Raw genomic sequence first — 454,041 nt, 5'->3', positions numbered from 1 at the left:
ATCGCCACGCTGGCAGTGACCTTGCTGATGATTATCCTGGTGTGGAACGTGATGCGCTCGGTGCTGATCCGTCCGCTGCGTCAGAGCATTGAGCATATCCAGCACATCGCACGGGGCGATCTGACCCAGCCGGTTGAGATTAGCGTGCGTAACGAAATCGGGGAGTTACTGACTTCGCTGCAGCACATGCAGCAGGAGCTGGTCCGTACCGTGCGAACCGTTCGAGACGGCTCTGATGCCATCTATACCGGTGCGAGCGAAATCTCCATCGGCAATAACGATCTCTCTTCGCGTACCGAACAGCAGGCCGCTTCGCTGGAGCAGACCGCTGCCAGCATGGAGCAGCTCACCGCGACCGTGAAGCAGAATGCCGAAAACGCCCGTCAGGCGTCCAAGCTGGCGCTGACCGCCTCTGAAACCGCGCAGCAGGGCGGCAAAGTGGTGGATGGCGTGGTCACCACCATGAAAGAAATTGCCGGCAGTTCCAAAAAGATTGCCGATATCACCAGTGTGATTGATGGCATCGCCTTCCAGACCAACATCCTGGCGCTGAATGCGGCCGTTGAAGCGGCGCGTGCCGGTGAACAGGGTCGCGGTTTTGCGGTCGTTGCCGGTGAAGTGCGCAGCCTGGCGCAGCGCAGCGCCCAGGCCGCCAAAGAGATTAAAGGTCTGATTGAAGATTCGGTTAGCCGCGTTAATACCGGCTCGGTGCTGGTAGAGAGCGCCGGTGACACCATGAGCAACATCGTCAGCGCGGTCACCCGCGTCACCGACATCATGGGTGAGATCGCCTCAGCGTCAGACGAGCAGAGCCGTGGCATTGACCAGGTGGGGCTTGCCGTGACGGAGATGGATCGCGTCACCCAGCAGAACGCCTCACTGGTCGAAGAGTCAGCGGCAGCGGCTGCAGCGCTCGAAGATCAGGCAAGTCACTTAAAACAAGCGGTATCAGTGTTCAATATTGGTAAAGAATTTGTCGCTCAGGCCGTTAACAAGACAACGGCGATGAAAACTCTCCAGTCAGATGCACCGTTAGCCGTTGGTCGTTCGCCTGCTACCCGCAGCGACGACAACTGGGAAACCTTTTAAACGCCCGTGGCCCGGCCGCTATTGAGCCGCCGGGCATCGCAGCAGACAAATAATGTATTGAGTTCGGGCCAGGTGCAGAGATGAAAAAATCGACAATTTTAGATCAAAATGAGACGACAACGCTGCTGTCGCAAATGGTGCAGCGTTTACCGCTCTCCGATACGCATTTTCGTCGTATCAGCCAGCTGATCTATCAGCGTGCCGGTATCGTACTGGCCGATCACAAGCGTGAGATGGTTTACAACCGTCTGGTTCGTCGCCTGCGTACGCTGAATATCGATGATTTCGGTCGCTACCTGGCGCTGCTGGAGTCCGATCCGAACAGTGCCGAGTGGCAGGCGTTTATCAATGCCCTGACCACTAACCTGACCGCGTTCTTCCGCGAAGCGCATCACTTCCCGATTCTGGCGGAGCATGCACGTAAGCGACAGGGCAACTTCAGCGTCTGGAGTACCGCAGCGTCAACCGGCGAAGAGCCTTACTCCATCGCCATGACGCTGGCGGAAGCGCTGGGCACCGGACCGGGCAAGTTCCAGGTTCATGCCAGCGATATCGACACCCAGGTGCTGGAAAAAGCGGTGGCGGGTGTTTATCGCCAGGAGGAGCTGCGCACGCTGTCACCCGCGCAAATGCAGCGCTACTTCCTGCGCGGCACCGGTCCTCATGCCGGTATGGTGCGGGCGCGTCCCGAGCTGACCAATATGGTCACTTACGCGCAGCTTAACCTGCTGGCCAATGACTGGGCGCTGCCGGGTCAGTTCGACGCTATTTTCTGTCGCAACGTGATGATCTATTTCGATAAAGAGACGCAGGAGAAGATTCTGCGTCGGTTTGCCCCGCTCCTGAAGCCGGGCGGCATTCTGTTCGCCGGGCACTCAGAAAACTTCAGTCAGATCAGTAAAGAGTTCTGGCTGCGCGGGCAAACCGTCTATGGACTGACGAAGGAAAGATGATGAGCAAAATCACCGTGATGTGCGTAGATGACTCTGCGCTGATGCGGCAGTTGATGACTGAAATCATCAACAGCCATCCGGATATGGAGATGGTCGCTACGGCGCCCGATCCGCTGGTCGCCCGCGATTTGATTAAGCAGTTCAATCCGCAGGTGCTGACGCTGGATGTGGAAATGCCGCGCATGGATGGCCTCGATTTCCTGGAAAAACTGATGCGGTTACGGCCAATGCCGGTGGTGATGGTTTCATCGCTGACCGGGAAAGGCTCTGAAATTACCCTGCGCGCGCTGGAGCTGGGAGCGGTGGATTTTGTCACCAAGCCACAGCTCGGTATCCGCGAAGGGATGCTGTCTTACAGCCAGATGATTGGCGACAAAATTCGTGCAGCCTCCCGTGCCCGACTGCACAACCGTGCAGCGATGCCGGTGCCGGCGACGCTGAAAGCGGGTCCGCTACTGAGTAGTGAGAAGCTGATTGCGATTGGCTCCTCAACCGGGGGTACTGAGGCGATTCGCCATGTGCTGCAGCCGTTACCGGCGACCAGCCCGGCACTGCTGATTACCCAGCATATGCCGCCAGGCTTTACCCGCTCTTTCGCCGAGCGTCTGAACAAGTTGTGTCAGATCACGGTAAAAGAAGCTGAAGATGGTGAGCGTATTCTGCCAGGCCATGCCTACATCGCGCCAGGCGCAATGCACATGGAGCTGGCCCGAAGTGGCGCCAACTATGTGGTGAAACTGAATGAAGGACCACCGGTTAACCGGCACAAACCCTCTGTGGATGTGCTGTTTAAATCGGTGGCAACTTACGCCGGACGAAATGCGGTGGGGGTCATCCTCACCGGCATGGGCAACGACGGTGCCGCCGGGATGCTGGAAATGCATCGGGCAGGCGCCTGGACTATCGCCCAGAACGAAGCCAGCTGTGTGGTATTTGGCATGCCGCGTGAGGCCATTGCCACAGGCGGCGTGAGCGAAGTCGTGGATTTAAGCAACATCAGCCAGCACATGCTGGCGAAAATTAGCGCCGGACAGGCATTGCGTATTTAACAGGCCCGTCCCGCCGGGCGAGACAACTCAGGAGTAGATATGGCTGATAAAAACATGCGCTTTTTGGTAGTAGACGACTTCAATACGATGCGTCGTATTGTGCGTAACCTGCTGAAAGAGCTGGGCTTCAATAACGTAGAAGAAGCGGAAGATGGTGTGGACGCCCTCGGCAAACTGAAAGCGGGTGGTTTCGACTTCGTGATTTCCGACTGGAACATGCCAAACATGGATGGCCTGCAGCTGCTGCAGACCATTCGTGCCGACGCGGCAATGAGTTCGCTGCCGGTGTTGATGGTGACCGCGGAAGCGAAGAAAGAGAACATTATCGCCGCCGCCCAGGCCGGTGCCAGCGGATATGTCGTGAAGCCATTCACTGCGGCAACCCTGGAAGAAAAGCTGGGTAAAATTTTCGAAAAACTGGGCATGTAAGGGGATGTGATGAGCGACTTTCCGAAACCAACTGAGGATGCCGCGGCACACGACATCATTTCACGTATTGGCTCTCTGACGCGCATGCTGCGCGACAGCCTGCGCGAGCTGGGGCTGGATAAAGCCATAGCCGATGCGGCTGAAGCCATTCCTGATGCCCGCGACCGTCTGGATTATGTTGTGCAGATGACGGCGCAGGCCGCCGACCGTGCGTTGAACTGTGTTGAAGCAGCACAACCCCATCAGGATAAGATGGAAGCCGGGGCAACCCAGCTGAAAGGGCGTTGGGATGAGTGGTTTGAGAACCCGATTGAACTGGGTGATGCGCGGGAGTTGGTGACGGATACGCGCGCATTCCTCACCGCCGTGCCAGAGCATACCGCCTTTACCAACAAGCAGCTGCTTGAAATCATGATGGCGCAGGATTTCCAGGACCTGACCGGTCAGGTGATCAAGCGCATGATGGATGTGATCCAGGAAATTGAGCGCCAGCTGTTAATGGTGCTGCTGGAGAATATGCCAGAAGTCAGCGCTGAGAAGCGTCAGGAAGGCACCAGCCTGCTGAACGGGCCGCAGATTCACGCCGATGCACCGGGCGTGGTGGCGAACCAGGATCAGGTTGATGACCTGCTGGACAGCTTAGGGTTCTAGGTTTCGTCCGCCTGCGGGCGGGCAAAACAGCTGCAGGTTATAATAAACAGGGTCACCTTCGGGTGGCCCCGTTCCGCATTGTCAGACCCATCCCCGAAAGAACGCCTGTTTTCTTCATCTTATCTCCGCTTTAACTTAAGCCAGATTTGTCATCCTATGCTCAGAATTCCTGCCAACCGAGGTTTGTCGTGGCTGAAGATAGCGACGAAGACAAAACAGAATCGCCCACGGCCCACCGACTTGAGAAAGCGCGTGAAGAGGGCCAGATTCCGCGTTCGCGCGAACTCACATCCGTACTGATGCTGCTGGCCGGCATCATGATCCTGTGGATGGGCGGCAACATGATGGCGCACCGGCTGGCGGCGATGGTCGCCACCGGACTCCGTTTTGATCACGGCATGGTCAGAGATGACAAAATTATCGTCAGCCACATCGGCAGCCTGATCACGCAGGCACTGATGGCGCTGCTACCATTGATGGGCGGTCTGGTGCTGGTGGCAATCGCCGCGCCCATGCTGCTGGGCGGTATCGTTTTCAGCGGTAAATCGATCAAGTTCGACCTGAAGAAGATGAGCCCGATGGCTGGGTTCAAGCGAATGTTTGCGGCGCAGGCCTGGACCGAACTGTTTAAAGGCATCCTCAAGACTATTCTGGTTGGCTCGGTGGGCTGGTGGTACATCTGGAGCCACTGGCCCGAGATGCTGCGGTTGATCAGCGAAGCGCCCGTCACCGCGCTGATTCACGGCATGGAGATGATCGCAGTCTGCTGTTCGCTGGTGATGCTGGGGCTGATCCCGATGGTCGGGTATGACGTCTTCTGGCAGCTGCACAGCCACTTTAAAAAGCTGAAAATGTCGATGCAGGAGATCCGCGACGAGCATAAGCAGCAGGAAGGTGACCCGCACGTTAAAGGGCGCATCCGGCAGCAGATGCGCGCCGCAGCGCGACGCCGAATGATGGCGGATGTGCCGAAAGCCGATGTCATCGTCACCAACCCGACGCACTACTCGGTGGCACTGCAGTACAACGAGAAGAAGATGAGTGCGCCGAAAGTGGTGGCGAAAGGCGCAGGTGAGATCGCCCTGAGAATTCGTGAACTGGCTGCCGAACACCGCATCCCGGTTCTGGAAGCACCGCCGCTGGCGCGTGCATTATACCGACATACTGAAATTGGTCAGCACATCCCCGGCGCGCTCTATGCCGCCGTGGCCGAGGTGCTGGCGTGGGTCTGGCAGTCGCGTCGCTGGAAGCGCGAAGGCGGCCTGATCCCAACCAAACCAAAAAACCTGCCGGTTCCGGCAGAGATGGACTTTGCAGGAGAGAGCAAAAACGATGGCTAATAACCTGGCCGCAAAACTACGTTTACCGGGCAACTTTAAAGATATGCAGTGGCAGGTGCTGGCCGGGCCGGTACTGATCCTGATGATCCTGTCGATGATGGTTCTGCCATTACCGCCGTTCATCCTCGATCTGCTGTTCACCTTTAACATTGCGCTGTCGATCATGATCCTGCTGGTGGCGATGTTCACCCAGCGGACCCTGGAGTTTGCGGCGTTCCCGACCATTCTGCTGTTCTCTACCTTGCTGCGTCTGGCGCTGAACGTGGCTTCAACCCGTATCATCCTGATGGAAGGGCATACGGGTGCCGCCGCGGCAGGACAGGTGGTTGAAGCGTTCGGTCACTTCCTGGTGGGCGGTAACTTCGCCATCGGTATCGTGGTGTTTATCATCCTCGTCATCATCAACTTTATGGTTATCACCAAAGGTGCTGGCCGTATCGCCGAAGTGGGCGCGCGCTTTGTGCTGGACGGGATGCCCGGTAAGCAGATGGCGATCGATGCCGACCTCAACGCCGGTCTGATCGGTGAAGATGACGCCAAACGCCGCCGTGCCGAAGTAACCCAGGAAGCGGACTTCTACGGTTCGATGGACGGTGCCAGTAAGTTCGTTCGTGGTGATGCCGTCGCCGGTATCATGATCATGGTAATCAACGTCATCGGCGGCCTGCTGGTGGGCGTGGTGCAGCACGGTATGGATGTGGGTCATGCCGCAGAGACCTATACGCTGCTGACCATCGGTGATGGTCTGGTCGCGCAGATCCCGGCGCTGGTTATCTCTACCGCAGCCGGTGTTATCGTGACGCGCGTTGCCACCGATCAGGATGTCGGCGAACAGATGGTCACCCAGCTGTTCAAAGATCCGCGCGTGCTGATGCTGAGCGCCGGCGTGATTGGTCTGCTCGGTCTGGTGCCGGGCATGCCGAACTTCGTCTTCCTGCTGTTCACCGCCGCCTTACTGGGTCTGGCCTGGTGGCTGCGCGGCCGCGAAATGCAGCCGAAGAAGAAAGTGGAAGTCACGGGCGGCATCGCCAAAACGGCGGACACGCCAGCCGCCACCGAAGCGTCGTGGACCGATGTGCAGCTGGAAGATACGCTGGGCATGGAAGTGGGCTATCGCCTGATTCCGATGGTCGATCATCAGCAAAACGGTGAGCTGCTGGGACGTATCCGCAGTATCCGTAAGAAAGTCGCTCAGGATGTCGGTTTCCTGCCGCCGGTGGTGCATATCCGCGACAACATGGAGCTGCCACCGGCACGCTATCGCATCCTGATGAAAGGGGTGGAGATTGGCAGCGGTGATGCCTATCCTGGCCGCTGGATGGCGATTAACCCGGGCACGGCTGCCGGAAGTCTGCCAGGCGAAGCGACCGTTGATCCCGCCTTTGGACTGGCGGCGGTCTGGATTGATAGCGCGCTGAAAGAGCAGGCACAGATTCAGGGCTTTACCGTGGTTGAAGCCAGTACCGTGGTGGCAACCCACCTTAACCATCTGATTTGCCAGTTCGCCAGCGAGCTGTTTGGCCGTCAGGAAGCGCAGCAGTTGCTGGATCGTGTGACTCAGGAGATGCCGAAGCTGACCGAAGATCTGGTGCCGGGAGTGATCTCGCTGACCACCCTGCACAAGGTGCTGCAGAACCTGCTGGTGGAGCGGGTGTCGATTCGCGATATGCGCACCATTATCGAAACGCTGGCGGAACATGCGCCGGTGCAGAGCGATCCGCAGGAGCTGACCAGCGTGGTGCGTGTGGCGCTGGGCCGTGCGATTACTCAGCAGTGGTTCCCGGGTAATGACGAAGTGCAGGTTATCGGGCTCGATTCCACGCTGGAGCGCCTGCTGTTACAGGCGTTGCAGGGCGGTGGCGGACTGGAGCCGGGTCTGGCCGATCGGCTGTTAAGTCAGGCACAGGCGGCATTGCAGCGTCAGGAGATGCTGGGTGCGCCACCGGTGCTGTTGGTCAATCATCCGCTGCGTGCGCTGCTGGCGCGCTTCCTGCGCCGCAATCTGCCACAGCTGGTGGTGCTCTCTAATCTGGAGCTGAGCGACAACCGCCAGATCCGTATGACTGCCACCATCGGAGGTAAATAATGCGCTGGCTGGTGATGGCATTCGTGATGCTGCCACTGATGGCGCAGGCGGCCGGTGGTGCCTGGAGTGCCACGGCCAATGGGCCGCTGCTGGCGAACCGCGGCAGCTGGCAACGGGCGCAGCCGCTGACGCCGCCCGCCGACATTGGCGGGGAGGTCAGCGTTATTAACTGGCGTTATCAGCTGAGCAGACCGGCCCCGTCCGGCCTGCAGGTGCGCTTGTGCGGCGAACAGCGCTGCACTTCCCTGGAGGGGGCAAGCGGCACCACGCGCGGGCTGGCACATCTGAGCGCCAGTGAGACCCTGCATATGGTGTTTGGTTTCGCCGGAAGCGGGGCGCTGCCACCCGGATTACGGGTGGTGAGCAGTGAAGTGATGGTCAATTACGAGTAAGGGTATCGTTGCTGAATTGACTGAAGGCGAGCCGGAGATCGCCTCCTGGCTCCCTTGTTACGTGATGACCCTGGCTGTAAACCGATGCTAACCCTGACCCAGCGGCTGACAGATAATTGACCCGTTTCAAATCCCGTCATGACCAGTGCGTTATAAAGCTTTTCACGCCAGCTGATTCTCTTTCTGCACCAGAAAATCCTTCAACGGTGTTACGCGACTGATCTCCTCCTGTGCCCTGGCATCATGCATCACTTCCCAGATATCGACACTGTTTTGCAGATTAAGCCAGAACTCAACGCTGGTTTCGAAGGCTGCAGCCAGCCTGAAAGCCATATCCGGCGTCAGCTTCCGGTTATTGTTGACCAGAGCGCTGACGGTGTTGCGGTGCACTTTTAGCATCTCCGCTAAGTCGAGAATCTTCAGGCCGGTTGGCTCCAGATATTCGTAAAGTAATACGTCACCGACAGTGGTCGGTTTGCGGGTCGCCTGGTTCATAGTCTTGCTCTCTTTATTACTGACAGAGGGTGATGTGTTACATGCTGTCTTACAGCGCCTGATGCAGTCAGGCTCAGTTTTCATCGCTTGTGCGTTTTATAACTATGAGCATCCAGATAAAGGTCAACGGCCTTACCTTCTATCCATTTAAAGATCAGCCGATATTGCTCATTGACCCTGATTGAAGCATATCCCTTGAGAGGTGGATTTAGTTCCTCATAACGATTGCCAGGCGGCGACTTTAAATCCTTATAGTTAATCGCCGCATTGATGATGTCGAGCTTTCGCGCCAGCGCTGATGAGAGGCTTGACGGTATTCTTTTGGAAAATTTGCCATATAAAAAATAATCCTTAAGCCAGTCATCCCTGAAACTTTCAATATTCCTTAACGTCGCCACCTCGTTACCTCCCTGTATCACACTGAAAACAATTTAACGCACCGATGCACAGTGCGCAAGTGCGTATTTTGTATTCAGGCGTTCACCCCCTTCATTCCCTCCTCAGAGTAGCGACCGCCTTTAACTTCAATCTGCTGATGAACAGCGTTCAGCAACCCGATATCTTCCTCTTCCAGCTCCATATCTGCGGCCTGCGCGTTTTCAGTAAGGTAAGCGATCTGTTTGGTGCCCGGTATCGGCACAATTTTGTCATACTGTGCCAGTAGCCAGGCCAGCGCAATCTGCCCGGTGGTGGCGTGATATTTCTCAGCCAGTGGCGTCACCGCGTTAAGAAGCTGGAGATTATGATCGATATTTTCCTGCCGGAAACGGTCATTGTTTTTGCGGAAATCACCCTCGGCAAAATCGCTGTTTTTACGGTATTTACCCGTCAGGAATCCTCTGCCCAGCGGCGAATAGGGCACCAGTCCGACACCGAGCTTTTTCACCGTCGGCAGAATCTCTTCTTCGATGTCACGCGTCCAGAGTGAATACTCCGTCTGCAGCGCGGCCAGCGGATGGATCGCCTGCGCCCGATTCAGTGTTGAAGCCGATGCTTCACACAGCCCAATCCGGGCAATCTTTCCCTCCTGCACCAGACGGCTGAGACACTGCATGCTCTCCTCAATCGGTGTCGCCGGACTGATCCGGTGCAGATAAAAGAGATCGATGCGCTCAACGCCCAGCCGTTTCAGTGATTCATGGCAGCAGCGGGTAATGTAGTCCGGCTGATTGTTGATGGTGCGGGCATAGGCCGCATCAGCAGGACGTTCAATGCCACATTTGGTGGCCACGGTGAATTTCAGCCGTTCGGCCTGATTGAGCCCGGCAAGAAACTGACCTATCAACTGCTCGTTGTGACCGCGCCCGTAAAGATCGGCGGTATCGATAAAGGTGATATCCAGATCGCGCAGCTTATTGAGCAGTTGCAGGGAATGACGGTCATCGGTCTGACCATAAAATTCGCTGAGCCCCATCGCGCCATAGCCGATTGCGCTGACGTCCAGACCCTGAGTTAACGTTCGCTTTTTCATTGTCGCTCCTCGTATGTGAGACGCGATTGTTTCACTCCGCGTGAAAGCAATGAATTGCTCTTTCCGTCATGCAAAAAAGGTATCAGGCGAATGAAAGGGCTTCAGACATCTATCCGGCGTGTCGACACAGTAAGCTCTCAGCAACAGGCTGAGCGGAGATTAAGAAGGGAGAAGAGTGTGGTGGTGCTTCGCTGCGTTTCAGCGGCACGGCATCATGCGGACGTTATCGCATTCCCGGGATGAGAGAGTTCTCTCAGCGCATTGAGAACCGCCTCATTTTTTTCATCGGCGCGAATCGCCGCGTAAACATCAATCGCCAGCTGCTGCGCCGCATCCTCTCTCAGCGGGCGGTAACAGAGACCTGCCTGATTAAAGGTGCATTTTGACTGCGGCATCAGGGCGAATCCTTTTCCTCTGGCGATGTGTGACAGCATCAGCAGGGAATCGTCCGGCTCTCTTACCCGTTTCAGCGTGACGCTGAGTGTGGCGAAGTAGCGCTCGCATTTATCGTAAAACAGCGGATTGGCGCTGCGGGCAAACCAGAACAGCGGCAGATCGGCCAGCGCTTCCAGCGAGACCTGCTCCGCCACACTGGCAGGATGCGCCGACGGCATGGCAATCAGCAGCGGCTCACGGTAAACCCAGGCGTACTGAACGGTGTCTTCCGCATCCGACCCCTTTTCTCCGGTGAGTATTAAATCCAGACTGTTTTTGGCCAGGCTTTGCAAAAGCTGAGGGGAGGTCAGGCGGGGCATCTCCATCTCTTCGCTGGCATGAAAAGCGGCGAGCTGCCGGTTAAGTGGCGCAATCAGTTCAAAGTTCAGCGTGCGGGTCAGCCCGATGCGTAGCCGTGCCGCGGCGGGCTGCGCATCCTGCTTCAGGGCATTCAGCGCAGTCAGGATCGCTTCCGCCTTCGCGACCAGCGCACGGCCAGAATCGGTGAGCGTTACCTCATGGGTCGTGCGGCTGAACAGCGAGTGGCCCAGCAGATCTTCCAGACTCTGAATCTGACGGGTCAGCGGAGGTTGCGTCATGCTGAGACGTTCTGCGGCCCGGCGAAAATTCAGCTCATGCGCAACAGCCAGAAAGCACTGCAACTGTTTTATGGTGGGAAGGTGGCTGCTGATGAGGTGCGCGGCTACAGACATAACACCATCCTGCTGCGAAGATTTGGGGGATCAGAGCGGATATACGAATTCAGCAACGGAGAGGGAAACCCCTCTCCGTTTAAGAGGTTACATGCGCTCGACGGTGTCGATGCCCAGCGTATCCAGGCCCTGCTTCAGCGTCTTCGCGGTCAGCGCGGCCAGCTGCAGTCGGCTCAGACGGGTTGTGTCTGATTCTGCGGTGAGAATCGGGCAGTGCTCGTAGAATCCGGAGAACAGACCGGCCAGATCGTAGAGATAGGCACACATCACGTGTGGCGTGCCGTCACGAGCGACCTGCGTAATAACCTCTTCGAACTGCAGCAGACGGGTGGCCAGCTGCGCTTCACGCTCTTCGCTGATCACAATCTCCGCATCCAGCGAATCGGCATCAATGCCCGCCTTGCGGAACACGGAGAGTACGCGGGTATAGGCATACTGCATGTAAGGCGCGGTATTGCCTTCGAACGCCAGCATGTTGTCCCAGTCGAAAATGTAATCGGTGGTACGGCTTTTTGACAGGTCGGCGTATTTCACCGCGCTGATGCCAACCACTTCCGCCAGCGTTTTCACTTCCGCTTCGCTCATCTCCGGGTTCTTCTCACGCACCAGCGTGTAGGCACGCTGATAGGCTTCATCCAGCAGATCGGAGAGCTTGATGGTGCCGCCGCTGCGGGTTTTGAACGGACGGCCATCTTTGCCCAGCATCATGCCGAACGCATGGTGCTCCAGCGGAACAGATTCCGGCACATAACCCGCTTTGCGGACGATAGTCCAGGCCTGAACCAGATGCTGATGCTGACGTGAGTCGATGTAATAGAGCACACGATCGGCTTTCAGCGTTTCGTAACGATATTTCGCACAGGCGATATCGGTGGTGGTGTAGAGGTAGCCGCCATCCTTTTTCTGGATGATGACGCCCATCGGTTCACCCTCTTTGTTCTGGAATTCATCCAGGAACACCACGGTCGCACCTTCACTCTCTACCGCTAAGCCTTTCTGTTTCAGATCGGAGACGATGCCAGGCAGCATATCGTTATAGAGACTTTCACCCATAACATCATTGCGCGTCAGCGTGACGTTCATGCGGTCATAGATTTTCTGGTTCTGACTCATGGTGATGTCGACCAGCTTCTTCCACATCTGGCGGCAATAGTCATCGCCGCCCTGTAATTTCACCACATAACTGCGCGCGCGCTCGGCAAACTCAGGATCTTCATCATAAGTGCGCTTGGCTTCACGGTAGAAGCCTTCGAGATCGGCCAGCGCCATCTCTGCATGATCTTCATTCTGCTGCTTTTCCAGGAACGCGATCAACATACCGAACTGCGTTCCCCAGTCGCCAACGTGGTTCGCTCGGATCACTTTATGTCCGAGAAACTCCAGCGTACGCACCGCCGCGTCACCAATGATGGTGGAGCGGACGTGGCCCACATGCATCTCTTTCGCAACGTTAGGCGCAGAGTAGTCGACGACGATAGTCTGGGGCTCGGCCAGTTGCACGCCAAGGCGCGGCAGACGCAGCGCTTCCCGGGCATGACTGGCCAGCCAGTTGTGGTCAAGGAAGATATTGATGAAGCCCGGCCCGGCAATTTCGACTTTGCTGGCGATGCCGGTCAGGTCGAGGTGCTGAATCACCGTTTCCGCTAATTGTCGCGGTGCCTGTCCCAGCTTTTTCGCCACGGCCATAATGCCGTTGGCCTGATAGTCTCCAAACTGAACCCGGGCGGATTGACGAACCTGGGGTTCGCAATCGGCGGGTGCGCCGGCTAAAACCATTGCCTGACTGACTTTTGCGGAAAGAAGTGCCTGAATATTCACCGAGTTACCTTCATGTGCTGAGCAACGCCCGGACCAGAAAGCCGGGCTGTCATCATCTTGCCTGAGCGCATCGCGTCACGAAGAGGCAGAAACGGATGGGGCAGACAAAACGGAAAAAAATGAGGGGAAAAGTATACGTGAAATGTCAGTGGGCGTCAGCAGTTGGATGAAGCGGGGAAACAGAGCTTAATAGATGTTTCCCTGAAGCATTAACGACGTCGCAGATGACGGCGTGGGTTCTTTACGCTTTTATCTTCACGCACCTTCCAATGGCGGGAGATTGCAAATCCCATCAGTGCGATCAGGACAGCGACAACGATGAGCATAGACATAGAGCCATTCCTTTTGGTTGTGTTAGGTCAAATTTATAGGAAGGCGGGGTGGGCTGCAATTGTTTGCCAGGTAAATGAGAGTTATCTTATTGTATTAAAGAAGTTGATAATAATCATATATTTAACATGCTTTCATCAAGGAACTCATGGTCCTAAACAGGAGATAAATCCGAAATGAAAGATGTTATTATAAGGATTAGCGTTAAATTTCGGGCCAAATAAGATGAATCTTATCATTATGTGATGCTCAGCATGCGGCGCGCCAAAAGCCAGGCGGGTTATAAATGCTAAACAAATTGAGAGGAAGTGGGGTAGTGACGAGAACTTTTCCGGCAGAATTGGATGATTTAAAGACAGATTTAGGACGTTTTGAAGAATCGTTGCAAAGTTTTGCGCAGCGGCTCGGTTTGCGTCTTACCGATCTGGAAGTGGACCATATCGCGGTGCGTTGCCATCAGGACACGACGGCGATGCGCTGGCAGCAAGGTTTGCAGCAGATTGGCACGCAGTTTTCGGCGGCGATGATCAACGGCAGGCAGATTTGCCTGTTTAAACTCCATGACCCGCTGATTGTCGCAGGCAGGCAGATTGATGTGGTTGAACTGCCATGGCCGGGTGAAAAGCGTTATCGCCATGAAGGCTGGGAGCATATTGAGGTGGTGTTACGGGGCGATCATCAGACGCTGGGCGTGCGCGCGATGGCCTTGCTGTCAGATGAGGCGCTGACGCAGCCGGGTATTTCATTTAAAACCAGTTCACCGCAGGGCGAGAATGAGCGCCTGCCCAATCCGACCCTGGCGGTAACGGATGGGCAGACGACAATCAAGTTCCATCCGTGGCGACTGGAGGAGATTGTCGCCAGCGAGCAGAACTAAAGACGGGCGGCTAACGCACGCTTCAGGCGCGCAACGGCTTCGTCGAGCAGCGCGCGGGTACAGCCGAAATTGAGCCGGACAAACTGGTCATTGCCAAACTCACGTCCGGCGGTTAAGCCCAGCCCGTGCTTTTCAAAATAGAGCGCCGGGCTGGCCACACCCAGCGCGCTGGCGTCGATCCAGGCCAGGTAGGTCGCTTCCGGTGAGGCGAGTGACAGGCCGGTCATCTTATTGACCTGCGACACCAGCCAGTCACGGTTACTGCGCAGATAGGCATTCTGCGCATTCAGCCAGGGCTCACCCTCGCGCCATGCCGCTGCTGCTGCCGTGAGTGCCAGAATATCAACATCCGGCACAATGCCGCGTCGTACCCGGTTAAAGCGCGCGCGCAGCCCGGCGTTGGGGATGATGGCGATGGAAGCCCCAAGACCGGCAATATTAAAGGACTTTGAGGGCGACATCAGCGTCACGCTACGCTGGGCTGCATCTTCGCTCAGTGAAGCAAAGGGTATGTGCTTAACGCCGGGTTCCAGCAGCAGATCGCTGTGGATCTCGTCGGAACAGACAATCAAATCGTGCTTCTGCGCCAATTCCAGTTGCGCCTGCAGTTCTTCGCGGCGATAGACGGTGCCGCCCGGATTCTGCGGGTTGCACAGCATTAACAGCCGCGCTTTATCGTCCAGCTGACCTTCCGGCGCAGCCAGATCCAGCAGCCAGCGTCCCTGTTGCAGCGACAGCGGCAGCGTGATCTGACCGCGCTCTGCCAGTTTTGCTGCACCGCGAAACGGCGGATAGATGGGTGTTGGCGCAATCGTCAGCTCGTCAGGGGCGGTGAAAGCGCGCACTGCCAGATTCAGCCCGCTTACGACACCCGGCAAAACCACAATCCATTCCGGATTAACGTGCCACTGATAGCGTGAGACGAGCCAGGCTATCGCGCTATCGATAAATTCCACTGGCGTGTCGCCATAGCCAAAAATCCCATGTTCGGCACGGGTTTTAATCGCATCGATGACGCAGTCAGGCGATCGGAAATCGGTGTCTGCCACCCACAACGGCAGAATGTCCTGGTCCGCATATTTGTTCCATTTAAGGCTATCGCTGTGACGACGGTCTATCCGTTGGTCGAAATTGAATGCCATAGTTAACTTTCCCGGTAAACTCATTCCAGCAGCCAGACTAACTGATGAATCTGCCTTGAACCAGAGTCATGTAAAGGAGAAGAGAATGACCACACTGGAAATTTGCTGCTATGGCGTGGATTGCGCTGTGACCGCACAACAGGCGGGCGCCGATCGGGTTGAACTCTGTGCCGCACCGCGTGAAGGCGGCCTGACCCCGTCGGCGGGGATGCTGAATGCCGCCCGGCAAGAAGTTTCGATTCCGGTTCATCCTATTGTCCGGCCACGTGGTGGCGATTTTTGTTACACCGCACGCGAATTTGAAGCGATGAAATCGGATGTGGCGTTAATCCGTGAACTCGGTTTTCCTGGTCTGGTGATTGGGATGCTGGATGAAGATGCTCACATTCATCATGGTCAGATGCGGCAGATTATGGCGCTGTGTGACGGCCTGGCCGTAACCTTTCATCGCGCCTTCGATCTCTGTCACAGCCCTAAGCGTGCGCTGGAAGAACTAACGGATTTGGGAGTGGCGCGTATTCTGACATCCGGTCAGCAGCAGAGCGCTGAAAACGGAATTGCATTACTCAGGGAACTAAATGAGGCCAGCACCGGTCCTATTATTATGGCGGGTGCCGGGGTACGTCTCAGCAACCTGCAAAAGTTTCTCGACATGGGGATTGATGAAGTTCACAGCTCGGCCAGCCGCCTTGTCGCGTCGCCGATGCGCTACCGCAAAGCGGGGGTCTCCATGTGTTCAGAAGCCGAGACTGACGAGTTCAGCCGCTACTGTGTAGACGGCGATGTGGTTGAGGCGATGAAAAGCGTGATGCAGATGAGCACCGTTCGGGTCGCCTGAACCACAACAGATTTTGCCGCGCAGCACGCCGATCATTGACGTGGTGTTTGCAAGTACCAAACCCCAGTATCCTTGCTGGGGTTCTTTTTGTGTAAAAACAAAACTTAACATGGAGATAGGCCTTATAGAGGCCTGAATCGTGAAAAAGTAACTCAGCAATATTCAACAAGAATAAGCCTGTGAACCAGGAAGTTAAGGGGAGATAGGGCTGAAACTGTACTCATTGCTGAATTTGAGACGCTAAGCGAGGTTAGAGTTTTTTCGCTTACGTCAATCATAAATTATACTGAAAAAATTAGCCTGCTAAGCAGATTTGAAATTAACATAAACTTTACATAATTGCCGAAACAGAGCAGTAGATATTGAACGAGGGATGAGCCAGAGGTGATTCCTTTTTTCGTGTGGTAACAGGTTGGGGCAAACTTTATAAGCAGCGAAACGTGATGCAGGATTACCTGCCAGCGTTTCCTTGCCGCATTGCAAACTTACAGCGCCAGTATCTCCATTACAGATATGGTCTTCGTTCAGGTTTATTGCCCGGAGGGCAAACGTTAAAGCTGATATGCATATAAGGTAAGTTAAAATGCGCCATTTTTAAGTTAGGAATGCCAAAAGAGCAAAAAACCCGGGCATGCCGGGTGTTGAGTGCTGTCAGGGGGGTTAGCCGTGACGCTTAAAGGTTTGCGACTGGCTAATCATGACTTTGCCGAAGATGTAAAAGCGGTGCTCATTTGTTTCATCAATGTACCAATCCCGATAGCGTGTATTATCAGAAATGACGACAATTTTGTCAGGAACGATCTGCAGGCGCTTGATGTGTATTTTCCCATCAAAACCGAAGACGTATATACCATCCCCATCGAACTGAGTCACTGAAACATCAACAAAAATCAGATCTCCAGGCTCAATAGTCCCTGACATGCTGTCGCCGCGAACATTAACCATTTTTACAGTAGCCTGAGGCTTACCGCCGAAAAAGTTCCTGGCATGGTCGGTGTTGTACTCAATAGAGCGAATAACATCAATGATGTCACTTCCTATAAACGCTCCTGGGCCAGCACTCACATTTACGTCAAGCAAATCCACACGATACACATCCCCCCCTTGTATGGCTTTTTCAATATCCTTACTGTTATTATATACAGTATTTTCTGGATGTGAGGGAATAAATAATTCGCCAAGGCCCACATTCAGTGCATTCGCAATTTTATTAAGCGATTGCTCGGTAAAGGATTTTTGTTTTCCTGTCTCAAGACGTGAAATATTTGCCTGATCGACGCCTACAGCATCAGCCAGATCGTTAATCCTCATTCCCCGCGCAAGGCGAAGCTCTCTGATTCGATTTCCTATGTTCATAGGCCTATTTAATGGCTGGCTTGCATGAAACGCAAATTAACTTGCGCAATAAGAATGCATATAATAGCATGCGTGTTACGCAATCGATGAAGGTAAATCCATAAAAACGCAAAAAATTTGCGCATGGCGCATGATGAAGCATGTTGTGAAGTTGGTTTAAGGACCTGCCTGGAGGCAGAAGAATTGAACAGAAGTGAGTACATGCTGCATGCCTGGATATAGCTGAACGATTAGCTGGTTTTTCACAGAAAAAACAGTGAGCTGTGAATTCTACACTTCCAGCCTTATCAAACATACACCAGGACTTGTAACAGCAATTTTATCAGTAGAGAAATTAGTTAGAGAGGGTTTGGTCTTGGTTCAAACGCACCGGCAACCATAAAAACCACCAGCACAGCTGGTAGAGACACTGAAAAGGCCGGGTTCATATTTTTTGGTGGGTATTTAAAAGCTGCTGAGTTGCTGGGCTGGACTGAGGAGGTGATATTTAACCGATGATGCACAAATATTAATCAGATTTTCACGGCGGGCCTGGCCATGATTTTGCAGTAGGCATATTGCAAACGCTATAACCACGCTAAACGTTCCGCTGGTGGATATTAAAGATATTGATAATGCGGACATCAGTCAGTGCCTGATGAATTCAATTGATGGCATTGGGAAACATGCAGGCTGCATTCACAAAGCAGTCGCTGGCGGCGTAGTAGATGAGGATAAGCATATTGGAGAAAACAGCGATCAAATCATGGCGGTGCGGCAAGGGTAACTGTCGCCAATATATTGCCTGTTTTGTGTTTCAAAAAAGGTGAGCGCCGGGGGATTGCAGCCCGCGGCGCTCGATGCGACTAAATCAATGTGTATGGAGAGCTAATCGCGTGATCAATTTAATCAGACATTCAGAATTACCGCAATTTCATTGCCTTCCTACTGCCTTTGGCCGCTTATGTCATAGAGCACTGTGGTATGGGTTCAATATACCAGGGATTAACAAAGAAGTTAGTCACATCTTTGACGACAGTTCTGTAGACGATGCAAAACAGTCGATGGCGGTGAAAAAATGCAAAAACCTGAGCATATTGTCCGTGATATGCGTGCGCGGGTCATTCGTTGGGAGCCAGAAAACGGCCAGGTTATCTAACTGCGTGACAGCGATAAACATGGTAATTGCTTCAGTTCTCTCCAATGGTTTAAGCAATATTTCAGGGAGGTCAAAATAGTTCATGAGCCTGCTTCTGAAAGTTAAGCCATTGGTAATTAGCCCGATGCTCGCGCAGCGTATTGGTCTGAATGAGGCGATTGTACTGCAACAAATTTGCTACTGGCTGGAGGACACCCGGTCTGGTGTCGAATATGACGGTATGCGCTGGGTTTATAACACTATTGAAGAGTGGACTAATCAGTTTCCATTTTGGTCATCGGACACAGTTAAACGTACTCTGACATCACTTAAAAAACGCGATTTGATTTTTGTCGAGCAGCTGAAAAAAACACAGCATGATCGGACTAATTACTACGCAATAAATCATGCAAATCCAATGCTGGCCGATGAGGGTAATTTGCCCTCATCGAAGAATGCAAGTCGCACTCATCGGGGAGGGCAATCTGCCCCCATTGATAAAGGCAGTCTGCCATCATCCATTAGGGCAAATTGCCCCCGTCTTACAGAGAATACATCAGAGAATACTTCAGAGATTACAACAACTCCTACTTGTCAGTTTGCTACGCAACCAGACGATGAGTGGTCATTCGTCAGGCATTCCCGGAAAGTCTTAAGCCATCTGAACAAGGTTACCGGCGCTAAGTACACAGAGGCGCAGTCGTCGATGGGTCACATCAATTCCCGGCTCAAAGATGCGTTTACGGTGGAAGAGCTTTGTCTGGTGGTGGATTACAAGCATGTCCACTGGGAAGGCACTCAGGAATATCAGTATATGCGTCCTAAAACGCTGTTCATCCCTGGCAATCTGCCTGGCTATCTGCAGTCAGCTGCCAAATGGCACAAGGCCGGTCGCCCACCGCGTTCTGAGTGGAAAGCCCTGCAGCGAAACATTCAGCGGGATATCACGGTGTTGCCAAAACCTGATTGCTCTGTGCCCCATGGCTTTCGCGGCTAACGAGAGAAAATTATGATCAATTACGAATTAAAAGTTCTTAAATTAATTACCCGTAGGGGGCCGCTAAAGGTCTGCGAACTCTGCATGCTGATCGGCCTGCATGAAATCGCTATGAAGCGTGTTATTAAACCGCTTTTAACCAGAGGAATACTTAAGCGTGCCAGCGACTGGCGTTATTCAATCAATAGCGAACTGGTCATGGAAGAGGGTGAGCAATATCGCCAGCGGGTGCAGCAGGCCACCGCGCTGGAGGCCAAAGGCTTTTGGTTGCGTGCGGTGCAGGTCTGGCGTGAAGCAATGCTTGTAGCCCGATTGGATGCCTCCCGAAGTGAAGCTAAAGAGAACTGCGATCGCTGTGCAATCAATGGATCCCGGAATAACGGAAGTTATAGCGGGATTGATACAGGCCGTATCCCTGAAAACACATTGCGTGAGGATCGCCCATGAAAGCACGTGTACTGCTCCATGTCAGGGGTAAAGAGATTGCATTTCCTCGGGCTTTTTAGGTCACTGAAAAAGGGCATTAAATCATCGACGGCGATTCTCGCTATTGCAGCGCGAAACTGGCTCAGAAAGTGAGATATGCAGTGTGACTTGAGTGTTAAGACTTCATGGGCAGTTAAGCTGACAGCGTAGGCTTCCTTGGTCACCAGTCATCAGGGACCTAAGGGTAAGTGCAGCAGCTCAGAACTGGGAAGGCGCTCGCTCCAGGCTTAAGTATTCCAGGCGTCAGCATGAGGAGAACAGGTAGTACACACGATGGGTAAAGTCGCAGAACTGCGCTTGCCTCGGCAGGGAAGCTGGCGTTTCTTATCAAATCGCCGGACAAGGTCGGATGAGAATGGCAACGGAGGTGCATGATTTATTTGTGACACCGCTATGCAGAGCGCTTCACGATGAACAGCACCTGGATACGAAAGTATTTGAAGCAGCAATGGCAGCCTGCTGAGCTGTTATTGAGGTTCCTTAATTTCGCGATTACCTTGATGCTATCGCGACAGATAAAAAAATGAGTATGTGGAGAGAATCAAATATGCGTGATATGTCACAGGTATTAGAGCGTTGGGCCGGATGGGCTAAATCAGACAGTCGCGGTATCGGTTACCCAACAATTGCTGCAGGATTTAAAGGGCTGCTACCGCAGGCTTCAAAATTAACGCTTACGTGCAGCGATGAAGACGGGCTGATTATAGAAGGTTGTCTGTCACGGCTTAAAGCCAGGCGTCCGGATGAGCACGCGATGATTGTGATGCATTACTTTTTTAATATCCCGAAACGTACCCTTGCGAAGCAGGCTAAACGAGATGAGAAGATAGTAAGAATCGAAATTCAGATGGCTGAAGGATTTATTGAGGGGTGTCTGGCAGCGCTTGATGTGCGGCTTGATATGGACGACGAATTGACTCCGAAAAAAAACGCCAAAAAACCTTTAACGCGGTCCGCATTTTCCTTAGTAATCTGATAAGGTTGGTTGTTGCGAAGCAGGATTAATGCGAGAAGAAAATAATAAGAATTGAAATTCAGATGGCTGTAAGCTTTATTGAGGGGGCTGGATGCGCGGCTTGACAGGGACGAAGGATTGACTTCGAAAAAAATTTTAAAAACTTCTCACGCGGTCCGCAACTTCCTTAGTATTCTGATAAGGTCGACTCTTGTGAAGCAGGCTCAAAACAATAAGAAGATTGAGAAAATCAAAATTAATATGTCCAAGAGCTTTATTGCGGAGTGCCTGGCAATGCTGGATGTACGGCATGCTACGGACGATGAATTGACGTCGAAAAAAATATTAAAAAAATGCTAACGCGGTCCGCAATTTCCTTAGTAGTCTGATAAAGTCGATTACCAGCTAATGCAGACTATCGGCCAAAGTCAGTTCCTTATGTGGATGTCAAAGCGCCTCGGGCCTCACCAGCCCGGAGGCGCCTTTTTATTTATCCCCTAGAGGGGATAAATCATTGTCTATCCCTTTACGGGGGTAAGGTGATGCCCGCTGTTGCCAAGGGTAAAGCAGTTAACGCTGTAGCGCCAGCGCTACTACCCTGGAAAGTAAGTATTGTTAATCCCCTCCAGCAAACTCTGAGCGGCCAGAAGTCGCATATAGGTTTTCTCCGGGTCTACCGGAGGCGCTCATTCAGTACGATATGCGTGAACAGGCGTCAGAAATGGCGCTAGATGCGCTGGGAAAGCGGCATGTATGAGTTACTGCCTGACGCTTTAGATATTCTGATTCAATGGCTCACTTAGTGGGCCTTTTTATTTCGCTCTGTCTGGCACCAGAATCCCGTAATTTTCAGGATGGCAGTCTGCAAATTTTAGGCAAAAAAAAACCGCACCGCGGCGTTTTATTTCTCATTGGCTACCCAATGGCGACCAGGCTTTTGTATCTCGATAACCTGAAAGCTAAACGGACTTATCTGGTTCAGAAAGTAGACAATTTCTAATTGGTCAAATCCCCGAACCTGGGCGGATATGTTTCGTATGAATCAACACGCAGACAGTGCAATCAGTGGGGGCACTTGGATGGCAACTCTTTCGAGCCTTGCCGGTGTTGTGACACTCGACAGGGTGTACATGGTCACCGCCCTGGCAGGTTTGGTGATAGCCATCTTGGGGTATCTGGACAAACGCCGTACAGAGAAATTAAAGCGCAAAGAAATTGAACAAAACATGCTTAGCGAGCAGGAGCGTCTTGAATTGGACCGCGTTCGTGCACAAGCGGTGCTCGATTACCTCAACGGGTCGAAAGACTCACCTGCTGTACAGAAATCACCGCAAGTCATCCAGGGTATTAATAGGGTGCTCGACTCCGTTAAGGATTAAACATGATGCTATCCCGACAGCTGAAAACAAGGCTAAGCGCGGCAATGTTGACACTTATCGCTGCTGGTGCGTCAGCGCCCACCCTGATGGAACAATTCCAGAAGGAGAAAGAGGGAAGCAGCCTGACAGCTTATCCTGACGCAGGCGGTGTATGGACGATCTGCGGCGGTGTTACGCGAATAAATGATAAGCCAGTAGTAAAGGGTATGACGCTGACAGCAGAGCAGTGCCGGACCATCGACAGAGCGGAGCAGGCTAAGGCACTGACATGGGTAAACGGCAATGTAATTGTTCCGCTGACTGATCCGCAGAAGGTAGGAATTGCTTCATTTTGTCCCTGGAACATTGGCCCCGGTAAATGTCTGCCGTCAGCATTCTACCGCAAACTTAATGCCGGGGATCTCAAGGGCGCATGCGCTGAGATAAAGCGCTGGATATTTGACGGTGGTAAAGACTGTCGCATCCGTTCTAACGACTGCTTTGGACAGGTTGAGCGTCGCGATCAGGAATCAGAATTAACATGCTGGGGGCTGGATAAATGACGCGATTACTTTTGGTTAGCATTGCGATAATGATGCTGCTGACATGTGCGGGATTGCTCACCAGCCATTATCACTATCAGGCTGTCACATTTAAATTTCAGCGCGACAAGGCTAAAGAAGAACTGAGGCTGGCTTATGGCAACATTACCTATTTGCAAATGCGCCAACGCGATGTGGCCGCGCTTGATGAGAAATATACGAAGGAACTGGCAGAGGCTAAAGCCGGGCTTGATTCTCTTCAGCAGTGCGTTAACTCTGGTAAGTGCGGGCTGCACTTCAATGCAATCTGCCCCAGAGGTGACGCCACCGGCACCGCCGGCCTGGATGTTGCAGCCAGCCCCGGACTTACTGACGCCGCTCAACGGAATTATTTCATCCTCAGAGAGCGAATCAACGTTGCCGGAAAACAGATAGCGGGCTTGCAGCAATACATAAGAGAACAGTGCCTTAGATAGAACAAATTTTTATTTTTGTTGTACCCAGTAAATTACAAAGCCCGTTGATCAGGCCCCGCATAACGTGGGGCTTTTTTATGCGCCTCGTAGGGCAGACATCAACCCGTAGTCAAAAGACATCGAGCATGAAAGCACCTCCTTATAGTTGCGAATTTTCAGCAAGACCGGGCAACTGCCAGCATACGACCTGACGGCGCAACTGGTCGTTACAACCGTTCCTGCTCATGAGCGGGACAGCAAAAGTGCACAGAGTGACAGCAAAATGCCAAAAAAAAGCAGGCTTACAGGAAAAAAAACATTTCGCGCAGATTTCTCTAAGTGTTCCAGCGCACATCGTTTTCCTGATACGCCAGAAAATTTCTATCCCGACATGGCTGATTCGTTAGTGGATGAGAGCATTCCTGATGAGCCGGCCCCCAGTCTTGCTGAATTATTTACCGCGCACTATGCCGGGTTATGCAGGTATTCACTGGTGAGTAATAACGTGAATTCTGCCGGTGGCGGCATTCTGAGATCGGAATGGGTGGATAAGGTCAGCGCCAGAGATGACGGTTCAGAAATTGTCTGTGCCAGGACCGGATGCTGGAACAACTCCGCACAAGGGCGCGAGTTTTATCGGTGGGCAATGCCCGGTACTGGTGGTCGCCAGTTGCTATGAAAAATGGACTGACTGTAAGGGGCGATAATGCTGCCGCTGTGCTGGAGTCTCTGCGGCAGCTGACGAGGATGGATGTGCTGGTGGGCATTCCGGCAGATAACGGGGCGCGGGACGGTTCCCCAATGAACAATGCTGAGCTGGGATATCTGCAATCGACAGGGGCCACAGTGGAAATTGATGGGCAGAAAGCCACGCTGCCACCCCTGCCATTTCTGGAGATGGGTATTGAAGATACCCGTGCGATCACAACCGACTCCCTGAGGTCAGCAGCCCGTGCTGCCCTGGATGGGAATACATCAGGCGTACTGCTGCAACTGGAGACGGCTGGTCAGATCGTAAGGGATAGAGCAAAGGCTGTCTTCAGCTCTGATGACAGCCTTCATACGCTGTCAGAGAAAACCCAGCAGCGCCGCAGGGATCCGCGATCTACTGACAGTAAACCGTTAAATGCGAATGCCCTCATTTTGAATTCAATCTCTTATGTCGTGAGAAAAAAATAATGCCGATGCTGGAAAGGACAAACGTGCGGCTCGATCCAGATGTTGTCGATTATCCACTGGTCTGTCATCGACAGGTTCAAACGCCGGATGAGGGGCATCTCCCCACTAACACCCCGAGGAGGATGCCATTCACAGGCATGTTTCCGCGACTGGACGCTGACGTAGTAACGCGCAACGCACGCCTCTGCGGCGTGACAATTCCCGAACCATACACCCGCTACGATACCGACTTTGTACATGCCCACTTTGGGCTGATGAGACTTGAGGGAGGGTCATCCTTTGACTAACGACAGTACTCAACCGGGCTATCTCACCTCCACAGATACAGGCCCGGAATACGATGAGGCTCTTAAGCGTCAGATCAGCCGATGGATATGCGGTGTAACCGGCCTGACAACCGATATGGTAATGCCACGCTGGACAGAGCCGCAACCTCAGAATGGACTGACCTGGTGTGGATTTGGTTTATCAGTTACGCCGCGTGATGGCACGCCGGCAAGTATTCAGGGAGGTGAAAGCAGCGAGCAGTGGACATGGGAGCAGGTGACGGTGCTGAGTAGTTTTTACGGTCCGTCCGGTGCTGGCATTGCCTCACGTTTCAGGGAGGGAGTAGCGGTGGAACAGAATGCTACAACGCTAAGGAGTGCGGCAGGGCTTTCACTTATCGAAACCGGGCAAATCTATAGCCTGCCTGAGCTCATCAATGACGAGTGGGTGCGCCGTTATGACATTATCACGACGCTTTCCCGCAAAAACATCCGTACCTATGGCGTAAAATCGCTGGTGGACGGTTCTATATCAATCTCCGGAGAATAACTTATGGCACAGGGCTTACCTGTATCCAGCATTGTAAATGTTGACGTAATTCTGTCGCCCGCTGCGGCGGCAGGTCGTAATTTTGGTTCACTGCTCATTCTGGGCACTTCGACCTTCATTCCGGTGACGGAGCGCATCCGTCTCTATACCAAGGGAGAAGACATTGGCGCAGATTTCGGAACAGACAGCCCCGAATATGCGGCCGCACAGGTTTATTTTTCTCAGTCGCCGCAGCCGACGCAAGTTTATATCGGGCGCTGGGCAAAAACGCTGGAAGTTGGCGAGGCGGGTAGCACTGAAACGCTGGCGCAGGCTGTTACCGCCGTTCTCCAGTTCACTAACTGGTACGGTCTGACTATTGCTGATAAAGACGATCTGACCGCAGAGAACATCACTGACACCGCTGCTGCTATTCAGGCGTCAGGCGTGAGCCGAATTTTCGCCGTGACCTCTGCAGATATGGGCATCATCGATTCAGCTTCATCGACGGATATTGCGTCAACGCTGAAAAAAGCGGGTTGCAGCCGGACCTTCATTCAGTACTCAACGACCAGCAAATATGCTGCGCTTTCAGCGTTTGCTCGGGCATTCACAGTCAACTTCACCGGCAGTAATACCACCATCACGCTGAAATTTAAACGTGAACCAGGCGTGGCTTATGAAACCCTGAGCAGTGCGGAGGCAGCAGCAGTAGATGCGAAAAATGCCAACGTCTATGTCTATTACGCGAATGACACGGCAATCCTCCAGCAGGGCGTTATGGCTAACGGTGATTTCTTCGATGAGCGGCACGGGCTGGATTGGCTGCAGAACTACGTGCAGACCAACTATTTCAACCTGCTTTACACCTCATCAACCAAAATTCCGCAGACTGACGCCGGCGGCACCCGTCTGCTGGCGAATGTGGAGCAGTCAATGGAGCAGGCAGAGAAGAACGGTCTTATTGCACCGGGCATCTGGAATGGCGGCCCTATTGGAGAACTGTCATCCGGCGATACGCTGACGAAAGGGTATTACTGCTATATCACACCAATGGCTGAGCAGGCACAGGCTGATCGCGAAAAGCGCAAAGCACCACTAATGCAGGTGGCCTGTAAGCTGGCGGGTGCTGTGCATTATGGCGATGTTCAAATCAACGTAGTCCGTTAAGGGGAATCTTATGAGTACTTATAGTTTTATTGACGTTACGGCGTCGCTGACCGGCCCTTCCGGTGCCGTGGACCTGGGTTACGGAGCTGCGAACTCTGATGAGGGGATTGTGGTTTCCATGACCGAGGCCAAAAACACCATGACAACCGGTGCGGATGGTGAAGGCATGCACAGCCTGCATGCGGGCAAAAGCGGTACAGTTACGATCAACCTGCTGAAAACGTCCCCAGTGAATAAGAAACTCTCACTCATGTACAACGCGCAGACTCTTTCTTCAACTCTGTGGGGTAATAACGTGATTGTTGTGCGTAACACCGCATCCGGCGATTTGGTTACCGCACGCGGTTGCGCCTTCCAGAAGGTACCGGACTTCAGCAACCCGAAGGTTGCAGGAACGGTAACGTGGGTTTTTGATTGCATCAAAATCGATGAACTGCTCGGAGAATATTGATTATGGAGTTTGAGATCAAAGGCGTGCGATACCGCAGCGCAAAACTTAGCGTTTTTGACCAGCTTAAAGTTACCCGAAAACTGTTGCCGGTGCTGGCGGGTCTGCTTGCTGAGTTCGGCACTATTCGACATATGTTGCCGAAACCGGGTAATGATAAAACGGCTGACACGCTTAACAGCTATGCGCCCGTTTTTGAAAAGCTGCTGCCACACGTCGCGGAGCAGCTGGCCGGGCTAAGTGAAGATGATACCAACGCGATCATTTTTCCATGTCTTGCTGTCGTGTCCCGCCATCAGGATAAATCGTCCTGGGTGCCGGTCGCAAGACAGGGTGAACTGATGTTCGATGACATCGACCTCATGAGTATGTTGCAGATGGTGGGTCGGGTCGTGGGTGACAGCCTGGGAAATATTTTGCCCGCAGCCCCCGTCAGCGAGACTGCGGGCCAGTCGCTACCGGACTGATACTGGACAGTCTGCCGGACGGTGAAGACTTTCTGATGCGCCCGGTGGATGCCGGGTACATCAGTTATAACAAGCTGCTGGATGGGACTGTCGATCTGGCTGACATTGCCCGCATGAATGACTGGCTGGATTTGAAAGCTGACAACGAGGAGCGGATAAGACGCTGGAGAGAAGCGAATGAGCGCTGAAACGATCAAAGATTTTCTGATTAGCCTTGGCTTTAAAGTTGATGACGCGGGGGCAAAAAAATTTGATGCCACTATCGCCGCAACTACGCAACAGGCGCTTAAGCTGGGCGCTGTTGTAAAAGATACCGCACTGTCGGTGGTCGCGTTCACAGCAAAGATCGCCAGCGGACTCGATAATCTCTACGGAATGTCACAGCGAACTGGCGCCACCGTACAGGGCATCCAGCAGATAGGCTACGCCGTCTCTCAACTGGGTGGGACCGCGGATGGTGCACGTTCATCACTGGAGGGACTGGCACAGTTTGTCCGTAACAGTCCTGGAGCTGAAGCATTTCTGAATCGCCTGGGCGTACAGACGCGTGATGCCAGCGGCAATATGCGGGACATGGCGTCTGTTTTTTCCGGTGTCGTTCAGAAGCTGAATAAAATGCCTTTTAATCGCGCAAATCACTATGCGCAGATGCTGGGCATCGATGAAAAGACCCTGATGGCAATGCGCCGTGATGTGGGCCAGTTCAGTACAGAGTACGCGCAGATTACGAAAGCCATCGGCTACAACCCTGATGTGGCTGCTGTCAGCGCTAACCGGTTTATGACCTCCCTGCGATCATTTGAGCAGATGGCAGACATGGCGCGCGATAAAATTGGCTCCAGTCTGGCTGAAGGTCTGTCGGGTTCAATCGATACACTGAGAAAGCAAATTGTCGATAATTTTCCGCAGATTGAGCAGACGATTACCCTTGGCATAAAGGGCATTCTATGGCTGGGGGAGGTGATTGGGAGGGTAGTTTACAGGCTGATTCAGGCGGCTGTTGATATTCAGAACTGGTGGAATGCTCTCGATAGCAGTACTCAGCAGCTGACAGCGATACTGGGTGGGCTTGTGGTTATCTGGCGGGTTCTGAACAGTGCATTCATGGAATCGCCGATTGGTATTATTGCTTCTCTGGGGATGGCAATCATTGGCCTTTATGATGATTACCGGGCGTGGAAAGAAGGCGGGAAATCACTCATCAACTGGGGAGAGTGGGAGCCAGATATCAGGCTGGCCGTAGAAAACATTGAGGGCATGGCCAGCAATATTAAAGAGCTGGCGAGAGAAGCCGCAGAGTTGTTTGGTATCGATCCGAAAGCGTGGAGTCTGAAGTGGGAATTTTCAGACGTGATGCACAACCTGGGTGAACTGAGGAAAATGTTAACTCTCCTCGGAGATCTGCTAAACGCCATAAACGAACAGCGTTGGTCAGACGCAGCCAGCATCGGCAAACAACTGCTTAAACAGGGTAGTGACAGGCCTGATGCGTTACCCGGCGTTACACAGAAGGCACAGTCGATACGCAAGGATGTTATCAGCTGGTACCAGAGCATTCACGATAAACTTAACCGTATGCTTCCTTCATGGTCGGGGGGCTCTTCAGAATCACCAGCCGGACAGGGCAAGACGGGAAACACCGCAGACGCGCCGGGTCTTGATGACAGGCCTGTGCAATATAGCAATTCCTTCCGTCAGCCTCACCCTAACAAAGAGGGTCGGGCGATGCTGGGCTGGCTGCAGCCTACCTTTAAGATGCTGGAGCAGCTTTACCGGCTACCCGAGGGGCTTTTGCGCAGTGTGGCAATAACAGAGTCGGCGGGAAATCCCAATGCAGTTTCGGGCGCAGGCGCACAGGGGCTGTTTCAGATCATGCCTCGCACCGGTCGCGATTTAGGGCTGCTCGGCAATGATGCATTTGACCCGATAAAAGCAGCCGGCGCGACGGCGAGATATCTTAATCAGCTGCTTAAGGCTAATGAGGGCGATCTGGCTAAAGCGCTGGCCTCGTATAACTGGGGCCTGGGAAATGTGCAGAAGCATGGAATGACACTTATGCCTGTGGAGACCAGAAACTATGTGCCTAGGGTGATCAGCAACATGCCGCCCTCAACATACAGCCCGATCAGTCAGGAAACGAACATTCATATTCATGGTGTCAATGATCCGCACAGGGCGGCCAATGAGGTTGCAAATAAACAGTTGGCTGTTCACTCCCGCTTTATGCAGACCATCGGAACAGGGCCACGCTAATGGATATTCTCTCAACGCTGTTCCACCAGCAGAAACGTAAAATCGGACTGTACGTTCCCAATGTTGTCGTCTCAGAAAAGCATGTTGACACACTGGAAATCACAGAACATCCGGTCGAGGACAACGCGCCGATAGCTGACCACGCATTCCGGCTACCCTCTGAAGTGATGATGGAGGTGGGTTTTGCTGGTGGCGGCTCGCTGCTTGACCTTATGGATACCTCATCTTTCGGGCTGAGTTTTGAGCTGAGCCCGAAAGAGGTTTATATGCAGCTGCTGGAGCTCCAGCGAACTCGGGTACCATTTGATGTGATCACCGGCAAACGGCTTTACCGCAACATGTTAATGCGCGTGCTGGATGTGACTACCGACAAAGCGACAGAGAATGTATTGTCTGCCTCGCTGACGCTGAGGGAGGTGTTAATAACCTCTACACAGAGCAACGCTATCGCAGATAAAACTAACATGAGTCAGGGGGTCAGCACCTCCGCTGTTCAGAATGCCGGTGTTAAATCGACGAAGCCGGTAAACGAGCGGAGGCTGTCCTGAGTGGCTAATTTTTTAGGAGGATTATATGCAGACCAGTGAAATTCCTCTGTCGCCAGATAATCAGCAATTCACAACCACGATCAACGGAATCAATTACTCGATACTGACGCTGTGGCGCGATGAGGCAGGCTGGGTAATTGACCTGCTGAACAGCAGTAGTATCGCGATTGTGACGGGTATTCCTCTCGTGACAGGAGCAAACTTGCTGGAGCAGTTCGGCTTTCTTCGTCTGGGATTCGGGCTGGTAGTGGTCTGTGATGATCCGGCGCAGGGTTATCCGACACGGGACGACCTGGGTTTAAGAAGCCATCTGTTGGCCGTAACGGAGTAATCAGCATGTCACAGAACTGGATGCGCCACTTTGAGCTGCAGATTGTCAGTGAAAGCGGTAATGGCATCAGCCTGAGCGATTTTAAAGTGGTGTTTAATATCAACTGGACAGTAACCCGCTGGCCCGCAGTTGGAACCATTAAAATTTACAACCTTTCTGGAGATACCGCGTCGCGGATACTGGGTAAAGAGTTTGCGAAGATAAAAATCATTGCCGGTTACGACGGGTTAGCACAGGACACTGATGCCAGTCAGGTCGGTGTCGTCACTAACCTTGAAGTCGATCAGGTAGGGCAGGTTAATGGCACTAATTTTGGGGAAATTTTTAGCGGGGATATTCGTTATACGCTGACAGGCCGCGACGGCCCGACGGATACCTGGGTACTGATTCAGGCTGTGGACGGACATGAGGCATTTACAAATGCCTGCGTTATTAAAACGCTGTCAGCCGGTTACAAAGTTGCAGATATTCAGGCAGCCCTGATGCACACCTTCAATCCGTTTGGCGTCACTCAGGGCACTACCGGTGATTTCCCTGAGACCGTTTTTCCTCGTGGGCGTGTACTTTATCATCCTGCACGGGATGTGATGGATAATGTGGCCGGACAATGCAGCGCGACGTGGCAGTTAGCAGGCGGTCAGTTACAGATGGTGCCTGTTGATAAATATGTTCGGGATCCCATCGTGCTGAACAGTGACACCGGTATGATCGGTATGCCGCAGCAGACAATGGAAGCGGGCATCAATGTTCGCTGCCTGATTAATCCTAACATCCGCATCAATGGTCTGATTCAGATAGACCAGAACTCAGTTTACCGGGCCAGTCTGTCAGCGGATAAGATTGCGTCACTACCGTACAGGGTTAGTGAAACCCTTGCAGACGGAGAAGCACCGGATGATGTTAAAACGTATCAGCCGGCAGGCGTTGCCGCTGATGGGATCTATATTGTCTATTCTATAGACTACAGTGGCGACACGCGTGGGCAGGATTGGTACATGGATATCATGTGCCGCGCCAGAAACAATGCGACTCTACAGATACAGGCTGTGCAGTAACATGCCCGGCTACGGTCATGATGACAATTAACTCTTCAGTCATGACGGTGCCGGCCAGCTGGCAGGCAGTGAGTCATTCACTGTCGTAACCCGGACAACGTACAACAAAGATCAGAGTGCTGGAGTGGAAAAACAGTATCCGTATCCATGCGACTACCCTCACGCCGTAATTAACATCCCCATCTAGGACCTGCCTGCGAGCGGGTTTTTTATTATCCGGAGTATTTCATGACAGTCTCTTTCCAGTCGCTGGCAGGTGGTGAACAGCAATCTATGAAGATGCTCGCCGACAGCATTTTCTCCTCGCTGCGTGTTTCCCTGCCTGGCATTATTGAATCGTTTGATCCGGAATCCTGTACCTGCACCGTCCAGCCCGCGCTCAGAGGGCAACTGGTTGACGCTAGTGGGAATTACAGCTCGTCAGCGTTACCCCTATTGGTGGATGTACCTGTAATTTTCCCGCGCGGCGGAGGCTGTACCATCACATTTCCGATTGCAGCGGATGACGAATGTCTGGTGATATTTTCCGACCGCTGTATTGATTTCTGGTGGCAGAATGGCGGGGTACAGGAAACGGTCGATCCTCGTATGCATGATCTGTCTGATGCTTTCGCTATAGTTGGACCGCAGTCACAGGCGAAAAAAATCAGTGGCGTGTCTACAACCTCAATTCAGGTTCGTACGGATGATGGTGCCAGTTTTATTGAGCTGAAGCAGGACGGACAGGTCAATATTACAACCTCATTGCTTACAGTAAATGGTGATGTAAAAGTCAACGGCTCAGTCACATCGACTGGCGATCAGACTGCTGTAGGCATCAGCCTGACAGGACACACACACAGTGGTGTCCAAAAAGGGGAGAGTACGACGGGAGGTCCGCAGTGAAATACCGACGCGAGGACGAGAATGGCGATTACACCTTTGGTCAGGGTGATAATACCTGGCTGATTAACTCACCTGAGGCGGTGGCGCAGGCCGTAAAAACCCGATTTCTGCTTTGGTACGGTCAGTGGTTCCTCAATACGACAGAGGGCACGCCCTGGATACAGTCAGTACTGGGTAAGCAGAATCCCGAAACCTATAATCTGGCGATCCGCAGACGCATTCTGGAAACCCGCGGCGTTAATTCCATCATCGCATTTGAAACTACCTTTAACACCTCATCCCGGCGCGTGATCTTTACTGCGACGATTAATACTCTTTACGGAACGACAACAGTCATAAGCGAGGCGTAATGGCTCTCAACATAGACACGCTGGGGTTATCGGCAACGATAACGGCCCAAGGCATCAGTGCGCCCGGATATCAGACGATCCTCAACACACTTACCGGTTTTTTCCAGCAAATTTATGGCAGTGATGCATACCTGGAACCCGATAGCAAAGACGGACAAATGGTTGCTCTGGTTGCGCTGGCTATAAAGGATGCGAACAATGCCGCTATACGGGTATATAACTCTTTCTCCCCTTCCACAGGCATGGGAGCTGCCCTATCCCGTAATGTTAAAATTAATGGGATAACGCGGCACAGGGCGACCAACTCGACGGTTGACGTAACGCTGACCGGCACCGCAGGAACGACCATCGTAAATGGATCCGTTCGTGACGCTAATAATATTTTATGGGACCTGCCCGCCAGCGTGACGATCGGCATCAATGGCACGGTTTTAGCGACAGCAACCTGTGCTACATCCGGCCCCGTAGCGGCAGTAAAAGGGACAGTTAACCAGATTAACACGCCCACACGCGGCTGGGTGTCAGTGATTAACGCAACAACGGCGGCAATCGGCAGTGCGGCAGAGACCGATGCTGAATTGCGTCTACGACAGGGGCAAAGCGTGGCATTGCCAGCGTTAACCCCCTTTGACGCTCTGGACGGTGCCATTGCCAATGTGCCCGGCGTTACGCGTCACAAACTCTATGAAAATGACACTGGTGTCGTTGACGACAATGGGGTTCCTGCTCATTCCATTGCGGCGATTGTCGATGGCGGGGATGCAACAGAGATTGCACAGACTCTTCGTAAAAAGAAAACACTGGGCGCTCCAACTTTTGGAACGACGTCGATTAACCTTACAGATGCCTATGGCAATCCTGTTGAAATTTTCTTTTCACGCCCGATCAGTGTCCCCATTTTTGTCACCATAGAAATAAAGGCGTTTACCGGTTACACCAGCTCAGTCGGTGACAAAATTATCAGTGCGGTGGTTAACTATATTAACAGTCTGGGAATTGGTAATAACGTTTACCTCGGACGATTATTTTCGCCTGCAAACCTGACAACGGGCACAGATAATAATGATAGCCAGTTTTACGATATTGACAGTATTGCTATCGGTATCAGTAAAACATCTGTTACGACATCTAATATTGCAATCGCCTATGACAGTCTGGCGACATGCACAGCGGCCAGTATTTCGCTTACGGTGGTTTCATGAGCAAATATACGGACCTGTTAACCAACTATCACAGAGGTAAACCTCGTTTTGTCTATCACGTTGACCTCACTACGCGACCGCTTAGTGACACTTCTGCTGCGATAAGTGGGCTTGATGCTGCCTTCGACCTCGATACTGCGACAGGTGCTCAGCTTGACGTTATAGGAGAATGGGTAGGGCGAAACCGGCGAATAACGGCACCGATAGACGACTACTTTTTCACGCTGGATAGCGAAACGCTTGGATTCGATTTCGGGACATGGAAGGGGCGATACACTCCGGATAATGGAGTTATTGACGTTAGTGATAACGAGTTCCGGGCAATGCTCCGCGCTAAAATAGGTGCAAACAACTGGGATGGTACAGTCGAAAATCTAACTCCTGTTTTAGACGGCATTTATCCGGACGGTAACATCAAGCTATCGTTTACAGATAATCAAAATATGACCATGAATATCTATGTAAACGGCAGCGTTATTTCCGGTATCACAAAAGAAATAATCAGGCAGGGGTTTCTTTCCATCAAACCCGCTGGCGTTTCGGTTACATACGTAATAAACGGTGAATAAGATGGCGAAAAATGATTTCAAGGCATTTGCAACGGGTGAAAATGCTAACGTTCTGACTCAGGCGGAATATGAAGAACTGGCTGCATTGTCCGGGGGATTCAGCTCAGGGATTGCCAGAAGTGAACAACTGAACAAAGTCTGGAGGCAGGCATCGACGATTGCTGCGGTAGTGTCGTCATTCATGGCTGATAAAAGCGGCGATGATGTTCTGGATGAGGGGGATATCTCAGCTCTGAAAGCAACATTAGTAAAGGCATTACTTGCCAATTCTCGCAGTCAGCTTGATGATGTTTACCTTCAGAAAACCAAAAATCTCGCCGATCTGCCAAATAAACTCTCTGCTCGTCAGAATCTCGAACTGGAGAAAGTTGGGAACTTTGCGTCGGTGCAGCAGGGTGGCGGCGATGGAATGCTCACAAATAAAGTTTATGTGGGCTGGAACGGCACAAAAATGATTGCCCAGGTCGACGCTACTCGTATGGGAGATCTGTATTATGGCAATAATCCACCACCTTATCCCGTCACTAGTGTTAACACTAAAACCGGGGCGTTAACCCTCGATAAAGCAGATGTGGGCCTGGGAAACGCGGGTAACTGGCCTGCTGTTCAGGCCAACGGTGGCCTGCATTCATCCGGTAATCATCATTATTACATGGATTGGGGAACGGACGGTAAGTTACATATTACTGTTGATTCGTCAGATGCCGGCGAATTATTTACCACACAAAATCCACCGAACGCTGAACAGACTGGCGCATATTCTAAATATGGCGGCAATCTGAGTGAGGAATCCAGCGTTACCGTAATTTCAAAAACTCAAAATGGTAACGCGGGGCAGGGTCTCTATTCGCCTATGTTTCGTGCCTGTCTTAAAGACCGTGGCGGTGACATGGATTTCAAGGATGGCGCGTCGGCATGTTTCCGCATGGTTGAGGTTATCAGCAACTACGCGTTTGCAGAGATTCTTGTAGATGGTTATGGCTCGGTAAAGTCGTTTGAATTTCGCAATGACGGTAGTTTAAGAGCGCCCGGTCAGCTTCACGCAGGAGGCGCATTTATTGCAACCGATGGCAACCTCTACGGCGGTGTATGGGGCGGATATCTGAACAACTGGATTGTTGGCAAAATCGGCGAGGTAAATAACGCTCTCAACGGTGTAAGAGGCACAGCAAACGATGCCTGGAATAAAGCGAATGATGCGCAGGTTAATAGAGTTGCAGATGTTGCCCTGGGTGGTGAAGGCGCATTCCTCATTGTTAAAAATGGCCAGCAGCGTGTTCCCGGTGGTTGTGTGATGACCGGCTGGAATTATGAAGGCGATAACCCGGGTGGGGATACGGTGTTTTACCGCCCCATTCAGAAGTATATCCCGTCAATGGGATGGGTAAATGTAGGGCATACAGCATGATGTTAATACTCAAAAATTTCACACAGTACATTCCAGAATATGCGGATTTAATGATCCCGGCGCTCTACTTTCAAAGTGAAAAGGGTGAGGACTGGTATTTTCACCGCCTGCGCTTTCATGCTGATACGCTAAAAATCTGCTTCAACAGCGAGGGAGTGATTCGTTCTTTCGGGTTTGATGCATCACGCCTTTACCCTGGCGGATATTCCGTTGCAGAAGTCGAAAAAAATGCGGTTCCTGCAGAGATTTCTATTGACGGTTCATGGATGTTTGACGGTTCCGCAATTGTACCCCGCACTTATACCCATTCTGAACGGATTGAGCTGGCAGATAAAAAGCGCCTGTCACTTATGGCTGATGCGGTTGCTGAAATGTCCCCGCTTTCGGATGCGGTTGAGCTGGGCAGGGCAACCGCTGAGCAGTCAGCGCGGCTGATTGCGCTCAAGAATTTCCGCCTTGATCTGATTGAGCTTGATGTTTCAGACCCGGATGAGATTGTCTGGCCCACGCTACACGCATGAAGAATTGATATTAATAGCGGTATCTTGATAAAAGCTTTTTTACGTGAGGCGTGAAGGTTAGTCAGTCCGATGCAGGATTAGGCCGATTTAAATATGACAATGAAGGAGGTAAAGCGTTGCTGGTGGCGTGGGGAGACATCCGGTACTGATCTTACTGCAATAGATAAGGTGATCACCGACAGCTCTGCTTCACACCAGCAGCGCTTAGACGAATGGCAGAAGGGACAGACTGGACAGACTGGACAGACTAAGCTTGATGAGTCAGCAGCAAACGCGATTTTGTATGACCAGCATGATGCTGTATTGCCCATCTACCGGCTCTCTCCCCAGGATCCTGATGAAGAAAATACGCTGGCAACGGCTATTCATTGCGAAAGCAAAAGAGGTTGAGTGGCAGGTGTTCGCCCAGGATCGTGAGTAGGCCATTTTGCAGGGCGAATTGACTGAATAACGCCTGTCGGTATGAACTAATTAACACTTCTAGAACCCGCTCAGGCGGGTTTTTATTATCAGAAATTCATCTGTAATCAGCACTTCAGCTACCTTTAGCGGGACAGGCAGAAGGCTGTTCTGCTTCACGCATATGAATTTTTAAATGTCATCCAGGACTTTTATAAGAAGCAGCAACATAATCTGGCTGCATATCCGTTACGCTTGCCACACCAGATTTATCTCGTGGAATCATGTCGATTTAAATCTTCACAGATTGCCGCTGTTCATCACCGCAGCGTTTACACTGAAAGCAACGTCGCCTGGAAAAGATCCTATGAAACCCAATCCGATTGCTGTCCTGACTCTGATCCTGACTGCTCTCTGCAGTGGCAGCGCTGCGGCCAGCGCATGCAGCCCGAACAACGCTGCTGTGGCTAACAGCAATAACCTGATTTTGCTGGGCGGGAATGCGAAAGGCGCGGTGAAGCAGGTGGTTGCGGGTGAGTTTGGTAAAGATGTGAATTCGCAAAAGCGCGTACTGGGGCAGTTTGACGCCTGTGGCGATCTGACGGTTGCCGACGTGAGCTATGACAAAAGTGAGCGCAACGTGATTCTCAGCATGGAGCAACACATTGCCCGGGTACAGGGCGGCTGGGTGGCGGAATATGCGTATCTGGTAAAAGTGCTGAAAGAGGGCAAAGAGGTGGTGGTCGATAATCGACAGGGGACGATTAACTGGCAGAAAGGTCAGCATGGCAACATTACCAGCGCCTCCGACAGGTTTACCAGCATGGGTAAAAGCGGTTTTACCGACACCACCTATCGCTATGATCGGCAGTTCCGGCTGGAGAAGAGCGTGGCACGCGGCAGCGATCCCCTGACCAACGGTGAAAATCATTACCACTGGAATCCGCAGGGTCTGGTGACCCGCACCACATCGGCCCGCAGCACCGACAGTTATACCTACGATCCCCAATGGCGTGAAGTGCGGCTCAACGGCACGGCGACCACACCGCTGAGCACCATCCGGTCAGTAGATGAGTGTCAGTCCTGGGATCAGGTGGGTAACTGTACCCTGAGTTATCTGCACGAGACCGAAATCTTCACGCGCGGCACTATTGAGCGCCATCTCAGTTCCGCCTACAAATATGAGTACTGGGACCAGCCAGCGGCGGCGGAGTAAAAGGCGATCGGATGATCGCCTGTCGGGTGACTATTTAACCGTCTGACTAAAGGCATCCAGCGCCAGCAGCGCGTTTGCAATATCTTCCGGTGAAAGGTTTGGATTAAGGTTTTTCAGCGTGTCGCCCTCACTGTTCGCCAGTGCACCCACTTTGACCAGATTCTCCCAGCTCTCATTTTCCAGATGCAGCTCCCGGAGCGTGGTCGGCATGTTGATCGAGCGATAGAAGCGGATATAGCGCGCAATGTCCTCATCCGGACGCTTCTCAAGGACCATCTGCGTCAGTGTGCCGTAGGCGACTTTCTCGCCATGGGTCAGATGGTGGATATCACCATCAATCGCGGTGAACCCATTATGAATAGCGTGCGCAGCTGCCAGCCCTCCGTTTTCAAAACCCAGCCCTGATAGCAGCGTATTCGCCTCAACCACCGCTTCCACGGCGGGCGTCACTCGTTTTTGGGTGACGGCAACATAGGCGCTGTAACCCCAGGTAAGCAGCGTTTCTTCACAGGCACGGGCAATCGCCAGTCCGGCAATTGTCGGATCACCATTGACCATCGATTTTGAATGCGAACGCGCCACCGCCTGCGCTTCAACCCAGGTCGCCAGTCCATCGGCAATGCCGGAGGCAAAGAGTCGTGCTGGTGCACTGGCGCAAACTGCGGTGTCCACCAGCACCAAATCAGGATTTTTGCTGTAGAAGCGATAGCTCTCAAATACGCCGCTGTCAGAATAGATGACCGACAGCGCGCTACAGGGGGCATCAGTGGAGGCGATAGTAGGCACGATGGCTACCGGCTGCTTCAGCTCATCCGCCACCGCTTTAACCGTATCCAGCGTTTTGCCGCCGCCCAGCCCGACAACCACGTTACAGCCCTGGTTTTTCGCCAGCTGGCTCAGACGGGTGATCTCATTGCTCGACGCCTCGCCGTTGAACTGGTGCCAGTTGAAGGTAACGCCCGCCTTTTGCAGCGCCTGTTGGGCGCGTTCGCCAATCAATTTCCAGACGACATCATCCGCGACCAGGAAAGCGTTATCACCCAGTTCGGCCACATAGGGACCCAGCTCATCCAGCACGCCCGCGCCCTGCACATATTTACGGGGTGAAGAGAAGATAAATTTACTCATAATCACAGCTCCTTAATATGAAGTTAAACCGCCCTTAGCCTGGCACACGCTGACGAACAGGGAGAGTGTCCAGGGTGAGATAATTCTACGGGCCTGTTACGCTGGCAGGACACCCATACGCTGCTGACCGGCTGTTACCTCCAGGAAGAACGCTATGACCACCACGCTGTTTTCATTTCTGTTTGCCATCACCATACTGACGCTGACACCGGGCTTTGATACCGCGCTGGTGCTGCGCTCAGCAGTCGCTCAGGGCGCAAAGCGCGCCAGCGTGACGGCACTGGGTATCACGCTCGGCTGTCTGGTCTGGGGTGTCGCGGTGGGATTCGGATTAGGCGCGCTGCTGCTGGCCTCCGAAATGGCCTATAACCTGCTTAAGTGGCTGGGTGCCGCCTGGTTACTTTATCTGGGGCTGAAATTGTTGCTGAAACCCCGCCAGGCAGCAATCGACTCGCAACAACCGGCGCTGCAACAGGGCTATCTTGCCTGTTTCAGCCGCGGGCTGCTGGGCAATCTGCTAAACCCCAAAGTGGGCATCTTCTATGTGAGTTTTTTGCCACAGTTTATCCCGGCGGGGGCGTCGGTGGCGCTCTGGTGTAGTCTGATGGCGCTGGCACACATGCTGCTGGGGCTGATCTGGAATGCGGTACTGATTGGCGGCAGCCACTATTTCGCCGGTCATTTGCGCAAACCGCGGGTGCTGAAGGTGATGGATCGCCTGACCGGCTGTGTGTTTATAGGATTTGCGGCGAAACTGGCGTTGTCTCGCCGCTAGGGCATTACGGTTTGGTGGCGACCAGCACGGCGCGCAGAGGCGCCGGATAGCCCTCGACCGTTTTGCTGGGGTCATCGGGATCGAGGAATTCAGCCAGAGACTCGCTGGTCATCCAGTCAGTACGGCGTTGCTCTTCAGTGGTAGTGAGGGCGAAATCGACAATCCGGACATCGACAAAGCCGCTTTTTTCCAGCCAGCTTTTCAGCGCTTCAGCTGAGGGAATGAAGAAGACATTGCGCATCTGCGCATATCGCTCACCGGGCACCAGCACCTGATTTACATCGCCCTCAATCACCAGCGTCTCCAGCACCAGTTCGCCACCGCTGACCAGCTGATTCTTAAGCTGTAACAGGTGATCGAGCGGCGAACGGCGGTGATAGAGCACGCCCATCGAGAACACGGTATCGAACGCCTGCAATACCGGTAACTGCTCAATGCCCAGCGGCAGCATATGCGCCCGACGATCGTCGTTCAGCAGCTTACGCACCGCTTCGAACTGCACCAGGAACAGCTGCATTGGATCGATGCCGACCACCAGATGGGCACCCGCGCCAATCATCCGCCACATGTGATAGCCACTGCCGCAGCCCACATCGAGCACTGTGCGGCCGGCCAGCGGAGAGATGTGCGGTAGCACGCGCTCCCACTTCCAGTCAGATCGCCATTCGGTGTTGATGTGGGTGCCATAAAGGAAATAGGGCCCCTTACGCCACGGCATCAGGTTGCGCAGTAATTTCTCAATACCCTGACGATGGCGATCGCTGATGTCATCGCGGTCGGCAGTAACGCTGTGCAGCAGGTCAAGCTTTTGAGGTTCCAGCAGGGGCAGATACTCCAGCGACTTGTACCAGTCGCGGAAGTGCCCATGCAGGTTTTCACGCTGCCACTCGCTGATTTGCGCCGGTAACACTTCCAGCCACTTCGCCAGCGGTCCCACCGCAATTTGCTGATAAAAACGGCCAAAGTCGATCATTTCAACGCCACCAGAGATCCAAAATTAAAGCACTGGAACCAGAGTTCGGCGTGCGAGAAACCGGCCTGTTTCAGACGGGCTTTATGAGCTTCAACGCTGTCAGTCAGCATCACATTTTCCAGCATGCTGCGTTTCTGGCTGATTTCCAGTTCGCTGTAGCCGTTGGCGCGCTTGAAGTCGTGATGCATGTTAAACAGCAGCTCACCGACTTCGGCATCTTCAAAACTGAATTTTTCTGACAGCACCAGCGCGCCGCCCGGTTTCAGTCCCTGCCAGATCTTTTCCAGCAGCGCCAGACGCGCAGGCGGTTCCAGAAACTGCAGTGTAAAGTTGAGTACCACCAGAGAGGCGTTCTCAATCTCAATGTCGCGGATATCCGCTTCCAGCACCGTTACCGGTGTGTCCGCGCGAAACGCATCAAGATGGCGACGACAGCGCTCCACCATCGCCGGGGAGTTATCCACTGCGATGATCTGGCAACCCGGCACCTGAATATTGCGGCGCACCGACAGGGTGGCCGCGCCCAGCGAGCAGCCCAGGTCATAAACCTTGCTGTCCGGGGTAACAAAACGTTCTGCCAGCATGCCAATCATCGAAATGATGTTGGAGTAGCCCGGCACCGAGCGCTGAATCATGTCAGGAAAGACTTCAGCTACACGCTCGTCAAAAGTCCAGTCGCCCAGTTTTGCAATGGGCGCTGAGAAGAGTTGATCGCGGTCAGACATATCGAAAATCCGAAGAGACGACGGAAAGGGCGCTATTCTCGCAGAAAGTGGGGCGGGCTGCACCCCTTAACCCAGGCCAGCTTAATGCAGCGTCAGCACCAGTTCCCACGGCATATAGATCAGGTTAAAAATCACCATGCCGCACAGGGAAAACAGCGTCAGCAGCATGCCATATTTGCGGCCTGCCATGGCGCTGCTGCGCAAACCCCAGGCGTGCAGCAGGCGACTGATAAAGAACAGCAGACCCGTGAGATGCACCATCCAGATATCGGCACCGTTCATCTCCATCATTACCAGCAGAAACAGCGCCAGCGGAATGGTTTCGATGGCGTTGCCGTGAATGCGAATCGCCACTTTCAGGTCGTGGTAGCCGCCATCGCCATACGCCACACGGTAGAATCGGCGATAGCGGACCACGTCCAGCGTGAATTTCATCACCAGTAATGCACCCATCACCACATATAACGCGCTAACCATAGCCACCCCTGCGACTGTCCATAATGCTTCTATTCTAACGGGCGTGCAGCCCGCTGTCCTGGGCAGGAATCAAAACAGTGACGTCTGCTGCGGCCAGTCCGGTCCGCTACCTATGCCGGGATCGATCTGTTGTAGCTGCGGCCAGAGCGCCTGCACCAGCGGAAAGACCTGACCCATATCGGGCGTGTGCAGAAACAGCATGGCGTCGCCCTGTTGCTGCCATTCTGTCAGCTTGTCACGCCAGATCTGAAACAGCGGCACGCTCTCTTCCACGCTGTCACTGCCGATAAACCGCACCATCGGCTGTGAGCCTGTTCGCAATGCATGAGGCGGCACCCGGGGTTTTTGCGCGCGGGCTACCAGCGCGGCCGGACTTTGCGAGGTAGAGGCGTGAACCGGACGGCTGTCGAGCATCACGCGATTGATGCCGCGGGCCAGCAGGCCGCGATTCAGCGCCCGTTCGGCATCCCCTTTAGCGAAGAAAGCGGGATGGCGGACTTCGACGCCGTAGTGAAAACGGCGCGGCAGGCTGTCGAGAAAACGCCACAGGTCGTCGAGCTGCGTCGGAGAGAAGCTGGCAGGCAGTTGCAGCCAGTATTGACCGATGCGATCGGCCAGCGGCTCCATCAGGCGCAGGAAATCGGTCAGCAGGTCGTCGCTGTGCTGCAGCGCCGCCTGATGGCTGATGGTATTGGGAAATTTAAAGCAGAAGCGAAACGCATCGTGCGTCATATCGCGCCAGCGCATCACCGTTTCTGGATTCGGCAGCGCATAGAGCGTGGTATTTCCCTCTACACAATGGAAATAGCGGGCATAGTCCGCCAGGCTTTTGATGCCCCAGCGTTTCCAGTGTGAATGCTGCCACTGGGGCAGGCCAATACGAAGTGTCACGCGCGCTCCTGGCTGCAGATTAAGATACCCCATTATCCGCTATGGTCAGGCTGGGGGGCAAATGCACAGAGGAAATCGGCGCTTTGGCGCGGATCTGCTTATCCTGTCTGGCTTTTTCCATTATAATGACCGCCATTTTTGCGACAGCATCGCAACAGGTAACGCGGCCGGATGCTGTCAGATGCAGCGGCGAAGTTAAAAGGATAGTGTTATGCGTACAGAATATTGCGGACAGCTCAATCTGTCTCATGTGGGTCAGCAAGTCACGCTTTGCGGCTGGGTAAACCGCCGTCGCGATCTGGGCAGTTTGATTTTTATCGATATGCGCGACCGTGAAGGCATCGTGCAGGTGTTTTTTGATCCCGATCGCCAGGACGCATTTAAGCTGGCTTCTGAACTGCGTAACGAATTCTGTATCCAGATCACCGGTACCGTGCGTGCGCGTGATGAGAAGAACAAAAACAGCGACATGGCGACCGGTGAAGTGGAAGTGTTTGCCCAGGCACTGACCATCATTAACCGCTCTGAGCCACTGCCGCTGGACTCGAATCAGACCAACAGCGAAGAAGCGCGCCTGAAGTACCGCTACCTGGATCTGCGTCGCCCTGAGATGGTGACGCGTCTGAAAACCCGCGCAAAAATCACCAGCTTCGTTCGTCGCTTTATGGATGACGAAGGTTTCCTGGATATCGAAACCCCGATGCTGACCAAAGCGACGCCGGAAGGCGCGCGTGACTATCTGGTGCCAAGCCGGGTACATAAAGGCAAATTCTATGCGCTGCCGCAGTCACCTCAGCTGTTTAAACAGCTGCTGATGATGTCCGGTTTTGACCGCTACTATCAGATCGTTAAATGCTTCCGCGACGAAGATTTACGTGCCGATCGTCAGCCAGAATTTACCCAAATCGACGTGGAAACCTCCTTTATGACCGCGCCACAGGTGCGTGAAATCATGGAGCGTTTAATCCGCAATCTGTGGCAGGACGTGCAGGGCGTTGACCTCGGCGAGTTCCCGCAGATGACCTTTGCGGAAGCGATGCATCGCTACGGTTCTGATAAACCGGATCTGCGTAACCCGATGGAGCTGGTGGACGTCGGCGACCTGCTGAAAAACGTGGAGTTCCAGGTCTTCTCTGGTCCGGCTAACGATGAAAAGGGCCGTGTTGCCGCGCTGCGCGTGCCGACCGGTGCACAGCTGAGCCGTAAGCAGATTGATGAATATGGCAAGTTCGTGGAGATTTACGGCGCCAAAGGTCTGGCGTGGATGAAGGTTAATGTCCGTGCTGACGGCCTGGAAGGCGTGCAGAGCCCGGTTGCCAAATTCCTGAATGCGGAGATCGTGGAAGGCATTCTGAGCCGCACCGGCGCTCAGGATGGCGACATTATCTTCTTTGGTGCCGATCGCGCCAAAGTAGTCGCGGATGCACTGGGTGCGCTGCGCCTGAAAGTGGGCCGCGAGCTGAACATCACTGATGAGAAAGCCTGGGCACCGCTGTGGGTGATCGACTTCCCGATGTTCGAAGAGGACGAAGAGGGCGGTCTGGCTGCGATGCACCATCCGTTCACGGCGCCAAAAGAGATGAGCGCAGAAGAGCTGGCCGCCGATCCAACCCGTGCCGTGGCGAATGCCTACGACATGGTGATCAACGGTTATGAAGTGGGCGGCGGTTCAGTGCGTATCCACAACGGCAAAATGCAGCAGACGGTGTTCAGCATTCTGGGTATCGAAGAGCATGAGCAGCGTGAGAAGTTTGGCTTCCTGCTGGATGCGCTGAAGTTCGGTACGCCACCGCATGCGGGCCTGGCCTTTGGTCTGGATCGTCTGACCATGCTGCTGACCGGCACCGATAATATTCGTGACGTCATTGCGTTCCCGAAAACCACGGCGGCCGCCTGCATGATGACCGAAGCGCCAAGCGAAGCTAATCCGGCTTCCCTGCTGGAGCTCGGCATTCAGGTCGTTAAAAAAGAAAAGCCTGAGAATAAATAATGGGCTATAAACACCCGGTTTCAGTGCTGGTCGTCATTTCGGCGCGCGATACTGGCCGGGTGTTGATGCTGCAGCGGCGTGACGATCCCACGTTCTGGCAGTCGGTCACCGGCAGCCTGGAGGCGGGAGAGTCACCGCTGGCGACCGCGTGTCGTGAAGTGAATGAGGAAATCGGCATCGACGTGCTGGCCGAGCGGCTGGAGGTGGAGGATTGTCAGCGTCAGATCGACTTTGAAATCTTTCCCCATTTCCGCCATCGCTACGCCCCTGATGTCACCCATAATCACGAGCACTGGTTTCGCCTGCAACTGCCGACGGAGCGCGATGTGATGCTCACCGAGCATCTGGCGTTTCGCTGGATGGCACCCGCTGACGCTGCAGCATTAACCCGATCATGGAGTAACCGCCAGGCAATTGAAGAATTTATCTGAATGCTCGCCATCGCCCGGTATTCCGGCGGCGGATAGATTAAATTTTATGAATCTGGTGAGTTTTAACAGGACTTCACCAACATATTGAACAGTCAGGCGTAATCGGCACCGTGAGGTTGTTCACCGCCCGCGCGACGTCGTCAGCGTACGCTTGTACGTGAGGATGCTTCGCGACGCTCGCCCTCGGGGCATTCAGGTTGTCAGTCACCTGTATGCGTACGGACGGTAAACAGGCTCGCAAGCAGGATAGCCTGCACCCTGTAAAAGATCGGAGAAAATTTAAAATGGCAGGACACAGTAAGTGGGCAAACACCAAACACCGTAAAGCGGCGCAGGATGCCAAGCGCGGCAAAATCTTCACCAAAATCATTCGTGAGCTGGTGACGGCGGCCAAGCTGGGCGGCGGCGATCCGGGCTCAAACCCGCGCCTGCGTGCAGCGATGGATAAAGCGCTGGCGAACAATATGACGCGTGACACCATGGATCGCGCTATCGCGCGCGGTGTGGGCGGCGATGACAATGCCAACATGGAAACCATCATCTATGAAGGCTACGGTCCTGGCGGCTCGGCCATCATGATTGAATGCCTGAGTGACAACCGTAACCGTACCGTGGGCGAAGTGCGTCACGCCTTCACCAAAACCGGCGGGAATCTCGGCACCGACGGCTCCGTGGCTTACCTGTTCAACAAAAAAGGCGTGATCTCCTATGCGCCGGGTCAGGATGAAGATGCGGTGATGGAAGCGGCTCTGGAAGCAGGCGCAGAAGATGTGGTCAGCTATGACGACGGCGCAATTGATGTCTTCACCGCATGGGAAGAGATGGGTACGGTGCGTGATGCACTGGAAGCACTCGGCCTGAAAGCGGACACTGCAGAAGTGGCGATGATCCCGACCACCAAAGCCGAAATGGATGCGGAAACCGCACCTAAACTGCTGCGTCTGATCGACATGCTGGAAGATTGCGACGATGTGCAGGAGGTCTATCACAACGGTGAAATCTCCGACGAGGTAGCGGAAACGCTGTAATGGCGTCTGCCGTAATCACTTTAACCAAAGAGGCGTAATGTCGATTATCCTGGGTATTGATCCCGGCTCACGCATCACCGGTTATGGTGTTATTCGTCAGACTGGCCGCCAGCTCACTTATCTGGGCAGCGGCTGTATCCGTACTAATACCACCGAGTTGCCCGCCCGTCTGAAGCTGATTTATGCGGGCGTCTGTGAAATCATTACGCAGTTTTCACCCGACTTCTTCGCCATTGAACAGGTGTTTATGGCGAAGAATGCAGACTCCGCACTGAAGCTCGGCCAGGCGCGTGGTGCCGCGATTGTTGCCGCGGTAAACCACGATCTGCCGGTGTTTGAGTATGCCGCCCGTCAGGTAAAACAGACCGTGGTTGGCATCGGCAGCGCCGAGAAAAGTCAGGTGCAGCACATGGTGCGAACCCTGCTGAAGCTACCGGCGAACCCGCAGGCGGATGCCGCCGATGCGCTGGCGATTGCCATTACGCACTGTCATGTGGCTCAGAATGCGGCTCGCATGAGTGACAGTAAGCTGGTGCTGACGCGCGGACGGTTACGCTCAGGTTAGCCGTCATCGCTCAGGCCGCACTCACAGGCTGGATATTCATCCAGCCTTTTTTATGTTATAAAATCCGCCACATTCGTTAGTTAAGGAAGCGTTCAGGTGATAGGTCGTTTACGGGGCAATATTCTGGAAAAGCAGCCGCCACTGGTGCTGCTTGAGGCACACGGCGTCGGCTATGAAATTTATATGCCCATGACCTGTTTTTATGAGTTGCCTGAACTTCAGCACGAAGCGGTGATTTTTACCCACTTTGTGGTGCGTGAAGATGCGCAGCTGCTATTTGGTTTTAACAGCAAGCAGGAGCGCGCGCTGTTTCGCGAACTGATTAAAGTGAATGGCGTCGGACCTAAGCTGGCGCTGGCGATCCTCTCCGGCATGTCGGCGCAGCAGTTTGTGACCGCTGTTGAGAAAGAGGAGATTGCGTCACTGGTGAAATTGCCAGGCGTGGGCAAAAAAACGGCTGAGCGTCTGGTGGTCGAGATGAAGGACCGCTTCAAAGGAATGCACGGCGACCTGTTTGGCGGCGATTCTGCCTTTACGCTCACCACGCCGAGCGCCGAGCCGGAAACCAATGATGCGGAAGCCGAAGCGGTTGCAGCGCTGGTATCACTGGGTTATAAACCGCAGGAAGCGAGCCGTATGATCAGTAAAGTCGGTCGACCGGATGCGGATTGCGAAACCCTGATCCGCGAAGCGCTACGCGCCGCCATTTGAGGTAAGTCATGATAGAAGCCGACCGCCTGATCTCCGCTGCCAGTATCAGCGAAGAAGAGGTTATTGACCGCGCTATTCGCCCGAAGATGCTGACCGAGTATGTCGGTCAGCCGCAGGTGCGAGAGCAGATGGAGATTTTCATCAAGGCAGCGCAACTGCGCGGCGATGCGCTCGATCATCTGCTGATCTTCGGTCCGCCGGGACTGGGTAAAACCACCCTGGCGAACATCGTGGCCAACGAGATGGGCGTCAATCTTCGCACTACCTCAGGTCCGGTGCTGGAAAAGGCGGGCGACCTGGCGGCAATGCTGACCAACCTTGAACCGCATGACGTCCTGTTTATCGATGAAATCCATCGCCTCTCACCGGTGGTGGAAGAGATACTCTACCCGGCGATGGAAGATTATCAGCTGGATATCATGATTGGCGAAGGCCCGGCTGCGCGCTCAATCAAGCTCGATCTGCCGCCGTTTACCCTGATTGGCGCCACTACGCGTGCTGGCTCGCTGACCTCGCCGCTGCGCGATCGTTTTGGCATTGTGCAGCGGCTTGAGTTCTACCAGGTTAAAGATTTGCAGCACATCGTGGGCCGCAGCGCCGCCTGTCTGGGTCTGGCGCTGAGTGACGAAGGGGCGTTAGAGATCGCCCGTCGCGCCCGCGGCACACCGCGTATCGCCAACCGCCTGCTGCGCCGCGTTCGTGACTTCGCCGAAGTGCGGGCAAATGGTGACCTGAGCGGTGAAGTCTCCTGCAGCGCGCTGGATATGCTTAACGTAGACAGCGAAGGGTTCGATTATATGGACCGTAAACTGCTGCTGGCGATCATCGACAAATTTATGGGTGGGCCGGTGGGGCTGGATAACCTGGCTGCTGCCATTGGTGAAGAGCGCGAAACCATCGAAGATGTGATTGAACCCTTCCTGATTCAGCAGGGCTTCATTCAGCGCACACCGCGTGGCCGGATGGCCACGCAGCACGCTTATCGTCACTTCGGCATTACGCGCGAAGAGTAATTAGACTGCTGGTTTCCGGACCATACTGAAAGTAAACAGGATGGCGGCGCAGAGCACCACTGACGGCCCGGCAGGGGTGTCGTAGAAGGCGGAGAAGGTCAGGCCGCCGGTGACGGCAATCACCCCGATGACTACGGCGACGGCCGCCATGCCTTCCGGTGAACGCACAAAGCGACGAGCGGTCGCAGCGGGGATAATCAGCAGTGAGGTGATAATCAGCGCACCCACGAACTTCATTGCCACTCCGATAGTCAGTGCCGTGACCAGCATCAGGATCAGACGGGTACGCTGGATATTGACGCCGTCCACCTGGGCCAGTTCCGGGCTGATGGTCATCGACAGCAGCGACCGCCACTGCCATGCCATCACCAGCAGCACGATCACCACGCCGCCACCCATCATCCAGAGGTCGTCTGGCGTCACCGCCAGCAGATCGCCAAACAGATAAGCCATCAGATCGACGCGAACGTTCTTCATCAGGCTGACCACCACCAGGCCCAGCGACAGCGCGCTGTGCGCCATAATCCCCAGCAGGGTATCGATAGCCAGATGTGGACGACGCTCCAGCCAGACCAGTCCCAGCGCCAGGCAGACCGTAACCAGAATCACCGCGTAGTAAGGATTCACGTTAAACAGCAGGCCAAATGCCACGCCCAGCAGAGAGGCATGTGCCAGAGTATCGCCGAAATAGGACATCTTGCGCCAGACAACAAACGATCCCAGCGGACCGGCAGCCAGCGCTAACATCACACCGCCTATCCAGCCCGGTAATAACAACTCAATCATGATGGACCCTGTCCTTTGCGTAAAACGATACGTCCCTGAAGGTCGTGACGGTGATTATGATGATGACGATAAATCGCCAGCTCCTCCGCGCCGCGCGGACCAAACATGGCGATAAATTCCGGATGCTGCGATACCGCTTCCGGGGTGCCGGAACAACAGATGTGATGGTTAAGGCACAGCACTTCGTCGGTTTTGGCCATCACCAGATGCAGATCGTGGGAGACCATGAGTACGCCGCAGTTCAGTTCAACGCGTAACTGATTGATAAGGTCATAGAGTGACACCTGACCATTCACATCCACACCCTGGGTAGGCTCATCGAGTACCAGCAACTGAGGCTGATTCAGCAGGGCGCGCGCCAGCAGCACACGCTGGGTTTCACCACCGGAAAGCTTTTGCAGCGGGGCGTTGAGCAGGTGACCCGCCTGCACGCGTTTCAGTGCCGGCAGGATCTCGGCGTTTTTGCTGCCACGGGTCAGACGCATAAAGCGTTCAACCGTCACCGGCAGGGTCGGGTCGATGTGCAGCTTCTGTGGCACATAGCCAATTCGCAGTCCAGGATCACGCTTAACGCTACCGGTGGTGGGAGCGAGCAGTCCCAGCACCACACGCACCAGCGTTGATTTTCCGGCACCGTTAGGACCCAGCAGGGTGAGGATGCGGCCAGGCTGCAGTGCCAGGCTGACACCGGATAACACATTGCGCTGGTTAAACTTTATCGAAACATTATCGAGTGTGACAAGTGAGGTCATAGTATTTACAGGTTGCACAGAATTTCGAATGTTATAATATCACATTCCACCTCATGGTCACGATGGAATGACGCAATATGTTACATAATAAAAAGGGCGCAATTTTCGCCTTAACTGCTTTCTCCGTTACAGCTTCGTTAACCCTTCCAGCTCAGGCGAATGTCGTGGCTTCACTCAAACCGGTAGGGTTTATCGCTGCGGCCATTGCCGATGGTGTCACACCGGTTGATGTTCTGCTACCGGACGGTGCCTCTGAACACGACTATTCCCTGCGGCCCTCAGATGCAAAACGCTTAAAAAACGCGGACTTAGTTGTATGGGTCGGGCCTGAAATGGAAGCCTTTATGGCGAAGTCTGCGGCTGAACTTCCGGCCCAAAAAAACCTCGCGATGGTGAACATCGACGGGGTAAAACCGTTATTGATTAGCGGTGGTGAAGATGAAGATGAACACACAGCGGAAAAATCCGAAGAACAGGAGGCCGATGCCCATCACCATCATCACGGCGAGTTTAATATGCACCTGTGGTTGTCGCCAGAGATTGCGCGCAAGACCGCGGTTGCAATCCATGGAAAATTATTGGAACTTATGCCGCAAGATAAAGCCAAACTTGACGCCAACCTCCAGCAGTTTGAGGTAGCTTTGGCGGACACGGACAAACGCGTTAGCGCACAACTCGCTCCGGTCAGAAATAAAGGATATTTCGTTTTTCACGACGCTTACACGTACTTTGAAAAACAATACGGTCTCTCGCCCACCGGGCACTTTACCGTCAATCCTGAAATTCAACCGGGCGCTCAGCGTTTACATCAGATACGAACACAGTTGGTTGAGCAAAAGGCGGTCTGCGTCTTTGCTGAGCCACAATTCAGGCCAGCAGTCATCGATGCTGTCGCCCGCGGAACGCAGGTGCGTAAAGGCACGCTCGATCCCCTGGGAACAGACATCAGCTTAGCCAAAGACAGCTATGTGAAATTCCTCTCACAACTGTCGAGCCAGTATGAAAGCTGCCTGAATGGAGCATGAGGAATAGGTAAAAGTGCAGCAGATAGCCCGCTCTGTCGCCCTCGCATTTAATAATTTGCCGCGCCCCCACCGCGTAATGCTGGGTTCTTTAACTGTAGTCACTCTGGCCGTCGCTGTCTGGCGGCCTTACGTTTATCATCCTTCGGATGATGTGACGCCCATCGTCAAAAACATTGAACTGGATAAGAACACCTTCCGCACGCTGTTGCCGGAAGCCAGTGAGCCTATCGATCAGAGCACACCGGAACCGGAAGAAGAATTGCCTGCGGACGATGTGGACACTGACGTGCCCGAAACGGCCGGTGTTCACGACTACACCGTTTCATCCGGCGATACCCTGAGCAGTGCCCTGAATCAGTATGGCATCGACATCAGTGACATTAATGCGCTGGTGATGAGCGATCGCGACCTGCGTAATCTGCAGGTTGGTCAGCAGCTGAGCTGGACGCTGGATGATGATGGCGGCCTGAAAACCCTGAGCTGGGAAATTTCCCGCCGTGAAACCCGCACCTATGAGCGCACCCCTAAAGGTGGCTTTAAGATGGATGCGGAGATGCAGAAGGGTGAATGGCGCAACAGCGTGATGCAGGGCGAAGTGCGCGGCAGTTTTGCCGCCAGCGCCCAGCGTGCCGGACTGAGCAGTGCCGAAGCCAGCGCCGTGATCAAAGCGCTGCAGTGGCAGATGGACTTCCGTAAGCTGCGTGCGGGTGACCAGTTCAGCGTACTGATGTCACGCGAAATGCTGGATGGCAAGAGTGCGCAAAGCCAGTTGCTGGGTGTGCGCCTGCGCAGCGGGGGTAAAGACTATTACGCTTTCCGCGCCGAAGATGGCAAGTTCTACGATCGCAGCGGCTCCGGTCTGGCGCGCGGCTTTATGCGCTTCCCGACGGTTAAGCAGTATCGTGTCTCCTCTAACTTTAATCCGCGTCGTCTCAACCCGGTTACCGGCCGCATAGCGCCTCATAAAGGCGTCGACTTTGCGCTGCCGATCGGTACGCCGGTGCTGGCAGTGGGTGATGGTGAAATAGTGGTGGCGAAGAACGGCGGTGCCGCGGGTAACTACGTCGCCATTCGTCATGGCCGTCAGTATATGACGCGCTATATGCACATGAAGAAAGTGCTGGTGAAGCCAGGTCAGAAAGTGAAGCGTGGCGACCGTATTGGACTGTCAGGCAACACCGGACGATCTACCGGGCCGCATCTGCATTTCGAAATCTGGATCAATAATCAGGCGGTCAACCCATTAACGGCGAAACTGCCGCGGATGGAAGGCCTGACCGGTAAAGATCGCAGCGATTACATGGCACAGGTTAAATCCTGGTTGCCTCAGCTGGGTCTGAAGTAAGCGAATTTCGTCAAATCGCGCAAAAACCGACGGGTTTCCCGTCGGTTTTTTGCTATATGGCGCAGGATGATTGCAAATTTTCAGGTCGTCACTATCATTAGCCGGTCATTGCTTGAGGCGAGTGCATGGAAACCCGTAAAAAAAATAACACTGAATTTATTCCCGTTTTTGAACGTTCTTTTCTCAAACCTAAATACTGGGGCAGCTGGCTGGCGATTGGTGGTCTGGCCGCGATGGCGATGCTACCGCCGAAAGTACGCGATCCTCTGCTGGGTCGGTTAGGCAAATTCGCCGGTAAGCTGGCAAAGGGTGCACGGCGCCGTGCGCTGATTAACCTCTATTACTGTCTGCCGGAACTCAGCGAGGCGCAGCGTGCGACGCTGGTCGATGAGATGTTTGCGACGGCACCGCAGGCGATGGCAATGATGACCGAGCTGGTGCTGCGCGATCCGGCACGTATCCGTGAACGTGTAGAGTGGCATGGTCGTGAAATTATCGACCAGATGAAAGCGGAGCAGCAGAATGTGATTTTCCTGGTGCCGCACGGCTGGGCGGTGGATATCCCCGCCATGCTGCTGGCGTCAGAAGGTCAAAAGATGGCGGCGATGTTCCATAACCAGAGCGATCCGCTGATGGACTATGCGTGGAACACCGCACGCCGCGGTTATGGCGGACGGCTGCATGCGCGCAACGACGGAATCAAACCCTTTATCAGTTCAATCCGCCAGGGCTACTGGGGCTACTACCTGCCCGATCAGGATCATGGCCCGGAGCAGAGTGAGTTCGTCGATTTCTTTGCTACCTATAAAGCGACGCTGCCTGCGGTAGGGCGACTGATGAAAGTGTGCCGCGCGCGCGTGGTGCCGCTGTTTCCGGTTTATAACAGCAAAACGCATAAGCTTGAGATTTATGTGCGTCCGCCGATGGACGATCTGCTGGAAGCCGACGATCACCAGCTGGCTCGCCAGATGAATGCAGAAGTGGAAGTGTTTGTCCGCCCGCATCCCGAGCAGTACACATGGATCCTCAAGCTGCTGAAGACCCGTAAAGAGGGTGACATCGAGCCCTATTCGCGCAAAGATCTCTATCCGCGCAAATAGCAAAAAGGCCGCGAAAGCGGCCTTTTCTTATCTCTTAATCACTGGCTACAGGCGTGTGTTCCCTTGCTTTGAGCTTCTGAGCTGCCTGCTCAGGACACACCTGTGGCTGGGCTGCCTTTTTATAACGCCTCCAGCCTGCTGCGACGTTTACGCTCGCGCATAAACAGGATCACCAGGCCAAACCAGAGCACGCCGCTGATAAAGTTGACCAGGCAGAACCACAGCGTGCCGCCGCTGAAGTAGCCGCTTTTTGCCAGCTCAATTCCCACCGCCAGCGTCATAATACTGATCATTCCCAGCATCGCTGCCACACTGCCTTTGCCTTCGTTGCTGGCGTAGAGCGTCAGGCGATACAGTCCGGCATTGACCATGCCAGCACCAAAGGCGTAGAGACTCAGGCCAGCGGTTATCAGCAGATAACCGTGGCTGTTCATCAGGCTCGCCACCAGCGCCAGGCTCAGACCAATCAGAATCGGCCAGGCGGCGAACTTCACCGGCTGCTCAATCGGCACGCGTCCCGCCAGCTTACTCAGCGTCAGGTTACCGGCGATCATCGCCAGAAATACCGGCAGCTGCAACAGGGCGTACTGCATGCGTGACAGACCTTCGTCGTGCATCAGGATCACCGGCGAAAGAGCAACCCAGGTGAGGATCGGGATAAACACCAGCCCGATAGCGAAGGAACCAAACATCACCAGCCGGTCTTTCATCAGCCGGCCATAGTTGCGTGCAAGATTGGGCAGGGCGATGGAATGACTGCGGTCACCTGCGGTTTCGGGCATCACACGCCACAGCACCACAAAGGCGACCAGGCTGCAGGCGGCAAACAGCCAGAACATGCTGCGCCAGCTGCCAATGGTGAGCCAGGCTGCACCAGCAAGCGGACCCGCCAGCGGAGCCAGCAGCGCCACGTTGGCCATCAGCGCCATCATGCGCACCGCCAGCGCCTCATCGAAGGCTTCCTGAATTGCGGCATAGCCGACCGCGCCGATAAAGCAGAGGCTGATGCCCTGAATAAAGCGCAGGCTGACAAATTCCTCAATCGAGCTGACCCAGTGCATCAGCATGCAGGCGACGGCAAAAAACAGGATGCCGAAGAGCATCACCGGTCGCCGGCCAAACTTATCAGAGAGAGGACCCAGCAGCCATTGCAGCACCACGCCGCCAATCAGGTAAGCGGTCAGGGAGGTGGAGACCCATTCAGGGCCGACGGAAAATTCACTGGTGACGATCAGCATGCCAGGCTGGATCATGTCATGAGCAATATAGGTGGCAAACTCGAACAGCACTAACGCCAGAGGAAAGAGTAAAATTCGGCCGGTAAGCTGGCTGATGGGGTGGAAACGGGCCATCTGGCCTCCTTGTCAGAAAAGAAAACGCGACTGCCAGGCAGTCGCGTCGTTTATTCTACACCGACAATGTAAACCCGGGCTCAATTAATCCACGCGCAGCACACGTGTGGTATTGGTGGTGCCGGTGGCGCCCATCACATCGCCCTGCGTCACAATGACCAGATCGCCAGAGACCAGGAAGCCTTTGTCGCGCAGCAGGTTAACCGCATCGTGTGCAGCAGCCACACCGTCGTTATTGCTGTCGAAGAACACCGGCGTCACGCCGCGATAGAGCGCGGTGAGATTCAGCGTGCGTTCATGGCGTGACATGGCAAAAATCGGCAGGCCTGAGGTGATACGTGAGGTCATCAGCGGGGTACGGCCCGACTCGGTCATGGTGATGATCGCGGTAACGCCCTGCAGGTGGTTCGCGGCGTACATGGATGACATAGCAATCGCTTCTTCGACATTGTCGAACTGCACGTCCAGACGATGCTTGGAGACGTTGACGCTCGGGATCTTCTCCGCGCCCAGGCAGACCTTCGCCATCGCTGAGACAGTTTCAGCCGGATACTGACCCGCTGCGGTTTCCGCAGAGAGCATCACGGCATCGGTGCCATCCAGCACGGCGTTCGCCACGTCCATCACTTCTGCGCGGGTCGGCATCGGGTTAGTGATCATCGACTCCATCATCTGCGTCGCGGTAATGATGGTGCGGTTAAGCTGGCGGGCACGACGAATCAATGCTTTCTGAATACCGACCAGTTCCGGATCGCCAATCTCAACGCCCAGATCGCCACGCGCCACCATCACCACATCAGAGGCCAGAATGATGTCATCCATCGCTTCCTGGCTGGCGACCGCTTCAGCACGTTCTACTTTTGCGACCAGTTTGGCGTCACAACCCGCTTCGCGCGCCAGACGACGTGCCAGATTCATATCTTCACCACAGCGTGGGAAAGAGACGGCCAGATAGTCGACCCGGATTTTGGCGGCGGTGATGATATCCGCTTTATCTTTTTCGGTCAGCGCTTCAGCTGAGAGTCCGCCGCCCAGTTTGTTAATGCCTTTGTTGTTCGACAGCGGGCCACCCACGGTGACTTCGGTGAACACTTTCATCTCCTGAACTTCCAGCACTTTCAGCTGCACGCGGCCATCATCCAGCAGCAGGATATCGCCCGGCACCACATCTGCCGGCAGGCCTTTGTAGTCGATACCCACGCGCTCTTTATCACCTTCGCCTTTACCCAGATTGGCATCCAGCAGGAAACGGTCACCGATATTCAGGAAAACTTTGCCTTCTTTGAAGGTTGAAACACGAATTTTTGGACCCTGGAGGTCACCGAGGATGGCCACGTGGCGACCCAGTTTTGCGGCAATCTCACGCACTTTATCGGCACGGATCTGGTGATCTTCTGGCGTGCCGTGAGAGAAGTTGAGTCGTACAACGTTCGCGCCGGCAGCGATGATTTTTTCTAAATTATTATCACGATCGGTGGCCGGGCCGAGAGTTGTAACGATTTTGGTTCTTCTGAGACGTCTTGACATCGAGGACTCCGTAAACATTTAAGCGTGCCCTGGTCTGAGGACACAGCATGGTTATCTATTCTATATGATCGACGGGTTGTGATACGACTCACATTGTAAATGTGATGTTAATTTTTTTGCTGATCATCCTTTTCCCGAATGGTGTGCTTTTCGTAACGCGACGCTTTCAACGCCTCTTTCACGCGTTTCAGGTTTTCCCGGAAGGGCGCACCCCGTTCCAGGGTGAAACCGGTCGCCAACACATCGATCACGGTCAACTGCGCCAGGCGCGATACCATCGGCAAATAGATATCCGTATCTTCCGGTACATCAAGCACTAAAGCTATCGCTGCTTCATGGGCAAGGGGAGAATCGGCAGAGGTGATGGCTATAACGGTGGAACCGTTTACACGGGCCAGGCGAGCCAGTTCTACCATATTTTTTGTGCGTCCAGTATGCGAAATGAGAACAAAAACGTCACCGGCTCGACTATTTATGCAACTCATGCGCTGGATCACAATATCGTCTGACCAGATGACCGGCAGATTAAAGCGCAGAAATTTGGTAAAGGCGTCATGCGCCACCACAGCGGAAGCCCCCAGCCCGAAAAAGGCAAGTTTGTCAGCCTGAGTAATCAGGGTGACGGCCTGCTGCAGTTGGGCGCTATCCAGTTGATCCCGCACCCGCTGCAGCCCTGCCAGCGCCGAGTCAAAGATTTTGTGGCTGTAGTTCTCCACACTGTCATCGTCCTCCACGCCCCGGCTGACCCAGTTGCTGCTTTTCACCAGGCTCTGCGCCAGTTGCAGCTTAAAGTCGGGAAAGCCGCGCGCGCCCAGTCGATGACAGAAGCGATTCACCGTGGGTTCGCTGACGCACGCTTCGCGCGCCAGGGTCGCAATGCTGGAGTGCATCGCCGCCTGAGGCGCAGCCAGAATCTGCCGGGCGACTTTCTGTTCCGCATTGCTGAGCGCGGCGAACTGCGCGTCAATTTTTTCCAGCATATTCATAAGCCGATGACCATAATCACTTTTACCAATTTCAATTATCCCTGTCGTCAGAGTCGATTAACAGAGACTATATCGTGTCAGCACCTGCCAGGCGCAACGGCGGACAAGTCGATTGCCCTTTTTTTTGGGATACTTTGACCGGTGCCTGATTTTCCTGACACCAACAGACACAGAAAAAACCGGCAATCCGCACGTGTCATCACACGCGCTTAGCACATCCGGTACAGAGTTAATGCGGTTGACCCGGCGAGTCGGTTTACCTGGCGCGGGGAAAAAAGTACATTGTGCTCAAAGAAAATAATAACCTGGACCCGGTGGCAGAGGATGCATCACCACCGGACTATCCTGCAACGAGGAGAGGAAAATGGCGGTAACACAAACAGCCCAGGCATGCGATCTGGTGATTTTCGGTGCCAAAGGCGATCTTGCACGCCGTAAACTGTTGCCTTCACTGTACCAGTTAGAGAAAGCGGGGCAGATCCACGAGGAAACCCGCATTATTGGTGTCGGCCGTGCCGAGTGGGATAAAGCGGAATACACCAAAGTGGTACGTGAAGCGCTGGAAACCTTCATGAAGGAGAAGATTGACGAAGCGCTGTGGGACAAACTCAGCAATCGTCTCGACTTCTGCAACCTCGATGTCAACGACACCACGCACTTTCCGAAACTGGGCAAGATGCTGGACCAGAAAAATCGCACCACCATCAACTACTTCGCCATGCCACCCAGCACCTTTGGCGCCATCTGTCAGGGTCTGGGCACCGCGAAGCTGAATGCTAAACCGGCGCGCGTAGTGATGGAGAAGCCGCTGGGTACCTCACTGGAAACCTCGCAGGAGATCAACGACAGCGTTGGTGAGTACTTTGATGAGAGCCAGGTGTTCCGTATTGACCACTATCTCGGCAAAGAGACCGTGCTTAACCTGCTGGCGCTGCGCTTTGCCAACTCTATCTTCGTGAATAACTGGGATAACCGCACCATCGACCACGTCCAGATTACCGTGGCCGAAGAAGTGGGTATCGAAGGCCGCTGGGGTTACTTCGATAAAGCGGGCCAGATGCGCGACATGATCCAGAACCACCTGCTGCAGATTCTGACCATGATCGCCATGTCACCGCCGTCCGACCTCAGCGCCGACAGCATCCGTGACGAAAAAGTTAAAGTGCTGCGCTCGCTGCGCCGCATTGATCAGACTAACGTGCGTGAGAAAACCGTTCGCGGCCAGTACACCGCTGGCTTTGTGCAGGGCAAAAAAGTGCCGGGCTACCTGGAAGAAGAGGGTGCCAATAAGTCGAGCGCCACAGAGACCTTCGTGGCAATTCGTGTCGATATCGACAACTGGCGCTGGGCGGGCGTGCCGTTCTACCTGCGCACCGGTAAGCGTTTGCCGACCAAGTGTTCAGAAGTCGTGGTCTACTTCAAAAACCCGGAAATGAACCTGTTTAAAGACTCCTACTCAGAGCTGCCGCAGAACAAGCTGACGATTCGTCTGCAGCCGGACGAAGGGGTGGATATCGAGATCCTGAACAAAGTGCCAGGCCTCGATCACAAGCACAAACTGCAGACCACCAAGCTGGATCTGAGCTACTCCGAGACCTTTAACCAGTCACACCTTGCCGATGCTTACGAGCGTCTGCTGCTGGAGAGCATGCGCGGTATCCAGGCGCTGTTTGTGCGCCGCGATGAAGTGGAAGCCGCGTGGACCTATGTCGATTCCATTATCGACGCCTGGGCTGCGGACGGCGACTCTTCCAAGCCGTATCAGGCGGGCACCTGGGGCCCGGTGGCCTCAGTGGCGATGATTACCCGCGATGGCCGTTCGTGGAACGAGTTCGAATAACGGAAGTGATGATGAAGCCCGCAGCGCGGGCTTTTTTTTCGCCCTTAAACCGGGCCAGCCGACACGAATAAAATTGAACTGCCGTTTCAAAATGGTCGCAGGATGATAGACGCTCAGGAAGCTGATCATGTATGGTAGTGACGCAATTTACAGGGCAGGAGCCGATGCTCCATGACCGGGTCGCAATCCCGGTGTTATCAAGCAAGGGGAACTGATGAAAAACTGGAAAACGAGTGCAGAACAGATTCTGACCACCGGACCTGTGGTGCCGGTCATCGTTGTGAACAAACTGGAACACGCCGTGCCGATGGCAAAAGCGCTGGTGGCAGGCGGTGTCAGAGTGCTGGAAGTGACGCTGCGCACGCCAGTGGCGATGGATGCCTTACGTGCGATGATTAAAGAAGTGCCGGATGCGATCGTCGGTGCGGGAACGGTGATTAATCCGCAGCAGTTACAGGAAGTGACCGATGCAGGTGCGCAGTTTGTGATCAGCCCTGGTGTCACCAAGTCGCTGCTGAAAGCGGCGGTTGAGGGGTCGGTGCCATTGATTCCCGGCATCAGCACCGTTTCTGAGCTAATGACCGGTATGGACTACGGTCTGCGCGAGTTCAAGTTTTTCCCGGCAGAAGCAAACGGCGGCGTTAAAGCGCTGCAGGCGATTGGCGGACCCTTCCCGCAGGTGCGATTCTGCCCGACCGGCGGCATCTCTCCGGCGAACTACCGTGACTATCTGGCGCTGAAAAGCGTGCTGTGCATCGGCGGTTCCTGGCTGGTGCCCAACGACGCGCTGGAAGCGGGCGACTGGGATCGCATCACCCGCCTGGCACGCGAAGCTGTTGAAGGCGCGAAGTAAGTTATGGCGGTGAGCGTCTGCTCACCGCACACGTTTATCCCTGAACCGTGACCGCTGCTGCGCTGGCAACGGCACGCGCAATCGCCTGATCGGTGCTGTCACCGCTGGCGAGCGCCACGCCCAGCCGACGCTGGCCGCTGATTTCCGGCTTGCCGAACAGGCGCAGTTGCAGACCGGCACCCAGCGCCGCTTCGACATTCACAAACTGCACATTCTGGCTGGTCAGTTGCGGCAGAATAACGGCGGACGCTGACGGACCATACTGGCGAATCGCGCCAATCGGCAGACCGAGAAACGCCCGCACGTGCAGCGCAAACTCTGACAGATCCTGCGAAATCAGCGTCACCATGCCGGTGTCGTGAGGACGCGGCGAAACTTCGCTGAATATCACCTCATCACCGCAGACAAACAGCTCAACGCCAAACAAACCATAGCCTCCCAGCGCCTTAACCACCTGCGCGGCAACCTCCTGCGCCCGCTGCAGCGCCACATCACTCATCTGCTGCGGCTGCCAGGATTCACGGTAATCGCCATCCTCCTGACGGTGACCAATCGGCGCACAGAAATGAATGCCATCGACTGCACTGATGGTCAGCAGGGTGATCTCGAAATCGAAGTCGACAACGCCTTCGACAATGACGCGTCCGGCACCCGCGCGGCCACCCTGTTGCGCATAGTCCCAGGCGTTATCGAGCTGGCTGGCATCGCGGATAAAGCTCTGGCCTTTGCCGGATGAACTCATCACCGGCTTCACAATGCAGGGAAAGCCGATTTCGGTAGCCGCCTCATCAAAGCGCGCCTTGCTATCGGCAAAGTGATAGCGGGAGGTCGGCAGAGAGAGCTCTTCAGCCGCCAGCCGACGAATGCCTTCGCGGTTCATGGTCAGCCGCGCGGCACGGGCAGTCGGCACCACGCGCTGGCCTTGCTGCTCCAGTTCAACCAGGGTCTCCGTGGCGATGGCTTCGATTTCCGGTACGACAAAATCAGGCTTCTCTTCAGCGATTAACGCTGCCAGTGCCGCGCCATCCAGCATGTTAATCACATGGCTGCGATGGGCGACGTGCATCGCCGGGGCATCGGCGTAACGATCAACCGCGATCACTTCCACACCCAGACGCTGACACTCCAGCGCCACCTCTTTACCCAGTTCACCTGAACCCAATAGCATCACACGCGTTGCTGCCGGACGCAGCGCTGTTCCGAGAGTCGTCATTTCTTCACCTAAGCAGTCAAAATTCGCGCGCAAGTATAAACGAAAACGTTTGCGTTCTCATCTTTCGTCCATCTGGCACGACCTTTTGCCTTACTTTTCCCGCTCTGACGTTTCCTGACATCCTTTTCGTCAGGATAGCGGACTGACATCTTAAAAGGAGTGGATGATGAATAACTGGTTGCAACAAATTCAGTCGGTACTGACGAAGAAGGGCGGTGAGGGCAAATCGGGCGGCGGCTTAAGCGACATGCTGGCGCCGGGTGCGCTGGGCGGCCTGGCCGGTATGCTGATTGCCAGTAAATCGTCGCGAAAACTGCTGACAAAATACGGCGGCAAGGCGCTGATTATCGGTGGCGGTGCGGCTGCGGGCGCGGTGTTATGGAACAAATACAAGCAGCGGGTCAGCGAAGCGCACCAGAATGAACCTGACTTTGGCGTGGCGCAGACGCCGGTTAACCTGCGGGCCGAACGTCTGGTGACGGCGCTGGTGTTTGCCGCCAAAAGCGACGGGCACATTGACGATCAGGAACGGGCAGCCATTGAGCAGAATATTCATCAGTCCGGTTACGGTCAGGAAGCGGAACAGCTGATCCAGAAAGCGATGAACCGCCCGCTGGATCCGCAGTGGCTGGCCGCCGATGTGAAAAACGAGGAGGAGGCGCTGGAACTCTACTTCCTGAGCTGTGCCGCCATCGACGTTGATCACTTCATGGAGCGCAGTTATCTCTCCGCGCTGGGCGACGCGCTGAAAATCCCCCAGGATGTTCGCGACGGTATCCAGCAGGATCTTGAGGCTGAGAAAGCCCGTTTACCCGCCAGTTAATCCCTCTGATATTCCGCTGGCGGGTCACAGGATGTGATCCGCCAGCGGCTGCTTCTCAACCTATACCTGGCTTCCCGCTGCTGAAGTGTTACGCTTACAGATCATTACGTTCACGGAGACGGATGGATGAAAGCACCCATCGCAAAAAAAATACCCCATGAGATGACGCTGCACGGCGAGACGCGCGTTGACGACTACTACTGGCTGCGCGACGACAAGCGCGAAAACAGCGAGGTCCTTGATTACCTGCGTGCCGAAAACAACTACGGCAAAAAAATCATGTCGTCACAGCAGCCACTGCAGGACCGGGTATTAAAAGAGATTATCGATCGGCTGCCGCCTGAAGATCACTCAGTGCCCTATGTGAAAAATGGCTACCGTTATCAGAGCCGTTATCAGAGCGGTAACGAATACCCGGCCTATTACCGCCAGCCCGCCGCGAGCGATGAGTCTGGCGAGTGGAGCCTGCTGCTGGATGCCAACCAGCGCGCCTCGCACAGTGATTTCTATACCATGGGCGCGCTGCATATCAGTCCGGATAACCGGGTCATGGCGCTGGCTGAAGATTTCCTGTCTCGCCGGCAATATGGCATCCGCTTCCGTAACCTGAAGAGTGGCAGCTGGTACCCTGAAGTGCTGAGCAACGCCTCTTCCAGCTTCGCGTGGGGTAATGATTCGCGCACCCTCTACTATGTGCGAAAACACCCGCAGACGCTGCTTTCTTATCAGGTGTGGCGACACGAACTGGGTACGCCGCAGTTCGACGACCAGCTGGTCTATGAAGAGCAGGATGACACTTATCATCTCAGCGTACATAAGACCACCTCCAAGCAGTTCATCATGATTGCCCTCTACAGCACCAACACCAGCGAAATTCAGCTGATTGATGCGAACTTCCCCGACGCGCAGCCCCATGTGTTTCTGCCGCGCCGCCGCGATCATGAGTACAGCATCGACCACTACGATCATCAGTTCTTCATTCGATCCAACCGGGAAGGCGAAAACTTCGGGCTGTACCGCAGCCGCTATCTGGACGAGTCACGCTGGGAAACCCTGATCCCGGCACGTGAACAGGTAGTGATGGAAGATTTTCAGCTGTTTCGGGACTGGCTGGTGGTCGAGGAGCGCCAGCGCGGCTTAACCAGCCTGCGGCAGATCAACTGGGCCAGCGGTGAAACCAGCGGCATCGCCTTTGACGATCCGACCTATGTGACCTGGCTGGCCTACAATCCGACGCCGCGCACCAGCAAACTGCGTTACGGCTATTCGTCGATGACCACGCCGACCACGCTGTTTGAACTGGATATGGATACCGGCGAACGCCGCATCCTGAAGCAGAGCGCGGTGAAAGGCTTTAACGCGGAAGATTACAAAAGCGAACATCACTGGATCAAAGTCAGCGATGGCACCGAAGTGCCGGTATCGCTGGTCTATCACCGCAAACACTATCAGCCCGGTCAGAATCCGATGCTGGTGTATGGCTACGGTGCCTACGGCAGCAGTATGGATGCCGATTTCAGCGTCAGCCGCCTGAGCCTGCTGGATCGCGGATTTGTCTATGCGCTGATACAGGTGCGCGGCGGCGGTGAGCTGGGGCAGCAATGGTATGACGGCGGTCGCCTGCTGAACAAAATGAACAGCTTCACCGATTTTATCGATGTCACTAACGCGCTGGTGGCGCGTGGCATCGGACACCCGGAACGACTCTATGCCATGGGTGGCAGCGCGGGTGGCTTACTCATGGGCGGGGTGATTAACCTGGCACCGCAGCGGTTCCACGGCGTGGTTGCTCAGGTGCCGTTTGTGGATGTGGTCACCACGATGCTGGATGAGTCGATTCCGCTGACCACTGGCGAGTATGACGAGTGGGGCAACCCTAATGATCCGGAGTACTACCGTTATATCCGCCAGTACAGCCCTTATGACAACATCGAGGCGAAAGCCTATCCCCACCTGTTGGTCACCACCGGCCTGCATGATTCGCAGGTGCAGTACTGGGAACCAGCCAAGTGGGTGGCGAAGCTGAGATCGATGAAAACCGACAATAACCTGCTGCTGCTCTGCACCGACATGGATGCGGGTCACGGCGGCAAGTCGGGGCGCTACAAAGCCTATGAAGGGATCGCGTTGGAATACACCTTCCTGCTGGGACTGGCGCAGGGCACCTTACCGCCAGCTCAGGATTACTGAGATTCGGTCAGGTACTTACGCAGCGCCTGCCGCAATGGCGGGCGCAGATCGCTGACGTTATCCAGCATCCACTTCAGATAGCCCGGATCCTTGCGCGCGACCACCGCGATCGCCTGGCCGCGGTATTTGCCAAAGGGCAGAACGTCGTCGCGCTGGGCTGCCGGTTGTGACCGCACAATCATCTCGGAGGCACTCCAGCCGGAGGTCTCCATAATACGAATCAGCAGCGCCGCCGTAACATAGCAATCATAGAGCGCGCGGTGGGCATGCAGGTCGGCGGGCGGCGTGACATCCAGCTTCAGCGAATGACGCAGTGCCTGGTTGCCATATTTAATGCCCGGCCAGAGCTGACGCGCCAGCTGCATAGTGCAGATCCACTCTCCGTACATCTCCGGCAGCATCCGGCGATCAAAACTGGCGTTGTGCGCCACGTAAAAAGCACTGCCGTGATAGCGTGGGATCGCCTCTTCAATGGTCGGCTTACCGGCGACCATCGCTTCGGTGATGCGATGCACGGCCATCGCCTGACGGCTGATAGGGCGATCGGGCAGGGTGAGATCGCTCATCGGATTCACAATCTGGCCGTTGACCACATCCACGGACGCCACTTCGACTACGCCACCCTGCAGACCGCAGGTTTCGGTATCAATAACGCGAAATATCATTGCTTCATCTTCGGTTCATAAGGAAGGCGCGACAGGCTGAGCGATGCCTGGCGGTAATGCATCAGACGCTGACGAAACCAGTCACGCAGCGCTTCGGGCTGCTCCTGCGCCACCATTTCGGCGACGATCGGCATGTTATAGCGCTCTTTAAACGCCACACCCGCTGCCGCCAAATCGACATTAATCTTGTCTTTCTCTTCCTGGGACAGCAGGGCAAGGTTATGGCTCATAATATTCTCCTGACGATAGCGGGCAAAAGTAATGTTTTCGGCGGTCTGAATCAAGGATAAAGGATCGCATCGCTGGCCTCGACAGTGCAAATACAGCAGCGTATCCTTTTGCCACGTTTATCGCCCTGGCGGCGGTTAAAAGGATGATCTTATGCATAAAAAACTGATTTCCCGCATGGTTATTGCGCTGGCAGCAGCAGGACTGATGACATTCAGTTCGGTGGCAGCGGCGCATGCGCATCTCCAGTCTTCTATCCCGGCGGCCAAAGCGCAGGTAATGACATCCACCGATGCGCTGACGCTGAACTTCAGTGAAGATATTGAAGCGGCATTCAGCGGCGTCACGCTGCTGGATAGTGCACAGAAGCCCGTCGCCACCGCTAAAGCCCGCGTTGAATCTGGCCAGAAAAACCGGCTGATTGTGGGCCTGTCTCAGCCGCTGCAAGCGGGCAGCTATCAGGTTAACTGGCATGTGCTGTCGGTGGATGGACATAAAACCGCAGGAAGCTATCGCTTTAGCGTGAAGTAACGCCGGTGGCCACCCTCTGGATCCTGTTGCGCGCGCTGCATTTTGCCGCCGTGATGCTGCTGACCGGCAGCGCCTGTTACAGTGCGCTGCTGGCACCCGGACGCTATCGACCACTACTGGCGCTAAGATTAAACCCGCTGGTGAAAGGGAGCGCCTGGCTGGCGCTGCTGAGTGCGCTGACGATGCTGGCCTGCCAGAATGTATTGATGAGCGGCGACAGCGCCAATCTGGCTGATGTCGATATCTGGCTGGCGGTGATTGGCACGCACTTCGGTGGCGTGTGGCTGTGGGAAATCCTGTTTAGCCTGCTGGCCGTTGCCGGTTTGTTACTGACCGGGCGGCTGCGTCAGCAGGTGTTACTGCTGGCGGGCGTTCTGCAACTGGCCTGCATGGCTCTGATTGGTCATGCCGCGATGCGCGATGGCTGGCCGGGATTGTTTCAGCAGCTCAATCATGCACTACATCTGATTGCCGCGGCGTTCTGGATGGGCGGATTACTGCCTCTGTTGCTGTTGATGCGGGAGGCGCGCCAGATCGATCGGCGTACCGACGCTATCCGTACCATGATGCGCTTTTCGCGCTATGGTCATCTGGCGGTGGCGTTAACGCTGTTGAGCGGCCTGATAAACAGCGTGATGATCGTGGGCTGGCCGCTGACGTGGCACGATTCACGCTACATTGTATTGTTGCTGTGTAAAGGGCTGCTGGTTGCCCTGATGGTGCTGGTGGCGCTGATTAACCGATACTGGTTAGTGCCGCGATTCCGCCTGGCGGGCAGCGGGACGCAGCAACAATTTATTCACATGACGCAGCTTGAACTACTGCTGGCGTGTGGAGTGGTTGGGCTGGTCAGCGTATTTGCCACGCTGTCGCCAGCCTGAATGTGGTTTAAGAGAGAAAAGGGTAGTTATGTTGCTGAAGAAAGTGATCCCCGCAATCCTGTTGTTATCCGTATGCGGCCAGGCGCTGGCGGCACAAATCATTACCGTCAGCCGCTTTGAGATCGGTAAAGAGAAGTGGCCGTTTAACCGTGAAGAGGTGATGCTGACCTGTGAGAAAGATGGTGCGATGTTTGCCATCAATCCGAGCACGCTGATGACATACCCCCTGAACGATATCGCCGACACACTGTTCAAAAACAAACAGGTGAAAGCGCAGCCGATCAGCGTGATCCAGGCCGAAGACAAAGCGCATCCGGGCCAGATGATGAGTCTGCAGCCGATTGTTGAGCGCACCCAGGCGCTGTGCGGTAAATAAACCTGTCGGGTGCAGCATCGCGCTGCGCCCAACCCCTCTTTTTTGCCGTTGCGATCACAAACTGATCCGGTTTATGCCCCTGCGGCTCCCGTTTGCTGGCAATTCCACCGCGCTGTTCTAATGTTAAATGGCAAGGCGACATCGCCTTCATAAATGCCAACTTTTAGCGCACGGCTCCTTGAGAGCCATTTCCCTGGACCGAATATAGGAATCGTATTCGGTCTTTTTTTGCTTTATGATTTATAAAGATTTTATGTGATTGTTACGAAAAATCCCGAAATCACAATATTCAATCTATGCCATCACATATTCCTGATCGCTTGAATCACGATTGTTTTTTCTTCATAGAAAAGTTTTTTATGGTCGAATGGCCTTTACAAAAAACCTCTTCGCTTCTCACATCAAATAGTCGACTTTCAGCGCGTCTCATCTCATGAAAATTCGGCAGGTCTGGCCCAATCTTAATACCTCTCATTTCGCGCGCTTCGACTAATACTCTCATTAATGCATCTGGGGCGTTACGTTGGATCAGGTCTTCATGGTAAGTATGGCGTTATTGATATCGATAACGCAGAAACAGTGACGTTAATCATTCATCCGATGTCCATTGATTGAAGGTATGTTAGGGGACACAGCTCGTGCCGAGGGATTCACGTATTTATAGTTCTCTGACGGACGGATGGGTAAATTTCGGAGAGTGATCGTTTTATCTTAGTGTGGCACTATAATGCAGCCATTATCATGAACGAGGGATTGAGAATGATATCAGGAACAGCAGCAAAACAGGAGCCTGGACGTTACTACACATTTGAGTCGAGATTGCCTCAGGGCGTTTTTTTTGAGATTCGCCCCAGCCATTTGCCAGGAAATGCAAAGCCCGTAACAGATGAAACCAGCGGTATGTGTATCGGTTACTCGGTCGCACAGGCTCCGGGTTTGTGGCAGATTTATGATGTTCAGGGGCATTTTCTTCACCTTGAAGAAGCACCGCTTGAAACACCGCTAATTGATCCAACTGATATTGCATTATTGGCGTTAGGTGTTTTTCGTATTCTTCGTACCGGACGGGTACTATTTGAAGCTGGCTCACGTGCGGCAATCTCAGCAAAAATTAGTCAGGGTACGGTATCTATTTTGCGTGGGCGGCTGAAATTCGGGCTACATGCGCGCAAACTTAAAATGACGCAAACAGCCGCAAGCCATATGTACGAACCCGCTCGATATGTTCCTTTGCAAATTCAGGAAAGGGCTATTCGTTATGGCAAGCGAATGCCAGATCCTCGTGAAGGTAAGGGAATGTTCCGATACGAAACGGAAATTTATAAGCTGCGCTTCGATAAGCAGCTTCAAGAGTATGTCTATCAGAAGTACAAATTTGAGGTGATTGTCAGAGAATCGGACTGGACAATATCTCATTTTCAATATTTTCATTAATTAACAGGAACATTTCCATGTTTGATATCAGGAGTGAAGAATTTACTTTCGCAATCGCACCTTTTGAACGCATAGTGGATAACGAAGCCGATCCTGTTAACCATCACTGGGATTGGATACAGTCCTGGATAGAATTCTCTGTAAGCGGCCTGAAGGTGGCATTTAAGACTGAGTTCACTGTTGGAGAGTTGAAAATGTTGAAAAAAGAATTTTCAGCTTTTCATCAGGCGATAATTGCTCAGCAAAAGTTAAAGTCGTTTAAATATCAGAGCGATATTCATCAGCTTGATATGATACTGACAAATGAAAATACTATTGATAGTGTAACTATTGATTTTATCCTCCGACCGGAACCCCATGCCGACAGCGTTCAGGTTAAAGGCAGCTTTGGCCTTAATGAAAGCTATTTCCCTGACATTCTGAAGAGGCTGGATGAAATGATTCAATGGCAGAATTAAAGATTTCGCCATTGAAAATTTTTACTGAAAAATTCGGGCGTAGAATGGATTTTAATTCAGTATTTTTCGTACATGCTATATTCGACGCGGCAGTATCAGCACCTGTACTGCCAATGAGGGGAAAATTGCTGATGCTCTATATGGGATTCTGAATAAATGAAGCGTGCTATTTTATGGCTGATTCATTCATTTTTCTATTTAGTCCCTGCTGCAGTTATTGTGGCTGGCGTGTATATCTTCATCTGCTTTGTTCCGCAGTATGCAGCACTTCTTAGTTTTGCATGGGTTATCGTAGTTTCTTATGTGTATATTAAATTTAACAGATGGTATTGATAAAATCCTGACATATTAGTGAGCTTAAAATTTGAGTGGAAAAGCGAACGCAAAATAACCCTACTAGCTTAAGGTGCCCGGCCTCACCCCCAAACCCACTTCCCTCTGCAAAATCTGCAAAAGCAGAAACAACCCTGCCAGCCTCGCACCCAAAGCTTACCTGTCATCTTGTCATCACCGCGGTTTGGCTTATCCTTAAAGCTTCAATCAAAAGGAGCATCGTTTATGAAAGCGGCAATTGCTAACAGTGAACACAAGGTTGAAGTGGTTGAGAAGACGCTACGTCCTCTCAAAACGGGCGAAGCACGGCTCAGGATGGAATGCTGTGGCGTATGCCATACCGATCTGCATGTGAAGAACGGGGATTTCGGTGATAAAACCGGCGTGACGCTGGGTCATGAAGGTATCGGTATTGTTGAGGAAGTCGCGCCAGATGTCACCTCACTCAAGCCTGGCGATCGTGCCAGCGTGGCATGGTTCTTTAAGGGCTGCGGGCACTGCCAATACTGCAACTCCGGTAACGAAACGCTCTGCAGAGAGGTCGTTAATGCCGGTTATACCGTCGATGGCGGTATGGCTGAAGAGTGTATCGTCGTTGCAGACTATTCGGTCAAAGTCCCCGACGGGCTTGATCCTTACGCCGCCAGTAGTGTCACCTGCGCCGGTGTCACCACCTATAAAGCGGTGAAAGTGTCCGAGGTAAAACCGGGTCAGTGGCTGGCGATTTACGGTCTTGGCGGGCTGGGAAACCTCGCTCTGCAATATGCGAAAAACGTCTTTAACGCCAAAGTGATCGCGGTTGATGTGAGCGATGGGCAACTGGCACTGGCGAAAGAGATGGGTGCCGACCTGGTCGTAAACTCTGCCAGCGAAGATGCGGCTCGCTTTATTCAGGAGCAAACCGGTGGGGCGCATGCGGCTGTGGTAACGGCGGTCGCCAAAGCAGCGTTTAACTCTGCTGTCGATGCGGTCAGGGCCGGTGGTCGGGTGGTGGCTGTCGGACTGCCGCCGGAAGCGATGAGCCTGAATATTCCACGTCTGGTGCTCGATGGCATTCAGGTAGTAGGATCGCTGGTCGGGACGCGTAACGATCTGGCGGAAGCTTTCCAGTTTGCGGCAGAAGGGAAGGTGGTGCCGAAGGTGACCAAAAGGAAGATTGGTGAGGTCAATGCCATCTTCGATGAGATGATTCAGGGCAAGATCCGCGGCAGGATGGTAATCGACTTTAGCGATCAGTCTGCTGAATAATCCGTGCTGATAATCGCAGAAGCCCGCGCCGTGCGGGCTTTTTTATGCTTGTAAGGCCAGTTCCCTCCCTCTGAATGCGTAAGAGCACATTCCGTTAAAGCATTAATAAGCGCGGCTTTATGTTTCATGATGTGATTTTCACTTGAACTTTACCGGTAACATTATAGTTTATGGGGTGAAGTCTGATTACACACATCTGAAGGAGGGTTATTTATGGCTAAGCATCACTTACTAAAATCCATTGAAATTGCAGCGATTGTGCTGTTTGTCCTGATACTGGCGTATCTGGCGGTTACCGGTCTGCTGTCATCAACTGGCGTTGATCACGCCTGGCCGTATCCCAGTAAGTAATTGAGTGCCGCACCAGGGAAATTATAAATAATATAAATAGATAACTGATCCTGATACAGGACATAAAAAACCCCGCAATCGCGAGGTTAATCAGAGTCTACACCAGGCTCACCGAAAGCAGAGTCAGCTCTTCGGTTTCCAGCGACAGGCTTTTTTTGGTTTCGAACATAAAGGCTTCCAGCGCCTCCTCGACATCGTCGCCCTCGATAAAGGCGTGAGTCGTGACATGATTTTCACCTTTGGGCTTAATCACGTAAGAAACAAACCACTTCTTCTTTTGCATAATGCTTATCCTCTTCTGAATAGGTAAATGCCGCACACCGGCAATACTGAGCTTTCCCGCCAGCAGTTCAGCGGAACATATACGGGTTCGGTCTGACAAAGACTAATCGAGCGGGGCCGGATGTAGCAGGTCGATCACGTCGTCAATTTCATTGCTGGCCGCATGACGATCAAGGGCAACCGCATAGTAGCGTCCCTTGCGGTAGTGCTTTGTTACCGCCACCCGATGGCCGGTATCGCTGTCAGCTTCACCGCCGGTCAGGGTCTGCAGGTGGGGCGGGATAACCAGCTCACTTTCGAGTTGTTCTGCTTCAATGATCACTGCGCCACCGTCGGTGGATAGCAGCAGATGCTGAATGCTCATGTTCTCTCCTCTGAGTCAGATTGCTAACCGGCAAAGTGTAGTTCACCTCAGCGGGTGTGCTGGCGACGGGCTTAATCAATGCCTGAGCAGGCTCGTTATCACAGCCAATTGCGCTTTTCCTGGCAAAAAAAAGCCCCGAAGTCGGGGCTTTTAAAAACAGAAGGGCCTGCCTTAAAAACTCAGCTGGTCTGATCGGCCAGCTTCGGCTTCAGCACGCGCTTACCAATCTGAATGCCGGGCTTCTCAACATACTTATAGAGTAAAGAGGCCAGCGCATAGGTCACCGGGATGGCAGAGACGCAGACAATCAGGAAGCGCATCATGTCGCTCTTAAACTCGATGTCGGTGTGATTGAGCAGCAGTGCGATCAGCGGGATTACAATCAGCAGATGCAGCAGGTAGACCGAAAACGACACGTCGCCCAGCCAGGTGCTGAGACGGTTGTTCAGCAGCTTACGCGGCAGAGCAATCAGCGTTGCCATCAGGCTGCCCTGCGGGTATTGCCACAGAATCGCCGTCATACCGACGATCATCAGCGCCTCCATAATCACCTGCAGCTTAATCGCACCCAGGCCCATCGCCACGCTGGCGACCGGGCCGAGCAGCGCAAAGGCGACGTAGAGCAGGGATTTACGGCGGATCGCCTCGGCCAGCAGCATGCCCGACAGGAACATATTCAGCTTTATCAGGATCATTGAAGGCATCTCAAACGCCTCATAATAATCTGCCAGCACATACCGGCCAGCGCAGCAGAGCGCCATGATGCCAATCAGCGATGCGGCATAACCAAAGCGCAGCGTCACCAACATGATGAACGGGAACAGCAGATAGAACTGCATCTCCAGCCCGATGCTCCAGTCAGGCAGCACAGTATTAAAACCATATTCGGGCAGCAGGCCGAACAGGAAACTGAAGTGGGTCAGGATGTTTGCCAGCGACTGGTCGTTGTAACGCGACGACTCTGTGGCGGTGCCGGAATAGAAATGAGCAATGGTGTCACGCATCTCGCCAAACCACGGGCCATAAATCAGGGCGATGATTAACAGCAGATAGTAGAGCGGGGCGATGCGGAAGAAGCGCCGGATCCAGAACTTCTTGATGGTCTCTGTGCTCTGCCACGGCTCTTTCTGCTGACGCTCGACGTAGTTTTTCGCCATCAGATAACCCGATAACAGAATAAACAGATCGACCCCAATGCCAGGGGATGAAATAAGCGTGATATGGCAATGAACCAGTAAGCTGATATGGCCAACTAATACCCAGAGAGAAGCGATGCCGCGTAATCCCTCCAGCTCCGTAGACCAACCTCGTGTTGCAGACATAACTATTCCTCGTTTTTATCCGACCTTCGGCGCTCACTAAGCCTCAAGGCAACAGATATGTAAACGGGCCTTTACAAAAGTAAGAAGATTCCGAGCACAGGTAAGAGGAAAAAATCAATCGAAACAGGGCGGGAAAGCACAGTAAGCTAAGGGCGTGCAGCGGCACACCCTTAATCAATATCACTGATTGAGAGGGCCGATCAGGCCAGTTTTAACAGGATCATACCGGCCAGCAACAGGGTCAGACCGGCCCAGCCTTTGCGGTTCAGCCGCTGGCCAAACAACACCCATCCGGCCGCGACAGTAGCGATAATCCCAAAACCGCCCCAGACCGCATAGGCGATCGAGAGATCGATACCTTTGACCGCCTGAGCGAGTGCGCTGAATGCGAGCAGGACACAGCAAAGTGAAAGCAGACCGTACAGCGGTTTCTTAAACCCATCAGAATATTTAAGGAATATGTTGGCGGCAATTTCCAGCACGATAGCCAGCGCCAGCCAGGACGCATGAACAAGATCAGCGATGAGCATGATTAACCTCCGCTGATGATTGGGTGCCGGTTTTGATCAACACAATTCCGACGATCAGCATCACCAGCCCACAGATTTTCAGCGCTGACAGCGTTTCACCAAACAGCTGCACGCTGAATAACGTAATCAGCATGATGCCGATACCTTCCCACAGCGCATAAGCCACGCCCAGGGCGATACGTTTAATGGCGAAACTCAGCAGAATATAAGAACAGGCAATCATGCCCAGCATCATCAGGTAGCCGGAATGGCTGCCATTGAGGCTGGACCATTTCATAAAAAGGGTACCAATAATTTCAGTAACAATAGCGAGTGATAATAAAACCCAGGCGCGCATGGGTGCTCTCCAGCAACGATAAAGGACGACCTGCAACAACGCACAATGTGCGGGCAGACTCAGAACAGTTCGAAGTGGTGAGGGGACTACAGGGCGTTACGCCAGTGCTGATCGGCGGCGTTCCAGCCAGAAAGGCAAGAGGGGGAATGCAGGGGGTTTGACATGAACATTCTGCTCATAAAATTTACAACACATCCACATTGTTGCTTCTCATCAGTGGACGGATAGTGCCTCCGGTTAAATAGACGCTGGATTTATAGCATTCTGCACATCACCAAATCAACAGCAGATGCTGCTTTGTTTGATGTCTGTTAAGGTTTGATGATTTGAAAAGGGTGACGTGTGGAAAAGGATGTGTGGTAAACCGTAATGAAAAAAATAGCCGGGCAATAAAAGTGCCCGGCTATTATTAAGTGACGGTGTCACTAATTATTCAGCGCGCTGCGGAACCGTGCGAACGGGTGCATCACCCGCGACATAGTAAGCGGCGGTGCTGCGTGGCAACGGATCGCGTCCACGAATCTTATCGGCAATTTTCTCGCCAATCATGATAGTGGTGGCGTTCAGGTTACCGGTGATGATCAGCGGCATAATTGACGCATCGACCACACGTAAGCCTTCCAGTCCATGCACACGACCTTCGCCATCAACGACGGACATCGGGTCGTTACCCATCTTACAGGTGCCGCACGGGTGATAAGCGGTTTCGCCGTGGTTACGCACGAACTCATCCAGCTGCTCATCTGTCTGGCAATCCAGTCCCGGACTGATTTCACGGCCACGGTACTTGTCCAGCGCCGGCTGATTAATGATCTGGCGCGTGATGCGAATCGCATCGCGGAACTCATGCCAGTCCTGCTCATGCGACATGTAGTTAAACAGAATGGCCGGATGACGACGCGGATCGCGTGACTTCAGGCGTACATGACCGCGGCTTGGAGAACGCATCGAGCCAACGTGACACTGGAAGCCGTGGGCATCAACCGCGTTGGAACCGTTGTAGTTAATCGCCACCGGCAGGAAGTGATACTGAATGTTCGGCCAGCTGAACTCTTCGCGGCTGCGGATAAAGCCACCCGCTTCAAACTGGTTGCTGGCACCAATACCGGTGCCGTTAAACATCCACTCCGCACCAATTTTCGGCTGATTCCACCACTTCAGAGCCGGATAGATTGAGACCGGTTCTTTACACTCATACTGAAGATACATCTCCAGATGGTCCTGCAGGTTTTCACCCACGCCCGGCAGGTCGTGAACCAGCGGGATGTCGAACTGTTTCAGCAGCTCTGGAGAACCCACGCCAGAACGCTGCAGGATCTGCGGCGAGGCGATAGCGCCGGCACACAGCAGCACTTCACGGCGCGCGGTCACTTTGTTGATGGTGTTGCTGTCGCCCTGCAGGTACTCCACGCCGACCGCACGCTTGCCATCGAAGATGATGCGATCGGTGGTGGCATGCGTGATGATCTTCAGGTTGGCGCGGCCTTTGGCCATATCGAGATAGCCACGCGCGGTGCTGGAGCGACGACCGTTTGGTGTGACGGTACGATCCATCGGACCGAAACCTTCCTGCTGATAGCCATTAAGGTCGTCAGTGCGCGGATAACCCGCCTGCACGCCCGCCTCAATCATCGCTTCAAACAGCACGTTATTGCCCGCTTTAGGCGTTGCAACACACACCGGGCCGTCGCCGCCGTGGAAATCGTTCGGGCCAATATCGCGGGTTTCCGCTTTACGATAGTAAGGCAGGCAGTCCAGATAGCTCCAGTTCTCCAGCCCAGGTTCGCTGGCCCAGTTATCGAGATCCATCGCGTTGCCGCGGATATAACACATGCCGTTAATCAGTGATGAACCGCCCAGACCTTTGCCGCGACCACACTCCATGCGGCGATTGTTCATGTAAGGCTCTGGCTCGGTTTCATAAGCCCAGTTATAGCGCTTGCCCTGTAACGGGAAGGCGAGGGCCGCAGGCATCTGGGTGCGAAAATCAAAGCGGTAATCCGGGCCGCCCGCTTCCAGCAACAGTACGCTCACGTTGCTCTCTTCGGTCAGACGGGTAGCCAGAACGTTTCCTGCGGATCCGGCTCCAATAATAATGTAATCAAATTCCATTCATCGTTCCTCAGGTTAAGTGATTAAAAAACTGACTGAAAACGCGTCAGCTCAACCTGCACGGACTTCACCTGGGTGTAGCTCTGCAGCGTCATCAGGCCATTCTCACGGCCAATGCCGGAGTGCTTGTAACCCCCCACTGGCATCTCTGCGGCCGATTCGCCCCAGGTATTAATCCAGCAGATACCTGCTTCGATCTGATGAATCACGCGGTGCGCCTTATTGAGATCCTGCGTCACCAGTCCGGCGGCCAGACCAAATTCGGTGTCGTTGGCGCGGCGGATCACTTCTTCTTCACTTTCATAGCTCAGGATCGACATGACCGGTCCGAAGATCTCTTCACGCACAATCTTCATCTCATCACGGCAGTCGGTGAATACGGTTGGTGCAACCCAGGCACCCTGGTCGAAATCGCCACCGGTCAGACGTTTGCCGCCGCACAGTACGCGTGCGCCTTCAGCGATGCCGGATTCGATATAACGCATCACATTGTCGCGATGGCTGAAGCTGACCAGCGGACCAAAGTTGGTCGCCGGGTCACGCAGATCGCCTGCCTGAATGCGGGCAACGCGTTCGCTGATTTTCGCCTCGAATGCGGCCTGCAGTTTTGCAGGAATAAAGACGCGGGTGCCGTTGGTGCAGACCTGACCGGAGCTGTAGAAGTTCGCCATCATGGCGATGTCGGCGGCCAGATCGAGATCGGCATCATCAAAGATGATCAGCGGTGATTTACCACCCAGTTCCATGGTGACCTCTTTCAGCGTTGAACCTGCTGCATTGGCCATCACTTTTTTGCCGCTGACGACGCCACCGGTAAAGGAGACTTTGTCGATGCCAGGATGCTCAGTGAGCAACTGACCGGTGACCGAACCGATGCCCGGCAGCACGTTGAACACGCCATCCGGCAGGCCCGCTTCGGTGTAAATTTCCGCCAGCTTCAGGGCAGTGAGCGGGGTCATTTCACTCGGTTTGAAAATCATCGCGTTACCCGCTGCCAGCGCGGGCGCGGATTTCCACAGGGCGATCTGAATCGGGTAGTTCCAGGCACCGATACCGGCTACTACGCCCAGCGGTTCGCGGCGGGTGTAAACAAAAGAGGTTTCGCGCAGTGGGATCTGCTGACCTTCCAGCGCCGGAACCAGACCGGCGTAATACTCCAGTACGTCTGCGCCGGTGACAATATCGACCGCTGAGGTTTCGCTGTAAGGCTTACCGGTATCGAGCATTTCCAGCTCTGCCAGCTCATCATTACGCTCACGCAGAATATCGACGGCGCGACGCAGGATGCGCGAGCGCTCCATGGCGGTCATCGCGGCCCAGACTTTCTGGCCTTTTCTGGCGGCAGCAACGGCGCGATTGACATCTTCCTGGCCGGCGGCATGAACCTCTGCCAGCACTTCGCCGTTGACCGGGTTTATCGTCTGGAACGTTTCGCCAGACGCTGCGGCAACATAAGCGCCATCGATGTAGAGTTTCTGCTCGGTGAATCGGGACATGTTTTCTCCTTCCGTTATTCGTGCTCGCCAGCCAGTTGCTGACGGATGAATTGGGTGGTCAGTGTGAGGGCGATGACCGGATTAAATGGCTTACCGCTCAGCGCGGCGCGCAGCCACAGACCATCTATCAGGGCAGCCAGCCCGTGTGCGGCCAGACGTGCCTTCTCCAGCGGTAGTTCACGCCGGAATTCGACCACCAGCGTTGAGTAGAGCCGCCGGCTGCTGACCCGCTCCAGGCGATTAAGCTGGGGCTGATGCATGCTGCTCGACCAGAAGTCGAGCCAGGCTTTCATCACTGCCGTGTGCACCTGGGTATCATCAAAATTACCCTCAACGATGGCACACAACCGCTGTTCTGCAGAGGCACCGGCCAGCGGTTCTAACCGCGACAGTACCGCCTCCCGCAGTTGACGCGTCACATCACGCATCGTGGCTTCCAGTAAGCCGTTCTTGTCCTTGAAATAGTGACTGATGATGCCGGTGGATACCCCCGCCCGACGGGCGATCTGGGCGATAGTGGCATCATTAATCCCCACTTCATTAATCGTGCTCAGGGTCGCATCAATCAGTTGCCGACGACGTATCGGCTGCATCCCTACCTTTGGCATAGCTCCAGCTCCACCCTCAAATCGAGCCCCTATTTAAACTTTTTTTGATTGCACGTTCAATATAAAAAGAAACTTTGTTAGGATGCTGTTCTTTAAATGTAGCGAAAGCGAAACGGCAATGAGTGCTAAAATAGGCTGGTTTGCCTGAGCGATTAACAGGAAGTGACAGAACGAAACAGGGCCGCAAGGCCGGAAAGCCGTGGACGGCAAGACTTATCCATTGCGTATTTTCAGGACATTAACCAGAGGTAACCGATGAATAATCCACCTGCCGGTGAAAAAGACAGACTCAATCCCGTTGTATTTTATACCTCTGCCGGATTGATTCTGACGTTTTCACTCGTGACGATTCTCTACAGTGAGCTGGCCGCGAGCTGGATCCTCAAGGCGGTAAACTGGGTTTCCGCCACCTTCGGCTGGTACTACATGCTGGCTGCCACGCTCTATATTGTTTTTGTGTTGTATATGGCCTGCTCGCGCTTTGGTTCGATTAAGCTCGGGCCGGAGCACTCCAAACCCGAGTTCAGCGTCCTTAGCTGGTCCGCCATGCTGTTCGCCGCCGGCATCGGCATCGACCTGATGTTCTTCTCAGTCGCCGAGCCGGTGACGCAGTATATGCAGCCGCCGGAGGGGGCAGGGCAGACGATGGAAGCGGCTCGCCAGGCGATGGTCTGGACGCTGTTCCACTACGGACTGACCGGCTGGTCAATGTATGCGTTGATGGGCATCGCGCTGGGCTACTTCAGCTATCGCTATAACCTGCCGCTGACCATCCGTTCCGCGCTCTATCCCATCTTTGGTAAACGCATCTATGGCCCGATTGGCCACACCGTAGATATCGCCGCCGTGGTCGGCACCATCTTTGGTATCGCCACCACGCTCGGCATCGGGGTTGTGCAGCTTAACTATGGCCTCAAAGTGCTGTTTGATATCCCGGAAGGCCTGACCGCGCAGGCCGCGCTGATTGTCCTCTCCGTGGTGATCGCCACCATTTCTGTTACGTCAGGCGTCGATAAAGGGATTCGTTTTCTCTCTGAGCTGAACGTGGTGATGGCGCTGGGCCTGATTCTGTTTGTGCTGTTCTTCGGCAACACCGAGTTCCTGCTGAATGCGCTGGTGCTGAACGTCGGGGATTACATCAACCGCTTCATGGGCATGACGCTCAATACCTTTGCCTTTGATCGTCCGACCCAGTGGATGAACAGCTGGACGCTCTTCTTCTGGGCGTGGTGGGTGGCCTGGTCGCCATTCGTCGGCCTGTTCCTGGCGCGTATCTCACGTGGTCGTACCATCCGTGAGTTCGTGCTGGGCACGCTGATTATTCCGTTCACCTTTACGCTGTTGTGGCTGTCAGTGTTCGGTAATGCCGCGCTGTATCAGATCATTCACGGCAATACGGAGTTTGCGCAGGAAGTGATGAACCATGCGGAGCGCGGCTTCTACAGCCTGCTGGCGCAGTATCCGGCGTTTAAACTCAGCGCCTCGGTCGCGACGATCACCGGTATGCTGTTCTACGTCACCTCGGCGGATTCCGGCTCACTGGTGCTGGGTAACTTCACCTCGCGCCTGAAAGACATCAACAGTGATGCACCGAACTGGCTGCGTATCTTCTGGTCTGTGGCGATTGGGGTACTGACCCTGAGCATGCTGATGACCAACGGTATCACTGCCTTGCAGAACACTACGGTGATCATGGGGCTGCCGTTCAGCTTTGTTATCTTCTTTGTCATGGCGGGGCTGTTTAAATCCCTGAAGATTGAAGATCACCGTCGGGCCAGCGCCACGCGCGACACCGCGCCCTATCTGGCTCATGCGACCGATCGCCTGACCTGGAAGAAGCGACTGTCGCGCCTGATGAACTACCCTGGCTCGCGTTATACCCAGCAGATGATGGAAAAAACCATCTATCCGGCGATGCAGGAAGTGGCGAAAGAGCTGGAGCTGCGGGATGGCCGGGTCACGCTGGAGAGCGTTGAGGCGGATGAAAGCAACCCGATTGGCTATCTGGATCTGCGCGTCCATCTGGGCGAGGAGCAGGACTTTATCTATCAGGTCTGGCCGCAGCAATATTCGATTCCGGGCTTTACCTATCGCGCCCGCAGCGGTAAATCGACCTACTACCGGCTGGAAACCTTCCTGATGGAAGGCAGCCAGGGTAATGACTTAATGGATTACAGCAAAGAGCAGGTGATCATCGACATACTGGATCAGTATGAGCGACACCTGAACTTCATCCATCTCAACCGTGAAGCGCCGGGCAGCAACATCAGCTTCCCAAGCGCTTAAATCAGGGCCCGTCAGTGAGCAATTGCTGGCGGGCTTTTTTTTCGCTACCGTCGTCATGAACAATACCGCTTCACCTGCCGAAATCGACTATCTTTAGGGCTTTGCTGGCCTGATGCCTGAAAAGCGTAGACAGGGAGTCATATGGGAAAAATATTCAGTACGTTTCTGCCGCTCTATACCACTACGCTTCTGATGCTGCTGGGTTCCGGTTTACTGACTACCTACGTTTCGTTGCGGCTGGCCAGTGAGCAGGTTAATGGTGCGCTGATCGGCGCGATTATTGCGGCCAACTATATCGGGCTGGTGATTGGCGGCAAAGTGGGGCACAACCTGATTGCCCGCGTCGGCCATATCCGTGCCTACGTGGCCTGTGCCGGGATCATTACCGCCTCGGTTGTAGGTCACGGGCTGACGGACTTTATTCCGCTGTGGGTCTTTCTGCGTCTGATTATCGGGCTCTGCATGATGTGCCAGTACATGGTGCTGGAGAGCTGGCTCAACGATCAGGCGGAATCTTCCCAGCGCGGCATGATTTTCGGCCTCTATATGGTCGCCACCTACCTTGGACTCAGTGGCGGACAGGTGATACTGAGCCTGCAATCGGGGTTTGGCGTGAGCACGCTGCTGATTGTGGCGCTCTGTTTCGCGCTCTGTCTGGTGCCGATTGCACTGACCACCCGCACTCACGTCCGGCCCATGACACCGGCGCCGATGGAACTGGGCTATTTTATCCGCACCATTCCCAAACTGCTCGGCACCACCCTGGTGACCGGCATGGCGATTGGCGCGTTCTATGGCCTGGCACCAGTTTATGGCAGCAGCAAAGGCTTCACCACCAGCCAGACCGGTTATTTTATGAGTCTCACGATTTTTGCCGGACTGGTGTCGCAGTTTCCGCTGAGCTGGCTCTCTGACCGCTACGACCGCCAGCGGCTGTTATTCATTATTGCCATGCTCTTTGCCGTGGCCTGCGTGCCGCTGGTGGTGCTGCCACATCTGACCTTCCACTGGATGATTGGCATCGCTTTTGCCGCCAGCATGATGCAGTTTGCGCTCTATCCGTTGCAGGTGGCGCTGGCCAACGATCAGGTCGCCGCCGATCGTCGTGTCTCGTTAACCGCCTGTCTGCTGATGGCGTTTGGTATTGGCGCCAGTATCGGCCCGCTGGTGGTCGGTGCGCTGATGCAGCCGCTGGGCAGTAATATGCTCTATCTCTTCTTTATGCTCTGTGCGCTGGTGATTGGCGGACTGAGTTATGTGCGTGCGCCGGGTCCGCTTCCGACGACCGAAGTACCGTTGCCGCATGTGGTGATGCCTGACAGTCTGGCGACCTCGCCACTGGGTGCCGCGCTGATCCCGACGCTGGAAGAGGAGGTGATTCATGCGTCGATGGGCGGTCAGGAGCCGGAAGAGGAGAGTGCTGAGTTCGATGGCACAGCTGACGAAGAGGATTTGCCCGATGACCTTCCTGAGGATCAGCGGCACAAATAGCAGCGGCAAAGCACCGCTGACTGCACCATTAAAGCAGGATGTCCGGATCTGACACACTCTTGTCCGGTTGCTGGCTCGACATTGGGGTCAGCAACCGCGAAGCTGGCGCATACCGCTTTTTTGAGGAGTCACACCATGCTGGAACTTCGCCCCAATTGTGAACGCTGCGACGTTGATCTGCCGCCATCTTCTCTGTCGGCACGCATCTGCTCGTTTGAATGCACGTTCTGCGCTGACTGTGCTGAGCATCTCACTCATCTTTGCCCCAACTGCGGCGGTGAGCTGGTGCGCCGCCCGGTGCGTCCGGCAGAGAAACTGCAGAAATATCCTGCTAAAATGCGTAGCTGATCCCAAATGACTACAGATATGGTGGGGGCAGAATAGCCTGTCGCGCCTGATCGCTTTATGATGTATTTCGTCCCTGACAGAGCTACCACCTTTACTGAGTGCCGGAGATAAGCGCCGGGAGGGACGTACCTTTTATCTCTCTTTAATCGCTTCGCCCGACCCCTTGCACCCTTTCAGCCAGCCTCCTTTGCATTCTGCTTGCCAGCGCGTCATGCCATTACAGGGTCAGCCCTGACTATACTCTGAAGATGTTTTCAGCAGACAAAGGCCGGGTGCAGCGATGTATTACCAATCCCTGAATGGCGCAGCGTGGCGACGGATCTGGGTGGTCGGCGATCTGCATGGCTGCCGCCGCGAACTGGATGCGCTATTGCAGCAGCATCAGTTTGACCTGCAGCAGGACTTACTGATTTCGGTGGGGGATATCATCGATCGCGGTCCCGACAGCCTGGGTTGTCTGGCGCTGCTGGAGGAGCCCTGGTTTCGCTGCGTGCGGGGGAATCATGAGGAGATGGCGCTTTCAGCACTACAGGGGCAGGAAATGGCGCTCTGGCAGATGAACGGTGGCGACTGGTTCTTTCGGCTGCGTGGTGCAGCGTTGATTGCGGCGCGTCACGCGTTGCAGCGTTGCCGTGAGCTGCCGCTGATTCTCCATCTTCAGCTTGATGAGCGAATTATTGTGATTGCTCATGCTGATTACCCGGCCCGGGAATATGCGTTGAATAAGCCACTCGACTGGCAGCAGGTGGTCTGGAGCCGTCAGCGGCTGGAGGCGATGGAGTCAGGCGAACGGGCGGGCATCCGTGGCGCAGACGCCTTTTACTTCGGACACACGCCGCTGAAACAGTCGCTGACGATTGCCAATCTGCATTACATCGATACCGGCGCAGTGTTTGGCAATCATCTGACGATGCTGCAAATAAAGTGACTCAGCGGAACAGGCGTCCGTCGCGCACCAGCTCCCGCGGATAGCTGTTCTTGATACGGCTGCCGACTTTTTTAGCCAGCCCCAGCGGCTGCTGCTGATAAGTGACAATCATCTCATTACGGGTAGGTTCCGTTTCCGGGTAGATATCCCGGCCGCGATACCACTCTTCCGCCTCTGCTGCGGTGAGCTCAAAAGTCTGCGCCGCATCCGGTTTTGCCAGCGCAATTACCGCTTCATGCTGCCAGCGATAGCCTTTAGCAAAGGTTTCTGCCAGCTTCAGGCCGATGCGCGAGAAGCGCACTTTGCCCAGCAGCGGGGTGACGGCCTTCGGGAACAGCCAGATCTCTTTATCACGCTGCCACAGCTCCAGCGACGCATCCCATTTAAGAGAGACAGCGGCGGCGGCCTGGGCTATCTCACTTTCCAGCTTGCGGCTGAGGTGGGAGAAGGGCAGTTTACCCACTTTGTAGCCCGGCAGCGGTAAGGGCTCGACCGACGCGGTTTTACGCAGCCGCGCAACGAAAAAGCCTTCGCTGTCGAACATCTGCGGGAAGACATGCAGATAGCCCTCGGGCGTCGCGGCCTGTCCGGCACCCTCAAACAGCCCATCGAGCGCTACAACCTCTACAGCGTCCGGATAGCGCTCCAGCAGCCAGGCAATGACCTGCTGATTCTCAATCTGATTCAGGGTGCAGGTGGAGTAAACCAGCGTGCCGCCGGGTTTGAGGGCGTGGAAGGCACTGTCGAGCAGATCGCGCTGGGTCGCGGCGATCTCATGCGTACTTGCCAGCGACCAGTTTTTCAGCGCATCAGCATCTTTGCGAATCACCCCTTCGCCGGAGCAGGGAGCGTCGAGCAGGATGGCGTCGAATTGTTCCGGCAGGGCTGGCCCGAAGACCCGCGCGTCAAAGTGCGTTAAGGCACTGTTGCTGACGCCGCAGCGGCTGATATTGGCGTGCAATACTTTAACCCGGCTGGAGGAGAATTCGTTAGCCAGGATAACGCCCTGATTGCCCATCCGCGCAGCAATCTGGGTCGTTTTAGAACCCGGTGCCGCCGCCATATCCATCACGGCGCTGACCTCTGGCTGGGCGTCAAACAGCGCGGTCACCGGCAGCATGGAGCTGGCCTCCTGAATGTAGAACAGGCCACTGAGATGCTCAGCCACGCTGCCCAGCGGCAGGCTCTCATCTTCCCGGCTGATCCAGAATCCCTCTTCGCACCACGGCACCGGCGTCAGCTTCCAGTCATAACGCGCGGTCTGACTCAGAAAGTCAGCCACGCTGATCTTCAGGGTATTGACGCGAATACTGCGGCGCAGGGGTTGCTGACTATACGCAATAAATTGCGCGAAGCTCGCCTCATCGGGCAGGCTCTGGCGAATTAACGAGAGAAAATCGGCGGGGAAAAGCGAAGAAGCATCAGACACGGGCACATTCCAGTTAAAGCAAAGCCGGCAGTGTATCATGAGGAAAGGAAACGGGCAGCCAGGCTGCCCGTTTGAGGGAGTGAATAAGGCGTATGATCCCTGAGCCGGTGCTGACTTTAAACGCCTAAAAGGGCAGAACAGTCTGCCCGTTTGAGATAGCCTTTAGCGCGGAGACGGGATCGCCGTTCCCCAGTTACGCCAATCTTTCGGTGCTTCATCCTGCAGCAGGAAATGTTTATCCGGATTCGCCTGCGGCGCCAGCGGCACCGTCGGCGGCGTCGCAAACTGAATGCCACCGCGAATAAACTGCTGGAATGTCCCGGTTTTCACTACGCCACCCACCAGACCGAAGTCCAGGTTATAGCCGGATGCCAGCCAGAACACCGAGTTATTACGCACCAGATGCTGGTACTTCTTACTGATGCGAAGGGCGATCTGCACACGATCCGCCATATTACCCAGTGAGGTGCCGGTCACGGTACCCACTTCCACACCACGGAACAGCACCGGCGTACCCAGCGACAATGAACCGGCCTCAGTGGCATCAACATAAATATTCAGGCCATTAAGGTAGCGGGAATCGGTAATGGTGCTCTCCTGCAGCTCAAACGTGCGCGCGGCGCCGCCTTTGCCTGGATCCACGTTGACGTAAGGCTGCAACAGGGTTTCCAGATGATTCACGCCGGTAGCGGAAATCTCCGGTGAGACCACCGAGAAACGGCTGCCGAGACGGGCGAAATCGTTCACATACTCCGGATAGAGCACCGCTTTCGCCACCACCTGATTGTTATCTTTGCTTAACGACAGTGACTCCACCTGGCCGACATTAATACCCAGGTAACGAATCGGCATCCCGGCAGAGAGCTTGCTGGCGTCATAGGTGTGCAGCGTAATCTGGCTACCCACCGCGCGGGCGGCGGTTTCAGACGGATAGAGGACGCGTTTGGCCCCTTTGGCCGACTGCGCACCACTCATATTGTCGAAACTGATCGCGCCTTTCAGCGCGCGGTTAAGCGGCGATGCCTGCACCGTCAGGCCGCTGCCGTTAAGGCTGACGCGTGCGCCACCCTCAGCCCAGAACACGCTTTCGCTGGTCAGCAGCTTGCGATATTCCGGCTGAATATGTACCGCAATATCAAAGGCGTCAGCGCGCGGCGTGACTTTGACAATCTCACCCACCTGAAATTTGCGGTAAAGCACGACAGAGCCGGCCTGCACGTCAGGCAGACTGTTGGCGGTCAGCATCAGCGTGGTAGAAGGGCCATCGCCGGTAATGCCTTCTTCCGCTTTTTCAGCATCGGCAAACAGCGGATAGGCACTTTTTGGCTCACCCTTTTTGCCCGGATCCAGCCGGATACCGCCATCCACCCATTCACGGGCGCTGGCACCTAATACCTGCATGCCATCAAGACCGAACTTCACATCCAGCCGACTGTTGACGATAAATTTGCTGTCGCCATGCACCAGATTACGATTTTCAGGATTGACCGCCACCACGAAATTCACGCCATTTTCATCCAGCGTACGCGACATCACCTGACCAATCTGCATGCCGTGCAGCATCAGCGGCTGGCCCTGATCGATACCATAGCTCTCTGGCGCGCTGAGTTTTACCGTCAGTACATTGGGCTTCTGCAGCAGAGTCTCATTGGACGCCAGCACGGTGTAGTGCTGCTGCGGCTCGCCTTCACCTGGCACCAGTTCCAGCGTGTTGCCGGTCAGTAGCGCGCTGAGGCTGGTATCCGTCAGGCTGATTTTCGGACTGTGCATCTCAATGCGGGTGCCGCTGCGCATCAGACCGACAACAGAGGGATCGATGGTCAGCTCGCCGGTGACCTTGCCGCCATCCTGCAGGTTCAGTTTGGTCAGTGTGCCGACTTCCAGTCCCTGATACATCAGCGGGGTGCTGCCCGCCTTGAGATTGTTGCCGTTAGGCAGATCCAGCGTGATCTGCACGCCGCGCTGACTATGCGCCAGATCGGGATAGAGCCGGTAATTCTGCTCAGCTTTGGCCGTTTCCGCACCCTGTGGCGAGTCAAACGCGATCGCACCATTGACCAGCGCCGCCAGACTCTCCAGCTGCACTTTAGCCCCGCTCAGGCTGACGTCAGCATTCATGCCTGACACATTCCAGAAACGGCTGTTGGTTTTCACCAGATTGATAAAGCGACGGTCAATCAGCACATCAATCGACACGCCATCGGATTTGCTGTTAATGCTGTAGTCATAGACCCGGCCAACAGGAATTTTGCGGTAATAGACCAGCGAGCCGGTGTTGAGCGAGCCGAGATCGGGCGCATGCAGATGGATCATCAATTCGCCGGTATTCACCCGATATTTGGGCTGCGTATCCAGCGCGGTAAACGACTCGCTGGGTTTACCTTTACCTGGCATCATCCCGATGTAGTTACCACCGACCAGCGCATCCAGCCCCGACACACCCGCCAGCGAGGCTTTAGGCGTCACCAGCCAGAACTGCGTATCTTCACGCAGCGCATCGCGCATGTCGCTCTTGATGCTGGCTTTAATCTGAATGCTGCGATAATCATCACTGAGATTAATGCCCTGCACGGTGCCCACTTCCACGCCCTGATAGCGGATCGGGGTGCGACCCGGCACGATACCATCCGCCGTCTGGAAATTGATGGTGATGGTGGTGCCGCGCTCCTGATAATTGGTCCAGAGCAGCCAGCAGGCGATCAGCATCGCAATAATCGGCAGCAGCCAGAAGGGCGAAATTTTGCGCTTATTGCGCAGCGTTGCGTTAGTCGGTGTAGTCGGCGTTTCCTGTTGCATGTGCATCCCAGAGCAGGCGGCTGTCCAGCCACTCAACAGACATAATGGTCAGGATGACGGCCGCGCCAAAAAACAGCGCCGCCGGTCCCATGGTAAAAGCCAGCAGCTGATCACGGTTGACCAGCGACATGGTTAACGAAATGACAAACAGATCGAGCATTGACCAGCGGCCAACCCAGGTGACAAACCGCAGCAAGCGGATGCGGGTTCTCAGCCCCTGTTCACAGCGAAAATGAATGCTGAGCAGCAGCGTCAGCATCACCAGCACCTTGATAAACGGCACCAGAATACTGGCGATAAAAACAATCGCCGCCACCGGAATATTGCCTTCGCCCAGCCCCAGGATGCCGGAGAAGATGGTGTCCTCACGCCGTGAGCCATTAAGATAGACCACGGAGATCGGCATCAGATTCGCGGGGATTAACAGCACAATTGATGCGATGAGCGCGGCCCAGGATTTCTGCAGGCTGTGGCGGCGTCGGAAGTCGAGCGGCGTGTGACAACGCGGGCAGCGGCCCCGTTCATCGGGTATGCTGGTGTTGTGACAGTTCAGGCAGACCTGCATATCGTCACGGGCCATATTGCCAGGCGTCTGTGGGTAGAAATGCTCCCACAGCTGCTCCATATTCAGATGGATCAGTGTCAGCACGCTCAGCACCGTCAGGGCGATGTAAGCCGCCAGCCCGTAGCCAATCTCAAGCGAAGCATAGTCCTGCACTTTAATTGACGCCACGGCGATGCCGATCAGATAGATATCGAGCATCACCCACTCTTTCAGCTTCTCCAGCATCAGCAGCACGGGACGCAGGTTCATGCCCAGCCGGTGGCCGATACCGAGATAACAGATACCCGCCACCAGCGTCACCGGCGCGCCGATGGTGCAGAACGCCACCATTGAGGCCGTCAGTACATCACCCTGCTGGGTCATCTGGATGATGCCTTCCAGTACGCTGGCATTGATGCGCATGCCAAGCAGCCGGATATCTACCAGCGGCAGGGAGAAAGCAAAGGGCATTAACACAATCATGGTGGCGGCCATCGCCATAAGACGGGTCATCGGCCAGTCGCGACCACTGAGAATTTCGGCGTTACAGCGTGGGCAATGTGCCGACTGATGAGATTTCACATCCGGTAAGGAAAAAAGGGTATCGCATTGCGGGCAACGCTGATAACGTGCGTGAGGCAATGTCTGGCTGATAGCGTGAATTTTCATAGGGTGATGCAATCTTCGCTCTTCAGAAGTAACAGATATCGGTCATAAAGACATTGTCTGTGTGCCTGTCTCGGGCATCACGCTTCGATCCACAGAATGCTAAGGGTATAGCAACTAACGCTATGATTCACCTTGTGGCTCTGGATATTTAAAACTTATTTTTAACGAACGGTCTTTAATGCCCCGTTCAGATGTCATTGGTAACGGTTAAATAATGAACAAAACTGCCTTTTACGCCGATTTGAATCGCGATATGCGCGCCTTACTGGCGGGAGAAACGGCGTTCCTCGCCGCGATGGGAAACTTTAGCGCGCTGCTGTACGAACGTCTCGATGGCGTGAACTGGGCTGGTTTCTACCTGCTGACGGAAGCGGATACGCTGGTGCTGGGCCCGTTCCAGGGCAAAATCGCCTGTGTGCGCATTCCGGTCGGTAAAGGTGTGTGTGGCACGGCGCTGGCAGAAGAAAAAGTGCAACGCGTAGATGATGTGCATGCCTTCCCGGGCCACATCGCCTGTGACGCTGCCAGCAATGCTGAGATTGTGATTCCTCTGAAAGTGAATGGCACTGTGGTTGGGGTGCTGGACATCGACAGCGTGGCGTACAATCGCTTTGACAGCGACGACGAATCGGGGCTGGTCACACTGACTGATGGGCTTTGTGAAGTGCTTGCGAACAGCGACTTAGAAAAATATCTGCAGCTGACGCGCAGCTAATCGACTGGATCACATGGCATTTAGCGATGTTGTCATTATAATGTCGCCTGTTCATGCCTGCGCTGGTCGGCAAACCCGTTGTAATCAGGAAATTTCATGGAAAATCAACCTAAGTTGAATAGCAGTAAAGAAGTCATCACTTTTCTGGCGGAGCGCTTTCCGCACTGCTTTAGCGCTGAAGGTGAAGCGCGTCCGCTCAAAATCGGTATCTTTCAGGATCTGGTCGAGCGTGTTCAGGGCGAAATGGGTCTGAGCAAAACACAGCTGCGTTCCGCGCTGCGTCTCTATACGTCAAGCTGGCGTTATCTGTACGGCATCAAAGCTGGTGCTATCCGTGTCGATCTCGACGGTAACGCCTGTGGCGTGCTGGATGAGCAACACGTTGAGCATGCACGCAAGCAACTGGAAGAAGCGAAAGCACGCGTCCAGGCGCAGCGTGACCAGCAGCGCGCCGCGCGTCGTGAAGCAGGCGAAAGCGAAGAGGGCGCGGCACCGCGTCGTCCACGCAAGCCCGCGGCACGTAAGCCTGCAGAAGGCGAAGCCGCGCGTAAACCGCGTCCGCAGACTACTGCACCGCGTGCGACCGCCTCACAGCATCGCAAGCCAGCCCCACGTCCGGAGCAGGAAGCCCGACCCATCACTGATACCTCAACTTTGCAACCCGGCCAGAGTATTAAAGTTAAAGCAGGCAAAAGTGCGATGGACGCTACCGTTCTTGAAGTATCAAAAGACGGCGTTCGGGTCCAGCTCGCTTCCGGCATGGCAATGATTGTGCGCGCAGAACACTTGCAGTTCTGAAACGGAGGCTAACCCCGGCATGAACACCCTTTTTAAAGTTGGACTTATTGCGGGCCTGCTATTAGCAGGCCCAACCTTCGGCGCGGAGAACATTACCCGCGCCGATCAGATTCCCCAGCTTCACGAAGATCCGCAGGATCCGACGGTCAGTGAGCGCGTAACCTCGCGCTTTACCCGTTCCCACTATCGCCAGTTCGACCTGGATCAGAACTTTTCAGCGAAAATTTTTGATCGCTATCTGAACATGCTCGACTACAGCCACAATGTGCTGCTGGCGTCAGATGTGGCGCAGTTTGCCAGCAAAAAAACCACCGTCGGCGATGAGCTGCGCAGTGGCAAGCTGGATCTCTTTTACGATATTTATAATCTGGCGCAGAAACGCCGTTTTGAGCGCTATCAATATGCGCTGACGGTGCTGGCTCGTCCGATGAATTTCAGCGGCAATGACACTATCGACATTGACCGCGCGAAAGCACCCTGGCCAAAAGATCAGTCTGAACTGAATGCGCTGTGGGATGCCAAGGTCAAATATGATCAGCTGAGTCTGAAGCTGGCGGGCAAAGATGATAACGAGATCCGCGACGTTCTGACAAAGCGTTACAACTTCGCTATCCGTCGTCTGGCCCAGAGCAACGGTGAAGATGTTTTCCAGCTGGTGATGAATGCTTTTGCCCGCGAAATCGATCCTCACACCAGCTATCTGTCGCCGCGTAACACCGAGCAGTTCAACACCGAAATGAGCCTGTCACTGGAAGGCATCGGTGCGGTTCTGCAGATGGATGACGACTATACGGTGATCAACTCGATGGTCGCAGGCGGCCCGGCCGCGAAGAGCAAAGCCATTACCGTTGGCGATCGCATCGTCGGTGTGGGTCAGCCAGGCAAGCCGATGGAAGATGTGATCGGCTGGCGTCTGGATGATGTCGTGGCAAAAATTAAAGGACCTAAGGGCAGCAAAGTGCGCCTGGAAGTTCTGCCAGCCGGTAAGGGTACTAAAACCCGTACTGTGACGCTGACGCGTGAGAAAATCCGTCTGGAAGATCGCGCGGTTAAATTGACCATCAAAAATGTCGGCAAGCAGAAAGTGGGCGTGCTCGATATTCCTGGTTTCTATGTCGGCCTCACCGACGACGTCAAAGTTCAGCTGCAGAAACTGCAGAAACAGAACGTCGACAGTGTGGTGATCGATCTGCGTACCAACGGCGGCGGCGCGCTGACCGAAGCAGTCTCGCTTTCCGGTCTGTTTATTCCGAGTGGTCCGGTGGTTCAGGTACGCGACAACAATGGTCGGGTTCGTGAAGACAGCGATAACGACGGCGTTGTCTACTACAAAGGACCGCTGGTGGTGCTGGTCGATCGCTTCAGCGCCTCAGCTTCTGAGATCTTTGCTGCCGCGATGCAGGATTACGGTCGCGCGGTGATTGTTGGCGAGCCAACCTTTGGTAAAGGCACCGTTCAGCAGTATCGCTCTCTGAACCGCATCTACGATCAGATGCTGCGTCCGGAGTGGCCTGCGTTAGGCTCCGTTTCTTACACCATTCAGAAGTTCTATCGCATAAACGGCGGCAGTACACAGCGTAAAGGCGTCACGCCGGATCTGCTGATGCCAACCGGCGTTGAAGCGGCTGAAACCGGTGAGAAATTTGAGGATAATGCACTGCCGTGGGACAGCATCAAAGCAGCGACCTATGTCAAAACCGGTGATGTGAAACCGCTGGTAGTGCAGCTGACTAAGCAGCATGCTGACCGCATCGCTCAGGATCGCGAGTTCCAGTACATCATGAAGGACATTGCCCGTTACAATGCCCTGAAAGATAAGCGCAACATCGTGTCGCTTAATCTCGCTCAGCGCGAGAAAGAGAACCACGAAGATGATGCGTCTCGTCTGGAGCGGATCAACGCGCGCTATCAGGCCGAAGGCAAAAAACCGCTGAAAAACCTGGATGAGTTGCCGAAAGATTATAAAGAGCCGGATCCCTATCTTGATGAGACGGTGAAGATCGCTAACGATCTTGCGCAGCTGGAGAAATCCCAGCCAGAGGCGCCAGCGGCTAAATAATCCGCTGTTGCCAGAAAAAGCACCGCTCAGCGGTGCTTTTTTTTGTACTCAGAAAAGTTTCCAGTAAGCAATGATTAGCGCTGGTGAAGGTGCCTGAAGGCTGGGCTCCTCATCAGGCGTGTCAGAATGTAAAGTTATGTCTTTTTAGGCACTTAAACGTTAAGGTTGCTTGAAAAGCAGCCCAATGCCCATAGGATATGGATCCGCGTATAGGCGCGTGAACTACTGAGGAAGATTAACAAAAATGATGCGTATTGCTCTTTTCCTGATGACCAACCTGGCTGTGATGTTGGTATTCGGGCTGATTCTCAGCCTGACAGGGATCCAGTCAAGCAGTGTTCAGGGCCTGATGATCATGGCAGGCCTGTTTGGCTTCGGCGGTGCGTTTGTTTCACTGCTGATGTCGAAGTGGATGGCACTGCGATCGGTTGGCGGTGAAGTGATTGAACAGCCACGCAACGAAACCGAGCGCTGGCTGGTGGATACAATTGGCCGTCAGGCACAGCAGGCGGGTATTGCGATGCCACAGGTGGCGATCTATCACGCACCTGACATCAACGCCTTTGCGACTGGCGCACGGCGTAACGCCTCACTGGTTGCTGTCTCAACCGGTCTGCTGCAGAACATGAGCCGTGATGAAGCGGAAGCGGTGCTGGCACATGAAGTGTCACACATCGCCAATGGCGACATGATCACCATGACGTTGATCCAGGGTGTGGTGAACACCTTTGTGATTTTCGTTTCACGTATTCTGGCGCAGATCGCGGCGGGCTTTATGTCCGGCAACCGCGATGGTGAGGAGAGCAGCAACGGCAACCCGCTGGTCTACTTTGCGGTGTCGATGGTGCTGGAACTGGTGTTTGGTATTCTCGCCAGCATCATCACCATGTGGTTCTCGCGTCACCGTGAGTTCCATGCCGATGCCGGTTCAGCGAAGCTGGTAGGTCGTGAGAAGATGATTGCGGCGTTACAGCGCCTGAAAACCAGCTACGAACCGCAGGAGCCGAGCAGCATGATGGCGTTCTGTATCAACGGTAAAGGCAAATCGTTCAGCGAGCTGTTTATGTCGCATCCGCCGTTAGATAAGCGTATTGAAGCACTGCGCAGCGGTCAGTATCTGAAGTAGCGTTAAGCAGAGCAAAAAAGACGACCCTGGGTCTAATGCTGGTCAGTTAAGATTAGATTTGTAAAGGCTGTCACGGTCAAACGTGGCAGCTTTTTTTCTGTGCGAGCGAGCCGCAGTGCGGGCCAGCGCACCTCTGCTGCTGCCGGGCCGTCCTCGCGCCGCTCACGCGGTACCTTCGGCTTTGACGTCGTGCCGACGAACCGTTCGGGGATCGGCCCTCCCTGGCCGGCCCCGACCTGTCCACGCTTCCCGGCGTGGACTTCTGGCCCACCGTCACGCCTCAGCGCTGCGGATAGCCCTTTCAGCAGCAGAGGCGCTCAGGCCTTCACTCTCGTGCCCTTTTTAACAACATGCACTCAAGCTTCAGAGCAGCCCGGCGCCAGACTGCGTTATCACCTGTCGCTTAACTGACTGCGCCTTTTCTGTTTCTGCCATCAGGCGCGGGTCTGCGTCATCCGCGACACACTGACCAGCGCGGCCACGGCGGCAAAGCTGCCCGCCAGCAGCAGCGAAGCGTGCGTCCCGCGATCATCAAACAGATTAAACATCAGCGCGACCAGCGCGGCACCCATACTCTGGCCCAGCAGGCGCGCGGTGCCCAGCATGCCGCTGGCGCCGCCGCTGCGATGACGCGGAGCGGAAGTGACAATAGTGTGGTTGTTGGGTGACTGAAACAGCCCAAAACCGGCACCGCAGAGCATCATGCGCCAGATTATATCGCCATCACCCGGGTTGGCCGGAAGCCAGGCGAGCAGAAACAACCCCAGGGCGAAAATGGCCAGCCCGATGCCGCCCAGCAACCCTGCATGCACCCGTTCAATCAGCCGGCCGGCAATCGGCGCAAATACCATGGTTGCCAGCGGCCAGGGCGTCAGCAGTAAACCGGTTGCCACCTCATCACGCTGCAGGACGTTTTGCAGAAAGAAGGGCAGCGACACCATCGCCAGCATCTGCGCGCAGAACGAACAGACCGACGTTCCCATCGACAGGCTGAAAATCGGGATACGCAGCAGATCAACCGGCAGCAGCGGCACCGCCATGTTTAACTGACGACGAATAAAGAACCAGCCCACAACCAGCAGAGCAATGACCTCCGATAGCACCAGCAGATGACTCTGTCCCTGTGCAAACCCGCTCAGCGCAGAGATGATCAGACCAAAGAACAGGGCGTTCATGATCGCGCTGGGAACATCAAATTTCTGCGCCGTCGCTTTCTGCGGATTATCAGGCAGCGTGCGCAGCGCCAGCCAGAGCGCAATGGCACCCAGCGGGACATTAATCAGAAACAGCCACTTCCAGCTTGCCACCGAAAGAATCGCTGCGGCAACCGTCGGGCCTGCCGCGGTTGAAACCGCCACGACCAGCGAGTTGATCGCCATGCCGCGTCCCAGATGACGCTGCGGATAGATAATGCGTATCAGCGCGGTATTCACACTCATCAGCGCTGCACCCCCTAACCCCTGCAGCACGCGGGCGAAAGTCAGCATGGTCAGGGTGGTGGAGAAGGCGCAGAACAGCGAAGTGGCAATAAACAGCGCCAGGCCCGCCTGATAGACGCGGCGATAACCCAGCATGTCGCCCAGAAAGGAGAGCGACAGCAGCGAGACGATAATCGCAATCTGATAGGCGTTCACTATCCAGATCGACTGCGCCGGGCTGGCATTCAGTTCGCGCGAGATAGTGGGCAGGGCGACATTGGCTATCGCGCCATCCAGCACTGCCATGGTCAGACCCAGCGCGATGGTGACGATTGCCATATAGCGCTGACGCGCGGGTAATCCATCCTGAGGAGGGGAGAGTGTCATAAGTTAATTACTAAAGAGGGTGAATATCATCATGCTAATGAAATTAACGCTGAAATGCAGCGATCGGACGGAGAAAAAACTGTCTTTAAATATGACGTAATGGTTAAAGCATTGCTGCCTTCGTATGCCTCACTCTATACTGACGGTCCGTTCCATTTTTTTTGAAACAGGTTTAACAAGGTGCGCGATGTCCTCTGCTGAAAATGATAAACAGCCCGATTCCGTCTCTTCGGTACTTAAAGTGTTCGGCATTCTGCAGGCGCTGGGTGAAGAGCGCGATCACGGTATTACTGAGCTCGCGCAGCGCGTGATGATGTCAAAAAGTACCGTTTACCGTTTCCTGCAGACCATGAAGTCGCTGGGTTATGTCACGCAGGAAGGTGAGAGCGAGAAGTACTCACTGACACTGAAGCTGTTTGAACTGGGCGCAAAAGCGCTGCAGAACGTCGATTTAATCCGCAGTGCGGATGTGCAGATGCGTGAGCTTTCGCGTCTGACCAAAGAGACCATTCATCTGGGGGCGCTGGAAGAGGACAGTATTGTCTACATCCACAAAATAGACTCCCTCTACAACCTGCGTATGTATTCGCGCATTGGCCGTCGTAATCCGCTGCATACCACCGCGATCGGGAAAGTTCTGCTCGCCTGGCGCGATCGCAGCGAAGTTGAGGAGATCCTGCGGGATGTCGAATTCAAACGGAGCACGGCCAATACGCTGTTAAGCGCGGAGGCGTTGATTACGGCGCTGGATCAGGTAAGAACGCAGGGCTATGGTGAAGATAACGAAGAGCAGGAAGAGGGCTTACGCTGCCTCGCTGTGCCGGTGTTTGACCGTTTTGGCGTGGTGATTGCGGGACTGAGTATCTCTTTTCCCACCATTCGTTTTTCAGAAGATGCCCGCCAGGATTACGTGGCCATGCTGCATCGGGCGGCGCGTACGCTCTCCTCAGAGATGGGCTATCACGACTATCCGTTCTGAAAACAGCGGGCCATGTGGCCCGCTGTTTTGTTAATTATCGATCACTTCTCCGCTTTTCTTCAGCAACGGACAATCAGTCACGCCCACCACGCCACTGTCAGTATGCAGATACTGCGCACTGATCACACCGCGAGCGGTCAGATAGCTGCACTGCAGGCCAAGGCCGGCGGCATTTTTAGTACTGCCGGTTAATACGCCATAGCCGGTAAACAGCATCGCCAGCCAGATCACCGCCAGCAAGCCTACCGTACGAATAAACAGTTTCATTATGTCTCCTTGTGAAAGATAACTCAGCGCTCCACCTGGTGCCGCCGGTTATGATGATATCAGCATGCCTCGCTTTTCTGGTGGGATCGATCAGAGATAACTGAAACGGCAAATTCTGCATTGATGTTAACCCCATTATCTTTTGCGATGGCGACAGGTAGAATGGGCGGTTGCCATGTTCTGGCGTTTCCACTGAGTTTTACGAGGCAGTTATGAATGAGTTAGCCGCAAATTCGGGCCCACTGGTCAGCTATGGCCTGCTGGTCATTATTTTGATTGTGGCGTTTATCGCCTGGTTCTTTGTCAACCGCGCCAGTGTGCGCGCCGGTGAGCAAATCCGCTTACTGGAGTCTTTGCTGGAAGAGCAGAAGAAACAGAATCAGCTGCTGCGCCGTCTGATTGAGATGCAGCCAAGGGCAGAGAGTAAAAAAACCGATGACGATCGCGAGAAACGCGACTTTATCCGGTTGATTCCGGAACGATAATCACAGCAGAGAGGCGGGATGGTCTGGAAAAATCCGTGGTATGACAGCAGCAAAGCGCATCACACGCCCGAGGGATTCTGCAATCCTGAACCGGAACGGCGCAAGCCGGGCGATCTGCAGCGCTGGCGCAGGGAGCGCAAAGCACAGGGACTGCCGCTGCCACCGCAGCAGGGCTACAGGGCTTTCACCGAACAGTGGTGGCAGCCCGCTGATATCAGCGGCAGTGACGATCGCATCTGGTCGCTGGGACATGCCGCCGTGCTGCTGCGACTGAACCAGCAATATATCCTGATCGATCCCGCACTCTCGTCACGCGCCTCGCCACTCTCTTTTGCCGGGCCGCAGCGAAAAACGCCAGCACCGCTTAGCATCGCTGATCTGCCGCGTCTGGATGTCGTGCTTATTTCACATAACCATTACGATCATCTTGATCGACCGACGGTTAAAGCGATCGTCCGGCGTTTTCCGCAGGCGACCTTTATTGTGCCGCTGGGCCTGGCTAAATGGTGCAGGGCGCGGGGCGTGAAACAGGTCCATCAGCTCGACTGGTGGCAACAGTTTACTGTCGGCGACCTCTGTTTTGATGCGGTGCCGGCACGTCACTGGAGTATGCGAACGCCGCGCGATCGAAACCGTTCGCTCTGGTGCGGCTGGGTCGTGCGTTCTGCCTCCGTGCGCTTCTGGTTCTCGGGCGACAGCGGCTACAGCGATAGCCTGCCGGAGATTGCTGCCCGACTCGGCCCGTTCAGCCTGGCGGCTTTGCCGATTGGCGCTTATGCACCTGAATGGTTCATGGCGGGCCAACATATGAATCCCGATCAGGCGGTGGCGCTGTGGCAGGCAGCAGGCAGGCCGCTGACGCTGCCCATCCACTGGGGCGTGTTCGAACTGGCCGATGAGTCGCTTGATGCACCACCCAAAGAACTGGCAGATGCGCTGCTGCGGGCAAACGAGCAAAAGAGCGGTTTCGCACCGTGGCGAATAGGCGAAAGCCGCGGGCTGAATAAGGACACCCAGGAATTATCCTAAAACCTCAGAGTTAAAACAAAAGCCCGTTTTTATTATCTGATATCAATTTTTCAAATCAAAAGTTAAATTCTTAATAAGTAAAATCGGGCTCAATGCTTTTATTTGGAGCAGGACGACTGTCTGGCTCCTGCTTTTGGTGCAAAAAAAGTGTTATCTGTACGAAATAAAAGGCGCTGTACAGGATTGACGCCGGATTATTGATATTTTCAACTTTTCGCGCTTCGCTTATTCATTCTGTTATTGCCATATTTGTGAAATATTAATTTCTTATGGTATCCATTGGGTTAGACCCGACAACAGAGGCCGGAGAGGGCGCTGACCAGGGAGCGTGCTTAATTTGCATCGGCATTTGTAAGCGCCACAGAACAGGCAATGTGAGCCTTCTGGCAATTATGTGCGCAGGCTGGCCGGGGCCCTTAAAAATGGCTTGCCATTGTTTTTAGGATATGTGATAACAAATCCTGAGTTAAACGAGGTACAGTTCTGTTTATGCATGGCATCTTCTGTAAAGAAGTCTGTAAAGAAGAACGAGTAAAGACGTTGACGTTGAATACCGCTTCCTTGCCGAACCTTAATTAGTGCCTCATGCAGTAATGTCTCTGGTTTTTCTGTAAGACAGCCTTCGGGCTAAATAAACATCTAAAGGAATTTGCAAAATGGCAAAGATTAAAGGTCAGGTTAAGTGGTTCAACGAGTCTAAAGGTTTTGGTTTTATCACCCCTGCTGACGGTAGCAAAGATGTGTTCGTACACTTCTCCGCTATTCAGGGCAATGGTTTCAAAACCCTGGCTGAAGGCCAGAGCGTTGAGTTCGAAATTCAGGACGGCCAGAAAGGCCCGGCAGCCGTTAACGTTACGGCTATCTGATTCAACTCCGCCTCGGTGCATTGCACCCTGACATGAAATCTCAAAGCCCTGGCTTCTCAGCCGGGGCTTTCTTTATGCTTCCGATGCGTAAACGTTAAGGTTACACTGCGCCGCGTTATCTGATGCCGGAGCACCCTATGTCCCTGATTTGCCCTCTTTGTCACTCTCCTCTCGTCTTTACTGCGCGCAGCTGGTGCTGCGAGAATCGCCATCAGTTTGACCAGGCGAAAGAAGGGTATGTCAATCTGCTGCCCGTTCAGCATAAACGGTCGCGTGAGCCGGGTGACAGTGCAGAGATGATGCAGGCACGACGCGAATTTCTTGAGGCAGGCTACTACCAGCCGCTGCGTGATCGGGTCGTCAGCCTGCTTGCGCCCGCGCTGAGCCAGCCGGAGTGCAAAATCCTGGATATCGGCTGTGGAGAAGGTTACTACACCGCCGCACTGGCTGACGCAGCAGGCGAGGCAGGGCAGGTCTATGGACTGGATGTCGCCAGAATGGCGATCCGGCTGGCAGCAAAGCGCTATCCGGCGGTGCGCTTCTGCGTCGCCTCCAGCCAGCGCTTACCCTTTGCCGATCACGCCCTGGATGCGGTTGTCCGAATCTACGCACCCTGCAATGAAGCGGAACTGGCGCGCGTGCTGAAGCCGGGTGGCCTGGTACTGACCGTGACACCGGGCCCGCATCATCTGCAGCAGTTCAAGGCGCTGATTTACCGCGAAGTGCAGTTGCATGTGCCGGAGCAGAAAGCGTATCCCGGATTCCACCAGGTGGAGCAGCATGCGCTGCGTTACCCGATGGCATTAACCGGCGCAGCCGCGACGACCCTGCTTCAGATGACGCCGTTCGCCTGGCGGGCGCGTGAAGAGGTCTGGCAGACCCTGCAGCAGAGCGAGCAGTTCAGCTGCGACGCAGACTTTACCCTGACTGTGTGGCAGCGCGACTAGCGCGCTTCGACCAGGGTGTTATAGATGCGCTCCAGATCGTCGAGTTGCTGTACCGCGATCAGCAGCCGACGCTGTTCCAGCTGAATCACCAGAATGCCATCCTCAGAGAGATTCATGCCCTGAATTCGCCGGTAATCGATCCAGACACCGGCGTAAAACAACCCCTCACTTTTCATCAGCAGCGTTGGCTTTCGCAGCCAGAATAACCAGAACGCCAGAAAACTCAGCACCATCAGCAGTGAGGTGGTGAGCTGCGGGCCGTGATGACTGACGTTGTTCCACAGCAGGATCAGCAGCAGGCCGATGAAAATCAGGCTATCCAGCTTATGCTGCCTGCGCAGCGCAACCCGTAAGCGGGTCGGGCCGTGGCGACGCGGCAGAATCGCCTCATGATAAATGGCAAACCCCATCAGGGCGGCAATACAACACGCAATCAGCGCATCGGTTAATGACATCACAGCTACCTCAAACAGGGTGAGCTCAGCCGGTTGTGGCTCAGCTCACCACGCTTAAAAGCCGGGAGCGCAGGCTCCCGGCCGGGTGAAATTACAGACCGAGCAGGCCGATCCAGTAACCAAAGATACCGATAGCAAAGAAGCCGACGATAATCCACAGCGCGTTCACTTTACGGCGTAACAGCCACATACAGCCAAAGGTCAGCAGCAGCGGCACCACGCCCGGCATCAGCTGATCGAGGATCGACTGTACGGTGGTGACGGTGGTTTTACCGGTTGAGTCGGTAATACGTGACACCACCAGCGGGATGTTAACGTGTGTCCACTTGTTGACCAGCGCCCCCATGACAAACAGGCCGAGAATCGATGCGCCCTCCGTGAGTTTCTGCAGGAAACCGCCGCCCATATCACTGACGATATCGATCCCTTTGCGATAGCCATAGGCCACGCCGTAGTAGCGGGTCAGCAGGCGTGCCAGGTTAAACAGCACAAAGAAGAGCAGCGGACCCAGCAGACTGCCACTCATGGCGATACCGGCTCCCAGCGCGGCAAACACCGGGCGCACCGTACCCCAGAAGATCGGGTCGCCAACACCGGCCAGCGGTCCCATCAGGCCGACTTTAAGGCCGTTAATCGCGCCATCGTCGATCGGGGCGCCGTTAGCACGCTGCTCTTCCATCGCCATAGTCACGCCCAGAACCGGCGCGGCCACATAAGGATGGGTATTAAAGAACTCCAGATGACGCTTGATCGCCTGCTTACGATCATCATTGTTCTCAGGATAGAGACGGCGGATCACCGGCACCATTGAGAAGCAGAAGCCCAGCGCCTGCATGCGTTCAAAGTTCCATGAACCCTGGAACAGGTTAGAGCGCAGAAAGACGGCGCGAACATCACCGGGAGTCAGTTTCTTTTCGACTTTCGTAATATCAACCATGTGCTCACCTGTTCCTTAATCGAGTTCGTTATCAAGATCGTTTGCGGTCGCAGCACCTGTTGGTGCTCCCGCCACACGGTTGTATTTCGGGCTGAGCTGAATGTAAAGCACCGCCATAACCACGCCAATGACGCCCAGCGCCACCAGGTTAAAGTTGGTGAAGGCGGCGGTGACGAAGCCCAGGTAAAAGAACGGCATCAGGTAGCCTGCGCGCATCATGTTGATGACCATCGCATAACCGACCACCACAATCATGCCACCGGCGATATTCAGGCCGTTGGTCACCACGTCCGGAATAGAGCTGAGTAAGGCGTGAACCGCACTGGTGCCGACCGAAATCGCCACAATCAGCGCCGGGATGGCGATACGCATCGCCTGTAACAGCAGGGCAGAGACGTGGATCCAGGAGATGGCCGTGAGATTACCTTTCTCTGCGGCTTTGTCAGCCGCATGCTGGAAGGCGACGGTCAGCGTACGCACGATAATGGTCAGTACCTGTCCGGCGGCGGCCAGCGGAATCGCCAGCGCAATACCGGCACCGACACTTTGACCGCCAGCGATAACCAGGATGGTCGAGATAATGGAGGCGAGGGCGGCATCAGGCGCAACGGCGGCACCGATGTTCATCCAGCCCAGCGCAATCATCTCCAGCGTACCGCCGATAATAATGCCGGTTTTCATATCACCCAGCACCATACCAATCAGGGTACAGGCCACCAGGGGACGGTGAAACTGGAACTCATCCAGAATCGACCCCATACCGGCAATACAGGCGACAATAAAAATCAAAATAATTTGTAGCGAGGTTATTTCCATCATACTTCTTGTCCTCAGCAGGATAACCAGGAGCCCGGAAACGCAGGCGCATAAGTGCTTCTGTTACGCGTTAACTTTTGCAATCAGATCCATCATTTTCAGTTTCTGGTCACTGGAAACTTTACGCACTTCCAGTTCAATATTGCGTTCATTGAGTTTGCGGAATGCGGCAATATCTTTTTCATCGACCGAGACCGCATTATTGACCTGAGTTTTCCCCTGGCGGAACGCCATACCGCCGATGTTGACGGTTTTAATATCGACACCCTGTTCCACCACGCGCAGTACATCGGTGGGATTGGTAAACAGCAGCATCACGCGATCCTGACCATACTTCGGGTTGTTCCACACCCGCACCATCTTATCGACATCCACCACATGGGCCGTGACGCCGGGCGGAGCGACCTGCGTCAGCAGAGTCTTGCGCACATGATCGTTGGCCACTTCATCGCTGACTACGATAATGCGCTGAACATTGGTCTCTTTGGTCCAGCGCGTTGCCACCTGCCCATGAATCAGACGGTCATCAATGCGTGTCAGCCCGATTTTCATGTGGTCACCGGGCGCCATCGGCTTAGCCGGTTGCGCCGCAGCGGCCGGTTTTGCCGCGGCTGGCGCCGGCGCTTCTTCTTTGGCTTTCAGGGCTTTGACGCCTTCACGGCCGGTCTCCACCGCCACTGCGACCAGCTCGTCAAAACCGGGATTGTCATCGCGCGCCATCAGCGTTTCGACCAGCATCGGGATATTGACCCCGGCGATGACCTCATACTGCGGTTTGTCGACCACGATGCGACTGGCCGCATTAAACGGACTGCCACCCCAGGTATCAACTAAAAACAGGACTCCCTGCGTCGTATCAAGTTCTGCCAGTCGTGCCTGATATTTTTCAATCAGCGTTTCTGCATTTTCACCGGGGACAAAATCTATCCAGCCGACATTGTCCTGCTCGCCCAACAGCATTTCTGCTGTTTTCAGCAGTTGTTCCGCTGCCCAGCCGTGTGTACCAATTACTATCGCAATGGTCACGTGCTACCTCCGTTCGCTAGAGATGCTCATCTGAGTCAATGAACTGTATTGAATTGCTTTGATGATCTGTTTAACCGGATGATTCGAATTATCGGTATAGCGTCGAAAAAACATGGGTTAACTACGTCAAGGCGGTAAAGTCGCGATTTATTTTAGTGATCGAAAAAATAAATTATGTGATGTCTGTCAGCTATTCATCCTGTGAAGTGACCAGTAACCCTTTTTATGCGCCTGATCATCCGTCAGGCAGATTGTAAAAATAAGAAAATTTTTTGACGCGATTCGCCGACCTGATACATTAACGTTCTGTTTATTACTCAGGAGTAACGGGCTTCAGCCCACCTTTATGGATCGTCACCGACGTCGCTTAATCTGTTCTTTGCGCCTGCTGGCGCGTCACCCTTCGCCTCACGGCGTTTTCACCGCTTTCCCGACTACCTGCATGTCACGCTTTGCTGCGCTGATAAGCAGCACCGCGATCTGTTCCCTGTTCTGGAGTCATAAATAATGGAATTTTTATTCGACCCCTCAATCTGGGCGGGTTTACTGACGCTCGTGGTGCTGGAAATCGTACTCGGCATTGATAACCTGGTGTTTATTGCCATCCTGGCCGACAAACTGCCGCCGAAGCAGCGTGATAAAGCACGCCTGATTGGCCTGTCACTGGCGCTGGTCATGCGTCTGGGTCTGCTGTCGCTGATCTCCTGGATGGTGACGCTGACGACGCCTCTCTTTAGCGTAGGCGGTTTCAGCTTTGCCGGTCGTGATTTAATTCTGCTGGCGGGTGGTCTGTTCCTGTTGTTTAAGGCGACCATGGAGCTGCACGAGCGGCTGGAGAACCGGCAGCTCGACGGATCCGGTAATCGGGGATATGCCAGTTTCTGGGCTGTCGTGACGCAGATTGTGGTACTGGACGCCGTCTTCTCGCTGGATGCTGTGATTACCGCCGTGGGTATGGTGAACCACCTGCCGGTGATGATGACCGCCGTGGTGATTGCGATGGGTGTGATGCTGCTGGCATCTAAGCCGTTAACCAACTTTGTTAACGCGCATCCGACTGTGGTGGTGCTCTGTCTGAGCTTCCTGCTGATGATCGGTCTGTCGCTGGTGGCAGAAGGCTTTGGTTTCCATATTCCTAAAGGCTACCTCTATGCGGCGATTGGCTTCTCGATTCTGATTGAGCTGTTCAACCAGGTTGCACGTCGTAACTTTATCCGCCATCAGTCAAATCGCCCGATGCGTGAACGCACCGCCGAAGCGATTTTACGCCTGATGGGGGGCCGCAACCGTGCCCAGACCGCCAGCAATGGCAACACCAGCAGCAGCGAAGAGGCAGCACTGGCGGAAGCGATGCCGCAGGAAGCGTTTAAAGATGAAGAGCGCTATATGATTAATGGCGTGCTGACGCTGGCTTCCCGCTCGATTCGCAGCATCATGACGCCGCGCGGTGAAATCTCCTGGGTCGATGCGAATCGGCCGGTAGATGAGATTCGCGGTCAGCTGCTTGATACCCCACACAGCCTGTTCCCGGTCTGTCGGGGTGAACTGGATGAAATTGTCGGCGTAGTGCGAGCCAAAGAACTGCTGGTGGCGCTGGAGCACGGTGTGGATGTGGCAACGTTTGCGGCCAATACACCGACTATCGTGGTGCCGGAGACGCTGGATCCGATCAACCTCCTTGGCGTGCTGCGTCGTGCCAAGGGCAGCTTCGTGATTGTCACCAATGAGTTTGGTGTGGTTCAGGGTCTGATTACGCCGCTGGACGTGCTGGAAGCGATTGCGGGTGAATTCCCGGATGAAGATGAAACGCCCGATATTATTGCGGATGGTGATGGCTGGTTAGTGAAAGGGGGGACCGATCTGCACTCGCTGCAGCAGTTGCTCGACTTCCATGAACTGGTCGATCCGACAGAAGACCACGCCTCGCTGGCGGGCCTGCTGATTGAGCAGAAAGGGCAGTTACCGCTTCCTGGCGATGTCATTGATATTACTCCGCTGCACTTCCAGATTATCGAAGCGACCGACTACCGTATCGATCTGGTGCGTGTCACTAAAGATAAACCGCATGACGAGGATGAAGAGGGCTAATCGTTCTCGTTGATGCAGCGGCGCTGCCGGGTTTACCGGCCGCGCTGAATTCTCCGACAGCCGCTGGCTCATTGCCGCGGCTGTTTTTTTTCTGTGGCGTAAGGTCATCAGGCAGGGCGAAACGGGGCTCAGGCGATTGTCACCTGCGGGCATCAGCCTGACGCTGCGCCAGCCACGCCGGGAAGTCCTGCAGCGGCATCGGGCGGGCAAAATAGTAGCCCTGCAGATGATCCACGCCGCGTTCGCGCAGATAGGCTGCCTGCTCAGCTGTTTCCACGCCTTCGGCTACCAGACTGATATTCAGGCGCTGGGCCAGCGAAATCACCATATCCGTCACCGTGGCATTAATCGCGTCAGTGCCGATGGCTGCGGTGAAAATCTTGTCGATTTTCAGCACATCTGGCTGCAGATCTTTCAGGTAGGAGAGTGAGCTGTGGCCGGTGCCAAAATCATCAATCGCCAGCCGGACACCGATGTCGTGCAGTTGCGCAATCACCGACTGATCCACGACCGGCAGGGCATCGCGCTCGGTGAGCTCCACCACCAGTTTTGGCACCGGATTGGCAGGCCACCACAGGTTGTGCAGATCTTCCAGAATGGCGTGGTCGCGGAAATGGCTGGCGGCAACATTAATGGCGATATGGAACGCGGGATCGTCGGGCAACTGCGGTAACTGACTCACCACCTCATTCAGTACAAAGCGCGTCAGCGGTTTGATCAGGTTCTGTCGCTCGGCCAGGGGAATAAAGACATCCGGTGCAATCCAGCCCTGACGGGGATTATGCCAGCGCAGCAGTAACTCAATACCGTCGCACTCACCACTTTTGGTGTTGATCAGCGGCTGGCAATAAACCATAAACTCACGGGCCGTAATGCCATAACTGATTTGCCAGCTCAGGCTCATACGATTTGCGGTCGCCAGCCAGACGATGTAACCCATAAGCAGACTCAGCAGCAGCGCCAGCGGGAGCTGTGAGGGAAGCGTCGCCAGCGCCAGGCGGGTCGGAGAGGGGCCATAGAGAGTAAGCGTAAACGGATAGCGCAGCGAGCCCTGCTCATAGCTCACTTCGTCTTCTGACGGCACCGTGGGCTCGATCAGCGGATTGCCATACTCCAGGCTCTCTCCATTGACGTTAAAGACAGCGCGCTCCACCCAGGGCAACTGCGGCTCCAGCAGATAATTGCTCATCATTTCGATGTTGATCACCTGCAAAATCCCGGAGCGGTTATCCAGGCTCTTTGGCGTCCACAGCAGTAAAATGGGCGAGCCTTTCAGCAGATACTCATCGGTTGCCAGCGTCATACGCTGACTGTTAAAGGCTAAATCAGGGTAGGTCTGACTAAAGGGAATGGTGCGCGGCCCGTAGATACTGGAGCAGTAGAGCACATCGTTATCCACCAGCAGGATCGCCCGGACCGTCTGCAGGGAAGAGATTTTTTCGATGAGTGGAAAGCGAACATCCTGACAGGGAACGCCGACCAGACCCAGCGTATTATTGGCTGAAACCTCCAGCGGTGAAAACATCCGGTCAAACCGCATAATCGCTTTATCGGCGAAATCCATCGCCTGCTGCTCGATACGTGACTTCTCTTCGATATAGCGAAAGGCCAGGGTTAATATCAGCACCACGGTGGCGATCGACAGCGCTATCAGCACACGCTTGCGTCTGAATTGTCCAACATTTTGCTGGGCCATAAACATCTGTATCCACCTTCCCAAAAGCCAGTAAAAAGCAAAACACAACGGGGTGAGTATCGGCACGGTCAGATCAACATTGAGGCCGGAATGCAGAAAAGCGGGTCTGGAAAGTTGCGTAAGCCGGACGGCTGCGCGGAAATCACTCTACCGGTTAAACCTGCGCTGAGATAGCGCAGGATGCGGATTTTATTACGTTTGCACGTTTTTTAATCAGTTAATCGTTTCGCTTAATCACACTGAACTTTAATCGCCAGACCGCCACGCGAAGTTTCACGATATTTGGCGTTCATATCTTTGCCGGTTTCATACATTGTCTCGATAACCTTATCCAGCGAGACGCGGGGTTCGCTGGTGCGCCTAAGTGCCATGCGCGCCGCATTAATCGCTTTAACCGAGGCGATAGCATTGCGCTCAATGCAGGGCACCTGAACCTGACCGGCTACCGGGTCACAGGTCAGACCAAGGTTATGTTCCATGCCGATTTCAGCCGCCACGCAGACCTGCTCCGGACTGCCGCCCAGCAGTTCAGCCAGACCGGCCGCCGCCATAGAACAGGCGACACCCACTTCACCCTGACAGCCCACTTCCGCGCCTGAAATAGAGGCGTTCATTTTGTACAGCACGCCGATGGCGCCAGAGGCGAGGAAATAGCGCAGGAAAATGTCGGGTGTCACCGGCTCAATGAAGTGATCGTAGTAAGCCAGCACCGCAGGCACGATACCGCAGGCACCGTTAGTTGGCGCAGTCACCACGCGGCCTCCCGCGGCGTTCTCTTCGTTAACGGCCAGCGCATACATATTGATCCAGTCGATTACAATCATCGGATCGCTGGAGTGCTTGTCAGAGGAGGTCAGCAGACGACGCAGGGAGGCGGCACGACGCGGCACGCGCAGTGGCCCTGGCAACACGCCTTCGGTATTCAGACCGCGATCGATACAGGCCTGCATCGTCTGCCAGATGTTAGTGAAATAGGCATGGATCTCATCGCGGCTGTGCAGCGCCAGCTCATTTTTCATCACCAGACCTGAGAGTGACAGGCCGGTTTCACGACAGTGAGCCAGCAGATCTTTGGCGGAGTGGAACGGCCAGGGCACAGAGACTTCATCCAGTGCCGACTGTCCGAAATGCTCTTCATCAACAATGAAACCGCCGCCAACGGAGTAATAGGTTTTTGACAGGATCAGCAGGTCACCCGCAAACGCGAGCAGGCGCAGGCCATTTTCATGCAGCGAAAGGTTCTCACTGCGAAATACCATGCCGCCTTCGCGCGGGAAATCCACTTCGTGTGCGCCTTTCGCCAGCAGCAGTCGCTCACGCTGCTCAACATCTTTAATAAAGGCGGGGATCGCATCGATATCCACCGTATCCGGCGATTCACCCGCCAGACCCATAATAATGGCGATATCAGTGTGGTGGCCTTTGCCGGTCAGAGAGAGAGAACCGTAAACATCCACGGCGATCCGGGTGACCTCCTGCAGCTTTTCCTGTTCGCACAGCAAATCCACAAACTGTTTACCTGCTTTCATCGGGCCGACAGTATGCGAACTTGAGGGGCCGATGCCCACTTTGAACATGTCAAAAACACTAATCACAGGTGACACTCCTCACAATTATTCTCAGTCTGCCGGGGCAGTTTATGGCGCCCATAGTAATGGTCATGCACCAGGAAAGAGCAGCTTTTCGCATGAAATAAACTTATCAAAACTTATAGAAAAAATTATAGTGCAGCGCGCCAGTAACCTGACGGGCCGGAGAGAGAAAAACGAGAAAGGTTTCAGAATGCGATCTGAGCACTCAGTGATCGGATAATACCCGCGGTCATGCCCCACACCAGATAATCCTGATAGCGCGACAGCCAGACCGGGTGGCGAACGCCAGCCCGATGCACCTCCAGCGCGCTGTAGCGGCTGAGCTGCAAAGCCTCGGCCAGCGGCATCTCAAAGGCGCTGCTCACCTCATCCGGATTAATCGTTAACCGCAGATCGGCCGGAATGATCCCCAGTACCGGCGTCACCTGAAAGCCGGTGCTGCTGGTCACGGCGGGCAGTGCGCCTAATACCTCGACCTGATGCGGCTCAATGCCAACCTCTTCCTGTGCTTCACGCAGTGCTGTGGCGATGAGCGATGCGTCAGTGTCATCCTGCATCCCGCCGGGAAAAGCGACCTGTCCGGCATGTTTGCGCAGGGCGTGTGAGCGCTGCGTCAGCAACAGACCGGGTTCAGGCCGTGCCACAATCGGCACCAGCACCGCCGCATGGCGCCCGGATAGCAATTGTGTGCTGCGGGCTGGCTGCTGCAACAGAAAACGGCTGCGGAAATCATCAAGCGTCAGGGCCAACTGAACCTCCGGTTTGTTCCAGTGCCGGTAAGATCCGGCTGACTTTATCGAGTGTTTCCTGATACTCCGCTTCGGGATCGCTGTCTGCAACAAGCCCGCCGCCCGCCGCACAGTAGAGCTGCTGACCTTCAGCGATCAGCGTGCGAATGGTGATGCTGGTATCCATCCGGCCACACAGGCTGAGATAACCGATGCTGCCGCACCAGGCATTGCGCCGCTGCGGCTCCAGTTCATCAATAATCTCCATCGCCCGAATCTTGGGCGCACCGGTAATCGAGCCGCCCGGAAAACAGGCGCGCAGCAGATCGGTGGCCTGCAGGGTATCAGGCAGCTGCGCCCGCACCGTGCTCACCAGGTGGTGTACGGCGGGGAAGGGTTCAACCACAAAAAGTTCAGGCACCGTGACCGAACCGGGTAGCGCCACGCGGCCAATATCGTTGCGCAGCAAATCGACAATCATCAGGTTTTCGGCCCGATCTTTTTCTGCATGGCGCAGCGACTCAGCCTGTTGCGCATCAGCAATCGGATCGTCACAGCGTGGCCGGGTACCTTTGATCGGTCGTGTTTCGATCTGCTTATTATTCAGCGACAGAAAGCGCTCCGGCGACAGGCTGAGGATCGCGCTCTCCGGCAGACGCAGAAAAGCGCTGAACGGCGCGCGGTTAGCCGCATTGAGTATACTGAACGCCTGCCACTCATCACCCTGGTAACCGGCCTGAAAGCGCTGCGCCAGATTAACCTGATAACAGTCACCCGCCTGAATATAGGCCTGAACCGCCGCAAAACGCGCAGCGTAATCTGCATAGCTCAGGTTGGAGCGCCAGCGGCTGGTCAGTGAAAAGGGCACGGCCTCGCGCGCCGGCCATTGCGCCAGCCAGGCGGCGCGTTCTTCCGCGTTCTTTAACGCCACCAGCGTCAGGGTCTGCTGATGATGATCGGCAATCAATGCCCAGTCATAGATACCCACCGCCATGTCAGGCGTGGTGAGATCGGCTGCGGCCTGCTGAGGCAGGGACTCAAACCGGCGGCCCAGATCATAACCAAACAGGCCCAGCGCACCGCCCTGAAACGGCAGGGCATCGCTGGCAGCCGGCGTCACGCCCAGCGCATCACACTGCTGCTGCACCAGCAGCAGGGGATCGGCGGTTGATTCGGTCGTGCCGGTCGGGTCGCTGAGGGTAGTCATCGCACCGCGGGTCACCAGGGTGGCGCGGGGATCGGCAGTCAGAATATCAAAGCGGTTGTCGCTGTGGTTCGCCTGCGCGGAGGAGAGCAGCATCGCCCAGGGCAGATGGGCAATCGGGGCAAAACGCTGAATCAGCGCATCCGGGGTATAATCAAGACTGAGGGTTTCAACAATCATCGGGCAGAGAAATCAGAGAGCAAAGAGGCGGTCAGACTGCCATATTTTTTCCTGACTGGCACCTGTTAGTTCCGCGTGGGATACTGTCTGCCCCAACGCAGGAGTGAAACATGTTTATAGGAATACCGGCTCTCTCTCATGAGCAGCAGCAGCAGGCCGTCGAACGTATTCAGGAATTGATGGCGGGAGGTTTGTCGAGCGGTGAAGCGATCACCCAGGTGGCGCAGGAGATCCGACAAAATTTCAAGGGCGAACGGATTCGGGCGCTATTCGAAGACGAAGATGAAGAAAACGAAGAGGAATAACGCCCGGCGTTTTAACGTGCAGCGATAATTTTAATTTCGATTTTGTACTTCGGATTCAACAGACCGGCCTGTACCGTGCAGCGCACCGGCGCATTACCTGGAGAGACCCATGCGTCCCATGCGCGGTTCATCGCAGGGAAATCGGCCTTATCCACCAGAAACAGTGTCGCATCAAGGATTTTGCTTTTATCGCTACCGAGCCGTGTCAGAATCGCATCAATCACTGCCAGCGCATTGGCTGTCTGCGCTTCTGCGTCGGCATCCAGATTCTCAGGCACACTGGTGTAATAGATCGTGTCGTTGTGGATCACGGCTTCGGACATACGGTGTTCTGGGTCAATGCGGGTAATACTCATCGGTTTCTCCCTGGTTAATTGCGCATTAGCCTGGCACACTCCCGACATCGCTGTCACCCCTTACGCTTTACAGGCAGCGCTCAACAATCGCCTGTCTGTCCGCCATCACCTGAGGCGCCATCCGGAAAGTCGTGAAATATTTCACCTCAGCCCCTTTTCGGCGGGGCGACACATCCGCAAAAATCGAATCTTCCCAGGTAAAAACGCTGATCTCGCTGCCGTTGGGCTGGGTGTGGGTGGTGTTATCTCTGGCAATGACGCTGGTGGTGGACCAGCCGCGATAAATACAGTCGCTGAGCTGAGGGACGGTGCGGGTGCTTTGACCCTGAAAAACAGGCTGCTGCAGACGAGCCTGATCAGGCGTGGGTGCCTGGCAGCCGCAGAGCAGCAGCACGCCAGCCAGAGAGCCGATGCGGAAACAGTTCATACATTCCTCCGCCTGAGTCAGGCAGTCGGGTTAAGGCCATCTGTTTAACACCGCCTGAACGGCTGCAATGTTAAACCAGTCTCAGCACGTCAGCCTACGGGTGCCACATCCCAACGGTAAGCTGATTTAATCATTATAATCCGCGCGTTTGTTTACTCGCTGCGTTCCTCTGCATTTGCTAACTGCATCACACTGTCTGCATCATGATAATGAGCCGCGGACGTTGTCACTGTTGCAGCCCTGCTGCACTAAAGCAGCATAAAGCGTCGAAAGAGCGGGAGAAGTGAGGGCACGCGCGGCATAAAAATGTTATAAAACAGCAGATAAATCGCGCTACGGATGAGGATTCAGGCATGGCGAATACGCAGTATCTTTTTTGGGTGATGGTCGGCGCACTGACGCTGCTGTTTATTGTGGTTTCGGCATTTGTTGGATTGTCCCGTGGCAGTAAGCAGGGCTTTATTACCTTCGCTATTCTGTTCATCGTTATGCTGGCGGGCGCGTTGTACGTCCGCTTATAAGCAGGTCGCAACAGCAGCGTCGCCAATAATCGTGATATCAGGTCACCAGCCAGAAACAGATAAACGCCCTGTACCAGAATGAGCCGTATCTGGCTGAGCGGCCTGCTTTATCTCGCGCTTTTTATCTGGCCAGTGTTGAATCAACCCTGCTATTGCTGCTCAAAAAACTCACCATGCAAGGGTAGCGCTTACTGCGAAAATCCACCGTGATATTGATGGTGAGATCCTGCGGCGTCCCATCTGAACGTCGTCTGCATTATGTTCTTCTCTGGATTACCCGCTAACGGCTCGATATGTCTCCCCGCCAGCACGCCCATCTGTCCAGGCGGCGCATATCTGATAAAAAGTATTCGTCCAGCAGGCATGATTAACGTTATTTTTGCTAGCCGCTGGCCTCTGAAGTGAAAATGTAATAAGCGATATCAGCGGGGGCGATTCCTTCAACACGTTTTTGTGCAATACCCTGTTTTACAGATTCTGGAAAACGCAGGTAAATACGGTTGTCTTCACTGAATAAGGCTTTATCTATCTCTATCCCGTCATCTTTGAAACAGGATGCATAGGTGTCCCTGAATATTTTACTGACATTATCGATATCTCTGCTGAGTAAAATGACTTCATTTTTTTTCAGATAGTTGCTCTGAATGTTTTGACTCGCTGCAGGGTGGATTAAAAATGTTGCGCTGGGTAATGTTTCCCTTTGCGCCCCTGAGCAATAAATCAGGGTAGCCGCCGAACCCGTCATTGCGGCATTGATGGTTTTTATCGGAATCCTTGACCCCCTGACGGCCTGGCCGCCCATATAGCCAGCTTCCATGTCGCCGCCAAAGCTGTTTATATAAAGCGATATTTCTTTTACAGCGGGGTAACTTGCATTAATATCATCGATGCCTGCCATCAATTCTGCCACTTTAGTGCCATTAACCTCGCCAATGTAAACGATTTTTGCCGATTTTATCTCTTGCGCTTTCAGGGTGTTATTTATCACCACTGACGTTTTTGCTATGCAGCAAGCGGAAGTGACGCCCAATAATAGAAAAGTGAAATAACGCACCATAAAAACTCCATTTAAGGGTGTGACGCTGTCAGTTTAAGGATCAGTAATGTTTAAAAAGAAAATAGCCCGTTGTAACTTCCAGGGTGATGATATAGAAGATAAGTACGATGAATATCAATAATAAACTCGCTCTGGCGTAGTTTTTCTTTGAACGTTTAGTCCTTCGGTTTAAGGACCAGTAAAGCAGCATGAAAAGATTTAATACGGGTATGCCGGTTAAAATTAATGTGACAATCCAATCCCATAGGGAGACATCATCGACGTGTTGATTATTTTCCACAGTGTTTTTTACGCTATGTGAGTGGTGGAGTAACGACGTTAACTGCTACGACGTGCAGATCATTTCCTGACAGCTGACGAGTTTTTATTGATTCGCTGAGGATAAACGTCAGACCAGTCTGGTTGTTCGCCGGACATAATCGCGCGCCGCTGTGCAGGGCTGATCCCCTGGTTTATATGCGGCATGACAGGTTCACTATGTTGACCAACTGGGTTAAGTTTGACCTCATCGTTGGTAACGCAACCGCTCAGCGTCAGAATCACTAAGCTATATCGGGGTAATTTTGGGAACAATGATATTTCTCCTTATTGATTTAATTGTGTCCTGACTGACAGATGGATGCAACAGGGCAGCAACAGCCAGATTACATCCCACTTAACTTATAATATAAAACCCCACTTCATTTACATTAACGGATATCTTTAGCGAGATAGTCTTAAACGGCCTTTTAAAGAGGACGGATGCCGTGAGGCATGGTTTCTATTGTGATGTGACTCATCCGGCGACAAGTTTTTATTGCCTGTGAGAGATAACAGAATTCCTGAATTTTAATTACCTCGCTACCATCTGTTAAGTCAGCGTGGCTGCATCAGAGGAAATATTCAATCCGCTAATGCTCACAGATTACGTTTAAATTCTGTCTCTTTTATATCAGGGATTTTCTCTTATAACAACAGAACGATGTTTAATGCTATTCCTGTTGAGTTTTTATTTGATGTTACCTTTCTTTGTGCATGATTGTGCTTTGAATCGCATCATTAAATTTTCGTGTCCCTATATTATAGGTAGTTAAGTTCCGGCCTTTTATTCATTAAACGAGTAAGAGGTTTTTTTGAAAGCACAGTTTTTTCAGCGGCGAATTATCAAACCCGCTATCCGACTGACGTCAATGATAACGCGGCTGGAGGAGACGAATGGGCATCCGATTAACCGGTACGCTATCAGCACCGGCTGTGACGCAAGGCTGTTTCACGCAGTGGCGAAGCAGAGTCTGCGGCAGCGCCCGCATTTCTGATATCTTTTGCGAGCCTTGCAAAACAGATGGCAGGAGTAAGCTACACTCAAAGGGCATAGCAAAATTGCTATCTGACACCGGAGGAAATTATGTCTGAACGCCCTGATTACGATGAGCCGCTGCCCGATGACGCTGAGATTTATCCTGAAGATGAGGAAGAAGATGAAGAAAAGGAACCATTAGAAAAGGATGTCTAGCGTCACCTGCATAATCTTTTATGACGCGTTATCGCGTTGCACCGCAAAACCGCCTGCGTGCAGTTTTGCGGTTTCTTACGTCGCCTGAATTTAGTGCAAAATTTCCCTCCCGGCTCGTTTCGACAATCAAAATGATAAATACAGGAAAATGAAACTCTTTTATTCAGAGAGATTGATATCAACCCTTTCCTGAAATGCTTAAAAACGTCACATTGTGATGTTTGTTAATTAAATTAACATTGATTGTAATTATAAACTCTTTATTCGTTCTGATTTTGATTTAACGCATTTTGTCACCTTGCTGATTCAGTAGTCAGCGGAATAGTATCCCTGCCGCAAATAAGCTTATAAAGCAGGGATAAAAATGAAATTACCAAAAATGTTAAGTCTGGTTGTGGCGCTTTCTACCCTCAACGTAGCCGGTGCGGCGGAACCGCACTGGACGTACGAAGGCAAAGCTGGCCCGGAACACTGGAGCGAACTGACCAGCGACTTCCACATCTGTCACGAAGGTAAGTCCCAGTCGCCAATCAATATTAAAGATCCGATTGAGGGGCATTTACAGGCACTCGATCTGGCCTACCATACGTCGGCTGAGAAGGTGATCAACAATGGCCACACGATTCAGGTGACCGTTGATGAAGAAGATGATTTTGTACTGGATCGGGAAAAGTTCACGCTGCGTCAGTATCACTTCCATACGCCGAGTGAGAACCAGATCAATGGGCACACCTTTCCCCTTGAAGCCCACTTTGTACACAGCAAAGAGGATGGCGATCTGGCCGTGGTCGCGGTGATGTTTAAGGTCGGTAAAGAGAATCCGGCGCTGGCACCGTTGATCGACGCTATGCCGAAACAGGAAAACCAGCAGGTAACCATTAATCGCCAGGTAAACTTACGCGATCTCTTCCCGGAAGATCTGCACTATTATCGTTTCAGCGGCTCCCTGACGACGCCGCCCTGCAGCGAAGGGATTCGCTGGCTGGTGCTGAAACAGCCGGTTTCGCTCTCTCAGGCGCAGCTCGACGCCTTTAAACAGGCGCTGAAAACCACCAATAATCGTCCGTTGCAGCATCTCAATGGGCGCATGATTGTAGAGTAGTCACAGCGATTTCTGCTGCCTTTCGCGGTGCAACTTTTCCATCAGGAATCCCGGTGCTGCGAGCGCTTCTCTTCAGGCGGCCACCTGCCGCCTTTTTCCCATCTTTCAGACGCGATCCTGAGCCACTGGTTGCCACACTCCCAACGGCTAAAAATAGATAAGCTATTGATAATTATCAATTTTGCTTTGTTGATCCAATACTGACATAATTACAGTGTTTTTGCCGTTCTTAGTGAGGGTATGTGGCAGACGATTTTGCAGTGGATGGCGCGCTGGCGCTGGCGATCGCAGGCTTTAAGCCGCGTGAAGCACAGCGTGAGATGGCGCAGGCGGTATCTGAAGCCGTAAAACAGCAGGGTGAACTGGTGGTCGAGGCCGGTACCGGCACCGGAAAAACCTATGCCTACCTGGCTCCCGCTCTGCGGGCCGGTAAAAAAGTGATTGTCTCCACCGGATCCAAGGCGCTGCAGGATCAGCTCTATGGCCGCGATCTGCCTACGATGATCAAGGCGCTGGATTTCAAAGGTAAAACGGCCTTGCTGAAAGGACGCTCCAACTACCTTTGCCTGGAACGCATGGAACAGCAATCGATGGCGGGCGGCGATCTCACCGCGCAGGGGCTGACGGATCTGGTGACGCTGCGCAGCTGGTCATCGCAGACGGAAGATGGCGACATCAGCAGCTGTGCGGGCGTGACCGAAGACAGCCCGGTCTGGCCGCTGGTCACCAGCACCAACGATAACTGCCTCGGCACTGACTGCCCGCGCTATAAAGAGTGCTTTGTGGTCAAAGCGCGTAAGCGCGCGATGGACGCCGATGTGGTGGTCGTGAACCACCATCTCTTTCTTGCCGATCTGGTGGTGAAAGAGGGCGGCTTTGGCGAACTTATTCCCGAAGCTGATGTGATGATCTTCGATGAAGCCCATCAGCTGCCCGATATCGCCAGTCAGTATTTTGGTCAGCAGCTCTCCAGCCGCCAGTTACTCGATCTCGCCAAAGATATTATTACCGCCTACCGCACCGAGGTGCGTGATGCTCAGCAGCTGCAGAAATCCGCTGACCGCCTGGCGCAGTGCGCGCAGGATTTTCGCCTGTCATTAGGCGATCCCGGCTATCGCGGTAACCTGCGTGAACTGCTGAGCGATAACAACATCCTGCGGATGTTTACGCTGCTGGATGATGCGCTTGAGCTCTGTTACGACGTTATCAAACTCTCACTGGGCCGTTCAGCCCTGCTGGATGCCGCCTTTGAGCGCGCCGCGCTCTACCGTGGCCGGTTAAAACGGCTGCGGGCGATTAACGAGCCGGGCTACAGCTACTGGTATGAATGTACCTCACGTCACTTTATCCTGGCGCTGACGCCGCTCTCGGTGGCAGAACGCTTCCGTGAAGTAATGGATAATCGTAAGGCTGCCTGGATCTTCACCTCAGCCACCCTGGCGGTGGATGAGAAAATGGCACACTTCGCCGAACGGCTGGGTGTGAATGCAGCAAAAAGCCTGATTCTGAACAGCCCGTTCGATTTTGCGAAGCAGGCGCTGCTCTGCGTTCCGCGCAATCTGCCTGAGCCTAACCGTCCGGGTGGTGCACGCCAACTGGCCGCAATGATGAAGCCGCTGATTGATGCTAATAAAGGCCGCTGTTTCTTTCTCTGCACGTCGCATCTGATGATGCGTGAGCTGGCAGCAGAATTTCGCGCCTCAATGACGCTGCCCGTGCTGGTGCAGGGTGAAACCAGCAAGGGTCAGTTGCTGAAACAGTTCATCGATAAGGGCAATGCCCTGCTGGTGGCGACCAGCAGTTTCTGGGAAGGCGTGGATGTACGGGGTGATGCGCTGTCGCTGGTGATCATCGATAAACTGCCGTTCACCTCACCGGAAGATCCGCTGTTGAAAGCCAGAATGGAAGATTGCCGGATTCGTGGCGGCGATCCCTTTACGGATGTGCAGCTGCCGGATGCGGTGATCACCCTGAAGCAGGGCGTGGGACGTTTAATCCGCGATACCGACGATCGTGGCGTACTGGTGATTTGCGATCAGCGTCTGGTTTCTCGTCCTTATGGCGCGCTGTTTCTCAATAGCCTGCCGCCGACGCCGCGCACCCGGGACATTGCCCGCGCCATCGCCTTTATCCGCCAGCAACCCGAACCAGACGCGTAATTTTATGCTAAGATGCGCGCCGTTTTCTTTCTTCTGAGGTAGTCATGTCAGCCCGAATTTTAGCGCTGGATACGGCGACAGAAGCCTGTTCAGCCGCCTTGCTGAATCAGCAACAGATTGATGCCCGATTCGAAATTGCCCCGCGCGATCACACCCAGCGTATTTTACCGCTGATTGAAGAGCTACTGCTGGCACAGCAGCTGGAACTGACCGATCTGGACGCGCTCGCCTTTGGTCGCGGCCCTGGCAGTTTTACCGGCGTGCGGATTGGCATTGGTATTGCGCAGGGACTGGCACTGGGCGCTTCACTGCCGATGATCGCGATTTCCACGCTGGCCACGCTGGCGGAAGGCGCGTGGCGTCTGCACGGTGCTACCCGCGTATTAACCGCTATTGATGCGCGGATGGGCGAGGTCTACTGGGCCGAATATCAGCGTGATGAACAGGGTGCCTGGCAGGGTGAGGCCAGCGAAAGCGTGCTGTCGCCCGAAGCGGCACTGGCCCGGATGCAGGCGCTCTCTGGCGAATGGATGACCGCAGGCACCGGATGGCAGGCTTATCCTGCCCTGCAGCAGGGACACGAACTTACCCTGAACGCCAGTGACGTTACGCTGCCCGCTGCAGAAGATATGCTGCCGCTGGCGACCCTTGCGCTGGCGCAGGGGAAGACGCTGCTGCCGGAAACGGCGGAGCCCACTTATCTGCGTAATGAAGTCGCCTGGAAAAAATTACCTGGCCGGTAAAATGCACGCAACTTATTGTTATGCGTCCAGTCTAACTCTTTACCTAACGGGAGAACGTCTATGTCGTCAATGTGTGGTAAAGGGCTTTCAGGTCTGCTGCTGACCTGTGTACTGGCGTTAACCGGTTGTGTCTCAATTCCTGACACGCTGCAGGGCAGCTCACCTCAGCCGCAGCAGGATCTGTTGCGGGTCATGAGCAATCCTTCGCTCTTTGTCGGGCAGGAATCTCGCTTTGGCGGCAAGGTAGTGAATGTCACTAACCTGAACGGCAAAACCCGGCTTGAGATTGCTGCGCAGCCGCTGGATGATAGCGCCAGACCGCGTCTGGGTGCGGCCTCGGTCGGTCGGATTTATGCCGATATCCGCGGTTTTGTTGATCCGGTGGATGTAAGAAACCAGTATGTGACGGTGCTGGGTACCCTTAAGGGGACAGAGCAGGGCAAAATTGGCGAGGCAGATTACAAATTTGCGGTCATCGATGTGCGCGGTTATCAGCGCTGGCGACTTACCCAGCAGGTGACAGCTCCACCTCAGCCGATGGATCCCTGGATCTGGTATGGTCCGACCCGCCATCGCGGTGGATACTGGGGCCCGAATCCCTACTGGGGAATGATGAACAGTGGACCGGCAGAGGTGCAGACCATTCTGACTGAGTAAGTGCAAAAAACATTTAAGTATCAGCCCGGTCGCGGTGCTCGCTGCCGGGCTTTTTATTTGCCTGTTTTATCAGCACGAAATTTAGTGATGCACTTCGCAACCTCAACATGCCAAAACAGGCAAACTGGTACAATCAGTTAAAATATTGTTAACAAACCAGATTGGCTGAGGCAGCGATGGAAATACAACATAATTATCGGGGTGGATCCTTGAATAAGGTTTGGCTGAAACGCTACCCGGCAGATGTGCCTGCCGAAATAAGTGCAGATCGTTACACCTCGCTTGTGGATCTGTTTGAGCAGGCCGCAAAACGCTACGCCGATCAACCCGCGTTCCTGAACATGGGTCAGAAGATGAGTTATCGTCAGCTGGAAGAGAAGAGCCGCGCTTTTGCCGCCTATCTTCAGCAACAGCTGGGCCTGAAAGCGGGTGACCGTGTGGCGCTGATGATGCCGAATTTACTGCAGTATCCGGTGGCCCTGTTTGGTGTGCTGCGTGCGGGTATGGTGGTGGTCAATGTGAATCCGCTCTATACGCCGCGCGAACTGCAGCATCAGCTCAATGACAGTGGGGCCAGTGCGATTGTCATTGTCTCGAATTTTGCGCACACGCTGGAAAAAGTGGTGGCGAAAACCGCTGTGCGGCACGTCATCCTGACCCGGATGGGCGATCAGCTGGCGCCAATAAAAGCGACGCTGGTTAACTTTGTCGTTAAGTATGTGAAGAAGCTGGTGCCCAAATACCATCTGCCGGGGGCAATCTCATTTCGCCACGTACTGGAAGTCGGCGAAACGCTCAATTATCAACGCCCGACGGTCTCCAATGACGATCTCGCCTTCCTGCAATACACCGGTGGCACCACTGGCGTGGCCAAAGGGGCGATGCTGACCCATCGCAACATGCAGGCGAATCTTGAGCAGACCCGCGCGACCTACGGCAAGGTGCTGCGTGACGGTAAAGAGTGTGTCGTCACCGCGCTGCCGCTTTATCACATCTTCGCCTTAACGGTGAATGGCCTGCTGTTCCTGGAGCTGGGCGGTCAGAATCTGTTGATCACCAATCCGCGCGATATTCCCGGCTTTGTTAAAGAGCTGGGGAAATTTCCGTTTACCGCCATTACTGGCGTGAATACGCTGTTTAACGCGCTACTCAACGATGAGCAGTTTAATAAACTCGATTTTTCAACGCTGCGCCTTTCCGCCGGTGGCGGAATGGCGGTGCAGAAAGTGGTGGCCGAGCGCTGGGAAAAACTGACCGGACACTATCTGCTGGAAGGCTATGGCCTGACAGAGTGTTCTCCGCTGGTGTCGGTCAATCCCTATGACATCAGCTGTCATACCGGCAGTATCGGTCTGCCGGTGCCCTCGACCGATGTGCTGATTCTGGATGACGACGGCAATGAAGTTCCTCCGGGTGAACCGGGCGAACTTTGCATCAGCGGCCCGCAGGTGATGCTGGGCTACTGGCAGCATCCGGAAGCGACAGCGGAAGTGCTGAAAAATGGCTGGCTCCACAGCGGTGATATTGTTACCGTTGACCAGGAAGGCTTTATTCGCATCGTTGACCGCAAAAAAGATATGATTCTGGTATCAGGTTTTAATGTCTATCCGAATGAAATCGAAGACGTGCTGATGCAGCATCCTAAAGTGCGTGAAGCCGCGGCTATCGGTGTGCCCAGCGATCTTTCTGGCGAAGCGGTAAAAGTCTGCATCGTGAAAAAAGATGCATCGCTCACCAAAGAAGAGGTGCTCGATCACTGTCGCCGTCAGCTGACCGGTTACAAGGTGCCGAAAATCATTGAGTTTCGTGATGAGTTGCCTAAAACCAACGTCGGCAAGATCCTGCGGCGTGAGCTGCGCGACGAGGCGAAACCCGGCGCGAGCTGAATCCGGGCAGAAATTGAGGTTGAACGCCGGCATGTCCGGCGTTTTTATTGTTTTTAACATGGAGCGCCGCGCGTTGTTGGCTGCGGTGAAAATCAGACGTGAACTATTCCCTTATCGACCAGGATGATCAACTGGCAGACGTGTGTCAGAAAGCGCGCCAGCACGCGGCGGTGGCCCTGGATACCGAATTTGTCCGCACCCGCACTTACTACCCTCAGCTTGGCCTGATCCAGCTGTTCGACGATCGGCAACTGGTACTGATTGACCCGCTGAATATCCGTGACTGGTCACCCTTTATTGCCTTGCTGACCGACACCCGCGTCACCAAATTCCTGCATGCCGGGGGTGAAGATCTGGAAGTCTTCCTGCACCGTTTCGGCGTGCTGCCGACACCCATGATCGATACCCAGATTCTGGCGGCATTCTCTGGCCAGCCGCTCTCCTGGGGTTTTGCCTCAATGGTGGCGCATTTCACTCAGGTCGAACTCGATAAAAGTGAATCACGCACGGACTGGCTGGCACGCCCTCTGACCCAGCGTCAGTGCGAGTATGCGGCGGCGGACGTTCACTATCTGTTGCCAATTGCGCGTCAGCTGATGATCAATACGGAAGAGGCCGGCAATATGTCGGCGGCACTCAGTGAGTGCGATAACCTGTGTCAGCGTCGTCTGGATAGCCTGTCGCCGGATGAAGCCTGGCGGGATATTACCAATGCCTGGCAGTTACGTCCGCGTCAGCTGGCGGCGTTACAGCGACTGGCGGCCTGGCGTCTGAAGGTGGCGCGTGAAAAAGATATGGCCGTTAACTTTGTGGTGCGCGAAGAGCACCTGTGGAAAGTGGCGCGCTTTATGCCCGGCTCGCTGGGCGAGCTGGATCATCTGGGGCTGTCAGGCCACGAAATTCGTTTCCACGGCAAAGCGCTGGTGGCGCTGGTGACAGAAGCTGAGGCGCTTGATGAGAGTGAACTGCCGGCTCCGCTGGGCAATCTGATTGACCATCCGCACTACAAGCCAGTGTTTAAAGCGATGAAAGCGCTGGTGCAGCAGGTGAGCGAGCAGAGTGGATTCAGTCAGGAGCTACTGGCGTCACGACGTCAGATTAATCAGGTATTAAGTCAGCACTGGGGCCTGAAGCCGCAGGGACGTCAGCCGGAGTTACTCACCGGATGGCGGGGCGAACTGCTGAAACCCGGCATTGAGGAGATTCTGGCGGGTTGTTAACCGGTTAAATTTCCCCTGCCAGAGCGCAGGGGAAATTCAGCAAACGGTCAGCGTCATTTAGTCACTTCATCCGTCTCCGGCAGCGTCACGTTCAGCTCCAGAATCGAGATATCATCACCTTTCTGGTCGAGCTGAACCGTTACCATTTCTGGATCGATCTTCACATATCTGCAAATCACTTCCAGAATGTCGCGCTTAAGTTGCGGAAGATAGTGGGGCTCACTGTCGCCCCTTCTCCGTTCTGCCACGATAATCTGCAGCCTTTCCTTGGCTATATTGGCAGTGTTCTTCTTCCGGGATAAAAAGAAATCAAGTAATGCCATGGTTTATCCCCCGAACAGGCGTTTCAGGAAACCCTTCTTCTCTTCTTCGATAAAGCGGAAGGGGCGTACTTCACCGAGCAACCGTTCAACGGTATCGGCATAGGCTTTGCCAGCATCAGATTCGCCGTCAAGAATCACCGGTTCGCCCTGGTTAGAGGCACGTAACACCGATTGATCTTCAGGGATCACGCCGACCAGAGGAATGCGCAGGATCTCCAGCACATCTTCCATGCTCAGCATATCGCCACGGTTCACCCGGCCAGGGTTATAGCGGGTCAGCAGCAGATGCTCCTTCACCGGGTCCTGACTGTTTTCAGCGCGACGGGATTTGGATGAGATGATGCCGAGGATGCGGTCGGAGTCGCGGACAGAAGAGACTTCCGGGTTGGTGGTAATAATGGCTTCATCGGCAAAGTAGAGCGCCATCAGTGCGCCCGTTTCAATCCCTGCCGGTGAGTCACAGACGATGAAATCGAACTCCATCTTAGCCAAATCGTTCAGAACTTTTTCAACACCCTCACGGGTCAGCGCATCTTTATCACGGGTCTGCGACGCAGGCAGAATGTAGAGCTGCTCCGTGCGTTTGTCGCGAATCAGCGCCTGGTTCAGTGTGGCATCGCCCTGGATTACATTAACAAAGTCGTAGACCACACGGCGCTCACAGCCCATGATCAAATCCAGGTTACGCAGACCGATATCAAAATCGATCACAACTGTCTTTTTGCCTTTCTGCGCTAAACCGGTGGCGATGGCCGCGCTTGACGTGGTCTTACCAACGCCCCCTTTACCGGATGTAACTACAATAATGCGTGCCATAAATGTTGATTTCCTTAACAAAAGAAAAGGGGCCTAATTAAGTGTCTGGATAGTCAGCGCGCCATCCTGCAGGCACAGGCGCGCAGCTTTACCAAAAAATTCTTGCGGGATCTGATCCATGATCCAGTACTCTCCGGCAATCGAGACCAGCTCGGCAGCCAGGTTGGTACAAAAAATCTGGCAGTTGCGGTCACCGCTGGCACCCGCCAGGGCGCGACCGCGCATCATGCCGTAAATGTGAATATTGCCATCGGCGACCAGTTCAGCGCCGGCGCTGACGCTGCTGGTGATGATCAAATCGGCATCACGCGCATAAATCTGCTGGCCCGAGCGCACCGGGGTGTTCACGATGCGGGTTTTCGTTGCTACCGTTTCGGTTACAGCCGGCAGAGGTTCAGGTATCGGCTGCGGCGCGGCGGCTTGCGGTCTGGCCTCTTTACCTTCTGCCAGCACGGGCAGGCCGGCACGGGCGATCATACGTTTCAGCGCTTCGTCTTTGCAGCCGCTTACGCCGACAATGCGTAAACCGGTGGCGAGAACCGCCTGTTGCAACAGTTTCCAGTTAACATCGGCACTTAATGTCGAGACGTTAAGTACCACCGGCGCGTTTTTCAGGAAATCTGGAGCCTGGTCAATCTTGTCCTGGAGTGCCTTGCGAATCACCGCAGGGTCATGGTGATGCAAATGGACGACAGACAGGGTGAAACTGCTACCTTTGAATTCGATTGGCGTTTGCGACATCTGTCCCGACTCAGTCCTGTTTTCACTACCGAAAGCCTGGCGATGATAAAATCATCGTTGAAGCGCTAACGGTGAATATTCGAAGTTCTGCAAGCATGTTATAGTTACAGCTATATTCAGACAAGCCTCAACGCCGGTTAATTCGAGTAAAAAATATGTTTTGTGTGATCTACAGAAGCCCGTTACGTGACCAGACTTATCTCTATGTTGAAAAAAAGGACGATTTCTCGCGCGTTCCGGAAGAATTGCTGAAAGGCTTTGGCAAGCCGCAGCTGGCGATGGTGCTTAAGCTGGCGGGGCGGGACAGGCTGGCTAATGCGGATATCAATAAAGTTAAGCAGGGATTGAGCGAGCAGGGCTATTATTTACAGCTCCCTCCGCCGATTGAAAGTCTCCTCAACATTCATTTACAGGCCGATAAAAAACTTTAACTCGGATTCTTCTGTAAATATAAATCCTGTCGGTGCGATCCTGGCAGGATAATATTGCCCTGATGCTGCGCAAAATTAACGGTGCAGCTTATCTGTTTAACCCCTTTTTAAATTCCCTGCTCAATTTTTTCTCCCGATTTGTACGATTATTCAGCGCTTCAACCCCTGCATTTACGCTTTCTGACAAATTACGCACCCCGGACCGTTAAAAGGATCTTAATATCACGCTATGAGGTTGGCATTTCGATCAACGCATGAGCAAACATCAACCCGCCAGCAGCGCTGGCATCACACCTAACCTGAACAGGGGATGAGCATGTATCAGCATCGTAACTGGCAAGGCGCTCTGTTAGATTTTCCGGTCAGCAAAGTGGTTTGCGTCGGGAGTAATTATGCAAAGCACATTAAAGAGATGGGCAGCGCAACCCCAACCGAACCGGTGATCTTTATCAAGCCGGAAACGGCGCTGTGTGATTTGCGTCAGCCGCTCTCTATTCCCGACGCGTTTGGCGAGGTCCATCATGAAGTTGAACTGGCGGTGCTGATCGGCGCGACACTGAAGCAGGCGACCGATGCGCATGTGGCTAAGGCGATTGCAGGTTATGGCGTGGCGCTGGATCTGACACTGCGTGACCTGCAGGCCGGGCTGAAAAAAGCGGGCCAGCCGTGGGAAAAATCCAAAGGCTTTGATAACGCCTGTCCTGTCTCCGGTTTTATCCCGGTGACGGAATTCAGTGGCGATCCGCAGAACGTCGAGCTTAAATTGCTGGTGAACGGTGAAGTGCGTCAGCACGGCAACACCGAAGACATGATTCATAAAATCCTGCCGCTGATTGCCCATATGAGCCACTACTTTACGCTGCGTGCAGGCGATGTGATTCTGACCGGTACGCCAGAAGGGGTAGGCCCGATGCGCTCGGGTGATCAGCTGGAAGTTTCACTGGCGGGTCACGGCATCAGCACGCGCGTACTCTAAAAACTTGCATCACCGCCGCATAGGCTTTATAAGGTGCGGTTTAGGCACAATCCGGACAAATCATCATGACTGACACCCCTTTCTGGCAACAAAAACGCCTGGCACAAATGAGCGATGAGGAATGGGAATCCTTGTGTGATGGTTGTGGGCAGTGTTGCCTGAACAAATTGCAGGACGCCGACACCGATGAGATCTACTTCACCAATGTCGCCTGTGATCAGCTCAATATTAAAACCTGCCAGTGCCGTAACTATGAGCGCCGCTTCGAGCTTGAAGAGGATTGCATCAAGTTAACGCGCGAAAATCTGACGACCTTCAACTGGCTGCCGCGCACCTGCGCCTACCGGCTGCTGGGTGAGGGCAAAGATTTACCAGTATGGCATCCGCTGCGGGCCGGTTCGAAAACAGCGATGCATGCGCAGCGTATTTCGGTGCGGTATATTGCGGTGCGTGAGAGTGAAGTGCGGGACTGGGAAGATCACATCATTGATCGCCCCGATCGCAACGGCTGAGTGCCGCGCTATCAATCGGAACAGAAAAAAGGCTGCCAGTGGCATAATGCTGGTCAGTTAAGCGACAGGTGATAACGCAGTCTGGTCCCGGGCAGGGGCTGGCGGTCCTCGCGCCGCTGCGCGGTTCCTTCACTTCATTCCTCTGCCTGACGGACCGCCGGGGATGGCACATCCTGTGCCGCCCCGCCTTTCGCCCGCGTCCTGCGGGCTCTCCTGGCAGACTCATTCTGTTCAGCGCTGCGGATTGCCTGCCCCAGCCCGGCCCCGGCCTGCTCTGAAACTTCAGTGTGTATTGTTAAAAAGGGCACGAGAGTGGAGGCCTGAGCGCCTCTGCTGCTGAAAGGGCTATCCGCAGCGCTGAGGCGTGACGGTGGGCCAGAAGTCCACGCCGGGAAGCGTGGACAGTTCGGGGCCGGCCAGGGAGGCCCGATCCCCGAACGGTTCGTCGGCACGCCGTCAAAGCCGAAGGTACCGCGTGAGCGGCGCGAGGACGGCCCGGCAGCAGCAGAGGTGCGCTGGCCCGCACTGCGGCTCGCTCGCCCGGAAAAAAAGCTGCCACGTCTGACCGTGACAGCCTTTACAACTCTAATCTTAACTGACCAGCATTATGCCAGTGGCAGCCTTATTTGATCTCAGCGACCAAAGAGATCGCGGCGTTTAGGTTTCAGCGGCTGGGCTATCAGCACCAGCGCCGCGACCAGCAGATAACCGGCGAACACCACAATCATCCACTGCGGCATGCTGAGCGTCAGGAAAGTCCAGCTGCGTTCTGCACAGTCACCGCTGGCAAGAAACACCGACGGCAGCCACTTATCCAGCGGTAAGCCGCTGGGGAAGCGAGCAGCAAAATCACAGGTGGTGAAGGGGTTAGGGTGCAGCTGAATCATGGTATGTTCATAAGAGAGACGCAGACCTTCCCAGGCACTGTAGATCCACAACGCCAGCGCCGCCAGACGCAACGGCGATTTTGGCGCAATCGCACCAACCAGACCCGCGCCCAGCACACCAAACAGCGCATTGCGCTCATAAATACACATCACGCAGGGCTTCAGGCCCATTACGTGCTGAAAAAAGAGTGCTGTTAATTCCAGTGCAAGTGCAGTCAGTGCCAGTAGTAACCAGGCTCCGCGACCACGTGAGCATTGATTCAGATATCGCAACATATTGCATTCCCTGTAAACGTTAATGCCACGCAGTGTAAACCAAAAGCGTTTGCAAACCAGCCAGGGACAGGGAAAAATCGTGTGCAAACATGACCTGATTCTGATCCAGAGCAGGTTAAATGAGGATAAGCCAGACCTTATCTGCAGAACGCCGATCAGTGAAGAGCGGGGAGATCCGCAGCGGCGACAGAGGCGATCGCATGCGGCAGGAGGCGAAACGGCAGGCGCGGGTTATATGCTGTCAAAGTCCTGCGCTTTCAGGGTGGCTGAACGCTGACACTCAGCGGTGCTGTGGCACGCGCCATTTCAGCGCAGAAAGCCATTCAGCCCGCCCGTGATCCCGAAGCCGCTGATACTGCGGTCAGCCATGCTGAAATATGCGCCTGCGCCCGGTTTTAATGGTTACGCAGGCTATATCCGCTATAGGGCGTCTGGTATGATGAGTGCCCATCATGATTAGAAAAGCAACGAGAACACATTGCTATGGTTATAAAGGCTCAGAGTCCAGCGGGATTTGCTGAAGAGTATATTATTGAAAGCATCTGGAACAGTCGCTTTCCGCCAGGGTCGATTCTTCCTGCTGAGCGTGAGCTTTCTGAATTGATTGGGGTGACGCGCACCACCTTGCGTGAAGTGCTGCAGCGCCTGGCGCGCGATGGCTGGCTGACTATTCAGCACGGTAAACCGACGCGGGTGAACGATTTCTGGGAGACGTCCGGCCTGAATATTCTGGAAACGCTGGCCCGTCTCGATCACGACAGCGTTCCGGTGCTGATCGACAACCTGCTGTCGGTACGCAGCAACATTTCATCGATCTTTATCAGCCGGGCGCTGCGCCATCATCCGGACAAAGCACGCGAAGTGCTGGAAACGGTCAGCGCGGCTGCCGATCAGGCTGATGCCTATACCGAGCTCGACTACCGGGTGTTCCGCGGTCTGGCGTTTGCGTCAGGTAACCCGATTTACGGTCTGATCCTGAATGGCCTGAAAGGGCTCTATACCCGCGTTGGCCGCCACTACTTCTCTAATCCGGAAGCCCGTCAGGTCGCGCGCGATTTCTATCTGAAACTGCTGGAACTGTGCGACAAAGAGCCCGGACAGGATGAGATTGTGGACGTGGTGCGCAACTACGGCCGCCGCAGCGGTGAAATCTGGCACAGTATGCAGAAGAATCTGCCCGACGATCTCGGCAGTAAGCGTTAAAAAAACCGGACATCGCGTCCGGTTTTTTGTTTTTATCCCATCAGAGTGATGAACCGCGTGGTGGATTACGATCCAGCAGCTCTACGCTGCCATCCTCGTTCTGCTGTTCCAGAATCACATCAAATCCCCACAGACGATGCACATGTTTCAGCACCTCGCGACGGCTCTTATCCAGTGGCGTGCGGCTCTGCGGCACATAACGCAGGGTCAGCGAACGGTCACCGCGCAGATCGACGTTATAGACCTGAATATTCGGTTCGAGATTACTCAGGTTGTACTGCGCAGAGAGCTGCTGGCGAATTGCCCGGTAGCCCGCCTCATCGTGGATCGCGGCGATTTCGAGATAATTGTTGCGGTCATCATCCAGTACAGTAAACAGACGGAAATCACGCATGACTTTCGGCGACAGGAACTGGCTGATAAAACTCTCATCCTTGAACTCGCGCATCGCAAAATGCAGCGTTTCCAGCCAGTCGGAACCGGCGATATCCGGGAACCAGTAGCGATCCTCCTCGGTCGGCGACTGACAGATACGCTTGATATCCTGCATCATCGCGAACCCTAAAGCATAGGGGTTGATGCCGTTATACCACTGACTGTTATAGGGCGGCTGAAACACGACGTTGGTGTGGCTGTGCAGGAACTCCATCATAAAGCGTTCCGACACTTTGCCTTCATCATAGAGGTGATTGAGGATGGTGTAGTGCCAGAATGTTGCCCAGCCTTCATTCATTACCTGGGTCTGTTTCTGCGGATAGAAATACTGGCTCACCTTGCGCACAATACGCAGGATCTCACGCTGCCATGACTCCAGCAGCGGGGCGTTTTTCTCCATAAAATAGAGCAGGTTTTCCTGCGGCTCAGAGGGGTAGCGCACGGCTTCAAAGGTCACGGCCTCTTTCTCACGTCGTGGCAGCGTTCGCCACAGGGTGTTCACCTGACTTTGCAGATACTCTTCACGGCTTTTCTGCCGCGCCTTCTCCTCCTGCAGAGAGATTTTCTGCGGGCGCTTATAGCGATCGACGCCATAATTCATTAAGGCATGGCAGGAGTCGAGCAGCCGCTCTACCTCTTCGACGCCATAGCGCTCTTCGCAGTCACTGATATAGTTTTTGGCAAATAACAGGTAATCGACAATCGACCCGGCATCCGTCCAGCTGCGGAACAGATAGTTATTTTTAAAGAAAGAGTTGTGGCCATAGCAGGCATGCGCCATCACCAGCGCCTGCATGGTCATGGTGTTCTCTTCCATCAGGTAGGCGATGCAGGGATTGGAGTTGATGACAATCTCATAGGCCAGACCCTGCTGACCATGCTTATAGCGCTGCTCGGTCTCGATAAACTTTTTGCCGAATGACCAGTGTGAATAGTTGATTGGCATGCCGACGCTGGAGTAGGCATCCATCATCTGTTCAGAGGTAATCACTTCGATTTGGTGCGGGTAGGTATCAAGCCGGTAGAGTTTAGCCACCCGGTCGTTCTCGGCTAAGTAGACATCAAGCAGTTCGAATGTCCAGTCTGGTCCGTCATTGAGTCGTTTGCTGTCTCTGATGGCTTCGTCAAAGATTGTCGTCATAGCGCACCTCTTTTTTGCAAACCGGCTGACCCGAAAGACAACCCGTTCTGGTTATTTAAGGCTTCATCCTGAAAAAGGGAACCCGAAAAAAACTGAGCGAACACAACAATGATAGCCCACTGTCGCTTATCCGAAATGCGAACTCAAACGAATTCTTTGGCACAAAATCATTAAGAGTGGTGCGGCAGAGAATTTAACAGCCTTTAATACTAGCCTTATTATAAATTGCGGAATCAAATCCCGTTTATAAGCGGAATGTATGGGGTTGAATGAATCTCCTGCAACAGGCAGATTTAACTGCCTTCGTTGTCATTTATTTCTGTGTTTAAGGATTAAGACGCATAAAGCGCTGAAATTGGCCGTGCGACAAGATTTTAGTTACCTGAAAAGTAAAAAAGATGTGAAATGGATGGTGAAATTCTGTGGTGGTGTCTGCTGTGTAAATCCGCTGACTATCATCAGTTGAACAGTGAATTATGCTTTTACAGGTCGGGTGGGGGAGCTATGCACGTTGTAATTCTTGGAAGTGGTGTGGTCGGGGTGGCAAGTGCCTGGTATCTGGCACGTGCCGGACATCAGGTGACGGTCATTGATCGTCAGCCCGCCGCAGCGATGGAGACCAGTGCAGGGAATGCCGGTCAGATCTCTCCGGGTTATGCCGCACCCTGGGCGGCGCCCGGCGTGCCATTGAAAGCGGTGAAGTGGATGTTTCAGCGTCACGCGCCGCTGGCTATCCGGCTGGATGGCAGTGGTTTTCAGCTGGAGTGGATGTGGCACATGCTGCGCAACTGCGACATCAATCACTATCAGCAGAACAAAAGCCGCATGGTGCGGATTGCCGAATATAGCCGTGACTGTCTGAAAGCGTTGCGCAGTGAAACCGGCATCGCCTATGAGGGCCGTCAGGGCGGGACGCTGCAACTGTTCCGTACCCAGCAGCAGTTCGACAGCGCCAGCAAAGATATTGCGGTGCTGCGCGACGCGGGTGTGCCCTATGAGCTGCTGCAGGCGCATGAACTGTCTCGCATTGAACCGGCACTGGCGGCAACCCAGCATAAACTCACCGGCGGATTACGCCTGCCCAATGATGAAACCGGCGACTGTCAGCTCTTTACTCAGCGGTTGGCAAAAATGGCCGAAGAGGCGGGCGTGGTCTTCCGCTTTAATACTCCGGTCGACCACCTGCTGCGCGATGGCAATCGCATCTATGGCGTGAAGTGCGGTGATGAGATCATCAAGGCGGACAGCTATGTGGTGGCGTTTGGTTCCTACTCGACCGCGCTGTTAAAAAATGTCATCGATATTCCGGTCTATCCGCTGAAAGGCTATTCACTCACTATTCCGATTAAAAATCCTGATGCCGCACCGGTTTCAACTATCCTGGATGAGACCTACAAAGTGGCGGTGACGCGGTTTGACGATCGTATTCGTGTCGGCGGGATGGCGGAAATTGTTGGTTTTAACACCAAACTCACCGAAGCGCGGCGGGAAACGCTGGAGATGGTGGTCAGTGATCTCTATCCTGAAGGCGGTCATCTCGCGCAGGCGAGTTTCTGGACCGGTCTGCGTCCGATGACGCCAGACGGTACGCCGATTGTGGGCGCCACACCGATCTCTAATCTCTGGCTCAATACCGGTCACGGTACGCTGGGCTGGACGATGGCGTGTGGTTCTGGTCAGTTGCTGGCCGATCTCATCTCCGGTAAAAAGCCGGCCATTGCGGCGGATGACTTAGCGGTGTTCCGCTACTTACCCGGTTTCGCGGCGACCTCATCGCCGCTGCGTAACGCCAACGCAACTCGTTAAGTATTCAGGGAGAGAGAGGATGTCACGTCCGATTGTCGCTACCATCAACCAGCAGGCGTTACGTCATAACCTGACTGTTGTTCGCCAGGCGGCACCCGCCTCCCGCGTCTGGTCAGTGGTGAAAGCTAATGCTTATGGCCATGGCATTGATCGCGTGCGCGAGGCGTTATCTGTCACTGACGGCTTCGCGCTTCTTAATATGGAAGAGGCGATCCAGCTGCGCGAACAGGGCTGGAAAAAGCCGATTCTGCTGCTGGAAGGTTTCTTCCAGCCAGAGGATTTGCAGCTGATTGACCGTTATCGTCTCACCACCAGCGTACACAGTAACTGGCAAATCAACGCGCTGGCCAGTGCCAGACTTGCAGCACCGGTTGATATCTATCTCAAAATGAACAGCGGGATGAACCGGCTGGGTTTTCGCCCGGAACAGGTCAACGGTGCATGGCAAAAGCTGCGGGCGCTCAGTACGGTAGGTGAGATGACGCTGATGGCCCATTTTGCCGATGCGGAAAATTCGCAGGGTCTGATTGCGCCACTGCAGCGCGTAGAGCAGGCGGCTGAGGGGCTGAACTGTCCGCGATCGCTCTCCAACTCCGCCTGCACCCTGTGGCATCCTGAAGCGCACTTTGACTGGGTCCGTCCCGGCATCATTCTGTATGGCGCGTCGCCCAGCGGTGACTGGCAGGACATTGCAGGCAGTGGCCTGAAGCCGGTGATGACCTTAAGCAGTGAGATTATTGCGGTCCAGCAGCTACAGGCGGGCGATGGCGTGGGTTACGGCTACCGCTATCACGCCAGTGCAGCGCAGCGAATTGGCGTGGTGGCCTGTGGCTACGCGGATGGCTATCCACGGCATGCCCCGACGGGTACGCCCGTCTGTGTCGATGGCGTGATGACTCAGGTGGTTGGTGCGGTTTCGATGGATATGATCACCGTCGACTTGACCCCCTGTCCCCAGGCCGGTATTGGCTCAGCCGTGGAGCTGTGGGGTGAGCAGGTGAAAATCGATCAGGTGGCAAAAGCGGCCGGAACGGTAGGGTACGAGCTGATGTGTGCGCTGGCACCCCGCGTTCCGGTTAACGTTATTTAAGCGCGGTCAGGCTGCCGCGCATCTTTCTGCTGCAGCGCCAGGCGATAAAGGCCAGCGCTGCACCCAGCAGCATCATCAGACTCAGCGACAGCTTCTCCGCCACCGGCAGCGCCACAATGACCAGGCTGCCTGACGCGCCACCGGCCATCTGAATGAATCCCTGCAGGGCGGACGCCACGCCCGCCTGTTGCTGATAGGGCTCCAGCGCATAGCTGGTGGCCGGTCCTACCGTAAAGGCCAGCCCGGCAACTGAAACGGCCACCGGGAACATGTAAAGCGCCCAGTGCGTCTGCATCTCCGCCGGGAAGATCTGCATCCCCGCTACCAGCAGCACCGCGCCCAGCAGCATAGTGAAGAATCCCATCGCCAGGCAGAAAGGGCGACCCGCTTTGCGAATCGCTTTGTTCACGAACATGCTGACAAACATGATCCAGAAACCGTTGGCGCCAAAAGCAAAAGAGAACTGGATTGGCGTCAGCCCGCCTTCGGTCATTAATACCTGCGGTGCCAGCGACACGTAGGTCAGCACCATGCCCAGCGCACCGGCATTGGCGAACGCGAACGCCAGAAAGCGCGGCTGACGCAGGATCGCGGCATACTGTTTAATCGGTAATCCTTTCACCCGCAGGGTATCCGCCGGGCGCGTCTCTGGCAGCCAGATAATCACCAGCAGCGTAATCAGCACGCCGTAGGCGCAGAGAAACCAGAAGGGTGCGCGCCAGTCAAAGGCGCTGGCCAGCAAACCGCCCAGCAGCGGAGCCAGGGCCGGGACGATGTTTAATGCGCCATTCAGGAAGCCATACGCACGGGCGGCATCATCACCGCTCAGGCGATCACGCACGCCGCTAAAGGCCACGACCGCGCTGCAGCAGACGCCACAGCCCTGCACCAGGCGGGCAAGGACGAACAGCGGGAATGAGGTAGCGGTGGCGGCGATGGCACTCCCCGTGATGTAAAGCGCCAGGCCCAGCAGGGCGATCGGCTTACGGCCATAGTTGTCCACCAGCGGGCCGGTCACCAGTTGTCCCAGTCCCATGACCAGCAGAAACAGGGGAATGGTGGTCTGCACCAGATTAACCGGCGTATCCAGCCCTTCTGCGATTTGTGGCAGCGTGGGCAAATAGAGATCGATGCCTAAGGGTGCCAGCAGCACCAGGCTTAATAACAGCAGAGTAAATTTTTGCATAACAACCAGAGGGTAAGCGTTCTGTTAAAAAACGATCGCAGAGGGTAATGATTCAGCGGCAAAAAAGATAGAGGAAGTCGTGCGGAAAGTGCGATGCCTGCTGTAAACAGGCATCGCAGAGGTCTGATTAGTAAGCGCCGTCGCGGCGTAACACCACGCCTGCGGTTTTGAACAGGATCGCGATATCGGTCCAGAGCGCCCAGTTTTTGACATACCAGGAGTCAAAATAGACGCGGGTATCATAGTCGATATCGTTACGTCCGCTGACCTGCCACAGACCGGTCATACCCGGCTTGGCCATCAGGTAGTAGTCGACATCACCGGCATAACGCTCCAGCTCAGCTTCAATCACCGGACGCGGACCAACCAGGCTCATCTCGCCACGAATCACGTTCCACAGCTGCGGCAACTCGTCCAGGCTGGTTTTACGCAGGAAACTACCAATCCGGGTCACGCGCGGGTCATTCTTCAGTTTGAAATCTTTGTCCCACTCAATTCGTGCCTCTTCGCTGGTTGCCAGTAATTTCTCCAGCACCTCTTTGGAATTGGTCACCATGGAACGGAATTTCAGACATTTGAATTTTTTGCCATTCTGGCCCACACGCTCGTGACCATAAATGGCATTGCCGCCATCACGTTTCACCATATAGCAGAGCAGGGCGAAGATTGGGCCGAGGAACAGCAGCAGCATCGACGCCACCACGATATCAAAGGCGCGCTTCATGAAACGGGAGGAGTGTTTCGCCAGGTTGTTGCTGACGCGCAGAATCATCACTTCATGGCTGAAGATAAAGGACATGTCGGTGCCGTAAAGCGGCACGCCGCGCAGCGTAGGGATCACTGAAACTGAACGGCAGTTCATCTTCGACAGGAATTTCAGCCAGCGATCGCGCATCGGCTGCTGCTCATACTCCATAGCCACAATAAACTGCACGTTGTCGCGGTCAATGGTCTGCCAGTTGATATCTTTCCAGGTGATCACCGGCACGCCATTCACGCTCTGCTGAGCCGGGACATCATCGACCGAGATAAAGGCCTGTACGTTGTAGCCCAGAATCTCTTCACTCTGCAGCGCCGCGTAAGCTTCGGTGGCGTTTCTGCCGGAGCCAATAATGATGGTCTCTTTCTGCCACTGACCCGCCTTGTGAATGGCGCGTTTAACCAGAGCACGCATCAGCGGCAGCAGCAGCAGGGCATATGTCCAGCTGAAGACCCACACCATGCGGGAGAAGTCCCATTTAGAGAAGGCGATCAACGCGAGGTCGAGCAGCGAGAAAACAAATAATGTTTTAATGATCTCTTTCAGCTCAAACCAGAAGGGTTTGCGATAGGTATAGTGACGCAGGCGTACCCAGAACCAGCCGGTACACATGACTGACATAATAAACTGTGCCACAAAACGATATTCAATTTGATGAGGTGGAATAAAGGTATCCAGCTCGCCCCAAATACCCTGTATCGTCGCGGCAGATAAAAACAGTGCGAGGTTAAGTGCAATCAGATCGGAAAAGCTCAGGGCGAATTTCACGATGATATTTTTACGCGTGCCGCTCCACGAGCGGCTCGGGCTATTCATTATCAATGTACTTGCCATAAAACCTGCTCTCTTTCTCAAGTAAAAGATGGCCTGACCAGAATCATGTACGCGCTCAGGGGTGGGCTTCTGAAAAATTAAAAAATAATTTTCAGTCTGTTGCAGTCAGTAAAGCCAGTGCAGCTGCAAAAAAGATAACGGCTAAAGCGTGATAGTACTCACGAAATGTTGCAGCATTGAGAATGAGTATGCAGGAGTTATTTGACAGAGTTAATACGGAAAAAATCTGAAAACATCAAAAGTGATTAAAGTTTTAAATGGCTAAGTTTTGGTTTTTACTGGATAAAATAAGGCGGGGGTTGGTTATAACCAAACTGTTTAAGACGCTTTTTAGGAATTACCGCCAAATCTTACGACTGGCGGTAGTGATAACAGACTCAGGCAGGTTTTTTTAAAATCCAGCGGTCCTGCTGTTTATCGTAATGACCAATCTGCAGATCCACCGGTTCTCCGTCAATCCATGCCGGGACGCTGGTATCGCGATCCCAGCCATCAAGTTGGGTAATTAAGCCGGGATTGGTGTGACAGGGGATGCTGACGGTGTCGAGGTTCTCACTGTCAAGATCGGCATCAACAATCTCATAACGACCAATTTTAACCACGTGTCCCATTCATTTCTCCCGTTTTTGCTGGCATAGAATTTTAAGCTTAGCGTATCGACAGAAAATAACGTGGCTGAATGATTAGGATTATTCCTTCTCTTCAGCCGGACGGACACCAATCTTCACAATACGGTTATCCTCTTTCTCCGCGACGGTCCACGTCAGCTGATTCCACTCAACCTGATCACCAACCACCGGCGCGCCGCCCAGCATACTCAGCACCAGTTGTCCCAGCGACTGCTGATCGTTGGTGTTCTCATCCAGTTCCAGTCCGTAAATCTGCGCAATATCGCGCAGGCGAGCTTCAGCATCCAGAATAAAGTCACCAAAGAAACGCTGGTCCAGGGAAACCGGCGGCGACTGGCTGAACATTTTACCCAGCGCTGGCAGATCGCGCTCACGGCCAATCACGCAGATGACGTCGTTCTCCCTGAGCCGCGTTCCATCATTCGGATGCATCAGCACATTGTCACGGAACAGGGCGGCGATGCGGGTCTCACGCGGCATCTGCAGGTCACGCAGTGCGGCACCGATGCACCACTTGTCAGCGCTGAGCTGGTAGACAAACTGCTCCCACGGATTTTCGGGGTGGATATCCAGACCGATACGGCTGATAGGCGATGCGGTAGGCGGCACCACCACTTTGGCTTTTTTCGCTGCAAAGCCCAGCGAGGTGCCCTGCAACATCAGGGAGACCAGCACCACAAAGAAGGCGATATTAAAATAGAGCGACGCGTTTTCTAATCCGGCCATCATCGGGAAGACCGCAAGGATAATCGGCACCGCGCCGCGTAAACCGACCCAGCTGATAAAGACGCGTTCGCGGGTGGTAAAACTGCGAAACGGCAGCAGACCAATAAAGACCGACAGTGGGCGCGCCACCAGAATCAGCCACAGTGAGAGGATCATCGCCGGAACCGCGATATGCCACAAATCAGACGGGGTTACCAGCAGTCCCAGCACGATGAACATGCCAATCTGACTCAGCCACGCCATGCCGTCAAAGGTCTGCAGAATGCCGTGACGGTTGCGAATCGGCCTGTTGCCCAGTAAAAAGCCGCACAGATAGACCGCCAGGATGCCGCTGCCCTCTAATACCGTGGTCAGGGCGAACACCAGAATGCCGCCACTCAACGCCAGCAGCGGATAGAGCCCACCGGCCAGACTGATACGGTTAATCAGCTGCTGCAGCGCCCAGCCGCCGCCCAGGCCCAGCACAATACCCAGACCAAACTGCTGCACCAGATGCACCAGGAACATCCAGTCAAGGCCGCTGCGGCCCTGTTCGATCATCTCAATCAGCGTAATGGTCAGGAACACCGCCATCGGATCGTTACTGCCCGATTCAATCTCCAGCGTGGAGCTGACGCGCTCATTCAGGCCTTTGTCACCCAGCAGGGAGAAGACGGCGGCGGCATCCGTGGAGCCGATGATCGCGCCAATCAGGAAGCCCTGCATCATATCCAGGTTAAACAACCAGGCGGCGACCACACCGGTTAAGCCTGCGGTAATCATGACCCCGACGGTCGCCAGCGACAGCGCTGGCCCCAGGGCGACTTTAAATGAGCTGGCTTTGGTCCGCATGCCGCCATCCAGCAGGATAATCGCCAGCGCCAGGTTTGAGATTAAGTAAGCCGCCGGATAGTTATCAAAGGCGATGCCGCCGATACCATCAACCCCGGTCAGCATGCCGAGAGCGAGGAAGATCACCAGAATGGGGATACCCAGTCTGGATGAGAAAGAGCTGAGCAGAATGCTCGATGCGACCAGCACGGAACCGATGATAAACAGACTGTAGACAATAGTGTGGTTCAAACCCGATCTCCTGAGATATGACAGTGCGGTGCAGCGACTGGTGACAAATATCCATGCTATCTCTGAAAGATAATGTTTTATCAAGGAGTTGTCATTGTGAAAATGATCATTATACGAATTGCTTAACAGCGTATGGAATCAGATTAATGTGAAGAATGAGGGGGTTGGCAGGCAAGCGGCAGAAAACAGACTGTTTTAGCAGGTTATTCGGAAGATAAAAAAAGCCGGCGATAAGCCGGCTTAGTGCATCAGGCTTCCGTTGCCTGTTTATGGAACAGCGATCGGAACACCGGGTAGATATCTTCCGGCTCACGAATGTGTTCGATTGCAAAGTTATCGAACGTCGACTGCAGATGCTCATACTCGCGCCACAGCGTCTGATGCGCACGGCGGGTAATCTCGATATAACTGTAATAACGCACCACCGGCAGAATATGCTTCGCCAGAATCTCGTGACAGAGCGGTGAATCGTCGGCCCAGTTATCGCCATCTGACGCCTGCGCAGCATAGATGTTCCACTGCGCCGGATCATAGCGCTCTTTCACCACCTCATCCATGAGTTTCAGCGCACTCGAAACGATGGTGCCACCGGTCTCCTGAGAGTAGAAGAACTCCTGTTCATCCACCTCTTTGGCCTGCGTGTGATGACGAATATAAACCACATCGACATTCTTGTAGGTGCGGCTCAGGAACAGGTAAAGCAGGATATAGAAGCGTTTCGCCATATCCTTGGTGGCCTGATCCATGGATCCGGATACATCCATCAGACAGAACATCACCGCCTGGCTGGAAGGCTCCGGCCGTTTCTCAAAGTTTTTGTAGCGCAGGTCGAAGGTGTCGATAAAAGGCACCCGTTCGATACGCGCCCGCAACTCGGCGATCTCTTTGCGCAGCCGCTCCTCCTCCAGAAGCTGAGCCGGTTCAGAGTTCTCAATCTCCAGCAGCGTTTCTTCCAGTTCGTGCAGCATCCGGCGTTTGCCCGCCGTCATCGCCGTACGACGCGCCAGCGAGTTCTGCAGCGAACGTACGACGCTGATATTGGCAGGCACACCGTTAGAGGTGAAACCGGCACGGTGGGTCTTATACTCATTCAACTGGCGATGCTGGTTCCGGCGCAGGTTAGGCAGGGCGAGATCTTCAAACAGCAGGTCCAGATACTCATCTTTCGATATCTGAAAGACAAATTCATCCTGACCTTCACCATCCTGACTGGCATTGCCCTGGCCACTGCCGCCGCCACCGCCACCCTGCGGGCGCTCGACCCGGTCATTCTGCACAAAATGATCGTTGCCCGGATGGACCCGATGGCGGTTGCCGCCGCGTCCCTGATGGAAAATCGGCTCATTGATGTCGTCAATCGGGATAGAGACAGACTCACCGCTGCTTACATCGGTCACCGAGCGTTTATTGATGGCCTCGGAGATCGACTGCTTAATTTGCGACTTATAACGGCGCAAGAAGCGCTGGCGGTTTACCGCGCTCTTGTTTTTGCCGTTGAGTCGGCGATCGATGAAATAGGCCATGGTATTCCCCCAAACTACATTGTAAGCAGGCCGGGCGAACCCGACCTTGTCAGACCGGTATCACTTACCGGCAAGCTTACAGACTCTTATCAGGACGATTTACGCACACGCAAATACCATTCACACAGCAGGCGAACCTGTTTGCGGGTATAGCCTTTTTCCATCATGCGATCGACAAAATCATCATGCTTTTTCTGCTCATCGGTAGAGGTCTTGGTATTAAACGAGATCACCGGCAGCAACTCTTCCGTATTCGAGAACATTTTCTTCTCGATCACGGTGCGTAATTTCTCGTAACTGGTCCAGTTCGGGTTGCGACCGTTATTGTGTGCCCTGGCGCGCAGCACGAAGTTGACGATCTCATTACGGAAATCTTTCGGGTTACTGATGCCAGCGGGCTTCTCGATTTTTTCCAGTTCCGCGTTGAGCGATTCACGATCAAACAGCTGTCCGGTATCGGGATCGCGATACTCCTGATCCTGAATCCAGAAGTCGGCATAGGTCACATAGCGGTCAAAGATGTTCTGACCATATTCAGAGTAAGATTCCAGATAGGCGGTCTGAATCTCTTTGCCGATAAACTCAGCATATTTGGGGATCAGATAGCCTTTGAGGTGCTCAAGGTATTTCTCAGCCTGATCCTGTGGGAACTGTTCGCGCTCAATCTGCTGCTCCAGCACGTAGAACAGATGCACCGGGTTGGCCGCCACTTCGGCGTGGTCAAAGTTAAACACCCGCGACAGAATCTTAAAGGCAAAGCGGGTTGAAAGGCCGTTCATCCCCTCATCCACACCGGCGTAATCATGATACTCCTGCCATGACTTCGCCTTAGGGTCGGTATCTTTCAGGCTTTCACCATCGTAGACCCGCATTTTGGAATAGATGCTGGAGTTATCCGGATCCTTGAGACGTGACAGGATAGAGAAGCGTGCCAGCGTTTCCAGCGTACCCGGTGCACAGGGCGAGGTCGCCAGCTCACTGTGATTAAGTAACTTGTCGTAGATTTTGATCTCTTCAGAGACCCGCAGGCAGTAGGGCACCTTGACGATATAGACACGGTCAAGGAACGCCTCATTATTCTTGTTATTACGGAACGTCACCCACTCTGATTCGTTGGAGTGCGCCAGAATAATGCCGTTAAACGGCAGCGCCGAAATCCCCTCGGTGCCGTTGTAGTTCCCTTCCTGCGTCGCCGTCAGTAAAGGGTGCAGCACCTTAATAGGCGCTTTGAACATCTCAACGAATTCCATGATGCCCTGGTTGGCACGGCAGAGTGCACCGGAGTAACCGTAAGCATCAGGATCGTTTTGCGCATGGTTTTCGAGTTTACGGATATCCACTTTACCCACCAGCGCAGAGATATCCTGGTTGTTCTCATCACCCGGTTCAGTTTTGGCAATCGCCAGCTGTTCCAGGATCGACGGCCAGACTTTCACCACTTTGAAACGCGAGATATCGCCGCCAAAGTCGTGCAGTCGCTTAGCGGCCCACGGCGACATAATCGTGCCGAGATAACGGCGCGGCACGCCATACTCTTTTTCGAGAATATGCGCATCTTCCTGCGGATTAAACAGGCAGAGAGGGTGGTCATTAACCGGGCTGCGTTCCCCATCGGCGCTCAGTACATAGATGGGTACCCGCTGCATCAGCGACTTAAGCCGTTCCGCCAGTGAGGATTTACCGCCACCTACCGGCCCCAGTAAATAGAGGATCTGTTTCTTCTCTTCCAGTCCCTGAGCGGCATGTTTCAGGTAGGAAACGATCTGTTCAATCGCTTCCTCCATGCCGTAAAACTCCTCGAACGCCGGATAGCGTCCCATCACACGGTTGGAGAATATTCTGGAAAGGCGTGGCTCCTGAGCAGTATCGACCATTACCGGCTCTCCGATAGCCATTAACAGTCGCTCTGCAGCGTTGGCGTATGCACTGCGATCCTGCTTACAGATGGCAAGAAATTCCTGCAGTGTGAACTCTTCGTCCTTGGCAGCTTCATAACGCTGACGATAGTGATCGAATATATTCATAGCGATGCCCGTCCTTTCGTTTTTAGCACAGGTAAGGAGCGTAATTAGAGGCTTATAGCAGCTCCCGGAAGATATTCTCTGTTGAGTACAGCAACCCTTATGCCAACCTGATCTTTCTTATCGGGATACACAACTTTTGTGGTTACTCTGCTCGTACAAAATGTCTGCTGTTACTTCTAACTGTAGATGGCTTCTAGGAAATTTCCTCCACGGGTTTGGGTTAATGAGGGGAAGATCAACTGTACAGCGGGTCTGTTGTGAGATGCGTTCATATGGGTGATGCTTTAACTTAACGTGTTTTTAACCTTTAATGCCACTTTCATCGGTTAGCCACTTAAAGGATTTCGATATAAGTTAATCCAGCCGTGAAAAAACGTTAGACTTCCTGTTTGATTGTTATATTTATGGAATGAATAAATTGTGAACCAATTCAAATTTAAGACGCTTGTTGCACTTCTGCCCTGTTATTTACTGGCCACGCACGCGAATGCCGCACCGCTTTCCATTGGCGCATCGGTCATCTATGCCGATTCACCTTATCGCGGCGGCCAGGACCGGTATATCCCGCTTCCGGTTATCAATTACGAGGGTGAAGACTTCTGGTTCCGCAGCCTGCAGGGCGGCTACTACCTGTGGAAAGATCCTCAGAACCAGCTGTCACTGACGCTGCTGGGTTCACCGCAGGAGTACAAACCCAGCGACAACGACCTGGGCGACATGAAAGGGCTGGATAAACGCCGCATGACGCTGATGGGTGGCGCAACCTATCGTCACACCGCTGACTGGGGGATTGTCCGTACCTCATTGCTGGGGGATGTGCTCAATAACAGCAATGGGATGATCTGGGACCTGACATACCTCTATCGCTTCCAGATGGGTGACTTCAGCCTGACGCCGGGCATCGGGGCCACATGGAACAGCGCCAATCAAAACCGTTATTACTATGGGGTATCCGGGCATGAAAGCGCCCGTACCGGCATCAGCCGTTACAACCCGGATGACAGCTGGTCACCTTATGTGGAACTGAGCGCCAGCTATCAGATTGCGCCGCAGTGGAATGCCAGCGTTATGGGGCGTTATATCCGTTTCGACAGCGAAATCAAAGACAGCCCGATGATTGATAAAAGCGGGCAGGCGTTAATCTGGACGGGTGTCAGCTATACCTTCTGATAACGCACCAAAAGAGGGCATTTATTGCCCTCTGTTCTTTCACAGGGCCTCAGAATGGGGCGGGAGAGCAGAATGCGTAACACGATTAACTTTGCCGGTTTTAGCGATCTGCCTGTTATTGGTCAGGGCACCTGGTATATGGGTGAAAACACGGCGCAACGTGCTGATGAAGTCGCTGCTTTGCAGGCGGGTCTTGAGTGCGGCTTGCAGCTTATTGATACCGCTGAAATGTATGCAGATGGCGGAGCCGAAGAGGTGGTCGGGCAGGCACTGCTGGGCCGTCGCGACCGGGCGCTGCTGGTCTCCAAAGTTTATCCGTGGAATGCGGGCGAAGTGGATGCCATTGCAGCCTGTGAGCGCAGCCTGCAACGTCTGCAAACCGATTATCTCGATCTCTACCTGTTGCACTGGCGCGGCAATATTCCGCTGGAAGAGACACTGCGCGCGATGGAACGCCTGCAGCAGCAGGGCAAAATTCGTCACTGGGGCGTATCGAATTTCGATACCGACGATATGGCCGAACTGTGGGATGAAGAGAAGGGCGAGGCCTGCGCGACCAATCAGGTGCTCTATCATCTGGCTTCACGCGGCATTGAATTTGATCTGCTGCCGGCATGTCAGCAGCGTGGCGTACCGGTCATGGCCTACTGTCCGCTGGCCCAGGCCGGACGGCTACGTGACTCACTCTTTACCGATCCTCAGCTGACTCAGATTGCACAGCAGAAGGGCATCAGCGTGGCGCAATTACTGCTGGCCTGGGTGATTCGTCAGCCAGGGGTGATTGCCATTCCTAAAGCCAGTTCAGTGGCCCACGTTCAGGAAAATGCGGCGGCGCTGGAGGTGGAACTGACCGATGAGGATTTGCAGCTCATCGATCGCGCCTGGCCAGCGCCACAGCATAAATTGCCGCTGGATATTGTTTAGCCGTTAACGTTATCGCTGGCTGCGGCTTTCTTTTTGAGGCGGAACGTCGTGGCCAGTCGTGCCGGTTTTTCACCCGCGCTGCGTAACGGTTTGCTGATACGCGCCGTCTCCACACAGACCATGGTCTTATAGCCCTCATTCGCCATATCCGTCATGCTGCAGGAGAGTTCCACACCCGGATTCCACGTGACAACGTCACTGTGATGATGGTGGTACACCTCGATCTGCCGCTCGCCCGCAGTATCATTAATCACTGAGCAATCTTCTGCTGCGGTAAAGATACGGTCGATGCGTCCAGGATAACGCTGTTTGCCGTCGCTGCTGGCCACCTCGCCGTTATTCACTTTGTCGATATAGCTATTGCCCAGACCCGAGACTTCCACACCGTTGATGTCGCTGACGGTAAAGTAGCTGTGCAGAGCCGCCGTCGCTTCAAAGTCACCATAGGCTTCCAGCTCAATCTCACAATGCTGGCCCAGCCGGAAGCGGGCAATCAGGGTGAATTCATGCGGCCAGAGCTTCAGCGTCTGAGGGTTGCTCTCCAGCACCAGCGTCAGCATGACGCCCTCTTCATTTTCATCATGCGCCGTAAGCTTCCACGGCTGAACCCGCGCAAAGCCGTGTGCCGGTTCGCCCGCCGGGCCGAACCACGGCCAGCAGATCGGAACGCCGCCACGAATCGCCTTACCCGGTGCAAAGAGACTCTTATCACTCAGCCAGAGTACCGGCTTTTCGCCGCTGGGTTGCCAGGCGATGAGGTGCGCGCCCTGAAGCGTAATGGCTGCCCGCACTTTAGGGTGACTCACAACAATGGCGGGGAGTTCACCTATCTGGCGCTGGGTGAGGTAAGGGGAGATCTGCGTGACCACCGGCAGAGAAAACAGTTTATCTTGCATGTTCGATTCCTTCCTGTGCGGATCAAAAAAAGGGCGACCGAAGTCGCCCTTATTCTCAATGATGTCTGGCTGCCTTATTTAGCAGAAACCAGTGCAATCAGGTCGAGAACTTTGTTTGAGTAGCCAGTTTCGTTGTCGTACCAGGAAACCAGTTTCACAAAGTTGTCGTTCAGCGCGATACCGGCTTTAGCGTCAAACACTGAAGTCAGGATTTCGCCGTTGAAGTCGGTAGAAACCACGTCATCTTCAACGTAGCCCAGAACGTCTTTCATCTCACCTTCTGCAGCCGCTTTAATTGCAGCACAGATTTCTTTGTAAGAAGCCGCTTTTTCCAGACGCACGGTCAGGTCAACAACGGAAACGTTAGGGGTTGGTACGCGGAATGCCATACCGGTCAGTTTGCCGTTCAGCTCTGGCAGAACTTTACCAACGGCTTTAGCTGCGCCAGTTGATGAAGGAATGATGTTCTGCGATGCGCCGCGGCCGCCGCGCCAGTCTTTATGAGACGGGCCATCAACGGTTTTCTGAGTAGCAGTGGTGGCGTGAACGGTCGTCATCAGACCTTCAACGATGCCAAACTTGTCGTTGATCACTTTTGCCAGCGGTGCCAGGCAGTTAGTGGTACAGGATGCGTTAGACACGATATCCTGGCCATCATATTTGTCGAAGTTTGCACCACGAACAAACATTGGGGTGTCATCTTTAGATGGACCGGTCAGAACGACTTTCTTAGCACCTGCGGTGATGTGTTTACGCGCGGTTTCGTCGGTCAGGAAGATACCGGTTGCTTCAGCAACAACGTCAACGCCTACTTCATCCCACTTCAGGTTGGCCGGATCACGTTCAGCGGTAACACGGATTTTTTTACCGTTAACCACCAGTGCGCCATCCTGAACTTCTACCGTGCCGTCGAAACGACCGTGAGTAGAGTCATACTTCAGCATGTACGCCATGTAATCCGCGTCCAGCAGGTCGTTGATAGCAACGATTTCGATGTCAGAACGCTTTTGAGCAGCACGGAAAACGATGCGACCGATACGGCCGAAACCGTTGATACCTACTTTGATAGTCATATATTCCACCAGCTATTGGTTAGTGAATAAAAGGTTGCCTGTAAAATTACAAAAACCTTACCAGGCGTCAAGCGGAATCGTGTCAATTGTTGCGACAAATCAATTCGCCTGAAAGGAATTATTCGATGCGCAACCGCTTGCGCGCCGCCAATGATATCGCGCTTCGTTGAATCAATCGCCGAATATATAGGGATGCTCCGGATAAAAGGTGATCGATGTCACAAATCCGCTTAGCAGAGAGCAGGCTGAAAGGGTGAGCACAAAAAAAGACCCGGGTTATGTTGATCATTTGTTAGAATAATAGTCGAATTTTTCAGAATGGCACTGCCCGGAATCCTAAAATGGCTAAAGACACCGCACCCGAAGCAAAAATTGCACAGTTGACTGAAATGCAACGCTACGTCACTCAGCAACGCGGAACGGAACCGCCTTACAGCGGCGCACTGCTGCACAACAAGCAGGAAGGGATCTACCACTGTCTGATCTGTGAGGCGCCACTTTTTCTCTCCGAGACGAAGTATGACTCTGGCTGTGGCTGGCCCAGTTTCTACCAGCCGGTCAGTGATGATGCGATTCGCTATATTGAAGATGATTCACACGGTATGCAGCGTATTGAGATCCGCTGTGGCAGTTGCGATGCGCACCTGGGACATGTCTTCCCTGACGGCCCGCAGCCGACCGGCGAACGCTATTGTGTTAACTCCGCCTCGCTGAATTTTACCGACGAGCAGGGCGAACAGACCAAAGGGTAATGGCGATGAAGGAACAGCTTGAAGCAATGCTTGCATCGATGACGCCTGAAGTCTATCAGCGTCTTTCCACGGCGGTTGAGATTGGTAAATGGCCGGATGGCGTGGCACTGACCCAGGAGCAGCGCGACAATTGCCTGCAGCTGGTCATGATGTGGCAGGCGCGGCACAACGACGCGCCGCAGCACATGACCATTGGCAAAGGTGGCGAAATGGTGATGAAGTCGAAAAAAGAGCTCAAAGAAGAGTTTGGAATTGACCCTGACGTGACCCGCATCCATCTGCATTAAAAAAAAGCTGGCGTCATGCCAGCTCCATTTTAAATCAGAATCGCGCCCTGAGCGGTCATCTGGGCAAAGGCAATTTCGCTGTCCTCGGGATTCAGATTGACGCCCCGGCAGCCCTCTTTAACCACCTCAACGTGATAACCCAGCTCCAGCGCATCCAGCACGCTATATTTGACGCAGTAATCCGTCGCCAGCCCCAGCATCACCAGATGGGTGATCCCACGCTCACGCAGCCAGCTGTCCAGCTCGGTCTTACGGCGATGGCCATTGTCAAAAAAGGCGCTATAGCTGTCGACATCCTGATCCTGGCCCTTATGGAACGTCGCATCGAACAGTGAGCGATCGAGACCCGGATGAAAATCAGCGCCAGTCGAGCCCTGGATGCCGTGATCGGGCCACCAGATCTGGGCCAGACCATTTAACTCGCCCAGCGTGTAGACCGGCTCGCCGGAAACCGAGGCAAAGCTGCCGTGATCGGCCGGATGCCAGTCCTGCAGCGCCAGTACGCATTCGCCGTTTTCACGGAACAGTCGCGCATAACGATTAGCCACCTCGACCGTATGGTCGCCCTCATGGACTGCCATCGGGCCGCCGGGGCAAAAATCGTTCTGAATATCAATAATGATGAGTGCCCGCTTCATTACATATCGCTCCGTTTCAGTCTTCAGTCAGTTCGCCGCGCAAATTCTGCTGCATTCTGGCTCGGATTTGATCGGCCGAAAGATCCTGGCTGAGTAAAAAGTGTAGCTTTGTCAGCGCCGCTTCCACGGTGAGGTCAAATCCGCTGATGACACCAGCATGTTCCAGCGCATTGCCGGTAGCGTATCCGCCCATATTCACTTTGCCGGAAATACACTGGGTGAGATTTACCACCACGATGCCACGCTCGCTGGCCTGCTGCAATTCTGCCAGAAATTCCTTGTTCTGCGGTGCATTACCCACACCATAGGAGCGCAGGATCAATGCTTTGACTGGCTGACGCAGAAAGTTACGTACAACGTCGGCTGAAATACCGGGATAGATGGTGACCACGCCAATGGGCTGAGGCGTAATGGTGTGAACCTTCAGTTCGCCCTGACCGGCTGGGGCTGGCGGTGTATTAAGACGACGAATATGAATGCCCGCTTCCAGCAGCGCAGAGAGGTTGGGCGAAGCAAAGGCGTTGAAGCCATCTGCATGTGCCTTGGTGGTCCGGTTACCGCGATAGAGCGTGTTATTGAAAAACAGCGACACTTCGCTAATCGGATAGTTGGCCGCCACATAGAGCGAATTTAAGAGATTCTGCTGACCATCTGAACGTAATTCCGCTAACGGAATCTGCGAGCCCGTGACGATAACCGGCTTGGCCAGATTTTCCAGCATAAAGGAGAGTGCTGAGGCGGTAAATGCCATGGTGTCAGTGCCATGCAGGATCACAAAACCATCATAGCGATCGTAGTTCTGACGGATATCTTCTGCGATAGACTGCCAGTCCTGCGGGGTCATGTCGGAAGAGTCGATCAGCGGCTGATACTCATGAATGGTGAAATCAGGCATCTCAGGGCGGTGGAACTCCGGCATGTTAGCCAGCTGTTGCTGCAGGTGTCCGGAGACCGGAATATAACCCTGCGCCGAACGCTGCATACCGATCGTCCCGCCAGTGTAGGCTACGTAGATGTTTTTCTTTTGCATTAGAGAACTCAGACTCGCCATAAAACGCGCAGTATAAGGGGAATAGCGGGGAAAAGCAGCCCGACCAGCGGCCGGGCTGCGAGGTTTATCGCACTTCGCCGCAGTTCAGGCAGAATGCATAACGGTTCTGAGGATCGTTCTGCTTGTCGAACAGACCAGGCTGGGCTTTCATAGCACTCATCACATCCAGCATCGGTGCTGGCAGCCAGGCTTTCAGCGTATCAGGCAGGACAGCCTGCACCGACGCGTTCATCTGGCTCAGCATCATATCCAGGAAGCTCGGGTCATCCTGATACCAGCTCAGCTGCGGATTACTGACTTTCGCCAGCTCGCCCGCCTTCTTCACGGCATCATCGAAGTCACCCAGCGCATCAACCAGACCATTGGCTTTCGCATCGCTGCCAGTCCAGACGTGGCCCTGTGCAATGGCATCAATCTGCTCTGCTGTTTTATGACGTGATTTCGCCACCAGACCGACAAAGTTGCGGTAGCCATTTTCGATGGTCAGCTGCATCAGTTGCTGAACTTCCGTTGGCAGCGCTTTGGTGGTTGAGATATCCGCCAGCGGTGAGGTCGCAACACCGTCGGTGTGCACGCCGATACTGTCCAGGCTGTTCTCCAGCGTATTGATCACGCCGAAGATGCCAATCGAGCCAGTCAGCGTGCTGGGGTTCGCCACAATGTAGCTGGCAGGCGTTGAGATCCAGTAACCGCCAGACGCCGCCATGCCTCCCATCGAGACCACAATCGGCTTACCGGCCGCCTGCGCTGCCGCCAGCTCTTCACGAATCGCTTCCGAGGCGGTGACGCTGCCACCCGGGCTGTTCACCCGCAGAATAATCGCTTTGATTTTCGGATCGAGACGCGCATCGCGGATCTGTGCCGCCGTCGTGTCGCCACCGACGTTGCCCGGCGTCTCTTCACCATCCATGATGGCACCGCTGGCCATGACTACCGCGATGTTGCCATCCTGCTGCGTGGAGGTGGTTTTCACGCTGTAGTCATAGATGCTGACGCTACGGTAATCATTGCTCTGCTTATCCAGACCAAAAGTTTTTACCAGCTCCTGATCGGCTGCCGCACGTGAACCCAGGGCATCGACCAGCTTGTTATCCAGCGCATATTGCGCGGTATCGCCTTTCACGGCGTTTAATCCGGCAATAATCGCAGTAGCACCGGGGAAGAGTTGCTCCGGCGTAATCTGGCGGTTCGCTGCCACGGTGTTCAGGTAGTTCTGCCACAGCTGACCGACCCAGCGGCTGTCAGCATCCCGTGCGGCAGGGGACATGTCGTCACGCAGGAAGGGCTCAACCGCAGATTTGTAGGTTCCGACACGGAAGACGTGTGAGGTGACTTTCAGCTTCTCCAGCAAGGTTTTGTAATAGAGTCCGTTGGTAGCGAAACCATGCAGATCTACGGTGCCCTGTGGTGACAGATAGATTTTGGTGGCGTAGCTGGCAAGGTAATACTGCGCCTGGCTGTAGCTGTCGCCGAGTGCATAAATCGGCTTGCCGCTGTCGCGGAATTCGCGTAGCGCTTTACCCACATATTGCAGTGAAGGCTGATCCCCACCGGCAAATTCGCGTAAATCGAGCACCATGCCTTTAATGTTGCTGTCATCTTTTGCCTGACGAATAGCGTCGACCACATCAAACAGCGAATTTTCCTGTAAACGGTCACTGCTGGCACCCAGCAGCTGGCGGCCAATTTTGCTCAGACGGTTGCTTACCGACGGTTTATCCACCAGCACGCCGCTGAGATCCACTTTCAGTGCGCCTTGCTGAATCGGCGCTGAACTGCCGCCCGACCCGCTGACCTGCAGCCAGATCCCTACACCCACCACAATCAACAAAATCAGGAAAATATTCAGAATAAATTCCCTGATAAAATTCAGTACCCGCCAGCTCCAGCGGAACAGACCTGCAATTATTCGCCACAATGTGCGCATCAGACTCTCCATAAATATGTAGCAGGAAGTGGCCGCCGCGCGGACCAGACTTCCCCGACGAGCTCATCCTAAAGAGCGGCGTGTTAAAAGTCAGCAGGAAATCACTGCGCACTGTTACAAAAAATCTGCCTGTGCCAGGATAACTGCAACATTACAGAGATCGGGAGAGAAACATGGACGCACTGGAGTTACTGGTCAACCGACGTTCGGCCTCACGCCTGACTGAGCCGGCACCTGCGGGTGACGCACTGGAAAATATCCTGCGGGCTGGCATGCGCGCCCCGGATCACGGCACGCTGCAACCCTGGCGCTTTATCATTGTGGAAAATGAGGGGCGCGACCGTCTGAGCCAACTGCTGGAGCAGGCAGCACGCGATAAACAGCTGGATGAAAAGGCGATTAACAAAGCGAGCCAGTCACCGTTTCGGGCACCGATGATCATTACGGTGGTGGCACATTGTGAAGAGCACCACAAAGTGCCGCGCTGGGAGCAGATCGCCTCGGCAAGCTGTGCAGTGATGGCCATGCAGATGGCGGCCGTCGCTCAGGGTTACAACGGTATCTGGCGCAGTGGTCCCTGGACCGATGACGAGCAGGTACGCCAGGGGTTTGGCTGCCGCGAACAGGATGCCATCGTCGGCTTTCTCTATCTGGGCACCCCGCAACTGAAATCCAGCACTACGGTGCTCCCACCTGACACGGCGCCTTTCGTCCGTTACTTCTGACTACAATGCTTGTCCGGTTCCGGCAGGGTGCATTTCAGCCCTGCTTTTTGCACGGTTCCTGTGCGAACGATCGCTAACGCCGCGCATCACACTTACGCCAGCGGGCCTGCCAGGCTAACATAGCCCCAGTATTCAAACCGACAGCGGACAACCGGTTATCACTGCGTTCCCCCTGATGTTAAGGATTACCTGATTCAATGCGTTTGTTTATTGCGGAAAAACCGAGCCTGGGGCGTGCTATCGCAGATGTGCTGCCGAAACCGCATCGACGCGGTGATGGATTCATTGCCTGCGGCAACGATCAGATCGTCACCTGGTGTGTAGGCCATCTTCTGGAGCAGGCGCAACCCGACAGTTATGACAGCCGTTATGCACGCTGGTCGCTGGCGGATTTACCCATCATTCCGGAAAAATGGCAGCTAAAACCGCGTCCCTCGGTCGCTAAGCAACTGAAAGTGGTTGAGGGCTTGCTGGCGCAGGCGAATGAAGTGGTGCATGCCGGTGACCCGGATCGGGAAGGGCAGTTGCTGGTGGATGAGGTGCTCGACTACCTGAACCTGCCGGCTGAAAAACGCAGCAAGGTGCAGCGCTGTCTGATTAACGATCTCAATCCTCAGGCGGTGGATCGGGCAGTAAACCGCCTGCGTGAAAATCGCGAGTTTATTCCGTTGTGCGTCTCGGCGCTGGCCCGCGCCCGGGCGGACTGGCTCTATGGCATTAACATGACCCGCGCCTGGACGCTGCTGGGACGCAATGCAGGCTATGATGGCGTACTGTCGGTGGGCCGGGTGCAGACGCCGGTGCTTGGGCTGGTGGTCCGGCGCGATGAAGAGATCGAGAACTTCGTGCCGAAAGATTACTTCGAAGTGAAAGCGCACATCCTCACGCCTGACGGCGCCCGATTTATCGCCAGCTGGATCCCCAGTGAGGCCTGTGAACCATGGCAGGATGAAGAGGGCCGCCTGCTCAAACGCGCGCTGGCGGAGCATGTGGTGACGCGTATCACGGGCCAGCCGGCGATCGTCACTGCCTACAGCGATAAGCGCGAAAATGAGGTGGCGCCGCTGCCCTTTTCCTTATCCAGCCTGCAGATCGAGGCCGCTAAACGTTACGGGCTGAGTGCGCAGACGGTGCTGGATACCTGCCAGCGGCTTTACGAAACCCATAAACTGATTACCTATCCCCGTTCGGACAGCCGCTATCTGCCTGAAGAGCATTTTGCCGGTCGTCATGCGGTGTTAAAGGCGATACAGGCGCATCAGTCACAGCTGACCCCACCGGCAGATTTCGATGCCGATCGCAGAAATCGCTGCTGGGATGATAAAAAAGTGGATGCCCACCATGCGATTATTCCAACGGCCCGTGCCAGCGCGGTGAAGCTCAGTGAAAACGAGCAGCATATCTATGAACTGGTAGCGCGCCAGTATCTGATGCAGTTCTGCCCGGATGCGGTATTCCGCAAATGTGTCATCGATCTCGATATTGCCGGTGGAAAATTCGTGGCGAAAGCGCGCTTCCTGGCGGAAGCGGGCTGGCGTGCGCTGCTGGGCAACAAAGAGCGGGATGAAGAGAACGACGGCATGCCGTTGCCTGTGGTAGCGAAAGGGGATGAGCTGCTGTGTGAGCGCGGAGAGGTGCTGGCGAAGCAAACCCAGCCGCCACGCCCGTTTACCGATGCCACCATTCTTTCTGCAATGACCGGCATTGCCCGTTTCGTTCAGGATAAAGAATTAAAGAAAGTGCTGCGTGCGACCGATGGTTTAGGAACGGAAGCCACACGCGCCGGCATTATCGAATTACTGTTTCGTCGTGGCTTCCTGGTGAAGAAGGGCCGTTATATCAATTCTACGGATGCCGGACGCGCCCTGATTCACTCCCTGCCCGATCTGGCAGCACGCCCGGATATGACGGCGCAGTGGGAATCGACACTGACGCGTATCAGCGAAAAGGCCTGCCGCTATGATGAGTTCATGCAGCCGCTGGTGCAAACCTTAGCTGGTCTGATCCAGCAGGCGCGACAGCAGCCTGCGGCGCATGCATTTCGGGGATTACCGTCCACTGGACAGAAACGTCCGGTGCGCAAAACCAGGCGTAAAGTGAAGGAGACGGAATGAGGCGTTATTCAGTATTACTGGTCGTGGCCCTGTTGCTGGCGACCAGCGTGGCGCAGGCCAACAGTCGTTATCAGTCGATGCCACAGCAGGGCAGCAACGGTGGCAACACCGATGTCGTGGTGGATATGCCACCCGAGGCATGGACACAGGCAGAGAGACGTCAGCCAGACTGTCTCCGCTGCTGTATCTTTGAGAACCGTAACTACACGGAAGGCGCGGTGGTGAAATCAGAGGGGGTGTTGCTGCAATGTACCCGTGATGAACACTCCATCGGCACCAATAACCTGATCTGGAAAATAGTGAAATAGCCGTCGCGTGGCGCTCTGCCACGCGACCGTCAGTTAAAAGCGGAAGGTTGACCAGATGGGTGCGTGGTCAGACGGTTTTTCCATGCCCCGGATCTCATAATCAATGCCGGTCTCAACGCAGTGCGACGCCAGGGTTTTGCTCGCCAGCACCAGATCGATGCGTAACCCGCGATTATCATCAAACCCTTTCGAACGGTAATCGAACCAGGAGAAGCGATCCGCAACCTCCGGATTGTGCTCACGCCAGGTATCAACCAGTCCCCAGCCCAGCAGGCGGTCCATCCACTCGCGCTCTTCCGGCAGGAAGGAGCATTTGCCGGTGCGCAGCCAGCGCTTGCGGCTCTCTTCACCAATACCAATATCCCGATCGGTGCTGCTGATATTCATGTCGCCCATAATCAGAACCGGCTTATCAGCAGGCAGATCTTCGGTCAGCAGACGTTGCAGATCCCGATAGAATTTCTCTTTAGCCGGAAACTTGGTGGGATGGTCGCGGCTCTCGCCCTGCGGAAAATAGCCGTTAATTACCGTGATGTCGCCAATCGGGCTGGGAAGTTCCGCGATGATCAGGCGGCGCTGGGATTCTTCGTCATCACCCGGGAAACCCCGGCTCACTGACACTGGCTCAGCTTTGGTTAACAGGGCAACGCCGTAGTGACCTTTCTGTCCATGATAGAAGACGTGATAGCCGAGCTTTGACACCTCTTCCAGCGGGAACATGTCGTCATGGACCTTGGTTTCCTGCAGACCGATAACATCGGGCTGATGCTGTTCGACAAGTGCCTGAAGCTGATGCGGGCGGGCACGCAACCCATTGATGTTAAATGAAACAAATTTCATGAGATCGACCGTTGTTCAGAAATGTCAGGCGGAGATGGTAGCGATTTTTGCTGAAAAAGTCATGGCGGAACAGGCTGAGATTGTGTGAAAGCGGGCAGGAGTGTGGGGGCGAACAGGAAGCTTAGGTATTATTTGGGGGATGGTGTGCAACATGCGAGATGGTGGTGGGAGAAGGATTATTCGGCGCGTTGCGCCTCACCCTGCGGGCCGCGCTGAAGCGCGTTGTCTCGCGATGCTCGACCCGAACCTTAATCGAAGGTTCTCATCCCTCTCCCCGCAGAACAGGAAGCTTAGGTATTATTTTGGGGATGATGTGCAACATACGAGATGGTGGTGGGAGAAGGATTATTCGGCGCGTTGCGCCTCACCCTGCGGGCCGCGCTGAAGCGCGTTGTCTCGCGATGCTCGACCCGAACCTTGATCGAAGGTTCTCATCCCTCTCCCCGCAGAACAGGAAGCTTAGGTATTATTTGGGGGATGGTGTGCATCATACGAGATGGTGGTGGGAGAAGGATTCGAACCTTCGAAGTCTGTGACGGCAGATTTACAGTCTGCTCCCTTTGGCCGCTCGGGAATCCCACCTGGGATAGTGATGTGGCTTAAGATGATTCAGATTCAGATGGTGGTGGGAGAAGGATTCGAACCTTCGAAGTCTGTGACGGCAGATTTACAGTCTGCTCCCTTTGGCCGCTCGGGAATCCCACCATGGCCTGAATCTTTCTCTCTTAAAGCGGGGCGCATCATACCAAATGCGATAAGGGTGTAAAGCGCCCACTGGCAAAACCGCAACTGTTTGCCCACTTTTTACGCGTAGCGCTGAATCTGCAGACAATTCAGCGCACTGGCTGATTAAAGAATAATCGTGCGGTTGCCGTAAACGAACACGCGCTGCCCCAGCACTTTATACAGTGCGTTGCTCAGGACATTCTTTTCTACGTCGCGACCGGCGCGCATCATCTCATCGGCGGTGTAGCTGTGATCAACGTTTATCACATCCTGCATGATGATTGGGCCTTCATCGAGATTGTCGTTCACATAGTGCGCGGTGGCACCGATGATCTTCACGCCACGTTCATAAGCCTGATGATAGGGACGGGCACCGATAAAGGCGGGCAGGAAGGAGTGGTGAATATTGATAATCTGGTTCGGATAACGCTGCACAAAGGCGGGCGTCAGGACGCGCATATATTTTGCCAGCACCACGTAATCGGGCTGATAGCGGTCAATCTCTTCCACCATGCGGTTATCGTGCTCTTCCCGCGTCAGTCCCTCATGGCTCACCAGCACAAACGGAATATCGAAACGCTCAACCAGTGAACGCAGGGTGTCGTGGTTACCCACTACCGCCGCAATTTCCATATCCAGGCCGCCAAACGCGCTCTTCATTAACAGATCGCCCAGACAATGCGCCTCTTTAGTGACAAGAATCACCACGCGGCGACGACCGGCGCTGTGCAGTTCCCGGACTGAACCCTGGGGCAGGGCGCTGTCGAGGTCGGCGAGCAGGGTGTTGTCGTTGAAGATCCCTTCCAGTTCGGTACGCATGAAAAAACGCCCGGTGCGATGATCAACAAACTCATTGTTCTGCACGATATTAAGTTCGTGCTTGTAACAAATATTGGTGATTTTGGCGATCAGACCTTTTGCATCGGGACAAATGGTTCGTAAAACTTTTCTTTGCATGGTTTGCGCTTGCATCTCAATCAGAGTCCTGTCAAAGCATTAGGGGTAAAACCGCTGGGGTAGCCGTCAGCTTAACCACAACATTTTTTGTATTTTTTTTCACTGCCACACGGGCAGCGATCGTTACGCCCCACGGGCGGTGCTGTACCGTCAACATAGTACCAGCGTTGATCCTCGCGAAGAAAGCGTGAACATTCATGAATGGCCTGAATGTTGGTTTTCTCGCGGTATCGCGCAAAAAAGGTAACGAAAGCTTCGTTCTCATGGCTTCCATGATTACAACGGGTTACATTCAGGCTGAGCCAGTCAGTTCCTGGAAAACTTTCAGATAAAAGCCCTGACAGCGCCGGATGACGCTTCTCAGGATGCCAGGTCGCAACCAGATAGTCCGCATTATGCTGAACATAAGCGCAATAACGGGATCGCATAAGTTGTTCAGCTGTAACAGGAATCTGGTTACCCTGAAGAAAGGGCTCGCAACATACGCTATACTGCTCTCCGCTACAACATGGGCAGGTTTCTGACACATTATCTCCCGGGAATGATGGGTCGGTTTTACAAGCGCGCTATGTTAGCTGACCCCGTGTTGTGATGCTACGTATTGACGGCAGGACCAGACAGAAATGAGAAAGGTAAAAATTGGATTGGCTCTGGGTTCTGGAGCGGCCAAAGGATGGGCGCATATCGGCGTGATCAACGCGCTGGAGCGTGCAGGTATTGAGATCGACGTCGTTGCGGGCTGCTCTGTCGGGGCATTAGTCGGATCTGCCTATGTGAATAACCGCCTGCCGCTGATGGAAAAATGGGTCAGTGCATTTCGCTACTGGGATGTTATTCGCCTGATGGATGTCTCCTGGCAGCGTGGCGGACTGCTGCGCGGTGAGCGGGTCTTTAGCCATGTTCGTCAGCTGATCCCCAATGACACGATAGAGCACTGTCATAAACCCTTTGGCGTGGTGGCGACTAACCTCAGTACCGGTCGTGAACTCTGGCTGACTGAGGGCGATCTGCATCAGGCAGTACGCGCTTCATGCAGTATGCCAGGTTTATTACCGCCGGTGGGCTACAATGGGTATTGGCTGGTGGATGGTGCCGTAGTCAACCCGGTGCCGATTTCACTTACCCGTGCCCTGGGGGCAGACATTGTTATCGCCGTTGACTTGCAGCATGACGCGCATTTAATGCAGCAGGATCTCTTTTCCGTGACACCACAGAATAGCGAAGAAGAAGCCGCCGCAGCGGCATTGAGTTGGGGTGGGAAGCTGCGTCAGCGTCTGGTGAATTTCAGCCAGCGCCGTGGGTCTCAGTCACCTGGCGCGATGGAGATTATGTCCACCTCTATCCAGGTGCTGGAAAATCGCCTGAAGCGGAATCGCATGGCAGGCGATCCGCCCGATGTTTTGATTCAGCCGGTCTGTCCGCAAATTTCGACGCTGGACTTTCATCGTGCTGAGGAAGCCATTGAAGCAGGCAAGGCCGCCGTAGAGAAGAAAATGGATGAACTATTACCACTGGTCCGTGGCAGATAATCAGGTTGTTCATTCAAAGCGGTGACTTCAGCCAATTCTTAAAGGCGCAACTGCGTTTTATGAACCACTATTGAAATATCTGGTACGCAGGGGGAAAGAATGGAAAAACCACTACTCGGCAAAAAGATACTCATTGTCGAAGATGAGGCTGTTTTCCGTTCGTTGCTGGACCAATTTTTGTTATCGATGGGTGCTGTGACGTTACAAGCGGAAGATGGTCTGGAAGCAATTGCACAACTACAACAGCATACTGTCGACCTGATTATCTGCGATCTGGAAATGCCCCGCATGAGCGGCATCCAGTTCGTTGAGCACATTCGTACCCGCGGCAACATCGTGCCGATTTTAATCATCTCAGCTACCGAGAACATGTCGGATATTGCGCATGTATTGCGTCTTGGGGTGCAGGATGTGCTGCTTAAACCACTTAAAAACTTTGAGCGCTTCCGTGAAGCGGTCTATGAATGTCTCTATCCCTCTATGTTCACTTCGAAAGTGGAAGAGGATGAACAACTGTTCCAGGACTGGGATGCGCTGGTTCGTGATCCTAAAGCGGCTGCAAAGCTGCTCAAGCAACTCCAGCCACCGGTGCAGCAGACTATTGCCAACTGCCGGGTTAACTATCGTCAGCTGACGATGGCTGAGCAGCCTGGGCTGGTGCTTGATATCGCGGCGCTCTCCGACAAAGATCTGGCGTTCTACTGTCTGGACGTGACCCGTGCCGGTGATAATGGCGTGCTGGCAGCGTTGCTGCTGCGGGCGCTGTTCAATGGCCTGCTGCAGGAGCAACTGACCGGGCAGAAACAGCGTCTGCCGGAACTTAATGGGCTGCTCAGACAGGTCAATCTGTTACTGCGCCAGGCGAACCTGAGCGGCCAGTTCCCGTTACTGGTTGGGTACTATCATCGCGGATTAAAGAACTTAATTCTGGTTTCGGCCGGATTGAACGCCACACTCCATGTTCATGCCCATCAGATTCAGCTCAGCAATGGTGTCCCCCTTGGCACTATGGGCAGCACCCATCTTAACCAGATCAGTCAGCGCGCAGAAAACTGGCAATGCCACGTCTGGGGCGCGGGCGGGCGCATTCGGCTGATGCTATCGACGGAAGAATAAGCCGTAAAAACAGAGGAATTCTGGCGCTGAGGACAGGGCCAGAGTTTAGCTTTACAGTTGGGTAATAGTCTTAATTTCGACGGTTTGGTGCCTTCCAGGATAAATCCGTTCGATACTAACTGATATACTCATTTCCGATTTTAAACCGACATATCAAGTATTAACTTGAACGGCCTATAAGAGAGGTATCTTAATGTCTGCCAATAATACCAAAGTAAAAAAAGCGGTAATCCCGGTAGCGGGTTTGGGTACGCGTATGCTCCCGGCTACCAAAGCGATTCCTAAAGAAATGTTACCGCTGGTTGATAAGCCGTTAATCCAGTATGTCGTTAACGAGTGTATCGCTGCTGGCATCAACGAAATTGTGCTGGTAACGCATTCATCAAAAAATGCCATCGAAAACCACTTTGATACCAGCTTCGAACTGGAATCAATGCTGGAAAAACGCGTTAAGCGTCAGCTGCTGGATGAAATCCAGTCAATCTGCCCGCCACACGTCACCATCATGCAGGTTCGTCAGGGCATCGCTAAAGGTCTGGGTCACGCTGTAATGTGTGCACACCCACTGATCGGTGATGAGCCGTTTGCGGTTATCCTGCCAGACGTCATCATCGACGAATATGAATCTAACCCAACCAAAGATAACCTGGCAGAGATGCTGAGCCGTTATGAAGAGTCTGGCCGCAGCCAGATCATGGTTGAGCCGGTTGCCGATGTGACGGCATACGGTGTTGTCGATTGCCAGGGCGCAGAACTGAACCCAGGCGACAGCGCACCAATGGTCGGTGTGGTTGAGAAGCCTAAAGCGTCAGAATCCCCATCAAACCTGGCCGTTGTAGGTCGTTATGTTCTCTCTTCAGAGATCTGGCCACTGCTGGCTAAAACGCCTCCAGGTGCAGGCGGCGAAGTTCAGCTGACTGACTCCATTGCAATGCTGATGGAAAAAGAGACAGTTGAAGCATATCACCTGAAAGGCGTCAGCCATGACTGTGGTAACAAACTGGGCTACATGCAGGCTTTCGTTGAGTACGGTGTTCGTCATCCGGTATTGGGCAAAGATTTTTCTGAATGGCTCGATGGCGCAGTTGGCAACAAAAAGTAATTCATAAACACAGGATAACTCGATGAAAGTCACTGTATTTGGTATCGGCTATGTCGGTCTGGTTCAGGCTGCGGTGTTAGCCGAAGTCGGACATGACGTTCTCTGCATTGATGTCGACGAAAACAAAGTCGAAAATCTGAAAAAAGGCATCATTCCTATTTTCGAACCAGGTTTAACGCCGCTGGTAATGTCCAATTACGAAGCGGGTCGTCTGAAGTTCAGCACTGATGCTGAGATGGGCGTAAACCATGGTGTTATGCAGTTTATTGCAGTTGGTACTCCACCAGATGAAGACGGCTCTGCCGATCTGAAATATGTGACCGCCGTAGCGCGCACCATTGCGCAGCATATGAACGATCACAAAGTGGTTATCGACAAATCAACCGTTCCGGTTGGCACAGCAGACAAAGTTCGTGCGGTAATGACGGAAGCGCTGAAAGCGCGTGACGCCAACATCACTTTTGATGTGGTATCTAACCCGGAATTCCTCAAAGAAGGTGCTGCAGTCAATGACTGTATGCGTCCAGAACGTATCGTTGTCGGTACTGACAACGACGACGTGGTAGAACTGTTACGCGAGCTCTATGAGCCGTTTAACCGTAACCACGATCGTATGATCATGATGGATATCCGCAGCGCAGAGCTGACCAAGTATGCAGCAAACTGCATGCTGGCCACCAAAATCAGCTTTATGAATGAGATGTCTAACCTGGCTGAACGTTTAGGCGCGGATATTGAAAAAGTACGCCAGGGCATCGGTTCCGATCCCCGCATTGGCTATCACTTTATCTATCCTGGCTGTGGTTACGGCGGCTCCTGCTTCCCGAAAGATGTGCAGGCGTTAATCCGTACCGCTGAGTCAATTGGCTATCAGCCACGTCTGTTGCAGGCCGTGGAAGATGTGAATGACAACCAGAAAAACAAACTGCCAACCTTTATCAAACGTCATTTTGGTGACGATCTGAAAGGTAAAACGTTTGCGCTCTGGGGCCTGTCATTTAAGCCGAACACTGACGACATGCGTGAAGCCTCCAGCCGTGTGCTGATGGAAACGCTGTGGGAAGCTGGCGCATCTGTTCAGGCGTTTGACCCTGAAGCGATGGATGAAGCACAGCGTATCTACGGTCACCGCAGCGATCTTAAGCTGATGGGTACCAAAGAAGCCGCATTGCAGGGCGCTGACGGCCTGGTCATCTGTACGGAGTGGCAAAACTTCCGTGCGCCTGACTTCGACATCATCAAAAATGCACTGAAAGAAGCCGTGATTTTTGATGGTCGTAACCTGTATGATCCAGAGCGTATCAGCAAACGCGGTTTCGTTTATTATGCAATCGGCCGCGGAGCGTCTATTCAAACTGCATAATTAACGAGGGATTTATGAACTTTCTGGTCACCGGCGCCGCAGGTTTTATTGGTTTTCATGTCAGCCAGCGTCTGCTGGCCGCCGGTCACCAGGTTGTCGGTATCGACAACCTGAATGATTATTACGACGTAAATCTCAAGCATGCCCGTCTCAATTTAATTAAGGCCGATCCTGGTTTTACTTTTATTGAGATGGACCTGGCGGACCGTGACGCAATGGCGTCACTGTTCGATCAGCAAAAATTCCAGCGCGTTATCCATCTTGGTGCTCAGGCTGGTGTCCGGTATTCCATTGAAAATCCTCATGCCTACGCAGACTCCAATCTGACGGGTCACCTCAATATCCTTGAAGGTTGCCGTCATCATAAAATTGAACATCTGCTCTACGCCTCATCCAGTTCAGTCTATGGTCTGAATCGCAAGATGCCGTTCTCAACCGAAGATAGCGTTGATCATCCGGTTTCTTTATATGCAGCGACCAAAAAAGCCAACGAGTTAATGTCACACACTTACTCGCATCTCTATCAGCTGCCGACCACTGGATTGCGCTTCTTTACGGTCTATGGCCCGTGGGGCCGTCCGGATATGGCGTTATTCAAATTCACCCGAGCAATGATTGCCGGTGAGGCGATTGACGTTTATAACCAGGGCCAGATGAAACGCGACTTTACCTATATTGACGATATTGCTGAAGCCATTGTTCGCCTGCAGGATGTTATTCCACAACAGGACGACAACTGGACAGTTGAAACCGGATCGCCGGCAACCAGTTCAGCGCCTTATCGTGTTTATAATATTGGAAACAGTCAGCCTGTCACGTTGATGAACTATATCGAAGCGATTGAAAAAGCCCTGGGCATTACTGCGAAGAAAAATCTGATGCCAATGCAGCCTGGAGATGTACTGGAAACCAGTGCGGATACCGAAGCCTTGTTTAAGGCAATTGGATTCAAACCGCAGACCGGGGTCGAAGAGGGCGTTAAAAACTTTGTGGACTGGTACCGCGACTTTTACCGCGTCTGAGTATCTGATTAAAAGAAAAAAGGAAGCTCCGGCTTCCTTTTTTATTGCGCATCAGGCTGCCAGGAAGGCAGTCACACTGCGGGTTTTTACAGTAAAAAATCGTCCAGCTTTTTACCCTGTTCTTCCAGCGCTTTTTTAATCACGGCCGGTGTGCGGCCCTGACCGGTCCAGGTTCTGGACTCGCCTTTTTCATCGGTGTAACCATATTTAGCCGGACGTACTGAGCGTTTACCTTTTGCCGCAGTCCGTGTGTCGGTCAGCGTGTTAATCAGTTCATTCGGGTCAATACCATCAGCCAGTAGCATTTCACGATACTGATTAAGTTTACGCGTGCGTTCTTCATTTTCTGCCTGAAAATGAGACTCTTCTTCGCGGCGCTCTTTTACTACTACGTCCAGCTTTTCCAGCATCTCTTCCAGTATTTCAACGGAATACTCTCTGGCCTGGGCGCGCAGCGTACGGATATTATTAAGAACTTTTAGTGCTTCGCTCATTGTCCTGGTCTCTGAATAAGGGAAAAGTTGTGTTGCCCGCTAATAGTAGTGGCGACATAAAATAACTGCAATCATAAAAATATGTATATCACTAATTACCCAGGTGACTAAAAATAATTTTCACCAGAAAATTGCACAGTAGTGCAGAATAAAAATATTTTCCTTTAGTCCGATATCAAATAAATTTAATGTATTCAGGTCAGCAACAAAAATGTCATTGATTTTGTTGCGGGTAAAATAAGCAAAACTTATCCCGTTCGGCACTGCACATAACAGGCGCTGGAAACGGCATGCAGAGGAATAAACGGCCAGCCGTTACACTTTATTCACTCATCAACCGCAACGTATTGCCGCCGCTTTGTGGTAATATGCGCGCCATTCCATTCAGTCCTGATGAAGATACGCGCCGATGGCTCAACTCTATTTCTATTACTCTGCCATGAATGCAGGGAAATCAACCGCACTGCTACAATCCTCATATAACTATCATGAGCGCGGCATGCGTTCACTGGTTTACACCGCTGAAATCGATAATCGCTTTGGTGCCGGGCAGGTGAGTTCCCGTATCGGACTATCGTCACCGGCCTTGCTATACAACGCAGAGACATCACTCTACAGCGACATCGCTGCTGAACATGCCGTTCAGCCTGTCCATTGCGTGCTGGTTGATGAGAGTCAGTTCCTGACCCGTGAGCAGGTTAAAGCGCTGTCAGATGTCGTAGACGACCTTGATATTCCGGTGCTCTGTTATGGTCTGCGAACGGATTTTCGCGGTGAACTGTTTGTTGGCAGTCAGTATCTGCTGGCGTGGGCAGATAAGCTGGTTGAACTCAAAACTATTTGTCACTGTGGGCGCAAGGCCAGTATGGTTCTGCGACTGGATAGCGAGGGCAAACCTTTCAGTGAGGGTGAGCAGGTGGTGATTGGCGGTAACGAACGTTATATCTCAGTCTGCCGTAAGCATTATAAACAGGCGATAGAGCAGGGATCGTTGCAGGCGATTCATGGCGCTCAGACTCCGCTGAATTAACCCTATTTTTCAGGCAATAAAAAACCCGCCGGGGCGGGTTTTTTTATCAGACAGTCAGAACGGCACTATCAGACTTTTTTGGCTTTCTTCTCAAGCTTAATACCTTTTACCGGCTGCTCAGCAATGGCTTCGGCTACGCTAGAGAACGGTTCGACAAATTCACGACCGTAGTAGGTATCAAGCATAATCTGTTTCAGTTCAGCAATCAGCGGATAACGTGGGTTAGCGCCGGTACACTGGTCATCAAACGCATCATCGGCCAGTTTATCGACTTTCGCCAGGAAGTCCGCTTCCTGCACACCCGCCTCACGGATAGAGGTTGGAATACCAAGTTCAGTTTTAATCTCATCCAGCCAGGCGAGCAGCTTCTCAATTTTCTGCGCGGTGCGGTCGCCTGGTGCGCTCAGACCCAGATGGTCAGCAATCTCGGCGTAGCGACGGCGCGCCTGAGGGCGATCGTACTGGCTGAAAGCGGTCTGTTTAGTCGGGTTGTCATTCGCGTTGTAGCGAATAACGTTAGAGATTAACAGGGCGTTGGCCAGGCCGTGTGGGATATGGAACTCTGAACCCAGCTTATGCGCCATTGAGTGACAAACCCCGAGGAAGGCGTTGGCAAACGCAATACCGGCGATAGTGGCGGCATTGTGTACGCGCTCACGCGCCACCGGATTTTTGGCGCCTTCGGCATAGCTGGCTGGCAGATTCTCTTTCAGCAGTTTCAGTGCCTGCAGCGCCTGTCCGTCAGAGTATTCATTCGCCAGTACTGAAACATAAGCTTCCAGCGCGTGGGTCACGGCATCCAGACCGCCAAAGGCGCAGAGTGAACGCGGCATATCCATCACCAGGTTGGCATCGACAATCGCCATATCAGGCGTCAGTGCGTAGTCAGCGAGCGGATATTTCTGACCCGTCGCATCATCGGTCACTACAGCAAACGGCGTGACTTCAGAACCGGTACCGGACGTGGTGGTGATGGCAATCATGCGCGCTTTGACACCCATTTTCGGGAACTTGTAGATACGTTTACGGATATCCATGAAACGTAACGCCAGCTCCTCGAAGTGAGTTTCCGGATGTTCGTACATCACCCACATGATTTTCGCGGCATCCATCGGTGAGCCACCGCCCAGCGCGATGATGACATCCGGTTTGAAGCTGTTCATCTGCTCAGCACCTTTACGCACGATGCTCAGCGTCGGGTCAGCTTCAACTTCGAAGAACACTTCCGTTTCAATGCCGTGTGATTTCAGCACGCGGGTCACCTGGTCGGCATAGCCGTTATTGAACAGGAAGCGGTCAGTGACGATAAAGGCACGTTTCGCGCCATCCGTTGCCACTTCTTCCAGCGCAATTGGCAGTGAACCCCGACGGAAGTAGATGGATTTTGGAAGTTTATGCCACAACATATTCTCAGCTCGCTTGGCGACAGTTTTGGTATTGATCAGATGTTTTGGACCGACGTTCTCTGAAATAGAGTTTCCGCCCCACGAACCACAACCCAGCGTCAGAGACGGCGCCAGTTTAAAGTTGTAGAGGTCGCCGATACCACCCTGCGAGGCGGGGGTGTTGATCAGAATACGCGCGGTTTTCATTTTGTCGCCGAAGTAGTGAACGCGTTCGGTCTGATTGTCCTGATCGGTATAGAGACAGGAGGTGTGGCCGATACCGCCCATGGCGACCAGTTTTTCTGCTTTCGCGACCGCATCCTGGAAATCTTTCGCCCGATACATCGCAAGGGTTGGTGAGAGTTTTTCATGGGCGAACGGCTCAGACTCATCCACCAGCTTCACTTCGCCAATCAGAATCTTAGTGCTCGGTGGCACGCTGATACCGGCCATCTCCGCAATTTTGAACGCTGGCTGGCCTACGATAGCCGCATTCAGGCCGCCGTTTTTCAGAATAATATTCTGCACCGCACTCAGTTCGGCACCCTGCAGCATATAACCGCCGTGGCTGGCGAAACGTTCACGCACCGCGTCATAGACTGAATCGACCACAATCACCGACTGTTCAGAGGCGCAGATAACCCCGTTATCAAAGGTTTTCGACATCAGAATCGACGCAACCGCACGTTTAAGATCGGCGGTTTCATCAATCACGACAGGCGTATTACCCGCACCGACACCAATCGCAGGTTTACCGGAGCTGTAAGCCGCTTTCACCATGCCTGGACCGCCAGTGGCGAGAATCAGGTTGATGTCAGGGTGATGCATCAGTTGATTTGACAGCTCAACGGAAGGTGCGTCGATCCAGCCGATAATATCTTTTGGCGCACCGGCAGCCACCGCCGCCTGCAATACGATGTCTGCAGCTTTGTTGGTCGCATCTTTGGCGCGTGGATGAGGAGAGAAGATGATGCCGTTACGGGTTTTAAGGCTGATTAATGCTTTGAAGATGGCGGTTGAAGTGGGGTTGGTCGTCGGGACGATACCGCAAATCAGGCCAATAGGTTCGGCGATGGTAATGGTGCCGAAAGTATCATCCGTGGCTAACACACCACAGGTTTTTTCATCTTTATAAGCGTTGTAGATATATTCTGAAGCAAAATGGTTTTTGATCACTTTGTCTTCGACGATGCCCATACCTGATTCGGCAACGGCCATCTTGGCAAGCGGGATTCGGGCATCTGCGGCGGCGAGGGCGGCGGCACGGAAGATGGCGTCGACCTGTTGTTGAGAAAAGTTGGCATATTCACGCTGGGCTTTTTTTACACGTTCAACCAGTGCATTAAGTTCGGCGACATTGGTTACGGCCATGGTGTTCTCCTGAAGGAAGTTAAACTTTTTTAGTAAACAATCCTGCGCCCTGAGTATAGTCACGTTGCCATAAGGCGTTGGACTGGGTCAGAACGCCCGGATTTTCAACTGTTTACTGAACTAGTCTTCTGTTGCAGTCAGTGAGATTTTCTTCGCTGCCGCTAATACTTCCGTTGCGAAAAGATTACCTGGTTTGGGGTAGGGCAATTTTGATGCAGATCAATTTAACCGCAAGCTGACACCTTTCAGCTCCCCTTTATGCCCTTCGTTTATCAAATTGGTTACCTCTTCACGTCATCAGCCTGGTAGCGGCTAAATCCAGTCACTTTTTAATGTCTGGGGTAACGCGCTGGATGCTCCGTCATTCAACAGCATAAATAGCTGAGTCAGCATCTGGCGTCCGTGCCTGTTTTCACATACATTAGGCGCGTTTTCCCCCCTGTGGTACGGAGTAAAGTCGTGAACCCTGCGCTGTTAGATTTATCAGGCTATATAAAATTTTTTGTCGGGCTCTTTGCGCTGGTCAATCCGGTGGGAATTATTCCGGTCTTCATCAGCATGACCCGTTATCAGGGGGTGGCTGAGCGTAACAAAACCAACCTCACTGCCAATCTGGCGGTTGCTATTATTCTCTGGACGTCACTGTTCCTTGGTGATGCGATTCTGCATGTGTTTGGCATCTCGATTGACTCCTTCCGCATCGCGGGTGGGATCCTGGTCGTCACCATTGCGATGTCGATGATCAGCGGCAAGCTGGGCGAAGATAAGCAGAATAAGCAGGAGAAGTCAGAAACGGCGATTCGTGAAAGTGTGGGGGTTGTACCGCTGGCGTTGCCTCTGATGGCGGGGCCGGGTGCTATCAGCTCGACCATTGTCTGGAGCACCCGCTACCACAGCTGGATAAATCTGCTGGGGTTCACTCTGGCGATTGCGATCTTTGCATTCTGCTGCTGGTTACTCTTCCGGGCCGCGCCGTTAATGGTGCGTATTCTTGGCCAGACCGGTATCAACGTCATTACGCGTATTATGGGTCTGTTACTGATGGCGCTGGGCATCGAATTTGTTGTCACCGGCATGAAGTCCATTTTTCCCGGCTTACTCAATTAGACGCTCACTTATTTCAGAGAGTGAAGTGAAATAATGATCCGTAATGGTGCAGGATGGGCATTTTATGCACCATTACGATGCAATTATTCGTTGTGCTTAACAGAATCAGGCAATTATAAATTTCATTACTGCGCGCTGGCTCACAGACTTTTTTCTGCGAAATAATGTCACTATTTTCACACGATATTCTGCTCTCTATTTTCGTGTAAGCCTCACAAACTGCCAGAATAATCACGCTATCTTAAATTTCATCACGCTGAAGCCAGATTACCCAATATAAGTGCCAAAAAAGAGGCTGTTTGTCGCTGCTTTCCGCTCTTAAGAGGGGTTTCCAGCTAAATAGTCTATTTTTCATATCGATATGATATTTTCAGGACGAAAATTAACACTTCCGCTGCCTGACTTCTCATGATAAAAGAGAATTAGTTAACATTTTAGCTATTTTGCTTTGGCGCGCCTTCGCGGCTTCTGATAATTTTTGGCCCAACGTAAAATTTTTTCTCCGAAAGCCCAAAGTGAGAACGCTTTTTGCTTAAGCCTGTCGGGATACTTAATTTAAGGTTGGCGTTTCGCATGATTGGGATGAAGAATTTGCAGCAGCAGCGGTCAACACTCGCAGTCGTTTTGTTAATGGCATTTTCTCCGGCCTATGCCGCCACGGTGCCGCCGGGTACAACACTGGCCGCGCAGCAACAGATTGTGATCAATAACGGCAGTGAAGTCTCCTCGCTGGATCCGCATAAAACCGAAGGCGTGCCGGAATCCAATATTATTCACAACCTGCTGGACGGCCTGGTCAATACCGATAACAGCGGGCAGGTCGTTCCTGGCGTCGCTAAAAGCTGGGAAAACCCGCAACCCACCGTCTGGATTTTTAATCTGCGGGAGGATGCGAAGTGGAGCAACGGTGAGCCGGTTACCGCCACTGATTTCGTCTACAGCTGGCGCCGTCTGGTGGACCCGACAACCGCGTCGCCTTACTCCAGCTATCTGCAGGCAGCCCATTTTGCCAATATCGATGCCATCCTTGCCGGTAAAGCGTCACCCGATCAGCTGGGCGTGAAGGCGCTGGATGCCCATCGGCTGCAAATTACCCTGAGTGAGCCGGTGCCTTACCTGGTGGCGATGTTAGCGCATACGGCGATGAAGCCGGTTTATGCGCCAGCCATTAAGCTGTGGGGTGAAGCCTGGACCCGCCCGGGTCACTACATCGGCAACGGCGCCTACACGTTGAGCGACTGGGTAGTGAATGAAAAAATTGTCGTGAAGCGCAATCCTCGCTACTGGGATAATGCGCACACCGTGATTGAACAGGGGACATTCCTGCCGATCGCCTCTGAAAACAGCGATATCAATCGCTACCGCAGCGGCGGCACGGATATTACCAACAGTGCGGTGCCACCAGAGATGTTTGGCAAGCTGCGCAAAGAGCTGGGCGATGAAGTGAAGGTCAGCCCGCTGCTCTGCACCTTCTACTACGAGATTAATAACAAAAAGCCGCCGTTTACCGATGCGCGGGTGCGTGCCGCGCTGAAGATGACCCTCGATCGCGAGGTGATTGCCAATAAGATCATGGCCCAGGGGCAGATTCCGGCTTACAGCCTGACGCCGCCTTTTACCGCCGGTATCAAACTCACTCCACCTGCCTGGTTCACCTGGACGCAGGCGCAGCGTAATGAAGCCGCGAAGAAGCTGCTGGCAGAGGCCGGCTTTGATGCTGCCCATCCGCTGACCTTTACGCTGCTCTACAACACTTCCGATCAGAACAAACGGCAGGCGATTGCGGCCGCGTCGATGTGGCAGAAAAACCTGGGTGCTAAGGTGACGCTGCAGAATCAGGAGTGGAAAACCATGCTGGAGACCCGTCATCAGGCGCAGTATGACGTGGTGCGCGCCACCTGGTGTGCTGACTACAATGAACCCTCAACCTTCCTGAACATGCTGATCAGCAACGCCTCGATCAACACCGCGTTTTACAGCAGCGCGACCTTTGATCGTCTGATGGCGGAGACGCTGACGGCGGGCAGCGAGGCGCAGCGCGCCAGCCTGTATCAGCAGGCTGAAACACAACTCGACAAAGACTCACCAATTGTGCCAGTTTACTACCGCGTAAGTGTGCGCCTGGTGAAGCCCTGGGTTGGCGGCTTCACGGGCAAAGACCCGCAGGACATGACAGACCTGAAGTACTATTTCATCAAAAAACACTGATCTGATCGCCTGTTCGGCGAGACAGTCGGAAAGCGCATCAGCAAACAGACCTTTTTGGGGTCAATCTCCCTGGTAACAGGCCAGGGAGCCCGCAGACGGGGGACGCCGGGGCAGAGCATCGCCACGGTGACGATAATAAAACTGGAGTGTAATAATGAACAACATCACGAAAAAAAGCCTGATTGCAGCGGGCGTTTTCGCCGCAGTGAGTGCGCTGGCAGGGAATGCGGCTTTCGCGGCAACGGTGCCTGCGGGCGTTGAGCTGGCCGCTAAACAGGAGCTGGTTCGCGGCAATGGCGATGAAGTGCAGTCGCTCGATCCGCACAAAATTGAAGGTGTTCCGGAAGACAACGTGGCGCGTGATCTTTACGAAGGTCTGCTGGTCAATGACAGCAACGGTAAACCGATCCCGGCCGTAGCGGAAAGCTATGAAAATAAAGATTTCAAAGTGTGGACTTTCCACTTACGTAAAAATGCCAAATGGTCCAATGGCGAGCCGGTCACCGCGCAGGACTTCGTCTACAGCTGGGAGCGTCTGGTCGATCCTAAAACCGCCTCACCGTATGCCAGCTATCCGCAGTATGGTCATATCCTGAACGTCGATGACATCATCGCCGGTAAAAAACCAGTTACCGATCTGGGCGTAAAAGCTATTGATGACCACACGCTGGAAGTCACCCTGAGCGAGCCGGTTCCCTATTTTGATAAGCTGCTGATTAACTCCGTCATGTCACCGGTTTACAAACCGGCGATTGAGAAATTTGGCGATCAGTGGACGCAGCCGCAGAACTGGGTCGGCAACGGTGCCTTTAAGCTTGAAGCGCACGTGATTAACGAACGTATCACCCTGGTGCGTAACCCGAACTACTGGGACAATGAGCATACGGTGCTGAACAAAGTCACCTTCCTGCCGATCAGTTCAGAAGTCAGTGACGTTAACCGTTACTTCTCCGAGAACGGCAGCGACATGACCTATAACAACCTGCCAATTGAGCTGTTTAAAAAGCTGCAGCGTGACAACGGTAAAGAGCTGCACGTCGATCCATATCTCTGCACCTATTACTACGAAATCAACAACCAGAAAGCGCCATTCACCGATCCGCGCGTGCGCGCTGCCCTGAAGCTGGGTCTGGATCGTGACATCATGGTGAATAAAGTGCTGGCGCAGGGCCAGAAACCTGCCTATAGCTACACGCCACCAGCGACCGACGGCATGGACATTCTGCCGCCAGACTGGTTCAAATGGTCACAGGACAAGCGTAATGCCGAGGCGAAAAAGCTGCTGGCCGAAGCGGGCTACACTGCCGACAAACCGCTGACCTTTAACCTGCTCTATAACACCTCCGATCTGCACAAAAAGCTGGCGATTGCTGCCTCCTCGATCTGGAAGAAAAATATCGGCGTGAACATCAAGCTGGAAAACCAGGAGTGGAAAACCTTCCTAGATACCCGTCATCAGGGTAACTACGATGTTTCCCGTGCGGCATGGTGTGCGGACTACAATGAACCGACTTCCTTCCTGAACACCATGCTGTCCAACAGCAGCAGTAACACCTCGCACTATAAGAGCGATGCGTTTGACAAAGTGATTCGCGACGCGATTAAGGCCCCGGATGCTAAAGCCCGTGCAGCTGACTATCAGCAGGCCGAGCAGATCATGGATAAAGACAGCACCATCGTCCCGGTTTACTACTACGTGAATACCCGTCTGGTGAAACCTTATGTCGGCGGTTATACCGGTAAAGATCCACTGGATAAAACCCTGGATAAAAATTTCTACATCATCAAACACTAATAGCATTCAGGCTATCAGCAGTGGCGGCGCGTCTGGCGCCGCCTTTTACTTTTTTTTATATGTTGTGAAGCAACAGCCTGGTAGGTACGGCAATGTTAAAATTCATCCTGCGTCGCTTGCTTGAAGCGCTACCGACGCTGTTCGTCCTGATTACCATCTCCTTCTTTATGATGCGCCTGGCGCCCGGCAGCCCGTTTACCGGCGAGCGCACCCTGGCACCGGAAGTGATGGCCAACATTGAGGCGAAATATCACCTCAACGATCCTATCGGTAAGCAGTATGTCGATTACCTGGTGCAGCTGGCGCACGGCGACTTCGGCCCATCCTTTAAATACAAAGATTATTCGGTCAACTACCTGGTCGCGCATGCGTTCCCGGTCTCGGCCAAACTTGGCCTGGCCGCGTTTCTGCTGGCGGTGGTACTTGGCGTCACGGCCGGAGTTATCGCTGCGCTCAAACAGAACAGCTTGTGGGATTTTGCGGTGATGGGGGTGGCAATGACCGGCGTGGTGATACCCAGTTTCGTGGTCGCGCCGTTGCTGGTTCTGCTGTTCGCCATCACTCTGAAGTGGCTGCCGGGCGGCGGCTGGAATGGCGGGCAGTGGAACTACATGCTGCTGCCGATGGTGGCGCTGTCGCTGGCTTACATCGCCAGTATCGCACGTATCACCCGTGGATCGATGATTGAAGTGATGCACTCCAACTTTATCCGCACCGCGCGCGCCAAAGGCTTACCGCTGCGCCGCATTGTAATGCGTCATGCGCTGAAGCCCGCGTTGCTGCCGGTGATCTCCTACATGGGACCGGCATTTGTCGGCATCATCACCGGGTCGATGGTGATTGAGTCGATCTACGGTCTGCCGGGCATCGGTCAGCTGTTTGTGAACGGCGCGCTGAACCGTGACTACTCACTGGTGATGAGCCTGACCATTCTGGTGGGTTTGCTGACCATCGTATTCAACGCGATTGTTGACGTGCTCTATGCCGTTATCGATCCCAAAATTCGTTACTGATTGCGGAGTTCGCCATGATGTTAAGTAAGAAAAACAGCGAAGCTCTTGATGCGTTCAGTGAGAAACTGGAAGTAGAAGGGCGTAGTCTCTGGCAGGACGCGCGTCGTCGTTTTATTCATAACCGCGCTGCCTCCATCAGCCTGCTGGTGCTGTTCCTGATCACCCTGTTCGTGATCTTTGCGCCGATGCTGGCGCAGTTCACCTACGACGATACCGACTGGGCTATGATGTCCTCGCCGCCCGATACCACCTCTGGTCACTGGTTCGGCACCGATTCTTCGGGTCGTGACCTGCTGGTGCGTGTGGCTATCGGTGGCCGGATCTCGCTGATGGTGGGCGTGGCTTCTGCGCTGATCGCGGTGATTGTCGGGACGCTCTATGGCTCGATTGCTGGCTATCTCGGTGGTAAAACAGACTCGGTGATGATGCGTATTCTGGAAATCCTTAACTCCTTCCCGTTTATGTTCTTCGTGATCCTGCTGGTGACCTTCTTTGGTCGCAATATCCTGCTGATTTTTGCTGCTATCGGCATGGTTTCGTGGCTCGATATGGCGCGTATTGTGCGTGGCCAGACGCTGAGCCTGAAGCGCAAAGAGTTTATCGAAGCGGCCCATGTGGGCGGGGTATCGACCTGGAAAATCGTGGTGCGCCACATCGTGCCGAACGTGCTGGGCGTGGTAGTGGTTTACGCCTCGCTGCTGGTGCCGAGCATGATCCTGTTTGAATCCTTCCTGAGCTTCCTGGGCCTGGGTACGCAGGAGCCGCTGAGTAGCTGGGGCGCACTCCTCAGCGACGGGGCAAACTCGATGGAAGTGTCGCCGTGGCTGCTGCTCTATCCGGCAGGTTTCCTGGTAGTCACGCTGTTCTGTTTCAACTTTATCGGCGATGGCCTGCGTGATGCCCTCGACCCGAAAGATCGTTAAGGAGTTTCCCGATGACTATTCATGAATTCCAGCCAGCAATGGCGGCCCGCGCGGGAAGCGAACAGCTACTTACGGTCAAAGATCTACGCGTCACCTTTGGCACGCACGATGGTGATGTTACCGCCGTTAACGACCTGAACTTCTCGCTGCGCGCCGGTGAGACGCTGGGCATCGTCGGTGAGTCCGGTTCCGGCAAATCACAAACCGCCTTTGCCCTGATGGGGCTGCTGGCGAAAAATGGCCGCATTGGCGGTTCGGCGATGTTCAATGGCAAAGAGATCCTGAATCTGCCCGAGAACAAGCTCAATAAACTGCGCGCCGAACAGATTGCGATGATTTTCCAGGACCCGATGACCTCGCTGAACCCCTATATGCGGGTGGGCGAGCAGCTGATGGAAGTGCTTAAGCTGCATAAAGGGATGAACAACGCGCAGGCGTTTGAAGAGTCGGTGAGAATGCTGGATGCGGTGAAAATGCCGGAAGCGCGCAAGCGGATGAAGATGTATCCGCATGAGTTCTCCGGCGGTATGCGTCAGCGCGTCATGATCGCCATGGCGCTGCTGTGCCGTCCCAAACTGCTGATTGCCGACGAGCCGACCACTGCGCTGGATGTTACCGTCCAGGCGCAGATTATGACGCTGCTCAACGACCTCAAGCGCGAGTTCAACACCGCCATTATCATGATCACCCACGATCTGGGTGTGGTGGCGGGGATCTGCGACAAAGTGCTGGTGATGTATGCCGGACGCACCATGGAGTATGGCCGTGCCCGCGATGTCTTTTATCAGCCGTCACATCCTTACTCGATTGGTCTGCTTAATGCGGTGCCGCGTCTGGATGCGGAAGGGGAAAGTCTGACGACGATTCCGGGTAATCCACCCAACCTGCTGCGTCTGCCGCAGGGCTGCCCGTTCCAGCCGCGTTGCCCGCACGCTATGGATATCTGCACCCAGGCACCACCGCTGGAACCCTTTGGCGAAGGCCGTCTGCGCGCCTGCTTTAAGCCGGTGGAGGAGTTAGTATGAGCACCGTAGCTGAAAAAAGAGTGTTACTGGAAATCGCCGACCTCAAGGTGCATTTCGACATCAAAGATGGCAGGCAGTGGTTCTGGCAGCCATCAAAAACCCTGAAAGCAGTCGATGGTGTCAGCCTGCGTCTGTATGAGGGGGAAACCCTGGGCGTGGTAGGTGAGTCTGGCTGTGGTAAATCGACCCTGGCGCGCGCCATTATCGGGCTGGTGAAGGCGACCGAAGGTCGGGTCGCCTGGTTAGGCCGTGATCTGCTGGGGCAAAGTGAAGAGGAGTGGCGCAAGGCGCGAAGCGATATCCAGATGATATTCCAGGATCCGCTGGCGTCGCTGAATCCGCGTATGACCATCGGCGATATCATCGCAGAGCCACTGCGTACCTATCATCCAAAAATGGCGCGTCAGGAAGTGAAAGACCGCGTCAAAAATATGATGATGAAAGTGGGGCTGCTGCCTAACCTGATTAACCGCTATCCGCACGAGTTCTCGGGCGGTCAGTGTCAGCGTATCGGTATCGCCCGCGCGCTGATTCTGGAGCCAAAGCTGATTATCTGTGATGAGCCGGTCTCCGCACTGGACGTCTCAATTCAGGCCCAGGTGGTTAACCTGCTGCAGCAGCTGCAGCGTGAAATGGGCTTATCGCTGATCTTCATTGCGCACGATCTGGCGGTGGTGAAACATATCTCTGACCGGGTGCTGGTAATGTATCTGGGGCATGCGGTGGAGCTGGGTACCTACAAAGAGGTCTACAGCAATCCTCAGCATCCTTATACCCGTGCGCTGATGTCCGCGGTGCCGATTCCCGATCCGGACAAGGAGAAGAACAAGCAGATTCAGCTGCTGGAAGGGGAGCTGCCGTCGCCGATCAATCCGCCATCAGGCTGCGTGTTCCGCACCCGTTGTCCGATTGCCGGTCCGGAGTGTGCGAAAACCCGGCCGCTGCTGGAAGGCAGCTTCAATCACGCGGTCTCCTGTCTGAAAGTCGACCCGCTATAATGCAAAACGCCGGGCAATCGCCCGGCGTTTTCTTATCAAATCTGACGCTTACTCACGCCACAGGATATGACAGAGTTTGTGGTCTTTCTCGCGGCACAGCAGCACGCGAGCAAAGACGTCGGTGATCGGTTCACCGTCCGCTTCACCCAGCCCAATCACCACCTCGGCGAAGAAGTCCGGGTTCAGATCGAAATCGACATGATCTTTCCAGTCTTCAGAGGGATCGAACAGCTCTGCGCCACCGCGCTCTTCGAACTGCAGATTGAAGAGAATGACGTCTGCCGGATCAAGATTGTCGACTGCCAGTTCGAGAAAAATATCGTAGGCTTGTTCCAGCGTTTCATCTTCGGTAAGGCGATTATTTAAATCCATAGTCTGTCCTGTCGGCCTGCGGCCATTTACACAATCTGGCTCGTTTTACAGTAAAGGACTGAAGAAGTAAAACAGTCGTTCGACGATGCGTTGCCACCAGGCACGTTTTGCCCAGCGCTTGCCATCCAGCAGGCGGGAACGGGCGATATAGTCATCCTGCACACAGGCGAGATCGCTGCCAAAACCCGCATCATCAACCACCAGCGTCACTTCAAAATTCAGCCATAAACTGCGCATATCGAGATTCACGGTTCCTACCAGGCTCAGTTGTCCGTCGACCAGCACGCTTTTGGTATGCAGCAGGCCATCTTCAAACTGATAAATTTTCACGCCCGCTTCCAGCAACTCACTGAAGAAGGAGCGGCTGGCCCAGCCAACCAGCAGCGAGTCATTGTGACGAGGCACAATCACGCTGACATTGACGCCACGCTGCGCCGCCGTACAGATAGCATGCAGCAGATCGTCGCTCGGCACTAAGTAGGGCGTAGTCATGATCAACTGTTCACGTGCCGAATAGACCGCAGTCAGCAACGCCTGATGGATCATATCTTCCGGGAAGCCGGGGCCGGAGGCGATCACCTGCACGGTGTGGCCGCTCTCCTGTTCAAACGGCATAATGTTGCGATCGGGCGGCGGCGGTAAAATGCGTTTGCCGGTCTCTATCTCCCAGTCGCAGCTGAAAACAATCCCCATCGCGGTGGCAACCGGGCCTTCCATTCGCGCCATCAGGTCAATCCACTGACCGACACCCGCGCTCTGTTTGAAGAAGCGCGGATCGACCAGGTTCATGCTGCCGGTATAAGCGATGTAGTTATCAATGAGTACGATTTTGCGGTGCTGACGCAGATCCATCCGTCGCAGGAAGACGCGCAGCAGGCTGACCTGCAACGCTTCCACCACATCGATTCCGGCATTGCGCATCATGCCGACCCAGGGGCTGCGGAAAAAGGTAACACTGCCCGCAGAGTCCAGCAGCAGGCGGCAATGAACGCCACGGCGTGATGCCGCCATCAGCGATTCCGCCACTTCATCCGCCAGACCGCCGGGATGCCATATATAGAACACCATCTCAATGTTGTGGCGGGCCAGCTGGATATCACGAATCAGCGCCTGCATCACGTCGTCGGCGCTGGTGAGCAGCTGCAGCTGGTTGCCCTTAACCCCGGCGATGCCCTGACGATGGTAGCAAAGCTCAAACAGCGAACGCGCAACGTCGCTGTGTTCGGTGGCAAAAATTTCACGGCACTGCTTAAGGTCAGTAAGCCAGCGTGCAGTGGATGGCCACATGGTGCGGGCGCGCTCCGCACGACGTTTACCCAGATGGAGTTCGCCAAAAGAGAGATAAGCGATAATCCCTACCAGCGGCAGAATATAGATAACCAGTAGCCAGGCCATCGCGGATGTCACTGCCCGTCGCTTCATCAATACGCGCAGCGTAACCCCGGCGATCAGCAGCCAGTAACCAAACACCAGCAACCAGCTGATCAGGGTATAAAAAGTGGTCATAAAGTGGACATCCCGTTCGCGCTTTCGTCCGGCAAGTTTACGTGCAGATGACGGCTAACGGAACCCTTTATCCCGGACATCCTCGATGAAGGATCCGATTTGGCATTACCGCAGAGATCTCTATAATGCCCTCGCGTATATCTCGTGTGTATGACGTCAGAGAGGAAGTGATGAAACGAAGCAGAAATGAAGTGGCGCGCTGGAGAATGTTACGGCAGGTGCATCGCCGCCGCTCCCGCTGGCTGGAAGGGCAGTCGCGGCGGTATAAGCGTATCCACTGCATTCGCCATCGGCTTGCACAACAGCAGCGTCGTTCGATTCTGTTTATTACGCAGATAATATAGCGAAAGCCCGGTGAATTCAGCCTGTCGGACAAAGCAGGCTGTTCAGACTTCAAATCAGGCTTCAAAAAAAACCGATTCTGCCATCGCCCGTCGCGCTATCAGGTGCTCCTGATGCGACGCGCCACGATCGCTGACTTCGCGCATCAGACATTCCATTGAGCTGCCCAGCTCAGTCGGCCTGTGGTAACCCACACGATCGTACCATTCGTAAGACCACTGACGCGATTTACGCTGATAATAGACAGTGAGCCACACTGAGCAATTAGCAGGGTAACCACTCATTACTTCTATTTTGGGGTCAACAATAGAAAGGAGCCGGGATAACAGCGGGTCGAGCAATGTAAGGGACTGGCCAGAATAAGTTTTATGCATAATGTGCCCGCGACTGTGCTGTGCATCCATTCAGAGGTTCAACTCACAAGGGGTAAATGTAGACAGCTCTGCGAGATAATTCCTCTTTAATACTAAAAAAAGGACGGAAAGATCATTTTTTAATAGTAAAACAGGTCATGCAGGCGCGGACTAAAGAGGGAATATTAACAGGATAAAAACCGCAGGCTAAAAAGTTGTACAACTTTACAGTGTTGTAATGTGCTGTTATTTATGGGTTTGTTCTCATTAAAACAAGACGATCTGATTTTTTAACCTAAATATCTGTACAGATAGCTCGTTGTTGTATAACTTTATCGCATCGGTTATTAATCTTAAATGAATCCTATGAGGGTCAACCATGCAGACTAACGTTCGTATTTCCGCTTCAGTCTCTGACATCTCCGCGTATTTACATAGCGCCGCGCAGCCCTCACAACAGGCCATTCTTGGCTCCGTCGTGACGGAAATTATCAGTTCGGGTCGTAGTCTGAATCGTAAAGCGATCTGCTCAAAACTGATCGGCCGCTTACAGCATGTCACCAGCCCGGAAGAAGAACAGCACTATCATGCGCTGATTGGCCTGATTCTGGATCGCGGTTAACTCATCGCTGAAAATAGCCAGTGGCGGGATAATAAAGAGAGCGTGTATTATTGAATGACCAGGCCGGTGTACTGCCGGTTTATTATCAATGTCGTTCAGAACAACGCTTTAATTTATTAAGATCAATTGGTCGCTGCGTTTATTCGCGAGGCAGAATATTCAGACCGGCCGGTTGCTGCGACAGAGAGTGATGTGCTGCTCTGTCGCAATGAAACCTCAGGTCTGATTAACCAGCGAGACGTTGTGTCGTCATCATCAGCGTTACGTTCACCAGCTGCAGTGCCGCCGCCAGCACGATCAGCATGACAATCCACTGCTTTTTATTACGCCAGCCCTGAGTTCGCCAGAGATAAACCGCGCTTCCGATCAGTAAAGCGATAATGGCCAATAGCCCCAGAATGATTATCTGCATCTTTCCTCTCTTGAACGATCAAAATAAAAATGGCTTCTGTGCCAGGCACAGAAGCCATTTTCAATGCTGAGTCACGATCAGAAGACGCGTTTAAACGGCTTAACCGAAACCTGCTTATAGACGCCCGCGGCGAAGTAGGGATCATCCTGTGCCCAGGATTGTGCTTCTTCTAATGACGGGAATTCAGCAATCACGGTTGAGCCGGTAAAGCCCGCTACACCAGGATCGTTGCTGTCGACAGCAGGCATCGGGCCTGCAATGATCAGGCGTCCCTCTTCCTGCAGCAGTTTGAGCCGTGCCAGATGGGCAGGGCGCACGGCGTTACGTTTTTCCAGTGAATCTGCAGTATCTTCTGCATAAATGACGTAAAGCACTAAGGAACTCCCATTAACCAGAATTTCGCAACACGTTAAGGGATTGCCCCTCAGAGTGCAAACGAAACCTCAGAGTGGTGAATGGCTCAGCATAAAGGGCTAAAAAGCGCTTTTCTTCAGGCGGGATGGCGGGAGTTATTGAAACTGATTGCTATTTGCATTTAAAATCGCTGCTTCATTCAATCACTGCGACTGTTATGACCACGCTGACTATGCCATTACCTAAACGCACGCCTGTCTCCATGTTGTTGTCTGTTGCTTTGCATGGGGCCGTGATAGCCGGAATTCTGTATGCTTCATTCCAGCAGGTGATTGAGGTGCCCAAAGCGTCGCAGCCCATCAGCGTTACCATGGTCGCCCCTGAAGTCCAGCCTGAGCCTGCACCGGCCATCGTGGAGCCGCCTGCACCACAGCCAGAACCTCAGCCAGAACCTGAACCGGTGCCGGAACCTCAGCCCGTGCCCGAACCGCCGAAAGCGGAGCCGGTGCCGATTCCCAAACCTGAGCCTAAGCCAAAGCCCAAACCGAAACCAGAGCACAAGCGGGAGCAGCCTAAACGCGAGGTGAAGCCGCGTCAGGAGAGCAAACCGCAGGCCGATCCGTTTAAGCAGGAAGCCCCAGCGACGCAGAACAAACCGACCACGGCGCCAAAATCTACGCCGTCACCCACCTCATCGGCCTCAACCGGCCCAAAAGCACTGAACGTCAGTAAGCCTGGCTATCCACAACGCGCATTTGCACTGCGTGTAGAGGGGCGGGTACGGGTGAAGTTTGATGTGGATAGTGAGGGACGGGTGGATAACATCCAGATCCTCTCTGCTGAGCCGCGCAATATGTTTGAGCGTGAAGTTAAGCAGGCGATGAAAAAGTGGCGCTATCAGAGCGGACGGCCAGGGCAGGGTCTGACCATGAATATCGTGTTTAAGATTAATGGTGGGGCCAGCCTGGAATAAAGCGTCAGGTCAGGCTAAAACAGCCTGACCTGTTTTTCATTCGCCGGGTTGCTGGTTGGCACGACCGGCTGGCAGAGGACGGGAATTACCCTCATTGTCGACCGCCACATAAATAAACACCGCTTCCGTCGCAATGTAAGTTTGTCCAATCGGCTCAGACGACACTTTTTTGATCCACACTTCCACATTAATCGTCATGGAACTGTTGCCGGTACGAAGACAGCTCGCATGGCAGCTCACCACATCGCCCACCGCGACGGGCTTCATAAATGACATGCCGTCGACGCGAACCGTCACCACGCGTCCTTCAGCGATCTCTTTCGCCAGGATAGCGCCACCCATATCCATCTGTGACATCAGCCAGCCACCAAAAATATCGCCGTTGGCGTTGGTGTCTGCTGGCATGGCGAGCGTACGCAGCACCATTTCGCCTTTCGGCAATGTATGTTTTTCGCCCATTGCTTCCACTTCTATGCAGGTGAATGCTAAAAAAATGCCCGGCGTACCGGGCAGATGATTATTTTTGTTCCTGCTGCGGCATCTGTCGCCAGATGTAAAGCCCGCTGAGCAGGGTAAACAGTAAGGTCAGACCGGAGAGACCGAACACTTTAAAGTTAACCCAAAACGCCTGAGATAACCAAAAGGCGACATAGATGTTTACCAGGCCGCAGATAAAGAAGAACAGCGCCCAGGCAACGTTGAGCCTGCGCCAGACCGCGTCGGGCAGCTGCAGCTCTTTGCCCAGCATGCGCTGAATCAGCGTCTGCTCCATAAACCACTGGCTGTAGAGCAGGGCGGCGGCAAACAGGCTGTAGATAACCGTGACTTTCCACTTAATGAACTCATCGTTGTGGAACACCAGCGTCAGGGTGCCAAAAACCGCCACCAGCACAAAGGTGAAAATCGTCATCTTTTCCAGCTTGCGATAGAGCACCCAGCTGACAACCAGCGCCAGACCGGTCGCGACAATCAGCGCGCCCGAGGCGACAAAAATGTCATACAGCTTGTAGAAGATGAAAAAGACCACCAGGGGAAGAAAGTCGAGTAGCTGCTTCATAGTTTTTCCATTCAGAGTTGGCTGCAAATGTGCCCGAAGGCACATCGTCAATCAACGTAACAGCATATAGAGCCGATAAAGATAGATAATCAACATCGCCGAAACCACATTGCCTGCCGCGGTGAAAATCACCGACGAGACATTCAGCGGTAAAACCGTCAGCGAAGAGAAGAACAGCATCACCACCACTTTGGCCAGCAGCCAGAGCAGAATAGCGGGGGCAATCAGCTTCACATTCTTCCACGCCATCCGCATGCTGGCCCGCATGGCGGCAAAGACACCCATCTTCTCACTGGCCACCATCACCGGAGCCAGCGACAGCAGAATCGTCAGCAGAATGCCTGGCACCACCAGCACCATAAAGCCCAGTTGCGCCACCAGCGTCATCAGGAAGGTGAGCAGCAGCAGCTTTGGCAGCAGCGGCGCTGAAGCACCAATCGCCCGCAACGCACTGACACGCTGGCCGGAAGAGACCATCGGGATCAGATAGAGCATTCCGCCAAGCAGCAGCGTGTTCCCCATCAGCGCAGCGAAGGTGCTGGCCGCCGAGGCGCGCAGCAGCACCTGCTGCTGTTCCGGTGACATATTCTGCACCATCTCAAACAGCGAACCGGCGCTATCGTCACCCTGTTGCAGGAGGGCCATCTGATCGGCACCTGGCGTCAGCACATGCACCAGCATGACGGTGATAAAAGCGGCCAGCAGCGACATCAACAGCACCGTAGCCAGTTGATGGCGCGCGAAATTTCCTGTGTCACGGTATAACGAGCTTGCCGTGATAGACATGTACACTCCTTTGAGGAACCGGGTTAATTAACCCGGCGATTGTACATGTTCTGGCAGCTCGCTGGCACCCGCTGCGGCATAACTTTCTGTCATGACAGGTAAAGATGGGGAAAAAAGGGCGGGAAGACCATATCTGGCGCGGGCGCGATCGCAGGCTTCATTGTGGATACCCGCTTCGCCCGACATCGAAAATTCCCGACAGGGCGTCGGACGTTGTTCGTAGATTCCGCAGGAGACACAGCCGCCAATGTCGCCTTCAAGGGCAACGCAGCGCGGCGCGCGATCGTTCGTTCCACGCATATTGCGCATTAACAGGCTGAGCGGTTCGGTTAATGCGGTCGGCACCGGGCCGCCTGCATCATCGGCTTCGGCCCAGTAAAATGAGACGCGGAAATGGGCGCAGCAGGCGCCACAGCTGACACAAGGGTTAGTTATTTCACTCATTTGATCACCCGCCCCTCCCAGGGCATCGAACCAAAATCACCAGAGAAGATAAGCAAAATAGGCCTGGCGAAATTATTCAGCAAGGGGAATTTTGCTGCGCCAGCCCGAGCCGAAATTGATCTAAATCAATTCATTGTTTTTTAAGTAATTTATCTGAAGGGTACAGAGTGCAATTTTCTGTAAATCACGTTAAATATTTGCCAGCAAAAAGCGATGACGTTCGCGACATTAACATTAAGCAAAGGAGTGATGATGAAACTGGCAAAATGCGCGATGCTGCTGGCTCTGGCTTTTCCCCAACTGTCGATGGCCCACGAAGCAGGCGACTTCTTTATGCGTGCCGGTAGTGCCACCGTCCGGCCCACCGAAGGTTCCGATAATGTGTTAGGGATGGGCGAGTTCAGCGCATCCAACGACACGCAGCTGGGCCTGACCTTTACTTACATGGCAACCGACAACATTGGTGTCGAATTACTGGCCGCCACACCGTTCCGTCACAAAGTGGGCCTGGGCCCGACCGGAACACTGGCAACGGTACGCCAGTTACCGCCTACGCTGATGGCGCAGTACTACTTCTTTGACAGCAAGAGCAAAGCGCGTCCTTACGTTGGCGTGGGTATCAACTACACCACCTTTTACGATGCCGATTTCAATCAAACGGGCCGCGATGCGGGCCTGACCGATCTCAGCGTGAAGGATTCCTGGGGTGTGGCGGGTCAGGTCGGTCTGGATTATCAGATTAACCGTGACTGGATGCTGAATGCGTCGGTGTGGTACATGGATATTGATACGGAAGTGAAGTTTAAAGCGGGTGGCGAGCAGCAGAATATCAATATGCGCATCGATCCCTGGGTCTTCTTCTTCGGAGCGGGTTACCGTTTCTGATGATAAAGATGATAAAAAGGCCGCTGAATCAGCGGCCTTTTTTGTCTGTTAAGACGTTATTTGATCTGCATATTGTTAACAACGGACTTCACGCCCGCCACGCTGCGCGTAACCTGAACGGCACGGTTAGCCATCTGTGGTGATGAAACAAAACCGCTCAGCTGAACTTTACCTTTAAAGGTTTCTACGTTGATTTCAGTTGATTTCAGCGAGTCATCTTTCAGCAGTTCACCTTTAACTTTTGTGGTCACCACGGTGTCATCAATATAGCCACCGGTTCCCTCTTTGGTTGCGGTTGGCGCACAGGCGCTCAGTGTCAGCGCAACCACGCCCGCCAGTACAGCACCTGTCAGCAGTTTAACGAATTTCATTGCTTTCTCTCCCTGTCACAAAATGGATGCGACGTTACCGTAACGGCGCATTGTCATTGTGGTGCAGATTTTGCAAAAAGGGCAAATGGGGGAATGAAAAAAAAGGAAACAAATCATGCCTTATCGCGCGATAAGGCATGCTGGCAGGATTAACGGCTGGCGGCTTTAAGACGGCTGACAAAGTTCTTCAGCTCGCTCAGCATCACCTCAGGCTCTGAATGATGTTTTTCGATGATTCTGACAATCGCAGAGCCGGAGATCGCGCCCGCAGCGCCCGCGGCGATCGCTTCCTTAACCTGTTCAGGCTCAGAGATACCAAAGCCCTGCAGCGGCGGGGCTGCATGGTATTCACGCAGCTTGTCGATCAGATGCTGCAACGGCAGGCTGGCGCGGTTTTCAGCACCGGTCACGCCCGCGCGCGACAGCAGGTAGGTGTAACCCCGTCCGTGTGAAGCGATCTCGCGCAGCAGCTCATCGCTGGCGTTAGGCGGACAGATGAAGATGGGTGCTATGCCATGACGCAGCGCCGCCTGACGGAAGGGCGCGGACTCTTCAACGGGCACATCCGCCACCAGCACCGAATCCACACCCGCCTCTGCACAACGGGCATAGAACTCATCCACACCGTTGGTGAAGACCAGATTGGCGTACATCAGCAATCCAATCGGCAGATCCGGATACTTACGGCGGATAGTGGCCAGCATTTCAAAGCATTGGCTGGTGTTGGTGCCCGCCGCAAAGGCGCGTAACGTCGCATTCTGGATGGTCGGGCCATCTGCAAGGGGATCGGAGAAGGGAATACCCAGCTCCAGTGCATCCGCGCCTCCTTCAACCAGGGCATCAATCACGCGCAGTGAAAGCTCCGGTGACGGATCGCCCAGCGTAACAAAAGGAACGAAAGCCCCTTCGTTATTCGCTGACAGACGCGTAAACAGTTGATTGTAACGTTCCATCAGATTTCTCCCTGCGCTGTCAAAATGTCATGAACGGTGAAAATATCTTTGTCGCCGCGGCCAGAGAGGTTGACCACAATCAACTGCTCTTTTTCCGGCTCGGCCTGAATCATTTTCATGGCGTGCGCCAGGGCGTGGGATGACTCCAGCGCCGGAATGATACCTTCATCGCGACAGAGCTGTTTAAAGGCGGCCAGCGCTTCGTTATCGGTGATGGAGACATATTCCGCACGACCAATGCTGTTCAGGTGAGCATGCTGCGGGCCTACCGACGGGAAGTCGAGGCCGGCAGAGATGGAGTAAGACTCCTCAATCTGGCCATCATGGGTCTGCATCATCGGCGATTTCATACCGAAGTAGATGCCGACGCGACCGTGCTTGAGCGGCGCGCCATGCTCGCCGGTCTCAATGCCGTGGCCCGCAGGCTCTACGCCGATCAGCTTCACGCTGGTCTCATCGATAAAGTCGGCAAACATGCCGATGGCGTTGGAGCCGCCGCCCACACAGGCGAGGATCGCATCGGGCAGACGACCCTCTCTTTCCAGAATCTGCTTTTTAGTCTCTTCGCCAATCATGCGCTGGAACTCACGCACAATCGTCGGGAAGGGATGCGGACCCGCTGCGGTGCCGAGCATATAGTGTGATGTCTCGTAGCTGCCAGACCAGTCGCGCAGTGCTTCATTACAGGCATCTTTCAGCGTGGCGGAGCCGCTGTGCACCGGGATCACTTCTGCGCCCATCAGACGCATACGGAAGACGTTGGGTGACTGACGCTCCACATCTTTTGCGCCCATATAGATGCGGCATTTCATGCCCAGCAGAGCACAGGCCAGCGCTGAAGCTACGCCGTGCTGACCCGCACCGGTTTCGGCAATGATTTCGTTTTTGCCCATGCGTTTGGCTAACAGCGCCTGACCCAGCACCTGGTTGGTCTTGTGCGCGCCACCGTGCAGCAGATCTTCACGCTTAAGATAGAGGCGGGTTTTGGTGCCTTTAGTCAGGTTTTTGCACAGCGTCAGGGCGGTAGGGCGACCCGCATAGTTCTTCAGCAGGTCGGTAAACTCGGCCTGAAACTCAGGATCTTTCTGGGCGTCGACAAACGCCTGTTCCAGCTGGCGCAGGGCTGGCATCAGGATTTGCGGAACATACATTCCGCCAAATTCGCCAAAGTAGGGATTAAGTAACGTCATTTTTTATCTTCCTTTCTCGGGCCCGCCGTTGAGCAGGCCAGGCAAATCAGTAGGCTCGCAGTGTCTGAAACACAGCGGCAATTTTACGGGCATCTTTGATGCCAGGCGCGCTTTCCACGCCAGAGTTGAAGTCCAGTCCGGCACAGCCGAGCTGTGCGGCTTCAACACAGTTATCCGCGCTCAGGCCACCGGCCAGCAGCACATTGTTGAGCGTCTGCCCCTGCAACAGCGACCAGTCGAAACGCTGTCCGGTCCCGCCGTCGCCATTATCAAACACATAACGGTCAACATGAGGCCAGTCGCGCGCCGGTAAGGTGCCTTCAATGCGCAGCGCCTTCCAGATTTGAATCTCTGCTGGCAGAGCCGCGCGCAGTTCAGCCACAAACGCCGGTGTTTCGTTACCATGCAGCTGCACCGCAGAGAGTGAAAGCGCACCGGCTTGCGTGACAATGTCACTCATAGCGGCATTGCGGAACACGCCGACGTAGCGCAGCGGGGCCGCAGCGATAACGGTCTGTGCCGTAGCGGTGTCAATCTGGCGCGGGGAACCTTCCGCGAAGATCAGCCCACCATAGATTGCCCCGGCTTCATAGGCGGCACGCGCATCTTCGGCACGGGTCAGGCCGCACACTTTATTGCTGCCCAGCGTGACCCGACGCACCGCTGCGGTCAGGTCGGCTTCTTCCATCAGTGCAGAACCAATCAGGAAGCCGTTGGCAAAATGGCTCAGCTCGCGAATATCGGCATAGCTGTTAATGCCTGATTCGCTGATTACCGTGACGCCGTGTGACAGGCGCGGTGCCAGCTGACGGGTGCGGTTAAGATCGATAGAGAGGTCACGCAGATCGCGGTTGTTGATACCCACGACTTTGGCCTGCAGCGCGATAGCCCGCTCCAGTTCCTCTTCATTACTCACTTCAGTCAGAATGCCCATCTTCAGGCTGTGCGCCACAGCGGCCAGCTGACGATACTGCTCATCATCCAGCACTGACAGCATCAGCAGAATCGCATCCGCCTGGTAGTAACGTGCCAGATAGATCTGATAGGGGTCGATGATAAAATCTTTGCACAGCACCGGCTGGGTGATGGCCGCGCTGACAATCGGCAGAAAGGCGAAGTCGCCCTGAAAATATTTCTCATCGGTCAGCACAGATACCGCGGAAGCGTAGTGGCGGTAGACCCCGGCAATGGCGGCTGGATCGAAATCCTCACGAATAATGCCTTTCGAGGGAGAGGCCTTTTTACACTCCAGGATAAACGCGGTTCTTGCACCCTGCAGCGCGTCGTAGAAATGACGGCTGGCAGGTTCAATGCTGTTCTGAAAGGTAGAGAGAGGCTGCTGCTGCTGACGGGCTTCAACCCAAATCGCTTTGTCCTGAACAATTTTTTCTAACACGGTGCCTTTCATGATTATCCTCTTGCTGCCAGTGCGACGACACGCTCATAAGCCTGTCCGCTGCGGATGGCGTTAAGCGCCTGCTGTGCGTTTTCACGCAGATCTTCCTGACCGAATACTTTAAGCAACATCGCCACGTTGACGGCGACGGCCTCCTCATGGGCCTGCTGGCCATTACCCTGGAGTAAAGAGGTCAGAATGTCACGATTTTCTTCCGGCGTGCCGCCCGCCAGCGCCTCTTTGGGATGGAAGCCAAAACCAAAGTCCTCTGGCGAGAGCTGATAGCGCGTAATTTCACCTTCACGCAGTTCGGCCACATGGGTTACATCGTGCAGCGCCACCTCATCCATTCCGCCACCGTGAACCACCGCCGCGCGCTGATAACCCAGCACTTTCAGCGTCTGAGCAATCGGCATCACCAGTTCCGGGCTATAGACGCCAATCACCGCCAGTGGCGGGCGTGCCGGATTGATCAGCGGACCCAGCACGTTAAACAGCGTACGGGTCTTAAGCTGCTGGCGGACCGGCATCGCGTGGCGAAAACCGGTGTGATACTGCGGCGCAAACAGGAAGCAGACATTCAGATCGTCCAGCGCCTGGCGCGCCCGGTCAGCAGGCATATCGAGATTGATGCCAAAGGCGGCCAGCAGATCGGAGGAGCCCGATTTGCTGGAGACGCTGCGGTTGCCGTGCTTCGCCACTTTCAGACCGCAGGTCGCGGCGACAAAGGCGCTGGCAGTCGAAATATTAATGCTGTTACTGCCATCGCCGCCGGTGCCCACAATGTCGGCAAACGCATAATCAGGGCGGGGAAAAGGTTTGGCATCTTCCAGCAGCGCGGTGGCGGCTCCGGCAATCTCTTCCGGCGTTTCACCGCGCACTTTCATGGCGATCAGCGCGGCAGCGAGCTGCGTTGGCTCCAGCTGTCCGGTAATGATGGCGCTGAACAGCTGATGACTCTCAGCCTGATTCAGCGTCTGCGCCTGGTAAAGTTTTTCCAGTGTCTGTTGCATATTTATTCTCCCTGTTACTTCGCCAGCGCCCAGGCCAGCGTCTGCTCAAGCAGGCGCGCGCCCTGAGAAGTCAAAATCGATTCAGGATGGAACTGAAATCCGCATACGCGATCGGTTTCATGGCGAACGGCCATCACCATCCCGTTGTAACTGGCGTTCACCGTCAGCTCATCCGGCGTGTTGCTGCCCACCAGCGAGTGGTAGCGCGCCACCGGCAGCGGATTGCTCAGACCGGCAAACATCGCCTCGCCGTCATGGTCGATTGAAGAGGCTTTGCCATGCAGGATCTCGCCTGCCTGGCCCACATGGCCGCCATAGGCTTCGACAATCGCCTGGTGACCCAGACAGATGCCGATAATTGGCAGACGACCACGCAGCACCCGCAGCAGCTCCGGCATACAGCCAGCATCTTTTGGCGCGCCGGGACCAGGAGAGAGCATCAGCACCGGGTTCTCCATCCGCTGCAGCTGTTCAATTAACAGTTCGGCAGGCAGATTGTTGCGATAGATCACCACGTTGTGACCAAAGGTGCGCAGCTGATCAACCAGGTTATAGGTAAAAGAGTCGATGTTATCGAGCAGCAGAATATCGGCCATCAGAAGATCTCCTTGCAATGATGGGCAGTCGCAATAGCGCGCAGTACGGCGCGCGCTTTGTTGCGGCTTTCATCAGCTTCAGCCTGCGGATTAGAATCCAGCACCACACCTGCGCCCGCCTGAACGGTGGCGACGCCATCTTCTACATAGGCGGAGCGGATAACGATACAGGTATCGAGATCGCCCTGGGCGGTGAAGTAGCCCACCGCGCCGCCGTAGCTGCCGCGACGGGTGCGTTCAGCCCCGGCAATCAACTGCATGGCGCGAACTTTTGGTGCACCGCTCAGCGTGCCCATGTTCATACAGGCACGATACGCGTGCAGCACATCGAGGTCCGCGCGCAGCGTGCCCACCACGCGGGAAACCAGATGCATCACAAATGAGTAGCGGTCAACTTTGGTCAGGTCAGCCACGTAACGGCTGCCGGGCACGCAGATTCGCGCCAGATCGTTACGCGCCAGATCCACCAGCATCAGATGTTCAGCCAGCTCTTTATGGTCGGTACGCATCTCCAGCTCAATGCGGCTGTCGAGATCGCGGTCCAGTGAGCCATCAGCATGGCGGCCACGCGGGCGGGTACCGGCAATCGGGTAGATCTCAATCTGACGGGAGGTGGCGTCATACTTCAGCGAACTCTCCGGCGACGCGCCAAACAATGAGAAATCCTGATCCTGCATGAAAAACATGTAGGGGCTGGGATTGCTGTTTTTCAGTGTCTCATAAGCAGCCAGCGGCGACGGGCACGGCAGCGAGAAGCGACGTGACGGCACGACCTGGAAAATTTCGCCGATGCGAACCGCCTGCTGAAGGGTACGTACTACGTCGCAATACTCTTCATCACTCTGGCTGGTGGTCAGCGTCATCTGTTCAACCGGCTGGACCGGCAGAGCCGGTGCCGGCTGCAGCATCTGGCCGTGCAACTGCTCGATGCGGCGCTGCAGGCGCTGGAACTCGCTGGTGGATGGGCAGAACAGGCTGGCCTGAAGACGCGCACTGCGGGTCTGGTGATCGATTACCAGTAAGGTTTCTGCCAGGTAAAAACAGTAGTCAGGGCAGCGTTGCTGATTATCCAGCTCCGGCAGGGTTTCAAAACCGGCAACCAGATCATAAGCAAACAGGCCACCCAGCAGCACGGCTTCGCGCTCATCGGCAGGGGAGTTGACCAGTTGTGGAATCAGACGCAAAGCATCAAACACCGACAGGGCCTTGAGGCGGGAATCTTCATCCTGCTGATGGTCGGTGCTTTGCGGAAAAGTCAGCTCGCGTCCATCGGGACGAACCTGATTGCTGACCGACGCAGGCAGGGCCTCATCCAGCAGCGGCAGCAGGGCGCGGCCATTTTCTGACAACGCCTGAACGGTGACATTGTTGCCCATTGCGCTGACGCGCAGCGCGCTGTCGACAATCAGCAGGCTTTTTAAGTTGCGCTTGCTGTCGATGTCAGCGGATTCAAGCAGCAGGGTTGCCGGACGTGCGCCGCACAGCTGGTGAAACACTGCGGCCGGATCTTCGCGGTAGGGTGCGGTGCCGGTAATCAACTTCACTGTAGGTTTCGCATTTGGCATGATGATTTCTCTGAATTTCGCTCAAAAAAAAGCCCGCTCGGTGGCGGGCTCAGGTATTAGCACAGCGTTTACGCAAAGTGTGCACGACCCTGTCGCCCGTTTTCGGGAACATCGCGCCAACCGTTTAAATGCGTGATTACAACAGCCATGATTGAATACCCGTTACGTGTGAACTTGTGTACTAGTTAACGGGTTCAGGGCGGAAATGTCAATACACTTTTTCACTGACCGTGAAAATCGTTATCATGCTGGCCGGTTTAGTTTTTGCAGGAGTTCTCTTGAGCGATATCGCCCGTTTCCCGGTTTATGATTTACACAGCCACACGCGTGCCTCCGACGGCTTACTGACCCCAGCCGCCCTGGTGCAGCGAGCGGTTGAGATGCGCGTCGGCGTACTGGCGATCACCGATCACGACAGCGTTGCAGGGGTTGATGAAGCGCAGCAAACGGCAATCGATCACGATTTACCGATAAAAGTGCTGGCAGGCGCAGAAATCTCCACCCTGTGGGAAAACCATGAGATTCACATCGTGGGACTGAACATTGATATCCGCCATCCGGCGATGGTGGCGTTTCTGGCCGGACAACATGCCTGTCGGCAAGCACGTGCAGAAGAGATTGGTGAGCGACTGGCGAAGGCACGTATCCCGGATGCGCTGGCGGGAGCCACGCGACTGGCTGATGGCGGCATCATTACCCGCGGTCACTTTGCCCGCTTCCTGATTGAGCAGGGTAAAGCAGAGAATATGGCGCAGGTGTTCAAAAATTATCTGGCGCGTGGCAAAACCGGTTACGTGCCGCCACAATGGTGTACAATTAAACAAGCTATTGATGCTATTCATCATTCTGGTGGCTGCGCCGTGCTGGCGCATCCTGGCCGTTACGGTTTATCGGCAAAGTGGCTCAAACGGCTGGTCGCCCATTTCCGCGAAGTGGGCGGCGATGCGATGGAAGTCGCGCAGTGCCAGCAGCCACCTAATGAGCGCACGACGCTGGCGCAATACGCCAGAGATAATGAACTGGCCGCATCACAAGGTTCTGATTTTCATCAACCCTGTCCGTGGATTGAACTGGGCCGCAAACTCTGGCTGCCCGCGGCGGTTGAGCCGGTCTGGGAGCGCTTCCCGGATCTGGCTCCCAGCCTGGCAATCACGGAAAGGTGACACGAGGTTTCTATGAGTCAATTGTTTCATATTCATCCGGACAACCCGCAGCCTCGCCTGATTAATCAGGCGGTTGACTACCTGAACAAAGGCAGCGTCATTGTTTATCCAACCGATTCCGGCTATGCGCTGGGCTGTCGGCTGGAGGAGAAGGGCGCGATGGAGCGTATCTGTCGTATCCGTCAGCTCGACGGGCACCACAACTTTACCCTGATGTGCCGGGATCTCTCTGAGCTGTCGGTCTATTCGCAGGTGGGCAACTCAGCGTTTCGCCTGCTGAAAAACAACACGCCAGGCAACTACACCTTTATTCTCAAGGCGACCAAAGAGGTGCCGCGCCGCCTGATGAATGAAAAACGTAAGACCATTGGTCTGCGCGTGCCCTCTAATCCCGTGGCGCTGGCGCTGCTGGAAGCACTGAATCAGCCGATGATGTCGACCTCATTAATTCTGCCGGGCAACGATTTCACCGAGTCCGATCCGGAAGAGATCCAGCACAGCATCGGCAAGCTGGTCGATCTGATTATCGACGGCGGCACGCTGGGCCAGCAGCCGACCACGGTGGTCGATCTGACCACCGATGCGCCGGAAATTGTGCGTGAAGGGGTGGGCGATACCCGCCCGTTCCTGTAAGCCCTCAGGCTCAGGCACCGCGTGTCGGTGTCTGGGCCAGATTCGACTCTAGCCAGCTTTTAAACTGGCCGTAAGGAATATAAAGTGACACATCTTTCAGGATCACTTTGTTATTACGCCCATTTTTAATCGAGTCAGAATAGCCAACAATCACGCCGCCCAGCGTATCATCACGGTTATAAACGCCGCCGCCCGACATCCCCTGAACAACACCTGCATTGGAGGCCATGGCTATACAGGGACTTTTATTCCAGTTATTCCGAATAGCCGTACGGGCTAAATTAACTCCGGTCGATTCAACCGGCATCGCTGAAATAAAACTGTAGCCATACATTTTAACCGGATCGCCGATGTCGCTGCTGCGGAACTTAGTCAGCGTGCTGGCGTCATTCTTGTGATAAATAATCGCAAGGTCGCAATAAGGGTGATAAGACTTGACGCGCTGCACGGCAGTTTTGGCAACGTGCGCAGCTGTCAGGCTATATTCAGGCGTCAGAGGAATGCTGGTGCCCAGTGTGCCGAGACCGAGGATCGTCGGAATGCCAGTCACGCTCATATCTACGTGCTGCATCGCCGTACGACTGTACTCAGTATGGCCCACAGAACACCCGCTCAGCACCAGTGCAGCAAGCACCGGGCACAGCAACAGGTTTTTCATGATGGGTTTCTTTATTCAGGCATGTCGGGAAATCCCTGGTGAAGATTTTTGACATGCAAGCAAGGTTCATCACTGAACCGTATTAACGCAACAACTCCGGATGCGCCGGTTTATTGGATTAATCTAAAAAGACTATTTTTATAAACGAATAACAAAAGCCGGACTTCATTGTTGCAAGACCCATCTGTCGTGAGTCCTGCTTTTTATTGTGCTACAGGAATAAAGTATATCAGCTTAATAGTGTCGTACAATTTATTAAAGCTAATAAGAATCAAATGTCCTTGAAAATAAGGCCTTAAATAAATCTGCGTTAGAAAAAATCTGGGTTTTTTGTATTTACCGAGCGGTTATAATGGATTAAGTCATTAAAACAGTTGTTTGTGCTGACTTTAATGTTTTTTTAAGAAGAATAAAAGCAAGGGAAAACCAGCGAAAGTGTAAGATAGTGTTAAGGTTTTTATCACCAGAACATTACGTTGATGAAACTGAAGTGGTTTGAAAATTTAATTGTCATCAGCTATAAAGTTTTTAATACATGCATTTTATTAATCTTATTCCTGTCAGATGCACGGGGATTATTTAAATCAGCGTCAGATATTATCAGATCTAAAACTATCAGAGGCTGACCCTTCTTAATTCGCTTCAGACCCACTCATAAAGCGCGTTACTTCAGGGGTAAATGCCTGTATAATGGGGCCGAATTAATAGGTTAACCTGTTGATTCAGAAAGAATTATCACCCTACCGTGACGCCTGGGAAGGCGACAAAGAGGAAGCTCAATGAGCGAAAAGTTACAGAAAGTCTTAGCGCGTGCCGGTCATGGCTCGCGTCGTGAAATCGAATCAATGATTGCCGCTGGCCGTGTCAGCGTCGACGGCAAGATCGCCACCCTGGGCGACCGCGTTGAAAGCAGCAAATCTCTGAAAATCCGTATTGATGGCCATCTGGTCTCGATTGCTGAATCAGCAACCGAAGTTTGCCGCGTGCTGGCTTACTACAAACCAGAAGGTGAACTCTGTACCCGCAGCGATCCTGAAGGGCGCCCAACGGTATTTGACCGTCTGCCTCGTCTGCGCGGTTCACGCTGGATTGCCGTTGGCCGTCTGGATGTGAACACCTGTGGTCTGATGCTCTTCACCACTGACGGTGAACTGGCGAACCGCCTGATGCATCCGAGCCGTGAAGTGGAACGTGAATATGCGGTGCGCGTCTTTGGTCAGGTCGACGATGATAAAATTCGTCAGCTGAGCAAGGGCGTTCAGCTGGAAGATGGCCCGGCTGCCTTTAAAACCCTGAAATTTGGCGGTGGAGAAGGGATCAACCAGTGGTACAACGTGACCCTGACCGAAGGACGTAACCGTGAAGTGCGTCGTTTATGGGAAGCGGTCGGCGTGCAGGTCAGTCGTCTGATGCGTGTTCGCTACGGCGATATCACCTTACCAAAAGGCCTGCCACGCGGTGGCTGGACCGAACTGGATCTGCCTGCGGTTAACTACCTGCGTAACCTGGTGGAGATGGATGATGAAACGGTCACCAAACTGGTGGTCGAAAAAGATCGTCGTCGCACCAAAGCGAACCAGATTCGTCGTGCCGTGAAACGTCACAGTAAAGTGAGCAGCACCCCACGTGCACCACGCCGCAATCCGGGCAGCAAACGTAACTCCGGTTAATCACGTTGCCCGATCGCTAAAAACGCAGCCCCAGGGCTGCGTTTTCTTTTTCTGTTACCAGTCAATTCCCTGCTGAGCCTGTATCCCGGCATCAAAAGCGTGCTTAACCGGCCGCATCTCAGTCACCGTATCCGCCATCTCAGTCAGGCTGCGATGACAGCCACGTCCGGTAATGATGACGCTCTGATGCGCCGGGCGCTGTTGCAGGGCCACTATCAGCTCTTCCAGTGGCAGATAATCCATGCTGACCATATAGGTGATTTCGTCGAGCACCACCAGATCCAGCTGCTCATCGGCCAGCATCCGTTTTGCATGCTGCCACACCGCCAGACAGGCAGCGGTATCCGTTTCGCGGTTCTGCGTATCCCAGGTAAAGCCGGTTGCCATCACCTGAAATTCAACACCGTGCTGTTCCAGCAGGTTTCGCTCGCCATTCGGCCAGTCACCTTTAATGAACTGGATAGCCGCCACGCGTTTGCCATGACCGGTGGCGCGGAGTGCGGTGCCAAAGGCCGCAGTCGTTTTGCCTTTGCCATTGCCGGTAAAGACCATCAGGATGCCACGAACCTCCGTGGCTGCAGCAATACGCGCATCTACCTGTTCTTTTAACCGCTGCTGACGCTGTTGATGACGATCGTCAGCCATTATTCAGCGGCTCCCGGTTTTCTGCCTGGCTGGGCATCAAAGCTGATCCCGGTTTTACGACGGCTGTCATCACCCATCAGATAAAGGTAGAGCGGCATCAAATCGGCAGGGGTTTTCAGCTTATTGGCATCTTCCTGCGGGAACGCGCTGGCACGCATTTTGGTTCGCGTCCCGCCCGGATTAATACAGTTCACCCGCAATGCCTGCGTTTTATACTCATCAGCCAGTACCTGCATCATGCCTTCGGTAGCAAATTTAGAGACGGCGTAAGCCCCCCAGCCCGCGCGACCGGTGCGGCCCACGCTGGAGGTGGTAAACACCAGTGAACCGGCATCCGATTTTAACAGCAGCGGCAACAGCGCCTGCGTCAGGAAGAAGGTGGCGTCCAGGTTGATGTTCATCACCTGCTGCCAGACCTGTGGGTCGAGTTCAGCCAGCGGCACAATCTCACCGAGGATACCGGCGTTATGCAGCACGCCGTCAAGACGCGGAAACTGCTGGGCCAGCTGTTCTGCCACCTGCTGGCAACGTTCCGGTGTCGCTTCGGCCAGATCGAACACCACAGTGTGAGCAGGGCAGAGATTGAGTTGATTGATCGCCTGTTCGACCTGCTGAAGCTTATCAGGGTTACGGCCCATCAGGATAACTTCCGCGCCATAGCGGGCATAAGTCAGCGCCGCTTCCCGGCCAATGCCATCTGAAGCGCCAGTGACCAGGATAATGCGATGATTGAGCAGGTCGCTTTTCGGTTGATAATGCACAGCGGGGTCCTCCAGCGAAAACAGCATGATTCCGCTTTATGCCTGAATTTACGAATGGGCGCAATCGCCAACCCACGCATTCTGTGCCAGCTGCTGGCATTTCAGGCGACGAAGCGGGGCAAAACGGCTAAACTGGCGAACTGTTTTTGATTCTCAGTTTACTAAGGCGACCTATGGATTTTATTTCAACGTATGGACTGTTTTTAGCGAAAGTGGTGACACTGGTGGTTGCCGTCGCTGTGATTGTCATGATTGTGATGAATGCCGCATTACGCAAACGGGCACAAAACGGTCAGCTTCGACTGACTCATCTGGATGATGACTATCAACAGATGAAAGAGGATTTGCAGCTGGCAAAAATGAAGCCTCAGGCACAAAAAGTCTGGCTGAAAAATCATAAGAAAAGTGAAAAGCTGAAAGCCAAAGCGGAAAAGCAGGCGGCGAAGCTGGGGCAGACAGACAGTGCGAAGCCCACGCTCTATGTACTCGACTTCAAAGGCAGCATGGACGCCCATGAGGTGACTTCACTGCGCGAAGAGATTTCAGCCGTGCTGGCCGTCAAGCAGCCTGGCGATGAAGTGCTGCTGCGTCTTGAAAGCCCTGGCGGCGTGGTTCATGGCTATGGCCTGGCAGCCTCGCAGCTGCAGCGTCTGCGCGATCAGGGTCTGCGCATCACGGCGGCCGTGGATAAAGTGGCGGCCAGCGGCGGTTACATGATGGCCTGCGTAGCCGATCGTATTGTGGCGGCACCTTTCTCGATTATTGGCTCCATCGGCGTGGTCGCGCAGATCCCCAATTTCAACCGCTTGCTGAAACGGAACGATATTGATATTGAGCTGCATACCGCCGGACAGTACAAGCGCACGCTGACGCTGTTTGGTGAAAACACCGAAGAGGGACGTGAGAAATTCCAGGAAGATCTCGACGAAACGCACCTGCTGTTCAAGCAGTTTGTCCACCAGATGCGCCCGTCACTCGACATCGATCAGGTGGCAACCGGTGAACACTGGTATGGACGCCAGGCGCTGGACCTCGGACTGGTTGACGAAATCGGCACCAGCGATGATCTGATCATCCGTCAGATGGATAAATTCAGCGTGCTCGGCGTGCATTATGCCCGCCGCCGTAAGGTGATGGATCGCTTTACGCAGAGCGCCGGCTCGGTGGCAGAGCGCCTGCTGCTGAAACTCTGGCAGCGCGGCGAAAAGCCCCTGCTCTGATGATGCGAAACCCGGCCTGCGCCGGGTTTTTTTATTCCAGGTGGTAGAGCGGCGACAGCACCACGGCAAGGTGTTTGAACACGTTAAACACCGCTGTGGTTTTAGCCGTCGGCACTCCATCGGCATCGAGAAAAAACGGTCCGCGAAATACCAGCACATCTCCCTGCTGAATCACCTCATCCGCCTGCATTCCCGCTAAATAATCATCATGTTCTTTGATCAGCGCATTGGCCTTTTCCAGCAACGCCTGGCGGGAAAAGGCCTGAGTTGAACTCTGCATTTATTCACTCCTGTTTGACAGTACTCCAATCCTTTCTATATTACTGGCGAGTCACAGGGTGTGACAAATCGGTGTAATCGATGAAAACCTGGCGTAAGTCCGGGCTGAGTGCTAATTAAGTTGCGTAACAGATTTTATCAGGTAGAGTGTGGGCGATTCCGATTTCAGGGATTTTGCACCAGGATGTGCGATGAGTTCAGATAGAAAAAGCACTCTTTATCATGCAGTTGCATAACGCCACATCATCTGATCTGAGATTGACCCCTCCGCCTTGAAATGTTAAACAGGCGCAGCAATATTGAACCCATTGGGTTTTTGGGCATCCAATCCTCTCCCGTTAAGCAGGATGTTTTCATTAGGTAAAGGTAAATATGGGTAAAGCACTCGTTATTGTTGAGTCCCCGGCAAAGGCTAAAACAATCAATAAATACCTGGGTAGTGATTACGTGGTTAAATCCAGCGTGGGTCATATCCGGGATCTGCCGACCAGTGGTTCAACCGCGAAGAAAAGTGCTGACGCCTCGACAGATAAGAAAGTCAAAGACGCTTCGACTGACAAGAAAGTCAAAAAAGTTAAAAAAGATGAGAAGGCCGCACTCGTCAGCCGCATGGGTGTTGACCCCTATCACGGCTGGGAAGCGGACTATCAGATTCTGCCCGGCAAAGAGAAAGTGGTCGCCGAACTGAAGGCGTTAGCCGCCAATGCTGACCACATCTATCTCGCAACCGACCTTGACCGCGAAGGGGAAGCCATTGCCTGGCACCTGCGGGAAGTGATTGGTGGTGATGACTCGCGCTTCAGCCGCGTCGTGTTTAACGAAATAACCAAGAATGCGATTCGTCAGGCGTTTGAAAAGCCGGGCGAACTGAATATTGATCGGGTTAATGCTCAGCAGGCGCGTCGCTTTATGGACCGCGTGGTGGGCTACATGGTCTCGCCACTGCTGTGGAAAAAGATCGCTCGTGGTCTCTCTGCCGGACGTGTGCAATCCGTTGCCGTTCGCCTCGTGGTGGAACGTGAACGTGAGATTAAAGCTTTTGTTCCCGAAGAGTACTGGGAAGTTAATGCCGCGCTGACCACGCCGAAAGGCGATGAGCTGTCGATGGACGTGACGCACAAAGGCGATAAAGCCTTCCGTCCGGTCAACCGCGACGAGACGTATGCCGCCGTCGCGCTGCTGGAAAAAGCGCGCTATGAGATCGTGGATCGTGAAGATAAGCCGACCAGCAGCAAGCCGGGCGCGCCTTATATCACCTCGACACTGCAGCAGGCTGCCAGCACCCGTCTCGGCTTTGGCGTTAAGAAGACCATGATGATGGCCCAGCGGCTGTATGAAGCGGGCCACATTACTTATATGCGTACCGATTCGACCAACCTGAGTCAGGATGCGGTCGCCATGGCGCGTGGCTATATCGAAAGCAATTTCGGTAAAAAGTATCTGCCTGAAAACGCCATAACTTACGCCAGCAAAGAGAACTCCCAGGAAGCGCACGAAGCGATTCGTCCTTCTGATGTGGAAGTGGTGGCGGAAAAGCTGAAAGATATGGAAGCGGATGCGCAGAAACTCTATCAGCTGATCTGGCGTCAGTTTGTTGCCTGTCAGATGACACCAGCAAAATATGACTCCAGCACCATTACTGCCGCCGCCGGTGATTTCCGGCTCAAAGCGAAAGGCCGTATTCTGCGTTTCGACGGCTGGACCAAAGTGATGCCTGCGCTGCGTAAGAATGATGAAGATCGTACGCTGCCTGCGGTAAGCGTGGGTGATGTTCTGGACCTGCAACAACTGCTACCCGGTCAGCACTTCACCAAGCCACCGGCGCGCTTCAGCGAAGCGTCACTGGTGCGCGAGCTGGAGAAGCGCGGAATTGGTCGTCCATCCACCTACGCCGCCATTACCTCGACGATTCAGGATCGTGGCTACGTACGGGTTGAAAACCGCCGTTTTTATGCGGAAAAAATGGGTGAAATCGTCACCGATCGTCTGGAAGAGAACTTCCGCGAACTGATGAATTATGATTTCACCGCCCGCATGGAGAGCAACCTTGACCAGGTTGCCAATAACCAGGCGCAATGGAAAACGGTACTCGACCACTTCTTCACCGATTTTACCCAGCAGCTTGAACTGGCTGAGAAAGATCCTGAAGAGGGCGGGATGCAGCCGAACCAGATGGTGCTGACCTCGATTGACTGCCCGACCTGTAGCCGTCCGATGGGGATTCGAACTGCCAGTACCGGCGTCTTCCTGGGCTGTTCCGGCTATGCGCTGCCACCTAAAGAGCGCTGCAAACAGACCATCAACCTGATCCCGGAAAATGAAGTTCTCAATATTCTGGAAGGGGATGATGCTGAAACCAACGCCCTGCGTGCCCGTCGTCGCTGCCAGAAGTGTGGTACGGCCATGGACAGCTACCTGATCGATAACGAACGTAAACTGCATGTCTGCGGTAATAACCCGGAATGTGATGGTTACGAGATTGAGAAGGGCGAATTCCGCATCAAAGGCTATGACGGCCCGGTAGTGGAGTGCGAGAAGTGTGGTTCGGAGATGCACCTGAAGATGGGACGCTTTGGTAAGTACATGGCGTGTACCAATGAAGAGTGCAAAAACACCCGCAAGATCCTGCGTAGTGGTGAAGTTGCTCCGCCGAAAGAGGATCCGGTTCCGCTGCCAGAGCTGGCGTGTGAGAAGTCAGATGCTTACTTCGTGTTGCGTGACGGTGCGGCGGGCGTTTTCCTCGCGGCCAACACCTTCCCGAAATCACGCGAGACGCGTGCGCCGCTGGTGGAAGAGCTTCAGCGCTTCAAAGATCGTCTGCCTGAGAAGCTGAAATATCTGGCCGATGCGCCAGCAGCCGATCCGGAAGGCAACAAAACGCTGGTGCGGTTCAGCCGCAAGACCAAACAGCAGTATGTCTCCTCAGAAAAAGAGGGCAAGGCAACCGGATGGTCGGCCTTCTATATAGATGGCAAATGGCAGGAAGCGAAAAAGTAATCCCTGAAGGCCAGCGCTCGCTGGCCTTTTTCTGAGCCTTATATCAATCCGTTCTACTCTCTCACTTAAACTGATATAGTTGTTATAGCATTTCCGACCTTTCCTGATGCATAGCATCTCTTTACCCTCGCGACTATACGTCAACCGGGGATGCGACTCTGTAACTTACCGGGATGGAATAGATATGAAATTACAGCAGTTGCGCTATATCGTTGAAGTGGTCAATCACAATCTCAACGTCTCTTCGACGGCGGAAGGTCTCTACACCTCTCAACCCGGCATCAGTAAACAGGTGCGTATGCTGGAAGATGAACTGGGCGTGCAAATCTTTGCCCGCAGCGGTAAACATCTCACCCAGGTCACGCCTGCAGGGGAAGAGATCATCCGTATAGCGCGTGAAGTTCTCTCCAAAGTGGATGCGATTAAATCGGTAGCCGGTGAACACACCTGGCCTGATAAAGGCTCGCTCTATGTCGCAACCACGCACACCCAGGCTCGCTACGCGCTGCCTGGTGTGATCAAAGGATTTATTGAGCGCTATCCTCGCGTCTCTTTGCACATGCATCAGGGTTCTCCAACTCAGATCGCCGAAGCCGTCTCCAAAGGTAATGCGGATTTTGCCATCGCCACCGAAGCCCTGCATCTCTATGACGATTTAATCATGCTGCCGTGCTACCACTGGAATCGGGCGATTGTGGTGACTGCCGATCATCCGCTGGCCGGAAAAGGGCAGGTCACCATTGAGGAGCTGGCCGAATATCCGCTGGTGACCTACACCTTTGGCTTTACCGGGCGTTCAGAACTGGATACGGCTTTCAATCGTGCAGGTTTAACGCCACGCATCGTCTTTACCGCGACCGACGCCGACGTAATCAAAACTTATGTCCGCTTAGGTCTGGGGGTTGGCGTTATCGCCAGCATGGCAGTAGATCCGGTGGCCGATCCTGACCTGATTCGCATTGAAGCCGCCGATATCTTTACCAACAGCACCACTAAGATTGGATTCCGCCGCAGCACCTTCCTGCGCAGCTATATGTATGATTTTATCCAACGTTTTGCGCCGCACCTGACGCGCGATGTGGTAGATACTGCGGTTGCGTTGCGCTCCAATGAAGACATTGAAGCGATGTTTAAAGATATCAAACTGCCGTTTAAATAGAATTTAACCTCCCCACGTAAACATAAGGCTGCCTGGTGCAGCCTTTTTTGTCTCCTGGCTTTAGCGCCAAATGAGACTCAAAAGTTTTTATGATTTTTTTGTAAATGAAACATTGATCACATGTTTCCTCATCGGGCTTTCTTAAATGCGAATTACAACACATTTTTAACTATGTCACTTTGCGGCTTGCCAGGAATATTCCCATACTCCAGTTAAGAGCTAACGTGGGAAGCCAGTAAACATAAGGTTCTTAAGTGTTATCTATAGTTTTGAGTGGATCTGTTTTTAAATTAACTCAAATTTTTTAGCGGGTTTTTTAATTAAATATTAGTTCCGGTATTAATGATTTCTTACGTTACCTGAGCTCATTGATTAATACCGTTAATCGTTGTACTCAATAAAAATAACTGGATTTTTGGCCTTAACGCGTTTAGGATTCCTCCTAAATCTTAATCGATGTTATCAATCATTTTGTTGAGAGTGATTATCAAAAACTATGAATACACGACTGACTGTACAACCGGGTTTCCCGGCAAAAAGCACCAAGGTTGAGCGTACCGGCAACACTCGTCGCAAAGCCTGGTTAACCGTATTCGCTGCCTCTGCGCTGTTTTGGGTAGTTGTCGCGTTAATGATTTGGCGTATCTGGGGCTAAAGCCATGTGGGCAAATACACTCAGCCATAAACGTTCCCTGACCTCGGGTCAGCACAAGACGGTCTCCTGTAAAGGAAAAGAACCCCTTGCAAAGGACGAAAAAGTGTCTATCCCCGATTCATGGGATTTGAGTGATAACCAGAGACTTTTTATTGAGTCGTTTCTGGACCCTAAAAACAAATAACGTTGTCAGACCATTTCTTCGTCACTGTTCTTTTAAAACCGGAATTTCCGGTGGGCCTATAAATGCCCTTACCACATCCTGTACGACCAAAGGGTGTCGCCTCTTTCTATAAGGTGACCGCAAAAACTTTTACGCCCGATTCCGGCGAAGGAGTGAACCAAATGAATATTATTAAAATGTCCTGGCTCAGCGCGTATGCATTCTCCTTTGCGTTCTGGTCTGCGGCGGTGTGGATAACCCTGTAATTTGAATTAAAATCACCTTTTCATGATGCCTCGTGACTTCACGGGGCATTTTCGTTTGCGATCGATTGTAGCAATTTGTGTTGTAATCAAAACGTTAACGAAATTGTGGTCTATCTTTAACATAAACCTTTGTCTCTCTGAGGTTTAAAGACCATGAATGAAAGGAGGAGCTATGTCGTCTACCCTACGCGAGCAGAGTCAGGAAGTACTGCAGGTCGACACCAAAAAATATCACATCTTCAGTCTTCCCCATGCTGCTCAACACCTTGGCAATATCGATCGCCTGCCAAAATCCCTTAAAGTCCTGCTGGAAAATTTACTGCGCTATCAGGATGGTGACTCTGTTACGACGGAGGACATCCAGGCGCTGGTTGACTGGCAAAAAGATGCCCACGCCGATCGTGAAATTGCCTACCGGCCAGCCCGTGTATTAATGCAGGACTTTACTGGCGTGCCTGCGGTAGTCGACCTTGCTGCGATGCGAGAAGCAGTGAATCGGCTAGGCGGCGATGTGGCGAAAGTCAATCCGCTGTCACCGGTTGATCTGGTTATCGACCACTCGGTCACTGTCGACCATTTTGGCAATGATGACGCCTTTGAAGAGAACGTCCGGCTGGAGATGGAGCGAAACCATGAGCGCTACGTCTTTCTCCGCTGGGGCCAGAAGGCGTTTGATAAATTCCGCGTGGTGCCGCCGGGCACCGGTATTTGCCATCAGGTGAACCTGGAATATCTCGGCAAGGCGATCTGGCATGAAACCGTGAATGGTGAAGAGTACGCCTGGCCCGATACCCTGGTCGGTACGGACTCTCACACCACCATGATCAACGCGCTTGGCGTGCTGGGATGGGGAGTAGGGGGAATCGAAGCCGAAGCCGCCATGCTCGGTCAGCCTGTCTCAATGCTTATCCCGGATGTGGTGGGTTTCAAACTTACCGGCAAACTGCGGGCGGGCATTACGGCAACCGACCTCGTGTTGACCGTTACCCAGATGCTGCGTAAGCACGGCGTTGTCGGTAAATTCGTTGAATTTTACGGTGATGGCCTGGCCGATCTGCCGCTGGCAGACCGCGCGACCATCGCCAACATGGCACCGGAATATGGCGCAACCTGCGGATTCTTCCCGGTTGATGACGTCACGCTGAGCTACATGACCCTGACCGGACGCGATGCCGAACAGGTAGCGTTAGTGGAAGCCTATGCCAAAGCGCAGGGTCTGTGGCGCAACCCTGGCGATGAGCCGCGTTTTACCAGCACTCTGGCGCTGGATATGAATGAGGTGGAATCGAGCCTCGCAGGACCAAAACGTCCGCAGGATCGGGTGTCGCTGGGCGATGTGCCCGCCGCGTTTGATGCCAGCAATGAGCTGGAAGTGAATCAGGCGCAGAAACCCCATAAAATCGTTGAGTATACCGACAGTGATACCGGGCTGACGCATAAGCTGACCGATGGAGCGGTGGTAATCAGTGCGATTACCTCCTGTACTAACACCTCCAACCCCAGCGTCTTAATGGCGGCCGGTTTACTGGCGAAGAAAGCGGTCGAGCGGGGGCTGAAACGTCAGCCGTGGGTCAAAGCCTCGCTGGCACCCGGTTCTAAAGTGGTTTCAGACTACCTGGCCGTCGCGCAACTGACCTCTTATCTCGACGAGCTGGGCTTTAATCTGGTTGGTTATGGCTGCACCACCTGTATCGGTAACTCCGGCCCGCTGAAAGATGAGATCGAGTCTGCGATCAAAGCAGGCGACCTTACGGTGGGTGCTGTGCTGTCCGGCAACCGCAACTTTGAAGGCCGTATTCATCCGCTGATTAAAACCAACTGGCTGGCGTCGCCGCCGCTGGTGGTGGCCTATGCGCTGGCGGGTAACATGAAGATCAACCTGCAGACCGAGCCGCTGGGCCACGATCGTCAGGGCCAGCCGGTCTACCTGAAAGATATCTGGCCTTCACCGGAAGAGATCGCTACGGCCGTGCAGCAGGTCACCAGCGACATGTTCCACAAAGAGTACGCTGAAGTCTTCGACGGTACGCCAGAGTGGCAGGAGATTAAGGTGAGTGAAGCCGCGACTTACGACTGGGATGAGGGATCGACTTATATTCGTCTGTCGCCTTTCTTTGACGATATGGAGAAAGAGCCTAAGCCGGTGCAGGATATTCGCGGTGCGCGAGTGCTCGCCATGCTGGGCGACTCGGTCACCACTGACCATATTTCACCGGCGGGCAGCATCAAAGCGGAAAGTCCGGCCGGACGGTATCTGCTGTCACACGGCGTGGAGCGTACAGACTTTAACTCCTATGGTTCGCGTCGCGGTAACCATGAAGTGATGATGCGCGGCACGTTCGCCAACATCCGTATCCGTAATGAAATGGTGCCCGGCGTGGAGGGCGGTTATACCCGACACTACCCAAGTGGCGAACAGCTGGCCATCTATGATGCGGCAATGAAATATCAGGCGGAAGGCGTGCCGCTGGCGGTCATCGCGGGTCTTGAGTATGGCTCTGGTTCAAGTCGCGACTGGGCGGCGAAAGGACCACGTCTGCAGGGGGTCAGGGTAGTAATTGCGGAATCTTTTGAGCGTATTCACCGCTCAAACCTGATTGGGATGGGCATCCTGCCACTGGAGTTTCCGCAGGGCGTGACCCGCAAAAGCCTGGGGCTGACCGGTGAGGAGCGCATTGACGTGGAAAATCTTCAGGCACTGACGCCTGGCTGCAGCGTTAAAGTGACGCTGACCCGTGCTGACGGCAGTAAGGAAGAGCTGGACACCCGCTGTCGCATCGATACCGGTAATGAGCTGACCTATTACCGCAATGACGGCATCCTGCACTACGTTATCCGCAATATGCTGGACTGAAAAAAAAGCCGGGGAAACCCGGCTTTTTTTATGTAGCTTACAACGTCTGTAATAAGAAGCTGTGAGACCGTGGCTGCACAGGGAGCACGGTCAGATCGGAAAGACGCTAATGCCAGTCCATGACATGCCCGGCCCGCGCAATTACGCACCTCATCCCTGAGGTGCGCCCGTACCGGGCCAACGCTTTGCGTTGTTCAAAAACGCTCCCGGCGTTTTTATCCGGGCGGCGGGACGCTTTCCTCTTCTGACCGTGCCCCCTGCGCGTTGAGCTGATCCGTTGCTTGAGGATTCTCTCAGATTTGGCTTCTTCAAGGGTCAGATGCCAGTGAGTCCCAGCTTAGTTATGACTTCGGCAGCAGATGCCCCATCTTTTCCGCTTTCGTATCCAGATAGTGCGCATTCTTCGGATTACGTCCCACGACCAGCGGCACGCGTTCAACAATGTTGATCCCGGCTTCGCTGAGGATCTCCACTTTACGCGGGTTATTGGTCAGCAGACGCACTTCATTGACGCCCAGCAGTTTGAACATATCGGCGCACAGCGTGAAGTCGCGCTCATCGGCGGCAAAGCCCAGCTGATGGTTCGCTTCTACCGTGTCATACCCTTTGTCCTGCAACGCATAGGCACGGATTTTGTTCAGCAGACCGATGTTACGGCCTTCCTGACGGTGATAGAGCAGTGCGCCGCGACCCTCTTCTGCGATGGCATTGAGGGCGGCTTCCAGCTGAAAACCACAGTCGCAACGCAGGCTGAAGAGTGCATCGCCGGTCAGGCATTCAGAGTGAACGCGCGCCAGTACCGGCTCGTTATCATTAATATCGCCAAAAACCAGTGCAACGTGGTCATGTCCGGTTGCCAGTTCTTCAAAACCAACCATCAGGAAATCTCCCCATGGCGTGGGCAGTTTGGCTTCTGCCACCCGTTTAAGCTGCATGTGACTCTCCAGAACCTTCAGAGGATGCACTATCATCATGATAGTGCACAGGCCAGTGTGGCCCGACAAACGTGCAATATTGTGCCACAACCCGCAAGCGGGCTGGTAATCTCTGATACCAATTGCAGTGATAAAGCACAATTATCCAATCGGCAACGGTTATGTTATTCTTTTTTAAGCTAAAGTTATGCAATTGCTGTCTTTTGACGCCGGGATAAGGGAAGAGGATGTTTAAGATTTCACGTCGTACCACCTTTGGAATGCTGCTGCTGCTGATCATGCCGGTTGCGGTCTGGCTGAGCGGCTGGCGCTGGCAACCAGGCGAAAGCAATGCGCTGCTGAAAGGTCTCTTCTGGATGACCGAGACCGTCACCAACCCCTGGGGCATTGTTACCAGCGTCGTGCTTAGTGCCTGGATGCTCTGGTGCCTGCGCTTTCGGCTGAAGCCAGCCATCCTGCTGTTGCTGATCATGAACGCCACCATTCTGGCCGGGCAATACACCAAATCCTATATCAAAGAGCAGATTCAGGAGCCGCGTCCCTATGTGATCTGGCTGGAACAGCATCACGGGCTGGATGAAAAGACCTTCTACGAGATGAAGCGCAAACAGCGTGGCGAGATGGTAACCTCACTGATTGCCGATGAGACGCAGATCCCAGGCTGGCTGAAACGGCACTGGGCGTTTGAAACCGGTTTCGCTTTCCCGTCGGGACATACTATGTTTGCCGCCAGCTGGGCGCTGCTGGCATTGGGTCTGCTCTGGCCGCGTCGGCACTATAAAACCGTGGTGGTGATCTTTCTGTGGGCCACCGGCGTAATGGCGAGTCGTCTGCTGCTGGGCATGCACTGGCCACGGGATCTGGCGATGGCAACCATACTCTCCTGGCTACTGGTCACCATTGCCACCTGGCTGGCGCAGCGATTCTGTGGCCCGCTGACGCTGCCGCCGGAAGAGCAAAAAGAGGTGGCGCAGCGGGAGCCCTGATTGTAATTCACCCGTAAGACCCCATATTATTAGACGGGCCTGCGTAAAAGCGACCCGCCCGATGCTGCTGGGAGCAGCATTTTTGCTGGAGTTTTGGCATAATTCTACCCGACAACCTCACAACAGGATGCACTGTGAAATATTTGCTGATTTTTTTAGTGGTACTGGTCATTTTCATTATTTCCGTCACCCTGGGTGCGCATAACGATCAGGTCATTACTTTTAACTATCTGCTGGCGCAGGGTGAGTTCAGCATCTCGACCTTACTGGCATCCCTGTTTGGCGCAGGTTTCGTGCTTGGCTGGATCATCTGCGGTCTGTTCTGGTTACGGACCCGCGTCTCCCTGGCGAATGCCAACCGGAAAATTAAGCGTATGCAGACCCAAATCGAGCAGAGTACTGCCCTGGCGACCACGCCATCTTCTCCGGCTGGCCGGGAATAATCCCTGATGCATGAATTGCTGTTTCTGTTACTGCCGGTGGCGGCAGCGTATGGCTGGTATATGGGCCGTCGCAGCGCGCATCAGGATAAGCAACAGGAAGCCAACCGACTGTCACGTGAATATGTCGCTGGCGTAAACTTCCTGCTCTCCAATCAGCAGGACAAAGCGGTCGACCTCTTCCTTGAGATGCTGAAAGAGGACAGCGGCACGGTTGAAGCACACCTGACGCTGGGCAATCTGTTCCGTTCGCGCGGGGAAGTCGACCGCGCCATCCGCATCCATCAGGCTTTAATGGAAAGCGCCTCCCTGAGCTATGAGCAGCGACTGCTCGCCGTACAGCAACTGGGCCGCGACTATATGGCGGCGGGCTTATATGACCGCGCGGAAGACATGTTTAAGCAGCTCACCGATGAAACTGACTTTCGGGTGGGTGCGCTGCAGCAACTGCTGCTGATTCACCAGGCAACCAGCGACTGGCAGCAGGCGATTGAGGTTGCGGAACGGCTGGTTAAGCTTGGCAAAGAGAAGCAGAAAGGCGAAATAGCCCATTTCTACTGCGAGCTGGCTCTGCAGGCGATGAGCAGCGACGATCTCGATCGTGCCATGAGCCTGCTGAAGAAAGGGGAGTCGGCCGATCGTAACAGCGCACGTATCTCGATCATGATGGGCCGTATCCTGATGGAAAAAGGCGATTACGCTAAAGCGGTGGGCCATCTGCAGCGGGTGCTGGATCAGGATAAAGAGCTGGTGAGTGAAACGCTGGGGATGCTGGAGACCTGTTTCCAGCAGCTCAATCAGCCCGACGCCTGGTCAGAGTTTCTTCATCGCTGTGTTGAAGAGAACACCGGCGCGGCTGCGGAGCTCTATCTGTCTGACATCCTTGAGCAGCAGCAGGGGCCCGAAGCGGCCCAGAATTACATCAGCCGTCAGCTGCAGCGTCATCCTACCATGCGGGTGTTCCACCGCCTGATGGATTTGAATCTGCATGAAGCGGAAGATGGCCGGGCGAAAGAGAGCCTGATGGTGTTGCGCGACATGGTTGGCGAACAGATCCGCACCAAGCCGCGCTATCGCTGCCAGAAGTGCGGCTTTACCGCCCACGCACTCTACTGGCACTGCCCATCCTGCCGCACCTGGTCTTCGGTTAAGCCTATCCGCGGCCTCGACGGCCAGTAAACCGGCCGCTGCAGCCGCACCATTAATAGCTCATTGTAGTTACAACATACTATAGGTTGAGTTAGCTTACAGACCTCAGCGACAGTGCAGAATTTGCCAGGCAGGAGGGCAATGGCGATTGTGATGGTCAGACACCGCAGGTAGAATGCTTGCCGTTTGTCTATTGCGCCTGCGGGCGCCTGTTGCAGAGGAAATGCCATGCCTTCACCCCACAACGTGACCGCTTCGCCGATTCTGGTAGCGCTGGATTATCATGACCTCGACAGCGCACTGCGTTTCGTCGACCAGATCGATCCCCGCAGTTGCCGCCTTAAAGTGGGCAAAGAGATGTTTACGCTATTTGGCCCCTCGCTGGTTAACACTCTGCAGCAGCGCGGCTTTGAAATCTTCCTCGATCTTAAATTCCACGATATTCCCAACACTACCGCTCATGCCGTGGCGGCCGCTGCCGATCTCGGGGTCTGGATGGTCAACGTCCATGCCAGTGGCGGGGCACGGATGATGAACGCGGCGCGTGAAGCGCTGCTTCCCTTTGGTAAAGAAGCGCCCCTGCTCATTGCGGTGACTGTACTGACCAGTATGGATGCAGAGGATCTCAAAGGGCTGGGCATTACGCTTTCGCCTGCCGAACAGGCAGAGCGACTGGCGAAGCTGACATTGTCGTGCGGGCTGGATGGTGTGGTCTGTTCCGCCCATGAGGCTGTCCGCTTCAAACAGGTTTTAGGTCAGGAGTTTGCGCTGGTCACGCCGGGGATTCGCCCGGCAGGCAGTGATGCAGGCGATCAGCGTCGCATCATGACACCTGAGCAGGCGAAGCAGGCGGGCGTGGACTATATGGTTATCGGGCGTCCGATCACCCAATCCGCCGATCCCGCCGCCACTCTGCAGGCGATCCTGCACAGTCTGGAGACACAATAATGGCGAAGGATAATCCACTGGTTTACTCAACCGACAGCGGGCGCATTACCCAGCCGGAGCCAGCGAAGGAGCGCCCAAAAGGGGATGGCATTGTGCGCATCCAGCGTCAGACCAGTGGTCGCAAGGGAAAAGGCGTCTGCCTGATTACCGGTATCGACCTGGACGACGCGGCATTGACGCTGCTGGCGGCCGAACTCAAAAAGAAGTGCGGCTGTGGGGGTTCAGTGAAAGAGGGCGTTATCGAGATTCAGGGGGATAAGCGCGATTTACTGAAAAGCCTGCTGGAAGCCAAAGGCATGAAGGTCAAACTGGCGGGTGGCTGAAAAAAATCGGGCTACCGAAGTAGCCCGATTGTTGTGTAGATGCTTAGCGTAGCCGATTATTCTTTTAATAAGGTCTTTAGTGGACCTGATGACCGATAATACCACCGACAGCGGCGCCACCGACTGTGCCGAGTGCGCTACCATTGGTCAATACTGAACCCCCAATCGCACCCGCGCCCGCGCCAATAGCGGTGTTGCGGTCACGTTTAGACCAGTTAGAACAGCCGCTCAGTGCAACAGCTAACGTGGTCGCCAGTACAACGGCAGTGATTCGTTTCATTGTTGTTGTCATACACTTCTCCTTTGATGTGCTCACAGAGGCAACACTCTTAGTATAGCTCCGATATTTCCTCAGCCCGCTTGTGTCGCATCATTGCCGCATCCGTGTCGGCATGGAAATGTGATCACCATGGACAAACCGTTTGTAGCGGGAGACTCGCAATGTAAACCCGACAGGGCCACGCATTGCCTGAGAGGATTCTAAGCGTTCTGGTTAAATTCCGAAGATAGAAAATTCTGAAATCACGACACATTTTTGCATTCACAGCCATTCCTTCTGCGTTTATAGCCATTTGCTCCATAACTCTTTCGCGTCCGACTCCGCAAAATTCAGGGACGATTGTCAGCAGGAGAAAATAGATGCTGGAACACCTGAAACAACAGGTTCTGGAAGCGAATCTGGATCTACCCAAATACAACCTGGTGACCTTCACCTGGGGCAATGTCAGCGCTGTTGATCGCGAACAGGGGTTGCTGGTGATTAAACCTTCCGGCGTGCGCTATGAAGTGATGAAGCGCGACGATATGGTCGTGGTCGATCTGGCGAGTGGCGACGTGGTGGAAGGGGATAAACGCCCCTCCTCGGACACGGCGACGCACCGCGCGCTTTACCTCGCCTGGCCGGAGGTGGGTGGCATTGTCCATACCCATTCGCGGCATGCGACCATCTGGGCCCAGGCAGGACGACCGATTCCTGCCTGGGGAACCACCCACGCCGATGACTTCTATGGTGAGATCCCCTGTACCCGGTCGATGCGCAATGAAGAGATTCAGCACGACTACGAGTGGAACACCGGTGAGGTGATTATCGAGACTTTTGCGCAACGCGGGTTGTCTCCTTCGGCGATCCCGGCGGTACTGGTCAACTCTCATGGCCCGTTTGCCTGGGGGAAAGATGCCCACGCTGCGGTGCACAGCGCGGTTGTGCTGGAGGAGGTGGCGTATATGGGCCTGTTCAGCCAGCAGCTGACCGCTAATCTGCCGCCGATTAACCAGACGCTGCTTGACCTGCACTACCTGCGAAAGCATGGCGAGAACGCCTGGTACGGGCAAAAATAGCGAGCGGGACGCCACGGCGTCCCGTTTTTTTAGTCTCATCTGAGACTGGTATGGCGATCTCCATCATAGTTATCAAAACAACAGGTCATTAAAAATAAAACAGCGTTTCATTTTATCGAGGCGATCACTGTTTTGATTACCTCAAGTCACTACTTTGCTTGCATCGCCTTCGGGCACTTCCTGCTCCACCCTCTGGCATAGCAAAGGTGACATCCATATGCATATCAAACGTGCTATAGACAAAATTCCGGGCGGTATGATGCTCATTCCGCTCTTTATCGGCGCACTCTGTCATACGTTTTCTCCAGGCGCCGGGAAATATTTCGGTTCTTTCACCAACGGCCTGATGACCGGCACGGTACCCATTCTGGCCGTCTGGTTTTTCTGTATGGGCGCGTCGATTAAACTCAGCGCCACCGGGACGGTACTGCGTAAATCGGGCACGCTGGTGCTTACCAAGATTGCCGTCGCCTGGGTTGTGGCTGCCATCGCCTCACGGGTGATGCCGGAGAATGGCGTAGAAGTAGGGATGTTTGCCGGGTTATCGACGCTGGCGTTGGTGGCTGCCATGGATATGACCAATGGCGGCCTTTATGCCTCGATCATGCAGCAATATGGTTCCAAAGAGGAGGCGGGTGCGTTTGTGCTGATGTCTCTGGAGTCCGGGCCATTAATGACCATGGTTATCCTGGGCACCGCCGGCATCGCCTCATTCGAGCCGCACGTGTTTGTGGGGGCGGTCCTGCCGTTTATTGTGGGGTTTGCATTAGGGAATCTTGATCCGGAGCTGCGCGACTTCTTCGGAAAAGCGGTCCATACGCTGATTCCTTTCTTCGCCTTTGCTCTGGGTAACACCATTAACCTGGGTGTCATTGCGGAAACCGGACTGCTGGGCATCATGCTGGGCGTGTCGGTGATCATTATTACCGGCATCCCACTCATTCTGACCGATCGACTGATTGGGGGCGGGGATGGCACGGCTGGCATAGCTGCATCCAGTACGGCAGGCGCAGCGGTGGCGACACCGGTGCTGATTGCCGAGATGCTGCCGCAGTTTAAACCGATTGCCCCTGCTGCCACAGCGCTGGTGGCAACGTCCGTGATTGTGACCTCCGTGCTGGTGCCCATCATCACGGCCATCTATTCAAAACGTGTTAAGCGTCTTCATGTTGCCGTGGAGCAGCGTGCCGCTATTAAGTAACCCGCCTAATCAATCCCCGACGCGCGAGTCGGGGATCACTCTGGATTTTGTGTTGTAAATCAATCTCTCATTTGGTCTGGCCTCACTCTGCATTACGCTGATGTGGCGTATTTAACGCATCAAATATAAACAGAGGATGAGACAATGACAGTTATTAACCAAGCAACGTGCAGATTATTTACCGAAGTCGGCAACACCACGCAGTTAGTCGCCTATTACGAAGAAGGGCGTCGTACTATGTGGATGATGTTGCGTGCACAGCCCCGTCCGAGCTTCAACCATGAACTGATTGAGGAGATCATGAATCTGAGCTACGCCGCTCAGCGTTCCGGTCTGCCGATCGACTTCTGGGTTACCGGCTCTCTGGTGCCACAGATGTTCAACGCCGGTGGCGATCTGCGCTTCTTTGTCGAGTGCATTCGCAATAACCGCCGTGAGGCGCTGCGGGCCTATGCCCGTGCCTGCGTTGACTGCATCCATTCGGCAGCACGGGGGTTTGATACCGGCGCGGTGACGCTGGCGATGATTGAGGGCAGTGCGTTAGGCGGCGGATTCGAAGCGGCGCTGGCACATCACTTCATTCTGGCGCAGAACAACGCGCGGATGGGCTTTCCGGAAATTGCTTTTAACCTCTTTCCCGGCATGGGCGGCTACTCACTGGTCGCGCGTCGTTCCGGCATGAAACTGGCAGAGGAGTTAATTTGTGAAGGGGAGTCCCACAGCGCAGAGTGGTATGAAACGCGCGGACTGGTGGATAAAGTCTTCCAGCCTGGCGACAGTTACCGCGCCACCCGCACCTTTATCGATACGTTACGTCCTAAACTCAACGGCGTGCGGGCAATGCTGAAAGCGCGTCAGCGCGTGCTGCAATTGTCACGCGCTGAGCTGATGGATATTACCGAAGATTGGGTCGATTACGCCTTTACCATCGAACCTAAAGACATTGCTTACATGGAACGCCTGGTTCAGTTACAAAACCGCCACAGCGCATCACTGCGTAAAGCGGGTTAATCTGAATTAGCGTTAAACGCGGGCAGGATGCTTAGCCAGCCAATGCCCAAACTGTTCCGCGGGCATTGGTTTTGCGTAGTAGTAGCCCTGACGCCCATCGACACCACTGTTAAGGACAAACTTCTCTTCATCCGGGGTCTCAATACCCTCTGCAATCACCTGCAAATCGAGCGCCTTGGCGACGGCGACGATAGCTCGTACCAGCGATTGTGAGACGGGCTGTTTATTAATATCGCGGATAAAGCTTTGGTCGAGCTTGATGGCATTGATCGGCACACGTGCGAGCTGAGAAAGCGATGAGTAACCGGTGCCGAAGTCATCCAGATGAACCTGTGCGCCCAGCTCCTGAAACTGCTTCATCAGCCGCAGGGCTTCAGCTTCATTCTCAATCAGGCAGCTTTCTGTGAGCTCAATATCGATAGGACAGTCGGTGATATTCGCCTCATGCAGCGCCTGTTTCAGGTCAGTATAGATGCTTTGATCAATCAGCTGACGTGCCGACACGTTGACGGCGACGCGCAGAAAAATGCCCTGCTGGCGCCAGACGATAATCTGTTTCAGCACATTGAGCATGACCCAGCGTCCCAGCGGCACAATCAGTCCCGACTCTTCGGCGTAGGGAATGAAATCAGCGGGGGAGACCAGGCCGCGCTCGGGTGAGTTCCAGCGTACCAGCGCTTCGGCGCTGCGGACTTCACCATCACTGTCGATTTTCGGCTGGTAATGCACCAGCAGGTGATCCAGCTCCAGCGCCTTACGCAGATTGGTGTCCAGCCACAGGTATTCAAAGACCCGCTGGTTCATCTCTGCCGCGAAGACACAGAACTTGCCACGACCGTTCTCTTTGGCGTGATACATCGCGGTGTCAGCATTGCGAATAAGGCTCTCGCGATCTTCACCGTGCAGCGGCGCGAAAGCGATCCCGATAGAGCAGCCGCTGTACACTTCGATTAGTCCGATACGGAAAGGCTGACGCAGGCGCTCAAGAATGCGGGAGGACATCGCCTCCAGCGCAGCCTGGCTGGTGTGCTCAGCCAGCACCACAAACTCATCGCCACCCAGCCGGCCCAGAGTCTGGTCTTTACCCAGACAGCTAAGAATCGCCAGTGAGACCGCCTGCAGTAACTGATCGCCGAACATATGACCGTAGGCGTCGTTCACTTTTTTGAAATTATCGAGATCGAGATAGACCACGCCGGTCTCATCGCGCTCAGATCGCTCCAGCGCCAGGCTAATCTGTTGATGAATTGCGTTGCGATTAGGCAAACCGGTCACCGTATCGGTGTTTGCCAGCACCCGGAGGCGTTCCTGGGCGCGTCGCTCCTCGGTTATGTCGGTGCCAGAACAGATGAGGAAAATTTCATTTTTGCCACTGCCGCTGTGAACAAACTTATTACGAAACAGAAACAGTCGCTGACCTTTTTTGGTTTTAACCCAGCGCTCCACCTCATAGGAGTTGCCGTCACGGAAGAAGCCCGCAATGTTGCGTCGTGACTGAGAAGCCTCCTGTTTGGTCATAAAGAGCTGAAAGACGTTACGGCCGATAACCTCATGCTCATTCAGACCGGTATATTCTTCACTAAGACGGTTAAAACGCTGAATATTGCCGCGCTGATCGAGGATCACAATCACCGAGTTGGCTTCAGAAACCACCTGTTCGGCGAATGAAAGACCCAGGGTTAAGTCGCGGGCGACCGCTGAGGTATCGCCCCAGGCAGAAGCGGTTCCTGCCCAGGTCGCCTGATTCACTTTGCGTCCGACAAAATGCATCGGAACATCAATGCCCTGCAGCGTCATGGTCAGATTGATGCTTGAAGTGATGACCGGCATCGCGCGTATCATGGCTGCCTGGCCGGGGGTTAACGGCAGGGCGATATTAGTTTGTGACGACTCATCTTCGGCAAAATGCAACGCATCGCTGTCCGCGGTCAGACGCCAATGAGGGCTGGTTGTACCGAAAAGGGTGTACAACAACGTTTGCCCTTGTTCATCGGTCATGGAAACTTCCTCCGGGAAGTGCTCTGCAGGCGTTATCTCATTATTTTAGCAACAGTATTCATCATCTGACGCCAGCACAAGATGCAAACCGAATATATTTTCCCATCCAGATAAGAATGGCACAAAAAAGCCCCGACGGTGCGGGGCTGTTTAGTGCGGTCAGCAGGGACATTTACCCAGTTTGCCTGCCTGGCTGGGGAAGCGGGCATCCAGACAGTAACGGTGGAAATCGCGCTCATTCATCGGCGGCTGATCGGGATGATGGAGTCGCATATGCTGCAGATATTTTTGATAATCCTGCACCCCGACCATTAAGCGAAAACACTGTTGCAGGCCGCGCCAGAATCCCCGCCAGCTGAATGTCTGTGGCTGTGGGGCGGCGGCAGGCTGGCAGCGGATAATCTGCCACTCTCCCTGCGGACGCCGGGACTGATGAATAGCATCAGACATGACGCACCTCCTTGTTGCGCAGCGTCACAACGGACTCATGCGTAGTAGGAAGATCGCTGCGCAGCGCCCGGCGAATGACAAAGAACGCAGAGATGAGCATCGTGACCGCCACCAGCATAAAGAAGGCGCACAGGGCCGCGTTAATCTGATTGCTGAAGACGATGGTCTGCATATCTGCCACGCTTTTTGCCGGGGCGATGATCACGCCTTCATCCAGCCCTTTGCGGAACTTATTCGCCTGCGCCAGGAAGCCAATCGACGGTTTTTCATGGAAGATTTTCTGCCAGCCTGCAGTCATCGAGGTGATAAACAGCCAGACAGTTGGCAGGATAGTCACCCAGGCGTAACGCTGCTTTTTCATTTTAAACAGCACCACGGTGCCGAGGATCAGCGCCATAGACGCCAGCATCTGATTGCCGATACCAAACAGCGGCCACAGAGTGTTAATGCCGCCGAGCGGATCGACCACGCCCTGATAGACAAAGAAGCCCCAGCCCGCGACCGCCACGGTCGTGCCGGCCATATTGCCCAGCCAGGAGCGGTTATTCGCCATAGAAGGCACCACGGTGCCTGCCAGATCCTGCACCATAAAGCGGCAGGCGCGGGTACCGGCATCGACCGCCGTCAGAATGAACAGCGCTTCAAACAGAATGGCGAAGTGATACCAGAACGCCATCATCGCCCGGCTGTTAAAGATCTCGGTAATGATGTGGGCCATTCCCACCGCGAAGGTTGGCGCGCCGCCTGCGCGGGACAGGATCGAGCCTTCACCCACGTCACGGGCGATGCCGCTCAGCATTTCCGGCGTGACGACAAAGCCCCAGCCGTTGATCACCTGAGAGGCGCTTTCAACGGTGGTACCAATCAGCGCAGCCGGGGAGTTCATGGCAAAGTAGACGCCCGGATCGAGCACCGAGGCACAAATCAGCGCCATGATCGCCACAAAGGATTCCATCAGCATCGCGCCATAGCCAATAAAGCGGATATGACTTTCCCGCTCCACCAGTTTTGGCGTGGTGCCGCTGGAGACCAGCGCATGGAAGCCGGAGATGGCGCCGCAGGCAATAGTAATAAACAGGAACGGGAACATCGCGCCGGAGAAGACCGGGCCGGTACCGTCGATAAATTTGGTGACCGCCGGCATTTTCATCTCTGGCATGGCAAAGACAATCCCCACCGCCAGCCCGACAATCACGCCGATTTTAAGAAAGGTCGAAAGATAGTCACGCGGAGCCAGCAGCAGCCAGACCGGCAGCACGGAGGCAATAAAGCCGTAGATCACCAGCACCCAGGTCAGTGAGGTGCCTTTCAGGGTAAAGAAGGGCCCCCAGTAAGGATGCTGGGCTACGTCACCACCATAGATAATCGCCGCCATCATCAGCACAAAGCCAATCAGTGAAACTTCGGCGATTTTACCGGGCCGGATAAAGCGCATGTAGACGCCCATAAACAGCGCAATCGGAATGGTGGCCGCGATGGTAAACAGTCCCCACGGACTGTTCGCCAGCGCCTTGACCACCACCAGCGCCAGCGCCGACAGGATAATGATCATGACGCCCAGCGCGCCGAGCATGGTCACCACACCGGCAAACGCACCCAGCTCCTGCCGCGCCATCTCGCCCAGTGAACGGCCATCACGACGGGTTGAGATAAACAGGATCAGGAAATCCTGTACCGCACCCGCCAGCATCACCCCGACCAGGATCCAGATGGTGCCAGGCAGAAAGCCCATCTGCGCCGCCAGAATCGGACCCACCAGCGGGCCGGCACCGGCAATAGCCGCAAAGTGGTGACCAAACAGCACCCATTTATTGGTCGGGACATAATCGAGCCCGTCGCTCAGCCGCTCGGCAGGCGTCATCCGGCGGTCGTCCAGTTCGAAAATATTGCGGGCGATAAACAGGCTGTAGAAGCGATAAGCGATGCTGTAACAGGCGACAGCGGCTATCACCAGCCAGACTGCGTTGACGTGTTCGCCGCGGCTGAGGGCCAGCATGGCGAAAGCGCCCGCGCCGATTAACGCCACCACTAACCAGATCGCACTGGTTTTGACGTTTTTCATGACTAACTCCTTGTGAGGACCGAGAGGAAAGCGATCGAAAACAACGAGTCAAACTTAATGTAATGGAATGTAAGTGAAAGTTAATCAGTGGAGAAGTGTGAAGCGGGGTACAAATTTAACTTTTTTGCAATGCGGGCGGGGCGGAAACAGGCGGGATAACCGGAGTTATCCCGCCCGATTGACTGCTCAATACGTCACTACTCAGACGGCGGGACGCGCCACGACGCTGCGGGTTTCCATGCGGACTTCGGCGATGGTGACATCAATCACATCGGTCACACGGTAAACCACTTCGCCTTTGATCTGAACGCTGCCATTTTCCTGGCTGCAGACCAGCTCATCACGCACCGCGTGAATGAACGGAGCCGGGATAAAGGCCACCGCGCCAAACTCCAGCAGGCGAACACGCATGCCACCACGTGACACATCGATAATCTCGGCGCTGAAGCGACGGTCGGTTGCTGCAAACGGCGCCAGATAACGGGCGTAGAGCCAGTCGCCAACATCACGTTCCGCCATGCGGTTCAGGCGGCGGCGCTCACTCATCGTCACCGTCAGCGCATCATCCGGACGAGCGATCTGCTCACCGCGAATAATCGCTTTCAGCAGACGATGGTTGACCATGTCGCCGAACTTACGAATCGGTGAGGTCCATGTGGCGTAAGCCTCAAGTCCCAGGCCAAAGTGCGGGCCAGGCTCGGTGCTGATCTCAGCGAAGGTCTGGAAGCGACGGATCCGGCTGTCGAGGAACTGGGTCGGCTGGGCATCAAGCTCACGACGCAGCACGCGGAAACCTTCCAGCGTGGTGATCGCCTGCGCATCCACGGTAATACCATGGTTGGCCAGCACGGCCGCGGCCTGTTCAGCATTGGTGGCATCGAAACCGGCATGGACGTTGTAGATACCAAAACCGAGACGGTCACGCAGCACTTTCGCCGCGCAGACGTTGGCCAGAATCATAGACTCTTCAACAATGCGGTTAGCGATGCGGCGCGGTTCAGCCACGATCTCCAGCACTTCACCTTTTTCACCCAGCAGGAAGCGGTAATCCGGGCGATCTTTAAACACCAGCGCGTGGGTCTGACGCCACTCGCTGCGCGCCAGGCAGAGGCGATGCAGCAGGCGAATCTGTTCAGCAATCTCCTCACTTTCCGGCTGCCATGAGCCGCTGTTTTCCAGCCAGTCAGAGACGTCGTCATACGCCAGCTTGGCTTTGGATTCGATCCAGGCGGCAAAGAACTCAACGTCATCACCTAAGTTGCCATCGGCTGCCACGGTCACGCGGCAGGCCAGGGCCGGACGGCGCACATTCGGACGCAGCGAGCAGACATCATCAGAGAGTTCGCGCGGCAGCATCGGGATGTTAAAGCCCGGCAGGTAGTTGGTAAACGCACGCTGCGCCGCCAGCTTATCGAGCTGACTGCCTTCCGGCACATAGGCGGTAGGGTCGGCGATAGCGATGGTCAGACGCAGGGCGCCATCGTCCAGGGCTTCCACAAAGAGCGCATCATCCATATCCTGGGTGCTGGCGCTGTCGATGGTAACGAAATCCAGCGCGGTCAGATCTTCACGCGTCAGATTTTCATCCAGCATCTCGCCAAAACTGACATCGGGCGCTTCACGCTCAAGGTTATGACGCGACAGCGTCACCCACCACGGCGCCAGATGGTCATCAGCTTTGACAATAAAATCGGTGAGTTCGGCATAAAAGCCGCGATCGCCTTTCAGCGGATGGCGACGCATCTCCGCCACGGCCCAGTCACCGTTTTCAAACTCATGGCTGACATCGCGCGCAGGGCGACACTGGATGGCATCCTTCAGCAGGGGATGATCCGGCACAATCGACAGGCGATCGTCTTTCTTCTGTACCCGGCCAACAAAGCGGCTCAGGAACGGCTCAACCAGGGTTTCCGGCTCAGCGCTTTCGCGATCTTTATCGCTGTGGATCACGGCGGTGATGCGATCGCCGTGCATCACTTTCTTCATCTGCGGTGGCGGAATGAAGTAACTTTTTTGCGCATCGACTTCCAGAAAGCCGAAGCCTTTTTCAGTGCCTTTTACGACGCCTTCAGCACGAGGCGTTTGCGAATGGAGCTTCTCTTTCAGCTGCGCGAGCAGCGGGTTATCCTGGAACATAATTTTTACGTTTCGTTGGCTGATTGCGGCTGACAGTTTTACGCGAATCGACGTCGCGCGGCAAGGCAAAAAGCCGGACGAGCCGGCTTTTTAGGGGGGAGTGAAAGGGCTGTCAGGCGATGCGCTGATCGGCCAGTGCCTCAGAGAGTTCCAGCTTCACCGGCACCGATTTTGAGGTCGGTGTACCACTGTCATCACCAAAGCTGTTCAGCGGCACCAGCGGGTTGGTTTCCGGATAATAGGCCGCCAGGTTACCGCGCGGAATATTGTAGGGAACCAGTTTGAATCCGCTGACGCGACGGGTAATGCCATCATTCCACAGCGTTTCGATATCGACATTCTGGCCTTCGGTAAAGCCCAGGTCTGCCATATCGTCCGGGTTGATGAACACCACTTCACGCTGACCAAACACGCCACGGTAACGGTCATCGAGGCCGTAAATGGTAGTGTTGTACTGGTCGTGCGAACGCAGTGTCTGCAGGGTAAAAGGCACGTCCTGATCAAGATTCGGGAACAGTGAGGTCGGCAGCGCTGAGGCGTTAAATTCCGCTTTCTGGCTCGGGGTATTGAAGCGCAACTCGGCTGCTGCGTTGCCCAGATAGAAACCGCCCGGGATGTCACATTTGGCGTTAAAGTCGGCAAAGCCAGGGATCGTCGCGGCGATGTGCTCACGGATCAGGTTGTAATCACCCGCCAGCTCGCGCCATTTCACTTTTTCATCACCCAGCACCGCCTCGGCGATACCGGCAACAATCCAGGTCTCAGAACGCTGTGTTTCCGCCAGCGGAATACCGATCCCTTCAGAGGCGTGCACCATGCTGAAAGAGTCTTCCACGGTAATAAACTGATTGCCGGTGGCCTGCAGATCGCGCTCGGTGCGGCCCAGCGTCGGCAGAATCAGCCCATCGTGACCCGGCACCAGATGGCTGCGGTTCAGTTTGGTGCTGATATGCACGGTCAGACCACAGCGTGACATCGCCTCTTCGGTGCGCGGTGAGTCGGGTGCGGCGGCCGCCAGGTTGCCACCCAGCGCGATCAGCACTTTCACTTCATCACGCAGCATGGCGTTCAGCGCTTCCACGGTGTTGTGGCCTGCCGCACGCGGGGGCTCGAAATTGAAATGATTCCCCAGCGCATCCAGGAAGGCTTTCACCGGTTTCTCATCGATGCCCATGGTGCGGTTGCCCTGCACATTACTGTGACCACGAACCGGGCAGAGGCCTGCGCCTTTTTTACCCAGCTGGCCAAACAGCAACTGCAGGTTGGTGATCTCGCGCACCGTGTCGACAGAGTGTTTGTGCTGGGTGATGCCCATCGCCCAGGTACAGATCACCCGGTCAGCGCTCTGGTAGATCGCCGCGGCTTCACGGATCTGCGCCTGCGTCAGGCCCGACTGCGCCACAATCTGCATCCAGCTGGTGTTATCCACGGCGTCGAGATACGCTTCAATGCCGTTGGTTTTAGCATTGATAAAGGTCTGATCGAACAGGCCGCTTTCGCCAGCCGCCAGACGCGCGCGGTGGGTTTCCAGCAGGGATTTCACCATGCCGCGCACCGCCGCCATATCACCGCCCAGGTTCGGCTGGTAATAGGAGGAGCTGATGTTGCCCGCTTTCGAAGTCACCACTTCCAGCGGTTTCTGCGGATCGGCAAAACGTTCCAGACCGCGTTCACGCAGGGTATTAAAGGTGACGATTTTCGCACCGTGATCGGCAGCGTGACGCAGGCTGTGCAGCATACGCGGATGGTTAGTGCCGGGATTCTGACCGAAGACAAAAATGGCATCTGCGTGGTCGAAATCATCCAGACGAATGGTGCCTTTACCGACGCCAATGCTGCGCTTCAGGCCGGTGCCGCTGGCTTCGTGGCACATATTGGAGCAGTCAGGGAAGTTATTGGTCCCCATCAGGCGACCAAAAAGCTGATAGAGCCAGGAGGCTTCATTGCTGGCGCGACCGGAGGTGTAAAGCTCCATCTGATCCGGATGATCCATCGCCTTGATGTGCTGCGCGATCAGCGCAAACGCATCATCCCAGCTGATGGGCTCGTAGTGGTCGGTTTCCGCGTTGTAGCGCAGCGGATGGGTCAGACGTCCCTGATACTCCAGGAAGTAGTCACTCTGGGTATAGAGCGTGGTTACGCTGTGTTTAGCGAAAAAGTCGGTGTCGACCATCCGGCGTGTCGCTTCCCAGGTCACCGCTTTGGCGCCATTCTCGCAGAAGCTGAAGGTACTTTTATTGTCATCACCCCAGGCGCAGCCCGGACAGTCAAAACCGCGTGCTTTGTTCATGCGCATCAGGTTGCGCATATTTTTCAGGGCCGCTTTGCTGTCAAGAACGAAACGCGTGGTGGCTTCCAGTGAACCCCAGCCGCCCGCTGCCGCGCGATAGGGTTTGATTTGGCGTTTAAATTTCATATTGAGTGCAGGCTTTTTATAGTAGGAATTATTGTTTGGTGTTTGTTATCAGGTTATATCCTGATGGTGAAAGGAAGTCTGCAGCTATCCTCATACCTTGTCTAATTGATTGACTTAATGGTGCGATAGCTGGCGTTTATCGTGCATAAGCCAGAAATGTGATGCTGGTCAGATTTTACCCGCCTTTAACCTGCTGATAACGGGAGTTCTCCCGACAACAGGCTAATACTTGCTGTTCACAATCAGAGAGGGCACGACTCCATGAAACAGCTGACCAGCCAGATTCATGCATTTGGCAAAGCGTTGATGATGCCAATCTCGGTCATCGCTGCCGCAGGTATCTTCCTTGGGCTGGCGGCGGCCATGCAGAACCCGGCGGTCACCGGCGATGCCTTTGCGCAGATGCAGGTGCCGCAGTTAATTATCGGCTTTATTCGCAAGGTTGCCGGAGCGCTATTCGCTAATCTGCCGGTCTTCTTTGCGGTAGCGAGTGCCATCGGACTGGCGAAAGCGGAAAAACCTACCGCCGCCTTTGCCGCGGTGATTGGCTATATCGTGATGAACGTTGGTATCAGCGCGACGCTGGCGGCCAAGGGGATCACCGCCACCACTACCACACCTGCAGCCCTGCAGCAGGCGGGCATGGATCAGACCACCGCCATGATGACCTCGGCGGAATATATCAACATGCTGGGCGTCTTTACCTACAACATGAGCGTACTGGGCGGGGTGATTGCCGGACTGGTAACGGTGGCGCTGCACAATCGCTTTTATACCCGGCAACTGCCTACCGCGATCAGCTTCTTTGGCGGACGGCGTTTTGTGCCGATTGTGACCGTGGTCTGTCTGCCACTGATTGGAGTATTGCTGGCGCTGATCTGGCCGACCATTGGCGACGGTATCGCCTGGATTGGACAGATGATTGGCAAAAGCGGACAGTATGGCGCTTTTCTGCTGGGGGCCTTTGAGCGCATCCTGATCCCCACCGGCCTGCATCACATCCTTAACGAAACCGTGCGTTTCACGCCTATTGGCGGCATGGCGGTGGTCGATGGCCAGACCGTGGTTGGTGCACTGAACATTTTCAACGCGTCGCTGACTCATCCGGGATCGATCCCCGATGAGACGCTGCGCACCGCCACGCAGTTCCTGGCGCAGGGCAAGATTCCGGTGATGATGTTCGGCCTGCCCGCCGCGGCGCTGGCGATCTATCACACCGCCCGACCCGAGCATAAACAGCGGGTCAAAGCACTGGTCATGGCGGGGGCGCTGACCTCCTTCACCACCGGCATCACCGAACCGCTGGAGTTCTGCTTTATCTTTGTCTCGCCGGTGCTCTATCTGCTGCACGCTTTCCTGACCGGCCTGTCGTTTATGCTGATGTCGATGCTGCATCTGATGATTGGCAACGTGCAGGGCGGTGTTATCGACCTGGTGGTGTTCGGCATGCTGGGCGGGGCAAAAACCCACTGGTGGTGGACGCTGGCGCTGGGCGTGATCTATGCGCCGATCTACTACTACGCTTTCCGGCTGGTGATAACCCGGATGAATGTTGAAACGCCGGGCCGTGAATCGGAGGATGAGAAACCGCAACAGGTCGCCGCGGATGAACGAACTCAGGTGATTATCAGCGGGCTGGGCGGGCAGGCCAATATCGAGGATGTCGATTGCTGCTTTACCCGGCTGCGCGTGCGGGTCAGGGAGATGAATCAGGTGGTCGATCAGACGCTGATGAGCACCGGTGCCAATGGGGTCAATCGCGTCAGCGAGCACGACATTCAGGTGATCTACGGCCCGCAGGTCGAGAAGATCGCCAACGAGGTAAAAATGGCGCTGGGCGTCGCTTAACGGCAGCCTGTTTCACTCTTCGTCACAACGCTAACCGTCCGACGCCCGTGGGCGGTTAGCGCCTGTTCGCCAGGGCACTCTCGCCGCTGCCGTCCCGCTTATTGTAACTAAAAAAAGCCCAGCCCTAATGGGCCGTACCTTTCTGCCGATATAGCGACTAATCCTCTTACTTTTCGGAACACCGCGATGTCGTTAAAAAAATCCTCCCTGATTATCTTCTCCTTCCTGCTGGCGCTGTTTCTTACCAGCGTGGCAATCAGTACCTGGCTGCTGATTCAGAGCAATCACTCGCTGAATGCGGTTAATAAAGAGATCCGTGTGGTGCTCTCGGTGATTGACCCCATCAACCACAGCCGCACGCTGCGTGTGCGTCTGATGGAGTACATGAAGGAGATTGAGGGCAGTGACGCAAATAATCCCGCCACGCTGGACAGCGTTCGGACCGTGGCCAGCAAAGCGGATGCTGCATTTCAGGCCTATATGAACGCGCCGCGTCTGCCGGGCGAAGAGGCGGAAGCCGACGCCTATAGCCAGGCTTATCAGGCCTATCGTCAGCAAGGTTTACAGCCGTTGATTGAGGCGGCAGAGGCGCACGATCAGGTGCGCTTTAAAAATCAGATTGCCACCGTGGTTCGCCTTGATCGTCAATATGAAATCATTCTGGACCGGGTGCTGGCCCAGCATGAAACCTATGCCAAAAAGCTTAACAGCGATGCACAGAGTCACTTTACCTCCGGCATTACCCTGCTGGGGCTGTTTGGGGTGCTGTTTTTCGCCATCATCGTCGCCATTTACATCTTCATGAAGCGCTATGTGCTTTCGCCGATCAATGATGCGCAGGAACACTGCAAGCTGATTGCGGCGGGCGTCCTGGATACCACGGTGCCGGCCAAAGCCGGTTCGCGCAGTGAAATTCAGTTGCTGATGGGCTCGCTGGAGCAGATGCGCAGCGCGCTGACCGCCATTATTCTCCAGGTGCGCGATTCAACCCGCTCAGTCTCCACCGCCTCTCAGGAGATTGCGGCGGGCAACATCGATCTCGCCTCGCGAACCGAACAGCAGGCCGCCGCGCTGACGGAAACCGCTGCCAGCATGGAGCAGCTGGGCGCAACGGTGAAACAGAACACTGAAAACGTCTTTGAAGCCTGCCGCCTGACCAGTGAAGCGGTGAAAAACGCGGAAAGCGGCGAAAAGGTCTCGCAGGAAGTGGTGACATCGATGGCGCTGATTAATGCCAGCTCGAAGAAGATCGAGGAGATCACCACCGTGATCGACAGCATCGCCTTCCAGACCAATATTCTGGCGCTGAACGCGGCAGTCGAAGCCGCCAGGGCGGGTGAACAGGGTCGCGGTTTTGCGGTGGTGGCAGGGGAAGTCCGTAATCTGGCCCAGCGCAGCGCTACCGCAGCCAAAGAGATTGAGGGGCTGATTGCGGAATCTGTTTCGATCATCCACGCCGGTTCCGATCAGGTCAGCCGGACCGGTGAGGCGATGAGCGCCATTATCTCCTCTGTCAGCCGCGTGAATCTGCTGATGGAGCACATCTCAACCGCTTCTGATGAACAGAGTCGCGGTATCGGTCAGATTGAGCAGGCGGTTACCGAGATGGACAGCGTCACACAGCAGAACTCGGCGCTGGTGCAGGAGTCTGCCGCGGCATCTGCCTCGCTGGAAGAGCAGGTGCAGTATCTGACGCAGTCGGTCTCCACCTTCCGTCTGGCAAACAGTTAATCAGGGCTCTCCGCGCTGAGTTTATACAGCGCGGAGGCCGGAGCCCCGATGCTGAGCAATGCCCGGCAGAGAAGGGAGAGTTTGATTCAGTGCCTTGTGGCGCAGGGCTAATCGGCGGATTATAAGGCTTTCCAGTAAATATGGGGTGGTCATGCTAATCAGCACGGAAAGTGCCCGCAGCAACAGCGCGGATACCCGACTGGCCTGCACGCTTGCCGCTGCCGCAGGCGCACTGAATACCGCAGCCTTTGAGATCGTCGGTTTTTTTTCAGCCAACATGACCGGGAATGTCTCGCTGCTGTCCGATCATCTGGCAAAAGCGAATCTGGGGCCTGGCCTGTTTTTTCTGTCGATCGTGCTTCTGTTTATTGCGGGTTCCATGTTTTCAACGCTGATCATTAATGCCGGGCACCGCAGAAATATCCGCACCATCTATGCCTTTGTCATCCTGATTGAGGGCAGCGCGCTGATTGCACTGGGGGTGATTGAAAATCACTTTCCGCCGCAGTCGCCCGGTGTGGTGTTGATAATGAGCCTGAGCTTTTTAATGGGGCTGCAGAATGCGGTGGTGACGCGGATCTCCAATGCCCGCGTTCGCACTACCCATATCTCCGGCACGGCGACCGATATCGGGATTGAGCTGGCAATGCTGTTTGAGGTGCTGCGGCGTAAAGCGTCACCGAAAGAGGCACCGCTCTATCTGAGCCGGCTGCGACTGCACTGTCTGACCCTGCTTTCTTTCCTTGCAGGAGGGATAGCCGGAATCGGGCTTTACCGGCTGCTTAGCTATGATTTCCTGCTGCCAGTGGGGTTCGGGTTAATCTGTCTGGCACTGAATGCCATCTTTACTAAGCCAGCAAAACAACAGGGCGCGATGATTTAAGTGCGCAACCCTCACTGATGCGTAAACCAGGGCGGCGCGGAGTCCTGATTTCATCGATCCGCCTGTGCAAATGAACCGTGCGGTTAAAACATCCTAGCCTGCGCGGGGTAACATTCAGCCTTATACTCTGGTTGATCCTGCGAACGAGACAGTAATGCGAACAGCCTTCAACCTGCTGATGGAAAATTAACATCGACATTAAACAACTCATTTACTTGTGTAACCTGGAGCGTGAACGCCATTTCGGGCGGGCCGCGGAAGCCAGTTTTGTTACACAGCCAACCCTCTCTATGCGCCTGAAGAATCTTGAGCGCGAGCTGGGCCTGCCGCTGATTAACCGCAGCAATAACTTTGCCGGATTTACCCCAGAGGGCGACCGTGTGCTGGCGTGGGCGCGGGAAATTGTTTCGGTCTATCAGGGGCTGAAGCTTGAAGTGGAATCGCTGAAGCATGGGGTGAACGGTACGCTGCGGGTTGGCGTGGTGCCGCAGTGCAGCATGGCACTGCCGCTGCTGCTGAAAGCGGTCCAGGCGCGTTATCCTCAGCTCGACTATCGCATTGCGGTGCTGAGTGCTGACCAGTTGCTGGAAGCGCTCAACAGCCACACCGTGGATGTCGGGATCGGTTTTTTCGAGATGGCAACACTGCGTGAACTCCATTTTCAGACCGAGATGCTGGCAGACCGGGGCGTTGAAGCCATATTCCATCCCGACCATTTTCCTGAGCTGGTGGGGGAAACCGCGCTGACGCTTGATGAAGTGGCACAACAGCCGCTCTGCCTGGCGGAGCCGACGCGTTATTTCCGGCGTTATCTTGATATGGCTTTTCGCGAGGCGGCGCTGGTACCCCGGGTGATCGTGGAGAGCGCCTCTGTCATGCAGCTGATGCAGTGCGCGCAGGTTGGCCTCGGGCTGCTGGTGTCGCCGGTCGGTCATCTGCTGTCCGCTTCATTACAGGGGCTGCAGCAGCGCGCCATTACGCTGCCGCCGATGGCGCGCCAGGCGGCGCTGGTCATCGCTGAGCCTGGCCGTGCCACACCGCTGGCACAGCACTTTTTCGACGAAGCGCGCGGTCTGCTGCCGGTTTAACGCGGTTACTGCGATTCGCCCAGGGCGTAAAACAGGCGGCTGTTCCAGTTGCCTATGGCGACACTCTGTATCAGCGTGAACAGCGCATCAGCCTCCCAGCCCGCCTCCATTAGCGGCTGCAGATGGGCCGCGCTGAAACGCTCTGGCGAACGGGTCAGCTGCGCTGCCAGCGCAATAATCTGCTGCTCCTGGTCTTTTGCCGCCGCGTCATCCACGCCCTCAATTAAGATCTCATTTCCGGCCAGCAGCCGGAACGCCCAGCGACTGCCCAGAATACGGGCGGCCGTCGCCTCTGCCAGAGTATTGTCCTGAGTGAGATGCTGACGCAGTTGCGCCCAGCCATAGAGCACTGAGGGATCGTGGGCCAGCAACCATACCGCGTCCTGCATTCCCGGCAGCGACTGACAGCGGGTAATGGCAGCGAGCTGCTCAGCACTGGCATACCGCAACTCCAGCGGTTTCAGCACGGGCTGCCAGCGGGCAGGCTGATCAAAACCTGCGGCCTCAGCATCCGGTGGTGCAGTGCTGCCAGGCAGCCAGCGTACCGGCTGGGCCTGCAGCGCCTGTAAACCGGCGACCACCCGCGCCTGATAACTGACAAAGCCGATCACCTGATTCAGCGTCACAATATCGGGCTCTGTCAGGCCGACCGCATCCAGGGCGGTGATTGCGCTGGCGCTGATCAGCTCAGGCTGCATCGCCAGCTGGCGTGCATACTGCGTAATCTGGGTCAGGCGATTATTACTTTCACGTGAGGAGTCGGGCCCGGGCAACGGATTGAGGCGGGCAGAGTAGTGATTACACAGCCGCTGTACACCCGCCACCTGCGCCACCGTCAGCGCCGTGCTGAGGCGATCGTAAAGCGTTAAGGTGTGCGTGAGCGTGGTGACGACGCGGTCGGGGAACAGCAGCTGTGCCAGATCGCGCGCCGCCAGCAGGGCGGGCTGATTGGTGCGCAGCAGTGACTGCACCACGTTGTCATCGGCGTAACATCCCAGCAAAAAACGGTCATCAATATGGGCGGCCTCGGGCACCAGCGGTGCGGCCTGTGAGGTACGTGGACTGGTCTGGCTCTCGTAAAACCAGTGGTTATGGCCCGGATAGCGGCGTTGTTCCATGATCAATCCTTTTGCAAATTCGGGTTCGGTATGCAGGCGGCAGAATCTGAAAATGTGCATAAACCGAAGGGCAGGCTTATCGTCGCTGATGGCCAGTCCGGGGCAAAAGATTGATCGGTGATAATTAATAGCGTTACGGTATAACGGCAGCGAAATCAGGCAGGAAGGGCGAGGCGGGAGCAAAGAGAAGGGCGAGCCAGGCTCGCCCTTGCAGAACTTATTTCAGTTCCAGTTCGTTCATTGCGGCGATGCTGAAGCCGCCATCAACGTGTACCACTTCACCGGTGATGCCGCCAGCCAGGTCAGAGCAGAGGAATGCTGCTGAGTTGCCGACATCTTCGATGGTAACGGTACGGCGAATCGGGGTGACCGCTTCGCAGTGTGCCAGCATCTTACGGAAATCTTTGATGCCTGATGCTGCCAGGGTGCGGATTGGACCGGCAGAAACGGCGTTAACACGCACGCCTTCCGGGCCCATGGCGTTTGCCATGTAGCGCACGTTGGCTTCCAGCGACGCTTTCGCCAGACCCATCACGTTGTAGTTCGGGATCGCGCGCTCAGCACCCAGGTAAGAGAGGGTCAGCAGCGCAGAGTGTGGATTCAGCATCTCGCGGCACTCTTTGGCCATCGCGACGAAGCTGTAAGCACTGATGTCATGCGCGATTTTAAAGCCTTCGCGGGTAACGGCGTTCACGTAGTCGCCAACCAGCTGCTCGCCAGGGGCGAAACCGATAGAGTGAACGAAACCGTCAAATTTCGGCCAGGTTTTTGCCAGTTCAGTGAACAGAGATTTGATGCTCTCATCTTCGGCTACGTCACATGGCAGCACGATGTCTGAACCCAAATCTTTGGCAAACTCTTCCACACGACCTTTTAATTTGTCGTTCTGGTAGGTGAAAGCCAGTTCTGCGCCCTGTTTGTGCATCGCCTGTGCAATACCGTAGGCGATGGAAAGTTTACTGGCAACGCCAGTAATCAGAATGCGCTTACCGGAAAGAAAACCCATAGCTGTAATCCTTATGGTCATTGTAGTTGGCGGCCGCATGGTTAAAAAGTAAGCGACCGACGTTAATCGACGTGCGGATTCTAGCACGTCTCTCATAAATCAGGTAAATCGGCCCGCAATTTCCGCGATATGCAGCAAAAATCAACGCTCTCGCCGCCAGGCTTCGGCACTCAATGCTTCGCCAAAGTGGCTGCTGATCAGTCGTCGGGTCAGATCGTGCAGCGGGGAGGCCAGTACATCAGCGGTGCCGCCGCGCTCGACCACTTCGCCCTGATGCATCACCAGCACCTTATCGCTGATGTGCTTCATCATCCCCAGATGCTGGGTAACATAAATGTATGCGATACCATGCTTCTCCTGCAGTTCCAGCATCAGATTCACCAGCTGGGAACGCATGGTCATATCCAGTGAGGCCAGCGCTTCATCGGCCACAATCACTTTGGGTTGCAAAATCAACGCGCGGGCCAGCCCCAGACGCTGCTTCTGACCGGGTGCCAGCATGTGCGGATAATAGCCGGCGTGATCGCGCAGTAATCCCACCTGACGCAGGGTGGCGATAATGCGTTTCTCTCGATCCTCCGCGCTGAGATCGGTATTAAGCCGCAGCGGGAACTCCAGAATCTGGCTGATACGCTGACGCGGATTCAGGGAGGTTGAGGGATCCTGGAAAATCATGCGGATGCGCTGACTGCGATAGCCATAATCGCCGAATGTCAGCGGATGATCGTCTATCAGAATCTCACCTTCAGTAGGGGCGACCATGCCGCTGAGCATCTTCGCCAGCGTGGACTTGCCGGAGCCGTTTTCGCCGATTATCGCCAGCGTCTGCCTCTCGCGTAGGGTAAAACTGACCGACTTCACCGCCTCAACGTGCTGACGGCGGAACAGGCCCGTACGATAACGGAAGGTTTTACTCAGGTTGCGCACTTCCAGCAGGGTCTCCATGCTACTGGCCCTCCATATTCAGCGGGAAATGACAGGCATAAAGATGCGTTTTGCTGCCGGTAAGCCGTGGCGTTTCAATACATTTGCGCTGCGCATAAGGGCAACGTGGCCCCAGACGACAACCAATCGGCAGGCTCTCCAGCGACGGGATCGCTCCTGACAAAGTATTGAGACGGCTTTTGTGCGGCAGGGATCGTCCAAAATCGGGCATCGCCCGAATCAGCGCCTGAGTATAAGGATGGTGCGGCGTACTCATTAAATCTTCGCTCTGGGCGGTTTCTACCGTCTGACCACAGTACATCACGTTGATACGGTCCGCCCACTGGCTCATGGTGCGCAGGTCATGACTGATCAACAGAATGGTGGTGTTGTTATTCTGGTTCAGACGGCTCAGCAGGCGGAAAATCTGCGCCTGCGTAGTGGGTTCCATGGCATTCGTCGGCTCATCGGCAATCAGCAGACGCGGCTGATTAGCCAGCGCAATCGCGATCATCACTTTCTGGCATTCGCCTTCGGTCAGCTCATAGGGGAAGCTGCGCATTATATCTTTGTGATCTTTAATGCCGACGCGATGCAGCAGTTCGATGGCGCGGGTTTTGCGCCAGAACCAGAAGCGTTTCAGCCACGGACCTTTATACGTCCAGCGCGGGATCACCTGCATCAGCTGACGACCGATGCTTTCAGAGGGATCCAGACAGGATTGCGGCTCCTGAAAAATCATCGAGACGTTATGTCCGATAATGCGGCGGCGCTCGCGCGACGACAGGCGCAGCAGGTCGACATCATCAAATACCATGCGATCGGCGGTGACACGCCAGTTATCGTTAGTTACGCCGCAGATCGCCTTGGCAACCAGACTCTTACCGGAGCCGGACTCACCGACCAGGCCACGGATTTCACCTTCGCCCAGCGTCAGATTGACGCGATCGACCGCTTTGACCGGCCCGTCAGCGGTCATAAATTCAATGGTCAGATTACGGATATCGAGTAACGGCATTTATTCCACTCCCGCTTCGACGGCGCGACGGATGCCGTCACCGAGCAGGTTAACAATTAATACGCTGACCATCAGTGCCACACCCGGCAGCATAACGGTCCAGGGGGCGACGTAGATCAGCTCCAGCGAATCACCCAGCATCGCTCCCCATTCGGGCGAAGGCAGCTGCGCGCCCAGGTCGAGAAACCCGAGTGCGGCAATATCCAGAATCGCCATCGATAGCGCGCGGGTAATTTCGGTGATCAGCAACGGTAAAATGTTAGGCAAAATGGCGTAGCGCAGGATGTTGCGGCCTCTGGCACCGTCAAGACGTGCCGCCACCACATACTCTTTTTCCAGCTCATCATGCACGGCACTGTAAATCTCGCGCACCAGACGTGGAATCAGCGCCAGCCAGACCGCCAGCAATGCATGCTCGAGTCGTGGTCCGAGAAACGCCACCACGATAATCGCCAGTAACAGCGACGGAATAGAGAGCAGGGTGTCCAGCACGTGGTTCATCACCGCCGAGCGTATGCCATGCGTCATGCCCGCCAGTACGCCCAGCACCAGCGCGCCGAGCGTGGCGAACAGCGTCACCAGAATCGCCGAACCCACCGTCGGGCCCGCACCGCTCAGCAGGCGGCTCAGCACATCCCGACCCAGATCGTCGGTGCCGAGAAAGAAGGAAACATCGCCATAATGTGACCAGGATGGCGGCAGCAACTGATAACCCAGGAACTGCTGATCGATATCGTATGGCGCTATCAGCCCGCCAAACAGACAGAGCAGCAGCAGTGCGCCAAAGCCATACAGCCCGACCATCGAAATCGGGTTGCCATAGAAATGGTGCCAGCTCTGACGAAACGCGCTGGGCAGGCGTTTTTCGGCGTAAATATTATCGGAGGGCATACGCTTTCACTTTATTGTGCTTGAGTTCGGACAACATTTCTTTATAAAAATTAATCATATCAGAGGGTTATCCTGAGGACATGCTTTATGTTTCTTTATCATGGCTGACTCTGAGTAGCGGTAATTTATGTGTTTTGTGTACGCCTCTGCGTAGACGCAAAGAAGCAAAGAAGATGTACACATTGCAGACAGACACTAAGCTCAGGAAAGCGCTGGGTAAGCGCCGCGACAAAGCAGAGGTTATCTTCAACTCGTCCGGACTGAATGTCAGGCTCTCCATTCGAGGCGGCGTGACATTTTTCTACCGTTATCGCTGGGAGGGTTAGCCCGTCAGCTGTCTACAGGGGATTATCCGTCGATATCCCTGTTACAGGCAAGGAGACGGCGTCAGCAATTTCGGCTCTGGATTGCAAAGGGTTATGATCCGCGTCGGCATATCATCCTGAACAGCCTGAAAAAAGTTATATTCACCTCCGGATAACAGGCAATAAAAACCGCCCTGTTGGGCGGCGGATTAGATCTTAGCGGAGGCTACGCTGGCCGGACCCTGGCCTTTGTCGGGTGTCCATCAGGCCCATCGTCATGGGTGTGGTCAGGATCCGGCTCAATGATCACGATATAATCTTTACCTATCCCATCGCGCGTTAACGTCACTAAATCTCCGGCAACAGGTTTGGTGTCAAACTCATGTTCCTCTTCAACGCCAGTATCTTCAAAAATTACAGCGAATTTCATTTTTCGTCCTCTTTCTGATAAACCGCGTCGTTACCGCGAGGTTTGTTGCTGACGCTTACATAAAGAATTTTAGACTATCCTGAAAATACCAGGCATCTCAGTGAATTACCTGATTCCGATATTACGCGCGATTACCGGCTGGCTTCAGGTGTCCCGGTGTTCAGACCGCTGTGGAAGCATGCCCGCCTGGCGATTTCAGGTGCAGATGCTATGCGCGAATGGCTCACTACTGAAACCCTGCCGGAACCCGCACAGGAAATCCTTCATGATGCTGCATGAGTAATACACCGTAAATCATCTACAGAAGACGGATAATCCAACACCTAAGAGGTTCGCCTCAACAGAGATCACTTTTTGTGCAACGTTGACAGATTCTTCATCATTTCCTGATTGTACATTGATGACTTTGAGGGATAGTCGGGTCCTGAGAGGGAACTCTTTACTAAAGGAGATAAATCAGTGGCGAGAATAAAATGAAAGGAGCTTAGACAAGGGAATTGCAAACGATCAATATAGAATTAAATTTTGTGTGACAATGGATTTGAATTAAAAGAGACCGCAAAAAACGCAAAAGGGGGATGGCATGACAGATAAAAACTTCTTTAATGCATTAATAAAATGGATTGATGATCATACGGATGAAAAAATAAGCCTGGATAAAGTGGCTAAAAAAAGTGGATATTCAAAATGGTACCTTAACAGAATGTTCACAAAGCATTGCGGAGTCAGCCTCGGGAAATATATTAATAACACCAGAATGCAGGCGGCCTCGCTGAGTTTAAGGTTTACTGAAGCCACTATTGCAGAGGTGGCTGATCAGTTCAACTACGACTCACAGCAAACGTTCACTCGCGCCTTCTCACGACATTTTGGTATGCCTCCCGGCATCTGGCGAATCACTGATGCTGCAAAAAAATCAGATAAGGACTCTCTCTGCTTCCCCAGCGATGACACCATTTTCAGGCAGCGATTGAGAGCTTACGTAATGCCATAGGTTTACCTGATTGCATCCGCAGAAAATTATTATCTACAGGACGGCGGGGAAGGACAGTGATGCATAAAAATTAAAACCGGCCCTGAGATTAAACGTTTTTTTTAACACCCTTCATTGATGCCTGGCATTTCAGGATTCGGCGGTTTTGTGCTTATTTCCAGCCGCTCCGATGCAGAAAATAAGCCAGCCTCTCCTGAAAGATTAAAAAATTGTTTTCCCCGTGGAATGCGCATCCGCCCAGCGAAGCTTATACGTCCATTCTTTATCAAGTGAACCGATTGAAAGCCTCATCTCCTTGCCCGTCTGCTTACAGTAGTCCCGTGCCGCACCAATGTTTTTCCACATAAGTAAACTACCCGGACTAAGGTCCGAATATTTCATGTTAACGCCGCCGTTTGGCACATCAAAATAGATAATGTGTTCACTCTCAGCCATGAAGAGCAGATCCATCGCGCACGGCTCGTCCCCTACAAAAAGAATATAGCCGAAGAGCATCCTTTTCATGGCAATGATAAGCGTGATCAGGTTCTCCCTGGAATAACAGGTTATGCTGTCAGAAAAACGGGATTTAAAAAGGAAGATATAATAGTCTGCCAGCTCTTCAGGGCTGAATTGATTCATGTCACAGCAGCGGCCACCCGCACGTATGAACCGGTTGTATTCGTTGCGGCGATTCTTTTCTGTTTTAACTGAATAGCTCTCTTTTACAAAGCACACTTTATTTTTTCGGGCAAAAGAAAAGTTAAAATTTATGAAATTGTGCTTGTTGAAATGTGACATTTTATTGGTTCTTTCAGGGAAAAGCATCGAGGCATTTTTAGCCGCCGGCACCATGATCTCATCATAAGATAGCGGGAATTTTTTCCATTGATCGACACCTATCCGTGAGTGATCCAGCAGGGCATATGCGGCAATATAGCCACCTTGCTTTACTTTATGAAAATACGTTGCCTCATGACTTGTGCGAGATGAGAAAAACCTGATCACGTCAGGATGCATATTAACACTCCCGCCAAAACGGTTAAAACAGTGCTCATAAATGCCAGCGTCGGATTTTTCCCAGCCGTAAAGCATTCTTTTGAAGTGGCTCATATAAAATGTTAAACCTGATAGTTGTTCTGATAAATCGAGTTAAAAAGATGGCTCCTGAATGTCAGCCACCCTATGCTATCTTTTCCTGTCACTAACTCCGGACAGATGGTCTCTGCTGTGACATTTTAATCAGGGCATTATGTATTTTTTTTATCAACGTAAAGGCAAGGAAATATCAAGAATCTATCAAGCGATGTCGTTTTATTGCTTTATATTTGTGAGGGCTGCCTGACATTTATATCAAGTTTATCTGAGTCACCCGCGTAATAGCCTGACCGGGTGACTTCATTCTCTTTCAAACAATCCGCTGGCTCTGCTCCCGGCGATGCTTATGATAATCCTCATCACACTCGCTTGAACAGAAAGCAGTTTCAGTCACTACGGGCTCATCTTTGCACCAGATGCATAAGCCGTTTGGGCTTTTAAGTTTGGCCTTACGAGCTGCCAGAGAGGCAGCGAGATGCGCTTCTTCACGCTCCTGTGCCAGATCAACTTCATCCATAAATGTTCATCTCCTCATTAATGTTTACGCTTCGAACTTAAATCGGTTTCTGCAGGAACAATATTCGTGTACATCAATGCCTGCTTGCAGCACGACTTCTGAACGACAAAATTCATATGTTTATTGTATGTTTTGCCTTAGCGCCCTGAGCGTTAGCGCAGGGCATACCATTCCTTATGTTTCAGCGGGTTCATGGCCGCACCAATCACGTCAGAAATCACATTGACCAGAATCACCAGCCCGCCAATCACCATCACGCCAGCGGAGATCGCCGCGTAATCCTGCTGGCGAATCGCGTTGATCAGCCAGCGCCCCAGACCCGGCCAGTTAAAGACCATCTCGGTGATCATCGCCAGCGTCAGCATGGTGGAAAATTGCAGACCCAGACGCGGGATCACCGGCGGCAGCGCATTATGCAGCACATGGCGGCGGATCACGGTAAACGGCGAAAGACCCCGCGTGGCCGCCGCTTTGACATAATTTTTGTCCATCACGTCGCTGGTGCTGTTGCGTAGCAGGCGGATCACTTCCGTCGTCGGCGCCATCGCCAGCACCAGCACCGGTAAAATCAGGTGGTTCAGGACGCTGATTATCATCTCATGTCGCCAGGGCGAAGGACTCATCCAGGCATCAATCAGCGCAAAGCCAGTGACACTCTGCACCGGATAGAGCAGGTCGTGACGACCGGACACCGGCAGCCAGCCCAGCGTCAGCGAGAAGAACAGCGTCAGCAGCAGCGCCAGCCAGAAAATTGGTGCAGAAAAGCCAATCAGCGCCAGCGCACTGATGGTTTTGTCCTGCCATTTATTGCGCATCACGCCGGCACAGATCCCCAGCGGGATCCCGACCAGCAGCGCGAACAGAAATGCCAGGATGCACAACTCCATGGTGGCCGGGAAAACCTCACGCAGTTGCAGGCCAATCTCCTGACCGTTGGTGCTGGAGACGCCGAAATCAAACTGCAGCATCCCTTTAAACCAGAACCACCAGGCATCCGAGAGCGCCGCGCCTTCCAGCGGGGCGTCAGGTGTAAAGTAGCTCAGACTGAAGCTCACCAGCGACAGCAGAAACAGGGTAATGATCAGTAGCAGCAGGCGCCGCAAAATATAGATAATCACTTACTTTTCCTTATCGCTTTCACGATAAACCCCGGCAAACGAGGCGTTGCCAAACGGACTCAGGACCAGCCCTTTAATATCATGACGAAACGCCTGCAGTCGCAGAGAGGATGCCAGCGGCAGCACCGGCAACTCCTGCGCCAGAATCTGCTGCGCTTTGTCATAACTGTCGATGCGGCCAGAGAGTTGTTGTGATAACAGCGCATTCTGCAGCGTTTCGTCAAAGGCCGGCGAGCACCAGTGCGCGTAATTGGTCTGCGAGCGAATCGCCGCACAACTGAGCAGCGGCCGGAAGAAACTGTCTGGATCGTTACTGTCGGTGGCCCAGCCTGACAGTGTCAGATCATGATTCATCGCCATCAGCTGCGCCTCCTGAAAACGGCCCTCAACCGGCACAATGGTCAGCCGGACGCCGACCTGCGCCAGATCCGCCTGCAACAGTTCGGCGGTTTTCAGCGGGCTGGGATTCCACGACTGCGACGCGGCAGGCACCACCAGCCGCAGATGCAGATCGCTGATGCCCAGAGCCGCCAGTGCGGCACGGGACTTCTCCGGATCATAGCTTGTGATGCGCGCATCATTATCATATGCCCATGAGGCGCGAGGTAATATCGAGGCGGCGGTTTCGGCGGTGCCGTAATAGATTGACTCCATCAACCGCTCATTGTTGATCGCCAGCGCCAGCGCGTGACGCACCTCAGGGCGGTCGAGCGGCGGCTTACGAGTATTAAAGGCCAGATAGGCGATGTTCATGCCGGGACGCAGCGTCATCCGCAGGCGCGGGTCATCGCGCAGGATGGTGAGCTGGCTGGCCGCGGGATAGGCAAGCACGTCACATTCACCGGTCAGAAGCTTGGAAAGCCGCCCGGTGCCGCCCGAGCCGAGATCGATCACCGCCTGTTGCAGACGCGGCACCCCTTTCCAGTAGTGAGGATTGCGCGCCAGGCGGATGTACTGACCGGTGCGGTATTCGCTGAGCTGATAAGGACCGGTGCCAACCGGTTGTCTGTCCATCTCTTCCTGCCGGCCATGCGCGGTAAGCTGGTCGGCATACTCTTTCGACAGCACTGGTGCATAGTGGGTCGCCATGTGCCACAGGAACGACGCATCCGGGCTGTTTAACCTGAACTCAACCGTCCTGTTATCGATTTTCTTCACGCTCTGCACGGAGTCGGAGAATTGCAGACTGTCAAAGTAGGGATAGTTGCCGCCGTTGACGTTGTGCCAGGGGTGATTGCGGTCAAACATCCGGGCGAAGCTGAACACGACATCGTCGGCGTTCAGCGCCCGGGTGGGGCGGAACTGATTCGTCTGCTGAAACTGCACGCCGCTGCGCAGATGAAAGCGATACGTTGCGCCGTTATCGCGCACTTCCCAGCTGGACGCCAGATCGGGCTTGAGACGATAGGTGTAAGGATCGACATCCAGCAGGCGGTCATAGAGTTGTGCCGCCAGCGTATCGACAGTCAGCCCGCTGCTGGCCATCTGCGGATTAAAGGTGTTCAGCGTGCCGCTGACGCAATAGACGAAGCCGGTCTGGCGGATATCACCCGCAGGCGCTGACCACGCAGGGGCACTCAACACGCTGAGGCTTAGCAACAGCGAACATATTAGTTTTGACATAGAACTCAACGATTTTGAGGCATTAAACAGAGTGTATCGCAAAGCGGGCATTGTCCCAAAACCTGCAACCGCTGCCAGACTGATTTTCATCATCGCGGCGGTAAAAAGAGCGTACAGAAGGTGTGGTAATGAGAAAAATTCTCAATAACTTGTTTACAGATGATAATAAGAATGATTATTATTCATCTGCGCTTCGACGGTAGCTCTGCCGAAGAAGAGCACGACATTGCTCACATTGCTTCCAGTATCGTTGCCCGCCTGTTGGCGGGCTTTTTTTTGGCTTTTGCAGAGTGGCATGTCTGCCTGGACGGGGAAGGGAAAGCTGCTGAAAGAGCCGGCGCTTTGAATGCGGTGTGGCGATGAAAAAACGGGAGAGAAAAGTGAGTTCATGATGATGTTATCTCTGCTGGCCTCCCGTTTAGCTAAGCGGGTCCTGAATTAAACCGCACTTAACTTTTACAAAAACGCAGGTACTATAAGCTCATCTTCTGGTCACCCACTTCCTGGCAATGAATAAATTCCAAAAAAACGTTCAGGCTTTTCAGCATACATCCTTTCGCTATCTTTTTTTTGGACGCCTGTTCACCGTGCTGGGCAATGGGATTGCACCCATTGCGCTGGCTTTTGCGGTACTGGATATTGGCGGTTCTGCTTCTGATTTAGGGATAGTGGTTGCGTCCCGTTCACTGTGTAACGTGCTTTTCCTGCTGGTGGGCGGTGTTGTCGCCGATCGCTACTCACGCAGTCGGGTATTAGTTTCATCGGCAGTAGTTGCCGCTGTTTCTCAGGCTATCGTCGCCTGGTCTGTACTCGATGGCTCAGCAACTGTCATTAGCCTGACTTTGCTGGGTGCCCTGAATGGTGCGGCGGCAGGCATCGCACTGCCTGCATCGTCTGCGCTGGTTCCGCAGGTAGTTCCTGCAACGGATTTGCGTCAGGCTAACGCGTTAATTCAGCTGGGAATTTATGGCGGTACGGTAATGGGGGCATCGCTGGGGGGAATTATCACCAGCGCTGTCGGGCCGGGCTGGGGGCTGGCAATTGATGCGCTGGGTTTTGCCGTTTCCGCGCCGCTCTATTTCCTGATTCGTGTGAAATCGAGTAAAGCCGCGGCTTCGCAAGGCAATATCCTGCTCGATATCAAAGAAGGCTGGGCAGAGTTCGCCGGACGAAGCTGGATTTGGTCGATAGTCCTTCAGTTCGCCATTATCAACGTCGCGTTCAATGGAATTGTAGAGGTATTTGGCCCGATGATTGCCGACGCCTCTTTCGGGCGGGCGCGATGGGGAATTATTGTGGCTGCTCATAGCGTAGGTTTAATTGCAGGTTCATTTCTGGCCATGAAATGGCATCCACGTCGTGACCTTCTGATTGGCGCGATGCTGGCGGGTCTTTGCGCACTTCCAATATTTATGCTGAGCCAGAATGCGTCAGCAGCACTGCTGATAGTGGGATTCTTCATTGCTGGCATGTCATTGGGCCTGTTCGGCGTAACCTGGGCGCACTCATTACAGACTCATATCCCACCGGATAAGCTGGCTCGCGTGTACGCTTATGATGCGATGGGTTCCTTTATCGCCATTCCCTTTGGACAACTGGTCGCGGGGCCGCTGGCAACACACTTTGGTATGAGTGCTGTATTGCTGATGTCAGCGCTGGCCGTGGTGATGGCTACCGCTGGCGTCGGTCTGGTTCCTGCCATCAGGCAACCTGAAAAAATGGGGACTAAGTCGCACAACACATAATGGATAGGTGGCTCAACGTGAAAAAAAGCCCGGTTTATACCGGGTTGTTAATTCACAAAGCAGAGAAAAATCATAGGTTGGGGCGGCGTTAATTAACTCTCTGCTTTTATATCGTGCTTCTTCATCATTGCGCGCAACTGATGATAGGTGACGCCTAATAAGCCAGCCGCACGGCGTTGGTTATAACGTGCCTGTTGCAGGCTGGCTTCCACCAGATCCCGCTCCTGCTGATTCTGCCATTGACGCAGATCCAGCGGCAGGGCAGGCAGCGCGCTGCTATCCGCCTCCTGACTGGTCCGGATGACAGCAATCGGTTCAGGGCGTGAAGCAAACGGGTTGATAATCACATTATCCAGCGGCTGCTCGCTGCTGTTATGACGATAGACCGAGCGCTCCACCACGTTTTTAAGTTCGCGAACGTTGCCGGGCCAGTGGTAATCAAGCAGAGCCTGCTGTGCCCGTGCGGTAAAGCCGGGAAAAAGTAACAGGCCGAGCTCGCGACACATCTGGATAGCGAAATGGTCGGCCATCACCAGTATATCGCTGCGTCGTTCGCGCAGTGGCGGTAACTGCACCACATCAAAGGCCAGACGATCCAGCAAATCGGCGCGGAATTTTCCCGCCGCCGCCAGCGCGGGCAGGTCTTCGTTGGTCGCACAGACCAGTCGCACATTTACCTGCAGGGAGTGATTGCCGCCGACCCGCTCCAGCTGTCCATATTCAATTACCCTGAGCAGCTTTTCCTGAACCAGCATCGGTGCCGTTGCCAGCTCATCGAGAAACAGCGTGCCGCCGTCAGCACGTTCAAAACGGCCAAGATGGCGCTTCTGCGCCCCGGTAAAGGCGCCAGCCTCATGACCAAACAGTTCAGAATCGAGCAGATTTTCATTCAGCGCGGCACAGTTCAGCGAGATAAACGGCCCCTGCCAGCGGTCAGAGAGATAGTGCAGTCGGCTGGCGATCAACTCTTTGCCCGTTCCACGCTCGCCAATCACCAGTACCGGTTTCTCAAGGGGAGCCAGTTTGGAAACCTGCTCCAGCACCTCAAGAAAATTGTTCGACTCCCCCAGGAGATTATCGCTAGTGCCTGTCATGATGAATTTCGCCACCCCTTAATCATTTTGACTATCTTAAAACAAGCGGGAAAGGCTGTAAAATTTAAAATATGATAATAATCAATAAATTATAAAATTGGCACGCATTTTGTATTAACTCAGCAGGACTTCACGTTTTAAAACATTAAAAGAGGAACATCATTATGGGTATTTTTTCTCGTTTCGCCGACATCGTTAATGCCAACATTAATTCTTTGCTGGAGCGTGCGGAAGATCCGCAGAAACTGGTCCGGCTGATGATTCAGGAAATGGAAGACACCTTAGTTGAAGTACGCTCCACCTCTGCACGCGCACTGGCTGAAAAGAAACAGTTGTCACGCCGTATTGATCAGGCGGAGATTCAGCAGGCTGAGTGGCAGGAAAAAGCGGAGCTGGCGCTGCGCAAAGATAAAGATGATCTGGCCCGTTCGGCGCTGATTGAAAAACAGAAACTGACCGATCTTATCGCCTCCCTGAAACAGGAAGTGGGTCATGTTGAAGAGACGCTGGAGCGCATGAAAGGCGAAATCAGCGAGCTGGAGAAAAAACTGAGTGAGACACGTGCCCGCCAGCAGGCGTTGACGCTGCGTCATCAGGCGGCCTCTTCATCACGCGATGTTCGTCGTCAGCTGGACAGCGGTAAGATCGATGAAGCAATGGCACGGTTTGAATCTTTTGAACGTCGCATCGACCATATGGAAGCGGAAGCAGAAAGCCACGGTTTTGGTAAACCAAAGACGCTGAACCAGGAGTTTACTGACCTGAAAGCGGACGATGAAATCAGCGAGCAGCTTAATGCGCTGAAAGCCAAAATGAACCGCAGTGAGTAATCATCGACGTTGCGATAAGTGATTAAGGAGAGTCAATGAGCGCACTTTTTTTCGCCATACCGTTAACGATCTTCGTGTTGTTTGTCGCACCGATCTGGTTATGGCTGCATTACAACAACAAACGCAACGGCGGTTCGGAACTGTCGCAAAGCGAAATCCAGCGCCTGCAGCGCGTGACCCAGGACGCGCAGCGGATGCGCGAACGTATTGACGCGCTGGAAGCGATTCTGGACGCTGAACATCCAAACTGGAGGCAGCCATGATTAAAGGACGCAAGTTGTGGCGCAAGCCAGATGAAGGGAAATTTATGGGTGTCTGCGCAGGCCTGGCAGAGTATCTCGATATTCCGGTTCGTCTGCTGCGTGTCATCGTGGTGTTATCACTGTTCTTTGGCCTGTTTCTCTTTACGGTGATCGCCTACTTTGTGCTGGGTTTTGTACTGGATGTGAAACCCGCCTCTGCCTCCCAGACTGAGCGCCAGCCCAGCGCCAGTGAACTGCTGGATCAGCTGGAGAGCACCCTGCAACGGGATGAGCGCAGCGTGCGCGACCTGGAACGCTATGTGACGTCTGAAACCTTCAGCGTGCGCAGCCGCTTCCGCCAGATTTGATTCTGCTACTGTTATTGCCGGGCCTGTCTCAGGCCCGTTCGCTCACTCAATGGAGGTGTTGATGTCTTTTTCGCGATCCACTGCTTTTCGTCACCGCGCGGCACCTGCATTGAAGTCGGCCGCTAAATTCATCATTATTAATGCTGTTACCTACGGTCCCGCCGGTGTCACTGGCTGGGCAGTGAAATCGGTAGCGCGACGCCCGTTACGTCTGCTGCTGGCTGTGGCGCTTGAGCCATTGCTGAAACGCGTGATGAACCGGCTGGCATCGCACTTCATCAGGGAGAAAGATGAAAAGACTGCAAACTGAATTGATGGCGTTGATGAACCGTGGCGTTGATCGCCACCTGCGGCTGGCGGTAACCGGATTAAGCCGTAGCGGCAAAACCGCCTTCATCACCTCACTGGTTAATCAGCTTTTAACCGTTCACAGCGGCGCGCGTTTGCCGCTGTTTTCCGTGGTGCGGGATGAGCGCCTGTTAGGCGTAAAGCGGGTGCCCCAGCGTGACATGGGCACGGCCCGTTTCACCTATGACGAAGGGCTGGCACAGCTCTACAGCACGCCGCCTGCCTGGCCCACCCCCACACGCGGCGTCAGCGAAATGCGACTGGCGCTGCGTTACCGCCCCAATGATTCGCTGCTGCGTCACCTGAAAGAGACCGCGACACTCTATCTGGAGATTGTCGACTATCCAGGCGAATGGCTGCTGGATCTGCCGATGCTGGCGCAGGATTATCTCGCCTGGTCCCGGCAGATGAACGGTCTGCTGCAGGGCGATCGCGCTGAGTGGGCAAAGCCCTGGCGAACCCTCTGCGAAAAACTCGACCCGCTTGCACCCGCCGATGAAACCCAGCTGGCAGAGATTGCCGCTGCCTGGACCGACTATCTGCATCGCTGTAAATCTGAAGGCTTACACTTTATTCAGCCCGGTCGCTTCGTGCTGCCTGGCGATATGGCAGGCGCCCCCGCACTGCAGTTCTTCCCCTGGCCGACGGCTGATGAAGCGCAACTCACTAAGCTGGCACAGGCGGACAAGGGCAGTAACTTCAGCATGCTGCAGCAGCGGTTTAACTACTACTGTCAGCATGTGGTGAAAGGTTTCTATAAAAACCATTTCCTGCGCTTTGACCGCCAGATTGTGCTGGTTGACTGCCTGCAACCGCTTAACAGCGGACCCCAGGCGTTTAACGACATGCGGCTGGCACTGACGCAGCTGATGCAGAGTTTTCATTACGGTCAGCGAACCCTGTTTCGTCGGCTCTTTTCACCGGTAATCGACAAATTGCTGTTTGCCGCCACCAAGGCGGATCACATCACCAGCGATCAGCATGGCAATATGGTGTCACTGTTGCAGCAGCTGGTGCAGGATGCCTGGCAGAACGCGGCGTTTGAGGGGATTAGCATGGATTGCATCGGGCTGGCGTCGGTGCAGGCGACGCAGAGCGGGCTGGTCGATCACCGCGGCGAGAAGATCCCGGCCCTGCGCGGAAACCGGCTGGATGATGGTGAGCCGCTCACCGTCTATCCGGGTGAAGTCCCGCCTCGTCTGCCCGGTAATGCCTTCTGGCAGCAGCAGGGCTTTCAGTTTGAACAGTTCCGGCCGCAGCAGCTTGACGTCGATCGCCCGCTGCCACATATCCGCATGGATGCCGCGCTGGAATTTTTATTGGGAGATAAATTGCGATGAGTGATCCGCTGAAGCCGCGTATCGATTTTGCCCGTCCGCTGGACGAGAGCAGCGCCACGCCGCTGCGCCCGGCACAGACTTTTGAAGCGGAAGCGCAGGCGGCGTTTCTGGCGGTGCAGGATGAAGAGGTCGCTGTCGAAGAGGAAGGCGCAGGTGAACGGGCGGTGGAGGCTGCGCTGAAACCTAAGCGCAGCCTGTGGCGCAAACTGGTGACCGCTGGCGCGCTGCTGTTTGGCGTCAGCGTGATTGCGCAGGGTGTCCAGTGGACACATGACGCCTGGCTGGCCCGCGACTGGTTTTCACTGGGCAGCGGCGTGGCGGGTGGTCTGATCGTCCTGGCGGGTGTGGGCGCGCTGACCACCGAGTGGCGTCGTCTCTATCAGCTGCGTCAGCGCGCCGAGGAGCGGGATGTGGGCCGTGAGCTGCTGCACAGTCATGGCATCGGCAAAGGCCGGGCCTTCTGCGAAAAACTGGCGCAGCAGGCAGAGCTGGATCAGGCGCATCCGGCCCTGCAGCGCTGGCATGCATCGCTGCACGAAACCCACAATGACAGTGAAATTGTCCGCTTATATGCGCAACTGGTGCAGCCGGTGCTGGATCGGCAGGCGAGGCGCGAAATCAGCCGTCATGCTGCGGAAGCCACGCTGATGATTGCGGTCAGCCCGCTGGCGCTGGTGGATATGGCGTTTATCGCCTGGCGTAATCTGCGGCTGGTCAATCGCATCGCGGCTATTTACGGCATTGAGCTGGGCTACTTCAGCCGCATCCGGCTGTTCCGTCTGGTGCTGCTCAACATGGCCTTTGCCGGGGCTTCCGAACTGGTGCGGGAAGTGGGTATGGACTGGATGTCGCAGGATATCGCCGCCCGGCTTTCCACGCGCGCCGCGCAGGGCATTGGCGCGGGTTTGCTGACTGCAAGACTGGGCATCAAAGCGATGGAGCTGTGCCGTCCACTGCCGTGGCTGGAGCAGGATAAACCACGGCTCGGCGATTTCCGTCGTGAGCTGCTGGGCCAGTTGAAAGAGGCGTTGCAGAAGGGCGGTAATAAGTCAGCCTGACGCTCTCGTGACAAATTAAAGGCGGCATTGCCGCCTTTATTCTTTAGTGTGGCTGGCGCAGCACCTGTCGGGAGTCGATGACCAGACACTCACCCCGACAGCCCGACTCATCAGTGATCACCGGATCCGCTGGCAGCGTGTAGGCCATTCCATTTTTCTCCCTGATAAAATGCGCCATCCCGCCGAATGTCCATGACATGCTTAACCCCAGTCCGCCGAAGTCGTCATATTTCCGTAGCGTCGCAACCTTGGGCAGATACTCCCCGGTCAGCCGATAATAGAGCGCACCCTGAAAATCTTTAGGTACCTGCTGAGTGATTGCCTGCTCAAGCAGGGCAAATTCTTTGCGGGCGGGTACCGAGTAGCCATTAATCAGGTGACTTATCGACAGCGAGGCGGCAGCTATCACCAGCAGTGCATAATAGGTTTTTTTCCATTTTAACTTTTTGCTGATTTCAAACAGGCCCAGGATAAACGCGCTGGTGGTGATCAGCGCACCGGCAATCAGGGTCCGGTAGGCCGCCATACTTTCACTGACAATCAGATTAGGCAGCGCGGCAATCAGCAATAAGATAAACATCAGATAAAATTTGTCATTGCCCGCTGCTTTAATTTTCTTCAGTCCAAAGCCAATAATGATCGATGAGATGATCACCGATACTGTTTTTGCGCCGAGGTCAAAGTTACAGATAACGTTCTTAAGGTATTCGCTGAAAAACCATTTCAGTTTAACCGGGACGTCGTAGCTGAATGCGGAACGCGGCAGCGAATGGCCATAAATCTGTACGGGCAGTACCTTCGAGGCAATGAGCGCTGCGAACATTCCTGCGCCCAGCACCATCAGAGAGATTACCGCACGCTTCTTATCGATTTTCCGTTCTGAAAGGCACAAATCCAGTGCGGCAAAGAAGGTAAAGCTCATCGCAGCCGGTTGATAAAGACAGAAGGCCATGGTCAGCAGGCAGACCGCTATAATGCGACCTGTGATGCCCGGTTTTATCGAGAAGCGGTAGCTGGCACCTGCCAGCAGAATTGCAGCGATATAGGGAAAGCAGGATGCCCATGCAATATAAACCTGGAATGAGGGCAGCAGACAAAGCAATAACGCAAAGGTGATCCGCTGAGCCTGATTTTCCAGCAGCGCATATTTCTGACACAGGGTATAGATGTAGTATCCGGTAAAGATGAGCAGAACAATTGCGACAGAACGCAGCAGTGCCAGGCGTTCTACGCTCTCCACCAGAAAAGAGGCGCTGTACTGAATAATGCCATATACCGGCCTGCCGGATAACGTGTCCCAGTTTAGAATACTCAGCTTGTCAAAATTAGCCCAGTAGAGGTTCGTCCAGTCATCGGTGTAGGCGTAATGGGTTAAATAAGCAGGACTGTAAGCAATCAGGAAAACTATCACAAAAAGCAAAAAGACCTGACGGCGGGTTATGCCGGTATCAGTGGCGATCATCTGTCATCCTTATTAATCTGTCCATCTTCTCTGCCCCTGAGTGGGCAATTTAGTCGGTATTCTGAGGGGAGTTAATTTTTTTCGGCGCGGATTTTCGCAAAATATAGCGAGGACGATTTTTGGTTTCCATGTAAATGCGGCCGATATATTCACCCAGCACGCCAATCCCAATAAGCTGAACGCCACCAAGAAACAGCACGGAAACCAGAATAGAGGGGTAGCCTGGCACCGGGTTACCAAACAGCAACTTATCCAGGATCATCCAGAGTCCATATAGAAAAGCTAGCGAGGCCACAAGAAAACCCAGATATGACCAGATGCGAAGTGGAACCGTAGAGAATGAGGTCAGTCCCTCCAGCGCAAGATTCCACAGCTTCCAGCCGCCGAATTTACTGTGGCCCGCGATCCGCTCAGTACGCACATATTCTACGATATCAGTCTTTCCGCCGACCCAACTCAGAATCCCCTTCATAAAGAGATTCTTCTCGGGCAGCAGCTTAATATTCTCGACAACTTCACGCGACATCAGCCGGAAATCACCGACATTCTCTTCTATCTGCGGATGGCTGATGCTGTTATGCAGTTTGTAAAACCAGCGGGCGGTTTTGCGTTTGAGGTGGCCATCGGCACTTCTGTCCATCCGCTTGGCAAGAACAATATCAGCACCCGCCAGCCACTTGTTGATCATCTCAGGGATAACAGTGATGGGGTCCTGTAAATCCACATCAATCGGGATAACGGCATCGCCGGTTGCGGCTTCCAGGCCGGCAAACAGCGCGGGTTCCTTGCCGAAATTACGAATAAACGACAGGCTAAGTACCAGCGGATCGCTCTGACTCAGTTGGGTAATCAGCGCATGCGTTGCATCTGTGCTGCCATCATCAACAAAAACAATCTCAACCTGCCAGGCTGCCAGCGCTTCATATTTTCTGACCGCGTCATAAAAAAGAGGGATGACCTCCTCTTCATTAAATACCGGTACCACCAGAGAGATTTTCATTATTCTCCTTTAAATACGATAAAGCGGGAAAAAAGAAAGCCACACGCCAGACTGATAGCCGATGAGGTGATCAGCGTAATAATCGGATAGAGGCCGAATCGATCAGCCAGATAACCGATGCTGAATGCCATCGCGCCCATAAAAACGACGTAAAGAATATATCGCCACGCTGTCGCCTGCTGTTTAAATGTCCAGCGCGCATTAACAAAGAAAGAGAAGGTGACGGCCAGGCAAAAAGCAATCAGGTTCGCGGTCGACTGGAACAGCCCCAGACTGAGGCAAATAAAAAAGGTCACCCAATGAATCATGGTATTTACCAGACCCACAGTCAGATATTTTGCGAAGAAAGTCAGCATTTTATAATCATTTCTAATCGGTTAGGCAAAATATACAGCAATCCGCCAGCAATCAACAGCCTGGTGCTGACAAAGGCTGACAATCAGTGAGGGCTCGGCTGATCCAGCAGGGCAGTACAAAAGTCCGCCATACGCGCCGGAGCTGTCAACTTTTCCTGACAGATCCCTTTCTGCAGGTGCGCGACTTAGCGTATTATTGTCTTATCTGAACCTGATTAAGGCGAACGCAATGCGTCTGGAAGTGTTCTGTCAGGACCGACTCGGTCTGACGCGTGAACTGCTCGATCTGCTGGTGGCACGCAACATTGATTTACGCGGTATCGAAATCACGGCGCTGGGCCGCATCTACCTGAACTTTTCTGCACTGGAATTTGACGCCTTCAGCAATCTGATGGCGGAAATCCGGCGTACACCGGGCGTAACAGATGTGCGCACGGTAGCGTACATGCCCTCTGAACGCGAGCATCGTGCGCTGAGCGCCCTGCTGGTGGCGATGCCGGATCCGGTTTTCTCCATCGATCTGAAAAGCAAGGTTGAACTGGCTAATCCGGCCGCACAGAACCTGTTTAATCTCGATGAAGAGAAGATGCGCAACTTCAGCGCCGGTAACCTGATTAACGGCTTCAACTTCATGCGCTGGCTGGAGAGCGATCGGGTTGAAGCGCAGGCGCAGCATGTGGTCATTGAGGGCCGCGATTTTCTGATGGAAGCGCGTCCTATTTATCTGCCGGGCGAAGAGGGCCAGAACGACAGGCCAGTGGGGGCGATGGTGATGCTGAAGTCGACAGCCCGCATGGGTCGTCAGTTGCAGAATCTGGTGGTCACCGATGAATCGGAGTTTGACCATATCATTGCTGTCACGCCGAAAATGCGTCAGGTGGTGGATCAGGCGCGTAAACTGGCGATGCTCGATGCGCCTTTGCTGATTGTTGGCGACACCGGCACCGGGAAAGATATGCTGGCACGCGCCTGCCATCTGCGCAGTGCCCGTGGCAAGAATCCCTTCCTGGCGCTCAACTGTGCCTCTCTGCCCGACGACGTCGCCGAAAGCGAGCTGTTTGGTCATGCCGCCGGAGCCTATCCGAATGCGCTGGAAGGTAAGAAGGGCTTTTTTGAGCAGGCTAACGGCGGCTCAGTGCTGCTGGATGAGATTGGTGAGATGTCGCCGAGAATGCAGACCAAGCTGCTGCGTTTTCTCAATGATGGCACCTTCCGCCGCGTCGGTGAAGAGCATGAAGTGCATGTCAATGTCCGGGTAATCTGCGCTACGCAGAAAAACCTGATTGAGCTGGTGCAGCGCGGAGAATTCCGCGAGGATCTCTTTTACCGGCTCAATGTGCTGACGCTGCAACTGCCGCCTCTGCGCGATCGTCCGCAGGATATTCTGCCGCTGACCGAGATGTTTGTTGCCCGCTTTGCGGATGAGCAGGGGATGGCGCGTCCGCGACTCTCGCCGCAACTTAACGCTTTTCTGACTCGCTACGCCTGGCCTGGTAACGTGCGTCAGCTTAAAAATGCGCTTTATCGGGCGTTAACCCAACTGGAAGGTTACGAACTGCGTCCGCAGGATATCGTGTTGCCTGAACAGGCACTGGATGTGTCACTGGGCGATGAGGCGCTGGAAGGGACGCTGGATCAGATCACCAGTCGTTTCGAACGGTCGATTCTGACGCGGCTCTATCTCTCCTATCCCAGCACCCGAAAACTGGCAAAACGGCTTGGTGTGTCGCATACGGCGATTGCGAATAAATTGCGGGAGTATGGTCTGGGGCAGAAGCGCACCGAAAGCGAATAAGGGACGGACTGCAGGTGAGAAGTGGGTAAGCTGATTATCCGTTGGATATGGTCGATAGAGTCTGGCCCATCTGGCTTTGAGGCTGAGCCTGCTCAGGGAACCGGGTCAGATCGGAAAGACGCAAAAGGCGTCATCCCTGACACGCTCGGCACGCGCCTTCCCTGGCGCGTGACGCTTTCCTCTTCTGACCCGGTTCCCTGTGCGTTGAGCTTCATCGTTGCTGCCAGAACCACCCTGATACGGGTTTGCCAGCAGTTTGAAGCGGATAACTCGGTTATCCGCTTTTTTTATTACTTCAGCGCGGTCAGCGCAGCGTCATAATCTGGCTCAGTGGTGATTTCATCAACCAGCTGGCTGTAGATCACTTTATCGTTCTCATCCAGCACAATCACGGCACGTGCGGTCAGACCTTCCAGCGCACCATCGGCAATTTCCACGCCATAATCATATTTAAACTCTGAGCCGCGCAGCGTCGACAACGTCACCACGTTGTTCAGGTTTTCTGCGCCACAGAAGCGCGACTGGGCAAACGGCAGATCGGCAGAGATGCATAACACCACGGTGTTATTCAGTTCGCTTGCAGCCTGATTGAACTTGCGCACCGATGAAGCACAGACACCGGTATCTACGCTCGGGAAAATGTTCAGAATTTTGCGTTTTCCTGCATACTCAGAGAGCGCGACGTTAACCAGGTTTTTCGCTACCAGCGTGAAAGCTTTGGCTTTATCGCCAGCCTGAGGAAACTGACCAGCAACCGGTACGGCATTACCCTGAAAATGAACAGTCTGAGACATAGTGATTCCTTTTAATGATAAAAAAGATCTGACACAAAACGGCTAAAGATAGCCGTTGTTTATGACATAAATGTTAAGGGTTTACGAGTTCAATTGTGGAATTTAACGTGGCGGTCTGCCACTGCGTCACACATTGTGGAGTGGAAATGAGAACGGTAAAAAGTTATCCCGAAGCCTGGCCGTTGCACACGCCGTTTGTCATTGCCCGTGGAACCCGGACTGAAGTCAAAGTGGTGGTGGTTGAAATTGAGGAAGACGGAGTAAAAGGCGTTGGCGAAGCGACGCCTTATGCGCGCTATGGTGAAAGCGAGGCGTCGGTGCTGGCGCAAATCGCCGCGCTGCTGCCCGCGCTGCAACAGGGCATGACGCGCGAGGCGTTACAACAGGCGCTGCCCGCCGGGGCGGCGCGCAACGCCATTGACAGCGCACTATGGGATCTCGCCTCACACCAGCAGCAGAGCAGCCTCTGGCAGCTTAGCGGCGTGACCGCACCTGAGGATGTCGTGACCGCGCAGACCGTCAGCATTGATACTCCCGAGGCGATGGCCAGCAGCGCGCTCGCGCTGTGGCAGCATGGTGCAACCCTGTTGAAGATTAAGCTGGATAATAATTTCATTACCGAACGGCTGATGGCGATTCGCGCCGCCGTGCCGGACGCGACCCTGATTGTGGATGCCAATGAATCCTGGCACGCTGAAGGTCTGGCGGCGCGCTGTCAGCTGCTGGCGGACATCAATGTGGCGATGCTGGAACAGCCCCTGCCAGCGGGTGAGGATGCGGCGCTGGAGAACTTTATCCATCCATTACCGATCTGCGCCGATGAGAGCTGTCACACCCGTGACAGCCTGGCGTCGCTGCGAGGCCGTTATGAGATGGTCAATATCAAGCTGGATAAAGCGGGCGGGCTGACCGAGGCGCTGGCGCTGGCCGATGCGGCTCAGCAGCAGGGGTTTGCGGTCATGCTCGGCTGCATGCTCTGCACCTCGCGGGCTATACGCGCCGCACTGCCGCTGGTGCCGCAGACTCGCTTTGCCGATCTCGACGGGCCGACCTGGCTGGCGGTGGATGCAGAACCGGCGATTAAAGTGCGCAACGGTCAGCTGATCATTGCTGCCAGCGCAGCAGATTAACCATCATCTCCAGGTAGGTTTCAGTGGCTTCATCCACTGAAATCACCGGCATTTCAGCAGTGACGCAGGGCAGGCTGAGATCTTTACACCAGCTGCCGAATGAGCCTGGCGTGTCATAACCAACGCTGCTGACCCGCGGAAGGCCGGTGTGGCTGGCCAGCCAGCCACCAATCTCTGCCTGATGCGGGTCGTCAATACAGCCCAGCGGTTCATGCCATGAGACGATCCAGCGTGGTTTCAGCTGATGAATCAGCGCACAGAGCGCCTGGGTTTCCGGTTCAGAAGCCGGATGAGTCCCGGTCGAGAGCGCCACATCACGCTCGTCGGCAGCGCTGTTCCAGCGATACACCGTCTCGCCTGACTGCCAGTTCGCCGCCGGAAAGTTGCGGTTGAGATCGACGCCGTTTGCGTTCGCGCGCAGTCCGAGCTGACAGCCATCAGGATTGACCGCCAACACCACGTGGTGCCGACGCATTCCATCAGGCAGCGTCCGTAATGCGGCGGAGAGGGTGGCGATGGCCGCATTCTCATCACCGTGAGTGCCCGCCAGAATCAACCCGCTCTCGGGATCGCCCAGCGGCGCCGGAAACCAGAGCAGCGGCGCGCCCAGCACTGAGCGGCCATACTGCTGATAGGGGACGTCCAGTTTGCCGCGCAGGGGACGTGGATGGAGTGGCGACATAGTTATTTCCTCAAAGGGTTTTACTAAAAGTAGCGGAAAAGCCGTGCGCGGAAAATAGCTATTTATCTGTCAGCCATTTGCGCTAAAGTGCCCTGCACAAGTTGCATCGGCAACAGACTGATGCAGCGCTTCTTTGGGGTAAAGGAGTGATAATGGTCAAGACCTTTCGCATGACGCTGGCAGCAATCAGCCTGAGCAGCATCATCACACCCGCCATCGCGGCGAATCCACCCGCTGGCGCACAACTGGCTGAACAGCAGCAGATCGTTCGCCATATTAAAGATGAACCCGCTTCGCTCGATCCGCTTAAAGCGGTAGGACTGCCTGAAATTCAGGTGATACGCGATCTGTTTGAAGGGCTGACCAATCAGGATGCGCAGGGCAAAATCGTGCCGGGCGTGGCGCAGAGCTGGAGCAGCAGTGATAACAAAACCTGGGTCTTTACGCTGCGTAATAACGCGCGCTGGTCAAACGGTGATCCGGTTACGGCTCAGGATTTTGTCTACAGCTGGCAGCGCCTGGTCGATCCGAAAAACAGTTCAGCCTTTGCCTGGTTCGCGGGCTTAAGCGGTATTCAAAATGCGGCAGCGATAACCAAAGGCGAAATGACGCCCGACAAGCTGGGTGTGGTCGCCCAGAGTAAAAACCAGCTGAAGGTGACGCTGGATCGTCCGGTGCCGTGGTTCCCGGCGCTGGTGGCTAACGTGGCGCTTTTCCCGGTGCCGCAGAAAATTATTGCGCAACAGGGTGACAGCTGGACGTCACCCGGCAAACTGGTGGGCAACGGGGCCTATCAGCTTAGCGAACGCGTAGTGAACGAAAAAATCGTACTGACACGTAATCCTCACTACTGGGATGACGCCCATTCGGTGCTGACGAAAGTGACTTTCGTGCCGATTAATGAAGAGTCGAGCGCCACTAAACGTTATCGATCCAACGATATTGATATCACCGAATCCTTCCCGAAAAACATGTATGCACTACTGAAGAAAACCCTGCCCGGAGAGGTCTACACACCTGACCAGTTAGGCACCTATTACTACGCGTTTAACACGCAGAAAGGGCCGACGGCCGATGTGCGGGTTCGCAAAGCGCTCTCCTGGTCTATCGACCGGAAAGTGATTGCTGAAAAAGTGCTGGGCACCGGTGAGAAACCGGCGTGGCACTTTACGCCAGATGTGACAGCAGGCTTTAAGCCACTGCCCACGTTCATGCAACAGCACGATCAGAACAGCCTGAATGCACAGGCTAAATCGCTGCTCGCTGCTGCCGGTTACGGTCCCGGCAAGCCGCTGAAACTCAAACTGCTCTACAACACCTCTGAGAGCCACCAGAAGATTGCGATTGCAGTGGCCTCGATGTGGAAAAAGAACCTCGGTGTGGATGTCACGCTGGAGAACCAGGAGTGGAAAACCTATATCGACAGCCGTAACAGCGGAAACTTCGATGTGATCCGCGCCTCGTGGGTCGGTGACTACAATGAACCCTCCACTTTCCTGAATCTGCTGACGTCGGGCAACAGCAGCAACATCGCGCGCTTTAACAACGCGGATTATGATGCGGTTATCGCCAAAGCCAGCCGGGAGACCAGCGATCAGGTACGTAACAGCGATTACAACCGTGCCGAGCAGATCCTGGCTGAGCAGGCTCCGATCGCCCCCATCTATCAGTACACCAATGGCCGCCTGATTAAACCCTGGGTCAAAGGCTATCCCATCACTAACCCTGAAGATGTCGCCTACAGTCGCGAACTGTGGATTGAAAAGCACTGAGTGCAGGTGGCCGGTCAACCGGCCACCCTCTGACATCTTTCTACACAGCCCGGAGATTGCAACTCAACACCGTCACGCTAGACTGTATCGTATTGATTTTAGTGGTGAGGCGACGGTGTGGACGTAATTGAAGGAAAAGCGTTACAGGTTTCAGATGCCATAATTTCCTGCCAGCTGGATGGCAAGGGCGGGATGATCCCGATTGCTGAAGATGAAGTCATCCAGTGTGAGCAGCCCTGCTGGCTCCATCTGAACTATACCCACCGTAAGAGCGCGGAATGGCTGCAGTCGACGACACAGATCCCTGATGCCGTGCGTGACGCCTTAGCGGGCGACAGTATGCGTCCACGCGTCAGCCGGCTGGGCGACGGCTTTATGATCGTGCTGCGCAGCGTCAACCACAACAGCGATGCGCGTCGCGACCAGCTGGTGGTGATGCGGGTATTTATCAACGATAAGCTCATCGTCTCGACCCGGCGGCGTAAAGTTTCTGCCGTCGATGAAGTCCTCACGGATTTGCAAAATGGTAACGGCCCGATTGACTGCGGCAGCTGGCTGGTCGATATCTGTGATGCCCTGACCGATCACACCAGCGAGTTTATCGAAGATTTGCATGACAAAATCATTGAGCTGGAAGATGCGCTGCTTGACCAGCGGATGCCGGCACGAGGCGAACTCGGCCTGCTGCGCAAACAGCTGATTGTGATGCGGCGGTATATGGCGCCGCAGCGTGATGTCTATGCGCGGCTGGCCAGTGAAAAACTGGCCTGGATGGATGACACCGAACGCCGCCGGATGCAGGAAATCGCCGATCGGCTGGGACGCGGGCTGGATGATCTGGATGCGGGGGTGGCGCGTACCGCGATTCTGGCTGATGAGGTTGCTTCTGCGATGGCGGAGTCGATGAACCGACGTACCTATACCATGTCACTGATGGCGATGATTTTTCTGCCAGCCACCTTCCTGACCGGCCTGTTTGGCGTCAACCTGGGCGGTATTCCAGGCGGCGAATGGCGATACGGTTTCTCTATCTTCTGTCTGCTGCTGGTGGCACTGGCCGTGGGGGTAGCGGGGTACCTGCGCAAGCGGCGCTGGCTCTAGCGTTATGCGTAGCGTATCGGTTATCTGCGCTGAAAATCCAGTTAAGGACGCAAAAGCTGATCGACATCAAGAACCCATTGTCGCTGCTGACGCAAACTCTCTCCCGCAGGTGAATGCAACGTCAAGCGATGGGCGTTGCGCTCCATATTGTCTTACTTCCTAATTTAGAATTAATGCATAGCACATTTAATTCGAAACATGCCGGCCCGTGTGCCGGCTTTTTTTTTGCCCGCCTGGCTGTAACGCCGTTCCTTACCTAAGCTTAAAGTCCATTCGCAACAAAAGGAGTACGGCATGAGCGCGATTCTTAACAGCGAGCCGATCCCCACGGATCCGATCCCGATTCCTGAGCCTATTCCTCAGCCACAACCCCAGCCTGATCCGCCGACAGATCCGGAATTTCCGCCGATAATGGATCCACCACCGCATCGCAACATATAAAAAAGGGCGTGCTGCCAGCAGCACGCCCTTAACCTTTCCAGCACTTATTTAATCTGAATCACATCCAGACGCGCGCTGGTATCCGGGGCATCCTCTTCATCAGCCCGCCAGCCAACAGGCTGCAGCGGCAGAGATTCCCGGTCAAAGGCGAGATCCCCGCCGTCAACCACCGCATCGCCATGCTTAATGCCTTTAAAATCGAACAGGTTGATATCCGCCATATGTGACGGCACCACATTCTGCATCGCGCTGAACATGGTTTCGATACGGCCAGGATAGCGCTTATCCCAGTCTCGCAGCATATCGGCCACCACCTGACGCTGCAGGTTCGGCTGAGAACCGCAGAGGTTACACGGAATAATCGGGAACTGACGCGCTTCTGAGAAGCGGATGATATCTTTCTCGCGGCAGTAAGCCAGCGGACGGATCACAATCTGCTTGCCATCGTCGCTCATCAGCTTTGGCGGCATGCCTTTCATTTTTCCGCCGTAAAACATGTTCAGGAACAGCGTCTGCAGAATGTCATCGCGATGGTGGCCCAGCGCAATTTTAGTACAGCCCAGCTCAGTTGCGACGCGATAGAGAATGCCACGGCGCAGGCGCGAGCAGAGTGAGCAGGTGGTTTTGCCTTCCGGGATCTTATCTTTGACGATGGAGTAGGTATCTTCTTCGATAATCCGATACTCAACGCCCTGCGACTCGAGATATTCCGGCAGGATATGCTCAGGGAAGCCCGGCTGTTTCTGGTCGAGGTTAACGGCAATCAGACTGAAGTTGACCGGCGCACTTTTTTGCAGACTGCGCAAAATTTCCAGCATGGTGTAGCTGTCTTTGCCGCCCGACAGGCAGACCATGATGCGGTCGCCTTCTTCAATCATATTAAAATCTGCAATGGCTTCGCCGACGTTACGACGCAGACGTTTTTGCAGTTTATTGAGGTTGTACTGTTCTTTCTTGTCAACCGTTTGATTATCTTGCATTTTTACCTATCTCAAAATCCAGAAAGCGTAGCTAAAGGGCAAATTGCCGTGCGCGTTCAGCCAGACACTTCACTGCGGTGTCACGAATATGCAGCGTATGGTACGGATTGTTGCCGCGAATGCCAGTACTGGAGTGAAGTAATCAGCGGATAGCCGCCCGGGAAATCCGGCAGAGACTACCCGTTAAGGGGGCAGCGACATAAATCGATGCGGCGGTACTCAGTGAAAAATGAGGGCGGGCCTTACCAGGTCATTACCCAAAAATTGCGGGCTGATGTGTCACGGATAGCGTTCAACTATACGATGTCAGCTGGCTGGCACAGCTTTCCACTGGCAATCGATTTCATCATTGTGCGCAGAACAGGATGGCAGTGATGCCTGGTAAGCATCAGCCCGCGCATTCTCTTTTTTTGCCGCACAACCCGCAGTCATAAAAATGATTGAGATAATTAACAGATATTTCATCAGAGCGACCCGTTAACAAAAAAAAGAGCATGCACCGCTATTAATCAATCATGCATAAACGGCGTTCTTTTTATGCTTATCTGATTTGAGAATTTCCTTCGAATTGTTGCTATAAATTCGCAGTGAGTTAAATATCCTGATGCACTGTTAATTTTATTAGCGCCTGAATCTGAAAAACGCTGCTGTTGAATATGCGTTGACACTGCCGGGTTATAATTGTGAATGCGTAACATGCACCGGCATCAGTGTTTTTTTGTATCCCATTAAATCTGAATCGATTTTACTGGCACATATCGCCACGTCCAAAACTGTTGCTTTTCAAAGCAGACGGGTGAAATTAAAGCCATTAAAGTGAATGTGAAAGTTAAAAAGGGCGGCTTTAATTTTTACACTCATAACTGTTTTTCCTGAGAGACCAGCTGTGACTTCATCGTTCCGCACATCATGGTAATGCGGGCAGCGTAACAAATCGTTAAATTGCTGGCTATATAGGTGAATAAGGACGGAGCAAACTTTAAATTCGATGAGACATCCGGTAAACACTCACGATATAAAAAATTATGGTGTCCGATTTATATTGACGCTGATGCTCTTTTTACTCTGCTATGTTGCAGTCATGTATTGCGGCGTTTTGTTGCTGGTAAACCGACACGGATTACTGCATTTCCTGCTGCACTGAATTTATTATTGCTAGCCACAGGCTTTAAAAATCCAGCGATAAGCATGATGTAAAAAATGTCTGAGCACTTCCAGCAAACTTTCAGCGCCTTCCCCCACCAGACACTGTCCGGTCTCAAGCGCATTATTTACGGAATTACGATGATCCAGGATCATCATGATGGCCATAGCGCCCGCAATCAGCGTAAAGATAAGCATGCTTAGTACTGGCCAGCTACTTTTACGTACAGAAGCGGACAGGGTTTCGTCACGATGGTCAGAGTTCTGGCGCATTTTTCACCGGATAAATGGTTACCTTAATAAACAATCACGGATTATGACATTAATTCCCGGCGGGCTCTATATCTCAGGTCAGGCTGCATGATGATGATAATAGATGAATCTGATGGAGAGGGCAGAAGGCAGTGCATACCGATAACTCCCTTCTGCAACGTCCTGGCGCTGAACGGCCTGTGTTCAGCAGGAATGATCTTTATGGAAAGGAATTTACATCATCTCCAGCGACTGAACTCCTTTGATCTCCATGACCTTATCGTAGAGGTGAGCATCGTTTGATTTGCGGGACAGCGTTACCTGAACGCTGAGCTCACACAGACCACTCTCCTCATCCCGATTAATCACCGTCACATTGCCATAGCGAATGCCTTCCCGCTGCATGACCAGCAGCACCAGCGGCACACTTTTGGGCTTAAGAAAAACCAGCAGCGTATGATGTTTACCGATGAGAAAATGGCTCAGGCGGCGGAAGACTTCCAGCACCACCAGCGCCAGCACCGTGCCATAAATGCCGATCTCATACATGCCGCTGCCAATCACCAGACCAATCGCCGCAGTCACCCATAATCCCGCCGCCGTGGTTAAGCCTTTCACCACCTGCTTCTGAATCATAATGGTGCCTGCGCCAAGGAAACCCATGCCGCTGACTACCTGGGCAGCAATACGACTGGGATCCAGTGCCACATGGTCACTATTGAGCATATCGGCGAAGCCATATTTCGATACCAGCATAAACATCGCACTGCCGATACCGACCAGAATATGGGTACGCAGTCCCGCTTCTTTGGCCCGCATCTGGCGCTCCATGCCGATCAGGCCGCCGAGAATACCGGCCAGCGCTATGCGAATTAACATATCCATTAACATGGCTTTACTCCGAATTAATAAGGGCCGAAAAAGGGTGACAGTTCAGCGATAACAGGTAAACAAGATAATTCTGCTTGCAAATGACGCCGGAGAATTTTGTAAAAAGCTGTTTCACCTCTCGACCCGTTGTGCTGCCTGACATATGCTGAGCCAGCCTTTTCCCCTACTTCCCGGAGTCCGACTGATGAAAGCAGCCACCTTTTTGCTGGCCGGTGCCGCGTTATTACTCTCTGCCTGCAGCAGCAACAGTGATGATAACGAGCCACCGCAACAAGCCACCGCCGCCCACATCCAGCCACGGGTGGTGATGTCTTCCCTGGCAGAAAGCACCTGTTCGAATGCGGGCGGAACGCTGGCATTTTCACATCAGCTGGATGGCTCGCGAGTGGGGATGTGTCAGTTAGTGAATGGACGTCGCTGTGATGAGCAGGCGTTAATTGGCGGGAGTTGCGCGCGCTGATGATCAGGCCGGATTGCTCCGGCCCGCACAGTCAGGCAGAGAGCCGGTTCGGGCAGTTTTCACCCCGGTCGAGCTGGCTGAGATTATTCAGTGTCGTTTCAGAAATGGCGGTCAGCGCTTCGGCGGTTAAAAACGCCTGATGGCCGGTGAACAACACGTTATGGCACGCCGACAGACGGCGGAACACATCGTCCTGAATCACATCATTCGACTTATCTTCAAAGAACAGATCACGTTCATTCTCATAAACATCCATGCCGAGCGCGCCGATTTTCTGCTGTTTCAGCGCGTCAATCGCCGCCTGTGAATCAATCAGGCCACCACGACTGGTGTTGATAACCATCACCCCATCACGCATCTGTTTAAACGCGTCGGCGTTGAGCAGATGATGATTCTCCGGCGTCAGCGGACAGTGCAGGGTAATGACGTGGGATTCAGCAAACAGCGTCTTCAGATCGACATATTCCGCGCCCAGTTCCAGCGCCTGCTCACTCGGGTAGGGATCATACGCCAGCAGCCGCATACCAAAACCTTTCAGAATCCGCATCGTCGCGATCCCGATTTTACCGGTACCGATAACACCCGCGGTTTTGTTATGCATGTTGAAACCGGTCAGACCGTCGAGCGAAAAGTTTGCGTCACGGGTACGCTGATAAGCGCGATGAATACGGCGATTCAGGGTCATCATCAGGCCGATAGTATGTTCAGCGACCGCTTCCGGTGAGTAGGCCGGCACGCGCACTACTTCCAGACCCAGCTCTTTTGCAGCAGCCAGATCAACATTATTGAAACCGGCACAGCGCAGCGCGATATATTTCACACCCAGCCCGGCCAGCTCTTCCAGCACCGGGCGACTGCCGTCATCGTTTACAAAGATACAGACGGCATCGCAACCCACAGCGGTTTTGGCGGTGCTTTCAGAGAGTAAAAAGTCAAAAAACACCAGTTCAAAGCCGAACTGCTGATTGACCTGCTCAAGGTATTTCTGATCGTAATGTTTGGTGCTGTAAACCGCGATTTTCATCGTTGTGCTCCTGCAGAGGTGATAGAGCAAGGATAACGTTTTCTGACTGACTTTGCTGAAACAGCTGACTTGTGTCCGGCGCAGACCTTCACCTCTGGCAGATTACATGCCATCATCGTTGTCAGGATACTGTAAGGAAAAGGATTATGGCTTTTATGCCACGGATGTTCCGGCGACGGCTGGCCGCCATTCTGGCGCTGATTCTGCTGCTGCTCGGCCTGATCTTGACTGTCACGCAATGGCTGCCGCGGCTGGTCGGCATCTGGCTACCTGAAGATACCCGCATTGAGCTGTCGGGCGCACCGCGCTGGCGGGAGGGTGGCCTGTGGTTGCCACAACTTCGTTATCTCGCAGGGGATTGCTCCCTGGCAACGGTAAAGGGGGTATCGCTGGGCTGGCATCAGTCGCGCTGGAAACTGAATGCGTCAGAGCTGACGCTGGATAGCACCTGCCTGCAAAAATTACCTGCCAGTGATGGCAGCACGGCAGCCCCCAAAACGCTGGCCGAATGGCAGGCAATGCTGCCTGGCGCCGACGTTCATCTGGGCAAATTAATTGTTACGCCGTGGCAGACGTATGCGGGCGCGCTGGATCTGACGCTGGAAAAAGATCGTCAGCAACTCAGTTATCAGGGCGATAATCTGCAGCTGGCGGCAACGCTGACCGGTCAGCAGCTCGCTATCAGTCGTCTGACGCTCACCCATCCTGCACTTCCTGAACCTGTCACGCTGAGTGGTCATCTGGCGTTACCCACCTTTGCCACCGATCTGCCGGTGAACGGCGAGGTGACCGGACAGCTGGCGCTGGACGCGCTGCCGCATCCCCTGAAGCTGACGCTTAACTGGCAGCATCAGCAGGGCGAGCTACGCGTGGCAATGGCCGAAGTGACCAGGCCGCTTCTCAGACTGCCGTGGCAGATCAGCCGCGATCAGATTCGGATTGAAAAGGGCGAATACTTCTGGCCGCTGGAGGCTCAGCCGCTATCAGGGTTTGTTAACCTGACGCTGGATAACTGGCAGTCTGGCCTTGAAAGTAGCCAGATTAGCGGTCGCGTTAACCTGCTGACCCAGGGACGCGGCGGCAAGGGCAACGTGGTGCTCGGCGTCGGTCCCGGCAACCTCAGCCTGACCAACAGCAACCTGCCGTTTCAGCTAACGGGCGAAAGCAAGCTGGCCGACCTGCAACTTTACGGCTCTATTCCGGGCGTGCTCAGCGGCTCGATCCTCGATCCTCAACTGGTGCTGCAACCTAAATCGCTGCTGCGCCTGCGGGGCCGGTTGCTGTCAACGCTGGAAGTGGACGAAGCGCGCTGGCCGCTGGCGGGCGTACGACTCTCCTCGCAGGGTATTGATGGCCGCCTGCAGGCCATTCTGAATGCGCACGATGCCAGTTTTGGCCGCTTCCGGTTGCATCTCGATGGCCGCGCCAATGATTTCTGGCCCGATAAGGGCGAATGGAACTGGCGCTACTGGGGAGGTGGCGAGATGCTGCCGCTGCAGGCGCGCTGGGATGTTAAAGGCACGGGCGGCTGGCACGACACCCTGATCCATCTGGATACCTTGTCCACAGGTTTTAATCAGCTGGCGTATGGCAGTGTCAACGTTGCAAAACCGCGTCTGACACTAACTAAACCGGTAAACTGGCAGCGTGATGCGGCGCATCCGGCGTTCAATGGGCATTTCCGCCTGCAGGCAGGAGAGACCCGCTTCAGCTATGGCGGACATCTGGCAGACTCCACGCTCGACTTTGAGGCTAAAGGTCGTGATCCCGGCTATTTTATCTGGCGAGGCAGTTTACAGGCGGGCAAGGTTGGCCCGCTGCGGGTTAACGGCCGCTGGGATGGCGAACGGCTGCGCGGCCAGGCCTGGTGGCCGGCACAGTCGCTGACGGTGTTTCAGCCGTTGCTCAGCCCCGACATGAAAATGCAGATCCAGGGCGGCCGTTTGCAGGCACAGGTCGCTTTTTCCGCCGCAAGTGAACAGGGTTTCCAGGCGGGAGGCCACTGGACGGTAAAACAGGGCAGCATCTGGACGCCTGACAGCCAGGTTAACGGTATCGACTTCTCGCTGCCGTTCAGATTCCATGAGCAGCAATGGCAGTTTGGTCAGCATGGCCCGGTATCACTGCGCATTGCCGAGGTTAAGAACCAGTTTGCGATGCAGAATATTCGCGCTGACCTGCAGGGTAACTGGCCGTGGTCTGAACAGGCGCCGCTGACGTTGCAGGATGTCAGCCTTGATCTGCTGGGCGGACAAATTACGCTGCCCGCTTTGCGCATGCCACAGCATGAGCCAGCCCGGGTGTCGCTGCGCAATATCAGCCTCAGCGAGCTGGTGACGGCGCTGAAACCTAAACAGTTTGCCATGTCGGGCAAGGTCAACGGTGAGCTGCCGCTGTGGCTCAATAATCCACACTGGCTGGTGGAGAAAGGGTGGATTGCCAACAGCGGTCCGCTGACCTTCCGGCTGGATAAAGATATGGCGGATGCGATTACCCGCAATAACGTGGCGACGGGCGCCGCGCTGGACTGGTTACGCTATATGGAAGTCTCCCGCAGCTGGGCCACGATCAATCTGGATAATCTTGGCGACCTCACCATGGAGGCGCAGGTGCAGGGCGTCAGCCAGTTCAGTAACCGTCGTCAGACGGTTAATCTCAACTATCATCATCAGGAAAACCTGTTTCAGCTCTGGCGCAGCCTGCGCTTTGGCGATAATTTGCAATCCTGGTTAGAGCAACATGCGAATTTGCCATCCAACAAGGACACTTCACCATGAGCCTGAGGGCACTACTGGTTCTGGCAGCCGGACTGCTGAGCATCGGCTGCGTGCCGCGCATTGAAGTCACGGCACCTAAAGATCCCATCACCATCAACATGAACGTGAAAATCGAACATGAGATCCACATCAAAGTCGATAAAGACGTGGAAGCGCTATTGAAAAACCAGAGCGGTCTGTTCTGAGGAGAGCAACGATGAAACGCATAAGCGCGGTGCTGTTCCTCGCCCTGACGATGGCGCAGCCTGCCTGGGCACTGACGCTGGATCAGGCGCGGCAATCGGGGCGGGCAGGTGAAACGCTCTCCGGCTATCTGGCGGCACGTGCGCAGGATAGTGAAACGCTGGCACTGGTGCAGCGTATTAATGCCGGACGTCAGCAGGAGTATCAGCGACTGGCAGAACAGAATAATCTATCCACGGCCGATGTCGCCAGTATTGCCGGACAGAAGCTGGTGAGCCGTGCGGCAGCGGGGGAATATGTGCGCGGCATTAACGGTCAGTGGCTGAGAAAAACGGCAGAGAGCAGTCAGTAACCGGCGAAAAAAACCGGGCGCATGGCCCGGTCTTTTACAGCGTCATCCTGAGATGAGTGAGACTTATGCCGTCACGATCTGCTTGATAGCGTCTTTCGCTTCAGCGGTCGCTTTGCTGGCCACTTCCGGACCGTAAGCGATGCCTTCAGCAAACACGAACTCAACGTCAGTGATGCCGATGAAGCCCAGGAACAGCTTGACGTAAGGGGTCAGCAGGTCAGTAGGGGTATCTTTGTGGATGCCGCCACGGCTGGAGATAACGACTGCCGTTTTGCCTTTAACCAAGCCTTCCGGGCCTGCTTCTGTGTAGCGGAACGTCACGCCAGCACGGGCAATCAGGTCGAAATAGTTTTTCAGCTGTGTCGGGATGTTGAAGTTGTACATTGGCGCGGCAATCACCACTTCATCATGAGCCTGCAGTTCTGCAATCAGTTCATCAGACAGGTCCAGAGCCTCCTGCTGACGAGGTGACAGCGGGGTATCAGAGGGACGCATTGCACCCACTAATTCGCCATCCAGTACCGGGATCGGGTTAGCCGCCAGGTCACGTACGGTAACCTCTTTACCCTGGGCCTTTGCCTGTTCGATGTAGAAGTCAGCGAGCTGGCTTGATTGTGAGTAGCCTGCAAGAATGCTTGATTTCAGAACTAAAACTTTGCTCATGGTGGTTTCCTGTCTGTTACGCGGAAGACTTTCCGCTCAATGGTTTACACTCTACGGTTATCGATGGCGCGGTGAAAGCGCAATATTTCGAGACCCATGTTCGAATTTATTGAATAAGCGTAACCGGGGCCAGCCGCCGGAACAGTTCAGAATGTGCTATGATGCGCGCAATTATTTTTTATTGAATCAGCTGGTTATCCCGGCTTGCAGGGCGCTGCTTCAGGCAGCGACACCGTCTGAGTAAGGTACGTCACTATTATGTCATCTCCCGATACTTCCCCACTGGCAGCGCTCTGGTCACGCCTCGACGGTGTAATGCTGCGCGATCGCCAGCGGTTACAGCGCCGTTTACAGGGTGCCAGAAAAGCTAAAAACCCCGAGGCACAGCAGGGCATTGCCAGCGAGCTTGAGCAGGACTTTATCGCTGCCGAGCAGCGCGTGGCCCAGCGCCGTGCGGCCACGCCAGCCATTACCTTCCCGGACAATCTGCCGGTCAGTCAGAAGCAGCAGGATATTGCTGAGGCGATTCGCGATCACCAGGTAGTGATTGTCGCCGGTGAAACCGGCTCGGGCAAAACCACGCAGCTGCCGAAAATCTGTCTGGCGCTGGGACGTGGTGTGACGGGTCTGATTGGTCATACGCAGCCGCGCCGTCTGGCCGCACGTACCGTGGCGAATCGCATTGCCGATGAACTCAGCACTTCGCTGGGCGGCTGCGTCGGCTATAAAGTACGGTTTAACGACCAGGTCAGTGACCTGACGCAGATTAAACTGATGACCGACGGGATTCTGCTGGCGGAGATCCAGCAGGATCGTCTGCTGATGCAATATGACACCATCATTATTGATGAAGCGCACGAACGCAGCCTGAATATCGATTTCCTGCTCGGTTATCTGCGTGAGCTGCTGCCGCGTCGCCCCGATCTGAAAGTGATTATCACTTCCGCCACCATCGATCCACAGCGTTTCTCGCGTCATTTCAATAATGCGCCGGTGATTGAAGTCTCAGGCCGGACCTATCCGGTTGAAGTGCGCTATCGGCCGGTGATCGAAGAGGCGGATGATGGCGATCGTGACCAGCTGCAGGCGATTTTTGATGCCGTAGATGAGCTGGGCCGGGAAAGTCGGGGCGATATCCTGATCTTCATGAGTGGTGAGCGTGAAATACGTGATACCGCCGACGCGCTGAACAAACGCGATCTGCCACACACCGAAGTGCTGCCGCTCTATGCACGGCTGTCGAACGCTGAACAGAACCGGGTGTTTCAGTCGCACAGTGGCCGTCGTATCGTGCTGGCGACCAACGTCGCGGAAACCTCACTGACGGTGCCGGGGATTAAATATGTGATCGATCCCGGTACGGCGCGTATCAGTCGTTACAGTTTCCGTACCAAAGTGCAGCGCCTGCCGATTGAACCGATATCACAGGCGTCTGCCAACCAGCGTAAAGGGCGTTGCGGCCGCGTATCAGACGGTATCTGTATCCGCCTTTACGCGGAAGATGACTTCCTGAGTCGTCCGGCCTTTACCGATCCTGAAATCCTGCGCACCAACCTGGCGTCAGTGATCCTGCAGATGACCTCGCTGGGCCTCGGCGATATCGCCGCCTTCCCGTTTGTGGAAGCGCCCGATAAGCGCAATATCCAGGATGGCGTCCGCCTGCTGGAAGAGCTGGGCGCGCTGACCCTGAACGAAGAGACCGGTCACTATAAGCTTACCGGTTCCGGGCGTCAGCTGGCGCAGCTGCCGGTGGATCCCCGCCTGGCGCGGATGGTGCTGGAAGCGCAGAAATTTGGCTGCGTGCGCGAAGTGATGATTATCACCGCAGGCCTGTCGATTCAGGACCCGCGTGAGCGTCCGGCAGATAAAAAACAGGCGTCCGATGAGAAGCACCGGCGCTTTGCCGACAAAGACTCCGACTTCCTCGCCTATGTGAATCTCTGGAACTACCTGGCGGAGCAGCAGAAAGCGCTGTCCGGGAATGTTTTCCGCCGCCAGTGCAAAAGCGATTTCCTTAACTATCTGCGCGTGCGGGAATGGCAGGATATCTACACCCAGCTGCGGCAGGTGGTGCGTGAACTTGGCATTCCGGTTAACAGTGAACCGGCTGAGCTGCAGCCCGTCCACTGCGCGCTGTTAAGCGGTCTGCTGTCGCATATCGGGCAGAAAGACACCGATAAGCAGGAGTATACCGGCGCGCGCAATACCCGCTTCGCGATCTTCCCTGGCTCCGGGCTGTTTAAAAAGCCGCCGAAGTGGACCATGGTAGCGGAACTGGTCGAGACCAGCCGCCTGTGGGGCCGCACGGCGGGCCGTATTGAACCAGAGTGGATTGAGCCGCTGGCACAGCATCTGATCAAGCGCAGCTACAGTGAACCGCACTGGGAGAAATCGCAGGGCGCGGTGATGGCCACCGAAAAAGTCACGCTCTATGGCCTGCCGATTGTCGCCGCCCGTAAAGTTAACTATGGCAGCATCGATCCCACCCTGAGCCGTGAACTGTTTATTCGTCACGCGCTGGTGGAGGGCGACTGGCAGACCCGACATGCCTTCTTCCGCGCAAACCAGAAGCTGCGCAGCGAAGTGGAAGATCTGGAACACAAATCCCGTCGTCGCGACATTCTGGTTGATGACGAAACGCTGTTTGCTTTTTATGACCAGCGCATTGGCAAAGAGGTGGTCTCAGCGAAGCATTTCGACAGCTGGTGGAAACAGGCCAGTCGCGAAAACGCAGAACTGCTGAATTTCGACAAGCAGATGCTGATCAAAGAGGGTGCGGATAAAGTCAGTCAGCTCGACTACCCCAACTTCTGGCATCAGGGCAACCTCAAACTGAAGCTGAGTTATCAGTTTGAGCCTGGCGCAGATGCGGATGGCGTGACGGTACATATTCCGCTGCCGCTGCTGAACCAGGTAGAGGATAGCGGTTTTGAGTGGCAGATCCCCGGTGTACGCCGTGAACTGATCATCGCACTGATTAAGTCGCTGCCTAAGCCGCTGCGCCGTAACCTGGTGCCTGCGCCCAACTACGCCGAGGCGTTCTTAGGAAGGGTGAAAGCGATGGAGATGCCGCTGCCTGATGCGCTGGCGCGGGAATTCCGCCGCATGACCGGCGTCACGCTGGAGCGGGAAAACTGGCAGTGGGAACAGGTGCCCGATCATCTGAAAATGACGTTCCGGGTAGTCGACGAGCACAACCGTAAACTGCTGGAAGGCAAAGATCTCACTGCGCTTAAGGCACAGCTGAAAGACAAAGTGCAGGAAACGCTGTCGAAAGTGGCGGATGACGGGCTGGAGCAGAGCGGGCTGCATATCTGGAGTTTTGGCGATCTGCCACGCAGTTATGAACAGAAGCGCGGCAGCTACCAGGTTAAAGCCTGGCCTGCGCTGGTGGACGAGAAAGAGAGCGTCGCCATTCGCCTGTTTGACAGCGAGCAGGAGCAGCAAAAAATGATGTGGCGCGGTCAGCGTCGCCTGCTGCTGCTGAATGTGCCGTCACCGGTTAAGTATCTGCACGAGAAGTTGCCGAACAAAGCCAAGCTCGGACTCTACTTTAACCCTTATGGCAAAGTGCTGGAGCTGATTGACGACTGCATCGCCTGTGGCATCGACAAGCTGATGGGGGAAGCGGGCGGTCCGGCCTGGGATCAAACCTCTTTTGAGCAGTTGCGTGACAAAGTGCGCGGCGAACTCAATGAAACCGTGGTGACCATCGCGAAGCAGGTCGAGCAGATCCTGACGGCAGTCTTCAACATTAATAAGCGTCTGAAGGGCCGGGTCGATATGACCATGGCGCTGGCGTTATCTGACATCAAAGCGCAGTTAAGTGGCCTGGTTTATCGCGGCTTTGTCACCGGCAACGGCTGGCAGCGACTGGCCGATACGCTGCGTTATCTGCATGGGATTGAGCGCCGACTGGAAAAACTGCCTGCCGATCCGCACAGCGATCGTGCGCGGATGTTAAAAGTGCAGGCAGTGGAGCAGGCTTATCAGGCGTGGCGCAACAAGTTGCCGCCGCAGCGTCAGGATGATGAAGAGGTGCAAAATATCCGCTGGATGATCGAAGAGCTGCGTATCAGTTACTTTGCTCAGCAGCTGGGTACGCCTTATCCCATCTCAGATAAGCGTATTCTGCAGATGATGGAGCAGATAGCGGGTTAAACGCCGGGATGCGCGCCGTAACCGGCGCGCATCCGATGATGGGGAGTGAGAGTGCGGACTACTGCGCCAGGGATTCCAGCTTATCTTTAAACGAGGTGACCGAAATCGCGCGGTTATCAGCCAGGTAGCGATCTTTCGCAGCCGGTGCTGAGCTTTGTACCGCGATTAACTGCCAGCCTTTATCGCTGTTGAGCAGCAGTGGCGAACCACTGTCACCTGGCAGGGTGTCACACTGATGCGACAGCACGGCGCGCTGCGCCCAGCCGGTGATCAGGCAATCGCTGTGAGAGTAAAGCGTGTCCAGATGATCAGCCGGATAGCCCGCCTGCGTTACTTTGCGTCCGGTCAACTTCAGCGCCGCAGTGAGATCGCTGCGTGAGCCGTCGAACAGCGGAATAGGCGTAATCGCTGAGGGCGGATTGCGTAAAATCACGATGCCGTAATCATAGGGGGCTGCACTGCTCGGCACGATCCAGCCTTCACCATCCGCTTTTAACTTTGACGCCAGCGAGGGTTCAACCCGCGCATCAATATCATGAAGCTCGTAGCGCCAGCCTTTATCGCTGGCCATAAATCGCAGCGCAACCGGCTTATCGAAATTACCCGGCGGGGCAAGCAGGCAGTGTCCGGCGGTCAGCGCCAGATGCGGAGAGATGAGTGTGGCAGTACAGAGGTTGCCGCTTTCGGTTTCCAGCTGACCAATGGCATCCCAGGGGGCAGCGGTAATATCGGTGATTGCCTGGCGATGATCCTTACCGAAAAACAGCATCTTAATTTCAGCAGGAGTAGGCGAGTCATCGTCATCATCGGCATGAACCGTGGTGGCAAAGCTGAAGAGTCCAACCATTAACAGGGTAGCCAGGCGCATAGAAATCTCAATGGCGAGAAAAAATTAACGTTATTGTTATTACGTAAGTACGGTAACTATAGTCGGTGAGCGTTGAAAAAGGGAGTTTTATTGGTTAATCAGTACGCTACAGCGGTTAAACAAAAAAGCTTGCTGCAACAATGCCACACAGGATCATCACCAGCAGAATAATTTCGAAGCGATAGCGACGCACCATATCATCCACTCCAGTAAAGAAACACCCGGCAGAACCGGGTGTTTTTAATCATCATCTCGTGGCCGTGCGCTGAAGGCGACCTTAGTTTTTAGCTGCTGGTTTCACAACTTTTTTGTGGTGAACTTTTTTAGCAGCCTGAGCTTTCTGTGCAGCTGGTTTAGCTACTTTTTTGTGGTGAACTTTTTTAGCAGCCTGGGCTTTCTGAGCGGCTGGCTGAGTGGCTTTTTTGTGGTGAACTTTTTTAGCGGCCTGGGCTTTCTGAGCAGCTGGTTTAGTGACTTTTTTGTGGTGAACTTTTTTAGCGGCCTGGGCTTTCTGTGCAGCAGGTTTTACCGCTTTTTTATGGTGAACTTTTTTAGCAGCCTGCGCTTTCTGCGCGGCATCTTTTTTCACAGCTTTTTTGTGGTGTTTCTTAGCAGCCTGCGCTTTCTGAGCCGCTTTATGGTGTTTCTTGTGCGCAGTTTTGTGAACGGTTTTAGCCGGTGCTGCAGCGGTAGTAGTGGTTGTTGCGGCTGGCGCAGCAGCTGGAGCAGCTGTGGTGTCAGCAGCGAAAGCAACAGAAGACATACCCATAGCAGCGGCGACAACCAGTGCAAATAATTTTTTCATTGCAAATCCCTCGAAGACTATTTTTTCATGTGTAGCCCACTGCGGGGCCGGTGAAGAGACTATAGGGATATCAATGAACGGTGTCCGTGGGTGTTTGGTATCGGCGTGTAACCGATTGTACAAAGGCGGGAAAGGGCGGTCAGCTGACCGCCCGAGAGCTTAGCTATTCAGGTAACGTTGTTCAAGGTGCTGGCGGAAGAAAGCCGGATTCAGCGCTTCGCCGGTGGCGTTGATCAGCAACTGGTCGGTGGAGAAACGGCTGCCGTGCTGCCAGATGTTCTGTTGCAGCCAGTCGAATACCGGCTGCAGCTCACCGTGCTGAATCAGCTCGCTGAGCTGAGGAATCGCAAGATGTACCGAGCGGAACAGCTGTGCGGCGTACATCGCGCCCAGCGTATAGGTCGGGAAGTAGCCAAAAGCGCCGTCGGTCCAGTGAATATCCTGCATACAGCCATCGCGGTAGTTACCCCGGGTATCCAGACCCAGCGACTGCATCATCTTCTCATCCCACAGTGCCGGGATATCCTCAACCTCAATCTCGCCTTCAATCAGCGCCTGCTCGATTTCATAACGCAGAATGACATGCGCCGGATAGCTGAGCTCATCGGCGTCAACCCGGATCAGGCCAGGCTTAACCTGCTGGGTCAGGCGTACAAAATTATCCGCCTGCAGGGCAGACTGGTCGCCAAAGGTGGCGATCACCTGCGGCAGAATGCGCTGCAGGAATTCGCGGCTGCGACCGAGTTGCATCTCCATAAACAGGCTTTGTGATTCGTGGATAGCGGTGGAGCGCGCCAGCGCCACCGGCTGCCCGCGCCACTGCTGCGGCAGATTTTGCTCATAGCGGGCGTGGCCGGTTTCGTGGATCACGCCCATCAGGGCGCTGAGAAACTCATTCTCGTTGTAACGGGTGGTAATGCGCACATCTTCCGGCACGCCACCGCAGAAGGGATGCGCACTGATATCCAGCCGGCCATGGTTAAAGTCGAAACCCAGCGTTTCCATGATGCTCAGGCCGAGCTGACGCTGAGCAGGCAGGGCGAACGGTCCCTGCGGCGTGACAACAGTCTGTTGCGCCTGTTTTTCCACGACCTGCTGTAACAGATCGGGCAGCCAGGTTTTCAGTTCGCCAAAGGTTTCATCCAGCCGGGCGCGGGTCATCCCCGGTTCATAAAGATCCAGCAGCGCATCGTAACGCGAGCAGCCAGTGGCGTCGGCGCGGCGCTGGGCCTCTTCGCGGCTCAGACGCACCACCTCTTTGAGATTGGCGGCGAAGCCCTGCCAGTCGTTGGCGGGACGCTGAGTGCGCCATGCATGTTCACATACCGAACCGGCGATTGATTTGGCTTCAACAAAATCATCAGGCAGCAGGGTGGCCTGCTGGTAAGCGCGCTGCATCTCGTTGAGATTGGCCCGCTCAACATCGTTGAGTGACTGCTGCTCTGCGGCCCTGAGCCACTCACCAACCTGAGGGGCAGTGAGGATCTGGTGCTGCAACACGCTCATTTCGGCCAGCGCTTCACCACGCGCCTGACTGCCGCCCGGCGGCATGGTGGTTTGCATGTCACATCCGGCGATGGCCGTGACGTGGCTGAAACGGGAAAGGCGCTGGAACGTCTTGGTAAGTTGTTGATACGCTGAGGTCACGTAAGACTCCTTGTGGTTTTTAACGCAGCGGAATTTCCCGCAAGGTTAGATCAACCGGCCAGCAAAAGCGAACGCTGGCGCCGCCCAGCGGACTGGATTCAATAGTCACATTGCCGCTCAGCGCCTGGGCAATAGAGTGCACAATCGCAAGTCCCAGTCCGCAGCCGCCTGTAGCGCGATCGCGGCTGGGGTCCAGCCGGACAAAGGGTTCGAAAACCCGTTCACGCTCTTCAGGCGGAATGCCGGGACCGTCATCTTCCACCTGCAGACACCCTATCGGACCGTCGAACCACAAACTGACGCGCAGCCGCTGTTGCGCATAACGCAGCGCATTGTTGACCAGGTTATCCAGTACCCGCTCCATCAGGCGGGTATCAGAAATGCCGATGTTTTCACGCTGCGGCAGCTCAAGGTCGAGCCGCACGTCGGGATTGATAGTGCGGAAATCGTCAAGCCGCTCGCGCAGCCAGTTGGCCAAATCCAGTGTTTTCAGATTGAGATCGACGCGCGGCCGATCAAGACGCGCATAGGTCAGCAGCTCCTCAATCAGGCTTTCGAGCTGGCCGATGTCGCGATTCAGCGCCACCCGTTCGCCATCCGTGAGGTTGTCGCTCATCTCCAGCCGGTAACGCAGGCGCACCAGCGGTGTGCGCAGCTCATGCGCAATACCGTCTATTAGCTGCTTCTTACTGGCAACCAGCGTATTGATGTTCTCGGCCATCTGGTTAAAGGCGATGCCGAGCCGGAAAAGGCTGGAGGTGCTGTCGAAATGGGTGCGCACGTCCAGCTCGCCACGGCCAAAGCGCTGAGCCGCTTTTTCCAGTCGCTGCATCTCCTGCCAGTGGGGGCGCAGCCAGATAAACACCGGCAGCGCCAGTGACATCCCTATAAAGATCAGCAGGGCAATATCCAGCAGTCGCATCTGATGCAGATAGAAGAGATAGGGAATCGGCCCTACTGACAATACGTAGTGGCTGCGCGGAATGTGCTGCAAAAAGGTGTATTGATCGTCGAGCGCCACGATCTCTCCGGCGCGCAACCGACGCATGTTGCCTTCATCAAGCTGATATTTGTTCATCGGTTCGATGTGCAGATCGAACGACAGGCCGAGATCGAGACTCTTGATGGTTTTATTCCAGTCACGCGGCGGGATCTCGCGCAGTTCGCTGCGGATCAGGTAGAGCGAACTGGCCATCAGGTCATTCATTGACTGGCGGCCCGCACGTTCAGCGGTGAACTTGTAGACCAGCCCCACCAGCAGCGCCATCACCAGAAAGCAGACAAACAGCAGCAGATAAAACTGAATAAAAAGCTTTCTCATAGTCCGCGGGTATCCCAGGCCTGGGGCGCAAACAGATAGCCTTTGTTACGAATGGTTTTAATGCGGAACGGCTCGGTGGCGCTGTCGTGCAGCTTTTTGCGCAACCGGGAGATGGCCACGTCGATGCTGCGGTCAAGGCCGTCATAGCTGACCCCGCGCAACGTTTTCAGCAGCGCATCACGGTTAAGCGTCTGGCCCGCATGGCTGGCGAGTACCCACAGCAGATCGAAATCCGCGGTGGAAAGGGCGATCTGCTCGTCAAACAGCGTGACCTGGCGGTTCAGCGCATCGATGGTCAGCGAGCCAAAACGCAGCATACGGTTGGCGGCGGGTGCGCTGGGCGCATCGTCCGGCTGTCCCTGCTGCGACTGACGCAGATGAAGGCGCAGGCGGGCCAGCAGTACCGCTGGCGGCGTGGTTTTCAGAATGTAATCCTGCGCACCCATCTCCAGGGCCAGAATATGGTTCATGTCGCTGTCCAGTGAGGTGAGCAACACGATCGGCCCCTGCCAGTTGGCCCGCAGGTCACGGCAGATAGTCATGCCATCTTTGCCTGGCAACATGATATCCAGCATCACCAGATCGGGCTGCTGTTCGGCAATGACCGCTTCAGCACGGTCGCCGCGCATCTCGACAATCACTTCAATATCATGACGACCCAGATAGGCCGCAATCAGTGAGCCCACTTCGGGTTCATCTTCTACATAAACAATTTTGTTCATAGTTCACAAAGCAGAGACAGGGATGGACGGAAGCATATCTTTTCCTGGTCCTGAGCTCTACGTTACCGCACGAAATATCCGTGGCTTGCTGGTATATAACCGGCAAAATGTGCAATCATTAGCGCGGCCTTTTTGCGCCAGGTTTGGGATATTGATGATTATCATGAGGAGCGTTAGTGTGTCTGATAAAGAGCTGGCATCAGCCATATACCCCGACCGCATCTGCTTCAATTACAGTGACTTTCTCTCCGCTTCCTGCAAAAAACGCTGGAGCTTCGTCGATGCTATTTATGGTGTGATGCCGATATTTGGCATGGTGACACGTAAATCGGCACACCGCTTACAGGGCAGTGACGACCCGTTAAAAGAATTAGCATTACAAATCATTTCTACTCAGGTCAGCGACGAAATTAATATCGCACGCCTGATTACCCTTGCGGAACAACAGCAGATTAGTCGCTTCGATATTCAGCTTCCTTATCCGCTTTCGGCGGAGCAGCTGGATGCGATCCATCATGAATATTCCAGGCCGCTGAATCTGACACAGCAGGATGACCTGCTGTGTGTCTCAATACCTGTGCAGTCGCACTGATAGCCTCTCCCATCAGGCTCTGAACCTGGGCAGTGCTCACCATCCTCACGTACTGTCTGTACGCCTGGTTGCTCCGCGCTGGCCGGGTTCGCACTGCCTGCAGCCATTACGCCTGCCGGGCCAGGCGCTAAGTCGTCAGCTGCCACACGGCGGGCAGCGTCGCGGCAATCAGCAATCCCATTGCAATCCGCTCCAGCGAAGTCAGCGCAAACTCTGCGCGGCCACCGCGTCGTGCAAACAGAAACAGCAGCAGGCCCGGTGTATAGAGCACCACAGACATCATCAGGTGCAATGGCCCCGAGGCGTAAAGCAGCCAGATGCCATAAAGGCTGGCACCGATACCGGTCGCCATCGCCAGCGGTTTATGCTGTCCGCGTACCACTTTGATCAGATATAACCCCACCAGCAGATAGGGCACCAGAATCATCTCAGAGGCGATGGTCAGCAGGTTGTTGTAATTTGCACCAGTCAGGGCAATCAGGATCAGGCAGAGCTGAATACTGCCGTTGGTCAGCCACAGTGAGGCGGCTGGCGCGTTATGGCGGTTTTGTCGGGCGATACTGCGTGGAAATGCACCCTGTTGCGCAGCAATCAGGGGCACTTCAGCGGCCATAATCGTCCAGCTCAGATAGGCACCGCACACCGAGATAACCAGACCCACCGCAATCACCGCATCGCCCCAGTTGCCCATCAGTCGGGTCATCAATCCCGCCATGGAGGGGTTACGCATCTGAGCCAGTTCAGCACGTGGAACCACGCCAAGCGACAGCAGTGTCACCAGCAGATAGACCAGCAACGCTGCCAGCACGGCGAATAGTGTAGCCCGGCCCACATCCTTTTTCTGGCGCGCGCGTGCAGAGACCACCACCGCCCCCTCGACGCCGATAAAGACCCACAGGGTAATCAGCATGGTCTGTTTGACCTGCTCCCATAGCGGTTGCCCTAGCGTGACGCCGGAAAAATCAAAGCGGAAGCGATCATAGTTGAACGCCATCACCGCCAGCACAATAAACAGCAGCAGCGGCACCAGCTTGCCGAGCGTCGCCATCAGATTAATGCTGGCAGCGGTCTGCACGCCGCGCAGCACCAGCCAGTGAACCAGCCACAGCAGCACGGATGCACCCAGCATCGCCTGCCAGGTGTTGCCATCGCCAAAGATAATCCGGTCCGGCGTATCGGTGAAGAAGCTCAGGGCAGAGAAGACAATCACCAGATAGGAGACGTTGGCGATCACGGCGCACAGCCAGTAGCCCCACGCGGAGCAGAAGCCCATCAGCTCGCCGAAACCGGCACGGGCATAGGTAAAGATGCCACCATCCAGCTCGGGTTTAAGGCGGGTCAGCAGCAGCATCGCCAGCGACAGAAAGATGATGCCGACGCCGGTAATCAGCCAGCCCAGCAGCAGCGCCGCCGGACCGGCCACTGCAGCCATATTTTGCGGCAGACTGAACACGCCTGCGCCCAGCATAGAGCTGAGCACCAGCGCCGTCAGCGCACCGAGACCTAATTTTTTCTCCAAAACAACCTTCCCGCTAGCATATATGGCTGGGTAAATCGGATTCTGTCGCTGGGTTATGTCACACCAAAGGCACAATACAGGGACAATATCCGGTAAAACAGGCGGAGGATTTTACGGAGTGTGGCAGGGGATGGCAATGCGTGACTATGCAAAACAGCGCAGGAATTATGCAAACAGCAGGGCGGCAGGCGCCGCCCTGAGAAGGATTACTTAAACAGGTCAGCCGTGACGGTCAGGTTACCGCCACTCTGGTTCTGCCACTGACGGGTAACGTGGTAGAACTTGGCACCTTTGTCCGCCGCACGCTTCGCCACTTCTTCTGAAATCTCAGTTGGCGTACCGAAGTGACCGGTGAAGGTTACGGTATCGAACGGCTGCATCTGAGCAGCAGTAATGGCATTCACTTCCTGCACCGATTTGCCGTTTGGCAGATTAACGGTATAGCGCTTGCCGGTAGAGCTTTGGGTTTCGAAGAAACGACCCACTTTGTTGCTTGGCGTTTCAGACGAGGCAACGCCTGGAATCTCTACGTTAGCCGCCGCAGCGCCACCGGTTGCCAGTGCGGCTTTACCCGCTTCTGAATCGGCAGGAATCGCATTTGGTGTCTGCACCGCGCGCTCTTTAGCATCCGCTTTATAGACATAGGCGGTGACATACTGATTGCCACCGCTGTTGGCATCGATCTGGCGAACGATAAAGAAGGAGGCTGCGCCTTTCTGTTTTGCGGCTTTCGAAATTGCGTCGTTTACATCCGGCTGGCTGGCAAAGAAGCCGCTGACCGAAACGGTATCGAAGGGTTCGAGTTTATACGCTTCTGCTTTTGGCAGTTCGTTTACGCCGTTGAAACGACGGTAAGTCGTTGACTCTGTGGCTGCCGGGGCATCGGCTTTATAGAGGTCAGCCGTAACGCGCCAGTTACCGCTGTTACCGTTGCTGTCGTTGATCGCCTGGATGTAATAAGAGGCCGCGCCCATCTGATCTGCACGCTTAGATACCGCATCGGCAGCGTCGCCAATTGCGTTGAAACGGCCGGTGATATTAATACGTTCGAATGGCTTCAACGCGGCCGCTTTTTCTGGCGTAAGTTCCTGCGCAGCGAATGCGTTGGCTGCCAGCAGGGACAACAGAGTGGTCGCCAGAATAGTGTTCTTCAGCTTCATAAAAATAATCCTTCGCCTTACGCAAAAATGAGTACGAAAACGTGCTGGACTCTTGATGTATAACAGAATAGCCGCTGATTATTGCATGTTATAAACAGACTGTCGCAGCGATTTTTTGTGTCAGATCGCGTTATTCAACCATGATTTTTTCATTTGTTTGTCATCAAATGCAGTTATGGCCAGTTTTAGTGACAGTTACCACTAAAAGCGGTAACTATTAGCGATAAAATAGTTAATGCATTGTTAAATAAAGGTTTTTGTTGTTGATTAATTCGTCCTCGTACAATTATCTCTGGCAGATTATCTGCCTGTGAGACTATTTTGCAGTGGGATAACGCAGGTTTCTTAACAGAACACTGCATAATTGGGTGAATGTCATCACTCTGCGTGGTCGCTGTAGATCGCTCGTCACATTTTCAGTAGCTTATAAACACTTTGAAATACCTGCGTTTCGTCCAAAAGCGGCTGAAATCGCGTTTCAGTCGCGCTCTCGTGGTGCAGGTTCGGGCCATCATCCTTTAACCGATGAAAGGAAACACTATGTTAATTGGAATACCCAAGGAAAGGTTGCCAAACGAGTCGCGCGTGGCCGCCACGCCTAAGACCGTGGAACAACTCATCAAGCTGGGTTTCAGCGTCACCCTTGAGCATGACGCCGGTAAACGCGCCAGCTTCGATGATGAAAGCTATATCGCAGCCGGTGCCACACTCAGCGACAGAGAGCAGGTCTGGCATTCCGATATCGTGCTGAAGGTGAATGCGCCGGATGACGAAGAGATTGCGCTGACGCGTGCGGGCAGCACGCTGGTCAGTTTTATCTGGCCCGCACAGAATCCCGAACTGCTGTCAAAGCTGGCCGCACGTCAGGTCACGGTAATGGCAATGGATTCAGTGCCGCGTATCTCACGGGCGCAGTCGCTGGATGCCCTGAGCTCTATGGCGAACATTGCCGGTTATCGCGCCATTGTCGAAGCCGCCCATGAATTTGGCCGCTTCTTTACCGGTCAGATCACGGCAGCCGGTAAAGTGCCACCGGCAAAAGTGATGGTGATTGGGGCCGGTGTTGCCGGGCTGGCCGCGATTGGCGCAGCGGGCAGCCTGGGTGCGATTGTCCGGGCGTTTGATACCCGTCCCGAAGTCAAAGAGCAGGTGCAGAGTATGGGCGCCGAATTCCTCGAGCTCGACTTTGAAGAGGAAGCGGGCAGCGGCGACGGCTATGCCAAAGTCATGTCCGAGGCTTTCATCAAAGCTGAGATGGCGCTGTTTGCCAGTCAGGCCAGAGACGTGGACATCATTGTCACCACGGCGCTGATCCCAGGCAAACCGGCTCCGAAACTGATCACCGAAGAGATGGTCGCCAGCATGAAGCCGGGCAGCGTCATTGTTGATCTGGCGGCGCAGACCGGCGGCAACTGCGCGCTGACCGTCGCTGACCAGGTTACCGTCACGCCGAATGGCGTGAAAATCATCGGTTACACCGATCTGCCCAGCCGTCTGGCGACACAATCCTCCCAGCTCTACGGCACCAATCTGGTCAATCTGATCAAGCTGCTGTGTAAAGAGAAAAATGGCGAAATCCAGGTCGATTTCGAAGATGTGGTGGTGCGTGGCGTCACCGTGGTACGCGATGGCGAAGTGACCTGGCCAGCCCCGCCGATTCAGGTCTCCGCCGCGCCACAGGCTGCCGCTGCCGCCGCCAAGCCGTCAGAAAAGATTGAGGCGAAGCCCGTTTCACCGTGGCGTAAATATCTGCTGATCGCCCTGGCTATTGTGCTGTTTGGCTGCCTGGCAAACGTGGCACCGGCCGACTTCCTCTCCCATTTTACCGTGTTCGCGCTCGCCTGCGTGGTGGGGTATTACGTGGTCTGGAACGTCAGTCATGCGCTGCATACACCGCTGATGTCCGTAACCAATGCCATTTCCGGCATCATTGTTATCGGTGCGGTCTTGCAGATGGGCCACGGTGGCTGGGTCACCTTTATCTCCTTTATTGCCGTGCTGATTGCCAGCATCAATATCTTTGGTGGCTTCACCGTCACCCAGCGCATGCTGAAAATGTTTCGTAAGGGGTAACACATGTCTGGCGGATTAGTCACTGCAGCCTATATTGTGGCTGCGATTCTGTTCATCTGTAGCCTTGCTGGTCTTTCGCGTCATGAGACCTCAAAGCGGGGTAATATTTTCGGTATCAGCGGTATGGCGATTGCGCTGATCGCCACCATATTTGGCCCGGACAGCGGTAATGTGGTCTGGATCCTGCTGGCGATGGTCATCGGCGGCGCTATCGGCATTCGTCTGGCGAAGAAAGTCGAAATGACGGAAATGCCAGAGCTGGTGGCGATTCTGCACAGCTTTGTTGGCCTGGCCGCAGTGCTGGTGGGCATCAACAGCTATATCGACCATGCGCCTGGCCTGCCAGCGGTGATGGAGAATATCCATCTCAGCGAAGTGTTTATCGGTATCTTTATCGGTGCCGTCACCTTCACCGGCTCGCTGGTGGCGTTTGGCAAACTGTGCGGCAAAATCTCTTCACGGCCATTAGCGTTACCGCATCGTCACAAGCTGAATCTGCTGGCGCTGGTGGTTTCGTTCCTGCTGCTGCTGTGGTTTGTTAACACCAGCAGCACGGCTGTGCAGGTGTTTGCACTCTTGCTGATGACGGTCATTGCGCTGGCGTTTGGCTGGCATCTCGTCGCGTCGATTGGCGGCGCGGATATGCCGGTCGTGGTCTCGATGCTTAACTCCTATTCAGGCTGGGCCGCCGCCGCTGCTGGTTTCATGTTGAGCAACGATCTGCTGATTGTGACCGGTGCGCTGGTGGGGTCATCCGGTGCGATCCTCTCCTACATCATGTGCAAAGCGATGAACCGTTCGTTTATCAGCGTGATAGCGGGCGGGTTTGGTACTGAAGCCAGCAGTGGCGATGAAAGTCAGGAAGCGGGGGAGCATCGTGAGATTACGGCTGAAGAGACCGCTGAGATGCTCAAGGCTTCCAGCTCGGTGATTATCACCCCAGGCTACGGCATGGCGGTAGCGCAGGCGCAGTATCCGGTCGCGGAAATGACTGCCCGACTGCGTGCGCTTGGCATCAAAGTGCGCTTCGGTATCCATCCGGTGGCGGGGCGTCTGCCGGGTCACATGAACGTGCTGCTGGCAGAGGCGAAAGTGCCTTATGACGTGGTGCTGGAGATGGATGAGATCAACGACGATTTCAGTGACACCGACACGGTGCTGGTCATCGGCGCTAACGACACGGTCAACCCGGCGGCGCAGGATGATCCCCGCAGTCCGATTGCGGGCATGCCGGTGCTGGAAGTGTGGAAGGCGCACAACGTGATAGTGTTCAAACGCTCAATGAACACTGGCTATGCCGGGGTGCAGAATCCGCTGTTCTTCAAAGAGAATAGCCAGATGCTGTTTGGCGATGCCAAAGCCAGCGTGGAAGCGATTCTTAAAGCGCTGTAATAAAAAAGGGCGGCTAATCAGCCGCCCTCTCTGTTTCTGAGGAGGATTAATCCTCCTCATCCTCTTCATCATCCAGGTCAATCGGCGATTTGAAATCGTCCGGCTTAAGCGCCAGCAGATCGCAACGCAGATGATCAATCACCTGTTCCGCCGTATTACCGAGGAATGCCGCCGACAGGCCGGTGCGTCCAATCGTTCCCAGCACCACCACACCGGCTCCCAGATGTGCCGCCAGATCGGGGATGACCTCTTCCGGCAGGCCCTTAGCCACATGGGTGAACTCTTCACCAATCGAGAACTTCTGCCGTAGCGCTTTCATTGCCACCAGATGCTGACCACGGATCGCGTCGTTGTAGACGCTGGGATCAAAATCGGGCAGTTCGATAGCAATATTGATAGGGGTAATCGGGTAGGCGCCGACCAGATGCACTTCGGTCTGATTCACCTTTTCCGCCAGTATCACCGTTTCACGAATCAGCTTCTGATTCAGGCCATCGTGATGCGGCTCTTCGCTGGCAAGATTGACCGCGACAATCGCTTTACCGCCTTCCGGCCACGGCTGATCTTTGACCATCCACACCGGACACGGGCATTTACGCAGCAGGTGCCAGTCGGTTGGAGTGAAAATCACTGACTCAAGGCGATCGTGCTGATGCGCCATCTTCAGCACCAGGTCATGCTGATGGGCGAGCACTTCCTGAATAATGGCTTCATAGGGACGGTTGTGCCAGATCACTTTGATGTCAATTTCGACACCGGCATCAAGGTAAGCGCGGGCCTGCTCGCGGATCCATTCGGTACGCTGGCTGATCACGCCCTGGCGCATCGACGCGCGCTCATCCGGCGAAAGCAGGGTGGTCATCTCATATGAGAAGTCATAGATAGGCAGGAAGGCTTTGATTCTTCCGCCAAGACGTTGATTCAGATAGACCGCACGTCGCAGCGCGGGCTGATCGTCTTGCTGGGCATCAATGGCGACCAGAACATTTTGGTACTGGGACATGAGGCGTTCTCCTTAAACCAGAGCGACTGGAATAAAGATAGCCTATGTTGCACAGCGGAAGAAGTGAAAAAGTTACTGCCGGATCAACAAAATAAGATTTATTGATCCGGCTGAGGATCAGGCGGCCTGGTGGCTCTGACCGGCGAGCTCTTCCAGCAGGGCGTGGTTTTCAATCGTGATGTACTTGCCTTTCACCGCCAGCATACCGGACTTCTGAAAACGCCCCAGCAGGCGGCTGATGGTTTCAACCGTCAGGCCCAGGTAATTACCGATATCGCCACGCGTCATGGTGAGGCGGAATTCGCGCTGTGAAAAGCCGCGCTGGCCAAAACGACGGGAAAGGTTCCAGATAAACGCCGCCAGGCGCTCTTCAGCATTTTTCTTCGACAGCAGCAGGATCATGTCCTGATCGCCTTTGATTTCACCGCTCATCAGACGCATCATCTGCTGACGCAGGGCCGGCATTTTGCCCGACAAATCATCAAGCGTTTCAAAAGGGATCTCACACACCATTGCCGTTTCCAGCGCCTGCGCAAAGCTGGGATGGCTGGAGCCCATAATCGCGTCAAAGCCGACTAAATCGCCCGCCAGATGGAAACCGGTGATCTGCTCATCACCCTGTTCAGTAATGGTGTAGCTTTTAATGGTGCCGGAGCGAATCGCATACAGAGACTTGAGTTCATCGCCTGCTTTGAAAAGCGTTTGCCCTTTCTGAATGGGTTTTTTACGCTCAATGATATTGTCGAGCTGATCCAGCTCATGTTCATTTAGCGTAAAGGGTATGCAGAGCTGACTGATGCTGCAATCCTGGCAGTGAATGGCACAACCGCCCGACTGAATACGACGAATGCTGCGTTTTTCAGGGATCATAATGGTTTGCTCGACGATTATTGACTGGGGTCAATTTTAACATTTTTTGTGCTGAAGGGAACTCATCCGAGCAGTTTTACACTTACAAATATTATGGACTAAGCACACAACGACAAACGCTGATGTGACGGGCTTCTCAGAATCCCGACAGGGCCGACTGTCAAGAAAACTTTCCGCTTATGTGATCTGTCACACGCTTCTGCACTGGCAGTGACTTTCGAAAAAGTGGGGTGGGCCGGTGATTCCAGCTTTTGCTACGCTAACGGGTAAAGCGTGATTTGCACATTCCATCAATTTTAACCAGGTGTGAGAAAACCATGAACCTTGATGATAATGATCTCTTTCGGGATGCCATGGGCGATGTCACGCCGTTAAAAGACACCACCACAACCTTATGGCTTAAAGCACCCTCAACGAAGGCGCCACGAAAACCGCCAGGTGAATCGGAGGAGGAAAATTTCCTGACCCGGGGCGATCTGGAGATCGTTCCACTCAATACCCCGCTGGAATACAAAGTCGACGGCATTCAGCAGGGTATTCTGGATAAACTGCGCAGAGGAGAGTATCAGCTGGATGCCAGCCTCAACCTGTTGCGGCAACCGGTTGAAACCTGTCGTCAGGCGCTCTTTAACTTTATGATGCAGGCGCACAAACAGGGATTGCGCAATCTGCTGATCATCCACGGCAAAGGTCGTGATGATGAATCGCATGCCAACATTGTTCGCAGCTATCTGGCGCGCTGGCTAAAGCAGTTTGATGACGTACAGACCTTTTGCGTGGCCCAGACCCGGCATGGCGGGGCCGGGGCGCTTTATGTCGGATTGCGCAAAACCGATAAAGCCCGGCTTGAAAACCGCGAGCGGCATGCGAAACGCAGCCGCTAACTGTGAAACTTACGGATGGTGGACATCAGCACTTCAGCACTCAGGCTCAGTTCTGCGCCGGTGCGGGTAATGATGCCCACCGGTTCGCCCGGCCCGGAAGAGGCGATCGGCAGCGCACAAACCGCGTTGTGGCTCAGATCCTCTTTAATCGCCCCGGAAGGGACGAACCAGATGTAGTCGTAGCGAAGAGCCAGCTGGCGTGCCAGTGAAGTCGAAGAGGTCTCAATGCAGTGAGGCGGAAGGGTGCAGCCCTGTTCATCCAGCATCTGCTGGGCAATCCGGCGCGGAGCCGTGCCCTCGGGCGATATCACCACCGGCCACTGCATAGCACGCGAAAGCGTGACGTTGTCACTTAACAGCGGGTGTTCCGGCCTGACTACCAGCTTGAGTGACTCCAGAAACAGCAATTCATAGGTCAACCCGGTCATCATGGCGCTGTCCGCCATCCGGCCAATGCCGATGTCGAACTCACCGCCGCGCAAGCCCGCCAGCAGCACATTATTGTGAAGTGTCGCCACCTGAATGGTGGTGTTGGGCTGCAATTGATGAAAACGATCCAGGATGCGTGGCAGCATCCCCATCGCGGCAGTGGTCAATGCCCCCAGCCGGATAATCACCGGCGCATCGCCCGGCTGCTCATTAAAACTCTGTCCGGCATGGTTCAGCGCGTCGAGTACCCGTACCGCATGGGTCAAAAACTGCTCTCCCATGGTGGTCAGCTGCGCGCCCAGCCGGCCACGTTCAAACAGACGAACGCCAGTCAGCTCCTCCAGCTCATTCAGGGTCTTGGAGAGGGCAGGCTGGCTGAGGCTAAGCGTCTCTGCCGCCCGGCCCAGTGTGCCTTGCTGCGCAACCGCAACAAAGGTATGTAGATGGCGCAAGCGAATGCGCTGATTGAAAAGGATATTTTTTTCCATATCCTAAACTTAATGAGAATGACCGGCTTCAGGCAACTGTTTAAAATGAATTCTGTTAACTTAGCTGCAAATTTATTTTAACAAACGAGTCGAAATGACCGCGTTACCCTTTAACTCTCTGATAAAAAAGCGCTCAGCCGGGTATGCCGCTGAAATACGCCATCCTCTGACTACGGTATATCAATAACTTAACAGCTTAAATTTGAATAATTCTCAATATCATATAAAAATCTGACCGCTTAAGGTTAACGATCGGCTATCATTAGCGCCGTTTTTTTTACTTAAACTGATGTCAGATTTCGTTACTCCAGAGGAGTGTTCATTGACCAGCGTCGAGGCGGTAGATGTCCGCCAGCTTATCAACCAGCAGGGGCTGAGCCACTGGCAAAAGCGGCTCATTGCGCTCTGTTTTATCGTGGTGGCACTCGATGGCATGGACATTGCGATCATGGGATTTATTGCGCCGACACTGAAAGCCGCGTGGGGGGTGAGCAATCATCAGCTCGGGGTCGTCATCAGCGCAGCGTTAATCGGGCTGGCGCTGGGTGCCATGGTGGCAGGGCCGCTGGCTGACCGCTATGGCCGTCGCATGATGATTATCCTCAGCGTCTTCTTTTTCGGTCTCTGGACGCTGGCAACGGCGCTGTCACAAAACATTGAGCAGATGATGCTGTTCCGTTTCCTGACCGGACTGGGACTGGGTGCGGCGATGCCCAACGTCGGCACGCTGGTGGCGGAATATGCACCTGAGCGGCGGCGGGCTTTTATCATCACGGTGGTGTTCTGCGGCTTTACCTTTGGTGCCGCCAGCGGGGGATTTGCTGCCTCCTGGCTGCTACCGCGCTATGACTGGCACTCAGTGCTGCTGCTGGGCGGTATTCTGCCGCTGCTGGTGTTGCCATTACTAATCCGCGGCCTGCCGGAGTCGGTGCGATTTCTTATCAGCCGTGGCGCACCGGCTGCCCGCATTCACGCCATCCTCGACCGGATGATGCCGGGCAAAACCGCGCCCGACTGTGCGTTTCACGCGCCTGAGGCCACCATGCCGGTGAGCGGCGCGATAGGCACTGTACTTTCACGCCGCTATCTGTTTGGCAGCACCATGCTGTGGGGCGGCTACTTTATGGGGCTGTTCATGGTTTACCTGATTGGCAGCTGGCTGCCGTCGCTGGTCAACACCCTGGGCATGTCAGTGACCGAAGCGGCGATTATCACCGCGATGTATCAGGCGGGCGGGACGCTGGGCTCCCTGTTTGCGGGCTGGATGATGGATCGCTTCAACGCTAACCTGGCCCTGGCGGCGATCTACGGCTGCGGCGGGCTGTTTATTGTGGCACTGGGCTTTTCACCCGCGGAAGTGGGTATGATGAGTGCGATCGCCTTTTGCAGTGGCTTCTGTTTCAACGGGGCCAATACCGGTATGAATGCCTTATCCGCCAGCTATTATCCTACCCACGCCCGCGCTACCGGTTCCAGCTGGATGCATGGAGTGGGCCGCATCGGCGCGATTTTAAGCGCCTTCGTTGGCGCAGAGATGTTGTCTCTTGGATGGTCTTTCAGCGTTATCTTTCTGCTGCTGGCAATACCGGCTGTGATCACTACCCTGATGCTGCTGTTAAAAAACCGCTACGGCTTTAAGCCGATCACAGATTCGTGATTTTTTCCGCTGAGGCCAGCCTGTTGCATTACATTAGCAGCAACGCTAACGGTGTCAGGTGGATAAGATGGACAACTTTCTCAGTGCGGATCTCATCCGCACCCGTTTCTCTCAGGCGATGTCAGCTATGTATCAGCAGGAAGTGCCGCAATATGGCACGCTGATGCAGCTGGTGGCGACCGTCAACGACCGCGCGCTGGAAGCGGATATCGCGCTGAAAGATCGTCTCACCGCAGCCGATGAGATCGACCGACTCAACCTGGAACGTCACGGTGCGATCCGTGTGGGCACGGCAGATGAATTAGCCACACTGCGGCAGCTGTTCGCGGTGATGGGAATGCACCCGGTTGGCTATTACGATCTCTCTCAGGCTGGTGTGCCGGTGCACTCCACGGCGTTCCGGCCGGTCACCGATGCGGCGCTGCGGCGCAATCCCTTTCGGGTCTTTACCTCGCTGTTACGCCCTGAACTGATCGACGACCACGCGCTGCGTGAAAAAGCGGCGGAGATTCTTGCCGCGCGCGACATTTTCACCCCCCGTTGCCGGGCGCTTCTGGAACTGCATCAGCAGCAGGGCGGATTAACCGACGAGCAGGCCACTGAGTTTGTTACCGAAGCACTGGAAACCTTCCGCTGGCATGCCCATAGCAGCGTGGACAGTCAGACCTATCAGGCGCTGAACCAGCAGCATCGGCTGATCGCTGACGTGGTCTGCTTTCCCGGCTGCCACATCAACCATCTCACGCCGCGCACGCTCGATATTGACCGCGTACAGCAACTGATGCCGTCGCGCGGTATCGATCCGAAAACCCTGATCGAGGGACCGCCGCGTCGTCAGGTACCGATCCTGTTACGTCAGACCAGCTTTAAAGCGCTGGAAGAGCCGATCATCTTTAAGGATGGGCATCAGGGAACCCATACTGCACGCTTCGGTGAAATTGAGCAGCGCGGCGTGGCGCTGACGCCTCAGGGCCGTGCGCTCTACGATCGGCTACTCAGCGAGGCGGGCAGCGGTCAGGATAATCAGCAGCATCAGCAACATCTGGCGGCGATTTTCCGTGACTTCCCCGACGACGAAACCACGCTGCGCCAGCAGGAGCTGGCCTGGTTCCATTATCGCCTGAGTGAAAAGGGCATCGCGACGCCGCCGGCTCAGGGAGAATCGCTGGAGACCCTCATCGAAGAAGGTCGTGTGCTGGCAGACCCCATCATCTACGAAGATTTTCTGCCCGTCAGCGCGGCGGGCATTTTCCAGTCCAACCTCGGCGATCGGGCGCAGGTTCGTTCGGCGGGACAGGCGAGCCGCCAGGCATTTGAAGCCGCGCTGGGCGCTGTCGTGCTGGATGAGATGGCGCTATACGAAGAGCGGCAGCAACGCTCGCTGGTGCAGTGCGGCTTACGGCCAGACTGACGCCTCTGCGGGCAACAGGCGCGTTGCCCGCAACGCTTTCTCCGCACCCGCCCTGCTAAGGCCAGTGGACCTGAAGTGGGGCAACGCGGGTAATATGCTGACAGGACTGGGGAAAAACAACGCTTTACCGCTCAGCGCAGGTTTACCCGCGTGAGTATCTTAATTTATTAGCAGACTGACTGATTAACAGCCGCACAACCGCACGTGATAACAGAGCAACGACGCGCCACTCCGGCGCTGGCAGCGTCATTGACCAATTGCGAAAAGATTAACAACGTTGAATCATAACCGTAACTGACTCTCTGAACCTGTTGATGAGCATGTTCACGCCTGCCCCTCACGCTTCGGCATATTCTGCAAATCCCTTCCGTACCTGGACAATGCTGGCGGGCCTGCAAATAATGGAGGGACGTTTGAACAGGGAAACAGGAATGAAAAACGAAACAGGTCTGAGGATCATGACTGCTGAGGGGGAGTTGCGTGGATGCATGGACGATGACCTTTTCGTATTCAAAGGCATACCTTATGCGGCGGCACCGCTTGGCGCACTGCGCTGGCGTCCGCCACAGCCGGTTACGCCCTGGCAGCAGGTGCGCGACGCCACCGCGTTTGGGGCTTCCGGCTGGCAAAATCGCACTTACTGCCAGGCCGTGGGCGGTGGCGATCCGGGTGAGTTCAGCGAAGATTGCCTCTACCTTAATGTCTGGACGCCCGATGTCGCGCCCGTGAAACCCCTGCCGGTAATGGTATGGCTGCATGGTGGTGGCTACACCATTGGTGCTGGCGGGCTGGCACCTTACAACGGCAAGCCGATGGCTTCACGCGGCGCGGTGGTGGTGACGCTCAACTACCGGCTAGGCCATCTCGGTTTCTTCTCTCATCCGGCCCTGGATGCGGAATACCCTGTTGCCAGCACGGTGAACAATTTTGGCCTGCTGGATCAGATTGCCGCACTGCAGTGGGTGCAGCGCAACATTCCTGCCTTTGGCGGCGACCGCCGCAATGTGACACTTTTCGGTGAATCCTCAGGCGCACGCAGCGTGCTGTCACTCTGCTGTTCGCCACTGGCCGAAGGGCTGTTTCATAAAGGGATTGTGCAGAGCGCCTACAGCCTGCCTGATACGCCGCTGAAAAAAGCGCGTCAGCAGGGAATGGCGGTGGCCCGCCATTTCGGTCTGCCGCCCGATGCCAGCGCTGATGACCTGCGCGCACTGCCTGCCGATGCCTTCTGGTCGCTGGAAGGGCCGCTGGCGATTCCGCCGGTGCCGATTGCGGGTGATGCTGTTCTGCCTGAGCCGATGCTGAAAACCTTTATGGCTGCAAAACAGCACCGTCTGCCGCTGATGGCGGGCAGCAACAGCGATGAAGCCAGCGTGCTGGAATATTTTGGCGTGGATGCCACCGCGGTGTTGCATCAGTTACGCGATAAAAATCGTCTCACTTACCGGACGCTTAAATGGATGTATGACATTCATGACGATCAGCGGCTGGGACGTGCCGTGGCGCGCGATATGGCATTCAGCCTGGTGCCGTGGCTGGTGATGCGGGCGCAGCACAATGCCGGAATGCCAGGCTGGCGCTACTGGTTTGATTATGTCTCTGAACATGCCCGTGACCTCTATCCGCACGGCACCTGGCACGGCAACGAAGTGCCTTATGTGCTGAACACGCTGAGTCAGATGCCGGATCCCAACGAAGAACGACCCTTCAGTGAGGCCGATCGGGCATTTGCGGCACGGGTCAGCGAGTACTGGTTTACCTTTGCCCGTGATGCTACGGAATACAAGCATCAGCTGGAGGGGGAAGTCGTGTGGCCAGCCTGGCACCCAGGCTCTGACGTGACAATGTCACTCGGTGATGATCGGAAGAGCGGGCTGGTTTTGAAGCGAAACTTTATGCGCGCTCGTATGCGGCTTTTCCGGCTATTAATGACTCGTATGGTCAGGCTTTAAGCGATGGGTCATGGTTAGCCTGCTAACCATCAAATTGCGCGAATGGAATTACTCTGCTTTTTAAAGGCTAAGCTATTGAATTAAAAAATCATAAACACAAATCTGTAATATGGACGCTGTAAAATATTAGGTAACAAAACAGTTACATCTTCACAATCGCATGCCGATAAACAACCTATGCCCGACGCTTGCGGGTCAACGTGTATAGGATTTTGGTATGGGAATGCTCAAAAATTTTACCATTCGCGCAGTGATGCTCACGATTCTGGGACTGTTTTGTTTACTGTGGAGCGGCGTCGGGCTGTATAGCATTCACTCTCTGGGCGCGCTCAGCGAAGGGAATGATGTGGACCGTCATCTGGTTGAGCAAATGACGGTGCTGAGCAAAGGCAACGATCAATATTTTCGTGTTATTACGCGCTTATCCCGCGTGATGGAAGGCAAAGCGGCGGGTAAAGCGCTGACCGACGAGGCTTATGCTCCGGTACAGCAGGCGCTGGATGGTATGACCCAGCAACTGGCTCGCTTTAAACAGCTGGCACCCGGTCCGATGAACCCGGAAGTGGTGGATGGCGTAATTCAGACCTGGCAAAAGTTGCTGGATGAGGGCGTGACTCCACAGTTGCAGCTGGCCCGCCAGGCAACACCTGATGTTTATCGCCAGCAGGCAAATAACGTCACGCCGCCACTCAGCCGTGCCTTTGGCATCAGCGCAGAGAAATTCAGCCAGAGCGCAGCTGAAAAGCTGGATGCAACCCGGGTTGAAGTGGATCACCTTACCGCGATGACCAAAACGATTATTACCATCACGGTAATTATCGGACTGTTTATTCTGCTGTTCACCGACCGTTATCTGGTGGCGATGCTGGTCCGTCCGCTGGAAAGCATTCGTACGCACTTCGCGGTCATTGCCACGGGCGATCTGAGTCAGCCGGTATCCGATTTCGGTCGCAACTGCGTCGGTAAACTGGTGCCGCTGCTGAGCGCCATGCAGGACAGCCTGCGTGAAGCGGTCAGCGCCATTCGCAGCGGCACCGAGAATATCTCGCGCGGTGCCGCAGAGATTTCTGCCGGTAACAACGACCTCTCTTCACGTACCGAAGAGCAGGCCGCTGCGCTGGAACAGACTGCGGCCAGCATGGAGCAGTTGACGGCTACGGTAAAATTCAACGCCGATAATGCCCGCCAGGCCAGCCTGCTGGCAGAAACCGCCACCACCACGGCACAACGTGGCGGTCAGCTGGTCAGTGAAGTCGTCAGCACTATGGATGGCATCTCAGGCAGCTCGAAGAAAATCGCTGAAATCACTAACGTGATCAACGGTATCGCTTTCCAGACCAATATTCTGGCGCTGAACGCCGCCGTCGAAGCGGCACGTGCTGGTGAACAGGGTCGGGGTTTTGCGGTCGTTGCCTCTGAAGTGCGTAACCTTGCACAGCGCAGCGCCAATGCCGCGAAAGAGATTGCGACGCTGATTGAAGATTCGGTTCAGCGTGTAGGTAAAGGCGCCGAGCTGGTCAGCACCACCGGCGGCACCATGAACAATATTCTGAAATCGGTGCAGGATGTTGATGCGATCATGAAACAGATCGCTTCCGCCTCGGAAGAGCAGAGCAAAGGCATCTCTCAGGTCGGTGCCGCGGTTACCGAAATGGATAGCGTGACCCAGCAGAACGCCTCACTGGTTGAAGAAGTCTCGGCCGCGGCGAGCGCACTGGCATTGCAGACGGAAGCGCTACAGGCTTCTGTGTCGAAATTCCGTCTCTCCAGCAACCGCCAGACCGCACCGGTCATCACGAATAAACCTGCCGCGCCGAAAGCAACCGTGCTGAGTGCGCCTCAGGCTAAACCGGCGGATAATGGCGACTGGGTCACCTTCTGATCCCTGCACAGCCACGCCACCAGTTCCGCCAGGAACGGTGGCGCATCCTGCGCGGGCCGTTGCAGTAAACTGTAAACGGCACCGGTTTTAACCTCGCCAGCGAACGGCTTAATCAGCCTGCCGCTGGCTATATCACTCTCCACCAGATTGCTGTCGGCCATCGCCACACCAAACCCCTGAATCGCTGCACTGATCGCTAAGTCCATGGTGGCAAAATGCTGGTTCCGCTTCATGTTCAGCGTCACCTGCTGCGCCTGCAGCCAGCACTGCCAGTCACGCGTATCCGCCGTGGGATGCAAAAAGGTCATTGTGGCCAGTGCCGCCGGGGAGTCCGGGCGGGGTTGATCGGCTGCCATCACCGGCGTCAGCGACTCACTGAACAGGCAAATTCCGTCAGGGTGCGGCTTACCATAGACAATCGCCACATCGAAGTTCTCAAGCTGCGCGGCATGATCCAGCGTAGTGGTCAGGGCCACATGCAGTTCGGGCCGATGCTGCTCCAGCGCCATCAGCCGGGGCACCAGCCAGCGCATCGCACAGGTCGGCGCTTTCAGGCGAATGCTGACCTGACTGCGGCGGACCTTCTCGCTGGCCTGAACCATCAGCTCAAAACCCTGCTGTAAGTCGGGCAGCAGCGCCGCGCCCTGAGGGGTCAGGCGCAGACCGCGCGCGTGGCGGTCAAACAGCGTCACGCCCAGCCACTGCTCCAGGGCGGCAATCTTACGACTGACGGCGCCCTGCGTCAGGCAAAGTTCGCGGGCAGCGTGAGTCAGATTGAGATGTCGGGCGGTCACCAGAAAGGCGTGAATGGCATTAAGCGGCAGCGATAAGCGTGACACGGTGAACCTCAGCTATGCATTTTTTTCATGGCTATTATGACGACATTTCGCTTGCCGACTCAAGTCGCAGCCCGTTGAATAGCTATTTACCGCATCTGAGCGGTTATGTCCCTGACGGAGAGAGTATGTCCCTGAAAACGCCTGTCGCTATCCACTCAAAATTGCCGGACGTCGGCACCACTATTTTCAGCGTGATTGGCCAGCTTTCGGCGCAGCATCAGGCGATTAACCTGTCGCAGGGCGCGCCCAGTTTCCCCTGTGATCCGGCGCTGGTCGACTCAGTCAGCCGCGCGATGCAAGAAGGACATAATCAGTATGCCGCCATGATGGGCTTGCCCGCCTTACGCGACGCGCTTGCCAGCAAAGTGCAGGCGCTCTATGGACAACAATATGATGCCGCCAGTGAAGTGCTGATCACCGGCAGCGCCAGCCAGGGGCTTTATATGGCGATTACCGCGCTGGTTCATCAGGGCGATGAGGTGATCTTCTTTGAACCGGCGTTTGACAGCTACGCGCCGGTGGTGCGGTTGCAGGGCGGTAAACCGATTGGCCTGAAGTTGCAGGTGCCGTCATTTGCTATCGACTGGGATCAGTTGCGGGCAGCAATCACGCCACGCACCCGGATGATCATTATTAATACGCCGCACAACCCCAGCGCGCAGGTGCTGACCCCCGACGACCTGAATCATCTGGCAGCCTTAATCCGCAACACCGATATCGTGGTGCTCTCCGATGAGGTTTACGAACATATTCTGTTTGATGGCCGCCCGCATTGTGGGATGGCGACGCATCCGGAACTGGCAGCCCGCAGCGTCATTGTCTCTTCGTTTGGCAAAACCTTCCACGTCACCGGCTGGCGGGTAGGCTACTGTCTGGCACCGGCAGAGCTGATGACTGAGCTGGTGAAAGTGCATCAGTTTATGATGTACGCCGCCGATACGCCGATGCAGGTCGGTTTCGCACACTATCTGCAGACGCCAGAGAACTATCTGTCGCTTAGCGCCTTTTATCAGCAGAAGCGGGATCGGCTGATTGCCCTGATGCAGAACTCCCCGTTCCGGCTGCTGCCGAGTGCGGGTTCGTTCTTTATGCTCGCCAGCTATGGACATTTCAGTGACGAACCGGACAGTGAAATGGTAAAACGTCTTATCGTCGATCACGGTGTGGCGACCATACCGCTGTCGGCGTTTTATATGGATGGCACAGATAACAAACTGATTCGGCTCTCTTTTGCTAAAGACGAGGCGACACTTGAGGCTGGCGCGGCTGCGCTATGTGCTTTTTCTCACTGATTCACGCCACCGCGTGAGGCAGCTCGGGGAACAGGTAACCAGGACTTTTCGGGGTAAATAACATAATGAAGAAACTGAACGCGCTTTTTCTCGCTCTGGGCATGATGACATCGGTACAGGCACTGGCACAGGATTTACGCTACGGCGTGGAGTCACAATATCCGCCTTTTGAAAGCCGCAATGCTAAAGGGGAACTGGAAGGCTTTGATATCGAGCTGGGCAATGCCATCTGTAAGGCGGGCAACTTCAGCTGCCACTGGGTTGAGAGCAGCTTTGATGCGCTGATCCCGGCACTGCAGGCGAAAAAGTTCGACGCCATTAACTCGGCGATGAACATCACCGAAGCGCGCGCCAGAAGCATTGCGTTTACGCAGCCGATCTACCGTATTCCGACCATGTTAGTGGCGAAGACCGGTGAAAATCTGGCACCGACTGCCGAAGGTCTGAAGGGCAAGAACATTGGTGTATTACAGGGATCCATCCAGGAAACCTATGCGAAGAAGCACTGGGAGCCGCAGGGTGTGACCGTGACCTCGTATCAGGATCAAAACCAGGTTTACAACGACATGGTCGCGGGCCGTCTGGATGGCACACTGGTGATGTCCGCTGCCGGTCAGTCTGGCTTCCTCGATAAACCGCAGGGTAAAGGCTTTGGGTTTGTTGGCAAGCCAGTCGAAGATGACGCGATTCTTGGTTCAGGCATCGGCTACGGCCTGCGCAAAGATGACGCGCAGCTGAAGCAGTCACTGGATGCGGCGATTGCTAAAGTGCAGGGCGATGGCACCATCAAAAAGCTGGCTGAAAAATATTTCCCAGGCATTGATGTCAGCGCGAAGCCATAATCGCAATCGGGCGCGTTCTGCGCCCGATTCCTCCGCTTATTCCGCCGCCAGATAACAGAGTTTTTCCGCCACCTGATAGGACTTCACAAACGACGTTACCGGCAGAAATTCGAAGCGTGAATGGAAGTTGTGCGCGCCGGTAAAGAAGTTCGGCGTCAGCAGACCTTTGGCTGACAGCGCAGCCCCGTCCGTGCCGCCACGCATCGGAATCACCTTCGGCTCAATCTCCAGCGCGGCAAAGGCACTGAAGATCAGGTCAATCGCCCGCCGATCCTCACCCAGTGCATTGCTGATGTTGCTGTAGATATCGCTGATGGTGATGCTCACGTCGCCGGTGGGATAACGCACCGCAAGATCCTCAGCCGCCTGCTGCAACTGCTGCTTGCGCGCCGCGAAGCTGGCCAGATCAAAATCACGGATTGAAGCTTTCAGCGTCGCCTTGCTGGCGTTGGCCTGAATCTCATTGAACCAGATGTAGCCTTCACGACCTTCGGTGTGCTCCGGTGTCTGCTGCCGATCAAACAGGCTGATATAGTCATGCGCCATCAGCAGCGGATTGACCAGCACGCCTTTGCCCGACATCGGATGGGCCGGCACGCCGGTAAACACAATTTCTGCTGCGGCACCGTTGAAGTTTTCGTACACCACTTCGCCCAGTTCGCAGCAGTCGATAGTCCAGGCGAAATCGACATTAAAGCGGGTTTCCAGATCGAGTGCTTTAGCGCCGCGCAGACCAATCTCTTCGTCCGGTACAAAGGCCACCACGATGTCACCATGATCGCCTTTCAGGTTCGCCATCAGGGTCATTACCACGGTCACCGCCGCTTTGTTGTCTGCGCCCAGCACGCTGGTGCCGTCGCTGAAGATCACCTGCTGACCCACGTAGGGCGCGATCTCCGGATGCTCATCGCGGCGCAGCCAGATATCCTGCTCTTGATTCAGACAGAGATCGTCACCCTGCCAGGTAAGGATCTGCGGATGAATATCGGGCGACAAACCCACATCCACCGTATCAATGTGCGTAATAAATCCGATGCGCGGTGCGTCAGGACGGTTGCCACGTTTCACTGCCGTCACCGTGGCATGCTCATCAATCACCACCTCATCCAGCCCTAAGGTGCGCAGTTCATCCGCCAGCAGTTCCGCCATGGCGTGCTGGCTCGGTGTGCTGGGCAACGATGTCGATTTCGCATCGCTCTGACTGCTGACGGCGAGGTAACGGAAAAAGCGTTCGGTGAGTTGCGACTCAAGTTTGTCTGTCATCACTATTCCTTATTAGTCAGCCACCGGCGGGGTTCGTTATGGTGCCGAATCGTGCTATCAATGAAGCATCTGAATGATTCATTTAGATATTGTGATCACCGGAAGTCAATACAAAGCGAGGATAATAATGAAAATCAAGATACCCACCTTAGCGCTTGTTACGGATGGGATAGCGCTGGCTGGCAGCGTTAACGCCAAAACGCTGGTCTTCTGTTCTGAGGGATCGCCAGAGAACTTTAACCCGCAGCTCTATACCTCCGGGACCAGCGTTGACGCCAGTGCGGTGCCGGTCTTTAACCGGCTGGTGGACTTTACGCCCGGCACGACCAATCTGGTGCCCAGCCTGGCGGAACGCTGGGAAATCAGCCCGGATGGCACGGTTTACACCTTCTATCTGCGCAAGAACGTGAAGTTTCAGAGCAATAAAGCCTTCAAACCCAGCCGCGACTTCAACGCCGACGATGTGATCTTCTCGTTTATGCGTCAGATGGACCCGAAAAATCCCTACCACAATGTCTCTGGCGGCACCTATTCCAACTTCGAAAGTTTGGAGCTCTCCACGCTGATTAAAAGTATCGATCGGGTCGATGACCACACCGTACGTTTTACGCTGTCCCATCCGGAAGCGCCGTTCCTTGCCGATCTCGCCTGGTACTTCGCCTCGATCCACTCGGCGGAATATGCAGACGCGATGCTGAAAGCGGGGACGCCGGAGAAGGTCGATATGAACCCGATCGGCACCGGGCCGTTTGAGCTGGTGCAGTATCAGAAAGATTCCCGCATTCTCTACAAAGCGTTCCCGGACTACTGGCAGGGCAAGGCGAAACTCGATCGGCTGGTGTTCAGCATCACGCCGGATGCCTCCGTGCGCTACGCCAAGCTGGAGAAGAACGAGTGTCAGGTGATGCCTTTCCCTAATCCCGCCGATCTTGAAAAGATGCGCGCTAACCCGGATATCACCCTGGAACAGAAGGCGGGTCTGAATACCGGCTTCCTGGCGTTTAACACCACTAAAGCGCCAACCGATAACGTTAAAGTGCGTCAGGCGCTGGCGATGGCGATCAACAAACCGGCAATAATCGAGGCGATTTTTAAAGGCACCGGCACGGTTGCGAAAAATATCCTGCCACCGGGCGTCTGGAGCGCCGACAAAGATCTGAAAGATTACGACTACGACCCAGAGAAGGCCAAAGCCCTGCTGCAACAGGCGGGTGTGAAACCGGGTACCGAAATTGCGCTCTGGGCGATGCCGGTTCAGCGGCCTTACAACCCGAATGCGCGCCGCATGGCGGAGATGATTCAGTCGGACTGGGCTAAAGTGGGCATCAAAGCCAATATCGTCAGCTATGAGTGGGGCGAATACCTGAAACGCGTGCGCAGCGGCGAGCATCAGGCGGCGCTGATGGGCTGGACCACCGCCACCGGCGATCCGGACAACTTCTTTGGCCCGCTTTACAGCTGTACCTCGGCACAGGGCGGTTCCAACTCCTCAAAATGGTGCTATCAGCCATTTGAGAAGTTAATCACCGAAGCTCGCGCCGAGCCGGATCAGGGCAAACGCACCGCGCTTTATCTGCAGGCACAGCAGATGATGCATGACCAGATGCCTGCGGTGATGATTGCGCACTCCACCATCTTTGAGCCGGTGCGCAAATCAGTCAGCGGCTATCAGGTCGATCCGTTCGGCAAACACATCTTCTATCAGGTTGATATTAAGCAGTAAGTGATTGCCGCTAAAACCAGAGCCCCACTTCCGAGTGGGGCTAAGCTTATGCACTAAAGTCAGGGTTTATATGACCGCAATGATAAAGCTCAACGCGAAGGGAACACGAGCAGAGGAGGAAAGCGTCCCGCCGCCCGGATAAAAACGCCGGGAGCGTTTTTGAACAACGCAAAGCGTTGGCCCGGCTACAGGCGCACCTCAGGGATGAGGTGCGTAATCGCGTGGGCCGGGCATGCCATGGAGGTCGGCTGTTGCGACTTTCCGATCGGGTCGTGTTTCCTTCGCCGGCACCCTCTCACAGCGAATCGGTGCAGACGTAACCCGTGTTCCTTAGCCAGCACCCTCTCACGGAAGCAGCCAGGACGTTAACCCATATTCCCTTAGCAACCTGAATCACATGGCAATCTGGTACCGAGCTGGTTAACCCACAACCCTGTACCCCTCATCCCATCCTCACCTGCTGATCCATTTCCGTCAGCCGCTGCTGCAAAAACTGCAGAAACAGCGTCAGCGCCGCATTCCGCTGGCGGCCGGACACCGTCTGAAGCTGCAACGTTCGCTGACTCAGCTGATCCACCCCCATCGAACGCAACACCAGATTTTGCGAGTCGCGCTCAAACAACAGGGTAAACGCACTGCAAATGGTTACTGCCTGCGGGGTATGCAGCAAAAAGTGGTAGAGCGTAGCGAAATAGTCGCAGGTCAGCACCGGCTCGACCACGCAGTCGTTCATCTGACAGGAGAGGTCAAACAACTGCCGCACGGTAGTATGCTGACCTGGCAACGCCAGCGGCCAGCCATGCAGATCGGCCAGCGTCACCTGACGCGACGCCAGCGGATGTGACTGATGCATCGCCAGTAACACCGGCGCCGGCCACGAGCCGAGCACCTCAACGCTGCGCTCCGGTTGCAGACTGAACTGCAGCGCAACATCGCATTCACCAGCTCTGACGCATGCCGCCACGCCCTGAGAGTGCGTCACGTTAAGCGCAAACAGCACGCCGGGGTTGGCCTGACGGAACTCCGCCAGCAGACCCGGGAGCAGACTGAACGCCATTCCGTCGGTACAGGCGATGCGGATCAGGCTGCGCCGTATTGCTTTCAGCCCCTTAATCTCCGCCAGCGCATATTCCATATCGAGCTGACTCTTGCGCACATGATGCGCGAATATTTCACCCGCTTCGTTCAATACCATGCCGCGTGCATGCCGCTCAAACAGCGGCACACCCACCTGCGTTTCCAGGCGCTGGATCTGGCGACTAATCGCCGACACCGCCACAAAGAGCTGCTCGCTGGCGGCGCTGAGCGATCCGCACTGTACGACCGCCAGGAAATAGCGGATCTCACTGCTTAACATGGTGACTCCGACGAAACGCATCATAAAAGGGCAGGCGTGGCTTGCTTTAAAAGCAAGGCTCACTCGATAAATTAATAATTGTGGCAAAGAGAGAAGTTTGTCAAAGATAAAGCACGATAAAAAGAACAGACAGGGCAAACATGACAGAGCAACAGACCGTTAACCAGGCGATGCACTATTTCGACAGTGGCGAGTTTCAGCAGCTGCTGGCACGACGAATTTCCTGCGTGACCGAAAGCCAGCACGCCAGCAGGCAGGTGGAGCTGGAGAGCTATCTGCAGCAGGAGATTGGCCCGCAGCTGGCGGCGATGGGCTTTACGCTGCACCCGTTTGAGAATCCGCAGCCCGGCAGCCCGCCGTTTCTGATTGCCACGCTCATTGAAGATCCCTCCAGACCGACGCTGCTCTGCTATGGCCACGGCGATGTGGTGTTCGGCGACGATGAGAACTGGCGCGACGGTTTATCACCGTGGCGACTCACGGCTGAAGATGACCGCCTGTACGGACGCGGCAGTGCGGACAATAAAGGCCAGCACTGCATCAATCTCGCGGCGCTGGAGCAGGTGTGGCAGGCACGCGGTGGCGCACTGGGCTTCAACTGCAAAATCCTGTTTGAAATGGGTGAAGAGATCAGCTCGCCAGGGCTGGCGGAGATTTGCCAGCAGCAGCGGGCGCTGTTACAGGCCGACCTCTTTATCGCCTCTGATGGCCCGCGACTGAACGCGGTGCGGCCGACACTGTTCCTGGGTTCGCGTGGCGCGGCGAACTTTCGTCTGACTATCAGGGCGCGCGACAACGCCTATCACTCCGGCAACTGGGGCGGATTGCTGAGCAATCCCGGCACCCAGTTGGCCAATGCGCTCGCCTGCCTGGTGAATGCACAGGGTGTTTTGCAGGTCGCCGCACTGAAACCGGACTCCCTTACCGATGCGGTGCGCGCCATCCTCAGTGATATCGAGGTGGGCGGCATGCCGGGCGATCCGGCGCTGGCCGACGGCTGGGGAGAACCGGGCCTGACGCCTGCGGAGCGTCTTTATGGCTGGAACACGCTGGAGGTGCTGGCGTTTGAAACCGGTAACCCGGCGCGCCCGATGAACGCCATTCCCGGCAGCGCCACGGCGGTGTGTCAGCTGCGATTTGTGGTCGGCACCGACTGGGAAAATCTGGTCCGGCATGTCGAAAGTCACCTGCATCAGCACGGCTTCGATAACGTCAGCGTAGAGTTTATGCGCGGTTCACCTGCAACGCGACTCGATCCGCAGGATCCGCTGGTGGCCTGGGCGCTGGACACGCTGGCCCGCAGCAGCGGTAAAAAACCGGCGCTGTTGCCCAATCTCGGCGGTTCACTGCCCAATGAGGTATTTGCCGATATCCTCGGCCTCCCGACGCTGTGGGTGCCCCATTCCTATCCGGCCTGCGGCCAGCACGGCGTTAACGAACACATGCTCACCTCTGTTGCACGTGAAGGGCTGGCGATCATGACCCGCCTTTTCTGGCAACTGGGTGAAGAGGGCGAACAACTGATGTCGCGCCACCATCAGTGGCGGAGAGGTGAACAATGAGCAGCATCGCACAGAGTACTCCGCAGGTGAAACCGAGCCTGCACAAAACGCTGTTCGCTACCTGCATTGGTAACGCGCTGGAGTGGTTCGACATCGCGGTGTATGGCTTCTTCGCCAGCTACATCGCGCACGTCTTCTTTCCGGTCAGCGATCCGTCGGTGTCGCTACTGCTGACCTTCGGCAGCTTCGGCATCTCATTCCTGATCCGTCCGCTGGGTGCCATCGTGCTGGGCAACTATGCCGACCGTCATGGCCGTAAAAAAGCGCTGCTGCTCTCAATCAATCTGATGATGCTGGGCGGGGCGATCATTACCTTTATGCCGGGTTACGCCACTATTGGTCTGGCGGCGCCGCTGCTGATTATCCTGGCGCGCCTGATTCAGGGCTTCTCTGCCGGGGGCGAGTTTGGCAGTTCCACCGCTTTCCTGGTAGAGCACTTTCCCGAGCGAAAAGCCTTTATCGCCAGCTGGCAGTTCGCCACACAGGGTGCCAGTACTCTGATGGCATCGGCGTTCGGCCTGGGGCTGACACACTGGCTGAGCGAAAGCGAGATTCAGGCGTGGGGCTGGCGCATCCCGTTTGCTTTCGGCTTACTGATTGGACCGCTGGGGATCTACATTCGCCGTCACGTGCAGGAGCCCGCCAGCTTTGCGACGCAGGAGAAGGAAGCCGCACCGCTGAAAACGCTGTTCGGGCGGCAGAAAGCGCTGATCACCCTGGCGATTGGGGTGATGGTGATCTCGACCGCGGTCAACTACATGCTCAATTACATTCCGACCTACGCCACCAAAACGCTGCATCTGCCGGGATCGGTGGCCTTCACCGCCACGCTGGTCGCAGGGATTATCCTGACGGTGGTGACGCCCATAATGGGATTGTGGGCGGAGCGGATAGGCCGATTGCCGCTGATGTGGGGATCGCTGCTGCTGTTGATGGTCACGATCTATCCCGCCTTCAAATGGATGGTCGATCACACTACGCCCACCACGCTGATCCTGCTGGTGGCGTGGATGGCGCTACTCAAGTCGGTCTATTTCTCCACGGTGCCGTCGGTGATGGCCGATCTCTTCCCGGCGACCACGCGCGCCAGCGGCATGGCGATCAGCTACAACGTGGCCGTGACGGTATTTGGCGGGTTTGCACCGCTGATTTGCAGCATGCTGATTGCCGCCACCGGCAGCAGTCTGGCGCCTGGATACTACCTGATGGCTGTGGCGGTGCTGAGTGGCATCGCGCTGCTGCGCTGCAGTAAGCGGGTGGCATAAAAGAGTGGGCCAATTACTGGCCCACTCTGGTACTGACAACGTCAGGTACGGGAGGAGGTAAGATCGAGCCAGTGATTAACTGAACTGTAAATAGGCAACATGGGTCTGCAGATACTCCTCCAGACCATGTTTTCCATCGGCACCGCCGACACCCGATTTACGCCACCCGGCATGAAATCCCTGCATCGCTTCGAAGTTTTCACGGTTAACATAGGTTTCGCCGAACTTCAGCTTTCGCAGCGCGGTCATGGTGGTATTCAGATTCTGCGTATAAATCGAGGAGGTCAGCCCATACTCGCAGTCGTTGGCCAGCGTAATCGCCTCGTCAAGCGTTTTAAAACTCATCACCGGCAGAACCGGGCCAAAAATCTCCTCCTGCATAATCGCCATCTCCTGGCGCACCTCAGTCAGCAAGGTGGGTTGGAAAAAGAAGCCTCTGTCTCCGGCGCGCTTGCCGCCCAGAACCACTTTCGCCCCTGCGGCGACGGCCTCTGCCACCTTCTGCTCCACCCGATCCCGTGCTGCGGCATTAATCAGCGGACCCATATCGATATCGCTGCGTTCGGCCGGGTCGCCAAATGTCACCTGCTGAAACGCGGCGGTCAGTGCGCTGATAAAACGATCGTAAATGCCTTCCTGCACATAGAGCCGCTCTACGCAATTGCAGACCTGTCCGCTGTTAATGATCCGCGAGCTGACGACCGCCCGCACAGCCAGCTCGAGGTCGGCATCATCCATCACGATGGCAGGGGCTTTGCCACCCAGTTCCAGCGACACTTTGGTGACATTTTTAGCCGCGGCTTCCATGGTGGCAATGCCCGCACCGACGCTTCCGGTCAGACTCACCAGACCGACCTTAGGATTTGCTGCCAGCTCCTGTCCCACTTCCGGTCCCAGACCATAAACAAAGTTAATGACGCCAGCAGGCAGGCCCAGCTTTTGTATGATGTCGGCAAAAAGTGCCGCATTATTCGGTGTCAGCTCACTGGGTTTGATCACGATGGTGTTTCCGGTGATCAGGGCCGGTGCCGCTTTGCGGGCAATGAGGAAGAAGGGGAAATTCCACGGCAGTATTCCGGTAGTGACGCCGATCGCTTTTTTGAACAGGAAGATATTTTCGTTGGGGCGGTCACTGTTGATGATCTCACCTTCATAGCGACGCGCCCACTCCGCCATGTAGTCGAGGTAGTCGGCGGTGAACATCACTTCGGTCTTCGCCAGCCCCTGGATTTTTCCACCCTCAGCCACAATGGTTGCCGTCAGTTCAGGCTCACGCTGGCGGATGGCGGTGGCAATTTTGTGCAGCCAGACGCCGCGCTCTACTGCAGGCAGCGCTTCCCATCCAGGCTGAGCCACTTCTGCGGCGCTGATGGCAAGGCTGGCATCCTGACGACTGCCCTGGGGAATACGGGACAGCAACGCCTCCGTGGACGGATTGATCACTTCAATCCAACGGTCACCCTGATGGGCTACAAATTCGCCATTAATGAAATGTTGATGATGTGTTGTCATTCGCTTAGCTCTCCGCTATCGATACGTTGCAGTAATGTGATAGCAGGGTGAAACAGATTGCTCAGGGCTACCTTTAGCTGATTGCCAGCTGCCGGGAGCGGCTGGCAGCCAATCACAGATATCGGTGAGTTCTGCGGCAAAAACGTCAATATGTTGTAGATTTAAAGGAGTGAAGTGGTAATAAAGGGGTTAAATCATGGCAAATGGGTGGGCGTCAGAAGGCGCAGTACAGGAACAGATCGATAGCACCGTCAATGACGGCATTGAGCGGGTAAGACAGTCGATCGGACAGGGCGAAAGCGCCACCGAATGTGAGCTCTGCGGCGAGCCGATTCCCGAAGCGCGTCGTCAGGCGCTTAAAGGCGTGCACTATTGTGTGGCGTGTCAGGAAAAAATCGACAAGCAGCAGCAGACCAGCAGTTTATATAACCGTCGGGGCAGTAAAGACAGTCAGTTGCGCTGACCTTCAGGAGCCTGGCATCGCCAGGCCACTGCCAATAAACCACGCCAGAAAGCCCACGCCCGCCACAATGATGGCGATCGGAAACAGAATTCCAATTCTCATAATTTACCTGCTGCAAACAGCGATTTCAGGGGCTGCGATCTTATCATGAGATCTGCAATACGGCGCGGTGGGTTTTCAGCAGAGTGAACAGCTGGAACTGCGTTGCATCATTTTCCTCCCGCAACACCTCACCTTTTTTATAGAGAATATGGTGAACATGTCCGAGCTGACGCCAGACCACTATCGCTGAGGCGATCAGGGCGCAATGCTGATCCGCCTGCACACACTCAAGGGTGGCATAGTGGGTTTCATCCAGGCCATTCACAAACACCTTTATCGCATCTGCAGGTAATATCGCGCGCAGATCATCCAGCATGACCTGGCTGACTGACTGCGAAAGAAACAGCGTTAACCACTTTGTCGTCATCCCATTCCCTGATCCGATCAATTTTCCCCAGTTTATACGACCTTGCCCGCGTTAATGAAAGGCTTCTTTGCACATTTGCCAACCTTCCCTTGTGAATGGCAGTCAGATCATAATTGTGCTGCGCCACACAGCAAAAATGAAAAAAACATTGAATAATAAGTTACTTACTTAACTAATCGTCCGGTTTTCTGACAACGGTGAAATTGTGATCCCTGATGGGCACAACGGGTAAATATTGCCACTTCACTGTGGCTTCCGGCATTTATCCAAAGGCTGAGGAATTCCTGCTGAACGTAGACTGCCTGCTGAGCGGAAGCAGACAGGTTTCCGACAGGCCTCAACCTAACCGGGGAATAACAATGAACAGTGCCATTATTGCGGGTATCTTCTGGCATTTTGTCGGAGCTGCCAGCGCCGCGTGTTTCTACGCGCCTTTTAAACAGGTGAAAAGATGGTCATGGGAAACCATGTGGTCGATCGGTGGCCTGATGTCGTGGCTGATCCTACCGTGGGCGGTAAGTGCCATTTTACTGCCAGATTTTATGACCTATTACAGCAGCTTCTCGCTTTCGCAACTGACGCCGGTATTTCTGTTTGGCGCGATGTGGGGCATAGGCAATATCAACTACGGCCTGACCATGCGTTATCTCGGCATGTCGATGGGAATCGGTATCGCGATTGGCATTACCCTGGTGGTCGGCACGCTGATGACACCGCTTCTGCAGGGGCGCTTTGGTGAGCTCTTCGCGTCGGCGGGTGGCCGGTTAACCTTGCTGGGCGTACTGGTGGCACTGATTGGCGTCGGGATTGTGTCGCGTGCCGGGCTGTTAAAGGAGCGGGCGCTGGGGATTAACGCAGAAGAGTTTAATCTCAGAAAAGGACTGGTGCTGGCGGTGATGTGCGGCATCTTCTCGGCGGGTATGTCCTTTGCCATGGATGCGGCTAAACCCATGCATCAGGCCGCCGCTAATCTGGGCATCGATCCGCTGTATGTAGCTCTGCCCAGCTACGTAATCATTATGGGCGGCGGCGCTCTGGTTAATCTGGCCTTCTGTTTCTGGCGGCTGGCCACCCGGCCAGAGCTGTCGGTGCGTAAAGACTTCTCGGTCGGGAAGTCGCTGCTGATTGCTAATACCGCGTTTGCGGTGCTCGGCGGCACCATGTGGTATCTGCAGTTCTTCTTCTATGCCTGGGGCCATGCCAGAATCCCGGCGCAGTATGACTATGTCAGCTGGATGCTGCACATGAGTCTATACGTCCTGTGTGGTGGTCTGGTGGGGCTGCTGATGAAGGAGTGGAAGTCTGCGGGACGCCGCCCGGTCAGCGTGTTATCAATCGGCTGTGTGGTGATTATCATTGCCGCCAATATTGTGGGACTTGGCATGGCGGCCTGATCGCGAATAGTGACTCTGTCTTTATGCAGGCGGGGCCTGCCAGACTGATGGCTCACTCCGTCGGGGTTTTACTTACAACAACACATTAGTTTAATTCGCAGGCACTGTTTCCCGGCAATGTGGAACAGCTTTTCTCTGTTACCTCAACGGGCCTGCTATGCAGGCCCGTTTTATTAAGACTCGGCACTTTTCAGTGCCTGGCGTGGCGCGATAAATTGCTGTCGCCAGGCGCTGGGAGGTAAACCGGTGTCACGGGTGAAAACCACCGAAAAATAGTTACTGTCATCAAAGCCGCAGCGGGCGGCAACCTCACTAATCAGACAATCCTGGGTGCGCAGCAGATATTTTGCCTGACAGAGCTGCAGCTGACGCAGGTAATGACCGATGGTCATCCCGGTCTGCTGACGGAAAAGCTGCCTCAGCGCCCGTTCGCTGAGCTGGTTCTGCTGACAAAACTCCGCGAGATCAAAGGGGCGGGCAATCGCACCCTGTAACGCTGACATCAGCAGATCGAGCTGTTCGCCCTCCGGCAACGCCCAGGGGCGGTCGGCCGCGTAGCCGTGGCGGCGCAGAATCAGCGCCAGCTGTAAAAACAGCGCCTCCGAGAGCTGAACTGAAAGGGGGTCGCTTTTGCGGCTTTCACGCTCCAGCTGGCTGATCACTCCCCGGGCCAGCGCCATCCCTCGCGTGGTCAGCCGCCAGCCGCCTGGCGCATCCGGTCCCTGTTGCGGCAGCAGCTGATTCCAGTCAAGGGCAAGACCAAAGCGATCCCGACAGTAGAGGATGTTATCCAGCACCAGATCGTTAACGCTGTCGTAGCTGTGGCAGTCACTGTCGCGGATATAAAAAACGTCGCCACAGGTAATCAGCCAGGGCCGATCGTTGAGGACGTGCAGGCCATTGCCGCGCCAGACAATCACGATTTCACTGAACTCGTGTCGATGCGGCGGGAAAGAGGGTTGTGGCATCCTTTCGGCGACCGCCACCGGTAGAGTAGTGGCGGGAAAATAGTCATCCCGACTGAGTATCAATGCCATGATTGGCTCCTTTACATCATCTGCTGGCGCTCCGCTCGCGGTGCGCAGCCAAATTCGCGCCTGAACAGGGTTGAGAAATGGTTGCTGTCCCCAAATCCACACTGGAAGGCGATATCGGTAATTCGCATATCACTGTGACGCAGCAGATGACGGGCCTGCAACAGCCGCACACGGTTCAGGTAGCGCTGCGGCGTGCTACCGGTTTGCTGCTTCATTTGCCGATGCAGGGTACGCAGCGACAGGGAGAAGCGGTCAGCCAGTTCATCCCAGATTATCTCATCACTGTAATGCTCACCCAGCCAGTCGAGCAGACGATGCAGCCGCGCCTCCTGATCCTGACTCTGTCCGTCAATGCACGCCTCACGCAACAGCACCAGCAACTGTAAAAAGAGCTGTTCCTGACGCGCCTGTTTTTCCATCGACCAGGTATCATCCGGCTGCATCTGCGCCGCCACACTCAGCGCCTGCGTCATCACCTTTTGATTGATGCGCCAGTGGGAAGCATATTGCCCGTCCTGATCGCAGGGCAGTAAAGCCTGTAACCCGGAGAGAAAGCGAAACGCGCCGGGGCTGCGATAAAGCACGTTGGTCAGGCAAAGATTGTCGGTCTGCTCATAAAGATGACGATCGTGATCGCGCACAAAGCAGACGCAACCGGCGCACAGCGTTTGTGGCTGACCATTAAACACATGAATGCCAGAGCCTTGCTCAACCAGCACAATTTCATGGAAATCATGATGATGTTCCGGGAAGGCGGCCTGGGGTACGCGGGGTTCAATCGCAATGGCGTAATCGCCTTCGGGGAAAAAATCCGCACTGTGCAATATGGTCATGGTCATCTCTCGCTGCTTAACAAAACCGTAACGCAGTCTAATCAGCACGCTCTAACCTTACCTTGAATTTTCAGCCTGACTCAGCAGGAATCATGCTGATTTTTCAAGAAATCCTCAGCAGTTAACAGATTTGCGGCAGGGGTCACATCCTCCTGCCTTTCGTCTCTGTGATCTCTCTCACGAAGTTCTTTGCAAGTCTGCCAGGGCTTATCAGCCGCTGGCACTCCGGGGAAGGTCTTTAACCGGCCAGGTTTTTACTCTGTGACCACTCAATCACAGGGAAAAGTCGCCATGACCAGGAGAAACATTGTTGCTATTGATCTCGGGGCATCCAGCGGGCGGGTCATGCTCGCAAGCTGGGATGCTGCGCAGCGCCAGCTCGCGCTTCGTGAGGTCCGGCGCTTTAAAAATAAGCGCCAGCGTCGTGCCGGTTATGACTGCTGGGATCTGACGATGCTTGAGCAGGAGATACGCGCCGGGCTGGCTCAGTTAGATGAAGAGAAGATTGTGCCAGACAGTATCGGTATCGACACCTGGGGCGTTGATATGGTGCTGCTGGATGCAGAGGGCGAGCCGGTGGGTGAGGCGGTCAGCTACCGCGATGCGCGCACCCACGGCCTGATGGAGCAGGCGCAGCACGAACTGAGCCGCAGTGCCATCTACGCCCGAACCGGCATTCAGTTTCTGCCATTCAATACGCTCTATCAGATGCGTGCCCTGCATCAGCAGCAGCCCGACTGGCAGGCCCGCGTGGCGCATGCGCTGATGATGCCGGACTACCTGCATTATCGCCTGACCGGCAATCTCAACTGGGAATACACCAACGCCACCACCACGCAAATGCTCAATATTCACAGCGGCGAATGGGATCGTGAGCTGCTCGCCTGGGCGGGCGTTGCTCCTGAATGGTTCGGCCAGCCGCAGGCACCGGGCAACACCGTCGGCCACTGGGTCAATAGCGCAGGTGTCCCGGTCCCGGTGATTGCCGTCGCCACCCACGACACCGCCAGCGCGGTTCTGGCAACGCCGCTGATGCAGGACGATGCCGCCTATCTCAGTTCCGGAACCTGGTCGCTGATGGGCTTTGAAAGTTTGCAGCCTTATGCCTGCGATGGTGCGTTACGCGCCAATATCACCAATGAGGGCGGCGCAGAAGGCTACCGCGTACTGAAAAATATCATGGGCTTATGGCTGTTGCAGCGCATCTGCGGCGAACTGCAGATTGACGATCTCAGCGCACTGATTGATCAGACGGCCCGCCAGCCCGCCTGTGTTTCACTGATTAGTCCCAATGATGCGCGCTTCATCAATCCCGACAGTATGGTTAACGAGATTCAGAACGCCTGCGCAGAGCAGGGAATGCCGGTGCCACAATCTGCCGCCGCGCTGGCCCGCTGCATATTTGACAGCCTGGCACTGCTCTATCGCGAGGTGATCCAGGAGCTGGCAGAGCTGCGAGGCAAACCTTTCAGCCAGCTTCACGTGGTAGGGGGCGGCAGTCAGAACCGTTTTCTTAACCAGCTCTGTGCCGATGCCTGCCAGATTCCGGTGCTGGCAGGTCCGGTTGAAGCCTCCACGCTGGGTAACGTTGGTTGCCAGCTGATTGCACTTGGCGAACTGATCGATGTGGCTGATTTCCGCTGCAGCGTCATCAACAACTTCCCACTGGAAAAATTCGAACCGCAAACTCACAGCGTCTTCAGTGCCAGTCAGGCACGCTTCGCGACGCTGAGTCAACCCGCTAAGGAACCCGCTTATGACTAAGCAGATTGAACAGGCTTTTGAACTGGCTAAACAACGCTACGCTGACAATGGAGTTGATGTTGAACAGGCCATTCGCCAGCTGGACGGCATTCCTGTCTCGATGCACTGCTGGCAGGGGGACGATGTCCGGGGCTTTGAGAACCCACAGGGCGCATTGACTGGCGGCATCCAGGCGACCGGCAACTATCCGGGGCGGGCACGCAATGCCAGTGAATTACGCAGCGATATCGACAAGGCGATGTCTCTGATCCCAGGCGCAAAACGTCTGAACCTGCACGCTATCTATCTGGAAAGTGACAAGCCAGTCGATCGGGATGCCATTGAACCTGCCCATTTCGCCAACTGGGTCGCCTGGGCGAAAGGGCACAACTTAGGGCTGGATTTTAACCCCAGCTGCTTCTCGCATCCGATGAGTGCCGACGGTTTTACGCTGTCGCACAGTGATAAAACCGTGCGTCAGTTCTGGATCGATCACTGCAAAGCGAGTCGCCGCATCTCCGCTTCGTTTGGTGAGCAGCTTGGCACGCCGTCAGTGATGAATATCTGGGTGCCGGACGGCATGAAAGATATTACCGTGGATCGCCTGGCCCCGCGTCAGCGTCTGATGAGCGCACTGGATGAGGTCATCTCAGAAAAACTGAACCCGCAGCACCATATCGACGCGGTTGAGAGCAAGCTGTTTGGCATTGGCGCAGAGAGCTACACCGTGGGCTCCAATGAGTTTTATCTCGGTTACGCCGCCAGTCGCCAGACAGCACTATGCCTGGATGCGGGACATTTCCATCCCACCGAAGTGATCTCCGACAAAATTTCCGCCGCGATGCTCTATGTGCCGCGTCTGCTGCTGCACGTCAGCCGCCCGGTGCGCTGGGACAGCGACCATGTGGTGCTGCTGGATGATGAAACTCAGGCGATCGCCAGTGAGATCGTCCGCCATCAGCTGTTCGACAAAGTGCATATCGGACTCGATTTCTTCGACGCCTCTATCAACCGGATTGCCGCCTGGGTTATCGGCACCCGTAACACCAAAAAAGCGCTGCTGCGTGCCCTGCTGGAGCCAACCGATCGTCTGCGCCAGGCCGAGAGCGAGGGCGATTACACCGCGCGGCTGACGCTGCTGGAAGAGCAAAAATCATTGCCATGGCAGGCGGTATGGGAAGCCTGGTGCCTGCGCCATGACGTCCCGGCTGATGCCAGCTGGTTAGGCGACGTCCGTCATTATGAACAACAGATTTTGAGCCAACGTTAAGGATTTCACTATGCAAAGCATTCTTTCTTCCGGGTTTGTTAAGGGAATGGTCAAAGCAACCAGCGATATGTGGCTGAAGGGCTGGGACGAACGTAACGGCGGCAACGTCAGCCTGCGTCTGCGGGAAGAGGAGGTTAAACCTTTTGCCGCTGATTTCTGCCTGCAACCGCGCTGTATTGAGCTGACACAACCTGCGCCGGCGCTGGCGAACGACTGGTTTCTGGTGACCGGGTCAGGAAAATTCATGCGTAATGTCCAGCTTGATCCGGCGGATTGTCTGGCACTGCTGCAGGTCGATGACAAAGGGCTCTCTTATAAAATTCACTGGGGCCTGTCGAATGGCGGTTTGCCCACCTCTGAGCTGGCGTCACACTTTCAGTCTCACGCGGTGCGTAAAGCGGTCAGTAATGGTGCAGACCGGGTAATCATGCACTGTCACGCTACCAACTTTATGGCCTTAAGCTATGTGGTTGAGATGGATTCCGCCCGCTTTACCCGCCTGCTGTGGGAAGGGAGTACCGAATGTCTGGTGGTGTTCCCGGACGGTGTGGGTGTTTTACCCTGGATGGTACCCGGCACCGATGAAATCGGCACCGCGACAGCCGGGCAGATGCAGTCACATACCCTGGTGATGTGGCCATTCCACGGTGTCTTTGGCACGGGCCCGACGCTCGATGAGACTTTTGGTCTGATTGATACGGCGGAGAAATCGTCAGAAGTGATCGTCAAAGTGCTGTCGATGGGCGGTATGCGTCAGAGTATCACCACAGAACAGCTGGTTGCATTGGGTGAGCGATTTGGTGTGAAGCCGTGGCAACCGGCGCTGGATGCAGGGCCTGCTAATGCTGCGTAAAGCCTTTGTGATGCAGGTGAATCCTTATTGCCATGCAGAGTATGAGCGTCGCCACTCACCGATCTGGCCTGAACTGGCCGAAACCCTGAAAGCGCACGGCGCGCATAACTATGCCATCTGGCTGGACGCTGAGCGGCATCTGCTGTTCGCCAGCGTTGAGATTGAATCTGAGGAGCGCTGGAACGCGGTGGCGGAAACGGAGGTCTGTCAGCGCTGGTGGGCATCAATGAAAGATCTGATGCCGTCAAATGAAGATAACAGCCCGATCAGTGAGCCGTTAAAACCGGTTTTCTTTCTGGAATAAAATCGGGAATAAAAGATGAAAAGGGCGGCATCGCCGCCCTGATATTTTTAACGCTTAGCCTGACACAGGCCGGTGAGTGTCGGCCACATCGCCATCAGCGTATCAATAATGCTCTCCAGATCGTCACGCTCAACGCCTTCACGCGCCCGCACCGACATGCCCTGCAGCATACAACTCAGATAACGTGACAGCGCGGGAATGTTTACTGACGCACTCAGTTCGCCACGCTGCTGACGCGCCAGCAGAAAATCTTTTAACACATGCTCCTGCGACTGATGCTGCTGTTGCAGCATGGTGGCAATCTCTGCTGAAGCCGCCGACAGGGCGGTTGAGGTGCAGATAAAGAAACAGCCGCCGGGAGAGTCGCGTTCGGTAAAACAGGCCGCGGTGGCGCGGAAATAGGCTTCAATAGCCCGATCCACCGGTAACTGGTCATCGCCCAATGCCGCTTCACGCCATGCACTGAACTTCTCCACGTAGCGCTCCATCGCCGCGCGAAACAGTCCCTCTTTATTAACAAACTCGGCGTAGAGGGTTGGCGCTTTCGCGCCGGTTGCGGCCACCAGATCGGCCAGAGAAGTTCCCTCGTAACCGTGCGTCCAGAACAGGGTCAGAGCTTTATCGAGCGCTGCTTCGCGATCGAACACTTTTGGTCGGCCGCGGCATTTCTTTACATCGCAATCCTGAACCTGACTCATACACCCTCACTGACAGTAAAACACCCTATTAAATTACCGATCATTATAAAAATGTGCAAGGCCTGGCGTGGATGTCGCCGGCAGGGGTTGCCATTTTGTGCGCCAGCGCATTATTACAGCCCCTTAGGTTAAGTCAGAAAAGAGGCTGAAGCCCATAATCACGCCACTCCGCGAATAAAATAACGCTCATTAAATAAATGTTGACGACAAACCGTATCGGGGTCTATCATTTGTTTAACGGTCATTAATTAAATAGTGACAACCCATTCAGACCAACCGAATTTCAATATTGAATAGAGAGATTATTATGAAAAACATCAAAATCACCCTGGCAGCACTGGCTCTGACTACTCTGACTTTTGGCGCATCTGCCGCTGACCTGGTGACCAGCGAACCTGTTAATCAGCAGCCAGTTGGCACCATCTCTGTACTGGGCGGCACCAATCTGTCTTCTGTTGAAGCGCAGCTGAGTGCTAAAGCGGATGAAGCGGGTGCGAAATCGTTCCGCATCACCTCAACCAGCGGCCAGAACAAACTGCACGGCACGGCTGTGATTTATCAGTAATTTTGGTTTTTCAACAGAATAAGTGAGAAGGGGTTCGTTATGAAAAGTATCAATATGATGGTCGTGGCGGCTGTGCTAAGCGGTCTGTCATTTGCCAGCGTAGCGGCCCAGCAGGTCAGCAGCACACCGCTGGATCAGCAAAAAATCGGTGTCATCAGCGCAACGGGCAGTACTAATCTGCTCTCGCTGGAGCAGCAACTGTCAGAAAAGGCCAGCGATGCAGGGGCAAAGTCTTTCCGCATCACTTCGACCTCTGGCAGCAACAACCTGCATGGCACAGCCGTTCTTTATAGATAAAGTGATCGGTAAATAACCCTGAACAGGCTTCAGATAACCCGCTTATCTGAAGCCTTTTTTATTATCCGTTACTGCGTAACTGTGGATAACGACGGAAGATATAAACACACCAGAGTAACGCCACCAGGCCAATCATCCCGCCGACATTGCCAACTTCCGCCATGCTCAGATGCAGGCTGACCTGATTACCCAGCAGCGCACCCGCGCCGATACCGATATTGTAGATACCGGACATCAGCGACATCGCCACATCCGTGGCATCCGGTGCCAGCGACAGCACTCGCACCTGCATACCCAGTCCGATCATCATCATCGCCATTCCCCAGACAACGCACAGCGTTGAGATAGCCGCAGGGCGAACGGCAGCAAAAATCAGCAGGCCCATGCACAGGGTGATCAGCGCGATGGCCGCAATCAGCAGTCCGGAGGGAAACTTATTACCGAGTGTGCTGAACAGTACGCTACCCACAATGCCCGCAGAGCCAAACAGCAGCAGTAGCAGGGTAGTGAAGTTGCCACTGGAATGGGCCACGGTTTGCATAAAGGGCTCGATATAGCTGTAAGCGGTGTAATGCGCGGTAACGACCAGCGTCACCAGCAGATACATGCTGACCAGCGCCGGACGGCGAAACAGCATCGGCACACTGCTCAGCGAGCCGGTATGTTCACTCGGCAGACGCGGCAGGATGCGCACCAGCATAATCATCAGCACCAGTGCCGAAAGGCCAATCGCGCCGAAGGTCGTACGCCAGCCAAGATACTGACCCACCACGCGGCCAATCGGCACGCCCAGCACCATCGCCAGCGCGGTACCGGTTGCCAGCATACTTAGCGCCTGAGTTTTCTTACCGGCCGGAGCGACGCGAATCGCCAGCGAGGCGGTGATCGACCAGAACACCGCGTGAGACAGGGCGATACCCACGCGTGACACCATCAGCGACCGGAAATCCCAGGCAACGGTAGAAAGAACGTGGCTGACGATAAAGATCAGGAACAACACACCCAGCAGCAGTCGTCGCTCAATATTGCGGGTCAGCAGCATCAGCGGCAGTGAGAGCAGTGCGACCACCCAGGCATAGATGGTCAGCATGATCCCGACGTCAGCCGTCTGCATTGAAAAGTCAGCAGCGATGTCGGATAACAGGCCAACCGGCACAAATTCGGTGGTATTAAATACAAAGGCGGCGATGGCCAGCAATACCACGCGTAGCCAGGCAGTTTTACGTGAAACAGTAGTTGGTTGCATGAGGAGTCAAGTCAGTCAGTACAGCGAATCGGATGCGGCAGAAACATCCAGCGAAAGTGACCTGCGTCACAAATTACTGACCATTGTAGTGAATAAAGCGGGAAGAGAAACCTTATAAACGCCTTTTAATGCTGAAATTTTTTTATCGCCCCATCACAGGGCGATAGCCTGAGGTTATTGACCGCGACGCCGGGCGGGCATCATTCGCAGCAGAGTATTGTCTTTAAGCAGATAGTGATGGAACAGTGCGGCAGCAGCATGCAGTCCGATCAGCCAGTAACCCAGCGGTGCCAGGGTTTCATGCCAGCCAATCAGCATATCCGCCATATCAAAGTCAGGTTCAGGCGCGACCGGCATGCTGATGCCAAACAGCCACCATTCCCGACCTTTAAGATAACGCGATGTCAGGCCGAGGATCGGCAGAGTGATAAACAGGGCATAGAGCAGGGTATGAGTCAGATGTGCCAGCCCGGTTTGCCAGCGCGGCGGAGCGGGAGTAATGGGCGGTGTGCGATGCCGGGTGCGTAAAAAGAGGCGGGCAAGCATCAATACCAGGATGGTCGCGCCGGCGCTGAAATGGGTAATGATCATGGCATAACCCTGCCAGGATCCGCGCTGTGCAAAACCGCGCAGTTCAATGGTGGCGTAGGCCGTCACCACCAGTAAAAAGGTGAGCCAGTGAAGGGCTATCTGAGCGCGCGCAAACTTATCCCGCATTGTGCATTCCATTAAAGAGAATCAGAAAGATTAACATAACGGAAAACAGCGGTAATTCTTAACAAATTAGCGCAGCGGGAAAAATTTTTTTCCCCTTACCAGGTGGATCAGATTAACGCGAAGCCGGGGTGTGCTTCAGGGCCACGCTGAGCTGGGTGGCCTGCTGGTCAACATTTTTGAGTGGACAACAATTTTCACAGCCGATTGCGCCAGCATAATATTTTTTAGCCTGCAGGATGGCGGCATTCACATGGTAAAAACTGCCCAGAAACATACGGTTATCGATGTCGGGAAGATGGGGGCAGCCTGCGGCATGAACCACATGATTATTGTTATATCCTGACTGTTTATTGACGTAGTAGTAGAGAGCCACAGGCGTTCCTTGTTGCCGTGTTAAAAGGCAAAGCAGATGAATTATTACAATAAAAACGATTATAGCGGGAAACCTGCGTTTTGTTTGCTGTGGCTCTGAATAGCGCGTTTATTGTGATAAACCGCCAGGCCCGCAGGAGAAGCCAGGCCTGGCATGAGAAGACATTCTCAGAGTTTTTTACTGTGCAGACGCCAGGCAACCAGTAACGCCAGGATCAGCAGGACGCTGATAAACAGCGTAATCCCGCTCCAGCCAAAGTTATGCCAGAACACGCCACCCAGCGTACCCGCGACGCTGGAACCCACGTAGTAGCTGAACAGGTAGAGCGAAGAAGCCTGGCCTCGTGCCCGGCGCGCCCGGGGGCCAATCCAGCCGCTGGCAACCGCATGGGCGGCAAAAAAACCGGCGGTGAACAGCATCATCCCTGGCAGGATCAGCCAGAGGGAGTTGAAGGCGGTAATCAGCAAACCCAGCAGCATGATGGCGGTAGCACCCAGCATCACAGGACCCCGACCCAACCGGTTGGTCAGCGCGCCCGCCTTAGGCGAACTCCAGGAGCCGGTGAGGTAGACCACTGATAACAGCCCGACCACAGCCTGGCTGAGATGCCAGGGCGCATCCAGTAAACGGTAGCCAATATAGTTAAACAGGGTGACAAAGGCTCCCATCAGCAGGAATCCTTCGGCAAACAGCCAGGGCAGGCCCGGATCGCGCCAGTGCAGCCGGAAGTTAATCAGCAGATTACGCGGACGCAGCGTAATGGGCCGGAAATGGCGCGACGCAGGCAGAATCTTCCAGAACATCAGCGCCGAGGCCAGCGAAAAACAGCCGATTACCGCCACGGCGAGTCGCCATGAGAAGAGGTCAGTCAGCACGCCGCTCAGCAGTCGACCGCTCATCCCGCCTATCGAGTTACCGCTGATATATAACCCCATGGAAAAGGCGACGACCCGTGCATCCATCTCCTCGCTGAGGTAGGTCATGCCGACCGCCGCCACGCCACTCAGCGACAACCCCATCAGCGCCCGCATAATCAGAATGCCGTGCCAGCTGGTCATGGTGGCCGAGACCAGCGTGCAGATGGCGGCCAGCATCAGGGCTGTGACCATCACCGATTTACGACCGATAGCATCAGAGAGCGGCCCGGTGACCAGCAGGCCCAGCGCCATCAGGCCGGTCGAGATGGAGAGTGACAGGCTGCTGGTTGCCGGAGAGATACCAAACTGCTGTGACAGCACCGGCAGAATCGGCTGCACACAGTAGAGCAGGGCAAAGGTCGCCAGCCCGGCGGAGAAAAGCGCCAGCGTCACGCGCATAAACTGTGGCGAATCCCGGCGGATATGACCTGAAGCGGCAACAGACTCTGGCGGCGCAGAGACCGCATTCTCATCCACTGTGACAGCCTGTGTTGAGCGACTCACACATCATCCTCAAATTTAGAAAACCTGTCGTCAGCTTAAGAAAGCGGCATTATGATGTCTAATATATTAATAATCTCAAATGAGACGTTTAAGATATGAATATCGAACTGCGTCATCTGCGCTACTTTGTTGCGGTGGCGGAAGAATTACATTTCGGGCGGGCGGCCCAGCGTCTGAACATTTCTCAGCCGCCGCTCAGCCAGCAGATTATTCAGCTGGAAACAGAAACGGGCGCAAGGCTGTTCAATCGCACTAACCGCAGCGTGCAGCTTACCGCTGCCGGACAGCAGCTGCTGAGTGACGCCCGCGCGATTCTGTTGCAGGTCGAGCAGGCGGCCGATCGCGCCGCCCGGCTGCATCGTGGTGAAGAGGGGGAGCTGCGGATTGGCTTTACCTCCTCGGCCCCGTTTACCGCCGTGGTCTCTGACGCGCTATTCCGGTTTCGTCAGCGCTGGCCGCAGGTACATATTCAGATGCAGGAGATTAATACCCGCCAGCAGCTCGCACCGCTTCATGATGGACGGCTCGATCTTGGCGTGATGCGCAACACGCCGCTGCCCGCCGATCTGCGTCATCAGCTGCTGCTGAGTGAGCCGCTTTATGCCGTGGTGCATAAGGCGCATCCGCTGGCTGACGCCGATAAAATCTCTGTCACTGCCCTGGCGGCGGAACCCTTTGTATTCTTTGACCCTCAGGGCGGAACCGCGCTCTACAGCGATATTCTGGCGCTGCTGCACCGCTACCATATCAAGCCCTTTATTACTCAGGAAGTGGGTGAGGCGATGACCATCCTTGGGCTGGTGGCAACCGGGTTAGGCGTCTCCATTCTGCCTGCCTCATTTCGTCGGGCGCGGCTGGCCGATCTGGTCTGGTTGCCCTTAACGGAAGAGGATGCCATTTCAGAGCTGTGGCTGGTCTGGTCAGCCGGACGCGAAATAAATGCGCAGATGGAAAACATGATGGCGTTGCTGCGGCGAAACCGGCCCTGATGCGCGGGCAACACCGCATCAATCTGTGCGATAAATCACATTTCTAATCAAATATTTGACGCTGTCGCCGGATCTGGCTCACCATGGCGCATGTTTATTTAGAAGCGCGAAAATAACCGGGAGCAGGGTTGTGAATCCGGACAGTCAACCTGGCCACATTGACCAGATCAAGCAGACTAATGCAGGTGTCGTATATCGATTAATTGACCGTTATGGTCCCATTTCGCGTATCGAACTTTCCCGCCGTGCCCAGCTTGCTCCGGCCAGCATTACCAAAATTGTGCGTGAAATGCTGGACGCACATTTAGTGCAGGAGACCGAGTTTCAGGATCCCGGCAGTCGTGGTCGTCCGGCGATAGGCCTGATACTGGATACCGACGCCTGGCACTATCTGGCTATTCGCCTGCATCGCGGCGCCATGACGTTTACGCTGCGCGATCTCAGCAGCAAGGAACTGGTGGAAGAGAGCCTGCCGCTGCCTGATGAGTCTGCACAGCCGTTACTTACCGCGCTGATTGAACAGGTTGATGCCTTCTTTATTCGTCATCAGAAGAAGCTGGAACGCCTTACGGCCATTGCCATTACATTGCCAGGGCTGATCAACGCCGCGTCAGGTGTGGTGCATCGGCTACCGGGTTATGAGGTGCGCGATATGCCGCTGGGCGATGCGCTGGCGGCGCGAACCGGCTTACCGGTGTTTGTGCAGCACGATATTTCAGCCTGGACGCTGGCGGAGTCGCTGTTTGGTGCCTCACGTGGGGCGCAGGATGTGATTCAGATTGTGATTGATGAAACCGTGGGAGCCGGGGTGATCAGTGGCGGTCAGCTGCTGCATAAAAGTGGCAGGGCGCTGGTCGAGATCGGGCATACTCAGATCGACCCGTATGGTCAGCAGTGCTACTGCGGTAATCATGGCTGTCTGGAGACCGTGGCCAGCACCGGCAGTCTGCTGGCGCTGGCGGCGCAGCGTCTGCCGGCCCAGCCCGACAGCCTGCTCAATAATCAGCCGCTGACGCTTGAGTCGCTGTGCGCGGCGGCGCAGTCTGGCGACCGTCTGGCGCGCGACACCATCGCCAGCGTGGGTCATCATGTTGGCCGGATTCTGGCGATGATGGTCAACATCTTCAATCCTCAACATATTCTTATCGGTTCCCCCCTGAATGCCGCCGCGGATGTGCTGTTTCCGGCCGTGAGCAACACCATTCTGCAGCAATCACTCCCGGCCTACAGCGCGAGTATCCAGCTGGCACCTACCGAATTTAGCGAGCCGGGAACGTTAGGCGGCGCAGCCCTGATCAAAGACGCGCTCTATAACGGACACCTGTTAGTGAAACTGTTGCAAGGTTAAGCGGGCCTAATCTTGCGCTAACGCAATCTGTTCTCATCCTCCATTCCTTAAAATGCCGGTTCGCAGCAAGGTTAATCACCGATTAACCACAAAGGTTCGAGAGGAGAAGTTGAGTGAACAGACTATTTGTTACCGGCACTGACACCGCAGTGGGCAAAACGGTGGTGTCACGCGCCCTGTTACAAAGTTTTATCCAGGCCAGGCTCAGTGCCGTCGGGTACAAGCCCGTCGCGCGCTGCGCGGTCAAAACCGCTGACGGCCTGCGTAACAAAGATGCACAGGTTCTGCAAAGCGCTTCATCCATCGATTTGCCCTATCAGGCGATCAATCCGCTGGCCTTTCAGGAAGAGGAGATCTGCACCCATCCGAGCCAGATCATTGATTACGCATTGCTGACACAGGGCTTAAGCAGCCTGACGGAGCAGGCCGATCGCGTGGTCGTGGAGGGCACTGGCGGCTGGCGCAGCCTGATGAACGACGGACGTCCGCTCTCCTGCTGGGTCGTTGAGCAGCAGCTGCCGGTGGTGCTGGTGGTCGGCATCCAGTCGGGCTGTATCAGTCACGCCCTGTTAACAGCAGAAGCGATAGCGCAGGATGGACTGCCACTGGTGGGCTGGGTGGCCAATCGCATCAATCCGGGACTGGCGCAGTACAGCGATATTATTGAGATTCTGCGTGAAAAAATTAGTGCGCCGCTGCTGGGCGAGCTGCCTTATCTGCCGCGTGCAGAACAGCGCGATTTGACGCCTTACATCGATATTTCTCTGCTGGAGCAGAACAATCTGCACGCTGTGAGTGCAAAGATCGCCTGATTATGAAACAAACTAAGTCATCTGAGTCGGCAATGAGCCTAAAGTTTCAGGCTTGTTGTCGGCTGTCTTTAACTATTTCCATTTAGAATTGAAAGACCTGGCTCGGATATTGCGAAATCGTGGCGTCATGGCGCAGAAAATGCATTAACTCCGCTTATCACACTGAGCTGGAGCCCCATCATGTCGCACTCGCACGAGAAAGGTTTGTTATATGGGCTTGAAGCCCGCATTGGCCCCGCCCCGGCGTTTTTCGCCGCACTGCAACATCTGCTGGCCAGCGTGGTGGGAATCATCACGCCGCCGCTGATTATTGGCTCCGTTCTGGGGTTGCAGGCCTATATTCCTTATCTGATCAGCATGTCATTGTTCGTTTCCGGCTTAGGCACGTTTATGCAGGCCAGACGCTTTTATGGCATCGGGGCGGGTATGATCTGTCTGCAGGGCACCAGCTTCGCGTTTCTGGGGGTGATCCTCTCGGGTGGTCTGATGGTGAAAGGGCGCGGTGGTTCGCCGGAAGAGATTATGGCGATGCTGTTTGGCTGTAACCTGGTGGCGGCGTTGATTCCGATTCTGATTAGCCGCTGCGTTGGCTCGCTGCGCAAAGTGCTGACGCCGGTGGTGACCGGTACGGTGATCACCCTGATTGGCATCAGCCTGATAAAAGTCAGCATTACCGACTGGGCGGGCGGGCACAACGCCACAGATTTTGGATCGCCGGGAAATCTGGCGCTGGGGGCGCTGACGTTGCTGGTGATCGTGGCGCTGAACCGCTCGCGAAATCGCTGGGCTCGGCTGGTGGCGGTGGTGGCCGGAATCGCGGTGGGATGCGTTGCCGCGGCCTTGACCGGTCATCTGCAACTTAATGTTGCGCCGGAGAGCAACTGGCTGGTGCTGCCCGCGTTCTTCCGGTTTGGTTTTGCCTTTGACTGGACCATTTTCCTGCCGATCGCGCTGGTGTCAGTGATTGCGGTGATTGAAGCCGTCGGTGACCTTACCGCTAACTGCCTGATTTCACAGCAGCCGATCACCGGCAAACCTTTTCAGCAGCGGTTGCAGGGTGGCATTGTCGCCGACGGCCTGAGCTGTGTGCTGGCAGCGGTCTTCTCCGCCTTTCCCAACACCACGTTTGCGCAGAACAATGGCGTTATCCAGATGACCGGCGTCGCCAGCCGTTACGTCGGTATGCTGCTGGGAATCATGCTGGCGCTGCTGGGGCTGTTTCCCTTTATTGGCTCCCTGTTGCAGCAGATCCCGCCGCCGGTGCTGGGCGGGGCGACAATCGTGATGTTTGGCAGCGTGGTTGCTGCGGGCATCCGTGTGATGACCCAGACGCCGCTGGGTCGCCGCGAGATGCTGATTGTGGCGATCGCTTTTGGTATTGGTCTGGGCGTGGAGGCGGTGCCGGATGTGCTGAAGCAGTTCCCGCCGCTGATTAACAGTCTGTTTGGTCATGCGGTGACGACCGGCGGTATTCTGGCGATTGTGCTGAACATGGTGCTGCCGGACGAGGCGCCTGTGGTGGAAGAGGTGGAGGCGGAAACGCTGACGGAGAGCTAAAAAGCAGAAGAGCCGATGTATCTCTCACATACGGCTCAAAAATCCAAAGCGATGGGAGCATATGCCTGTATCAAAGCATCGCGGACCAGGGATGGGCCGCGCTGAGCATGCCATGGATGGCATCTTTTGCGTCTTTGCTACAGGCGTATGCTCCCTGAGCTACTACCTGAATTGACAGACAGGACAGGCCGTGACTTAACTGGCTTTAAGATGGAGTCTGCGAAGGGAACAGGGTCAGATCGGAAAGTCGCAAAAGCCGCCATCCGTGGCACGCTCGGCCCGCGCAATTACGCACCTCATCCCTGAGGTGCGCCCGTACCGGGCCAACGCGTTGCGTTGTTCAAAAACGCTCCCGGCGTTTTTGTCCATGGCGCGGGACGCTTTCCTCCTCTGACCCGGTTCCCTGCGCGTTAAGCTTGTTTGTTGCTGTCTGATTTACCCAGGCTTGGGTATATCTGCTTATATCTGCTGTTTTAATGGGCCGGTAAGACCCATTTAGGTGACGAAATTATGGATTCAGACGACGGCGGGTACGACCAGAACTGAGGTAATCCGCAATATAATCCTGCGAAATCTCACCGCTGTAGCGACCCTCTTCATCGACAATCGGCATCCAGACCGTGTTGTGCTCATAGAGTTTTGACAGCACCACGCGCAGGTTCTCTTCCGCTTTACCGGTGACCTTAAAGGTGTGCAGTCGCTCTTCACAGCGGCCACTGACGTTACGCGCCTCGCGACGCTTCACGAAGCCCAGCGGTTTGCCATCCTCATCGACCACGGTAATCGACCGCATATCGTTCTCATCCATGGTGCCAAAGGCTTCTTCCAGCGGAGTAGAGCGGCGGACGGTGATGGTCGGCTGCTGGTCAGTCACATCGCCCGCCTGCACCAGTAACAGGCGCTTAAGCGTACGGTCCTGACCCACAAACGAGCCGACAAACTCATTGGCAGGGGTCGCCAGCAGTTCATCCGGGCTGGCGCACTGCACGATTTTACCCTGACCAAATACCGCAATGCGATCGCCGAGCTTCAGTGCCTCGTCAATATCGTGGCTCACCAGCATCACGGTTTTTTTCAGCTGACGCTGCATGTCGAGAAACTCGTTCTGGATCACTTCGCGGTTAATCGGGTCAACGGCGCCAAACGGCTCATCCATCAGCAGCACCGGTGGATCCGCCGCCAGGGCACGAATCACCCCGATACGCTGCTGCTGACCGCCTGACATCTCACGCGGATAGCGATGCAGGAATTTGGTGGGATCCAGCGCAACCATGCTCATCAGCTCGGTAGCCCGCTCGTGGCACTGCTTTTTGTTCCAGCCCAGCATGCGTGGCACGACGGTAATGTTCTCTTCGATGGTCATGTTGGGGAACAGACCAATCTGCTGGATAACATAGCCAATGTTGCGACGCAGGGTGGTGGTGTCCTGCGTACTGGTATCTTCGCCATTAATCAGGATCCGGCCACTGGTGGCGGGAATCAGGCGGTTAATCATCTTCAGCGTGGTGGTTTTCCCGCAGCCCGAGGGTCCCAGCAGCACGCACATCTCACCGGCTGGCACGTGCAGGCTGACGTTATCGACGGCTTTATTGGTCGTGCCGTTTTTCTGTGTAAAGGTTTTCGTCAGGTTTTCCAGCGTAATCATTATCGAATCCCCTTTGGAGTCAGCGCCTGCTGCAAACGGTGCAGCAGCCAGTCAAGAAAAATAGCCAGCAGACAGATCATCAATGCCCCGGCAATTAACATACGAATATCACTGCCGCTGATACCATCCAGCAGCAGCTGGCCCAGACCGCCCGCGCCAATCACGGCGGCAATCGCCATGACGCCAACGTTCATCACCACGGCGGTACGGATGCCACCGAAGATCACCGGCAGCGCCATCGGGATTTCAACCCAGCGCAGGCGCTGCCAGAACGTCATGCCGATACCACGCCCCGCCTCACGCAGGCCGTCCGGCAGATTCTCCAGTGCGGTGTGGGTGTTTCGGACAATCGGCAGCAGCGAGTAGAGGAATACGGCGGTAATCGCCGGCAGCGCGCCAATGCCCTGACCGATGAGTGAAAACAGCGGGATCATCAGACCAAACAGCGCAATGGTGGGAATAGTCAGCACTACGGTGGCGATACCGAGAATCGGCGTTGCCAGCCATCTTACACGCACGATCAGAATGCCAAGCGGCACGCCAATCACAATTGCCAGTCCGACCGCGACCAGCACCAGCCAGCTGTGCTGCCAGCTCAGGGTGAGCAGGGTGCTCCAGTTATCCATGATGTAGTGAAGGGTATTCACAGTGCCTCCTTACAGCATGTTTTTGGATTTTAGGAAATCACGCGCCACGGTTTCCGGTGACTGGTGATCGATATCGACCCGCTTGTTCAGCTCTGTTATCGCCTCATCGGTGATCTGCGCAGAAAGCTGATTAAGCGCGGTATCCAGCCCCGGATGACTCGCCAGCACATCCTGACGCACAACCGGCGTCACGTTGTAGCTCGGGAAGAAGTGCTTATCATCCTCCAGTACTTTCATGTTGAAGCCCTTAACCCGGCCATCAGTGGTGTAGATCAGACCGGCATCCACGAATCCGTCGCGAATCGCGTTATAGACCAGACCCGGGTCCATCTGGCGGATCTGCGGGCGATCCAGCGTCAGGTTGTAGGTTTTCTGCAGCGGCTTCATGCCGTCTGAACGACCCGAGAACTCCAGGTCCAGACCCAGTCGCCAGTTATGATCCGGGTCGGTTTTACGCACCTGCTCAATCTTCGCAACCAGCTGCGACATGGTGCTGATGCCCTCTTTTTCGGCCCGTTCACGGGTCATGGCAAAGGCATAGGTGTTGTTCATTGGTGCCGGGTTAAGCCAGACCAGCCCCAGTCTGGCATCCAGCTTTTTCACCGTCTCATACGCCTGCTGTGAAGACATCGGCTGGTTGATATGGTTAAAGATGATCAGCGAGGTGCCGGTATATTCCCAGACCATATCAATCTGCTTATTCAGCAGCGCATTACGGCCAATGGTGGTGGCGATATTGCGTTTAGGCACCACCTCGAAGCCTTTCTTCTGCAGCCAGAGCACCGTCATTGCTGACAGGATATGCTGCTCGGTAAAACTTTTGGTCGCCATCACCAGCGGTGCAGCAGCCTGTGCCGTCTGGCTTAACAGCAGTGTCGCGGTCAGCGCGACAACGCTTTTCTTAATCCAACGCGTTAGCATTGCAAAGCTCCTTGTGGTCAGGCCGCAGCGTGCGGACTCAGAAAGCGGCCCAGCGCGGCCAGCATCATATCCAGTACCAGTGCCACCAGTGCAGTGGCGACGGCGCCGAGTATCAGCGTCGGAAAGTCATTCAGATAGATGCCCGGGAAGATCAGCTCGCCAAAGCTGCTGGCGCCAATCAGGAACGCCAGTGGGGCGGTGCCGACATTGATGGCGGTGGCGATGCGCACGCCAGAGAGGATGACCGGCAAGGCATTCGGCAGCTCTACCTGACGCAGACGCTGCCATTTGGTCATGCCGATGCCGTTGGCCGCCTCAATCAGCGACGGGGGAACTGCGCTCAGACCAGAGAAGGTGTTGCGGACGATAGGCAGCAGCGAAGCCAGAAACAGCGCAATCAGCGCCGGACGGTCGCCAATCCCGATAATAACCATCGCCAGAGCCAGTACCGCCAGTGGTGGCAGGGTGTTACCGACATTGAAAATCTGCATCACGTACTCTGCCCAGCGACGTGCAAACGGGCGACTTAGCAGGATGCCGCTGGGGATACCGACCAGCAAAGCGAACAGCATTGACCAGAAGACTAAGAAGAGGTGTTGTTGCCCGAGATAAAGCAGATCGACTTTACGTGCGACCAGCTGATCCCAGCCAAGGCCCCAGATCAGCACCGCGATCACCGCGACCACTGCAAGCAGTGCCAGACCGGCGCGTCGGGCCAGTGAAGCATTTTGCATAGGAGAATCTCCCTGATTACGATCTCAATTGTTATAACAACCATAAACAGCCCGACAGGTACGGCAAAAAATGCCGCCGCGCCCAATACCGAAACTGCGATAAAATGTAGATAAAATGACTGTTTACCCACTCTTTTTCAGTGAATACTGAATAAGATGGTGTAATGCTATAGCAGCCCTTTATTGCACAAGCCAGCTTTTAAGCCACAAATCAGAGAGATAGAAACAGGTTAAAATGGTGTTAAAGCCGCGTAGCCGCTGGGCTAATGCGACAATAAAAAATTTTCATCGACTTCTGGTGACACTGTCACAGAGGGCGCAGAAAATGCGCACGCGCGGGAAACTGCATTGTCTGTTTTTCAGCTAGCCTTGCAGATTAAAAAAGGAACCCTATGACTGAAAGCGCACAAATCCGGACCGGACATCGCCACTGGATCTTGATCGCCTGCATGCTGGCGATGTTTATGGCGGCCATTGAAGTCACTATTGTGGCCACCGCGATGCCCACCATCATTGCTGATCTCGGCGGTTTTTCGCAGTTTGGCTGGGTCTTCTCGATCTATCTGCTGACCCAGGCGGTCAGCGTGCCGCTCTATGGGCGGCTGGCGGATATGGTGGGTCGCAAAACGATGTTTTTTGTCGGCACTACGATTTTCCTGGTGGGGTCGGTGCTGTGTGGCTTTGCCCATACCATGACCTGGCTGATCCTGTTCCGGGCGTTTCAGGGCCTGGGGGCGGGGGCGATCATGCCGCTCAGCTCCACCATCGTGGCGGATATCTATTCGCCGCGCGAACGCGCCAGCGTGCAGGGCTGGCTCTCCAGCGTCTGGGGTGTAGCGGCGATAGTGGGGCCGCTGACCGGCGCGTGGCTGGTACAGCACTTTAGCTGGTCGGTGATTTTCTGGGTCAATCTGCCCATCGGCCTGATCAGCATGCTGATGCTGTGGCGCTGGCTACCGTCGCACCAGAAGGAGGAGAAGTCGCAGCCGCTGAACCTGGCGGGCAGCGGCTGGCTGATGCTCTGCGTGACGGCATTGCTGATTGCGCTGTTGCAGGCGGAACAGCTGGGCATCTGGCTGGTGCCGTTTCTGCTCTTCTCACTGTTCGCTGGCTGGCAGCTCAGACGCCACGAGCTGCATTCAGCGGCACCGCTGTTTCCGCTGATAATCTGGCGCAGCCGGCTTATCGTGGCGGGTAATGCGGGCAACCTCATCATCGGGGCGGCCATGATGGGCATCAGCGCTTTTCTGCCCACCTGGATTCAGGGGATCAGCGGCGGTTCACCGTTACAGGCGGGCAGTGTGCTGGCGATGATGTCGATTGGCTGGCCGCTGGCCAGCACCCTCAGCGGCAGACTGATGCTGCGCACCTCCTACCGCTTCACCGCCCAGCTTGGAGCGCTGTTGCTGGTGACCGGCAGTGCCTTGCTGCTGTTTTTACAGCCCGCAAGCTCACTCTATCAGGCGGGCTTTACGGCGTTTCTGATCGGTACCGGCATGGGAATGACCAGCACCACGTTCCTGGTTTCAGTGCAAAATCAGGCGGATTACCAGATTCGCGGCATCTGTACCGCTTCAATTATGTTCAGCCGGATGATCGGGTCGGCGGTAGGGACGGCGATCATGGGCGCGGTGCTGAATCTCAATCTGCAGTGGCGTTTGCCGCAGGTCGAGGATCCGGTGCAGAAGATTATGTCCGAACCCAGCCGTCAGCAGTTACAGCCGGAAACCCTGCAGCAGATGGTAGGGTCGATTGCCGTCTCACTGCACTGGGTGTTCGTGGTGGCACTGGTGATTGCGCTGTTTGCGGTGGGTGTGGCATGGATGATGCCGCGTCAGCGGCCGGAACAGGCGGACTAACAGGCAGGGCGACAGGATGTCGCCCTGATTTGAACAGAACTACTGGGCAGATGAGTCCTGCGAACTGCCGGCACTGGCAGGTACGCTGGCTTCGTTGTCACTGCCTGAGCGCTTATAAACAATTTTTTGTGTGTCGTTCTCACAATGTCCGACGACCTGGCCACCCGCCTGATCAACCTGATCGTTGGCGACGATGTCGAGACTAAAACCCGACTCAGGCACACCGTTCTGAATAATTTTCTGGCTGATTTCGGTTTTTACCGATTCACAGGATGCCTGCGCCATTAGCGGCAGAGCAAATAACGCCGCGCTTAACAAAACCCTCTGTAGCTTCATCACGTCTTCCTTATGTTAGTCGTCGTCATTACTATAGCTCAAATTTACGGCGCTACCGGGCGACCGGAACGGCGATCCAGACAACGCAGGGTGTTGGGCTCCCAGTATGCGTTGAGATTGAGGCTCTGCTCGCACTTGTCGCGGGTATCAAACGCACGATCGGTTTTATCAAACTCTTTTTCGACGCGGGTGTTCACTTTGTTGCGCAGCATGCGCGTGTCATTCCATTGCTCTTTATCCTGGCGCGCTGCTTCATTGCTCAGCGCGGAACTGCCATCTTCGATAATCAGACGATTAGTATTCGCAGTGGCAGTGAATGCCGCAGTGGAGAGGAGAACCATCAGCACGGCAGGGATCATTTTTTTCATCACACTATCCTTTAGTTAACGCAAACATCGCCATCCACGACAGCGGTTGCAGCGGGCATGCTTAGAGCCTGGCTCATCAGGGGTCATTGAGGCAGACAGTCTGGACACAGACAGCGCATGACAACCGGCGCGTACAGGGTGTACGTGAGGAGGATGAGCACTGCCCGGGTTCAGACGGACAAATAAAACAGCCTGATGGGCCTGGCTCTTAGTATATCATCGCCGTTTCTTTGCTCACCAGCAGTGAGTCGTTTGTTTACGTTAAGGAGAGGTAAGGATGCTGATTAAAACCGCCTTGCTGTTTTTTATTACCGCGCTGGCGGAGATTACCGGCTGCTTTCTGCCGTGGTTATGGCTGAAAAAAGGCGGGTCAGCCTGGTTGCTACTCCCTGCGGCAGCAAGTCTGGCGCTGTTTGTCTGGCTGCTGACGCTGCATCCCGCGGCCAGCGGACGGGTTTATGCCGCCTACGGTGGCGTCTATGTGCTTACCGCGCTGCTCTGGTTGCGGGTGGTGGATGGCGTGAAGCTAAGTGTGTGGGACTGGAGCGGGGCTCTGATCGCATTCAGCGGCATGCTGATTATCGTCATGGGTTGGGGACGCGGGTAACGCCAGCCGTGAGGGCTGGCGCTGCAGGGAGTTAAGGTTTATGCACTTTCAGCCCCGCCAGCGTCTGGCTGACCGGCATCATCTCAAGGCTATTGATGTTGACATGTTTAGGCAGTGTGGCCACCCAGTATACGGCTTCTGTCACATCTTCCGGCGTTAAGGCGGTAGCCCCTTCGTAGACCTGACCCGCCTTGTCATCATCGCCCTTAAAGCGCACGTTGGAAAACTCTGTGCCGCCGACCAGACCCGGTTCAATGTCGGTCACGCGCAGCGCGGTGCCGTGTAAATCGGTTCGCAGATTCAGGCTGAACTGGCGCACAAAGGCTTTGGTGGCGCCGTAGACGTTGCCGCCGGCATAGGGCCAGCTGCCGGCAATCGATCCGATATTGATGATATGACCGACATCGCGCTCCACCATCTGTGGCAGCAGGGCGCGGGTCATATAGACCAGGCCTTTGGTGTTGGTGTCGATCATGTTTTCCCAGTCTTCGACGTTGGCCTTGTGCGCCGGTTCGACGCCCAGCGCCAGACCGGCGTTGTTGACCAGCACGTCGATATTGCGCCATTCCGCCGGTAACTGCGCCACCGCCTCTTCAATGGCGGCACGGTTACGCACATCGAGCTGTACCGTATAAATATTCTCGCCCAGTTCATCCTTCAGCGCTTTTAAACGTTCAGCCCGTCGTCCAGTGGCAATCACTTTATGACCATTCTCAATAAAGCGACGGGTGATGCTTTGACCAAAACCGGCGGTCGCACCGGTGACAAAAATAATCATCTCACTGTTCCTTATGCCATTTTCAGAGTCGATGGCTTCACCATAGCATTTCATTTCCGCTTCTGCGCGTGGAAAAACTGCCTGACCTGTAAACGGATTTTAACGGGTAGCCAGCTGCGCCTTTTCAGGGCAGATTGCACCGTTAAAGGGCAGGTTTGCGGGTAACCCGCCATACTCAAAATGTTCAGGGCGCGCAATATTGAGTAGCAACCGTTTGCATCCGTTCCGCAAACGGTTGCTACGCCATCTCAGTCCTTATTTGTTGCGCAACTTCCCTCTTTTTAGCTTATTTAACTGATATTTAAACAATTTATTCTATTTTAATTCTGGCACGCAGGTTGCACAGGATTATTCAGATAATCCTCTGCAGATATAACATCGCGCTTTCAGAAAGGACTACCCATGCTTTCAGCAACCGACACGGCGATACGCGCCAGCTTCTTTGACTTTACCGGCGTGGTGGATCGTCCCGACGACCTGGCTGGCCAGGCCCGCTATCTTGAGGATGCGGTGCTGCTGCTGCGTGATGGATGCGTAGTGGGGCTGGATAGCTGGGAGAATAGCGAGGCGATGCTGGCGGGGCATCCGGTCATCGACCTGCGCGGCAGACTGATCGTGCCGGGCTTTGTCGATACCCACATTCACTATCCGCAGACAGAGATGATTGGCGCATTTGGCGAACAGCTGCTGGAGTGGCTGAATCACTACACCTTCCCGGTTGAAGCGCAGTATCACTGTCCCGATCATGCTGCGCGGATGTCCGCCTTCTTCCTGCATCAGCTGCTTTCCAACGGCACCACCAGCGCGCTGGTGTTTGGCACCGTCCATCCGCAATCGGTGGAGGCGCTGTTCAGCGCCGCCGAAGCGCTGAACATGCGGCTGATTGCCGGGAAAGTGATGATGGATCGCAATGCGCCCGACAACCTGATCGAAACCCCTGAACAGAGCTACCAGCAGACCCGGGCGCTGATTGAGCGCTGGCACCAGCGCGGACGCCTGAGCTACGCCCTGACGCCGCGCTTTGCGCCGACCTCATCCCCACAGCTGCTGGAAAAAGTGCAGCAGCTGCGTCAGGAGTTCCCGGATACCTGGCTGCATACCCATCTCAGCGAAAACCCGCAGGAGGTCGCCTGGGTCAAAGAACTGTTCCCGGAGCGTGAAGGCTATCTGGATGTTTATCATCATCACCAGCTGACCGGCCGCCGCAGCGTCTTTGCTCACTGTCTGCATCTGGAAGAGAACGAATGGCAGTGTCTGCACGATACCGATTCATCCATTGCTTTCTGTCCCACCTCAAACCTGTTTCTCGGCAGTGGCCTGTTTAACCTGAAACGCAGCTGGCAGCAGGGGGTGAAAGTGGGGATCGGCACCGATGTCGGCGCGGGCACCACCTTTAATATGCTGCAGACCCTGGGCGAAGCCTACAAGGTGGGCCAGCTGCAGCACTACCGGCTCAGCGCGGCCGAAGCCTTTTATCACGCCACGCTGGGCGGGGCACGTGCGCTGGATCTCGACCACGTCATCGGAAATTTCAACATCGGTAAAGAAGCAGACTTTGTGGTGCTGGACCCGGCGGTTTCTGCCCTGCAGCAACTGCGCATCGGCAACAGCAAAGATATCTGGGAAAAACTGTTTGTATTAATGACGCTCGGCGACGACCGCAATATTGCCCAGACCTGGGTAGCCGGTCGTCCGGTCTGGCAGCGCGACGCACAGGAGCAAGCCGCATGATCCAGTTTCTGTTAAATAACCAGCTGGTCAGCGAGAATGCGCTCGACCCCAACCTCACGGTACTCAACTACCTGCGCACCCGTCAGCAACGCCCTGGCACCAAAGAGGGCTGTGCATCTGGCGACTGTGGCGCCTGCAGCGTGACTCTGGGCAAAGCCGTCGGGGGAACAATGCAGTATGAAACGATCAACAGCTGCCTGACGCTGGTCTCCGCGTTACAGGGCAAGCAGCTGATTACGGTTGAGGATCTGCGTCACGGCCGCGCACTGCATCCGGCGCAGCAGGCGATGGTCGACTGTCACGGCTCGCAATGCGGATTCTGCACGCCAGGCTTTGTGATGTCGCTGTTCAGCCTGCAAAAAACCGCTTCGGGCTGGGATCGCCATCAGGCGGAAACTGCGCTGGCGGGCAACCTCTGCCGCTGTACCGGTTACCGGCCGATTATGGCCGCCGCCGAACAGCTCTGCTCGCAGCCGGTGACAGACCAGTTCGATCAAGGTGCCGCCGCAACCGTGCAGCGGCTTGAGGCGCTGGCAACCCCGGAGATGCAGGAATTAGGGGGTGAGGGCCGCCGTTGCTTCCTTCCCAAAACTCCGGCTCAGCTGGCGGCGATCTATCTGGCACATCCCGAGGCGAGGCTGATTGCCGGTGGCACCGATCTCAGCCTGCAGATTACCCAGCAGCATAAAAGAATACCGTTGCTGATTGCGCTGGAGCAGGTTGCCGCGCTCAAAGTCTGCAGCGAATTTGATGACCACTACCTGCTGGGCGCAGGAGCTTCGCTGCAGCAGGTCAGCGAATTTCTTGCCAGCCGCATTCCCGGCGTCAGCGAGATGCTGCAACGCTTTGCCTCGCTGCAAATCCGTCTGCAGGGCACATTAGGCGGCAACATCGGCAACGCTTCCCCCATTGGCGACGCCTCGCCGGTGCTGCTGGCCCTGAACGCCAGCCTGTTGTTACAGCGCGGTGAGCAGCAGCGCAGCCTGCCGCTGGATCAGTTCTTTACCGGCTATCGCCAGACCCGGCTCGAAAAAGGGGAGTTTATTCGCGCCATTCGCATCGATAAAGTGACGGTGTCACCTGATTTTGTGGCCTGGAAAGTGTCCAAACGGCTGGACGATGATATCTCCGCCGTGTTCGCCGCTTTTAATGTGCAGATTGAACAGGGCGTAGTCAGCAGTGCCCGCATCGCCTTTGGCGGCATGGCGGCAACACCGCAGCGTGCCCGTCACTGTGAACAGGCATTCATCGGTCAGCCGCTGAATGCCGTGACAGTGTCACGCGCAGCCGCGGCGCTGGCAGAGGATTTCCAGCCGCTCTCCGATTTCCGCGCCAGCAGTGACTATCGTCTGCAGGTCGCACGCAACCTGCTGCGCCGCTACTGGCATCGCCACAACGGCGAAATAACCTGTATCGAGGTGGCCCGCTATGTCTCATAACCGTCCTGAACTCAACGAAGAGGTCATTAAGGCGCAGTATGCCGCTGATTTACAGAGCGGCGTCGGTCGCAGTAACCGCCATGAGAGCGCGGAAAAACATGTCTCCGGCGAGGCGCGTTTTATCGACGATAAGCCGGAGCTGCCGGGTCTGCTGCATCTCTGTCCGCGCCTGAGTGAGTATGCTCATGCGCGCATCCTGCATATTGATGTGCAGCGCTGTTATGCCGTTCCCGGCGTCGTCAGCGTCCTGACCTGGCAGGATGTGCCGGGCATCAATGATGTCGGGCCGCTGGAGCCGGGCGACCCGCTGCTGGCCCATGACAAAGTAGAGTATCTGGGACAGATCGTGATCGCGGTGGCGGCGGAATCCCCCGAAGCTGCACGTCTTGGCGCGGCCGCTGCGGTAATTGAATATGAGGTGCTGGAACCGCTGCTGGATGTGGAACGGGCGCTGGCACAGGGCAGCTTTGTGCAGGAACCTCACATTCACCAGCGCGGTGATGTGGAAGCGGCCCTGGCGCGTGCGCCGCATCGGGTCAGCGGGGCGTTTCACATTGGCGGCCAGGAGCATTTCTATCTGGAAACCCAGACGGCAATGGTTATTCCCGGTGAAGATCAGCAGTTGCAGGTCTTCTCCTCAACCCAGAACCCCACCGAAGTGCAGAAACTGGTGGCGGAAGTGATGGGCATCAGCCTGAATCAGGTAACGATAGATATGCGCCGGATGGGCGGAGGCTTTGGTGGTAAAGAGACGCAGGCGGCCGGTGTCGCCTGTCTCTGCGCCATCGTGGCGCGACAGACCGGCCGGGCGGCGAAGATGCGGCTTTCACGTCGCGACGATATGCGCGTCACCGGCAAACGCCATCCGTTCTTTGTGCGCTACGAAGCGGGCGTTGAAGAGGATGGGCGTTTGTGTGGCATCAAAATCGATCTGGCCGGAAACTGCGGTTATTCGCTGGATCTTAGCGGATCGATTGTCGATCGTGCCATGTTCCACGCCGATAACGCCTATTACCTCGGGGATGCACGGGTAACCGGCTATCGCTGCCGCACGAACACCGCCTCGAACACCGCCTATCGGGGTTTTGGCGGGCCACAGGGCATGGTGGCGATTGAACAGATTATGGATCACATCGCCCGTGAGCGCGGGCTGGATCCGCTGGCGCTGCGCAAGCGTAACTACTATGGCAAGCAGGATCGCAACATCACTCATTACCACCAGCAGGTAGAGGATAACCTGCTGGATGAGATTACCGAACAGCTGGAGCAGAGCAGCGACTACCAGGCTCGCCGCGCAGAGATTAAGGCGTTTAATGCCCGCAGTCCGCTGCTGAAACGCGGTCTGGCGCTGACGCCGGTGAAATTCGGCATCTCCTTTACCTCCAGCTTTCTCAATCAGGCGGGGGCGCTGATCCTGATCTACACCGACGGCACGGTGCAGCTTAACCACGGCGGCACCGAGATGGGCCAGGGCCTGAACACCAAGGTGATTCAGATTGTCGCCGAAGTGCTGCAGATTGAGATCGATAAAATTCAGATCACTGCCACCGACACCGGCAAAGTGCCCAACACCTCGCCAACCGCGGCCTCCAGCGGGGCTGACCTCAATGGCAAAGCGGCGCAGAATGGTGCTGAGATCCTGCGCGACCGCATGACCGCAATGCTCTGCGAGCTACACCAGTGCGACGCGTCGGCGGTGAGCTTCCGTAACGGGGTGGTGCGCGCCGGGGATAAACATTACACCTTCGCCGAGGTGGCGAAGCTGGCGTGGCTGAATCAGGTGCCGCTCTCCGCCACCGGCTACTACCGCGTGCCGGGAATTCATTACGACCGGGTCGCGGGTCGCGGGACGCCGTTCTATTACTACGCTTACGGTGCAGCCTGCTGTGAAGTGGTGATTGATACTCTGACCGGCGAATCCCGCCTGCTGCGCGCCGACATTCTGCATGACGTCGGCGCCTCGCTGAATCCGGCCATCGACATCGGCCAGGTTGAAGGTGGCTTTGTGCAGGGCGTCGGCTGGCTTACCTGCGAAGAGCTGGTGTGGAGTGATAAAGGCCAGCTGCTGACCGATGGCCCGGCGAGCTACAAAATTCCTGCCATCAGCGACGTTCCGGCGGACCTGCGGGTCACGCTGGTTGAGAACCGTAAAAACCCTAAAGACACGGTGTTCCACTCCAAGGCCGTTGGCGAACCGCCGTTTATGCTGGGCATCGCAGCCTGGTGTGCCCTTCAGGATGCGGTCGCCAGCGTCTCCGACTACCGGCAGCACCCGCTGCTGGACGCGCCCGCCACGCCGGAGCGCATCTTCTGGGGCGTGCAGCGCCTGACGGGAGGGGTTGATGATTTATCATGACTGGATTGGCGTGCTGCATCAGTTGCGTGAAAAACGTCAGAGCTGCGTATTAATCACCGTGCTCAGTGAGCACGGTTCGGTGCCGCGCGACAGCGGCAGCAAAATGGTGGTGACGCAGCAGGAGAGTTATCTCACCATCGGTGGCGGTCATCTGGAGTTTGAGTGCATCGCCCAGGCCAGGGCGATGCTGCAGAGCGGGGCGGTTGCGCCACACACCGAGGATTTCAGCCTTGGCGCGCGGCTCGGACAGTGCTGCGGCGGCAAAACCACGCTGCTGTTTGAGCCGCTGCTGCAGGCGCAGCCGGAGATCTATCTTTTTGGCGCAGGCCATGTGGGACAGGCGCTGGTCAACCTGCTGTCAACGTTACCCTGTCACATAAACTGGATTGATAGCCGTCCGGCGCAGTTCAGCCACGTTCCCGCTGGCGTGATGACAATGCAGCCGGACGACCCACTCGACTGCGTAGCACAGGCACCCGCAGGCAGCTACTTCATCATCATGACCCATCATCATCCTCTCGACTTCGAACTGTGCGAGGCGGTGCTGAAGCGCGGCGATTTCCGCTATGCCGGGGTGATCGGTTCTGAAACGAAAAACCAGCGTTTCCGCTACAGGCTGGCGGGCAAGGGTGTGGCGAACGAACCGCTGGCGCGCCTGCGCTGTCCGATTGGCCTGCCGGACGTCAAAGGCAAGCTGCCCGCCGAGATTGCGGTGGCGATTGCCGGTGAAATCATCAGCGTTTATCAGCAGCACGTCGCCTGAGTTGTCGCTTTCGCGGCAACCTGTCAGGATAAGACTTTGCGATGCCCACCAGGAGCGAACCATGAACGCCCGTCAGAATCCCTTCTTTAGCGTCAGCACACTGCCTTACCAGACTCCTCCTTTTGACCAGATTGAGGAGCAGGATTTTCTGCCCGCGCTGCAGGCGGGCATTGAGGAGAAGCGTCAGGAGATCGAGGCGATCGCACTGAACAGCGACGCGCCCAGCTTTTTCAACACTTATGAGGCGCTGGAGAGGAGCGGACAACTGCTCAACCGGGTGAATCTGGTGTTCAGTGCCATGACCTCGGCGCATACCAGCCCGTATCTGCAGCAGGTGGATGAGGAAATTGCGCCTCAGCTCACCGCGCTCAACGATGACATCATGCTTAACCGCCCGCTGTTTTCGCGGCTCGATGCGGTCTATCTGCAGCGCGCTAAACTGGATGCCGAATCAAAACGGCTGGTCGAGGTGATCTGGCAGCGCTTTCAACTGGCGGGGGCTAATCTGCCGGAAGCGCAGAAACAGCAGCTCAAGACACTGAATCAGGAAGCGGCCCGCCTCGGTACCCGCTTCACCAACAAATTGCTGGCCGCCACTAAAGCGGGCGGGCTGGTCGTCGATGATCTGCAGAAGCTGGCGGGACTCTCACCGGCCGATCTGGCGGTGGCGCAGGCGGAAGCGCAGGCACGCGGACTGGAAAAGCACTGGCTGCTGGTGCTGCAAAACACCACCCAGCAACCCGCACTACAGAGCCTGGCCGATCGCGCAACCCGTGAAGCGCTGTTTAAGGCGGGCGTGACGCGCACTGAAAAAGGCGATGAGAACGACACCCGCGAGCTGGTATTACGTCTGGCGCAGGTCAGGGCCGAGCAGGCGCGGCTGCTGGGATTTGCCAGCTATGCCGAGTGGAAGCTACAGGATCAGATGGCCAAAACGCCTAAGGCGGCGCTGGCGTTTATGCATAACATCGTGCCTGCCGCGCGCGGTCGTGCGGAGCGTGAAGCGGCGGCTATCCAGCAGACCATCGACCAGCAGCACGGCGATTTTACCCTGCAGGCCTGGGACTGGCGTTTTTATGCCGAACAGGTGCGGCGTGCCCGTTACGATCTGGATGAGAGCCAGATTAAGCCCTACTTTGAACTGAATTCGGTGCTGCAGAATGGCGTGTTCTGGGCGGCGACGCAGCTCTATGGCATCCGTTTCACGCCGCGACAGGATCTGCCGGTTTACCATCCCGACGTCCAGGTCTATGAGATTTTTGACGCCGATGAGACCCCGCTGGCGCTGTTTTACACCGACTTCTTTAAGCGCGACAGCAAAGGCGGCGGTGCCTGGATGAGCAACTTCGTCAACCAGTCCACGCTGCTCGACAGCAAACCGGTGATCTACAACGTCTGTAACTACACCAAACCGCCAGCCGGTGAACCGGCGCTGCTAAGCTGGGACGACGTCATCACGATGTTTCACGAGTTCGGTCACACGCTGCACGGTCTGTTTGCCAGCCAGCGCTATCCGAGCCTGTCGGGAACGGAAACCCCGCGCGATTTCGTCGAGTTTCCTTCGCAGATCAACGAGCACTGGGCCAGCGAGCCAGCGGTGTTCCGCAACTACGCTCGCCACTATCAGACTCAGGCGCTGATGCCCGCTGAGCTGCATGAAAAAATCGTCCGGGCCGCCACGTTCAACAAAGGCTACGAGATGAGCGAGCTGCTGGCTGCCGCGCTGCTGGATCTGCACTGGCACAGCCTTAACCGTGATTCCGCGCCGCAAAGCGTGGAGGGATTCGAGCAGCAGGCGTTACAGAGCGATAATCTGGCGCTGACGGCGGTGCCGCCGCGCTATCGCTCAAGCTATTTCCAGCACATCTGGGGCGGTGGCTATGCAGCAGGTTATTATGCCTATATCTGGACGCAGATGCTCGCCGACGATGGCTATCAGTGGTTTGCGGAACATGGCGGACTGACGCGCGAGAACGGCGACCTCTTCCGACAGAAAATTCTGTCCCGGGGGAACAGCAGCGATCTCAAAACACTGTATGAAAGCTGGCGGGGCGGGCCTCCGCAGCTGGAGCCCATGCTGAAAAATCGTGGTCTGGCGGATTGATAACAAAAAGGGCTGTCACGCTGACTAATGCTGGTCAGTGAAGATTAGCCTTGTAAAGGCTGTCACGGTCAAACGTGGCAGCTTTTTTTCCGGGCGAACGAGCCGCAGTGCGGGCCAGCGCACCTCTGCTGCTCCCTGGCTGGCCCCGACCTGTCCACGCTTCCCGGCGTGGACTTCTGGCCCACCGTCACGCCTCAGCGCTGCGGTTAGCCCTTTCAGCAGCAGAGGCGCTCAGGCCTCCACTCTCGTGCCCTTTTTAACAATACACACTGAAGTTTCAGAGCAGGCTGGTGCCGGGCAGGGGCAGGCAATCCGCAGCGCTGAACAGAATGAGTCTGCCAGGAGAGCCCGCAGGACGCGGGCGAAAGGCGGGGCGGCACAGGATGTGCCATCCCCGGCGGTCCGTCAGGCAGAGGAATGAAGTGAAGGGACCGCGCAGCGGCGCGAGGACCGCCAGGCCCTGTCCGGCACCAGACTGCGCTATCACCTGTCGCTTAACTGACTGGCATTAGTCACGCTGACAGCCCTTTTTGATTGGTTTTAGCCCAGCGGGCCACCTTCAATGGTTTCGCACATTCCGGCCAGCACCCGTTCACCGGTTTCGCTTTTCAGAGAGTCATACCATTCTGCCGTGATTGCCGGATCGCGCGCATGGGTGACGTCACAGCGTTTGCGCGCTTTCAGCACCAGATCTTTTACCCGTTCAACCCGTCGCGCCTGATAGCGCAGCAGTGCATCTTCAATACCCAGTGAATGAGAAGCCAGCGTTGAGGCCAGTACCACGGCATCCTCCATCGCCGCGCAGCCGCCCTGGCCGATATCGGGCGTGGTGCTGTGGGCGGCATCGCCCAGCAGGGCCACACGTCCTTTAACAAAGCGGCTGAAAGGTTCAATGTCGTGGATCTCAACCCGATTGGTGGTGTCAGGATTGATTGCCGCGATCAGCTGCTGTACCGGCTCCGCCCAGCCCTGAAAATAGCCGGTTAAGTCCGCTTTCACCGTGCTGCGATCCTGCGGCAGTCCCTTCGGCAGCGGCACATCAAAGAAGAAGTAGAATCGATTGCCGCTGACCGGCATCAGCGACACCCGCTTGCCGTCACCGACAAAGGTGGTCCACTGATCGGCGGGCGCAATCCTCTCATCTATAGTGACCAGGCCATTCCAGTTAACGTAACCGGCGTAACGTCGTTCAAGCTTCTGCTCCAGCACATACTCGCGGATCACCGAATGGGTGCCATCGGCGGCAATCAGGAAATCGCCGGTGGCCTGAGTGTTGTCGGAAAAGGTGGCAATCACGCCACTGCCGGTCTGCTCGACCTGGATCACCCGCTTACCAAACTGCACCCGTTCACGCCCGAAGGTATCAATCAGCATCGCCTGCAGTTCTGCCCGCGCCACCGGACAGGGATATTCGCCAACCTGCTGCACCAGCGGTGCCATACTGAAGCGGGTCAGGGGCGCGCCGGTGGTGCCATCGTGATAGGCCATATAGGCCATGTTCCCGCCCAGCTCACGCAGCGCGGTTTTCATGCCCAGCGCATTCAGGCATTTAACACCGTTGGGCCAGATGGAAATCGCCGCGCCGACGGGCTTCATCTCCTTTATGGCTTCAAAGACCTCAACGTCAATTCCGGATTTCTCCAGCGCAATGGCACTACTCATGCCGCCTATACCGCCACCAATCACGATTGCTTTCATAATGCTCTCCTGTCTGCATAGGTCACTTCCTGCAACTTTTGTACCAGAGAGGGGGTTGTAGAGCGCCTCATTTAAATAATGATGTAAATCATATACTTAATTAATGACAGGAGGCGCATGGCACCCGCTTGCCTCTTAAGCAGTTGCACTGAATTGTGGCAAACGGGCGTGCAAAAAGGGTGCGGCTATAACCGTACTGCATCATTTGTTTCATTATCGCCCGTCTGTGTCTGTGTTAATCATCAGCCAGTGGAACGCGCCGGGCACTTTTCAGCATGGTCATTCTTATTACTTTAAAAGTTATTAACTAAAATCCTCATCCGCTTCGCTAATATTCCTGACAATTAATTAAACATTTACATAACAACTGGCGCGAATATTTCCCGGAAAATAATCGTTATATTCAATAAGGGGTTAGCCTGACACAGTTAAACACACCTGTTAATAAAAAATGCAAATTCATAACCAGACACAATTGTGTCTGTTTTAGCACCGTGCGCAATCATTAGCAAAAGCGTTCAGGCCGCGTCATTACGGGCTTTTAGGATATTGCTCAGACCCGCCAGTCACGATCACGTGATATAGATCACTCCGGACACAAGGACTCTGGAAGGCGAACATGAAAATTGGAATCACGAATAACCAGTATCCGGAGCAGCGTAATATCTTAGTTAATCCGGATAACGAATATATCAATCTGAAAAAGAGCAATCTGTTCTACTTTATTAATCCGTTACGAACCCGATTGCTCAAAAAAAATAAAACCTTTGTCTTTCAGCCTGTGCCTTTTTCAGGGGCATCGCGGGCTGACATCCTGCATCTGTTCAATGAAGTGGCGATAACCCATCAGAAGTGGGTCGCGTCGTTTGAAACGGAGCTGCCGCGTGTGCTGCCGGTGGCGGGCGTCGCCAAGCAGGATAACCCCGAGCTGAAACGCCTCATTCCTTATCTGTTAAAAGATAACTGCCTGGGGTTGATTGCCATCTCAGATGCCACCCTGAACATTCAGATGAAACTGTTCAGGCCGGATATTGCCCAGCAAATCCGCCGTAAAACCCTGGTGCTGCATCCGCCGCAGAAGCTGTTTGTCCAGCAGAAAACGCCGCGTCAGCCCGGTATTCTGAAACTGACCTTTGCCGGTAACGAGTTCTACCGCAAAGGCGGGGCTGAAGTCGTGCTGGCGATCAGTGAGCTGATTGAAGAGCGCAAACTGGAAGAGTCGCAGCTGGATGTGCAGCTGATTGGCGATCTCGCCAAGCGTCGTAACGTGGCGCACCGCCAGTTCCAGGATGATGAGACGTTCTATAGTGGCATTGAGAACCGCATCAAACGCTATCGCTGCTTCACGCATCATTCACAGATGGATAACGGCGCCCTGATGCAGCTGTTCCGCCAGAGCGATGCCGGACTGCTACCAACCTGGCAGGAGACGTACGGTTTCTCGGTACTGGAGATGCAGGCTAACGGCTGCCCGGTGATCACCAGCAACGTGCGCGCGTTGCCAGAGATTAATCCTGCCAGCGCAGGCTGGGTGATTGCGAGTCCGCTGAACGCTGACCGTGAATACAGTATTACCTCGCCAGAGCAGAAAACGCAGTTGCGTCAGTCGCTGGTGGAGGGGCTGAAATCGATACTGCTCGCTATTATCGAACGTCCTGAGATGCTGCAGGAGAAAGGTGAGGCGGCGATTCTGCGCATCAAAGATCAGCATGACACCCAGCGTTACATTGCCCGGCTCAACGATATCTACAGCCGTGGCGTGATTAATGTCACTCAACATCCCCCTGTGGTCTCAATTTGATTAGATTTCTCTGACGGGGCGCGCCAGACTGGCCATACTTAGTGCAGCGTCCCTCTGGAGAACTCTTATGAAAATGATCATCAGCCTGCTGCTGTCCGGATTACTGGGCAGCAGCGCCTTCGCTCAGCCCGCACCGCTTTTTCCGGCCCGCGCGCCCCTGGCACAGCTGACGCCCGTCGCTGCCCGCTGCGATGCCTCCGCCTGTCAGACCAACTGCTACACAGAACAATCGCACTGCAACACCCGGGACAACGGTGGCTGCAGTTCTCAGGCTCAGATGTGCGTGCAGGCCTGTGCCGACCAGTGTAAATAATTTAATTCAGTGAAGAATCCCTTAGTTGCCAATGAAAAAGTCTTTGTTTTATCTCGCGTTATTCTCTCTTTCTGCCAGCTGTGTCGCCGCCGATCTCTCTTCACAGCAGGTTACTTCTCTGGTTAAAGCCGCGATCGAACCGCTGATGGAGCAGCAGGAGATCCCCGGCATGTCGGTGGCGGTGCTTTACAAAGGCCGGGCGCAGTTTATGAACTTCGGCGTGGCCGATCTCGAATCACGCCGCCGGGTCACGGAAAACACGCTGTTTGAGCTGGGCTCCGTGAGCAAAACGTTTACCGGCACCCTGGCTGGCGTCATGATCCGCAACGGCGAAATACGCCTTAACGATCCGGTGCAGAAGTACTGGCCGCAGCTGACCGGTGAGCAGTGGCGTCCGGTGCGGATGCTGCATCTGGCGACCTATACCGCGGGCGGCCTGCCTTTACAGTTGCCGGATGACGTCACCGATCAGGCTTCGCTGCTGCGTTTCTATCAGGAATGGCAGCCAGAGGCAGCGCCCGGCACGCTCCGGCAGTACTCTAACGCCAGCATCGGTCTGTTTGGTTCGCTGATGGTGAAAGGGGATTATGAGCAGGCGATGGCGCGAAATGTGTTTCAGCCACTGCGTCTGACGCGCACCTATATCACCGTGCCGCCCTCGATGATGCTGGACTACGCCTGGGGCTATAAAAATGGCCAGCCGGTACGGGTCTCACCCGGCATGCTGGATGCAGAAGCCTACGGCGTTAAATCCACCGCGCGTGACATGCTCACCTTTATGCAGGCAAATGTGGATCCTAACCGCCTCTCTTCGGGGAATGCCGTGCTGCGTAATGCCATTCGCACCGCGCAGGCGCGCTACTTCAAAGTCGGCACCTTGTTTCAGGGACTGGGCTGGGAGATCTACGACTGGCCGGTGACTGCCGACACGCTGATGGGCGACAGCGATAATGGTGTTGCGCTGCAACCCCGCCCGGCAACGCTGCTCAATCCGGTCGGGCCGTCGCAGAGCGCCAGCTGGGTGCATAAAACCGGTGCAACCAATGGTTTTGGTGCCTATATCGCCTTTATTCCTGAGAGGAACAGCGGCGTCGTGATACTCGCCAACAAGAATTACCCTAATCCGCTGCGTATAAAGGCGGCGTGGCAGATTCTGCAGGCGTTACAGCAGGAGAAGCCTGAGTAACAGGCATCACGCTTGCTCAGCTACGGGGTAAAGCTGGCACCGCCTGTTCATTTGCGCTAAAATAAAAATCAAATGAACAGGAGGCTGCTATGTCTATCGCCATCTACACACCCGCTCAGCATCGTCGCGACAATTCGCTGCTGCATGCCCTGAATCTGCCGGAAACACTGCCTGATGCGCACCAGCGTATTGCGGTAGGGTTCAGCAGCGGCGTGCTGAAACGCACGGCGTCGTTGTCCACCTTTGACGAGGGCTGGCTGTGCCGTCTGGCGGGCATTGATCGCACCACCTACAACCGCAAAGTCAAAGATCCGCAGCAGACCTTTTCGCCCGATCAGAGCGGACGGATCTACATGCTGATCCGCGTCCTCTCTGCCGCCAGCAAACTGTTCCGCGACGACAGGCAGCGTCTGGTGCAGTGGCTGGAAACGCCCGCCAAAGCGCTGGGCGGTAAGAAACCGGCGGAGATGACCACCACGGTGGCGGGTGCAGAAGCGGTGATTAACCTGATTGGCCAGCTTGAGCATGGCGTGATTACCTGATGGCAGTACGTTTCTTTCGCCTGGTGAAGAGTGAGTATGCGATGAGCGCCTTTGATGGTTTTGGTGCCCGCACTTACGGGGGGCGCTGGAATTCCGTGGGAACGGTCTGTGTCTATATGGGATCAAGCCGGGCGCTCTGTGTACTTGAGGCGCTGGTTCATCTCACCATTCAGGATCTGTCACACGACTACTCAATGCTGTCGATTAGCGTCCCTGAATCGCTGATTACCGAGCTCTCGCTGGCGGCACTCCCCGATGACTGGCAGGCCGATCCTGCGCCATCGTCCACGCGGCAAATTGGTGACGACTGGCTTGCCAGCCCGGATAACGGCCTGGTGCTGAAGGTACCGAGCACGCTGACCGGCGAGTGGAATGCGCTGTTCAATCCCCGTCATCCGGCAGCGGCTGGCATCATTAGTAAGGTGGTGGTGGAGCCATTTTTCTTCGACCCGCGTTTCAGGCTGCAGTAGGGCGCGGATTCGCCACTTTCCTCACCGCAACATCTCACATCACGCAGGCGCCTGCGATTCTGATAGCGCCTGCGCCGCGCAGATCAGCGCCAGATGACTCAGCCCCTGCGGCATATTGCCGCGCCAGCTCTGGCTGCGGACGTCATACATCTCATTGAAGATATCGACGTTACCGTGGCCGTTCAGCGTAGCCAGGATCTCCTGCATCGCCTGTTCTGCCTCATCCGTCTCACCTATCTCTGCCCAGGCTTCCACCAGCCAGAAGGCGCAGGCGAGAAAGGTACTCTCTTCTTCTCTGACCCCGCTGTAGCGATAGAGCATGGCGCTGCCGTCACCCAGTTTTTGCCGGATAGCACGGTAGGTCGAGAGCATCCGCTGCGGATTGACCGCGTTGCCGTAGCTGTGAACCAGCGCCAGCGACGCGTCGAGGCGATCGTCACTGCCGGCGTAAAAGAGATAAGCCTGCTGTTGCTCTGACCAGCAGTGAGACTCAATCCAGTCGCGGATACGGTCACGTTCCCGCTGCCAGCGTCCCAGCCAGGTCGGTTCGATATGCTGGCTTTCTGCCAGCGCCACCGCCCGATCCAGCGCCATCCAGCAGGCCATTTTGGAGTGGGTGTAGTGTTGCAGCTCCGGCAGCTCCCAGATGCCGCAATCCTTCTGCCGCCAGTGATCGGCGCAGCAGTTCGCCAGCTCGCCCAGCATGCGCGAGGTGGTGATATCCAGCACGTGTCCCGCCTCGATAAAATGCTGGGCTGTCACCAGCATGTCGCCATACATACTGAGCTGCAGCTGGTCACGGGCATTATTGCCGACCCGCACCGGCTGAGAGTTCTGATAGCCGCTCAGCGGCGGATAACGCTCGGCGGGGACTTCATCACCATTCAGGGCATAGCAGGCGCGCAGCCTGACGCCATGGCGCATGATAGTCTGCGACAGCCAGGAAAAGGCCGCCTTACAATCTTCCAGCGCCCCGAGATAGACGAAGGCTTTAATAATCAGGCAGGCGTCGCGCACCCAGGCGTAGCGGTAATCATAATTTTTCTCGCCGCCGATCCCCTCCGGCAGGGAGGTGGTGGCAGCAGCAGCCAGTGCGCCGGTCGGGGAGTACCAGAGAAACTTCAGCGACAGGGCTGAGCGCTTCACCAGCGTCGGGTAGCGGCCCTCATAACTCAGGCTCTCCACCCAGCTGGTCCAGCCGGTGTGGCTGGTTTCAATCCGCTGATCGATAGCCTCCAGCGGCGGCACCGCCAGTGGCTCTTTCTCGGTCACCAGCAGCGCGCAGAGCGAGCGGGAACCGGCATAGGTACGCAGCGTAGCGCAGACCTGCTCATCATCCATCCAGCTCTGTGATCTGAATATCTTCGCTGGTGCGCAACATCGCCATGATCTCCGCGATGTGAAACACCTTGCCTTTCTCATTATCGGCCACCCACGGTGAACGGGTTTCGGCGGCGGTGCCGAAGCGCAGGGTGATCGCTAATTCCACTTCACCGCTGACACCCTCTATGCGGCGAGCCAGTTCGCACCAGGGCAGACGGCCCGCCAGCGTGCTGTTAATCGATTCGGTCAGCAGCACGGTGCCGTCACGGGTTTCGAAGCGGGTCTCCAGCACATTGCTGTTATCGCGGTAGCGGCGTGAGACCTGATAAGGCGCACGCGGGACAATCTGGAAGTAGCCACCGAGTCCGGCATCAAGCAGGCGATCAAACAGGGGCTTTGCGTCGAGATTGGGCACACACCACCAGTCAATTGAACCGTCCGGCGCAATCAGCGCGACTGAACGGCCTTCACCAATGGCGGCATAGTCACCCAGGCCCGCAAAGCCCTCTTTTCTGACCGGCGAATGAAAGATCGGGTTTTCCATAATCTGCTTCCTTATATCACGGTGGCGAGGTTTCTTAAGCGGGGCAAAAGCGGGACAAAAAAATGGCCGCATTATGCGGCCACCTGAGTGAGATTACAGCGTACCGGTGCCGCCATCAGAACACCAGACCTGCCCGGAGGAGTAACTGCTCTCGGTTGAGGCCAGGGTAACGTAGAGTGGGGCGATCTCAACCGGCTGGCCCGGACGGCCCATCGGTGTATCGGCACCAAACTGCTTCACTTTCTCCATCGGCTGTCCGCCGCTGGATTGCAGCACGGTCCAGTACGGCCCTGGTGCAACGGCATTTACCCGGATACCGTCGCCACCCAGCTGCTTCGCCAGGGATTTGGTAAAGGCGACGATGGCCGCTTTGGTCTGCGCATAGTCGAGCAGAATATCGCTGGGTTTAAACGCCTGTACGGACGAGGTATTAATAATGGACGCACCGCGTGGCAGATATTCCAGCGCCGCTTTGGTGATCCAGAACATCGCATAAACGTTGGTTTTAAACGTCGCGTCAAAATCTTCCGTACTCAGGGTTCGGATGGACTCATTAAATTGCTGACGCCCGGCGTTATTAACCAGAATATCCAGGCCACCTAATTTATCGGCTGCCTCTTTGACCAGCTGCTGACAGAATTCTTCAGAACGAATGTCGCCCGGAATAGCAAAAACTTTACGGCCTTCCGCTTCGATTAATTTAATCACTTCATCGGCGTCGGGCTGTTCTTCCGGCAGGTAGTTAATCACCACATCTGCGCCTTCACGGGCATAAGCGATAGCCACCGCGCGGCCAATACCGGAGTCACCGCCGGTGATCAGCGCCTTGCGGCCGGTCAGTCGGCCCGTGCCGCGATAGCTGGTTTCACCGTGGTCGGGAACCGGGATCATTTTACTGGCCAGGCCTGGCGCCTGTTGTGGCTGGTCCTCAAAAGGAGGTTTAGGAAATTGATCCAGATCGAGCGTCTTGTTAGTTGGTTTAGCCATTGTATGCTCCTTGAACAGAGTTATCTGAGACATTAAGCCTGGCACAAATGTGATATTTGTCACATCTGACTGCTGATTCATTGAGCAGTTAAAACCAGAAGAACTTAATAATGCAGATAAAGCGTAGACAGAAAATCGGAACACTGTGCAGTAGCGTCCGATTATTTTTCAGTGCAGGGGCGGGATATTTAAAGCGAAGCGTAAGATCGGTTGTGGATTATTTCAGGGCGTAATTACATAGCGGAAGAAAATAAAAAAGGGCGGTTAACCGCCGCGTACCGAACCGCGCCAGACCACATCTGCCGGATATATTCTCCGCTCCTGCTGCTGTTCATTTTTTGGCATCAGTGTCTCCGGTTGCGCTTCCGTCTCTATCAGCCAGGCAATGGCGTCGCGGGCGAACTGTTCCACCGGCTGTGCAAAAGTCGTGAGGTTGTAAGAGGCCCAGCCCGACTGCGCGATATTATCGTGTCCGATGATGCAGAGATCGTCCGGAATACGCAGCGCAAAGCGGTGACGCGCCTCATCCATAAAGCCGCAGGCGAGCAGGTCGGTGGCACAGTACACCGCATCAGGGCGAACTTTACGCGTCAGCAGACGCTGGGCCAGAATCTGGCCGCTTTCGTAAGAGGTGGTGCCGAACCGCTCCACCTGGACCGTGACGCCCACTTTCTGCGCGGCGGCCAGAAAATCCGCTTCGCGCTTCAGCAGACTCGGCGTTCCCGCCAGTGAATTGACAAAGGCGATGCGGCTGCATCCCGCCCGCACAAACGCGTTAACCGCCATTTCTGCGGCGGGGCGGGAGTCGAGGTTGATACTGAGCGTGCCGGGCAGGGACTCGTCGCGGTTAATCAGCACCAGATGCTGACCATGTTTGTAGCAGAGCCGGGTGATACCGCTGTCCGGCATGCCGGAGAGAATAATCGATGCGTCGGCGCGAAAATTAATCGCCTGCTGCAGCGCGGCGGAAACGCGCGCATCAGATCGGTCAGTGTTAATCAGCATCGCCACTTTTCCCGCTTCCTGCAGATACTGGGTCATCCAGCGCACCAGGCTGGCACGGTAGGGCGTGTCAACCTCGGAGGCAATTAAGCAGACGATGCCGCTGCGGTTGCGCACCAGGCCGCGCGCCAGATGATTGACGTGATAGCCCAGTTCCTCCGCCGCTTTCATCACCCGCTGACGGGTAGCATCTGACACGCTGGCTCCCGGTGTAAAGGTGCGGGAGACCGCTGAGCGGGAGACGCCCGCCCGGTCAGCCACATCCTGTGCACTCACCACCGCCTTAAGCTGCTGCATGTTCTCTCCTCGCCTGACATTGTCTGCACTGAGTTTGCCTGAAGTTGCAAGCCTGTGCAAAAAATACAGATGGGCGAAAGGTTTCAAATTTGTGACAGCGACTGACAATTGCTTAACAACTAAATTGACACTGCAGCAGGGCCGCCGTACTAATCTGCACATATGTTTGCACACATGTGCAAAAGCTGGCGCGCCTGCGCCATCCAGCCCAGGAGAACACCATGCGTTATTCCTCTCTGCTCGCTGCTGTAATCGTCTGCCCTATAGTGCCGTTTGCTGCCTCGGCGGCGGGCAATCTTAATATGATCTGCTCAGCCGACGTGGTGGTGTGCGAACAGATGACCACGCTGTTCAGCCACTCCCATCCCGATATCAAACTCAGCATGGTGCGGCTCTCTGCCGGTGAAGCCTATGCCCGTATCCGCAGCGAGGCACGCAATCCCCGTACCGATATCTGGTGGGCCGGTACCGGCGATCCGCACATGCAGGCCGCCGAAGAGGGGCTGACCCAGGCCTATAAATCGCCACTGCTCGATCAGCAGCAGCCCTGGTCACAAAAAGTGGCGGAGATCTCCGGTTATCGCACCGTGGGCGTTTATGCCGGTGCGCTGGGCTGGGGCTATAACACCAGACTGCTGGCGGAGAAAAAGCAGAAAGTGCCTGCCTGCTGGGCGGATTTACTCGACCCTGGCTTTAAAGGCGAGATTCAGATCGCCAATCCCAACTCTTCCGGCACGGCCTATAACACCCTGGCGACGCTGGTGCAGATCATGGGCGAAGACAAAGCCTTTGACTACCTGAAGAAGCTCAACGCCAACATCTCGCAATATACCAAGTCCGGCTCTGCTCCGGTCAAAGCCGCCGCGCGCGGTGAAACCACCATCGGCATTGTCTTTATGCATGATGCCGTCGCGATGGAAGTGGATGGCTTCCCGATTAAGCCCGTCGCGCCCTGTGAAGGCACTGGCTATGAAATTGGTTCGATGTCGATCATCAAAGGGGCACGAAACCTGGCCAATGCCAAAGCCTGGTATGACTGGGCGCTTAGCGCTGAAGCACAGTCGCATATGAAAGAGGCGAAATCGTTCCAGCTGCCCTCTAACCGCAAGGCGGAGATCTCTGAATATGCACCGCGCTTCGAGAACATCAGGCTGATCGATTATGACTTTAAAACCTATGGTGACTCAGCAAAACGCAAAGCGCTGCTGGGCCGCTGGGATAAAGAGATTGGTGCCAGCGCACAATAACGGTGGTGCGCCCCGGCCACCTGAGCCGGGTCTGTGCCAGACCGCGGTGGCGTAAGCCTGATGTCCGCTTCCTGATCGAGGTGATTTATGAATGCGCACAATCGTCGCTTAACCGGCGCGCTGCTGGCGGGCGCCATCGCGCTGACGCTGCTGCCCTGGTATAGCCTGGAGCAGGGCTTCTTCTCGGGTGACTGGCTGTTCAGCTTATGGGGTGATGAGAACAATGCGCCTGCGCTGGGGCAGCTCGCGTTACACAGCTGGCTGGGCATCGCCGTGGCGCTGTGGCTGCTCTGTGCTGGCAGCGCCTTTCTGCCCCCGGGCCGCACCCGCAGCACGCTGCTGTTGCTGTTCAGCACCTGCGGCATTCTGTTTCTGGTGCTGGAAGGGCATGCTATCGGTTTCAGTGGCTGGAACTGGTTATGGCTGGAGAACCTCGCCGGCCCGCTGGCGCAGGGACAACCCGCGATGGGTGCGGGTGCGCTGCTGCTGCTGACCATATTTTTGCTGATTTTCGCCTTTGCCCTGGCGGAGCGCGGCGTGCTGAGAGGCGATGCCTTTGTGGTGGCGTCGATTGTGCTGCTGGTGGCGCTGGTCACGACCTTTGTGCTCTATCCGGTGCTGAGCCTGTTTGTCGCCTCGGTGCAGGATATTGATGGCAGTTTTAAACCTGACGGACTGATTGCCAATATGCAGGATCCCGCCATCTGGAGCCTCGGCTGTTTTACCGGTGGCACCTGTGGCACCGCCTGGCGCACGCTGGGACTGGCGCTGATGACGGCCAGTGGCGCTACGCTGCTGGGACTGGCGTTTGCACTGGCGACGACGCGCACCTCGCTGCCGTTTAAAAAAGCGCTGCGGATGCTGACCATTCTGCCGATTATCACGCCGCCGTTTGTCATCGGTCTGGCGCTGATCCTGCTGTTTGGCCGCTCCGGCGTGGTCACCGAATCGCTGGCGACGCTGTTCGGCATCGAGCCGGGCCGCTGGCTCTATGGCATGACCGGCATCTGGATTGCCCAGGTACTCTCCTTTACCCCCATCGCCTTTCTGGTGCTGATTGGCGTGGTCGAGGGCGTTAGTCCGTCACTGGAGGAGGCGTCACAGACCCTGCGCGCCAGCCGCTGGCGCACCTTCTCCCGCATCTCGCTGCCGCTGATGGCGCCGGGGCTGGCCAACGCCTTCTTAATCAGCTTTATCGAAAGCATGGCCGATTTCGGTAACCCGATGGTGCTGGGCGGGAGTCACGGCGTGCTGTCGACGGAGATCTTCTTCTCCGTGGTCGGCGCACAGAACGACCCGAGTCGCGCGGCGGTGCTGGCGATGATCCTGCTGGGCTTCACCCTGGCCGCTTTTCTGGTGCAGCGCGTCTGGCTCTCCGGCAAAAGCTTCGCCACTGTCACCGGCAAAGGCGATGGCGGCCGTCATGTGATGCTGCCGCGTCCGGTGCGCTACAGCGTCTATGGCATGGTAATACCCTGGGGTCTGTTCACCCTGGTGATCTACGGCATGATCATGATTGGCGGCTTTGTGCAGTCCTGGGGGCTGAATAACAACCTGACGCTGGATCACTATATCCGCGCCTTTAACGTCAGCGTTAATCAGGGGCAACTGGTCTGGAGCGGCGTTGCCTGGAGTTCTTTCTGGACCACGCTGGAGATCGCCCTGATCGCCGCGCCGCTCACGGCCATTGTCGGACTGCTGACCGCCTGGCTGATTGTGCGACAGAAGTTTGCCGGTCGTCAGACCTTTGAATTCATGCTGATGCTGAGCTTTGCCATTCCCGGCACGGTGATTGGTGTGAGCTATGTCATGGCGTATAACCTGCCGCCGCTGGAGATCACCGGTACCGCGATGATCCTGATCGCCTGCTTTGTCTTCCGTAATATGCCGGTCGGCGTGCGTGGTGGTATTGCGGCGATGAGCCAGCTGGATAAAAGCCTGGATGAAGCCTCACTGACGCTGGGCGCAAACAGTTTCCGTACCCTGCGTAAAGTGGTGCTGCCGCTGCTGAAACCGGCCATCAGCGCCGCGCTGGTTTACGCCTTTGTGCGGGCCATTACCTCTATCAGTGCGGTGATTTTCCTGGTCAGCGCCCAGTACAACATGGCGACCTCGTACATTGTCGGGCTGGTGGAGAACGGTGAGTATGGCGTGGCGATTGCCTACTCCTCGGTATTGATAGTGGTGATGCTGCTGATCATTGGCCTTTTCCAGCTGCTGGTGGGCGAACGTCGCCTGCGTCGTGCAATCCAACCGGCGGTGATTATTGCCGCACCCTCTGCATCCACTCTGACTCAGGAGAGAGCCGTATGACGACCATTAACGCCGGATCGGTGGTGTTTGAACATGTCGCAAAGCGTTTTGCCGGTTTTACTGCCGTGCCGGATCTGTCGCTCACCGTAGAGCCGGGTACGCTGGTGACGCTGCTCGGGCCGTCCGGCTGCGGCAAGACCACTACGCTGCGACTGCTGGCCGGGTTGGAGCATCCCACCGCAGGGCGGATTCTGATTGGCGGCAAAGATGTCACCCATCTGCCCGCCAACGAGCGCGACGTGGCGATGGTGTTTCAGTCCTACGCGCTGTTTCCCCATATGAACGCCATCGACAATATTCTCTACGGGCTGCTCTCCTCGGGCATGAACAAACGCGAGGCGCAGGACAGGGCGCGCGAGGGGCTGAAGCTGGTGGGTCTGGAGAGTCAGGGGCAGCGGCTGCCGTCGGAGCTCTCTGGTGGACAGCAGCAGCGTATTGCAGTCGCCCGCGCGCTGGTGCTGGAACCGCAGGTGCTGCTGCTTGATGAGCCGCTGTCGAACCTTGATGAGCGTCTGCGCCGTCGGGTGCGCACCGACATCCGCGATCTGCAGCAGCGGCTTGGGTTTACGGCGGTTTATGTGACCCATGATCAGGAGGAGGCGCTGGCGGTCTCCGATAAGATTATTGTCATGAAAGAGGGGGATATTGCCCAGCAGGGTGCGCCGGAGACGCTTTACCATTCGCCCAATTCGGTCTTTATCGCGGACTTTATGGGGGAGGCGAATATTCTGCCCTGTGAAGTAGAAGAGGCGGATGCGGATGACGCGCTGGTCCGCCTGGGTAATCAGCGCTTCCGGGTACGAGGTGCCGGTGCAAAAACCGGCAGTGCTCAGCTGGCGGTGCGACCGCAGTTTATTACGTTGTCCGGCGACGGCCAGGGTGCGCTGCAGGGGGAGATCATTCACAGCACCTGGCTGGGCGACCATATTGAATATGAAGTTGCCACCGAACTGGGCGCGCTGTTCATTATCGATCCGCAGATGGAGCAGCGTCTGCCGCTCGCCACTACAGTTGGCGTCAACTTCAAGCCGCAGGGCCTTGCCCTGATTGCCCGTTAATCTGACTAACTCAAGGAGTTCGCATGGAATCGCATGATGAAATAATGGCGCGTCTGGCTTTAGCGGAAGCCGTTGCCCGTGAAGGTGGTGCGACGGCGTTATCTTACTTCAACCGTCGCGAGACGCTGGTGGTGGAGACCAAGTACGATTTGCAGGATGTGGTGTCGATTGCCGACCGTGAAGTGGAGCAGCTGATCGCCAGCCGTATACGGGATGCGTTTCCCGCTGATGGCTTTCTGGGTGAGGAGTCGGGACTGCAGGCGGGAGAGTCTGACTACACCTGGGTGGTTGATCCGATCGATGGCACCAGCCCGTTTCTCAATGGGATGCCGAGCTGGTGTGTTTCCGTCGCGGTACTGCGCGGCGATGTGCCGGTCATCGGGGTGATTTTCGCGCCGACCTATCAGGAGTGCTACGTGGCGGCACTGGGGCAGGGTGCCACGCTCAACGGTCATCGTCTGCATGTCGATCCCACACGCACGCTGCAAAACCACGTTACCGGTTTTGGTGCCAACAGCTATGTCAGCCCGCAGCAGGTAGGTGAGATTGTGGCAGCGCTGCTGTCGGCAGGCGGTAACTTTATCCGCATTGGTTCCGGCGCACTAATGCTGGCGTGGGTCGCCGCCGGTCGGGTCGTGGGTTACTACGAACCCTATATGCACGCCTGGGATTGCCTGGCGGGTTACTGCCTGGTGAAAGAGGCGGGCGGCTGGTACCACCCGTTTAACACCGAAGGCGATCGCATTACTAAAGGCGCGCAGGTCCTGGCCGTGGCTCCGGGTGCCGAAGCAGATCTGCGGCGCATTGCCGGTTTATAATTATGTGACCCTGTCACGCTGATTGCGCTGCGGTCAGCGTGATGCCTCAGGCCGTAGCATTTTGGTCAGATAGTGACGCTGCATACCGGTTTGCGGAAAATCGGGCAGGGACATCTGCGGCTGATAACCCTGTTTCTGATAAAACGGCAGGGCCTGAAAACTAAAGGTATCCACCAGCGCATAGAGACATCCCATCTTTCCCGCCTCCTGCTCTGCGGCTTCCAGCAGTGCGCTGCCCAGACCACTGCCACGGAGCGTTTCGTCCACCCAGAGATAATCGATACAGAGCCAGTTTCCTTTGCGTGCGGCGATCACTCCCCCGCGCAACATTCCCTGTTCGTCCCTGTGAGAAACCGACAGCGGTCCCCAGTTATCGCGGCTGATAAATTGCCGGTTGTAAGCCCCCAGTCCTGCCAGCAACTCTTCCCGATCGTCGTCGTTGACCTGATGGGTAAGGGTAAATGTGCTCATCCTCGTCCTCTTTTATTCGTGGTTCCGGCTTATCCCCTGCAAAGGATAATTGTGCGATTATCCGCTATAGGGTATAAAGTAATTGTTATCCCCTTCAGGGGGTAAAAGCTGTTTTATACCCTGTCGGGGATAATGCCCCTGCGCTATGCTTACAGCCTGTGATCCAGAAGGAGCCACCCCATGATATACAGCCCGCTACAGCTGGCAAACCGGCTAAAGCTCATTCGTCAGCGTAATGGCTGGACCCAAAGTGAGCTGGCGAAAAAGGTCGGCCTGAAACAGGCCACCATCTCTCACTTTGAAAATGCCCCTGACAGTACCTCGCTGGCAACGCTGTTTAAGCTGTTACAGTCGCTGGAGCTGAGTCTGGAAGTTCAGGAGAAAGAGGAGGCCGGTGCGCCTCAGCTGCATGATGAGGATGAGTGGTAATGCAAAGGCTGATTGCGTGGATGAACGGCGAGCGGGTAGGCGTACTCACCCGGCAGCGAAACGGCGCTCATGAGTTTCAGTATGATACCGGCTGGCTGAGTAATCCGCTCTCCAGGCCGCTGTCACTTTCGATGCCGTTGCAGGTAAAGGCTCTCACCTCACACGCCGTGATTAACTTCTTCGATAACCTGCTGCCGGATAGCCCATTGATTCGCGACAGAATCGTGGCGCGTTACCAGATTAAATCCCGTCAGCCCTTTGATCTGTTGCAGGAAGTGGGACGTGACAGCGTCGGGGCGACTATGCTGCTGCCGCCCGATATGCCACTGCCCGCACTGCAGGCCCGCTATGAAGTGCTGGATGAAACCCGGCTCGAAAGCGTGCTGTCGGCCTATCAGTCAGATATCCCGCTGGGGATGCTGCGTGAAGAGACCGATTTCCGTATCTCGGTCGCGGGGGCGCAGGAGAAAACCGCACTGCTGCTGACCGATGAAGGCTGCAGCATTCCTGCCGGTGCCACGCCCACCTCGCACATCATTAAGCTGCCGATCGGAGAGATTAAACAGCCGGCCGCGACGCTGGATATGCGTGAAAGTGTGGAGAATGAGTATCTCTGTCTGGCGCTGGCCCGTGCACTCGGTATCGACGTGCCGCAGGCAACGATTATTCGTGCCGGACAGATGCGCGCCCTGGCGGTAGAACGTTTCGACCGCCGCTGGTCACGCGATAAAACCCGGTTGATTCGCCTGCCGCAGGAGGATTTCTGTCAGGCGCTGGGACTGCCATCTTCAACCAAATATGAGTCGGATGGCGGGCCAGGCATTGCGGAGATCATGCAGATACTGATGGGATCGAGCAACGCCATCGAAGATCGCTATCGCTTTATGATGTTCCAGGTGTTTCAGTGGCTGATTGGCGCAACCGACGGTCACGCCAAGAACTTCTCACTGTTTATTGAGCGCGGCGGCAGTTATCGACTGACTCCCTTTTATGATGTGATCTCCGCTTATCCGGTACTGGGCGGCACCGGTCTGAACAAGCGAGCGCTGAAACTGGCGATGGGTCTGCGTGCCACTAAGGGGAAGAAGACAGAGATCGACAAAATCTTCCCGCGCCATTTTATCGCCACGGCAAAAAGCGTCAGTTTTGATCGTGACAGTTTGCAGCAGATCTTCGACTTCTTTATTAAGGCCTTTCCCCAGGCAGTGGTCTCGGTGCGCGATGCCTTGCCGCCCGATTTCCCGCAGCACATCGCCGACGCCATTTTTAGTCATTCACTGATTATGCTGGAGCGGCTGCGGCACAAAGAGTGATGGCGCTTATGAGCTGGCAATATCCTGAAAAACCTCTCCTCATGTGTATGGCTAAAAGCCTGTCGGCTATGCTTATCTGACAGGCTTAACAGGAGAGTCATGGTATGAAGTGTCCGGGATGTGAAGGAGAGGCGTTTGTGTACGCCACGCGCGATGTCAGTCTTAATACGGGTAATCCGGAGGACGTTGTGCCAGATGTAAAGGGCGATCACTGCATCCGCTGTGGAGCGGTGATTATGAATGCCGGAACGTCGGAGTTATATCCCGAAAAGGCTGAAGCGCTGGAGAATGCAGGCGTGCCCATCAAATAACACAGAGAGCCCGTTTAGCGCGGGCTTCTTTGTCTCTGTTACAGGTGAATGTCCCTCTTTTGATAACACGCAACGAGTAAGTTGTGTGATTGTGGCACCCTACAGGCTAAAGCTCAGGTTTACCCTGGGAATGGAAATCAAACCCCGTCAATCTGGCCACTGGAGTGCGTTATGGATGCCAATCGCTATGCCCTGGAAACAATCCCGTCACCGCCGGCATTTCCCGGTGCTGCCAGCCCTGTAATATCTGATGAAACACTGCATCGCCGTCTGGCCGCCATTATTGAGCGGATGCAGCAGCAGCAGATTGCGCAACTGATTATCTATGCCGACAAAGAGCACGGCAGCAATTTTGAATATCTGGCGGGATTCATTCCGCGCTTCGAGGAGGCGCTGCTGGTGGTGACTCAGCAGGGCGAGCTCACCTATATCATGGGTAATGAGAACCTCAAGCTGGTGCCGTTTGCCCGCAATCCGGGACGCTGTCTGCATGCGGCGGTCTTTTCTCTGCCCAACCAGCCTATGCGCGGGGAGCAGCCCCTGGATCAGCTGTTAACAGAGGCAGGGATAGTGGCGGGAGAACGCACCGGGCTGGTGGGCTGGAAGTTATTTACCGGCAGGCAGCAAGGGATGTTTGATCTGCCGCAGTTCATCTATGCCGCGGCGGCGCAGGCAGCGGGCGGCGATGCGCAACTGGTAAACGCCACCGGATTGTTTATCTCGCCTGACAACGGTGCACGCTGCGTTAACGGCGCCGATGAAGTGGCGTTTTATGAGGCCGGGGCCAATCTTGCTTCAACCGCGATGCTGGCTGCGCTGGATAGCGTAGCGCCGGGCGTCACAGAGAAGGCGTTAGGCGCACGTCTGAACGCAGAAGGGCAGCCAAACACGGTGGTGACGATTGCCGCGACCGGCGATCGTTTCGCCCAGGCCCGGCTCTATCCGTCTGATAAACGGATTGCGACAGGCGACAAGCTTTCTCTTACCACCGGCTACAAAGGCGGGCTGACCAGCCGCTCGGCTTACGTGGTCAGTGAAGCCTCTGAGTTACAGTGTAACGTCTCCGACTGGCTGACCCGGCTGGCGATCCCCTATTATCATGCGGTGGTAAGCTGGCTGGAGCAGCTGCGTATCGGGATCACCGGCGGCGAACTCTATTCGCTTATCGAAACGGTGCTGCCGAAAGCGCAGTATGGCTGGCATCTTAATCCGGGGCATCTGGTGGCTGACGAAGAGTGGCTAAGCTCGCCCATCTATCCCGATTCAGCCGTGACACTGAAAAGCGGTATGCTGCTGCAGATTGATATTATCCCGTCGGTGCCGGGTTATGGCGGCTGCAGTATAGAGGATACGGTTGGACTGGCGGACGCGGCATTGCGTGATGAGCTGGCGCGTCGTTTTCCCGATCTCTGGCAACGAATGACTCAGCGCAAAGCGTATCTCACAGACGTGCTGAAGATTGAGCTTGCCGAAGAGGTGATTTTGCTCTCGAACACGGTAGGCTATCTGCGCCCTTTTTTACTGGATAAGCGCCGTGCACTGGTGCGCCAGTAGGGGCTTAACCGGCCTGATGCGGCCGGTAATAATTTGTAAAATTTAACTGAGAGTAAAACGCAGGCGCATCTGTCAGGATACGCGCCTCAGAAAGTTCCTGGTTGCTCTCATTCGATGAAATGGTTTACCAAAAACGCCGTTTTGTTTGCCTGCAAAACCTCCTTTGCCGCGTTTATCGCACTCTCTGTGGCGCTCGTTCTTAACTTCGAAAAACCCGCCTGGGCGCTGACCACGGTGTTTGTCACCTCGCAACTCTATGCAGCATCGACCGTCTCGAAATCGCTGTTTCGCCTGCTGGGCACGCTGCTGGGCGGCATCTTTATTCTGCTGATCTACCCCGAAACGGTGCAGTCGCCAGTGTTGTTCAGCCTGTGCGTATCGCTGTGGGTAACGGTTTGCCTCTGGCTCTCTCTGCATGACCGCACGCCGAAGAGCTATATCTTTATGCTGGCTGGCTACAGCGCAGCGATTATGGGATTTCCAGACGTTGAGTCACCGTTGGCAATCATCAACACCGTAGTTTCACGTATTGAGGAGATTACGCTGGGCATCCTTTGCAGCACGCTGGTTCACCGGCTGATGTTTCCGGTTTCGATGCATCATCTGCTGGGGCAGAGCGTTAATCTCTGGTTTCAGAACGCGCGCAAACTCTGTGATGAACTGATCAGCGGAATGGCAAAGAACAAATCGCTGGAGCGCGAAGATATCCTGATTCAGATGGCGGGTTATCCGTTGAATGTTGAAACGCTGCTGACCCACTGCGTCTATGAGGGCGAAGCGGCGCGTAATGTCATCCGTCTGGTCAGCGTACAGTATCAGCATCTGACTTATCTGCTGCCGACACTGACGGCGATTGAATCACGGCTGGGTGTGCTGGCCGAACTGAATATTCGTTTTCCGCCGTGCGTCACCGACGTGTTTCAGCAGTTCCTGTTGTGGCTGCATCACGATCGGATTAACGATATTGCCGGACTGCGTGAAGCGATTGCTGCCAGTCAGGCAACCCTGGAGCACGAATGGCGGGCCGGGCTGCTGGCAACCGAAGAGAGCCTGCTGCTGATTGGTCTGCTTGAGCGGCTGGCTAACTTTGTGCGCATTGCCGATGCTTATGAGAATGTCAGTGCGCGCGCAGGGGATCTCTACAGCCACGGGGATGGGGCGGCGATCCGCAATATCCGGGAACACCGGCATATCGATAAGGGACTGTTACGGCTGTCCGCGCTGACGGCATTTCTGGCGACCTTCCTCTCCAGCCTGTTCTGGATCGGCAGCGGCTGGGCCGATGGGGCGAATGCACCTCTAATGGCGGCGATTATCAGTTCATTTTTTGCTGGTGTCGATTCCCCGGTAACGCCGATGAAGCTGTTCGTGAAAGGGGTGATGATTGCGCTGGTGGTCAGCCTGTTCTACATCGCTTTTCTGATCCCGCAGGCCAATACCTTACAGGCGCTGATGATCATACTGCTGCCCGGTCTGATGCTGCTGAGCCTGGTGATTGCCAATCCGGCGACCAATCTGGTAGGGCTGAGTGTCGCCATCCAGATCCCCGGTTTTATCGGCTTAAGCCATCACTATGTCCCGAATCTGATCGTCACGCTGAATGCGGCCATCTCCTCGATGGTGGGGATTATGTTTGCGGTAGTGCTGACGGCGTTGATCCGCAACAAACGGCCGTCATGGATAGCCAGAAGAGCGGTGCAACGAGGGCTGCGCGATCTGTTAGGGTTTATTAAAATGGTGGAGCGCAATTCCGCCACGCTACTGTCACGGCAGCAATTTATTGCGCGGATGCTCGACCGGGTGAATATCATTCTGCCGCGTAAAAGGCTCGATCCGGTGCCGGATATCGTGGTGGGGGGCTATCTGATTACTGAAACCTGGCTGGGCGCCAACTGTTATGACTTCTACGCACGTTATCGTGAGGTGCTGGAGAGTCATCAGATTGATAGTGGTCAGATGTTTCACGAGCTGGCGCTATACCTGAAGCGCAAGATGAAGTCGCTGCAGTTAGCGCCACATCAGGATCTGCTGGAAGAGCTGGATCTGTTGCTGCTAAGACTGGAGCCGATCGCCCGAGAGGAGAGTGTGGCAGTTGCGCCCTTAATCCATCTGTTTAATATTCGGGTATCACTGTTTCCACATCAGCGCTGGCCAGATTAACCCGGTATAACAGGGCTGGCTGGTGGGGCTAAGAGAGCGCTTGCCGGGACCAGAGCGGATAATCTTATTTTAGTTACATCATACATTGATTCTTAATTAAATTGAGAATCAGGCAACGTGCCCGTATATATTGTCTGACAGGAAAGTAGGGTCAGCAGACAATAAGAGCAGGGCGCGCGCATCCCAATGCAGGAAAGCAGGGTTGATGCAGGAAAAGTTCAGCGGTAATAGCTCAGCGGCTTTCCTGCGGCTGAAGCTGATAAATCCACGCACTGTATTGCCGATTATCCTCGGCAGAAACGCGAACCTCGACGCGATCGTAGCCATCTTCAAACGCATCCAGCATCGGCCAGTGGGCGTCCAGCTGGTCGGAGAGAAACAGATAACCCGGCACGTCGGGCCCATGCTCATCCAGAACGATGCCCGGAAAATCAGCCGCTGCGCCCCAGCCGCGCTGATAGAAGGTACCGTTCACCGAACCGGCCAGCCATTCTCCGCCAATATTTTCCAGGATATGGGCATTCTCGCGGCCCGGACAGAGCGTGCCATAGACAAATAAGCGCTTCATTTTTTCTCGTCGTTGAAACAGTGGAAGCCAGCAACTCTAGCGCGGCTAAAATGGATTGTCTTGCGGAACTGCCTCTTCAGCCTCTCAAAACGCCATGCGTAGGTAAATTCTGCGTACTGCCAGCCCCATCAGATGCGCAGAATTCATGTAGCGACGCCCTGGACTGCCGCAAAAGGTCGGTTTTATGTGCACTCTGCCTGTCGGCAGATGGCATTCCCGTCCGGTTACTTCAAGGTTGTCGTGTAGTTAACCGGAATCCCCTGGTCATTGATCACCGCATAACTCACTGACTCACCGGGTTTAGGCGGAGTGTGACTGTCAATGTAAGCATCAGATTGTGGGGCAAGAGTGAGATTTTTTATTGATGGCTGACCTTCAGAATAGACATTCATGCTCATGAACCAGGGAGTAGGGTTGGTTATGGCGATTTTATTTCCCTTTACCGCGAAACGGAGCTTTTCCGGATCGGTGGTCAGCGGGGCGTTTAGTCCCTCAGGCCGTATAAAGATTTTTAGCCGGATTCGCAGCGGTAACACCACTTTACGTTCAGCCGCGTTAAGCTCTTTTTTCAGCGCAGGGATCTGATAAATATTTAACCAGTAGAGGCTCTCTTTGTCCGCGGGCAGCGCCTGACGTGAAGTGAGTACCAGACGCAACGATCGCATTTCTCCCGGATACATTTTTACCACCGGCGGTATGACTATGACGGGCGTGATGCTGGCGTCGGGTGAGAGAGTCAGGTCACCGTCATCTGTCCAGATTTGCAAATACGTTTCGTTTCCGCCGCTGTTGACGACGTTAACAGACTGGCTCAGATCCGATTGATTGAAAACGATCCGGGTTTTATCCACATTGACCACCGCCCAGACGCTGAATGAGAGCAGGACGCCAGATAACACAACGACGTTACTGAAAACTGACCACAACCTGTAACTGCGCATTGACTGTTCCTGCTGTAATAGTTTGCCCGCTGAGCGCTTCAAGAGAGGCGGTGAAATCACCACTGTAAATATCAGCGCCTCCTGAGGAGATTTGCGACGTTAAATCTTTATAGGCATACCAGCCACGGCTGTTGCCCGTGCCCGTCACTGTTCTGTCAGGCAGTAAATTGAGCGCCATATTATGACTGTCATAAATTTTTATACCGACGCCGGAGGCGGCAGCGCTGCTACCATAGTGGGTATCCAGCAGCCAGGTTAACCCGCCGCCAGCTGTAGTCAGCCCCAGATTTCTTGCCTGCGTTACCGCATTTGACTGGTTAACGAGAAAGCCCATAGCGACATTTGCTGACGTGATCGTCGATGTACTGGTGCCGGAGATGGCACCGGACTCGCACTGGATAGTGATAGTAAAAGGAGCCTGACTTTTCCCGCCCGCGGCAAGGGTATTCACGCTTACGGTAGGCAGCAGCACCACCGAAGGATAATCCTGGACTTCGCATAGCGCGCCACGCACATAGGTGACATTTGAGAAGGTGCTCCATGCAGCGGGCCAGTTACGGTAAAAACCATACCAGTAAGAGAGACTATCCTGGCCCACTTTCAGATTATTGGTATCCAGCCCGGGTCCTTTAAAAGCAATATATCCGCGAGGTTGTGTCCAGTTGTCCACATAGCGATTGCTGTTGCTGGCGTAATAGCGCGTAGAGTCTATTTTAAACATTTCATACAGCACATTGCTGAAAGCACTGGCCGGAATATAAATATAGGTGCCATCAGAATACCAGTCACTGGCTGTCAGCTGTCGGGCTTTCCAGTAGCGACTGTAATATTCGCCGGTTGTCAGGTTAGTTAGCCTGACGGCAACATTTGCAGCGACATCATAATAGGCGCCGTCCACTTCAGAGGTAATATATTGACCGGCATAGGGGCTGTCACCATTGGTGGCATACATCTCATACAAACTGTCTGCATCTGCCACGGCGCAGCGGTAAAGAATCTGGTTAGCTGAGTAGGAAACATTGCTGGCCGATGACAGAAAGCTGCCTACCGAGCTGGCCAGCAGTGTGCCAGAGGGCTGGAAGGTCTTTCCGCTATTGATGCTGATCACAGATGGCAGGCCCACATTCCCTGAGCAGGTGTCGCAAGCGCCGGTCCAGTAGGCGGCGGTATAACCAGCTGCAATCGCGCTTTGAGACAACGAGGATGTGGCGGTAACAACGCTGCAATTAGCCCAGGTGGGCACATTGAACAGCAATAATAAGATATACAGGAAATATTTTTCGATTCTCACACGATTAACCCTTATGGCAGACAGCATCCAGGCGAACAATATTCTCATTCACGCGACCGGTTATTTGATAATTAACAAAACATGTTTTATTGCCCTTATATTCCCAGTTTACCTTTAAGGTTCCAGAGTCATGCGGTACACGTGCATATAATTGCCCACCCTGGCCCACAATACCTATCACGGTATTATCAGCATCACGGACCTCGGTGCCCATTGGCGGGATTTCATGATCTTCATTTTTGAGCGCGATTAAGACGGCCTTACCCTGCAGCGTGGCAAAATTAATTCGGGTAACGGAACCGGCATAGGGCACAACGCGCTGGCTTCCGCCGCTTAATTCGGCATCAGCATTCATATAGCGTGTATCAAGGCTGACGGTGTTGGCCTGATATGGCGTCAGCGACGGCAGGATAGCGTAACCAAAATGATCAATGACGGCACCCTGACCATTGCGTACGCTGGCGCCCTGGGCACCATCCGCATGGATAAGCGCAAAAGTGTCGCTGGTATAAGGTCCGGCGGTGACGCCGCCGCGATGAATCAGCAACGTACCAGAAAGCCCTAATCCAGCCTGGCGATAATTATCCCCCTGACCATAATTCGCTCTGACCGCGCCTGCGCGCGTATTCTGCTGAATATTTCCGCCGAACGAGACACTGTGGCCGCTGTTACTTTGCGTATTTTCGGTTCCGCCATACAGGGACCAGGATCGCTGATTGTTCTCGCCAGATGAACCGGTCAGTGAGAGCGTCGAATTGCGCGTTTCTTTAGACTGGTTGTAGTTATAGGCCACAGAGGTAGTGTGATTGCCCCAGTTCAGCGGAACCGAGACATTCAGTGAAACGGTATTTTCGGTATATTTCTCGCGGTATGCGTTATCACCATCGTCCAGGTTCAGCCCGAAACGATCATAATTCCAGGTAGTACGCTGACGGGCAACGTTGAGACTGTAACTGATGTTATTCCAGCTGTTGCTGTAACCTAACTGAAGCTGAGTAATACGTGACCGGTTATTATAGTAATCCGCCGTGCTGCCGCTCAGGCTGATTAAGCCATAATCGGCCATTGACTGACTCAGGGTCACAGAAAAATTATTACGCTGATGCAGCGTATCTGAATAGTAACTGATGCCATTGTCCTGCTGGCGCCGAACGCCCAGCACATCCTGCAGGTCGCGATAACCGCTGGTTGAGTAACGATAGGCGGCCAGGACCAGGTTGGTGCCGGTAGCAAAGGTTTTGCTGTAGCTTAGCTCGGCGCGCCATCCCGAAGCATTTCTGTTCTGTGCGACCTTTGCATCAGAAAAGGTGGTGTTTAATCCCACTGCGCCCGCTGCCGAAGTCCAGACACCGCCAAGCAGCCAGGCCTGATAGTCCTGAGCCAGCCGCGATCCTGCCGTAGCGGTCAGTCGGTTACTGATACCGCGCTGCAACAGCCCTTCGAAGAAGGTGTTATTAACTGAGTAGAATTGCCGTACCCGACCCAGTGCAACCGAGTAATGCCAGTTTCCCGGCCTGACCGAATCAGGCACAGAGGCATAAGGAACGGTAAACGAGGACGTTTTGCCATTGGCTTCAATAATCTCAACATCGAGATCGCCCTGGCTACGGGTATTGTACAAATCGTTGATCACGAAGGGACCAGGCGCCACGCTGGTCTCATAAATAACGCGATTCAGTTGCCTGACGATAACCCGGGCACTGGAGGAGGCCACACCGCGAATTTCGGGCGCATAACCACGCCGGCTTTGCGGACGCATCCTTTCATCGGTAGTGAGCTTAATGCCATTATAAGAAAGGCTGCCAAACTGCGAACTTTCTGTATAGCTGTCGCCCAGTGTCAGCAGACTGTTCAGCGGTTCAATGGGGCGCTGAAGCCAGGTTCTGACCGTTGTGTAGCGAACGTCGCTGCCGGTAACGTTATTGTCGATAAACCGCAGATTGCCCTGATGGCGCAGCTGCCAGTTATCAATATTAGTGCCCGCCGTGATGCCACTCCAGAGATACTGGTATCTGTAACCGGAAGCGCTATTTTCCGTCCAGCTATAATTGGTGTTATGCCGGATGAAAAGGGCGGAGATCCCTTTATCCCATTCGGCGACGGGAATATTTCCCCTGGGAAGATGAATTAACTCCGCATCCGGAATGGTGAACTGCAGCCGCAGTGAAGCCTGATCAAATTGCCAGCGGGCCGCTGATGACCAGTGACGCAAGGGCTGACAGCCCTCGCTGGCTGAGGATTTATTCAGTGACTTAAGGCTTAATGATTCAGCCACCGTCAGCGGGAGACAAGGTTCTATCGGCTGACCTTTCTCAGCTGACAGAAAGTTCAGGGTGACGCCGCTTTTAACCAGCTTATTGTTAACATAGATATCGACATAATAGTTGCCGGGGGCGATAGTCTGATGGTTAAACTGATCAATATTCTGGCCAAAGGCGGAACCTTTAAACAGCGAAGGATCGAAGTAGTATTCATCAGCGTGTCCATACGGTGAAAAAGTAAATGATGCACAGAGAGGCAAAAAAAAGATGCGGATATTACCTGCCTGCAATCGGATAGTCTTCACTGACTTTAGCTCCCTGGTCATTCATTGCTGAAAGAGAAATCACGCTATTAGCTGATAAAGAGTGCGTTGCCGGTTTACACCTGACTATTTTTTTGGCAAAGGGTGCAATCATTTCGGCTTCGCAGGCTGTTTTTTTGCCTGCTGTTTTTATTGCAACCTCTGTAAGTGAGAGATACCAGGGTTGAGTGTTGTTGATTTCAACCCCCTCTTTTTGCATCGTTACTTTTACACCGTCGAAAACATTAACCGGCTGACCAATCGCTTTAGGACGATAAAAGAGTTTCATGCGGTTACGTAACATTAAAACAATACTGTTACGGCCTGATTCCGCCTGAATATTACCGGGGGGGATCTGCAGGGAGTTGAACCAGTAAATCGTCTCGCGATCCTGTGGTAATGAGACATTAGGTATGAATCGGATTCTTAAAACCTGGCCGGTCAGAGGCTGGATCCGAAACAGCGGTGGCGTGATAATAAAAGGCACGTCACTCTTATCGCCAGGTTGCGAATCCATATTGCCATTATCAAGCCAGGCCTGAATGACATAAGGAATATTATCGTTGTTCTTTAACTGAACATCGACGGAGAGAGCATTACCCGGATAAATAATTCGGCTGCCAAGAATAGTGACGCTTGCCTGGACGTTATCCGAAATAAACGTCATCAAAAAAATCAGTATTACCATTTTTAATGGGAACAGCATAATGCGCGAATACATGTCGGATATCTCAAGCGTGGCGTGCGTATCTGGCTATCCAGATACGCACGAAAAATATTACTGGTAAGTCACGGCATATTGCAGTGATGCGGTAACGGTACCCGCCGTTGGCGTGCCTGATGCGTAATAACGGGCAGAGTAGGTGGCAGAGCCAGAAGTTTCACCGGTCTGCAGTGTCAGATCACCGCTGCCGGTATAACCACTGGTCAGATTAACCACCGCATCTTTCGGATCGAGGATTTGTACCTCAACATTTTTTGCGGTTCCGGTGTTAGATAAATTACCGGCAGCGCTAACGTTATTCCCCACAAACACCGTCGAGATTTTGGTGGCCGAGGTACTGTCCCCGGCGCAGCCGCTAACGCCCACGGTGAAGGTGGTATCACCCGCAGTTGCACCAGAGGCAGCAAGGTCCGTAGTACTGACCGTTGGCAGCAGCACGACAGGGGACGCATTGTTGCCATTTACGGAAACAGAACAGGTTTCAGTGGTCACTTCTCCCTGAAAGTTGATGGTGTTATCTGAAGCTGCAAACACGCTGGCTGACACCAGCCCGGCACTGATTAACACAGCAAGATTAAGCGTTCTGAATTTGGTGTTCATTTAATACTCCTTTATCATAATTATGCGGAAAATAACTGATTGAGGCTGATGCCCATTTTCCGGCGAATGGCATCTTTGATGTTATAAACACGCTTGACTTCAACTCCCATTTCTCTGGCAATAATCGGCAGTGACAGTCCGTTCATCGCCAGATCAAGGAACCGAACTTCATCCTGTTTAAGTGCATTCACTTTTTTCCTGACCTCGCCTTTTAAACCGAAATAACAGCCCTGGATTTGTCTGTTTATCTCATCCAGGGACAAATCGGCATAAATCACAGTTTGTATACGCAGGTCCTCTTTTTGCCAGTACGCCGCAAGCGGCTCCATATGGCGATCACTGACGATAATCAGCATTAATCCCGTATGTTTCAAATACTCAATCCAGTTGCTATTGGTAAAATACCTGACATTTTCCCTGGAGAAGTCAACGAATACACATCCTCTGCAAAAGAGGCTCTCATATTTTCCAGCGACCATGCTGAGTATGGATGAAGAGAAAAAATGATTCCCTCCAGGCCAGGTGGTAATTTTTTGCAACGGACATCTGTTATAAATGTCTGATGCGCGATGGGTGAGATCACAGCCATATTTACAACTGGCGCAGCGAATTTCCTCTCTGGTTATCTTTATCATAATATTTTGGCGTTGTTGCGAGAGTTGTGATTATTTTATCGATAAAAATCTCCGCGTTTCAAGGCGATGAAAATTATCCGCTATTTTCTTCATTCGGATTTTTCTTAAGGGGTCACCTCCACGGGCGGGAGTAATATTTGTTGAAAATTCGGGACAAAAAGGGCGACGACGCCCTCAGCAGTGCTGAGAGACCAGGATTTTTTTACGTCCGTTAGGAATATTTCGCAAATAACGCCACTTTGATCAATAAAAATTCCGCACTCAATGCTAAATATGAGCGAATTTTGTTCAGTGATCAATTTTGTATATAGCGGCCACTATGATGGCATTGATAAATGATTTTTTACTGACTCTATTATTGCTTTCTCCCTTACTTCATTGAAACGATCTGCATTTTAAATGGCTTTTATAAAAAAATTAGCGACGATATTTATAGTTCACATCCCATTTTATTAAGAATACTCCTGGTAACAAAGATGTTAATTGACGCACTTACTATAAATATTGATCTAAATCAGTTATTTAGTGCATGGAAACATCACTATTTTGGTCAGTGTCATTAAAAGAAAAGAGATCTATATTTATTTCTTTCCCGGGCGTTATCATTCAGATTTTGTATACGAAGAATCATTCTTGCTGTGCGAAATTTACGTTCTGCTTTTTTGTCAGATTATACGAGATAGTTATTGGATGACAGGACAGAGCAGGGACGTTACACCTCATTTTGCGTGTCGCTGATAGTGCTGAAAACGACCGGATGTCACTGACTCTTATTTTCAATGCTCAGGGCAAAAGCATCACTGCGCTGCGGTGACTGCCTTGCAATCGCAATGCGAATAGCCGGTATGAGTCCGGCTGACCAGACAGCCAGCAGAAAGCTGACTCAGGCTTTCTTGATCATTACAGGATTAACCTGGCAAGGAACGGAGTGAAGAAAGCGTAGTTACACGTGGACGCGTGTACGACAATTTAGTGGTACGCACGGCAGACAACGAGGATCAACGAGGATGAACATAAAGCGGTGATGCACATAGACGCCTCTACAGCATTTTTGTGGCCGACAGCCCTGATGAATGCGCTAATTTTCACGTAGCGACGTCACTGCTTAAGTTGTGCAAAGCACCTGAGCAGAGAAACGGTCAGAATGCGCAGCAGTGCATCCAGCCAGCCGCAAAGGGCGAAGTCGTCATTGCATCGTCCGGCTGCAAATCTCCGATATCAGGTTTGTTGATGAGAGGATAGCGTGTAGAGTCGCTGAAGAAGATGTCCCGCAGGGAAAGCCATGCTGAATAACGTAGCATCACATTATTTCAGTTTCGGAACAGAGTAAGCGACAGTAACAAGGTCAGGCAGACGTTGTGATCGTTTCTGACAGATTTTGCTGTACAGAGGAAAACAGTCAGGATCAGCCCAAAATGGTGAGCAGACCATACAATAGAGCATCACGCTCCCGATCATAATCAATATGCGCATAATGTATATTATGTTAAATAAGATATTAACAGCGCACTTATCGCTTCGATACTGCTCCGTTCTTTCCTGGTGTTCCGGCAATCGCACTGCCCTGCGTCTTCGAACTGATTCCTTCAAACTTACTGTATGGTAAGAACCCCGGACGAAGATTCAGTCCGGGGTTGGTTTCATGTGACCGGTCAGTTATTTGAGATGCGAACGCAACTCTTCACCCGCCTGATTAATAGCTGTTCTGACCGTGGGTTCCTGACTTAACGCGTTCAGCAAACCGTAATCATGAATCATGCCATTGTAGCGCGTTACGGTAACCGGCACGCCTGCTGCATCCAGCTTACGACCGAACGCTTCACCTTCATCACGTAACACATCCAGCTCTGCAGTCTGAATCAATGTTGGCGGCAGCCCCTTCAGCTGTTCAGTGGTGGCACGCAACGGTGATGCCAGGATGTTATTACGATCTTTTTCCGAAACGGTATAGTTATCCCAGAACCACTTCATCATGTTCTTCGTCAGGAAATGTCCGTCAGCAAATTGATCATACGACGCGGTGTCGAAACGCGCATCGGTAACCGGCCACAGCATCACATCATAACGGATGGCCGGCGTTTTAAACTGCTTCGCCTGCAAGGCAACCGCCGCCACCATGTTACCGCCAACGCTATTACCAACCAGCGCCAGACGTTTTCCGTCAACGCCAATTTCAGCGCCATGTTCGGCGACCCATTTAGTGGCTTCATAAGCCTGAGTAATTGCCACCGGGAAATGGGCTTCTGGCGATGGTTGATAATTGACAAATACCGCAGCAGCGCCGGATGCATTCACCATGTCACGTACCAGTCGCTCATGGGTCGGAAAATCACCCAGCACCCAGCCACCGCCGTGGAAGAACATAAACACCGGCAAGGTGCTGCTGGCGTGCTCGGGCTTAACGATGGTCAGCGTCAGAGGCTTGCCCTGTACGGTGATGATCTTCTGTGAAATCTGTGCCGGCGGCAGTTCTGCGCCCTTCTGCGCCCCCGTCAACACCGCTCGGGCATCTTTGACGGAGAGTTGCTCAATCGGTTTACCACTCCCGCTGTTGAGCGCCTTCAGGAAAGCGGCCACGCCTGCGGTCGGTTGCGGACTGTTTTCAGTGGGTGCAGCAAACGCGGTACTCATCTGGCTGGCTAACAATAATGCACTGGCGATCAGTTTCATTTTCATCACAGGGTTCCAATTAACTTGCTATTAAGTAGTGTGCTATCTGGTTGGCAGGACAATGACACGTCGAACCTGGATTGTAAACTACTAAATAGCACGCTATTTATCTCAAGCTTTTACCCTCTCTGACTATTATCGTCATTAACAGACTACTTTGCTGCTATCTGTATCGATTTTCAGCAATTAAGCACTGCGCCTGAGCACCTGAAAAAAGTTAAAAGCATAGAGTTTTTTTCTGGTTAAGTTCAGCATGGACGCCAACGGTGCTCGCTACCCTAGCCCGCTGCCGCTGCCGCTGCTGAGTCCGTTCGGTTATACACCCTGTCTCGGTCAGACCTTTGTACGTATCCGGCTCGCTGACCAGACGTGCCGGATTCACATTCTCACGTCATTCGCGACGGAAAGCAGCCCGCCCACGAGTCGATACATGTCCGGTAGTTGATAACTGACGAGACGATTCTGTGGATAGATCAGAGGATTGCTATCGCTACGTTGCCCGCCAGGGGCCAGGCTTTGTTTTATTGCTGAATTCAGAGAGGATTTCATCTGGTGCCTCTGTTCCCTGATTAGCTATGACTGCACAGGTGCTGGACTATGATTAATCAGAAACTTTGTATGATGTAACTAAAGACATTTTCCTTCTTTCTCAGAAATTTCACATTTCCTGCGGCTAAATATCTCTTTGCCCTCAGGCGCATTACTCTCTCTGCACTGTCACCCGACTTCAGACAATCAATAAAGGAAACATTGATGAAAACTTCATATGCCTTGATCGCAACATTACTGATGACCTCTGGCGCATCCGCTATCGCTGCTCAGCCTGCTACCGCTAAAAACCCACTGAGCGTGCACGTTCTTAACCTGCAAACTGGCCAGCCAACGGCAGGCATCGAAGTTGAACTGGATCAGAAGCAGCAGGATAACTGGGTGAAACTGGCATCAGGCGTCACCGATAACAATGGTCGCATCAGCGCCCTGTTCCCGCAGGACAAAACAGCCAGTGCGGGTAGCTACCGCGTGGTGTTTAAAACCGGTGACTTCTATAAAAAGAACAACCAGAAAACCTTCTTCCCGGAGATCCCGGTTGAGTTCAACATGGAAGCCAGCGGTGAGCACTACCATATCCCGTTGCTGCTGAGCCCGTTTGGTTACTCTACCTATCGCGGCAACTGATCCCGATCCGGCACTCAGGTGCCGGATCTCCCCTCTCCCGCTACCCGCGCCGGAAAGCACTCCACCAGCCAGTCGATAAATACCCGTAGCCGTTGCGTCACGTGCCGGTTTTGCGGATAAACCAGATGAAACGGATAACCCGCCGGACGCCAGTCGTGCAGGATCTCAACCATTTCTCCCTGCCGCAGAATCGACGACAGCGAATAATTAAATGTCTGAATGATCCCAAGCCCTGCCAGTCCCGCGGCCAGATGCGCGTTGCTTTCATTGACGCCAATGCGATGCGCACTGGTGATCTCAATTTTCTCTCCATGACGTTCGAACCGAAGCGGAAATGGCTTGCCGGTTTGCGGCGAGAGATAACTCACCAGCCGGTGTCCGTTGCGCAGTTCATCAGGATAGGCGGGCACGCCAAACGCTTTAAGGTAGGCGGGTGTCGCGCAGGTAATGAGCGTAGCGTGCCCTATCAGGCGGGCAATCAGTGAGGAATCGACCAGCGGACCGCCGCGGATCACACAATCAACGTTGTCACTGATAAGATTGACCGGGCGATCGGATACGCCCAGATCCAGCGTAATATCAGGATAGCGGGCAAAGAAATCAGGCAGCAGCGGAATCAGAACGTCCCTGGCGGTAGATCCGCCGACATCGATGCGTAACTGCCCACGCGGCTTACTGCGCAGTGAATTGAAACAGGCATCAATATCCTCGAGATCGTGCAGGATGCGCAGCGCTTTCTCATAGTATTCACGCCCTTCTGCGGTGACGGTCACGCGTCGGGTGGTGCGCTGCAGTAGCCTGACGGAAAGATGCGCCTCCAGCTCCTGAACCAGCTTACTCAGCGTCGCCTTCGGCATATTGAGCGAGTCCGCCGCCCGGGTAAAACTGCCGCTTTCCACCACCCGTGTGGATAGTCATTTTCATTTTAGCGGATTTATCCGCCAATCCTCCTCTCTTACAGTAGCAATCAGTCCGGCAGCCCCGCTGACCGGGAATAACCCAAACTGTCTAAGAGACTATCCGGAGAAGAACTTATGAACGCATCACTCGCAGGAAAAATTGCACTGGTTACAGGCGGAACGAGCGGAATTGGCCTGGCCACCGCCCGGGAGCTGGCGGCACAGGGCGCACAGGTTTTTATAACCGGCCGTCGTCAGGCGGAGCTGGATGCCGCCGTCGCTGAAATCGGCGGAACCGTCAGCGGCATCCGCGCAGACGCCTCACAACTGCACGATCTCGATGAGGTTTACTCGCGAATTGCAGCACAGGCGGGACGCCTCGATATTCTCTTTGCCAACGCCGGGGGCGGCGACATGCTGCCGCTGGGGGCGATTACTGAAGAGCATTTTGACCGTATCTTTGGCACTAACGTACGCGGCATGCTGTTTACCGTACAGAAAGCCCTGCCTCTGCTGGTTGATGGCGCATCGGTAATTCTGACCGGATCGACTGCCGGAGCGCAGGGTACTGCGGCTTTTAGCGTCTACAGCGCCAGTAAAGCGGCAGTGCGCAATTTTGCCCGTTCGTGGGCGCTGGATCTGAAAGATCGCGGAATCCGGGTCAATGTCGTGAGCCCCGGCCCTGTCCGTACGCCTGGGCTGGGTGATCTGGTCAGTGAAGATCAGCGTCAGGGCTTGTTTGATGCGCTGGCAGCACAGATACCGCTTGGCCGCCTGGGTGAACCGCAGGAGGTTGCCCGCACCGTTGCGTTTCTCGCCTCGGATGCCGCCAGCTTTATCAATGCGGCAGAATTGTTTGTTGATGGCGGAATGGCACAGGTCTGAGAGTCACCCTGTAGCTGAATATCAGACCCTGGTGATTGTCATTATCCGTTACGCAGCATCCCGGTTCGCCGGGCGTGAGCAGCAAGGCGCGCCAGGCTGAACCGTTAACGTAATAACCCCTGTCAAAGGCAGCAGGCTGCGTTGATCTGTAACCTGAATCCGGCACGCCGTCATAAAATGTCACGTTGAAGAAACACCCGCCTGGCAAATCCCCCGCTATAGTTATTGCCTGTCACGTCAGTCATAAAAACCATGGAGATAACATGAGCCAACTTTTTTCCACTGTCTCGCTGGGCGAACTTACGCTGGATAACCGCATTGTGATTGCGCCGATGTGCCAGTACTCCGCTGAGGCGGGCAATGCGACCGCCTGGCACCGTATCCATCTTGGCCAGCTGGCCTTTTCCGGCGCAGGTCTGATGATTATTGAAGCCACCGCCGTAGAGGATATTGGTCGCATCTCCCCAGGCGATCTCGGTTTGTGGAATGATGATAATGAAGCTGCGCTGAAAACGGTTCTGGAAGATGTCCGCCGCTACTCCTCTATTCCGGTTGGTATTCAGCTGGGCCATGCGGGACGCAAAGCGTCGTGTGCCGTACCCTGGGAAGGCGGTAAGCAGATTGCGCCTGAAGCCGGCGGCTGGCAAACCGTGGCTCCGTCCGCACTGAGCTACAGCGCGGATGAAGTGAAACCGGTTGCCATGAACACTGACGATCTGGCGCGGGTAAAACAGGCCTTTGTCGACAGCGCCCTGCGTGCGGTGCGTCTGGGAATTCAGCTCATCGAAGTGCATGCCGCACACGGCTACCTGCTGCATCAGTTCCTGTCGCCGCTGTCGAATCAGCGCAGTGATGAATATGGCGGCTCGCTGGAAAACCGTATGCGCTTCCCACTGGAAGTCTTCAAAGCCGTTCGCGATGCCGTACCCGCTTCCGTGCCGGTAGGCGTGCGCATTTCTGCCACTGACTGGGTTGAAGGCGGCTGGGAGATCAATCAGTCAATCGCCTTCTCGCGTGAGCTGGAAGCGCTGAACAGTGCTTATATTCATGTCTCAAGTGGTGGTTTGTCAGAAGACCAGAAAATCAGCGTCGGACCCAACTATCAGGTGCCGTTCGCCCGCGATATTCGTGAGCAGGTGTCGATTCCGGTGATTGCGGTCGGCTTAATTACTGAGCCGCAGCAGGCAGAAGATCTGCTGCAACAGGGTGAAGCTGACCTGGTGGCGTTGGCGCGCGGTATACTTTACGATCCGCGCTGGCCGTGGCACGCAGCCGCTGCGCTGGATGGTAAAGTCCAGGTTCCGCCACAGTATCTGCGTTCTGAACCGCACGATGTAAAAGGCATCCTGACGCAGGATCAGTAAGCTTTAACGGGCAGACCGTATTAACGGCGGTCTGCCCGTTCTCTTATAAAATGCCTTTCAGCCGCAGATGCTGCAGCAGCATGATGGTCTTGGCATCCACAATCTCACCCTGGTCAATCGCCTTTAACGCCTGGTCAAAATCGAGCTCAAGCACCTCAATATCCTCACCCTCTTCCGCTATTCCGCCGCCTTCACCGCTACGCTGCTGATCGCCATACTCGGCAATAAAAAAGTAGAGTTTCTCAGTAACCGAACCGGGGCTCATAAAGGCTTCAAATACCTTCTGCACATGGCTGACGCGAAAACCGGTTTCCTCTTCGGCTTCGGCAACAATACGCGCTTCCGGCGAGGCGTTATCCAGCAGACCGGCGGCTGCTTCAATCAGAAAGCCATCATGCCCGTTAAGGAAAATCGGAAAGCGAAACTGACGGGTCAGTACCACCGTACGTTTGTCACGGTTGTAGAGCAGGATCACTGCGCCGTTACCGCGGTCATAGGCTTCACGGCTCTGCTCCTGCCAGCGGCCGTCACGACGCAGCAGCGAGAACGTATATTTTTTCAGGGTATACCAGTTGTCTGACAGCAACTGCTCATTGATGATGCGCACGCGGGGATGGTTCTGCTGCATGATGCTCTCCAGGATAGGTAGACAGCCATCACGCTATCATGCACAATCGTGCAACTTCAAGAAAAAACATGCAAAGGCCAGTTATGCTATCCAGCCAGCGAAAACAGACGATTCTTGCCCTGCTCGCCCAGGAAAAACAGGTGCAGTCGCGGGACCTCAGCCAGCGATTTGGCCTCTCCGAAGACTCTATCCGCCGCGACCTGCGTGAACTGGCGGCAGAAGGATTATTGCAGCGGGTACATGGCGGCGCGCTGCCGGTTTCCGCTGCGCTGGCCACCTTTGAAACACGCAAAAGCGTGCAGACTGCTTCCAAACAGGTTATCGCGCAAAAAGCCGTTTCGCTGATTCAGCCGGGGCAGATCGTACTGATTGATGGCGGGACCACCAGCGCGGAACTGGTGCGACTGTTACCCGCCACGCTGAGCTTTACCGCGGTCACGCACAGTCCCAGCGTGGCGCTGGCGTTAGCCGATCATCCACTCGTGGAGATCATACTGATTGGCGGGCAGCTCTATAAACATTCAGTGGTGACGGTGGGCGCAGCGATGCTGGAGTCGATCAACCGCATCAATGCCGATCTCTTTTTTATGGGCGTCACCGGCGTGCATCCGGCGGTGGGCCTGACCACCGGTAATTTCGAAGAGGCGACGGTCAAGCGTGCGCTGGCAGGACGCGCAGCGGAAACCGTGGTGCTGGCGTCAGCGGAAAAGCTGAACTCCGCCTCGGCGTTTGCCATAGGAGACCTGTCGCTGGCCAGCACGCTGGTCGTGGAAACGCAGCCGGATGAGGCGCTGCGACAGGCACTGAGCCAGCAGGGTGTGACGGTCATCTGAGTTCGTAGCAGGCCTGCAGCGCAAGATGCGGACCGGTCAATGGTCGCTGTGTGTCAGGAAACTGCTGTGCTACTGGCATCATTGAGCTTTGCGCCAGGGCCACCGTAACGGCTCCCTGCTGATAAGCCTGCTCTGCTGCTGCTGCAATCAGTGCAAAATAGCGTGTTGTCTCCCCCGCTTTAAACGCCGCCCATGCTCCCTCCACCAGCACGACCTCCACCTGGCTGCCGGGCTGGCAGAAAAGTGCCCGCGTCGCCGCCAGCGTTGATTCTGCCGCACAGAGCGCAACCTTGCGCCCTGCCTGATGCTGCAGTGCCTCCGCTAGCATTTCGTCGGTGCGCATGACCCGATCCTGCGCGCTGAAATCACCGGCAACCGGCCCCAGCGTCGAGCAGGTGATCAGCACCGCATCGAACTGCGGCAGCAACGTTTCAATCATTTGGGCAATACGGCGGCGTAACGCAGTCGTCATCCCGCCGCTGCGTTCCGCTTCTGCCAGCAGCGCAGGCATCACCAGATGATTCAGCGGTGGATTGTCACGCGCCAGTGCGCGGGCGGCATCATCAAATATCGCGATATTACTGGCCGCGGTGTGAAAGCAAAGAATGTTCAGGGTGAACTCCGGTACAGGTCAGATTGCGGATTGCCAGGCTGCATGCTGGATAACAACACGATAACCATCCCTGTCGATAAATGTCACGCCCCGTTGGTCCCAATAGGGATTAAATGAATTCAACCGCATAAATCCTGCCTCATCCATACAGGCACATCGGGCCAGCCAGTCAGGCCGTTGCGGAATGTAGAGCACCAGCAGGTCCTCATCTGTTGGCGATGGCCGGACGGGATGCGTGTGACAGAGCGTGAATTCGAGATGCCAGGCCAGCCCTTCAGCGCCCAGCATCACGCCACTGAACCCCTGATGATCAGTAAACTCACCGATTTCTTGCAACCCCAGCCCGTCACAATAGTTCTGACTGCTTTGCGTCAGGTCTGTCACCGGTCGGGCAATACGCAGATGCTGGATAATCATGGTTCTCTCCCTGTAGAGTTCACTGATATTTATCACAATCTTCAGAGCTTCCCGTGACGCCGGATGCGCAGCAACTTCCCATGCCCATAAATTGAAGGCATAAAAAAACCCGCCTTAGCGGGTTTTGGAGGAAGCTGACAGTCAACCAGCCTTTGCTTCGCGTGAACGCACTGTGCCTGAGCGCTCCGCAAGATCAAAAGATTCTTTGAGCTGACGCATTGCTTCCGCTTTACGCTCTGCAACTGTCATTTTTTTCAGGGTTGAAATATCGTGTTTTGAGTACATAACCTCTTCCTCCTTCGCCTATGGCGGTATTCACTTCATACATTACATCACGGGGCGGATGCTGTAAAACCCGGTCAAGAAGCGTTTTAGCTTCTCTGTTTCGGCAATCGCAAAATATGCCCTGGCCCTGTAAGTCTTGTGGTGAAGCGTAATGATAGTCGCCTCTCTCTGACCTGGATGCGTGGCATGCCGCACTGCTGATGACCCGCCTGCCCGTTTTTTGCAAGCGGATGTGAACAGCCGTCAAACTGAATCCATGACGCGAAGGGTCCTGCATCCGCTGTGTCCCCTTGGTTAGCACCCTATGCCCTGTTATCGGTAAATCAGCTTACCGCTCACAGCGCTAAACGCATTCCCGCCGCTGTCATCTACACTTTCCCGGTATTCATAGGGTGATGCCCTGAGCATTGCCCGGCTATAAAAGGATGACAATATGACTGAACAAGCAACCCAGAACCATGCCTGGTTACTGGCTTCACGCCCACACGGTGAGCCGACCAAAGAGAATTTCCGCCATGTGGCGCAGCCCGTCCCGGAAATCAAAGAGGGTGAAGTACTGCTTAAAACCATCTATCTCTCGCTCGACCCCTACATGCGTGGGCGGATGGACGAGGGTAAATCCTACGCCGCGCCGGCAGAGCTGGATCAGCCGATGGTGGGCGGCACCGTCTGTCAGGTCGCCGAATCGAAAAACAGTGATTTTAAGACCGGTGACTGGGTGCTGGCGCAGAGCGGCTGGCAGGAATATGCCGTCTCCGATGGCAAAGAGATTGCGAAGCTGGGCAACGATCTGCCTCATCCCTCATGGGCGCTGGGTATTCTCGGTATGCCAGGCTTTACCGCCTATATGGGTCTGATGGATATTGGTCAGCCGAAAGCGGGTGAAACCCTGGTCGTTGCCGCCGCAACCGGTCCGGTGGGCGCAACGGTCGGTCAGTTGGGTAAACAGAAAGGCTGCCGTGTCGTTGGTGTGGCGGGCGGTGAAGAGAAATGCCGTTACGCCGTCGATACGCTTGGCTTTGATGCCTGCCTCGATCACCACAGCGCCGACTTTGAAGAGCAGCTGAAAAACGCCTGCCCGGATGGCATCGATATCTACTTCGAAAACGTCGGCGGCAAAGTGTTTGATGCCGTATTCCCGCTGCTGAACACCGCTGCGCGCGTGCCGGTCTGTGGTCTGGTCTCGGCTTACAGCCAGCGTGAGCTGCCGCAAGGCCCGGACAGAACCTCTCTGATCATGGCGGGCATTCTGAAACGCCGTATCCGTATGCAGGGCTTTATCATCTTCCAGGATTATGGTGACCGTTACCCTGAGTTCCTGGAGGCGATGCGTCCGCTGGTGGAGAACAAAAAAATCCACTATCGCGAGCACATGATTGAAGGATTAGAGAACGCGCCACAGGCGTTTATCGATATGCTGAATGGCAAAAACTTTGGTAAAACCGTGGTGAACGTCGGCGCCTGATGACGTTAGCGTGCCGCGTCACTGACGTGGCACGCCATTAATCAGTGCGGCTGCCGGGAAACGTGTTCGGCAGCTGCACGATTTGCCGCACTCACCGCTTCTGCCAGCGTTACCCCGCTACTCAGGCGCTGACATAACACGCCGACAAAACAATCCCCGGCACCGTGGGTGCTTACCAGTGTCACCTTCTGCGCCGCCAGTGTATGCGTCTCTCCCGCCTCGCTGTAAGCCACACCATGTTCACCAGCGGTAACCACCACTCTGGCAAACCGGCTGGCCAGCGATTTCGCCGCTGAGCGCGCCGACGTCAGATCCTTCACGCTAATCCCGCACATATCGCGCGCTTCAATGGCGTTCACCACCAGCAGATCGATACAGTTTTCAAACGCGGCTGACAACGGCCGGGCGGGCGCGGCGTTGACGCAGACCGTAATCCCACGCTGCTGTGCCGCCTGGGCCGCACAGAGGTTCACCGCTTCCGGGACTTCATTTTGCAGCACCAGCAGCGACACCTCCTGCCAGAAGCCGGGCTGCTCAAAGGTCTCCAGCGGGATCTGCTGATTGGCATTGGAGACCACCACCGCACCGTAATCTCCTTCGGCATCGGTAATCGCCACGCTCATCCCGGAGGGAAGCGCATCAATGATGCTGATGGCGGTGCAATCGACCCCGGCCTGCTGCAGATGATCCAGCAGGAATTGCCCCTGCTGATCGCGCCCCACTGAACCGGCGAAGCGCACTGCGGCACCCGCGCGTGCCGCTGCGACGGCCTGATTCCCCCCCTTGCCACCAAACTTATAGTGACAGGCGCTGCCCATCACCGTTTCGCCTTTTTCCGGGCGATGGTGTGCATCCAGCATAATGTCGTAGTGAAGACTGCCGGTGACTGCAATTTTGCTCATAGCTAGAATTCCCGCAGATCCTGAACCGCATGCTGGGTTTTCATCAGGTTCTTCTCCGCCCGCTTCAGATCTTTCTTGGCGATAGCGACAAACAGCGCATCCAGAATATTGAGCTGGGCGATGCGTGACGCGGCGTTTTCACCCAGCAGATGCGATCCCTGAGAGGTTGAATTGAGGACCACATGCGCACTCTTCGCGATCGGGGATTCGGCGTAGTTGGTAATGGCAATAACCTTCGCACCATTCCTTCCTGCCAGTTTCACCGGATCGTTCACCGCACGCGTAGCACCCGAATGGCTGATGGCGATAACCACATCGTCATCAGATAACACGGCGGCTGACATCAGCATGATGTGGGCGTCGTCATAGGCAGTCGACTTAATGCCAATCTTCAGCATCTTGTGTGACAGGTCCCGTGCCACGGCGGCAGAGCCGCCCACGGCGTAGAGATCGATATGACGCGCTTTAAAGATAATGTCCGCCGCCCGATTGAATTCAGAAACATCCAGAATCGATAAGGTCTCTTCAATCGCCTGGATAGAGGTTCTGAAAACTTTGGCCAGCAACTGCTCCGACGAATCATCCGGCTCAATTTCCGCATGCAGCCCTGCCACTTCAGACTGGTTGTAATAGATCAGGCCACTTCTGAAATGCCTGAAGCCGGTGAAGTTAAGTTTTTTGGTAATCTTAACGATCATCGCTTCAGAGACATTATTCTCCCGCGCAATCTCCTTTAATGAGGATTGCTCGGTAATGTCGGTTCGGGCAATTATCGCCTCAGCTACCCGACGTTCTAACGGCGTCAGCTGGGGCAAACGCATACGAATCTGAGCGCCAATGGCTCGCGGATCTTGCTTCATTACTTGCCTCGGGTCGCCCGGTCAATCAACATCGCTATGATAATAATAAGGCCGGTAGCGAGCAATTGGTAAAAGGCCTGAATGTTCAGTAAGGTCAAGCCATTACGTAACGCACCGAGGATAACCACGCCGATCAGCGTTCCGAAGATACTGCCCTTGCCGCCCATTAACGACGCACCGCCAATGGCCGCCGCCGCAATCGCATCCAGTTCCCACAGGTTGCCGATGGTCGGTTCGGCAGCCCCCAGACGACCAATCAGAATCAGCGAGGCCAGTGAGGCAAGCAGGCCGGAGAAGATATAGACCGTGACCTTGGTGCGCTTAACCGGCACACCTGCGACCCGCGCCGCCTCTTCATTGCCGCCAATCGCCAGAATATATTCCCCCAGCGGGGTCTTATTCATCACCGTCCACAGCAGCAGCGCAATCACTGCCACAATCACAATCGGCGTCGGGATACCGAAAAGCGTACTGTTGATCAGGCTGCGAAATTCCAGCGGAATACCAAAGATGGGATTGCCGCCGGTGTAGATCAGCGCAATCGCCCGGAACAGCGACAGGCCGCCCAGCGTGACAATAAACGGCTGCAGCCCGGCATAGGCGATCAGCGTGCCGCTGAACAGCCCGCACATCGCGCCCACACCCAGCGTCGCGAGGATCGCCAGCGGCACCGGCACGCCCGATGCCATCAGGGTTGCACCCAGCACCGCAGAGAGCGCCGCCGTGGGACCGACCGAGAGGTCTATCCCGCCGGAGATAATCACCAGCGTCATGCCCAGTGCAATCAGGGCGTTGATTGAGGACTGCTGCAGAATATTCAGCAGATTAGGCAGCGTGAAAAAGACCGGCGACAGAAACGAAAATGTCACCACGATAATCAGTAAGCCAATTAAGGTACCGGCATCACGCAGATTAAATTTAAGCCGCAGCGCAGGTCGGGTACCCGGCCCGGTAGATGTCTGAGTTGTCATAGTTATAACCTTAAATAGTGTCAGGTAAGCGGTCAGGCGGTCTGGTCGATATCTTTGATGGCATAACGGGCAATGTTCTCTTCGGTGATCGCGCTGCCGGTTAACTCTTTGGTTATCCGGCCCTCGCGCATCACCAGCACCCGATCGGAGATGCGCATGATCTCGGTCATTTCTGACGACACCACCACAATGGCTTTGCCCGCCTGGGCCAGTTTTTCAATCAGGTGATAGATTTCAGACTTGGCACCAATATCGATACCGCGCGTCGGCTCATCAAACAGAAACACATTGGCATCCGCCGCAACCCAGCGGCCGATGATCACTTTTTGCTGATTGCCGCCACTCAGCGTGCCGATGGTTTTCTCAATGTCGAGCGGGCGCAGTTTCAGGTCGCCCATGACCTTCAGCGCCTCGCGGTCCAGCCTGGCCTGGTTCATCAGCCCCGCCGACGTGAAGCGGTGCATCGACGGCAGCGCCATATTCATCTTCACCGCCCGCTCTTTGATAATGCCCTCTTTTTTGCGGTCTTCAGGTACCAGGCCAATGCCCGCCTTGATCGCCGCACGCACGTTGTGGTTCTTAACCGCGGCACCGTTGACGCTCACCGTGCCACGGGTGCGCCTGTCGATACCGGCAATCAGCTTCAGCAGTTCAGTGCGCCCCGCGCCGACCAGTCCGGCAATGCCCAGCACTTCGCCCGCACGAACGCTGAAGTTTGCCGCCACCACCTCATTGCCACGCGTCAGATCCTCTACCCGCAGCACTTCGCGATCGGTGACAAACGCCTGATGGTCAAGCTTGTCGATCTTCCGTCCGACCATTTTGGCGACGATGCTCTCCTCATCCTCATCATTGATGTTGACCACCCCAACCTGCTTTCCGTCACGCATAATGGTGGCGCGGTCGCACACCCGGAAAATCTCATTCATCTTGTGCGAGACATAGATCAGCGAGACGCCGGTCGACTTCAGATCGCCAATCAGCTCTGCCAGCCGGTCAAATTCGCGTGGCGTCAGGCTGGAGGTCGGTTCATCCATGGCGATGATTTTGGCGTCATCCAGCAGCGCCCGGGCAATCTCAACAATCTGCTGCTGCGATACCTTGAGGTTCCTGATCGGCGTATCGGGATCGATAGTGGGATCCAGCGTCTTCAGAATCAGGGTAGCCCGCGCCAGCTGGGCCTTTTTATCCACCCACCAGCCTCCGGCGCGTGTCAGCGGGCGACCCAGAAACATGTTCTGCGCCACGGAAAGCTCAGGTACATGCTGTAACTCCTGGTGGATCATCGCGATCCCGGCCTGACGGGCGCTGAGCGGACTGCGGATCTGCACCCGGTTTCCATTGACGCTGATCTCTCCGCTGTCCGCACCGCGAACGCCGGAGAGGATATTCAGCAGCGTCGACTTACCCGCGCCATTTTCCCCAATCAGCGCGTGCACCTCGCCGGGCCGCACTGAGAAATCGACATCCTGCAGCGCGGCGGCGTTACCGTAACTTTTGCTGATGCCACGCATCATTAAGCGAAACTGTTCCATACCCGCTCCCGCTGACTTATTGTTGAGCCAGCAGCTGACGCAACCGGTTGTTGTCTTTGGTTGAGAACGCCTCGACATTCTCTTTGGTGATCAGCGCCTGGGGTGTCGAGACAACGCGCGACAGTTTCTGTCCATTGATCAGCCGGATAATGACGTCCATCGCCACTTCACCGGTCAGCACCGGGAAACTGTCGACCGTGCCGGTCAGCTCGCCGCGCTTAATCGAGGCGTAGGCATCGGAAATACCGTCAGTGCCAAAGATGGCCACCTGTGATGCTTTGTTCTGCGCGCGTACCGCCTCCACCACGCCCAGCGCCATGGTGTCGTTGTTGGCGTAGAAGCCGATTAAATCAGGATGCTGCTGCAGAATGGTCGATGCGGCGTTAAAGGCCTGCTCGCGACTCCAGTTAGCGGGCACGCTGGCCACGATGGTGAACTTCCCGGCGCTGTCCAGCGTCTCTTTAAAGCCACGGGTGCGCTGTCCGGCGGCATAAACCCCTGGCTGCCCTTCAATCACCGCCACTTTGCCGCCCTGCGGATGGTGCTGAATAAACCATTTCGCCACCCGCAAGCCATTGTCCTTCTGGACGTTGCCGACGTAGTAGCGCGCATTCGGCATTACCGCATCATTAACGTTCACCACCGGGATATTTTTACTGTTGGCACTCTCCAGTGCAGGCTCCAGGTTGATATCGGTCTGCGGCGAAACCAGCAGGCCGTTAAAGCCCTGCGAGATCAGGGTTTCCGCAATGGAGAGCTGACCGAGCTGATCATCTTCATTGGCCGCCGCCTGATAAGCGACAGTGAAACCATACTTTTTCGCCGCGTTCTGGTAGCCCTGGCCGAGTGAGCGCCAGTACTCATTGGTCAGGGTTTTCGATACCCCGCCAATCTTCAGCGACTTATCGACTTTTGGCAGTGCGCCATATTTGGTGTCGAGCTGGGTCCAGTCGGTGCGATCCGGTTCGGTATCGGATTGCAGCGGTGCCAGTTCTGCCGCATAAACCGTGCTGCAGAGCAGTGAGGAGGCGATAAGAGCAAGCAGGCGTTTTTTCATTTTTTTATTCTCAGGGTGTTGGGTAGAGGTGTGATGTTTTTATGATTAATCGGCTGTCAGCGGGCCAGCATGATGTCATTGACGATCTGCTGAGAGGCCACCGCATCCTGACGCCCGATGGCCGCCAGTAACGCCGCGTTGTCGTGCAGCTGGTCACACAGCCTCAGCAGACGGGTCACGGTCGCAATATTGCTTTCTGCCTCACGGATCGGGTCAAGACCGCTGGCATCCGGGAAGGTATCGAAGTAGTAGGCACCGCGGTAGCCATCACGCTGCATCTGCCAGAGAAACTCCAGCGTGGCGCGAGGGTTGACTGAGCCGACCATCAGGCCGTCATCACGCTTGCCCCAGCCGTCGTTAAGGTCCAGCCCCAGCAGCCGTGAGCGGCGCGCCACCATAGCGGCGGCGTAAGCCGGGATCTCATTGGCAAACAGTACATGAGCAAAATCCAGGGTGATCCCCAGGTTGGCGCAGCCCGCCTCTTCCACGGCCAGCAGACAGGTGGTGGCGTTGGGAAAGATGCTGTAGGCGCGTGGCTCATTGGGTTTATATTCGATGCTGACGTCAACGTCCGGTGCATACTCCGCCACTTCACGCACGGCGCTAACCGCATCCTCCCAGATCTTCTTATAGTCCGCCTGGAAGCAGTAATCGAAACCGTCCTGCCCCATCCACAGCGTCATCAGCCGTGAACCAAATTCCCGACCCGCGTCAATGCCCCGTTTGGTCAGCTCAATCGCTTCGCGACGCACTTTCGCGTCGGGATGGGTAAACGCGCCGATTTTGAACTGCGGCGCGTCCCAGCGCATCTGCATACCGTTAACGGCCAGACCCGCATCACTGATCGCCTGGCGCAGTGTGGGAATATCGCTGGTGAGATGTTGCGGAAAGTTGAGGTCGAGATGCGTTAAGCCTTTGACCTTGCCTGCACGGGCAACCATCTGCAGCACAGAGGGCTTGCCCTGCTGATCGGGCCAGTAGAGGTGCGCCCCCGAGGCGAAAGAGTTAAGACGGGTAGCAAATTTCAGTTCCGACATGAGCATCAATCCTTCAGAGTGCGTATTGTGAAGTACTTTTCGTATTCACGATTAATTGTGAAGTCATATATTAATCTACGCCTCGCGGCTTAATGCGCAAGTCTGTCAGGCAGGAGAAATCGTTAAAGCGGGAGCGCTGTCACGAAATGGTTTCGATGCGTTATCAGATGATGTGAATGCGGAGATGAAAGAATTGAGATGAAATACAACAGGTTGTCGTGCGAAGCCAGGTGTGAGATCTGACAGGCAGAAGCATAAAAAAAGCTGAGCGCCAGGGCGGCGCTCAGCGGGTCGGTTTTTTAAAAAATCACTTCAGACGGAAAGCGACAACGCTGTCGCCCGCCGTGGTGCCGAGCGAGCCGTGGCCGCCCGCGGCAATTACCACATACTGCTTGCCATCTTTGCCCATAAAGGTGGATGGCGTGGCCTGCGCACCCGCGCTCAGTTCAGTCTGCCACAGCAGTTCGCCGGTGGTGCTGTCGTAAGCACGGAAGAAGTTATCTGCCGTTGCGCCGTGGAACACCAGATCACCCGCCGTCAGCAGCGGTCCGCCGTGCGCCACCATACCCATCGGGAAACCGAGCGGGAAGCGGCCAGGCAGGAAGCTGGTCTTGAGGTTTTTGGTGGTGCCGACGCGACGCAGCCATTCGGTTTTGCCGGTGGTCAGATCCACACCGACCATCCGTCCCCACGGTGGCGCGATGCAGGGAATACCCAGACCCGACGCCATCTGCTGGATGTGGATAGCGTAGTCACCGTGGAAGTTTTCATTCCAGTACGGCGTACCATCTTTGGTGAAGGTACGCTGGGTTTCGGTTTCCGGCGTGCGTCTGATGAGGTTGTATTTGTAAGCCAGGCGTACCGGTGCAGCAATCAGCATCTGACGCTGTGGATCAACCGCTACTGAACCCCAGTTAAACACCCCGATGTTGCCCGGGAAAATCAGCGAGCCTTTCTCCGTTGGTGGCGTCCACGGGTTACCGTCATAGCGCAGCTCACGGAACGTGGTGCGGCAGGCCATCTGGTCAAACGGCGTAATGCCCCACATTGACTTCTCAGTCAGCGGCTGCGGAATGAAGTTCAGGCTGGAGACCGGCTGGGTCGCCGCATACTGCTCGCCTTTAATACCATCCGTGGAGACCTTAACCTGCTCTACCGGATAAACCGGTTCGCCGGTCAGGCGGTTCAGCACAAACAGGTTGCCGGTTTTGGTCGGCAGGATCACCGCCGGTTGCGGCTTGCCCTGATAGTTGATGTCCACCAGCGACGGCTGTGACGGATTATCGCGATCCCAGAGGTCGTGGTTCGAACTCTGATAACGCCATTTGAACGCACCGGTTTTCAGATCCAGTGCCACCAGCGCATCACGGAATTTTTCAGTGTTGCTGGCGGGATCGCGTTCAAGTCCCACTTCATCCGGCGAGGCGTTACCAAACGGCACATAGACCAGGCCGTTTTTCAGATCGGCGCTCAGGGTGGCCCAGGCGACCGGGGTATCCTGCGGATAGGTTGCCCCTTCAGCGACCGGTGCGGTGTTATCCGGGTTAGCCGGATCGAAGTTCCACACCAGACGACCGCTAACGGCATCATAGGCACGGATCACACCTGATGGGTTACCGCTGTTGAAGCCGTTATCCATCACCGAACCGCCGACAATCACCAGGTTGCCCGCCACCAGTGGCGCGGCAGTCTGCATCAGCGCGTGCGGACGCACCTCGCCCATGTTGGCGCGCAGATTCACCACACCGTTGTCACCAAAGTCAGCACAGGCTTTACCGGTATCGGCATCCAGCGCCAGCAGGCGGGCATCGGTGGTGGCATTGAAGACACGCTTGCGGCAGATGGCCGGCGATGCGCCCGTCTGCGCCTGCGCCTGCTGACCGGCATCGAAGTAGCTCACGCCACGACAGGTCTGGTGCTGCTGCAGATAAGAGCGGTTTTTATCCGGCGTCGTTTTCCACTTCACCGCACCGGTTTCCGGGTCAAGAGCATGGACTTCGTTGTGCGGCGTACAGAAGTAGAGCATGCCGTTGGCTTTCAGCGGTGTCGCTTCAAAGGTGTATTCGGTCGCATCATCACCCTGACGCAGGTCGCCGGTGTGATAGGTCCAGGCCACTTCCAGATCTTTCACGTTATCTTTAGTGATCTGCTTCAGCGCCGAGAAGCGCTGGCCATCTGTGGTTCCGCCATAGGCGCTCCACTCTTCAGCGGCACCGCCGGTCGCAGAGGCGTTGCGCGGCGTATTAATGGCGCCCTGCTGCGGCAGCGGATCGTAGAAGCAGAGACCGATGACCAGCAGCACCATCAGGACGACGGAACCCCCGAGGAAAGGATGGAAACGACGCTGCCCCTGATAGAGCGGACGCACCACCCACGGCAGCGCCAGCCAGAGACCCAGCACGCCAAACAGGTCGCCGCGCGGGATCCACTGCCATTTGTCGAAGCCCACTTCCCAGATAGTCCAGAACAGAGTGATCCACATCAGCAGCGCATAAAGCGTCAGTGCACTGCGTTTGTTCATCAACAGCAGAATCGCGCTGAGCAGAACGCCCACGCCCATCAGCGCATAGAACGCGCTGCCTCCTGCAAGCAGGAGTTGTCCTCCCATGTAAATCAGGGCGATAGCAAATATCACCATGATTATACTGGTTATTTTATTGATCATGATCCATCCTCGGGTCATTAGCGGCAATTGAAAGGTTAAGCTGGAAACATAAATTCAACGAGATTTTAACTTACGCACGAAATATGTAAAAACGTGTATAAGCGTTAATCATTAGAAATATTTATTATAAATGTCACCTGTTAATGCGGTCAGGCCGCTTTTTTTACTTTCTGAAGGGCTGATTACGGGATATCCATCACAAAAAATTAACCATAGGCTGCTAATGACCGCACCTTTTGTTCAAAGGCGATTAATTAACAGACAAGCCGCCCTTCTGTAACGCCAGCTAAAGTGTGCCCGACGAAAGTTTTTCAGAGTCAAATAATCATAATGGTTTATTAACTCTGCTCTGAAATAACTCTTATTGCTGAAATCGGGAATGTTACTGCCCTGCTGTTATTATTGGCGGCTTCATCAACGCTGGTGCGGTGTCGCTGCTGTTCAAATGATTTAATTGTGCCAGCCTGAACGCGTTTTTTATTATTTTCCTGAAAATAACACTCAGGAAATAGATTAATGAACAAAGGGATTTTGCCTATGAAAACGATTTCAGATATTCCGTAGCATGACGCTTATTTTATCTGTGATATATATCAGCTCTCTTATATTCGTTTATCCGGCCAGCAGGCGGGATTTTTCTGGCAGCAATAAACCAGGCAGGTTAACTATGACCGCACTTCATGCTATTTATCGCAAGTTTCGTTTCCCTTTTAAGTTTCTTAATGCTGCCATTCGCTATCCTGCTGCGCAGGCACGGGTAAAGCGTTATTCCGTCATGTCGATAGAAGAGACTGTCGATCTGTTATTACGTAACCCACAATTATCTCTGGCCCGTTATGGCGACGGTGAACTGGAAATGACCTGGTATAAAAATATCGGTTTTCAGCCATTTGACCCGAATCTCTCTGCACGGCTCAAAGCCTTGCTGCAGCAGGATTCAGGAGCCAACCCGAACTGTCTGATCTGTCTGCCGGATGCCTTTCGTACCACCCGTAATATGCGGGGCGGGTCGGCCCTGTTCTGGTTCTTCCATAAATCATTTTATTTTAAATATTATGAGGGTCTGCTGAATAAACAGTACCAGTATGGAAATACCTCGGTGACCCGTCCCTATCACGATTATAAAGGCAAGCAATTATCCCGGACGATATTTGATAAGTTTAAACAGCTCTATCAGGGCCGCCGGGTATTAATTGTGGAAGGCAGTGGAACGCGCCTGGGATTAGGCAATGATTTACTGGAGGGAGCCAGCGAAGTGAAACGTATTACGACGCTGAACCGTAATGCCTTTTCCGTCTATGATCGTCTGTTTGATACCATTTTAAAGAATGCCGTCAACTTTGACCTGGTCTTGATTTCATTAGGGCCGACCGCAACCGTGCTGGCATATGATTTAAGTCAGCACGGTATCCGCTGTATTGATAGCGGCCACGTCGATATTGAATATGAGTGGATGCTGGCCAGTGCCACCAGTAAAATAAAAGTGGACGGAAAAAACGTCAATGAGGCGGGCGTACTGCTGAGTGAACAGACTACGGTGGCAGATGCGACTTATCAGCAGCAGATTTTACAACACGTTGGCGAAATACCCCAGGTCGGGACGGCTGATACAGAAGCAGTCACGGAAGCCGTGGTTATCCCGCTGCCACACGTCAGCCCCAACCATCATAACGCCGCCTGAGCCTCACCACCGACAGGCAGCGGCTGCACCGCATTGAAGCGCAGGCGAATTATTAGCGGGATCAGTTAACCCCCTTCGGAGCGGGCTCAGGGGCCCGAATTCTGTGCTTGTCCGCTTTTTGCCGGATAAATGCCCTTTCCGGCATCAATTTTGCTTCTGCTCTCCTGAGACATTCAATCAGGAGAAGTGAGATGACAACCAGCCGTTACCGTTACACCATATTTTCACTGCTGTTCCTGATCGCCCTGATCAACTACATCGATCGCGGTGCCCTGTCGTTTGCGGCTAACGCCATTGCGGCGGAATATCACTTCAGCAAAGTCCAGCTCGGAGCCGTGCTGGGCTACTTTGGCTTTGGCTATCTGTTTGGTTCGCTGTGTGGCGGCTTTCTTGCCGACCGTATCGGCACGAAAAAAGTCTGGCTGCTGGCAGGCGTACTCTGGTCGCTGCTGGAGATCGCCACCGCCTGGGCGGGGGAACTGGGCATGGCGCTGTTTGGCGGATCCGCCATTATGGGCTTTGCTGCCCTGCGCATCATGTTTGGTTTTTCCGAAGGCCCGGCCTATGCGCTGATGAACAAGGCGATTGCTCACTGGGCACCCGATAATGAGCGCGGCTTTGCGCTGGGCATCGGCCTGCTCTCGACCCAGGTTGGCGCGCTGCTGACCGCCCCGATTGCGGTGGGCCTGCTGCTGCTGACCCATGACTGGCGCATGATGTTTATCCTGCTCGGTGTTTTCTCCCTGCTGGCGATGGCGCTGTTTGCCCGCACCTTCAGCGACAGCCCGGAGAAAAGTCCACATACCAACGCCGCAGAACGTCAGCTTATCCAGACCGGCCAGCGCCGCAGCGCGGGCGACAGCGTACCACTGCCCTGGTGGCGCTTCTTTACCAGCCGCACCCTAGTCTGCAACGCGCTGGGCTACTTCTCATTCCTCTACATCACCTTTACCCTGGTGACCTGGATGCCGAAATATCTGCAGGATAATTTCCATTACGACCTGCACTCACTGTGGTACGTCGCGATGATCCCGTGGAGCGGCGCCTGTATTACGGTGCTGCTGGGCGGTCGCATTGCCGATGCCCTGCTGGCTCGCTTCCGTAATCTGCGTCTGGCGCGCAACTTGTTTGCCGCCGTCACGCTGTGCGGCACCGCCTGCTGCTTTATGGCGATCCCCTATGTGCAGTCGGCTGCCGGGATTATTGCACTGATGACCCTGGGCAATGCGCTGAATGCACTGGTAAACAATGTCTACTGGTCGGTGGTGATTGATGTCACCCCTAAAGCGTCGGTGGGTACCTACAGCGGCATGACGCTGGCGATAGCCAATCTGGCAGCGATTATCTCTCCGATGCTCTGCGGCTGGCTGGCGGAATATTACGGCTACAACGCGATGTTTACCGTCACCGCGCTGATCGCCTTTGGCAGTATGCTGGCAATGACACTGCTGCAACCGGAGAAGCCGCTGGTGGCCGAGGCGCAGACCGGCGCAGCGGACGTTTCTGCCGCCTGATCTTAAAAGAGGATTTCCTGACACGCGGGTGATCACACACCCGCGAAGAGTGACACTCCCTGAAAGGCTGCCGCTCAGGCGGCCTGACCTTGTTATTGGGCGGGATAAATTGACTGTTCGGGGATGCCCCGACGATCCCAGCGGCTGGCGATCAGCCATAACAGTGCCGTCGCAAACCAGCCGATGATCCACGAGACATCATTACCGGCAAAAATCCAGGTCAGCGATCCATGGTGCAGCGGATTATCGATAAACGGCAGTTGCACCAGCACGCCCAGAAAATAGACGGTAATACCGGCCAGGTTCCAGCGTCCATAGCGCCCGTCGGGCTGCGACAGTGCCGGGACATCAACCCTGCCCCTGGTGATCAGATAGAAATCGGTCAGGCTGATCGCGCTCCACGGCACAAAGAAAGCCAGCAGAAACAGCAGGAAGTGGGTGAAGGATTTCAGAAAGGCCGGTTCACTGAGCAGAGCAATGATGCAGGCCAGCGTAACCATAAGCACCACAAACAGAATGCGCCCACCCCGACTCAGCGTGGTTTTCTGCCGGAAGCCAGAGACAATGGTGGTCAGTGACATAAAACTGCCGTAGGCGTTCAGCGTGGTAAACGTGATTTTTCCAAAGCAAATGGCGAAATAAATCACCATGGCCATGGTCGCCGTGCTACCCATGCTCACGATGTAACCGACCTCATTGCCTGCAAACGCACTTCCGGCAATGGCAGCGACAATCACCCCCAGCGTCATTGAAGCCTGCGTGCCAAGTACGGTGCCAAAAAAGACTGAACTGAAGAGTTTCTTTGCAGAGACATCAGCTGGCAGATAGCGTGAATAGTCAGAGACATAAGGACAGAAGGCAATTTGCCAGGATGAAGACAGGGAGACCGCCAGCAGGAAATTTGCCGGGGTAAAGTGCTGATTCTGCCACACGGCTGATAAGTCATGCGCAGAGAACAGCGTGATAAACAGATAAGCAAAGGCTAAAACGCCAATGACGCTCGCCAGCTTGCCCAGTTGATGAATCACGCGATAGCCCAGCACCGCAATGATCACGATGAGGATGCTGAACAGGATCATCCCGGTTGAATGACTGACATGGATAAGTTTAGCCAGCGCCTGCCCGGCTAATACTGTCCCGCTGGCTGAAAATCCCACATACATAATGCACACCAGCACCAGAGGAATAACAGCACCAAACACGCCAAACTGCATACGGCTGGTGATCATCTGCGGTAAACCCAGGCGCGGACCCTGGATCGCATGCAAAGACATGATCGCTGCACCCAGAATCTGCCCCACCAGTAAGCCGATAAGAGACCACACGACGTCTCCACCCAGCACCACGGCCAGCGCACCCGTGACAATAGCCGTGATTTGCAGATTGCCACCAAACCAGAGCGTGAACTGGTTAAAGGGATGACCATGACGTTCACCCAACGGGATGTAATCAATGGAGCGGGTTTCTGACAGGCCCTGTTTCTCTGAGCCTGAATAATCTGATACAGATGATTTGACCGACATAGATTCCTCGCTGGAACAGTGAGAGACGTGTTGACTGAAAGCGTGATTTGCCCAATCCAGGGTTGAGAGTACATGTCTATACAAGCAGCGATATTGTCATGCGCATCGGGAAGTTACAAGGCAACCGGTCATTGGAAAATGTGATGATATCGACAGGCCTGTCATGATGGGGCAGGAAAGGATGAGGGAGCGCGGGGACCTGTTTCCGGGGATAACGCCCTTACGGCGGGGCGTAAAACGGGAGTGAGGCGTTTTGGTCGATCACCGCCACAGGCGACAGCGATGATCGGGTAACGCGTACGATGTCAGGCCTGTCAGTTTCAGAGTGTGCGGAAGAGGAAAAACCCTGACGGTTACCCTTTAGCCACTACCCGCTGACGATGACAGTCGGCCGGTTCCAGTTTTTGCCCCTGTGAAGAGATAACCTCCAGGCGTGGCAGCGGCTTTCCTTCCGCATTATCCAGCAGCACGGAGTGGGTTTCGCCCTTCTCAAACAGGTAACGCTCGCCCCACTGGCGCATCGCGACCACAACCGGAAACAGCGAACGGCCTCTTTCGGTCAGGACATATTCGCTGTAGGCGCTGCCGTCGGAGGCCGGCGCAATCTCAAACACCCCTATCTCCACCAGCTGCTTCAGGCGTGACGCCAGGATATTTTTCGCCAGCCCCAAATTCCGCTGGAAGTCACTGAATCTGCGGACGTCATCAAAGGCTTCACGCACGATCATCATGCACCAGCGCTCACCTATCGACTCCAGGGTTCTGGCGACCGGACACTCGCTGGTTCTCAGGGATTCCTGCTTAGCCATGCTCTTCTCTCACGCTGCCTGTCTCACGCTGCCTGTCTCATGATGGCAGTTTAGCCACTCCGAAAAGAAGTTGCAAAAAAAAACCAGCCCGGTTAAAGATATCGCCAATCCAGTTTCAAATAAAAACCAGAAAGGAAAGCCACATGACCTGTACGATTGGCAAGGCGCGTGATCCTGAAGCCGATTCGCCCCCAGCCGCGATCCCGGTGCTCTCGTCCCGGATGATCTTTTTGTTCTCACTCACCTCTGCGCTGGCGGTCGCCAATGTTTACTCGGCACAGCCTCTGCTGGAGTCGATCGCCGCCAGTCTGCAGGTTTCCACCGGCACCATTGGCACAGTGGTAACGGCCACGCAGAGCGGCTACGCCCTCGGGCTGATCTTTCTGGTGCCGCTGGGCGACTGCGTGAACCGCAAAAAACTGGTGATTACCCAGTTGCTGCTTTCCGTGCTGGCGTTAATCACTGCTGCGGTTGCGCCAGACCTGATGACGCTGCTCTGTGCAATGCTGCTGGTGGGATTAATGGCGGTAGTCACGCAGCTGATGGTGGCGTGGGCCGCCATGCTGGCATCGCCAGAACAGCGCGGGCAGGTGGTGGGCAGCGTGACCAGCGGCATCGTGATCGGCATCCTGCTGGCGCGGTTTGTTTCCGGGATGATTGCTGACCTGGCGGGCTGGCGGGCGGTCTATCTGACGGCTGCCTGCCTGTTACTCCTGATCTCGCTCATCCTGGCGAAAGTGCTGCCCGCCACAGCAGGTCAGACGCGGCGCACATCTTATCCTCACCTCTTATTGTCTGTTTTCCGTCTCTTCCTCACGGAACCGCAGCTGCGCAGACGCGGGATCCTGGCGCTGCTGATTTTTGCGGCCTTCAGTATGCTCTGGTCTTCGATGGTACTGCCACTTACCGGCCTGTCACTGTCACACACCCAGATCGGGATGTTCGGCCTGGCCGGACTTGCCGGTGCGCTGGCGGCCTCCAGAGCAGGTGCATGGGCTGACCTGGGCCTGGGGCAGCGTGCCACTGGCTTAGCCCTGGCGTTGCTGACCTTCTCCTGGCTGCCGATAGCCGCGCTTCACACCTCGTTACTGTTGCTGATTTTCGGGGTGATCCTGCTCGATTTCGCCGTCCAGACGGTACATGTGATAAATCAGAGCCTGATCGTGGCCGCCCGACCCGAGGCGGCAAGTCGTCTGGTGGGTGCCTATATGTGCTTTTACTCGCTGGGCAGTGCGCTGGGGGCCATCGCCGCCACTCAGCTTTATACACACTGGGGATGGCAGGCTGTCTGCTATGCCGGTGCAGCGGTCAGTGCCTCTGCCTTTCTCTGCTGGTCAGGAGTACGTCACTCATGAAATTAACGCATCTGCTGCTCGCCGTCATGATCACCGCCATCTGGGGGGTTAACTTTTCGGTTATCAAGCTCGGCCTGCAGGCGGTCGACCCGTTTATCCTGGCAGGCATCCGTTTTACGCTCTGCGCCCTGCCAGCGCTGTTCTTTATTAAGAAACCGGACGTGCCGTGGCGCTACCTGATCAGCTATGGCCTGGTCTTCGGGATTGGCCTGTGGGGTCTGGTGAATCTGGGAATTAAAACCGGACTGTCGGCGGGCATCGCCTCGCTGCTGCTGCAGTTCAGCGCCTTCTTCACGCTGCTGCTCGGTGGCTGGGTATTCAAAGAGCGCCTCAGCCGCTATCAGATCGCCGGGTGTGCGCTGGCCTGCGCCGGTCTGCTGAGCATTTTTTTCATTACCGATGGCTCGGTGACGTTTTCCGGCATGCTGCTGGTGCTGGCAGGCGCGGTCGCATGGAGTATTGCCAATATCATCAATAAAAAAGCGGGCACCCGGCAGGTTTTTGCTTTTCTGGTCTGGTCGAGCGCCTTTGCACCCATTCCACTCTTCCTGCTGGACGGGCTGGTCAATGGCAGCGCGGGCTATCACGCACTCTTCACCCAGCTGGATGTGAAGGCGGTGTTGTCGATACTGTTTCAGGTCTATCCCAATACCCTGCTGGGCTACTGGGTGTGGAACTGGCTGCTGAAACACTATCCGGTTTCTACGGTCGCGCCACTGTCGCTGCTGGTACCGGTGTTCGGCATCCTGGGTTCAGTGGCGATATTTGGCGAAACGGTTTCACCTCAGAAAATCGCCGCGCTGCTGCTGATCGTCGCCGGACTGGCTGTCGGGCTCTATGGCCAGCGGGTTGTGCGCTATTTCGGCGTACAAACCGGCTGACGGCGCCGTGGGGTTATGCACCGTGCCGCTGGCAGAACGCTTCGATGTCACCGTGCTGAAAATCGGGCAGATTCGCCAGCAGTTTCTCCAGCGGCCAGTTCCACCAGGCAATGCGCTGGAGACGTGCGGCGATAGCCGGTGTAAAGCGCACCCGCAGTGGCCTGGCCGGAACACCGCCCACTACGCTGTAGGGCGCGACGTTTTTCGTCACTACTGCACCCGCAGCCAGCACCGCACCATCACCAATGGTGACGCCAGGCAGCACAATTACGCCGTGACCTATCCACACATCGTGACCGATTATCACCCGATCGGCGCGACGGGCGGAAAAGAACCCCTGATCGCGCCGGGCGTCGGGGTGGTAATACTCCGGGCAGTAGGTAAAGCGATGCTGGGAAGCGCGGTCCATAGGATGATTCGGCGCGCCAATGCGCACCTGATTAGCAATGGCGCAGAAGCGCCCCACCTGGGTATCGGCCAGGCAGCAGTGTTCACCGACATAGGAGAAGTCACCCAGCTCGCTATATTCCAGCGTGCTGTGCGCCAGGATCTCACACTGCTGACCCACAGTGGTTTCGCGCATCTTCACACTCTCATCAATCCAGGTGTGCGCTAATCGGGCGGGCATAACGGCGGCAATGGACATAAAACTCCCGGTCTGGATAAGCAGCGCCCCGGCGGCGTGCTTTGCCGCACCACCTTACCCGCCTCCGATGACAGAGAATTGACAAAGAAAAAAGGCGGAGTGGTTAGCTCCGCCTTGTTTCAAGTTCCGGTTAACCTGCGTGACCGGTCAGTTGCATAAGGGCAACGATGATCTGCAAGATGACCCGGATAAGATCCAGAATCAGCTTAGTCAGTTCCATCACTTTCCTTCTCCTTTTACAGGAGCGCGCTGTTCGGCAACCAGGGCTTTGACTCTACCCGCCGGGCGCCTAAGCACATCTTTGTGGAGAGAGCTGAGCGGCACTCATGGTTAAAGCCACAGGCCAGCACCACCTGATGCCTGCCGGGATTTTAAAACCGTGCCCCTGGGAGCGGCCAGTCGACAATGAGGCGATGCTCAACACTCAACACCTGTATAAACATACAGCATTTTGGCGAAACTTGAAATCCTTAGCCGCACATTTTACAATCTTGTTTGTGGAGAGTGCTGAGCACCTCGTTCGCAGCGCGGTTACCAGCCGGGTAGCGAACAAAAAATAAAGGATTTGGCGAAATGCCAAATCCTTTTTTTATGCCTGCTTTCTGCTTAAAAAAGCAGCGCAATGCTTACTTCGCGGCGCTGATTCGCCACACGGTATTACCCGCATCATCAGCAATCAGGACACCGCCCTGTTTGTCGCTGGCCAGACCGACCGGTAATCCACGCACCTGCTTTTCGTCGTCCGTCAGGAAGCCCGAGACCACCGTCTGCGGCTGACCCACTGGCTTGCCGTTTTCAAATTTCACCCACACCACTTTGTAGCCATTCAGCGGCGTACGGTTCCAGCTGCCATGTTCACTGATAAACGCACCGCCCTGGTATTGCGGCATGTTATCTGCGCCGTAGAACAGCAGCCCCAGCGGAGCGACATGCGAACTCAGGGCATAATCAGGCTTAATCGCCTTCTCAACCAGATCGGGACGCTGCGGTTCGGCACGGGTATCCACATGCTGACCAAAGTAGCTGTAGGGCCAGCCATAGAAGCCTTTGTCCTGCACTGAGGTCATGTAGTCAGGCACAAGATCGGAGCCGATTTCATCACGCTCGTTGACGATGGCCCACAGTTTTCCGCTCTGCGGTTCCCACTGTAAACCGGTCGGATTGCGCAATCCGCTGGCGTAGATCCGGCTGGCACCGCTGGCCGCGTCCACTTCCAGCACCGCGGCGCGGCGATACTCTGCGCCAATGCCGTTCTCGGTGACGTTACTGTTGGAGCCGACACCCACATAGAGCTTGCTGCCATCGGGGCTGGCCAACAGCGCTTTGGTCCAGTGGTGGTTAATCGGCCCGCCCGGCAGTTCCGTCACCTCTTCAGGCGCGGTGCGGATCTCCGTCTCCCCTTCGCGATAGGGGAACTTCACCAGGCTGTCAGCATTCGCGACGTAAAGGGTATTGCCAATCAGCTGCATACCAAACGGCGAGTGCAGATTCTCAATAAAGCGGTGCTGCTCCCATTTGCCATTGACGTTGCGCAGCAGCGTAATCCGGTTGCCGCCAGCGCCGCCCTTACCTGACGCTTTCTGCACAATGCCCATAATCAGCTGTTTAGGCCGGGTAGTGGGTTTGGCCGGGCCGTTGGATTCCGCCACCAGTACATCGTTATTCGGCAGCACATAAACCTGACGCGGATGCTGCAGATTGTCAGCGATCTTTTCGATTTTCAGCCCGTCAGCCACTTTTGGCATTTCGCCCGCTTTCCACGGCGTGCCTTCCGGCACCTGCATCGGCGGCATAAAGAAGTTCTGTGCCTGCGGCAGTTCAGGATTCGGTCCGATCTGCTTTTGCGGATCGACAAGCGCACCATCATCACAGCCTGCCAGCAGTGCTGTCAGGGTAAGCGCGAGCAACGTTTTATGCGGTATCTTCATGGTGGCTCCTCCTTAAGCGCTACGCTGACGTAACGCAAGTTGCACATTCGCCAGCAGCAGCAGCGCTACCACCAGCGTCGAAAGCGTCACGCCCAGCGGGATGACAGCGGCGGCATCACGGCTGTGAATAAACGCATTGACGATAGCGATCACAATCGCCACCAGCCAGAGCCAGAAATGACTCTTTTCCGCACTGTCACTGCCGCGGAACAGATAAACCAGCGCGATGAGTCGCGGCACAATCGCCAGTATCAGTCCCAGCGCAATCAGCCAGCCTGCGGCATCCGTCCAGAACAGCACAAAGGTCTGGCTATAGAGAATATCGAACAGCCAGGCCGCGACAAAAAAGCCCAGCGGCACCGGCTCCAGCAGAGCGTACAGCGTCACGGCAAAGGCCGATCTTCCCAGGGTATTGCGCATGTTTCTCTCCATTTTTAACGTGAATGCGGACCGCGTCAGACGTCGCGCTGCTCAGAGCAACTGACTCCGCGCCTGTAAAAGATTAGTAAATCTGAAGAGAAACAGAGGGTTTATTCAGGAGGAATTGCAAATCAGGCGGATGACGTCCCTGTCATCGCCGGTCAGTCAGGGTTTATCAGCGGGTAAAGTAACCCAGTATCCTGGCTGATAAGGCAGCGGCAGGAACTTCTCGTGGAACGTGCGGAAGGTGGCGTCCGGATCCAGATCGGCAAACAGATCGGGATGCAGCCATTTCGCCAGCGCCTGGATAGCCACAAACTGGTAAGGGCTGTCGTAGAACTGATGCCAGATGGCGTGGACATTGCCGTTGTGCGCCACCGGCAGGGTTTTAAAAGCATCGCGCATCATCAGCCCCTTAAGACGCGCGGTAGCCTCGGTGACATTGGCACCCGGACCGACGCCGACCCATTTGCCCACGGTGTTGTAATTCTTCCAGTTAGCGCCGGTCACCACCACCACATCCGGCTGGCTGGCGATAATCTGTTCCGGGTTAACGGTGCCGAAGGTGCCAGGGATCAGATCTTTAGCGATGTTACGACCGCCCGCAATCTCAACCATCTGACCAAAGTTCTCATTGCCAAACGACATGCAGCACTCGTCGCTGTAGCCGCCTGCGCGGTCAATCATCACTTTCGGGCGGTAGCCGGTAAAGTTCTTCAGACGCGAGGTGACAAGGTCAATCTGCTGCTGGCGGAAGGTGATAATTTCCTGGGCACGCGCCGGTTTGTTCACCAGTTCGCCCATGATGCGGATACTTTTCTCCGCATTCACCATCGGCGCTTCGCGGAAATCGATAAACACCACCGGCACGCCTACTGCCTGCAGTTTTTCAATCAGCTTGCCTTCATCGGTGGCGGCTTTGGATTCCAGATTCATCAGCACCAGATCGGGCTTCAGGGTTAACGCCTGCTCGACGTTGAAAGTGCCATCTTTCGCCCCGCCAAAGGTCGGTAATTTTTTAATTTCCGGATAGCGTTTTTCGTAAGCCTGATAACCGTCCCAGTCCGCTTTCGGGAAGTCGTCACGCCAGCCAATCACCCGTTTAAATGGGGCATCAGTATCAAATGCCGCCAGCAGATACATCTGACGGCCCTCACCCAGAATGATGCGTTTTGCCTCCTGCGGCACCTCGACCTGACGGCCTGCGACATCGGTAATCAATTTGGCCGAAGCCGTCCCTGCCAGCGTGAGCAGCCCCAGCGCTAAAAACCATTTTTTCATTGTAAAAACCCGCACAAATGATAATGAGAATTATTAATGTAAAGCGGCGTTACTATCACCTAAAACAGTGGTCAGGGGAAGTCATCCGGTTAAATGTTTTTTGCGGCGGGGTTAACTGGCGGAGTTGCGCTCAAAGAGATCCCTTGAGAGGAAAAAGCGGAGCGTGTCGCTGCTCACAAAACGGTCAGCTTTCGTGAATATGTTCACAACACCCTGGGCAGTTGCACACATATTAGCCATTAATCGTATCGTTTTGGCTAATGCGTTAATGAATTGTGAAGGCTAGATTGAAAATGAAACAGCGTTTTAATAATTCAACAGGACAGACTGCCACAGGAGCTTAACCGTGAAGATCAGCGCCATTGATGTCACCCTTTTTACCTATCCCACCCAGCGTTGCGCCGACAGCGCAGGACACTCCCACCCTGGCCCGGAAAATGATGCGCAGATGGCGCTACTGACCCTGACCAGCGAGGAAGGCGACTGTGGTTACGCCTTTGCGCCGCCGGAAGTGGTGCGATCCCATGTGGTTAATGCCTTTTTCCGCAAAGTGCTGATCGGTCAGAACGCCTTTGACCGGGAGCGTCTCTGGCAGGATCTGGTGCACTGGCAGCGCGGCAGCGCCCATCAGCTCACCGAGCGGGCGCTTTCCGCTGTGGAGCAGGCATTGTGGGATCTGATTGGACGGAAGCTGAAACAGCCTGTCCACAAACTGCTGGGCGGCTATCGCGAGAAGATCCCGGCTTACGGCAGCACCATGTGTGGTGATGAGCTGAGCGGTGGATTATCAACACCGGATGAGTATGCGCAGTTCGCGGAAAAGCTGGTGGCACGCGGGTATCAGGCGATCAAGTTGCACACCTGGATGCCGCCAGTCTCCTTCGCACCCAGCCCGGCGATGGATATCAAAGCCTGCGCGGCGGTGCGTGAAGCGGTGGGCCCCGATATCGCGCTGATGCTGGATGGCTACCACTGGTACAGCCGCAGTGACGCGCTGACCATCGGCAAGGCGCTGGAAAAGCTTAATTTCGCCTGGTTCGAGGAGCCGATGGAGGAAGAGAGCATGGCCTCTTACACCTGGCTGGCCGAAAACCTCTCTATCGACGTGCTTGGTCCGGAGAGCCTGGGCGGTAAACATCACAGCCGCGCCGACTGGGTGCGTGCCGGAGCCTGCGACATTCTGCGAGCCGGTGCCAACGGCGTAGGCGGCATCTCGCCCACCCTGAAAGTGGCGAATCTGGCTGAAGCCTTTGGCATGGATTGCGAAGTGCACGGCAACGGTGCGGCCAGCCTGGCGGTTGTCGGGGCGATCCGTAACTGTCGCTGGTATGAGCGCGGCCTGCTGCATCCCTTCCTGGATTATGAAACACCGCCCGCCTACCTCAACAGCCTGATCGACCCGATGGACGATCAGGGATTTGTCACCCTGCCCACCCGCAGCGGGCTGGGGGAGGATATTAACTTCAGCTGGATTGAGACGCACACGCTGAACCGCTGGTAAATCGCACTACCGAAGTACGGCAAACAATAATAACCCCGTCGCCCGCCTGCTGCCTGCCATCCCGGTGGCCAGCAGCAGGCAGAGTCGTAAACGGGAAAACCTCTGACCTGCTGGACTTTACCTATGACCCTGACACAACGATGTGGCGCGTGGCTGATCACGCTGCTGGTGCTGACGGGCAGCGCGTCAATCCAGGCAAAGACCCCGGATGACCAGCTGATCGTCGGCATGAATATGAATAACCTGCTCACCCTGGATCCGGCCGCTATGACCGGCAACGAAGTGGTCGGCATTGTCGTGAATCTCTATGACGGACTGGTCGAGCTGAACCCGCAGCAACTCACCGAGGTGCGCCCGGCGCTGGCGGAACGCTGGTCAGTCAGTCCGGATAACCGCACCCTGACTTTTCACCTGCGCGACAACGTCAGGTTTCACTCCGGCAATCCGCTGACCAGCGCCGATGCAGTCTGGTCGATGCGGCGGGTGCTGCATCTGAACCTGGCGCAGGCGTCGGTGTGGAAATCGTACGGTTTCAGCCGTGACAACGTTGACCAGATGATTACCGCACCCGACGACCGCACGCTGGTGATCACCCTGCCCAGACCTAACGATCCGCAACTGGTGATCTACTCGCTGGCGGCGCTGGGCAGCATGGTGGTGCTGGACAGCAAAACCGTGCAGCAGCATGAGGTGGATGGCGACTGGGGCAACCGCTGGCTCACTACCCATGAAGCGGGCTCCGGCCCGTTCCGGCTGGATGTATGGCAGGCAAAAGATGTGCTGCGCATGAGTCGTGCGACCGATTACTGGCGCGGCGAGGCGAAGATGTCACGGGTGGTGTTCCGCCATCTGCAGGAGTCGCAGACCCTGCGACTGATGATGGAGAAAGGCGATCTGGATATCGCCAGCAACATGGCGATCCCCGACGTGCGCGCCCTGCGGCACGACCCCGATCTCACCATTGATGCGGTAAGAAAAGGAACGATCTACTACCTGGCGATGAGCATGAAAGATCCGCACTTCGACAATATCAAAGTGCGGGAGGCGGTACGCTACCTGGTCGATTATCAGGGCATCAATAAAAGCCTGATGACCGGCTATGGCGAGCTGCATCAGCGCCCGATTCAGGCTGGCATGCCCGCCACGCTGCCCGATCCCGGTTACCGGCTCGATGTGCCGCGCGCCCGCGCACTGCTGGCTGAAGCGGGTTATCCGGATGGATTCGACACCACGCTGCGGGTGCTGGCCGATCAGCCCTTTCTGAACATCGCCATCGCCGTGCAGTCGACGCTGCTCCAGGGCGGGATCCGCGCAAAAATCATCACCGGCACCGGTAACCAGATCTATGGCGCGATGCGCGATCGCCAGTTCAGTCTGCTGGTCGGACGCGGCGGCAGCGGCGTGGAGCCGCATCCCCACTCCAGCCTGCGCGCGCTGGTCTATAACCCGAATAATGCTGACAGCGCCCGGCTGACCAACTTCCAGGGCTGGCGCACCGGTTTCTACGACGCACAGCTCAACAGCATGATCGATCAGGCGCTGGTGGAGCGCGACAAGACCCGCCAGCAGCAGGCCTATTACGCCATCCAGCAGCGCTATGACCAGCTGGTGCCTGCACTGATGCCGATTTCACAAATGCTCGACTCCGTGGTGGTCAGTAACCGGGTGCAGGATTATCAGCCGCATCCCTCAGCGACCACCTTCCTCCGCGATGTCTGGAAAACCCCTGAAGCCAAAGCGGGAGGCACCCTATGATCCTGACCCTGACCCGAACTCAGTGCCGCCGCATCAGCCATCGCGCGGTGCAGGTAGTGATTACCCTGTTCGGCCTGCTGCTGCTGACCTTTTTTATTGGCCGGGTAATGCCGCTGGATCCGGTGCTGGCGATTGTCGGCCCCGACGCCGATCAGGCCACCTATCAGCAGGTTTATCACCAGCTCGGCTTTGATAAACCGCTGTGGGTGCAGTTTGGCATCTACCTTAACGCGCTGCTGCATGGCGATCTCGGCCATGCGCTGCTCACCGGTCAGCCGGTGGTGCATGACATTGTGCGCGTCTTTCCGGCAACCGTAGAGCTGGCCACGCTGGCGATTGTGATTGGCGCAGGACTGGGCGTGCCGCTGGGTGTGCTGGCGGCGGCGCGTCGCAACAGCGTCATCGACTATGTGGTGCGGATGCTCAGCCTGGCCGGTTATTCCACCCCAATCTTCTGGGTCGGCATGATTGGCCTGCTGCTGTTCTATGCCCATCTCGGCTGGGTCGGCGGCGCAGGTCGGGTGGACTTCAGCCTGGATGGCATCGTGCCACGTCGCACCGGCTTTATGCTGATTGACGCCCTGCTGGCGGGCAACAGTCAGGTGTTCTGGAATGCGCTGAATCATCTGGTGCTGCCCGCCTCGCTGCTCGGCTTTCACTCCATGGCCTATATCAGCCGCATGACGCGCAGCTTTATGCTCGCGCAGCTGTCGCAGGAGTTCATTCTGACCGCGCGGGTCAAAGGCCTGACTGAATGGCAGGTGATCTGGCAGCACGCCTTCCGCAATATCCTGGTGCAGCTGCTGACCGTGGTGGCGCTGGCCTATGGCTCGCTGCTGGAGGGCGCGGTGCTGATTGAAACCGTCTTCTCCTGGCCCGGCTTTGGTTCCTACCTCACCGGCAGCCTGATGCTGGGCGATATGAATGCGGTGATGGGCTGTGTGCTGGTGGTGGGCCTGATTTTTGTGCTGCTTAACCTGATCTCCGACCTGCTCTATCAGGTGTTCGATCCGAGGACCAAAGTATGACGATCTCTTTTGACGCTGCGTCTGTGAGTCATTCCCGTGAGCGGCTGGTGCGCTGTCAGCGTTTTGCTGCCCGCTGCGGCTATTTCCTCTGGCGCATGGCCTGTAATCCCCTGACCGCGATTGGTGGTGGCATTGTGCTGGTGCTCTGCATCGTGGCGCTGTTCGCGCCCTGGATCGCGCCGTATCACCCGCTGGTTCAGGATCTTAACAATGCGCTGACGCCCCCCGGCGCGGCCCACTGGTTCGGCACCGACGAGTTTGGCCGGGATATCTTCAGTCGTCTGGTGTGGGGCGCACGCATCACGCTCTACATCGTGCTGCTGGTATCGGTCACCGTCGGGCCGCTGGGCCTGCTGCTGGGCGTCACCGCCGGTTATTTTGGCGGCAAAGTCGACGGCGTGCTGATGCGCGTCACCGATATCTTTATCTCCTTCCCGAGCCTGGTACTGGCGCTGGCCTTTGTTGCCGCGCTGGGGCCGGGTCTGGAGCATGTGGTGATCGCCATTACGCTCACCGCCTGGCCACCCATTGCCCGTCTGGCCCGCGCTGAAACGCTGTCGCTGCGTCAGGCGGACTTTATCTCGGCGGTGCGCTTACAGGGCGCGTCGCCGCTGCGGGTGCTCTGGAAGCACATTATTCCGCTCTGCCTGCCGTCGGTAATTATCCGCATCACCATGAATATGGCGGGCATTATCCTCACCGCCGCCGGGCTGGGGTTTCTTGGGCTGGGCGCGCAGCCGCCGGATCCGGAATGGGGCGCGATGATCGCCAGTGGCCGCACCTACATGCTGGAGTGCTGGTGGGTGGTGACCGTTCCCGGTCTGGCGATCCTGATTAATAGCCTGGCATTTAACTTCTTAGGAGATGGCCTACGTGACCTGCTCGATCCCCGCAGTGAGTAACGCCTCGCCGTTGCTCGACGTGCGCGATTTGCACGTGAACTTTGTTAACGGACGCCAGATTACGCCGGCGGTGCGTGGCGTCTCCTTTCAGCTCGGTCAGGAGAAGCTGGCGATTGTCGGTGAGTCCGGCTCCGGTAAATCGACCGTGGGTCGCGCCCTGCTGCAGCTGCATCCAGCTAAGGCGCGCATTGAGGCGAGCCGGATGCAGTTTGGCGATATCGACCTGCTGCACGCCAGCCCGGCAGAGATGCGCGCCATTCGTGGCAAACGTATCTCGATGATTATGCAGGACCCGAAATATTCGCTGAATCCGGTGATCCGGGTTGGCGAACAGATTGCCGAAGCCTGGCGCAGTCACCATCGCGGCCAGAAATCTGCGGCACGTCAGCGGGCGATGGCGATGCTGGAGGAAGTGCAAATCCGCGATCCTGAACGGGTATATCAGCTCTATCCCCATGAGATTTCCGGCGGCCAGGGGCAGCGCGTCATGATCGCCATGATGCTGATCACCGAGCCGGAACTGGTGATTGCCGATGAGCCCACCTCTGCGCTGGATGTCTCGGTTCGCCTGCAGGTGCTGGCGCTGCTGGATGATCTGGTGAAAGCGCGCGGTCTGGGACTGATTTTTATCAGTCACGATATCAATCTGGTGCGCAGCTTCTGCGATCGGGTGCTGGTGATGTATGCCGGACGCGTGGTGGAGTCGCTGGCCGCCAGCGAACTTGACCGCGCGCAGCATCCCTACACCCAGGGACTGCTGGCAGCACTGCCCGACCTTGATCGGCGGCGCACCCGTCTGCCGGTGTTACAACGTCACGCCAGCTGGCTAACTGACTAAGGAGTTACGATGATTGAGGTGAAAAATCTCAACCTGAGTTTTGGTGAAGAGGGTCGCCGTAATCAGGTGCTGTTCGACGTCAGCCTGCAGGTTAAACAGGGTGAAATCTTCGGGCTGGTCGGTGAGTCAGGCTCGGGTAAAACCACGGTGCTGAAGTGTCTGGCGGGCCTGTTTAATCACTGGCAGGGAGAGCTGACCATTGATGGCCAGCCGCTGGCGCACCGCATCGATCGGGCGCGCTGCCGTCAGGTGCAGATGGTGTTTCAGGACCCTTATGGCTCCCTGCATCCGCGTCATACGCTGGGCGATATCCTTGAAGAGCCATTACAGATTCAGGGTATCGGGCAGCGCCAGCAGCGCGTCGTGGCGATGCTGGATAAGGTCGGGCTGAATCGCGCCTGGCAGACGCGTTATCCGCACCAGCTTTCCGGTGGTCAGCGTCAGCGCGTGGCGATTGCCCGTGCGCTGATTTTAGAGCCGCGCGTGCTGCTGCTGGATGAGCCGACCTCCGCACTGGATGTTTCGGTGCAGGCGGAGATCCTCAATCTGCTCAGCGATCTGCAGCAGCAGGAGAACCTGACCTATCTGATGGTGACACACGATCTCGGCGTGGTGGCGCACCTCTGCCATCGCGTGGCGGTTATGCAACAGGGCAAGGTGCTGGAGACGCTGGATGTGCCGACGCTGGTGGCCGACCGCGCCGCGATGCCCTACACCCGGATGCTGGTGGAGGCGAGTCGCCATTACAATCCGGCGCTGGCGCAGCAGAGCTGACGTTCAGCTGATGTCGGGAAAGAGAGAATAAAAAAAGGCCGGTCAGACCGGCCTTATGACCCCAGATGCGTTAGTGGGTCAACTGACGCACAAAAGCGACGATTTCCTGATTTTTGCCATGCTCAAACAGACACTGCTGGAAACGTGGGCCACTAACGGCAGTACGCACCAGTTCAGGGTCGATGGCGCGCAGCGTGTCGAGGTAGTTCTCTTTGATCACGGCAGCTTTGACCTGATTCAGCAGACCGGCATTACGCACCTGCGGCTCTTTACGCTCTGGCGGATAGCCATTGCCCTTCTCGCCGGTGAAGGCTTTTTCAAAGATAAAGCGCAGGTTAAGTTCAGCGCCCCAGCCAAAGCCTTTGGCGAACGGCAGAGATAAGGCATTACCGTTGTTGATCTGCGCAAACAGGTAGGCATCCGCCGGATCGATACAGTAGCCGCAGACGACGCCCGGGTGAATGTTAAGCGACATCAGCGCGCCCTGCCCGGTGCCGCAGCCCGCGACCACGAAATCCACGGCCTGGCTGTTGAGCAACACGCTGGCCTGAATGCCGAGGTGAATATAGGTCAGATGGTGATCCTGCTCATCGCTCATACCGACGTTGAAGACCTGATGGCCCAGTGGCTGTGCGACGCCTTCCAGTTCTTTCAGCACGGTAACGTTTTTAGCGGCCTGGCTGTTTTCCATCATTAACGCGATTTTCATGATCTACCCTTATAAATTAATTGAAACACCGTTTCATTTTAGTGAAAAACCACTAAAGTGCATAAACTAATTCACCCGAGTGCTGTGAGATCCATCACAAAACGGTCACCGCAGCAGGGGCAACCGCAGGAGGATTGCGATGTTTATCTACCATAAAGAGCGACCACTGGAAGATCTGGGCAACGGCGTGACCCGCCGCGTGCTGGCGTACGGCGGCACCATGATGGCGGTAGAAGTGATTTTTGAGAAAGAGGCTGTCGGCCCGCTGCATCACCATCCCCACGAGCAGCTGACCTATGTGCTGAGCGGACGTTTTGCCTTCACCATCAATGGTGAAACGCGTGAGGTGGGCGCAGGAGATACGCTCTACAAAGCGCCCAATGTGGTTCATGGCTGTGTCTGTCTTGAGGCGGGCACGTTACTGGATACGTTTACACCGCAGCGCGAAGATTTCCTGACCGCTAAATAGTGCAGGCGGCCCGGTGGGCCGCCTGCTGACCTGACGCAGGACTGACCTGGTTTTTCCCGTCTCCGCATCCTGCTTCAGGCCCGCAGAATTTTTCTGAAATTCCTTCTCCCGCTAACTTAATGATTAGCTGACATTTACGCCGCAACCGCGCTGCGCTTAGCTTCGTCCTGAAAATCAATCGGGCAGATTTCTGTACAAATTCCGGATCGTTGTATAAGTTTAATAGCAATCGCCGAACATTTTTTAACCCGAAACAGGACAATACTATGCCAATGCAAAACACCCTCACGTTGCCGGTGAATCACAGTGGCCCGATCAAAAATGAGTTTAGTTCATCCTTTGCCGTGTCTGAACAGGACAAACTCAACTTTCTGATCGAAGAGTTACTGGAAGCGGGCAAGGAAAAAAGCTGTATGGAACTGCTGCGCCACCTGGCATCCGCAGACAGTGCAGAAGAAGAGGCATGCTGCCGCGAACTGCTGACGTTGCTGATGGCACAAAAATGAAGTCAGTTGCCAGCTGTTCAGCGCCGATTCACCCCTTTCTGAAAGCGTATCTGATATTGCACTCAACGCCTGACCGCACTTCCCCGTTCAGGCGTGTCAACGTGCCCAGCGAAAGCCGCGGTTTTTGCTGAATGCAGTAACGCCCGCAGCAGCGAAGGCTGTTACGCGCGGTAAATCCGGGTTTTACTCACCAGCAACTTTATGCCTCTCATTGCTTATCTCTCCCCTGTTTTGTTAGCCTGAATCCCGCTTCGGCGAGACCTGCTTTACCTTCCTTTCGCGTAATGCGCGCGGTTCACTATCAGGCTGACACAGGAGTGATATGACCATGACCTTTGCCCCCGCCACGCTGCATCTGCTGTGTGGAAAAATTGCCTCCGGGAAATCGACGCTGGCGGCTGAGCTGAGCGCCGCCCCCGATTGCGTGGTGATCAGCGAGGATCAGTGGCTCGCCGCGCTCTATAAGGACGAGATGCAGTCGGTGGCCGATTACGTGCGCTATGCGGCAAAACTCAGAAAGGCGATGACGCCTCATCTGGTCGCGCTGCTTAACGCAGGCGTGTCGGTGGTGCTCGATTTTCCTGCCAACACCCGGGCGAATCGCGACTGGATGATGTCGGTGATTAAGGCATCCTCTGCCGACCATCGCCTGCATTATCTGGACGTACCGGATGCGCTGTGTAAATCGCGCCTGCACGCCCGAAATCAGGACGGCGAACACGCCTTTGCCGCAACGGACGATCAGTTCGCGCTGATTACCCGCTATTTCGAAGCGCCGCAGGAGGAAGAAGGCTTTAACCTGGTGCGCCACGGTTAATGCCTTCTGGCGTGGGATCTTAAGAGAGGTCGAGTGCCGCGAGCACGTCAGCAATCTGCTGGCAGTCCGCCGCGGAGAGTGGCAGCAGCGGGCGCGGCAGGGAGTCGCGTTCGGTCAGTCCCAGCAGCCCCGCCGCGGCGCTGATCACCCGGAAACTGCCGCCATGCTGGCGGAACAGCGCCCATAACGGCTGCAGGCGATCGGACTGCGCCCTGACGCTCTGATGGTCGCCTGCGGCCGCCGCTTCGGTCATCGCTTTTGCAACGCGCGGAAACAGTCCGCCGCACACCGAATACCAGCCATCACAGCCCGCAATCAGCCCGTTGGCGGCTGAGGCATCGCCACTGACGCCAATCGATACGGAATCTGGCAGCGTGCCGCGCAGCTGAGCGAGGCGATCGTTAGCCGCAGATTGCTCCGCCGGTACACCAGGAATTTTCACTGACCCGACACCGGAAAGTGCGGCGATCCGGCTCAGCAGCGCATCGGAAAACGTAAAATGGGTGGTGCCGGGATTGTCATAGATACAGACTGGCACCGAGGCGTGTCGCGTCACGGTCTCGAAAAGCGTGAACACCTCATCTTCATTCAACGTCTGATAACCCAGCGGCGGCAGCAGTAAGGCGGCCGCGCCCGCCTGTTGCGCGTCCTCCGCCAGCGCCAGCACCTCGTCAGTGCCCACCGCACCAATGCAGATCATCACCGGAATCGACTCTGCATGTTCCACCGCCAGTTCTGCGATACGCCTGCGCTGCGCGCGGGTGAGATAGGCGTAGCTGCCGGTGGACCCCAGCACGCCAAGTGAATCGACTTTTGCATCAGTCAGCCTGCGCAGCAGCCGCAAAAAAGCCGCTTCATCGGGCTTGCCTGCCGCAAAGGGAGTAAGGGGGAACGCACTGAGTCCGCTGAACATATCATCTGCTCCATTACAAGATTGCACCGGCTGGAGGTCGCCCCTGCAGCCATATTTCGTTACCGGCCGAAGCATCAACCCGCCCCGCCCGCTATTTTTGCGCTATCACCCAAAGGAGGATAGCGATGATTGCCGTACTATTTGAAGCCGAAGCCCGACCCGAACACCAGATGCGTTACCTGCAACTGGCTGCCGACCTTAAACCGCTGCTGATGCAAAACAGCGGGTTTATCTCTCTTGAGCGCTTTCAAAGCCTGACCGATGAGAAAAAAATTCTCTCGCTCTCCTGGTGGCGCGATGAAGAATCGGTGCTGGCCTGGAAGCGCAACCTCTGTCACCAGTCCGCACAGCGTGAAGGCCGCGAGACCCTTTTTGCCGGTTACCGTCTTCGCATCGTCACGCTGATCAGAGAATATGCCTCACAACAGGGAGTAAATTAACATGTTCGATATTCATGTCATCCTGCAAAATAGTCCAGGCACACTTTCCCGGCTCACCACGCTGCTGGGCCGTCATGGGATTGGACTGGAAGGCGGCGGCCTGTTCTCCTTTGGTGAGCAAAGCCACGCTCATTTTCTGGTTGAGGAAGGCGAACGGGCGCGGGCCGTGCTTGAAGCAGAAGGTATCGCCGTCGAGGCAGTTAACGTCCCGCTTATTCGCAGGTTACCGCAACAGCGTCCCGGCGAGCTGGGGGCGATCACTGCACGCCTTGCCGATGCCGGAATCAACATCCTGGTGCAATACAGCGATCACGCTAACCAGCTGATCCTGATTACCGATAACAATCGATCAGCCGCCGGGCTGACCACAGAATGGGCACTGTAATCTGATGGCAACTCCACAACCGCATAACGCACCTGACGATAGCGAAGCACTTGAGAATGCGATTGTGGGCGTCGCCGCCGCAATGGCCGATCCGTCACGGGTGAAGATGCTGTCCGCGCTGATGGATGGACGCGCCTGGACCGCCACCGAACTCAGTGCCGTCACCGACGTGGCGCCCTCAACCGCCAGCGCCCATCTGAACCGGTTGATCACCAGTGGCTTGATCGTCTGCGTGGCGCAGGGGCGTCACCGTTATTACCGACTGACCGGCAGTGACATCGCTGCGCTGATTGAGAACATGATGGGCGTGTCGTGGCGACGGATTGCCGCGCCGGCGAGCACCACCCCGACATCACTTCGCTCCGCCCGCACCTGTTACGACCATCTGGCCGGTGAGATTGCGGTGCAGATCTATGCCGCAATGGCGCAACAGGGCTGGATCACGCCGGAAGGCAGCGCTGTCACCCTGTTGGGTCTGCAGCAGTTTGCGGCGTTGCAGATTGATCTGTCACAGCCCGGACGCCGCAGAGCCTGCTGTGGCTGTCTCGACTGGAGTGAGCGCCGGTTCCATCTCGGCGGCTACGCGGGTGCAGCGCTGCTGAGTGCCTTTGAAACGCAAGGCTGGCTAACCCGGCAGCCTGGCTACCGTGAAGTGGTTTTTACCGTAGCGGGCGTCCGACATTTACATCAGATTTTTGGCATAACCTTTCCCTGACGCCTTGCTGCCTGCGTTCTGAACCTTTTTTTTGCCGCCAGACTCTGCGCTGATGGCCTCAGACAAGCCAGATTCCCTCTATTCGCCTGCAACACGCTTATGAAATCTGTCACATTTCCGCAAACTCCTCTCAGACTCACTAACAGGCACAAAAAAACCATCCCGCCATTTAACCTGTTGAATGCGAAACACTTTAAGTGATAACGCCTGGCAATCATGCGGCTGGCACATTAATCGATGCCCTTTTTGCACTTATTTAGCGCCGGGCGCTGATCCACTCTTCAGTCACAGGCGCGGCAAAAAGCGTCATACCTTACTGGAGTTACTGATGCAGACAACCTCACCCATGACTCACCGCGCCAGGATTGGCGCAATATTCCGTGTTACCTCAGGCAACTTTCTCGAACAGTTCGACTTCTTCCTGTTCGGTTTCTATGCCACCTATATCGCCCATACCTTTTTCCCGGCCAGCAGTGAGTTCGCCTCACTGATGATGACCTTTGCCGTGTTTGGCGCAGGGTTCCTGATGCGCCCGATTGGCGCGGTAGTGCTGGGGGCGTACATCGATAAGGTTGGCCGTCGTAAAGGGCTGATCGTCACGCTCTCCATCATGGCAGCAGGCACCTTTATGATCGTGCTGATCCCCTCTTACCAGAGTATTGGGCTGTGGGCGCCGCTGCTGGTGCTGATTGGTCGGCTGCTGCAGGGCTTTTCCGCCGGTGCGGAGCTGGGCGGCGTGTCGGTCTATCTGGCAGAGATCGCCACACCAGGCCGCAAGGGCTTCTACACAAGCTGGCAGTCGGGCAGTCAGCAGGTCGCGATTATGGTGGCGGCGGCGATGGGCTTTATCCTCAACGCGGTGCTGGAAGAGAGTGCCATCCGTGAATGGGGCTGGCGCATTCCGTTCCTGTTTGGCTGCCTGATTGTGCCGTTTATTTTCGTGCTGCGTCGCAAGCTGGAAGAGACCCAGGAGTTCAACAACCGTCGCAGCCATCCCGATGTGAAGCAGGTGTTCCGCATCCTGCTCGCCAACTGGCAGGTGGTGATTGCCGGGATGCTGATGGTAGCAATGACCACGACTGCGTTTTACCTGATTACGGTTTACGCGCCGACCTTTGGCAAGAAAGTGCTATTGCTCAGCGCCTCTGACAGCCTGCTGGTGACGTTGCTGGTGGCGGTGTCGAACTTTATCTGGCTGCCGATTGGCGGTGCGATCTCCGACCGCTTTGGCCGTAAGCCTGTGCTGGTCGCCATGACCCTGCTGGCAATAGTCACCACCTATCCGGCTCTGAGCATGCTGGCCGCCGCACCGGGCTTCTCGATGATGCTGGGCGTGCTGCTGTGGCTTTCAATGATCTATGGTCTCTACAACGGCGCGATGATCCCGGCGCTGACCGAAATCATGCCAGCGGAAGTGCGCGTGGCGGGCTTCTCGCTGGCCTATAGCCTGGCAACTGCGCTGTTTGGCGGATTTACGCCGGTGATGTCAACCGGCCTGATTGAGATGACCGGCGATAAAGCCTCGCCAGGCTACTGGATGAGTTTTGCAGCAGTCTGCGCCCTGGGGGCAACACTTTATCTCTATCGTCGTACACGCAGTGCCGTATCGCCTGCCCATGAAACCGTTAGCTGAGGAACGTAAAATGAAACTGAAAACGATGTCGCTGTACGCTGCTCTGCTGTTCAGCGTGGCGGGCAGCGCCACGGCGCAGGCAAAAGAGCTGACGGTGATGATCTCCGGCGGGTTTAAAGCAGCGTGGGATACGCTCTCGCCCCGCTTCGCCCAGCGTGAAGGGATCACTATCAACACCGTCGCCGGTCCGTCTATGGGCAAAACCCCGCAGGCGATTCCGGCCCGACTGGCGCGTGGTGAACCGGCCGATGTGGTGATTATGGTCGGCGATGCGCTAAGCGATCTGCAAAAGCAGGGCGAGACGCTGCCGGGTACACGGGTTGAGCTGGCAGACTCCCGCATCGGCGCGGTGATCAAACAGGGTGCCACGCCGGTTAAGATCGGCAGCGAAAGCGCGCTGCGTACTGCTCTGCTGAACGCCAGCTCAATCGCCTACTCTGACAGCGCCAGCGGTAAGTATGTCAGCAGCCAGCTGTTCAGCCGCCTGGGCATTGAAGATCAGGTTAAGGGGAAAGCGGTGAAGGTTGAGCGCATCCCGGTGGCCTCAGAGGTCGCGGCCGGTAAATACGCTATCGGCTTTCAGCAGGTCAGTGAGCTGCTGCCGGTGCCGGGCGTTACTTTTATTGGCGAACTGCCGGACAAGCTGCAATACACCACCCGCTTCGCCGGTGCCGTGGTGCGCAAGTCAGCGCAGCCGGATGAGGCGGCTAAGCTGCTGCGCTGGCTCGCCTCCTCTGAGGCACAACAGGCGGTGCACGCCAGCGGACTGCACACCGTGAAAGCGTCTAAACCGGTCAGAGACGCTGATACTGTTCAATAATCAGGTTCTCCAGTTCGCCCGCAATGTGCGACAGCGACCGGCCATTTTTACGTAGCAGACCCACGGTGCGTTTCACCTGCGGATCGGTCAATGGAACCGCCATCAGCAGGGCGTGATCGTAGCCAGGCATCGACATGGCGGGGACGGCAGCAATGCCCAGCCCCGCCTCAACCATCCCCAGCATGGTGGTGACGTGCCGGGTTTCACAGATACAGGGTTTCTCCGGCATGATCGCCTGCAGCGCCTGATCCAGCAGGTTGCGATTGCCGGAGGTTTTATCCAGCCCGACCCATTCATACTGATAAAACGCCTGCCAGCTCAGACTCTTTTTGCCAGCTATAGGATGGTCACGCCGACAGGCCGCCACGTAGGGATCATCCATCAGCGGCTGGAAATGCACATCCGGCTGCGAGCGGCTGGAAAAACTGATGCCAAAGTCGGCCTGACCGCCAATCACCGCGTCATAAACGTTAGCCGCACTGCTGTCGATCAGTTTGACTCGTACGCGGGGATAGCGCGCCTGAAACAGCCGGATAATGTTGGGCATAAAGTAGTAGGCGGCTGACGGCACGCAGGCTATGGTAATCAGTCCCGTGCGGGCTAAGCTCACCTCACTGAGATCGGCCATGACCTCCTCAAAATCAGCCAGCAACTTATCCGAGCGCTGAGCAAACGCATGCCCCTTCAGCGTCAGCGTGACGCGGCGCGTGGTACGCTCAAACAGTTTGATCCCCAGCGAGGTTTCCAGCTTATCTATCCTGCGGCTCAGCGCCGACTGTGAGAGACAGATCGATTCTGCCGCCAGGCGAAAATTGCCAAACTCCACCAGCGCGCGAAACGCGTAGAGATCGTTTAGATCGAAATTAACCGGCATAAATCCCTCTTACCGCTTCCTGAAAGCATCACATTTATCTAACATTCGGTGGACATAACAATAACATCATTGTTCTCATTGATCTCATTGCCACCTGCGACTGACTGTTAAAGATTAGTGAGCTGTATCAACCTGATGCAGAAAACGTCCGGGATAATCGGGTTGGATAGCGTGCTGGGCGCTGTAACGCCCAAACAGCTTATAGCGGTTTAACGCGATACGGTCGTAGGCAAAGTTACTGATCGCGTCGGGAAAGTGGCGCAGCACCGCCAGCCCGCGCCAGGGTGCCGGCAGGTGCTGCATCACGCGGAACACCGCCTGCGCCCGCAGCCAGTGCTGGTTATCGGCAATGTAGACAATGGTGCTGATGTTCTCTTCCGGCAGTCCGGCCCAGCGCAGCAGCGCTTTGCCCTGCTCGCTCTGCACTGAGGCAAAACGGACCTGCCGCGCCAGATGGCGACGCAGCAGGAACTGAACCCAGCCGTTGCACAGCTTACAGACACCGTCGTAGAGCACGGCGCTTTCACCGGTTTGCAGATAAGGGGGCGACGACATCCTGCAACTCCTCACTCCTCTGATGATGAACTGAAGTGTAGTAGCGGGTTCTGGTCAGTTGCTGCTGCAGCCAGTGAATGACGGCAGCGTGATCCTGGGCGCAGGCATCAACCTCATACACCTGGCCCAGCGCCATCGGAGTGGCCTGTTGTGCCAGCTGGCGCAGTTCCGGCAGATACTCAGCCCCTGGATGGCCCGGCAGCCGCTGCGACAGCCGCGCCTGATAGCGCGCCACCGCCACCTCCGGCTCAATCTTCAGCCACAGCTCCAGCACCTCTTCGACGCCCGCCTGTTTCAGTCCCTGCTCCAGCAGCGTACGGGGCTGGAACCCAAACCAGGCGTCGATCAGCCAGATCTGACTGGCGGGTGCCTGCGCGACGATGTTCCAGATCGCCTGATAGGCCGCGCAGCCCAGTTGCCGGTTACGCTGGCGATCGACCGGCGCAAAAGCGTGCATAAACGGCTCTTTCAGGCTGTCGAGCGTCAGCACCGGCCAGCTAAAGTGTTGTGACAGCACGCGCGTCAGGGTGCTTTTACCCGATGCCGGAATACCGTTAACCAGCACCACGCGTTTGGGGGGGATGTTTTGCGTCATAAGATATCGATGACCTCCGCGACACTGCTGGCCTGACGTAACCGGACCAGCGTTTCCTCATCTTCCAGCAGCGACACAATCGCGCGGATCCCCTCTTCTATATGCGCATTGCTGTCACGCGCGCCAAACATAATCACAATGTCTGCTTTATCACTGCCCTCAAACGAGATCGGCTCATTCAACAGAATCATACTGAAACAGTCGCGGATCACCCCCGCGTCCGGTCGCGCATGGGGAATGGCGATCCCCTCCTCAAACACGTAGTAAGCGCCATGGGCCAGCGTATTGGCGATGACCGCATCAGGATAAGAGGCATCGAGATAGCCGCCACTGACCAGGGGTTCGGCAGCCAGCGCGATAACCTGACGCCAGTCCGTGGCGTCAATACCAATCTGAATGGCGTTTGCCTTTTGCAATAACTGCTTAATCGTCATCAGCTCTCCTTAAATCGACTGGCGAACCACATTGCGTAATTCATCGATTTTGACAAACAGCGCATCAATTTCATTGCGATAGCGACGGCTTTTCGCAAATAAGCTTAATGCCCGGTTATATTCCAGCATTAATTGTTTTTGCGTTTCGCCATCACGCGGATTAATAGCCAGCTGCTGCTCCAGTTGCGTTATTTTCTCGCGACTTAATTCCGCCAGATGATCCTGCTGCTGCTCGCTGGGTTGTTCCACAGCCGGAGACTTTTTTAAGAATCCAAACATAGGCTCTCCTGCCCCGTAGCATGTCGGGGTGGCTCAGATTAATAGGTAATTATAAAAGGTTTGACGCAATAAGCCGGTGATGGCGAAACGGGCGATTACCGGAATAACTGCATCTTCTCTACCAGCACACTGGTTACCGCATCATTGGCCGGCACCAGGAAATTACGCACGCTGTCATTGACCTTGCCTTTTTCAAAGGTCGATTTGCACTGCGCCACCCACTGAACATTCATTTCGGTGCCGACATTGACCTTCTCAATACCGCTGCTGACCGCCAGCCGCATATCTTCATCGCTGACGCCGGTGCCGCCGTGCAGCACCAGTGGCGTGTGGGTTGCCGCCGTGATATCTGCCAGCCGCTGATGCTGAATATGCGCTTTGCCGGTGTAAAGTCCATGCACGGTGCCGATGGAGATCGCCAGCATATCGACGCCGGTCTCTTCGACAAAGCGGCGCGCATCTTCCACCGGCGTAAACGCAATCGCCTCCATTTCCACGCATTTACCATCTTCCGAGCCGCCAATCGCGCCCAGCTCCGCTTCTACCGAAACATTGTGCGGACGCGCCATATCAATCACCCGGCGGGTATTGGCAATATTCTCCTCAATTGACAGATGGGACCCGTCATACATCACGGAACTGAATCCGGCATCAATCGCGGTCTGAATCGCCGCTAAATCGGAACAGTGATCGAGATGCAGACAGGTCGGGACATTTTTGCTCTCTGACAGCGATTTAATGGCATCGACCAGTAATTTATGGCCGAGATATTTCGCCGTGCCGGTGGAGATCTGAATCATTAACGGACTATTGGTTTTCTCTGCCGCTTTAAAATAGGCGGGCAGCATCTCCAGGCAGTGAAGATTAAAAGAACCCACCGCTTTAAAGTCGCGCTGTTTAGCCAGCTGTAACAGATCGGCGAAGTTATAAAGCTTCATGAATTTTTTCCTCTTGAGGTTTTGTGGATTTGCCATTAACAAACCAGGCAAGCGCGGTAACAAAGGCAATAAACAGGGCGACGAACAGCCAGTTATTCTGGAAGGCGTGGCCCAGCACCAGGCCGGTACTGATAACGTCTGAGTCACTGAAGGTCACACCGGTGAAGCCATAGCTCTCCAGCATTGGCACCAGGATGGCGGGCAGAATGGTGATAAAGAGGCCGTGGACGAAGCCGCCGATCATCGCGCCGCGCCTTCCACCCATGGCATTACCAAATACCCCGGCGGTGCCACCGGCAAAGAAGTTGGTCAGCAGGCCAGGCAGGATCATCGCCAGACCAAACATCGGGAAGACGAGCATGCCGACAATTGAGCCGAGCGTGGTGGCGAGAAAGCCAACAATCACCGCGTTCGGGGCATAGGGAAACATCACCGGGCAGTCCAGCGCCGGTTTGGCATCCGGCACGACACGCATGGCGATACCGCGGAAGGCAGGCACCAGCTCGTTCAGCAATAGACGAACGCCGCTGTAGAGCACAAAGACTCCGGCCACGAACTGAATCGACTGCATAAAGGCGTACATCAGGTAGTTCATGCCGTTGCTGTACTGGGCGATAAACGCCGGACCGGCCGCCACGGCGGGGATCAGGTACATCGGCACCATCACCAGCGCCATCGACAGATAGGTATCCTGCAGAAACTTGAAGTTATCGGGCAGCTTAAGATCTTCAGTGGATCGCGATCCTTTGCCGACCACTTTGGCGACCGCCGCAGTGACCAGATAACCAATGGTGCAGAAGTGACCCAGGGCAACGTCGTCCGAATCGGTAATACGTCGTACCACCGGCTGCGCCAGCGCAGGCATCACCACGGCCATGATCCCGCCAAAGATACCGCCGGTCAGGATCAGCGGCAGACCGGTCAGCCCCGCTTTATAGCCAATCACCGCGCCAATTGTCGCCATCCACAGCAGGGCCTGGCCGGTCAGGAAGATGTACTTAAAGGGCGTCAGTCGCGCGATGATGATATTGACGATAAAGATCACCAGCAGCGTCAGTGCCACTTCAGACCCCAGCTCACGGTTAGCCAGCCCGGCAATGGCGGCAACATCGGTGATATAGCCGCGCATGCCAAAGCCGTGGGTAAAAATAGTATTGAGGAACGTCAGGGTTCCCACAATAATATTGATACCCGCCATCATAATTAAAAAACCGAGCAGGGTTTTAAAGGTGCCTTCCACCACCTTGCCTGCGGATTTCTTTTGCAGCAGCAGACCGATGAGGGCAATAAAGGCGATCAGAATAGACGCCTGCCCCAGCAGATCTTTTACCAGGAAGTCGATCACACTATTCATGGGCGGCGACCTTTACGTTGCGTTCTTTTAAAAAGGCCAGGATCTTCTGCTCTATTTCCGCTTTATCGGTGAGCCGGTTAAGAATAATGACCCGCTTAATCTGTTCCGGACTGGCGTCGGCATTTAACACATCGGCAAAGGCTTTTTGCGTCAGAATCATGTCCGACTTAAAGGCATTCGCTTCTGAAATGGTGGTGTGATCGATATCGGCCTCAATCTCCAGTTTTTTTAAAACCGCTTTTGCGCTCATCTCAATCGCAAAACTGGATCCTAAGCCACAACCACAGACACATAATATTTTCAGCATGGTTTTCTCCTCACAATATATTGAGTTGTTTAGCGAGTTTGTAATGGTGCCCGTCAATATCGACCAGGCGTTTTTGCATGCTTATTAAATCAATCGGAATCGGTTTATTGCTGCCGTTAATAATGACCGCTTTATTCCGCATGCCTGACTGAATACAACGCACCACTTCACTGGCCATAATGGTGCCCTGATAAATCTCTTCGCAGGTGGGATCACCATTCCGCAGCCCGTAACCGAGGATAGTTTTACGGACGCGTACGCCAATAAGCGGCTCAAGCTGTTTGATTAAGGTGTCGATAGCCCCCTGAAAACCGGGCGAATATTCGCGGGTGTAGCCTTCTGAACAGAGAATGATCACGCTGTTCTGTTCTGCCAGTCGCTGGGTGATGCGCTGCGCCAGCTGTGGCAAAGGAATCTGGCACTCCGGGATCAGCGCAATGTCCGCATTGGATTTAATCGCCGACTGCAGGGTTAATTCGCCGCAGTAGCCGCCGAGTAACTCCAGCATAAATACCCGGCCAGGTAAGGCGCGCCCGGTATTCCGCAGTTTCGCGACCTCTTTTAATACCTGCTCGCAGGCGGTGGAAAAACCCAGGGTGTAATCACTGCCGAAGACATCATTATCGATAGTCATGCCGACGCCGAAACAATTAACGCCAGACTCCGACAGGGTATGGAGAAATTGCAGCGACCCGTCACCGCCCGACATAATTAACACTTCAATACGGGCGCTTTTCAGCTGGCGGGCAATACATTCATATTCGCTGCGCACCAGTTTCTTTTGCGTGCGTCCCGATTGCATAACCGGAATTGAGGCGATGGAAAAGTCGAGCAGATCACGCTGGCTGATATCACGATGGTTATTTGCCAGCAGGCCGGGAATGCCACCATCAAATATCACGATCTCGGCCTGCGTCATACGCCCTAACTGGAAGACAAAATTATTAATGCCGGTTACATCACCGCCACTGATCACCATTCCAATTCGCATTTCCCTCACCTCGCTGTCTTAAGCTGCTGAGGGCCATTCTTCCGGTTCGTGGGGTTGCTATTTGCAGAGGAGATCACAGTTACGAGCGGTATTTTTTGGGCGGAGTTATTGACAGGGGTGTCTGAACGGCGGTTTTTGAGATCAAAATCACACTATTCGCGGGAAGGCCGATTAGAGTGAAACTATATAAATCAATGAGTTATTTCAGAAGACATCTGAATTTTATTTCGCCACACAGCGGCACAGAGTGGCTTATTCCGTGCTGTTGCAAATTTGTGACTTTCGCCTCATTTTTCCCGGTTCCGGGCCAGATAAAGCGTTCAGAAAATAGTTGATGAGGAGATATCCGGATTATTTTATGGCAGATAAACAGGCGGGCAGAATAGATTTCAGAGGGGAAGAAGGCGCGGAAAAAACGAATAAGGGACGTAGCAGCAAGCCACTACGCCCCAAAAAGCTTACTTGGCGTAGGCTTCAGTAGACAAAGTCAGAGTGACTTCGTCGCTTACCGCTGGGACATATTTGTCCAGCTTAAAGTCAGAACGCTTGATAGTGCCGGTGGCATCAAAACCAATCGCCTGCTTTTTCACCATCGGATGCTCGCCCTGCTTGTTCAGCGTCGCGTGCAGCGTAACTGGCTTGGTGATCCCTTTCAGGGTCAGGTTGCCTTCAACATCAAATTTGTTGTCGCCCTTCGCCACCACTTTGGTGCTGTGGAAGGTCGCAGTCGGATATTTAGCGGTGTCGAAGTACTCAGCGCCTTTGAATTCTTTGGTCAGCGCAGCCACGTGGCTGTCGATTTTGCTGACTGGCAGGGTCACGTCAACGCGTGATGCCTCTGGATGATCTTTATCAAACACCAGGTTACCGGTTGCATCAGGGATATCAGCGGTTGGGTTTGAGAAGCCGAAGTGGTTCCACGCAACAATCACCGACGTATGCTCAGGATTCAGCTGGTAGTGCATCGCCTCAGCCTGAGACAACGGGGCGTAGAGGGTGGCAGCGGCTAACAGGGGCAGTGCAATACGTTTGAAGTTTTTCACGGTCAATTCCTTATGCGGACAAAGTGAATTGAGTGTGGTCCAGTTCGCCCGGAATAGACAGTGAAGAGATTTGTCGGTAATTTTCAAATAAATTCAGCAACTTTATACCGGGCGCTACACATTCTCGCCGCCGGTGAACAGCACCCGCCAGCGGCGGCGATCCTGAATCAGCGTGCGGTGAAGCTGTTGCAGATCCGCAAGTGTCAGCGCCTCAATCTGCGCCGCATCCGGTTCTGCCAGGCCATTGTCAGCGCGTAAGCACGCCAGTGGCTGCTCCACTTCCCGGCTCAGAAGACGCGCTTTCAGTGCCGCCAGATCGTAACCCGCCAGCGTCTCGTTCAGTGACCGCAGGAAGTTGCGGCAGTAGCGCAGCAGTGACAGCGCGCTGTAATCGGGCGACTGCAGCGCAAACAGTACCCCATCTTCATCGGCACAGCGCATATAGCGGCTGCTGACCACATAACCGATAGGCTGCTCAACGCGATAGCGCTGGAAAAAGCGCGGCTCGTAGATCAGCGCCAGCGCGCGTAGCGCCGCCAGCTGTTCAGGTCGATGCAGCGGGATAAACAGCAGCAGAGCATTGTCCGCGCTGCTGTGTGGCAGGCGCGTCATACCGGTTTGTGTCGTCATGCGCTTTGGCGGCGTGTCAGGATTAACCGGTAGCGACAGTGCGCTCAGCCGCCGGGCAATCAGTGAATGCAGTGCCGCGTTGCCGCCTTTCAGCGCCGCCCGCCAGCAATGTGGCGTAATGGTGGCGGCCAGCTGCCAGGGCAACTGCCGCAGCAGTGCACGAATCGCGATGCTTTCACCCGAAGAAGGCTGCGCCGCCTCAACCGGCAGCGTCAGTGCGGCGACAATCTGGCTCAGCGCCCGGTCAGCCACCGCCTCATCCGGCGTCAGTTGTAGCGTCAGTTGCCACACGCCCTCCACCTCCTGCCAGCTGCCGTTGCCGCCCTGATGACGCAACGCGGCAAACAGCGGACGTAACCGCCGCCCCAGCGCTTCGCCTGCCGCTTCGGTGAACGTTGACCAGAACTCTGGTCGCAGGATCAGCGTCGCCTGCAGGTCATCAGGCTGATGATGCGGCAATGCCACCGCCTGTGCGGGCAGCGGCTCAGACGTTAAGGCAGTCTCGAACGGGTAGAATGTGAAATGCGCCGGAGGTAGCGCCTCAGACGGGGCTGGCTGCCAGGCGGTCAGCGCAAGGCTGAATCCCTGCGTCTGAAGGGTTTCCTCAGCCGGGTGCGACGTGCAGAACAGCAGCGTGCCCGGCGCGTCGGTGAGACGCGCCAGCAGCGGCTGTAACGCAGGCACGGCTTCATCTGGCGCAAAGCCGATTGCGCGCTGGCGTAACTGCTCCATCGGTGACAGCGTCACGAATCGCTGCTTTGCCAGCTGGTGATAGTGTTGATGTTGTGGCTTATTCGTCTGGCGCAGTGCCTCCAGATAACGGTCGATCAAGACATTAACGGTTTCGGGTTGATGCGTTTCAACGCCCAGCGCCAGCCAGAGCGCGCCTCCCGCCTGATAGATCCACTTCAGCTCCAGCGACTCTGCCAGCCCCTGCTCACGAAGGGTAGCCAGCAGCGATCCGGGTGCTTCATCCAGCAGAAATTCACGCCATAACGTGACACCGTCACTGTTATCCAGTATCCAGCTGCGCCATAGCGCCCCAGGTGCGGTCTCTGCCAGCTGCCAGCAGGTATCGCTGGTCAGCTGCGGCGGTGGCAGATCCTGTCGCCACTGACCAGAGGGCAGCGCGGCAGCAACGTTACGCGCCAGCTGTTCCAGCTCATCCAGTGAGTGCGGCCCCTGCAGCCAGAGCCGCATATTGCTGGCGAAGTAGTAGCGCTGGTGGAACTGGCGCAGGGCCCGCTGCAGTGCAGAGAGCTCATCGCCAAAACTCGCCCGGCTGCCAATATGGAACCGGTGGAATTCCGCAGGTGACGCTGCGGCGTGCAGCAGTGCCGCTTCAATGCGTGACGGCTGATGACGCTGCAATAGCTGATATTCCGCATCAATCACCGCCACTTCCTGACCGATTGCCTGATTATCAAGCAGCGGATGGCAGACCATATCCTGCAGCCGCGCCAGCCCCTCAGCCAGCAGCGACGGCGTAACCTCAAAAAAGAACGCGCTGCGCCGGGCCAGCGTGGTGGCGTTAACCCTGCCACCCTGCGTCTGAATCCAGCTCATCAACCGGCCCTCATCAGGCCAGCCGGTGCTGCCGGTGAACAGCAGATGTTCCAGCAGATGCGCCAGTCCGGGCCAGCGATCGGGTTCGTCGTGACTCCCCGCGCCCACCTGAATCAGGGCGGCGGCCTGGCTGGCATCGGGCTGATGCACCAGTTCAACCGTCAGACCGTTTATCTCCAGGCAACGCGTTTTCATCAGAGGTTCCGTGTTTTATAGATCAGTTGTGAGTTGCTGCGGTTACGGAACTGCAGCTGACCAATTTTAATGTCGCTGCAATCCGCCTCACGCCGGGCGTCAAGGATTTTGCCGTGATGCGGTGATTTGCTGCAGACCGGATCGGTGTTGTCGGCATTGCCGGTCAGCATGTAAGCCTGACAGCGACAGCCGCCAAAATCTTTCTCTTTCTCATCACAGGAGCGGCATGGCTCTGGCATCCAGTCAAAACCGCGATAACGGTTGAAGCCGAATGAGTTATACCAGATATCGTCCAGACTTTGCGTCAGCACTGAGGGAAATTCTATCGGGAGCTGACGCGCACTGTGGCACGGCAGCGCGGTGCCCTCTGGCGTAACGCTGAGGAAGATGGCGCCCCAGCCACCCATGCAGGGCTTAGGGCGCTCTTCGTAGTAGTCTGGCGTCACAAACAGCAGGTTGGTCAGATTGCCGGTGGTGCTCATCCGCTCGCGGTAGGTTTTCACCACCGCCTCTGCGCGGGCGATCTGCTCGCGGGTGGGCAGCAGGCCTTCACGGTTAAGCTGCGCCCAGCCGTAGAACTGACAGGTCGCCAGTTCTACGTCATCCGCTTCCAGCTCAATGCAGAGATCGATGATCCTGTCGATCTGGTCGATGTTATGACGATGCAGAACAAAGTTCAGCACCATCGGATAGCCGTGGGCTTTCACCGCTTTCGCCATCTCCAGCTTCTGCTGAAACGCTTTTTTCGAACCGGCCAGCGCCGCATTCAGGGTTTCGTCACTCGCCTGGAAGCTGATCTGGATATGATCCAGACCCGCCTCGCTGAACGCATCCAGCTTCTTCTCCGTCAGGCCGATGCCCGAGGTGATCAGGTTGGTGTAGAAGCCGAGGTCGCGCGCCGCTTTGATGAGCTCCGGCAGATCTTTACGGACCAGCGGCTCGCCGCCCGAGAATCCGAGCTGCACGCTGCCCATCGCCCGCGCCTGACGAAACACCTCAATCCACTGTTCGGTGGTCAGCTCCTTCTCCTGCTGGGCGAAATCCAGCGGGTTGGAGCAGTAGGGACACTGCAGCGGACAGCGATAGGTCAGCTCGGCCAGCAGCCAGAGCGGCGGATTCACGTCAGGTTTATGCGGGGTCACGGAACTGTATCCACTTCTGTTCATAGGCTGATTGCAGGAACTCTAAAACATCTGCACCCACGCCGCCCGCTTCCGGAAAACGGCTATCCAGCGTTGCGATAATCGCGGCGATATCCTGCTTGCCATCCACCAGTTCAAGGATGGCGGCGGCGGTTTCGTTCAGCTTCGCCATGCCTTCGGGATAGAGCACCACATGAGTATCCTGGGCGGCTTCCCACTGCATACGGTAGCCGCGACGAAACGCGGCAATTGAGTTTTCATTCATCTGTTATACCAGTCGGGTGGTGTGCCACGCCGCTTTATCAGTCACGGTGTGATAAGGCGGACGTTTCAGCTCGTATGCCATGGTCATGGCGTCCAGCATGCTCCATAAAATATCGAGCTTAAACTGCAAAATTTCCAGCATGCGGTTCTGCGTCTCAGCGGTGGTGAAATATTCCAGCGCCAGCGCCAGGCCATGTTCCACATCGCGGTTCGCCTGACCCAGGCGACTGCGGAAGTAGAAATAGCCCTCTTCTTTGATCCACGGATAGTGCTGCGGCCAGCTGTCGAGCCGTGACTGGTGGATCTGCGGGGCGAACAGCTCGGTGAGTGAGCTGCAGGCCGCCTCCTGCCAGTTGGCACGGCGGGCAAAGTTAATATAAGCATCCACCGCAAACCGCACGCCCGGCAGCACATGCTGCTCTGAAAGTAGTTCTTCGCGCGTCAGCCCGACCGCCTCGCCCAGCCGCAGCCAGGCCTCAATGCCGCCCTCTTCGCCGTTGCTGCCGTCGTGGTCGAGGATGCGCTGCACCCATTTACGACGGGTAGCCGGATCGGGGCAGTTGGCCATGATCGCCGCATCTTTCAGCGGAATGGTGGTCTGGTAATAGAAGCGATTCGCCACCCAGCCCTGAATCTGCTCGCGCGTTGCCTGACCGTTATGCATCGCGATGTGATACGGGTGATGGATATGGTAGTAAGCGCCTTTGTCGCGCAGGGCCTGTTCAAAAGCCTGCGGCGACAGCGTGTCAGTGATCTGCATGTTTTAGCCCTGAAGGTGGATCGCCATTCCGTCCCAGCTCACCTCTATTCCCTGCTCCGTCAGAAACTGACGCTGCGGTGACTGCTCGTTGAGGATCGGATTGGTGTTGTTAATGTGGATCAGAATTTTGCGTTTTGCCGGCAGCGACGCCAGCAGTGCCATCAGCCCCTGCTCTTCCGCCAGCGCCAGATGGCCCATCGCCTTGCCGGTGTTATGACCCACGCCAGTAGTCAGCAGCTCATCATCCTGCCAGACAGTACCATCAATCAGCAGGCAATCCGCTTTTTGCAGCCACGGCAGGATCACCGCATCCGGCTCGCCCAGGCCTGGCGCGTAAAGCAGCGTCTGGCCATTCGCGCGGTTTTCAATAAACAGCGCCACGTTATGGCCCGGCAGCGGCCGGTCGCGATACGGCGAGTAAGGCGGTGCATTACTGATAATCGGAATCGCGGTGAACTGAAGATCATCACAGACATCGACGCTGAACGGCGTCAGTGGCGCAATGGGACGGTGCTGTAAGCCTCCATTCCAGTGGGTGAGCATAGGAAATATCGGGAAGCCGGTGCTGAGGTCATCATGCACTTCCGGCGTGCACCACACCTGATGCGGACAGCCCTCACGCAGGCTCAGCAGCCCGGTGGTGTGATCGATCTGGCTGTCGGTAAGGATAATCGCGCCGATCGCCGTGCCGCGTAACACCCCTTTGCGGGTCAGTTCTGGCGTATGCAGGATCTGCTGGCTGATGTCGGGTGAAGCGTTGCATAACACCCAATCTTCGCCGTTATCGCTGAGGATAATCGACGATTGCGTGCGTGCCTGGGCCTGGATCGTGCCGTTACGCACGCCGTGGCAGTTGGCGCAGTTACAATTCCACTGCGGAAACCCGCCGCCCGCGGCTGAACCGAGGATTTTGATAAACATAGAGGAAAACCAGAAGTTGAAAAAAAATGCCCGCTCAGAGGGCGGGCAGAACGATTAACGGTTGGAGATGTAGAGAGTCACTTCCAGACCGAGACGCATATCAACGAAAGTTGGTTTTTTCCACATGAGTTACTTCCTCTTGGTTAACAGTAAATGAGCTGCCTGAAATCAGTGTGACCGGCATTGAATGAGACCGCCGTCACAATTTCCAGGCAGATGTTGCGCCAATGGCGCGTCGGGATCAAGCCCGGAACATCAGGAAATTGTTATCACAGCCCGGTCAGATGTAAAACCCGCTGCCAGTTTCCCCATGCCAGTTTCTCTGTCAGTGTCTGATCATAGCCCGCTTCCTGAAAAGCGGCGAGCAATCGCGGCAATCCGCTGACATCGCCCAGCGCAGCCGGTGGGGTAATCCCGTCGAAATCAGAGCCAAAGGCTACATGGTCGCTGCCCATTATCTTCAACAAGTGATCACAATGCTTAACAATTTCTGTTAATGGCGTGTCAGCGTCGCGTTTACCGTCGGCGCGCAGAAAAGCGTTGCCGAAATTAATGCCGACCAGACCGCCGCTGTCGCGGATTGCCACCAGCTGGTCATCCGTCAGATTACGCGGCTGCGGACAGAGAGCATGCGCGTTGGAGTGGCTGGCGACCAGCGGCGCGCTGGAGAGCCGGGCGGTGTCCCAAAAGGCTTTTGCATTCATATGCGACACGTCAATCATCATCTTCAGGTCACTCGCCTGCTGAATCAGCCTCTCTCCGGCGCGGGTCAGGCCTGGCCCGGTGTCGGGCGAGCCGGGAAAGGTGCCGCTGACGCCTTCACCAAAGCGGCTGGCCAGATTCCAGAATGGCCCGATGCTGCGCACCCCCGCCTGCCAGAAGGCGTGCAGCTGCTCGCCCTCCTCATCCAGCGCATCAGCACCTTCGATGTGTGCCACCATCGCCAGTACGCCTGCGGCGCGGCAGGCGGCAATCTCGTCATGGCTGCGGCAGAGTCGCGCCCGCCCGCCTGACGCATCGGCCAGCTGCTGCAGGATCTCAAGCTGTTGCCACATGATCTGAAGCGGTTGAAACGGCTCGTCGGCACGTGCCGGAACGGTGCGGGCAATGTACTCCTGCGGAGGCACAAAGATTGCAAACAGCCCGCCGCCGAGCCCGCCCTGCTGAATGCGCGGAAAATCGAGGTGGCCCGGTTCAATCCCCTGATAAAACGCCTGCGCGGGCGCATCACGATGATGCAGCCAGAGATTAAGCAACAGATCGTTGTGACCGTCAAAAATCAGCATATGAGTCCACCCAAATAAACAGGCGACCATGCTAACCCTGCCCGGCGGATTCACCAAACCAGAGCGCACGCAGGGTGTTGTCCTGAATATTGCATGGTACGGTGCAGAGGATTTTTATCATGGGCCAGGCAGAATCAAAGAAGCAGGCGCGATTTGGAAGGCAGGTGTGCATCACTAAGGGTGACAGCCCGGATCCTGATCCTTAATGGGCAGATATCGGCTTTAAACTGTACCACAACACTTTAGAATTGTTTTTGCGTAACGCAGTAAATTTATTTATCTTTATTTCAGTTTTTCAGGAATATGAAGTGCTGTTCCTTTAACACCAATACTGATGGAGAATGGAAGCATGGCGCGTAACATAGCCCCCGGATATTGTGTTGTGGAAAGACCTGGCACGCTGGAGTATCAGGCACGGGAACTCTTCAGGGATATTCGCTCCCCGGCTGCCAGTCTGTTTATGAAACTTAATGCGGATACGCAGTATCTGAAACCGGGCCAAATTTTAATTGTTGCTGATCCGTACACGCCTGATCACCTGACAATGCAGATGCTGACGACACTCAGACAGGCTAAAAATAAAACCAACGCAGCGCTTATAGGCTTGGGTAGCGACGATGCCGGATTTATGCAGAAACATTACGGAATGATTGCTGCGCTGACTGGTGCCGGAGACAAGGTTTTCGGCACTGTGGGCGATGTCGGCGAAAAGTATTTTAAAGCTATTGAGCAGACACTGAAAAAAATTGAAGCCAGCTATCAGAATCAATTTCGTACTCAGGGGACATTAATCAGCCAGCAGTTCTTTGTGGAACGTAATCAGTTGCTTAATCAGCTAAAGGAACTCGTCAATAAGCCCCTGTTAAAATCTCTCGCCCGGTATATCGTGAAATTCCAACAGTATGACAATATGAAGCGAGCATTAAACCTCTCCAGTCGTTCGATTGTGCATGAGTGGTCTACCGTTGGGTTAGGTGGCATTCCAGGATATTCGTATTATGTCGGCAATGCAGCAAGGGCAGCGCGCTTCCTTAAGACCGGAGGATATATAGGTATCGGGTTTGCTTTCGTCGGGACAAGTAACGATGTGGTGAATGCCTGCTCAGAAGGGCGCGAAAATGAATGCAGGAAAATAGCTGTAAGAGATTACACAAAGTTTGCTGTCGGCACCGGTGGTGCAATGTATGCTGGTGCATGGGGGGGTTCTGCTGCGTTAGCGGGTTGCGCGGCCATTGGGATAGTGACCGCAGGGGCCGGAGGTGTTGCTTGCGCGGCTGTGGGTTCCCTGGTCGGCGGTTATATCGGTAGTACGGCCGGCGAAAAAGCAGTTGATTATTTACTGGGGTCAACAGGTGACTGAGTTTTATATATCAAGAATGGGGTTGTTCTTTGGCCTGGCAGGCAGCTTTTTTATTTTCATATCTTTCTTCATTTATGTTTTTAACAAAAAAGAATATGACAAATTCATTTCATTGTTTCTGGAAAAATATCAGTTCCCTCCCCCCTATTCGTTCTATCACATGGTCGGTTTTTTTGGCGCATACCAGGTGTGCAGGTTTTTCATTAAGCTGAGCATGAATAAACGAATATCCTCTTTTAATAAGGATAGTCCTGCTTATTCTTTTTTCAGCGAAAACAGACTGACAGTAAGTCGATGGATGATATATTTATCACGCCTGTGGATGTTTGCAGGAATCTGCTATCTCGGAACAGCGCTGGCTGTTCTGATATTGAGCATTCTCAGGTGAAAACTAAGCTTATCGCCACATAACGTTACAAGCCCACTATGTGGGCTTAGTACACGACTACAGCGCCTATCCAGCACCAAATCTGCCATCGACTTAAAGCCCTTCAATGCTCCTTCAGCCATCTGCGCTTTCAGGCGCAACAGCCCTGTTACAGTTTGAGTATTCGCCTTGATGTGTGTTGTCACTTTTGCGCGTCAGGTTGTCAGCCCTGCGCGCGCGGACCCGGAGGCGTGTCGGCAGACTGATAAAAAAACCACAGGAGACTCTTATGCTGACCCGACCCGCTGATAAATATCGTCCCTCCCCGCTGATCACCCTGCCCGATCGCCAGTGGCCCTCACGCCAGCTGACCCAGGCGCCGCGCTGGCTCTCCACCGATTTGCGTGACGGCAATCAGGCGCTGGCAGAACCGATGGATCGGGAACGCAAAATGGCCTTCTGGGATCTGCTGCTGCGCTGCGGGTTCCGGGAGATCGAGGTCGCCTTTCCCTCTGCGTCGCAGACTGATTTCGATTTCGTCCGCGACCTGATTGAGCAGCAGCGTATCCCGGAGGATGTGACGTTACAGGTGCTGACTCAGGCGCGGGAGGACCTGATTGCCCGCACGTTTGTGGCGCTGCAGGGTGTGCCACGCGCCATCGTACATCTCTATAACGCCACCGCGCCGCTGTTTCGCGAGCGGGTATTTAAACAGAGCAAAGCGGAAATCGTGGCGCTGGCCACCGCTGGTGCACGGCAGATCCGCGCCGAATGCGAGGCGCAGCCGGAAACCCACTGGACCTTTGAATATTCGCCAGAGACCTTCTGCTTTACCGAGCCGGAGTTTGTGCTGGAGATCTGCGAGGCGGTAGCCGATGTCTGGCAACCGGACGCGCAGCGCCCGATGATCATTAACCTTCCCGCCACGGTGGAGGTGAACACACCCAACGTTTATGCCGATCAGATTGAGTTTTTCTGCCGTCACTTCAGCCGCCGTGATGCCGTCTGCATCAGCGTGCATCCGCACAACGATCGCGGCACCGGCGTTGCCTGCGCAGAACTGGCGCTGCTGGCGGGCGCTGACCGGGTCGAGGGCTGTCTGTTTGGTAACGGTGAACGCACCGGCAATGTGGACCTGGTGACGCTGGCGCTGAATCTCTATACCCAGGGCGTTTCGCCCCAGCTCGATTTCAGCCAGATGCATGAGGTAATTGAAGTGGTAACCCGCTGCAACCAGCTGCCGGTTCATCCGCGCCATCCCTATGCGGGCGAGCTGGTCTTCACCGCCTTCTCCGGTTCTCATCAGGATGCGATTAAAAAAGGGTTCGCCATCCGCGCTCAGCAGCAGGAAACAGAGTGGCAGATGCCTTATCTGCCGCTGGACCCGGCCGACATTGGCTGTAGCTATGAGGCGGTGATCCGCGTTAACAGCCAGTCGGGAAAAAGCGGGGCCGCCTGGCTGCTGGAGCAGAATCACGGGTTACAAATGCCGCGAGCGCTGCAGCAGGATTTCAGCCGCTGTGTTCAGCAGGAGACTGACCGGCACGGCGGAGAGATGACGCACTACGCGCTGTGGCAGCTCTTCTGCCGCCAGTATGGCGTAACGCAGCCCGCGGTGGCATTACAGCGGGCTGACAGCCAGAGTGACAGCGGCGGGCAGACGCAGATTAGCGCCAGCGTGGTGTATCAGACGCAATCGCTGATGCTGACCGGCAGCGGCAACGGCTGGCTGTCGGCGGCGGTCAATGCCCTGCGCAGCGCGTTTGATCTGCATCTGACCATTGAGGACTATCACGAGCATACGCTGGGACGACGCAGTGACAGCCGCTCGGTGGCCTATATCAGCTGCGTGGATGCCCGTGGCGCGCGAGCCTGGGGAGTGAGTATCGACAATGACACCGCCCGCGCCGCCCTGCAGGCGCTGCTCAGCGCGGCAGGCCAGTTTCTGCAGGCGGAAAATAGTCAGTCGGAGAGACGCCCAGCAGACGACGAAACATCGCACTAAACGCGCTGGGGCTTTCATAGCCCAGTTCCAGCGCCACCCGCAGCACGGAGTCGCCCTGAGCCAGTCGCGTCAGGGCGATAGCCAGTCGGGCGCGCCGCACCCAGTCGCTGAACTGCAGGCCGGTTTCGCGCATAAAATGGCGGGCCAGAGTGCGGCCCGAGACATTCAGGTGGGCACTGGCCCGCAGCAGCGTCCAGCTCTCACCGGGCGTCTGCTGAATCAGCTCGCACAGCGCCTGTAAACGGGGACTGTCGGGCGTTGGCAGCGCAAAGGGCAGCACATCCATGCCCCGAATCTCATCCAGAATTAACTCCATCACCCGCTCGGCCCGACTGCCTGCGGCGTAACGCTCTGGCAGGCTCAGCGCCGTGACAATCAGCTCGCGCAGCAGCGGTGAGATTTGCACCACCTGACAACTGGCGGGCAGATCGGCGCGCGCCAGCGGATCGATAAACAGCGTGCGCGCCGCCACACTGCCGGTAATCTGCAACGCATGACGGGTAAATGCGGGCAGCCAGACGCCACGACTCGGCGGCACAATCCAGCTGCCATACTCCGTCTCTACCCGTACCACGCCGCTCAGGGTGTGGATCAGCTGGGCACAGGCGTGCTGGTGCCAGGGTTCGCTGGCACCGTGCAGGTAATCGTGCGCCAGCGGCACCAGCGGACGCGTGCTGAAGTCAAAATGCTGCTGACTCATTGCGCTTTCAGATAGCGGTAGATCACCGCCAGATCCTCTTCACCGTGTCCGGCCTCCACCGCCTGCTGCCAGAGCTGGGCGATATTCTCCAGCGCCGGCAGTGGCGTCTCTGCGGCATCCAGCGCCAGGCGGGCATCTTTCAGCGCCCAGACCAGATGCATCTGCGGCGTGAAGTCGTCGCTGGCGATCATCCCGAGCTTCATTTTTGCATACGGTGCGGCCAGCGGACCGCCCTCCAGCACCTGCCAGAGATCGTCGGTGGAAAAGCCGAACTGCTCTGCCAGCCGGGTACTCTCCGCCAGGCTTTGCATCATGCCAATCAGCCAGCTGTTGATGACCAGCTTCATCCGGGTGCTTTTTCCCGCCTCACCCAGCCACTGGGTACCTTTACTGATGGCAGCAAATACCGCTTCTGCCGCCTGCGCCCGGCTCTGATCGCCGCTGGCCAGCACCAGAATCTGCGCATTCTCTGCTGGTGCTTTGGTGCCGGAGACCGGCGCGTCGATCAGTAACAAATCGGGGCGTTTTTCTGCGAAAAAGGCGATCAGCGCGTCGGTTTTTTCTACGCCGATGGTGCCCATCTGGCAGAGCGTCGCGCCCTGCTTAAACGCCTCTTTGACCTTATGCAGCACCTGCTCAGTGGTGTCGCCATCAGACAGCATGGCGATCACGACATCTGCTTCATGCACCGCCTCAGCTGGCGAGTCAGCCAGCTGCAAACCCGCATCCAGCAGATCTTCGCCGCGCGCGCGGGTGCGGTTCCAGCCATGAACGCGAAAGCCTTTTTTTAGCAGGTTGGCGGCAAATGCGTGCCCCATTGCGCCTAATCCCAGAACCGCCACTTCAGGTTGTTTCATGCTGACTCCCGTGAGTTTTTTGTCTGCATCCGGGTGAACCGGACGCCTTATCACTGCAAAAGATGGATTCCAGCCTGGCGGTAAACAGAGAAAAAATCCAGCCCGAAACGATGTACCCCAGCGCATCAAACCCTTACCATATGCGGAAATTGTTCCACCTGGTTCATATCCTCTCTTTTTTCAGGCCACATATAATGAAAATAATCTCTCTGCGCCAGGCGACGCTGTTGATGTTGCCTGCCATTTTGCCACTGCCGCTGCTGGCGGCGGATAATGACAATACCCTGGTCGTCACGGCTGCACCGCCGGAAACGGGCCTTAACGAACTCGATACGCCTGCGGCCCTGAGCGTGGTCAGTGGCGACGATATGCGCCAGGCAGCACCGCGCGTTAACCTGTCGGAAAACCTCAGCAGCGTGCCGGGTCTGCAGATCCAGAACAGGCAAAATTACGCACAGGACCTGCAGCTGTCGATGCGTGGCTTTGGCTCCCGCTCAACCTACGGCGTACGCGGGCTGCGCATCTATGTGGATGGCATCCCGGCCACCATGCCGGATGGTCAGGCGCAGACCTCCAATATCGATATCGGCTCAATTGATCATGTTGAGGTGCTGCGCGGCCCGTTCTCTGCGCTTTATGGCAACGCTTCGGGTGGCGTGATCAATGTCACCACTCAGCAGGGTCAGCAGCCGACCACGCTTGAAGCCAGCAGCTGGTACGGCAGCTATGGCAGCTGGCGCAACAGCGTGAAAGCCAGCGGTGCGACCGGTGACGGCAGCCATGCCGGGGATGTTAACTACACCGTCTCCGCCTCACGCTTCACCACTCACGGCTATCGTGATCACAGCGCTGCGCAGAAGAACCTTGGCAACGCCCGACTGGGTGTGCGTATTGATGATGTCAGCACCCTGACGCTGCTGTTTAACAGCGTTCACATTGACGCGCAGGATCCCGGCGGCTTAACCGAGGCGCAGTGGCGTGAGAATCCACGTCAGGTGGTCAGCAACGTCCCGCTTTATAACACCCGTAAGACTGTCGATCAGACTCAGGGCGGCCTGCGTTATCAGCGCCAGATGAGTGAAAATGACGACCTCAGCGTGATGCTCTATGCGGGCATGCGCGAAACTACCCAGTTCCAGTCGATCCCTGCAGCCGTGCAGCGCAACCCGTCTCATCCCGGTGGCGTGATCGCCCTGACCCGCCACTATCAGGGCGTCGATACCCGCTGGACCCATCGCGACACGCTGCTGTCGATTCCGGTGGCGCTGACCGGCGGACTCGACTACGAAACCATGACCGAGCGCCGCAAGGGCTATGAAAACTTCACGGTCAGCAACGGGGTGACACAGCTGGGCGAACAGGGCAATCTGCGCCGCAACGAGCGCAACCTGATGTGGACGCTCGATCCCTATCTGCAGACCGCCTGGCAACTGACCGATAAGCTGTCGCTGGATGCGGGTGTGCGGTTCAGCACCGTTAACTTTGACTCTAATGACTTCTATATTCAGCCCGGTAACGGCGACGACAGCGGTGATGCGCGCTATCACAAATGGCTGCCCGCTGCGGCACTGAAGTATGCCTTTGACCCAGGCTGGAACGCGTGGATCTCCGCCGGTCGCGGCTTTGAAACCCCGACCATTAATGAGCTCTCTTACCGTTCAGACGGCGCGACCGGTCTGAATCTGGGGCTGAAACCGGCCACCAGCGATACGCTGGAGATTGGCAGCAAGAAACGCATCGGCAATGGCCTGATCAGCGCGGCGCTGTTCCAGACCGATACCCAGGATGAGATTGTGGCGGATGCCAGCAGTGGCGGACGCACTACCTATAAAAATGCCGGTCAGACCCGCCGTCGCGGTCTGGAGTTAAGCCTGGATCAGCAGTTTGCCTGGGACTGGCGGCTGAAGATGGCCTACACCCTGCTGGATGCGCGCTATCGCACTAACGCCTGCGGCAGCGACAGCTGTGACGGCAACCGCATTCCTGGTATTGCCCGTAACATGGCTTACGCCGGACTCGGTTACCTGCCGGAACAGGGCTTTTATGCAGGCAGTGAGGTGCGTTATCTGAGCCAGATCGCCGCTGAAGATCAGAACAGCGTGAACACCCCGTCCTACACCGTGGCAGCGGTTAACAGTGGCTATAAGTGGCTGGTTGAGAACTGGACGCTGGATCTGTTTGGCCGGGTCGATAACCTGTTTGACCGGCACTATGTGGGTTCAGTGATTGTGAATGAGAGTAATGGTCGCTATTTCGAATCCGCGCCGGGCCGCAATTACAGCGTCGGTTTAACGCTGGGTTACGCCTTCCGCTAAAACAATTCGGGCCACGGCTGTGGTGGCCCGGATATTACCTTCACACGCGAATCAGGCGCGCGAATTGAATTTCTTTTAAGGATTGATTGTTATGGACAACGAGCTACAAATTGCAATGTCTCCGGTACATCTTGCTGCGGTGCTTTCCGATAAGTCAGTTACTGAATCCGAGGGAATGAGCAACCGTCTTATGGGTGGTCTTGACCAGCTCATGGGTAGTCTGGAGTTGGCTGGTGCAACCGCATTGTGTATGGCTCCCGAACCCACCGGGATAATCAAGGCAGCATGTATTGTCGTTGGTGCTCACAGTATGGATAGCATTAATGCTGCAGCTAACCGGGTGCTGACCGGCCAGAATACCCGAACTGCCACCTACCAGACGGCTGTTGCTCTCGCAAAGAAATTTGGCGCTGACGACACAGCAGCATGGAATATCGGTCTGGCCATAGATGTGGGTGTTCCAGCTGCCTTTGGACTTACTGTTAGTGCAGCCCGTGTTGTATACGTCCGGGCGGGGACGTTTAAAATTGCTGAGCATGAGGCTGTCAGCTCTGTAAGGGCTGGCGGCCACACCATTGCTAAGCACGTCGCAATTTCTGATGATGATTTACTCGCCAGGCTGGCCCTCAGCCCAAATATGCACTCAGTATCATCATATTATTCAGTTCAGATTGCAGAAAAAGCGATCAGCTCAGCCCTGAAAGCTAACCGACTACGGATCATTCATTGGGCGAACTGGGGGAATAACGCCAGTCCTCTGGAACTGGTATATCGTAGCAGGGCTGCTGTGGGTTATGGATTCAGGCAGGGTAAAGCGGCAAAAGAAACCTGTTACGCTGTGCGCGTGGTGCTGCTTAAGCAAACTTATAACGGGAAACCTTACTATGTTCTCACGTCTTATCCGTGGATGGGGTGATAAACCCGAGAAACAATACCCGGCGCTAACCGGCATGTTAAGAGTGTTTTTAAGCTGCCATCATGACGACTTTGGCAATACCCTCGAAGAAATGCTTCAGAGCTATATTGATCATGACATGCCTGTTATCGAAGCGCGAAATGAAATAAACATCCTGCTTCAGAATGAGGATGACGATTTGAATGTCATTATGTCAGCGATTGCTGATGAAGAGTTTCGTCCGGCCCCCTGGGGAGAAACATGGCGCAGTTTTTTGATAAGAGCTATGTCTGCCCTCAACGGGCCACCGTCGCGGTGGCCCGACGCTTAACGTCGCACGCCAATCAGGCGCGTGAATTCAGCTGCGCCTTAATATCCTCACAGCTGCCGGTTTCACCCAGGCGTGGGAAGATCAGGTTCACGCTATTGTTGTGCGTATCGAGGTTGAGATCGGTCATCGCATCGGTCGCCAGCGTGACGTTGTAACCCAGCTCATACGCCTGTCGTGCGGTGGATTCCACGCCGATACTGGTCGCGATACCACAAATAACTACCTGAGTAATGCCGCGCTTTTGCAGCTCATCGTGCAACGCCGTGGCGTGAAACGCACCCCAGGTTTTCTTGGTGACCGTAAGGTCATTTTGCTGTGGGGTCATCGCCGGAACCAGCGTGGCCCAGTCGGCGGGCAATTCGCCGCTGTGACGTGCCTGCTCATTGCGGCCCGGCGCCCCACCAGCCACGTTAACCAGCACAACCGGCAGATCGTGCGCGCGAAACGCCTCAGCCAGTCCGGCACAGCGTTCGATCACCGGCTGCGGTTCATGAACCAGCGGCAGCGCCACAATGCCATGTTGCAGGTCGATAACAATCAGCGCAGTTTTTGCATCAAGTGTGGTTACAGCCATGTTGAATCCTCAGATTTAATAGTCAGTGAGTCGTTGCAGCAGAGGGAGAACGTCGGTCAGTTGCTGCTGTTCTGCCGGACTCAGTCGCGCTTCCAGCGTCCGGACCAGCCAGTCATCGCGCATCGCGCGACTCGACGTAATCACCGCCAGGCTGGACGTCGTGGGAAGATAGCGGGTTTTACGGCCATCATGGGGATCCGGCTCGCCCGTCACCAGTTCCGCCGCCAGTAACCCGGCGACGGTCGCGCCCATTGACTGGGTGCGTACGCCCTCGGCCGCCGCCAGTTGCGTCACCGTCATCGCTCCATCGCGAACCAGATGACCCAGCACCGCGACCTGCGACCAGGTTAATTCGCCAGGCGGTGCTGACTCGCGCAACCGGCGGCCCAGCTTGCCCACCAGCATGCGCAGCATTGCAGCGGATTCAGTCAGATCGCTCATTACACGTCTCCATCGATAAGCGAAAGTATAAAGATACGAAGGTAAACTGTGTAGTTTGCTCAGGTATCAATTTGTAACGTCCGGGCGCTGCAGATAGTGGATCAGACTGTGGAAGCGCAGCGGCGTGCTGAGCGGGTTCCGGTAGCTGTGCAGCACATCGGCCCTGAACTGGAATGCCTCCCCGGCGAGCAGACGTCGCCAGAGGTCACCGACGCCCAGCAGTAGTTCGCCCTCGATGACCACCACCTGCTCCACACAGCCCGCTTCATGGGGCGAAGAATGACTCTGCGCCCCCGCTGCCAGCTCCACCGCCAGCAGATCAAAACGCAGTTGCGGATCGTAAGGCAGCAGCGACCGTACCGACATGTCGGCATTGGGCTGACTGAATGCAGGCGCGGCACCTGAAGGCAACACGCTGCCGTCGATAAAAAAGGAAAACGGAACGTTGAAACCGGTGGCAATCTTCCACAGCGTCGCCACGGTGGGACTCGATTCACCGCGCTCAATCTGGCCCAGCATCGCTTTACTGACGCCGGTTCGCTCCGCCGTCAGCGTCAGGCTCCAGCCATTGGCCTGCCGCAACTGTCTGAGCGCGCTGCTAAGGTGTTGCTGAAAATCCGCCATTTTTTCTCCTGCTTTCTCGTCATCCTGGTGAGTGACGTTATGGCAATAGTGTAACACTTGTGCGTTATAGCGCATCATGCGACCATGTGCGCTATAACGCACAACCTCATAAAGAGTCTGACCATGACGAGAGCGGAACCTCCCCGTTTTACCCTGCCGATGCTGGTCTCCGGCTTCGTGGCTGTGCTGGTGGGCTACAGCAGCAGTGGCGCGATTATCTATCAGATGTTTCAGGCGGCGGGCGCCACGCCCGCGCAGATTGGCGGCTGGCTGTCGGTGCTGGGCATTGCGCAGGGGATCGCTTCGCTGAGCCTGTCACTGCGCTACCGCATGCCGGTGCTGGCTGCCTGGTCAACGCCCGGCGCCGCGCTGCTGGCGACCAGTTTTCACGGCATTTCGCTGAATGAGGCGGTAGGCGTCTTTGTTTTCGCCAACCTGCTGATCGTATTGTGCGGCGTCACCGGCCTGTTTGCCCGGCTGATGAACTACATTCCTGCCTCGCTGGCAGCGGCGATGCTGGCAGGTATTCTGCTGCGCTTCGGGCTGCAGACCTTTGCCGATTTGCAAAGTAACTTTGTACTGTGCGGCAGCATGTGCCTGGCCTGGCTGCTGGCCCGCCGCTGGCTGGCCCGCTATGCAATTCTGGTCACGCTGCTGGTGGGTGTTGCCGTCGCGCTGGCACAGCACGCCATCCACTTTCCGCCTCAGCCGATTAGGCTGGCAATGCCGGAAGTCGTGATGCCGCACTTTACGCTCACCACGCTGCTGGGGATCGGCGTGCCCTATTTCCTGGTGACGATGGCGTCGCAGAACGCCCCCGGCATCGCCACGCTACAGGCGCACGGCTACCGTCCGCCAGTCTCTTCACTGATGAGCTGGACCGGATTAATTGCGCTGCTGCTGTCGCCATTAGGGGGTTTTTCGGTCTGCGTGGCGGCGATTACGGCGGCCATCTGCATGAGCGATGAGGTCGACCCAAATCCTCAGCAACGCTGGCGCGCGGCGGCGCTGGCGGGGATCTTCTATCTGCTGGCGGGCGCGTCCGGTGCGCTGATCGCCGTGCTGTTCAGTGCCCTGCCTGTGGTGCTGATTGAGGCGCTGGCGGGTCTGGCACTCCTTGCCACGCTGGGTGGCAGCCTCCACCGCGCACTGGATCTGCCTGCCGAACGCGACAGCGCGCTGATCACCTTTCTGATCACCGCATCCGGCGTTTCGCTACTGGGCATTGGTCCGGCCTTCTGGGGACTGGCGGGCGGCGTCATCGCCCACCTGCTGCTGGTGCGCAAATCCGGCTGATTGCGTCATACTCTCTGAAATAGCGGTGGTTTTTCCGTCAGCCGGTGAAAAAAACAGTGGATTTACCCCCTTTTCTGCCGTTTGATTTGTCCTTGCCCCGCGTAAAATCAACCTAATCGTCGATAACACGCGATTTTCTGCCTCAGACAACGACCGATAAGGGCCCAACAGGTGGCAAAAACTTTTCTGCGCAGCGGTAATTTAGATGCAGTTCTGGCGTTAGGTGAAAATGGCCAGCCGGTCTACGCCTCAGCATTGCAAATTCGTGAAACCCTGCGCCTGCGCCGTCAGAGCGCACTGGCAGATTGCCTGGCCATTCCTCAGGCCAATGAACGGGGCGATCGCCTCGACTGGTATGCCCCTTTTAGCGGCCGGGTCAAATCCTGGCTGGGTGCCAGCGATCATGAACGTCGCGCGGCGCTGCAACAGCTCACCGCCTGTCAGCAGGATATGCAGGATCTCAGTACGCGCGCGCGCGCAGCTGAGAACCCATCGATGCGGCTGTTTGGTGCGCTGCTGAGCAAAACCCTGCAATTCCCCGACCAGCAGTATGTCTATCTGGTTGATGGCAAACCGGTCATCACCTTCTGGGGCTTTGTCGATGCCCAGGCGCGCAGCCGCGATGACGCGCTGGCATGCCTGCGTGACACGCTGGAAGAGAACCTGCCAGTGGCGCTGGTTGAACCGCTGCCTGAGCTGCCTGCCGCGCCGGTCATCGCTGAACCAGAGATAATCACTGAGCCCGAACCTGAACCTGTGGCTGAACCGCTGCCGGTTGCGGCACCCGTTGAAGCTCAGCCGGCGACGCCTGTAGCGGCTCGCCGCCGTTTCCGCGTCTGGTATCTGTTACCGCCGGTGGCGATTGCTGCTGCCGTGACGGTGGCCGTGTTGCTGCATCGTTCTGAACCCGTAAAAACACCGGTTGCCACTGCGAAGCCAGCGTCAGCCCCGGCGACGGTATCCACTCCGGCCCCTGCTGCGACTCCGGCACCGGTTGCGGCGACACCGTCTGTCACGCCACCTGCAGAGCAGGCAGCACCGGAAAAACTCCCTGAATCGCAGCCGCAGAAACCGGCCAACACCACCACCGATACCGCACCGGCAGACGCATCTGCTACCCTTGCCACAACGGTGACGGCGCCGGTTCCGGCCAAACCCGATGACCTGATCGTGACGCCGGATGCGGTGCGCGATGGCCAGGTTAGGGTGATTGATGGCCGCTGGCGTGTCAATATCGACCAGATGCCGACGCCAACCGGTAAGCCTCCAGTGATGCGCTTCCAGTTTAAAAACGGCAAAGGCAGCGTGCAGATCGCCCAGGGCAATACCACCTGTAAAGCGGATGTCAGCGCGGCCATGACCAGCGCCGGTAACCTGGTGATTGAGAGCCGCTACACGGCGAAGTGCCAGAACAATTCGCGCTACCGTATGCCGCTGCTGGTCTGCCATGCGAGTATCGGTGCCGCAGTGTGTGAAGCGCAGTATGCTGATGACCGGGTCTTCCCGATGACGATTAAGCGTGAGAGTAAATAACGATGCTGGCTCCCCTGATCGATGACAAACAAAAAATTTCGCTGATTGAAAACAGCGGCGTGCAGTTTCTGGATTTCGGCCTGCAACTCTCAGATACCCCTGCGCGCCGCCAGTTTGTGCGCCAGACCGCCAACGGCCCGCTGCTGCGCCTGAACGTCGATGGCAACAGCGGTAAGTTCCTGCTCTATCCGGAAGATGGCGGCGCTGCGGAAGTGGTGCGCCCGGAGTCTGATATCGCGCTGGCGGACTCGCTCTCTCTGCTGTCAGCCTGCTGGCTGCCGCTGCCGATGCTGCGCTGTGCCAGCGGACGTCGTTTTATCGGCGGTCCTGAAAACTGGGCGCGGATGCGTCTGGTTGCGCTGCCCGCGCCCGATGCAGCGGGCAATACCCATCGCGTCAGCCTGGCCTTTGATACCCGCTGCGTGGCGGAACAGGATGGCGGTGAACAGCTCGGCCTCAGCACGGCTGATGCACAGAACGGTGTGACCTTTGCGCTCGCCTGGCACAACTACGAGCTGGGTGATTTTCTTGACCTGACCTGGGTTGACGGCTGGCTGCGCGAATCCTTTACCGACCGCGTCTCCGATCGCCGCGAACAGGCGATTAATCAGGCGCTGCGCGAGTTTGAGTATCAGGCGCACTACCTCAATCTGCTGGAACTGCTGGGCGAACAGCTCGACCTCAGCGAGATCCATATTCAGGCCGCCACGCTGCAGACCCCGGCGGTCAATGTCGATATCATTCTGGATGTCGGTAACTCCCATACCTGCGGCATTCTGGTTGAAGATCACCCGGAAGAGAGCAACGGCCTGAAACAGACCTATGAGCTGCAGCTGCGCGATCTGTCGCAGCCGCATCAGGTTTACAACGAGCTGTTTGACAGCCGTCTGGAGTTTGCCGAGACCCGTTTTGGCAAAGCGAACTTCTCGCTGGAGAGCGGTCGTGAGCAGGCCTTTATGTGGCCTTCTTTGACGCGCGTCGGCCGTGAAGCGAGCCGTCTGGCCCTGCAGCGTGTGGGACTGGAAGGCAGCACCGGCCTCTCCAGCCCGCGCCGTTATCTGTGGGATGAGGCGCGCTATCAGCCAGGCTGGCGTTTTAACACGCCCGGCGAGCAGGCTGAACCGCTGGCCTATGCCGCACCCTTTACCACCCTGCTCAACGACGAAGGCCAGCCGCTCTCGACGCTGGCACCCGACGATCGTCTGCCGGTCTTTTCTCCGCACTACAGCCGCAGTTCGCTGATGACCTTTATGCTGTGTGAGCTGCTGGCTCAGGCGCTGATGCAGATGAACAGCGCGGCACAGCGTCAGCGGATGCCACAGAGCCACGCGCCGCGTCAGCTGCGCCATGTGATCCTGACGCTGCCGTCAGCGATGCCGAAGCCGGAGCGTGAAATTTTCCGCCGCCGGATGCAGGAAGCGCTGGCGCTGGTCTGGAAAGCGGAAGGCTGGCTGGCTGACGAAGATGACCTTTCACCAGCACTGCCACGTCAGAACCCGAAACCGCTGCCGGATGTGCAGATGGAGTGGGATGAAGCGACCTGTGGTCAGATGGTCTGGCTGTTTAATGAAACCCAGGTCAACTTTGCCGGTCGCGCCGAAGACTTTTTCAGCAGCATGGCCCGTCCGGATCGCCCGCGCGATGCTGACGAACTGCCAGGCAAGAGCCTGCGCATCGCCTCGATTGATATCGGCGGCGGCACTACTGACCTCGCCATCACCCAGTATCGTCTGGATGATGGTCAGGGCAACAACGTCAAAATCACGCCGCGACTGCTGTTCCGCGAAGGCTTTAAAGTCGCGGGCGACGATATCCTGCTGGATGTGATTCAGCTGTGGATTTTACCGGCGCTGCAGCAGCATCTGCAGAAAGCGGGCCTGACGCTGGCGGAACCGCTGATGAACAAGCTGTTTGGTCACGACAGCCGCATGGACGGTCAGGCCACGCTGCGTCAGCAGATCACCTTACAACTGTTTATTCCGCTGGCGCAGGCGGTACTGGAACGCTACGAAAACTGGGATCCGCTGGAGAGCCATGCGGAGATCAACGCACTGTTTGGCGAGCTGGTCGATCAGCCTCCGGGCGAAGCGGTACTGGCCTTCGTCAACGGCGAGATTCAGCGCGAATTGGGCGGTAACAGCCGCTTTGACCTGCTGCAGGTGCCGCTGGTGGTGAGCCTGTCCCAGCTGCACGGCGAATTTATGCAGCACCGGATGGCGATTATCCCGGCGCTGCGCTCAATGTGTGAAGTGGTGTCGCTCTACCAGTGTGACGTGCTGCTGCTGACCGGTCGCCCGTCGCGCTTCCCGGGCATTCAGGCGCTGGTGCGTCATCTGCAACCGCTGCCGGGCAGCCGTATTTTGTCGCTGGAAGGCTATCACACCAGCGACTGGTATCCGTTTAACAAACATGGCCGCATCGACAACCCGAAATCGACCGCGGCGGTCGGCGCGATGCTCTGCCTGCTGGCGCTGGATCTGCGCCTCAGCAGCTTCTGGTTCCGCGCAGGCGATTTTGAACCCTACTCGACGATTCGCTATCTTGGCATGCTCGACGAAAACCAGGCGCTGACGGACGAGAACCTCTGCTACAGCGAAATTGACCTCGACGATCCCGGCTATGTGCTGGATAAAAAGCGCAGTTTCCGTATTCGCGGCAACGTCTGTCTCGGCTTCCGCCAGCTTGATAACGATCGCTGGCCCGCCTCGCCGCTCTATAGCCTGACGCTGAACGACGCCACCCTGGCGCGTAAAGTGGCCGGTGAGAGCGTGCTGCGCATCCGGCTGGCGGTAAAAGCCGGACCCGACGCGTCCGGCCCGGAAAGTCTGGTGCTGAGCGATGCCCGTCTGGATGATGGCACCCGCGTGCCGCTGGAGCAGTTGAGTCTCAAACTAAATACCCTGTCGGCAACCGGCAATGCCAATGCGCAATACTGGATTGACAGCGGGAGCGTGTGTAAACGATGAAAGCCCTGAAACCCCGTCAGCCGCAAACGCTGGCAAAACGTCTTGGCCTGTTGCAGGACGCCCTGAATAACAGTCTGGCCTGGATTGAGAGCAGCCGTGAGCAGTCGCCGCGTCTGGCGCTGGAAGCAGAAACCCTGACGCTGCAACTGCGCCAGGCGCGCGTGCAGACTCAGGCGCTGGCGCAACAGGTGGCGCGTCCGGTGACGCTGGCGCTGTTTGGCCAGTCGCAGGCGGGTAAGGCCTGGCTGCTGAACGAAATGGTGGCCGATGCACAGGGCCAGTTAGTGACCCGCATGGGTGATAAACTGCTGAACTGGTTTCAGCATATCAATCCCGGCAACCTCGATTTTGCTACCGCCACCCGTTTCAGCCATCAGCGTGAGCCGCTTTCAAACGAGTGGCCGGTTGAACTGATGCTGCTGAGTGAAGCGGAGATCGTACGGCTGATGGTCGCCTGTGCCGGCGCGACAACACCCGACACCGCACAGATCGACAGCGCACTGCAGCGCCTGCAGCGTCATCGCCTCGCCACGCCGCTGGCGGGTCTGGAAGGCGATGCGCTGGTGACACTCTGGTCCTGGTGCCGTCGTCGTGCGCACCACGATGCGCGGCTTGATCGTCATTTCTGGCCGCAGGCGGTTGAGCTGGCGCCCTGGCTCAGCGTTGACGACCGGGTACAGCTTTTTTCACTGCTGTGGCCGGGTCAGCCTGAACTGAATGAGATGCTGCGCACCCTGCTGCATCTGCGTCACCAGTTGCGTAACAGCAGCCGGGTGCTTGCTCCACTGAGCCTGCTGACCGACACATCACTGCTGCCGGCCGAGCAGCTGATTGTGCCGGCCAGTGAGCAGGATCAACAGCAGCTGGTGGAAGTCTGCCCGCTGAATGGTAACCGCATCGGTAAGGCGCAGAACGTGCCACTGGGATTACTGGCGCTGCTGACGCTGGAAGTGCTGGTCCCGCTGAGTTCCACACCGCGAACCGCACTCTATGATGATGCCGATATGCTGGAACTGCCCGCGCCAGGCCAGTCCGGTGACGCGGCAATCCAGGAAGATCGTCAGCGCCTGCAGCAGCAGGATCCGCTGCGTGCCCAACTGCTGGAGCAGAAACGAGCCCTGCTGCCCGGTTTTTACGCCGCGCGTCAGGCAATTGATCTGCTGCTGGTCTGTACCGCAGCCAGCCAGCGTCAGGATGCCGACCTCGCCAGCGAAACGCTGCGCGAATGGCAGCGTCAGCAGCCCGCACAGGAATCCGCAGAGAAACCGCGTCTGATCTGGGCGATTACCCCTTTCGATGCCCGCCATCAGCAGGTCAATGTAGATGAAGCGGTGCAGCGTCAGATGGGACAGCCCGGTCAGCACTGGGGATCGATGCTGGCACTGGATCGCGCGGGCGTCGACCGCATGGCGAGCTGGTTGCAGGATGAGATGCAGCCGGAAGCGCGCCGCGACATGCTGCTGGCTCAGCTGGCGCAGATTCAGCACACTGTGGTGGAGCGGCGTTTATTGCCCTGGACCGAAGCGGGTGCCAGCCCGGAACAGGCGGCACGCAAACAGAATATCGCCGATACGCTACTGAAGTGTTTACAGCATCGGACCGGCCTGCATGGCGAGCTGCTGGAACGCCTGCAGCCGCCGCGTGAGGCGCTGCGTCAGCTGTGGCTCAATCAGTCGGCCTTGCAAGGCAGCAAACCGGCCAGTATTCAGGCCCCGGAAAATCAGTTTGGCATCGGGTTTGAATTTGATCTGTTCAGTGAGAGCCCGGCTGAAGCGCCGGTTCAGCCGCGTCAGAGTCTGCAGAGCGCGCAGCAGTATCCGCGTCAGGTGCTGCTGCTGTGGCTGGATCATCTGCGTCAGCTGCCGGAAAACCGCAGCCTGCTGGCGTTGCTGAACGTGGATAAGCCAACGATGGAGTGGCTGGTTGAAGAGCTGATCACGGCCGGATTCCGCACCGATATCGCGCAAAAGCTGCAGCAGGCGCTGCATGAGCCCGATACGCAGAGCGTCAGCCATGAATCACGCGCGGATCGTCAGGTGACGCGGGCGATGACGGTGCTGGGGGATTTTGTGGCCTGGCTCGGCTTTTTACAGCGTCCTGAAAATGAACGCCCTTCCAGCCGCGTTAACCGGGGTCAGGTGATTTTCTCGCGGCCTCCGGCTCCCAGCGTCAGCTTCAGTTCCGGTCAGCGTCTGACCAGACTCTCCGCCGCCCCGGCCAACCACACGGCCTACTATATCTACGACTGGCTGGTGGGGCTGAACCAGGTCATCATTGAGAACAATGGTTACACCGGCGGCGGCGATCTGCCGCTGGCAGCCCGCGAAGCACTGGTTGCGCTGCTCAAGCCGCTACGCGCTTAATCAATGATCAGGCGCAGTTCGCCCTCCAGCGACTGCGCCGCCTCTTCCAGCAGCGCCAGCACCGGCGCTAAATCGGCCTGATGCGCGGCATAGTGCTGCAACCACATTGTCGCAGGCAGCGCCATCCCGCCCGTCAGCCAGTCCCATAACGCATCCAGATTATGTCCGAAGGTCTGCGGACAACCGCTCTGCTCAGCAAACTGCTGATAAAACGCCGCGCGCGTGGTGAGCTGACGCAGGTCAAAGGTCAGATTAAGCATGATCAGGGCACCTGCCTGAAACTGCGGTAGTGATCGGTGGAGAGAAACACCAGCCCGTCAGAGGAGTAAACCAGGCGATCGGCGTCGCGATGCCCGCAGCGATAATTCACATCCGCTTCATACCACTGACGGCCCGCACGCGCGGGCAGACGCTTTTCACGGTTCGTAAAGCGATCGCCGCCAATGGCTTTGCCTGGCAACACGTCACACAGGTTGCCTTTGGCCGGATTCCAGCCACGCTTGCGCGCGTCGTTTTTGGTGAGGTAGTAGTCCGGCAGTTGCTGATGCTGCAGCACCCAGCGCGCCACGGTATGGGCGTCAGTCAGGGTGGCGATATCCGCCTGGGCAGGGGCTGAAACGGAATTCAGATAGGGTTTAAGGCCGTAGAAACAGGCCGCGAGGACGAGAAAAAGTCCAATCCAGAGTTTTTTTGACATGATGGCATCCGTGACGACAGGACGCAGATGATACCAGTTTTGCGCGCAGAGAAAAGCGCGGGCCAGACAAGCTGGCCCTGGCGAGGTTATGCTGCGTGCGAATCCCCGCTGTGCCGACGCCATGCACCCGGCGCGACGCCATACTGGCGTTTGAAGCTGCGGTTAAAGGATTGCTGGGAGTCGAAACCTAACGAGATAGCCACATTAAGAATTGGTTCATCTGTGCTGGTCAGGCGGTCGGCTGATTTCTTCAGCTTCTTAACCCGGATGTATTCACCCAGTGGATAACCGGTGTGCTCTTTAAACATGCGCTGCAGGTGCCATTTGGAGTAGCCCGCGCGCTCTGAAACGGTATCCAGATCCAGACGTGCTTCGATGTTGTTATCAATCCAGTCGATTAAATCGTGAATAAAAGCATCACTCATCATTCCAGTCTCTCCTGTCGCCGTGGCGAAAAGTATTAGTATCAGTTGCAGTTACACTTAAGGGTGGCTGACTATGCCATTTAATGCAAGTTTTATTAGTACATTAAATGCCGCACTATTTGTGGGGTTTTAGCTAAGTTGTTCAGGCTTTCATCGCCCTGCCCTAAACCGCACATAAAGTGTATCTGTTATTCTTGCAGTTGCCAGCCACGCAAGCCTACACTCACCGCGATTAATTGCAATCTTAAAAGTTGCAAATATTGGCCTGCAGGCCGCCTGTTTATATCTATCGCGGAATAACAACAATGATTACGAACCGGGTTCGTCAGGGTTTAACCCTCTTAGGGATGGTACTGCTCATCACGCAACTGAGCGGCTGCGATAAAGGTGTGGCGCAAAACGCCGCTCCCCCGCCGCCTGAAGTGAGTGCCGCACCCGTGCTGATCAAACCGGTCAGTCAGTGGGACAATTTCAATGGCCGGGTTGAAGCGGTGCAGAGCGTGCAGTTGCGTCCGCGCGTCTCTGGCTACATTGATGCCGTTAACTATCGTGAAGGCGATGAGGTCAGAAAAGGTCAGGTACTGTTTACCATTGATGACCGGAGTTACCGCGCGGCGCTGGAGCAGGCCAAAGCGGAACTGGCCCGGGCGCGCAGTCAGGCGAGTCTGGCCCGCAGCGAATCGGGCCGCAGCGAGAAGCTGATCGGCACGCAGGCGATTTCCCGCGAAGCGTGGGAGCAGCGTCGTTCTGCCGCCAGTCAGGCGCAGGCGGATGTGCTGGCCGCAGAGGCCGCGGTCGATATGGCGCAGCTGAACCTCGACTTCACCCGCGTCACCGCGCCGATTGATGGTCGCGCCAGCCGGGCGATGATCACCGCCGGTAACCTGGTGACCGCCGGCGACAGCGCCAGTGTGTTAACCACGCTGGTGTCGCAGCAGCAGATGTATGTCTATTTCGATGTCGATGAGAACACCTTCCTGAACTATCAGGCGATGGCGCATCAGGGCCAGCAGCGCCATGCGCTGCCGGTTGAGATCGCGCTGGTCGGCGAACAGGGTTTCCCGCACCAGGGCAAAATTGACTTTCTGGATAACCAGCTGACCGCCAGTACCGGCACTATTCGTATGCGCGCCCTGCTCGACAATCAACAGCGGCAGTTTACGCCTGGCCTGTTTGCCCGCGTGCGTCTGCCCGGCAGCGCGCAGTTCGAGGCGGTGCTGATCGATGATAAAGCGGTATTGACCGACCAGGATCGCAAATATGTCTACGTGGTGGATGGCGAAGGTAAAGCGCAGCGGCGCGATATCCAGCCTGGCGCGATGGTGGATGGTTTGCGCATCGTTAAATCGGGTCTGCAATCCGGCGACAAGGTCATCATCGCCGGTCTGCAAAAAGTATTTATGCCCGGCATGCCGGTCACTGCTCAGCCGGTCGCCATGCGTGCGGCAGCCGCTCAATAACCCGAGGCCGCTATGGACTTTTCCCGTTTTTTTATCGACCGGCCCATTTTTGCTGCGGTGCTGTCGATCCTGATTTTTGTGACCGGGGTGATTGCCATCCCGCTGCTACCAGTCAGTGAATATCCCGACGTGGTGCCACCCAGCGTGCAGGTGCGCGCCGAGTATCCAGGCGCTAACCCGAAAGTGATTGCGGATTCCGTGGCGACGCCGCTGGAAGAGGCAATCAACGGCGTCGAAAACATGATGTACATGAAGTCAGTGGCCGGTTCTGACGGCGTGCTGGTGACCACCGTCACCTTCCGTCCAGGCACCGATCCTGATCAGGCGCAGGTGCAGGTGCAGAACCGCGTAGCGCAGGCGGAAGCCCGTCTGCCGGAAGATGTGCGTCGGCTGGGGATCACCACCCAGAAGATGTCGCCGACCCTGACGCTGGTCGTCCACATGTTCTCACCGAACAATACCTACGATTCGCTCTACCTGCGTAACTACGCCACCCTCAAGGTGAAAGATGAGCTGGCCCGCCTGCCGGGTGTCGGTCAGATTCAGATTTTCGGCGCAGGCGAGTATGCGATGCGCGTCTGGCTTGATCCCAATAAAGTGGCGGCGCGTGGTCTGACCGCCTCTGACGTGGTAACGGCGATGCAGGAGCAGAACGTGCAGGTCTCTGCCGGTCAGCTGGGTGCCGAGCCGCTGAAAAAACAGAGCGATTTTCTGCTGTCAATCAACACCCAGGGACGACTGGAGAGCGAGCAGCAGTTTGGCGATATCATCCTGAAAACCTCGGAAGATGGTTCGCTGGTGCGGCTGCGCGATGTGGCGCGGATTGAGATGGGCTCGGGCAGCTATGCCCTGCGCTCGCAGCTGAATAACAAAGATGCGGTCGGTATCGGCATCTTCCAGGCACCTGGCGCCAACGCCATCGACCTCTCCAATGCGGTTCGCGCCAAAATGGATGAGCTGGCGACCCGCTTTCCCAACGACGTGAAATGGGCCGCGCCTTACGATCCGACGGTGTTTGTCCGCGACTCGATTAAAGCCGTGGTGCAGACCCTGCTGGAAGCGGTCATTCTGGTCGTGCTGGTGGTGATTCTGTTCCTGCAGACCTGGCGCGCCTCCATCATCCCCCTGCTTGCGGTGCCGGTTTCGATAGTCGGTACCTTTAGCGTGCTCTATCTGCTTGGCTTCTCGCTGAATACGCTGAGCCTGTTCGGGCTGGTGCTGGCGATTGGTATCGTGGTGGATGACGCCATTGTGGTGGTGGAGAACGTCGAACGTAACATTGAGATGGGGCTGTCGCCGCGCGCCGCTGCGCATCAGGCGATGCGTGAGGTCTCCGGGCCGATCATCGCCATTGCGCTGGTACTGTGCGCGGTGTTTGTGCCGATGGCGTTTCTCTCTGGCGTCACCGGGCAGTTCTATAAGCAGTTCGCCACTACCATCGCCATCTCTACAGTGATCTCTGCCATTAACTCGCTGACGCTCTCGCCTGCGCTGGCGGCGATGCTGCTGAAAGATCATCACGCGCCGAAAGACCGGCTGACGCGGATCATTGATGCGCTGTTTGGCTGGCTGTTCCGGCCGTTTAACCGCTTCTTCCAGCGCAGTGCCCATGGTTATGAATCGCTGGTGGGCCGTACGCTGCGTCGCCGTGGCGCCGTGTTTGGCGTCTATATTCTGCTGCTGGCGGGTGCCGGATTTATGTTCCACACCGTGCCGGGTGGATTTATTCCGACGCAGGATAAGCTCTACCTGATTGGTGGCGTGAAGATGCCGGAAGGTTCCTCTCTGGCGCGCACGGATGAAGTGATTCGTAAGATGAGCGAAATCGGTATGCAGACCGAAGGCGTCGCCTATGCGGTCGCGTTCCCTGGCCTGAATGCATTGCAGTTCACCAATACGCCGAACAGCGGCACGGTGTTCTTCGGTCTGAAGCCGTTTAATGAGCGCAAACATACGGCGGCGGAGATCAACGCTGAGATCAATGCGAAGATCGCTCAAATCCAGCAGGGCTTTGGCTTCTCGATTATGCCACCGCCGATTCTGGGGCTGGGCCAGGGCTCGGGCTATTCGCTCTATGTGCAGGACCGGGCGGGTCTGGGTTATGGCGCACTGCAGACGGCGATTAATACGCTGTCGGGCAGCATCATGCAGACGCCAGGGATGCACTTCCCCATTTCCTCTTATCAGGCCAACGTTCCGCAGCTTGATGTGAAGGTAGACCGGGATAAAGCCAAAGCGCAGGGAGTATCGCTGACCGCGCTGTTCAGCACGCTCCAGACCTATCTCGGCTCGTCGTATGTGAATGACTTTAACCGCTTTGGCCGCACCTGGCGGGTGATGGCGCAGGCTGACGGGGATTTCCGCGACAGCATCGAAGATATCGCTAACCTGCGTACCCGAAACGATCGCGGTGAGATGGTGCCGATTGGCAGCATGGTCAACATTACCACCACCTACGGTCCCGACCCGGTGATCCGCTATAACGGCTATCCGGCGGCGGATTTGATTGGTGATGCCGACCCACGCGTGCTCTCCTCGGCGCAGGCGATGAGTCAGCTCGAAGCGATGTCCGGTCAGCTATTGCCAAACGGCATGAACATCGAGTGGACCGATCTGAGTTATCAGCAGTCAACGCAGGGCAATACCGCGCTGATTGTCTTCCCGATGGCCGTGTTGCTGGCGTTCCTGGTGCTGGCCGCGCTGTATGAGAGCTGGACGCTGCCGCTGGCGGTGATCCTGATTGTGCCGATGACCATGCTCTCTGCGCTGTTTGGCGTCTGGCTGACTGGCGGTGACAACAACGTCTTCGTGCAGGTCGGACTGGTCGTGCTGATGGGGCTGGCCTGTAAGAACGCGATTCTGATCGTCGAGTTTGCGCGGGAGCTGGAGATTCAGGGCAAAGGGATTGTGGAAGCGGCGCTGGAAGCGTGTCGCCTGCGTCTGCGTCCGATTGTGATGACCTCCATCGCCTTTATCGCCGGTACAATACCGCTGATTCTGGGTGAAGGCGCGGGTGCAGAGGTCCGCGGCGTTACCGGTATTACGGTCTTCTCCGGCATGCTCGGCGTGACGCTGTTCGGCCTGTTCCTGACGCCGGTGTTCTACGTCGCCCTGCGCAAGCTGGTGACGCGCCGGTCAGGTAGTGCATCGTCCGTGACGGCGTAAACCGTAAAAGTTAAAAGGGGCGACCATATGATCGCCCCTTTTTTTGCCTGTGATTCACTGATTCCAGCAGACCCCACCTTGTAGGCTAACGCCGCTTCAATCTTTCATTCAACGTTTCAATGATAAACGCATTCAGCGAGGTTTCATTGATCACGGCGGGTTGTCCGGCGACATTAGCCAGATCTGAATTATTACTCATCTTTGACCTCCAGCGTTCTGCTTGCGGGCAGATGATCAGGTACGAATTTCAATCCGGGCTTTGCGTCCCAGCTGAGCCAGCGCCAGTTCCACATTTTCGACTTTCGATGAGTGCTCCACATCCAGTAGTCGATCAACCTGTGGACCATTCACACCCAGCTGGCGTGCCAGATCGACTTTACGGGTGCCGGTTTCAATCATTGCGTTGTAAAGTGCCGCTTTCATTGCCACCAGTACAGGCACAGAGACAATGT

The 454,041-nt window shown here is 55.2% G+C and carries 436 protein-coding genes, 2 tRNA genes, 2 other RNA genes, 1 pseudogene and 1 other annotated feature (2 of these 442 cut by a window edge); of the genes and pseudogenes, 231 read left to right on the top strand and 210 right to left on the bottom strand.

Going from position 1 to position 454,041, the window contains the following annotated elements; genetic code table 11:
• The 8 genes from ACMGGP_RS10150 to flhE form a co-directional block, all read left to right on the top strand.
• A protein-coding gene (locus ACMGGP_RS10150; protein ID WP_010258548.1) for a methyl-accepting chemotaxis protein crosses the window boundary here: on the top strand, nt 1-1,089 show its 3' portion. 588 nt of this gene lie to the left of the window's left edge; only the last 1,089 of its 1,677 coding nucleotides appear in the window; the start codon falls outside the window, past its left edge; the stop codon is at nt 1,087-1,089.
• Nucleotides 1,090-1,169: 80 nt separating this feature from the next.
• Entirely contained in the window at nt 1,170-2,042 is an 873-nt protein-coding gene (gene cheR, locus ACMGGP_RS10145; protein WP_498798402.1) for a protein-glutamate O-methyltransferase CheR, read from the top strand.
• Entirely contained in the window at nt 2,039-3,091 is a 1,053-nt protein-coding gene (locus tag ACMGGP_RS10140) for a protein-glutamate methylesterase/protein-glutamine glutaminase (RefSeq protein ID WP_498798401.1), read from the top strand. The genes cheR and ACMGGP_RS10140 overlap by 4 nt, the downstream gene beginning before the upstream one ends.
• A 39-nt stretch (nt 3,092-3,130) precedes the next feature.
• Nucleotides 3,131-3,520: a chemotaxis response regulator CheY gene (gene cheY / locus ACMGGP_RS10135; RefSeq protein WP_010258559.1), complete on the top strand. Its 390-nt coding sequence runs from the start codon at nt 3,131-3,133 to the stop codon at nt 3,518-3,520.
• Nucleotides 3,521-3,529: 9 nt separating this feature from the next.
• Nucleotides 3,530-4,171: a protein phosphatase CheZ gene (gene cheZ, locus ACMGGP_RS10130; RefSeq protein ID WP_003849160.1), complete on the top strand. Its 642-nt coding sequence runs from the start codon at nt 3,530-3,532 to the stop codon at nt 4,169-4,171.
• 188 nt (nt 4,172-4,359) lie between these two features.
• Nucleotides 4,360-5,511, top strand: a complete 1,152-nt coding sequence (gene flhB, locus ACMGGP_RS10125) for a flagellar biosynthesis protein FlhB (protein WP_010258565.1) — start codon at nt 4,360-4,362, stop codon at nt 5,509-5,511.
• Complete coding sequence (gene flhA / locus ACMGGP_RS10120) at nt 5,504-7,597, top strand: flagellar biosynthesis protein FlhA (protein ID WP_498798400.1); 2,094 nt, start codon at nt 5,504-5,506, stop codon at nt 7,595-7,597. The genes flhB and flhA overlap by 8 nt, the downstream gene beginning before the upstream one ends.
• Nucleotides 7,597-7,989, top strand: a complete 393-nt coding sequence (gene flhE / locus ACMGGP_RS10115; protein ID WP_010670816.1) for a flagellar protein FlhE — start codon at nt 7,597-7,599, stop codon at nt 7,987-7,989. Before flhA ends, flhE begins: the two co-directional genes overlap by 1 nt.
• Nucleotides 7,990-8,151: 162 nt before the next feature.
• Here the strand turns inward: flhE and ACMGGP_RS10110 are convergent, their stop codons facing one another.
• From ACMGGP_RS10110 to ACMGGP_RS10085, 6 genes are all read right to left on the bottom strand, one after another.
• Nucleotides 8,152-8,484, bottom strand: a complete 333-nt coding sequence (locus ACMGGP_RS10110) for a HigA family addiction module antitoxin (RefSeq protein WP_010258577.1) — start codon at nt 8,482-8,484, stop codon at nt 8,152-8,154.
• A gap of 80 nt (nt 8,485-8,564) precedes the next feature.
• A complete protein-coding gene (locus tag ACMGGP_RS10105; RefSeq protein WP_498798399.1) occupies nt 8,565-8,882 on the bottom strand; it encodes a type II toxin-antitoxin system RelE/ParE family toxin in 318 nt (105 codons plus the stop codon).
• Nucleotides 8,883-8,956: 74 nt separating this feature from the next.
• Nucleotides 8,957-9,955 carry an aldo/keto reductase gene (locus ACMGGP_RS10100; protein WP_124890045.1) on the bottom strand — a complete coding sequence of 333 codons (999 nt, stop codon included), beginning with the start codon at nt 9,953-9,955 and terminating at the stop codon, nt 8,957-8,959.
• 212 nt (nt 9,956-10,167) lie between these two features.
• Entirely contained in the window at nt 10,168-11,103 is a 936-nt protein-coding gene (locus ACMGGP_RS10095; RefSeq protein WP_124890044.1) for a LysR family transcriptional regulator, read from the bottom strand.
• A gap of 87 nt (nt 11,104-11,190) precedes the next feature.
• Nucleotides 11,191-12,921, bottom strand: a complete 1,731-nt coding sequence (argS, locus tag ACMGGP_RS10090; RefSeq protein ID WP_010258588.1) for an arginine--tRNA ligase — start codon at nt 12,919-12,921, stop codon at nt 11,191-11,193.
• 209 nt (nt 12,922-13,130) lie between these two features.
• Complete coding sequence (locus ACMGGP_RS10085) at nt 13,131-13,253, bottom strand: hypothetical protein (protein ID WP_009089698.1); 123 nt, start codon at nt 13,251-13,253, stop codon at nt 13,131-13,133.
• A gap of 314 nt (nt 13,254-13,567) precedes the next feature.
• Here ACMGGP_RS10085 and ACMGGP_RS10080 point away from each other — a divergent pair, with 314 nt between their 5' ends.
• Nucleotides 13,568-14,128, top strand: a complete 561-nt coding sequence (locus ACMGGP_RS10080) for a VOC family protein (protein ID WP_061703859.1) — start codon at nt 13,568-13,570, stop codon at nt 14,126-14,128.
• Here the strand turns inward: ACMGGP_RS10080 and ACMGGP_RS10075 are convergent.
• Entirely contained in the window at nt 14,125-15,270 is a 1,146-nt protein-coding gene (locus tag ACMGGP_RS10075; protein ID WP_337028975.1) for a MalY/PatB family protein, read from the bottom strand. The genes ACMGGP_RS10080 and ACMGGP_RS10075 overlap by 4 nt on opposite strands.
• An 85-nt stretch (nt 15,271-15,355) precedes the next feature.
• Here ACMGGP_RS10075 and cutC point away from each other — a divergent pair, with 85 nt between their 5' ends.
• Nucleotides 15,356-16,108, top strand: coding sequence for a copper homeostasis protein CutC (cutC, locus tag ACMGGP_RS10070; protein WP_010258601.1), 753 nt, complete (start codon nt 15,356-15,358; stop codon nt 16,106-16,108).
• 660 nt (nt 16,109-16,768) lie between these two features.
• Here the strand turns inward: cutC and ACMGGP_RS10065 are convergent.
• Nucleotides 16,769-17,464, bottom strand: coding sequence for an XRE family transcriptional regulator (locus tag ACMGGP_RS10065; RefSeq protein WP_033769290.1), 696 nt, complete (start codon nt 17,462-17,464; stop codon nt 16,769-16,771).
• 592 nt (nt 17,465-18,056) lie between these two features.
• Between ACMGGP_RS10065 and ACMGGP_RS10060 the strand changes: the two genes are divergently transcribed.
• Nucleotides 18,057-18,230, top strand: coding sequence for a phage regulatory CII family protein (locus ACMGGP_RS10060; protein WP_263055953.1), 174 nt, complete (start codon nt 18,057-18,059; stop codon nt 18,228-18,230).
• A 234-nt stretch (nt 18,231-18,464) separates the two neighbouring features.
• Here the strand turns inward: ACMGGP_RS10060 and ACMGGP_RS10055 are convergent, their stop codons facing one another.
• Nucleotides 18,465-18,686, bottom strand: a complete 222-nt coding sequence (locus ACMGGP_RS10055; RefSeq protein WP_033769288.1) for a hypothetical protein — start codon at nt 18,684-18,686, stop codon at nt 18,465-18,467.
• Here ACMGGP_RS10055 and ACMGGP_RS10050 point away from each other — a divergent pair.
• From ACMGGP_RS10050 to ACMGGP_RS09925, 26 genes and pseudogenes are all read left to right on the top strand, one after another.
• Nucleotides 18,685-19,578 (top strand): conserved phage C-terminal domain-containing protein, encoded by an 894-nt coding sequence (locus ACMGGP_RS10050; protein ID WP_033769285.1) that lies wholly within the window; start codon nt 18,685-18,687, stop codon nt 19,576-19,578. The two genes, ACMGGP_RS10055 and ACMGGP_RS10050, sit on opposite strands and share 2 nt — an antisense overlap.
• A 12-nt stretch (nt 19,579-19,590) precedes the next feature.
• On the top strand, nt 19,591-20,025 hold the full coding sequence (locus tag ACMGGP_RS10045) for a PerC family transcriptional regulator (protein ID WP_033769284.1): 435 nt from the start codon (nt 19,591-19,593) through the stop codon (nt 20,023-20,025).
• Nucleotides 20,026-20,341: 316 nt separating this feature from the next.
• Nucleotides 20,342-20,527: pseudogene (locus ACMGGP_RS10040) on the top strand (DUF968 domain-containing protein); the annotation flags it as partial.
• A gap of 84 nt (nt 20,528-20,611) precedes the next feature.
• Entirely contained in the window at nt 20,612-21,040 is a 429-nt protein-coding gene (locus ACMGGP_RS10035) for an antiterminator Q family protein (RefSeq protein WP_033769282.1), read from the top strand.
• Between the two features lie 1,016 nt (nt 21,041-22,056).
• On the top strand, nt 22,057-22,398 hold the full coding sequence (locus ACMGGP_RS10030) for a hypothetical protein (protein ID WP_187494745.1): 342 nt from the start codon (nt 22,057-22,059) through the stop codon (nt 22,396-22,398).
• 2 nt (nt 22,399-22,400) lie between these two features.
• Entirely contained in the window at nt 22,401-22,940 is a 540-nt protein-coding gene (locus ACMGGP_RS10025) for a lysozyme (RefSeq protein WP_033769277.1), read from the top strand.
• The gene (locus ACMGGP_RS10020) at nt 22,937-23,395 is read left to right on the top strand and encodes a lysis protein (RefSeq protein ID WP_346549586.1); all 459 of its coding nucleotides are present in this window, start codon (nt 22,937-22,939) and stop codon (nt 23,393-23,395) included. The genes ACMGGP_RS10025 and ACMGGP_RS10020 overlap by 4 nt, the downstream gene beginning before the upstream one ends.
• Nucleotides 23,396-23,540: 145 nt before the next feature.
• Nucleotides 23,541-24,053, top strand: coding sequence for a DUF4054 domain-containing protein (locus ACMGGP_RS10015; protein ID WP_228379743.1), 513 nt, complete (start codon nt 23,541-23,543; stop codon nt 24,051-24,053).
• Nucleotides 24,050-24,553, top strand: a complete 504-nt coding sequence (locus ACMGGP_RS10010) for a hypothetical protein (protein ID WP_033769397.1) — start codon at nt 24,050-24,052, stop codon at nt 24,551-24,553. Before ACMGGP_RS10015 ends, ACMGGP_RS10010 begins: the two co-directional genes overlap by 4 nt.
• A gap of 279 nt (nt 24,554-24,832) precedes the next feature.
• On the top strand, nt 24,833-25,369 hold the full coding sequence (locus tag ACMGGP_RS10005; RefSeq protein WP_033769272.1) for a phage neck terminator protein: 537 nt from the start codon (nt 24,833-24,835) through the stop codon (nt 25,367-25,369).
• Between the two features lie 3 nt (nt 25,370-25,372).
• Nucleotides 25,373-26,518 carry a DUF3383 family protein gene (locus ACMGGP_RS10000; RefSeq protein ID WP_033769270.1) on the top strand — a complete coding sequence of 382 codons (1,146 nt, stop codon included), beginning with the start codon at nt 25,373-25,375 and terminating at the stop codon, nt 26,516-26,518.
• Nucleotides 26,519-26,528: 10 nt separating this feature from the next.
• Nucleotides 26,529-26,969, top strand: coding sequence for a DUF3277 family protein (locus tag ACMGGP_RS09995; RefSeq protein ID WP_033769268.1), 441 nt, complete (start codon nt 26,529-26,531; stop codon nt 26,967-26,969).
• A gap of 2 nt (nt 26,970-26,971) precedes the next feature.
• Nucleotides 26,972-27,433: a phage tail assembly chaperone gene (locus tag ACMGGP_RS09990; protein WP_033769267.1), complete on the top strand. Its 462-nt coding sequence runs from the start codon at nt 26,972-26,974 to the stop codon at nt 27,431-27,433.
• A gap of 35 nt (nt 27,434-27,468) precedes the next feature.
• Nucleotides 27,469-27,621 (top strand): DUF6889 family protein, encoded by a 153-nt coding sequence (locus tag ACMGGP_RS09985; protein WP_033769265.1) that lies wholly within the window; start codon nt 27,469-27,471, stop codon nt 27,619-27,621.
• A complete protein-coding gene (locus tag ACMGGP_RS09980) occupies nt 27,611-29,686 on the top strand; it encodes a transglycosylase SLT domain-containing protein (protein ID WP_498798398.1) in 2,076 nt (691 codons plus the stop codon). Before ACMGGP_RS09985 ends, ACMGGP_RS09980 begins: the two co-directional genes overlap by 11 nt.
• Nucleotides 29,686-30,234 carry a phage baseplate protein gene (locus tag ACMGGP_RS09975; protein ID WP_033769261.1) on the top strand — a complete coding sequence of 183 codons (549 nt, stop codon included), beginning with the start codon at nt 29,686-29,688 and terminating at the stop codon, nt 30,232-30,234. The genes ACMGGP_RS09980 and ACMGGP_RS09975 overlap by 1 nt, the downstream gene beginning before the upstream one ends.
• A gap of 25 nt (nt 30,235-30,259) precedes the next feature.
• Nucleotides 30,260-30,565: a phage baseplate plug family protein gene (locus tag ACMGGP_RS09970; protein WP_033769260.1), complete on the top strand. Its 306-nt coding sequence runs from the start codon at nt 30,260-30,262 to the stop codon at nt 30,563-30,565.
• A 5-nt stretch (nt 30,566-30,570) separates the two neighbouring features.
• Complete coding sequence (locus ACMGGP_RS09965) at nt 30,571-31,620, top strand: hypothetical protein (protein ID WP_346549588.1); 1,050 nt, start codon at nt 30,571-30,573, stop codon at nt 31,618-31,620.
• A 228-nt stretch (nt 31,621-31,848) separates the two neighbouring features.
• The gene (locus tag ACMGGP_RS09960) at nt 31,849-32,505 is read left to right on the top strand and encodes a Gp138 family membrane-puncturing spike protein (RefSeq protein ID WP_033769258.1); all 657 of its coding nucleotides are present in this window, start codon (nt 31,849-31,851) and stop codon (nt 32,503-32,505) included.
• Complete coding sequence (locus tag ACMGGP_RS09955) at nt 32,502-32,855, top strand: contractile injection system sheath initiator (protein ID WP_033769256.1); 354 nt, start codon at nt 32,502-32,504, stop codon at nt 32,853-32,855. Before ACMGGP_RS09960 ends, ACMGGP_RS09955 begins: the two co-directional genes overlap by 4 nt.
• Complete coding sequence (locus ACMGGP_RS09950; protein WP_033769255.1) at nt 32,855-34,057, top strand: baseplate J/gp47 family protein; 1,203 nt, start codon at nt 32,855-32,857, stop codon at nt 34,055-34,057. Before ACMGGP_RS09955 ends, ACMGGP_RS09950 begins: the two co-directional genes overlap by 1 nt.
• Complete coding sequence (locus tag ACMGGP_RS09945) at nt 34,054-34,626, top strand: DUF2612 domain-containing protein (protein WP_033769253.1); 573 nt, start codon at nt 34,054-34,056, stop codon at nt 34,624-34,626. The genes ACMGGP_RS09950 and ACMGGP_RS09945 overlap by 4 nt, the downstream gene beginning before the upstream one ends.
• Nucleotide 34,627: 1 nt before the next feature.
• The gene (locus ACMGGP_RS09940) at nt 34,628-36,034 is read left to right on the top strand and encodes a hypothetical protein (RefSeq protein WP_050482715.1); all 1,407 of its coding nucleotides are present in this window, start codon (nt 34,628-34,630) and stop codon (nt 36,032-36,034) included.
• Nucleotides 36,031-36,555 carry a tail fiber assembly protein gene (locus tag ACMGGP_RS09935; RefSeq protein ID WP_187494735.1) on the top strand — a complete coding sequence of 175 codons (525 nt, stop codon included), beginning with the start codon at nt 36,031-36,033 and terminating at the stop codon, nt 36,553-36,555. Before ACMGGP_RS09940 ends, ACMGGP_RS09935 begins: the two co-directional genes overlap by 4 nt.
• A gap of 93 nt (nt 36,556-36,648) precedes the next feature.
• Nucleotides 36,649-36,945 carry a C45 family peptidase gene (locus tag ACMGGP_RS09930; RefSeq protein ID WP_311973039.1) on the top strand — a complete coding sequence of 99 codons (297 nt, stop codon included), beginning with the start codon at nt 36,649-36,651 and terminating at the stop codon, nt 36,943-36,945.
• A 376-nt stretch (nt 36,946-37,321) separates the two neighbouring features.
• The gene (locus ACMGGP_RS09925) at nt 37,322-38,170 is read left to right on the top strand and encodes a hypothetical protein (protein WP_010258604.1); all 849 of its coding nucleotides are present in this window, start codon (nt 37,322-37,324) and stop codon (nt 38,168-38,170) included.
• A 30-nt stretch (nt 38,171-38,200) separates the two neighbouring features.
• Here the strand turns inward: ACMGGP_RS09925 and ACMGGP_RS09920 are convergent, their stop codons facing one another.
• The gene (locus ACMGGP_RS09920) at nt 38,201-39,298 is read right to left on the bottom strand and encodes a glycerol dehydrogenase (RefSeq protein ID WP_010258605.1); all 1,098 of its coding nucleotides are present in this window, start codon (nt 39,296-39,298) and stop codon (nt 38,201-38,203) included.
• Between the two features lie 154 nt (nt 39,299-39,452).
• Between ACMGGP_RS09920 and ACMGGP_RS09915 the strand changes: the two genes are divergently transcribed.
• Nucleotides 39,453-40,073: a LysE family translocator gene (locus ACMGGP_RS09915; protein WP_033757930.1), complete on the top strand. Its 621-nt coding sequence runs from the start codon at nt 39,453-39,455 to the stop codon at nt 40,071-40,073.
• A gap of 4 nt (nt 40,074-40,077) precedes the next feature.
• Here the strand turns inward: ACMGGP_RS09915 and cmoB are convergent, their stop codons facing one another.
• The 4 genes from cmoB to ACMGGP_RS09895 form a co-directional block, all read right to left on the bottom strand.
• Nucleotides 40,078-41,046 (bottom strand): tRNA 5-methoxyuridine(34)/uridine 5-oxyacetic acid(34) synthase CmoB, encoded by a 969-nt coding sequence (gene cmoB, locus ACMGGP_RS09910; protein WP_010258611.1) that lies wholly within the window; start codon nt 41,044-41,046, stop codon nt 40,078-40,080.
• Nucleotides 41,043-41,771, bottom strand: coding sequence for a carboxy-S-adenosyl-L-methionine synthase CmoA (cmoA, locus tag ACMGGP_RS09905; RefSeq protein ID WP_010258614.1), 729 nt, complete (start codon nt 41,769-41,771; stop codon nt 41,043-41,045). The genes cmoB and cmoA overlap by 4 nt, the downstream gene beginning before the upstream one ends.
• An 81-nt stretch (nt 41,772-41,852) precedes the next feature.
• Entirely contained in the window at nt 41,853-42,248 is a 396-nt protein-coding gene (locus ACMGGP_RS09900) for an MAPEG family protein (RefSeq protein ID WP_498798397.1), read from the bottom strand.
• A gap of 69 nt (nt 42,249-42,317) precedes the next feature.
• Entirely contained in the window at nt 42,318-43,139 is an 822-nt protein-coding gene (locus tag ACMGGP_RS09895; protein WP_498798396.1) for a DUF72 domain-containing protein, read from the bottom strand.
• A 211-nt stretch (nt 43,140-43,350) separates the two neighbouring features.
• Here ACMGGP_RS09895 and aspS point away from each other — a divergent pair, with 211 nt between their 5' ends.
• The 6 genes from aspS to ruvB all read left to right on the top strand — a co-directional run bounded on the left by aspS (nt 43,351) and on the right by ruvB (nt 48,877).
• Nucleotides 43,351-45,129, top strand: coding sequence for an aspartate--tRNA ligase (aspS, locus tag ACMGGP_RS09890; protein ID WP_010258624.1), 1,779 nt, complete (start codon nt 43,351-43,353; stop codon nt 45,127-45,129).
• Nucleotides 45,129-45,560, top strand: coding sequence for a dihydroneopterin triphosphate diphosphatase (nudB, locus tag ACMGGP_RS09885; RefSeq protein ID WP_033769243.1), 432 nt, complete (start codon nt 45,129-45,131; stop codon nt 45,558-45,560). Before aspS ends, nudB begins: the two co-directional genes overlap by 1 nt.
• Nucleotides 45,561-45,844: 284 nt before the next feature.
• Nucleotides 45,845-46,588 (top strand): YebC/PmpR family DNA-binding transcriptional regulator, encoded by a 744-nt coding sequence (locus tag ACMGGP_RS09880; protein WP_010258633.1) that lies wholly within the window; start codon nt 45,845-45,847, stop codon nt 46,586-46,588.
• Nucleotides 46,589-46,625: 37 nt separating this feature from the next.
• A complete protein-coding gene (gene ruvC / locus ACMGGP_RS09875; protein ID WP_003849205.1) occupies nt 46,626-47,153 on the top strand; it encodes a crossover junction endodeoxyribonuclease RuvC in 528 nt (175 codons plus the stop codon).
• Nucleotides 47,154-47,249: 96 nt separating this feature from the next.
• On the top strand, nt 47,250-47,864 hold the full coding sequence (gene ruvA, locus ACMGGP_RS09870; RefSeq protein WP_010670803.1) for a Holliday junction branch migration protein RuvA: 615 nt from the start codon (nt 47,250-47,252) through the stop codon (nt 47,862-47,864).
• A gap of 8 nt (nt 47,865-47,872) precedes the next feature.
• Entirely contained in the window at nt 47,873-48,877 is a 1,005-nt protein-coding gene (gene ruvB / locus ACMGGP_RS09865; protein WP_010258640.1) for a Holliday junction branch migration DNA helicase RuvB, read from the top strand.
• Here the strand turns inward: ruvB and znuB are convergent, their stop codons facing one another.
• Nucleotides 48,878-49,663 carry a zinc ABC transporter permease subunit ZnuB gene (gene znuB / locus ACMGGP_RS09860; protein WP_498798395.1) on the bottom strand — a complete coding sequence of 262 codons (786 nt, stop codon included), beginning with the start codon at nt 49,661-49,663 and terminating at the stop codon, nt 48,878-48,880.
• A complete protein-coding gene (gene znuC / locus ACMGGP_RS09855; protein ID WP_022625516.1) occupies nt 49,660-50,415 on the bottom strand; it encodes a zinc ABC transporter ATP-binding protein ZnuC in 756 nt (251 codons plus the stop codon). The genes znuB and znuC overlap by 4 nt, the downstream gene beginning before the upstream one ends.
• A 77-nt stretch (nt 50,416-50,492) precedes the next feature.
• On the opposite strand from znuC, the gene znuA reads away from it, so the two are divergent.
• The 3 genes from znuA (at nt 50,493) to lpxM (ending at nt 53,885) form a co-directional block, all read left to right on the top strand.
• A complete protein-coding gene (gene znuA / locus ACMGGP_RS09850; RefSeq protein WP_033757918.1) occupies nt 50,493-51,440 on the top strand; it encodes a zinc ABC transporter substrate-binding protein ZnuA in 948 nt (315 codons plus the stop codon).
• Nucleotides 51,441-51,453: 13 nt separating this feature from the next.
• Nucleotides 51,454-52,785, top strand: a complete 1,332-nt coding sequence (gene mepM / locus ACMGGP_RS09845) for a murein DD-endopeptidase MepM (RefSeq protein WP_010258653.1) — start codon at nt 51,454-51,456, stop codon at nt 52,783-52,785.
• 125 nt (nt 52,786-52,910) lie between these two features.
• Nucleotides 52,911-53,885 (top strand): lauroyl-Kdo(2)-lipid IV(A) myristoyltransferase, encoded by a 975-nt coding sequence (gene lpxM, locus ACMGGP_RS09840; protein ID WP_022625518.1) that lies wholly within the window; start codon nt 52,911-52,913, stop codon nt 53,883-53,885.
• 119 nt (nt 53,886-54,004) lie between these two features.
• On the opposite strand, the gene ACMGGP_RS09835 is transcribed toward lpxM, so the two are convergent.
• From ACMGGP_RS09835 to ACMGGP_RS09825, 3 genes are all read right to left on the bottom strand, one after another.
• Nucleotides 54,005-55,237, bottom strand: coding sequence for an MFS transporter (locus ACMGGP_RS09835; protein WP_022625519.1), 1,233 nt, complete (start codon nt 55,235-55,237; stop codon nt 54,005-54,007).
• Between the two features lie 84 nt (nt 55,238-55,321).
• Nucleotides 55,322-56,764, bottom strand: a complete 1,443-nt coding sequence (gene pyk, locus ACMGGP_RS09830) for a pyruvate kinase (RefSeq protein WP_031591426.1) — start codon at nt 56,762-56,764, stop codon at nt 55,322-55,324.
• A 107-nt stretch (nt 56,765-56,871) separates the two neighbouring features.
• Entirely contained in the window at nt 56,872-57,750 is an 879-nt protein-coding gene (locus ACMGGP_RS09825; protein WP_263055967.1) for a MurR/RpiR family transcriptional regulator, read from the bottom strand.
• Nucleotides 57,751-58,114: 364 nt separating this feature from the next.
• On the opposite strand from ACMGGP_RS09825, the gene zwf reads away from it, so the two are divergent.
• Nucleotides 58,115-59,590 (top strand): glucose-6-phosphate dehydrogenase, encoded by a 1,476-nt coding sequence (gene zwf / locus ACMGGP_RS09820; protein WP_010258671.1) that lies wholly within the window; start codon nt 58,115-58,117, stop codon nt 59,588-59,590.
• 214 nt (nt 59,591-59,804) lie between these two features.
• Nucleotides 59,805-60,443 (top strand): bifunctional 4-hydroxy-2-oxoglutarate aldolase/2-dehydro-3-deoxy-phosphogluconate aldolase, encoded by a 639-nt coding sequence (locus ACMGGP_RS09815; protein WP_060680383.1) that lies wholly within the window; start codon nt 59,805-59,807, stop codon nt 60,441-60,443.
• Nucleotides 60,444-60,477: 34 nt separating this feature from the next.
• On the opposite strand, the gene purT is transcribed toward ACMGGP_RS09815, so the two are convergent.
• Nucleotides 60,478-61,656, bottom strand: a complete 1,179-nt coding sequence (gene purT, locus ACMGGP_RS09810; protein WP_457174055.1) for a formate-dependent phosphoribosylglycinamide formyltransferase — start codon at nt 61,654-61,656, stop codon at nt 60,478-60,480.
• 163 nt (nt 61,657-61,819) lie between these two features.
• Here purT and ACMGGP_RS09805 point away from each other — a divergent pair, with 163 nt between their 5' ends.
• Both ACMGGP_RS09805 and ACMGGP_RS09800 read left to right on the top strand, forming a co-directional pair.
• On the top strand, nt 61,820-62,479 hold the full coding sequence (locus ACMGGP_RS09805) for a tellurite resistance TerB family protein (protein ID WP_498798394.1): 660 nt from the start codon (nt 61,820-61,822) through the stop codon (nt 62,477-62,479).
• A gap of 126 nt (nt 62,480-62,605) precedes the next feature.
• A complete protein-coding gene (locus ACMGGP_RS09800; RefSeq protein ID WP_498798393.1) occupies nt 62,606-64,669 on the top strand; it encodes a prolyl oligopeptidase family serine peptidase in 2,064 nt (687 codons plus the stop codon).
• Here the strand turns inward: ACMGGP_RS09800 and exoX are convergent.
• Nucleotides 64,663-65,334 carry an exodeoxyribonuclease X gene (gene exoX, locus ACMGGP_RS09795; protein ID WP_022625523.1) on the bottom strand — a complete coding sequence of 224 codons (672 nt, stop codon included), beginning with the start codon at nt 65,332-65,334 and terminating at the stop codon, nt 64,663-64,665. The genes ACMGGP_RS09800 and exoX overlap by 7 nt on opposite strands.
• A complete protein-coding gene (locus ACMGGP_RS09790) occupies nt 65,331-65,564 on the bottom strand; it encodes a DNA polymerase III subunit theta (RefSeq protein WP_010258692.1) in 234 nt (77 codons plus the stop codon). Before ACMGGP_RS09790 ends, exoX begins: the two co-directional genes overlap by 4 nt.
• A gap of 151 nt (nt 65,565-65,715) precedes the next feature.
• On the opposite strand from ACMGGP_RS09790, the gene copC reads away from it, so the two are divergent.
• The 7 genes from copC to ACMGGP_RS09755 all read left to right on the top strand — a co-directional run bounded on the left by copC (nt 65,716) and on the right by ACMGGP_RS09755 (nt 71,174).
• Complete coding sequence (gene copC, locus ACMGGP_RS09785; RefSeq protein WP_498798392.1) at nt 65,716-66,093, top strand: copper homeostasis periplasmic binding protein CopC; 378 nt, start codon at nt 65,716-65,718, stop codon at nt 66,091-66,093.
• A gap of 5 nt (nt 66,094-66,098) precedes the next feature.
• Nucleotides 66,099-66,974: a copper homeostasis membrane protein CopD gene (gene copD / locus ACMGGP_RS09780; protein WP_498798391.1), complete on the top strand. Its 876-nt coding sequence runs from the start codon at nt 66,099-66,101 to the stop codon at nt 66,972-66,974.
• A 28-nt stretch (nt 66,975-67,002) separates the two neighbouring features.
• Entirely contained in the window at nt 67,003-67,350 is a 348-nt protein-coding gene (locus ACMGGP_RS09775) for a YebY family protein (RefSeq protein WP_010670792.1), read from the top strand.
• Nucleotides 67,351-68,091: 741 nt separating this feature from the next.
• Nucleotides 68,092-68,784, top strand: a complete 693-nt coding sequence (locus ACMGGP_RS09770; protein WP_262387879.1) for a hypothetical protein — start codon at nt 68,092-68,094, stop codon at nt 68,782-68,784.
• A gap of 17 nt (nt 68,785-68,801) precedes the next feature.
• Nucleotides 68,802-69,242, top strand: coding sequence for a WapI family immunity protein (locus ACMGGP_RS09765; RefSeq protein ID WP_061901373.1), 441 nt, complete (start codon nt 68,802-68,804; stop codon nt 69,240-69,242).
• A gap of 558 nt (nt 69,243-69,800) precedes the next feature.
• A complete protein-coding gene (gene adhP / locus ACMGGP_RS09760; protein ID WP_061901374.1) occupies nt 69,801-70,823 on the top strand; it encodes an alcohol dehydrogenase AdhP in 1,023 nt (340 codons plus the stop codon).
• A gap of 213 nt (nt 70,824-71,036) precedes the next feature.
• Nucleotides 71,037-71,174 carry a hypothetical protein gene (locus tag ACMGGP_RS09755; RefSeq protein WP_010258717.1) on the top strand — a complete coding sequence of 46 codons (138 nt, stop codon included), beginning with the start codon at nt 71,037-71,039 and terminating at the stop codon, nt 71,172-71,174.
• A gap of 97 nt (nt 71,175-71,271) precedes the next feature.
• Here ACMGGP_RS09755 and ACMGGP_RS09750 read toward each other — a convergent pair whose 3' ends face one another.
• The 8 genes from ACMGGP_RS09750 to betI form a co-directional block, all read right to left on the bottom strand.
• A complete protein-coding gene (locus ACMGGP_RS09750; RefSeq protein ID WP_010258724.1) occupies nt 71,272-71,457 on the bottom strand; it encodes a hypothetical protein in 186 nt (61 codons plus the stop codon).
• Between the two features lie 102 nt (nt 71,458-71,559).
• Nucleotides 71,560-71,820, bottom strand: a complete 261-nt coding sequence (locus ACMGGP_RS09745; RefSeq protein WP_341575107.1) for a hypothetical protein — start codon at nt 71,818-71,820, stop codon at nt 71,560-71,562.
• A 179-nt stretch (nt 71,821-71,999) separates the two neighbouring features.
• On the bottom strand, nt 72,000-73,142 hold the full coding sequence (locus ACMGGP_RS09740) for an acyltransferase family protein (protein ID WP_010258734.1): 1,143 nt from the start codon (nt 73,140-73,142) through the stop codon (nt 72,000-72,002).
• Between the two features lie 200 nt (nt 73,143-73,342).
• Nucleotides 73,343-73,672 (bottom strand): multidrug/spermidine efflux SMR transporter subunit MdtI, encoded by a 330-nt coding sequence (gene mdtI / locus ACMGGP_RS09735; RefSeq protein ID WP_010258739.1) that lies wholly within the window; start codon nt 73,670-73,672, stop codon nt 73,343-73,345.
• Complete coding sequence (mdtJ, locus tag ACMGGP_RS09730) at nt 73,659-74,009, bottom strand: multidrug/spermidine efflux SMR transporter subunit MdtJ (protein ID WP_263054062.1); 351 nt, start codon at nt 74,007-74,009, stop codon at nt 73,659-73,661. Before mdtJ ends, mdtI begins: the two co-directional genes overlap by 14 nt.
• A 429-nt stretch (nt 74,010-74,438) precedes the next feature.
• Nucleotides 74,439-76,121 carry a choline dehydrogenase gene (gene betA, locus ACMGGP_RS09725; RefSeq protein WP_010258743.1) on the bottom strand — a complete coding sequence of 561 codons (1,683 nt, stop codon included), beginning with the start codon at nt 76,119-76,121 and terminating at the stop codon, nt 74,439-74,441.
• 23 nt (nt 76,122-76,144) lie between these two features.
• Nucleotides 76,145-77,617, bottom strand: coding sequence for a betaine-aldehyde dehydrogenase (betB, locus tag ACMGGP_RS09720; RefSeq protein WP_010670776.1), 1,473 nt, complete (start codon nt 77,615-77,617; stop codon nt 76,145-76,147).
• A gap of 14 nt (nt 77,618-77,631) precedes the next feature.
• The gene (gene betI, locus ACMGGP_RS09715; RefSeq protein ID WP_010258750.1) at nt 77,632-78,225 is read right to left on the bottom strand and encodes a transcriptional regulator BetI; all 594 of its coding nucleotides are present in this window, start codon (nt 78,223-78,225) and stop codon (nt 77,632-77,634) included.
• 255 nt (nt 78,226-78,480) lie between these two features.
• Between betI and ACMGGP_RS09710 the strand changes: the two genes are divergently transcribed.
• The 4 genes from ACMGGP_RS09710 (at nt 78,481) to ACMGGP_RS09695 (ending at nt 83,278) form a co-directional block, all read left to right on the top strand.
• A complete protein-coding gene (locus tag ACMGGP_RS09710; RefSeq protein WP_122888807.1) occupies nt 78,481-80,511 on the top strand; it encodes a choline transporter in 2,031 nt (676 codons plus the stop codon).
• 141 nt (nt 80,512-80,652) lie between these two features.
• A complete protein-coding gene (locus tag ACMGGP_RS09705) occupies nt 80,653-82,002 on the top strand; it encodes an MFS transporter (RefSeq protein ID WP_033757897.1) in 1,350 nt (449 codons plus the stop codon).
• Between the two features lie 135 nt (nt 82,003-82,137).
• On the top strand, nt 82,138-82,350 hold the full coding sequence (locus ACMGGP_RS09700; RefSeq protein WP_132499946.1) for a DUF1272 domain-containing protein: 213 nt from the start codon (nt 82,138-82,140) through the stop codon (nt 82,348-82,350).
• A gap of 280 nt (nt 82,351-82,630) precedes the next feature.
• A complete protein-coding gene (locus ACMGGP_RS09695; protein WP_187493160.1) occupies nt 82,631-83,278 on the top strand; it encodes a metallophosphoesterase in 648 nt (215 codons plus the stop codon).
• A gap of 1 nt (nt 83,279) precedes the next feature.
• Here the strand turns inward: ACMGGP_RS09695 and rsmF are convergent, their stop codons facing one another.
• The 3 genes from rsmF to yebS all read right to left on the bottom strand — a co-directional run bounded on the left by rsmF (nt 83,280) and on the right by yebS (nt 88,716).
• Nucleotides 83,280-84,707, bottom strand: a complete 1,428-nt coding sequence (gene rsmF, locus ACMGGP_RS09690; RefSeq protein WP_200869008.1) for a 16S rRNA (cytosine(1407)-C(5))-methyltransferase RsmF — start codon at nt 84,705-84,707, stop codon at nt 83,280-83,282.
• A 162-nt stretch (nt 84,708-84,869) separates the two neighbouring features.
• The gene (locus ACMGGP_RS09685) at nt 84,870-87,503 is read right to left on the bottom strand and encodes a PqiB family protein (RefSeq protein ID WP_010258767.1); all 2,634 of its coding nucleotides are present in this window, start codon (nt 87,501-87,503) and stop codon (nt 84,870-84,872) included.
• A complete protein-coding gene (gene yebS / locus ACMGGP_RS09680) occupies nt 87,472-88,716 on the bottom strand; it encodes a membrane integrity lipid transport subunit YebS (RefSeq protein ID WP_022625536.1) in 1,245 nt (414 codons plus the stop codon). Before yebS ends, ACMGGP_RS09685 begins: the two co-directional genes overlap by 32 nt.
• Before the next feature lie 214 nt (nt 88,717-88,930).
• On the opposite strand from yebS, the gene ACMGGP_RS09675 reads away from it, so the two are divergent.
• The 4 genes from ACMGGP_RS09675 to htpX all read left to right on the top strand — a co-directional run bounded on the left by ACMGGP_RS09675 (nt 88,931) and on the right by htpX (nt 93,414).
• A complete protein-coding gene (locus tag ACMGGP_RS09675) occupies nt 88,931-89,431 on the top strand; it encodes a free L-methionine (R)-S-oxide reductase MsrC (RefSeq protein ID WP_010258773.1) in 501 nt (166 codons plus the stop codon).
• A gap of 96 nt (nt 89,432-89,527) precedes the next feature.
• Nucleotides 89,528-90,229 (top strand): RNA chaperone ProQ, encoded by a 702-nt coding sequence (gene proQ / locus ACMGGP_RS09670; RefSeq protein ID WP_010258776.1) that lies wholly within the window; start codon nt 89,528-89,530, stop codon nt 90,227-90,229.
• Nucleotides 90,230-90,248: 19 nt separating this feature from the next.
• On the top strand, nt 90,249-92,288 hold the full coding sequence (gene prc, locus ACMGGP_RS09665; protein WP_010670770.1) for a carboxy terminal-processing peptidase: 2,040 nt from the start codon (nt 90,249-90,251) through the stop codon (nt 92,286-92,288).
• 244 nt (nt 92,289-92,532) lie between these two features.
• Nucleotides 92,533-93,414, top strand: coding sequence for a protease HtpX (htpX, locus tag ACMGGP_RS09660; RefSeq protein ID WP_003852678.1), 882 nt, complete (start codon nt 92,533-92,535; stop codon nt 93,412-93,414).
• A gap of 434 nt (nt 93,415-93,848) precedes the next feature.
• Here htpX and ACMGGP_RS09655 read toward each other — a convergent pair whose 3' ends face one another.
• On the bottom strand, nt 93,849-95,219 hold the full coding sequence (locus ACMGGP_RS09655; protein WP_111533878.1) for an MFS transporter: 1,371 nt from the start codon (nt 95,217-95,219) through the stop codon (nt 93,849-93,851).
• Nucleotides 95,220-95,406: 187 nt separating this feature from the next.
• Here ACMGGP_RS09655 and kdgR point away from each other — a divergent pair, with 187 nt between their 5' ends.
• Nucleotides 95,407-96,198, top strand: coding sequence for a DNA-binding transcriptional regulator KdgR (gene kdgR / locus ACMGGP_RS09650; RefSeq protein ID WP_010670769.1), 792 nt, complete (start codon nt 95,407-95,409; stop codon nt 96,196-96,198).
• A 30-nt stretch (nt 96,199-96,228) separates the two neighbouring features.
• Here the strand turns inward: kdgR and ACMGGP_RS09645 are convergent, their stop codons facing one another.
• Nucleotides 96,229-96,465: a YobH family protein gene (locus ACMGGP_RS09645; RefSeq protein WP_010258788.1), complete on the bottom strand. Its 237-nt coding sequence runs from the start codon at nt 96,463-96,465 to the stop codon at nt 96,229-96,231.
• A gap of 212 nt (nt 96,466-96,677) precedes the next feature.
• On the opposite strand from ACMGGP_RS09645, the gene ACMGGP_RS09640 reads away from it, so the two are divergent.
• The 4 genes from ACMGGP_RS09640 (at nt 96,678) to rlmA (ending at nt 99,792) form a co-directional block, all read left to right on the top strand.
• Entirely contained in the window at nt 96,678-96,950 is a 273-nt protein-coding gene (locus ACMGGP_RS09640) for a YebO family protein (RefSeq protein WP_498798390.1), read from the top strand.
• 18 nt (nt 96,951-96,968) lie between these two features.
• The gene (locus ACMGGP_RS09635; RefSeq protein ID WP_498798389.1) at nt 96,969-97,979 is read left to right on the top strand and encodes an MBL fold metallo-hydrolase; all 1,011 of its coding nucleotides are present in this window, start codon (nt 96,969-96,971) and stop codon (nt 97,977-97,979) included.
• A 656-nt stretch (nt 97,980-98,635) separates the two neighbouring features.
• A complete protein-coding gene (gene cspE / locus ACMGGP_RS09630) occupies nt 98,636-98,845 on the top strand; it encodes a transcription antiterminator/RNA stability regulator CspE (protein ID WP_003852684.1) in 210 nt (69 codons plus the stop codon).
• A gap of 137 nt (nt 98,846-98,982) precedes the next feature.
• Nucleotides 98,983-99,792, top strand: coding sequence for a 23S rRNA (guanine(745)-N(1))-methyltransferase (gene rlmA / locus ACMGGP_RS09625; protein WP_064691386.1), 810 nt, complete (start codon nt 98,983-98,985; stop codon nt 99,790-99,792).
• Here the strand turns inward: rlmA and ACMGGP_RS09620 are convergent.
• From ACMGGP_RS09620 to manX, 4 genes are all read right to left on the bottom strand, one after another.
• A complete protein-coding gene (locus tag ACMGGP_RS09620) occupies nt 99,789-100,247 on the bottom strand; it encodes a DUF986 family protein (protein ID WP_022625541.1) in 459 nt (152 codons plus the stop codon). The two genes, rlmA and ACMGGP_RS09620, sit on opposite strands and share 4 nt — an antisense overlap.
• A 91-nt stretch (nt 100,248-100,338) precedes the next feature.
• Nucleotides 100,339-101,184 (bottom strand): PTS mannose transporter subunit IID, encoded by an 846-nt coding sequence (locus tag ACMGGP_RS09615; protein ID WP_010260523.1) that lies wholly within the window; start codon nt 101,182-101,184, stop codon nt 100,339-100,341.
• A gap of 15 nt (nt 101,185-101,199) precedes the next feature.
• Entirely contained in the window at nt 101,200-102,000 is an 801-nt protein-coding gene (locus ACMGGP_RS09610) for a PTS mannose/fructose/sorbose transporter subunit IIC (RefSeq protein WP_010670765.1), read from the bottom strand.
• A 63-nt stretch (nt 102,001-102,063) separates the two neighbouring features.
• Nucleotides 102,064-103,026 carry a PTS mannose transporter subunit IIAB gene (gene manX / locus ACMGGP_RS09605; protein WP_010260527.1) on the bottom strand — a complete coding sequence of 321 codons (963 nt, stop codon included), beginning with the start codon at nt 103,024-103,026 and terminating at the stop codon, nt 102,064-102,066.
• A 507-nt stretch (nt 103,027-103,533) separates the two neighbouring features.
• On the opposite strand from manX, the gene ACMGGP_RS09600 reads away from it, so the two are divergent.
• Nucleotides 103,534-105,114 carry a TerC family protein gene (locus ACMGGP_RS09600; RefSeq protein WP_010260533.1) on the top strand — a complete coding sequence of 527 codons (1,581 nt, stop codon included), beginning with the start codon at nt 103,534-103,536 and terminating at the stop codon, nt 105,112-105,114.
• 139 nt (nt 105,115-105,253) lie between these two features.
• Here ACMGGP_RS09600 and pdeD read toward each other — a convergent pair whose 3' ends face one another.
• The 4 genes from pdeD to pabB form a co-directional block, all read right to left on the bottom strand.
• Entirely contained in the window at nt 105,254-106,810 is a 1,557-nt protein-coding gene (pdeD, locus tag ACMGGP_RS09595) for a cyclic di-3',5'-guanosine monophosphate phosphodiesterase PdeD (protein ID WP_498798388.1), read from the bottom strand.
• Between the two features lie 230 nt (nt 106,811-107,040).
• A complete protein-coding gene (locus tag ACMGGP_RS09590; RefSeq protein WP_010260538.1) occupies nt 107,041-108,405 on the bottom strand; it encodes an L-serine ammonia-lyase in 1,365 nt (454 codons plus the stop codon).
• A 182-nt stretch (nt 108,406-108,587) separates the two neighbouring features.
• Nucleotides 108,588-109,151: a CoA pyrophosphatase gene (locus ACMGGP_RS09585; protein ID WP_022625545.1), complete on the bottom strand. Its 564-nt coding sequence runs from the start codon at nt 109,149-109,151 to the stop codon at nt 108,588-108,590.
• Entirely contained in the window at nt 109,135-110,514 is a 1,380-nt protein-coding gene (pabB, locus tag ACMGGP_RS09580) for an aminodeoxychorismate synthase component 1 (protein ID WP_111533873.1), read from the bottom strand. The genes ACMGGP_RS09585 and pabB overlap by 17 nt, the downstream gene beginning before the upstream one ends.
• A 110-nt stretch (nt 110,515-110,624) precedes the next feature.
• Here pabB and ACMGGP_RS09575 point away from each other — a divergent pair, with 110 nt between their 5' ends.
• Nucleotides 110,625-110,819 carry a YoaH family protein gene (locus ACMGGP_RS09575; RefSeq protein ID WP_010260545.1) on the top strand — a complete coding sequence of 65 codons (195 nt, stop codon included), beginning with the start codon at nt 110,625-110,627 and terminating at the stop codon, nt 110,817-110,819.
• An 11-nt stretch (nt 110,820-110,830) separates the two neighbouring features.
• Here the strand turns inward: ACMGGP_RS09575 and ACMGGP_RS09570 are convergent, their stop codons facing one another.
• Together ACMGGP_RS09570 and ACMGGP_RS09565 are read right to left on the bottom strand one after the other, a co-directional pair.
• The gene (locus tag ACMGGP_RS09570) at nt 110,831-111,175 is read right to left on the bottom strand and encodes a RidA family protein (RefSeq protein WP_003852699.1); all 345 of its coding nucleotides are present in this window, start codon (nt 111,173-111,175) and stop codon (nt 110,831-110,833) included.
• 67 nt (nt 111,176-111,242) lie between these two features.
• Nucleotides 111,243-111,602, bottom strand: a complete 360-nt coding sequence (locus ACMGGP_RS09565) for a hypothetical protein (RefSeq protein ID WP_010260549.1) — start codon at nt 111,600-111,602, stop codon at nt 111,243-111,245.
• Nucleotides 111,603-111,955: 353 nt separating this feature from the next.
• Between ACMGGP_RS09565 and ACMGGP_RS09560 the strand changes: the two genes are divergently transcribed.
• Complete coding sequence (locus ACMGGP_RS09560) at nt 111,956-112,123, top strand: hypothetical protein (protein ID WP_010260551.1); 168 nt, start codon at nt 111,956-111,958, stop codon at nt 112,121-112,123.
• Nucleotides 112,124-112,505: 382 nt separating this feature from the next.
• Here the strand turns inward: ACMGGP_RS09560 and ACMGGP_RS09555 are convergent, their stop codons facing one another.
• Complete coding sequence (locus ACMGGP_RS09555) at nt 112,506-113,180, bottom strand: ATP-dependent Clp protease proteolytic subunit (protein WP_061703874.1); 675 nt, start codon at nt 113,178-113,180, stop codon at nt 112,506-112,508.
• Nucleotides 113,181-115,036: 1,856 nt separating this feature from the next.
• On the opposite strand from ACMGGP_RS09555, the gene ACMGGP_RS09550 reads away from it, so the two are divergent.
• From ACMGGP_RS09550 to rnd, 6 genes are all read left to right on the top strand, one after another.
• Nucleotides 115,037-115,774 carry a carbonic anhydrase gene (locus ACMGGP_RS09550; protein WP_033769189.1) on the top strand — a complete coding sequence of 246 codons (738 nt, stop codon included), beginning with the start codon at nt 115,037-115,039 and terminating at the stop codon, nt 115,772-115,774.
• Nucleotides 115,775-116,016: 242 nt separating this feature from the next.
• Nucleotides 116,017-117,933 (top strand): DNA repair helicase YoaA, encoded by a 1,917-nt coding sequence (gene yoaA, locus ACMGGP_RS09545; RefSeq protein WP_010260556.1) that lies wholly within the window; start codon nt 116,017-116,019, stop codon nt 117,931-117,933.
• A gap of 44 nt (nt 117,934-117,977) precedes the next feature.
• Nucleotides 117,978-118,676: a tRNA (adenosine(37)-N6)-threonylcarbamoyltransferase complex dimerization subunit type 1 TsaB gene (tsaB, locus tag ACMGGP_RS09540; protein WP_010670759.1), complete on the top strand. Its 699-nt coding sequence runs from the start codon at nt 117,978-117,980 to the stop codon at nt 118,674-118,676.
• A gap of 60 nt (nt 118,677-118,736) precedes the next feature.
• Nucleotides 118,737-119,333, top strand: coding sequence for a Slp family lipoprotein (locus ACMGGP_RS09535; RefSeq protein WP_010260563.1), 597 nt, complete (start codon nt 118,737-118,739; stop codon nt 119,331-119,333).
• Nucleotides 119,334-119,542: 209 nt separating this feature from the next.
• Nucleotides 119,543-121,219 carry a long-chain-fatty-acid--CoA ligase FadD gene (fadD, locus tag ACMGGP_RS09530; protein WP_010260565.1) on the top strand — a complete coding sequence of 559 codons (1,677 nt, stop codon included), beginning with the start codon at nt 119,543-119,545 and terminating at the stop codon, nt 121,217-121,219.
• A gap of 98 nt (nt 121,220-121,317) precedes the next feature.
• Nucleotides 121,318-122,439, top strand: a complete 1,122-nt coding sequence (gene rnd, locus ACMGGP_RS09525; protein WP_498798387.1) for a ribonuclease D — start codon at nt 121,318-121,320, stop codon at nt 122,437-122,439.
• A gap of 53 nt (nt 122,440-122,492) precedes the next feature.
• On the opposite strand, the gene minE is transcribed toward rnd, so the two are convergent.
• Genes minE through minC form a run of 3 tightly spaced genes read right to left on the bottom strand, consistent with a single transcriptional unit; the run spans nt 122,493 to nt 124,319 of the window.
• Nucleotides 122,493-122,762, bottom strand: a complete 270-nt coding sequence (gene minE, locus ACMGGP_RS09520) for a cell division topological specificity factor MinE (RefSeq protein ID WP_008925314.1) — start codon at nt 122,760-122,762, stop codon at nt 122,493-122,495.
• A gap of 3 nt (nt 122,763-122,765) precedes the next feature.
• Nucleotides 122,766-123,578 (bottom strand): septum site-determining protein MinD, encoded by an 813-nt coding sequence (gene minD, locus ACMGGP_RS09515; RefSeq protein WP_010260569.1) that lies wholly within the window; start codon nt 123,576-123,578, stop codon nt 122,766-122,768.
• Nucleotides 123,579-123,611: 33 nt separating this feature from the next.
• The gene (minC, locus tag ACMGGP_RS09510; RefSeq protein ID WP_010260571.1) at nt 123,612-124,319 is read right to left on the bottom strand and encodes a septum site-determining protein MinC; all 708 of its coding nucleotides are present in this window, start codon (nt 124,317-124,319) and stop codon (nt 123,612-123,614) included.
• A gap of 164 nt (nt 124,320-124,483) precedes the next feature.
• On the opposite strand from minC, the gene ACMGGP_RS09505 reads away from it, so the two are divergent.
• The 3 genes from ACMGGP_RS09505 to ycgN all read left to right on the top strand — a co-directional run bounded on the left by ACMGGP_RS09505 (nt 124,484) and on the right by ycgN (nt 126,238).
• Nucleotides 124,484-124,750 carry a YcgL domain-containing protein gene (locus tag ACMGGP_RS09505; protein WP_250524815.1) on the top strand — a complete coding sequence of 89 codons (267 nt, stop codon included), beginning with the start codon at nt 124,484-124,486 and terminating at the stop codon, nt 124,748-124,750.
• A 316-nt stretch (nt 124,751-125,066) separates the two neighbouring features.
• Nucleotides 125,067-125,726: a fumarylacetoacetate hydrolase family protein gene (locus tag ACMGGP_RS09500; RefSeq protein WP_010260576.1), complete on the top strand. Its 660-nt coding sequence runs from the start codon at nt 125,067-125,069 to the stop codon at nt 125,724-125,726.
• 65 nt (nt 125,727-125,791) lie between these two features.
• Nucleotides 125,792-126,238, top strand: a complete 447-nt coding sequence (gene ycgN, locus ACMGGP_RS09495) for a cysteine cluster protein YcgN (RefSeq protein WP_010260578.1) — start codon at nt 125,792-125,794, stop codon at nt 126,236-126,238.
• Nucleotides 126,239-126,870: 632 nt separating this feature from the next.
• On the opposite strand, the gene dsbB is transcribed toward ycgN, so the two are convergent.
• A complete protein-coding gene (gene dsbB, locus ACMGGP_RS09490) occupies nt 126,871-127,401 on the bottom strand; it encodes a disulfide bond formation protein DsbB (protein ID WP_010260580.1) in 531 nt (176 codons plus the stop codon).
• Nucleotides 127,402-127,884: 483 nt separating this feature from the next.
• Here dsbB and fadR point away from each other — a divergent pair, with 483 nt between their 5' ends.
• Nucleotides 127,885-128,604 (top strand): fatty acid metabolism transcriptional regulator FadR, encoded by a 720-nt coding sequence (fadR, locus tag ACMGGP_RS09485; RefSeq protein WP_010670276.1) that lies wholly within the window; start codon nt 127,885-127,887, stop codon nt 128,602-128,604.
• 40 nt (nt 128,605-128,644) lie between these two features.
• Here fadR and ACMGGP_RS09480 read toward each other — a convergent pair whose 3' ends face one another.
• Nucleotides 128,645-130,180, bottom strand: coding sequence for a SpoVR family protein (locus ACMGGP_RS09480; RefSeq protein WP_498798386.1), 1,536 nt, complete (start codon nt 130,178-130,180; stop codon nt 128,645-128,647).
• A 504-nt stretch (nt 130,181-130,684) separates the two neighbouring features.
• Between ACMGGP_RS09480 and ACMGGP_RS09475 the strand changes: the two genes are divergently transcribed.
• Entirely contained in the window at nt 130,685-131,986 is a 1,302-nt protein-coding gene (locus tag ACMGGP_RS09475) for a D-amino acid dehydrogenase (RefSeq protein WP_266093969.1), read from the top strand.
• 19 nt (nt 131,987-132,005) lie between these two features.
• Nucleotides 132,006-133,076, top strand: coding sequence for a catabolic alanine racemase DadX (gene dadX, locus ACMGGP_RS09470; RefSeq protein ID WP_266093968.1), 1,071 nt, complete (start codon nt 132,006-132,008; stop codon nt 133,074-133,076).
• Here dadX and ACMGGP_RS09465 read toward each other — a convergent pair.
• From ACMGGP_RS09465 to yeaG, 6 genes are all read right to left on the bottom strand, one after another.
• Entirely contained in the window at nt 133,069-134,262 is a 1,194-nt protein-coding gene (locus ACMGGP_RS09465; protein WP_010260592.1) for a multidrug effflux MFS transporter, read from the bottom strand. The genes dadX and ACMGGP_RS09465 overlap by 8 nt on opposite strands.
• 127 nt (nt 134,263-134,389) lie before the next feature.
• Nucleotides 134,390-135,856: an undecaprenyl-phosphate galactose phosphotransferase WbaP gene (gene wbaP, locus ACMGGP_RS09460; protein WP_029519111.1), complete on the bottom strand. Its 1,467-nt coding sequence runs from the start codon at nt 135,854-135,856 to the stop codon at nt 134,390-134,392.
• 377 nt (nt 135,857-136,233) lie between these two features.
• Nucleotides 136,234-136,467, bottom strand: coding sequence for a DUF1480 family protein (locus ACMGGP_RS09455; protein WP_010260598.1), 234 nt, complete (start codon nt 136,465-136,467; stop codon nt 136,234-136,236).
• 78 nt (nt 136,468-136,545) lie between these two features.
• Nucleotides 136,546-138,273 carry a potassium/proton antiporter gene (locus ACMGGP_RS09450; protein WP_010670274.1) on the bottom strand — a complete coding sequence of 576 codons (1,728 nt, stop codon included), beginning with the start codon at nt 138,271-138,273 and terminating at the stop codon, nt 136,546-136,548.
• A 248-nt stretch (nt 138,274-138,521) separates the two neighbouring features.
• Entirely contained in the window at nt 138,522-139,796 is a 1,275-nt protein-coding gene (locus ACMGGP_RS09445) for a YeaH/YhbH family protein (RefSeq protein WP_010260603.1), read from the bottom strand.
• An 89-nt stretch (nt 139,797-139,885) separates the two neighbouring features.
• Nucleotides 139,886-141,820, bottom strand: coding sequence for a protein kinase YeaG (gene yeaG / locus ACMGGP_RS09440; RefSeq protein WP_010260606.1), 1,935 nt, complete (start codon nt 141,818-141,820; stop codon nt 139,886-139,888).
• Between the two features lie 420 nt (nt 141,821-142,240).
• Between yeaG and ACMGGP_RS09435 the strand changes: the two genes are divergently transcribed.
• Nucleotides 142,241-142,990, top strand: coding sequence for a MipA/OmpV family protein (locus ACMGGP_RS09435; RefSeq protein WP_010260609.1), 750 nt, complete (start codon nt 142,241-142,243; stop codon nt 142,988-142,990).
• 72 nt (nt 142,991-143,062) lie between these two features.
• Nucleotides 143,063-143,914 carry an aldo/keto reductase gene (locus ACMGGP_RS09430; protein WP_498798385.1) on the top strand — a complete coding sequence of 284 codons (852 nt, stop codon included), beginning with the start codon at nt 143,063-143,065 and terminating at the stop codon, nt 143,912-143,914.
• On the opposite strand, the gene ACMGGP_RS09425 is transcribed toward ACMGGP_RS09430, so the two are convergent.
• Nucleotides 143,911-144,810 carry a D-hexose-6-phosphate mutarotase gene (locus ACMGGP_RS09425; RefSeq protein ID WP_062757780.1) on the bottom strand — a complete coding sequence of 300 codons (900 nt, stop codon included), beginning with the start codon at nt 144,808-144,810 and terminating at the stop codon, nt 143,911-143,913. The two genes, ACMGGP_RS09430 and ACMGGP_RS09425, sit on opposite strands and share 4 nt — an antisense overlap.
• Nucleotides 144,811-144,884: 74 nt before the next feature.
• Entirely contained in the window at nt 144,885-145,883 is a 999-nt protein-coding gene (gene gapA / locus ACMGGP_RS09420; RefSeq protein ID WP_003852747.1) for a glyceraldehyde-3-phosphate dehydrogenase, read from the bottom strand.
• A 341-nt stretch (nt 145,884-146,224) separates the two neighbouring features.
• On the opposite strand from gapA, the gene msrB reads away from it, so the two are divergent.
• Both msrB and ACMGGP_RS09410 read left to right on the top strand, forming a co-directional pair.
• Nucleotides 146,225-146,635 carry a peptide-methionine (R)-S-oxide reductase MsrB gene (gene msrB, locus ACMGGP_RS09415; RefSeq protein WP_010670269.1) on the top strand — a complete coding sequence of 137 codons (411 nt, stop codon included), beginning with the start codon at nt 146,225-146,227 and terminating at the stop codon, nt 146,633-146,635.
• Between the two features lie 5 nt (nt 146,636-146,640).
• Entirely contained in the window at nt 146,641-146,922 is a 282-nt protein-coding gene (locus tag ACMGGP_RS09410; protein ID WP_404566662.1) for a YeaC family protein, read from the top strand.
• Between the two features lie 29 nt (nt 146,923-146,951).
• On the opposite strand, the gene pncA is transcribed toward ACMGGP_RS09410, so the two are convergent.
• The 3 genes from pncA to sppA form a co-directional block, all read right to left on the bottom strand.
• Complete coding sequence (gene pncA, locus ACMGGP_RS09405) at nt 146,952-147,560, bottom strand: bifunctional nicotinamidase/pyrazinamidase (RefSeq protein WP_010260626.1); 609 nt, start codon at nt 147,558-147,560, stop codon at nt 146,952-146,954.
• A 16-nt stretch (nt 147,561-147,576) separates the two neighbouring features.
• Nucleotides 147,577-148,590, bottom strand: coding sequence for an asparaginase (gene ansA / locus ACMGGP_RS09400; RefSeq protein WP_010260629.1), 1,014 nt, complete (start codon nt 148,588-148,590; stop codon nt 147,577-147,579).
• 85 nt (nt 148,591-148,675) lie between these two features.
• A complete protein-coding gene (gene sppA, locus ACMGGP_RS09395; protein WP_498798384.1) occupies nt 148,676-150,538 on the bottom strand; it encodes a signal peptide peptidase SppA in 1,863 nt (620 codons plus the stop codon).
• 173 nt (nt 150,539-150,711) lie between these two features.
• Here sppA and ACMGGP_RS09390 point away from each other — a divergent pair, with 173 nt between their 5' ends.
• The 3 genes from ACMGGP_RS09390 (at nt 150,712) to ACMGGP_RS09380 (ending at nt 153,685) form a co-directional block, all read left to right on the top strand.
• Entirely contained in the window at nt 150,712-151,263 is a 552-nt protein-coding gene (locus ACMGGP_RS09390; RefSeq protein WP_031592757.1) for an NAD(P)H nitroreductase, read from the top strand.
• A 197-nt stretch (nt 151,264-151,460) separates the two neighbouring features.
• Complete coding sequence (locus tag ACMGGP_RS09385; protein WP_498798383.1) at nt 151,461-153,377, top strand: DNA topoisomerase III; 1,917 nt, start codon at nt 151,461-151,463, stop codon at nt 153,375-153,377.
• Complete coding sequence (locus ACMGGP_RS09380) at nt 153,374-153,685, top strand: DUF1496 domain-containing protein (protein ID WP_060680340.1); 312 nt, start codon at nt 153,374-153,376, stop codon at nt 153,683-153,685. The genes ACMGGP_RS09385 and ACMGGP_RS09380 overlap by 4 nt, the downstream gene beginning before the upstream one ends.
• 33 nt (nt 153,686-153,718) lie before the next feature.
• On the opposite strand, the gene xthA is transcribed toward ACMGGP_RS09380, so the two are convergent.
• From xthA to ACMGGP_RS09345, 7 genes are all read right to left on the bottom strand, one after another.
• On the bottom strand, nt 153,719-154,525 hold the full coding sequence (gene xthA, locus ACMGGP_RS09375) for an exodeoxyribonuclease III (protein WP_010260640.1): 807 nt from the start codon (nt 154,523-154,525) through the stop codon (nt 153,719-153,721).
• A 159-nt stretch (nt 154,526-154,684) separates the two neighbouring features.
• A non-coding RNA gene (locus ACMGGP_RS09370) (RtT sRNA) lies at nt 154,685-154,812 on the bottom strand.
• Between the two features lie 41 nt (nt 154,813-154,853).
• A non-coding RNA gene (locus ACMGGP_RS09365) (RtT sRNA) lies at nt 154,854-154,981 on the bottom strand.
• 41 nt (nt 154,982-155,022) lie between these two features.
• A tRNA-Tyr gene (locus ACMGGP_RS09360) sits at nt 155,023-155,107 on the bottom strand.
• A gap of 38 nt (nt 155,108-155,145) precedes the next feature.
• A tRNA-Tyr gene (locus ACMGGP_RS09355) sits at nt 155,146-155,230 on the bottom strand.
• 144 nt (nt 155,231-155,374) lie between these two features.
• Nucleotides 155,375-156,208: a formyltetrahydrofolate deformylase gene (gene purU / locus ACMGGP_RS09350; protein ID WP_498798382.1), complete on the bottom strand. Its 834-nt coding sequence runs from the start codon at nt 156,206-156,208 to the stop codon at nt 155,375-155,377.
• Nucleotides 156,209-156,279: 71 nt separating this feature from the next.
• Entirely contained in the window at nt 156,280-156,735 is a 456-nt protein-coding gene (locus ACMGGP_RS09345; protein WP_029519106.1) for a YchJ family protein, read from the bottom strand.
• A gap of 96 nt (nt 156,736-156,831) precedes the next feature.
• Here ACMGGP_RS09345 and rssA point away from each other — a divergent pair, with 96 nt between their 5' ends.
• From rssA to ACMGGP_RS09320, 5 genes are all read left to right on the top strand, one after another.
• Nucleotides 156,832-157,737 carry a patatin-like phospholipase RssA gene (gene rssA / locus ACMGGP_RS09340; RefSeq protein WP_010670266.1) on the top strand — a complete coding sequence of 302 codons (906 nt, stop codon included), beginning with the start codon at nt 156,832-156,834 and terminating at the stop codon, nt 157,735-157,737.
• A 99-nt stretch (nt 157,738-157,836) separates the two neighbouring features.
• Nucleotides 157,837-158,853 carry a two-component system response regulator RssB gene (rssB, locus tag ACMGGP_RS09335; protein WP_010244345.1) on the top strand — a complete coding sequence of 339 codons (1,017 nt, stop codon included), beginning with the start codon at nt 157,837-157,839 and terminating at the stop codon, nt 158,851-158,853.
• Between the two features lie 193 nt (nt 158,854-159,046).
• The gene (gene galU, locus ACMGGP_RS09330) at nt 159,047-159,955 is read left to right on the top strand and encodes a UTP--glucose-1-phosphate uridylyltransferase GalU (RefSeq protein ID WP_008925296.1); all 909 of its coding nucleotides are present in this window, start codon (nt 159,047-159,049) and stop codon (nt 159,953-159,955) included.
• A 22-nt stretch (nt 159,956-159,977) separates the two neighbouring features.
• Complete coding sequence (locus tag ACMGGP_RS09325) at nt 159,978-161,318, top strand: UDP-glucose dehydrogenase family protein (RefSeq protein ID WP_031593141.1); 1,341 nt, start codon at nt 159,978-159,980, stop codon at nt 161,316-161,318.
• 14 nt (nt 161,319-161,332) lie between these two features.
• Entirely contained in the window at nt 161,333-162,340 is a 1,008-nt protein-coding gene (locus tag ACMGGP_RS09320; RefSeq protein WP_010244357.1) for an NAD-dependent epimerase, read from the top strand.
• Between the two features lie 86 nt (nt 162,341-162,426).
• On the opposite strand, the gene hns is transcribed toward ACMGGP_RS09320, so the two are convergent.
• Nucleotides 162,427-162,834 carry a histone-like nucleoid-structuring protein H-NS gene (gene hns, locus ACMGGP_RS09315; RefSeq protein WP_010244359.1) on the bottom strand — a complete coding sequence of 136 codons (408 nt, stop codon included), beginning with the start codon at nt 162,832-162,834 and terminating at the stop codon, nt 162,427-162,429.
• Between the two features lie 409 nt (nt 162,835-163,243).
• Here hns and tdk point away from each other — a divergent pair, with 409 nt between their 5' ends.
• A complete protein-coding gene (gene tdk / locus ACMGGP_RS09310; RefSeq protein ID WP_010244362.1) occupies nt 163,244-163,864 on the top strand; it encodes a thymidine kinase in 621 nt (206 codons plus the stop codon).
• A gap of 68 nt (nt 163,865-163,932) precedes the next feature.
• On the opposite strand, the gene adhE is transcribed toward tdk, so the two are convergent.
• Complete coding sequence (gene adhE, locus ACMGGP_RS09305) at nt 163,933-166,620, bottom strand: bifunctional acetaldehyde-CoA/alcohol dehydrogenase (RefSeq protein WP_010244364.1); 2,688 nt, start codon at nt 166,618-166,620, stop codon at nt 163,933-163,935.
• A gap of 459 nt (nt 166,621-167,079) precedes the next feature.
• Between adhE and ACMGGP_RS09300 the strand changes: the two genes are divergently transcribed.
• The 7 genes from ACMGGP_RS09300 to oppF all read left to right on the top strand — a co-directional run bounded on the left by ACMGGP_RS09300 (nt 167,080) and on the right by oppF (nt 175,689).
• The gene (locus ACMGGP_RS09300) at nt 167,080-167,727 is read left to right on the top strand and encodes a YchE family NAAT transporter (protein ID WP_010244367.1); all 648 of its coding nucleotides are present in this window, start codon (nt 167,080-167,082) and stop codon (nt 167,725-167,727) included.
• A gap of 630 nt (nt 167,728-168,357) precedes the next feature.
• Nucleotides 168,358-169,935, top strand: coding sequence for an ABC transporter substrate-binding protein (locus ACMGGP_RS09295; protein ID WP_498798381.1), 1,578 nt, complete (start codon nt 168,358-168,360; stop codon nt 169,933-169,935).
• 154 nt (nt 169,936-170,089) lie between these two features.
• The gene (oppA, locus tag ACMGGP_RS09290; RefSeq protein WP_010244375.1) at nt 170,090-171,730 is read left to right on the top strand and encodes an oligopeptide ABC transporter substrate-binding protein OppA; all 1,641 of its coding nucleotides are present in this window, start codon (nt 170,090-170,092) and stop codon (nt 171,728-171,730) included.
• 92 nt (nt 171,731-171,822) lie between these two features.
• Complete coding sequence (oppB, locus tag ACMGGP_RS09285) at nt 171,823-172,743, top strand: oligopeptide ABC transporter permease OppB (protein WP_010244379.1); 921 nt, start codon at nt 171,823-171,825, stop codon at nt 172,741-172,743.
• Between the two features lie 14 nt (nt 172,744-172,757).
• Nucleotides 172,758-173,666, top strand: coding sequence for an oligopeptide ABC transporter permease OppC (oppC, locus tag ACMGGP_RS09280; protein WP_010244382.1), 909 nt, complete (start codon nt 172,758-172,760; stop codon nt 173,664-173,666).
• Nucleotides 173,667-173,677: 11 nt separating this feature from the next.
• Nucleotides 173,678-174,691, top strand: a complete 1,014-nt coding sequence (locus tag ACMGGP_RS09275; protein WP_010244386.1) for an ABC transporter ATP-binding protein — start codon at nt 173,678-173,680, stop codon at nt 174,689-174,691.
• Complete coding sequence (oppF, locus tag ACMGGP_RS09270) at nt 174,688-175,689, top strand: murein tripeptide/oligopeptide ABC transporter ATP binding protein OppF (RefSeq protein WP_010244389.1); 1,002 nt, start codon at nt 174,688-174,690, stop codon at nt 175,687-175,689. Before ACMGGP_RS09275 ends, oppF begins: the two co-directional genes overlap by 4 nt.
• Nucleotides 175,690-175,737: 48 nt before the next feature.
• On the opposite strand, the gene ACMGGP_RS09265 is transcribed toward oppF, so the two are convergent.
• Together ACMGGP_RS09265 and cls are read right to left on the bottom strand one after the other, a co-directional pair.
• Complete coding sequence (locus ACMGGP_RS09265) at nt 175,738-176,061, bottom strand: HI1450 family dsDNA-mimic protein (protein ID WP_003853921.1); 324 nt, start codon at nt 176,059-176,061, stop codon at nt 175,738-175,740.
• 45 nt (nt 176,062-176,106) lie between these two features.
• Nucleotides 176,107-177,567, bottom strand: a complete 1,461-nt coding sequence (cls, locus tag ACMGGP_RS09260; protein ID WP_010244396.1) for a cardiolipin synthase — start codon at nt 177,565-177,567, stop codon at nt 176,107-176,109.
• Between the two features lie 170 nt (nt 177,568-177,737).
• On the opposite strand from cls, the gene ACMGGP_RS09255 reads away from it, so the two are divergent.
• Complete coding sequence (locus ACMGGP_RS09255) at nt 177,738-177,911, top strand: YciY family protein (RefSeq protein ID WP_498798380.1); 174 nt, start codon at nt 177,738-177,740, stop codon at nt 177,909-177,911.
• Nucleotides 177,912-177,965: 54 nt separating this feature from the next.
• Here ACMGGP_RS09255 and ACMGGP_RS09250 read toward each other — a convergent pair whose 3' ends face one another.
• The gene (locus ACMGGP_RS09250) at nt 177,966-178,193 is read right to left on the bottom strand and encodes a hypothetical protein (RefSeq protein WP_228312651.1); all 228 of its coding nucleotides are present in this window, start codon (nt 178,191-178,193) and stop codon (nt 177,966-177,968) included.
• A 448-nt stretch (nt 178,194-178,641) separates the two neighbouring features.
• Between ACMGGP_RS09250 and ycgZ the strand changes: the two genes are divergently transcribed.
• Complete coding sequence (gene ycgZ, locus ACMGGP_RS09245; RefSeq protein ID WP_498798379.1) at nt 178,642-178,884, top strand: regulatory protein YcgZ; 243 nt, start codon at nt 178,642-178,644, stop codon at nt 178,882-178,884.
• A 226-nt stretch (nt 178,885-179,110) separates the two neighbouring features.
• On the opposite strand, the gene ACMGGP_RS09240 is transcribed toward ycgZ, so the two are convergent.
• Complete coding sequence (locus ACMGGP_RS09240; RefSeq protein ID WP_010670260.1) at nt 179,111-179,296, bottom strand: hypothetical protein; 186 nt, start codon at nt 179,294-179,296, stop codon at nt 179,111-179,113.
• Between the two features lie 77 nt (nt 179,297-179,373).
• Nucleotides 179,374-179,670: a YciI family protein gene (locus ACMGGP_RS09235; RefSeq protein WP_010244407.1), complete on the bottom strand. Its 297-nt coding sequence runs from the start codon at nt 179,668-179,670 to the stop codon at nt 179,374-179,376.
• A 197-nt stretch (nt 179,671-179,867) separates the two neighbouring features.
• Between ACMGGP_RS09235 and tonB the strand changes: the two genes are divergently transcribed.
• Nucleotides 179,868-180,623: a TonB system transport protein TonB gene (gene tonB / locus ACMGGP_RS09230; RefSeq protein ID WP_029519522.1), complete on the top strand. Its 756-nt coding sequence runs from the start codon at nt 179,868-179,870 to the stop codon at nt 180,621-180,623.
• Between the two features lie 36 nt (nt 180,624-180,659).
• On the opposite strand, the gene yciA is transcribed toward tonB, so the two are convergent.
• Genes yciA through ACMGGP_RS09210 form a run of 4 tightly spaced genes read right to left on the bottom strand, consistent with a single transcriptional unit; the run spans nt 180,660 to nt 182,910 of the window.
• The gene (yciA, locus tag ACMGGP_RS09225; protein WP_010244413.1) at nt 180,660-181,082 is read right to left on the bottom strand and encodes an acyl-CoA thioester hydrolase YciA; all 423 of its coding nucleotides are present in this window, start codon (nt 181,080-181,082) and stop codon (nt 180,660-180,662) included.
• 58 nt (nt 181,083-181,140) lie between these two features.
• Nucleotides 181,141-181,680 carry a septation protein A gene (locus ACMGGP_RS09220; RefSeq protein WP_010244416.1) on the bottom strand — a complete coding sequence of 180 codons (540 nt, stop codon included), beginning with the start codon at nt 181,678-181,680 and terminating at the stop codon, nt 181,141-181,143.
• Between the two features lie 51 nt (nt 181,681-181,731).
• Nucleotides 181,732-182,466: a YciC family protein gene (locus tag ACMGGP_RS09215; RefSeq protein WP_010244420.1), complete on the bottom strand. Its 735-nt coding sequence runs from the start codon at nt 182,464-182,466 to the stop codon at nt 181,732-181,734.
• A gap of 27 nt (nt 182,467-182,493) precedes the next feature.
• The gene (locus ACMGGP_RS09210) at nt 182,494-182,910 is read right to left on the bottom strand and encodes a YkgJ family cysteine cluster protein (protein ID WP_010244424.1); all 417 of its coding nucleotides are present in this window, start codon (nt 182,908-182,910) and stop codon (nt 182,494-182,496) included.
• A 249-nt stretch (nt 182,911-183,159) separates the two neighbouring features.
• Here ACMGGP_RS09210 and ompW point away from each other — a divergent pair, with 249 nt between their 5' ends.
• The gene (gene ompW, locus ACMGGP_RS09205; protein ID WP_029519099.1) at nt 183,160-183,795 is read left to right on the top strand and encodes an outer membrane protein OmpW; all 636 of its coding nucleotides are present in this window, start codon (nt 183,160-183,162) and stop codon (nt 183,793-183,795) included.
• A 56-nt stretch (nt 183,796-183,851) separates the two neighbouring features.
• Here the strand turns inward: ompW and ACMGGP_RS09200 are convergent, their stop codons facing one another.
• From ACMGGP_RS09200 to ACMGGP_RS09170, 7 genes are all read right to left on the bottom strand, one after another.
• Complete coding sequence (locus ACMGGP_RS09200) at nt 183,852-184,166, bottom strand: BON domain-containing protein (protein ID WP_010244430.1); 315 nt, start codon at nt 184,164-184,166, stop codon at nt 183,852-183,854.
• 149 nt (nt 184,167-184,315) lie between these two features.
• Complete coding sequence (gene trpA / locus ACMGGP_RS09195) at nt 184,316-185,119, bottom strand: tryptophan synthase subunit alpha (RefSeq protein ID WP_010244433.1); 804 nt, start codon at nt 185,117-185,119, stop codon at nt 184,316-184,318.
• Complete coding sequence (trpB, locus tag ACMGGP_RS09190) at nt 185,119-186,309, bottom strand: tryptophan synthase subunit beta (RefSeq protein WP_010244436.1); 1,191 nt, start codon at nt 186,307-186,309, stop codon at nt 185,119-185,121. Before trpB ends, trpA begins: the two co-directional genes overlap by 1 nt.
• A gap of 46 nt (nt 186,310-186,355) precedes the next feature.
• Entirely contained in the window at nt 186,356-187,717 is a 1,362-nt protein-coding gene (trpCF, locus tag ACMGGP_RS09185; protein WP_010244438.1) for a bifunctional indole-3-glycerol-phosphate synthase TrpC/phosphoribosylanthranilate isomerase TrpF, read from the bottom strand.
• A 2-nt stretch (nt 187,718-187,719) separates the two neighbouring features.
• The gene (gene trpD, locus ACMGGP_RS09180) at nt 187,720-188,718 is read right to left on the bottom strand and encodes an anthranilate phosphoribosyltransferase (RefSeq protein WP_010244441.1); all 999 of its coding nucleotides are present in this window, start codon (nt 188,716-188,718) and stop codon (nt 187,720-187,722) included.
• Nucleotides 188,719-188,732: 14 nt separating this feature from the next.
• Nucleotides 188,733-189,314, bottom strand: coding sequence for a glutamine amidotransferase-related protein (locus tag ACMGGP_RS09175; protein ID WP_115765292.1), 582 nt, complete (start codon nt 189,312-189,314; stop codon nt 188,733-188,735).
• Nucleotides 189,314-190,879, bottom strand: a complete 1,566-nt coding sequence (locus ACMGGP_RS09170; protein WP_010670253.1) for an anthranilate synthase component 1 — start codon at nt 190,877-190,879, stop codon at nt 189,314-189,316. The genes ACMGGP_RS09175 and ACMGGP_RS09170 overlap by 1 nt, the downstream gene beginning before the upstream one ends.
• 23 nt (nt 190,880-190,902) lie before the next feature.
• Nucleotides 190,903-191,004: a sequence feature (Trp leader region), on the bottom strand.
• A gap of 153 nt (nt 191,005-191,157) precedes the next feature.
• On the opposite strand from ACMGGP_RS09170, the gene rnm reads away from it, so the two are divergent.
• A complete protein-coding gene (gene rnm, locus ACMGGP_RS09165; protein WP_010244449.1) occupies nt 191,158-192,042 on the top strand; it encodes an RNase RNM in 885 nt (294 codons plus the stop codon).
• Nucleotides 192,043-192,054: 12 nt separating this feature from the next.
• On the top strand, nt 192,055-192,675 hold the full coding sequence (locus tag ACMGGP_RS09160; RefSeq protein WP_003853883.1) for an L-threonylcarbamoyladenylate synthase: 621 nt from the start codon (nt 192,055-192,057) through the stop codon (nt 192,673-192,675).
• Nucleotides 192,676-192,685: 10 nt separating this feature from the next.
• Here ACMGGP_RS09160 and ACMGGP_RS09155 read toward each other — a convergent pair whose 3' ends face one another.
• On the bottom strand, nt 192,686-193,333 hold the full coding sequence (locus ACMGGP_RS09155; protein ID WP_010244455.1) for a hypothetical protein: 648 nt from the start codon (nt 193,331-193,333) through the stop codon (nt 192,686-192,688).
• Between the two features lie 779 nt (nt 193,334-194,112).
• Here ACMGGP_RS09155 and rluB point away from each other — a divergent pair.
• Nucleotides 194,113-195,003, top strand: coding sequence for a 23S rRNA pseudouridine(2605) synthase RluB (gene rluB / locus ACMGGP_RS09150; RefSeq protein WP_010670251.1), 891 nt, complete (start codon nt 194,113-194,115; stop codon nt 195,001-195,003).
• Nucleotides 195,004-195,057: 54 nt separating this feature from the next.
• Here rluB and cobO read toward each other — a convergent pair whose 3' ends face one another.
• Both cobO and ACMGGP_RS09140 read right to left on the bottom strand, forming a co-directional pair.
• Entirely contained in the window at nt 195,058-195,648 is a 591-nt protein-coding gene (gene cobO / locus ACMGGP_RS09145; RefSeq protein WP_010244463.1) for a cob(I)yrinic acid a,c-diamide adenosyltransferase, read from the bottom strand.
• The gene (locus tag ACMGGP_RS09140; protein WP_498798378.1) at nt 195,648-196,409 is read right to left on the bottom strand and encodes a YciK family oxidoreductase; all 762 of its coding nucleotides are present in this window, start codon (nt 196,407-196,409) and stop codon (nt 195,648-195,650) included. Before ACMGGP_RS09140 ends, cobO begins: the two co-directional genes overlap by 1 nt.
• 173 nt (nt 196,410-196,582) lie before the next feature.
• Between ACMGGP_RS09140 and sohB the strand changes: the two genes are divergently transcribed.
• Entirely contained in the window at nt 196,583-197,629 is a 1,047-nt protein-coding gene (gene sohB / locus ACMGGP_RS09135) for a protease SohB (protein WP_187514947.1), read from the top strand.
• Nucleotides 197,630-197,660: 31 nt separating this feature from the next.
• Here the strand turns inward: sohB and ACMGGP_RS09130 are convergent, their stop codons facing one another.
• On the bottom strand, nt 197,661-197,909 hold the full coding sequence (locus ACMGGP_RS09130) for a YciN family protein (protein WP_498798377.1): 249 nt from the start codon (nt 197,907-197,909) through the stop codon (nt 197,661-197,663).
• Nucleotides 197,910-198,280: 371 nt separating this feature from the next.
• On the opposite strand from ACMGGP_RS09130, the gene topA reads away from it, so the two are divergent.
• From topA to acnA, 5 genes are all read left to right on the top strand, one after another.
• Entirely contained in the window at nt 198,281-200,905 is a 2,625-nt protein-coding gene (gene topA, locus ACMGGP_RS09125) for a type I DNA topoisomerase (protein WP_313925924.1), read from the top strand.
• A 184-nt stretch (nt 200,906-201,089) separates the two neighbouring features.
• Nucleotides 201,090-202,064, top strand: a complete 975-nt coding sequence (gene cysB / locus ACMGGP_RS09120) for an HTH-type transcriptional regulator CysB (protein ID WP_003853865.1) — start codon at nt 201,090-201,092, stop codon at nt 202,062-202,064.
• Nucleotides 202,065-202,560: 496 nt separating this feature from the next.
• Nucleotides 202,561-202,719: a YmiA family putative membrane protein gene (locus ACMGGP_RS09115; RefSeq protein ID WP_071778593.1), complete on the top strand. Its 159-nt coding sequence runs from the start codon at nt 202,561-202,563 to the stop codon at nt 202,717-202,719.
• Between the two features lie 4 nt (nt 202,720-202,723).
• Nucleotides 202,724-202,903, top strand: coding sequence for a YciX family protein (locus ACMGGP_RS09110; protein ID WP_071778594.1), 180 nt, complete (start codon nt 202,724-202,726; stop codon nt 202,901-202,903).
• A 417-nt stretch (nt 202,904-203,320) separates the two neighbouring features.
• Nucleotides 203,321-206,002, top strand: a complete 2,682-nt coding sequence (gene acnA / locus ACMGGP_RS09105) for an aconitate hydratase AcnA (RefSeq protein WP_010670248.1) — start codon at nt 203,321-203,323, stop codon at nt 206,000-206,002.
• Between the two features lie 341 nt (nt 206,003-206,343).
• Here acnA and ribA read toward each other — a convergent pair whose 3' ends face one another.
• Nucleotides 206,344-206,937: a GTP cyclohydrolase II gene (gene ribA, locus ACMGGP_RS09100; RefSeq protein ID WP_010244482.1), complete on the bottom strand. Its 594-nt coding sequence runs from the start codon at nt 206,935-206,937 to the stop codon at nt 206,344-206,346.
• A gap of 227 nt (nt 206,938-207,164) precedes the next feature.
• Here ribA and pgpB point away from each other — a divergent pair, with 227 nt between their 5' ends.
• The 5 genes from pgpB to yciH all read left to right on the top strand — a co-directional run bounded on the left by pgpB (nt 207,165) and on the right by yciH (nt 210,783).
• Nucleotides 207,165-207,923, top strand: coding sequence for a phosphatidylglycerophosphatase B (gene pgpB / locus ACMGGP_RS09095; RefSeq protein WP_010244484.1), 759 nt, complete (start codon nt 207,165-207,167; stop codon nt 207,921-207,923).
• 134 nt (nt 207,924-208,057) lie between these two features.
• Nucleotides 208,058-208,366 (top strand): LapA family protein, encoded by a 309-nt coding sequence (locus ACMGGP_RS09090; protein ID WP_010244487.1) that lies wholly within the window; start codon nt 208,058-208,060, stop codon nt 208,364-208,366.
• A gap of 6 nt (nt 208,367-208,372) precedes the next feature.
• Nucleotides 208,373-209,542, top strand: coding sequence for a lipopolysaccharide assembly protein LapB (gene lapB / locus ACMGGP_RS09085; RefSeq protein ID WP_010244490.1), 1,170 nt, complete (start codon nt 208,373-208,375; stop codon nt 209,540-209,542).
• A 198-nt stretch (nt 209,543-209,740) separates the two neighbouring features.
• The gene (pyrF, locus tag ACMGGP_RS09080) at nt 209,741-210,460 is read left to right on the top strand and encodes an orotidine-5'-phosphate decarboxylase (protein WP_022625580.1); all 720 of its coding nucleotides are present in this window, start codon (nt 209,741-209,743) and stop codon (nt 210,458-210,460) included.
• Nucleotides 210,460-210,783 carry a stress response translation initiation inhibitor YciH gene (yciH, locus tag ACMGGP_RS09075; RefSeq protein ID WP_010244495.1) on the top strand — a complete coding sequence of 108 codons (324 nt, stop codon included), beginning with the start codon at nt 210,460-210,462 and terminating at the stop codon, nt 210,781-210,783. The genes pyrF and yciH overlap by 1 nt, the downstream gene beginning before the upstream one ends.
• A 76-nt stretch (nt 210,784-210,859) precedes the next feature.
• Here the strand turns inward: yciH and osmB are convergent, their stop codons facing one another.
• The gene (gene osmB, locus ACMGGP_RS09070; RefSeq protein ID WP_003853848.1) at nt 210,860-211,075 is read right to left on the bottom strand and encodes an osmotically-inducible lipoprotein OsmB; all 216 of its coding nucleotides are present in this window, start codon (nt 211,073-211,075) and stop codon (nt 210,860-210,862) included.
• A 347-nt stretch (nt 211,076-211,422) separates the two neighbouring features.
• On the opposite strand from osmB, the gene araD reads away from it, so the two are divergent.
• The 3 genes from araD (at nt 211,423) to ACMGGP_RS09055 (ending at nt 214,333) form a co-directional block, all read left to right on the top strand.
• Nucleotides 211,423-212,121, top strand: coding sequence for an L-ribulose-5-phosphate 4-epimerase (gene araD, locus ACMGGP_RS09065; RefSeq protein ID WP_010244508.1), 699 nt, complete (start codon nt 211,423-211,425; stop codon nt 212,119-212,121).
• A gap of 217 nt (nt 212,122-212,338) precedes the next feature.
• Nucleotides 212,339-213,322, top strand: a complete 984-nt coding sequence (gene kdgT, locus ACMGGP_RS09060; RefSeq protein WP_010244511.1) for a 2-keto-3-deoxygluconate transporter — start codon at nt 212,339-212,341, stop codon at nt 213,320-213,322.
• A gap of 144 nt (nt 213,323-213,466) precedes the next feature.
• Nucleotides 213,467-214,333, top strand: a complete 867-nt coding sequence (locus ACMGGP_RS09055) for a crotonase/enoyl-CoA hydratase family protein (protein WP_003853843.1) — start codon at nt 213,467-213,469, stop codon at nt 214,331-214,333.
• A 12-nt stretch (nt 214,334-214,345) separates the two neighbouring features.
• Here ACMGGP_RS09055 and pdeR read toward each other — a convergent pair whose 3' ends face one another.
• From pdeR to ACMGGP_RS09030, 5 genes are all read right to left on the bottom strand, one after another.
• Complete coding sequence (gene pdeR / locus ACMGGP_RS09050) at nt 214,346-216,331, bottom strand: cyclic di-GMP phosphodiesterase (protein ID WP_010244518.1); 1,986 nt, start codon at nt 216,329-216,331, stop codon at nt 214,346-214,348.
• A 159-nt stretch (nt 216,332-216,490) separates the two neighbouring features.
• Nucleotides 216,491-216,781: a YbdD/YjiX family protein gene (locus ACMGGP_RS09045; protein WP_010670244.1), complete on the bottom strand. Its 291-nt coding sequence runs from the start codon at nt 216,779-216,781 to the stop codon at nt 216,491-216,493.
• Nucleotides 216,774-218,843, bottom strand: coding sequence for a carbon starvation CstA family protein (locus ACMGGP_RS09040; RefSeq protein WP_010244523.1), 2,070 nt, complete (start codon nt 218,841-218,843; stop codon nt 216,774-216,776). The genes ACMGGP_RS09045 and ACMGGP_RS09040 overlap by 8 nt, the downstream gene beginning before the upstream one ends.
• A gap of 201 nt (nt 218,844-219,044) precedes the next feature.
• The gene (locus tag ACMGGP_RS09035; protein ID WP_061901404.1) at nt 219,045-220,979 is read right to left on the bottom strand and encodes an exoribonuclease II; all 1,935 of its coding nucleotides are present in this window, start codon (nt 220,977-220,979) and stop codon (nt 219,045-219,047) included.
• Between the two features lie 112 nt (nt 220,980-221,091).
• A complete protein-coding gene (locus tag ACMGGP_RS09030; RefSeq protein ID WP_159226462.1) occupies nt 221,092-223,395 on the bottom strand; it encodes an FdhF/YdeP family oxidoreductase in 2,304 nt (767 codons plus the stop codon).
• A gap of 261 nt (nt 223,396-223,656) precedes the next feature.
• Between ACMGGP_RS09030 and ACMGGP_RS09025 the strand changes: the two genes are divergently transcribed.
• The 4 genes from ACMGGP_RS09025 to ACMGGP_RS09010 all read left to right on the top strand — a co-directional run bounded on the left by ACMGGP_RS09025 (nt 223,657) and on the right by ACMGGP_RS09010 (nt 228,945).
• Nucleotides 223,657-225,243, top strand: coding sequence for a PTS transporter subunit EIIC (locus ACMGGP_RS09025; protein ID WP_498798376.1), 1,587 nt, complete (start codon nt 223,657-223,659; stop codon nt 225,241-225,243).
• A gap of 186 nt (nt 225,244-225,429) precedes the next feature.
• Entirely contained in the window at nt 225,430-226,974 is a 1,545-nt protein-coding gene (locus ACMGGP_RS09020) for a methyl-accepting chemotaxis protein (RefSeq protein WP_187491455.1), read from the top strand.
• Nucleotides 226,975-227,125: 151 nt separating this feature from the next.
• Nucleotides 227,126-227,857 (top strand): YoaK family protein, encoded by a 732-nt coding sequence (locus ACMGGP_RS09015; RefSeq protein ID WP_050679877.1) that lies wholly within the window; start codon nt 227,126-227,128, stop codon nt 227,855-227,857.
• Between the two features lie 185 nt (nt 227,858-228,042).
• Nucleotides 228,043-228,945, top strand: a complete 903-nt coding sequence (locus ACMGGP_RS09010; protein WP_498798716.1) for a LysR family transcriptional regulator — start codon at nt 228,043-228,045, stop codon at nt 228,943-228,945.
• Between the two features lie 5 nt (nt 228,946-228,950).
• Here ACMGGP_RS09010 and ACMGGP_RS09005 read toward each other — a convergent pair whose 3' ends face one another.
• From ACMGGP_RS09005 to sapC, 5 genes are all read right to left on the bottom strand, one after another.
• Nucleotides 228,951-230,063, bottom strand: a complete 1,113-nt coding sequence (locus ACMGGP_RS09005) for a CMD domain-containing protein (RefSeq protein ID WP_159226461.1) — start codon at nt 230,061-230,063, stop codon at nt 228,951-228,953.
• Nucleotides 230,064-230,280: 217 nt separating this feature from the next.
• Complete coding sequence (gene fabI, locus ACMGGP_RS09000; RefSeq protein WP_010244547.1) at nt 230,281-231,069, bottom strand: enoyl-ACP reductase FabI; 789 nt, start codon at nt 231,067-231,069, stop codon at nt 230,281-230,283.
• 141 nt (nt 231,070-231,210) lie between these two features.
• Nucleotides 231,211-232,014 carry a putrescine export ABC transporter ATP-binding protein SapF gene (gene sapF / locus ACMGGP_RS08995; RefSeq protein WP_010244550.1) on the bottom strand — a complete coding sequence of 268 codons (804 nt, stop codon included), beginning with the start codon at nt 232,012-232,014 and terminating at the stop codon, nt 231,211-231,213.
• Nucleotide 232,015: 1 nt separating this feature from the next.
• Nucleotides 232,016-233,011, bottom strand: a complete 996-nt coding sequence (gene sapD / locus ACMGGP_RS08990; protein WP_010244553.1) for a putrescine export ABC transporter ATP-binding protein SapD — start codon at nt 233,009-233,011, stop codon at nt 232,016-232,018.
• Complete coding sequence (gene sapC, locus ACMGGP_RS08985) at nt 233,012-233,902, bottom strand: putrescine export ABC transporter permease SapC (protein WP_010670235.1); 891 nt, start codon at nt 233,900-233,902, stop codon at nt 233,012-233,014.
• 295 nt (nt 233,903-234,197) lie between these two features.
• Between sapC and ACMGGP_RS08980 the strand changes: the two genes are divergently transcribed.
• Nucleotides 234,198-234,383 carry an integrase arm-type DNA-binding domain-containing protein gene (locus ACMGGP_RS08980; RefSeq protein WP_498798715.1) on the top strand — a complete coding sequence of 62 codons (186 nt, stop codon included), beginning with the start codon at nt 234,198-234,200 and terminating at the stop codon, nt 234,381-234,383.
• A 50-nt stretch (nt 234,384-234,433) separates the two neighbouring features.
• Here ACMGGP_RS08980 and ACMGGP_RS08975 read toward each other — a convergent pair whose 3' ends face one another.
• Complete coding sequence (locus ACMGGP_RS08975) at nt 234,434-234,637, bottom strand: hypothetical protein (protein WP_010244562.1); 204 nt, start codon at nt 234,635-234,637, stop codon at nt 234,434-234,436.
• A 583-nt stretch (nt 234,638-235,220) separates the two neighbouring features.
• On the opposite strand from ACMGGP_RS08975, the gene ACMGGP_RS08970 reads away from it, so the two are divergent.
• Nucleotides 235,221-235,631 (top strand): helix-turn-helix domain-containing protein, encoded by a 411-nt coding sequence (locus ACMGGP_RS08970; RefSeq protein WP_050679879.1) that lies wholly within the window; start codon nt 235,221-235,223, stop codon nt 235,629-235,631.
• A gap of 201 nt (nt 235,632-235,832) precedes the next feature.
• Here ACMGGP_RS08970 and ACMGGP_RS08965 read toward each other — a convergent pair whose 3' ends face one another.
• From ACMGGP_RS08965 to sapA, 4 genes are all read right to left on the bottom strand, one after another.
• A complete protein-coding gene (locus ACMGGP_RS08965) occupies nt 235,833-236,723 on the bottom strand; it encodes a GNAT family protein (RefSeq protein WP_498798375.1) in 891 nt (296 codons plus the stop codon).
• A 295-nt stretch (nt 236,724-237,018) separates the two neighbouring features.
• Nucleotides 237,019-237,225 carry a hypothetical protein gene (locus tag ACMGGP_RS08960; protein ID WP_498798374.1) on the bottom strand — a complete coding sequence of 69 codons (207 nt, stop codon included), beginning with the start codon at nt 237,223-237,225 and terminating at the stop codon, nt 237,019-237,021.
• Between the two features lie 152 nt (nt 237,226-237,377).
• On the bottom strand, nt 237,378-238,343 hold the full coding sequence (gene sapB / locus ACMGGP_RS08955; protein ID WP_010244573.1) for a putrescine export ABC transporter permease SapB: 966 nt from the start codon (nt 238,341-238,343) through the stop codon (nt 237,378-237,380).
• A complete protein-coding gene (gene sapA, locus ACMGGP_RS08950; RefSeq protein WP_498798373.1) occupies nt 238,344-239,966 on the bottom strand; it encodes an ABC transporter substrate-binding protein SapA in 1,623 nt (540 codons plus the stop codon).
• A 171-nt stretch (nt 239,967-240,137) separates the two neighbouring features.
• On the opposite strand from sapA, the gene ACMGGP_RS08945 reads away from it, so the two are divergent.
• Together ACMGGP_RS08945 and ACMGGP_RS08940 are read left to right on the top strand one after the other, a co-directional pair.
• Nucleotides 240,138-240,329 (top strand): hypothetical protein, encoded by a 192-nt coding sequence (locus ACMGGP_RS08945; protein WP_187507539.1) that lies wholly within the window; start codon nt 240,138-240,140, stop codon nt 240,327-240,329.
• 146 nt (nt 240,330-240,475) lie between these two features.
• Nucleotides 240,476-241,711 carry an MFS transporter gene (locus tag ACMGGP_RS08940; RefSeq protein WP_498798372.1) on the top strand — a complete coding sequence of 412 codons (1,236 nt, stop codon included), beginning with the start codon at nt 240,476-240,478 and terminating at the stop codon, nt 241,709-241,711.
• A gap of 92 nt (nt 241,712-241,803) precedes the next feature.
• On the opposite strand, the gene pspF is transcribed toward ACMGGP_RS08940, so the two are convergent.
• Nucleotides 241,804-242,805, bottom strand: coding sequence for a phage shock protein operon transcriptional activator (pspF, locus tag ACMGGP_RS08935; protein ID WP_010244584.1), 1,002 nt, complete (start codon nt 242,803-242,805; stop codon nt 241,804-241,806).
• 164 nt (nt 242,806-242,969) lie between these two features.
• Between pspF and pspA the strand changes: the two genes are divergently transcribed.
• The 6 genes from pspA (at nt 242,970) to ACMGGP_RS08905 (ending at nt 246,991) form a co-directional block, all read left to right on the top strand.
• Complete coding sequence (gene pspA / locus ACMGGP_RS08930) at nt 242,970-243,635, top strand: phage shock protein PspA (protein WP_010244588.1); 666 nt, start codon at nt 242,970-242,972, stop codon at nt 243,633-243,635.
• Nucleotides 243,636-243,670: 35 nt separating this feature from the next.
• Nucleotides 243,671-243,898: an envelope stress response membrane protein PspB gene (pspB, locus tag ACMGGP_RS08925; RefSeq protein ID WP_010244592.1), complete on the top strand. Its 228-nt coding sequence runs from the start codon at nt 243,671-243,673 to the stop codon at nt 243,896-243,898.
• A complete protein-coding gene (pspC, locus tag ACMGGP_RS08920; protein ID WP_010244595.1) occupies nt 243,895-244,245 on the top strand; it encodes an envelope stress response membrane protein PspC in 351 nt (116 codons plus the stop codon). Before pspB ends, pspC begins: the two co-directional genes overlap by 4 nt.
• Before the next feature lie 61 nt (nt 244,246-244,306).
• Nucleotides 244,307-244,555, top strand: coding sequence for a phage shock protein PspD (pspD, locus tag ACMGGP_RS08915; RefSeq protein WP_498798371.1), 249 nt, complete (start codon nt 244,307-244,309; stop codon nt 244,553-244,555).
• Complete coding sequence (locus tag ACMGGP_RS08910) at nt 244,536-245,933, top strand: YcjX family GTP-binding protein (RefSeq protein ID WP_010244602.1); 1,398 nt, start codon at nt 244,536-244,538, stop codon at nt 245,931-245,933. The genes pspD and ACMGGP_RS08910 overlap by 20 nt, the downstream gene beginning before the upstream one ends.
• Entirely contained in the window at nt 245,930-246,991 is a 1,062-nt protein-coding gene (locus tag ACMGGP_RS08905; protein WP_010244604.1) for a YcjF family protein, read from the top strand. Before ACMGGP_RS08910 ends, ACMGGP_RS08905 begins: the two co-directional genes overlap by 4 nt.
• 43 nt (nt 246,992-247,034) lie before the next feature.
• Here ACMGGP_RS08905 and ACMGGP_RS08900 read toward each other — a convergent pair whose 3' ends face one another.
• The 3 genes from ACMGGP_RS08900 to ACMGGP_RS08890 are packed head-to-tail and all read right to left on the bottom strand — an operon-like array spanning nt 247,035 to nt 249,809.
• Nucleotides 247,035-248,453, bottom strand: a complete 1,419-nt coding sequence (locus ACMGGP_RS08900; protein ID WP_010244607.1) for a hypothetical protein — start codon at nt 248,451-248,453, stop codon at nt 247,035-247,037.
• Between the two features lie 49 nt (nt 248,454-248,502).
• A complete protein-coding gene (locus tag ACMGGP_RS08895) occupies nt 248,503-249,453 on the bottom strand; it encodes a glycosyltransferase family 2 protein (RefSeq protein WP_010244610.1) in 951 nt (316 codons plus the stop codon).
• On the bottom strand, nt 249,453-249,809 hold the full coding sequence (locus ACMGGP_RS08890; protein WP_498798370.1) for a GtrA family protein: 357 nt from the start codon (nt 249,807-249,809) through the stop codon (nt 249,453-249,455). The genes ACMGGP_RS08895 and ACMGGP_RS08890 overlap by 1 nt, the downstream gene beginning before the upstream one ends.
• A 229-nt stretch (nt 249,810-250,038) precedes the next feature.
• On the opposite strand from ACMGGP_RS08890, the gene tyrR reads away from it, so the two are divergent.
• Nucleotides 250,039-251,604 carry a transcriptional regulator TyrR gene (tyrR, locus tag ACMGGP_RS08885; RefSeq protein ID WP_031591537.1) on the top strand — a complete coding sequence of 522 codons (1,566 nt, stop codon included), beginning with the start codon at nt 250,039-250,041 and terminating at the stop codon, nt 251,602-251,604.
• Between the two features lie 290 nt (nt 251,605-251,894).
• Here tyrR and tpx read toward each other — a convergent pair whose 3' ends face one another.
• Entirely contained in the window at nt 251,895-252,398 is a 504-nt protein-coding gene (gene tpx, locus ACMGGP_RS08880; protein WP_010244619.1) for a thiol peroxidase, read from the bottom strand.
• Between the two features lie 146 nt (nt 252,399-252,544).
• Between tpx and ycjG the strand changes: the two genes are divergently transcribed.
• The gene (gene ycjG, locus ACMGGP_RS08875; protein ID WP_062757722.1) at nt 252,545-253,528 is read left to right on the top strand and encodes an L-Ala-D/L-Glu epimerase; all 984 of its coding nucleotides are present in this window, start codon (nt 252,545-252,547) and stop codon (nt 253,526-253,528) included.
• Here the strand turns inward: ycjG and mpaA are convergent.
• Nucleotides 253,503-254,210, bottom strand: a complete 708-nt coding sequence (gene mpaA / locus ACMGGP_RS08870) for a murein tripeptide amidase MpaA (RefSeq protein WP_158131665.1) — start codon at nt 254,208-254,210, stop codon at nt 253,503-253,505. The two genes, ycjG and mpaA, sit on opposite strands and share 26 nt — an antisense overlap.
• A 152-nt stretch (nt 254,211-254,362) precedes the next feature.
• On the opposite strand from mpaA, the gene ACMGGP_RS08865 reads away from it, so the two are divergent.
• The 3 genes from ACMGGP_RS08865 (at nt 254,363) to ynaL (ending at nt 257,524) form a co-directional block, all read left to right on the top strand.
• Nucleotides 254,363-255,982, top strand: a complete 1,620-nt coding sequence (locus ACMGGP_RS08865) for a peptide ABC transporter substrate-binding protein (protein WP_010670219.1) — start codon at nt 254,363-254,365, stop codon at nt 255,980-255,982.
• Between the two features lie 117 nt (nt 255,983-256,099).
• Nucleotides 256,100-257,083 carry a zinc transporter ZntB gene (zntB, locus tag ACMGGP_RS08860; RefSeq protein ID WP_010244630.1) on the top strand — a complete coding sequence of 328 codons (984 nt, stop codon included), beginning with the start codon at nt 256,100-256,102 and terminating at the stop codon, nt 257,081-257,083.
• Nucleotides 257,084-257,377: 294 nt separating this feature from the next.
• Nucleotides 257,378-257,524, top strand: a complete 147-nt coding sequence (gene ynaL / locus ACMGGP_RS08855; RefSeq protein WP_010244632.1) for a proline-rich small protein YnaL — start codon at nt 257,378-257,380, stop codon at nt 257,522-257,524.
• 44 nt (nt 257,525-257,568) lie between these two features.
• On the opposite strand, the gene ttcA is transcribed toward ynaL, so the two are convergent.
• From ttcA to ACMGGP_RS08840, 3 genes are all read right to left on the bottom strand, one after another.
• On the bottom strand, nt 257,569-258,504 hold the full coding sequence (gene ttcA / locus ACMGGP_RS08850) for a tRNA 2-thiocytidine(32) synthetase TtcA (RefSeq protein ID WP_039386354.1): 936 nt from the start codon (nt 258,502-258,504) through the stop codon (nt 257,569-257,571).
• 1,155 nt (nt 258,505-259,659) lie between these two features.
• Nucleotides 259,660-259,920 carry a hypothetical protein gene (locus tag ACMGGP_RS08845; protein WP_033771847.1) on the bottom strand — a complete coding sequence of 87 codons (261 nt, stop codon included), beginning with the start codon at nt 259,918-259,920 and terminating at the stop codon, nt 259,660-259,662.
• Nucleotides 259,921-260,133: 213 nt separating this feature from the next.
• A complete protein-coding gene (locus tag ACMGGP_RS08840) occupies nt 260,134-260,778 on the bottom strand; it encodes an MgtC/SapB family protein (RefSeq protein ID WP_498798369.1) in 645 nt (214 codons plus the stop codon).
• 196 nt (nt 260,779-260,974) lie between these two features.
• On the opposite strand from ACMGGP_RS08840, the gene ACMGGP_RS08835 reads away from it, so the two are divergent.
• The gene (locus ACMGGP_RS08835) at nt 260,975-261,250 is read left to right on the top strand and encodes a putative hemolysin (RefSeq protein ID WP_498798368.1); all 276 of its coding nucleotides are present in this window, start codon (nt 260,975-260,977) and stop codon (nt 261,248-261,250) included.
• A gap of 31 nt (nt 261,251-261,281) precedes the next feature.
• On the opposite strand, the gene ACMGGP_RS08830 is transcribed toward ACMGGP_RS08835, so the two are convergent.
• Nucleotides 261,282-262,274, bottom strand: a complete 993-nt coding sequence (locus ACMGGP_RS08830) for a 2-hydroxyacid dehydrogenase (protein ID WP_010244644.1) — start codon at nt 262,272-262,274, stop codon at nt 261,282-261,284.
• Between the two features lie 146 nt (nt 262,275-262,420).
• On the opposite strand from ACMGGP_RS08830, the gene ACMGGP_RS08825 reads away from it, so the two are divergent.
• Genes ACMGGP_RS08825 through ACMGGP_RS08815 form a run of 3 tightly spaced genes read left to right on the top strand, consistent with a single transcriptional unit; the run spans nt 262,421 to nt 265,586 of the window.
• Nucleotides 262,421-265,051: a YdbH family protein gene (locus ACMGGP_RS08825; RefSeq protein ID WP_409389433.1), complete on the top strand. Its 2,631-nt coding sequence runs from the start codon at nt 262,421-262,423 to the stop codon at nt 265,049-265,051.
• A complete protein-coding gene (locus ACMGGP_RS08820) occupies nt 265,048-265,236 on the top strand; it encodes a YnbE family lipoprotein (RefSeq protein WP_009090058.1) in 189 nt (62 codons plus the stop codon). The genes ACMGGP_RS08825 and ACMGGP_RS08820 overlap by 4 nt, the downstream gene beginning before the upstream one ends.
• A gap of 11 nt (nt 265,237-265,247) precedes the next feature.
• Nucleotides 265,248-265,586: a YdbL family probable chaperone protein gene (locus ACMGGP_RS08815; RefSeq protein ID WP_010244649.1), complete on the top strand. Its 339-nt coding sequence runs from the start codon at nt 265,248-265,250 to the stop codon at nt 265,584-265,586.
• A 63-nt stretch (nt 265,587-265,649) separates the two neighbouring features.
• Here the strand turns inward: ACMGGP_RS08815 and azoR are convergent, their stop codons facing one another.
• Nucleotides 265,650-266,249, bottom strand: a complete 600-nt coding sequence (azoR, locus tag ACMGGP_RS08810) for an FMN-dependent NADH-azoreductase (RefSeq protein WP_010244651.1) — start codon at nt 266,247-266,249, stop codon at nt 265,650-265,652.
• Between the two features lie 258 nt (nt 266,250-266,507).
• Here azoR and hrpA point away from each other — a divergent pair, with 258 nt between their 5' ends.
• Nucleotides 266,508-270,410, top strand: a complete 3,903-nt coding sequence (gene hrpA / locus ACMGGP_RS08805; protein WP_050679891.1) for an ATP-dependent RNA helicase HrpA — start codon at nt 266,508-266,510, stop codon at nt 270,408-270,410.
• Nucleotides 270,411-270,468: 58 nt separating this feature from the next.
• On the opposite strand, the gene ACMGGP_RS08800 is transcribed toward hrpA, so the two are convergent.
• The 6 genes from ACMGGP_RS08800 to rstA all read right to left on the bottom strand — a co-directional run bounded on the left by ACMGGP_RS08800 (nt 270,469) and on the right by rstA (nt 275,773).
• A complete protein-coding gene (locus tag ACMGGP_RS08800; RefSeq protein WP_010670211.1) occupies nt 270,469-271,278 on the bottom strand; it encodes a trypsin-like serine peptidase in 810 nt (269 codons plus the stop codon).
• 115 nt (nt 271,279-271,393) lie between these two features.
• Nucleotides 271,394-271,474, bottom strand: a complete 81-nt coding sequence (gene ydgU / locus ACMGGP_RS08795) for a small membrane protein YdgU (protein ID WP_010244657.1) — start codon at nt 271,472-271,474, stop codon at nt 271,394-271,396.
• Between the two features lie 81 nt (nt 271,475-271,555).
• Complete coding sequence (asr, locus tag ACMGGP_RS08790; protein WP_072171253.1) at nt 271,556-272,083, bottom strand: acid resistance repetitive basic protein Asr; 528 nt, start codon at nt 272,081-272,083, stop codon at nt 271,556-271,558.
• Nucleotides 272,084-272,242: 159 nt separating this feature from the next.
• Entirely contained in the window at nt 272,243-273,730 is a 1,488-nt protein-coding gene (locus tag ACMGGP_RS08785; protein WP_201499320.1) for a carboxypeptidase M32, read from the bottom strand.
• A 19-nt stretch (nt 273,731-273,749) separates the two neighbouring features.
• Nucleotides 273,750-275,051: a two-component system sensor histidine kinase RstB gene (rstB, locus tag ACMGGP_RS08780; protein ID WP_010244663.1), complete on the bottom strand. Its 1,302-nt coding sequence runs from the start codon at nt 275,049-275,051 to the stop codon at nt 273,750-273,752.
• Complete coding sequence (gene rstA / locus ACMGGP_RS08775; protein WP_010244666.1) at nt 275,048-275,773, bottom strand: two-component system response regulator RstA; 726 nt, start codon at nt 275,771-275,773, stop codon at nt 275,048-275,050. The genes rstB and rstA overlap by 4 nt, the downstream gene beginning before the upstream one ends.
• A gap of 178 nt (nt 275,774-275,951) precedes the next feature.
• Here rstA and ACMGGP_RS08770 point away from each other — a divergent pair, with 178 nt between their 5' ends.
• Nucleotides 275,952-276,365 carry a hypothetical protein gene (locus tag ACMGGP_RS08770; protein ID WP_010244668.1) on the top strand — a complete coding sequence of 138 codons (414 nt, stop codon included), beginning with the start codon at nt 275,952-275,954 and terminating at the stop codon, nt 276,363-276,365.
• Between the two features lie 127 nt (nt 276,366-276,492).
• Here the strand turns inward: ACMGGP_RS08770 and ACMGGP_RS08765 are convergent, their stop codons facing one another.
• A complete protein-coding gene (locus ACMGGP_RS08765; RefSeq protein ID WP_033757764.1) occupies nt 276,493-277,884 on the bottom strand; it encodes a basic amino acid/polyamine antiporter in 1,392 nt (463 codons plus the stop codon).
• A gap of 206 nt (nt 277,885-278,090) precedes the next feature.
• A complete protein-coding gene (gene ydgH / locus ACMGGP_RS08760) occupies nt 278,091-279,044 on the bottom strand; it encodes a DUF1471 family protein YdgH (RefSeq protein WP_010244673.1) in 954 nt (317 codons plus the stop codon).
• Between the two features lie 540 nt (nt 279,045-279,584).
• On the opposite strand from ydgH, the gene pntA reads away from it, so the two are divergent.
• Both pntA and pntB read left to right on the top strand, forming a co-directional pair.
• Nucleotides 279,585-281,117: a Re/Si-specific NAD(P)(+) transhydrogenase subunit alpha gene (gene pntA / locus ACMGGP_RS08755; RefSeq protein WP_187511979.1), complete on the top strand. Its 1,533-nt coding sequence runs from the start codon at nt 279,585-279,587 to the stop codon at nt 281,115-281,117.
• A 3-nt stretch (nt 281,118-281,120) separates the two neighbouring features.
• Entirely contained in the window at nt 281,121-282,509 is a 1,389-nt protein-coding gene (gene pntB / locus ACMGGP_RS08750) for a Re/Si-specific NAD(P)(+) transhydrogenase subunit beta (RefSeq protein ID WP_010670206.1), read from the top strand.
• A gap of 46 nt (nt 282,510-282,555) precedes the next feature.
• Here the strand turns inward: pntB and uspE are convergent, their stop codons facing one another.
• Complete coding sequence (gene uspE, locus ACMGGP_RS08745; RefSeq protein WP_010244683.1) at nt 282,556-283,512, bottom strand: universal stress protein UspE; 957 nt, start codon at nt 283,510-283,512, stop codon at nt 282,556-282,558.
• Nucleotides 283,513-283,629: 117 nt separating this feature from the next.
• Entirely contained in the window at nt 283,630-284,382 is a 753-nt protein-coding gene (gene fnr / locus ACMGGP_RS08740) for a fumarate/nitrate reduction transcriptional regulator Fnr (protein WP_010244686.1), read from the bottom strand.
• A 317-nt stretch (nt 284,383-284,699) separates the two neighbouring features.
• On the opposite strand from fnr, the gene smrA reads away from it, so the two are divergent.
• Entirely contained in the window at nt 284,700-285,266 is a 567-nt protein-coding gene (gene smrA, locus ACMGGP_RS08735) for a DNA endonuclease SmrA (RefSeq protein WP_498798367.1), read from the top strand.
• Here smrA and ACMGGP_RS08730 read toward each other — a convergent pair.
• The gene (locus ACMGGP_RS08730) at nt 285,263-286,183 is read right to left on the bottom strand and encodes a LysR substrate-binding domain-containing protein (RefSeq protein ID WP_010670205.1); all 921 of its coding nucleotides are present in this window, start codon (nt 286,181-286,183) and stop codon (nt 285,263-285,265) included. The genes smrA and ACMGGP_RS08730 overlap by 4 nt on opposite strands.
• A 322-nt stretch (nt 286,184-286,505) precedes the next feature.
• Between ACMGGP_RS08730 and ACMGGP_RS08725 the strand changes: the two genes are divergently transcribed.
• From ACMGGP_RS08725 to ACMGGP_RS08710, 4 genes are all read left to right on the top strand, one after another.
• Nucleotides 286,506-287,840: an MFS transporter gene (locus ACMGGP_RS08725; RefSeq protein WP_033787786.1), complete on the top strand. Its 1,335-nt coding sequence runs from the start codon at nt 286,506-286,508 to the stop codon at nt 287,838-287,840.
• Between the two features lie 67 nt (nt 287,841-287,907).
• Nucleotides 287,908-289,251, top strand: a complete 1,344-nt coding sequence (gene hglS / locus ACMGGP_RS08720) for a 2-oxoadipate dioxygenase/decarboxylase HglS (RefSeq protein ID WP_033787788.1) — start codon at nt 287,908-287,910, stop codon at nt 289,249-289,251.
• Between the two features lie 431 nt (nt 289,252-289,682).
• The gene (locus ACMGGP_RS08715; protein WP_029519079.1) at nt 289,683-291,203 is read left to right on the top strand and encodes a carboxylesterase/lipase family protein; all 1,521 of its coding nucleotides are present in this window, start codon (nt 289,683-289,685) and stop codon (nt 291,201-291,203) included.
• 217 nt (nt 291,204-291,420) lie between these two features.
• A complete protein-coding gene (locus tag ACMGGP_RS08710; RefSeq protein ID WP_022625613.1) occupies nt 291,421-293,085 on the top strand; it encodes a methyl-accepting chemotaxis protein in 1,665 nt (554 codons plus the stop codon).
• On the opposite strand, the gene ACMGGP_RS08705 is transcribed toward ACMGGP_RS08710, so the two are convergent.
• The gene (locus ACMGGP_RS08705) at nt 293,043-293,924 is read right to left on the bottom strand and encodes a LysR substrate-binding domain-containing protein (protein WP_022625614.1); all 882 of its coding nucleotides are present in this window, start codon (nt 293,922-293,924) and stop codon (nt 293,043-293,045) included. The two genes, ACMGGP_RS08710 and ACMGGP_RS08705, sit on opposite strands and share 43 nt — an antisense overlap.
• Nucleotides 293,925-294,049: 125 nt before the next feature.
• Between ACMGGP_RS08705 and ACMGGP_RS08700 the strand changes: the two genes are divergently transcribed.
• Together ACMGGP_RS08700 and ACMGGP_RS08695 are read left to right on the top strand one after the other, a co-directional pair.
• Complete coding sequence (locus ACMGGP_RS08700; RefSeq protein ID WP_022625615.1) at nt 294,050-295,216, top strand: methionine aminotransferase; 1,167 nt, start codon at nt 294,050-294,052, stop codon at nt 295,214-295,216.
• A gap of 65 nt (nt 295,217-295,281) precedes the next feature.
• Nucleotides 295,282-296,058: a transporter substrate-binding domain-containing protein gene (locus ACMGGP_RS08695; RefSeq protein WP_010670199.1), complete on the top strand. Its 777-nt coding sequence runs from the start codon at nt 295,282-295,284 to the stop codon at nt 296,056-296,058.
• Between the two features lie 36 nt (nt 296,059-296,094).
• On the opposite strand, the gene pepT is transcribed toward ACMGGP_RS08695, so the two are convergent.
• A complete protein-coding gene (pepT, locus tag ACMGGP_RS08690) occupies nt 296,095-297,321 on the bottom strand; it encodes a peptidase T (protein ID WP_498798366.1) in 1,227 nt (408 codons plus the stop codon).
• A gap of 127 nt (nt 297,322-297,448) precedes the next feature.
• Here pepT and ACMGGP_RS08685 point away from each other — a divergent pair, with 127 nt between their 5' ends.
• On the top strand, nt 297,449-299,044 hold the full coding sequence (locus ACMGGP_RS08685; RefSeq protein WP_498798365.1) for an ABC transporter substrate-binding protein: 1,596 nt from the start codon (nt 297,449-297,451) through the stop codon (nt 299,042-299,044).
• Nucleotides 299,045-299,486: 442 nt separating this feature from the next.
• Here ACMGGP_RS08685 and ACMGGP_RS08680 read toward each other — a convergent pair whose 3' ends face one another.
• Nucleotides 299,487-300,401, bottom strand: coding sequence for a LysR family transcriptional regulator (locus ACMGGP_RS08680; RefSeq protein WP_256849245.1), 915 nt, complete (start codon nt 300,399-300,401; stop codon nt 299,487-299,489).
• Nucleotides 300,402-300,541: 140 nt separating this feature from the next.
• Between ACMGGP_RS08680 and ACMGGP_RS08675 the strand changes: the two genes are divergently transcribed.
• Both ACMGGP_RS08675 and ACMGGP_RS08670 read left to right on the top strand, forming a co-directional pair.
• The gene (locus ACMGGP_RS08675; protein ID WP_498798364.1) at nt 300,542-301,963 is read left to right on the top strand and encodes a M20 family metallopeptidase; all 1,422 of its coding nucleotides are present in this window, start codon (nt 300,542-300,544) and stop codon (nt 301,961-301,963) included.
• Nucleotides 301,960-303,228, top strand: a complete 1,269-nt coding sequence (locus ACMGGP_RS08670) for an MFS transporter (RefSeq protein WP_010244731.1) — start codon at nt 301,960-301,962, stop codon at nt 303,226-303,228. Before ACMGGP_RS08675 ends, ACMGGP_RS08670 begins: the two co-directional genes overlap by 4 nt.
• A 75-nt stretch (nt 303,229-303,303) precedes the next feature.
• Here ACMGGP_RS08670 and aldA read toward each other — a convergent pair whose 3' ends face one another.
• On the bottom strand, nt 303,304-304,740 hold the full coding sequence (gene aldA / locus ACMGGP_RS08665; protein WP_346554664.1) for an aldehyde dehydrogenase: 1,437 nt from the start codon (nt 304,738-304,740) through the stop codon (nt 303,304-303,306).
• 196 nt (nt 304,741-304,936) lie between these two features.
• Here aldA and ACMGGP_RS08660 point away from each other — a divergent pair, with 196 nt between their 5' ends.
• On the top strand, nt 304,937-305,203 hold the full coding sequence (locus tag ACMGGP_RS08660; RefSeq protein ID WP_010244737.1) for a DksA/TraR family C4-type zinc finger protein: 267 nt from the start codon (nt 304,937-304,939) through the stop codon (nt 305,201-305,203).
• 3 nt (nt 305,204-305,206) lie between these two features.
• Here the strand turns inward: ACMGGP_RS08660 and ACMGGP_RS08655 are convergent, their stop codons facing one another.
• A complete protein-coding gene (locus tag ACMGGP_RS08655; protein ID WP_008925225.1) occupies nt 305,207-305,305 on the bottom strand; it encodes a YoaK family small membrane protein in 99 nt (32 codons plus the stop codon).
• Between the two features lie 43 nt (nt 305,306-305,348).
• Nucleotides 305,349-305,672 (bottom strand): hypothetical protein, encoded by a 324-nt coding sequence (locus ACMGGP_RS08650; RefSeq protein ID WP_010244743.1) that lies wholly within the window; start codon nt 305,670-305,672, stop codon nt 305,349-305,351.
• A 359-nt stretch (nt 305,673-306,031) separates the two neighbouring features.
• Here ACMGGP_RS08650 and rhaT point away from each other — a divergent pair, with 359 nt between their 5' ends.
• Nucleotides 306,032-307,066, top strand: coding sequence for an L-rhamnose/proton symporter RhaT (gene rhaT, locus ACMGGP_RS08645; RefSeq protein ID WP_031592394.1), 1,035 nt, complete (start codon nt 306,032-306,034; stop codon nt 307,064-307,066).
• Between the two features lie 173 nt (nt 307,067-307,239).
• Here the strand turns inward: rhaT and rhaR are convergent, their stop codons facing one another.
• Both rhaR and rhaS read right to left on the bottom strand, forming a co-directional pair.
• Nucleotides 307,240-308,103: an HTH-type transcriptional activator RhaR gene (gene rhaR / locus ACMGGP_RS08640; protein WP_010244749.1), complete on the bottom strand. Its 864-nt coding sequence runs from the start codon at nt 308,101-308,103 to the stop codon at nt 307,240-307,242.
• A gap of 11 nt (nt 308,104-308,114) precedes the next feature.
• The gene (gene rhaS / locus ACMGGP_RS08635) at nt 308,115-308,984 is read right to left on the bottom strand and encodes an HTH-type transcriptional activator RhaS (RefSeq protein ID WP_498798363.1); all 870 of its coding nucleotides are present in this window, start codon (nt 308,982-308,984) and stop codon (nt 308,115-308,117) included.
• A gap of 243 nt (nt 308,985-309,227) precedes the next feature.
• Here rhaS and rhaB point away from each other — a divergent pair, with 243 nt between their 5' ends.
• Genes rhaB through rhaM form a run of 4 tightly spaced genes read left to right on the top strand, consistent with a single transcriptional unit; the run spans nt 309,228 to nt 313,106 of the window.
• A complete protein-coding gene (gene rhaB / locus ACMGGP_RS08630) occupies nt 309,228-310,700 on the top strand; it encodes a rhamnulokinase (protein WP_061703934.1) in 1,473 nt (490 codons plus the stop codon).
• A complete protein-coding gene (locus tag ACMGGP_RS08625; RefSeq protein ID WP_498798362.1) occupies nt 310,693-311,949 on the top strand; it encodes an L-rhamnose isomerase in 1,257 nt (418 codons plus the stop codon). Before rhaB ends, ACMGGP_RS08625 begins: the two co-directional genes overlap by 8 nt.
• A gap of 10 nt (nt 311,950-311,959) precedes the next feature.
• The gene (rhaD, locus tag ACMGGP_RS08620) at nt 311,960-312,802 is read left to right on the top strand and encodes a rhamnulose-1-phosphate aldolase (protein WP_191913889.1); all 843 of its coding nucleotides are present in this window, start codon (nt 311,960-311,962) and stop codon (nt 312,800-312,802) included.
• Complete coding sequence (rhaM, locus tag ACMGGP_RS08615) at nt 312,792-313,106, top strand: L-rhamnose mutarotase (protein WP_010244762.1); 315 nt, start codon at nt 312,792-312,794, stop codon at nt 313,104-313,106. The genes rhaD and rhaM overlap by 11 nt, the downstream gene beginning before the upstream one ends.
• Before the next feature lie 47 nt (nt 313,107-313,153).
• On the opposite strand, the gene ACMGGP_RS08610 is transcribed toward rhaM, so the two are convergent.
• Complete coding sequence (locus tag ACMGGP_RS08610; protein WP_010244765.1) at nt 313,154-313,804, bottom strand: TetR/AcrR family transcriptional regulator; 651 nt, start codon at nt 313,802-313,804, stop codon at nt 313,154-313,156.
• 307 nt (nt 313,805-314,111) lie between these two features.
• On the opposite strand from ACMGGP_RS08610, the gene bhsA (ACMGGP_RS08605) reads away from it, so the two are divergent.
• Together bhsA (ACMGGP_RS08605) and bhsA (ACMGGP_RS08600) are read left to right on the top strand one after the other, a co-directional pair.
• Nucleotides 314,112-314,369 (top strand): multiple stress resistance protein BhsA, encoded by a 258-nt coding sequence (gene bhsA / locus ACMGGP_RS08605; protein WP_010244768.1) that lies wholly within the window; start codon nt 314,112-314,114, stop codon nt 314,367-314,369.
• A 39-nt stretch (nt 314,370-314,408) separates the two neighbouring features.
• Complete coding sequence (gene bhsA, locus ACMGGP_RS08600; RefSeq protein WP_010670183.1) at nt 314,409-314,666, top strand: multiple stress resistance protein BhsA; 258 nt, start codon at nt 314,409-314,411, stop codon at nt 314,664-314,666.
• 61 nt (nt 314,667-314,727) lie between these two features.
• On the opposite strand, the gene ACMGGP_RS08595 is transcribed toward bhsA (ACMGGP_RS08600), so the two are convergent.
• The 4 genes from ACMGGP_RS08595 to ynfM form a co-directional block, all read right to left on the bottom strand.
• A complete protein-coding gene (locus tag ACMGGP_RS08595) occupies nt 314,728-315,912 on the bottom strand; it encodes a sugar transporter (RefSeq protein ID WP_010244774.1) in 1,185 nt (394 codons plus the stop codon).
• Between the two features lie 174 nt (nt 315,913-316,086).
• Nucleotides 316,087-316,629: a cytochrome b561 gene (gene cybB / locus ACMGGP_RS08590; protein ID WP_010244777.1), complete on the bottom strand. Its 543-nt coding sequence runs from the start codon at nt 316,627-316,629 to the stop codon at nt 316,087-316,089.
• A gap of 112 nt (nt 316,630-316,741) precedes the next feature.
• Nucleotides 316,742-317,002: a hypothetical protein gene (locus ACMGGP_RS08585; RefSeq protein WP_010244780.1), complete on the bottom strand. Its 261-nt coding sequence runs from the start codon at nt 317,000-317,002 to the stop codon at nt 316,742-316,744.
• A 167-nt stretch (nt 317,003-317,169) separates the two neighbouring features.
• The gene (gene ynfM / locus ACMGGP_RS08580; protein ID WP_033767304.1) at nt 317,170-318,423 is read right to left on the bottom strand and encodes a multidrug efflux MFS transporter YnfM/SxtP(Kp); all 1,254 of its coding nucleotides are present in this window, start codon (nt 318,421-318,423) and stop codon (nt 317,170-317,172) included.
• A 95-nt stretch (nt 318,424-318,518) separates the two neighbouring features.
• Here ynfM and ACMGGP_RS08575 point away from each other — a divergent pair, with 95 nt between their 5' ends.
• The 4 genes from ACMGGP_RS08575 (at nt 318,519) to ACMGGP_RS08560 (ending at nt 323,129) form a co-directional block, all read left to right on the top strand.
• Nucleotides 318,519-319,412 (top strand): LysR family transcriptional regulator, encoded by an 894-nt coding sequence (locus ACMGGP_RS08575; protein WP_010670180.1) that lies wholly within the window; start codon nt 318,519-318,521, stop codon nt 319,410-319,412.
• Between the two features lie 130 nt (nt 319,413-319,542).
• The gene (gene mlc / locus ACMGGP_RS08570) at nt 319,543-320,760 is read left to right on the top strand and encodes a sugar metabolism global transcriptional regulator Mlc (RefSeq protein WP_010244790.1); all 1,218 of its coding nucleotides are present in this window, start codon (nt 319,543-319,545) and stop codon (nt 320,758-320,760) included.
• A 113-nt stretch (nt 320,761-320,873) separates the two neighbouring features.
• Nucleotides 320,874-321,572: a dethiobiotin synthase gene (gene bioD, locus ACMGGP_RS08565; protein ID WP_010244793.1), complete on the top strand. Its 699-nt coding sequence runs from the start codon at nt 320,874-320,876 to the stop codon at nt 321,570-321,572.
• A gap of 180 nt (nt 321,573-321,752) precedes the next feature.
• A complete protein-coding gene (locus ACMGGP_RS08560) occupies nt 321,753-323,129 on the top strand; it encodes a nucleobase:cation symporter-2 family protein (protein ID WP_010670178.1) in 1,377 nt (458 codons plus the stop codon).
• Between the two features lie 508 nt (nt 323,130-323,637).
• Here ACMGGP_RS08560 and osmV read toward each other — a convergent pair.
• The 4 genes from osmV to ACMGGP_RS08540 are packed head-to-tail and all read right to left on the bottom strand — an operon-like array spanning nt 323,638 to nt 327,076.
• On the bottom strand, nt 323,638-324,774 hold the full coding sequence (gene osmV, locus ACMGGP_RS08555) for an osmoprotectant ABC transporter ATP-binding protein OsmV (protein ID WP_010244799.1): 1,137 nt from the start codon (nt 324,772-324,774) through the stop codon (nt 323,638-323,640).
• Nucleotides 324,774-325,421, bottom strand: coding sequence for an osmoprotectant ABC transporter permease OsmW (gene osmW, locus ACMGGP_RS08550; protein ID WP_498798361.1), 648 nt, complete (start codon nt 325,419-325,421; stop codon nt 324,774-324,776). The genes osmV and osmW overlap by 1 nt, the downstream gene beginning before the upstream one ends.
• Nucleotides 325,422-325,430: 9 nt before the next feature.
• Nucleotides 325,431-326,342 carry a glycine betaine ABC transporter substrate-binding protein gene (locus ACMGGP_RS08545; protein ID WP_010670177.1) on the bottom strand — a complete coding sequence of 304 codons (912 nt, stop codon included), beginning with the start codon at nt 326,340-326,342 and terminating at the stop codon, nt 325,431-325,433.
• A gap of 17 nt (nt 326,343-326,359) precedes the next feature.
• Nucleotides 326,360-327,076 (bottom strand): ABC transporter permease, encoded by a 717-nt coding sequence (locus ACMGGP_RS08540; RefSeq protein WP_010244807.1) that lies wholly within the window; start codon nt 327,074-327,076, stop codon nt 326,360-326,362.
• A 392-nt stretch (nt 327,077-327,468) separates the two neighbouring features.
• Here ACMGGP_RS08540 and ACMGGP_RS08535 point away from each other — a divergent pair, with 392 nt between their 5' ends.
• Complete coding sequence (locus ACMGGP_RS08535; protein WP_498798360.1) at nt 327,469-328,935, top strand: MDR family MFS transporter; 1,467 nt, start codon at nt 327,469-327,471, stop codon at nt 328,933-328,935.
• 39 nt (nt 328,936-328,974) lie between these two features.
• Here the strand turns inward: ACMGGP_RS08535 and ACMGGP_RS08530 are convergent, their stop codons facing one another.
• Both ACMGGP_RS08530 and ACMGGP_RS08525 read right to left on the bottom strand, forming a co-directional pair.
• A complete protein-coding gene (locus ACMGGP_RS08530; protein WP_033771805.1) occupies nt 328,975-329,271 on the bottom strand; it encodes a DUF1161 domain-containing protein in 297 nt (98 codons plus the stop codon).
• A 44-nt stretch (nt 329,272-329,315) separates the two neighbouring features.
• Nucleotides 329,316-329,639 (bottom strand): DUF1283 family protein, encoded by a 324-nt coding sequence (locus ACMGGP_RS08525; protein ID WP_010244816.1) that lies wholly within the window; start codon nt 329,637-329,639, stop codon nt 329,316-329,318.
• 277 nt (nt 329,640-329,916) lie between these two features.
• On the opposite strand from ACMGGP_RS08525, the gene ACMGGP_RS08520 reads away from it, so the two are divergent.
• Nucleotides 329,917-330,246 carry a YnfA family protein gene (locus ACMGGP_RS08520; protein ID WP_022625627.1) on the top strand — a complete coding sequence of 110 codons (330 nt, stop codon included), beginning with the start codon at nt 329,917-329,919 and terminating at the stop codon, nt 330,244-330,246.
• A 31-nt stretch (nt 330,247-330,277) separates the two neighbouring features.
• Here the strand turns inward: ACMGGP_RS08520 and ydfG are convergent, their stop codons facing one another.
• Nucleotides 330,278-331,024 (bottom strand): bifunctional NADP-dependent 3-hydroxy acid dehydrogenase/3-hydroxypropionate dehydrogenase YdfG, encoded by a 747-nt coding sequence (ydfG, locus tag ACMGGP_RS08515; RefSeq protein WP_010244822.1) that lies wholly within the window; start codon nt 331,022-331,024, stop codon nt 330,278-330,280.
• A 402-nt stretch (nt 331,025-331,426) separates the two neighbouring features.
• Here ydfG and guaD point away from each other — a divergent pair, with 402 nt between their 5' ends.
• The 5 genes from guaD to dcp all read left to right on the top strand — a co-directional run bounded on the left by guaD (nt 331,427) and on the right by dcp (nt 339,417).
• A complete protein-coding gene (guaD, locus tag ACMGGP_RS08510; RefSeq protein ID WP_010244825.1) occupies nt 331,427-332,755 on the top strand; it encodes a guanine deaminase in 1,329 nt (442 codons plus the stop codon).
• Nucleotides 332,752-334,194, top strand: coding sequence for a xanthine dehydrogenase small subunit (gene xdhA, locus ACMGGP_RS08505; RefSeq protein ID WP_498798359.1), 1,443 nt, complete (start codon nt 332,752-332,754; stop codon nt 334,192-334,194). The genes guaD and xdhA overlap by 4 nt, the downstream gene beginning before the upstream one ends.
• Nucleotides 334,184-336,550: a xanthine dehydrogenase molybdopterin binding subunit gene (gene xdhB, locus ACMGGP_RS08500; protein WP_498798358.1), complete on the top strand. Its 2,367-nt coding sequence runs from the start codon at nt 334,184-334,186 to the stop codon at nt 336,548-336,550. The genes xdhA and xdhB overlap by 11 nt, the downstream gene beginning before the upstream one ends.
• Nucleotides 336,537-337,313, top strand: a complete 777-nt coding sequence (xdhC, locus tag ACMGGP_RS08495; RefSeq protein WP_346550983.1) for a xanthine dehydrogenase accessory protein XdhC — start codon at nt 336,537-336,539, stop codon at nt 337,311-337,313. The genes xdhB and xdhC overlap by 14 nt, the downstream gene beginning before the upstream one ends.
• Nucleotides 337,314-337,374: 61 nt before the next feature.
• Nucleotides 337,375-339,417, top strand: a complete 2,043-nt coding sequence (dcp, locus tag ACMGGP_RS08490; protein ID WP_498798357.1) for a peptidyl-dipeptidase Dcp — start codon at nt 337,375-337,377, stop codon at nt 339,415-339,417.
• A gap of 540 nt (nt 339,418-339,957) precedes the next feature.
• On the opposite strand, the gene hpxO is transcribed toward dcp, so the two are convergent.
• Nucleotides 339,958-341,115, bottom strand: coding sequence for an FAD-dependent urate hydroxylase HpxO (hpxO, locus tag ACMGGP_RS08485; protein WP_061901435.1), 1,158 nt, complete (start codon nt 341,113-341,115; stop codon nt 339,958-339,960).
• Between the two features lie 619 nt (nt 341,116-341,734).
• On the opposite strand from hpxO, the gene ACMGGP_RS08480 reads away from it, so the two are divergent.
• From ACMGGP_RS08480 to ACMGGP_RS08460, 5 genes are all read left to right on the top strand, one after another.
• Complete coding sequence (locus ACMGGP_RS08480) at nt 341,735-342,916, top strand: glycosyltransferase family 4 protein (RefSeq protein ID WP_052271937.1); 1,182 nt, start codon at nt 341,735-341,737, stop codon at nt 342,914-342,916.
• Nucleotides 342,917-342,983: 67 nt separating this feature from the next.
• The gene (locus ACMGGP_RS08475; protein ID WP_495919996.1) at nt 342,984-343,229 is read left to right on the top strand and encodes a hypothetical protein; all 246 of its coding nucleotides are present in this window, start codon (nt 342,984-342,986) and stop codon (nt 343,227-343,229) included.
• A gap of 31 nt (nt 343,230-343,260) precedes the next feature.
• Complete coding sequence (gene ampC / locus ACMGGP_RS08470; RefSeq protein ID WP_498798356.1) at nt 343,261-344,415, top strand: class C beta-lactamase; 1,155 nt, start codon at nt 343,261-343,263, stop codon at nt 344,413-344,415.
• Nucleotides 344,416-344,504: 89 nt separating this feature from the next.
• Nucleotides 344,505-344,957: an Xre family toxin-antitoxin system antitoxin gene (locus tag ACMGGP_RS08465; RefSeq protein WP_010244850.1), complete on the top strand. Its 453-nt coding sequence runs from the start codon at nt 344,505-344,507 to the stop codon at nt 344,955-344,957.
• Nucleotides 344,957-345,427, top strand: a complete 471-nt coding sequence (locus ACMGGP_RS08460; RefSeq protein WP_010244853.1) for an RES family NAD+ phosphorylase — start codon at nt 344,957-344,959, stop codon at nt 345,425-345,427. Before ACMGGP_RS08465 ends, ACMGGP_RS08460 begins: the two co-directional genes overlap by 1 nt.
• A 39-nt stretch (nt 345,428-345,466) precedes the next feature.
• On the opposite strand, the gene ACMGGP_RS08455 is transcribed toward ACMGGP_RS08460, so the two are convergent.
• From ACMGGP_RS08455 to ACMGGP_RS08440, 4 genes are all read right to left on the bottom strand, one after another.
• Nucleotides 345,467-346,768 carry a glycoside hydrolase family 15 protein gene (locus tag ACMGGP_RS08455; RefSeq protein WP_498798355.1) on the bottom strand — a complete coding sequence of 434 codons (1,302 nt, stop codon included), beginning with the start codon at nt 346,766-346,768 and terminating at the stop codon, nt 345,467-345,469.
• Entirely contained in the window at nt 346,761-347,294 is a 534-nt protein-coding gene (locus tag ACMGGP_RS08450; RefSeq protein ID WP_498798354.1) for a trehalase-like domain-containing protein, read from the bottom strand. Before ACMGGP_RS08450 ends, ACMGGP_RS08455 begins: the two co-directional genes overlap by 8 nt.
• 93 nt (nt 347,295-347,387) lie before the next feature.
• On the bottom strand, nt 347,388-348,281 hold the full coding sequence (locus tag ACMGGP_RS08445) for an SDR family oxidoreductase (RefSeq protein ID WP_498798353.1): 894 nt from the start codon (nt 348,279-348,281) through the stop codon (nt 347,388-347,390).
• Nucleotides 348,282-348,545: 264 nt separating this feature from the next.
• Nucleotides 348,546-349,580, bottom strand: coding sequence for a substrate-binding domain-containing protein (locus ACMGGP_RS08440; RefSeq protein ID WP_495918449.1), 1,035 nt, complete (start codon nt 349,578-349,580; stop codon nt 348,546-348,548).
• Nucleotides 349,581-349,801: 221 nt separating this feature from the next.
• Here ACMGGP_RS08440 and ACMGGP_RS08435 point away from each other — a divergent pair, with 221 nt between their 5' ends.
• From ACMGGP_RS08435 to ACMGGP_RS08420, 4 genes are all read left to right on the top strand, one after another.
• Nucleotides 349,802-350,827, top strand: coding sequence for an ABC transporter substrate-binding protein (locus tag ACMGGP_RS08435; RefSeq protein WP_022625639.1), 1,026 nt, complete (start codon nt 349,802-349,804; stop codon nt 350,825-350,827).
• A gap of 87 nt (nt 350,828-350,914) precedes the next feature.
• The gene (locus ACMGGP_RS08430) at nt 350,915-353,140 is read left to right on the top strand and encodes an ABC transporter permease (RefSeq protein ID WP_498798352.1); all 2,226 of its coding nucleotides are present in this window, start codon (nt 350,915-350,917) and stop codon (nt 353,138-353,140) included.
• Nucleotides 353,137-354,198: an ABC transporter ATP-binding protein gene (locus ACMGGP_RS08425; protein WP_192033671.1), complete on the top strand. Its 1,062-nt coding sequence runs from the start codon at nt 353,137-353,139 to the stop codon at nt 354,196-354,198. The genes ACMGGP_RS08430 and ACMGGP_RS08425 overlap by 4 nt, the downstream gene beginning before the upstream one ends.
• Nucleotides 354,199-354,221: 23 nt before the next feature.
• Nucleotides 354,222-355,016: an inositol monophosphatase family protein gene (locus tag ACMGGP_RS08420; RefSeq protein WP_498798351.1), complete on the top strand. Its 795-nt coding sequence runs from the start codon at nt 354,222-354,224 to the stop codon at nt 355,014-355,016.
• Between the two features lie 33 nt (nt 355,017-355,049).
• Here the strand turns inward: ACMGGP_RS08420 and ACMGGP_RS08415 are convergent, their stop codons facing one another.
• Nucleotides 355,050-355,487, bottom strand: coding sequence for a GNAT family N-acetyltransferase (locus ACMGGP_RS08415; RefSeq protein ID WP_498798350.1), 438 nt, complete (start codon nt 355,485-355,487; stop codon nt 355,050-355,052).
• A gap of 180 nt (nt 355,488-355,667) precedes the next feature.
• On the opposite strand from ACMGGP_RS08415, the gene hipB reads away from it, so the two are divergent.
• From hipB to ACMGGP_RS08390, 5 genes are all read left to right on the top strand, one after another.
• Nucleotides 355,668-355,916: a type II toxin-antitoxin system antitoxin HipB gene (gene hipB, locus ACMGGP_RS08410; RefSeq protein WP_010244879.1), complete on the top strand. Its 249-nt coding sequence runs from the start codon at nt 355,668-355,670 to the stop codon at nt 355,914-355,916.
• The gene (locus tag ACMGGP_RS08405) at nt 355,916-357,229 is read left to right on the top strand and encodes a type II toxin-antitoxin system HipA family toxin (protein ID WP_498798349.1); all 1,314 of its coding nucleotides are present in this window, start codon (nt 355,916-355,918) and stop codon (nt 357,227-357,229) included. Before hipB ends, ACMGGP_RS08405 begins: the two co-directional genes overlap by 1 nt.
• 104 nt (nt 357,230-357,333) lie before the next feature.
• Complete coding sequence (locus ACMGGP_RS08400; RefSeq protein ID WP_010244885.1) at nt 357,334-357,540, top strand: type II toxin-antitoxin system MqsA family antitoxin; 207 nt, start codon at nt 357,334-357,336, stop codon at nt 357,538-357,540.
• A gap of 171 nt (nt 357,541-357,711) precedes the next feature.
• Nucleotides 357,712-359,094, top strand: coding sequence for a M24 family metallopeptidase (locus ACMGGP_RS08395; RefSeq protein ID WP_498798348.1), 1,383 nt, complete (start codon nt 357,712-357,714; stop codon nt 359,092-359,094).
• A 114-nt stretch (nt 359,095-359,208) separates the two neighbouring features.
• Nucleotides 359,209-361,254, top strand: a complete 2,046-nt coding sequence (locus ACMGGP_RS08390; protein WP_033757657.1) for an FUSC family protein — start codon at nt 359,209-359,211, stop codon at nt 361,252-361,254.
• A 232-nt stretch (nt 361,255-361,486) separates the two neighbouring features.
• On the opposite strand, the gene ACMGGP_RS08385 is transcribed toward ACMGGP_RS08390, so the two are convergent.
• The 8 genes from ACMGGP_RS08385 to ACMGGP_RS08350 all read right to left on the bottom strand — a co-directional run bounded on the left by ACMGGP_RS08385 (nt 361,487) and on the right by ACMGGP_RS08350 (nt 371,252).
• Nucleotides 361,487-361,822 carry a gamma-glutamylcyclotransferase family protein gene (locus tag ACMGGP_RS08385; RefSeq protein WP_022625647.1) on the bottom strand — a complete coding sequence of 112 codons (336 nt, stop codon included), beginning with the start codon at nt 361,820-361,822 and terminating at the stop codon, nt 361,487-361,489.
• A 224-nt stretch (nt 361,823-362,046) separates the two neighbouring features.
• Nucleotides 362,047-362,763: a fimbrial assembly chaperone gene (locus ACMGGP_RS08380; RefSeq protein ID WP_010244896.1), complete on the bottom strand. Its 717-nt coding sequence runs from the start codon at nt 362,761-362,763 to the stop codon at nt 362,047-362,049.
• Nucleotides 362,729-364,093, bottom strand: coding sequence for a fimbrial usher protein StbD (stbD, locus tag ACMGGP_RS08375; protein ID WP_498798347.1), 1,365 nt, complete (start codon nt 364,091-364,093; stop codon nt 362,729-362,731). Before stbD ends, ACMGGP_RS08380 begins: the two co-directional genes overlap by 35 nt.
• Nucleotides 364,059-366,620 (bottom strand): fimbrial outer membrane usher protein, encoded by a 2,562-nt coding sequence (locus ACMGGP_RS08370; RefSeq protein ID WP_264366825.1) that lies wholly within the window; start codon nt 366,618-366,620, stop codon nt 364,059-364,061. Before ACMGGP_RS08370 ends, stbD begins: the two co-directional genes overlap by 35 nt.
• Entirely contained in the window at nt 366,592-367,338 is a 747-nt protein-coding gene (locus ACMGGP_RS08365; RefSeq protein ID WP_010670151.1) for a fimbria/pilus periplasmic chaperone, read from the bottom strand. The genes ACMGGP_RS08370 and ACMGGP_RS08365 overlap by 29 nt, the downstream gene beginning before the upstream one ends.
• 57 nt (nt 367,339-367,395) lie before the next feature.
• Nucleotides 367,396-367,941 (bottom strand): fimbrial protein, encoded by a 546-nt coding sequence (locus ACMGGP_RS08360; RefSeq protein ID WP_033767254.1) that lies wholly within the window; start codon nt 367,939-367,941, stop codon nt 367,396-367,398.
• 20 nt (nt 367,942-367,961) lie between these two features.
• On the bottom strand, nt 367,962-368,576 hold the full coding sequence (locus ACMGGP_RS08355; RefSeq protein WP_487345336.1) for a LuxR family transcriptional regulator: 615 nt from the start codon (nt 368,574-368,576) through the stop codon (nt 367,962-367,964).
• A 1,656-nt stretch (nt 368,577-370,232) separates the two neighbouring features.
• The gene (locus tag ACMGGP_RS08350) at nt 370,233-371,252 is read right to left on the bottom strand and encodes an alpha/beta hydrolase (protein ID WP_010244912.1); all 1,020 of its coding nucleotides are present in this window, start codon (nt 371,250-371,252) and stop codon (nt 370,233-370,235) included.
• 747 nt (nt 371,253-371,999) lie between these two features.
• Here ACMGGP_RS08350 and uraH point away from each other — a divergent pair.
• Nucleotides 372,000-372,422, top strand: coding sequence for a hydroxyisourate hydrolase (gene uraH, locus ACMGGP_RS08345; RefSeq protein WP_010244915.1), 423 nt, complete (start codon nt 372,000-372,002; stop codon nt 372,420-372,422).
• A 14-nt stretch (nt 372,423-372,436) separates the two neighbouring features.
• Here uraH and ACMGGP_RS08340 read toward each other — a convergent pair whose 3' ends face one another.
• Nucleotides 372,437-373,321: a LysR family transcriptional regulator gene (locus tag ACMGGP_RS08340; protein WP_498798346.1), complete on the bottom strand. Its 885-nt coding sequence runs from the start codon at nt 373,319-373,321 to the stop codon at nt 372,437-372,439.
• A gap of 135 nt (nt 373,322-373,456) precedes the next feature.
• On the opposite strand from ACMGGP_RS08340, the gene ACMGGP_RS08335 reads away from it, so the two are divergent.
• On the top strand, nt 373,457-374,206 hold the full coding sequence (locus ACMGGP_RS08335; protein ID WP_089414182.1) for a glucose 1-dehydrogenase: 750 nt from the start codon (nt 373,457-373,459) through the stop codon (nt 374,204-374,206).
• A gap of 263 nt (nt 374,207-374,469) precedes the next feature.
• Nucleotides 374,470-375,570: an NADH:flavin oxidoreductase/NADH oxidase gene (locus ACMGGP_RS08330; RefSeq protein ID WP_031592311.1), complete on the top strand. Its 1,101-nt coding sequence runs from the start codon at nt 374,470-374,472 to the stop codon at nt 375,568-375,570.
• A 43-nt stretch (nt 375,571-375,613) separates the two neighbouring features.
• Here the strand turns inward: ACMGGP_RS08330 and ACMGGP_RS08325 are convergent, their stop codons facing one another.
• Nucleotides 375,614-376,198: an NUDIX domain-containing protein gene (locus ACMGGP_RS08325; protein WP_498798345.1), complete on the bottom strand. Its 585-nt coding sequence runs from the start codon at nt 376,196-376,198 to the stop codon at nt 375,614-375,616.
• A 68-nt stretch (nt 376,199-376,266) separates the two neighbouring features.
• On the opposite strand from ACMGGP_RS08325, the gene ACMGGP_RS08320 reads away from it, so the two are divergent.
• A complete protein-coding gene (locus ACMGGP_RS08320) occupies nt 376,267-377,031 on the top strand; it encodes a DeoR/GlpR family DNA-binding transcription regulator (protein WP_498798344.1) in 765 nt (254 codons plus the stop codon).
• On the opposite strand, the gene ACMGGP_RS08315 is transcribed toward ACMGGP_RS08320, so the two are convergent.
• The 3 genes from ACMGGP_RS08315 to ACMGGP_RS08305 all read right to left on the bottom strand — a co-directional run bounded on the left by ACMGGP_RS08315 (nt 377,024) and on the right by ACMGGP_RS08305 (nt 378,346).
• Nucleotides 377,024-377,545, bottom strand: a complete 522-nt coding sequence (locus ACMGGP_RS08315) for a hypothetical protein (RefSeq protein ID WP_498798343.1) — start codon at nt 377,543-377,545, stop codon at nt 377,024-377,026. The two genes, ACMGGP_RS08320 and ACMGGP_RS08315, sit on opposite strands and share 8 nt — an antisense overlap.
• A gap of 117 nt (nt 377,546-377,662) precedes the next feature.
• Nucleotides 377,663-378,061 (bottom strand): VOC family protein, encoded by a 399-nt coding sequence (locus ACMGGP_RS08310; RefSeq protein WP_010244934.1) that lies wholly within the window; start codon nt 378,059-378,061, stop codon nt 377,663-377,665.
• A gap of 141 nt (nt 378,062-378,202) precedes the next feature.
• Nucleotides 378,203-378,346 (bottom strand): hypothetical protein, encoded by a 144-nt coding sequence (locus ACMGGP_RS08305; RefSeq protein WP_022625658.1) that lies wholly within the window; start codon nt 378,344-378,346, stop codon nt 378,203-378,205.
• 433 nt (nt 378,347-378,779) lie between these two features.
• Between ACMGGP_RS08305 and curA the strand changes: the two genes are divergently transcribed.
• Nucleotides 378,780-379,811 (top strand): NADPH-dependent curcumin/dihydrocurcumin reductase, encoded by a 1,032-nt coding sequence (gene curA, locus ACMGGP_RS08300; protein WP_010244937.1) that lies wholly within the window; start codon nt 378,780-378,782, stop codon nt 379,809-379,811.
• 41 nt (nt 379,812-379,852) lie between these two features.
• On the opposite strand, the gene ACMGGP_RS08295 is transcribed toward curA, so the two are convergent.
• The 7 genes from ACMGGP_RS08295 to ACMGGP_RS08265 form a co-directional block, all read right to left on the bottom strand.
• Nucleotides 379,853-380,713, bottom strand: a complete 861-nt coding sequence (locus ACMGGP_RS08295; protein ID WP_191918566.1) for a PfkB family carbohydrate kinase — start codon at nt 380,711-380,713, stop codon at nt 379,853-379,855.
• Between the two features lie 2 nt (nt 380,714-380,715).
• Nucleotides 380,716-381,573 (bottom strand): MurR/RpiR family transcriptional regulator, encoded by an 858-nt coding sequence (locus ACMGGP_RS08290; RefSeq protein WP_033787869.1) that lies wholly within the window; start codon nt 381,571-381,573, stop codon nt 380,716-380,718.
• A complete protein-coding gene (locus ACMGGP_RS08285) occupies nt 381,573-382,544 on the bottom strand; it encodes an ABC transporter permease (protein ID WP_010244946.1) in 972 nt (323 codons plus the stop codon). The genes ACMGGP_RS08290 and ACMGGP_RS08285 overlap by 1 nt, the downstream gene beginning before the upstream one ends.
• A 32-nt stretch (nt 382,545-382,576) precedes the next feature.
• Nucleotides 382,577-384,079, bottom strand: a complete 1,503-nt coding sequence (locus ACMGGP_RS08280; protein WP_060680198.1) for a sugar ABC transporter ATP-binding protein — start codon at nt 384,077-384,079, stop codon at nt 382,577-382,579.
• A gap of 16 nt (nt 384,080-384,095) precedes the next feature.
• Nucleotides 384,096-385,136 (bottom strand): sugar ABC transporter substrate-binding protein, encoded by a 1,041-nt coding sequence (locus tag ACMGGP_RS08275; protein WP_187513634.1) that lies wholly within the window; start codon nt 385,134-385,136, stop codon nt 384,096-384,098.
• 56 nt (nt 385,137-385,192) lie between these two features.
• A complete protein-coding gene (locus ACMGGP_RS08270) occupies nt 385,193-386,173 on the bottom strand; it encodes a TIM barrel protein (protein ID WP_022625661.1) in 981 nt (326 codons plus the stop codon).
• Nucleotides 386,174-386,480: 307 nt separating this feature from the next.
• Complete coding sequence (locus tag ACMGGP_RS08265) at nt 386,481-388,838, bottom strand: membrane-bound PQQ-dependent dehydrogenase, glucose/quinate/shikimate family (protein ID WP_061901446.1); 2,358 nt, start codon at nt 388,836-388,838, stop codon at nt 386,481-386,483.
• 667 nt (nt 388,839-389,505) lie between these two features.
• Between ACMGGP_RS08265 and ACMGGP_RS08260 the strand changes: the two genes are divergently transcribed.
• On the top strand, nt 389,506-390,519 hold the full coding sequence (locus tag ACMGGP_RS08260; RefSeq protein WP_022625663.1) for a GT-D fold domain-containing glycosyltransferase: 1,014 nt from the start codon (nt 389,506-389,508) through the stop codon (nt 390,517-390,519).
• A 191-nt stretch (nt 390,520-390,710) separates the two neighbouring features.
• Nucleotides 390,711-392,033: an MFS transporter gene (locus tag ACMGGP_RS08255; RefSeq protein ID WP_010670137.1), complete on the top strand. Its 1,323-nt coding sequence runs from the start codon at nt 390,711-390,713 to the stop codon at nt 392,031-392,033.
• Nucleotides 392,034-392,125: 92 nt separating this feature from the next.
• Here the strand turns inward: ACMGGP_RS08255 and ACMGGP_RS08250 are convergent, their stop codons facing one another.
• Together ACMGGP_RS08250 and ACMGGP_RS08245 are read right to left on the bottom strand one after the other, a co-directional pair.
• Nucleotides 392,126-393,556 carry a purine-cytosine permease family protein gene (locus tag ACMGGP_RS08250; RefSeq protein WP_425002152.1) on the bottom strand — a complete coding sequence of 477 codons (1,431 nt, stop codon included), beginning with the start codon at nt 393,554-393,556 and terminating at the stop codon, nt 392,126-392,128.
• 353 nt (nt 393,557-393,909) lie between these two features.
• On the bottom strand, nt 393,910-394,365 hold the full coding sequence (locus ACMGGP_RS08245) for a winged helix-turn-helix transcriptional regulator (protein ID WP_033757616.1): 456 nt from the start codon (nt 394,363-394,365) through the stop codon (nt 393,910-393,912).
• 143 nt (nt 394,366-394,508) lie between these two features.
• Between ACMGGP_RS08245 and ACMGGP_RS08240 the strand changes: the two genes are divergently transcribed.
• Both ACMGGP_RS08240 and ACMGGP_RS08235 read left to right on the top strand, forming a co-directional pair.
• Nucleotides 394,509-395,720 carry an MFS transporter gene (locus ACMGGP_RS08240; protein ID WP_311977997.1) on the top strand — a complete coding sequence of 404 codons (1,212 nt, stop codon included), beginning with the start codon at nt 394,509-394,511 and terminating at the stop codon, nt 395,718-395,720.
• A complete protein-coding gene (locus tag ACMGGP_RS08235) occupies nt 395,717-396,601 on the top strand; it encodes an EamA family transporter (RefSeq protein WP_022625667.1) in 885 nt (294 codons plus the stop codon). The genes ACMGGP_RS08240 and ACMGGP_RS08235 overlap by 4 nt, the downstream gene beginning before the upstream one ends.
• Before the next feature lie 13 nt (nt 396,602-396,614).
• On the opposite strand, the gene ACMGGP_RS08230 is transcribed toward ACMGGP_RS08235, so the two are convergent.
• From ACMGGP_RS08230 to ACMGGP_RS08215, 4 genes are all read right to left on the bottom strand, one after another.
• Entirely contained in the window at nt 396,615-397,247 is a 633-nt protein-coding gene (locus ACMGGP_RS08230; protein ID WP_010244979.1) for a DapH/DapD/GlmU-related protein, read from the bottom strand.
• Nucleotides 397,248-397,873: 626 nt separating this feature from the next.
• Nucleotides 397,874-399,175: a PQQ-dependent sugar dehydrogenase gene (locus tag ACMGGP_RS08225; RefSeq protein WP_010670132.1), complete on the bottom strand. Its 1,302-nt coding sequence runs from the start codon at nt 399,173-399,175 to the stop codon at nt 397,874-397,876.
• Nucleotides 399,176-399,187: 12 nt separating this feature from the next.
• Complete coding sequence (locus ACMGGP_RS08220) at nt 399,188-399,595, bottom strand: DUF2231 domain-containing protein (protein WP_010244987.1); 408 nt, start codon at nt 399,593-399,595, stop codon at nt 399,188-399,190.
• 165 nt (nt 399,596-399,760) lie between these two features.
• A complete protein-coding gene (locus ACMGGP_RS08215; protein ID WP_010670131.1) occupies nt 399,761-400,876 on the bottom strand; it encodes an ABC transporter substrate-binding protein in 1,116 nt (371 codons plus the stop codon).
• Between the two features lie 346 nt (nt 400,877-401,222).
• On the opposite strand from ACMGGP_RS08215, the gene ACMGGP_RS08210 reads away from it, so the two are divergent.
• From ACMGGP_RS08210 to ACMGGP_RS08185, 6 genes are all read left to right on the top strand, one after another.
• Nucleotides 401,223-402,377 (top strand): mandelate racemase family protein, encoded by a 1,155-nt coding sequence (locus tag ACMGGP_RS08210; protein WP_187513629.1) that lies wholly within the window; start codon nt 401,223-401,225, stop codon nt 402,375-402,377.
• A 123-nt stretch (nt 402,378-402,500) separates the two neighbouring features.
• Nucleotides 402,501-404,132 carry an ABC transporter substrate-binding protein gene (locus ACMGGP_RS08205; RefSeq protein ID WP_033757607.1) on the top strand — a complete coding sequence of 544 codons (1,632 nt, stop codon included), beginning with the start codon at nt 402,501-402,503 and terminating at the stop codon, nt 404,130-404,132.
• Entirely contained in the window at nt 404,129-405,160 is a 1,032-nt protein-coding gene (locus tag ACMGGP_RS08200; RefSeq protein ID WP_010245000.1) for an ABC transporter permease, read from the top strand. Before ACMGGP_RS08205 ends, ACMGGP_RS08200 begins: the two co-directional genes overlap by 4 nt.
• Nucleotides 405,157-406,062 (top strand): ABC transporter permease, encoded by a 906-nt coding sequence (locus ACMGGP_RS08195; protein WP_010670128.1) that lies wholly within the window; start codon nt 405,157-405,159, stop codon nt 406,060-406,062. The genes ACMGGP_RS08200 and ACMGGP_RS08195 overlap by 4 nt, the downstream gene beginning before the upstream one ends.
• Nucleotides 406,025-406,900, top strand: a complete 876-nt coding sequence (locus tag ACMGGP_RS08190) for an ABC transporter ATP-binding protein (RefSeq protein ID WP_194710857.1) — start codon at nt 406,025-406,027, stop codon at nt 406,898-406,900. Before ACMGGP_RS08195 ends, ACMGGP_RS08190 begins: the two co-directional genes overlap by 38 nt.
• Nucleotides 406,901-406,909: 9 nt before the next feature.
• Nucleotides 406,910-407,674, top strand: a complete 765-nt coding sequence (locus ACMGGP_RS08185; protein ID WP_010245009.1) for an ABC transporter ATP-binding protein — start codon at nt 406,910-406,912, stop codon at nt 407,672-407,674.
• 70 nt (nt 407,675-407,744) lie between these two features.
• On the opposite strand, the gene ACMGGP_RS08180 is transcribed toward ACMGGP_RS08185, so the two are convergent.
• The gene (locus ACMGGP_RS08180; RefSeq protein WP_003853539.1) at nt 407,745-408,383 is read right to left on the bottom strand and encodes an RpiB/LacA/LacB family sugar-phosphate isomerase; all 639 of its coding nucleotides are present in this window, start codon (nt 408,381-408,383) and stop codon (nt 407,745-407,747) included.
• A gap of 139 nt (nt 408,384-408,522) precedes the next feature.
• On the opposite strand from ACMGGP_RS08180, the gene ACMGGP_RS08175 reads away from it, so the two are divergent.
• From ACMGGP_RS08175 to ACMGGP_RS08165, 3 genes are all read left to right on the top strand, one after another.
• The gene (locus tag ACMGGP_RS08175; RefSeq protein ID WP_010245017.1) at nt 408,523-408,852 is read left to right on the top strand and encodes a cupin domain-containing protein; all 330 of its coding nucleotides are present in this window, start codon (nt 408,523-408,525) and stop codon (nt 408,850-408,852) included.
• A 272-nt stretch (nt 408,853-409,124) separates the two neighbouring features.
• Nucleotides 409,125-409,358, top strand: coding sequence for a hypothetical protein (locus ACMGGP_RS08170; RefSeq protein WP_498798342.1), 234 nt, complete (start codon nt 409,125-409,127; stop codon nt 409,356-409,358).
• A 322-nt stretch (nt 409,359-409,680) separates the two neighbouring features.
• On the top strand, nt 409,681-410,175 hold the full coding sequence (locus tag ACMGGP_RS08165; RefSeq protein WP_064691308.1) for a P-loop nucleotide/nucleoside kinase family protein: 495 nt from the start codon (nt 409,681-409,683) through the stop codon (nt 410,173-410,175).
• A 19-nt stretch (nt 410,176-410,194) separates the two neighbouring features.
• Here the strand turns inward: ACMGGP_RS08165 and ACMGGP_RS08160 are convergent, their stop codons facing one another.
• Nucleotides 410,195-411,088 (bottom strand): dihydrodipicolinate synthase family protein, encoded by an 894-nt coding sequence (locus tag ACMGGP_RS08160; RefSeq protein ID WP_064691307.1) that lies wholly within the window; start codon nt 411,086-411,088, stop codon nt 410,195-410,197.
• A 125-nt stretch (nt 411,089-411,213) separates the two neighbouring features.
• Here ACMGGP_RS08160 and ACMGGP_RS08155 point away from each other — a divergent pair, with 125 nt between their 5' ends.
• From ACMGGP_RS08155 to ACMGGP_RS08135, 5 genes are all read left to right on the top strand, one after another.
• On the top strand, nt 411,214-411,528 hold the full coding sequence (locus ACMGGP_RS08155; RefSeq protein WP_061901455.1) for an antibiotic biosynthesis monooxygenase family protein: 315 nt from the start codon (nt 411,214-411,216) through the stop codon (nt 411,526-411,528).
• 1 nt (nt 411,529) lies between these two features.
• On the top strand, nt 411,530-411,913 hold the full coding sequence (locus ACMGGP_RS08150; protein ID WP_010245033.1) for an amino acid-binding protein: 384 nt from the start codon (nt 411,530-411,532) through the stop codon (nt 411,911-411,913).
• A gap of 4 nt (nt 411,914-411,917) precedes the next feature.
• Nucleotides 411,918-412,628: an ArsR/SmtB family transcription factor gene (locus tag ACMGGP_RS08145; RefSeq protein ID WP_061901456.1), complete on the top strand. Its 711-nt coding sequence runs from the start codon at nt 411,918-411,920 to the stop codon at nt 412,626-412,628.
• A gap of 328 nt (nt 412,629-412,956) precedes the next feature.
• Nucleotides 412,957-414,261, top strand: coding sequence for an MFS transporter (locus ACMGGP_RS08140; protein ID WP_022625676.1), 1,305 nt, complete (start codon nt 412,957-412,959; stop codon nt 414,259-414,261).
• Nucleotides 414,262-414,271: 10 nt separating this feature from the next.
• Nucleotides 414,272-415,081 carry a molybdate ABC transporter substrate-binding protein gene (locus tag ACMGGP_RS08135; RefSeq protein WP_033757594.1) on the top strand — a complete coding sequence of 270 codons (810 nt, stop codon included), beginning with the start codon at nt 414,272-414,274 and terminating at the stop codon, nt 415,079-415,081.
• On the opposite strand, the gene psrA is transcribed toward ACMGGP_RS08135, so the two are convergent.
• The 17 genes from psrA to ACMGGP_RS08050 form a co-directional block, all read right to left on the bottom strand.
• Complete coding sequence (gene psrA, locus ACMGGP_RS08130) at nt 415,056-415,955, bottom strand: L-proline-binding transcription factor PsrA (RefSeq protein WP_064691306.1); 900 nt, start codon at nt 415,953-415,955, stop codon at nt 415,056-415,058. The genes ACMGGP_RS08135 and psrA overlap by 26 nt on opposite strands.
• Nucleotides 415,956-416,069: 114 nt before the next feature.
• Entirely contained in the window at nt 416,070-416,510 is a 441-nt protein-coding gene (locus ACMGGP_RS08125) for a thiol-disulfide oxidoreductase DCC family protein (protein ID WP_033757591.1), read from the bottom strand.
• The gene (locus tag ACMGGP_RS08120) at nt 416,479-417,105 is read right to left on the bottom strand and encodes a P-loop nucleotide/nucleoside kinase family protein (RefSeq protein ID WP_498798341.1); all 627 of its coding nucleotides are present in this window, start codon (nt 417,103-417,105) and stop codon (nt 416,479-416,481) included. Before ACMGGP_RS08120 ends, ACMGGP_RS08125 begins: the two co-directional genes overlap by 32 nt.
• On the bottom strand, nt 417,102-417,539 hold the full coding sequence (locus ACMGGP_RS08115; RefSeq protein WP_498798340.1) for a PTS sugar transporter subunit IIA: 438 nt from the start codon (nt 417,537-417,539) through the stop codon (nt 417,102-417,104). The genes ACMGGP_RS08120 and ACMGGP_RS08115 overlap by 4 nt, the downstream gene beginning before the upstream one ends.
• A gap of 9 nt (nt 417,540-417,548) precedes the next feature.
• Nucleotides 417,549-417,818, bottom strand: coding sequence for a hypothetical protein (locus ACMGGP_RS08110; RefSeq protein ID WP_010245053.1), 270 nt, complete (start codon nt 417,816-417,818; stop codon nt 417,549-417,551).
• 95 nt (nt 417,819-417,913) lie between these two features.
• Entirely contained in the window at nt 417,914-418,756 is an 843-nt protein-coding gene (locus ACMGGP_RS08105; protein ID WP_010245055.1) for a class II fructose-bisphosphate aldolase, read from the bottom strand.
• Nucleotides 418,743-420,110: a PTS sugar transporter subunit IIC gene (locus ACMGGP_RS08100; RefSeq protein WP_498798339.1), complete on the bottom strand. Its 1,368-nt coding sequence runs from the start codon at nt 420,108-420,110 to the stop codon at nt 418,743-418,745. The genes ACMGGP_RS08105 and ACMGGP_RS08100 overlap by 14 nt, the downstream gene beginning before the upstream one ends.
• The gene (locus ACMGGP_RS08095; RefSeq protein ID WP_010245062.1) at nt 420,103-420,417 is read right to left on the bottom strand and encodes a PTS sugar transporter subunit IIB; all 315 of its coding nucleotides are present in this window, start codon (nt 420,415-420,417) and stop codon (nt 420,103-420,105) included. Before ACMGGP_RS08095 ends, ACMGGP_RS08100 begins: the two co-directional genes overlap by 8 nt.
• 10 nt (nt 420,418-420,427) lie before the next feature.
• Nucleotides 420,428-421,408 carry a 6-phosphofructokinase gene (locus ACMGGP_RS08090; RefSeq protein WP_489376689.1) on the bottom strand — a complete coding sequence of 327 codons (981 nt, stop codon included), beginning with the start codon at nt 421,406-421,408 and terminating at the stop codon, nt 420,428-420,430.
• A 458-nt stretch (nt 421,409-421,866) separates the two neighbouring features.
• Nucleotides 421,867-422,451, bottom strand: coding sequence for a YceI family protein (locus ACMGGP_RS08085; RefSeq protein ID WP_010245067.1), 585 nt, complete (start codon nt 422,449-422,451; stop codon nt 421,867-421,869).
• A gap of 114 nt (nt 422,452-422,565) precedes the next feature.
• Nucleotides 422,566-424,842 carry a pyrroloquinoline quinone biosynthesis protein PqqF gene (gene pqqF / locus ACMGGP_RS08080; RefSeq protein ID WP_346554680.1) on the bottom strand — a complete coding sequence of 759 codons (2,277 nt, stop codon included), beginning with the start codon at nt 424,840-424,842 and terminating at the stop codon, nt 422,566-422,568.
• Complete coding sequence (pqqE, locus tag ACMGGP_RS08075) at nt 424,842-425,984, bottom strand: pyrroloquinoline quinone biosynthesis protein PqqE (RefSeq protein WP_010245070.1); 1,143 nt, start codon at nt 425,982-425,984, stop codon at nt 424,842-424,844. Before pqqE ends, pqqF begins: the two co-directional genes overlap by 1 nt.
• Nucleotides 425,971-426,249, bottom strand: coding sequence for a pyrroloquinoline quinone biosynthesis peptide chaperone PqqD (gene pqqD, locus ACMGGP_RS08070; RefSeq protein WP_010245072.1), 279 nt, complete (start codon nt 426,247-426,249; stop codon nt 425,971-425,973). Before pqqD ends, pqqE begins: the two co-directional genes overlap by 14 nt.
• Nucleotides 426,250-426,252: 3 nt before the next feature.
• Nucleotides 426,253-427,008 carry a pyrroloquinoline-quinone synthase PqqC gene (gene pqqC, locus ACMGGP_RS08065; protein ID WP_010245074.1) on the bottom strand — a complete coding sequence of 252 codons (756 nt, stop codon included), beginning with the start codon at nt 427,006-427,008 and terminating at the stop codon, nt 426,253-426,255.
• Nucleotides 427,009-427,011: 3 nt separating this feature from the next.
• The gene (gene pqqB / locus ACMGGP_RS08060; protein WP_172608503.1) at nt 427,012-427,929 is read right to left on the bottom strand and encodes a pyrroloquinoline quinone biosynthesis protein PqqB; all 918 of its coding nucleotides are present in this window, start codon (nt 427,927-427,929) and stop codon (nt 427,012-427,014) included.
• Between the two features lie 54 nt (nt 427,930-427,983).
• Nucleotides 427,984-428,055 carry a pyrroloquinoline quinone precursor peptide PqqA gene (gene pqqA, locus ACMGGP_RS08055; protein ID WP_010245082.1) on the bottom strand — a complete coding sequence of 24 codons (72 nt, stop codon included), beginning with the start codon at nt 428,053-428,055 and terminating at the stop codon, nt 427,984-427,986.
• A 143-nt stretch (nt 428,056-428,198) separates the two neighbouring features.
• Nucleotides 428,199-429,215 (bottom strand): dipeptidase, encoded by a 1,017-nt coding sequence (locus ACMGGP_RS08050; protein WP_346451151.1) that lies wholly within the window; start codon nt 429,213-429,215, stop codon nt 428,199-428,201.
• A 349-nt stretch (nt 429,216-429,564) separates the two neighbouring features.
• Between ACMGGP_RS08050 and ACMGGP_RS08045 the strand changes: the two genes are divergently transcribed.
• Entirely contained in the window at nt 429,565-430,575 is a 1,011-nt protein-coding gene (locus ACMGGP_RS08045; RefSeq protein WP_191917060.1) for a hypothetical protein, read from the top strand.
• Nucleotides 430,576-431,231: 656 nt separating this feature from the next.
• Nucleotides 431,232-432,947 carry a 2-isopropylmalate synthase gene (gene leuA, locus ACMGGP_RS08040; RefSeq protein ID WP_122458522.1) on the top strand — a complete coding sequence of 572 codons (1,716 nt, stop codon included), beginning with the start codon at nt 431,232-431,234 and terminating at the stop codon, nt 432,945-432,947.
• Here leuA and ACMGGP_RS08035 read toward each other — a convergent pair.
• Together ACMGGP_RS08035 and ACMGGP_RS08030 are read right to left on the bottom strand one after the other, a co-directional pair.
• A complete protein-coding gene (locus tag ACMGGP_RS08035; RefSeq protein ID WP_010245094.1) occupies nt 432,868-433,647 on the bottom strand; it encodes an AraC family transcriptional regulator in 780 nt (259 codons plus the stop codon). The genes leuA and ACMGGP_RS08035 overlap by 80 nt on opposite strands.
• Nucleotides 433,644-434,630, bottom strand: a complete 987-nt coding sequence (locus ACMGGP_RS08030) for an NAD(P)-dependent oxidoreductase (protein ID WP_262388796.1) — start codon at nt 434,628-434,630, stop codon at nt 433,644-433,646. Before ACMGGP_RS08030 ends, ACMGGP_RS08035 begins: the two co-directional genes overlap by 4 nt.
• Before the next feature lie 68 nt (nt 434,631-434,698).
• Between ACMGGP_RS08030 and pqqU the strand changes: the two genes are divergently transcribed.
• From pqqU to ACMGGP_RS08015, 3 genes are all read left to right on the top strand, one after another.
• Nucleotides 434,699-436,819, top strand: a complete 2,121-nt coding sequence (pqqU, locus tag ACMGGP_RS08025; RefSeq protein WP_187513616.1) for a TonB-dependent receptor PqqU — start codon at nt 434,699-434,701, stop codon at nt 436,817-436,819.
• A 91-nt stretch (nt 436,820-436,910) separates the two neighbouring features.
• Nucleotides 436,911-437,735 carry an RNase A-like domain-containing protein gene (locus tag ACMGGP_RS08020; protein WP_498798338.1) on the top strand — a complete coding sequence of 275 codons (825 nt, stop codon included), beginning with the start codon at nt 436,911-436,913 and terminating at the stop codon, nt 437,733-437,735.
• Nucleotides 437,704-438,045 carry a contact-dependent growth inhibition system immunity protein gene (locus tag ACMGGP_RS08015; RefSeq protein WP_163762970.1) on the top strand — a complete coding sequence of 114 codons (342 nt, stop codon included), beginning with the start codon at nt 437,704-437,706 and terminating at the stop codon, nt 438,043-438,045. The genes ACMGGP_RS08020 and ACMGGP_RS08015 overlap by 32 nt, the downstream gene beginning before the upstream one ends.
• A gap of 13 nt (nt 438,046-438,058) precedes the next feature.
• On the opposite strand, the gene ACMGGP_RS08010 is transcribed toward ACMGGP_RS08015, so the two are convergent.
• The 3 genes from ACMGGP_RS08010 to ACMGGP_RS08000 all read right to left on the bottom strand — a co-directional run bounded on the left by ACMGGP_RS08010 (nt 438,059) and on the right by ACMGGP_RS08000 (nt 439,684).
• Nucleotides 438,059-438,619 carry an isochorismatase family protein gene (locus tag ACMGGP_RS08010; RefSeq protein WP_010245270.1) on the bottom strand — a complete coding sequence of 187 codons (561 nt, stop codon included), beginning with the start codon at nt 438,617-438,619 and terminating at the stop codon, nt 438,059-438,061.
• A gap of 15 nt (nt 438,620-438,634) precedes the next feature.
• Nucleotides 438,635-439,060, bottom strand: coding sequence for a MarR family winged helix-turn-helix transcriptional regulator (locus tag ACMGGP_RS08005; protein WP_010245273.1), 426 nt, complete (start codon nt 439,058-439,060; stop codon nt 438,635-438,637).
• 66 nt (nt 439,061-439,126) lie between these two features.
• Nucleotides 439,127-439,684 (bottom strand): helix-turn-helix domain-containing protein, encoded by a 558-nt coding sequence (locus tag ACMGGP_RS08000; RefSeq protein WP_052272072.1) that lies wholly within the window; start codon nt 439,682-439,684, stop codon nt 439,127-439,129.
• Between the two features lie 84 nt (nt 439,685-439,768).
• Here ACMGGP_RS08000 and ACMGGP_RS07995 point away from each other — a divergent pair, with 84 nt between their 5' ends.
• From ACMGGP_RS07995 to ACMGGP_RS07980, 4 genes are all read left to right on the top strand, one after another.
• Nucleotides 439,769-440,980 carry a benzoate/H(+) symporter BenE family transporter gene (locus ACMGGP_RS07995; RefSeq protein ID WP_152545237.1) on the top strand — a complete coding sequence of 404 codons (1,212 nt, stop codon included), beginning with the start codon at nt 439,769-439,771 and terminating at the stop codon, nt 440,978-440,980.
• 171 nt (nt 440,981-441,151) lie between these two features.
• Nucleotides 441,152-442,513: an SrfA family protein gene (locus tag ACMGGP_RS07990; protein ID WP_498798337.1), complete on the top strand. Its 1,362-nt coding sequence runs from the start codon at nt 441,152-441,154 to the stop codon at nt 442,511-442,513.
• Nucleotides 442,514-442,515: 2 nt separating this feature from the next.
• The gene (locus tag ACMGGP_RS07985) at nt 442,516-445,479 is read left to right on the top strand and encodes a virulence factor SrfB (protein ID WP_010670101.1); all 2,964 of its coding nucleotides are present in this window, start codon (nt 442,516-442,518) and stop codon (nt 445,477-445,479) included.
• Nucleotides 445,476-447,842 (top strand): virulence factor SrfC family protein, encoded by a 2,367-nt coding sequence (locus ACMGGP_RS07980; protein ID WP_010245302.1) that lies wholly within the window; start codon nt 445,476-445,478, stop codon nt 447,840-447,842. Before ACMGGP_RS07985 ends, ACMGGP_RS07980 begins: the two co-directional genes overlap by 4 nt.
• Here ACMGGP_RS07980 and ACMGGP_RS07975 read toward each other — a convergent pair.
• The 3 genes from ACMGGP_RS07975 to ACMGGP_RS07965 all read right to left on the bottom strand — a co-directional run bounded on the left by ACMGGP_RS07975 (nt 447,839) and on the right by ACMGGP_RS07965 (nt 448,967).
• Nucleotides 447,839-448,102: a barstar family protein gene (locus ACMGGP_RS07975; protein WP_010670099.1), complete on the bottom strand. Its 264-nt coding sequence runs from the start codon at nt 448,100-448,102 to the stop codon at nt 447,839-447,841. The genes ACMGGP_RS07980 and ACMGGP_RS07975 overlap by 4 nt on opposite strands.
• A gap of 2 nt (nt 448,103-448,104) precedes the next feature.
• A complete protein-coding gene (locus ACMGGP_RS07970; RefSeq protein WP_010245306.1) occupies nt 448,105-448,539 on the bottom strand; it encodes a ribonuclease domain-containing protein in 435 nt (144 codons plus the stop codon).
• Between the two features lie 86 nt (nt 448,540-448,625).
• Complete coding sequence (locus ACMGGP_RS07965; RefSeq protein WP_009090299.1) at nt 448,626-448,967, bottom strand: helix-turn-helix domain-containing protein; 342 nt, start codon at nt 448,965-448,967, stop codon at nt 448,626-448,628.
• A 302-nt stretch (nt 448,968-449,269) separates the two neighbouring features.
• Between ACMGGP_RS07965 and ACMGGP_RS07960 the strand changes: the two genes are divergently transcribed.
• Both ACMGGP_RS07960 and oqxB read left to right on the top strand, forming a co-directional pair.
• Nucleotides 449,270-450,424 (top strand): efflux RND transporter periplasmic adaptor subunit, encoded by a 1,155-nt coding sequence (locus tag ACMGGP_RS07960; RefSeq protein WP_498798336.1) that lies wholly within the window; start codon nt 449,270-449,272, stop codon nt 450,422-450,424.
• Nucleotides 450,425-450,436: 12 nt separating this feature from the next.
• Nucleotides 450,437-453,589, top strand: coding sequence for a multidrug efflux RND transporter permease subunit OqxB (gene oqxB, locus ACMGGP_RS07955; protein ID WP_031593601.1), 3,153 nt, complete (start codon nt 450,437-450,439; stop codon nt 453,587-453,589).
• A 234-nt stretch (nt 453,590-453,823) separates the two neighbouring features.
• Here oqxB and ACMGGP_RS07950 read toward each other — a convergent pair whose 3' ends face one another.
• A protein-coding gene (locus tag ACMGGP_RS07950; RefSeq protein ID WP_010245317.1) for a type II toxin-antitoxin system HicB family antitoxin crosses the window boundary here: on the bottom strand, nt 453,824-454,041 show its 3' portion. 208 nt of this gene lie beyond the right edge of the window; only the last 218 of its 426 coding nucleotides appear in the window; the start codon falls outside the window, past its right edge; the stop codon is at nt 453,824-453,826.

The sequence above is a fragment of the Curtobacterium sp. BNK-1 genome, from assembly GCF_048685235.1.
In the GTDB taxonomy this organism is placed as follows: Bacteria; Pseudomonadota; Gammaproteobacteria; order Enterobacterales; family Enterobacteriaceae; genus Pantoea; species Pantoea agglomerans.
The sequence above is the reverse complement of the archived record's forward strand: the minus strand, read 5'-3'. Positions and strand labels throughout refer to the sequence as shown.

What these genes read in the sequence shown, in the direction of transcription:
- cheR (WP_498798402.1), top strand. Translation starts at nt 1,170, where the DNA reads ATGAAAAAATCGACAATTTTAGATCAAAATGAGACGACAACGCTGCTG.
- ACMGGP_RS10140 (WP_498798401.1), top strand. Translation starts at nt 2,039, where the DNA reads ATGATGAGCAAAATCACCGTGATGTGCGTAGATGACTCTGCGCTGATG.
- cheY (WP_010258559.1), top strand. Translation starts at nt 3,131, where the DNA reads ATGGCTGATAAAAACATGCGCTTTTTGGTAGTAGACGACTTCAATACG.
- cheZ (WP_003849160.1), top strand. Translation starts at nt 3,530, where the DNA reads ATGAGCGACTTTCCGAAACCAACTGAGGATGCCGCGGCACACGACATC.
- flhA (WP_498798400.1), top strand. Translation starts at nt 5,504, where the DNA reads ATGGCTAATAACCTGGCCGCAAAACTACGTTTACCGGGCAACTTTAAA.
- flhE (WP_010670816.1), top strand. Translation starts at nt 7,597, where the DNA reads ATGCGCTGGCTGGTGATGGCATTCGTGATGCTGCCACTGATGGCGCAG.
- ACMGGP_RS10110 (WP_010258577.1), bottom strand. Translation starts at nt 8,484, where the DNA reads ATGAACCAGGCGACCCGCAAACCGACCACTGTCGGTGACGTATTACTT.
- ACMGGP_RS10100 (WP_124890045.1), bottom strand. Translation starts at nt 9,955, where the DNA reads ATGAAAAAGCGAACGTTAACTCAGGGTCTGGACGTCAGCGCAATCGGC.
- ACMGGP_RS10095 (WP_124890044.1), bottom strand. Translation starts at nt 11,103, where the DNA reads ATGTCTGTAGCCGCGCACCTCATCAGCAGCCACCTTCCCACCATAAAA.
- ACMGGP_RS10085 (WP_009089698.1), bottom strand. Translation starts at nt 13,253, where the DNA reads ATGTCTATGCTCATCGTTGTCGCTGTCCTGATCGCACTGATGGGATTT.
- ACMGGP_RS10075 (WP_337028975.1), bottom strand. Translation starts at nt 15,270, where the DNA reads ATGGCATTCAATTTCGACCAACGGATAGACCGTCGTCACAGCGATAGC.
- cutC (WP_010258601.1), top strand. Translation starts at nt 15,356, where the DNA reads ATGACCACACTGGAAATTTGCTGCTATGGCGTGGATTGCGCTGTGACC.
- ACMGGP_RS10065 (WP_033769290.1), bottom strand. Translation starts at nt 17,464, where the DNA reads ATGAACATAGGAAATCGAATCAGAGAGCTTCGCCTTGCGCGGGGAATG.
- ACMGGP_RS10050 (WP_033769285.1), top strand. Translation starts at nt 18,685, where the DNA reads ATGAGCCTGCTTCTGAAAGTTAAGCCATTGGTAATTAGCCCGATGCTC.
- ACMGGP_RS10055 (WP_033769288.1), bottom strand. Translation starts at nt 18,686, where the DNA reads ATGAACTATTTTGACCTCCCTGAAATATTGCTTAAACCATTGGAGAGA.
- ACMGGP_RS10045 (WP_033769284.1), top strand. Translation starts at nt 19,591, where the DNA reads ATGATCAATTACGAATTAAAAGTTCTTAAATTAATTACCCGTAGGGGG.
- ACMGGP_RS10035 (WP_033769282.1), top strand. Translation starts at nt 20,612, where the DNA reads ATGCGTGATATGTCACAGGTATTAGAGCGTTGGGCCGGATGGGCTAAA.
- ACMGGP_RS10030 (WP_187494745.1), top strand. Translation starts at nt 22,057, where the DNA reads ATGAATCAACACGCAGACAGTGCAATCAGTGGGGGCACTTGGATGGCA.
- ACMGGP_RS10025 (WP_033769277.1), top strand. Translation starts at nt 22,401, where the DNA reads ATGATGCTATCCCGACAGCTGAAAACAAGGCTAAGCGCGGCAATGTTG.
- ACMGGP_RS10020 (WP_346549586.1), top strand. Translation starts at nt 22,937, where the DNA reads ATGACGCGATTACTTTTGGTTAGCATTGCGATAATGATGCTGCTGACA.
- ACMGGP_RS10010 (WP_033769397.1), top strand. Translation starts at nt 24,050, where the DNA reads ATGAAAAATGGACTGACTGTAAGGGGCGATAATGCTGCCGCTGTGCTG.
- ACMGGP_RS10000 (WP_033769270.1), top strand. Translation starts at nt 25,373, where the DNA reads ATGGCACAGGGCTTACCTGTATCCAGCATTGTAAATGTTGACGTAATT.
- ACMGGP_RS09995 (WP_033769268.1), top strand. Translation starts at nt 26,529, where the DNA reads ATGAGTACTTATAGTTTTATTGACGTTACGGCGTCGCTGACCGGCCCT.
- ACMGGP_RS09990 (WP_033769267.1), top strand. Translation starts at nt 26,972, where the DNA reads ATGGAGTTTGAGATCAAAGGCGTGCGATACCGCAGCGCAAAACTTAGC.
- ACMGGP_RS09985 (WP_033769265.1), top strand. Translation starts at nt 27,469, where the DNA reads ATGCGCCCGGTGGATGCCGGGTACATCAGTTATAACAAGCTGCTGGAT.
- ACMGGP_RS09980 (WP_498798398.1), top strand. Translation starts at nt 27,611, where the DNA reads ATGAGCGCTGAAACGATCAAAGATTTTCTGATTAGCCTTGGCTTTAAA.
- ACMGGP_RS09975 (WP_033769261.1), top strand. Translation starts at nt 29,686, where the DNA reads ATGGATATTCTCTCAACGCTGTTCCACCAGCAGAAACGTAAAATCGGA.
- ACMGGP_RS09970 (WP_033769260.1), top strand. Translation starts at nt 30,260, where the DNA reads ATGCAGACCAGTGAAATTCCTCTGTCGCCAGATAATCAGCAATTCACA.
- ACMGGP_RS09965 (WP_346549588.1), top strand. Translation starts at nt 30,571, where the DNA reads ATGTCACAGAACTGGATGCGCCACTTTGAGCTGCAGATTGTCAGTGAA.
- ACMGGP_RS09960 (WP_033769258.1), top strand. Translation starts at nt 31,849, where the DNA reads ATGACAGTCTCTTTCCAGTCGCTGGCAGGTGGTGAACAGCAATCTATG.
- ACMGGP_RS09950 (WP_033769255.1), top strand. Translation starts at nt 32,855, where the DNA reads ATGGCTCTCAACATAGACACGCTGGGGTTATCGGCAACGATAACGGCC.
- ACMGGP_RS09945 (WP_033769253.1), top strand. Translation starts at nt 34,054, where the DNA reads ATGAGCAAATATACGGACCTGTTAACCAACTATCACAGAGGTAAACCT.
- ACMGGP_RS09940 (WP_050482715.1), top strand. Translation starts at nt 34,628, where the DNA reads ATGGCGAAAAATGATTTCAAGGCATTTGCAACGGGTGAAAATGCTAAC.
- ACMGGP_RS09935 (WP_187494735.1), top strand. Translation starts at nt 36,031, where the DNA reads ATGATGTTAATACTCAAAAATTTCACACAGTACATTCCAGAATATGCG.
- ACMGGP_RS09930 (WP_311973039.1), top strand. Translation starts at nt 36,649, where the DNA reads ATGACAATGAAGGAGGTAAAGCGTTGCTGGTGGCGTGGGGAGACATCC.
- ACMGGP_RS09925 (WP_010258604.1), top strand. Translation starts at nt 37,322, where the DNA reads ATGAAACCCAATCCGATTGCTGTCCTGACTCTGATCCTGACTGCTCTC.
- ACMGGP_RS09920 (WP_010258605.1), bottom strand. Translation starts at nt 39,298, where the DNA reads ATGAGTAAATTTATCTTCTCTTCACCCCGTAAATATGTGCAGGGCGCG.
- ACMGGP_RS09915 (WP_033757930.1), top strand. Translation starts at nt 39,453, where the DNA reads ATGACCACCACGCTGTTTTCATTTCTGTTTGCCATCACCATACTGACG.
- cmoB (WP_010258611.1), bottom strand. Translation starts at nt 41,046, where the DNA reads ATGATCGACTTTGGCCGTTTTTATCAGCAAATTGCGGTGGGACCGCTG.
- cmoA (WP_010258614.1), bottom strand. Translation starts at nt 41,771, where the DNA reads ATGTCTGACCGCGATCAACTCTTCTCAGCGCCCATTGCAAAACTGGGC.
- ACMGGP_RS09900 (WP_498798397.1), bottom strand. Translation starts at nt 42,248, where the DNA reads ATGGTTAGCGCGTTATATGTGGTGATGGGTGCATTACTGGTGATGAAA.
- aspS (WP_010258624.1), top strand. Translation starts at nt 43,351, where the DNA reads ATGCGTACAGAATATTGCGGACAGCTCAATCTGTCTCATGTGGGTCAG.
- nudB (WP_033769243.1), top strand. Translation starts at nt 45,129, where the DNA reads ATGGGCTATAAACACCCGGTTTCAGTGCTGGTCGTCATTTCGGCGCGC.
- ACMGGP_RS09880 (WP_010258633.1), top strand. Translation starts at nt 45,845, where the DNA reads ATGGCAGGACACAGTAAGTGGGCAAACACCAAACACCGTAAAGCGGCG.
- ruvC (WP_003849205.1), top strand. Translation starts at nt 46,626, where the DNA reads ATGTCGATTATCCTGGGTATTGATCCCGGCTCACGCATCACCGGTTAT.
- ruvB (WP_010258640.1), top strand. Translation starts at nt 47,873, where the DNA reads ATGATAGAAGCCGACCGCCTGATCTCCGCTGCCAGTATCAGCGAAGAA.
- znuB (WP_498798395.1), bottom strand. Translation starts at nt 49,663, where the DNA reads ATGATTGAGTTGTTATTACCGGGCTGGATAGGCGGTGTGATGTTAGCG.
- znuC (WP_022625516.1), bottom strand. Translation starts at nt 50,415, where the DNA reads ATGACCTCACTTGTCACACTCGATAATGTTTCGATAAAGTTTAACCAG.
- znuA (WP_033757918.1), top strand. Translation starts at nt 50,493, where the DNA reads ATGTTACATAATAAAAAGGGCGCAATTTTCGCCTTAACTGCTTTCTCC.
- lpxM (WP_022625518.1), top strand. Translation starts at nt 52,911, where the DNA reads ATGGAAACCCGTAAAAAAAATAACACTGAATTTATTCCCGTTTTTGAA.
- ACMGGP_RS09835 (WP_022625519.1), bottom strand. Translation starts at nt 55,237, where the DNA reads ATGGCCCGTTTCCACCCCATCAGCCAGCTTACCGGCCGAATTTTACTC.
- pyk (WP_031591426.1), bottom strand. Translation starts at nt 56,764, where the DNA reads ATGTCAAGACGTCTCAGAAGAACCAAAATCGTTACAACTCTCGGCCCG.
- ACMGGP_RS09825 (WP_263055967.1), bottom strand. Translation starts at nt 57,750, where the DNA reads ATGAATATGCTGGAAAAAATTGACGCGCAGTTCGCCGCGCTCAGCAAT.
- zwf (WP_010258671.1), top strand. Translation starts at nt 58,115, where the DNA reads ATGGCGGTAACACAAACAGCCCAGGCATGCGATCTGGTGATTTTCGGT.
- ACMGGP_RS09815 (WP_060680383.1), top strand. Translation starts at nt 59,805, where the DNA reads ATGAAAAACTGGAAAACGAGTGCAGAACAGATTCTGACCACCGGACCT.
- purT (WP_457174055.1), bottom strand. Translation starts at nt 61,656, where the DNA reads ATGACGACTCTCGGAACAGCGCTGCGTCCGGCAGCAACGCGTGTGATG.
- ACMGGP_RS09805 (WP_498798394.1), top strand. Translation starts at nt 61,820, where the DNA reads ATGATGAATAACTGGTTGCAACAAATTCAGTCGGTACTGACGAAGAAG.
- ACMGGP_RS09800 (WP_498798393.1), top strand. Translation starts at nt 62,606, where the DNA reads ATGAAAGCACCCATCGCAAAAAAAATACCCCATGAGATGACGCTGCAC.
- exoX (WP_022625523.1), bottom strand. Translation starts at nt 65,334, where the DNA reads ATGATATTTCGCGTTATTGATACCGAAACCTGCGGTCTGCAGGGTGGC.
- ACMGGP_RS09790 (WP_010258692.1), bottom strand. Translation starts at nt 65,564, where the DNA reads ATGAGCCATAACCTTGCCCTGCTGTCCCAGGAAGAGAAAGACAAGATT.
- copC (WP_498798392.1), top strand. Translation starts at nt 65,716, where the DNA reads ATGCATAAAAAACTGATTTCCCGCATGGTTATTGCGCTGGCAGCAGCA.
- ACMGGP_RS09775 (WP_010670792.1), top strand. Translation starts at nt 67,003, where the DNA reads ATGTTGCTGAAGAAAGTGATCCCCGCAATCCTGTTGTTATCCGTATGC.
- ACMGGP_RS09770 (WP_262387879.1), top strand. Translation starts at nt 68,092, where the DNA reads ATGAACGAGGGATTGAGAATGATATCAGGAACAGCAGCAAAACAGGAG.
- ACMGGP_RS09765 (WP_061901373.1), top strand. Translation starts at nt 68,802, where the DNA reads ATGTTTGATATCAGGAGTGAAGAATTTACTTTCGCAATCGCACCTTTT.
- adhP (WP_061901374.1), top strand. Translation starts at nt 69,801, where the DNA reads ATGAAAGCGGCAATTGCTAACAGTGAACACAAGGTTGAAGTGGTTGAG.
- ACMGGP_RS09755 (WP_010258717.1), top strand. Translation starts at nt 71,037, where the DNA reads ATGGCTAAGCATCACTTACTAAAATCCATTGAAATTGCAGCGATTGTG.
- ACMGGP_RS09750 (WP_010258724.1), bottom strand. Translation starts at nt 71,457, where the DNA reads ATGCAAAAGAAGAAGTGGTTTGTTTCTTACGTGATTAAGCCCAAAGGT.
- ACMGGP_RS09745 (WP_341575107.1), bottom strand. Translation starts at nt 71,820, where the DNA reads ATGAGCATTCAGCATCTGCTGCTATCCACCGACGGTGGCGCAGTGATC.
- ACMGGP_RS09740 (WP_010258734.1), bottom strand. Translation starts at nt 73,142, where the DNA reads ATGTCTGCAACACGAGGTTGGTCTACGGAGCTGGAGGGATTACGCGGC.
- mdtI (WP_010258739.1), bottom strand. Translation starts at nt 73,672, where the DNA reads ATGCTCATCGCTGATCTTGTTCATGCGTCCTGGCTGGCGCTGGCTATC.
- mdtJ (WP_263054062.1), bottom strand. Translation starts at nt 74,009, where the DNA reads ATGCGCGCCTGGGTTTTATTATCACTCGCTATTGTTACTGAAATTATT.
- betA (WP_010258743.1), bottom strand. Translation starts at nt 76,121, where the DNA reads ATGGAATTTGATTACATTATTATTGGAGCCGGATCCGCAGGAAACGTT.
- betB (WP_010670776.1), bottom strand. Translation starts at nt 77,617, where the DNA reads ATGTCCCGATTCACCGAGCAGAAACTCTACATCGATGGCGCTTATGTT.
- betI (WP_010258750.1), bottom strand. Translation starts at nt 78,225, where the DNA reads ATGCCAAAGGTAGGGATGCAGCCGATACGTCGTCGGCAACTGATTGAT.
- ACMGGP_RS09710 (WP_122888807.1), top strand. Translation starts at nt 78,481, where the DNA reads ATGAATAATCCACCTGCCGGTGAAAAAGACAGACTCAATCCCGTTGTA.
- ACMGGP_RS09705 (WP_033757897.1), top strand. Translation starts at nt 80,653, where the DNA reads ATGGGAAAAATATTCAGTACGTTTCTGCCGCTCTATACCACTACGCTT.
- ACMGGP_RS09700 (WP_132499946.1), top strand. Translation starts at nt 82,138, where the DNA reads ATGCTGGAACTTCGCCCCAATTGTGAACGCTGCGACGTTGATCTGCCG.
- ACMGGP_RS09695 (WP_187493160.1), top strand. Translation starts at nt 82,631, where the DNA reads ATGTATTACCAATCCCTGAATGGCGCAGCGTGGCGACGGATCTGGGTG.
- ACMGGP_RS09685 (WP_010258767.1), bottom strand. Translation starts at nt 87,503, where the DNA reads ATGCAACAGGAAACGCCGACTACACCGACTAACGCAACGCTGCGCAAT.
- yebS (WP_022625536.1), bottom strand. Translation starts at nt 88,716, where the DNA reads ATGAAAATTCACGCTATCAGCCAGACATTGCCTCACGCACGTTATCAG.
- ACMGGP_RS09675 (WP_010258773.1), top strand. Translation starts at nt 88,931, where the DNA reads ATGAACAAAACTGCCTTTTACGCCGATTTGAATCGCGATATGCGCGCC.
- proQ (WP_010258776.1), top strand. Translation starts at nt 89,528, where the DNA reads ATGGAAAATCAACCTAAGTTGAATAGCAGTAAAGAAGTCATCACTTTT.
- prc (WP_010670770.1), top strand. Translation starts at nt 90,249, where the DNA reads ATGAACACCCTTTTTAAAGTTGGACTTATTGCGGGCCTGCTATTAGCA.
- htpX (WP_003852678.1), top strand. Translation starts at nt 92,533, where the DNA reads ATGATGCGTATTGCTCTTTTCCTGATGACCAACCTGGCTGTGATGTTG.
- ACMGGP_RS09655 (WP_111533878.1), bottom strand. Translation starts at nt 95,219, where the DNA reads ATGACACTCTCCCCTCCTCAGGATGGATTACCCGCGCGTCAGCGCTAT.
- kdgR (WP_010670769.1), top strand. Translation starts at nt 95,407, where the DNA reads ATGTCCTCTGCTGAAAATGATAAACAGCCCGATTCCGTCTCTTCGGTA.
- ACMGGP_RS09645 (WP_010258788.1), bottom strand. Translation starts at nt 96,465, where the DNA reads ATGAAACTGTTTATTCGTACGGTAGGCTTGCTGGCGGTGATCTGGCTG.
- ACMGGP_RS09640 (WP_498798390.1), top strand. Translation starts at nt 96,678, where the DNA reads ATGAATGAGTTAGCCGCAAATTCGGGCCCACTGGTCAGCTATGGCCTG.
- ACMGGP_RS09635 (WP_498798389.1), top strand. Translation starts at nt 96,969, where the DNA reads ATGGTCTGGAAAAATCCGTGGTATGACAGCAGCAAAGCGCATCACACG.
- cspE (WP_003852684.1), top strand. Translation starts at nt 98,636, where the DNA reads ATGGCAAAGATTAAAGGTCAGGTTAAGTGGTTCAACGAGTCTAAAGGT.
- rlmA (WP_064691386.1), top strand. Translation starts at nt 98,983, where the DNA reads ATGTCCCTGATTTGCCCTCTTTGTCACTCTCCTCTCGTCTTTACTGCG.
- ACMGGP_RS09620 (WP_022625541.1), bottom strand. Translation starts at nt 100,247, where the DNA reads ATGTCATTAACCGATGCGCTGATTGCGTGTTGTATTGCCGCCCTGATG.
- ACMGGP_RS09615 (WP_010260523.1), bottom strand. Translation starts at nt 101,184, where the DNA reads ATGGTTGATATTACGAAAGTCGAAAAGAAACTGACTCCCGGTGATGTT.
- ACMGGP_RS09610 (WP_010670765.1), bottom strand. Translation starts at nt 102,000, where the DNA reads ATGGAAATAACCTCGCTACAAATTATTTTGATTTTTATTGTCGCCTGT.
- ACMGGP_RS09600 (WP_010260533.1), top strand. Translation starts at nt 103,534, where the DNA reads ATGGAATTTTTATTCGACCCCTCAATCTGGGCGGGTTTACTGACGCTC.
- pdeD (WP_498798388.1), bottom strand. Translation starts at nt 106,810, where the DNA reads ATGGCCCAGCAAAATGTTGGACAATTCAGACGCAAGCGTGTGCTGATA.
- pabB (WP_111533873.1), bottom strand. Translation starts at nt 110,514, where the DNA reads ATGATTGTTGAAACCCTCAGTCTTGATTATACCCCGGATGCGCTGATT.
- ACMGGP_RS09575 (WP_010260545.1), top strand. Translation starts at nt 110,625, where the DNA reads ATGTTTATAGGAATACCGGCTCTCTCTCATGAGCAGCAGCAGCAGGCC.
- ACMGGP_RS09570 (WP_003852699.1), bottom strand. Translation starts at nt 111,175, where the DNA reads ATGAGTATTACCCGCATTGACCCAGAACACCGTATGTCCGAAGCCGTG.
- ACMGGP_RS09565 (WP_010260549.1), bottom strand. Translation starts at nt 111,602, where the DNA reads ATGAACTGTTTCCGCATCGGCTCTCTGGCTGGCGTGCTGCTGCTCTGC.
- ACMGGP_RS09560 (WP_010260551.1), top strand. Translation starts at nt 111,956, where the DNA reads ATGGCGAATACGCAGTATCTTTTTTGGGTGATGGTCGGCGCACTGACG.
- ACMGGP_RS09555 (WP_061703874.1), bottom strand. Translation starts at nt 113,180, where the DNA reads ATGGTGCGTTATTTCACTTTTCTATTATTGGGCGTCACTTCCGCTTGC.
- ACMGGP_RS09550 (WP_033769189.1), top strand. Translation starts at nt 115,037, where the DNA reads ATGAAATTACCAAAAATGTTAAGTCTGGTTGTGGCGCTTTCTACCCTC.
- tsaB (WP_010670759.1), top strand. Translation starts at nt 117,978, where the DNA reads ATGTCAGCCCGAATTTTAGCGCTGGATACGGCGACAGAAGCCTGTTCA.
- ACMGGP_RS09535 (WP_010260563.1), top strand. Translation starts at nt 118,737, where the DNA reads ATGTCGTCAATGTGTGGTAAAGGGCTTTCAGGTCTGCTGCTGACCTGT.
- minE (WP_008925314.1), bottom strand. Translation starts at nt 122,762, where the DNA reads ATGGCATTACTTGATTTCTTTTTATCCCGGAAGAAGAACACTGCCAAT.
- minD (WP_010260569.1), bottom strand. Translation starts at nt 123,578, where the DNA reads ATGGCACGCATTATTGTAGTTACATCCGGTAAAGGGGGCGTTGGTAAG.
- minC (WP_010260571.1), bottom strand. Translation starts at nt 124,319, where the DNA reads ATGTCGCAAACGCCAATCGAATTCAAAGGTAGCAGTTTCACCCTGTCT.
- ACMGGP_RS09500 (WP_010260576.1), top strand. Translation starts at nt 125,067, where the DNA reads ATGTATCAGCATCGTAACTGGCAAGGCGCTCTGTTAGATTTTCCGGTC.
- ycgN (WP_010260578.1), top strand. Translation starts at nt 125,792, where the DNA reads ATGACTGACACCCCTTTCTGGCAACAAAAACGCCTGGCACAAATGAGC.
- dsbB (WP_010260580.1), bottom strand. Translation starts at nt 127,401, where the DNA reads ATGTTGCGATATCTGAATCAATGCTCACGTGGTCGCGGAGCCTGGTTA.
- fadR (WP_010670276.1), top strand. Translation starts at nt 127,885, where the DNA reads ATGGTTATAAAGGCTCAGAGTCCAGCGGGATTTGCTGAAGAGTATATT.
- ACMGGP_RS09480 (WP_498798386.1), bottom strand. Translation starts at nt 130,180, where the DNA reads ATGACGACAATCTTTGACGAAGCCATCAGAGACAGCAAACGACTCAAT.
- ACMGGP_RS09475 (WP_266093969.1), top strand. Translation starts at nt 130,685, where the DNA reads ATGCACGTTGTAATTCTTGGAAGTGGTGTGGTCGGGGTGGCAAGTGCC.
- dadX (WP_266093968.1), top strand. Translation starts at nt 132,006, where the DNA reads ATGTCACGTCCGATTGTCGCTACCATCAACCAGCAGGCGTTACGTCAT.
- ACMGGP_RS09465 (WP_010260592.1), bottom strand. Translation starts at nt 134,262, where the DNA reads ATGCAAAAATTTACTCTGCTGTTATTAAGCCTGGTGCTGCTGGCACCC.
- wbaP (WP_029519111.1), bottom strand. Translation starts at nt 135,856, where the DNA reads ATGGCAAGTACATTGATAATGAATAGCCCGAGCCGCTCGTGGAGCGGC.
- ACMGGP_RS09455 (WP_010260598.1), bottom strand. Translation starts at nt 136,467, where the DNA reads ATGGGACACGTGGTTAAAATTGGTCGTTATGAGATTGTTGATGCCGAT.
- ACMGGP_RS09445 (WP_010260603.1), bottom strand. Translation starts at nt 139,796, where the DNA reads ATGGCCTATTTCATCGATCGCCGACTCAACGGCAAAAACAAGAGCGCG.
- yeaG (WP_010260606.1), bottom strand. Translation starts at nt 141,820, where the DNA reads ATGAATATATTCGATCACTATCGTCAGCGTTATGAAGCTGCCAAGGAC.
- ACMGGP_RS09430 (WP_498798385.1), top strand. Translation starts at nt 143,063, where the DNA reads ATGCGTAACACGATTAACTTTGCCGGTTTTAGCGATCTGCCTGTTATT.
- ACMGGP_RS09425 (WP_062757780.1), bottom strand. Translation starts at nt 144,810, where the DNA reads ATGCAAGATAAACTGTTTTCTCTGCCGGTGGTCACGCAGATCTCCCCT.
- gapA (WP_003852747.1), bottom strand. Translation starts at nt 145,883, where the DNA reads ATGACTATCAAAGTAGGTATCAACGGTTTCGGCCGTATCGGTCGCATC.
- msrB (WP_010670269.1), top strand. Translation starts at nt 146,225, where the DNA reads ATGGCTAAAGACACCGCACCCGAAGCAAAAATTGCACAGTTGACTGAA.
- ACMGGP_RS09410 (WP_404566662.1), top strand. Translation starts at nt 146,641, where the DNA reads ATGAAGGAACAGCTTGAAGCAATGCTTGCATCGATGACGCCTGAAGTC.
- pncA (WP_010260626.1), bottom strand. Translation starts at nt 147,560, where the DNA reads ATGAAGCGGGCACTCATCATTATTGATATTCAGAACGATTTTTGCCCC.
- ansA (WP_010260629.1), bottom strand. Translation starts at nt 148,590, where the DNA reads ATGCAAAAGAAAAACATCTACGTAGCCTACACTGGCGGGACGATCGGT.
- sppA (WP_498798384.1), bottom strand. Translation starts at nt 150,538, where the DNA reads ATGCGCACATTGTGGCGAATAATTGCAGGTCTGTTCCGCTGGAGCTGG.
- ACMGGP_RS09390 (WP_031592757.1), top strand. Translation starts at nt 150,712, where the DNA reads ATGGACGCACTGGAGTTACTGGTCAACCGACGTTCGGCCTCACGCCTG.
- ACMGGP_RS09385 (WP_498798383.1), top strand. Translation starts at nt 151,461, where the DNA reads ATGCGTTTGTTTATTGCGGAAAAACCGAGCCTGGGGCGTGCTATCGCA.
- ACMGGP_RS09380 (WP_060680340.1), top strand. Translation starts at nt 153,374, where the DNA reads ATGAGGCGTTATTCAGTATTACTGGTCGTGGCCCTGTTGCTGGCGACC.
- xthA (WP_010260640.1), bottom strand. Translation starts at nt 154,525, where the DNA reads ATGAAATTTGTTTCATTTAACATCAATGGGTTGCGTGCCCGCCCGCAT.
- purU (WP_498798382.1), bottom strand. Translation starts at nt 156,208, where the DNA reads ATGCAAAGAAAAGTTTTACGAACCATTTGTCCCGATGCAAAAGGTCTG.
- rssA (WP_010670266.1), top strand. Translation starts at nt 156,832, where the DNA reads ATGAGAAAGGTAAAAATTGGATTGGCTCTGGGTTCTGGAGCGGCCAAA.
- rssB (WP_010244345.1), top strand. Translation starts at nt 157,837, where the DNA reads ATGGAAAAACCACTACTCGGCAAAAAGATACTCATTGTCGAAGATGAG.
- galU (WP_008925296.1), top strand. Translation starts at nt 159,047, where the DNA reads ATGTCTGCCAATAATACCAAAGTAAAAAAAGCGGTAATCCCGGTAGCG.
- ACMGGP_RS09325 (WP_031593141.1), top strand. Translation starts at nt 159,978, where the DNA reads ATGAAAGTCACTGTATTTGGTATCGGCTATGTCGGTCTGGTTCAGGCT.
- ACMGGP_RS09320 (WP_010244357.1), top strand. Translation starts at nt 161,333, where the DNA reads ATGAACTTTCTGGTCACCGGCGCCGCAGGTTTTATTGGTTTTCATGTC.
- hns (WP_010244359.1), bottom strand. Translation starts at nt 162,834, where the DNA reads ATGAGCGAAGCACTAAAAGTTCTTAATAATATCCGTACGCTGCGCGCC.
- tdk (WP_010244362.1), top strand. Translation starts at nt 163,244, where the DNA reads ATGGCTCAACTCTATTTCTATTACTCTGCCATGAATGCAGGGAAATCA.
- adhE (WP_010244364.1), bottom strand. Translation starts at nt 166,620, where the DNA reads ATGGCCGTAACCAATGTCGCCGAACTTAATGCACTGGTTGAACGTGTA.
- ACMGGP_RS09295 (WP_498798381.1), top strand. Translation starts at nt 168,358, where the DNA reads ATGGCATTTTCTCCGGCCTATGCCGCCACGGTGCCGCCGGGTACAACA.
- oppA (WP_010244375.1), top strand. Translation starts at nt 170,090, where the DNA reads ATGAACAACATCACGAAAAAAAGCCTGATTGCAGCGGGCGTTTTCGCC.
- oppB (WP_010244379.1), top strand. Translation starts at nt 171,823, where the DNA reads ATGTTAAAATTCATCCTGCGTCGCTTGCTTGAAGCGCTACCGACGCTG.
- oppC (WP_010244382.1), top strand. Translation starts at nt 172,758, where the DNA reads ATGATGTTAAGTAAGAAAAACAGCGAAGCTCTTGATGCGTTCAGTGAG.
- ACMGGP_RS09275 (WP_010244386.1), top strand. Translation starts at nt 173,678, where the DNA reads ATGACTATTCATGAATTCCAGCCAGCAATGGCGGCCCGCGCGGGAAGC.
- oppF (WP_010244389.1), top strand. Translation starts at nt 174,688, where the DNA reads ATGAGCACCGTAGCTGAAAAAAGAGTGTTACTGGAAATCGCCGACCTC.
- ACMGGP_RS09265 (WP_003853921.1), bottom strand. Translation starts at nt 176,061, where the DNA reads ATGGATTTAAATAATCGCCTTACCGAAGATGAAACGCTGGAACAAGCC.
- cls (WP_010244396.1), bottom strand. Translation starts at nt 177,567, where the DNA reads ATGACCACTTTTTATACCCTGATCAGCTGGTTGCTGGTGTTTGGTTAC.
- ACMGGP_RS09255 (WP_498798380.1), top strand. Translation starts at nt 177,738, where the DNA reads ATGAAACGAAGCAGAAATGAAGTGGCGCGCTGGAGAATGTTACGGCAG.
- ACMGGP_RS09250 (WP_228312651.1), bottom strand. Translation starts at nt 178,193, where the DNA reads ATGAGTGGTTACCCTGCTAATTGCTCAGTGTGGCTCACTGTCTATTAT.
- ycgZ (WP_498798379.1), top strand. Translation starts at nt 178,642, where the DNA reads ATGCAGACTAACGTTCGTATTTCCGCTTCAGTCTCTGACATCTCCGCG.
- ACMGGP_RS09240 (WP_010670260.1), bottom strand. Translation starts at nt 179,296, where the DNA reads ATGCAGATAATCATTCTGGGGCTATTGGCCATTATCGCTTTACTGATC.
- tonB (WP_029519522.1), top strand. Translation starts at nt 179,868, where the DNA reads ATGACCACGCTGACTATGCCATTACCTAAACGCACGCCTGTCTCCATG.
- yciA (WP_010244413.1), bottom strand. Translation starts at nt 181,082, where the DNA reads ATGGGCGAAAAACATACATTGCCGAAAGGCGAAATGGTGCTGCGTACG.
- ACMGGP_RS09220 (WP_010244416.1), bottom strand. Translation starts at nt 181,680, where the DNA reads ATGAAGCAGCTACTCGACTTTCTTCCCCTGGTGGTCTTTTTCATCTTC.
- ACMGGP_RS09215 (WP_010244420.1), bottom strand. Translation starts at nt 182,466, where the DNA reads ATGTCTATCACGGCAAGCTCGTTATACCGTGACACAGGAAATTTCGCG.
- ACMGGP_RS09210 (WP_010244424.1), bottom strand. Translation starts at nt 182,910, where the DNA reads ATGAGTGAAATAACTAACCCTTGTGTCAGCTGTGGCGCCTGCTGCGCC.
- ompW (WP_029519099.1), top strand. Translation starts at nt 183,160, where the DNA reads ATGATGAAACTGGCAAAATGCGCGATGCTGCTGGCTCTGGCTTTTCCC.
- ACMGGP_RS09200 (WP_010244430.1), bottom strand. Translation starts at nt 184,166, where the DNA reads ATGAAATTCGTTAAACTGCTGACAGGTGCTGTACTGGCGGGCGTGGTT.
- trpA (WP_010244433.1), bottom strand. Translation starts at nt 185,119, where the DNA reads ATGGAACGTTACAATCAACTGTTTACGCGTCTGTCAGCGAATAACGAA.
- trpB (WP_010244436.1), bottom strand. Translation starts at nt 186,309, where the DNA reads ATGACGTTACTTAATCCCTACTTTGGCGAATTTGGCGGAATGTATGTT.
- trpCF (WP_010244438.1), bottom strand. Translation starts at nt 187,717, where the DNA reads ATGAAAGGCACCGTGTTAGAAAAAATTGTTCAGGACAAAGCGATTTGG.
- trpD (WP_010244441.1), bottom strand. Translation starts at nt 188,718, where the DNA reads ATGCAACAGACACTGGAAAAACTTTACCAGGCGCAGACGCTGAATCAG.
- ACMGGP_RS09175 (WP_115765292.1), bottom strand. Translation starts at nt 189,314, where the DNA reads ATGGCCGATATTCTGCTGCTCGATAACATCGACTCTTTTACCTATAAC.
- ACMGGP_RS09170 (WP_010670253.1), bottom strand. Translation starts at nt 190,879, where the DNA reads ATGCCAAATGCGAAACCTACAGTGAAGTTGATTACCGGCACCGCACCC.
- ACMGGP_RS09160 (WP_003853883.1), top strand. Translation starts at nt 192,055, where the DNA reads ATGAGTCAATTGTTTCATATTCATCCGGACAACCCGCAGCCTCGCCTG.
- ACMGGP_RS09155 (WP_010244455.1), bottom strand. Translation starts at nt 193,333, where the DNA reads ATGAAAAACCTGTTGCTGTGCCCGGTGCTTGCTGCACTGGTGCTGAGC.
- rluB (WP_010670251.1), top strand. Translation starts at nt 194,113, where the DNA reads ATGAGCGAAAAGTTACAGAAAGTCTTAGCGCGTGCCGGTCATGGCTCG.
- cobO (WP_010244463.1), bottom strand. Translation starts at nt 195,648, where the DNA reads ATGGCTGACGATCGTCATCAACAGCGTCAGCAGCGGTTAAAAGAACAG.
- sohB (WP_187514947.1), top strand. Translation starts at nt 196,583, where the DNA reads ATGGATTTTATTTCAACGTATGGACTGTTTTTAGCGAAAGTGGTGACA.
- ACMGGP_RS09130 (WP_498798377.1), bottom strand. Translation starts at nt 197,909, where the DNA reads ATGCAGAGTTCAACTCAGGCCTTTTCCCGCCAGGCGTTGCTGGAAAAG.
- topA (WP_313925924.1), top strand. Translation starts at nt 198,281, where the DNA reads ATGGGTAAAGCACTCGTTATTGTTGAGTCCCCGGCAAAGGCTAAAACA.
- cysB (WP_003853865.1), top strand. Translation starts at nt 201,090, where the DNA reads ATGAAATTACAGCAGTTGCGCTATATCGTTGAAGTGGTCAATCACAAT.
- ACMGGP_RS09115 (WP_071778593.1), top strand. Translation starts at nt 202,561, where the DNA reads ATGAATACACGACTGACTGTACAACCGGGTTTCCCGGCAAAAAGCACC.
- ACMGGP_RS09110 (WP_071778594.1), top strand. Translation starts at nt 202,724, where the DNA reads ATGTGGGCAAATACACTCAGCCATAAACGTTCCCTGACCTCGGGTCAG.
- acnA (WP_010670248.1), top strand. Translation starts at nt 203,321, where the DNA reads ATGTCGTCTACCCTACGCGAGCAGAGTCAGGAAGTACTGCAGGTCGAC.
- ribA (WP_010244482.1), bottom strand. Translation starts at nt 206,937, where the DNA reads ATGCAGCTTAAACGGGTGGCAGAAGCCAAACTGCCCACGCCATGGGGA.
- pgpB (WP_010244484.1), top strand. Translation starts at nt 207,165, where the DNA reads ATGTTTAAGATTTCACGTCGTACCACCTTTGGAATGCTGCTGCTGCTG.
- lapB (WP_010244490.1), top strand. Translation starts at nt 208,373, where the DNA reads ATGCATGAATTGCTGTTTCTGTTACTGCCGGTGGCGGCAGCGTATGGC.
- pyrF (WP_022625580.1), top strand. Translation starts at nt 209,741, where the DNA reads ATGCCTTCACCCCACAACGTGACCGCTTCGCCGATTCTGGTAGCGCTG.
- yciH (WP_010244495.1), top strand. Translation starts at nt 210,460, where the DNA reads ATGGCGAAGGATAATCCACTGGTTTACTCAACCGACAGCGGGCGCATT.
- osmB (WP_003853848.1), bottom strand. Translation starts at nt 211,075, where the DNA reads ATGACAACAACAATGAAACGAATCACTGCCGTTGTACTGGCGACCACG.
- araD (WP_010244508.1), top strand. Translation starts at nt 211,423, where the DNA reads ATGCTGGAACACCTGAAACAACAGGTTCTGGAAGCGAATCTGGATCTA.
- kdgT (WP_010244511.1), top strand. Translation starts at nt 212,339, where the DNA reads ATGCATATCAAACGTGCTATAGACAAAATTCCGGGCGGTATGATGCTC.
- ACMGGP_RS09055 (WP_003853843.1), top strand. Translation starts at nt 213,467, where the DNA reads ATGACAGTTATTAACCAAGCAACGTGCAGATTATTTACCGAAGTCGGC.
- pdeR (WP_010244518.1), bottom strand. Translation starts at nt 216,331, where the DNA reads ATGACCGATGAACAAGGGCAAACGTTGTTGTACACCCTTTTCGGTACA.
- ACMGGP_RS09045 (WP_010670244.1), bottom strand. Translation starts at nt 216,781, where the DNA reads ATGTCTGATGCTATTCATCAGTCCCGGCGTCCGCAGGGAGAGTGGCAG.
- ACMGGP_RS09040 (WP_010244523.1), bottom strand. Translation starts at nt 218,843, where the DNA reads ATGAAAAACGTCAAAACCAGTGCGATCTGGTTAGTGGTGGCGTTAATC.
- ACMGGP_RS09035 (WP_061901404.1), bottom strand. Translation starts at nt 220,979, where the DNA reads ATGTTCCAGGATAACCCGCTGCTCGCGCAGCTGAAAGAGAAGCTCCAT.
- ACMGGP_RS09030 (WP_159226462.1), bottom strand. Translation starts at nt 223,395, where the DNA reads ATGAAATTTAAACGCCAAATCAAACCCTATCGCGCGGCAGCGGGCGGC.
- ACMGGP_RS09025 (WP_498798376.1), top strand. Translation starts at nt 223,657, where the DNA reads ATGAAACAGCTGACCAGCCAGATTCATGCATTTGGCAAAGCGTTGATG.
- ACMGGP_RS09020 (WP_187491455.1), top strand. Translation starts at nt 225,430, where the DNA reads ATGTCGTTAAAAAAATCCTCCCTGATTATCTTCTCCTTCCTGCTGGCG.
- ACMGGP_RS09015 (WP_050679877.1), top strand. Translation starts at nt 227,126, where the DNA reads ATGCTAATCAGCACGGAAAGTGCCCGCAGCAACAGCGCGGATACCCGA.
- ACMGGP_RS09005 (WP_159226461.1), bottom strand. Translation starts at nt 230,063, where the DNA reads ATGGAACAACGCCGCTATCCGGGCCATAACCACTGGTTTTACGAGAGC.
- fabI (WP_010244547.1), bottom strand. Translation starts at nt 231,069, where the DNA reads ATGGGTTTTCTTTCCGGTAAGCGCATTCTGATTACTGGCGTTGCCAGT.
- sapF (WP_010244550.1), bottom strand. Translation starts at nt 232,014, where the DNA reads ATGGAGACCCTGCTGGAAGTGCGCAACCTGAGTAAAACCTTCCGTTAT.
- sapD (WP_010244553.1), bottom strand. Translation starts at nt 233,011, where the DNA reads ATGCCGTTACTCGATATCCGTAATCTGACCATTGAATTTATGACCGCT.
- sapC (WP_010670235.1), bottom strand. Translation starts at nt 233,902, where the DNA reads ATGCCCTCCGATAATATTTACGCCGAAAAACGCCTGCCCAGCGCGTTT.
- ACMGGP_RS08975 (WP_010244562.1), bottom strand. Translation starts at nt 234,637, where the DNA reads ATGAAATTCGCTGTAATTTTTGAAGATACTGGCGTTGAAGAGGAACAT.
- ACMGGP_RS08970 (WP_050679879.1), top strand. Translation starts at nt 235,221, where the DNA reads ATGACAGATAAAAACTTCTTTAATGCATTAATAAAATGGATTGATGAT.
- ACMGGP_RS08965 (WP_498798375.1), bottom strand. Translation starts at nt 236,723, where the DNA reads ATGAGCCACTTCAAAAGAATGCTTTACGGCTGGGAAAAATCCGACGCT.
- ACMGGP_RS08960 (WP_498798374.1), bottom strand. Translation starts at nt 237,225, where the DNA reads ATGGATGAAGTTGATCTGGCACAGGAGCGTGAAGAAGCGCATCTCGCT.
- sapA (WP_498798373.1), bottom strand. Translation starts at nt 239,966, where the DNA reads ATGTCAAAACTAATATGTTCGCTGTTGCTAAGCCTCAGCGTGTTGAGT.
- ACMGGP_RS08945 (WP_187507539.1), top strand. Translation starts at nt 240,138, where the DNA reads ATGATTATTATTCATCTGCGCTTCGACGGTAGCTCTGCCGAAGAAGAG.
- ACMGGP_RS08940 (WP_498798372.1), top strand. Translation starts at nt 240,476, where the DNA reads ATGAATAAATTCCAAAAAAACGTTCAGGCTTTTCAGCATACATCCTTT.
- pspF (WP_010244584.1), bottom strand. Translation starts at nt 242,805, where the DNA reads ATGACAGGCACTAGCGATAATCTCCTGGGGGAGTCGAACAATTTTCTT.
- pspA (WP_010244588.1), top strand. Translation starts at nt 242,970, where the DNA reads ATGGGTATTTTTTCTCGTTTCGCCGACATCGTTAATGCCAACATTAAT.
- pspB (WP_010244592.1), top strand. Translation starts at nt 243,671, where the DNA reads ATGAGCGCACTTTTTTTCGCCATACCGTTAACGATCTTCGTGTTGTTT.
- pspC (WP_010244595.1), top strand. Translation starts at nt 243,895, where the DNA reads ATGATTAAAGGACGCAAGTTGTGGCGCAAGCCAGATGAAGGGAAATTT.
- pspD (WP_498798371.1), top strand. Translation starts at nt 244,307, where the DNA reads ATGTCTTTTTCGCGATCCACTGCTTTTCGTCACCGCGCGGCACCTGCA.
- ACMGGP_RS08910 (WP_010244602.1), top strand. Translation starts at nt 244,536, where the DNA reads ATGAAAAGACTGCAAACTGAATTGATGGCGTTGATGAACCGTGGCGTT.
- ACMGGP_RS08905 (WP_010244604.1), top strand. Translation starts at nt 245,930, where the DNA reads ATGAGTGATCCGCTGAAGCCGCGTATCGATTTTGCCCGTCCGCTGGAC.
- ACMGGP_RS08900 (WP_010244607.1), bottom strand. Translation starts at nt 248,453, where the DNA reads ATGATCGCCACTGATACCGGCATAACCCGCCGTCAGGTCTTTTTGCTT.
- ACMGGP_RS08895 (WP_010244610.1), bottom strand. Translation starts at nt 249,453, where the DNA reads ATGAAAATCTCTCTGGTGGTACCGGTATTTAATGAAGAGGAGGTCATC.
- ACMGGP_RS08890 (WP_498798370.1), bottom strand. Translation starts at nt 249,809, where the DNA reads ATGCTGACTTTCTTCGCAAAATATCTGACTGTGGGTCTGGTAAATACC.
- tyrR (WP_031591537.1), top strand. Translation starts at nt 250,039, where the DNA reads ATGCGTCTGGAAGTGTTCTGTCAGGACCGACTCGGTCTGACGCGTGAA.
- tpx (WP_010244619.1), bottom strand. Translation starts at nt 252,398, where the DNA reads ATGTCTCAGACTGTTCATTTTCAGGGTAATGCCGTACCGGTTGCTGGT.
- ycjG (WP_062757722.1), top strand. Translation starts at nt 252,545, where the DNA reads ATGAGAACGGTAAAAAGTTATCCCGAAGCCTGGCCGTTGCACACGCCG.
- mpaA (WP_158131665.1), bottom strand. Translation starts at nt 254,210, where the DNA reads ATGTCGCCACTCCATCCACGTCCCCTGCGCGGCAAACTGGACGTCCCC.
- ACMGGP_RS08865 (WP_010670219.1), top strand. Translation starts at nt 254,363, where the DNA reads ATGGTCAAGACCTTTCGCATGACGCTGGCAGCAATCAGCCTGAGCAGC.
- ynaL (WP_010244632.1), top strand. Translation starts at nt 257,378, where the DNA reads ATGAGCGCGATTCTTAACAGCGAGCCGATCCCCACGGATCCGATCCCG.
- ttcA (WP_039386354.1), bottom strand. Translation starts at nt 258,504, where the DNA reads ATGCAAGATAATCAAACGGTTGACAAGAAAGAACAGTACAACCTCAAT.
- ACMGGP_RS08845 (WP_033771847.1), bottom strand. Translation starts at nt 259,920, where the DNA reads ATGCGCCAGAACTCTGACCATCGTGACGAAACCCTGTCCGCTTCTGTA.
- ACMGGP_RS08840 (WP_498798369.1), bottom strand. Translation starts at nt 260,778, where the DNA reads ATGTTAATTCGCATAGCGCTGGCCGGTATTCTCGGCGGCCTGATCGGC.
- ACMGGP_RS08835 (WP_498798368.1), top strand. Translation starts at nt 260,975, where the DNA reads ATGAAAGCAGCCACCTTTTTGCTGGCCGGTGCCGCGTTATTACTCTCT.
- ACMGGP_RS08830 (WP_010244644.1), bottom strand. Translation starts at nt 262,274, where the DNA reads ATGAAAATCGCGGTTTACAGCACCAAACATTACGATCAGAAATACCTT.
- ACMGGP_RS08825 (WP_409389433.1), top strand. Translation starts at nt 262,421, where the DNA reads ATGGCTTTTATGCCACGGATGTTCCGGCGACGGCTGGCCGCCATTCTG.
- ACMGGP_RS08820 (WP_009090058.1), top strand. Translation starts at nt 265,048, where the DNA reads ATGAGCCTGAGGGCACTACTGGTTCTGGCAGCCGGACTGCTGAGCATC.
- ACMGGP_RS08815 (WP_010244649.1), top strand. Translation starts at nt 265,248, where the DNA reads ATGAAACGCATAAGCGCGGTGCTGTTCCTCGCCCTGACGATGGCGCAG.
- azoR (WP_010244651.1), bottom strand. Translation starts at nt 266,249, where the DNA reads ATGAGCAAAGTTTTAGTTCTGAAATCAAGCATTCTTGCAGGCTACTCA.
- hrpA (WP_050679891.1), top strand. Translation starts at nt 266,508, where the DNA reads ATGTCATCTCCCGATACTTCCCCACTGGCAGCGCTCTGGTCACGCCTC.
- ACMGGP_RS08800 (WP_010670211.1), bottom strand. Translation starts at nt 271,278, where the DNA reads ATGCGCCTGGCTACCCTGTTAATGGTTGGACTCTTCAGCTTTGCCACC.
- ydgU (WP_010244657.1), bottom strand. Translation starts at nt 271,474, where the DNA reads ATGGTGCGTCGCTATCGCTTCGAAATTATTCTGCTGGTGATGATCCTG.
- asr (WP_072171253.1), bottom strand. Translation starts at nt 272,083, where the DNA reads ATGAAAAAATTATTTGCACTGGTTGTCGCCGCTGCTATGGGTATGTCT.
- rstB (WP_010244663.1), bottom strand. Translation starts at nt 275,051, where the DNA reads ATGAGAAAGCTTTTTATTCAGTTTTATCTGCTGCTGTTTGTCTGCTTT.
- rstA (WP_010244666.1), bottom strand. Translation starts at nt 275,773, where the DNA reads ATGAACAAAATTGTTTATGTAGAAGATGAACCCGAAGTGGGCTCACTG.
- ydgH (WP_010244673.1), bottom strand. Translation starts at nt 279,044, where the DNA reads ATGAAGCTGAAGAACACTATTCTGGCGACCACTCTGTTGTCCCTGCTG.
- pntA (WP_187511979.1), top strand. Translation starts at nt 279,585, where the DNA reads ATGTTAATTGGAATACCCAAGGAAAGGTTGCCAAACGAGTCGCGCGTG.
- pntB (WP_010670206.1), top strand. Translation starts at nt 281,121, where the DNA reads ATGTCTGGCGGATTAGTCACTGCAGCCTATATTGTGGCTGCGATTCTG.
- uspE (WP_010244683.1), bottom strand. Translation starts at nt 283,512, where the DNA reads ATGTCCCAGTACCAAAATGTTCTGGTCGCCATTGATGCCCAGCAAGAC.
- fnr (WP_010244686.1), bottom strand. Translation starts at nt 284,382, where the DNA reads ATGATCCCTGAAAAACGCAGCATTCGTCGTATTCAGTCGGGCGGTTGT.
- smrA (WP_498798367.1), top strand. Translation starts at nt 284,700, where the DNA reads ATGAACCTTGATGATAATGATCTCTTTCGGGATGCCATGGGCGATGTC.
- ACMGGP_RS08730 (WP_010670205.1), bottom strand. Translation starts at nt 286,183, where the DNA reads ATGGAAAAAAATATCCTTTTCAATCAGCGCATTCGCTTGCGCCATCTA.
- hglS (WP_033787788.1), top strand. Translation starts at nt 287,908, where the DNA reads ATGGACAACTTTCTCAGTGCGGATCTCATCCGCACCCGTTTCTCTCAG.
- ACMGGP_RS08715 (WP_029519079.1), top strand. Translation starts at nt 289,683, where the DNA reads ATGAAAAACGAAACAGGTCTGAGGATCATGACTGCTGAGGGGGAGTTG.
- ACMGGP_RS08710 (WP_022625613.1), top strand. Translation starts at nt 291,421, where the DNA reads ATGGGAATGCTCAAAAATTTTACCATTCGCGCAGTGATGCTCACGATT.
- ACMGGP_RS08700 (WP_022625615.1), top strand. Translation starts at nt 294,050, where the DNA reads ATGTCCCTGAAAACGCCTGTCGCTATCCACTCAAAATTGCCGGACGTC.
- ACMGGP_RS08695 (WP_010670199.1), top strand. Translation starts at nt 295,282, where the DNA reads ATGAAGAAACTGAACGCGCTTTTTCTCGCTCTGGGCATGATGACATCG.
- pepT (WP_498798366.1), bottom strand. Translation starts at nt 297,321, where the DNA reads ATGACAGACAAACTTGAGTCGCAACTCACCGAACGCTTTTTCCGTTAC.
- ACMGGP_RS08685 (WP_498798365.1), top strand. Translation starts at nt 297,449, where the DNA reads ATGAAAATCAAGATACCCACCTTAGCGCTTGTTACGGATGGGATAGCG.
- ACMGGP_RS08680 (WP_256849245.1), bottom strand. Translation starts at nt 300,401, where the DNA reads ATGTTAAGCAGTGAGATCCGCTATTTCCTGGCGGTCGTACAGTGCGGA.
- ACMGGP_RS08675 (WP_498798364.1), top strand. Translation starts at nt 300,542, where the DNA reads ATGACAGAGCAACAGACCGTTAACCAGGCGATGCACTATTTCGACAGT.
- ACMGGP_RS08670 (WP_010244731.1), top strand. Translation starts at nt 301,960, where the DNA reads ATGAGCAGCATCGCACAGAGTACTCCGCAGGTGAAACCGAGCCTGCAC.
- aldA (WP_346554664.1), bottom strand. Translation starts at nt 304,740, where the DNA reads ATGACAACACATCATCAACATTTCATTAATGGCGAATTTGTAGCCCAT.
- ACMGGP_RS08660 (WP_010244737.1), top strand. Translation starts at nt 304,937, where the DNA reads ATGGCAAATGGGTGGGCGTCAGAAGGCGCAGTACAGGAACAGATCGAT.
- ACMGGP_RS08655 (WP_008925225.1), bottom strand. Translation starts at nt 305,305, where the DNA reads ATGAGAATTGGAATTCTGTTTCCGATCGCCATCATTGTGGCGGGCGTG.
- ACMGGP_RS08650 (WP_010244743.1), bottom strand. Translation starts at nt 305,672, where the DNA reads ATGACGACAAAGTGGTTAACGCTGTTTCTTTCGCAGTCAGTCAGCCAG.
- rhaT (WP_031592394.1), top strand. Translation starts at nt 306,032, where the DNA reads ATGAACAGTGCCATTATTGCGGGTATCTTCTGGCATTTTGTCGGAGCT.
- rhaR (WP_010244749.1), bottom strand. Translation starts at nt 308,103, where the DNA reads ATGGCATTGATACTCAGTCGGGATGACTATTTTCCCGCCACTACTCTA.
- rhaB (WP_061703934.1), top strand. Translation starts at nt 309,228, where the DNA reads ATGACCAGGAGAAACATTGTTGCTATTGATCTCGGGGCATCCAGCGGG.
- ACMGGP_RS08625 (WP_498798362.1), top strand. Translation starts at nt 310,693, where the DNA reads ATGACTAAGCAGATTGAACAGGCTTTTGAACTGGCTAAACAACGCTAC.
- rhaD (WP_191913889.1), top strand. Translation starts at nt 311,960, where the DNA reads ATGCAAAGCATTCTTTCTTCCGGGTTTGTTAAGGGAATGGTCAAAGCA.
- rhaM (WP_010244762.1), top strand. Translation starts at nt 312,792, where the DNA reads ATGCTGCGTAAAGCCTTTGTGATGCAGGTGAATCCTTATTGCCATGCA.
- ACMGGP_RS08610 (WP_010244765.1), bottom strand. Translation starts at nt 313,804, where the DNA reads ATGAGTCAGGTTCAGGATTGCGATGTAAAGAAATGCCGCGGCCGACCA.
- bhsA (WP_010244768.1), top strand. Translation starts at nt 314,112, where the DNA reads ATGAAAAACATCAAAATCACCCTGGCAGCACTGGCTCTGACTACTCTG.
- bhsA (WP_010670183.1), top strand. Translation starts at nt 314,409, where the DNA reads ATGAAAAGTATCAATATGATGGTCGTGGCGGCTGTGCTAAGCGGTCTG.
- ACMGGP_RS08595 (WP_010244774.1), bottom strand. Translation starts at nt 315,912, where the DNA reads ATGCAACCAACTACTGTTTCACGTAAAACTGCCTGGCTACGCGTGGTA.
- cybB (WP_010244777.1), bottom strand. Translation starts at nt 316,629, where the DNA reads ATGCGGGATAAGTTTGCGCGCGCTCAGATAGCCCTTCACTGGCTCACC.
- ACMGGP_RS08575 (WP_010670180.1), top strand. Translation starts at nt 318,519, where the DNA reads ATGAATATCGAACTGCGTCATCTGCGCTACTTTGTTGCGGTGGCGGAA.
- ACMGGP_RS08560 (WP_010670178.1), top strand. Translation starts at nt 321,753, where the DNA reads ATGTCGCACTCGCACGAGAAAGGTTTGTTATATGGGCTTGAAGCCCGC.
- osmV (WP_010244799.1), bottom strand. Translation starts at nt 324,774, where the DNA reads ATGATTACGCTGGAAAACCTGACGAAAACCTTTACACAGAAAAACGGC.
- ACMGGP_RS08545 (WP_010670177.1), bottom strand. Translation starts at nt 326,342, where the DNA reads ATGCTAACGCGTTGGATTAAGAAAAGCGTTGTCGCGCTGACCGCGACA.
- ACMGGP_RS08540 (WP_010244807.1), bottom strand. Translation starts at nt 327,076, where the DNA reads ATGCAAAATGCTTCACTGGCCCGACGCGCCGGTCTGGCACTGCTTGCA.
- ACMGGP_RS08535 (WP_498798360.1), top strand. Translation starts at nt 327,469, where the DNA reads ATGACTGAAAGCGCACAAATCCGGACCGGACATCGCCACTGGATCTTG.
- ACMGGP_RS08530 (WP_033771805.1), bottom strand. Translation starts at nt 329,271, where the DNA reads ATGAAGCTACAGAGGGTTTTGTTAAGCGCGGCGTTATTTGCTCTGCCG.
- ACMGGP_RS08525 (WP_010244816.1), bottom strand. Translation starts at nt 329,639, where the DNA reads ATGAAAAAAATGATCCCTGCCGTGCTGATGGTTCTCCTCTCCACTGCG.
- ACMGGP_RS08520 (WP_022625627.1), top strand. Translation starts at nt 329,917, where the DNA reads ATGCTGATTAAAACCGCCTTGCTGTTTTTTATTACCGCGCTGGCGGAG.
- ydfG (WP_010244822.1), bottom strand. Translation starts at nt 331,024, where the DNA reads ATGATTATTTTTGTCACCGGTGCGACCGCCGGTTTTGGTCAAAGCATC.
- guaD (WP_010244825.1), top strand. Translation starts at nt 331,427, where the DNA reads ATGCTTTCAGCAACCGACACGGCGATACGCGCCAGCTTCTTTGACTTT.
- xdhA (WP_498798359.1), top strand. Translation starts at nt 332,752, where the DNA reads ATGATCCAGTTTCTGTTAAATAACCAGCTGGTCAGCGAGAATGCGCTC.
- xdhB (WP_498798358.1), top strand. Translation starts at nt 334,184, where the DNA reads ATGTCTCATAACCGTCCTGAACTCAACGAAGAGGTCATTAAGGCGCAG.
- xdhC (WP_346550983.1), top strand. Translation starts at nt 336,537, where the DNA reads ATGATTTATCATGACTGGATTGGCGTGCTGCATCAGTTGCGTGAAAAA.
- dcp (WP_498798357.1), top strand. Translation starts at nt 337,375, where the DNA reads ATGAACGCCCGTCAGAATCCCTTCTTTAGCGTCAGCACACTGCCTTAC.
- hpxO (WP_061901435.1), bottom strand. Translation starts at nt 341,115, where the DNA reads ATGAAAGCAATCGTGATTGGTGGCGGTATAGGCGGCATGAGTAGTGCC.
- ACMGGP_RS08480 (WP_052271937.1), top strand. Translation starts at nt 341,735, where the DNA reads ATGAAAATTGGAATCACGAATAACCAGTATCCGGAGCAGCGTAATATC.
- ACMGGP_RS08475 (WP_495919996.1), top strand. Translation starts at nt 342,984, where the DNA reads ATGAAAATGATCATCAGCCTGCTGCTGTCCGGATTACTGGGCAGCAGC.
- ampC (WP_498798356.1), top strand. Translation starts at nt 343,261, where the DNA reads ATGAAAAAGTCTTTGTTTTATCTCGCGTTATTCTCTCTTTCTGCCAGC.
- ACMGGP_RS08465 (WP_010244850.1), top strand. Translation starts at nt 344,505, where the DNA reads ATGTCTATCGCCATCTACACACCCGCTCAGCATCGTCGCGACAATTCG.
- ACMGGP_RS08460 (WP_010244853.1), top strand. Translation starts at nt 344,957, where the DNA reads ATGGCAGTACGTTTCTTTCGCCTGGTGAAGAGTGAGTATGCGATGAGC.
- ACMGGP_RS08455 (WP_498798355.1), bottom strand. Translation starts at nt 346,768, where the DNA reads ATGGATGATGAGCAGGTCTGCGCTACGCTGCGTACCTATGCCGGTTCC.
- ACMGGP_RS08450 (WP_498798354.1), bottom strand. Translation starts at nt 347,294, where the DNA reads ATGGAAAACCCGATCTTTCATTCGCCGGTCAGAAAAGAGGGCTTTGCG.
- ACMGGP_RS08445 (WP_498798353.1), bottom strand. Translation starts at nt 348,281, where the DNA reads ATGGCTAAACCAACTAACAAGACGCTCGATCTGGATCAATTTCCTAAA.
- ACMGGP_RS08440 (WP_495918449.1), bottom strand. Translation starts at nt 349,580, where the DNA reads ATGCAGCAGCTTAAGGCGGTGGTGAGTGCACAGGATGTGGCTGACCGG.
- ACMGGP_RS08435 (WP_022625639.1), top strand. Translation starts at nt 349,802, where the DNA reads ATGCGTTATTCCTCTCTGCTCGCTGCTGTAATCGTCTGCCCTATAGTG.
- ACMGGP_RS08430 (WP_498798352.1), top strand. Translation starts at nt 350,915, where the DNA reads ATGAATGCGCACAATCGTCGCTTAACCGGCGCGCTGCTGGCGGGCGCC.
- ACMGGP_RS08425 (WP_192033671.1), top strand. Translation starts at nt 353,137, where the DNA reads ATGACGACCATTAACGCCGGATCGGTGGTGTTTGAACATGTCGCAAAG.
- ACMGGP_RS08420 (WP_498798351.1), top strand. Translation starts at nt 354,222, where the DNA reads ATGGAATCGCATGATGAAATAATGGCGCGTCTGGCTTTAGCGGAAGCC.
- ACMGGP_RS08415 (WP_498798350.1), bottom strand. Translation starts at nt 355,487, where the DNA reads ATGAGCACATTTACCCTTACCCATCAGGTCAACGACGACGATCGGGAA.
- hipB (WP_010244879.1), top strand. Translation starts at nt 355,668, where the DNA reads ATGATATACAGCCCGCTACAGCTGGCAAACCGGCTAAAGCTCATTCGT.
- ACMGGP_RS08405 (WP_498798349.1), top strand. Translation starts at nt 355,916, where the DNA reads ATGCAAAGGCTGATTGCGTGGATGAACGGCGAGCGGGTAGGCGTACTC.
- ACMGGP_RS08400 (WP_010244885.1), top strand. Translation starts at nt 357,334, where the DNA reads ATGAAGTGTCCGGGATGTGAAGGAGAGGCGTTTGTGTACGCCACGCGC.
- ACMGGP_RS08395 (WP_498798348.1), top strand. Translation starts at nt 357,712, where the DNA reads ATGGATGCCAATCGCTATGCCCTGGAAACAATCCCGTCACCGCCGGCA.
- ACMGGP_RS08390 (WP_033757657.1), top strand. Translation starts at nt 359,209, where the DNA reads ATGAAATGGTTTACCAAAAACGCCGTTTTGTTTGCCTGCAAAACCTCC.
- ACMGGP_RS08385 (WP_022625647.1), bottom strand. Translation starts at nt 361,822, where the DNA reads ATGAAGCGCTTATTTGTCTATGGCACGCTCTGTCCGGGCCGCGAGAAT.
- ACMGGP_RS08380 (WP_010244896.1), bottom strand. Translation starts at nt 362,763, where the DNA reads ATGCGCAGTTACAGGTTGTGGTCAGTTTTCAGTAACGTCGTTGTGTTA.
- ACMGGP_RS08365 (WP_010670151.1), bottom strand. Translation starts at nt 367,338, where the DNA reads ATGTATTCGCGCATTATGCTGTTCCCATTAAAAATGGTAATACTGATT.
- ACMGGP_RS08360 (WP_033767254.1), bottom strand. Translation starts at nt 367,941, where the DNA reads ATGAACACCAAATTCAGAACGCTTAATCTTGCTGTGTTAATCAGTGCC.
- ACMGGP_RS08355 (WP_487345336.1), bottom strand. Translation starts at nt 368,576, where the DNA reads ATGATAAAGATAACCAGAGAGGAAATTCGCTGCGCCAGTTGTAAATAT.
- ACMGGP_RS08350 (WP_010244912.1), bottom strand. Translation starts at nt 371,252, where the DNA reads ATGAAAATGAAACTGATCGCCAGTGCATTATTGTTAGCCAGCCAGATG.
- uraH (WP_010244915.1), top strand. Translation starts at nt 372,000, where the DNA reads ATGAAAACTTCATATGCCTTGATCGCAACATTACTGATGACCTCTGGC.
- ACMGGP_RS08335 (WP_089414182.1), top strand. Translation starts at nt 373,457, where the DNA reads ATGAACGCATCACTCGCAGGAAAAATTGCACTGGTTACAGGCGGAACG.
- ACMGGP_RS08330 (WP_031592311.1), top strand. Translation starts at nt 374,470, where the DNA reads ATGAGCCAACTTTTTTCCACTGTCTCGCTGGGCGAACTTACGCTGGAT.
- ACMGGP_RS08325 (WP_498798345.1), bottom strand. Translation starts at nt 376,198, where the DNA reads ATGCAGCAGAACCATCCCCGCGTGCGCATCATCAATGAGCAGTTGCTG.
- ACMGGP_RS08320 (WP_498798344.1), top strand. Translation starts at nt 376,267, where the DNA reads ATGCAAAGGCCAGTTATGCTATCCAGCCAGCGAAAACAGACGATTCTT.
- ACMGGP_RS08310 (WP_010244934.1), bottom strand. Translation starts at nt 378,061, where the DNA reads ATGATTATCCAGCATCTGCGTATTGCCCGACCGGTGACAGACCTGACG.
- ACMGGP_RS08305 (WP_022625658.1), bottom strand. Translation starts at nt 378,346, where the DNA reads ATGTACTCAAAACACGATATTTCAACCCTGAAAAAAATGACAGTTGCA.
- curA (WP_010244937.1), top strand. Translation starts at nt 378,780, where the DNA reads ATGACTGAACAAGCAACCCAGAACCATGCCTGGTTACTGGCTTCACGC.
- ACMGGP_RS08295 (WP_191918566.1), bottom strand. Translation starts at nt 380,713, where the DNA reads ATGAGCAAAATTGCAGTCACCGGCAGTCTTCACTACGACATTATGCTG.
- ACMGGP_RS08290 (WP_033787869.1), bottom strand. Translation starts at nt 381,573, where the DNA reads ATGAAGCAAGATCCGCGAGCCATTGGCGCTCAGATTCGTATGCGTTTG.
- ACMGGP_RS08285 (WP_010244946.1), bottom strand. Translation starts at nt 382,544, where the DNA reads ATGACAACTCAGACATCTACCGGGCCGGGTACCCGACCTGCGCTGCGG.
- ACMGGP_RS08280 (WP_060680198.1), bottom strand. Translation starts at nt 384,079, where the DNA reads ATGGAACAGTTTCGCTTAATGATGCGTGGCATCAGCAAAAGTTACGGT.
- ACMGGP_RS08275 (WP_187513634.1), bottom strand. Translation starts at nt 385,136, where the DNA reads ATGAAAAAACGCCTGCTTGCTCTTATCGCCTCCTCACTGCTCTGCAGC.
- ACMGGP_RS08270 (WP_022625661.1), bottom strand. Translation starts at nt 386,173, where the DNA reads ATGTCGGAACTGAAATTTGCTACCCGTCTTAACTCTTTCGCCTCGGGG.
- ACMGGP_RS08265 (WP_061901446.1), bottom strand. Translation starts at nt 388,838, where the DNA reads ATGATCAATAAAATAACCAGTATAATCATGGTGATATTTGCTATCGCC.
- ACMGGP_RS08260 (WP_022625663.1), top strand. Translation starts at nt 389,506, where the DNA reads ATGACCGCACTTCATGCTATTTATCGCAAGTTTCGTTTCCCTTTTAAG.
- ACMGGP_RS08255 (WP_010670137.1), top strand. Translation starts at nt 390,711, where the DNA reads ATGACAACCAGCCGTTACCGTTACACCATATTTTCACTGCTGTTCCTG.
- ACMGGP_RS08250 (WP_425002152.1), bottom strand. Translation starts at nt 393,556, where the DNA reads ATGTCGGTCAAATCATCTGTATCAGATTATTCAGGCTCAGAGAAACAG.
- ACMGGP_RS08245 (WP_033757616.1), bottom strand. Translation starts at nt 394,365, where the DNA reads ATGGCTAAGCAGGAATCCCTGAGAACCAGCGAGTGTCCGGTCGCCAGA.
- ACMGGP_RS08240 (WP_311977997.1), top strand. Translation starts at nt 394,509, where the DNA reads ATGACCTGTACGATTGGCAAGGCGCGTGATCCTGAAGCCGATTCGCCC.
- ACMGGP_RS08235 (WP_022625667.1), top strand. Translation starts at nt 395,717, where the DNA reads ATGAAATTAACGCATCTGCTGCTCGCCGTCATGATCACCGCCATCTGG.
- ACMGGP_RS08230 (WP_010244979.1), bottom strand. Translation starts at nt 397,247, where the DNA reads ATGTCCATTGCCGCCGTTATGCCCGCCCGATTAGCGCACACCTGGATT.
- ACMGGP_RS08225 (WP_010670132.1), bottom strand. Translation starts at nt 399,175, where the DNA reads ATGAAGATACCGCATAAAACGTTGCTCGCGCTTACCCTGACAGCACTG.
- ACMGGP_RS08220 (WP_010244987.1), bottom strand. Translation starts at nt 399,595, where the DNA reads ATGCGCAATACCCTGGGAAGATCGGCCTTTGCCGTGACGCTGTACGCT.
- ACMGGP_RS08215 (WP_010670131.1), bottom strand. Translation starts at nt 400,876, where the DNA reads ATGAAAAAATGGTTTTTAGCGCTGGGGCTGCTCACGCTGGCAGGGACG.
- ACMGGP_RS08205 (WP_033757607.1), top strand. Translation starts at nt 402,501, where the DNA reads ATGACCCTGACACAACGATGTGGCGCGTGGCTGATCACGCTGCTGGTG.
- ACMGGP_RS08200 (WP_010245000.1), top strand. Translation starts at nt 404,129, where the DNA reads ATGATCCTGACCCTGACCCGAACTCAGTGCCGCCGCATCAGCCATCGC.
- ACMGGP_RS08195 (WP_010670128.1), top strand. Translation starts at nt 405,157, where the DNA reads ATGACGATCTCTTTTGACGCTGCGTCTGTGAGTCATTCCCGTGAGCGG.
- ACMGGP_RS08190 (WP_194710857.1), top strand. Translation starts at nt 406,025, where the DNA reads ATGGCCTACGTGACCTGCTCGATCCCCGCAGTGAGTAACGCCTCGCCG.
- ACMGGP_RS08185 (WP_010245009.1), top strand. Translation starts at nt 406,910, where the DNA reads ATGATTGAGGTGAAAAATCTCAACCTGAGTTTTGGTGAAGAGGGTCGC.
- ACMGGP_RS08180 (WP_003853539.1), bottom strand. Translation starts at nt 408,383, where the DNA reads ATGAAAATCGCGTTAATGATGGAAAACAGCCAGGCCGCTAAAAACGTT.
- ACMGGP_RS08175 (WP_010245017.1), top strand. Translation starts at nt 408,523, where the DNA reads ATGTTTATCTACCATAAAGAGCGACCACTGGAAGATCTGGGCAACGGC.
- ACMGGP_RS08170 (WP_498798342.1), top strand. Translation starts at nt 409,125, where the DNA reads ATGCAAAACACCCTCACGTTGCCGGTGAATCACAGTGGCCCGATCAAA.
- ACMGGP_RS08165 (WP_064691308.1), top strand. Translation starts at nt 409,681, where the DNA reads ATGACCATGACCTTTGCCCCCGCCACGCTGCATCTGCTGTGTGGAAAA.
- ACMGGP_RS08160 (WP_064691307.1), bottom strand. Translation starts at nt 411,088, where the DNA reads ATGTTCAGCGGACTCAGTGCGTTCCCCCTTACTCCCTTTGCGGCAGGC.
- ACMGGP_RS08155 (WP_061901455.1), top strand. Translation starts at nt 411,214, where the DNA reads ATGATTGCCGTACTATTTGAAGCCGAAGCCCGACCCGAACACCAGATG.
- ACMGGP_RS08150 (WP_010245033.1), top strand. Translation starts at nt 411,530, where the DNA reads ATGTTCGATATTCATGTCATCCTGCAAAATAGTCCAGGCACACTTTCC.
- ACMGGP_RS08145 (WP_061901456.1), top strand. Translation starts at nt 411,918, where the DNA reads ATGGCAACTCCACAACCGCATAACGCACCTGACGATAGCGAAGCACTT.
- ACMGGP_RS08140 (WP_022625676.1), top strand. Translation starts at nt 412,957, where the DNA reads ATGCAGACAACCTCACCCATGACTCACCGCGCCAGGATTGGCGCAATA.
- ACMGGP_RS08135 (WP_033757594.1), top strand. Translation starts at nt 414,272, where the DNA reads ATGAAACTGAAAACGATGTCGCTGTACGCTGCTCTGCTGTTCAGCGTG.
- psrA (WP_064691306.1), bottom strand. Translation starts at nt 415,955, where the DNA reads ATGCCGGTTAATTTCGATCTAAACGATCTCTACGCGTTTCGCGCGCTG.
- ACMGGP_RS08125 (WP_033757591.1), bottom strand. Translation starts at nt 416,510, where the DNA reads ATGTCGTCGCCCCCTTATCTGCAAACCGGTGAAAGCGCCGTGCTCTAC.
- ACMGGP_RS08120 (WP_498798341.1), bottom strand. Translation starts at nt 417,105, where the DNA reads ATGACGCAAAACATCCCCCCCAAACGCGTGGTGCTGGTTAACGGTATT.
- ACMGGP_RS08115 (WP_498798340.1), bottom strand. Translation starts at nt 417,539, where the DNA reads ATGACGATTAAGCAGTTATTGCAAAAGGCAAACGCCATTCAGATTGGT.
- ACMGGP_RS08110 (WP_010245053.1), bottom strand. Translation starts at nt 417,818, where the DNA reads ATGTTTGGATTCTTAAAAAAGTCTCCGGCTGTGGAACAACCCAGCGAG.
- ACMGGP_RS08105 (WP_010245055.1), bottom strand. Translation starts at nt 418,756, where the DNA reads ATGAAGCTTTATAACTTCGCCGATCTGTTACAGCTGGCTAAACAGCGC.
- ACMGGP_RS08100 (WP_498798339.1), bottom strand. Translation starts at nt 420,110, where the DNA reads ATGAATAGTGTGATCGACTTCCTGGTAAAAGATCTGCTGGGGCAGGCG.
- ACMGGP_RS08095 (WP_010245062.1), bottom strand. Translation starts at nt 420,417, where the DNA reads ATGCTGAAAATATTATGTGTCTGTGGTTGTGGCTTAGGATCCAGTTTT.
- ACMGGP_RS08090 (WP_489376689.1), bottom strand. Translation starts at nt 421,408, where the DNA reads ATGCGAATTGGAATGGTGATCAGTGGCGGTGATGTAACCGGCATTAAT.
- pqqF (WP_346554680.1), bottom strand. Translation starts at nt 424,842, where the DNA reads ATGAAAACGCGTTGCCTGGAGATAAACGGTCTGACGGTTGAACTGGTG.
- pqqD (WP_010245072.1), bottom strand. Translation starts at nt 426,249, where the DNA reads ATGAATGAAAACTCAATTGCCGCGTTTCGTCGCGGCTACCGTATGCAG.
- pqqC (WP_010245074.1), bottom strand. Translation starts at nt 427,008, where the DNA reads ATGCAGATCACTGACACGCTGTCGCCGCAGGCTTTTGAACAGGCCCTG.
- pqqB (WP_172608503.1), bottom strand. Translation starts at nt 427,929, where the DNA reads ATGTTTATCAAAATCCTCGGTTCAGCCGCGGGCGGCGGGTTTCCGCAG.
- ACMGGP_RS08050 (WP_346451151.1), bottom strand. Translation starts at nt 429,215, where the DNA reads ATGCTGATTTTTGACGGTCACAACGATCTGTTGCTTAATCTCTGGCTG.
- ACMGGP_RS08045 (WP_191917060.1), top strand. Translation starts at nt 429,565, where the DNA reads ATGGCGCGTAACATAGCCCCCGGATATTGTGTTGTGGAAAGACCTGGC.
- leuA (WP_122458522.1), top strand. Translation starts at nt 431,232, where the DNA reads ATGCTGACCCGACCCGCTGATAAATATCGTCCCTCCCCGCTGATCACC.
- ACMGGP_RS08035 (WP_010245094.1), bottom strand. Translation starts at nt 433,647, where the DNA reads ATGAGTCAGCAGCATTTTGACTTCAGCACGCGTCCGCTGGTGCCGCTG.
- ACMGGP_RS08030 (WP_262388796.1), bottom strand. Translation starts at nt 434,630, where the DNA reads ATGCGCTGGGGTACATCGTTTCGGGCTGGATTTTTTCTCTGTTTACCG.
- pqqU (WP_187513616.1), top strand. Translation starts at nt 434,699, where the DNA reads ATGAAAATAATCTCTCTGCGCCAGGCGACGCTGTTGATGTTGCCTGCC.
- ACMGGP_RS08020 (WP_498798338.1), top strand. Translation starts at nt 436,911, where the DNA reads ATGGACAACGAGCTACAAATTGCAATGTCTCCGGTACATCTTGCTGCG.
- ACMGGP_RS08015 (WP_163762970.1), top strand. Translation starts at nt 437,704, where the DNA reads ATGTTCTCACGTCTTATCCGTGGATGGGGTGATAAACCCGAGAAACAA.
- ACMGGP_RS08010 (WP_010245270.1), bottom strand. Translation starts at nt 438,619, where the DNA reads ATGGCTGTAACCACACTTGATGCAAAAACTGCGCTGATTGTTATCGAC.
- ACMGGP_RS08005 (WP_010245273.1), bottom strand. Translation starts at nt 439,060, where the DNA reads ATGAGCGATCTGACTGAATCCGCTGCAATGCTGCGCATGCTGGTGGGC.
- ACMGGP_RS08000 (WP_052272072.1), bottom strand. Translation starts at nt 439,684, where the DNA reads ATGGCGGATTTTCAGCAACACCTTAGCAGCGCGCTCAGACAGTTGCGG.
- ACMGGP_RS07995 (WP_152545237.1), top strand. Translation starts at nt 439,769, where the DNA reads ATGTGCGCTATAACGCACAACCTCATAAAGAGTCTGACCATGACGAGA.
- ACMGGP_RS07985 (WP_010670101.1), top strand. Translation starts at nt 442,516, where the DNA reads ATGCTGGCTCCCCTGATCGATGACAAACAAAAAATTTCGCTGATTGAA.
- ACMGGP_RS07980 (WP_010245302.1), top strand. Translation starts at nt 445,476, where the DNA reads ATGAAAGCCCTGAAACCCCGTCAGCCGCAAACGCTGGCAAAACGTCTT.
- ACMGGP_RS07975 (WP_010670099.1), bottom strand. Translation starts at nt 448,102, where the DNA reads ATGCTTAATCTGACCTTTGACCTGCGTCAGCTCACCACGCGCGCGGCG.
- ACMGGP_RS07970 (WP_010245306.1), bottom strand. Translation starts at nt 448,539, where the DNA reads ATGTCAAAAAAACTCTGGATTGGACTTTTTCTCGTCCTCGCGGCCTGT.
- ACMGGP_RS07965 (WP_009090299.1), bottom strand. Translation starts at nt 448,967, where the DNA reads ATGATGAGTGATGCTTTTATTCACGATTTAATCGACTGGATTGATAAC.
- ACMGGP_RS07960 (WP_498798336.1), top strand. Translation starts at nt 449,270, where the DNA reads ATGATTACGAACCGGGTTCGTCAGGGTTTAACCCTCTTAGGGATGGTA.
- oqxB (WP_031593601.1), top strand. Translation starts at nt 450,437, where the DNA reads ATGGACTTTTCCCGTTTTTTTATCGACCGGCCCATTTTTGCTGCGGTG.